The 355,732-nt window shown below is 62.9% G+C and carries 338 protein-coding genes, 1 tRNA gene and 4 pseudogenes (1 of these 343 only partly in view); 164 read left to right on the forward strand and 179 right to left on the reverse strand.

Features of this window, described 5'->3' with window-relative positions:
* On the forward strand, positions 1-417 hold the 3' portion of the coding sequence (locus GTW25_RS02490; protein ID WP_252910391.1) for a long-chain-fatty-acid--CoA ligase. The gene continues 1,767 nt to the left of window position 1, outside the view; 417 of the gene's 2,184 nt are visible here — the last part of the coding sequence; the start codon falls outside the window, past its left edge; the stop codon is at positions 415-417.
* Between the two features lie 276 nt (positions 418-693).
* Here the strand turns inward: GTW25_RS02490 and GTW25_RS02495 are convergent, their stop codons facing one another.
* Together GTW25_RS02495 and pgi are read right to left on the reverse strand one after the other, a co-directional pair.
* Positions 694-1,401 carry an HAD family hydrolase gene (locus GTW25_RS02495; protein WP_252910392.1) on the reverse strand — a complete coding sequence of 236 codons (708 nt, stop codon included), beginning with the start codon at positions 1,399-1,401 and terminating at the stop codon, positions 694-696.
* Positions 1,402-2,988, reverse strand: a complete 1,587-nt coding sequence (pgi, locus tag GTW25_RS02500; RefSeq protein ID WP_308206224.1) for a glucose-6-phosphate isomerase — start codon at positions 2,986-2,988, stop codon at positions 1,402-1,404.
* 237 nt (positions 2,989-3,225) lie between these two features.
* Between pgi and pdxR (GTW25_RS02505) the strand changes: the two genes are divergently transcribed.
* Together pdxR (GTW25_RS02505) and GTW25_RS02510 are read left to right on the forward strand one after the other, a co-directional pair.
* Complete coding sequence (pdxR, locus tag GTW25_RS02505; protein WP_252910393.1) at positions 3,226-4,719, forward strand: MocR-like pyridoxine biosynthesis transcription factor PdxR; 1,494 nt, start codon at positions 3,226-3,228, stop codon at positions 4,717-4,719.
* Positions 4,720-4,789: 70 nt separating this feature from the next.
* Positions 4,790-5,260, forward strand: coding sequence for an SRPBCC family protein (locus GTW25_RS02510; protein WP_252910394.1), 471 nt, complete (start codon positions 4,790-4,792; stop codon positions 5,258-5,260).
* Between the two features lie 11 nt (positions 5,261-5,271).
* Here GTW25_RS02510 and paaG read toward each other — a convergent pair whose 3' ends face one another.
* Together paaG and GTW25_RS02520 are read right to left on the reverse strand one after the other, a co-directional pair.
* Entirely contained in the window at positions 5,272-6,072 is an 801-nt protein-coding gene (gene paaG, locus GTW25_RS02515; RefSeq protein WP_252910395.1) for a 2-(1,2-epoxy-1,2-dihydrophenyl)acetyl-CoA isomerase PaaG, read from the reverse strand.
* A gap of 18 nt (positions 6,073-6,090) precedes the next feature.
* Positions 6,091-7,245, reverse strand: a complete 1,155-nt coding sequence (locus tag GTW25_RS02520; RefSeq protein ID WP_252910396.1) for an Mrp/NBP35 family ATP-binding protein — start codon at positions 7,243-7,245, stop codon at positions 6,091-6,093.
* A 155-nt stretch (positions 7,246-7,400) separates the two neighbouring features.
* Between GTW25_RS02520 and GTW25_RS02525 the strand changes: the two genes are divergently transcribed.
* Positions 7,401-7,886 carry a VOC family protein gene (locus GTW25_RS02525; RefSeq protein ID WP_252910397.1) on the forward strand — a complete coding sequence of 162 codons (486 nt, stop codon included), beginning with the start codon at positions 7,401-7,403 and terminating at the stop codon, positions 7,884-7,886.
* Here the strand turns inward: GTW25_RS02525 and GTW25_RS02530 are convergent.
* Positions 7,883-9,139 (reverse strand): sensor domain-containing diguanylate cyclase, encoded by a 1,257-nt coding sequence (locus GTW25_RS02530; protein ID WP_252910398.1) that lies wholly within the window; start codon positions 9,137-9,139, stop codon positions 7,883-7,885. The two genes, GTW25_RS02525 and GTW25_RS02530, sit on opposite strands and share 4 nt — an antisense overlap.
* Positions 9,140-9,255: 116 nt before the next feature.
* On the opposite strand from GTW25_RS02530, the gene GTW25_RS02535 reads away from it, so the two are divergent.
* The 7 genes from GTW25_RS02535 to GTW25_RS02565 all read left to right on the forward strand — a co-directional run bounded on the left by GTW25_RS02535 (position 9,256) and on the right by GTW25_RS02565 (position 16,777).
* Positions 9,256-10,161, forward strand: coding sequence for a LysR family transcriptional regulator (locus GTW25_RS02535; RefSeq protein WP_252910399.1), 906 nt, complete (start codon positions 9,256-9,258; stop codon positions 10,159-10,161).
* Positions 10,162-10,279: 118 nt separating this feature from the next.
* Positions 10,280-10,759: a formate dehydrogenase subunit gamma gene (locus GTW25_RS02540; RefSeq protein WP_252910400.1), complete on the forward strand. Its 480-nt coding sequence runs from the start codon at positions 10,280-10,282 to the stop codon at positions 10,757-10,759.
* A complete protein-coding gene (locus GTW25_RS02545; RefSeq protein ID WP_252910401.1) occupies positions 10,756-12,312 on the forward strand; it encodes a formate dehydrogenase beta subunit in 1,557 nt (518 codons plus the stop codon). The genes GTW25_RS02540 and GTW25_RS02545 overlap by 4 nt, the downstream gene beginning before the upstream one ends.
* Complete coding sequence (locus tag GTW25_RS02550; RefSeq protein ID WP_252910402.1) at positions 12,309-12,521, forward strand: DUF4287 domain-containing protein; 213 nt, start codon at positions 12,309-12,311, stop codon at positions 12,519-12,521. Before GTW25_RS02545 ends, GTW25_RS02550 begins: the two co-directional genes overlap by 4 nt.
* A gap of 10 nt (positions 12,522-12,531) precedes the next feature.
* Positions 12,532-15,411 carry a formate dehydrogenase subunit alpha gene (gene fdhF / locus GTW25_RS02555; RefSeq protein WP_252910403.1) on the forward strand — a complete coding sequence of 960 codons (2,880 nt, stop codon included), beginning with the start codon at positions 12,532-12,534 and terminating at the stop codon, positions 15,409-15,411.
* Positions 15,412-15,624: 213 nt separating this feature from the next.
* Complete coding sequence (gene fdhD, locus GTW25_RS02560) at positions 15,625-16,449, forward strand: formate dehydrogenase accessory sulfurtransferase FdhD (RefSeq protein ID WP_252910404.1); 825 nt, start codon at positions 15,625-15,627, stop codon at positions 16,447-16,449.
* Entirely contained in the window at positions 16,439-16,777 is a 339-nt protein-coding gene (locus tag GTW25_RS02565) for a formate dehydrogenase subunit delta (protein WP_252910405.1), read from the forward strand. The genes fdhD and GTW25_RS02565 overlap by 11 nt, the downstream gene beginning before the upstream one ends.
* On the opposite strand, the gene GTW25_RS02570 is transcribed toward GTW25_RS02565, so the two are convergent.
* The 7 genes from GTW25_RS02570 to rpmH form a co-directional block, all read right to left on the reverse strand.
* Positions 16,774-17,037 carry a hypothetical protein gene (locus GTW25_RS02570; RefSeq protein ID WP_372493035.1) on the reverse strand — a complete coding sequence of 88 codons (264 nt, stop codon included), beginning with the start codon at positions 17,035-17,037 and terminating at the stop codon, positions 16,774-16,776. The two genes, GTW25_RS02565 and GTW25_RS02570, sit on opposite strands and share 4 nt — an antisense overlap.
* Positions 17,038-17,048: 11 nt before the next feature.
* Positions 17,049-18,329 (reverse strand): amidohydrolase family protein, encoded by a 1,281-nt coding sequence (locus GTW25_RS02575; RefSeq protein WP_252910407.1) that lies wholly within the window; start codon positions 18,327-18,329, stop codon positions 17,049-17,051.
* A 10-nt stretch (positions 18,330-18,339) separates the two neighbouring features.
* Entirely contained in the window at positions 18,340-19,005 is a 666-nt protein-coding gene (gene yihA, locus GTW25_RS02580) for a ribosome biogenesis GTP-binding protein YihA/YsxC (protein ID WP_252910408.1), read from the reverse strand.
* Between the two features lie 104 nt (positions 19,006-19,109).
* Positions 19,110-19,670, reverse strand: coding sequence for a fasciclin domain-containing protein (locus tag GTW25_RS02585; RefSeq protein ID WP_252910409.1), 561 nt, complete (start codon positions 19,668-19,670; stop codon positions 19,110-19,112).
* A 125-nt stretch (positions 19,671-19,795) separates the two neighbouring features.
* The gene (yidC, locus tag GTW25_RS02590) at positions 19,796-21,625 is read right to left on the reverse strand and encodes a membrane protein insertase YidC (protein WP_252910410.1); all 1,830 of its coding nucleotides are present in this window, start codon (positions 21,623-21,625) and stop codon (positions 19,796-19,798) included.
* A 20-nt stretch (positions 21,626-21,645) separates the two neighbouring features.
* Entirely contained in the window at positions 21,646-21,984 is a 339-nt protein-coding gene (rnpA, locus tag GTW25_RS02595) for a ribonuclease P protein component (protein WP_252910411.1), read from the reverse strand.
* 20 nt (positions 21,985-22,004) lie between these two features.
* Entirely contained in the window at positions 22,005-22,139 is a 135-nt protein-coding gene (rpmH, locus tag GTW25_RS02600; protein WP_252910412.1) for a 50S ribosomal protein L34, read from the reverse strand.
* A gap of 383 nt (positions 22,140-22,522) precedes the next feature.
* On the opposite strand from rpmH, the gene GTW25_RS02605 reads away from it, so the two are divergent.
* The 6 genes from GTW25_RS02605 (at position 22,523) to GTW25_RS02630 (ending at position 27,359) form a co-directional block, all read left to right on the forward strand.
* Positions 22,523-23,266, forward strand: a complete 744-nt coding sequence (locus GTW25_RS02605; RefSeq protein ID WP_252910413.1) for a TVP38/TMEM64 family protein — start codon at positions 22,523-22,525, stop codon at positions 23,264-23,266.
* Between the two features lie 13 nt (positions 23,267-23,279).
* On the forward strand, positions 23,280-24,710 hold the full coding sequence (locus GTW25_RS02610; protein ID WP_252910414.1) for a dihydrolipoyl dehydrogenase family protein: 1,431 nt from the start codon (positions 23,280-23,282) through the stop codon (positions 24,708-24,710).
* Positions 24,711-24,737: 27 nt separating this feature from the next.
* Positions 24,738-26,225: a sensor histidine kinase gene (locus GTW25_RS02615; RefSeq protein WP_252910415.1), complete on the forward strand. Its 1,488-nt coding sequence runs from the start codon at positions 24,738-24,740 to the stop codon at positions 26,223-26,225.
* A gap of 170 nt (positions 26,226-26,395) precedes the next feature.
* Positions 26,396-26,472 (forward strand) — tRNA-Arg (locus GTW25_RS02620).
* Between the two features lie 349 nt (positions 26,473-26,821).
* Entirely contained in the window at positions 26,822-27,025 is a 204-nt protein-coding gene (locus GTW25_RS02625; protein WP_252910416.1) for a hypothetical protein, read from the forward strand.
* 4 nt (positions 27,026-27,029) lie between these two features.
* Positions 27,030-27,359, forward strand: coding sequence for a DUF2958 domain-containing protein (locus GTW25_RS02630; RefSeq protein ID WP_252910417.1), 330 nt, complete (start codon positions 27,030-27,032; stop codon positions 27,357-27,359).
* A gap of 65 nt (positions 27,360-27,424) precedes the next feature.
* On the opposite strand, the gene GTW25_RS02635 is transcribed toward GTW25_RS02630, so the two are convergent.
* On the reverse strand, positions 27,425-27,694 hold the full coding sequence (locus GTW25_RS02635; protein WP_252910418.1) for a hypothetical protein: 270 nt from the start codon (positions 27,692-27,694) through the stop codon (positions 27,425-27,427).
* Positions 27,695-27,839: 145 nt separating this feature from the next.
* On the opposite strand from GTW25_RS02635, the gene dcm reads away from it, so the two are divergent.
* The 3 genes from dcm to GTW25_RS02650 are packed head-to-tail and all read left to right on the forward strand — an operon-like array spanning position 27,840 to position 30,804.
* A complete protein-coding gene (dcm, locus tag GTW25_RS02640) occupies positions 27,840-29,093 on the forward strand; it encodes a DNA (cytosine-5-)-methyltransferase (protein ID WP_290127854.1) in 1,254 nt (417 codons plus the stop codon).
* Positions 29,044-29,547, forward strand: a complete 504-nt coding sequence (locus tag GTW25_RS02645) for a very short patch repair endonuclease (RefSeq protein ID WP_290127855.1) — start codon at positions 29,044-29,046, stop codon at positions 29,545-29,547. The genes dcm and GTW25_RS02645 overlap by 50 nt, the downstream gene beginning before the upstream one ends.
* Positions 29,548-30,804: a type II restriction endonuclease gene (locus GTW25_RS02650; RefSeq protein ID WP_252910419.1), complete on the forward strand. Its 1,257-nt coding sequence runs from the start codon at positions 29,548-29,550 to the stop codon at positions 30,802-30,804.
* Here GTW25_RS02650 and GTW25_RS02655 read toward each other — a convergent pair.
* From GTW25_RS02655 to GTW25_RS02680, 6 genes are all read right to left on the reverse strand, one after another.
* Positions 30,799-31,689: a hypothetical protein gene (locus tag GTW25_RS02655; RefSeq protein ID WP_252910420.1), complete on the reverse strand. Its 891-nt coding sequence runs from the start codon at positions 31,687-31,689 to the stop codon at positions 30,799-30,801. The two genes, GTW25_RS02650 and GTW25_RS02655, sit on opposite strands and share 6 nt — an antisense overlap.
* Before the next feature lie 99 nt (positions 31,690-31,788).
* On the reverse strand, positions 31,789-32,985 hold the full coding sequence (locus GTW25_RS02660) for a DNA cytosine methyltransferase (protein ID WP_252910421.1): 1,197 nt from the start codon (positions 32,983-32,985) through the stop codon (positions 31,789-31,791).
* 638 nt (positions 32,986-33,623) lie between these two features.
* Positions 33,624-35,015: a chromate efflux transporter gene (gene chrA / locus GTW25_RS02665; protein WP_252910422.1), complete on the reverse strand. Its 1,392-nt coding sequence runs from the start codon at positions 35,013-35,015 to the stop codon at positions 33,624-33,626.
* Between the two features lies 1 nt (position 35,016).
* Positions 35,017-35,835: a chromate resistance protein ChrB domain-containing protein gene (locus tag GTW25_RS02670; RefSeq protein WP_252910423.1), complete on the reverse strand. Its 819-nt coding sequence runs from the start codon at positions 35,833-35,835 to the stop codon at positions 35,017-35,019.
* Positions 35,836-35,945: 110 nt separating this feature from the next.
* Complete coding sequence (locus GTW25_RS02675; RefSeq protein ID WP_252910424.1) at positions 35,946-36,662, reverse strand: HoxN/HupN/NixA family nickel/cobalt transporter; 717 nt, start codon at positions 36,660-36,662, stop codon at positions 35,946-35,948.
* Positions 36,663-36,690: 28 nt separating this feature from the next.
* Entirely contained in the window at positions 36,691-38,013 is a 1,323-nt protein-coding gene (locus GTW25_RS02680) for an MFS transporter (RefSeq protein ID WP_252910425.1), read from the reverse strand.
* 133 nt (positions 38,014-38,146) lie between these two features.
* Here GTW25_RS02680 and GTW25_RS02685 point away from each other — a divergent pair, with 133 nt between their 5' ends.
* Genes GTW25_RS02685 through GTW25_RS02695 form a run of 3 tightly spaced genes read left to right on the forward strand, consistent with a single transcriptional unit; the run spans position 38,147 to position 40,074 of the window.
* A complete protein-coding gene (locus tag GTW25_RS02685) occupies positions 38,147-38,524 on the forward strand; it encodes a hypothetical protein (protein WP_252910426.1) in 378 nt (125 codons plus the stop codon).
* Between the two features lie 57 nt (positions 38,525-38,581).
* Positions 38,582-39,316: a HupE/UreJ family protein gene (locus tag GTW25_RS02690; RefSeq protein ID WP_252910427.1), complete on the forward strand. Its 735-nt coding sequence runs from the start codon at positions 38,582-38,584 to the stop codon at positions 39,314-39,316.
* A 20-nt stretch (positions 39,317-39,336) separates the two neighbouring features.
* Entirely contained in the window at positions 39,337-40,074 is a 738-nt protein-coding gene (locus GTW25_RS02695) for a hypothetical protein (protein ID WP_252910428.1), read from the forward strand.
* Positions 40,075-40,284: 210 nt separating this feature from the next.
* Here the strand turns inward: GTW25_RS02695 and GTW25_RS02700 are convergent, their stop codons facing one another.
* Positions 40,285-41,799 carry a DUF8370 family protein gene (locus GTW25_RS02700; RefSeq protein ID WP_252910429.1) on the reverse strand — a complete coding sequence of 505 codons (1,515 nt, stop codon included), beginning with the start codon at positions 41,797-41,799 and terminating at the stop codon, positions 40,285-40,287.
* Between the two features lie 94 nt (positions 41,800-41,893).
* Complete coding sequence (locus GTW25_RS20620; protein WP_372493036.1) at positions 41,894-44,542, reverse strand: replication endonuclease; 2,649 nt, start codon at positions 44,540-44,542, stop codon at positions 41,894-41,896.
* A 638-nt stretch (positions 44,543-45,180) separates the two neighbouring features.
* Here GTW25_RS20620 and GTW25_RS02715 point away from each other — a divergent pair.
* The 8 genes from GTW25_RS02715 to GTW25_RS02750 all read left to right on the forward strand — a co-directional run bounded on the left by GTW25_RS02715 (position 45,181) and on the right by GTW25_RS02750 (position 48,120).
* Positions 45,181-45,402, forward strand: a complete 222-nt coding sequence (locus GTW25_RS02715; RefSeq protein WP_252910430.1) for a hypothetical protein — start codon at positions 45,181-45,183, stop codon at positions 45,400-45,402.
* Positions 45,403-45,494: 92 nt separating this feature from the next.
* Complete coding sequence (locus GTW25_RS02720; protein WP_252910431.1) at positions 45,495-45,734, forward strand: hypothetical protein; 240 nt, start codon at positions 45,495-45,497, stop codon at positions 45,732-45,734.
* A gap of 2 nt (positions 45,735-45,736) precedes the next feature.
* Positions 45,737-46,402 carry a helix-turn-helix domain-containing protein gene (locus GTW25_RS02725; RefSeq protein ID WP_252910432.1) on the forward strand — a complete coding sequence of 222 codons (666 nt, stop codon included), beginning with the start codon at positions 45,737-45,739 and terminating at the stop codon, positions 46,400-46,402.
* 426 nt (positions 46,403-46,828) lie between these two features.
* Positions 46,829-47,065, forward strand: coding sequence for a hypothetical protein (locus GTW25_RS02730; protein WP_252910433.1), 237 nt, complete (start codon positions 46,829-46,831; stop codon positions 47,063-47,065).
* 39 nt (positions 47,066-47,104) lie between these two features.
* Positions 47,105-47,329 carry a hypothetical protein gene (locus tag GTW25_RS02735; protein ID WP_252910434.1) on the forward strand — a complete coding sequence of 75 codons (225 nt, stop codon included), beginning with the start codon at positions 47,105-47,107 and terminating at the stop codon, positions 47,327-47,329.
* A gap of 79 nt (positions 47,330-47,408) precedes the next feature.
* On the forward strand, positions 47,409-47,558 hold the full coding sequence (locus tag GTW25_RS02740) for a hypothetical protein (protein ID WP_252910435.1): 150 nt from the start codon (positions 47,409-47,411) through the stop codon (positions 47,556-47,558).
* Positions 47,558-47,851 carry a hypothetical protein gene (locus tag GTW25_RS02745; RefSeq protein WP_252910436.1) on the forward strand — a complete coding sequence of 98 codons (294 nt, stop codon included), beginning with the start codon at positions 47,558-47,560 and terminating at the stop codon, positions 47,849-47,851. The genes GTW25_RS02740 and GTW25_RS02745 overlap by 1 nt, the downstream gene beginning before the upstream one ends.
* Positions 47,848-48,120, forward strand: coding sequence for a hypothetical protein (locus GTW25_RS02750; protein ID WP_252910437.1), 273 nt, complete (start codon positions 47,848-47,850; stop codon positions 48,118-48,120). The genes GTW25_RS02745 and GTW25_RS02750 overlap by 4 nt, the downstream gene beginning before the upstream one ends.
* 280 nt (positions 48,121-48,400) lie before the next feature.
* On the opposite strand, the gene GTW25_RS02755 is transcribed toward GTW25_RS02750, so the two are convergent.
* The 3 genes from GTW25_RS02755 to GTW25_RS02765 form a co-directional block, all read right to left on the reverse strand.
* The gene (locus tag GTW25_RS02755) at positions 48,401-49,486 is read right to left on the reverse strand and encodes a hypothetical protein (protein WP_252910438.1); all 1,086 of its coding nucleotides are present in this window, start codon (positions 49,484-49,486) and stop codon (positions 48,401-48,403) included.
* Between the two features lie 65 nt (positions 49,487-49,551).
* A complete protein-coding gene (locus GTW25_RS02760; RefSeq protein ID WP_252910439.1) occupies positions 49,552-51,594 on the reverse strand; it encodes a DotA/TraY family protein in 2,043 nt (680 codons plus the stop codon).
* 5 nt (positions 51,595-51,599) lie between these two features.
* Positions 51,600-51,917: a hypothetical protein gene (locus GTW25_RS02765; protein WP_252910440.1), complete on the reverse strand. Its 318-nt coding sequence runs from the start codon at positions 51,915-51,917 to the stop codon at positions 51,600-51,602.
* Between the two features lie 287 nt (positions 51,918-52,204).
* On the opposite strand from GTW25_RS02765, the gene GTW25_RS02770 reads away from it, so the two are divergent.
* The 7 genes from GTW25_RS02770 to GTW25_RS02800 are packed head-to-tail and all read left to right on the forward strand — an operon-like array spanning position 52,205 to position 56,382.
* Positions 52,205-52,462 (forward strand): hypothetical protein, encoded by a 258-nt coding sequence (locus GTW25_RS02770; protein ID WP_252910441.1) that lies wholly within the window; start codon positions 52,205-52,207, stop codon positions 52,460-52,462.
* The gene (locus GTW25_RS02775; RefSeq protein ID WP_252910442.1) at positions 52,459-52,707 is read left to right on the forward strand and encodes a hypothetical protein; all 249 of its coding nucleotides are present in this window, start codon (positions 52,459-52,461) and stop codon (positions 52,705-52,707) included. Before GTW25_RS02770 ends, GTW25_RS02775 begins: the two co-directional genes overlap by 4 nt.
* A complete protein-coding gene (locus tag GTW25_RS02780) occupies positions 52,704-53,192 on the forward strand; it encodes a hypothetical protein (RefSeq protein ID WP_252910443.1) in 489 nt (162 codons plus the stop codon). Before GTW25_RS02775 ends, GTW25_RS02780 begins: the two co-directional genes overlap by 4 nt.
* Positions 53,192-53,443 carry a hypothetical protein gene (locus tag GTW25_RS02785; protein WP_252910444.1) on the forward strand — a complete coding sequence of 84 codons (252 nt, stop codon included), beginning with the start codon at positions 53,192-53,194 and terminating at the stop codon, positions 53,441-53,443. Before GTW25_RS02780 ends, GTW25_RS02785 begins: the two co-directional genes overlap by 1 nt.
* Complete coding sequence (locus GTW25_RS02790) at positions 53,436-53,876, forward strand: hypothetical protein (RefSeq protein ID WP_252910445.1); 441 nt, start codon at positions 53,436-53,438, stop codon at positions 53,874-53,876. The genes GTW25_RS02785 and GTW25_RS02790 overlap by 8 nt, the downstream gene beginning before the upstream one ends.
* Positions 53,873-55,894, forward strand: a complete 2,022-nt coding sequence (locus GTW25_RS02795; RefSeq protein WP_252910446.1) for a MobA/MobL family protein — start codon at positions 53,873-53,875, stop codon at positions 55,892-55,894. The genes GTW25_RS02790 and GTW25_RS02795 overlap by 4 nt, the downstream gene beginning before the upstream one ends.
* A gap of 38 nt (positions 55,895-55,932) precedes the next feature.
* Positions 55,933-56,382: a hypothetical protein gene (locus GTW25_RS02800; RefSeq protein WP_252910447.1), complete on the forward strand. Its 450-nt coding sequence runs from the start codon at positions 55,933-55,935 to the stop codon at positions 56,380-56,382.
* 94 nt (positions 56,383-56,476) lie between these two features.
* On the opposite strand, the gene GTW25_RS02805 is transcribed toward GTW25_RS02800, so the two are convergent.
* Complete coding sequence (locus GTW25_RS02805) at positions 56,477-56,743, reverse strand: hypothetical protein (protein ID WP_252910448.1); 267 nt, start codon at positions 56,741-56,743, stop codon at positions 56,477-56,479.
* Positions 56,744-57,020: 277 nt separating this feature from the next.
* The gene (locus GTW25_RS02810; protein ID WP_252910449.1) at positions 57,021-58,742 is read right to left on the reverse strand and encodes a tyrosine-type recombinase/integrase; all 1,722 of its coding nucleotides are present in this window, start codon (positions 58,740-58,742) and stop codon (positions 57,021-57,023) included.
* A gap of 590 nt (positions 58,743-59,332) precedes the next feature.
* Between GTW25_RS02810 and GTW25_RS02815 the strand changes: the two genes are divergently transcribed.
* The 11 genes from GTW25_RS02815 to GTW25_RS02865 all read left to right on the forward strand — a co-directional run bounded on the left by GTW25_RS02815 (position 59,333) and on the right by GTW25_RS02865 (position 71,933).
* Positions 59,333-60,295: an ArdC family protein gene (locus GTW25_RS02815; RefSeq protein WP_126006700.1), complete on the forward strand. Its 963-nt coding sequence runs from the start codon at positions 59,333-59,335 to the stop codon at positions 60,293-60,295.
* Positions 60,292-60,633 carry a hypothetical protein gene (locus GTW25_RS02820; RefSeq protein WP_126006702.1) on the forward strand — a complete coding sequence of 114 codons (342 nt, stop codon included), beginning with the start codon at positions 60,292-60,294 and terminating at the stop codon, positions 60,631-60,633. Before GTW25_RS02815 ends, GTW25_RS02820 begins: the two co-directional genes overlap by 4 nt.
* A 125-nt stretch (positions 60,634-60,758) precedes the next feature.
* Complete coding sequence (locus tag GTW25_RS02825; protein ID WP_126006704.1) at positions 60,759-62,912, forward strand: ParB/RepB/Spo0J family partition protein; 2,154 nt, start codon at positions 60,759-60,761, stop codon at positions 62,910-62,912.
* Positions 62,913-62,998: 86 nt separating this feature from the next.
* Positions 62,999-63,259, forward strand: a complete 261-nt coding sequence (locus tag GTW25_RS02830) for a DUF6117 family protein (protein WP_126006706.1) — start codon at positions 62,999-63,001, stop codon at positions 63,257-63,259.
* Positions 63,259-63,456 carry a hypothetical protein gene (locus GTW25_RS02835; RefSeq protein ID WP_126006708.1) on the forward strand — a complete coding sequence of 66 codons (198 nt, stop codon included), beginning with the start codon at positions 63,259-63,261 and terminating at the stop codon, positions 63,454-63,456. The genes GTW25_RS02830 and GTW25_RS02835 overlap by 1 nt, the downstream gene beginning before the upstream one ends.
* 70 nt (positions 63,457-63,526) lie before the next feature.
* A complete protein-coding gene (locus GTW25_RS02840; RefSeq protein WP_126006710.1) occupies positions 63,527-63,940 on the forward strand; it encodes a hypothetical protein in 414 nt (137 codons plus the stop codon).
* A complete protein-coding gene (locus GTW25_RS02845) occupies positions 63,933-64,577 on the forward strand; it encodes a DUF8835 domain-containing pootine (RefSeq protein WP_126006712.1) in 645 nt (214 codons plus the stop codon). The genes GTW25_RS02840 and GTW25_RS02845 overlap by 8 nt, the downstream gene beginning before the upstream one ends.
* A gap of 148 nt (positions 64,578-64,725) precedes the next feature.
* Positions 64,726-69,075 (forward strand): strawberry notch-like NTP hydrolase domain-containing protein, encoded by a 4,350-nt coding sequence (locus GTW25_RS02850; protein ID WP_425364943.1) that lies wholly within the window; start codon positions 64,726-64,728, stop codon positions 69,073-69,075.
* Positions 69,075-70,115 (forward strand): DUF7146 domain-containing protein, encoded by a 1,041-nt coding sequence (locus GTW25_RS02855; RefSeq protein ID WP_126006716.1) that lies wholly within the window; start codon positions 69,075-69,077, stop codon positions 70,113-70,115. Before GTW25_RS02850 ends, GTW25_RS02855 begins: the two co-directional genes overlap by 1 nt.
* A 320-nt stretch (positions 70,116-70,435) precedes the next feature.
* Positions 70,436-71,377 carry a DUF2493 domain-containing protein gene (locus GTW25_RS02860; protein WP_201744832.1) on the forward strand — a complete coding sequence of 314 codons (942 nt, stop codon included), beginning with the start codon at positions 70,436-70,438 and terminating at the stop codon, positions 71,375-71,377.
* A gap of 139 nt (positions 71,378-71,516) precedes the next feature.
* Positions 71,517-71,933, forward strand: coding sequence for a hypothetical protein (locus GTW25_RS02865; RefSeq protein ID WP_126006720.1), 417 nt, complete (start codon positions 71,517-71,519; stop codon positions 71,931-71,933).
* 93 nt (positions 71,934-72,026) lie between these two features.
* Here GTW25_RS02865 and GTW25_RS02870 read toward each other — a convergent pair whose 3' ends face one another.
* Positions 72,027-73,457: a hypothetical protein gene (locus tag GTW25_RS02870; RefSeq protein ID WP_148916852.1), complete on the reverse strand. Its 1,431-nt coding sequence runs from the start codon at positions 73,455-73,457 to the stop codon at positions 72,027-72,029.
* Between the two features lie 611 nt (positions 73,458-74,068).
* Here GTW25_RS02870 and GTW25_RS02875 point away from each other — a divergent pair.
* The gene (locus GTW25_RS02875) at positions 74,069-74,470 is read left to right on the forward strand and encodes a single-stranded DNA-binding protein (protein WP_126006724.1); all 402 of its coding nucleotides are present in this window, start codon (positions 74,069-74,071) and stop codon (positions 74,468-74,470) included.
* A gap of 459 nt (positions 74,471-74,929) precedes the next feature.
* On the forward strand, positions 74,930-75,097 hold the full coding sequence (locus GTW25_RS02880) for a hypothetical protein (RefSeq protein WP_201744833.1): 168 nt from the start codon (positions 74,930-74,932) through the stop codon (positions 75,095-75,097).
* A gap of 9 nt (positions 75,098-75,106) precedes the next feature.
* Here the strand turns inward: GTW25_RS02880 and GTW25_RS02885 are convergent, their stop codons facing one another.
* Positions 75,107-75,322 carry a helix-turn-helix domain-containing protein gene (locus GTW25_RS02885; protein ID WP_126006726.1) on the reverse strand — a complete coding sequence of 72 codons (216 nt, stop codon included), beginning with the start codon at positions 75,320-75,322 and terminating at the stop codon, positions 75,107-75,109.
* A gap of 228 nt (positions 75,323-75,550) precedes the next feature.
* Between GTW25_RS02885 and GTW25_RS02890 the strand changes: the two genes are divergently transcribed.
* From GTW25_RS02890 to GTW25_RS02950, 13 genes are all read left to right on the forward strand, one after another.
* On the forward strand, positions 75,551-75,814 hold the full coding sequence (locus GTW25_RS02890) for a DNA -binding domain-containing protein (protein WP_126006728.1): 264 nt from the start codon (positions 75,551-75,553) through the stop codon (positions 75,812-75,814).
* Between the two features lie 155 nt (positions 75,815-75,969).
* Positions 75,970-76,293: a transcriptional regulator domain-containing protein gene (locus GTW25_RS02895; protein ID WP_201744834.1), complete on the forward strand. Its 324-nt coding sequence runs from the start codon at positions 75,970-75,972 to the stop codon at positions 76,291-76,293.
* Complete coding sequence (locus GTW25_RS02900; protein WP_126006730.1) at positions 76,253-76,786, forward strand: DUF2285 domain-containing protein; 534 nt, start codon at positions 76,253-76,255, stop codon at positions 76,784-76,786. The genes GTW25_RS02895 and GTW25_RS02900 overlap by 41 nt, the downstream gene beginning before the upstream one ends.
* Before the next feature lie 141 nt (positions 76,787-76,927).
* Complete coding sequence (locus GTW25_RS02905; protein ID WP_126006732.1) at positions 76,928-77,194, forward strand: helix-turn-helix transcriptional regulator; 267 nt, start codon at positions 76,928-76,930, stop codon at positions 77,192-77,194.
* A gap of 7 nt (positions 77,195-77,201) precedes the next feature.
* Positions 77,202-78,065, forward strand: coding sequence for a replication initiator protein A (locus tag GTW25_RS02910; RefSeq protein WP_126006734.1), 864 nt, complete (start codon positions 77,202-77,204; stop codon positions 78,063-78,065).
* A gap of 271 nt (positions 78,066-78,336) precedes the next feature.
* A complete protein-coding gene (locus tag GTW25_RS02915; protein WP_126006736.1) occupies positions 78,337-79,080 on the forward strand; it encodes a DNA-methyltransferase in 744 nt (247 codons plus the stop codon).
* Positions 79,077-79,571, forward strand: a complete 495-nt coding sequence (locus GTW25_RS02920) for a DUF2840 domain-containing protein (RefSeq protein ID WP_126006738.1) — start codon at positions 79,077-79,079, stop codon at positions 79,569-79,571. Before GTW25_RS02915 ends, GTW25_RS02920 begins: the two co-directional genes overlap by 4 nt.
* The gene (locus GTW25_RS02925; protein WP_126006740.1) at positions 79,568-80,128 is read left to right on the forward strand and encodes a S26 family signal peptidase; all 561 of its coding nucleotides are present in this window, start codon (positions 79,568-79,570) and stop codon (positions 80,126-80,128) included. The genes GTW25_RS02920 and GTW25_RS02925 overlap by 4 nt, the downstream gene beginning before the upstream one ends.
* Before the next feature lie 35 nt (positions 80,129-80,163).
* The gene (locus GTW25_RS02930; protein WP_126006742.1) at positions 80,164-80,490 is read left to right on the forward strand and encodes a DUF736 domain-containing protein; all 327 of its coding nucleotides are present in this window, start codon (positions 80,164-80,166) and stop codon (positions 80,488-80,490) included.
* A 60-nt stretch (positions 80,491-80,550) separates the two neighbouring features.
* The gene (locus GTW25_RS02935) at positions 80,551-81,501 is read left to right on the forward strand and encodes a lytic transglycosylase domain-containing protein (protein ID WP_235897749.1); all 951 of its coding nucleotides are present in this window, start codon (positions 80,551-80,553) and stop codon (positions 81,499-81,501) included.
* A gap of 241 nt (positions 81,502-81,742) precedes the next feature.
* Positions 81,743-83,479 carry a relaxase/mobilization nuclease domain-containing protein gene (locus GTW25_RS02940; protein ID WP_252910450.1) on the forward strand — a complete coding sequence of 579 codons (1,737 nt, stop codon included), beginning with the start codon at positions 81,743-81,745 and terminating at the stop codon, positions 83,477-83,479.
* 150 nt (positions 83,480-83,629) lie between these two features.
* On the forward strand, positions 83,630-85,687 hold the full coding sequence (locus GTW25_RS02945; protein WP_126006748.1) for a conjugal transfer protein TraG: 2,058 nt from the start codon (positions 83,630-83,632) through the stop codon (positions 85,685-85,687).
* A gap of 3 nt (positions 85,688-85,690) precedes the next feature.
* The gene (locus GTW25_RS02950; protein ID WP_126006750.1) at positions 85,691-86,107 is read left to right on the forward strand and encodes a ribbon-helix-helix protein, CopG family; all 417 of its coding nucleotides are present in this window, start codon (positions 85,691-85,693) and stop codon (positions 86,105-86,107) included.
* A gap of 109 nt (positions 86,108-86,216) precedes the next feature.
* On the opposite strand, the gene lspA is transcribed toward GTW25_RS02950, so the two are convergent.
* A complete protein-coding gene (gene lspA, locus GTW25_RS02955) occupies positions 86,217-86,708 on the reverse strand; it encodes a signal peptidase II (protein ID WP_126006752.1) in 492 nt (163 codons plus the stop codon).
* A 206-nt stretch (positions 86,709-86,914) separates the two neighbouring features.
* Between lspA and GTW25_RS02960 the strand changes: the two genes are divergently transcribed.
* Positions 86,915-87,520, forward strand: a complete 606-nt coding sequence (locus tag GTW25_RS02960; RefSeq protein WP_235897751.1) for a transglutaminase-like cysteine peptidase — start codon at positions 86,915-86,917, stop codon at positions 87,518-87,520.
* Here the strand turns inward: GTW25_RS02960 and lnt are convergent.
* The 3 genes from lnt to GTW25_RS02975 form a co-directional block, all read right to left on the reverse strand.
* Entirely contained in the window at positions 87,517-89,124 is a 1,608-nt protein-coding gene (lnt, locus tag GTW25_RS02965) for an apolipoprotein N-acyltransferase (protein ID WP_126006756.1), read from the reverse strand. The genes GTW25_RS02960 and lnt overlap by 4 nt on opposite strands.
* A 5-nt stretch (positions 89,125-89,129) precedes the next feature.
* Entirely contained in the window at positions 89,130-89,858 is a 729-nt protein-coding gene (locus GTW25_RS02970) for a cytochrome c biogenesis CcdA family protein (protein WP_126006758.1), read from the reverse strand.
* Between the two features lie 254 nt (positions 89,859-90,112).
* Positions 90,113-90,661, reverse strand: a complete 549-nt coding sequence (locus GTW25_RS02975) for a hypothetical protein (protein ID WP_205665502.1) — start codon at positions 90,659-90,661, stop codon at positions 90,113-90,115.
* Between the two features lie 414 nt (positions 90,662-91,075).
* Between GTW25_RS02975 and GTW25_RS02980 the strand changes: the two genes are divergently transcribed.
* The 3 genes from GTW25_RS02980 (at position 91,076) to GTW25_RS02990 (ending at position 94,794) form a co-directional block, all read left to right on the forward strand.
* Positions 91,076-92,446, forward strand: a complete 1,371-nt coding sequence (locus GTW25_RS02980) for an Nramp family divalent metal transporter (RefSeq protein WP_126006760.1) — start codon at positions 91,076-91,078, stop codon at positions 92,444-92,446.
* Between the two features lie 455 nt (positions 92,447-92,901).
* Positions 92,902-94,035 carry a cell wall hydrolase gene (locus GTW25_RS02985; RefSeq protein WP_235897752.1) on the forward strand — a complete coding sequence of 378 codons (1,134 nt, stop codon included), beginning with the start codon at positions 92,902-92,904 and terminating at the stop codon, positions 94,033-94,035.
* Positions 94,036-94,104: 69 nt separating this feature from the next.
* Positions 94,105-94,794 carry a DsbA family protein gene (locus tag GTW25_RS02990; protein WP_235897753.1) on the forward strand — a complete coding sequence of 230 codons (690 nt, stop codon included), beginning with the start codon at positions 94,105-94,107 and terminating at the stop codon, positions 94,792-94,794.
* 18 nt (positions 94,795-94,812) lie between these two features.
* Here GTW25_RS02990 and GTW25_RS02995 read toward each other — a convergent pair whose 3' ends face one another.
* The 7 genes from GTW25_RS02995 to GTW25_RS03025 form a co-directional block, all read right to left on the reverse strand.
* A complete protein-coding gene (locus GTW25_RS02995) occupies positions 94,813-95,856 on the reverse strand; it encodes a flavin-containing monooxygenase (protein WP_245451389.1) in 1,044 nt (347 codons plus the stop codon).
* An 11-nt stretch (positions 95,857-95,867) separates the two neighbouring features.
* Positions 95,868-96,431 carry a L,D-transpeptidase gene (locus tag GTW25_RS03000; RefSeq protein ID WP_126006768.1) on the reverse strand — a complete coding sequence of 188 codons (564 nt, stop codon included), beginning with the start codon at positions 96,429-96,431 and terminating at the stop codon, positions 95,868-95,870.
* 33 nt (positions 96,432-96,464) lie between these two features.
* Complete coding sequence (locus tag GTW25_RS03005) at positions 96,465-97,337, reverse strand: peptidylprolyl isomerase (RefSeq protein ID WP_126006770.1); 873 nt, start codon at positions 97,335-97,337, stop codon at positions 96,465-96,467.
* Positions 97,338-97,348: 11 nt separating this feature from the next.
* Positions 97,349-97,981 (reverse strand): DsbA family protein, encoded by a 633-nt coding sequence (locus tag GTW25_RS03010; RefSeq protein WP_126006772.1) that lies wholly within the window; start codon positions 97,979-97,981, stop codon positions 97,349-97,351.
* 69 nt (positions 97,982-98,050) lie between these two features.
* Positions 98,051-98,767: a L,D-transpeptidase gene (locus tag GTW25_RS03015; RefSeq protein WP_372493038.1), complete on the reverse strand. Its 717-nt coding sequence runs from the start codon at positions 98,765-98,767 to the stop codon at positions 98,051-98,053.
* A gap of 150 nt (positions 98,768-98,917) precedes the next feature.
* Complete coding sequence (locus GTW25_RS03020; RefSeq protein WP_126006774.1) at positions 98,918-99,244, reverse strand: hypothetical protein; 327 nt, start codon at positions 99,242-99,244, stop codon at positions 98,918-98,920.
* Positions 99,245-99,256: 12 nt separating this feature from the next.
* Complete coding sequence (locus GTW25_RS03025; RefSeq protein WP_201744836.1) at positions 99,257-100,261, reverse strand: L,D-transpeptidase family protein; 1,005 nt, start codon at positions 100,259-100,261, stop codon at positions 99,257-99,259.
* Positions 100,262-100,428: 167 nt separating this feature from the next.
* Between GTW25_RS03025 and GTW25_RS03030 the strand changes: the two genes are divergently transcribed.
* Positions 100,429-100,653, forward strand: a complete 225-nt coding sequence (locus GTW25_RS03030) for a hypothetical protein (RefSeq protein WP_126006776.1) — start codon at positions 100,429-100,431, stop codon at positions 100,651-100,653.
* Positions 100,654-100,868: 215 nt separating this feature from the next.
* On the opposite strand, the gene GTW25_RS03035 is transcribed toward GTW25_RS03030, so the two are convergent.
* A complete protein-coding gene (locus GTW25_RS03035; protein WP_126006778.1) occupies positions 100,869-101,522 on the reverse strand; it encodes a transglutaminase-like cysteine peptidase in 654 nt (217 codons plus the stop codon).
* A 152-nt stretch (positions 101,523-101,674) separates the two neighbouring features.
* Entirely contained in the window at positions 101,675-102,091 is a 417-nt protein-coding gene (locus GTW25_RS03040) for a copper chaperone PCu(A)C (protein WP_126006780.1), read from the reverse strand.
* Between the two features lie 187 nt (positions 102,092-102,278).
* Here GTW25_RS03040 and GTW25_RS03045 point away from each other — a divergent pair, with 187 nt between their 5' ends.
* Complete coding sequence (locus tag GTW25_RS03045) at positions 102,279-102,692, forward strand: MerR family transcriptional regulator (RefSeq protein ID WP_126006782.1); 414 nt, start codon at positions 102,279-102,281, stop codon at positions 102,690-102,692.
* Between the two features lie 8 nt (positions 102,693-102,700).
* On the opposite strand, the gene GTW25_RS03050 is transcribed toward GTW25_RS03045, so the two are convergent.
* Together GTW25_RS03050 and GTW25_RS03055 are read right to left on the reverse strand one after the other, a co-directional pair.
* Positions 102,701-103,198, reverse strand: coding sequence for a hypothetical protein (locus GTW25_RS03050; protein WP_126006784.1), 498 nt, complete (start codon positions 103,196-103,198; stop codon positions 102,701-102,703).
* A 56-nt stretch (positions 103,199-103,254) separates the two neighbouring features.
* Complete coding sequence (locus tag GTW25_RS03055; RefSeq protein ID WP_161601182.1) at positions 103,255-104,238, reverse strand: endonuclease/exonuclease/phosphatase family protein; 984 nt, start codon at positions 104,236-104,238, stop codon at positions 103,255-103,257.
* Between the two features lie 408 nt (positions 104,239-104,646).
* On the opposite strand from GTW25_RS03055, the gene GTW25_RS03060 reads away from it, so the two are divergent.
* Genes GTW25_RS03060 through GTW25_RS03080 form a run of 5 tightly spaced genes read left to right on the forward strand, consistent with a single transcriptional unit; the run spans position 104,647 to position 109,248 of the window.
* The gene (locus GTW25_RS03060; RefSeq protein ID WP_126006787.1) at positions 104,647-106,944 is read left to right on the forward strand and encodes a heavy metal translocating P-type ATPase; all 2,298 of its coding nucleotides are present in this window, start codon (positions 104,647-104,649) and stop codon (positions 106,942-106,944) included.
* A 43-nt stretch (positions 106,945-106,987) separates the two neighbouring features.
* Positions 106,988-107,539, forward strand: a complete 552-nt coding sequence (locus GTW25_RS03065) for a copper chaperone PCu(A)C (RefSeq protein ID WP_235897755.1) — start codon at positions 106,988-106,990, stop codon at positions 107,537-107,539.
* Positions 107,536-108,141 (forward strand): SCO family protein, encoded by a 606-nt coding sequence (locus tag GTW25_RS03070; protein ID WP_126006790.1) that lies wholly within the window; start codon positions 107,536-107,538, stop codon positions 108,139-108,141. The genes GTW25_RS03065 and GTW25_RS03070 overlap by 4 nt, the downstream gene beginning before the upstream one ends.
* 13 nt (positions 108,142-108,154) lie before the next feature.
* On the forward strand, positions 108,155-108,604 hold the full coding sequence (locus GTW25_RS03075; protein ID WP_126006792.1) for a disulfide bond formation protein B: 450 nt from the start codon (positions 108,155-108,157) through the stop codon (positions 108,602-108,604).
* Positions 108,601-109,248, forward strand: coding sequence for a DsbA family protein (locus tag GTW25_RS03080; protein WP_126006794.1), 648 nt, complete (start codon positions 108,601-108,603; stop codon positions 109,246-109,248). Before GTW25_RS03075 ends, GTW25_RS03080 begins: the two co-directional genes overlap by 4 nt.
* Positions 109,249-109,270: 22 nt before the next feature.
* Here GTW25_RS03080 and GTW25_RS03085 read toward each other — a convergent pair whose 3' ends face one another.
* The 4 genes from GTW25_RS03085 to GTW25_RS03100 form a co-directional block, all read right to left on the reverse strand.
* The gene (locus GTW25_RS03085; protein WP_235897757.1) at positions 109,271-110,212 is read right to left on the reverse strand and encodes a cation diffusion facilitator family transporter; all 942 of its coding nucleotides are present in this window, start codon (positions 110,210-110,212) and stop codon (positions 109,271-109,273) included.
* Between the two features lies 1 nt (position 110,213).
* Complete coding sequence (locus GTW25_RS03090) at positions 110,214-110,762, reverse strand: hypothetical protein (RefSeq protein WP_126006796.1); 549 nt, start codon at positions 110,760-110,762, stop codon at positions 110,214-110,216.
* 911 nt (positions 110,763-111,673) lie between these two features.
* A complete protein-coding gene (locus GTW25_RS03095) occupies positions 111,674-113,317 on the reverse strand; it encodes a winged helix-turn-helix domain-containing protein (protein WP_126006798.1) in 1,644 nt (547 codons plus the stop codon).
* Positions 113,318-113,541: 224 nt separating this feature from the next.
* Positions 113,542-114,843, reverse strand: coding sequence for a cytochrome b (locus GTW25_RS03100; RefSeq protein ID WP_126006801.1), 1,302 nt, complete (start codon positions 114,841-114,843; stop codon positions 113,542-113,544).
* Positions 114,844-115,060: 217 nt separating this feature from the next.
* Here GTW25_RS03100 and GTW25_RS03105 point away from each other — a divergent pair, with 217 nt between their 5' ends.
* On the forward strand, positions 115,061-115,495 hold the full coding sequence (locus tag GTW25_RS03105) for a MerR family transcriptional regulator (protein WP_126006803.1): 435 nt from the start codon (positions 115,061-115,063) through the stop codon (positions 115,493-115,495).
* Between the two features lie 28 nt (positions 115,496-115,523).
* On the opposite strand, the gene GTW25_RS03110 is transcribed toward GTW25_RS03105, so the two are convergent.
* Together GTW25_RS03110 and GTW25_RS03115 are read right to left on the reverse strand one after the other, a co-directional pair.
* Complete coding sequence (locus tag GTW25_RS03110) at positions 115,524-116,252, reverse strand: heparan-alpha-glucosaminide N-acetyltransferase (protein WP_126006804.1); 729 nt, start codon at positions 116,250-116,252, stop codon at positions 115,524-115,526.
* Positions 116,253-116,398: 146 nt separating this feature from the next.
* Positions 116,399-116,965, reverse strand: a complete 567-nt coding sequence (locus GTW25_RS03115; protein WP_126006806.1) for a class I SAM-dependent methyltransferase — start codon at positions 116,963-116,965, stop codon at positions 116,399-116,401.
* A 713-nt stretch (positions 116,966-117,678) separates the two neighbouring features.
* On the opposite strand from GTW25_RS03115, the gene GTW25_RS03120 reads away from it, so the two are divergent.
* A complete protein-coding gene (locus GTW25_RS03120; protein WP_126006809.1) occupies positions 117,679-119,631 on the forward strand; it encodes a M23 family metallopeptidase in 1,953 nt (650 codons plus the stop codon).
* 141 nt (positions 119,632-119,772) lie between these two features.
* On the opposite strand, the gene GTW25_RS03125 is transcribed toward GTW25_RS03120, so the two are convergent.
* Positions 119,773-120,057 carry an HXXEE domain-containing protein gene (locus GTW25_RS03125; protein WP_126006811.1) on the reverse strand — a complete coding sequence of 95 codons (285 nt, stop codon included), beginning with the start codon at positions 120,055-120,057 and terminating at the stop codon, positions 119,773-119,775.
* Between the two features lie 545 nt (positions 120,058-120,602).
* On the opposite strand from GTW25_RS03125, the gene GTW25_RS03130 reads away from it, so the two are divergent.
* Together GTW25_RS03130 and GTW25_RS03135 are read left to right on the forward strand one after the other, a co-directional pair.
* Positions 120,603-121,931 carry an APC family permease gene (locus tag GTW25_RS03130; protein ID WP_126006814.1) on the forward strand — a complete coding sequence of 443 codons (1,329 nt, stop codon included), beginning with the start codon at positions 120,603-120,605 and terminating at the stop codon, positions 121,929-121,931.
* 252 nt (positions 121,932-122,183) lie between these two features.
* Positions 122,184-124,175: a heme lyase CcmF/NrfE family subunit gene (locus GTW25_RS03135; RefSeq protein WP_235897759.1), complete on the forward strand. Its 1,992-nt coding sequence runs from the start codon at positions 122,184-122,186 to the stop codon at positions 124,173-124,175.
* Positions 124,176-124,246: 71 nt separating this feature from the next.
* Here the strand turns inward: GTW25_RS03135 and tlpA are convergent, their stop codons facing one another.
* The 3 genes from tlpA to GTW25_RS20550 form a co-directional block, all read right to left on the reverse strand.
* Positions 124,247-124,912, reverse strand: a complete 666-nt coding sequence (gene tlpA, locus GTW25_RS03140) for a thiol:disulfide interchange protein TlpA (protein ID WP_126006816.1) — start codon at positions 124,910-124,912, stop codon at positions 124,247-124,249.
* 325 nt (positions 124,913-125,237) lie between these two features.
* Positions 125,238-125,417, reverse strand: a complete 180-nt coding sequence (locus GTW25_RS20545) for a plastocyanin/azurin family copper-binding protein (protein WP_308206225.1) — start codon at positions 125,415-125,417, stop codon at positions 125,238-125,240.
* Positions 125,418-125,423: 6 nt separating this feature from the next.
* Complete coding sequence (locus tag GTW25_RS20550; protein ID WP_308206221.1) at positions 125,424-125,696, reverse strand: cupredoxin domain-containing protein; 273 nt, start codon at positions 125,694-125,696, stop codon at positions 125,424-125,426.
* A gap of 178 nt (positions 125,697-125,874) precedes the next feature.
* On the opposite strand from GTW25_RS20550, the gene GTW25_RS03150 reads away from it, so the two are divergent.
* From GTW25_RS03150 to GTW25_RS03205, 12 genes are all read left to right on the forward strand, one after another.
* On the forward strand, positions 125,875-126,756 hold the full coding sequence (locus GTW25_RS03150; protein WP_126006818.1) for a LysR family transcriptional regulator: 882 nt from the start codon (positions 125,875-125,877) through the stop codon (positions 126,754-126,756).
* A 256-nt stretch (positions 126,757-127,012) separates the two neighbouring features.
* Positions 127,013-127,963, forward strand: a complete 951-nt coding sequence (gene trbB / locus GTW25_RS03155) for a P-type conjugative transfer ATPase TrbB (RefSeq protein ID WP_201744847.1) — start codon at positions 127,013-127,015, stop codon at positions 127,961-127,963.
* Positions 127,960-128,325, forward strand: a complete 366-nt coding sequence (locus GTW25_RS03160) for a TrbC/VirB2 family type IV secretion system protein (RefSeq protein ID WP_126006822.1) — start codon at positions 127,960-127,962, stop codon at positions 128,323-128,325. The genes trbB (GTW25_RS03155) and GTW25_RS03160 overlap by 4 nt, the downstream gene beginning before the upstream one ends.
* 14 nt (positions 128,326-128,339) lie before the next feature.
* The gene (locus GTW25_RS03165; protein ID WP_126006824.1) at positions 128,340-128,603 is read left to right on the forward strand and encodes a VirB3 family type IV secretion system protein; all 264 of its coding nucleotides are present in this window, start codon (positions 128,340-128,342) and stop codon (positions 128,601-128,603) included.
* A 7-nt stretch (positions 128,604-128,610) separates the two neighbouring features.
* Positions 128,611-131,139, forward strand: a complete 2,529-nt coding sequence (gene trbE, locus GTW25_RS03170; protein WP_126006826.1) for a conjugal transfer protein TrbE — start codon at positions 128,611-128,613, stop codon at positions 131,137-131,139.
* A 2-nt stretch (positions 131,140-131,141) separates the two neighbouring features.
* Positions 131,142-131,918 carry a P-type conjugative transfer protein TrbJ gene (trbJ, locus tag GTW25_RS03175; protein WP_126006828.1) on the forward strand — a complete coding sequence of 259 codons (777 nt, stop codon included), beginning with the start codon at positions 131,142-131,144 and terminating at the stop codon, positions 131,916-131,918.
* 13 nt (positions 131,919-131,931) lie between these two features.
* Positions 131,932-132,201 carry a putative entry exclusion protein TrbK-alt gene (gene trbK-alt, locus GTW25_RS03180; protein WP_126006830.1) on the forward strand — a complete coding sequence of 90 codons (270 nt, stop codon included), beginning with the start codon at positions 131,932-131,934 and terminating at the stop codon, positions 132,199-132,201.
* Positions 132,198-133,568 carry a P-type conjugative transfer protein TrbL gene (gene trbL, locus GTW25_RS03185; RefSeq protein ID WP_126006832.1) on the forward strand — a complete coding sequence of 457 codons (1,371 nt, stop codon included), beginning with the start codon at positions 132,198-132,200 and terminating at the stop codon, positions 133,566-133,568. Before trbK-alt (GTW25_RS03180) ends, trbL (GTW25_RS03185) begins: the two co-directional genes overlap by 4 nt.
* Positions 133,565-134,254 carry a conjugal transfer protein TrbF gene (trbF, locus tag GTW25_RS03190; RefSeq protein ID WP_126006834.1) on the forward strand — a complete coding sequence of 230 codons (690 nt, stop codon included), beginning with the start codon at positions 133,565-133,567 and terminating at the stop codon, positions 134,252-134,254. The genes trbL (GTW25_RS03185) and trbF (GTW25_RS03190) overlap by 4 nt, the downstream gene beginning before the upstream one ends.
* Entirely contained in the window at positions 134,251-135,291 is a 1,041-nt protein-coding gene (gene trbG / locus GTW25_RS03195; protein ID WP_126006836.1) for a P-type conjugative transfer protein TrbG, read from the forward strand. Before trbF (GTW25_RS03190) ends, trbG (GTW25_RS03195) begins: the two co-directional genes overlap by 4 nt.
* The gene (locus GTW25_RS03200; protein WP_126006838.1) at positions 135,288-136,511 is read left to right on the forward strand and encodes a TraB/TrbI/VirB10 family type IV secretion system protein; all 1,224 of its coding nucleotides are present in this window, start codon (positions 135,288-135,290) and stop codon (positions 136,509-136,511) included. The genes trbG (GTW25_RS03195) and GTW25_RS03200 overlap by 4 nt, the downstream gene beginning before the upstream one ends.
* Positions 136,508-136,747, forward strand: a complete 240-nt coding sequence (locus tag GTW25_RS03205) for a DUF2274 domain-containing protein (RefSeq protein ID WP_126006840.1) — start codon at positions 136,508-136,510, stop codon at positions 136,745-136,747. The genes GTW25_RS03200 and GTW25_RS03205 overlap by 4 nt, the downstream gene beginning before the upstream one ends.
* A 46-nt stretch (positions 136,748-136,793) precedes the next feature.
* Here the strand turns inward: GTW25_RS03205 and GTW25_RS03210 are convergent, their stop codons facing one another.
* Complete coding sequence (locus GTW25_RS03210) at positions 136,794-137,942, reverse strand: AlbA family DNA-binding domain-containing protein (RefSeq protein WP_126006842.1); 1,149 nt, start codon at positions 137,940-137,942, stop codon at positions 136,794-136,796.
* Between the two features lie 319 nt (positions 137,943-138,261).
* Between GTW25_RS03210 and GTW25_RS03215 the strand changes: the two genes are divergently transcribed.
* From GTW25_RS03215 to GTW25_RS03235, 5 genes are all read left to right on the forward strand, one after another.
* Positions 138,262-138,507 (forward strand): type II toxin-antitoxin system Phd/YefM family antitoxin, encoded by a 246-nt coding sequence (locus tag GTW25_RS03215; RefSeq protein ID WP_126006844.1) that lies wholly within the window; start codon positions 138,262-138,264, stop codon positions 138,505-138,507.
* A gap of 220 nt (positions 138,508-138,727) precedes the next feature.
* Positions 138,728-139,738: an AAA family ATPase gene (locus GTW25_RS03220; RefSeq protein WP_126006846.1), complete on the forward strand. Its 1,011-nt coding sequence runs from the start codon at positions 138,728-138,730 to the stop codon at positions 139,736-139,738.
* A 52-nt stretch (positions 139,739-139,790) separates the two neighbouring features.
* A complete protein-coding gene (locus tag GTW25_RS03225) occupies positions 139,791-142,334 on the forward strand; it encodes a S8 family peptidase (RefSeq protein ID WP_126006848.1) in 2,544 nt (847 codons plus the stop codon).
* Positions 142,335-142,375: 41 nt separating this feature from the next.
* A complete protein-coding gene (locus GTW25_RS03230) occupies positions 142,376-143,221 on the forward strand; it encodes an AbiJ-NTD4 domain-containing protein (protein ID WP_201744837.1) in 846 nt (281 codons plus the stop codon).
* 29 nt (positions 143,222-143,250) lie between these two features.
* Complete coding sequence (locus GTW25_RS03235) at positions 143,251-143,703, forward strand: hypothetical protein (protein WP_126006850.1); 453 nt, start codon at positions 143,251-143,253, stop codon at positions 143,701-143,703.
* Positions 143,704-143,918: 215 nt separating this feature from the next.
* On the opposite strand, the gene GTW25_RS03240 is transcribed toward GTW25_RS03235, so the two are convergent.
* From GTW25_RS03240 to GTW25_RS03265, 6 genes are all read right to left on the reverse strand, one after another.
* Positions 143,919-145,208, reverse strand: a complete 1,290-nt coding sequence (locus tag GTW25_RS03240; RefSeq protein ID WP_126006852.1) for an integrase arm-type DNA-binding domain-containing protein — start codon at positions 145,206-145,208, stop codon at positions 143,919-143,921.
* Between the two features lie 197 nt (positions 145,209-145,405).
* Positions 145,406-147,064: a recombinase family protein gene (locus GTW25_RS03245; RefSeq protein WP_252910452.1), complete on the reverse strand. Its 1,659-nt coding sequence runs from the start codon at positions 147,062-147,064 to the stop codon at positions 145,406-145,408.
* On the reverse strand, positions 147,061-147,459 hold the full coding sequence (locus GTW25_RS03250; RefSeq protein WP_045318682.1) for an HVO_A0114 family putative DNA-binding protein: 399 nt from the start codon (positions 147,457-147,459) through the stop codon (positions 147,061-147,063). The genes GTW25_RS03245 and GTW25_RS03250 overlap by 4 nt, the downstream gene beginning before the upstream one ends.
* Positions 147,456-147,809, reverse strand: coding sequence for a toxin-antitoxin system TumE family protein (locus tag GTW25_RS03255; RefSeq protein WP_021696290.1), 354 nt, complete (start codon positions 147,807-147,809; stop codon positions 147,456-147,458). The genes GTW25_RS03250 and GTW25_RS03255 overlap by 4 nt, the downstream gene beginning before the upstream one ends.
* The gene (locus GTW25_RS03260) at positions 147,806-148,123 is read right to left on the reverse strand and encodes a hypothetical protein (protein ID WP_148291405.1); all 318 of its coding nucleotides are present in this window, start codon (positions 148,121-148,123) and stop codon (positions 147,806-147,808) included. Before GTW25_RS03260 ends, GTW25_RS03255 begins: the two co-directional genes overlap by 4 nt.
* A gap of 235 nt (positions 148,124-148,358) precedes the next feature.
* A complete protein-coding gene (locus GTW25_RS03265) occupies positions 148,359-149,225 on the reverse strand; it encodes a DMT family transporter (RefSeq protein WP_021696289.1) in 867 nt (288 codons plus the stop codon).
* A gap of 86 nt (positions 149,226-149,311) precedes the next feature.
* Here GTW25_RS03265 and GTW25_RS03275 point away from each other — a divergent pair, with 86 nt between their 5' ends.
* Positions 149,312-149,899: a helix-turn-helix domain-containing protein gene (locus GTW25_RS03275; RefSeq protein ID WP_045318695.1), complete on the forward strand. Its 588-nt coding sequence runs from the start codon at positions 149,312-149,314 to the stop codon at positions 149,897-149,899.
* On the opposite strand, the gene GTW25_RS03280 is transcribed toward GTW25_RS03275, so the two are convergent.
* From GTW25_RS03280 to GTW25_RS03355, 16 genes are all read right to left on the reverse strand, one after another.
* Positions 149,877-150,164 (reverse strand): DUF2274 domain-containing protein, encoded by a 288-nt coding sequence (locus GTW25_RS03280; RefSeq protein WP_207209523.1) that lies wholly within the window; start codon positions 150,162-150,164, stop codon positions 149,877-149,879. The two genes, GTW25_RS03275 and GTW25_RS03280, sit on opposite strands and share 23 nt — an antisense overlap.
* A 2-nt stretch (positions 150,165-150,166) precedes the next feature.
* Complete coding sequence (locus GTW25_RS03285) at positions 150,167-151,294, reverse strand: TraB/TrbI/VirB10 family type IV secretion system protein (protein ID WP_021696287.1); 1,128 nt, start codon at positions 151,292-151,294, stop codon at positions 150,167-150,169.
* On the reverse strand, positions 151,291-152,292 hold the full coding sequence (gene trbG, locus GTW25_RS03290; protein WP_021696286.1) for a P-type conjugative transfer protein TrbG: 1,002 nt from the start codon (positions 152,290-152,292) through the stop codon (positions 151,291-151,293). The genes GTW25_RS03285 and trbG (GTW25_RS03290) overlap by 4 nt, the downstream gene beginning before the upstream one ends.
* A complete protein-coding gene (gene trbF, locus GTW25_RS03295) occupies positions 152,289-152,978 on the reverse strand; it encodes a conjugal transfer protein TrbF (protein ID WP_021696285.1) in 690 nt (229 codons plus the stop codon). Before trbF (GTW25_RS03295) ends, trbG (GTW25_RS03290) begins: the two co-directional genes overlap by 4 nt.
* Positions 152,975-154,336 (reverse strand): P-type conjugative transfer protein TrbL, encoded by a 1,362-nt coding sequence (gene trbL, locus GTW25_RS03300; protein WP_021696284.1) that lies wholly within the window; start codon positions 154,334-154,336, stop codon positions 152,975-152,977. Before trbL (GTW25_RS03300) ends, trbF (GTW25_RS03295) begins: the two co-directional genes overlap by 4 nt.
* Positions 154,337-154,338: 2 nt before the next feature.
* Entirely contained in the window at positions 154,339-154,605 is a 267-nt protein-coding gene (gene trbK-alt / locus GTW25_RS03305; RefSeq protein ID WP_021696283.1) for a putative entry exclusion protein TrbK-alt, read from the reverse strand.
* A gap of 14 nt (positions 154,606-154,619) precedes the next feature.
* A complete protein-coding gene (gene trbJ / locus GTW25_RS03310) occupies positions 154,620-155,396 on the reverse strand; it encodes a P-type conjugative transfer protein TrbJ (protein ID WP_021696282.1) in 777 nt (258 codons plus the stop codon).
* Positions 155,393-157,885 carry a conjugal transfer protein TrbE gene (gene trbE / locus GTW25_RS03315; RefSeq protein ID WP_021696281.1) on the reverse strand — a complete coding sequence of 831 codons (2,493 nt, stop codon included), beginning with the start codon at positions 157,883-157,885 and terminating at the stop codon, positions 155,393-155,395. Before trbE (GTW25_RS03315) ends, trbJ (GTW25_RS03310) begins: the two co-directional genes overlap by 4 nt.
* Before the next feature lie 10 nt (positions 157,886-157,895).
* Positions 157,896-158,177, reverse strand: a complete 282-nt coding sequence (locus GTW25_RS03320) for a VirB3 family type IV secretion system protein (RefSeq protein ID WP_045318681.1) — start codon at positions 158,175-158,177, stop codon at positions 157,896-157,898.
* Complete coding sequence (locus GTW25_RS03325) at positions 158,177-158,509, reverse strand: TrbC/VirB2 family type IV secretion system protein (protein WP_021696279.1); 333 nt, start codon at positions 158,507-158,509, stop codon at positions 158,177-158,179. The genes GTW25_RS03320 and GTW25_RS03325 overlap by 1 nt, the downstream gene beginning before the upstream one ends.
* Positions 158,506-159,501 (reverse strand): P-type conjugative transfer ATPase TrbB, encoded by a 996-nt coding sequence (trbB, locus tag GTW25_RS03330; RefSeq protein ID WP_021696278.1) that lies wholly within the window; start codon positions 159,499-159,501, stop codon positions 158,506-158,508. The genes GTW25_RS03325 and trbB (GTW25_RS03330) overlap by 4 nt, the downstream gene beginning before the upstream one ends.
* 146 nt (positions 159,502-159,647) lie before the next feature.
* Positions 159,648-160,109, reverse strand: coding sequence for a ribbon-helix-helix domain-containing protein (locus GTW25_RS03335; protein ID WP_021696277.1), 462 nt, complete (start codon positions 160,107-160,109; stop codon positions 159,648-159,650).
* Positions 160,110-160,119: 10 nt separating this feature from the next.
* On the reverse strand, positions 160,120-162,105 hold the full coding sequence (locus GTW25_RS03340; RefSeq protein WP_021696276.1) for a conjugal transfer protein TraG: 1,986 nt from the start codon (positions 162,103-162,105) through the stop codon (positions 160,120-160,122).
* A 180-nt stretch (positions 162,106-162,285) separates the two neighbouring features.
* A complete protein-coding gene (locus GTW25_RS03345; protein ID WP_021696275.1) occupies positions 162,286-163,251 on the reverse strand; it encodes a LysR family transcriptional regulator in 966 nt (321 codons plus the stop codon).
* A 12-nt stretch (positions 163,252-163,263) separates the two neighbouring features.
* On the reverse strand, positions 163,264-164,100 hold the full coding sequence (locus GTW25_RS03350; RefSeq protein ID WP_081703378.1) for an SDR family oxidoreductase: 837 nt from the start codon (positions 164,098-164,100) through the stop codon (positions 163,264-163,266).
* Between the two features lie 4 nt (positions 164,101-164,104).
* Entirely contained in the window at positions 164,105-165,685 is a 1,581-nt protein-coding gene (locus GTW25_RS03355) for an MFS transporter (protein ID WP_200865090.1), read from the reverse strand.
* A gap of 80 nt (positions 165,686-165,765) precedes the next feature.
* Between GTW25_RS03355 and GTW25_RS03360 the strand changes: the two genes are divergently transcribed.
* Entirely contained in the window at positions 165,766-166,350 is a 585-nt protein-coding gene (locus tag GTW25_RS03360; protein WP_081703377.1) for a TetR/AcrR family transcriptional regulator, read from the forward strand.
* 8 nt (positions 166,351-166,358) lie between these two features.
* Here the strand turns inward: GTW25_RS03360 and GTW25_RS03365 are convergent, their stop codons facing one another.
* From GTW25_RS03365 to GTW25_RS03415, 12 genes and pseudogenes are all read right to left on the reverse strand, one after another.
* On the reverse strand, positions 166,359-166,562 hold the full coding sequence (locus GTW25_RS03365; protein WP_021696271.1) for a helix-turn-helix domain-containing protein: 204 nt from the start codon (positions 166,560-166,562) through the stop codon (positions 166,359-166,361).
* A 23-nt stretch (positions 166,563-166,585) separates the two neighbouring features.
* Entirely contained in the window at positions 166,586-167,827 is a 1,242-nt protein-coding gene (locus tag GTW25_RS03370) for an MFS transporter (protein ID WP_021696270.1), read from the reverse strand.
* A gap of 47 nt (positions 167,828-167,874) precedes the next feature.
* Entirely contained in the window at positions 167,875-168,426 is a 552-nt protein-coding gene (locus tag GTW25_RS03375; RefSeq protein WP_081703376.1) for a TetR/AcrR family transcriptional regulator, read from the reverse strand.
* Between the two features lie 77 nt (positions 168,427-168,503).
* Positions 168,504-169,736, reverse strand: a complete 1,233-nt coding sequence (locus GTW25_RS20625) for a DUF3363 domain-containing protein (RefSeq protein ID WP_262422601.1) — start codon at positions 169,734-169,736, stop codon at positions 168,504-168,506.
* Between the two features lie 168 nt (positions 169,737-169,904).
* Positions 169,905-170,558 (reverse strand): annotated as a pseudogene (locus GTW25_RS20630) (relaxase/mobilization nuclease domain-containing protein); the annotation flags it as partial.
* On the reverse strand, positions 170,555-170,875 hold the full coding sequence (locus GTW25_RS03385; RefSeq protein ID WP_148291403.1) for a hypothetical protein: 321 nt from the start codon (positions 170,873-170,875) through the stop codon (positions 170,555-170,557). The pseudogene GTW25_RS20630 and the gene GTW25_RS03385, both read right to left, overlap by 4 nt.
* Positions 170,872-171,804: a lytic transglycosylase domain-containing protein gene (locus GTW25_RS03390; protein WP_252910453.1), complete on the reverse strand. Its 933-nt coding sequence runs from the start codon at positions 171,802-171,804 to the stop codon at positions 170,872-170,874. Before GTW25_RS03390 ends, GTW25_RS03385 begins: the two co-directional genes overlap by 4 nt.
* Positions 171,801-172,136 carry a DUF736 domain-containing protein gene (locus tag GTW25_RS03395; RefSeq protein WP_021696265.1) on the reverse strand — a complete coding sequence of 112 codons (336 nt, stop codon included), beginning with the start codon at positions 172,134-172,136 and terminating at the stop codon, positions 171,801-171,803. The genes GTW25_RS03390 and GTW25_RS03395 overlap by 4 nt, the downstream gene beginning before the upstream one ends.
* 35 nt (positions 172,137-172,171) lie before the next feature.
* On the reverse strand, positions 172,172-172,717 hold the full coding sequence (locus GTW25_RS03400; protein WP_021696264.1) for a S26 family signal peptidase: 546 nt from the start codon (positions 172,715-172,717) through the stop codon (positions 172,172-172,174).
* The gene (locus GTW25_RS03405; RefSeq protein WP_021696263.1) at positions 172,714-173,232 is read right to left on the reverse strand and encodes a DUF2840 domain-containing protein; all 519 of its coding nucleotides are present in this window, start codon (positions 173,230-173,232) and stop codon (positions 172,714-172,716) included. The genes GTW25_RS03400 and GTW25_RS03405 overlap by 4 nt, the downstream gene beginning before the upstream one ends.
* A 58-nt stretch (positions 173,233-173,290) precedes the next feature.
* Positions 173,291-174,367 carry a replication initiator protein A gene (locus GTW25_RS03410; RefSeq protein ID WP_021696262.1) on the reverse strand — a complete coding sequence of 359 codons (1,077 nt, stop codon included), beginning with the start codon at positions 174,365-174,367 and terminating at the stop codon, positions 173,291-173,293.
* Positions 174,368-174,637 (reverse strand): helix-turn-helix transcriptional regulator, encoded by a 270-nt coding sequence (locus GTW25_RS03415; RefSeq protein ID WP_021696261.1) that lies wholly within the window; start codon positions 174,635-174,637, stop codon positions 174,368-174,370. It abuts the gene before it with no gap.
* A 462-nt stretch (positions 174,638-175,099) separates the two neighbouring features.
* Here GTW25_RS03415 and GTW25_RS03420 point away from each other — a divergent pair, with 462 nt between their 5' ends.
* Positions 175,100-175,387 carry a DNA -binding domain-containing protein gene (locus tag GTW25_RS03420; RefSeq protein ID WP_021696260.1) on the forward strand — a complete coding sequence of 96 codons (288 nt, stop codon included), beginning with the start codon at positions 175,100-175,102 and terminating at the stop codon, positions 175,385-175,387.
* 16 nt (positions 175,388-175,403) lie between these two features.
* Here the strand turns inward: GTW25_RS03420 and GTW25_RS03425 are convergent, their stop codons facing one another.
* The 3 genes from GTW25_RS03425 to GTW25_RS03435 form a co-directional block, all read right to left on the reverse strand.
* A complete protein-coding gene (locus GTW25_RS03425) occupies positions 175,404-175,925 on the reverse strand; it encodes a DUF2285 domain-containing protein (RefSeq protein ID WP_021696259.1) in 522 nt (173 codons plus the stop codon).
* A 46-nt stretch (positions 175,926-175,971) separates the two neighbouring features.
* Positions 175,972-176,184, reverse strand: a complete 213-nt coding sequence (locus GTW25_RS03430; protein ID WP_021696258.1) for a transcriptional regulator domain-containing protein — start codon at positions 176,182-176,184, stop codon at positions 175,972-175,974.
* 193 nt (positions 176,185-176,377) lie between these two features.
* The gene (locus GTW25_RS03435) at positions 176,378-176,905 is read right to left on the reverse strand and encodes an antirestriction protein ArdA (protein WP_021696257.1); all 528 of its coding nucleotides are present in this window, start codon (positions 176,903-176,905) and stop codon (positions 176,378-176,380) included.
* Positions 176,906-177,321: 416 nt separating this feature from the next.
* Between GTW25_RS03435 and GTW25_RS03440 the strand changes: the two genes are divergently transcribed.
* Both GTW25_RS03440 and GTW25_RS03445 read left to right on the forward strand, forming a co-directional pair.
* Positions 177,322-178,359 (forward strand): SIR2 family protein, encoded by a 1,038-nt coding sequence (locus GTW25_RS03440; RefSeq protein WP_081703375.1) that lies wholly within the window; start codon positions 177,322-177,324, stop codon positions 178,357-178,359.
* Positions 178,356-180,104 (forward strand): ATP-binding protein, encoded by a 1,749-nt coding sequence (locus GTW25_RS03445; protein ID WP_021696256.1) that lies wholly within the window; start codon positions 178,356-178,358, stop codon positions 180,102-180,104. Before GTW25_RS03440 ends, GTW25_RS03445 begins: the two co-directional genes overlap by 4 nt.
* A 7-nt stretch (positions 180,105-180,111) precedes the next feature.
* Here GTW25_RS03445 and GTW25_RS03450 read toward each other — a convergent pair whose 3' ends face one another.
* The 3 genes from GTW25_RS03450 to GTW25_RS20560 are packed head-to-tail and all read right to left on the reverse strand — an operon-like array spanning position 180,112 to position 185,260.
* On the reverse strand, positions 180,112-183,180 hold the full coding sequence (locus tag GTW25_RS03450) for an Eco57I restriction-modification methylase domain-containing protein (protein ID WP_021696255.1): 3,069 nt from the start codon (positions 183,178-183,180) through the stop codon (positions 180,112-180,114).
* On the reverse strand, positions 183,177-184,931 hold the full coding sequence (locus tag GTW25_RS03455; RefSeq protein ID WP_066809405.1) for an Eco57I restriction-modification methylase domain-containing protein: 1,755 nt from the start codon (positions 184,929-184,931) through the stop codon (positions 183,177-183,179). Before GTW25_RS03455 ends, GTW25_RS03450 begins: the two co-directional genes overlap by 4 nt.
* Positions 184,928-185,260 carry a ribbon-helix-helix domain-containing protein gene (locus tag GTW25_RS20560; protein WP_308206226.1) on the reverse strand — a complete coding sequence of 111 codons (333 nt, stop codon included), beginning with the start codon at positions 185,258-185,260 and terminating at the stop codon, positions 184,928-184,930. The genes GTW25_RS03455 and GTW25_RS20560 overlap by 4 nt, the downstream gene beginning before the upstream one ends.
* Positions 185,261-185,556: 296 nt before the next feature.
* Here GTW25_RS20560 and GTW25_RS03465 point away from each other — a divergent pair, with 296 nt between their 5' ends.
* The 6 genes from GTW25_RS03465 to GTW25_RS03490 all read left to right on the forward strand — a co-directional run bounded on the left by GTW25_RS03465 (position 185,557) and on the right by GTW25_RS03490 (position 193,229).
* Entirely contained in the window at positions 185,557-186,915 is a 1,359-nt protein-coding gene (locus GTW25_RS03465; RefSeq protein WP_252910454.1) for an ABC transporter substrate-binding protein, read from the forward strand.
* A 25-nt stretch (positions 186,916-186,940) separates the two neighbouring features.
* Positions 186,941-187,867: an ABC transporter permease gene (locus GTW25_RS03470; protein WP_252910455.1), complete on the forward strand. Its 927-nt coding sequence runs from the start codon at positions 186,941-186,943 to the stop codon at positions 187,865-187,867.
* Positions 187,868-187,956: 89 nt separating this feature from the next.
* A complete protein-coding gene (locus GTW25_RS03475) occupies positions 187,957-189,840 on the forward strand; it encodes a dipeptide/oligopeptide/nickel ABC transporter permease/ATP-binding protein (RefSeq protein ID WP_252910456.1) in 1,884 nt (627 codons plus the stop codon).
* Positions 189,837-190,958: an ABC transporter ATP-binding protein gene (locus tag GTW25_RS03480; protein ID WP_252910457.1), complete on the forward strand. Its 1,122-nt coding sequence runs from the start codon at positions 189,837-189,839 to the stop codon at positions 190,956-190,958. Before GTW25_RS03475 ends, GTW25_RS03480 begins: the two co-directional genes overlap by 4 nt.
* Positions 190,955-192,163 carry an NAD(P)/FAD-dependent oxidoreductase gene (locus GTW25_RS03485; RefSeq protein WP_252910458.1) on the forward strand — a complete coding sequence of 403 codons (1,209 nt, stop codon included), beginning with the start codon at positions 190,955-190,957 and terminating at the stop codon, positions 192,161-192,163. Before GTW25_RS03480 ends, GTW25_RS03485 begins: the two co-directional genes overlap by 4 nt.
* Before the next feature lie 82 nt (positions 192,164-192,245).
* Positions 192,246-193,229 carry a M14 family metallopeptidase gene (locus tag GTW25_RS03490; protein ID WP_252910459.1) on the forward strand — a complete coding sequence of 328 codons (984 nt, stop codon included), beginning with the start codon at positions 192,246-192,248 and terminating at the stop codon, positions 193,227-193,229.
* Between the two features lie 333 nt (positions 193,230-193,562).
* Here the strand turns inward: GTW25_RS03490 and GTW25_RS20635 are convergent.
* The 3 genes and pseudogenes from GTW25_RS20635 to GTW25_RS03500 all read right to left on the reverse strand — a co-directional run.
* Positions 193,563-193,786, reverse strand: a pseudogene (locus tag GTW25_RS20635) (integrase); the annotation flags it as partial.
* 112 nt (positions 193,787-193,898) lie between these two features.
* Positions 193,899-194,288, reverse strand: a pseudogene (locus GTW25_RS03495) (type II toxin-antitoxin system VapC family toxin).
* Positions 194,275-194,715, reverse strand: coding sequence for a hypothetical protein (locus GTW25_RS03500; RefSeq protein WP_252910460.1), 441 nt, complete (start codon positions 194,713-194,715; stop codon positions 194,275-194,277). The pseudogene GTW25_RS03495 and the gene GTW25_RS03500 overlap by 14 nt, the downstream one beginning before the upstream one ends.
* A gap of 217 nt (positions 194,716-194,932) precedes the next feature.
* On the opposite strand from GTW25_RS03500, the gene GTW25_RS03505 reads away from it, so the two are divergent.
* Positions 194,933-195,532, forward strand: coding sequence for a DUF6506 family protein (locus GTW25_RS03505; RefSeq protein WP_252910461.1), 600 nt, complete (start codon positions 194,933-194,935; stop codon positions 195,530-195,532).
* 109 nt (positions 195,533-195,641) lie between these two features.
* Entirely contained in the window at positions 195,642-196,463 is an 822-nt protein-coding gene (locus GTW25_RS03510; RefSeq protein WP_252910462.1) for an alpha/beta fold hydrolase, read from the forward strand.
* A gap of 22 nt (positions 196,464-196,485) precedes the next feature.
* Here GTW25_RS03510 and GTW25_RS03515 read toward each other — a convergent pair whose 3' ends face one another.
* The 7 genes from GTW25_RS03515 to GTW25_RS03545 form a co-directional block, all read right to left on the reverse strand.
* Positions 196,486-197,739 (reverse strand): DUF5996 family protein, encoded by a 1,254-nt coding sequence (locus tag GTW25_RS03515; RefSeq protein ID WP_252910463.1) that lies wholly within the window; start codon positions 197,737-197,739, stop codon positions 196,486-196,488.
* Between the two features lie 77 nt (positions 197,740-197,816).
* Positions 197,817-198,752 carry a pirin family protein gene (locus GTW25_RS03520; RefSeq protein ID WP_252910464.1) on the reverse strand — a complete coding sequence of 312 codons (936 nt, stop codon included), beginning with the start codon at positions 198,750-198,752 and terminating at the stop codon, positions 197,817-197,819.
* Between the two features lie 139 nt (positions 198,753-198,891).
* Positions 198,892-199,785: a LysR family transcriptional regulator gene (locus GTW25_RS03525; RefSeq protein WP_252910465.1), complete on the reverse strand. Its 894-nt coding sequence runs from the start codon at positions 199,783-199,785 to the stop codon at positions 198,892-198,894.
* A 132-nt stretch (positions 199,786-199,917) separates the two neighbouring features.
* Positions 199,918-201,309 carry an MmgE/PrpD family protein gene (locus tag GTW25_RS03530; RefSeq protein ID WP_252910466.1) on the reverse strand — a complete coding sequence of 464 codons (1,392 nt, stop codon included), beginning with the start codon at positions 201,307-201,309 and terminating at the stop codon, positions 199,918-199,920.
* Positions 201,310-201,318: 9 nt separating this feature from the next.
* A complete protein-coding gene (locus tag GTW25_RS03535) occupies positions 201,319-202,632 on the reverse strand; it encodes a TRAP transporter large permease (protein WP_252910467.1) in 1,314 nt (437 codons plus the stop codon).
* A gap of 36 nt (positions 202,633-202,668) precedes the next feature.
* Positions 202,669-203,166, reverse strand: a complete 498-nt coding sequence (locus tag GTW25_RS03540; RefSeq protein ID WP_252910468.1) for a TRAP transporter small permease subunit — start codon at positions 203,164-203,166, stop codon at positions 202,669-202,671.
* A 71-nt stretch (positions 203,167-203,237) separates the two neighbouring features.
* Complete coding sequence (locus tag GTW25_RS03545; protein WP_252910469.1) at positions 203,238-204,275, reverse strand: TRAP transporter substrate-binding protein; 1,038 nt, start codon at positions 204,273-204,275, stop codon at positions 203,238-203,240.
* A 146-nt stretch (positions 204,276-204,421) separates the two neighbouring features.
* Between GTW25_RS03545 and GTW25_RS03550 the strand changes: the two genes are divergently transcribed.
* Both GTW25_RS03550 and GTW25_RS03555 read left to right on the forward strand, forming a co-directional pair.
* Entirely contained in the window at positions 204,422-205,756 is a 1,335-nt protein-coding gene (locus tag GTW25_RS03550; protein WP_308206223.1) for a nitroreductase family protein, read from the forward strand.
* Between the two features lie 49 nt (positions 205,757-205,805).
* Positions 205,806-206,708, forward strand: a complete 903-nt coding sequence (locus GTW25_RS03555; RefSeq protein ID WP_252910471.1) for a polysaccharide deacetylase family protein — start codon at positions 205,806-205,808, stop codon at positions 206,706-206,708.
* Position 206,709: 1 nt separating this feature from the next.
* Here the strand turns inward: GTW25_RS03555 and GTW25_RS03560 are convergent, their stop codons facing one another.
* The 9 genes from GTW25_RS03560 to tcuA form a co-directional block, all read right to left on the reverse strand.
* Positions 206,710-207,708, reverse strand: a complete 999-nt coding sequence (locus tag GTW25_RS03560; protein ID WP_252910472.1) for an asparaginase — start codon at positions 207,706-207,708, stop codon at positions 206,710-206,712.
* A gap of 4 nt (positions 207,709-207,712) precedes the next feature.
* Complete coding sequence (locus GTW25_RS03565; RefSeq protein WP_252910473.1) at positions 207,713-209,113, reverse strand: dihydroorotase; 1,401 nt, start codon at positions 209,111-209,113, stop codon at positions 207,713-207,715.
* Positions 209,110-210,495, reverse strand: a complete 1,386-nt coding sequence (locus tag GTW25_RS03570; protein ID WP_252910474.1) for an MmgE/PrpD family protein — start codon at positions 210,493-210,495, stop codon at positions 209,110-209,112. The genes GTW25_RS03565 and GTW25_RS03570 overlap by 4 nt, the downstream gene beginning before the upstream one ends.
* Position 210,496: 1 nt before the next feature.
* Positions 210,497-211,867: an FAD-dependent oxidoreductase gene (locus GTW25_RS03575; protein ID WP_252910475.1), complete on the reverse strand. Its 1,371-nt coding sequence runs from the start codon at positions 211,865-211,867 to the stop codon at positions 210,497-210,499.
* A gap of 31 nt (positions 211,868-211,898) precedes the next feature.
* Positions 211,899-212,585, reverse strand: a complete 687-nt coding sequence (locus tag GTW25_RS03580) for an isochorismatase family protein (RefSeq protein ID WP_252910476.1) — start codon at positions 212,583-212,585, stop codon at positions 211,899-211,901.
* A 10-nt stretch (positions 212,586-212,595) separates the two neighbouring features.
* A complete protein-coding gene (locus GTW25_RS03585; RefSeq protein ID WP_252910477.1) occupies positions 212,596-213,465 on the reverse strand; it encodes an isocitrate lyase/PEP mutase family protein in 870 nt (289 codons plus the stop codon).
* Between the two features lie 197 nt (positions 213,466-213,662).
* On the reverse strand, positions 213,663-214,352 hold the full coding sequence (locus GTW25_RS03590; protein ID WP_252910478.1) for a GntR family transcriptional regulator: 690 nt from the start codon (positions 214,350-214,352) through the stop codon (positions 213,663-213,665).
* Between the two features lie 290 nt (positions 214,353-214,642).
* Positions 214,643-215,710, reverse strand: coding sequence for a tricarballylate utilization 4Fe-4S protein TcuB (gene tcuB / locus GTW25_RS03595; RefSeq protein WP_252910479.1), 1,068 nt, complete (start codon positions 215,708-215,710; stop codon positions 214,643-214,645).
* On the reverse strand, positions 215,700-217,094 hold the full coding sequence (gene tcuA / locus GTW25_RS03600; RefSeq protein WP_252910480.1) for an FAD-dependent tricarballylate dehydrogenase TcuA: 1,395 nt from the start codon (positions 217,092-217,094) through the stop codon (positions 215,700-215,702). Before tcuA ends, tcuB begins: the two co-directional genes overlap by 11 nt.
* 84 nt (positions 217,095-217,178) lie before the next feature.
* Here tcuA and GTW25_RS03605 point away from each other — a divergent pair, with 84 nt between their 5' ends.
* On the forward strand, positions 217,179-218,078 hold the full coding sequence (locus tag GTW25_RS03605) for a LysR family transcriptional regulator (RefSeq protein ID WP_252910481.1): 900 nt from the start codon (positions 217,179-217,181) through the stop codon (positions 218,076-218,078).
* Between the two features lie 105 nt (positions 218,079-218,183).
* Here the strand turns inward: GTW25_RS03605 and xsc are convergent, their stop codons facing one another.
* The gene (gene xsc, locus GTW25_RS03610; RefSeq protein ID WP_252910482.1) at positions 218,184-219,959 is read right to left on the reverse strand and encodes a sulfoacetaldehyde acetyltransferase; all 1,776 of its coding nucleotides are present in this window, start codon (positions 219,957-219,959) and stop codon (positions 218,184-218,186) included.
* A 158-nt stretch (positions 219,960-220,117) separates the two neighbouring features.
* Here xsc and GTW25_RS03615 point away from each other — a divergent pair, with 158 nt between their 5' ends.
* Positions 220,118-221,011, forward strand: a complete 894-nt coding sequence (locus GTW25_RS03615) for an IclR family transcriptional regulator (RefSeq protein WP_252910483.1) — start codon at positions 220,118-220,120, stop codon at positions 221,009-221,011.
* 14 nt (positions 221,012-221,025) lie between these two features.
* Here the strand turns inward: GTW25_RS03615 and GTW25_RS03620 are convergent, their stop codons facing one another.
* The 6 genes from GTW25_RS03620 to GTW25_RS03645 form a co-directional block, all read right to left on the reverse strand.
* On the reverse strand, positions 221,026-222,015 hold the full coding sequence (locus GTW25_RS03620) for an ABC transporter ATP-binding protein (protein WP_252910484.1): 990 nt from the start codon (positions 222,013-222,015) through the stop codon (positions 221,026-221,028).
* Positions 222,012-223,004: an ABC transporter ATP-binding protein gene (locus GTW25_RS03625; RefSeq protein WP_252910485.1), complete on the reverse strand. Its 993-nt coding sequence runs from the start codon at positions 223,002-223,004 to the stop codon at positions 222,012-222,014. The genes GTW25_RS03620 and GTW25_RS03625 overlap by 4 nt, the downstream gene beginning before the upstream one ends.
* Positions 223,001-223,879, reverse strand: a complete 879-nt coding sequence (locus GTW25_RS03630) for an ABC transporter permease (RefSeq protein WP_252910486.1) — start codon at positions 223,877-223,879, stop codon at positions 223,001-223,003. Before GTW25_RS03630 ends, GTW25_RS03625 begins: the two co-directional genes overlap by 4 nt.
* Complete coding sequence (locus GTW25_RS03635) at positions 223,876-224,850, reverse strand: ABC transporter permease (RefSeq protein WP_252910487.1); 975 nt, start codon at positions 224,848-224,850, stop codon at positions 223,876-223,878. The genes GTW25_RS03630 and GTW25_RS03635 overlap by 4 nt, the downstream gene beginning before the upstream one ends.
* A 139-nt stretch (positions 224,851-224,989) precedes the next feature.
* Positions 224,990-226,585 carry an ABC transporter substrate-binding protein gene (locus tag GTW25_RS03640; RefSeq protein WP_252910488.1) on the reverse strand — a complete coding sequence of 532 codons (1,596 nt, stop codon included), beginning with the start codon at positions 226,583-226,585 and terminating at the stop codon, positions 224,990-224,992.
* Between the two features lie 118 nt (positions 226,586-226,703).
* The gene (locus GTW25_RS03645; RefSeq protein ID WP_252910489.1) at positions 226,704-227,657 is read right to left on the reverse strand and encodes a LysR family transcriptional regulator; all 954 of its coding nucleotides are present in this window, start codon (positions 227,655-227,657) and stop codon (positions 226,704-226,706) included.
* Positions 227,658-227,759: 102 nt separating this feature from the next.
* Here GTW25_RS03645 and GTW25_RS03650 point away from each other — a divergent pair, with 102 nt between their 5' ends.
* Both GTW25_RS03650 and GTW25_RS03655 read left to right on the forward strand, forming a co-directional pair.
* Positions 227,760-229,388: an amidohydrolase gene (locus GTW25_RS03650; RefSeq protein ID WP_252910490.1), complete on the forward strand. Its 1,629-nt coding sequence runs from the start codon at positions 227,760-227,762 to the stop codon at positions 229,386-229,388.
* On the forward strand, positions 229,385-230,317 hold the full coding sequence (locus tag GTW25_RS03655) for a CobW family GTP-binding protein (RefSeq protein WP_252910491.1): 933 nt from the start codon (positions 229,385-229,387) through the stop codon (positions 230,315-230,317). The genes GTW25_RS03650 and GTW25_RS03655 overlap by 4 nt, the downstream gene beginning before the upstream one ends.
* Positions 230,318-230,372: 55 nt before the next feature.
* Here the strand turns inward: GTW25_RS03655 and GTW25_RS03660 are convergent, their stop codons facing one another.
* Positions 230,373-231,695: an MFS transporter gene (locus GTW25_RS03660; protein ID WP_252910492.1), complete on the reverse strand. Its 1,323-nt coding sequence runs from the start codon at positions 231,693-231,695 to the stop codon at positions 230,373-230,375.
* On the reverse strand, positions 231,676-233,328 hold the full coding sequence (locus tag GTW25_RS03665) for a GMC family oxidoreductase (RefSeq protein WP_252910493.1): 1,653 nt from the start codon (positions 233,326-233,328) through the stop codon (positions 231,676-231,678). Before GTW25_RS03665 ends, GTW25_RS03660 begins: the two co-directional genes overlap by 20 nt.
* Positions 233,329-233,497: 169 nt before the next feature.
* On the opposite strand from GTW25_RS03665, the gene GTW25_RS03670 reads away from it, so the two are divergent.
* The 5 genes from GTW25_RS03670 (at position 233,498) to pta (ending at position 238,385) form a co-directional block, all read left to right on the forward strand.
* A complete protein-coding gene (locus tag GTW25_RS03670; RefSeq protein ID WP_252910494.1) occupies positions 233,498-234,244 on the forward strand; it encodes an IclR family transcriptional regulator in 747 nt (248 codons plus the stop codon).
* A gap of 205 nt (positions 234,245-234,449) precedes the next feature.
* Positions 234,450-234,827 carry a nuclear transport factor 2 family protein gene (locus GTW25_RS03675; protein ID WP_252910695.1) on the forward strand — a complete coding sequence of 126 codons (378 nt, stop codon included), beginning with the start codon at positions 234,450-234,452 and terminating at the stop codon, positions 234,825-234,827.
* Positions 234,828-234,841: 14 nt separating this feature from the next.
* On the forward strand, positions 234,842-236,227 hold the full coding sequence (locus GTW25_RS03680) for an NAD(P)/FAD-dependent oxidoreductase (protein ID WP_252910495.1): 1,386 nt from the start codon (positions 234,842-234,844) through the stop codon (positions 236,225-236,227).
* A 77-nt stretch (positions 236,228-236,304) separates the two neighbouring features.
* A complete protein-coding gene (locus GTW25_RS03685; RefSeq protein WP_252910696.1) occupies positions 236,305-237,327 on the forward strand; it encodes a YeiH family protein in 1,023 nt (340 codons plus the stop codon).
* 14 nt (positions 237,328-237,341) lie between these two features.
* Positions 237,342-238,385: a phosphate acetyltransferase gene (gene pta, locus GTW25_RS03690; RefSeq protein WP_252910496.1), complete on the forward strand. Its 1,044-nt coding sequence runs from the start codon at positions 237,342-237,344 to the stop codon at positions 238,383-238,385.
* Here pta and pdxR (GTW25_RS03695) read toward each other — a convergent pair.
* Entirely contained in the window at positions 238,340-239,842 is a 1,503-nt protein-coding gene (gene pdxR, locus GTW25_RS03695) for a MocR-like pyridoxine biosynthesis transcription factor PdxR (RefSeq protein WP_252910497.1), read from the reverse strand. The genes pta and pdxR (GTW25_RS03695) overlap by 46 nt on opposite strands.
* Before the next feature lie 307 nt (positions 239,843-240,149).
* Between pdxR (GTW25_RS03695) and GTW25_RS03700 the strand changes: the two genes are divergently transcribed.
* From GTW25_RS03700 to GTW25_RS03710, 3 genes are all read left to right on the forward strand, one after another.
* On the forward strand, positions 240,150-241,127 hold the full coding sequence (locus tag GTW25_RS03700; protein ID WP_252910498.1) for a taurine ABC transporter substrate-binding protein: 978 nt from the start codon (positions 240,150-240,152) through the stop codon (positions 241,125-241,127).
* Positions 241,128-241,225: 98 nt separating this feature from the next.
* Positions 241,226-242,014, forward strand: coding sequence for an ABC transporter ATP-binding protein (locus GTW25_RS03705; protein ID WP_290127890.1), 789 nt, complete (start codon positions 241,226-241,228; stop codon positions 242,012-242,014).
* The gene (locus tag GTW25_RS03710; RefSeq protein ID WP_252910500.1) at positions 242,007-242,873 is read left to right on the forward strand and encodes an ABC transporter permease; all 867 of its coding nucleotides are present in this window, start codon (positions 242,007-242,009) and stop codon (positions 242,871-242,873) included. The genes GTW25_RS03705 and GTW25_RS03710 overlap by 8 nt, the downstream gene beginning before the upstream one ends.
* A gap of 199 nt (positions 242,874-243,072) precedes the next feature.
* Here GTW25_RS03710 and GTW25_RS03715 read toward each other — a convergent pair whose 3' ends face one another.
* The 4 genes from GTW25_RS03715 to GTW25_RS03730 form a co-directional block, all read right to left on the reverse strand.
* The gene (locus tag GTW25_RS03715) at positions 243,073-243,216 is read right to left on the reverse strand and encodes a hypothetical protein (RefSeq protein ID WP_252910501.1); all 144 of its coding nucleotides are present in this window, start codon (positions 243,214-243,216) and stop codon (positions 243,073-243,075) included.
* Between the two features lie 9 nt (positions 243,217-243,225).
* Entirely contained in the window at positions 243,226-243,414 is a 189-nt protein-coding gene (locus GTW25_RS03720) for a hypothetical protein (RefSeq protein ID WP_252910502.1), read from the reverse strand.
* A gap of 51 nt (positions 243,415-243,465) precedes the next feature.
* On the reverse strand, positions 243,466-245,643 hold the full coding sequence (locus GTW25_RS03725; RefSeq protein WP_252910697.1) for a TonB-dependent receptor: 2,178 nt from the start codon (positions 245,641-245,643) through the stop codon (positions 243,466-243,468).
* A gap of 123 nt (positions 245,644-245,766) precedes the next feature.
* Complete coding sequence (locus GTW25_RS03730) at positions 245,767-246,075, reverse strand: DUF2218 domain-containing protein (RefSeq protein WP_252910503.1); 309 nt, start codon at positions 246,073-246,075, stop codon at positions 245,767-245,769.
* Positions 246,076-246,261: 186 nt separating this feature from the next.
* On the opposite strand from GTW25_RS03730, the gene GTW25_RS03735 reads away from it, so the two are divergent.
* From GTW25_RS03735 to GTW25_RS03750, 4 genes are read left to right on the forward strand one after another with little or no spacing between them, the layout of a single operon-like run.
* A complete protein-coding gene (locus tag GTW25_RS03735) occupies positions 246,262-247,176 on the forward strand; it encodes a siderophore ABC transporter substrate-binding protein (RefSeq protein ID WP_252910504.1) in 915 nt (304 codons plus the stop codon).
* 27 nt (positions 247,177-247,203) lie between these two features.
* Complete coding sequence (locus GTW25_RS03740; protein WP_252910698.1) at positions 247,204-248,196, forward strand: ABC transporter permease; 993 nt, start codon at positions 247,204-247,206, stop codon at positions 248,194-248,196.
* The gene (locus GTW25_RS03745) at positions 248,189-249,166 is read left to right on the forward strand and encodes an iron chelate uptake ABC transporter family permease subunit (RefSeq protein WP_504928252.1); all 978 of its coding nucleotides are present in this window, start codon (positions 248,189-248,191) and stop codon (positions 249,164-249,166) included. Before GTW25_RS03740 ends, GTW25_RS03745 begins: the two co-directional genes overlap by 8 nt.
* Positions 249,163-249,921: an iron ABC transporter ATP-binding protein gene (locus tag GTW25_RS03750; RefSeq protein WP_252910505.1), complete on the forward strand. Its 759-nt coding sequence runs from the start codon at positions 249,163-249,165 to the stop codon at positions 249,919-249,921. The genes GTW25_RS03745 and GTW25_RS03750 overlap by 4 nt, the downstream gene beginning before the upstream one ends.
* Before the next feature lie 32 nt (positions 249,922-249,953).
* Here the strand turns inward: GTW25_RS03750 and GTW25_RS03755 are convergent, their stop codons facing one another.
* The 5 genes from GTW25_RS03755 to bcoG are packed head-to-tail and all read right to left on the reverse strand — an operon-like array spanning position 249,954 to position 255,900.
* Complete coding sequence (locus GTW25_RS03755; RefSeq protein ID WP_252910506.1) at positions 249,954-250,736, reverse strand: carnitinyl-CoA dehydratase; 783 nt, start codon at positions 250,734-250,736, stop codon at positions 249,954-249,956.
* Positions 250,737-250,751: 15 nt separating this feature from the next.
* Positions 250,752-252,800: an acetate--CoA ligase family protein gene (locus GTW25_RS03760; protein ID WP_252910507.1), complete on the reverse strand. Its 2,049-nt coding sequence runs from the start codon at positions 252,798-252,800 to the stop codon at positions 250,752-250,754.
* Positions 252,797-253,960: an acyl-CoA dehydrogenase family protein gene (locus tag GTW25_RS03765; RefSeq protein WP_252910508.1), complete on the reverse strand. Its 1,164-nt coding sequence runs from the start codon at positions 253,958-253,960 to the stop codon at positions 252,797-252,799. The genes GTW25_RS03760 and GTW25_RS03765 overlap by 4 nt, the downstream gene beginning before the upstream one ends.
* A complete protein-coding gene (locus tag GTW25_RS03770) occupies positions 253,957-254,970 on the reverse strand; it encodes a carnitine 3-dehydrogenase (RefSeq protein ID WP_252910509.1) in 1,014 nt (337 codons plus the stop codon). Before GTW25_RS03770 ends, GTW25_RS03765 begins: the two co-directional genes overlap by 4 nt.
* 12 nt (positions 254,971-254,982) lie before the next feature.
* Positions 254,983-255,900, reverse strand: a complete 918-nt coding sequence (gene bcoG, locus GTW25_RS03775) for a 3-dehydrocarnitine:acetyl-CoA trimethylamine transferase BcoG (protein ID WP_252910510.1) — start codon at positions 255,898-255,900, stop codon at positions 254,983-254,985.
* Positions 255,901-255,973: 73 nt separating this feature from the next.
* Here bcoG and GTW25_RS03780 point away from each other — a divergent pair, with 73 nt between their 5' ends.
* From GTW25_RS03780 to speB, 6 genes are read left to right on the forward strand one after another with little or no spacing between them, the layout of a single operon-like run.
* Entirely contained in the window at positions 255,974-257,017 is a 1,044-nt protein-coding gene (locus tag GTW25_RS03780) for a GlxA family transcriptional regulator (protein WP_252910701.1), read from the forward strand.
* A 58-nt stretch (positions 257,018-257,075) separates the two neighbouring features.
* Positions 257,076-258,095 carry a BMP family protein gene (locus GTW25_RS03785; RefSeq protein ID WP_252910511.1) on the forward strand — a complete coding sequence of 340 codons (1,020 nt, stop codon included), beginning with the start codon at positions 257,076-257,078 and terminating at the stop codon, positions 258,093-258,095.
* A 1-nt stretch (position 258,096) separates the two neighbouring features.
* Positions 258,097-259,632 carry an ABC transporter ATP-binding protein gene (locus tag GTW25_RS03790; protein ID WP_252910512.1) on the forward strand — a complete coding sequence of 512 codons (1,536 nt, stop codon included), beginning with the start codon at positions 258,097-258,099 and terminating at the stop codon, positions 259,630-259,632.
* Complete coding sequence (locus GTW25_RS03795; protein WP_252910513.1) at positions 259,629-260,678, forward strand: ABC transporter permease; 1,050 nt, start codon at positions 259,629-259,631, stop codon at positions 260,676-260,678. Before GTW25_RS03790 ends, GTW25_RS03795 begins: the two co-directional genes overlap by 4 nt.
* Complete coding sequence (locus tag GTW25_RS03800; protein WP_252910514.1) at positions 260,678-261,619, forward strand: ABC transporter permease; 942 nt, start codon at positions 260,678-260,680, stop codon at positions 261,617-261,619. Before GTW25_RS03795 ends, GTW25_RS03800 begins: the two co-directional genes overlap by 1 nt.
* A gap of 19 nt (positions 261,620-261,638) precedes the next feature.
* On the forward strand, positions 261,639-262,592 hold the full coding sequence (gene speB / locus GTW25_RS03805) for an agmatinase (RefSeq protein ID WP_252910515.1): 954 nt from the start codon (positions 261,639-261,641) through the stop codon (positions 262,590-262,592).
* Positions 262,593-262,613: 21 nt separating this feature from the next.
* On the opposite strand, the gene GTW25_RS03810 is transcribed toward speB, so the two are convergent.
* From GTW25_RS03810 to GTW25_RS03845, 8 genes are all read right to left on the reverse strand, one after another.
* On the reverse strand, positions 262,614-263,399 hold the full coding sequence (locus GTW25_RS03810; protein WP_252910516.1) for an ABC transporter ATP-binding protein: 786 nt from the start codon (positions 263,397-263,399) through the stop codon (positions 262,614-262,616).
* Positions 263,396-264,172, reverse strand: a complete 777-nt coding sequence (locus GTW25_RS03815; RefSeq protein ID WP_252910517.1) for an ABC transporter permease — start codon at positions 264,170-264,172, stop codon at positions 263,396-263,398. The genes GTW25_RS03810 and GTW25_RS03815 overlap by 4 nt, the downstream gene beginning before the upstream one ends.
* Positions 264,173-264,238: 66 nt before the next feature.
* Positions 264,239-265,192 carry an ABC transporter substrate-binding protein gene (locus GTW25_RS03820; RefSeq protein WP_252910518.1) on the reverse strand — a complete coding sequence of 318 codons (954 nt, stop codon included), beginning with the start codon at positions 265,190-265,192 and terminating at the stop codon, positions 264,239-264,241.
* 120 nt (positions 265,193-265,312) lie between these two features.
* The gene (locus GTW25_RS03825) at positions 265,313-266,242 is read right to left on the reverse strand and encodes a hypothetical protein (RefSeq protein WP_252910519.1); all 930 of its coding nucleotides are present in this window, start codon (positions 266,240-266,242) and stop codon (positions 265,313-265,315) included.
* On the reverse strand, positions 266,242-266,784 hold the full coding sequence (locus tag GTW25_RS03830) for a winged helix DNA-binding protein (protein WP_252910520.1): 543 nt from the start codon (positions 266,782-266,784) through the stop codon (positions 266,242-266,244). Before GTW25_RS03830 ends, GTW25_RS03825 begins: the two co-directional genes overlap by 1 nt.
* On the reverse strand, positions 266,754-268,058 hold the full coding sequence (locus GTW25_RS03835; protein WP_252910521.1) for a TRAP transporter large permease: 1,305 nt from the start codon (positions 268,056-268,058) through the stop codon (positions 266,754-266,756). The genes GTW25_RS03830 and GTW25_RS03835 overlap by 31 nt, the downstream gene beginning before the upstream one ends.
* Positions 268,058-268,618, reverse strand: a complete 561-nt coding sequence (locus GTW25_RS03840) for a TRAP transporter small permease (RefSeq protein ID WP_252910523.1) — start codon at positions 268,616-268,618, stop codon at positions 268,058-268,060. Before GTW25_RS03840 ends, GTW25_RS03835 begins: the two co-directional genes overlap by 1 nt.
* 96 nt (positions 268,619-268,714) lie before the next feature.
* A complete protein-coding gene (locus GTW25_RS03845) occupies positions 268,715-269,695 on the reverse strand; it encodes a TRAP transporter substrate-binding protein (protein ID WP_252910525.1) in 981 nt (326 codons plus the stop codon).
* A gap of 167 nt (positions 269,696-269,862) precedes the next feature.
* Here GTW25_RS03845 and GTW25_RS03850 point away from each other — a divergent pair, with 167 nt between their 5' ends.
* Positions 269,863-273,510: a hydantoinase B/oxoprolinase family protein gene (locus GTW25_RS03850; protein ID WP_252910526.1), complete on the forward strand. Its 3,648-nt coding sequence runs from the start codon at positions 269,863-269,865 to the stop codon at positions 273,508-273,510.
* Positions 273,511-273,542: 32 nt separating this feature from the next.
* Here GTW25_RS03850 and mnhG read toward each other — a convergent pair whose 3' ends face one another.
* The 12 genes from mnhG to GTW25_RS03910 form a co-directional block, all read right to left on the reverse strand.
* Positions 273,543-273,911 (reverse strand): monovalent cation/H(+) antiporter subunit G, encoded by a 369-nt coding sequence (mnhG, locus tag GTW25_RS03855; RefSeq protein ID WP_252910528.1) that lies wholly within the window; start codon positions 273,909-273,911, stop codon positions 273,543-273,545.
* Positions 273,908-274,198, reverse strand: a complete 291-nt coding sequence (locus GTW25_RS03860; RefSeq protein ID WP_252910530.1) for an MrpF/PhaF family protein — start codon at positions 274,196-274,198, stop codon at positions 273,908-273,910. Before GTW25_RS03860 ends, mnhG begins: the two co-directional genes overlap by 4 nt.
* Positions 274,195-274,539 (reverse strand): Na+/H+ antiporter subunit E, encoded by a 345-nt coding sequence (locus GTW25_RS03865; RefSeq protein ID WP_252910531.1) that lies wholly within the window; start codon positions 274,537-274,539, stop codon positions 274,195-274,197. Before GTW25_RS03865 ends, GTW25_RS03860 begins: the two co-directional genes overlap by 4 nt.
* Positions 274,536-276,047, reverse strand: a complete 1,512-nt coding sequence (locus tag GTW25_RS03870) for a Na+/H+ antiporter subunit D (RefSeq protein ID WP_252910533.1) — start codon at positions 276,045-276,047, stop codon at positions 274,536-274,538. Before GTW25_RS03870 ends, GTW25_RS03865 begins: the two co-directional genes overlap by 4 nt.
* Positions 276,044-276,427, reverse strand: a complete 384-nt coding sequence (locus GTW25_RS03875; RefSeq protein WP_252910534.1) for a sodium:proton antiporter — start codon at positions 276,425-276,427, stop codon at positions 276,044-276,046. The genes GTW25_RS03870 and GTW25_RS03875 overlap by 4 nt, the downstream gene beginning before the upstream one ends.
* Positions 276,424-276,831 (reverse strand): MnhB domain-containing protein, encoded by a 408-nt coding sequence (locus GTW25_RS03880; RefSeq protein WP_252910536.1) that lies wholly within the window; start codon positions 276,829-276,831, stop codon positions 276,424-276,426. The genes GTW25_RS03875 and GTW25_RS03880 overlap by 4 nt, the downstream gene beginning before the upstream one ends.
* 4 nt (positions 276,832-276,835) lie before the next feature.
* Entirely contained in the window at positions 276,836-279,151 is a 2,316-nt protein-coding gene (mbhE, locus tag GTW25_RS03885; protein ID WP_252910538.1) for a hydrogen gas-evolving membrane-bound hydrogenase subunit E, read from the reverse strand.
* A gap of 85 nt (positions 279,152-279,236) precedes the next feature.
* Positions 279,237-280,133: a glycosyltransferase family 2 protein gene (locus tag GTW25_RS03890; protein WP_252910539.1), complete on the reverse strand. Its 897-nt coding sequence runs from the start codon at positions 280,131-280,133 to the stop codon at positions 279,237-279,239.
* On the reverse strand, positions 280,133-281,359 hold the full coding sequence (locus GTW25_RS03895; RefSeq protein WP_252910541.1) for a hybrid nucleoside-diphosphate sugar epimerase/sugar transferase: 1,227 nt from the start codon (positions 281,357-281,359) through the stop codon (positions 280,133-280,135). Before GTW25_RS03895 ends, GTW25_RS03890 begins: the two co-directional genes overlap by 1 nt.
* A gap of 328 nt (positions 281,360-281,687) precedes the next feature.
* Positions 281,688-282,830 carry a glycosyltransferase family 4 protein gene (locus GTW25_RS03900; RefSeq protein ID WP_252910542.1) on the reverse strand — a complete coding sequence of 381 codons (1,143 nt, stop codon included), beginning with the start codon at positions 282,828-282,830 and terminating at the stop codon, positions 281,688-281,690.
* 29 nt (positions 282,831-282,859) lie between these two features.
* Positions 282,860-283,744: an NAD-dependent epimerase/dehydratase family protein gene (locus tag GTW25_RS03905; protein ID WP_252910545.1), complete on the reverse strand. Its 885-nt coding sequence runs from the start codon at positions 283,742-283,744 to the stop codon at positions 282,860-282,862.
* A gap of 48 nt (positions 283,745-283,792) precedes the next feature.
* Positions 283,793-284,740, reverse strand: a complete 948-nt coding sequence (locus tag GTW25_RS03910; protein WP_252910546.1) for an NAD-dependent epimerase/dehydratase family protein — start codon at positions 284,738-284,740, stop codon at positions 283,793-283,795.
* 235 nt (positions 284,741-284,975) lie between these two features.
* Between GTW25_RS03910 and asnB the strand changes: the two genes are divergently transcribed.
* The 10 genes and pseudogenes from asnB to GTW25_RS03955 all read left to right on the forward strand — a co-directional run bounded on the left by asnB (position 284,976) and on the right by GTW25_RS03955 (position 296,031).
* Positions 284,976-286,838 carry an asparagine synthase (glutamine-hydrolyzing) gene (gene asnB / locus GTW25_RS03915; RefSeq protein ID WP_252910547.1) on the forward strand — a complete coding sequence of 621 codons (1,863 nt, stop codon included), beginning with the start codon at positions 284,976-284,978 and terminating at the stop codon, positions 286,836-286,838.
* Positions 286,825-288,027, forward strand: a complete 1,203-nt coding sequence (locus tag GTW25_RS03920) for a glycosyltransferase (protein WP_252910549.1) — start codon at positions 286,825-286,827, stop codon at positions 288,025-288,027. The genes asnB and GTW25_RS03920 overlap by 14 nt, the downstream gene beginning before the upstream one ends.
* A gap of 83 nt (positions 288,028-288,110) precedes the next feature.
* Complete coding sequence (locus GTW25_RS03925; RefSeq protein ID WP_252910550.1) at positions 288,111-289,088, forward strand: Gfo/Idh/MocA family protein; 978 nt, start codon at positions 288,111-288,113, stop codon at positions 289,086-289,088.
* Positions 289,085-289,693, forward strand: a complete 609-nt coding sequence (locus GTW25_RS03930) for an acyltransferase (RefSeq protein ID WP_290127863.1) — start codon at positions 289,085-289,087, stop codon at positions 289,691-289,693. Before GTW25_RS03925 ends, GTW25_RS03930 begins: the two co-directional genes overlap by 4 nt.
* A 171-nt stretch (positions 289,694-289,864) precedes the next feature.
* Positions 289,865-291,262, forward strand: a complete 1,398-nt coding sequence (locus tag GTW25_RS03935; protein WP_252910552.1) for a nucleotide sugar dehydrogenase — start codon at positions 289,865-289,867, stop codon at positions 291,260-291,262.
* Between the two features lie 110 nt (positions 291,263-291,372).
* A complete protein-coding gene (locus GTW25_RS03940; RefSeq protein WP_252910554.1) occupies positions 291,373-292,464 on the forward strand; it encodes a class I SAM-dependent methyltransferase in 1,092 nt (363 codons plus the stop codon).
* Between the two features lie 41 nt (positions 292,465-292,505).
* A complete protein-coding gene (locus tag GTW25_RS03945; RefSeq protein ID WP_252910555.1) occupies positions 292,506-293,291 on the forward strand; it encodes an ABC transporter permease in 786 nt (261 codons plus the stop codon).
* Between the two features lie 10 nt (positions 293,292-293,301).
* Positions 293,302-293,808 (forward strand): annotated as a pseudogene (locus tag GTW25_RS20740) (ABC transporter ATP-binding protein); the annotation flags it as partial.
* Positions 293,809-293,862: 54 nt separating this feature from the next.
* A complete protein-coding gene (locus tag GTW25_RS20645) occupies positions 293,863-294,855 on the forward strand; it encodes a Wzt carbohydrate-binding domain-containing protein (protein ID WP_372493050.1) in 993 nt (330 codons plus the stop codon).
* A 72-nt stretch (positions 294,856-294,927) separates the two neighbouring features.
* The gene (locus tag GTW25_RS03955; RefSeq protein ID WP_252910557.1) at positions 294,928-296,031 is read left to right on the forward strand and encodes a DUF2793 domain-containing protein; all 1,104 of its coding nucleotides are present in this window, start codon (positions 294,928-294,930) and stop codon (positions 296,029-296,031) included.
* A 14-nt stretch (positions 296,032-296,045) separates the two neighbouring features.
* Here GTW25_RS03955 and GTW25_RS03960 read toward each other — a convergent pair whose 3' ends face one another.
* Together GTW25_RS03960 and GTW25_RS03965 are read right to left on the reverse strand one after the other, a co-directional pair.
* Positions 296,046-297,197: a glycosyltransferase gene (locus tag GTW25_RS03960; protein WP_252910559.1), complete on the reverse strand. Its 1,152-nt coding sequence runs from the start codon at positions 297,195-297,197 to the stop codon at positions 296,046-296,048.
* Positions 297,172-298,818 carry a glycosyltransferase gene (locus GTW25_RS03965; protein ID WP_252910561.1) on the reverse strand — a complete coding sequence of 549 codons (1,647 nt, stop codon included), beginning with the start codon at positions 298,816-298,818 and terminating at the stop codon, positions 297,172-297,174. Before GTW25_RS03965 ends, GTW25_RS03960 begins: the two co-directional genes overlap by 26 nt.
* Before the next feature lie 327 nt (positions 298,819-299,145).
* Between GTW25_RS03965 and GTW25_RS03970 the strand changes: the two genes are divergently transcribed.
* Positions 299,146-300,264: a DegT/DnrJ/EryC1/StrS family aminotransferase gene (locus GTW25_RS03970; RefSeq protein WP_252910563.1), complete on the forward strand. Its 1,119-nt coding sequence runs from the start codon at positions 299,146-299,148 to the stop codon at positions 300,262-300,264.
* Between the two features lie 127 nt (positions 300,265-300,391).
* Here GTW25_RS03970 and GTW25_RS03975 read toward each other — a convergent pair whose 3' ends face one another.
* The 5 genes from GTW25_RS03975 to GTW25_RS03995 all read right to left on the reverse strand — a co-directional run bounded on the left by GTW25_RS03975 (position 300,392) and on the right by GTW25_RS03995 (position 311,178).
* Positions 300,392-302,302: a polysaccharide biosynthesis protein gene (locus tag GTW25_RS03975; RefSeq protein WP_252910564.1), complete on the reverse strand. Its 1,911-nt coding sequence runs from the start codon at positions 302,300-302,302 to the stop codon at positions 300,392-300,394.
* Positions 302,303-302,594: 292 nt separating this feature from the next.
* On the reverse strand, positions 302,595-304,418 hold the full coding sequence (glmS, locus tag GTW25_RS03980; protein WP_252910566.1) for a glutamine--fructose-6-phosphate transaminase (isomerizing): 1,824 nt from the start codon (positions 304,416-304,418) through the stop codon (positions 302,595-302,597).
* A 165-nt stretch (positions 304,419-304,583) separates the two neighbouring features.
* Complete coding sequence (locus tag GTW25_RS03985) at positions 304,584-305,480, reverse strand: transglutaminase family protein (RefSeq protein WP_252910703.1); 897 nt, start codon at positions 305,478-305,480, stop codon at positions 304,584-304,586.
* A gap of 2 nt (positions 305,481-305,482) precedes the next feature.
* Complete coding sequence (locus tag GTW25_RS03990; protein ID WP_252910568.1) at positions 305,483-307,876, reverse strand: circularly permuted type 2 ATP-grasp protein; 2,394 nt, start codon at positions 307,874-307,876, stop codon at positions 305,483-305,485.
* Positions 307,873-311,178 carry a transglutaminase family protein gene (locus tag GTW25_RS03995; RefSeq protein ID WP_252910569.1) on the reverse strand — a complete coding sequence of 1,102 codons (3,306 nt, stop codon included), beginning with the start codon at positions 311,176-311,178 and terminating at the stop codon, positions 307,873-307,875. Before GTW25_RS03995 ends, GTW25_RS03990 begins: the two co-directional genes overlap by 4 nt.
* Positions 311,179-311,316: 138 nt before the next feature.
* On the opposite strand from GTW25_RS03995, the gene GTW25_RS04000 reads away from it, so the two are divergent.
* A complete protein-coding gene (locus GTW25_RS04000; protein WP_252910571.1) occupies positions 311,317-312,054 on the forward strand; it encodes an SDR family oxidoreductase in 738 nt (245 codons plus the stop codon).
* Here GTW25_RS04000 and GTW25_RS04005 read toward each other — a convergent pair.
* The gene (locus tag GTW25_RS04005; protein ID WP_252910573.1) at positions 312,032-312,607 is read right to left on the reverse strand and encodes a TetR/AcrR family transcriptional regulator; all 576 of its coding nucleotides are present in this window, start codon (positions 312,605-312,607) and stop codon (positions 312,032-312,034) included. The genes GTW25_RS04000 and GTW25_RS04005 overlap by 23 nt on opposite strands.
* Positions 312,608-312,729: 122 nt before the next feature.
* Between GTW25_RS04005 and GTW25_RS04010 the strand changes: the two genes are divergently transcribed.
* The 5 genes from GTW25_RS04010 to GTW25_RS04030 all read left to right on the forward strand — a co-directional run bounded on the left by GTW25_RS04010 (position 312,730) and on the right by GTW25_RS04030 (position 329,135).
* On the forward strand, positions 312,730-313,887 hold the full coding sequence (locus tag GTW25_RS04010) for an efflux RND transporter periplasmic adaptor subunit (protein WP_252910575.1): 1,158 nt from the start codon (positions 312,730-312,732) through the stop codon (positions 313,885-313,887).
* Complete coding sequence (locus GTW25_RS04015; RefSeq protein ID WP_252910576.1) at positions 313,884-316,964, forward strand: efflux RND transporter permease subunit; 3,081 nt, start codon at positions 313,884-313,886, stop codon at positions 316,962-316,964. Before GTW25_RS04010 ends, GTW25_RS04015 begins: the two co-directional genes overlap by 4 nt.
* A gap of 222 nt (positions 316,965-317,186) precedes the next feature.
* Positions 317,187-325,709 carry a glycoside hydrolase family 94 protein gene (locus GTW25_RS04020; protein ID WP_252910577.1) on the forward strand — a complete coding sequence of 2,841 codons (8,523 nt, stop codon included), beginning with the start codon at positions 317,187-317,189 and terminating at the stop codon, positions 325,707-325,709.
* A gap of 214 nt (positions 325,710-325,923) precedes the next feature.
* Positions 325,924-327,699, forward strand: coding sequence for a glucan ABC transporter ATP-binding protein/ permease (locus tag GTW25_RS04025; RefSeq protein ID WP_252910580.1), 1,776 nt, complete (start codon positions 325,924-325,926; stop codon positions 327,697-327,699).
* Between the two features lie 254 nt (positions 327,700-327,953).
* Positions 327,954-329,135 (forward strand): OpgC family protein, encoded by a 1,182-nt coding sequence (locus GTW25_RS04030; RefSeq protein ID WP_252910581.1) that lies wholly within the window; start codon positions 327,954-327,956, stop codon positions 329,133-329,135.
* Positions 329,136-329,197: 62 nt separating this feature from the next.
* On the opposite strand, the gene GTW25_RS04035 is transcribed toward GTW25_RS04030, so the two are convergent.
* From GTW25_RS04035 to GTW25_RS04055, 5 genes are all read right to left on the reverse strand, one after another.
* Positions 329,198-330,193: a branched-chain amino acid ABC transporter permease gene (locus tag GTW25_RS04035; protein ID WP_372493043.1), complete on the reverse strand. Its 996-nt coding sequence runs from the start codon at positions 330,191-330,193 to the stop codon at positions 329,198-329,200.
* Positions 330,193-331,080, reverse strand: a complete 888-nt coding sequence (locus GTW25_RS04040) for a branched-chain amino acid ABC transporter permease (protein WP_252910583.1) — start codon at positions 331,078-331,080, stop codon at positions 330,193-330,195. The genes GTW25_RS04035 and GTW25_RS04040 overlap by 1 nt, the downstream gene beginning before the upstream one ends.
* A 79-nt stretch (positions 331,081-331,159) precedes the next feature.
* Positions 331,160-332,347, reverse strand: a complete 1,188-nt coding sequence (locus GTW25_RS04045) for an ABC transporter substrate-binding protein (RefSeq protein ID WP_252910707.1) — start codon at positions 332,345-332,347, stop codon at positions 331,160-331,162.
* A 52-nt stretch (positions 332,348-332,399) separates the two neighbouring features.
* Positions 332,400-333,140 carry an ABC transporter ATP-binding protein gene (locus tag GTW25_RS04050; protein ID WP_252910585.1) on the reverse strand — a complete coding sequence of 247 codons (741 nt, stop codon included), beginning with the start codon at positions 333,138-333,140 and terminating at the stop codon, positions 332,400-332,402.
* Entirely contained in the window at positions 333,133-333,888 is a 756-nt protein-coding gene (locus tag GTW25_RS04055; protein WP_252910587.1) for an ABC transporter ATP-binding protein, read from the reverse strand. Before GTW25_RS04055 ends, GTW25_RS04050 begins: the two co-directional genes overlap by 8 nt.
* Before the next feature lie 336 nt (positions 333,889-334,224).
* On the opposite strand from GTW25_RS04055, the gene GTW25_RS04060 reads away from it, so the two are divergent.
* Positions 334,225-335,349, forward strand: a complete 1,125-nt coding sequence (locus GTW25_RS04060) for an AI-2E family transporter (protein ID WP_252910588.1) — start codon at positions 334,225-334,227, stop codon at positions 335,347-335,349.
* Between the two features lie 4 nt (positions 335,350-335,353).
* On the opposite strand, the gene msrB is transcribed toward GTW25_RS04060, so the two are convergent.
* The 4 genes from msrB to GTW25_RS04080 all read right to left on the reverse strand — a co-directional run bounded on the left by msrB (position 335,354) and on the right by GTW25_RS04080 (position 338,320).
* Entirely contained in the window at positions 335,354-335,869 is a 516-nt protein-coding gene (msrB, locus tag GTW25_RS04065) for a peptide-methionine (R)-S-oxide reductase MsrB (protein WP_252910590.1), read from the reverse strand.
* A 190-nt stretch (positions 335,870-336,059) separates the two neighbouring features.
* Positions 336,060-336,620, reverse strand: a complete 561-nt coding sequence (locus GTW25_RS04070; protein WP_252910592.1) for a fasciclin domain-containing protein — start codon at positions 336,618-336,620, stop codon at positions 336,060-336,062.
* Positions 336,621-337,070: 450 nt separating this feature from the next.
* Positions 337,071-337,784: an anti-sigma factor gene (locus GTW25_RS04075; protein WP_252910593.1), complete on the reverse strand. Its 714-nt coding sequence runs from the start codon at positions 337,782-337,784 to the stop codon at positions 337,071-337,073.
* The gene (locus GTW25_RS04080; protein WP_252910594.1) at positions 337,781-338,320 is read right to left on the reverse strand and encodes a sigma-70 family RNA polymerase sigma factor; all 540 of its coding nucleotides are present in this window, start codon (positions 338,318-338,320) and stop codon (positions 337,781-337,783) included. The genes GTW25_RS04075 and GTW25_RS04080 overlap by 4 nt, the downstream gene beginning before the upstream one ends.
* A gap of 131 nt (positions 338,321-338,451) precedes the next feature.
* Between GTW25_RS04080 and argB the strand changes: the two genes are divergently transcribed.
* Genes argB through GTW25_RS04095 form a run of 3 tightly spaced genes read left to right on the forward strand, consistent with a single transcriptional unit; the run spans position 338,452 to position 339,982 of the window.
* Complete coding sequence (gene argB / locus GTW25_RS04085) at positions 338,452-339,348, forward strand: acetylglutamate kinase (RefSeq protein WP_252910595.1); 897 nt, start codon at positions 338,452-338,454, stop codon at positions 339,346-339,348.
* A gap of 39 nt (positions 339,349-339,387) precedes the next feature.
* The gene (locus tag GTW25_RS04090) at positions 339,388-339,678 is read left to right on the forward strand and encodes a type II toxin-antitoxin system RelE/ParE family toxin (RefSeq protein WP_252910596.1); all 291 of its coding nucleotides are present in this window, start codon (positions 339,388-339,390) and stop codon (positions 339,676-339,678) included.
* Between the two features lie 7 nt (positions 339,679-339,685).
* The gene (locus tag GTW25_RS04095; RefSeq protein ID WP_252910598.1) at positions 339,686-339,982 is read left to right on the forward strand and encodes an addiction module antidote protein; all 297 of its coding nucleotides are present in this window, start codon (positions 339,686-339,688) and stop codon (positions 339,980-339,982) included.
* A gap of 7 nt (positions 339,983-339,989) precedes the next feature.
* On the opposite strand, the gene GTW25_RS04100 is transcribed toward GTW25_RS04095, so the two are convergent.
* Both GTW25_RS04100 and GTW25_RS04105 read right to left on the reverse strand, forming a co-directional pair.
* Positions 339,990-340,289 carry a helix-turn-helix domain-containing protein gene (locus tag GTW25_RS04100; protein ID WP_252910600.1) on the reverse strand — a complete coding sequence of 100 codons (300 nt, stop codon included), beginning with the start codon at positions 340,287-340,289 and terminating at the stop codon, positions 339,990-339,992.
* Between the two features lie 59 nt (positions 340,290-340,348).
* Entirely contained in the window at positions 340,349-341,254 is a 906-nt protein-coding gene (locus GTW25_RS04105) for an EamA family transporter (RefSeq protein WP_252910602.1), read from the reverse strand.
* A gap of 91 nt (positions 341,255-341,345) precedes the next feature.
* On the opposite strand from GTW25_RS04105, the gene GTW25_RS04110 reads away from it, so the two are divergent.
* On the forward strand, positions 341,346-342,050 hold the full coding sequence (locus tag GTW25_RS04110) for a pyrimidine 5'-nucleotidase (protein WP_252910604.1): 705 nt from the start codon (positions 341,346-341,348) through the stop codon (positions 342,048-342,050).
* Here the strand turns inward: GTW25_RS04110 and GTW25_RS04115 are convergent.
* Genes GTW25_RS04115 through GTW25_RS04125 form a run of 3 tightly spaced genes read right to left on the reverse strand, consistent with a single transcriptional unit; the run spans position 342,047 to position 343,726 of the window.
* Positions 342,047-342,301 (reverse strand): hypothetical protein, encoded by a 255-nt coding sequence (locus GTW25_RS04115; RefSeq protein ID WP_252910605.1) that lies wholly within the window; start codon positions 342,299-342,301, stop codon positions 342,047-342,049. The genes GTW25_RS04110 and GTW25_RS04115 overlap by 4 nt on opposite strands.
* A gap of 47 nt (positions 342,302-342,348) precedes the next feature.
* Positions 342,349-342,855 carry a copper chaperone PCu(A)C gene (locus GTW25_RS04120; protein ID WP_252910606.1) on the reverse strand — a complete coding sequence of 169 codons (507 nt, stop codon included), beginning with the start codon at positions 342,853-342,855 and terminating at the stop codon, positions 342,349-342,351.
* A gap of 28 nt (positions 342,856-342,883) precedes the next feature.
* Positions 342,884-343,726, reverse strand: a complete 843-nt coding sequence (locus tag GTW25_RS04125; protein ID WP_252910608.1) for an LOG family protein — start codon at positions 343,724-343,726, stop codon at positions 342,884-342,886.
* 216 nt (positions 343,727-343,942) lie between these two features.
* On the opposite strand from GTW25_RS04125, the gene dapD reads away from it, so the two are divergent.
* The 4 genes from dapD (at position 343,943) to GTW25_RS04145 (ending at position 347,136) form a co-directional block, all read left to right on the forward strand.
* The gene (gene dapD / locus GTW25_RS04130; protein ID WP_252910610.1) at positions 343,943-344,797 is read left to right on the forward strand and encodes a 2,3,4,5-tetrahydropyridine-2,6-dicarboxylate N-succinyltransferase; all 855 of its coding nucleotides are present in this window, start codon (positions 343,943-343,945) and stop codon (positions 344,795-344,797) included.
* 125 nt (positions 344,798-344,922) lie between these two features.
* Positions 344,923-345,297: a DUF805 domain-containing protein gene (locus GTW25_RS04135; RefSeq protein WP_252910612.1), complete on the forward strand. Its 375-nt coding sequence runs from the start codon at positions 344,923-344,925 to the stop codon at positions 345,295-345,297.
* Between the two features lie 48 nt (positions 345,298-345,345).
* Complete coding sequence (gene dapE, locus GTW25_RS04140) at positions 345,346-346,533, forward strand: succinyl-diaminopimelate desuccinylase (protein ID WP_252910613.1); 1,188 nt, start codon at positions 345,346-345,348, stop codon at positions 346,531-346,533.
* A 6-nt stretch (positions 346,534-346,539) separates the two neighbouring features.
* Entirely contained in the window at positions 346,540-347,136 is a 597-nt protein-coding gene (locus GTW25_RS04145) for a transporter (protein WP_252910615.1), read from the forward strand.
* Here GTW25_RS04145 and truA read toward each other — a convergent pair.
* Genes truA through def form a run of 4 tightly spaced genes read right to left on the reverse strand, consistent with a single transcriptional unit; the run spans position 347,124 to position 349,838 of the window.
* Positions 347,124-347,873, reverse strand: coding sequence for a tRNA pseudouridine(38-40) synthase TruA (truA, locus tag GTW25_RS04150; protein WP_252910617.1), 750 nt, complete (start codon positions 347,871-347,873; stop codon positions 347,124-347,126). The genes GTW25_RS04145 and truA overlap by 13 nt on opposite strands.
* Complete coding sequence (locus GTW25_RS04155) at positions 347,873-348,379, reverse strand: GNAT family N-acetyltransferase (RefSeq protein WP_252910619.1); 507 nt, start codon at positions 348,377-348,379, stop codon at positions 347,873-347,875. The genes truA and GTW25_RS04155 overlap by 1 nt, the downstream gene beginning before the upstream one ends.
* Positions 348,376-349,305, reverse strand: a complete 930-nt coding sequence (gene fmt, locus GTW25_RS04160; RefSeq protein WP_252910621.1) for a methionyl-tRNA formyltransferase — start codon at positions 349,303-349,305, stop codon at positions 348,376-348,378. The genes GTW25_RS04155 and fmt overlap by 4 nt, the downstream gene beginning before the upstream one ends.
* A 2-nt stretch (positions 349,306-349,307) precedes the next feature.
* The gene (gene def, locus GTW25_RS04165; RefSeq protein WP_252910623.1) at positions 349,308-349,838 is read right to left on the reverse strand and encodes a peptide deformylase; all 531 of its coding nucleotides are present in this window, start codon (positions 349,836-349,838) and stop codon (positions 349,308-349,310) included.
* A gap of 102 nt (positions 349,839-349,940) precedes the next feature.
* Here def and GTW25_RS04170 point away from each other — a divergent pair, with 102 nt between their 5' ends.
* Both GTW25_RS04170 and GTW25_RS04175 read left to right on the forward strand, forming a co-directional pair.
* Complete coding sequence (locus tag GTW25_RS04170; protein WP_252910625.1) at positions 349,941-351,176, forward strand: DNA recombination protein RmuC; 1,236 nt, start codon at positions 349,941-349,943, stop codon at positions 351,174-351,176.
* 78 nt (positions 351,177-351,254) lie between these two features.
* The gene (locus GTW25_RS04175; RefSeq protein ID WP_252910626.1) at positions 351,255-352,307 is read left to right on the forward strand and encodes an Atu2307/SP_0267 family LLM class monooxygenase; all 1,053 of its coding nucleotides are present in this window, start codon (positions 351,255-351,257) and stop codon (positions 352,305-352,307) included.
* Between the two features lie 5 nt (positions 352,308-352,312).
* Here the strand turns inward: GTW25_RS04175 and GTW25_RS04180 are convergent, their stop codons facing one another.
* A complete protein-coding gene (locus tag GTW25_RS04180) occupies positions 352,313-353,116 on the reverse strand; it encodes a tetratricopeptide repeat protein (RefSeq protein ID WP_252910628.1) in 804 nt (267 codons plus the stop codon).
* Between the two features lie 118 nt (positions 353,117-353,234).
* Between GTW25_RS04180 and GTW25_RS04185 the strand changes: the two genes are divergently transcribed.
* Together GTW25_RS04185 and GTW25_RS04190 are read left to right on the forward strand one after the other, a co-directional pair.
* The gene (locus tag GTW25_RS04185) at positions 353,235-354,611 is read left to right on the forward strand and encodes a leucyl aminopeptidase family protein (protein ID WP_252910629.1); all 1,377 of its coding nucleotides are present in this window, start codon (positions 353,235-353,237) and stop codon (positions 354,609-354,611) included.
* Positions 354,608-355,492 carry a C40 family peptidase gene (locus GTW25_RS04190; protein WP_252910631.1) on the forward strand — a complete coding sequence of 295 codons (885 nt, stop codon included), beginning with the start codon at positions 354,608-354,610 and terminating at the stop codon, positions 355,490-355,492. Before GTW25_RS04185 ends, GTW25_RS04190 begins: the two co-directional genes overlap by 4 nt.
* The last annotated feature ends 240 nt before the right edge of the window (positions 355,493-355,732 follow it).

Raw genomic sequence — 355,732 nt, forward strand, 5'->3', positions numbered from 1 at the left:
GTCATGGCCGGATACTGGAACCGCCCCGACGAGACGGCCAAGGTCATGACCGCTGACGGCTTCTTCAAGTCCGGCGACATGGGCTTCATGGACGACAAGGGCTTCGTGAAGATCGTCGACCGCAAGAAGGACATGATCCTCGTCTCCGGCTTCAACGTCTATCCGAACGAGATCGAGGAAATCGTCGCGGAACATCCCGGCGTCCTCGAAGTCGCCGCCGTCGGCGTGCCGGACGAGCATTCAGGCGAAGTGCCGAAGATCTTCGTCGTCAAGAAAGACGAGAAGCTGACGGAAAAGGAAATCATCGATTTCACGCGTGACAAGCTGACCGGCTACAAGCGGCCGAAGCATGTCGAATTCCGCAAGGAACTGCCGAAGACCAATGTCGGCAAGATCCTGCGGCGCGAACTGCGCTGATTGAAGGAAAAGGCCCGCGAGAGCGGGCCTTTTTGCTATGGCATTTGCGTTTGAACGCAGACGCATCGGCGATGCAAGCTCGTCGGTCGAGGCTCCGAATTGACCGTCGAGGCCTGGATTCCTGTGACAAGCACAGGAATGAAGATGGCAGTTTTGTCGAGGCCAACCTTTAATACCTGATGATTGGCATTCAACTTTGATGCCGTCATTCCTGTGCTCGTCACAGGAATCCAGGCCTCACCCGCTCCACCCACAATAGTCCAATAAGAACACTGCTCAGGCCGAACCGTTCAAATATCCCGGCAGGTCGGCAATTGAGCCCAGCACCACATGCGCAAGAGGCTCCAGCGTATCGCGCGTGCCGGTGCCGCTGAGAACCGCGACGCGCAGGCCCGCGCCGGCCGCCCTGCCCGTTTCCATGTCGTGATTGTTGTCGCCGACCATCGCGATTTCCGACGGCTTCAGGCCGGTCATGTCCGCGAAAGCGATGATCACGTCCGGGGCCGGCTTCGGATTGGCAACGGCGTCGTAGCCATAGGCCGCTTCGAAGAGTTGCGACACGCCGAGCGTGGCGAGCGTGCGTTCGGCGCCTTGTGTCGAATCGTTGGTGGCCACGGCCAGTCGCAGGCCACGCCGATGCAGGGCGGTCAGCGCATCCAGAACGCCCGGAAGCGCAACGGCGCGAGCCGCGCCCTCGCTGGCCGTCACCACGTCGAAATGATCGATGCGGTCACGGCGCTGCACGGCGTCGGCATCCGGGTACCACAGGTCGACGATCTGCGCGTTGGTGCCCGCCGCAAAGACCGAATCCGCGCGGAACCGGCCTGCTGCGAAATCATAGCCGGCGCGTTCCAGAAGCGCGTTCGCCAAAGCGCGATCGCCGCCCGCCGCTTCCAGCGCCATTTTATCGCCGATGGCGAACCAGGTGGCATTGAAATCCACCAGCGTGCCGTCCTTGTCGAAGAGAATTGCCTTGATCGTCATTCACGAATCCCCGCGCAGGCGCTGGATCGCTGCGACGAGGCCGGCGGTGGAACTGTCGTGCCCCCCGGCACTTTCCTTGCCTTCCACGACCGGCAGCAAGCCCGTGGCGAGTTCCTTGCCGAGCTCCACGCCCCACTGGTCGAACGCGTTGATACCGAACAGTTGCGCCTCGACGAAGACCCGGTGTTCGTAAAGCGCGATCAGGCGGCCGAGAGTGAACGGATCGAGCTTGGCGTAAAGGATCGTCAGCGACGGACGGTTGCCCTCGAAGACGCGGTGCGGCGCGATCGCCTCCACTTCGCTTGCCGCCATGCCCTTGCCGAGCATCTGCGCGCGGGCTTCTTCCAGCGTCCGGCCCCGCATCAGCGCCTCGGACTGGGCCAGACAATTGGCGAGAAGCAAATCGTGCTGGTGCTTCAGACCGGGCTCATGCCCCGTGGCGGCCACCATGAATTCGACCGGAACGGTATCCGTGCCCTGATGGAGAAGCTGGAAGAAGGCGTGCTGCCCGTTCGTGCCGGGTTCGCCCCACACGACCGGGCCGGTAACCGTTGCGGCGGGCTCGCCCTCGAGGGTCACACCCTTGCCGTTCGATTCCATGTCGAGTTGCTGTAGATAGGCCGGCAACCGGGCAAGCCGCTGATCATAGGGAATGATCGCGCGGGACGGATGGCGGCAGGCGACACGGTGGAACCAGCCGACCAGCCCCAGCATGACGGGCAGGTTCTCAGCCAAGGGCGCCTCAGTGAAATGTCGATCGAGCGCGTGCGCGCCCGCGAGCAACTGGCGGAAATTCTGCAGCCCGACCGCGAGCATGATCGGCAGGCCAATCGCTGACCAGAGCGAATAGCGCCCGCCGACCCAGTCCCAAAAGCCGAAGATGCGGTCTTCGCGAATGCCGAAGGCGGCGACCTTATCGAGCGCCGTCGATACGGCGGCGAAATGATCCGCGACCGCATCCGCCCCGAGCGCTTTGGCGATCCATTCACGCGCCGTTGCGGCGTTCGTCATCGTCTCGATCGTCGTGAAGGTCTTCGACGCGACGATGATGAACGTCGTCTTCGGATCGAGGTTCTTCAGTGTATCGGCTATATGCGCGCCATCGACATTGGAGACGAAATGCAGGCGCGGCCCGTCGTGATAGGGCGCAAGCGCCAGCGTCGCCATGGCGGGACCGAGATCCGAACCGCCGATGCCGATATTGACCACGTCCGTGATCGGCCCGGCACGCAATTCATCGGCAAAGGCCGCCATCGCTTCCAGCACGCGATGCACCTGCGGCACCACATCGACGCCATCGACGGCAAGCGAGGCGTCTTTCGGCAAGCGAAGCGCGGTGTGCAGGACGGCGCGATCTTCGGTCGCGTTGATCTTTTCGCCTGACAGCATGGCATCGCGCCGCGACTCGATCTTTGCCGCGCGTGCCAGATCGACCAACAGATCGACCGCCTCGGCATCGACCGCACATTTGGAATAGTCGAGCAGCAGGTCATCGAGCGTCAGCGAGAACGCTTCGAACCGTTCCGGGTCGGCGGCGAAGGCGGCGCGCATGTCCATGGGGTCACGCTGCCCGACATAGTCAATGATGCGGCTGCGTGCTTCGGCGAAATCGGGGCTGTCCACGGGCGATGACTCCAGCTTCGTATCGGGGCATCGTTAAAGCAGTGCGTGCGGCCTGCCGCAAGCGCTGCACCCCGCCGCGACAGGATCAATCGTTTTCATTCACTGGATTGATCAAAAAATATCATTGGCGCAAAGGATTGGACCAGACTTGAACCTTCTGGCCCACATGCATAGGCTGCTTCGCATGTGAAGGATTTTGCCATGGCTGCTCGTACCGATCCCGCAATCTGGTCCGGACTGTTTCGGATTTCACCCGAATCCGGACAGACGCTGCAAGCGCAGATCCGCCAGGCGATCGTCGCCGCCATTCTCGACCGGCAGATCGCCGCCTCCATGCCGCTGCCCTCCTGTCGCGTCCTTGCCGAAAAGCTCGGCGTGGCGCGCGGAACGGTCGTGCTCGCCTTTCAGCAACTGGTCGACCAGGGCTTCCTCATTGCAAAGGAACGGCGCGGACACTTCGTCAATCCCGACATGCTAACCTTGCCAGCGCGGGCGCCCGGAACCGTTCGCCGCAACGATCCGACGCTCGACTGGAAGAGCCGCCGCAAGGTCGCGGCGTCCGACATGCCTGAACCCTCGAAGCAGGAAAACTGGATTCGCGCGACCTACCCCTTCGTCTACGGCCAGTTCGATCCGGGCCTGTTTCCGACCGCCGAATGGCGCGAATGCAACCGCATGGCGCTCGCCGTGCTCGAAATCCGCAACTGGGCGGCCGACATGGTCGACCGCGACGATCCGCTTCTGATCGAGCAGATCCAGGCGCGGCTTCTGCCGCGTCGTGGCATCTTCGCCAACCCGGATGAAATCATCGTGACGCTTGGCGCGCAACACGCGCTCTACATGCTGGCGACTTTGCTGATGGGGCGCGGCACCAAGGTCGCCATGGAAGATCCCGGTTATCCCGACGCACGCTCCATCTTCCGGCTTTCGGGCGCGGAAGTCCTGCCGGTGCCGGTCGATCGCGACGGCATCGATCCCGACGCAATCCCCGACGATTGCGGGTTCGCGTTCGTGACGCCCAGCCATCAGTGCCCGACGATGGTTTCGCTTTCCGACGAGCGTCGTCACAAGCTCATCGCCGATGCGCAAAAGCACGACCGCATCATCATCGAGGACGGCTATGACAGCCAGCTCGTCGACGACGCGCCGCAACAGGCCCTTCGCGGGCTCGACCGCTCGGGCCGCGTGATCTATGTCGGCTCGATGTCGAAGACGCTCGCGCCGGGTCTGCGGCTCGGCTACATCGTGGCGTCGGCCGAACTGATCGCGGAGCTGCGCGCGCTGCGACGGTTCATGCTGCGCCACCCGCCCGCCAACAACCAGCGCGCCGTGGCGCTCTTCCTGTCGCTCGGCCATCACGAGGCGCTGGTGCGGCGGCTTTCGGCCGCCTTCCAGGAACGCCGCGAGCGGCTGATGCAGGCGGTTACGAGCTACATGCCGGACTGGCGCATGACGGAGACGCCGGGCGGCACGTCGCTCTGGCTGAAGGGACCGCCGGGCGCCAAAAGTCAGGTGCTGGCGGAAAATGCGGCCGCGCGGGGCGTTCTGATCGAACAGGGCGCGCGCTTCTTCGACCGTCCGGAACAGAACGCTCGTTTCATGCGGCTCGGCATTTCCTCGATCGCACTCCAGCACGTCGAACCCGGCATCCGCGAACTCGCCATGGCAGCCGGCCGGCAGGCTGCGGCAGCCTGACCGACATCTCATGGACAATGCGCCGACGCTCGGCTACGCCTGACGATACGGATCAATGGGAGGAACGCGTATGGCCATGATCATCGAGGGCGAGGAAAAGATCGACGCATCCATCGATCGGGTCTGGGCGGCGCTGAACGATCCGGAAATCCTCAAGGCGTGCATTCCCGGTTGTGAGAGCCTCGAAAAGAATTCCGAAACCGAGATGTCGGCCATCGTCTCGCTGAAGATCGGGCCGATCAAGGCGCGGTTCAACGGACAGGTCGAACTTCAAAACCTCAACCCGCCCCACTCCTATACGATACAGGGTGAGGGCAAGGGCGGCATCGCCGGCTTTGCCAAAGGCGGCGCGGACGTGAAACTGGTCGAGGACGAACCGGGAAAGACCACGCTTACCTATGCGGCCAAGGCCGATGTCGGCGGCAAGATGGCGCAGCTTGGCTCGCGGCTCATCACGTCCACCTCGAAGAAGCTGGCGGGCGAGTTCTTTTCGAAGTTCAACGCAACGGTGAGCGGCGCGCAGGCGGAAACATCCGCCTGACGCCTGCTGGCCTAACCCTTGCGTGCGCCCCGGAAATCGGCGGGGCGCTTTTCGAGGAATGCGGCCACGCCTTCCTTGTAATCGTCCGAACGGCCGGCTTCGCGCTGGAAACCACGCTCCGCATCGAGTTGTTCGTCCAGCGAATTGACCGACGCGGCATGGATCGCCTGCTTGGTCAAAGCATAGGCGCGGGTCGGACCGGCGGCGAACTGGCGTACGAGCTTTTCGGCTTCTTCCATCAGCCTGTCGTCATCGACGGCCTTCCAGATCAGCCCCCAGTCGGCAGCGTCCCCGGCCGATAACGGTTCAGCCGTCATCGCGAGCGCCTTGGCCCGCGCCTCGCCCAGATGCCGGGTCAGCCAGTAGGTGCCACCCGCGTCGGGTATGAGCCCGATCTTCGAAAATGCCTGGATGAATTTCGCCGATTTCGCCGCCAGGACGATGTCGCAGGAAAAGGCGATATTCGCGCCCGCGCCGGCCGCGACGCCGTTGACCGCGCAGATGACCGGCTTTTCCATCGCGCGCAGCTTGCGCACCAGCGGGTTGTACCAGGTTTCGAGCGTTGCCCCGAGATCGGGATTGTCGCCGAGCATCTTGGGGTCGCGGTCCGACAGGTCCTGCCCCGCGCAAAAGCCGCGCCCCGCACCCGTCAACAGGATCGCCCCGCATCCGGCATCGTTTTCGCACGCGTCGAGCGCTGCCCGCAGCGCCTCATGTTGAGCGACGTTGAACGAATTCAACCGGTCGGGCCGGTTCAGCGTGATGACGGTATATCCGTCGCGCTTGTCGATCAGGACGACATCTTCCGACATTTCCCCTCCCCTTCCAATCTATTCGAAAACGATCTTCGGCGTTGCAGCTTCGGACGCCGCCGTCTCGGCCTGAAGCCGCTGCCAGACCTTGGCGGCGATGTCGCGATAGATTTTGGACTGCGGCCCTTCCGGGTTCGACACGACGACCGGCGTTCCCGCATCCGACGTCTCGCGCACATCCATCGTCAGCGGCACCGCGCCAAGGAACGGCACGCCGAGGCGCTCGGCTTCGCGCTGGGCGCCGCCGGAGCCGAAAATGTCATATCGCGCGCCCGTGTCCGGCGCGATGAAATAGCTCATGTTCTCGACGATGCCGAGCAACGGCACATCGACCTTCTTGAACATGTTCAGCCCCTTGCGCGCGTCGATCAGCGCCAGGTCCTGAGGCGTGGAAACGATGACGGCGCCGGCGAGCGGCACGCTCTGCGCCATGGTCAATTGCGCGTCGCCGGTGCCGGGCGGCATGTCGACAACGAGCACGTCGAGTTCGCCCCACTGCACCTCGCGCAGCATCTGGGTCAGCGCCGACATCACCATCGGTCCGCGCCAGATCATCGGCGTCTCTTCCTCGACGAGGAAGCCCATCGACATGACCTTGAGGCCGTAATTCTCCATCGGCTTCAAGGTCTTGCCGTCGATCGTCTCCGGTTTGCCGGAGATACCCAGAAGGCGCGGCATGGACGGGCCATAGATGTCGGCGTCGAGCACGCCGACCTTCAATCCCTGAGCGGCAAGGCCGAGCGCCAGATTGACGGCGGTGGTGGACTTGCCGACGCCGCCCTTGCCCGAAGCGACCGCGACGATGGACCTGATGCCGGGAATGCCGCGCCGGCCCGATTGCGCCGAGGGCGGGGCCATCTGCGGGGTGGGACGTGGCGCAGGCTTCAGCGCGGGGCGCGGCGGTGCGGCCTCCATGCCGCCCCCCTTCTTTTCCGCGGTCAGCGCGACGACGGCTCCGGCCACGCCGGGGATTGCCTTGACGACACGTTCGGCCGCAGCGCGCAACGGCTCCAGTTCCTGCGCGCGCGCGGCCGGCACGGTGACCGAAAAGAACACCTTCGAATCGGCGATGAAGATGTCCGAGACGAGCCCGAGCGACACGAGATCACCTTCGAAATCGGGACCTTTGACGCTTCTGAGCGCTTCGAGAACGGTTTCCTGAGTGACGGACATGGAGCACTTTCATCTGGTGAGGCTGACCTCCAGATAAGCCATTCCCCCGCCGCGACCAAGTGAAGAGGGCACGGAAAATTTTGCGCGGCGTGTCGGCGACGAACCCACTTGCGCGTTCTTCGGTCAGCCGGCTGTGTCGGCAATAGGAGATGACCATGAAGAAAATCACGACGTGGCTGTGGTTCGAAACGGAAGCGGAGGGAGCGGCGCGCTTTTATGCGTCGGTATTTCGTAACACACAACTTGGCGACATCGTCCGCGCGCCGGGCGGCGGCGAGCCTCATACACATGAAGGGCAGGTCTTGACGGCGGCAGTGACGATCGAGGGGCATACTTTCGTGTGCCTCAATGGCGGCCCGCATCCCGGTGCCCAGCGGTCGGATAGCGTTTCCTTCCAGATCCAGTGCAGGGATCAGGTGGAAGTCGACGAATACTGGAACAAGCTGACCGTCGATGGCGGGCAGGAGGTTCAGTGCGGCTGGGTGAAGGACAAATATGGATTTTCCTGGCAGATCGTGCCGGAAATCCTGCTGCGCCTCACGGCGGACCCGGATCGGGAAAAGGCCGCGCGGGTGAATGCCGCGATGATGAAGATGATCAAGCTCGACATCGCCGCACTCGAAGCGGCGGCGAAGGGCTAAGCTCTAAACTCCACTTCGATATGTCGATTGGTCCGCACGACGATCCGGCAATCACGCTCGAGTCCGTCGGCCGGAAGAACAAGGCGGCAGCTTTCCGGTAGTTCCGCAGCGTCCCACACATCGAGAGAGGCACCTGTGGCGGATATGATGCGCACAGTGCAAGCGACCGGTTCCGCTCTCTCGGAATGGATCAGCCCCGCTTTCATCACGGAGCGCGTTGACTGAGGCGTTCCGCCTTGCGAGTTGCGAAGCACGCAACGGTTTCGGCCAGCCGCTTTGGCTTCGTAAAGCGCGCTGTCTGCGTTCGCAAGAAGCGAATCCAGCGTTAAACCATCGCCTGTCATGGTCGCCACGCCGAAACTGGCGGCTGGAGAGATCGTGCCGTCGGCAACTTCGATCCTCAAATTTCCAATGGTCTCACGTAGACGTTCAGCCACGGCCATTGCGCCCAGCGCCGTCGTATGCGGCATAACGAGGGCAAATTCCTCACCGCCAATTCGCCCAAACAAATCAGACGGTCGCAACAGCCCATGGCAGGCCGCGGCCGTGCGTTTCAGAACCTCATCGCCAGCGGCGTGGCCATAGGTATCGTTAACCTTTTTGAAGTGGTCGAGGTCGAAGACGATCACGCTGAAGGCATAGCCTCCACGCTGGGCGATCGCCAGCGCCCGTTTGGAATCGTCCTTGAATGCGCGCCTCGACAGTGCCCCGGTCAGCACGTCCTCGCCTGCCATCACCCGCAATTCGAACTCGCCCATCGCGATATCGGCAAGATCGACAAGTATGTCGCGCTCGCGCGCGGTGAAGCTGCGCGGTTCATATGACAGCGCGCAAAGGGTACCTATGTTGTGTCCGTCGCGCGTACGAAGCGGCACGCCGGCATAGGCTCGCACGAAAGGCTGCCCCACAACATAGGCGTTGTCCGAAAACCACGGATCGGTCGCTGCGTCCGTAACGAAGAGTGGTTCGACACGCTTGATCGTAATGTTGCAGAATGTCTCTCTGCGCTCGAATTCCTGAGCTTGATCGAGTCCCTGGCAAGCCTTATTCCATTGCCTGTGCCCATCGATAAGCGAGACAAGCGCGACCGGCATATCCATTATCCGGCGAACAAGGCGTGTTATACGCGCAAACGCCTCTTCATGTGGCGTATCGATGACGTCGAGCCGGTGGAGTGCTGCCAGTCTTTCATCCTCCTGAAGGGCCAGTGCAAAAGAGGCGGGAGGCACGGTGATGGAATGGGGCGTCGTCATGATAGGGTCCTGCGCAGCAAGCTAGTCCGAAATAGGTAGCCCTGACTTTAACCCGCACAATCCCGATATCAAAGTTCCGGGCGATGCCCGCACATATTTTCCGGCAAGACAAGGCCATGATCGACAAGCTCGAATTCTTCATCGCACTTGCCAAGGCGCAACATTTCGGGCGGGCGGCCGACGAGCTCGGCATCACGCAGCCGACGCTTTCGGCCGCGATCAAGCAGATGGAAGATCAACTCGGCGTCATGCTTGTCAAGCGCGGCTCACGTTTTCAGGGATTGACTGCCGAGGGCGAGCAGGTGCTGATCTGGGCACGGCGCATCACCGGTGATGCACGCACGATGCGCGAAGAAATGCGCGCGGCGCGGCACGGGCTTTCGGGACGCATCCGCATCGCCGCCATCCCCACCGCACTTGCGATGATCCCGCGCCTGACGACGCCGTTTCGCGAGAGGCATCCGGGCGTCACCTTTTCGGTTCTGTCGCGTACATCGATCGAGGTCCTGTCGCTGCTCGGCAATTTCGACATCGATGTCGGCATCACCTATCTCGACAACGAGCCGCTCGGCCGCGTCGTTTCGGTGCCGCTTTATTCGGAGCGCTACCAACTCATCACCGCCGCCGGTACGGAGTTTTCCGACCGCAAATCCGTGACCTGGGCGGAGGTCTCCAACGTGCCGCTCTGCCTGTTGACGCCCGACATGCAGAACCGGCGCATCATCGACCAGCATCTCGCGGAAGCCGGCAGCACCGCTCGGCCGACGCTGGAATCGAACTCGATGATCGTTCTGTTTTCGCATATCCGAACCGGCAAATGGGCGTCGATCATGCCGCTCAACCTTGCCGAGACATTCGGTTTCGCAGAGCCGATCCGCGCCATCCCCATCGTAGAGCCGGACGCCAGCCATCTGGTCGGCCTCGTGGCCGCCGAACGCGAGCCGCATACGCCGCTCGTCGCGGCGCTTCTGGAAGAGGCGATGACGCTGGCAGGCGATTTCGACGCCGCAGCCCTCGCCTAAGCTTCATTGATCGTCATCGATAGAGATCTTCTATCGTACGACGATTTCGCTTTATTGATTCCGCCGCATTTCTGCGGCTTCATAGGAATTGTATATTTATGGTCAGGGAGGGCGCTGCATGACGATGCAGCAGGCAGGTACCCAGATCGCAGCGCGAACCGCTGCCATCATCGACGAGTTCAAGGAACTCGAAGGGCCGCTATTGCCCATTCTTCATGGCGTGCAGGACGAATTCGGCCATGTGCCGCAGGACGCGCTTCCGGTGATCGCCGAAGCGCTCAATCTCTCCCGCGCAGAAGTCCATGGCGTCGTCACCTTCTATCACGACTACCGCCGTGAACCGGCTGGACGGCACGTCGTCAAGCTGTGCCGCGCGGAGGCGTGCCAGTCGATGGGCGGCGACGCGCTGGCGGCGAAGCTCAAGCAATTGCTCGGCATCGGTTTCCACGAGACATCGGCCGACGGCGCGGTGACGCTGGAACCTGTCTACTGCCTCGGCCTTTGCGCCTGCGCGCCCGCCGCGATGGTCGATGGCGAGGTGATCGGCCGGCTCGATGCGGACCGTCTCGAGGAAATCGTCTCGCAGGTGAGCGCATGACCACCACGCTCTACATCCCGAAGGATTCCGGCGCGCTGGCGGTCGGCGCGGAGAAGGTCGTCAAAGCCCTTCAGGCGCAGATCGACGCGCGCGGGGTCGACGCGAAGATTGTGCGCACAGGATCGCGCGGGCTCTACTGGCTGGAGCCGATGGTCGAGGTGGCGACCGATGACGGTCGCATCGCCTATGGTCCGGTCAAGCCATCCGAAATCGGCGCGCTTCTCGATGCCGGGCTGCTCGATGGCGGTGCACACGAAAAGCGTCTGGGACGGCCCGAGGAGATTCCGTTTCTGGCTCGCCAGACGCGCCTGACCTTCGCGCGCTGCGGCATCACCGATCCGCTTTCGCTGGACGATTACCGCGCCCATGGCGGGCTGGCGGGGCTTGAGAAAGCCGTCGCGCTCGCACCGCTCGATATCGTCAAGGTCGTGACGGAATCCGGGCTGCGCGGACGCGGCGGTGCGGGGTTCCCGACCGGCATCAAGTGGCAGACCGTTCATGATGCCAAGGCCGCCAACAAATATATCGTGTGCAATGCCGACGAAGGCGACAGCGCGACCTTCGCCGACCGGATGATCATGGAGGGCGACCCGTTCGTCCTGATCGAGGGCATGGCGATCGCCGGCATCGCGACGGGTGCGACCAAGGGCTATATCTATATCCGCTCCGAATATCCGCACGCGATACAGGCGATGCGCGCGGCGATCGAGATCGCGCGGGAAGCGGGCGTCCTCGGCTGGAACGTGCTCGGCTCGCAGCATCTCTTCGAAATCGAGGTCCGCGTCGGTGCGGGCGCCTATGTGTGCGGCGAGGAAACCTCGCTTTTGAACTCGCTCGAAGGCAAGCGCGGTGTGGTGCGCGCCAAGCCGCCTTTGCCTGCCCTTCAAGGGCTGTTCGGCAAGCCGACCGTCGTCAACAACGTCATCTCGCTTGCCTCCGTGCCGGTCATTCTCGACAAGGGCGCGGAGCACTACAAGAATTTCGGCCTCGGTCGCTCGCGCGGCACGATCCCGATCCAGATCGCCGGGAACGTGAAGCATGGCGGCCTCTTCGAAGCCGCGTTCGGCATGTCGCTCGGCGAAATCATCGACGAGATCGGCGGCGGAACGGCGACGGGGCGGCCGGTGAAGGCCGTGCAGGTCGGCGGACCGCTCGGCGCATATTTTCCGCGCGCGCTGTTCGACACGCCATTCGACTACGAAGCGTTCGCGGCCAAGGACGGATTGATCGGCCATGCCGGCATCACCGTGTTCGACGACAGCGCCGACATGCTCAGCCAGGCGCGGTTCGCGATGGAGTTCTGCGCCATCGAGAGCTGCGGCAAGTGCACGCCCTGCCGCATCGGCTCGACGCGCGGCGTCGAAACGCTCGACAAGATCGGAGCCGGCATCGAACCGGAGAAGAATCGTGCGCTCGTCGCCGATCTTTGCAACACGATGAAGTTCGGATCGCTCTGCGCGCTCGGCGGCTTCACGCCCTATCCGGTGATGAGCGCGATGACGCATTTCCCGGAGGATTTCACGCCGCGCGAAATGAGGGAGGCCGCCGAATGAGCGAGAAAGTCAAAGGCCCGGCCTCCTACTTTCCTTCGATCGAAAAGAATTATGGCCAGCCTATCGACCATTGGAAGACGCTTGTTCGCGACAAGGCCGGCGCGAAGCACATGGACATCGTGAACTGGCTGAAGAGCGAGCATGGTCTCGGTCACGGCCATGCCAATGCACTCGTCGCGCACACGCTTGCCGAGAACAAGGACCGCTAGGAGCATTCCCATGGGTCTCATCACCGAAATCGACTACGGCACGCCGGCCTCGAAGGCCGAAAAGCAGATCACGCTCACCGTCGACGGTCGCACCGTGACCGTGCCGGAAGGCACATCGGTCATGCGCGCCTCGATGGAGGCCGGCATCGCGATCCCGAAACTGTGCGCGACCGACATGGTCGATGCCTTCGGCTCGTGCCGCCTCTGCCTCGTCGAGATCGAAGGCCGCAACGGCACGCCGTCGTCCTGCACGACGCCGGTCGTGCCCGGCATGGTCGTCCACACGCAGACCGGCCGGTTGAAGGACATCCGCCGCGGCGTGATGGAGCTTTATATCTCCGACCATCCGCTCGACTGCCTGACCTGTGCGGCGAATGGCGATTGCGAATTGCAGGACATGGCGGGCGCGGTCGGCCTGCGCGACGTGCGCTACGGCTATGAGGGCGACAACCACGTTTTCCGCAAGCATGACGATGCGGCGAACTTCCGCTTCATGCCGAAGGACGAGTCGAATCCCTATTTCACCTATGATCCCTCGAAATGCATCGTGTGCTCGCGCTGCGTGCGTGCCTGCGAGGAAGTGCAGGGCACCTTCGCGCTGACGATCGAAGGGCGCGGTTTCGACAGCCGCGTTTCACCCGGAATGCATGAGAGCTTTCTGGCATCCGAATGCGTGTCCTGCGGGGCCTGCGTGCAGGCTTGCCCGACTGCGACGCTGACGGAAAAGTCGGTCATCGAGATCGGCCAGCCCGAACATTCGGTCGTGACGACCTGCGCCTATTGCGGCGTCGGCTGTTCGTTCAAGGCGGAGATGCGCGGCGAGGAACTGGTGCGCATGGTGCCGTGGAAGGACGGCAAGGCCAATCGCGGCCATTCCTGCGTCAAAGGCCGCTTCGCCTATGGCTACTCCACCCACAAGGACCGCATCACCAGCCCGATGATCCGCGAGAAGATCACCGACCCGTGGCGCGAGGTGTCCTGGGAGGAAGCCTTCGCCCATGTCACAGCAGAGTTCCGCCGCATCCAGTATCAATACGGTCGCACCTCCATCGGCGGCATCACCTCGTCGCGCTGCACCAACGAGGAAACCTATCTCGTCCAGAAGCTGATCCGGCAGGGTTTCGGCAATAACAATGTCGACACCTGCGCGCGCGTCTGCCACTCACCGACCGGCTACGGCCTCGGCCAGACCTACGGCACCTCGGCCGGCACGCAGGATTTCGATTCCGTCGAAGACACCGACGTCATCATGGTGATCGGCGCGAACCCGTCCGCCGCGCACCCCGTTTTCGCCTCGCGCATGAAAAAACGCATTCGTCAGGGCGCGAAGCTGATCGTTCTCGATCCGCGCGAAACCGAGACGGTCCATTCCGTCCATGCAAAGGCCGACGTGCATCTGCCTTTGCTGCCCGGCACCAACGTCGCGGTCGTCACGTCCCTTGCGCATGTCATCGTCACAGAAGGTCTCTTCGACGAGGCGTTCATCCGCGAACGCTGCGACTGGTCGGAGTTCGAGGACTGGGCGTCGTTCGTCGCCGAGGAGCGGCATTCGCCCGAAGAGGTCGAGAAGTTGTCGGGCGTGCCGGCCGAACGCATCCGCGAAGCGGCGCGCCTCTACGCCACAGGCGGAAACGGGGCGATCTATTACGGGCTCGGCGTCACCGAGCATTCCCAAGGGTCGACGACCGTCATGGCGATCGCGAACCTTGCCATGGCGACCGGCAATATCGGACGGCGCGGCGTCGGCGTGAACCCGCTACGCGGCCAGAACAACGTGCAGGGCGCATGCGATATGGGCTCGTTCCCGCATGAACTGCCCGGCTACCGCCATATCTCGGGCGATGCGGTGCGTGATATCTACGAAAGCCTTTGGGGCACAAAGCTCGACAATGAACCGGGCCTGCGCATCCCCAACATGCTCGACGCCGCCGTCGACGGCACGTTCAAGGGCATCTACATCCAGGGCGAGGACATCCTTCAGTCGGACCCCGACACCAAGCACGTTTCGGCTGGCCTCGAGGCGATGGAATGCGTGGTCGTCCACGACCTCTTCCTCAACGAGACGGCGCGTTACGCGCATGTCTTCCTGCCGGGTTCGACCTTCCTCGAAAAAGACGGCACCTTCACCAATGCGGAACGCCGCATCAACCGCGTGCGCCGCGTGATGACGCCGAAGAACGGTCTGGCCGACTGGGAAGTGACGCAGAAGCTCGCACAGACGATGGGGCTGGCCTGGGCCTATGCGCATCCGTCGGAAATCATGGACGAGATCGCCAAGACGACGCCTTCCTTCGCCAAGGTTTCTTACGACTATCTGGATCAGATGGGCTCCGTGCAGTGGCCCTGCAACGAGAAGGCGCCGGAAGGCACGCCGATCATGCATGTCGACGGTTTCGTACGCGGCAAGGGCAAGTTCATCCGCACCGAATATGTCGCAACCGACGAGAAGACGGGTCCGCGCTTCCCGCTGCTTTTGACCACCGGCCGCATCCTCAGCCAATACAATGTCGGCGCGCAGACGCGGCGCACCGAAAATATCGTGTGGCATGACGAGGATATTCTGGAAATCCATCCGCACGACGCCGAACAACGCGGCGTGCGCGAAGGTGACTGGGTGCGGCTGGCCTCGCGATCGGGCGAGACGACCTTGCGCGCGACGATCACCGAAAAAGTCGCGCCGGGCGTCGTCTACACGACCTTCCACCACCCTGAGACGCAGGCGAACGTCATCACCACGGACTTCTCCGACTGGGCGACCAACTGCCCCGAATACAAGGTGACGGCGGTGCAGGTGAACCCGTCCAACGGGCCGAGCGGCTGGCAGGAGGAATACGAAGATTTGTCGCGCCGCTCGCGCCAGATCGAGCGCCCGCTGGAAGCGGCGGAGTAGGATCGAGATGCCGAGTTTCGTCGCGCCCCCTTGTGTCCTGCCGGACATCTCCCCCGCAAGGAGGGAGCTCACGCGCGTCGACCTCGGCGGTTGGCTGATCTCCCCCCGTGCGGGGGGTCCGAAGGACGGGCCGAGACCCGTGGCTCGGGCCAGGGCAGCCGGCCGGACAGAGGGGGGCGACGTCGAGCGCCGACATTCCACAGGTCGGTTGGCATGACCCGCCCCGCCCTCACCGCCCGAACCCGCGTCGCGCATCGCGCCACCGGCACGACGACCGCCGACCGCACCGTGCCGGAGGAGACGCCGGTGGCGCTCTCCTATGGCGGCACGACGCATGCAGTGATGATGGCCTCGCCGGCCGATCTCGACGATTTCGCTTTGGGTTTCTCGATCACGGAAGGGATCATCGATACGGCCGACGAAGTCGAAACGATAGACATCGTGGACGCCGGCGCGGGCATCGATATCCAGATTCGATTGAAAGATCAGGCGAACCGGAAATTCGAAGCACGTCGCCGCCGACTTGCCGGACCCGTCGGATGCGGGCTGTGCGGCATCGAATCCATCGATGAGGCGATGCGCTCTGTCGATGCAGTCGGTAAGACTGGACTTACTCTCTCAGCAGCACACATCATCCGGGCCGTCGAGCAGCTTTCCGCGCATCAGACTTTTCACCGCCAGACCGGCGCGGTCCATGCTGCGGGCTTTTTCGACCCCTTGGAGGGTGTAATCGCGGCGCGCGAGGATGTCGGCCGTCACAACGCGCTCGACAAACTTGCCGGCGCGCTTGCAAAGTCCGGGAGCGACGGGGCGAGCGGTGCAGTCGTCGTCACCAGCCGCGTTTCGGTCGAGATGGTGCAGAAGACGGCTGCGATCGGCGCATCCTTCATCATCGCCGTGTCCGCCCCGACGGCGCTCGCCATCCGCACGGCCGAGGAAGCGGGCATGACGCTCGTCGCGCTCGTTCGCGGGGCCGAGTTCGACGTCTTCACCCACCCAGAACGCGTGATTTTCGAAGGCAGCCGCCATGTCGCATAATCCGGCCGACCGTGACGCCAAGCTGATCCGCATGGCGAACCAGATCGCGACCTTCTTCGAATCGAAGCCGCACGATCTGGGCGTCGCGGGCGTCGCGGAGCACATCAACAAATTCTGGGAACCGCGCATGCGCGGTCAGTTCTTCCAGATTTTCGATGCCGGCGGCGAGGGTCTGAGGCCACTTGTCATCGAAGCCGCAGCGACGATCCGCCGACCGGGCGAACCCGTGACGGCGCAGCAGGCCGTTCAGGCCAATGCCGGCGTTCCGGGCGACAAGGGCGAAGAAGCGGGCGAAACCAAGTCGCGCATCGCGGCCTCGCAAGGCTAATTGCGACGGACCGGAACGTAGACCGGTTGGTAGATGACGGCCGGGCGCGATGCCCAGCGATCGAATTCGGCCCGGTTCGCACGGGCATCCGCACGGCGGTCGAGATCGATGCGTTGCAGACATGCGGCGAAGGCATCCGTGCCGGGGCGGAAACCGTAGGACCGGCAAGTGTCTTCATCGATCGCGCGACGCTCTTCTTGTGTCAATGTCGTGCAGGCCGAAAGACCCAGCGCAAGACACGCAAGAACCAAAACCCGCATTCGATCCTCCATCAATCCGCCCGGTGGCGTCGTCTTACGCTTGCCGGCCGGCCATCGATAACGAGCCGCGCATCGTTGCGTGCCTGCCGGGAAACAATTTTGCCTTTCGACACAACCGCCAGCCTGTCGGGACGCAGCCTGAGCGCTTCGATTGGATTGCCAGCGTCGAGCACGACGAGGCTCGCCATCTTTCCCGCTTCAAGACCATAATCCTCAAGACCGAGAATGGCTGCATTCTCCGTCGTCACCATGTCGAAACAGCGCCGCATATCGGCGGGGCTCGTCATCTGAGCGACGTGCAGCCCCATGAAGGCAACGTCCAGCATGTCGGCGGTGCCGAGCGGATACCACGGATCGAGCACGCAATCCTGGCCGAAGCCGACGCGGATGCCGGCCTTCAGCAGTTCGGGCACGCGCGTCATGCCCCGACGTTTTGGATAGGTGTCGTGGCGGCCCTGGATGACAATATTGATCAGCGGGTTCGGCACCACTGAGACGCCTGCTTCGGCAATCAGCGGCAGAAGCTTGGAGACGTAATAATTGTCCATCGAGTGCATGGAAGTCAGGTGCGAGCCGTTCACTTTGCCCTGCAATCCCAGCCGCTGCGCTTCATAAGCAAGTTGCTCGATATGGCGCGACATCGGGTCGTCCGTCTCGTCGCAATGCATGTCGACCATCAGGCCGCGCTCCGCCGCGATTTCGCACAGTTCCGTCACCGAGCGGGTGCCGTCGGCCATCGTGCGCTCGAAATGCGGGATGCCGCCGACCACATCGACGCCCATGTCGAGCGCACGGATAGTGTTCTGCCGGGCGGTCGGGTCGCGATAGAATCCGTCCTGCGGAAAGGCGACGAGTTGCAGGTCGAGATAGGGCGCGACGGTCTTCCTGACGTCGAGCAGCGCCTCGACGGCCAGAAGCCGGTCGTCGCAGGTATCGACATGGGTTCGGATGGCGAGCAGCCCCATCGAGACCGCCCAGTCGCAATAGGCAAGCGCGCGTTCCTTCACGGCCTCGTGCGTGAGCAGCGGCTTCAATTCGCCCCACAGGCCGATGCCCTCCAGCAGCGTTCCGGACGCGTTGATGCGCGGCGTACCGTAGGAGAGCGTCGCATCCATATGGAAATGCGGGTCGACGAAAGGCGGCGAAACGAGGTCTCCAGTGACGTCGATCACCTCGCGCGCATCGGCCTCGATGCGTGGTTCGATGGCAATTATGCGGTCGCCGCGAATGCCGATATCGGCGACGCGCCCGTCGGCAAACGTTCCGCCCTTGACGATCAGGTCGAAGTTCATGTCCCTGCCCTCAATCCGATATGGCGATCATGATCGCGTCGCGCAGATCGTCCATCCCCTCGCCCTTTTCCGACGAGGTGGCGAGCACGGCGGGAAAGGCGGCCGGTCGCCGCTTGATGCGTGAGATCGTGTCCTCGATGAGCGGGGCGATGCCCGCCGCCTTGATCTTGTCGGTCTTCGTCAGGACGACCTGATAGGACACCGCTGCCTTGTCGAGCAGGTCCATGACCTCCTCGTCGTTCTTCTTGATGCCGTGCCGCGAGTCGATCAGGAGATAGACGCGTTTCAGCGTCACGCGGCCTTTCAGATAATCGAAGACGAGCTTCGTCCAGGCGTCGACCTGGCTTTTGGGAGCCTTGGCGAAGCCATAGCCGGGCATATCGACGAGCGCCATCGGCGGCAGGTCGCCCGCCTCGCCCGAATAGCCGTCCGGCACGAAATAGTTGAGTTCCTGCGTGCGGCCGGGCGTGTTCGAGGTGCGCGCCAGCCCTTTGCGGCCAACGAGCGCGTTGATCAGCGACGACTTGCCCACATTCGAGCGCCCCGCGAAGGCGATCTCGGGAGGCCCCTCGGGCGGCAGGAACTTCATCGCGGGAACGCCGCGGATGAATATCCAGTCGTGGGGGAACGGCAGCGCCCGCGCCGCAGCTTCCGTCTCGTTCGTGGTGTCGCTCAAAACGCCATCTCCATGCCTGTGGTCGGCAGGCATTGAGCGTTCAGGCAGGCTTGTCAAGAAAAAGCCGGCGCTGGTGACAGCGCCGGCTGAAAATCCCTTACCGATCAGGGCAGGAGAACGCGGTTGACGACGTGGATGACGCCGTTCGACTGGTTGACGTCCGCAGTCGTCACCACACTGGTGGTGCCGTTTCCGTCCATGACCGCAACGCCGCGACCGGAGGGAACGACCGTCAATGCCTCGCCCTGCACGGTGGTGAGCTGCGCCTCGGCGCCGCCGGCATTCGCACGGCGAAGGAGGTCGGAACCGGTGAGCTTGCCGGGCACGACGTGGTAGGTCAGAACGGCGACGAGTTGATCCCTGTTCGCCGGCTGAAGCAGCGTATCGACCGTGCCGGCCGGCAGCATGGCGAATGCGTCATTGACCGGCGCGAAGACGGTGAACGGGCCGGGGCCGGAAAGCGTACCGGCGAGATCCGCCGCCTGAACGGCTGCAACGAGTGTCGTGTGAACCGGCGAGTTGACGGCGTTTTCGACGATATTGCGTTCGACCAGCATCGGCGCGCCGCCGACGGTCGGGTTTTCCTGCGCCATCTGTGCCATGGCCGGCGCTGCGCAAGCGATGGCCGCACTCATGGCGAGCGCCTTGATCGAGAATGATTTCATGATGCCTCTCCCGTTGGAATAAAGTGAATTTGACGGGAGGAGACACGGCACGTTGGCGAATAAGTTTCAGTCTTCACCGTTCCGTGACTGCAAAAGAAAGCCCCGCTCGGGGCGGGGCTCTTCGGTCATTCGGCTGGCTGATCTTTTTTCTTCTTTTTGAAGATCCCCGTCAGATTGTCCCAAAGCTCGATCTTGGCGCCCTGGCGTTTCATGATCAGGCCCTGCTGGAGAACGGACAGGGTGTTGTTCCAGGCCCAGTAGATCACGAGACCGGCCGGGAACGTCGCCAGCATGAAGGTGAACACGACCGGCATCCAGTTGAAGATCATTGCCTGCGTCGGATCGGGCGGCGTCGGGTTCATGCGCATCTGCAGGAACATCGTGACGCCCATGATGATCGGCCAGATGCCGATGAGCAGGAAGCCCGGCACGTCGTAGGGCAGAAGTCCGAACAGGTTGAAGATCGATGTCGGATCGGGCGCGGACAGATCGTTGATCCAGCCGAAGAACGGCGCGTGACGCATTTCGATCGTCACGTAGATCACCTTGTAGAGCGCGAAGAAGACAGGGATCTGCAAGAGGATCGGCCAGCAGCCGGCAATCGGATTGATCTTCTCTTCCTTGTAGAGCGCCATCATCTCCTGCTGCTGCTTCATCTTGTCGTCCGCGTATTTCTCGCGGATTTCCATCAGCTTCGGCTGCACCTTCTTCATGTTCGCCATCGACACGTAGGATTTGTTGGCGAGCGGGAAGAAGATCAGCTTGACGACGACGGTGGTCGCGAGGATGGCGACACCGAAATTGCCGAACAGGCGGAAGAACCAGTCGATGACGAAGAACATCGGCTTGGTGATGAAATAGAACCAGCCCCAGTCGATCAGGAGTTCGAACTGGCGGATGTTGTACGCGTCTTCATAGCCGTCGATGACGCCGACGACCTTGGCGCCCGCGAAAACGCGGCTTTCGACCGACGAGGACTGACCCGGCGCGATGGCGACCGCATCCGACAGGTAATCCGCCTGATAGCGCACCCGCCCATCGTCGAAGTAGGAATAGCGCGGCTGGAACGACTGGCCGGTCGGCGGCACGAGAGCGACGGCCCAGTATTTGTCGGTGATGCCGAGCCAGCCATCATCGCTGCGACCCGGCGTGATCTGGCGGTCCTCGGCGAGCGTCGAATAGTCGATTTCCTGAAGCCCCTCGGTGCCGGTGACGCCGATGAGACCTTCATGGAGAACGAAGATGCCTTCGATCCGCGGCGTACCGACACGCGTGATGCGGCCGTAATTCATCAGTTCGACCGGCTGCTCGCCTTCGTTGGCGACAGTGTCCGAGATGGTGAACATGTAATCGGCGTCGACCGCGATGGTGCGCGCGAAGGTCAGGCCCGCATCATTGGTATAGGTCAGCGTGACCGGGTTGTCCTGCGTGAGCTGCGGGTTGCCCTCGACGCTCCAGACCGTCTGCGGACCGGGCAGGTCACCGGCAGTCGGCTGGCCGACATAGCCGATCTCGGCATAGTAACCGTCGGACACGGCGGACGGGTTCAGGAGTTCGATGTTCGGCGAATTCGGCTCGACGGTGACGCGATAATCCTTCAGCAGGAGATCGTCGATCCGCGCGCCGGTCAGATTGATCGACCCGGACAGGCGCGGCGTATCGATCGCGATGCGGCTGGTCTCGGCGAGAGCACCCTGACGGTTCAATGGCGCGGTCGCGCCGCCACCACTTCCCGGCACGGTCGCCTGCGATCCCGCCCCCGTCGCGCTGGGTATCTCTCCATCGCCCGTCTGGCCCGGCATCGTCTGGGTCTGGACCTGTTGGGTGCGCTGCGCCTCAAGTTCGGCCGCTTCGCGCTGCGCCTCGACCCGGGGGTTCATATAGAACACCTGCCAGAGCGTGAGGATCACGATGGACAGCGCGATCGTGATGAAGAAATTGCGATTGTTTTCCATCAAGGAATCCCTATCCCCGCTTAACGAAACCGGCGGGAGAGTTCTGCCTTCAATTCATCGAACGGCGTCTTGAGCAGTTCGCGGCGACCGACGACGACATAGTCGGTGCCGGGTGTCATGTCACGCGTCGCATGGACGCGGATCGCTTCCCTGAGCCGGCGGCGTATCCGGTTGCGAACCACCGCATTGCCGACCTTCTTGGTGACGGTGAGGCCGAATCGTGGCTCACCCGCGTCGTCACGCCGCAGCGCCTCAACGAGAAAAAGCCGTCCGCGGCGCTTCTCGCCCCGGCGAACGGCCAGAAACTGGGCGCGCTTCTTCAAGCGCACCGGAGGCTTGCCATGCGGCCGGTCGGTCAATTGTCCGGCCCGGGACGCGTTCAGGCGGACAGGCGCTTGCGACCGCGCGCGCGACGAGCCGCGATTACCTTTTGACCACCATTGGTGGCCATGCGCGCACGAAAACCGTGGCGGCGCTTACGGACGAGCTTGGATGGCTGATAAGTGCGCTTCATTTATTTAATACCGCGGCGTGCGGCCCTTCTTGATAGCTGTCTCATAGGACGAGTAGCATCGGCCGGTCGCACGCGAGAAAAATCGCGCCGGAACCCTGGCCCGAGCGTGTGCCGGCTTATAGGGAGAACCCCCGCGCGAGTCAATCGGACCGCATGACACTTCGTCACAGCTAAGTGATCGGGGATCACGCACTGCTCAATTGGGCTTGAGACCCGCACGCGGGGCATTGCCCGCCCTTCTTCCCGGCACGATGTCAGGCACAATCGTCACGGAGTTCGTCTTGCGCGCCGGTATGGCCAATGCCAAAGACAGGACGGAATCATCGCAGCGCCGCGAACTCGTTGCCTCGCGCGTCCAACCCGCACGGGCAAGGAAATCCACCATGAAAACGGCCCGTTCGATCTGGCGCTTCCTGCCGCTCATCGTCATCGCAGCCGGGCTCGGCACGGCCTATGCGCTCGGCCTGCATGACTATCTGACATTCGCCGAACTTGCCGAACAAAAGGAAACGCTGGAGACGGAGGTCGCAAGGCTCGGCGTCATGGCTCCGCTTCTTTTCGGCCTCGTCTATATGATCGTTACGGCCTTCGCGCTGCCCGTCGCTGGCGTGCTGACCGTCTTCGGCGGCTTTCTGTTCGGCTGGACGACGGCTGGCGTTACCGTCGCGATATCGGCGACCATAGGCGCGACGCTCGTCTTTCTCGCCGCACGCTCGGCCGTGGGCGATGCGCTTCGCAGCCGGGTCAAGGGCCGCGTCGCGGCCCTTTCCGAAGGGTTCGAGGACAATGCCTTCTTCTATTTGCTCGTTCTTCGCATGACGCCGCTGTTTCCGTTCTTCGTCGTCAATGTCGCCCCCGCACTCTTCAAGGTGCGGTTGTCCACCTATATCGCGACCACCTTCCTCGGCATCTTGCCCGGTACCTTCACGCTCGCCTTTCTCGGACAGGGCATCGACAGCGTTCTGGACGCGACCAATGCCACCGGACGCGCCCCCACCCTCGCCGACATCGTCACGCCCCAGATCACGCTCGCGCTCACCGGCCTTGCGCTGCTTGCGGTTCTGGCGGCAGCGCTTAAAACCTACTGGACGCATCGGACGACCTCGAAAGCCTCCTCCGCAGACTGATCGGATCTCCCTCATGCCGCAGTTCCTCACGCCCGACATATGCGTCATCGGCGCCGGATCGGGAGGGTTGTCGGTCGCAGCCGCCGCAGCCACCTTCGGCGTGGAAGTCGTTCTGGTCGAGCGCGGCAAGATGGGCGGCGACTGCCTGAATTACGGCTGCGTGCCATCAAAAGCGTTGATCGCCGCTGCGAACCGCGCCGAAGCGGTGCGCCGTGCCGGCGTCTTCGGAGTGACACCCGTCGAACCCGATATCGACTTCCAGGCAGTGCAGGATCATGTGCGCGGCGTCATCGACGCGATCGCGCCCTACGATTCCGTCGAGCGCTTCGAAGGTCTCGGCGTCAAGGTGATCCAGGCCGAGGGCCGCTTTGCCGACGCGGATACGCTGATCGCCGGCGATCATCGCATTACCGCGCGCCGCTTCGTCATCGCGACGGGGTCGTCGCCATTCGTGCCGGATATTGCCGGGCTCGGCGAGGTCGATTTCCTGACCAACGAGACGATCTTCGACCTGCGCAAACCTCCGGACCATCTCGTCATTCTGGGCGGCGGTGCGGTCGGGCTCGAATTGGCTCAGGCGCACCGGCGGCTCGGTGCGCGGGTGACGGTGATCGAACGCGCAACCTGCCTTGCGCGGGAAGATTCCGAACTCGCCGCCATGGCGCTCGATGTCCTGCGCGGCGACGGCATAGACATTCGCGAGCGTCATTCGGTCGATCGGATCGAGGCATCGGGCGAAGGCATCCGTCTCGTCACACGCAGTGTCGACGGCGGCGGCGAAGCTGAAATCATGGGGTCGCACCTTCTTGTCGCGACCGGACGCCGCCCCAACCTCTTCGCCCTCGATCTCGACGCGGCGGGGGTCCGGCACGACAAGGACGGCGTCATCGTCGACGACCGGCTGCGCAGTTCGAACCGGCGCATCCATGCGATCGGCGATGCGGCGGGCGGGCCGCAATTCACGCATGTCGCGAACTATCACGCGGGCATCGTCATCCGCGCGATGCTGTTTCGTTTGCCCGCAAAGGTCGATTATGCCGCCCTGCCCCGCGCCGTGTTTCTCGATCCCGAGCTTTCGCAGATCGGCCTGACCGAGGCGGAAGCCCGCGGGCACTACCAGGATTTGCGAGTCCTGTCGTGGCCACTTGCCGAAAACGACCGCGCGCGCGCCGAACATGCGACAATTGGCCGGATCAAGCTGGTCGCCGACAGGCGCGGCCGGATCGTGGGCGTCTCGATCCTGGCCAAGGGAGCGGCCGAAATGGCCAATTTCTGGTCGCTGGCCCTGTCCAAGAAGATGAGGCTGCGCGATGTGGCCAGCTTCGTCTCGCCCTATCCCACCTATGGAGAAATTGGCAAACGGGCCGCAACGTCCTATTTTGCGGATATGGCCCGAAAGCCGTTCGTGCGATGGATCGTGCGGTTTCTTCGGACGTTCGGCTGATAGCCGCATCATTCGAGGGCAGTTCGCTTGGCGGGGACAGAGGACAATCACCAAGAAAAGCCGCGGGATACGCAACCCCGCGTTGCGCTCGGCCGCGGCCTGTCCACCAAGCTGCTTTTATTGACCATGCTCTTCGTGCTGATCGCCGAGGTGCTGATCTTCATTCCTTCCATCGCCAATTTCCGGCTGCGCTGGCTCGAGGAGAGACTGAGCAACGCGGCGGCGGTCGCCACCGTTCTCGTCGACGAGAGCGGCTCCGGTCTGTCGCGCGAATCGCAGGACGATCTGCTGGCGGCCCTTGGCGCAAAGGCCATCGCCGTGCGCGAGGAAGGCATGTCTCAACTGCTGATCGCTGCCGAAATGCCGCCTCAGGTGGATGAGCACGTCGCGCTGGCCGCACCATCCTCCCTTGCCGCTATCCGGGATGCCCTGTCGACCGCTTTTTTCGGAGGTGACCGCATCCTGCGCGTCTACGGGCCGGTCGGCGACAGCGACAAGGAGTTCGAGTTGCTCATTGCAGATGCGGGTCTGCGCGATGCAATGCTGGTCTATGCGCGCAATGTCGCGATCCTCTCGCTCATCATCTCGGCGATCACCGCAGGACTGGTCTTCTGGGCTATCAACCGCATGATGATCCGGCCAATCCGCCAGATGACCCGGTCCATGCTCGCCTTTTCGGAAAAGCCCGACGATCCGTCCCGCATCATCCAGCCCGACCGGCGCACCGACGAAATCGGAATCGCCCAGGGCGAGCTGGCGAGAATGCAGGGCGAGCTGCAACGCACCCTCGGCGAGCAGCGCCATCTGGCGGCGCTCGGCCTTGCCGTCTCCAAGATCAACCACGACATGCGCAACATGCTGGCCGCCGCACAGCTCCTGTCGGATCGCCTGCGGCTCATCGACAATCCGACCGTCCAGTCCTTCGTGCCGAAGCTCGTGCGTACGCTGGATCGCGCCATTTCCTATTCCGAAGGCGTGCTCACCTATGGCCGTACGCAGGAAGCGCCGCCGTCGCGGCGAAAGCTCAGACTGCGCCAGATGACCGAAGAGGTCGGCGAATTGCTCGGCCTTGCCCCGGACAGCGACATCGCGTTCGTCAACGATGTCGATGCTGCTATGGAAGTCGATGCCGATCCGGAACAGCTCTTCCGCGTCCTTTCCAATCTCGCGCGCAACGCCTTTCAGGCCATGCAGACGGACGATCAGGGCATGATCGTGAAACGCCTGACCATCGCGGCGCTGCGTGAAGGCACCGTCTCGAAAATCCGGGTGGAGGACACCGGGCCCGGCCTGCCCAAACGGGCGCGCGACAATCTTTTTGCCGCCTTTCGCGGCGCGGCGCGCAGCGGCGGAACGGGCCTGGGGCTTGCCGTCGCGCAGGAACTGGTCCGCGCGCATTCCGGCACGATCGAGCTCGTCGAAACGCGCGGGGGACGCACGGTGTTTGAGATTGCCATCCCCGATCAGCCGATCGCGCTCGAAACCGCCCGCAAAGCGATCCGAAAGCCGGCTTGAGGTGCCGCGACATGGCACTTGCGCAACCGTGCCATGCCGCACTTGCCCGAACGGAATGAGGCCAGCGTCGCATTTTTCTCCAAAGGCGCTTGCAATTGCCCGTTTCACTGGCTAGGTAACGGCCACTTCGGTGCCGGTTCGCCGGCTCCCGCGATCGTCCTGATCGCCGCGCGCCCGTAGCTCAGCTGGATAGAGCACCAGACTACGAATCTGGGGGTCAGAGGTTCGAATCCTTTCGGGCGCGCCATTCAACTCCTTGAAAAGACTGGACGAAACGACCCTTGTTAGGCACGCACGCCAAAGAGGGTTTGGCCGATTTTGCTGCCCAGACCAAGTGCAGACCAAGTCTGTCTCGTTTTCAGATCCTTCTTCCGCAAGTTTGTAGTACGAGATCGGTTCATGGCCCGCGTCTCCTCCCCTGCCACTACCCTTCAAAAGCCGCTCCCGCGCCGCTCTTCTGCCTTCCTACGTTGGTCCGATGGTCCGCTCATGGACAAGTGCAAGCATTCCCTGCGGTCATCCAGCTAGACCCTGCTGAATCCTTCCGTTCCTGGCTTCCAGAACGGCCGCATGGGGCGGCCGACAAGGAGGCCAGCATGGCAAAGAAGGAAGCAACACCCGCACCCAAGAACGTCCCGTCTCACGGTGTCTTCGTAGTCGATGGGGAAGGCGAAAAGGCCTACTGGACAAAGATCGGCTGCGCTTGGTCCCACAGCGACGGTAGCGGCTTCAACGTCTCCCTCTCCGCAATCCCGTTGACCGGCCGACTTGTCCTTCGCGTCCGGACTGAGAAGGAGTGACGCCATGCTCCTCACATCCCAACTCCGCACCAGGCTCCGCAGGAATGCAGGGCACCCATCGGAACGCGACCACTTCCCGGTCGTGAAGCTTTTCATACCGGACGCGAATGCGACTTGGCTCTTCACCGAGCTTGCCGCCGATCAAGATACGCTTTTCGGTCTTTGTGATCTCGGCCACGGCTCCCCCGAGCTCGGATACGCCAGCCTTGCAGAAATCTCAGCCGTTCGCGGGCCGCTTCGGCTTGCAGTCGAACGCGACCGACATTTCCGCGCCGAGAAGCCCCTGTCGGCATACGCAGCCGATGCCCAACGCGAATGCAGGATCGTCGCTTAGGCAGCGATCCACTTCCCGGCAACTCACCTTGATTTGAGGATGATACCTATTGGTGTCATCGCGATCTATGCCCGCCCGGTTTGAAATTCCTTGGGCGCAAGCATGTGCATGCGCTGCCCTTCGGGCCAGTAAATCAGGAAACAAGCATCGCCGAATTCCTTCGTATGGCATCGGAGTTCGACAGGTTCGTTCCGGACGATGGCAATACCGTTTTTCGCAGACTGATCTTTCAGTATTGCTTCTAGGTCAGGAGGGACTTCGATCATCGACATGTCCGAAAGCGGAAGCCGTCGATCGATGAAGGGGTAATCGCCATCTGGCAAATTGAAACTCATCGCCTGTCCTCTCCCCGCGCACCCCAGCATGTTGTGAATTGCCTATAAGGCGCATCGGAACAAATAAAGAACATCCATTGCTCCTTAGGACGATTGGTGCCAATCTGGCAAAAATCGACACAGCAAACGATTCGGATAGGTACGCATGCTTAGCAGGAAACAATCGGAATTCTCCAAGCTCAGGCAGAAGGCTGGAATGACAATTGAAGAGGCTGCCGATTTTCTGGAGGTTTCCCGCCGCAGTGCATATCGCTACGAGGAAGGTGGAAGGGTCCCCAAGCTGGCGCTCCGGACCCTGCGAGAACGCGCCGAAAGGCACAGGGAGGACCCTACGAATCCGAGTTTCCGGTTTATCGACCTGTTCGCAGGTATCGGCGGACTGAGGCTTGGCTTTGAATCGGCAGGCGGACGATGTGTTTTCACTTCCGAATGGGATGATGGTGCCCGCAAGACCTACTCTCTGAACTTTCGCGACAATCACGAGATCGGCGGCGATATCTGCGAATTCTCTGCAGAGCCGTCGAAGATACCGGAACATGACGTGCTTCTGGCGGGCTTCCCTTGCCAACCGTTTTCCATCGCTGGCGTGTCAAAGAAGAACTCCTTGAACCGCCCGCACGGCTTTCTATGCGATACCCAAGGAACTCTCTTCTTCGATACGGCGCAGATTATCGCTCATCATCGTCCGGCAGCCTTCGTGCTGGAAAACGTCAAAAACCTCGAACGCCACAATGGCGGACAGACGTTCGCAACGATCATGCACGCTCTGCAGGAAGAACTGGGCTACCACGTTCAGCATCGCGTCATCAGTTCGGAGCCGTGGGTTCCGCAAAAGCGGGAACGCATTTTCATCGTAGGCTTCCGCGATCCAACCGACTTTGATTTTGCTTCGCTGGAAATCCCGGATGCCAAATCTGGCCCAAAGCTCAAAGATATTCTCGAGCCGCACGACAAGGTTGATCCGAAATACACGCTGACTCCTCGTCTCTGGCAGTACCTCCAGGACTATAAGGCCAAGCATCAGGCAAAGGGCAATGGGTTCGGCTATAGCCTTTTCGGGCCAAACGATGTCTCGCGCACCCTGTCCGCCCGCTATTTTAAGGACGGATCGGAAGTTCTGATCGAGCAGCCCGGCGAGCGGCCTCGCCGCCTGACACCGTTGGAATGCGCGCGACTGATGGGCTTCGACAGGGGCGACCGCCGCTGGCGTATCGAGGTTTCGGATACGCAGGCGTATCGACAATTCGGGAATGCTGTCGTCGTTCCGGTCGTTGAGTTCGTCGCCAAGGCGATCGAGCCCTTCATCAGTCAGGCGATTACAGCTACGCAAAAGCGGCCACCAGTGCAGGATGTCGTCCCGGTCATCACGCGTCCAGGCCGCGTGTCTGTGGCGGCATAGGTTGCCTGACATAGTATCTCCGGAAGTCCGCAGTCGGATGATGGCGGGCATTCGGGGCACAAACACCAAGCCGGAATTGGTACTGAGGCGCGCCCTTCATGCTGCCGGGTTCCGCTTTAGACTGCATGATCGGGCCTTACCCGGTAAGCCCGACATCGTTTTTCCGCGATATCGGGCGGTCCTTTTCGCGCATGGGTGTTTCTGGCATGGACACGACTGCCATCTCTTTCGGCTGCCCACCACCCGGCCAGACTTCTGGGCCGCAAAGATTGCCAGAAACCGGGAGGTTGACCAGAGCGCATTGGAGTCATTGCGTCTACTCGGATGGAGGGTTGGGGTCGTTTGGGAGTGCAGTCTGAAAGGCCGCACCCGGCTCGAGTTCGATGATGTCATCGGACAATGCATCGACTGGCTGCGGGGCGAAGAGCCGATATTGGAAATCCGGGGGGAATGAATGGCTATTAAACGTGGATTTCTTTCGGAGCATTTCGAAGGGATAGCCGTCAAACGACTGGCAGCCGTCGATGCCAACCCTGAAGCATCCAATCAGCATGAGGTCACAGGGTCTGAGCCACTACTGAGAATTCTCGGCAGCAAGGATCGCAAGTTTCCCAAAGGCGGGGCCGACGATCGATTTCCCGCCACCTACATCTGGCTCGGCGGCGAGCAGGAAGCCATGTCGGAAGAAGGCTTTCTGTCTTGGTATGACTCGCGAAGGAACCAGCCCAAGCGAAGCGCGGAATGGCGGCTCTACTACCAGAGCAATGCCGTCACCGAGTTGATGAAACCAGGTGATGTCCTCTTTCTCGCGCGCAAGCCAGATGGTCATGTCCTGTTCATTGTGACGCCCGACGAAAGCACCATCCGGAACCAGTTCATCTGGCTCTTTGGATTGGACGAGCAGATCGGCATGAAATTCGAGTCGCAGGAGATCGGCGACGGCAACGATGCCGAACTGGATTTCGCCGCGAGATATATCCTCGATGAGTTGGGCATCGAATTGGAGGAGAAAGAGGCGGACAAGCTCGACCGCCTCATAGAGAAGTTCGGCCTGAAATTTCCGACGACCACCGTTCTTTCAGGTTTAGCGCGGTCCTCCCTCCCCGAAGTCAGCGCGCGTGACGATCCGGATGAGGCGCTGCTGCTTTGGATGGAACGGGAAGAACAGCTTTTCCGGCGACTGGAGCGGCGGATCGTTGCCGAGCGCATTGCCCAGGGCTTCATGCTCGATGACGGTGCCGATGTGGACGGGTTCATCGGGTTTTCGCTGAGCGTTCAGAACCGCAGGAAGTCCCGGGCCGGAGCCGCCTTGGAAAATCATATCGCCGCCGTGCTTGAGGCTAACGAAATCCGGTTTGCCCATGGTGTCGAGACAGAGAACAGGAACAAGCCAGACTTCCTGTTTCCAGGGCAGGTCGAATATCGGGATGCGGCTTTCCCGACCGCACTCCTTACAATGCTGGGCTCAAAGTCTACGGTGAAGGATCGCTGGCGTCAGGTACTTTCCGAAGCAATCCGGATCGAGCGGAAGCACCTATTAACTTTAGAGCCAGGCGTTTCCGAGCATCAGACTAACGAAATGCGCACCAAGCTGCTTCAGCTGGTTGTCCCCCGTAGGCTACATCAGACCTACAGGCCGCACCAACAGGCGTGGTTGATGGACCTATCCGCCTTCCTCGCAATAGTCACCGAAAGGGAGCGGGCGCTATAGCTTCATACTTGAACGGCCGATAACTCGTTTCATGTCTTCGCCAAACATATTCAATGGGCGGTAGAGTTCTGTACCGTTGATGTTGACCGCGTGCCTTTCCGTTTTGGCCCTTCGTACATGGCTAATGACCGCATTGTGCGTCTCTTCTGGCATGTAGATGACCGAAAAGCGCATCCGCTTGTATAAAGCCATGCGGCTTTCGGTCCAGAACTCTTCTGGCTCCTTGAAAAACCCAAAGCCGATGCCTTCGATCGCGTTGGAGGAGTATAGCAATCGCTCCCGTGCGGCCTCACTCTTGACCGAGATGACGAGGTTGGTCGGCGCGCACGGGATTAAGATGTCGCCGAAGGCCCGCAGCGCGTTCATCTTTCCTTCGTTAAGAAGCACATGCCCTGGCATTTGCCAGATGGGCCAGTTTTGCCCATCCAGTTTCATTGGCGGGATACCAACGGAGCGCAGCACTTCACTGCACAGGAATTCCATGATGGTACCGCCGTCACCCCCAGGTGCGAGGGGGGCTGGGTCAAACGCCGGACCCTTGCCCGGGTGCTGGATGAGAAAGGCGTCATGGACATTCGTTGCATCAATCCGGCATCCGAGCGTTAGCTCGCAGAAATGGACCATAGCCCTAGCGGTGGCACCTACATCAATCTGGTTGTGGAGGCATGGGCAGTGAGCCAACAGTCGCTTGAGAAGGCCTTGGTTTGGTGTGGGGACGCCCAAGTGTTTCGGAGGATTGGAAGGCTTCTTGCTGAAATTGCTGTTCAGCAAGGCGAGCAATGGGCCTTTGTCTGATGGCCTGACTCTCATCGTCGGAAGATCGATGACATCGAGCCAAGTCCCTGGCGACGGGCGCATCGGGCAATAGGGATGATGGCAGTCCATTCAACCTCGTCAGTTCGCTCTGTAACCTTTAGGCGATTCACTGACGGGTGTGTAGATCCTCTATCGGCAGGTAAAGACCTGCGTTGCTTAATCTCGACATTAGGCCGCAGCCCGCAACGTGGCCGCCTTTTTCCGTGCCGCCCGCCGCTCGACCTTCTCCGCCAGCCATTCGGCATGCAGCCGTAGCGCCGACCGCAAGTCAGATTGCGTCCGCGTCGTCATCGCCCGGAACGCCTCCGTCGCCTCCAGCGCCTCGATTTCCAAAGCCAAGCTGGTGAACGTCTTTCCCCCCAGCAGTCGCCGCGCCCGGTTGCATTGGCTTTTCGTATTCCACGACGACTGAGCCGATCGCCCGCAAGAACGCCGCAACCATTGCAGGAAACCCCCTTCGATAGTTGGGATCGTTTCCCCCGCCTGCCTCGCGAGGATCACACCACCGACGGCCTCCGCCAGAGGAGCCGGGACGGCGTTTGCGATCATCTGGTGGATGTTCCTGTCCGTGCCAACAGGCCACACCCAGTTTTCAGGGAAGCCCTGAATCCGAGCAAGCTGATCACGGGTGAGAACGGCAGCTTCTGTTGCGGGTATAGGATCGTCTGGATGCGGTGAATTCAGATATCGCGGTCGGGGTCGTTCAGCCGCCGTTCGCATCACCGAGGGAAAAGGCTCATCGACGCTCCGGACACCTCGACCATCACGGAACGGGCGAGAATAGACATACCTCTCTGGCAAATCGAGAGCGTCGCTGATGACCGTCTGGCGATCCGATCGTGCAGACACCAAGGCCGACGCCAGAAAATCATCACGCTCCCCGAGTCGCCCGACCACAAACAGACGTTTTCTTGTTTGTGGCACTCCGTACCAGCTTGCGTCGAGAACGGATTCCGTCAGGCCATAACCAGCAGCCTTCATCATTGCCCGGGCATCGGCCCATGCCTTCGATTTCCGCGCTTGCCTGACATTCTCCATCACGAACCACTGCGGCCGTGCGATGCTCAAATACATCGCAAACGCCCGCGTCATGCTCGCGTTCTCGCCTTCGATCTTCTTCCCGGCTACACTGTAGTCTTGGCATGGCGGACCACCGATGATGATGTCCGGTTGAAGTGCTGCCAGCATCGGCCCGACCGTGAACACATCTTTGAGATCGTGGAGCCACGCATGCTTGCCAACATTGGCTCGATAATTGGCGACGGCAGGCTCCCACGCATCATACGCTTGCACCAAATCGAATCCGGCTCGCTGGAAACCCAGCGACATCCCGCCCGCGCCGCAGAATAGCTCAATCGTTCTCATGATTCCCCCGTGCCATCGCATAAGGGAAAAATCCGTTAAGTGCTGCAAGCAGCTTCGCCCGCGAATTGTCGCAGGTAGCAGGTCACGATTTTAGGACACGAGCGGTCCCGCGTCCCTGCAAGCAGGCGCTATGCTGACGCTCCTGCGGTCGTGTGCGGGAACCTGAAAATCGAGGCGCGAATTGGCCTCCGGGCGAGCCCTCCGCTTTATGCGCTACCTATGTTTTTGGGGTGGGGTCATATCCCCATCGGCTTCAATCTCGTGCACGAATGACCCCTTTGCGGCGCTTCCAGAATCCGGGATTTTGAAAATTGGTGCCATTCTCGGGAGATAAATGGGTGCCGGCAGCAATCCTGCGGGTGTCCTGAAAAGAAGAAACCCGCCCTGTGCGGGGGCGGGTGCCTTGCTTTTTGGGCGGTCATCGCGTCCCCGCTGTACCGCTATATGATGGTGCCTGTCGGCGGAGCCAACGACAACCCCGTCCTTGCTTTTTGTCCATATCCCGGGGGAGCCAAGCCGATGGCGCGGCGGGGGCTGGCCCCCAAGAAAATAGTCCGCATTGGGGTGGATTCCGGTCAGTCAGCTTTCGGGTACTATCAGTTCAGAGCGGACATTCGGTCGATACCGGCAGGTGACGCTCAAACGTGGATCGCGGCCCCCACAAGAGCACAGGCCAGCAGCACTTTGATCATCCCGACCTTGAAGCCAAACACTGCGATCACGGCGGCTGCAGTGAGAGCGAGCGCCGTCCAGTCAAGTGTTTGGAAAAGTGGCACTTCTATCTCGGTTCCAAGACCGCGCCACGTCGTCACCTCGCCGAACAGGGCGTGCATTGAGAACCAGATGGCGAGGTTCATGATGACACCGACGACTGCGGCCGTGATCGCCGTCATCGCTCCCGTGAGTGCTAGGTTGTCGCGCAGTCTCTCGATGAACGGCGCTCCGAGAAAAATCCAAAGGAAGCACGGGATGAACGTGACCCAAGTCGTCAGGATCGCGCCGAAGGTCGCAGCCCCAAGCGGATGAAGACCGCCCGCCTCGCGATAGGCTGCGAGGAACCCAACGAACTGGACGACCATGATGAGCGGGCCAGGCGTCGTTTCGGCCATGCCGAGACCGTCCAGCATCTCCCCGGGCTCCAGCCAGCCAAGATTCTGCACCGCCTCCTGCGCGACATAGCCGAGCACGGCATAGGCCCCGCCAAAGGTCACGACCGCCATCTGGCTGAAGAAGACCGCGAGCTGGCTGAAGACGTCGTCTTGGCCAAGGACAAGCACGAAAGCGGCGACCGGGACCAGCCACAATGCCAGGAGAACGCCCGATATGCGCAGCGACCAGCCTATATTCGGCTGGGCGTGGTCAGGCAGACGGTCGCCGAGCGCCGTATCTGTATCGGGAACCGTCGAGTCCTTACCAGAACCATGCCCGCCGCCGAGGCGAAACCAGTGGGAACCCGACCGCCCGCCGACATAGCCGACAAGTCCAGCAGCAACGATGATGATCGGGAAGGGAACGTTGAAGGCGAAGATGGCGACGAAGGCGACGATGGCGATGCTAACCACTGCCGGGTTTTTCAGAACGCGGCCGCCGATCCGCAGCACGGCCTGCAGCACGACGGCAAGGACAGCCGCCTTCAGGCCGAAGAACAGGCCTTCGACCACATCGACTTCGCCATAGATGACATAGACGAAGCTCAAGGCGAGGATCGACAGGAAGCCGGGGAGAATGAAAAGGACGCCCGCGACGAGCCCGCCCATCGTCCGGTGCAGAAGCCAGCCGACATAGATCGCCAGCTGCTGCGCCTCGGGGCCGGGCAACAGCATGCAGTAGTTGAGCGCATGCAGGAACCGATGCTCGCCGATCCAACGCTTCTCCTCGACCAGGATCCGGTGCATCACGGCGATCTGTCCCGCCGGACCGCCGAAGCTGAGCGCCGCGATCCGCGCCCATACGCGCACTGCCTCACCGAACGGGATGTCGTGGCCTGGGCTTCCGGCGGCCGCCGGGTCGGTCTTGGTGATCTGATCCATCTCAGGCTCCCGCCGACTTCGTGTGCGGCCAGTTGTGGGTTTCGCCGGTCGCATCCCTGCACCAGCGATAGAAGGCGTCGTAGAGAAGCATCCCGGCATCGAGCTGTTCGAGATCGTCGGCATACATACGCGACAGTCCAAGCGATGCCGCCAGAAGCCCTGGAGCCTCGGGTGCAAGGTCCGGACGCGCGGTATCCGCACCCCGCACGATCGTGGCAAGCCGTAGCAGCGGTTCGGTCGCGAGGCCGAATTCCTCGATCATGATGTCGAAGGTGCACAGATCGCCGCGATGGCTCCAGAAGACGCCGTCGATATCGAAGGGCGCGCCGCCGAACCGCTCCGCCACCGCAGCGACTTCGGCCGGGGTGACGAACAGGATGATGGCATCGGGATCGACGAACCGTCGGATCAGCCACGGGCACGCGATCCGGTCGATCTTCGGCCGCGCTCTTGTGACCCAGACAGTCCGCCCCTCGATGTTCTGCTTCGGGCCATTATCGGTTGGAACAAGCGGCTGGCCTGCATCACGCCATGCATCGAAGCCTCCTTCGAGGATTTCGGCGGCGATGCCGTGGGCGCGAAGGAATGCCGCGACGCCTTCGCTCAGCCTGTGCCCCTGCTGGCAATAAACCACGGCGGGGCCATGCACCTTTCCGATCCAGTCGGCAAACTGATCTGCGCTTCGGCGTCGTGCGGATGGAATCAGTCGGGGGTCTGCGCCGAAATCCGCGTCCGTTCGGACGTCGATCAGCGTCGGGCATTTCGGCGTGCCAACGAGACGAGAGAGTTTTTCAGGAGAAATGGTCGTCGTCGAAGACATGATGCGTCCTCCCGTTTCAGGGTTTCATGGACGCGATGCTTGGGCTGACGCCTCGTGGGGAGACCGCATGTCCCCATGGCTGAATCCTTTCTCCCTTCATGATCCGGTTGTCAAGACGAGACCATTGTCTGGAACGCGATCAGGACCAGGATCACCCCGGCGAGTCCTTCGACCGCACGGCCTGTCCTATCGAGCAACCTCGGGCGCGAGGCGATCAGGGCGGCAATTCCCTGCCGGAAGACGATCGTTGCCACCGCAACTACGGAAAGCGTCGTAGCGACGCCGAGCATCATCATGGCCGCAAAGGCCAACCCGGCCTCCGTGACGCCGCGCTGGATAGCGAAGATCATGACGAACAGCGTCAGCGGGCAGGGAATGAGCCCCGCAAAGAAGCCGACGAGCGTTCCCTTGTTTTTGCCGATGCCATCGACATGGCCGCGAAAGGCGCGCCAGATCATCCAGAGCCCGATCAAGCCCAAGAGCCCACGGCTGACATTCTCCATGGCAGGGGCGCGGCCGACGCTGCCCAATGCGATCGAGACGAGCGGGAGCGACAAGACGGCGATGATGACGGCCATCAGAACATGGGTGAACGACAGCGTGAGCGAGACCACGAGGCCACGCGCGACCGACAGAGACGATCCGGCAAGATAGGTAGCGAGGACCGCCTTGCTGTGGCCAGGCGTCAGCGCATGGACCGCTCCGAAGATGATCGCCATTGGAAGGAAGGTCGCGAGTTCGAACCATCCCCCACCCGCTGCGAACTCCCGGATCGTGTCTGCGAAGGTCAGGTAGATGTCGCGCTGGATGTCGACCAGGCCTTGCATGAACGCCGTCATCGCAACCGATCAACGCTCATGGACGGATGTTCGGCCAGGAGGCGTGCAAATCGTCGATCACGAATGGATGGGCATGTCGGTGCCGCCCCTCCGGATGCCCTTCTCCCCAATGCGGGTGCGACATCGGAAGGGCCTCGTGGCTGTGTTCGATGATCTCGGGATCGGCAGAGGGCCAAAGATACATTGCTACCACCGTGCCGACCGTGGCGATGATCGTCAGCAACATGGCTGTTGCCGACAAACCGAAGCTCGCGCCCGCCCATCCCGCGAGTGGATAGGTGACCAGCCAGCAGGCGTGCGACAGGGCGAATTGGGCCGCGAACAGTGCCGGACGGTCTTCGGCATGGGACGAACGACGCAGCAACCGTCCCGAAGGCGTCTGCGCAAGGGAATAGCCGACGCCGACGACGAACCAAACGAAGAGCAGCACATCAAAGGATTCGATGGCCGTCGCAGCCAGGGTTGCGACGGCGAGAATGGCCGCCCCCGCGAGCATAACCGGCCGGTCGGGCAAACTGTCGAGAAGCCGGGGCAGCGCCAGTGCGACGACCATCGAACCGCCGCCGAAAGCCGCGAGCGCCATCGCCGTCTCGCTCTGGCCAAGGCCGAAGACGGCCTGCACATAGACCACCGTATTGACGATGACGACCGCGCCCGCGGCTGCAACGGCCATGTTGATCGCTAGCAGCCCGCGCAGGCGCGGTGTCGCGAGATAGATGCGGATGCCCCGCGTCGTGCGGTCGTAGATGCCTCGCGGGGCGCTCGGCTTCGGGCTCGGCAGGACGACTGTCAGCACCAGCGCGGCCGACACGAGGAAACCGACGACCGTCCCGGCGAACAGGCTGTGGAAGCTGATGACCGTCAGAAGCGCAGCGGCGATCATCGGACTGACGAGGCTTTCAAGGTCGTATGCCAGCCGCGAAAGCGACAGCGCCCGCGTGTACTCCTTCTCGTCCGGAAGCACGTCCGGGATCGTCGCCTGGAAGGTCGGTGTGAACGCGGCCGAAGCCGATTGCAGCGCGAAGATCAGGACGTAGACCTGCCAGATCTCCGTGACGAACGGCAGGAGCACCGCCACGCCTGCCCGGACGATGTCGAGCGCGACGAGCGTCGCGCGGCGCGGCAGCCGCTCGGCGAAGGCCGCGGCGACCGGGGCGACGCCGACATAGGCCACCATCTTGATCGCCAGCGCCGTCCCGAGCACCAGCCCGGCGTTCTCGCCCGCCAAATCGAAAGCAAGCAAGCCGAGGGCGACCGTGGCCAGCCCCGTTCCCAGGAGAGCGATGATCTGCGCCAGGAACAGGTGACGGTAGGTGCGGTTCGCAAGGACGTGCAGCATGTCGGACCTTCGTCGGATGTCTTCCCGAAGCATCGAAGACAATATCGTGGCCATTCTACGGGGCAACGGCCTTCATCTCGCCCCAGAATCACGGGAAAGGTTTCGTTAACTACCGAGGGGTATCGCTGGCATCATGATCGGCCGTTTGCAAAGCGTCGCGTTGCGCGTCGTCATCGCCTGCGCGATGGCGGTGTCGCTTTTGCTCGCGCCGACCGGGGGATCATCTTCCCACGACCCGCACGCACTCGCGCAGATCGAAGCCGAGCGTCATCTGGAACTGGCAGCCGAAATCGCCGAGCACGGTCACTCGCATGACGATGGCTGGGACAGCGAGAGAAAGCCCGGTCACCTGCATGGTCATAACGCTGCCGATCACCTGCACGACACGCCAACCTATCCGCCGTCCGTGGCCACGCTCTTCGTCCGGACAAGCGATGCCTGGCGCGTTAGCGCCTTTCCCGAATCCTTGCCCGTCCGAATCTTCGAATTGGACCGTCCGCCGCGTGCTTAAGTGACCGCTGACCCTGGATCAGGGGCGACGTTCCTTCTCAACACGGACACCATTTCCATGAGACGACCACCATCTGCGGTGGGCAGCCGGACGCTTGGCGCGTTCGCTCCCCATCTCACGTCCGGGCTGCTTGCGCTCGGCATGATCCTCGCCTTCGCATCCTCCGCCTTCGCCCATGCGGTGACGGCGGGCGATCAGGGCTACATCCAGGAAATCAGCGGGGTGAATATCATCCCGTTCATCTATCTGGGGGCCAAGCACATGGTCACCGGCTACGACCACATCCTGTTCCTGCTCGGCGTAATCTTCTTCCTCTACCGGATGCAGCACATCGCCATCTACGTGACGCTGTTCGCCATCGGTCACTCCACGACCATGCTGCTCGGCGTCTATTTCAACATCGGCATCAACAGCTACATCATCGATGCCATCATCGGTCTGTCGGTCGTCTACAAGGCGCTTGACAACATGGGGGCCTACCAGCGCTGGTTCGGCTTCCAGCCCAACACCAAGGCTGCGACCCTTATCTTCGGTCTGTTCCACGGCTTCGGCCTGTCGACCAAGATTCTCGAATACGACATCGCGCCAGATGGCCTCGTGCCGAACCTTCTCGCCTTCAATGTCGGCGTCGAGATCGGCCAGCTTCTGGCGCTCGGCGCGATCCTGATCGTCATGGGCTTCTGGCGGAAAAGCTCAAGCTTCTTCCGTCACGCCTACACGGCCAACGTTGCGATGATGACCGCAGGCTTCCTCCTCTTCGGCTACCAAGTAGCCGGCTACTTCGTTTCCTGAATTTCCCGAAAGGACCTCACATGTACAACACCGACATGCCCACCCGTGCCGAACTTCCCTCCACGGCCAAGCTGCTCCGCTCGACCGGGATCGCCATCGTGACCGCAGGCGCTCTGCTCGTCGCGGTCGTCCTCCCGTCCGAATATGGGATCGACCCGACCGGGATCGGCTCCGCCCTGAACCTGACGGAGATGGGCGAGATCAAGATGCAGCTCGCCGAGGAGGCGGAAGCCGACGCCGCCATGGACGCGGCCGCCAGCGCAAACCCGGCCGCGACGTCCACCAGCACGACGCCCGCGCCCGCAGCGTCCGGCATACCAGCACCGATGGTTGCTCCCGTCGCGCCGCCCGCTCCTCCGGCACCGCCGGCCCCCGAGCGTCAGTCCAGCATCTGGGGCACGATCGGCGCATTGATCATCTCGCCCGCCGCCGCGCAGGAGCAGCGCCAGGACGAAATGACGATCACTCTTGCTCCCGGCGAGGGAGCCGAGATCAAGCTGACGATGGTGGAAGGCGAGATCGCGGCCTTTGCCTGGGTCGTGTCCGAAGGCGGTGCCGTCAACTACGACACCCATGGTGACGGCGGCGGCCAGAATATCAGCTACGAAAAGGGCCGCGGCGTTTCCGCTGATGAAGGCCAGTTGCAGGCCGCCTTCACAGGCAAGCACGGCTGGTTCTGGCGGAACCGCGGCGATGCGCCGGTTTCGCTGACGATCCGGACGAGCGGGACCTACACGGCCATTGAACGGCTCGTGTAGTTGTCACAGGCGGGGTGACGTAAAGCGCGCCATCCCGCCTTCAACGTCCGCTTACAGGACAGGCAAAGCAGCCAGTCTTTGTCGGTAATGGGGTCGCTTCCGGACGGTTCGCCGCTCCTAGTGCGAGCGTTAAATGCGGACTGGCATCGTTTCGCTTATGCGGCACATATCTGTCATTGTTCGCCGTACCGCGTGTTAGCAGCCACTAACCTACTTCGCTTTCGATCCAGAGGGTTTGTTATCCGAGCGAGCATCGATGAGCACAATGTCCCTGTGCCCCAACAGCCCAAGCTTTTTCAGAATGCGATTCACCTTCACGAGTTCGCTGGCGGAGAAATAGACAATCCCTTTTATCGAAGTCTGTGCATCGGCAGCGACCTCGTAGATCGCCGCTTGCTTTTTCAGGTTCTGCTCGAGTTTCGTGTTGCTTGCAATCTTAAGCTCAACAAGGTTCTTTTCTCGACCTCGTCCAACGTTAAAATCAACAGGACCACGGCCTGAGTTGGCTTCTGGCGTTAATGTCGATGATGTTCCGAACCAGACTAGGCGATAGAGGATCTGGACGTCTTTCTCCTTCCCGATCGGCTGGCCGTCCAAATAGAAAATGCGCCATCCATCCATGTCTTCGATGACATGTTTCAGGTACCCAAGTCGTACATGAGCCTCGCCGTAGGTGCCAAAACCCGTCTTGTAAAAGTCCGTTTTATCTAGAACAGGCTTGAGAATTTCGCGCAGCCGCTTTGAGAAGAAGATCTCGGTTGCAAGAACCTTTTCTGAGCTCAGGTCTACCGCATCCTCCCCGTGAATCTCTTTCAGCTTTATATAATAGTCGATGAGCTCGGGGTATTTTCGAATGGTGGCGGCTGCAGCAGCAGATCTTTCCTTCTGCGTGGCGTGGAGGTGCTTTTTGGGTCGCCTCGATAGCTCCAACTCAAAATAGTTGGTCACTGCCGCCCTCAAGGGACCATCGGGAATTGCAGTCGGGATTTCTTCGAAACGGCTGAGTAAGTCTGCGCGATTGATCCAAGTCTCATCCCGGGTCAGCATGTCCTTGGGTGTGAGCAGGACATAGTCGCCGTTCACATATGGCAACTGATATTGGCGTCGCTCCCATGCTTCGGTCGTGTAATTGAAGGACGCTCGATTGACCCAAACCTTGCGGGTGTATTTTCCGTCTAGGTGGGCAGCCGCAAAGGCCTCTGTGTACCTGCAGAGATAGTCCTGGATTAGGTTCGTTACGAAATCACTGATGTTGTCCCTTCCGACCCCATCGCTCACCAAGCATACCTTTTCCAGGTGGCTACTCTCGGTAATCTTCTCGTTTCCGAAATTCGCAAAGATGATATTGAGGTTGGCATGCAGTTCACGGGCGAAGTTCATCCCAAGACCGCTGCCGCCATTTCCGACAAGCGAGAATCCAAACCAGTTCTGTTTAACCTCAGGAAAGCAGTACCAGTTTTGCAATTGACCGTAGCTAACATGCCCGGCGGCAGCTCGATCCCGCAGGAAAACAAGATATTCAATAATCCGCTCGTGGAGTACCTGGTACTCATCCTTGTCGCTGTGAAAAAGAAGGAAAGGGTCGATGAAAAGAGGCAGATCGTTGACTATCGAAATGTCAAACGCTCCGTACTCCTCTAATTTGGCTCGATCCACTTCGAACGTATCACTGAAAAAAGTTCCCAGGCGACCCTCCTCGCGCTCGTGGTGAACAGTGCTAATCATTCCCTGCGCTAACAGTTGGCAGAGACTGGGCGAACGGTGAGTTTAGGGCAACACCAAAAGCACTCTGAAGGTCCGAAATGGGGGTCGGTACCCGTCATATCCGGTCAAAGCCCTTCCGTTGCTGCATCCTGCGCAGCGTCTTCGCGTCAACAATCTTTGCATTCTGCTCGATTTCGGGTCTCGGAGGCTTTGGTTCGTCTTCCAAACCGTCGCTCAGAATGTGCAAGATCTCATCCCAATCCCTCAAGGGACGGGCCGCAGGCCCTAACCTTGGGTCGGTAGGACTAAATGAAACCCCTTCTCTCAACCCTGCGGATTCCCGCTCCCAATACCATTCTTCCAACCCTCGCTGCACCTCTGCAACGTCTGGCCAAACCCGCTCTTTCGGCGGCGCTATCGGCTCCATTCGCATCACGGTAGTCAGCGTGTCGGGATCTGGCCGGGCCGGTTCCCGGCATTGCTCCCACTCCTCGACCTTCGCCCTTGCCGTTTCCTCGTCAACGATTTCCCATTCCTCGTTGTGCCGCAGCAGAATCTCTCCGCTCAGGTCGAAACCCGCGAGAGAGCCGTCAGGCCGTTTCGAGAACCGGAACCCCGCCTGCTTCAGTTCCTTGACGATGAAGCCCGCCGTTTTCCCCTGCCACACATCGAGGCCGACAGCGGCAGCCGCTTCAAGTAGTTCTATGCGTTTCGGCTTGGCTGAAACCCGGAAGCGCTCGACAGCGCCGACCACGCCGACGACCTCTTGCCGTGTCTCCTCGTAGACAGATTCCCGTGCTTCCCGCAGTGGGTACGGCGGAAGGGCATCCACCTCGCCAGTCTCGTCCATCGTCTCTCCACGGAGCCAGTCAAGTTCCTCTGGGGCAAGGTCACGATCGGGCCAGATGCCCGCCGCGACGGCCGCATGCCAGGCGTGCTGCGCTGCCTGTGCCGATTCTATCTGTGCCAGTTCCTCTATTTCAGCCGCTTCCAGTTCATCTGCTGCCGCCGCCTTTTCCTGACGGATTTCGACGGCGCGCCCCACGCACTGCGAGCACTCGCGCAACTCGCGCAGCGCCACCATCATCCGCACGTCGTCAGGGTAGTGAAAATCATCCTTGCCGGATTGCTCAATCCGCCGCTCTTCGCGTTTGAGATGCGCCCACAACGTATCCCAAATCTCACCCGGTGCCCGTGACGAATCCAGCCCAAGCCACGCATGAGTCCGCGCACCGCGCAGCCATTTCCAAGCCGCAAAACGGTCTTTGTCCTCTCCACCATCATCATCGGCTTCACCACCACCCAATTCCTCACACCGCGAGCCGTAGCGGGCGGTGTATTTGGCGATCGATGCTGCCGTTTCCTCTTTCCCGTCCTTGCCCTTTCGGGTCTTGTACCGGTTATCGTCATCGCCGATCACGGACGCATCGCAGCCCCGGTCCTCGCCCTCGCCATCACGATCCTCTAGGCTCGAAAACTCGCCCCGGAAACCGTCACAAACGGCCCGTGCATCTTCGAGCGTCGGTACGGCGATAAGGTAGTGCCGATGGACCGTCCCTGACTGCTGCGGCTGCGCGAACCACCAGCCTTGCGGACGCAATTCCCGCGAGCGAAGAAGAGCCATCACGCGATGGTGACGATCCTGAATCTCTTGCATAGCCTCATCCGGGCCGAGATTCAGATCGTGTTTCGAAGCCCTTGTTGTCTCATTCGTGGAGTGGCATACGTACTTTCCGGGCAGCGTCACTGTGATCCAGCAAACCCGCCATCCCAGCATCCCCCACCGCTTCAAGTTCATGTCGATCCAAAGCCGCATTTTTGCAGCTTTCGCCGATCGTGCATTCGCATCGACCTGAAGCATGGGAATCTGAACTGACGGATCATTTTTCTGGATCAGGACCAGCGCTGTCATGATCTCCCGGGTGCGGTCGCGATGCTCACGAAACCGCGACAGCGTGTAGTCGGAGACGTTCAGCGGCCGTCCGCGGACGTTGGGGCCGCCGACTGCCTGCGTCACCGCTTCGACGTATCCCATCGCCCGTTTCTGAAGGCGGCCGAGTCGTTTCCGCCACCATTTTTCGCACCGTCTTTTACGGTGGTCGGAACCGGAAAAATCGTCAGCGGGATACGCATTGGAATGCTTCCACGCAGCCGTACCCGCCGCATCGGCCAGTTCGAAGGCATCCATGTCGAGAATGTCAAAGTAGGTGAACGGCATCTCGTCCGCCTGACGCCATTCCCCGAACTTCTTCAGGATCGCGGCTTCCCTCCGTCTCCTATCCCATTCCGGCATCTTCCGTAGGAAGTCGCCGAATGCCTTTGGCAGCCGATCGGTGACGCTACGCTTGTCCTCGCGATCCGAACTCCATTTCGCTTCCTCTTCCTCGCTGATATCGGCGAGCTCAGTCGCTTGCTTCGCCCGATCCTTTTCGAAGGCAGCCTGAACGTGGGCCATCGTGGCGGCATGTGCGGCCCGCCTTTCCTCAAGCGTCAGGTCGGCGAGATTTGTGAAAGTCTCATCACCAGCCGACAGCGGCGGAACATCCGTAACGACCATCCTGTCGGCGGATTTCGCCGACGCGCGTTCGGCCGACGCCACATTCCGCAGCACGATTTCACGCGCAGCGCCGTGCCCGAGATATCCAAACCGGGAAAGCGCAGTTGCCGAAAAGCCCTGTGTTTTCGGGCCTTCGTCAACATTTTTGACTGCGGGGTTAAAAGGGTGGTGATGTCTGGCTGGGTGGGTTCCCAGCCGGGCGGTCACCTACAAGATGTAGGGGTCTTTACAGATGCGAACGCTTGAATCATCATCATCTTGTTGTTCCAAAAACGCTCCGTAGGGTTCCAGCCCAGTGACCGGAGCGTTTTTTATTGGGCCTGTCGGCCGAGCATGGGTCAACCCCTATCTAAATTCGAAATCTTCTTTCTGATCATGGCGACGGGTTCCCCTCGCTCTCTCCAACACGATTTTTTCTGCCACTCCGACCAAGGTCCTGATCGAGCCACTTGTCTCGATCATGCCCGGTCTGCGTAGCCCGAAAAAATAGTGCTGGAGCCTCCTCGCTCGGTGACAGTTCATCAGGCCGCTCTTCCGACTGAAGGTCGCCGCCATCCCCTATGGGCATGGCGGGAGAAGAGCCTATGCGGCCTGCTGCCCTATCAACCCGTCGCCCCCGCCCGCCTGCCAGTCCGGAACCCAAAAAATCATCCTGTCGGCCAATTTTCCTGAACCGCGATCGCTCACAAAAACGTGATCATCTCACACCGTTCGCCCTGTCTGCATCGGTCAACAAACTTTGCGAACGTGATGGTTTTTGCTGTGGTGGCCGACAGAAAATACTCCCATACTCTAGTGAGTGAAGGCAGAAATATTACTGTTTTCAGTGGCTTGGAGGAAGGGTGATGAGTACGAAGTTGGAGAAGGCGGCGAGGCTTCGGGAGCTTTTTGAGCAGATTGATAGTGCAGCTCTTGAGTGTCGCGAAATCATGAGGTCCGAGCCGATGGAAGATCGTTCCGATTGGAAGTGGTCACTCGACATCCATGAGTATCTGTACGGCCACGCAACGCCGACGATGACCCGGACCATCGAGCGGCTGGAAGCCGAGGCCGCCCGGGCGGCCTGACAGGAACAGCCGGGACCATTCCCGGCCTTCCCCCGAACGGCTCCCGCAGCCGTTTCGGAGAGGGCCGAAATCCTCGCTCAGAGACCACGACCATGAGGACACACGACGACATCAGGAAGGCGGAAACCGACGCCTATGCCGAGCTCAAAACAGCAGGAGACTGGGTGGACGCCAAAGGCGCAAGCCTTTTGGCAGCCATCCGCAAGTACGGCATCAACCATCCAGTGGTTGACGAGAGCTACTGCGGTTACCGCGACAAGCTGCGCGAACTGGACGCTGCCACAAAGCGCTGGCGCATAATTTTCGATCACATGAAAAAGGAAGGAATCTAGGCATGGAGGTGACGAACACAAACGCCCGTTTCACGAAGGGCGGACGCCCGAAATCCGACCCCGCCGACATTGACGCCCGCCGACGTGCTTTCCAAAAACTCCGGAAGCGGCTGGGTATGACCCGAGCCGATCTTGCAGCCCTTACCGGGCTTACCCCGGGGACCATCGGCAATTACTGTTCTCCCCGGAGCGCGAATGTCGCGCCGACCTGGAAAGCCATCGGCGTCATGTACGCCGAGGCCATCCATCGCGCGAAGGCGGCGGCCGCGATTGCCGAGGACGCCATGTTCCGGGCTGAGATCGATTTGCAGAACCTTGAGCGTCAGGGCATGGGTCCACAAGGACTGGCCGTTCCCGTCCTCATTCACGAGGGCGTGCCCATTCACGGTACTTTCAAACACGGCATGTATCGAATGAGATACTGGTACTCAGTCGTACCTTGCCCAAATATCGAAGCGGAAGAAGCTCAGGGGATGACGTTCGATGTTCGCCAGCTACCGGGCTGGCAAGAAGGCCGACCGCATATAGAGATCATCGAAGAGGCGATCGATGCGGGGCTCCTCTCCTTTCGATCAGTCGATGAAGCTTTTCTCGACCGAATGGCAGCCATCGCGAATGCGGACCTTCGCAAGCCTCGCGTGACCAGCGATGATGGTTTTCCATTCTGAGCCATTGTCGTAAGAAATCTGAAACAGGGCTTGTGGTCTGCAAAATTCCGCGCCAGCATTTTTGTAGGGCGCTCTAACGCCCGCCCTTCTGTCAGCCGCCGTGCAGGCGGCTCTGGAATATATCAATGTCAGTTCTTCCGCTGCACAAGCGGTCTTCTGTTGGAAGCGGCTCCCCGGAAACGAGGAGCCGTTTCTTTTTATGCGCAAGGATTCATCGTCCCAAAGTAATGTTGACATTTCTGACGCGTGTAATTGTTGACATTGCTTTCCGCATTGAGCGCGTAAAGATGAAATGCCGCTACCATAATTGTTGACATAATAATTATCGAGAAATGTCAAAAAACATTTTGACATATACTCCGCCGACAAGCACCATATCTATAGACGGTTGAAAACGGCCGTTCGGATGACAGAAGGAAAATTGACATGAGGAACTACGAATTCCAAGTCGGCGGCACCACCTGGACAGTCAACGAAGGCCCGGACTTGAGGGTCAACGGTCACCAGGTCACTGAATGGGAAGTCCGCAAGCACTGTGCAGACGAATTTGGACACCCGTACATGCACAAGCACCGGAACACGTACATTCCGCGCCGTGCCACGATCGCCCAGATCAAGGCCCACATCGCCGACAACTACGCTGGACAGGAGGAGGCAGCGTAACCGCTGCCCCTGTCACTCACAGAACAAAAGGAGAATCCCATGTACTTGACACTTGCCATCATTGCCGTAGCCGCCTGCATGGTTGCCGGTATCGGCTACAAGCTCGGCCGCAGGCCAGCCCTCTTCGACACCAGCCGCTTGCCTGCTGGCATGCGCTTCTCGTCGCAGGAAACGTCGGCTATCGGGGCCGTCATCCGTTTCCACGGCCTTCTCGCAATCGCTGGGTCTCTCATCGTCGCGATGGCTTATCCGTTCTTTTTCTGATGCCTCGCCTTGTCCTTTCCAGAGGGCTGGAAAGGAGCGGGAGCGGCACCAACCGCCAGAAACCCAATAGGAGCATTCGATGACATCTACCCTTGGACCCATCGCTGGAATTTCGGCCACCCTTAATTTCCAGCAGGCCGAAATCGAGCGTCTGCGCCGCCAGGTCGAGGAGCAGCAGGCCGAGATCGCTCGGTTAAAGGCAGCACTCGCAGCAAAGGAGACCGCCTGATGTCTCAACCCTTAATTCCCGCCGCCGAAAAGGCAGCCCGTAAAGCCAAGTTCGCAAGCCTGTTCCGCAAGCTGAACATGACCGCGACCGCGGCCTCGAAACTCATCGGCATCAGCTCCGCGAGCGTAGCGACATACGTTGCTCCGGGCAACGACCGCAGCCCGTCCGCCCACGCCCTCGAACGGCTCAGGCAGGTAGTGCTGACCGATTTGGAAGGCAGGGAAGCAGCGGCCCACGCAGCCGCCGCAAAAGCCAGCCAGACGCGCATTGAGTACCAGAAGGAAATCGCATGAGCCTGCACCACATCGACAACGCCTCCACACATGTAGAAGCCTGCGACACCGCCAGAGAAGCGATCAGCGCTGCCATTCAGGCCGTGAAGGGTGCAGCGAAATCTGGAACTCGCGTGAATGCGGAACTTGGCCAGGCATGGGCCGACATGCTGACGAACTTCCATCTTGGTGATCTGCCGAAAGCCGCGCACGAGCAATCCATAGCAGCAGACGGCGCATTGACATTGATCGCGGTCCACCATGGCGAGGATGCGAGGGAAAGGGCATGAGCACGTTCGATACTTGGACAAATCACCCTTGAAACTGCCACGGCCTCAGCCGATCGCCGCCGCTTCGCGGCTCAAGGGTCCGTGTTGCCCCTCCGGGGCTGCCCGCTCATCCTCCCTTGCGACCGCCTTCCGGCAGTAGCCGTTTGCGGTTAGATTTGAACAGGATATGAAAGGAAACGATCATGAACTTCGCCCCCGTCGCCATCTTCGCTCTCGTCGGAACTCCGGTTCTCTTCGTCGCTGGCATCATCTTCAACATCGCCAACGGCATTCCGCTCTTTTAAATCGTAACGGAGAAATCCGTTACGGTTCCTTCTCCAGATTTTTGGGGCAGACTTGCGTTGGTGACATCCTCGCAGATGCTGTTATCGATCAGGAACGGAGTTCCATCGTCGGACCAATCTTCGTTCAGCGCGCCCCCGAACTCGGCAGCCCAGTGAACGAAAATATCGGTACGGTTGACGGGCCCACCGCCCCACGCGGCGGTGCAAAGAGGGGCCAGACTTTCGGCCGTTACCGTGGTCGTCAAGATGCATCGGTCACTTGACCGAGGTGCGATCCCCGGGCATGCACCCGTCGCCCGGAAAGCTCCAAACTCCCGATCCCACGTTCCCGCGCCGAGGTGGAATCGAAGGCCGTCGACGTTCGAAAGGTGGAAGTCCGAGTTGTTGGCAACGAGGATTTCGCCGACGAATTGGTCGCCCACGCTCACTCTGCCGTTGCCGTCGATATCAACATGCTCAAAGCTGTCGAGGGAGATATCGAGGCTAGCAATATCGAAAGCCGGATTGTGGCTCGAGCACTCTGACAGCCGGATCAGGTCGGCCCGATCATAGCCGACATCCGGATCAGAAGGCAGCCACCCAGCGCCTTGCATGGCGAAAAGATAGGCCTCGTATTCGAAAGGCAGCGTGTCGGAATCCGGCACCTGTACGGAAGCCCAGCAAACATCGTCGGCCGTAATCGTGTGCGAGAGAGTGCATGTGCCTGATGTCCAGGCACCGATGTGCCCGCATGATCCAGAAGCTTCGAACGGCCAGAATCCAGCATGGAACATCAGCCCCGCTGATGCCATGGGCGTGTCGCTGTCGTTGGTAATCGCGACTTCCGCGAGAACGCGATCCCCGATGCCGATAGCGTTGCCGATGTCTTTGGTGACGTCGAAGTAGGTCAACTCGAACCTGACTCCCGATCCAGAAGCTTCCTCGTCCTCATCATCGGCGGGAAGCTCTGGCGCGATCGGCAGCGCAGATGTGGAAGTGATCGTTCCCGCTTTCGCACGGAAGACAAACCGGGGTTCCTCCTGGGCGAATGCGGGTGCGGTGATTGCGATGGCTGCCATAGCAGCGGGTAGAAGTCTTTTCATTTTAGTTCCCTATATGTTCTGTTGATTGCGTAAGCTCCGCCGCCCGCATCGAGCGGCGAAGCAATCTAGCTGCGTGAGGTTATGCCGCCTCCGGAGCTGCCTTTGCCGCCGTCGTCCTTGGTGTTGTCGCCATTGTTGCGAGGTAGACCAGGAAGGCCGGGCATGCCACGGCCAAGGACGGCCGCAGCGCCGCCCGCGACGGCAGCGAAGAAGGACTTGTCTGCGAAGCCGTGAGCGCTGCCGCCGAACCAAGTGATGATTTTGTCCGGGATGTGGAAAATCTGGCCGAAGATATGGACGACCAGATACATCGACAGGAAGGTGATGACCGCCAGCCCAACGATGAGCGCCCCAAGACCCGGTGCGCTTCCGCCCGTCTGTCCGTAGAACGCGGTAGCCCAAAACAGTTCCAGCCCACCGACAATCATGGGGAGCAGTTCGAAGCAGGCCATGAACGCCAGCATCCCCAATACTGGCATGAGGAAAACGTTGAACAGCAGCATCGCGCCCATTTTGGACTGTTCGGCAAGGAACTCCTCGCCGCTCAGACGGATGAAGGAGAAGGCCCAGACCACGAGGGCTATAGCTGCTTCCAAAACCGCCAGGAGCCAGAGCGCAGCGAAAACCCACATATAGATGAATGGCAAAATCGGCAGGATGTATGCCCGCACCGCACCGATGATCCAAAGCGTTCCGAGCGGGGCATAAAGCCATGTCGAGAACCAGGCCACCGCCCCGTCCGCGCCGAACGCGCTGCCGATCCAGGATGCCGCACCCATGTTCAGTCCGGCGACGGCAACGATCCCCCCATACGCGATCCACATGAAATAGTGCCCGCTGGAAACTTGGTCCCCGATCGGGTCGGACTGCCGCATCCGCTCGACGGTCGAGAGGCCGTTGTCAGATCCTGAGGAGTACCAATTTAGAACCCATTCGCTGAGCGGCCGCGTAATCGTCGCTATGGCTCGTGTGAGAAAATTGGCGTCGTCATCGGCAGCCGCTGCAAGGTCCGACGACGTGACCCCAATTTCTGCTTCCTGACCGATGAGCGCGTTGCGTAGCGTCTCCAACGCCGCGTGCAGGTGCTCCCGGTTCGCGCTGCCTGTTTCGCCGAGCCGTACCGAGATCCTGTCGTGCTGCTGCCCGGTCATCGCCGCAACCTGCTGCGATCTTGCTGAGACATGCCCCCACCACATGCCTGCGGTAGCAACACCCTGCTGCCGTGCGGCATCGACCAGCCGTTGCCGTGCCGCTGCCGCGTCCTCATCCAGATTCATTGCTTTATCGACGGCGACGACGATTGCTGCATCGTACTCGTCGCCAAGCGTCCGAAACTTCTGTGCCAGTTCAGCAGGCAGATGGCCGTTGAGGATCAGATCCATCGTCTGCTCGACAGAGAAGATGTGATCACGGCGTGAGAAGAGCTCACCGAACGGCTCCGCCAGCTCACGCGCGCCTGTCACAATTTTGGAAACCGCTTCTTCGCGCTCGGTTGTGAAAGCTTCGTGCCCTTCGAGCTTCATCATCGTCACTGCGCCGCAATTGTTGCCGTAGCTCCATTGCTGAACGCCACCCATCGCCGTCCCCGAAGGCGAGGGCATGATGATCGGCGCAATTCCGAAACGTTGCGCCATTGCGTTGTAGACGGCAGCGCAGATTTCAGATTCCAAAATGTCATATGAGAGAGCGCGGCCGCCCGGGCTTTGCGGAGCAATGCGGACGTTCTTGCCCGCCGCATAATCGACGTAGGATACCCACGTGCTGTCCGACAGATTGATTGCAGGCCGTGCAATGCTGTCGCGAAGAATGTGGTGTGCCGTCGAGAAATTCATCGCAATTGGAACCATCATCCCGAAGCCAGCCACAATGCGGAGGGGCATCCAAACATTCAGATTGAGATCGAGGCGTTGTTCTTTGTAAGCGGCGCGAACGATCATCGCGATGACGTGCCAGCCCAAGAATAAACTCGCAGCGAACATGACCGATGACGAGAAGATCGCCATCGCAAAACCCCATGCGGACGACGAGTCGGCTGGCAGCAGCCAATTCACCCAAGCCCACAGAATGTTGTGTTCGGATGGGGTCGCAAAGAGGTCACCCGCTTTCATATCAACTACTCCTGGGGCTCAGGCACCGCCACCGCGACTCCCGAATCCTGAGTTTCGGCAACAGCAAACGGCCCGCCTTCGAAAAGCTTTCTGTCCCTCGCAGCTACGAAGTTTGTCACGAGCGATCGAGCCGCATCGGTCGAAATCGTGCCCCTGTCGATCGCAGCCAGCAGCGCCCCGCCAAGCACGATTTTACGTCTTGTATCCTCCCTTCGAGCGGCATCCTTCAATTTCTTCTGTGCCCGCGCGAGGTCGGATTCGACCTTAGCTTTCTGCTGAAGCAGCCGCTTCTCCCGCTCCCTGATTTTCTCCATATCCAGCATCCCAAAATCTCCATCAGTTGAATGCTGCCGGCGGTTTCCGCCGACCGACTTTGAAGAATCCGCAAGACAAAAATGTTGCATTCTTCAGTGATAGCGACAGGAAACCTCGTCCGAATTTCTGTCTCTTCTATAAGTGTTTGCCGAGAGCTTGAATTTCACAAGTCGTCAACTAAACATCGTCAGTACGGACGCCGAAACAGTCCCCCTGACCAAGGGCGCGCTTAAGCATCGTTCCGATGCAGCACGCCCGCAGGGCCAGAGGTCGGTGACGACAGGAGATGACGACGATGAATCAAATTCACATCGACTACATGCGGTATCCCGACGACCGGGTTTCAGGACTCAGCGCGCGAGGTCTCACCGACTCGCAGCTTCGCCACTACGCGATGGAGGCCGGTTTCGGCGTCGTCGGCGATCCAGAAATATCGACCGTCTATCTCGGCAGCCGTCGACATATCGAACGGCTTTTCCTGATCCTGGAAATGTCCGGATACGAGATCGCAGCCGACGAGTACGAGATCCTTGGCGTGGGGCAGGCTCGATGAGAAACCCAGATTCGCTCCTTGCACTCATCCTGCAATTCTTCGCCCCCGCCGCAATCTTCCTCGCGGTTCTCGGTGTCGTCGGTGTCGGCGGCTACTTCGTAGTCGCCACCATCGCAACTTTCGCCCTTCATTTCATGACTGCCGAAAACGCGGTCCTTCTCGGCCTCCTGGCCGCATCCGCTGTGACGCTCCTCATTCTCCGGGCGCTGCCGAAACCGCCATCCGAAAATGGAGATTTCAAATGAGCATTCCAAAATTCTTCGCTGGCATCGCCGCAGCCTTCGCTTTCGGCAGCGCCGTCTTTCTGGCGCTCGCATTCTTCGCTCCGCCTGTCGGAGTCGATCCTGCCGCATCCCTTTTCTCAATGGGGAGCGTGGTCGCCGTGATGGCTATGTCATTCCCTCTCATGGCACTTCTGTACGGTCTCGGCGCTTTGGTCGCCAATTTGATTGCCCGCATCTTTCCGAGCCTCGACATGGACGAGGAGGGCGTACCGTTCCCGGTAAGGGAAATCATCAAGCTAGCCGTTGTGGTCGGGATCGTCGTTGCGGCCACATTTATGACTCGGCTCAGGGGCGGGGATTCTGCTGCAACGCTTCCCTCACTCATGAGCCCGTTCGGGTCCTTTACTCCTCTCGTCCTTCTCGTGGCATTCCTGATGCTGGTCGATCAAATGAGGAGCATGAACAACTTCTCCAGGAATCTCTCTTCCAAAAGGGAGGATTCCTGATGGTCATCGGTCGCAAGCAGATGGCCCGCCGACGAATGAAAGTCGCGGAGAAAGCCCACAGCGAAAACCTCGCCGCCGTCCTTTCGATCGCCGAAGATTTCCTTCGTGACCAAGCCACTAGGCACGACCTGATTTCTGCTGTCGTCACGGCTCGCGTGTCTCACTTAGCTGCTAGCGCCGCAGCCAGCACCCATGAGCGGATTGCGGCCGAGGCCACTGATCACGAAGAGGGGGAAGAATCTTATGTCTGAATCCCCCCGTGAACGTCAGGAACGCGTCGTTATCGGCGCTCAATACATGCTTGGCAACGACGGGTTCCGTCACCTGCTGGAAGAGTATTTTGGCGGCAAGATTCCGGCCATAGACACGGGTGCATGGTCTCAGTTCGTCATGGCAATGCACCTTGCTCCGGTCACGAACCGACCCAAGCCCTTTCAGCCATATCCGAGGTTCCCCACTGCACTCGAAACGGCAGGTCACTTCTTGCCGTACGACGTGCAGTCGGCTCGTTCGCCATCGCCATTCTGGATAGGATTCTGGTCGGAGTGCCAAGCCCCAACACCTTATCGCGAGGACGGTAACCGACAGGCATGGGAAAACGGCCGCGAGCTTGCCAGGACCAAGCATGCCGAGACCTACCGCCGCTATGTCGCGAAATGCCAAGAAGCGGAGCGGGCTGCATGACAACCTCCCTCCCGCCCACGGAAGCTCTGTTCCATATGACGGCAAAAGTCTTCAAGCGGAGCGAAGGCCGCAGCGCTGTTGCAGCAGCAGCATACCGCAGCGCCAGCCGCCTGCACGATGCACGTACAGGCCAGGATTTTGACTACCGCAACAAGCCTGTCGTCATGTCCATGCTCGCGTGCCCGCCCGACGCGCCGGAGTGGGTCAGAGATAGGGAAATGCTCTGGAATCGTGCCGAAGAAGCCGAACGCAGAAAAGATGCCGTCGTTGCGAGGGAATGCGAAATCAGCATCCCACGAGACATCCCGCAGCACCAGTGGCAGGCTTTCGCCTACGCCGTGGCAGCCGCCTACACAGATGTAGGCGCGATTGCGGACATCGCAATCCATTGCCCCGCTGACGCTTACGGCGAGCCGCAGCCCCACATCCATGTGATGCTCACGACCCGTTCGCTGGACGCTTCGACCGAGTCCGGGTTCTCCAAGGGCAAGAACGACGCCCTTGCGGGAATCTTCGAAAGCGGAGGCCGTCGAGGCGGCACCAAAGGGGAGTCCCTGAAGGTTGAGCGCGCCCGTGTAGCTGCCGTTATGAATGAATTTCTCGCCGCAGCAGGTTCCGAGCGCCGGGCATCTCACGAGTCGAATGTCGATCGAGGCATCGAACGCGAATCCGAGCCCACGCTCGGAGAGCAGCGCATGCACGCTGTCAAAAACCGCAAACGTCACGACCGGAAATCGGCGCTGGTTTCTGGCATGCGCAACGCGAAGACTATCGAAAATCTCAGAGACACAATTGAGGAGGAACTGATGCAAACGAACCCTAAACACCAGATCGAGAACGGCTTGAAACCCCGCCGCAAGCAGGATTTTAAGGCAAAGCTTTTGCAGGACCGGTTCCCGGGCATCGAAGGCATCGACATCGACGCGTTGCATATGATCGATATCCGCCGTCCCGACATCACCAAAATTTCCACCCGCGATGGCGGCTGGGTAGAAGTGCAGGGACGCCGGGTCCGCCGCTATGGCACCCCTGGATATGCGATCCCGCTTGCCACAGCATTGGCTTCTCACGTCGGTGCGAACGAGATCGAACATCTGGAAGAGCAGCAGTCCATCCAGAAGAAGGGCAGCGGCATCCGCGCGCGCCGTAAGACCGACGATGCTGCACCCGAGGTAGCAATGCCGCAGGTCGAATCCTGCGCAGATCGGTGGCGTTCGCGTGGCTATTTCGACATCACCGAGAGCCCAGACGGATGCTGGATCGCTATTGGCTCTTGCCGCATCCAGGACCTTGGTGACGAGCTTCGAATCCACGGCAAATGCAACGATGCCGCTGGACGCGCTTTGTTGCAAAAAGCGATCGACGAGTGGGGTAGCGAAGTCGAAATTTACGGCAGCCGCGAGTTCAAGGACTCCATCTGGCGCGAAGCGCAGCGCAGCGGAGTCCAGGTCTTCGACCAGGCCACGGGCCAACTCTACGAGCCGTCCGCCGATGTGAAAAAGGCCTTCGAAGCCGACCGTGTGAAGGCGGTGGCCGATGTTGTCGACCTTGCCGACGTGAAAGCCGCCAAGGCCGTCGCCACGCTCGTCAAGGAAGCCGCATCGGGAGAGGTGGCAGCGCTCGCGAAGCTCGAAATGAACGACCAGGAACTTGTGGATTTCGTCACCCTCCATCTGGACGACGATCAGCGCGCGAAACTCGCAAGCAAGCCCGAAAGTGCAGTTATCGATGCTTTGCCTCAGTTCCGTGAATTCGGCAGGCTGGCTCGTGAAGCCGATGACGAGAAGGGCAAATCCCGAGCAACCGGACCGCGCCCCGTCACCGCTCCACCAGAATTCGGCGATGTCACGCAGGACAACGATTCGCTTGAGGCCCGTGCCGAAATGGCGAGGGCCTTGGCGATCGGTGCGGATGACGATGAGCTGGCTGACGATGGCGACGAGATCGACTACGTAGCCGAGGCCAACAAGCGTCTGAACCGGGAGGCCGATCGCAAGCACGACCGGAAGCCATTGTGACCAGGGCGCGCGATAACGAAACCAGACTCGGAGGTGGCGTGCATCATGCACTCCGCCGCTACATCGTCGCCCGGGCCAGTGGTCGGGAGCATGCCGAGTGGGCTCGATGGGAACCCGAAGCCAAGGGCTGGGTGGGTTGCACTGAAATCGAAACTCAGGGCTATCCGTCGTACCGCGTCCGTACGCCAGGGATGCCATGGTGCAGCTATCTCGGCCGTGACACGACAATCGCCGAAGACGCCGAACTCGCTGCCTTTTTCGAAGCTCACGTCGATCCGGGTTTCGGCTTCACCCCATTGCGAGGGCAGGTTTCCCGTCGCCGTCGAACCTGCCTCCGCGAATGGAAAGCGCGCGGTCGCGAATTGCTCGACCGCGCCCGGGCGCAGCGCGAAGCACCTGATATCAGACCGAAGGCCCTTTTAGCCGACGAGTTCGCTGCACCAGGTAAAGGTTTGCGGTCTCTGAAAAAAGCGAAACGCGCCGAATAGGAAACATTTCAAGCGCTCAAAGGGGTGTTCGTGGCCCCTCTTGAGTTTCATAGGGTGACCCCACGTCGGAAAACCGCCCAGCAATGTCAGCGCCTTACGGATATCCGCCTTCGATCACCCGCCAGCAGCGCCGACGCCCCATTCTCTCCGCCGCGACTTTGGCTGCCGCCATCGTCTCGAAAACATCGCCAAGAATCTGTTCCGGGCCATCCGTTATATCGACAGTGAAGCCCTCATTCGGCAGCGGCGTCACGCGCATTTCAACACAGCGCCCGCCGCTCTCTATCTCACCGCCGACGAATTTGGCATACACTTCCCACCCGCGCGGCTCCCGCACCGCGCTCACCAAAGCCAGTTGCATCGTCGATCCCTCTCCAAATTCAGCCCCGATCGGGCGGGGGAGAGAACACCGGGCTCATGTCACAAAGTCGAGGAATCTTGTTTCCTTGCGGCCTCGCTCACTGGCGCAGCGAGTCCTTGAAAATGGCTCTGCAAAAGGACTCCCGGCCACCTGAATTCTGCGCCGAAACAACTCAAGCCGTAGAAAAATATTTCAGCCGTTCTCGGATATTGCGGCCACCGTCGAGCCCGCTCGTTACGGTGCTGTTCGTATCTCGCGCTCGCTCGGCCGAAATTTGCTAGCTCGCCTCTTCATCCCACTCGTCCGCTTCAGTTGCGAACCCCAACCGCTTGAGTGTTTGCCCGTCCGACTGCGGCTTGCGTAAATCGGCTTTCGCTTTAGCCATCTTCTCTTGTTTTTCCCAGTTCTCCATTGTCGAGTACCATGGCACGAAGCGGTTGAATGAGAGGCCGTCCTTGCGGCTCGTAGGAGCCGGGAAGCCCATGCGAGGCCGATGTCTTTTCCATTCCTCGTCTACGGCCGCGAATAGTGCGTTCGTCCACGCCTCCATCGCGACCGCTTTCAGTTCCAGCCGCTGGCTGAAATCGTATGCCTGCCTTGTGATTGCCGCCGCAAATCGTGGTGCTTCGCCTGTGCTCACGCTCTGATGATCAAGCACAGCAGACACGGCATCGCCTCGCACCATCAAATTACCGCACTCAGTCGCAAATGTGGTGCGGAAATCGTGGGTTGAAAAATCTGGAATCCCTTCGAGCAGATCGACTGGAATCTTGAACTCCTCGCCGTCTTTCTCAGCCTTGGCCTTTGCGAGTGCAAACGCCTTGGGGTCTGCAGGCCGTCCCCGAAGCCGCTGGATCAATAAACGTGGCGTGGAACGGGACAGGTGCGCGTCGGTTTTTCCGCCTTCTAATCGGGTCGCCGGAAACACATAGACAGATTCCCTTTCGGACGACTCGATTGACCTTTTTAATAGCAGTGCCACGCGGGGAGGAATTGGCAGCGAATGCGCCTTTCTCCCCTTCATTGTGTCTTCAGGGAAATAAACGACCTGCCATCCTTCTGGACCATTCGGCCACGGCAGGATGTTTGATTTCAGCAGTTTCAGGCCAGCCGATGCCCGCTGCCCCGTAAGCGCAAGCCACCATAGCGAGCAAACAGAATTTTCCGATGTCACCCGTTCGATCTTTCGATCCGACATCACCCGATGCTTTTCGGCGAGGTATAGAACCCGTGCCGTTTCGGCCAGTGTCGGGAACCGTGTTTTGGCCTGTGGAATGGTCTCTTGCCTCTTTTTGACCTCCCTCCACCAGTAGGCCGACCCCTCAAGCCCCGCTTCGCGAGAATCGGTCCCGCGAGCATGTGTCAGTGCGGCCTTGGAGTACGCGACGAATTGGCGGGATGCCGCCAATCTGCCCTTTCTGAAAAAAGCGTTTCGGACTTCTTCAAGGTCACCTGCTCGCAGCGTGGATAGCAGCCGATCATGCAGATGGTGTGTTTCTTCAAACGTCAGGAGGTAGCGCTTAGCTTCCTTCACTGTCTCCATGGATGGCAGCCTAGTCTCACCCCGGGAATTTGTGCGCGGATTTGAAAGGTAGATGTCAGCGTATTGCCTGACCATCTCTTTCCAGTCCCAGCGCCCCTTTTGCCGTTCCGTCGCCTCCGCAGCTGTGTCGGCCGCTTTCTTCGGCGCTTCGCCTGACAGCCTCGCGGTCACGTACGCTTTGGCATCTTTCTTCGCCCGGAGCAGTGCGACGACTTCCCTTGTCATCATCCGCGCCGCGTCCGCATCCCCGACCTGATCTGGCGAGCCGAGCGTAACGGTTTTGCCGTTCCACTTCACGATCCACGCGCACGAATTGCCTTGCGTTCTGAGCTTGAGATTGATTTCCCCGGTGTCTGCGAAGATCAGCGGATCGGCGGTCGAAAACTCCGCCGACCTGGCTGCTGCCTTGGCTTCTTTGATCTGTTTGGCCCCGATTCGTATTCGATGCGTCGGCATCGCCCGCCCTTCCCTTGTTCAACTTGGCGACCTTCTAGACCAACCTACAGACCAAGTCCATCAAACAAGCCCCGCGTGCTTTGCGCGTCGTATGCGAGTCTCAAGCCGAGAAATCCGATCTTTCATGTTGTTTTTGCTATAATTTTTCTTGGCTTCAAAAACACCTCCAATTGCGCTAGGCTCCTGACTCGCTCCATGACACGACTACGAATCTGGGGGTCAGAGGTTCGAATCCTTTCGGGCGCGCCATTTAACCCACTGAAATCACTTCATTTTCTGCCTTCAGCGCGATAGCTCCCCAGCATAAAAATCCATTTTAGTCTGGGTTTTAGTCTGGGGTTTTTGTTGCAGATAGACGCGGAATGTCGGCATCGGCAGCATGTGATTCCCACTTTTTGATAGCTGGTGGGGCGAATTTGATGATGGTCTCGGGGGGAAAGCCTTCCCCCTGGCCGGCACTTCGTTGCCGGCGCACCCCCTTCTGCGGGGAGACCCCGCAACGCCCCCCTAGAGTGAGAGGCAGGCCGGGTTTGCCGTGACGGGCTGGGATCGGGAGAGAGGCTCCCGAGGCCCGTCGCGGAGTAATCCCGATGGCCAGACATGACCGCAGCGCTCGCGCCGGCTCGGACCGGACGAGCCTTTACGACGACATCACCGACAAGATCATCGCCGAACTGGAGGCGGGCCGCGTGCCCTGGGTGCAGCCTTGGGGCACCCCCGAGGCCGACGCGCTCCTCGGCCTGCCGAAGAACGCCGTCACCGGCCGGCAATATTCCGGCATCAACATCCTTCTTCTCTGGGGCGCCGTGGTCGAGCGCGGCTTCCCCGGCCAGGGCTGGCTCACCTTCCGCCAGGCGCTCTCGCTCGGCGGCAATGTTCGCAAGGGCGAGCACGGCACCACGGTCGTCTACGCCGACCGCTTCATCCCCGACGAGGAAAAGAAGCGCGCGCAGGAAACCGGCGAGGAAGCCCACGCGATTCCCTTCCTGAAGCGCTTCACCGTGTTCAACACCGTGCAATGCGAGAACCTTCCCGAAGACGTCACCGTCGCCGCACCGCCTCCGCCGCCCGGCCAGATCGAGCCCACCGTCGAGGCGCTCATCAAGGCCACCAGCATCGACTTCCGCATCGGCGGCGACAAGGCATTCTATATGCCGGCCCCCGACTATGTGGTCGTGCCGCCCCCGGCCGCCTTCTTCGAGCCGATCAACTGGCACCGCACGGCCCTGCACGAGCTGTCGCACGCCAGCGGCCATCACTCGCGCCTCGCTCGCGATCTCGGCGGCTCCTTCGGCTCGAAGAAGTATTTCGTCGAGGAATGCGTCGCCGAGCTTTCGAGCGCCTTCTGTTGCGCGGCGCTGGGCATCAGGCCCACCGTGCGCCATGCCGACTATATCGGCGCGTGGATCGACACGATGCGCGAGGACAACCGCGCCATCTTCCGCGCCGCGTCGCAGGCCAGCAAGGCGGCCGACTGGCTTCTCTCCTTCCTGCCGGCCGACGAGCAGCCCGCCGTCGATGCCGCCTCCTCGATCGACAGGAGGGCGGCATGATGACCTACGCGCAATTGCGCACCGCGCTCGCTCGGATGGAGGAGAGCCTGGCTGAGACCCGGCACAACCTCGCCCTTGTCGAGCGCCGGCTTTGCGACGGCGCGGAAGCCGAGACCATCAGGCGGCGCCCGAAGTCGCGCTGGTATCATCGCCGGATGAGCCGCTGGACCGGAGCCGACGAGGCCGAATACCGGCGCATCCTCGATCGTACGTCCAAAGCCGCGCAGGCCGAGCTTGAGCGGCTTCGCCGCAAGGTCGAGCGGCAGAACGGCGCGATTTTAGCGCTGCGCTGCAAATACCGCATCAACGACGAACGGCCCCGGCAGTACGCCTTGTGACCGTTCCGGCCGATGGCTGCGCCGGTGTGTGCCGGCGCAGCCGAGAGGAAGAGAGGTGCCGGGGTTTCCGTGACGGGTTGGAAGCGGAGAGAGAGGCTCTCCGCGCCCGTCGTGGAGAAACCACGATGGCAAGAGCTGCCAGGAAGAAGTCCGCCGCCGTCCCAATGATCGTGTTCTCGCGGGCGCGCGATATTCCGTTCAACCGGATCAGGCTGTCGGACAGCAATGTCCGCGAGGTCGACGTCGAGGCCGGCCTGGACGAACTCACCTTCGACATCGACCGCCGCGAGGACCTCGTGCAGGGTCTCAATGTCCGTGCCATCCTCGACGCGGACGGCAACGAGACCGGCGATTTCGAGACGCCGGCGGGCGGGCGCCGCTACAGGTCGATCGCCCGGCTCGTGAAGGCGGGGCGTTTCCCCGAGGACGGGCTCGTTCCCTGCATCGTCAAGAAGGCCGACGCCAAGACCTCGGCCGTGGACGACTCGCTCGCAGAGAACGTGCTGCGGCTGGCGCTGCATCCCCTCGATCAGTTCCGCGCCTTCAAGCGCATGGTCGACGGCGGCATGTCCGAGGCGGAGGTCGCCACCGCCTACTTCACCACCGAGCGCTATGTCGCGCAGCGCCTCGCGCTCGCCAAGGTCTCGCCGAAGCTGCTGGAGGTCTATGCCGAGAACGGCATGACGCTGGCGCTGCTGGAGACCTTCACCGCGAATCCCGATCATGCCCGTCAGGAGCAGGTCTGGGATGCCGTGAGGCAGTCGCACTACCGCGAACCCTGGCACGTCCGCCAGATGCTCACCGAGACCAGCGTTCCCGCGTCCGACAAGCGCGCCATGTTCATCGGCCTCGACGCCTATGTCGCGGCCGGCGGCCCGGTGCTGCCCCGCTACCTGTTCGACGAGGAGGATGGCGGCTGGCTCGACGACGTGCCTCTGCTCGACAGGCTGGTTGCGGACAAGCTCAGGACCGTCGCCGACGAGGTGGCCTCCGAGGGCTGGAAGTGGATCGCCGTCAGCCTCGACCTCCCGCTCGGCCACGAGCGGGGCCTTCGCGTGCTCGCCGGCACCTTGCCCGAACTCACGCGGAAGGAGCGCAAGCAGCGCGAGGCGCTGCGCGACGAGTACGACGCCCTGATGGCCGAGCATGACGGCTGCGACGAGCTGCCCGACGAGATCCACCAGCGGCTCAGCGAGATCGAGGCGGCGCTTGACGCCTTCGAGAACCGCCCGGCCATCTATGACCCGGCCGAGATCGCCGGCGCCGGCGCCTTCATCTCGGTCGATTCCGATGGCGATCTTGTCGTCGAACGCGGCTATGTCCGGCCCGAGGACGAGCCGGCCGCGGCCGTCGACGGCGAAGCGCCGGAGGCCGTAGGCGCCGACGGCGACGGCACGGAGGAGCCGCGAGTCATGCGGACCGTCATCACCATCGGCGGCGAGCCTGCCGAGCCGGAGGAGGACGAGGAAGACGTCATCCGTCCCCTGTCGGAAAGGCTGGTGGCCGAGCTGACGGCGCATCGCACGCTCGCCCTGCGCGACGCCGTGGGCGCCAACCCGCAGGTCGCGCTCACGGCGCTGCTGCACAAGCTGGTGCGCGACACGTTCGGGCGCTCCACCACCGGCGCCGCGGTCGGGGCTTCCGTCCGCGAGGTCTATTTCCGCGAGCAGGGTCCGGACCTCAAGGACAGCCCCTATGCGCAGTCGGTCAAGGAGCGGCACGACGGCTGGAAGGCGGACCTTCCGTCCGACGACGACGCGCTCTGGGACTGGCTCGCCGCGCTCGACGAGGCCAGCCGCCTGGCGCTGCTCGCCCATTGCGTGAGCTACGGCGTCAACGCGCTCTACGAGCGGCCGAACCCGATCAGCGCCAGCGGCATCTCGCAGCACGGTCTCGACCTTCGCATGGCCGAGGCCGACCGGCTCGCCCGCACCACCGGCCTCGACATGATCGAGGCGGGCTTCCGGCCCACGGTCGAAAACTATCTCGGCCGCGTTCCGAAGACCCGCATCCTCGAAGCCGTCCGCGAGGGCGCCGGCGATCGCGCGGCCGACCTGATCGCCCATCTGAAGAAGGGCGACATGGCCGAGGAAGCCGAACGGCTGCTCGCTGAAACCGGCTGGCTGCCCGAGCCGCTGCGGCCGCTCGACGCCGAGCCGGAGCTTGAGGCGGGCACGGAGGGCGATGGCGAGGCGCTTCCCGCCTTCCTCGCCGGTGATGAGGAGGAGGCGGTCGGCAGCGTTGAGGGCGATCCCGAGCATCTGGTCGCCGCCGAATAGTCGCGGAGCGGCTCCGGCCGCTCCCTTCCATCCCTTCACTCTCGGCCCGGCCATGCGCCGGGCCGTTATCGTTTCAGGAGATCGACATGGCGATTCCCGACCATGCACGCACCAACTTCAAGACGCTGCTGAGAGCGGCTGGCGATGGCAACCTCGCCCTGATGGAGTGCCAGGACGCCGCGACCGGCAACCTGCGCTACGTCATCTGCGCGGTCGGCCGCGACGGCGGCGATTACGTCTTCACGCCGTTCGGCCATCTGGCCGATGGCGATCCCTACGACGCCTATCTTCCGCCGGACCCGGACGATCCGTCCGGCTTCCTGGCGCCCGACGACGGAGGCCGGTGATGCTGCACACGCTCTATCCCAATCTCGGCGTCACCCCGCTCGATACGGACCGGGCCGTGCTCCGGGCGGCGGTAAGATTTCTGTCGCCGGAAGTCCGCGCCGATCCGTGCCGGCGGCTGCTCCGCAGGATCTTCTACTGCGCGATGCTTCGCCGCCACGCGGAGATCCAGCGTGGCTTCATGCGAACCCGCCACTGACGTCGTTCCCTCCCTTTCTCCCAACCTCGCCCGGCCTCTTGCCGGGCATTTTTCGTTTCAGGAGGCTTCCATGCCCACCTTCACCATCGAGACCGCGCATGACGTGCCGGTCTACCGTCTTCGCAGCTACGAGGCCGATACCGTCGACAAGGCATGCCGGCTGGCGGTGGACGACGGCGATTGGTCGATCCGCAAGATTTCTCACGACACCCCCGGCGAAACCTTCGTCAGCGGCATCTGGGAAGGAACCGGCGCTCCCCACTCGGCCCGCAGCCTTCCGGTTCCCTCGCAATATGGCGACACCATGCGCCGGAAGGCCCGGCATTTCGAGGTGCTGCTCGGCCTTCTCAAGATGTTCGCCGCCGCCGATCCGGCAGCGCCTGAACTCGCGCTCTGGCGGCAACGTGCGGTGTCCGCAATCGCCAAGGCCGAAGCGATGATGGCCGCCGCCCGCGATCCCAAGGGGAGCGACCGCCATGCCTGAGATCGTCGAAACCACCGTCTACCGCCTCGGTGAGCTGTCCGCGGACGCGAAGGACAGGGCGCGTGCATGGTATCGCGAAGGCGCGTTCGACCATGACTTGCACGAGTTCATCTTCGATGATTTCGAGCGTGTCTGCGAGATTCTCGGCGTGCGGCTCCGGACCCGCACCGTTCCGCTCTATGGCGGCGGCACCCGTCAGAAGCCGTGCATCTACTTCTCCGGCTTCTGGAGCCAGGGCGACGGTGCTTGTTTCGAGGGAAGCTACAGCCACGCCAGGGGCGCACCGCGAAAAATCCGCGACCATGCTCCCAAGGATGGCGAGCTTCACCGGATCGCCGACGCGCTCCAGGCGATCCAGCGCCGCAACTTCTACCAGCTCCATGCCGGCGTCAGCCATCGCGGCCGCTACTGCCACGAATACTGCATGGTCATATCGGTGGAACGCGACAGTCCTATCTATCAGGACATGACCGCCGACGCCGAGGACGCCGTGACGGAGGCGCTGCGCGATCTCGCACGCTGGTTCTACCGCCAGCTTGAGCGTGAATACGAGTTTCTGTTGTCGGACGAGGTGGTCGACGAGGCCATTGCCGCGAACGAATACACCTTCACCTCATCTGGCCGCCGCTTCGGCTGATCCGCTTCCGGCAGATCGCGCGGGCGCTTGCCGGTCCCGGTGGTCCGAGAGCGAGAGGAAGGCCGGGACGGGTTCGAGCCGGTGCGGTCGAGAGAGAGCGCCGGTCGGCTCGTCCCGTTCCCGCTCTCCTTGAGGCTCCCATATGAACATGATGCCCGCTACCGTGGCCGCCAACGCTGCCGCGCCGATCCCGCTCGCCTCCGAGCCCGGCACCGCCGCCGCCATCCTCGCGGCCGCGCAGCTCCTTCTCCCCCATCTCGAACGCGGCCAGCGCATCGACGCTCCGGCGCTGCGCCACGCGATGGAAACCGCCTTCGGCGGCTCCGACGCGGCGGGCGCATGGAACTGGAAGACCGCCTACGAAGCCTGCGAGGCGGCCACGGTGCTGTTCCTGCGCAAGTTCGGCAAGGCGCTGCTCCGCAAGAGCGGCTCTCCCGCTGCGAGCCTGCCGCTGCTGGAACGCATCGCGGCGCTGATGCTGACCCACACGCGCCGCTCCGAGGAGGTGCAATCCTTCCAGCAGTTCTCGACCCCGATCCCGCTCGGCCTGGTCGCGGCCACCGCCGCCGCGATCACGCCGGCCGACCGCGTGCTGGAGCCCTCGGCCGGCACCGGCCTGCTCGCCATCCTGGCCGAGATCGCCGGGGGCACGCTCGTCCTCAACGAGCTGGCCGAGACCCGCGCCTCGCTCCTCTCCTCCCTCTTTCCGGCCCTGTCCGTCACGCGCTTCGATGCGGCCCAGATCGACGACCACCTCGACCTGGCCGTGACGCCGACCGTGGTGCTGATGAACCCGCCATTCTCGGTCATGGCGCATGTCGAGACCCGCATGGCGGACGCGGCATTCCGCCATGTCGCCTCTGCGCTGGCGCGCCTCGCTCCCGGCGGCCGCCTTGTCACCATCACCGGCGCCAACTTCGCACCCGACGCACCCGAATGGGCTTCCGCCTACGCCCGTCTGCAGGAACGCGGCCGTGTCGTATTCACGGCCGCCATCGACGGCGCCGTCTATGCCAAGCACGGCACGACGTTCCCGACGCGGCTGACCGTCATCGACAAGCAGCCGGCCGACGATCCCACAGTCTTTCCCGCGTCGCTCGGCATCGCGCCCGACGCGGATGCGCTGATGGGCTGGGTTGCCGAGCATGTGCCGGCCCGCCTGCCGGTCGATCCCGCCGTCGCGGTTCCGGTCGCCGCCACGCCCGCGCCCCGCACCGTGCGCGGCTATCTCGCCCGCTCCGCAAAGGCCGCGCCGAGGAAGCCCCTAGCCGAGCCGGAAGGCGTTGACCTCAGCTACGAGATCATCGACCGCCAGGATGCCGGGAGCGCCGGCATCACCGATTCCATCTATGAGGAATACGCGCTCCAGTCGATCCGCATCCCCGGCGCGCAGCCTCATCCGACCAAGCTGGTGCAGTCGGCGGCGATGGCGTCCGTCGCGCCGCCGAAGCCGAGCTACCGGCCGCGCCTGCCGGCCAACATCCGCGACCTCCTGTCGGATGCCCAGCTCGAAACCCTGATCTATGCCGGCGAGGCCCATTCCGATTATCTCGCCGGCGCGTGGACGGTCGATGAGACCTTCGACGTCGTGACGGCCGCTGCCGACGACGCGAGTGGTTCCGTCCGCTTCCGGCGCGGCTTCATGATCGGTGACGGCACCGGCGTCGGCAAGGGCCGCGAATCCGCGAGCATCATCCTCGACAACTGGATGAGAGGCCGCCGCAAGGCGCTGTGGATCTCGAAGTCGGACAAGCTGCTCGAAGACGCGCAACGGGATTGGTCGGCGCTCGGCATGGAGCGCCTGCTGATTACGCCGCAGTCGCGCTTCCCGCAGGGCAAGCCGATCACGCTGCCGGAAGGCATCCTGTTCACCACCTACGCCACGCTCAGGACCGACGAGCGCGGCGAGAAGGCGTCGCGCGTCCAGCAGATCGTGGACTGGCTCGGCGCCGACTGGGATGGCGTCGTCATCTTCGACGAATGCCACGCGCTTCAGAACGCCGTCGGCGGCAAGGGCGAGCGGGGCGATGCCGCTCCGTCGCAGCAGGGCCGCGCCGGGCTTCGTCTCCAGCATGCGCTTCCCGACGCCCGCGTCGTCTATGTCTCGGCGACCGGCGCCACCACGGTTCACAATTTGGCCTATGCGCAGAGGTTGGGCTTGTGGGGCGGCGAGGACTTCCCGTTCTCGACGCGGGCCGAGTTCGTCGAGGCGATTGAGGCCGGCGGTGTTGCGGCGATGGAGGTGCTGGCCCGCGACCTGCGCGCGCTCGGCCTCTACACCGCGCGCTCGCTCTCCTTCGACGGCGTGGAATACGAGCTGGTCGAGCACGAGCTAACGCCCGAGCAGACCCGCATCTACGACGCCTATGCCGGGGCGTTCGCCATCATCCACAACAACCTCGACGCCGCCATGCAGGCCGCCAACATCATCGGCGGAGGCGAAGGCGGCTCCGGCACGCTGAACAAGCAGGCAAAGTCCGCCGCGCGCTCCGCATTCGAGTCGGCCAAGCAGCGCTTCTTCGGCCATCTGCTCACCAGCATGAAGACGCCCACCCTGATCCGCTCGATCGAGCGCGATCTGGAGGCGGGCCATGCCTCCGTGGTGCAGATCGTCTCGACCGGCGAGGCGCTGATGGAGCGCAGGCTGGCGGAGCTTCCCACGGAGGAATGGAACGACGTCCGCGTTGACATAACGCCTCGCGAGTATGTCCTGGACTACCTTCGCCATTCTTTCCCGGTGCAGCTCTACGAGCCCTTCACCGACTCGGAGGGCAGGCTGTCGTCGCGGCCCGTCACGCGCGACGGCCAGCCGGTCGAGAGCCGCGAGGCCGTCGCCCGCCGGGATACGCTGATCGCGAAGCTGGCGAGCCTGCCGCCCGTTCCCGGCGCGCTCGACCAGATCGTCCAGCGCTTCGGCACCGACATCGTGGCCGAAGTCACCGGCCGGTCGCGCCGCATCGTCCGCAGGACGAGCAATGGCGGCCACGATCGGCTCGTCGTCGAGACCCGCGCCGGCTCGGCCAATCTCGCGGAGACCGCCGCCTTCATGGACGACCAGAGGCGGGTTCTGGTCTTCTCGGACGCGGGCGGAACGGGCCGCAGCTACCACGCCGAACTGTCGGCGCGGAACACACGGCTGCGCGTCCACTATCTCCTCGAACCCGGCTGGAAGGCCGACGCCGCCATCCAGGGGCTCGGCCGCACGCACCGGACCAATCAGGCGCAGCCGCCCCTGTTCCGGCCGATCGCCACCAACGTCAAGGCCGAGAAGCGGTTTCTCAGCACGATCGCGCGCCGGCTCGACACGCTGGGCGCGATCACGCGCGGCCAGCGGCAGACCGGCGGTCAGGGCCTGTTCCGCCCGGAGGACAATCTGGAATCGCATTATGCCCGCGACGCGCTGCGCCAGCTCTACATGCTGATCGTGCGCGGCAAGGTCGAGGGCTGCTCGCTGGGGAAGTTCGAGGCGTCGACCGGCCTAAAGCTGATGGATTCGACCGGCATCAAGGACGAGTTGCCGCCGATCACCACCTTCCTCAACCGGCTGCTCGCGCTCACCATCGAGATGCAAGGCATCATCTTCACCGCCTTCGAGGGGTTGCTGAACGCGCGGATCGAAGGCGCCATCGCGTCGGGCAGCTACGATGCCGGCCTGGAGACGCTGAGCGCCGAGAGCTTCGTCGTCACCGGAAGGGAGACGATCTACACGCATCCCGGCACCGGCGCCGAGACCCGGCTTCTCACCATCTCCGAGCGCAAGCGCAACCGGCCGGTCACGCTCGATGCCGCGCTCGACCATCTCCTTGACCCGCGCGCGAAGCTGCTGGTCAACGAACGCTCCGGCCGCGCCGCGGTGCGGGTCCATGCGCCGTCCGTGATGACCGACGATGGCGATGTCCAGTATCGCGTCCGGCTGATCCGGCCGATGGAGGCTCACACCATCCCGTTCGGTGCGATGGTCGGAAGCCATTGGGTCGAGGCGGACCGAGACGCCTTCGCATCGGTCTGGCAGGCAGAGGTGGCGGAGGTGCCGGAGTTCTCGGATTCCACCATCCACATCGTCACCGGCCTGCTGCTGCCGATCTGGCGACGCCTGCCCAACGAGTCCTCGCGCGTCTACCGGCTTCAGACCGATGACGGCGAGCGCATCATCGGCCGCAGGGTCTCGCCGGCATGGGCGGCGAACGCGGTGACGACCGGATCGGTCTCGCTCTCTGCCGACGAGGCGTTCGCGGCGCTGATGGAGGGGAGGACCATCATCGACCTCGACGATGGGCTCCAGCTTCGCCGCGTCCGCGTCATGGGCGCCCACCGCATCGAGCTGTCGGGCTTCACCGACACGATGCGCGAGCGTCTCTCGGCCTACGGCTTGTTCCACGAGATCATCTCGTGGAAACTACGCATGTTCGTTCCCACCGACGCGAGCGGGGTCGCGGTGCTGGCGAGGCTGCTCGACCGATGGTCGGTCGAGCGCTTCAGCGAACGGGAGGCCGCATAATGCCCCGTCTCGACGCTTCCGAGCTTGCCCGCCGTCTCGGCCTCCATGCCGAGGCGGCTTGCCGCCACTATCTGTCCAACGGACGACGCCAGGGCAATTACTGGCTGGTCGGGGACGCCCGGAACCTGCCCGGCCGCTCCACCTTCGTCCGGCTGCGCAGCTCGGCCAAGGGACCGCCCGGCCACTGGACCGATGCCGCCACCGGCGAGCATGGCGACATGCTCGATATTGTCCGCGAAAGCCTCGGCCTCGTCGACTTCAAGGACATAGCCGACGAGGCGCGACGCTTCCTCAGCCTGCCTCATCCCGAACCGGACACCGGAACGGCGGCCGGGAAGGCGAGCCGGCGCGCATCCGGCTCGCCCGAAGCGGCACGGCGCCTGTTCGGCATATCGAAGCCGATCCGCGGCACGCTCGCGCAAACCTATTTGCGCCGGCGCGGCATCACGGACCTCTCCGGCATCTCCAGCCTACGGTTCCATCCGCGCTGCTATTACCGGCCTGACGAGCACAGCCCGAGAAAGACCTTGCCGGCGTTGATCGCCGCCGTCACCGACCTTGACGGCCGGCTTACCGGGGCGCATCGCACCTGGCTCGCGCCGGACGGATCGGGGAAGGCTGCCGTCGACACGCCGAGGCGGGCGATGGGCGACCTGCTCGGCCACGGCATCCGCTTCGGCGCGTCGGACGATGTGCTGGCGGCCGGCGAAGGCATCGAGACGGTGCTGTCGCCCCGCATGGTCCTGCCCATGATGCCGATGCTGGCGGCGACCTCGGCCGCCCATCTCGCCGCGATCCTGTTCCCGGCGACGCTGCGCAGGCTCTACATCCTGCGCGACCGCGATCCGGCCGGCGACGGTGCGCGGGACCGTCTGGTCGAGCGGGCGGCGAGCGCCGGGATCGAGGCGATCGTGCTGTCGCCACGGCTCGAGGACTTCAACGAGGATCTGCGGCTCCACGGCCCGGAGGCCCTTCGGGCGCAGATGCGGCCTCAGCTCGTCCATGAGGACGCCAGCCGCTTCATGGCCCTGGCGGCATAGTCGGGATCGGGGATGGAGCAGGCGGCGCGGCCGCCGTCCCCGGTTCGCTTCCGCGCGGCTCCCGCGATCGTCGGCAGAGACCGCCACCCGGCCTTCCCAGAGGGCGATCGAGCCCACAAACGGCCCGGACAAGCAATGGCGGCGCTCCGGCTATCGTCCGCCGGCGGGGCGAGCCCCGCCTTTGCATCGCGAAACAAGATTGCCGGGCTTAGCCATCAAGGCCCTCGCGAGCGAGGGCTGCCAGTCCGGGCCGCCCGTGGGCTTCCGACGCCATGAAGGCCGCGAGGGTCGCGGTCGGACCGACGAAGGAGACCACGCAGATGGGAAGCGAACACGAAGACGGCTTCGAGCCGCAGCACGCCTCATCCCCAACCGACCGCCTGCTCACCGAACTCCAGCTCTATGGCTGGCGCCCCTTCGAGGACGAGCCCGGTCCGAGGCCGCTGCCCGAGGGCAGCACGGTGGCCGGAGCCATCGCAGACATCTTCGACGCCCTCATCGCCACGCTTGGCGACACCCGCCTCGAACCCGATCTCGACGACCTGCTCTGGTCGACCGTCAATCTCTTCCACCGCGCCGTCCAGCGGATCGAGCGCACGCTGGACGACAACGAGCAGTCCCAGCGCCGCCTCCAGCGGGAACAGGACGGCACCGAGATCAAGGCGGTCGAGCTGGAGCGCCTTACGGCCGAGGGCCAGACCATGATCGAGCGGCGCGACGCCTTCGAGCTGATGCGCGACCAGGCCGCCGAACACTACGAGCGCCACACCGGCTCAAGCTGGCGGCCGCGTTCCGGCTCGATGGTCAACCACCGCAACCTGACCTCGGCGCTGGTCGACAGCCGCGACTTCATCTCCGCCCGCCGCAGGGCGGACGCCGAGGTGCTGATCCCGGCAGGCCCGAGGATCGCGGTCTCCGGCGCCAACACCTTCAACGACCACGCTCTCATCTGGGGCGTGCTCGACAAGGTTCACGCCAAGTATCCGCAGATGGTCCTCCTGCATGGCGGCGCCAGGACCGGCACCGACCTGATCGCCGACAAGTGGGCGGCGAACCGCAAGGTGCCGACCGTTCCGTTCCCGCCCGACTTCGCCAAGTATCCGGCGAAGCAGGCGCCCTTCAAGCGCAACGACACCGTGCTCGAAACGCTTCCGATCGGCGTCATCGTCTTTCCCGGCGGCGGCATCCAGGGCAACCTTGCCGACAAGGCGAGGAAGCTCGGCATCAACGTCTACGATTTCCGCGATCGGGGTGGCGCTTAGGCGCCGCCGCTTGACGATCGCCAGCAAAAGGAGTCAAATCCGTGCATCCTCGCAGCACCGGCATAGAAGCAAAGTCGCAGGCGGAGCGTATCGTCGGACAGCCTGTCGTGATCCTTGGACCGATCATCCGGAGGCTTCCATGACCCTCATCCTGCTTGCCGTCTCGCTGTCGATCGCGCTCACCATGATCGCATGGCACTTCGCGGTCTACGCCCTCCCGTTCATGGTCGGGCTTGCCGCGTTCCGCTACGTCCATGCGGTCGATGCGGGGATTGCCATGTCCATCGTCGCCGCGCTCGGCGCTGCCGGCCTTTCCGTTCTGGTCGCCGCCGCCGTCCTCGCCTTCGTGCGGGCACCCCTCCTGCGTCTTCCCGTCCTCGTGCTATTCGCCGCGCCCGCCGCCCTGGCAGGCTATGCGGTGGTGCATGGCGTCGCGCAGAACGTCATCGAGTCGACGGTTGCGCTAAATCTTCTATGCGGCACCGGCGGCCTGTTCGTCGGCATCGCCGCGCTGTTGAACATCAGCGCCCACGCCGCCGCCTTCACGCCGCGCTGAAGCCTTCTATCGCCCCTCCGGGCGGACTTGATCAGATCGCTGCCGGGAAATGGTTCACATGGTCGACGCCGATGGGTCACGCGAGCCCGACACTCACGTTTCCAAAGAACGGAGCAGTTCTTCCCGATTCAACTCAGCCTTCTCGTCAATCAGATCAAGATACCGCTCCACCGCCTTGGCAACGCTTAGCCGAATGTGCCCGAGGTCATCCCACGAGATCGTCCCATTCGGATGGCCGAGACTGTGCAGATACTCGTCTCTCAACGTGTAACCGCGCTCCAGCCAGTCCGCTTCGTTGTCGTCATCAACGAGACGTCTGTATCTGCGCTTCATCTTCTCGCGGCCGCGATGTTCCCTGAGCATCAAGGTCGCCTCGATACAGCTTATGTTCACAACGATCTCGTCGATCCCTTCTTCCGAGAGAGCTTTGACGAAGAAGTGCTTAGTCAGCGGATGTAAGATCGCTCTCTCTGTGCCTCGCTTTGCAAGCACCTTTTGAAGCAACCGCCATCGCTGTTCGAGTGTGTCGAGTTGTTGTCGGCCAAGCTCGAAAGACTCCGACCGATCGGGAACTTCGATCTCCTCGTCCGGATGACCGATGAGGGTCCAGGTCATAGCCGCCGCGTCGGGCGCGCGCGGCGCGTCAGCGAACGGATCGTCGGAGAACGAATAGACCCAGGGAACGTCAAACGGTTCCCACGAGCCGTCAATCGACTCCTTGCTAAGACACAAAAGCAGCACAAATAGCGCGTCCTCCACAGGCGACGGAAACGTCGGCTCGAACACTGGAACCTTGCCGATCTCATCCCATCGCTTGTGAAGCACGCCAAGCCAAGTGCGTTCCCATAGCGCACCAGCCGGCTCGGACTCGCTCGTGACAAGCCAATAGAACCCATCCAATCTTTCGACGGGAAATTGCTGCCAACGGCCGAAGCGTTTTAGCGCATCATGCCGCACGCGCCGACCGAGTTCCCCGCGTCTGAGAAGGGCGATCTCGTTCGTCCCGAAACGCACATTCTCGACGCTTTGGTGCGGCCGCTGACTTGAATCGTCCAGATCGAGGCGATCGAGGGGCGCGTAATGGAATCGCGTCACTTCCTCGACCAAGAAAGCGCGATGCAGCTTCCGTGCTGTGTCATCGGCAGTTTGCAGGCTGCCTGAATGCCAAGGTGCCTCATTCCAGCGGAAGAAGTTTTCGAGTGCCGTCCGCAGTTCCTTTCGCGATGAATCACCGGAAGGACGTTTCGAGAGCCGAGAACCGCTCATGTCGGGATAGATCAAAGCGCAATTGCTCTCAAGCAACCGAAATGCTGCCGAGCTATAAGCTTCTTCCTCCGTTCGGCATGCCGCACGCCAAAGGTCGGCGACAGCCAGCCGTATCGCTTCAGGTGCCTCCTCTGTTTCCTTACCCAAGGTCGTTCCCTCCAGCCACGCCATCATCGCACTTTCCGATGAAATCAAAAATGGCCAATCGGCGATGCAAGTGGCCGCTCCCATGACAAAGGGCCTCGACGGCATCTCCACCAGCTCTCCGAACCTCGCCCATGACGGGCTGGCCGCCGGTATCCGCTCCGTCTTCGCATCGCCGTCTCCGCATCTAGCCGGCGCGGGACGTCCCAATCAGCGTGATCGCGTCTTTGGTGCTCTCGACGCCTTCCCGGTCGGCCCACCGTGGCGTGGCAGCGCGGCGAGCCGGAGCCATGCTTCATCCCTTCAGGCGCGCACGAGCCGTCACCGTTGCCCCGGAGATGGTAACGGCGCCATTCGCCCGGACGCCGGTGCCGGCGCTGTTCCTCATCAGCAATCCGAGATCGGCATGCGCTTGAGACAGGCGCGGCGATCGCGCTGTTTCCCGAGATGGCGCGGGTAAGAGGCCACGACCGATGGCCGGGCCGGCAAGGAGGAAGGTTCTGCGGTTTCTCCGTGATGCGTTCGCGGAAGGACATGCCCTCCGACTGACTGATCCCCTACGGCCGAGCGGTTTCCGCCCTCAACCCCCGCGGCTCCGGACCGTGTTGGCGCGAAGCGCCTGCCCGCCCCACTCCGGGCCTTAAGGGTTGCTGTCGGCTCCCGGCGACCGTGGCCGGGTCTCGTCGGAGGGACGGTCCCTCCGATTGAAGCAACGGAGAACTACCATGCAGAACATCGTCATTCTTGCCGGCAACATCGGTCAGGACCCCGAGGGCCGCACCACCATCAACAACACCCGCATCGTCCACTTCACCCTAGCCACCTCGCGCCCCCGCTACGCGGAAGGCAAGGTTCTGCGGGACAAGGACGGCTACCGGGTCCAGGAGACCGAATGGCACCGCATCACCTGCTTCAACGGCCTCGGCAAGACGGTCGAGCAGCATTGCCAGAAGGGCATGAAGGTGCTGGTCCGGGGCCGCATCCACTACACGAAGTGGACCGACCGGGAAGGCGTCGAGCGCTACAGCACGGAGATCATCGCCGAGACGGTGGACTTCCTGAGCTGGCCGAAGCGGGAGGACGACAGCCGCGGCGCCAACGATCCCGACGACGAGATCCCGTTCTGAAAGGAGGTGTCGAGAGCCCGGCGGCGAAAGCCGCCGGGCCTTCTTCATGTTCGCGGCCAGAAACTTCGCGACCCGGCTTCGAGCCTTCCCGCAACGCTCACTCGACGTCTCGCCCTGTCTGGGCCGAGCATATCCGCCGCCGATCCTCTGCCAGGTGGCGGGCAGGCATCGACGGCGTGCCACCCGCGCGCACGCCCGAGCGTGGCATTGACGCGAGGCCGAACCTACCGGCGCATCCGGGCGAGGACGTGCAGCTCCGTGGGGAGGAATGCCACCCCGCTCTTTGAGGCTTACCTTCGTTCCAGTCGCGGCCTTCCACGATCAACCCCAAGGGGTCGGACTATGCACGGCATGCCGCCGCCGGAGGCTTCGCCCCGGCGGTGATCGCGGCCGCGGCCGAAACCCATCGGGCGCCTGTCGAGCGGGGATGGCCCCCGCTCCAGATCAGGAGCCGCAGCAATGTCCCTTCCAGACGCACAAGCCTTCGCCTTCAGCCTCGCCGCCACCCTGCTGGTCACGATCGTCATCTTTCGCGCCGGCGACGGCACGGTCGGCGCCATGCCCGCCGCCGAATATGACGGCGACGACGAAGCCATCATCCGCGAGATCGACCCGTTCGCCCCTTGAGGGCGAACGTCAGGGTCTCGACACGCGGATCAGCTCGCAGGGGTCGACGTCGAGCGCGTCCGCCACCTTTCCGAGAATGCTCACGCTCGCCGAAACCTTGCCGCGTTCGATCGAGCCGATATAGCGAGCGCTCAGCCCGGAGCGCTCGGCCACTTCTTCTTGCGTCATATCCTTGTCATGGCGCAGCCGACGCATGTTGATCGCCATGACCTCTTTGAGGTCCATGACGCATCGGAACCAGAACCGGAATTATCGTTCTAGGAATGATCGTTCCGATTCGGTATGGTCGACCACATGCGCTGAGATCAAGTGCGTCGCAGCCCGTCGACTTTCTGTCGAATCGCGGAATGGAAGCATTCCGAGAATCTTCGATGCCAGTCGCGGAACTTCTATTGCACCTCAAAGCGATGACGTATTTGTGAACTACATGCGCGAGGAAGTAAGGACACTACGATGAGCAAATCTCCCTTCAAGGACAGCCCTCCGCTGACCGACAGGGTGAATGCCTATGACGAAGCCAACCTCGCAACCTATCTGCGCCTGCTCGACGCTGCCGCCGAGGGCGAGGACTGGCGGGAAGTCGCGAAGATCGTGTTCGGCCTCGACGTCGACGCCGATCCCGAACGCGCGAAGCGGATGCACGACACCCATCTCGCCCGCGCCCGCTGGATGACCGAGAAGGGCTACAAGCACCTGCTGGAACCGCGCATGCAATGATGGGCGGCGCATCACCGCATCGCCGACGACAGCGCGACCCCGGATTGCTCGCCACGGTCGAGATTTCCATTCCGATTTTCCATCTTCACGCGAGGTCGACCCCGCCAATACTCGAATCATCCCGATGGCAAAGACCGGGCGGGGAGGATTTCGTCATGGAGCCGCTGCACGACTGGCGATCACCGCAGTTCGAGGAACATCTGGGCCGTCTCGACCGGGGCGGCGTGTCGTTCGAGTTTCTTCGTCGCAACCGTGAATACCGGCAGGACTATGCCGAGACGCTGGCAAGGGTGGCCTCCGGCGGCGCGGACAAGAAGGACGCGATAGCGCTCCTGTCCCGTCGCTGGGGGCTCGCCTTTCCCGGCGGACCCTTCTGCATCGGCGTTGACCGCTCGACCCGTCTGGCTGCCTCGAATCTTCCCTGCCGTGCTCATTGTCATGGCTGTCCCCGAAGGCTTTGCAGCTTCTTCGCTTCCTGATCCTCGCGCGCTGCCGCTACTGGGCGAACTGGCCGGCGACGGCCTGCACGCCGTTGCTGAAGACCAGGCCGGGGATCACCGGCTCTGGCTCCAGCATGGTGCTGAACCGGCCAACGCCGGTATCTTCCTTCCGCTCGACGAGCATTTCTGGTGGCGTCACCGAAATGCCGGCCGCCTGAAGCGCCGGCTGGACAGGAAGCCGGCCGGTCCCTCGCCACGCCAGCAGCGCCTATCCGCATTCCAGATTCGTCGCGCCGCTCTGATGCTGCGTGCCTGGGACGGCGTGGAATCCGGCGCCTCGCGCCGCGTCATCGCCGCCGTTCTCATCAACCGGACCGTCGAGACAATGCGCGCCCTCGACTGGCAGAACGCTCCGGAGCGGCGGCGGCTCGCACGTATCCTCGCGGCCGCGCGCCGGCAGATCGAGAGCGGCTATCTGCGCTGGCTGGTGCCCCACGCATCGCGTGGTCGGCGCGAAAGCGATCGAGACTGACTCGCCAGCAGACCCACGCGCTCGAAGGGGGGACACTTCTCCTAAGACACCCCGATTTTTGTCACTCCGCCCAACCGCTGATTTTTCGCCATCGTCGCATCTGACTCGCCGTTCTCACGGCGGCCGCGACGGAGGCCGATCATGGACAATATCACCGACAGCAATTGGCCGCGCTTCGTGCGGACGCCGGAGGCGGCCCGCCTCCTCGATCTCTCGCCCCGCACGCTGGAAAAGCATCGCTGCGACGGCACCGGGCCGATCTACCACAAGCTCGGCGGCCGCGTGGTCTACGCCGTCGCCGACCTGCAAGCCTGGATCGAGGCGAGCGCACGTCAATCCACCTCCGAGCCGGCGACGCCGAGCCTGCCCGCGCCGCGCGACACGGGCGCGGCCGACGCGACCCGCTGACCACCGCATGACCGCGCGCCGCACATATCAGGGCCAGCAGCTCGAACTCTTCAGGGCACGCTCCGGCGAGATCGCCGCGCGCGACGCACAAGACCTGATGTCCTGGCCGTTCTTCTCGCTCGGCAAATCGCGCCGCGTCACGCCGATCGACTTCCGCATGGGCGACGTGTCGATCCGCGTCGAGGCGACGTCCGAGCACGGCATGGCGACCATCTGGGATGCCGACGTGCTGATCTGGGCCGCGAGCCAGATCGTCGACGCGCGCGACCGTGGCCTCTCCACCTCGCGCTTCATGGCGTCCACCTCCTACGAGATTCTCACCTTCATCGGCCGCACCGATTCCGGCTTGAACTACGACAGGCTGAAGGCGGCGCTGGACAGGCTGCAATCGACCACCATCCTCACCTCGATCCGCCAGCCCTCCGAGCGTCGCCGGCATCGCTTCTCGTGGATCGCCGAGTGGAAGGAGCGGCTCGACGCGCAGGGGCGATCGCTCGGCATCGAGCTGATCCTGCCGGATTGGTTCTATGCCGGCGTCCTCGACGACGCGCTCGTGCTGACCATAGACCGCGACTATTTCGGGCTGACCGGCGGCCTCGAACGCTGGCTCTACCGGCTCGTGCGCAAGCATGGCGGCCGGCAGAGCGGTGGCTGGAGCTTCGACGTTCCGCATCTTCATCTGAAGTCCGGCAGCCTGTCGCCGCTCCGGCGCTTCCGCTTTGAGCTGCGCGCCATCGTCCAGCGCCAGCCGCTTCCCGGCTACCGCCTGGCGCTGGTGGACGATCCCGATGGTCGCCAGCGTCTGACCTTCCAGCCCATCGACGAGCAGCCCATGCCGCGCCGCCGCAAGCGTGCGGGAGCGACGTCATGATCGGAGCCGGGACATCGCTCCACCGCAGCCGTGGAAAGCCTGTGGACGGAACCGTACTATCGGGAACGCTGATTCCCGTCTTTTCGGGAACGCGAATCCCGTACCATCGGGAACGCCAACCGCCGGCAAGCGTCGGATTCGACAGGCGGAATCCGGCCCCTCTAACTTCCCTAACTAAAGAATCCTTCGGATTCTTGCTAACGCGCCCTCCCATTTCACGGAATCGGGGACAACGGCGCCGCAGCCTGATCGGCATGCGGAGGATCGCGCCATGACGATCCTGACCGGCGATTGCCGCGACCTGATGCCGGCGCACGGCCCGTTCGATCTGATCCTCGCCGATCCGCCCTATGGCGACACGTCGCTCGCCTGGGACCGGCAGGTCGACGGCTGGTTGCCGCTCGCCCGCGCCTCCCTGAAGCCGTCCGGCTCGCTCTGGGTGTTCGGCTCGCTGCGTTCGTTCATGACCACCGGAGGAGCGTTCTCGGATGCCGGCCTGACCTATGCGCAAGAGATCGTCTGGGAGAAGCAGAACGGCTCTTCCTTCCACGCGGATCGCTTTCGCAGGGTCCACGAGCTGGCCGTCCAGTTCCGCCGTGCCGACGTGCCGTGGAGCGCCGTCTACAACGAGGTGCAGACGACTCCGGACGCCACGGCCCGCACCGTGCGGCGCAAGAAGCGACCGCCGCATACCGGCCGGATCGACGCCGGCCACTATGTCAGCGAGGACGGCGGCCCGCGCCTGATGCGCTCCGTGATCTTCCTGCGCAACGCGCATGGTCGCGCCATCCACCCCACTGAAAAGCCCGTCTTCCTCCTCGAAATCCTGATCCGTACGAGCTGCCCGCCTGGCGGCCTGGTCGGCGATTGGTTCGCGGGCTCCGGTGCTGCGGGCGAAGCCTGCCGGCTGACCGGCCGCCGCTATCTCGGCTGCGAGATCGACGCGGCGATGGCCGAGCGCGCGCGAGCGCGCATCGCATCCGTGCTGCCCTTCACGGAAGGGACACCAACATGACGACAAGCATCCGCAACGCCGGCCTGCCGGCCGACCGCACGGTGGTCGAGCTGACCTGGCGCGAGAACCACGTCGAACACTGGATACGCTTCGGCCGCGCCGCCGAGGACCAGCGCCTCGACCGCCATCGCCGTGTCGTTGTCTTCGCGCCGGGCAGCATCTTCGCCTTCGTCCGCTGGGCCGGCAACGAGCATGGCACGATCATCTCGCGCATCGACATCGTGCGCGCCGTAGCAAGTGGCGAGCCTTTCCAGACGCTCCCGTTCGTGCGACCGGGCGGCGACATTCTCTTGCGCATCACCGGCTGGCCGAAGGTCGAGGCGGTGCTGAAGGTGGTCGATGCGATCGAGGCGCTTGGCATCGACCCCGCCGATGTGGCGCCGGATCACTGGCGTCACATCTACAACCGCATCAGCGTCAACGAGCCGTTCCGCGTCTATTCCGCCGAGCAGCACCGTGCCTGGCTCCGGCGCCGCGAGGTGACGCGATGATCGCGCGCCGCGTGACGCTCATCACCATGATCGCAGGCGCGGTGCTGGTCGCGGCTCCGGCATGGCATCGGCCCGATCTGCGCTTCATCTGGAACGCATCGGCCAGCGTGCCGGTCGGCCTCTACCGCATCGTCCCGGCCGACCGCATCGAGGTCACGGACCTCGCCGTCGTCATGCCGCCCGACGAGCTGGCGGACTTCCTCGCCGAACGCGGCTACCTGCCGCGCGGCCTGCCGCTCATCAAGCGCGTGCTGGCACTCGCCGGAACCGAGGTCTGCCGGCACGACAGCACCATCACCGCCTACGGCGCGACCTATGGTGACGCTCGCGCGCTCGACACGCACGGCCGCCCGCTACCTGTCTGGCAGGGCTGCCGCACGCTCGGCGAAGGCCAAGCCTTCTTCATGAACTGGGACAGCCCGGACAGCTTCGACAGCCGCTATTTCGGGCCGCTCCCCGTCGCAACCATAGTCGGCCGGGCGGTCCCCGTCTGGACAACCGACGACCCCGATCCGGACGCGGAATCCTTCCGTGAGCCGGTCCCCGACGAGCCATGACGGCTCGTTCTCCAACCTCGCGAAAGGAACATCGCATGGCCCAGATCGGCACCTTCACCCGCAACGATGATGGCTTCTTTGGCCGCGTCCGCACGCTCAAGCTCGATGTAGAAGTCGCCATCCTGCCGGCCGAGGAATCGGATGCCGAGAACGCGCCCGAGCATCGCGTCTTCCTCGACGGGCAGGAAGTCGGCGCGGCCTGGGACCGCACCGGCGACAAGGCCGGAAGCTATCTGTCCCTGACTATAGACGATCCGTCCTTCTTCGAGCCGATCCGCGCGCGCCTGTTCGAGTCCGACACAAAGAAGGGCGCGTGGAACCTGCTCTGGACGCGCCGGAAGAAGAACGACGGCGAGGCATGACCGATCATGCGCTGCCATCGTTCTCGTCATCCTTCAAGCTCACTCTCCTTGATCGGTCGAATGCCGGTCACTCCCCTCGACCCGATCGTCCATCGGGCGGCCGTCGCGCGCAGCGGAGGTCAAGGGCGGCGGCCTGTTTTCCGGGTTTCGGTCATATCGCCCGACGATGCCCGTCCGGAAAATGTCGGCCGCCGGCGAAGCCTCGCCCTTGGCCGCAGCGAGCACGATGGCAGGCTTGTCGCGCATCGGGACGGCGGTGCCTGCGCTGCCGTCCCGACCCTCATGACGATGCTGTTCGCATGCGCCATGATCGTCGTCATGGTGGCTCCTGCGTCGGCCGAGCCGCCGCCCGGCGAACCGCTCCCGGCCACCGTCTCGGCCGCTCCGCGATCCGATCCGTGGGCGCCCCATGTCGCCGCGGCCGCCCGCCGCTTCGCCATTCCCGAGCGATGGATACGCGCGGTCTTGGCCGTCGAGAGCGTTGGCGATCCCGCCGCGCTCTCGCCAAAGGGCGCCATCGGCCTCATGCAGGTCATGCCTGCGACATGGGAGGAGCTGCGCGCGAAGCATGGCCTCGGCGCGGACCCCTGGCAGCCGCGCGACAACATCCTCGCCGGCACCGCATATCTGCGCGCGATGCACGACCGCTATGGCTCGGTCGACGCCATGCTGGCCGCCTACAATGCCGGCCCCGGCCGCTATGACGAGCATCTCGCGAGCGGCCGCGCGCTGCCGGCCGAGACTGTCGATTACGTCGCGAAAATCGCGCCGATGATCGACGGCACCGCACCGATCACACGCACGGCTGGTTCATCGTCATCGCCGTCATGGCGTCGCGCTCCGCTCTTCTTCACGCGCTCCACTGACCGCGATCACGACGATGCGGACGACTCCCTCCCTCTTTCCGGCCGACCTTCCGACGACCCGCCGATCGTCGATCTGTCGGCGCTCGTGCCACCATCCGACGGTCTGTTCGTGGAACGGCCGGCAAGGGAAGGAGATCGGCGTTGAAGATCGCATTTCCTCGCTTCGCGTGGTGCGCAATCGCAGGGATTGCGGTGCGCTGCGGGACAGCGGCACATCAGGCCGAAGGAGGGCGGGATAAAAAGCGGCACATCGCCGCTCGGTTGGGGTGTTGTTTCGCTTGCGCTTTTCGGGTTTCCGCGCACATCGCGGATCAGGCGCGCGAGGTGCGCGCCAAGATATTCTCCTGCGATTTCCGCGGAAACCGCACATCGCACAGGAAGCGGCCATGAGCCGGGACGACGACTTCCGCGTCCGGCCGGGCCGCATCCGTTCGAGCCGGGCGCAGCGAGCGAAGCCCTTCGTCGCCCAGGCGCTCGCCGCCGCGCAGAAGGCAGGCGGCCGTATCTCCCGCTCCGGCAGGATCACCTCCGGCAACGGCTCGCGCTTTGGCCGCGGCCGTGTTGCGAGCGTGCGCGCCAACCGCCTCATATCCAGCCGCTCGCGCGGCGCCATCATCAAGACACGCGTGGTCCGGCATAGCGCGCGCTCCGCGCCGCTCACCGCCCACCTCAACTATCTGCGCCGCGACGGCGTGACCCGCGACGGCGAGAAGGCGCGCATGTTCAGCCCGGAGACCGACGACGCCGACGTGAAGGGCTTCGCCGAACGCTGCGAGGACGACCGGCATCATTTCCGCTTCATCGTCTCCCCGGACGACGCGACGGAAATGTCCGACCTGAAAACCTTCACCCGCGATCTGATGGCGAAGATGGAAAAGGACCTCGGCACGAAGCTCGACTGGGTGGCCGTCGATCACTGGAACACCGGGCATCCCCATGTCCACGTCATCCTGCGCGGCCGCGCCGATGACGGCTATGACCTCGTGATCGCTCGCGATTATATAAAGGAGGGCATGCGCAACCGCGCGCAGGATCTCATCACCCAGGAGCTCGGCCCGCGCACCGATCTCGACATCCGCCGCGCGCTGGAGCGGCAGGTCGAGGCCGAGCGCTGGACCCAGCTCGACAGCCAGCTTGCCCGCGACACCAACAAGCATGGGATCATCGACGTTGCCCCGTCGCCGGACAGGCAGCCCGGCGAGTATGTGACGCTGAAGGTGGGCCGGCTTCGGCACCTCGAACGTCTCGGCCTCGCCGAGACCATCGGTCCCGGCCAATGGATCATGGCCGACGACGCCGAAGCCACCTTGCGCGAGCTGGGCGAGCGCGGCGACATCATCAAGCGCATGCACCGTGCGCTCACCGAAAGCGGCATAGATCGCGGCCTGACTGGCTACGTATTAGCCGGCGAAGCCGGTCCGGAGCCGGTCCTCGGCCGGCTGGTCGAGCGCGGTCTGGACGACGAGCTGCGCGGCACCGCCTATGCCGTGATCGACGGTATCGACGGCCACACCCATCACATCCGCTTCGACGATCTCGACGCGGCCGGCGATTCCGCACCGGGCTCCGTCGTCGAGCTGCGCCGCTATGAGGATAGCGGTGGCTGGACCCGTACCGCACTCGCCGTCCGCGCCGACCTCTCGATCGAGGCCCAGACCACGGCGACCGGCTCCACCTGGATCGACCGCCAGCTTATCGCCCGCGATCCCCTCGACACCGGCGGCGGCTTCGGCCTGGAGGTGAAGCAGGCGATGGAGGCCCGCGCCGATCATCTCGTAGCCGAGGGCCTCGCACGGCGCGAGGGCCAGCGTATCGTCTTCGCCCGCAACCTGCTCGCCACGCTGCGCGAGCGCGAGTTGGACGCGCTCGGCCAGAAGCTCGCGGCCGAGACAGGCACGTCCTTCCAGAAGGCGGCCGCAGGCGAATACGTCGCCGGCACCTACCGGCAGCGTTTCGCGCTCGCCTCCGGCCGCTTCGCCATGATTGACGACGGACTCGGCTTCAAGCTGGTGCCCTGGACCCCATCGGTCGAGAAGCACATCGGCCAGCACATCTCCGGCGTTGCCCGCTCCAATGGCGGCGTGGATTGGTCGTTCGGACGCAAGCGCGGGCTCGGGCTATGAGCAACGGCCGCGTTTGTCAGCCGCAACCCGCAAGTATTTTCCGCACCTTCTACGACCGGCTTCGAGCTGCCCTCAACCCGCCATTGAAACCCGTGTGCAGCGTGTTCTTCTTCGCGCTCTTGGACCGAAACGCGAGGGAGTTTCGCTGCCTTGTCTGCAAGCCGCGTCATGTGGGGCCAGATCGTCGTGGTGTTCTCGATCGTGCTCGTCGCGGTCTGGTCCGCGACGCAATGGACGGCGTGGCGGCTCGGCTTTCAGGCTCAGCTCGGACAGCCCTGGTTCGAGATTGCCGGCCTGCCGGTCTATCCGCCACCGGCCTTCTTCTGGTGGTGGTATTTCTACGACGCCTATGCGCCGACCATCTTCTACGGGGGCGCCGGCATCGCAGCTTCCGGCGGGCTGATCGCCATCGCGGCCGCCATCCTCATGTCGATCTATCGCGCGCGCGAGGCGAAAGACGTCAGAACCTTCGGCTCCGCGCGATGGGCCGAGCGCAAGGAGATCGCGGCCGCCGGCCTACTCGGCGAAGATGGCGTCGTCCTCGGCAAGCTCGACCGCGATTATCTCCGGCATGACGGTGCCGAGCATGTCCTGTGTTTCGCCCCAACGAGAAGCGGCAAGGGCGTCGGCCTCGTGGTGCCGACGCTGCTCACTTGGCCGGGCTCCGCCATCGTCCACGACATCAAGGGCGAGAACTGGGATCTGACTGCCGGCCTGCGCTCCTGCTTCGGCCGGGTGCTCCTGTTCGATCCGACCAATGCGCAGTCTGCCGCCTACAATCCGCTGCTGGAGGTGCGGCGCGGCGAATGGGAAGTGCGCGACGTGCAGAACGTTGCCGACGTGCTGGTCGATCCCGAGGGAAGCCTTGAGAAAAGGAACCATTGGGAGAAAACCAGCCACTCGCTGCTCGTCGGTGCGATCCTCCACGTACTCTATGCCGAGAAGGACAAGACCCTTGCCGGCGTCGCCGCCTTCCTCTCCGATCCACTTCGGCCGATCGAGTCGACGCTGGCTGCCATGATGAACACGCCGCATCTTGGCGAGAAGGGTCCGCATCCCGTCATCGCAAGTGCCGCCCGTGAGCTGCTCAATAAGTCTGATAACGAGCGCTCCGGCGTTCTCTCCACGGCGATGAGTTTCCTAGGTCTCTATCGCGATCCCGTTGTTGCCGCCGTCACCGCGCGCTGTGATTGGCGCATCGCCGACATCGTGTCCGGAGAACGCCCGACCACGCTCTATCTCGTCGTGCCGCCTTCGGACATATCTCGAACCAAGCCGCTGGTTCGTCTCGTGCTCAACCAGATCGGGCGCCGGCTGACCGAGGAACTGCACGCCAGCGGCCGCCGCCATCGCCTGTTGCTCATGCTCGACGAGTTCCCCGCGCTAGGCAGGCTCGACTTCTTTGAATCGGCGCTTGCCTTCATGGCCGGCTACGGCATCAAGGCGTTCCTGATTGCGCAGAGCCTCAACCAGATCGAAAAGGCATACGGAGCAAACAACTCCATCCTGGACAACTGCCATGTCCGCGTCAGCTTCGCGACCAACGACGAGCGCACCGCCAAGCGCGTTTCCGACGCCCTCGGCACCGCCACCGAGATGCGCGCCATGCAGAACTATGCCGGCCACCGTCTCGCGCCGTGGCTCGGCCATCTCATGATCTCGCGCTCCGAGACCGCCCGGCCGCTGCTTACCGCCGGCGAAGTGATGCAGCTTCCGCCCGACGACGAGATCGTCATGGTTGCCGGCATCCCGCCGATCCAGGCGAAGAAGGCGCGCTACTATGAGGATACCCGTCTAACGGAGCGCCTCCTTCCCGTTCCCGCGAACCCCCGCGCAGGTCTTGTCCAGCGGCCGGACGACTGGTCGACGCTGAAGCCGATCGTCGCGCCGATCCCGGAGCAAGCAAATGTCACTTCCGCAAATGGTCTGGCTCCCCACGCTGCTGCATCGGCTGCGAATCGCGTGGCAAAGCCCCCCACCAATGGCAAACAGGACGACGACCCCGCCAATGCCGGCCTGCGCCGAGAACCGGGCCTTGAGCCGCACAAGGACATCGCGCCGGAACCGCCGAAGCCGCCCGTCAACGAGTTCGATCCCGATCCTGAAGAACCAGACGGCGAAGCAGCGGCCAACCAGACGCTCGTCCGCAACATGCGGCAGATGGCGCGGCAGGTTTCGATGGACCCCGGCGACGGCATGGAGCTTTGAGCTATGATTGAGCGACCCGACAAGAAGAAGCGCCTTTCCGTCTATCTCGATCCGGATCTCATGCGCCGGCTGGCCGACTTCGCCGATCGGCGCCAGCAATCCCGCTCGCTGATAGCCGAGGCGGCAATTGCCTCCTTCCTGTCACCTGACGCAGATGAGCGGCAGGAGGCCGCTATCGTCAAGCGTCTCGACCGGATCGACCGAAACGTCCAGCGACTTGAACGTGATCTAAACATCGTGAATGAGGCTTTTGCCATCTTCATCCGCGCTTGGTTGACCTCGATTGCACCGTTGCCTGACGCTGCACAGGTCGCCGCACGCGCGAAGGGCGGCGAGCGCTACGACAAATTCCTCGAGGCGCTCGGACGGCGCCTAGCTAGGGGGCCAAGTCTGAGGCAGGAGGTGCCAAATGATGGCTGACCGATACGGAATTCCTCTCTGCTTTTGAGGGTCGTTCATACGATTCGTCTTTCACGTCCGCCGTCTGTGGGTGCCTTACGAAGTTGCGTTCGGACCGGTCCTTACATCGCTAGATCAACGACGAAGTGGATCGATGAGAACAGAGGATCAGGATGATGGCTCCACCTACAATTGCCACGTCTGCGATGTTGAACGTCGGCCAGTGCCATGAGCCGGCATGGAGATCAATGAAATCTGTTACTTTGCCCCGCTGTGCGCGGTCGAACACATTTCCAAGCGCGCCACCGGTCATCAGGCCCAGAGCCGCGGTCGTAACGACGCGATGGGAGAAGATCATCCAGACCAGCAACACCATTACCAGCGCCACCGTCATCCAGATCACTAGGGTCAATCGGTCTCTCAAAAAATCCGAGAACAACCCGAAGCTGATGCCCTGATTGTAACTGAGCGTGATGTTCAGAAATGACGTGACGTAGATTACACGAGGCGGCTGCATTACTATTTCCACGATCACGGCCTTCGTAAGTTGATCGATCGCGAATGCCGAAAGGATGCAGATAAAGCCAACCAGAATGCGCGTTGTGTTGGTGCCTCGCATCATCGCAGTCTCCCGTGGTTTGTAGACCACATATCGCTCGCACCTCTAGTTAGCTGAGCTTCAAGGGGGCGGCTGAAGGTGTCTGTGGAAAAACAGTTCTCGGGAGGAGGCGCGCACTCACGAGAATGTTACGGTGCTGCAATGGACCTTACGGCCTATTGCCGTTAGGCCTTTGGTAACAAAGTTTAACCGATTAAGTGGGGGCTCCGATGGGGGCATTGTGTTGGTCGCTGGCGACCTTCGCTATCGTGCTGTCAACGCTTGCCTCGACTTCTACGGTCCAAGCGCACCCATCGCCGATGATCACCGGCGGTTTCACGTCACAACCGATCGGGCACTATGAGTTCTGCAAGCGCAAGCCGGCGGAGTGCTCCATCAGAACACGCGACTTCGGCACGTTGCCGATGTCGGAGGAACTGCTTGCTCGGCTGGAGCGTCTTACAGTCAAGGTCAATCAGGCGATTAAGCCGAAAAGCGACCTTGAGATATATGGGGTCGACGAGTATTGGACCTATCCTGTAGATGCTGGAGATTGCGAGGATTACGCGCTGGCGAAACGTCGCATCCTGCTCAAGGAAGGCGTCTCGACCTCGAATCTCCTTTTGACTGTACTTCGGCGGCCGAACGGCGAAGGCCATGCTGTACTGACCGTGCGAACGGACATCGGCGACGTGGTCCTGGACAATCTCACCGATGCGGTTCTGAACTGGGATGAAACCGAGTATCTCTATCTCAAACGGCAGGCGACAACGCACACAGGCCGGTGGGTCACGATCCGTGAAGGCGATGCTCCCCTTGTAGGATCCCTGCACTAGGGATTTGTTTCGCTCTTAATCACTGCGTCACGCCTCCTTCTCCGGCAAAACGCCCCAATGCCGATCACGAGACCGACGACAATCAAAGTCGGCATGTCACCAAGTTTGCTGTAGAGCGTACGCTGCGGGGTGGGTCCAGGCAGGGCGGCGTCGAAAGCCCCCTCGACCGCCAACGGCAGCATCTGCTGAATCCGGCCATAGCCATCGACGACCGCGCTGATCCCGCTGTTCGCGGCGCGGATCATGGGCAGGCCCGATTCAATCGAGCGGACTCTTGCCGAAAGAAAATGCTGGTAGGGTCCCGCCGATACGCCGAACCAGGCGTCGTTCGTGACGTTGAGTAGCCATCGCTCCTCATCGACCTTCGGCGACGGGAAAATCGCCTCATAGCAGATCAGCACTCGAAAGGGCGGTACTGCCGGAAGGGTCATTGGTGAGCTGACCGAACCCGGCACGTAGTCGATATCGCCTGCCGTGAGCTTGCTGATGCCGGGCAAGCTTTTGAAAGGCGTGAACTCGCCGAACGGCACCAGCCTGATCTTGTCGTAGTCGGCAACGACCTTGCCTGTATGATCGACGGCGAGCAGGCTGTTCAGCAGCCCCCCAACCTCAGCGGTGTCCCCGGGGACAGCTCGTACCGCGCCGAACAGCAGCAATCCTCCTTCGGGAATGCTCCCAAGTAGGGCTTCAGGCAACCTGACGACCTCGGAAAAGAGATACGGATAAGCCGTTTCCGGCCATACTACGACGCGTGGCCGCCCGGCAGCGCCCGATGTGCTGAGGTCATGCAGCTTCTGAAGGTTCCGCGTTGCCGCGTCTGGATCCCATTTTTGATCCTGCGGGATGTTCGGCTGGACGACACGGATTCGGGGACCGGCGCCATCGGCGGTTTCGGCGTTTGCGAGCCGGACCGCTCCGAAAGCCCAGAAGAACCCTGCCCCGAGCATGGGCACTACGAGCATCGTCACCGCCAGAGCCCATGGTCCGAGACGGTATCGTTCCGCGAGCGCCAAAGGAACCATGCATAGGGTCGCGGTGACGAAACCAACTCCGTGAACGCCGATCGCCGACATAGGCTGGAGCGTCGCGTCGCTGAAACCCCAGACATATCCTGTCAGGTTCCAGGGAAAGCCGGTGAAGAGGACGCCGCGCGCCATTTCGGCAAGGGTCCAGAATCCGGGAAGTATGAGAAAGACGGTCGGTCCGCGTCCGCCAAGATAGCGCGTTGCCGCGGCTGCGAATGCCGGGAACAGGGCAAGGAAGCCGGAAAGGCCCAGCACTGCCGGCCAGGCGAGTGCGCCGAACCGATCCGCGTCGACGAAAAAGCTCTCGGATATCCACCGCAGGCCGACTGCGAACTGGCCGATGCCGAAGCCCCAGCCGATCAGGAAGGCGGCACACGAGCCACGGGCGTGACGGATGAACAGGGCGAAGGCGGCAAAGCCGACCAATACGAGCGGCAGAACGAAGTACGGAGCAAAAGCAAGGGCCGTGAGCGCGCCCATCAACGCGCATACCGGGAGCGACACGGCCAATCCCGAGTCCGGATACGTTATCCGGCCAAGGCCGCCTTCTTCCGGTTCGATCGCCCCCCGGTCCGTCATATCAGTCAGCCGATATAGGCAAGTCCTGGAAAGCGCTCCAGAAGCCAGAACGCGATCAGCGTCATGCGGCCGGTCATCATCAGCACGCCCATCGTGATCATGATCGCGCCGGCGGTAATGTTGAGGACATGGCCGGCGTAGCGCGCCCGTTTCATGAAGCCGGCAACCTTCCCGAACGCGAGCGCGACGACCAGGAACGGGATACCGAGGCCGAGGCTGTAGGCGGCGAGGAGTACCGCCCCGCTTCCGGACGACACCGCGGTCATCGTCAGAATCGAGCCCAGAACCGGGCCGATGCACGGCGTCCAGCCGAAGGCGAAGGCGAGGCCGAGAGTGTAGGCGCCGGCGGGGCCGGATACGGCTTGCGGTCCTTCTACGCGGTAATCCTGCATCACGAAGGGAAGCCTGATGAGGCCGGTCATCATCAGGCCGAACAGGACCAGCAGGCCGCCGCCCACGAGGTTGGCTTCGAAGCTGTAGCGAAGCAGCAGGCCGCCGAGGAACTGCGCGCCCAGCCCGAGAATGACGAAGATCGTCGTGAACCCGGCGATGAAGAACATCGCTGACCAGACGATCCGCAACCGGTCGGCGAGCTGCGCCGAATGCGGATTCACGCCGCTGGACACGAACGAGAGATACCCCGGCACGAGAGGCAGGACGCAGGGCGAGACGAACGACACCGCGCCGGCCACGACTGCCGTTGCGAGACCGACTGCCGAGACGTCGATCGTCATTTCATGTCCTCTTCTTTCGTCGGATTCGGTGTGGACGAACTCAGTGCCCATACATGCTCTGGCAACATGAGGTTCAAGGCCGGATCGAGGCTTGTCCCGCGTGACATTGCGCCGCGCCGCTCGATCGAGGCCGGGGCGCGGGCATTGAGCCCGCGTTCGTCGTGCAAGTCTTCTATCTTGCCTCTATCGCAGCAGCGTGCGGATCGCGTTGTTGGCCAGTTCGATCACGACGACGAACAGGACGACGACGATCGTCAGCGTGGCGACCTTTTCTTACTGGAAGGTGCGGACATAGGTTTTGATGTAGAAGCCGATCCCGCCGGCACCGACGAGGCCGAGGATGGGGATTCCCGCAGGTTCATCTCGAAGCGGAAAAGCGTGTCGCGCACGATGTCGGGCGCGATCTGTGGCCAGGCGCCAAAACGCCCCCCTGGCCCGCCAGCTAGGCAGAGGTGATCTCGGCGTCGGCCATTGAACAGCTTTTTCAACGTGCAGACGAACGTCGTCAGTTCCTTCCAGGCGAAGTGGAATACCGACCCCGGTCCCTCGAACTTCCGATAGGGCTCGTCGGCATTGCCAGCGGCCTCCGGGTAGGCCGTGAGGTCTGCGCGCTCGCCTTCCGTTAGAGCGAGCCGGTATCGGCTGTCGAACCAGTCATCACGCTTGCGGGCGTCGGCAGCGAGCGTCATGGAAGTAGGGGAGCGGTGAAGCGGTTCCAGAGCCGGGGTGAGCGTGTCGTAGGCGCCGTAGCGCGCGTTTTGCCGTAACCACGCGTAGGAAAATCGGCAGCAGGCCAACCGCATGCACCCAGCGTGAAAGTTTCAGCTGAATCACTGTGTCGGATCGTCTTCAGTCGCACCCATATTGATTTAACGCAGTTGCGATTTCAGCAGAATGAAAATGCCGGATGCCGCGCGCGATATTCGGCTGAGTCGTGGCTAGTGACTACCTAGAACTGCTCACCCCTGCCATTGAGCGCATGGGCGCAAAGCTGTTGTCAATCATTCGTCCCCTCACGTTTATCGAGCCTTGGTCGCACCAAGGGTTACGGTACCCGACACGCCACAATGCTGAAGCGGGGGCAGCTCTTTTCGCTATCATCAAAGCAACCTTGCCGACGAGTGAGACCTTACTGCAACCTGCCATGACAAACGCATTGACGACTGTCAGCGATATATCTATCTTGCAATTGAAAATCATTCGCAACAGACAGCCATATGTCTTCTCCATCCTTGGATTCGGAACCCTCGTTGTCCGTGGCCGGCCACAATGGCTGGCGTCGCACCAGCCCGACGCCGTCACTCTCCGAAGTCTTTGGCTCGATCGTCGTGCCGCGTGGCAGCACGGTGTTCCGAAGGTTTCTCGCCTTCGTCGGCCCAGGCTATCTGGTCGCAGTCGGCTATATGGACCCCGGCAACTGGGCGACTTCGCTCGCCGGCGGCGCCAAGTTCGGCTACACGCTCCTGTTCGTGGCGCTACTGTCCAACGTAATGGCGATCCTGCTGCAATCGCTGTGCGCGCGCCTCGCCATCGCGTCCAGGCGCGACCTAGCGCAGGCCTGCCGGGATGCCTATCCGTCATGGGTGTCGTGGCCGCTGTGGATTTTCGCGGAGGCCGCGATCATCGCCACCGACCTTGCCGAGGTCATCGGCGTGGCAATCGGTCTCAACCTGCTGTTCGGTATCCCGCTCGAAATCGGCGTCTTCATCACCGCCGCCGACGTGTTTCTGATCCTGTGGCTGCAGAACCGCGGCTTCCGTTGGGTTGAAGCATTTGTCATCACGCTTCTGGCGGTCATAACCGCCTGCTTCTTCGTGCAGATCGCCATGGCCGATCCGGACTGGGCAGGTGTGATCGCAGGCTTCGCGCCCTCGACCGATATCGTGACCAATCCGGAGATGCTCTACATCGCACTGGGCATCATCGGCGCCACCGTGATGCCCCACAATCTCTACCTCCACTCCGGCATCGTGCAGACGCGCAACTGGGAGACGACGCCGGCACGAAGGTTCGAGGCGTTGCGTATGGCGACCTGGGATTCGACCATCGCGCTGATGTTCGCCCTGACCATCAACGCTTCTATCCTGATCCTCGCTGCGGCAACCTTTCACGCGAGCGGCAACACCGAGATTGTCGAGATCGATCAGGCCCATGCGCTGCTAGCGCCTCTGCTCGGCGGTTCGCTCGCACCGACGATGTTCGGCATCGCACTGCTGTGCTCCGGCCTAAACGCCACCGTGACCGCCACAATGGCTGGCCAGATCGTCATGGAAGGCTTCATCAATTTCCGTATCAGTCCAGTGCTGCGCCGGCTCGTCACACGCTCGATCGCGATCGTCCCGGCGGTCATCGTGATTTTGATATGGGGGAGTTCAGGCACCGGCCAGTTGCTCATCCTCAGCCAGGTCGTGCTGAGCTTCCAGTTGCCTTTCGCCATCGTGCCGCTGGTCATGTTCACCGCGAGCAAGGCCAAGATGGGCGACATGGTCGCCCCGCTCTGGCTGACCGCGCTCTGCGCGCTGATCGCCGTCACCATCATCGCGCTCAACATCAACCTGCTCTGGTCCGTGGCCGTGATAGGATGGTAGCCGCTTGCGCATTTTGACCGCAGTCAGAGGCACGGACCATCGGAGAATTCACGAGATCTGCGGCCTGGTGATACGTCTCGTCAGGCGACAACCCTGTCGGGCAACAAAAGTCGCCTGGAAAGACCCTGTTGACACCACATGCCGCCCGTAAGGCTGATCATCGGAAAATCTACGTACGCAGTGGTGCAGGATGGTCTACCCGAAACCTTCGAAAGTCGCACAATGGGAATTGTAGCGCGTAGTTGCACCCGCGAGTTCTGACCGGTGAGAATAGGGCTGAAGCCCCTACCTCATGATTATCGAACAATCGGCCGCGCTCCCAGCCGTTCATGTCGGTCTATAGCGGACAAGCCGACCGATTATCTCTCAAACAGACGCCCCGTGTGCAGCGTCTTAACCGATCATCAAGGTTAACAATTCATTTTGCTTCCGAGACCACCTCAGGAGATCGGTCGTTGTCGTCGAAGCAAAGCCAAGGCTCGGAATCCACTTCCATGGCCCGCCGAGGTCGGATTCTGGCAATCCTGTTTGCAAGCTCGCTGACCTTCGGGTTCGCGTCGCCGACCGCCATCCAGGACATGCGTTCCGAGCTTGCGACCGGCACTGTTCTCGTACAGCGCAATGGTGTTCGGGGTGAGGATGCATGCTCCCATCTTCGGACGCTCAGACTTGGGTCGGCTACTGGGGTGGAAACGTTTGCGACCGGGCCGTCCGCGAGCCGGAGCGGCGATTTCTCCGATAACGCCTCAAAGCGAGATCTTCTGCAAAGCCAGACCTCCGATTCAGGCAAAACGGCAACGCTTTCCGTAACCGCCTCGAAAGGCGTTTTCGATGGAACGAGGCTGGCTGCCATCCTCTTCTCGAGCCGCCTTGACGCTCCGGAGGGCTTGCGCGGCTTCCTGCCGGAGGCAGCTCCGGGTGTCCGGAACGCAATAACGATCCTTCACCGCGCGGAGACTCACCGGCTTGAGGGCGTGCCTCCGATCCTGGCGGATCTCGTCAGCAACGACCGTGCCGACGTTCTGGCGACCGCCTACGCTCCGAGCGATCCATACCACGCAACGTCCGCACCCTTCGATGCGCTGCTTGGCGGTCAGGACGCCGGCGGCCGCTTCGTTCCGCCCATGGCGGAGGGTGACCACCCGTGGATGAGGGTGCCACTTCCAAAGATGGTGTTCTCCGCCGCCGAGCAGAAGTGCCTCGCGACCGGAATCTATTTCGAGGCGCGCGGCGAGAAATCGAGAGGGCAGGCGGCTGTCGCCCAGGTAATCTTGAACCGGGTTAGGAACCCGGCTTATCCCGACACCGTCTGCGATGTGGTTTATCAGAATCAGCACATGCTCAACAGATGCCAGTTCTCGTTCGCTTGCGACGGAGTCCCTGACGTGATTTCGGATCGCCGGGCCTATCGGCTCGCAAAGGATGTTGCGCTTGCCGTCACCGCGGGTAAGATTTTCCTGCCGGAAGTCGCGTCGTCGACACATTACAACGCCACCTACGTCCATCCTAAATGGGCTCAGTCGATGGAACGGATGACGCAGATCGGCAAGCACATCTTCTATCGCACGTTCGGCGGGGGCTGGAGCTAGCGCGGTGAGGAACCGATGAGAATCAAATTGTTGCGTGTTGCGCTGGTCCGAACCTTCGCCATTCTCCTGATGGCGACCCCGGCGGCGATCGCAGAGACGATTGATCGCTCGGAGGTCGAGAAAATCGTCCGCGAGTACATTCTCGAGAACCCCGAGATAATCAAGGAAGCGTTGCTCGAACTTGAGAACCGCTCGCAGAAGGCGCAAGAAGAAGCCAGGGCGGAGACGATCCGGGCCGAGCAGGACGTCCTGCTGCGGAGCGCCGCCGATCTCGTCCTCGGCAATCCCGATGGCGATGTGACGCTGGTCGAGTTCTTCGACTTCAACTGCGGCTACTGCAAAAGAGCTTTTCCAGACATAAAGGCATTGCTGGCCGAGGATGCACAATTGCGTGTCGTCCTGAAGGATTTCCCCATCCTCGGTCCGGGATCCATCGAGGCTGCGAAAGTCGCCCTCGCCGTGAAACGCCTGGGCGACGACGCGAGCGCGCGCGATTTCCATGCCCGGCTGATGGCCATGCAGGGTCAGGCCAACGCAGGCCGAGCTTTGTCGCTTGTAGAGGAAATGGGTCTTGATCGCGCGCGTGTCGAGGCAGAGATGGGGTCTCCAGAGATCGAGACGGTCATCGCTTCGAACCTGGCGCTGGCTCAGCTTCTTGGACTGACAGGAACCCCATCGTTCGTCGTGGGCGAACGAATCGTCGTTGGCGCCGTGGGCAAGGAGCCGCTGGCGGAGGCCGTGCGATCGGTGCGTGAGTGATCGACCGGTCGGCCGCGCTCATCCCCCCCGATCAGCCAGAAGCCTCTGGACGACAAGCTCGGCGTCGGGTCCTGCTCCCATGATCAGCGCCGAAGCCCTGTTTCGCTGCCAGGGTCGCCCGACGAAATAAAGGCCCTTGACCGGCGAAACCCCGGCTTCGTGGCGGAAGGAACCGTCTTCATTCACGGCAAGAGGAACGTCGAGCCAGGAACTGTCGTCGCGGTAGCCGACCGTCCAGACGACGGTTCGGACCTCGGCCGAGCTTCCGTCCGAAAACCGCGCTGTCGTCTCGTCTGCATTCACGAGCCGCGGCGCGATCCGTATGTCCTTTCTTTTCAGGCTTTCGAGGCTGCGGTCACGGTCGGGGAAGGCGTCGGTTGCCCTGACCCTGCTGCCTAGCAAGGAGTCCGGCGATGCCGTCAAAGCGCCGGTAAGATGAAGCCACCACCAGATCGACTTTCCCAGAATGCGTTCGGGCAGCAGCTTTCGAGGCTTTCCGGTCGCCAGGATCACCGGTTGAGTTCTTCTGCACTCGACAGCAATGTCGCGGCCGCTCGCACCATCCCCCACGATCAGCACAGGGCCGTCCGGCAACTGGTTGGCGTTGCGGAAGATGTCGGTCGTCAAATGGAGCACATCGCTGCCGAACTTCCCGGCGACAGTTGGAATTCTGGGGACCTGGAAGGCGCCAGCCGCCACGATGATCTCGCTCGCTTGCCGCTTTCCGCCGTCCTCAAATGTCGCCTCGAAACGTCCATCGTCGAGCCTGGAAAGGCGAACAACCCGTCTTCCGGTTTCGACCGGCAGCTTCAGGCGCGACGCATAGGCTTCCAGATAGTCGGCGAATTCGTCCCGGTTGGAGTAGCCCTCGCGATTTCCGGAAAGCTCCAGTCCGGGCAGCGCACTGAACTGGCGCGGCGTGAACAGGGTCAGCGCGTCGTAGCGCGCCCGCCAGCTGTCACCGACGCGCCGGTTCGCATCCGCGATGGAATAGTCGGCGCCGGCCCGGGCCAGGTGGTACGCGGCCGCGAGACCCGCCTGCCCGGCTCCGATGACCAGCACCGATCTTTCCATCAAACCACCACGACCCGGGCGCCGAGCGGCACACGCTCGTAGAGCTCTTCCACATGCTCGTTCACCATGCGGATGCAGCCGTTGGATACGGCCTGACCGATCGTCCATGGCTCGGTCGTGCCATGGATGCGGTAGTACGTGTCGCGACCGTCGCGGTAGAGGTAGAGCGCGCGGGAACCCAGCGGATTGCCCGGCCCGCCGGGGACGCCATTCGCGTATCTCGCGTATCTCGCGGGATCGCGTCTGATCATGTTGGCGGTCGGCCGCCAGGCGGGCCACTTCGCCTTGCGTTCGATGATCGCGGAGCCGGAGAATGCGAGACCCGCCTTGCCTACGCCAATCCCGTAGCGTCGTGCCGCACCTCTGCCCTCGATCAGGTACAGGAACCGGTCCCGCGGGGCGACCACGATCGTACCGGCTGGCTGAGCGTATGGCGAGACGACGGTTTGGGGAAGAAAGCGCGGGTCGAGTTCGACCCTTCTGTGAGCCAGCGCCGCGGTCGGCAGTTGGACTGCCGACAGCGCTGCGATCAACCCTGTTGCGAACGATCTGCGATCCATCATGGTAAGCCCCTCAATAGCTGCTGAAGTGTGCGATCAGTGATCGTGCCCGTCGTCCGCCTGTGGCGGCGTGACGTCGGGAACGAGCTTTTCGACCTGGGCGGCGGCGCGTAGCCCCGCGAGAAGCCGTTGCTCTTCGGCGGACGCGAGCGCCTGCCGGATCTGCGGTTCGACCGTCTCGAATGCAGGCGGCGGCCGATTGCGTGCTTCCTCCAGCATCACGACATGGAAGCCGAAGGCGGTGGCGACCGGCGACCGGGTGAACTGTCCCGGTTCGAGCTCGGCCGCGGCCTCCTCGACTTCCGGCATGATCTCCCCTTCCGCGACGAAGCCGAGATCCCCTCCCTTTGCCTTCGACACCGCATCGATGGAGCGTTCCTGCGCTAGATCGGCAAAGGACTGCCCGGCTTCCAGCGCGTTGATGATGTCTGTTGCCTCGTCTTCGGTGCCCACGAGGATATGCCGCAACTTCCGTTCGGCCACGGTCGGAAAGCTGCCTACCTGGCCATCATAGGCGGCCCTTATCGCCTCGTCCGTCACCGCATCGGCCACGCGCTGCTCTATGAACACGGATCGAAGCGTCTGGGCCTCGAAGAACGCCAGCTGACGCTTGAACGCGTCCTGTTCCGTGACGTTTGCCTCGCGAGCGGCGTCGGCCACGATGCGCAGCTCGATGAGCGCGTTCACGAGAACGGAACGCCTGGCGTCTTCCGGCATCTGGCCGAGCTGGGGTCCATACATTTCTTCGGCGATTGCGAGATCGGCGGCCGTGATCTCCTGGCCGTTGACGCGCGCGACGACTTCGTCATCCTGAGCGTGAGCCAGTGGCGGCAGCATCGCCGCCATCATCGCAACCGCAACGAACCCTTGGACCTTCAGCCGGAAAGTGAGAGAGCGAATTCCCATCATGCGCCCTCCCCCTATTGGCCGCTCGCCGCGATCAGCGGATCGACGATCTCGCTGAAGCGGTCGATGCTGAGGACGCCCTTGTACATCTCGCCATTGACGAAGAAGGTCGGCGTCGAATCGACGCCGAACTCACGACCTGCTTCGAATACAGCCTGCACTTGCTGCTGCAGTTCCTCGTTCCGCAGGCATGCCTCGAAGGCGGCCTCGTCCATCCCGGTCATGCCCATGACGGCCTTGAGCGAGCCTGAGCCGTCGGAGGACCGCGCCCAGTTGTCCTGGGTCCGGTAGAGCAGGTCGATGGTGGCGTACCATTTGTCGTCGCCGGCGCACCTGGCCAGCATGAATCCGGCCGAAGAGCGCGGATCGAACGGGAACTCGCGCATGATGAAGCGGACCTTGCCCGTATCGACGTATTTCTCCTTGAAGGCGGGCCAGACATTCAGATGGAAGTTGCGGCAGTGGCCGCAGGTCAGCGACGCGTACTCGATCACGGTGACCGGAGCATCTTCCGGACCGAAGCTTTTTTCCGCGAGCGCTCCCGGCGCGAGCAGGTCTTCGGGAGTCGGTTGGGCAAGCGTCAGAGCTGGAAAGGCGGCCGCCGCTCCGAGAGCGGACAGGCCATATAGAACGTTTCGACGTTTCATGGTCGTTTCCTTTGGTGAGCTTCTACTTTGCAAGCTCTAGCCCCTGGAGGAGCAAGCGCTAATTTGGCGTCAGGCGATCGCTCTCGGACCGCTGCGCACGATGATTGGCGAGGGGATCGAGACACGATCGTAGAGGTCGATGATGTCCTGGTTGATCAGACGGACGCAGCCGCTCGACACCGCGCGCCCTATGGTCCAGTACTCGGGCGAGCCGTGCAGGCGGTAGAGGGTGTCCTGCCCGTTCTGGAAGATGTAGAGCGCCCGCGCACCGAGAGGATTGTCGAGCCCGGGCGGCTGGCCCCCGTTCTCGGCGCTGAATTCTTCCAGCTCGGGCTGGCGCGCAATCATCTCCGCCGGCGGGGTCCAGACCGGCCAGGGCCGCTTCCACTGGATGACCCCTTCACCGGACCAGGTGAACCCCGCCCGCCCGAGGCCGACGCCGTATCTCATCGCCTTGCCGTCGGGCAGAACCAGATAGAGGAAAAAGGACTGCGTATCGACGACGACGGTTCCGGGACGTTCGCCCGTCGGGTCGTCGACGAACTGACGGTAGAACTGCCGGTCGACCCTTCTCAGGTCGACGGCGGGGATCGGGAAATCCTCTTCCGGCATCGCCCGGTACATGGAGACGAAGGAGGGATCGATGCTCGGCGTTTCCGGCACCACCGCGACGGGCTGGATATCGGTGGTCGTGCAGCCGGCCAGCGTCAAGGATGCGGCCGAGGATGCGGCAAGGGTCAGGACTTGCCGTCGGGACAGGCCTGTGCGTGATGGTGTGGTTGTCAATGCTTTGCTCCCAATACGGTCGTGGTCCATTGCTCCCCGCGGAAAGCAATTGGTGAGGACGAATTGCGACCGTCTGGATCGGAGCCGCCTTTCCTCGGGGCTGCGCCCGAAGAAACTCGATCTCCTACCGGCCGTTTCGCCTGCTCGACGCTATTGGGGCGGTGGGACGATGATGGGAATGAAGGCGAACGTCAGGTCCTGCTCCCGGCCGTGTATCGACAGCAGGCCCGCGCTGGCAGCGTGGGGTGAAAGCCAGATCGTCAATCCGGCGCAGTGGTCATGGCATTTCGTCGTGGCGTGCGGCGACAGTGGCAACGCATCATCGTTGCTATCGTTCGGCAGTTCGGAACCGCCGCTGCCAGCCATGATCTCGGCCGTCGCGAACTCCTGAAACGACATCTTCGCAGCCACGGCCGTGGGCGCCGCCATATGGACGGCGACCATGAAAGCCAGGAGGAATGCGAGGAATCGGATCATCGTGCTGTCGTTCTATTCCCTGGGCGAATGCGGGTCTGCAAGCGCCGCGGAAGGCCGGCTGATAGGGACGGAGCTCAGCGACGTTCTTTTTGCCAGTGTTTGCTCGCCGGAACGCTCCAGAAGACTACGGAAGCTTGGGTGCATTCCGCCGTCGACATAAGCATGAGCGCTGAGCGCCGTGCCGTTCTCCACCATGCTCTGCATCGCGAGGAGGTCGGCTTCCGTCCTGCGAGCGACGACGGGGTCGTCCCCTTTCACCGCCGGCGGACAGGCGGCAAGAGGATCGCGCGGCTCTCCACCCTGGAACTCCATGTCGAAGACGTAGCGGCGGCCGCAGTGGGAGACCCTGGGCTGGCGCCGGGTGACTTCAAAGATATCGTAGCCGCGCTTCAGGTCGGTCCAGAAAGAGAAGTTCGGGTCGTCGCGATGCTTCGCCATGTTCTGGGCGGTCATTCGGAATGGAAACGCCTGCACCTGGAAAGCAGGCTGGCCGCCCCTGAGGGCCTCGCGGGCCACGGCGTAGATCTCGGCCACGCCCTCATCCGTCAGGGCGAAGCATCCCGACGACGAACAGGCGCCATGCACCATGAGCGCTTCGCCCGTGTAGCCGAGCGCCGCCTCGAGGCGGTTGGGATAGCCAAGGTTGAAGGAGAGGTAATACTGCGAGTTCGGGTTAAGCATGCCCGCGTTGACGTGGTAGAACCCTTCGGGGGCCTGGCGGTCGCCCTCTCGCGTCTTGGGTCCGAGTTTTCCGGACCAGCGGCACATGGGATAGGTCTTGAGCAGGGCGAACTGGCCGCTGCGGTCGCGCTTCCAGATTTCGAGCTCGCTTTCCTGCTTGAAGATCCTGACGAGGATCGGGGCAGAGGGCGACATGGATTTGCGCGACATTTCGGCAAGGAGGGCGGCAGGGATGGGCTGCGACGCCTTGTTGTCGACGTCGAGAACTGTCGACACGCACCCGCTCGCCAAAAGGGCAAGCAAAACGACCACGCCTATCCTTATCGCTTGCAACATGTTCGCGCTTTCATGATCCTTCGCGCCGATCCGACCTCGGGATCGAGCCGTAAGTTTGGGGCTATCATAGTTAAGAAGATGTTGCCCCTAACATGTTTGCGAGCGGCAAAGAACCGCAGCACGTTCGACTATCCGTCCTCGGGGGAGAGCCGATAAGAAGGACGGAATTGAGGCTGCGCCGCCTTGTCAGGGCTTTTTGGATTGAGGATGCGATGAATTCGCTGGAGCAGATGACCCTGGAAGAATCTCGCGATTTTGTACGCAGGAGAGCGCGCAAGAACCTGTTGGTCGTCCTTCTGCTCGTCGGCTTTGTCGGCGCTGTGTTCTTCGCCAGCTTCGGCCATATCCTGGGCGAGATGCGCCCGGCCCAGGTGGAGACCCAACCGGAATAGCGGAATAGTCACATAGGGTTGAGTGGCGTCGGGAAGCCGACAATGAAAGAGTGGACCGGCATTTGTCCAATTGCCGGTCCACCAATGTTTTTGCGCCTGGTCTCTCTGCTGGCTGCTGGTTCGACAGCCTATATCACCCTTGCCACCATCTTCTGGCTTGTGTGTATCGGGATCGGGCACAACAGGATGGAGATGCTCTATGGAACGACCGCGCTCTATCTCCTGACCCTGGCCGCCGCCGTGGAGGGCGCGTGGTTGTTGCCGGAGGATATCAGGAGATCGTCCTCGTTCATGAGGCTGACCCACTGGTTGAGATCCCGCTGGGATTGACGCTTGAGGAAGTAGATTCTCGCCTCGCTCCAAAGCAGCACCTTCTGCTCGAGATTGTCGAGGATGAAGTCGCCAAGGCTCGTCACGACGGTGAGCACGGCGTGTCCCCCGCCCTGGGCGTCGCGAGCCGTTGTCAGCAGCAACGCGCCGAGCGGATAGCCCATTTCATTGAGGCGCTTGCGCTTCAGCAGCGCGTAGTCCTCACAGTCGGCTGCCGTCGTAGGGTATTCCCAGAACTCCTCGACGCCGTAGATTTCCATGTCGGTGAGCGCCTTGATAGTGTTTACCTTCGTGTTGACCCTGACGATGTCGCTCCAGGCCGCACGCGTCAGCTCGATCATCGTGCCGGCCGGAGCGCGAGCGCATCGGTCTCGATATCGACGGCAATACTCGTAGTATCCGACCGGCATCGAGGTCGTACCGAACGTCGCCATGTTCCGTGCGTTGTATGGTTGGGTGGGGTTGAACTGTGACGCACTCGCCCATGCGGACGTGCAGAAAACCAGGAGCGCGAGTGCGCTCATCCAAAGCTTTTTCATTGTTTGACTCTCCCCGAAGTGATGGGAAGAAGCCTAGCGTAGAAACCTCAAAATCGAAGAAAATCAATGGCTTGTATTCGATTCAAACTCGCTGCAAATCGCAGCGGTTTTCGCAATCCTTCCTTTACCAGGATCGGCGGGCTTGCTGCACGTTAGTTCGCGCTACGATCGGCCTCGCCGTGCCGGTGGCTGGTCAGCCGATCGGAGCTCGGCACGAGATAGGCTGACACTTCCACTTCCTGGCCATCGTCGAAGATCAGCATCAGGCGTTGGCTTTCCGATTGGTCGATCGGAGACGCGGGATCGGCAAGCAGGAGGTGGATGCCGCCAATACGCATCTGCAGTTCGGCGTGCGCGGGAACCAGAAGCGGGCCGCCGACCGGCCCAGCCGCGTCATCGTCGGAATTGAATGGTGTACGCATCAACCTGATGTTTGCAAAGGCTTCGCTGCTCACCTTAGCGAGATAGGCGTGAGTATCCGTGCCGTTCCAGATCGTCAGGAAGCCTCTGGCCGGGGAGCCGTCACCATCAGCAATCAAGATCTCGGCATGTTCGACTGTCAGCGTCAAGAGCGATTGGCAGCCGGCGAGAAATCCCTGTGTACATCGCTTATGTCCCCTCCACGATTAGTGGCCGTGAACGTCCGTGATGAATCGGGCAAGGCTGTGAACCGCGCCCGCCTTCGGGATGCGGCAATTCGGCACTGTTGCGGGACACCGATTCATCCTTCAATATCTATAAGAGCTGGAGGTAATCATGCTGACGATCGGAGAGCTGTCGCGCGTCACCGGGGTGAAAGTTCCGACCATCCGCTACTATGAGCAGATGGGTCTGTTGATGGCGCCGGGCCGCTCGGGCGGCAATCAAAGGCGTTATGAGCCTGGCGAACGGGAACGGTTGTCCTTCATCAAGCACGCTCGCGACCTCGGTTTCACGATCGGGGCCATTCGTGAACTGCTCGAGCTGAGCGAGCATCCGGAACGGCCATGCGCGGATGCCGACAACATCGCGGTTCGTCAGCTGCAGATTGTCCGGGACAAGATTGCAAAGCTCAGGCCCCTTGAGCGCGAACTCGAACGCATCGCGACCCGATGCCACGGCGATCAGATCAGGGACTGTTACGTCATTCAGTCTCTGGCCAACCACGAACTGTGCTCGAACGAGCACTGAGAGTCGGCTTAGACCTCGGTCTCGTCATCGAACCGGCAGTAGTGCGCTACCCTGTCGGCAGGGCCGTTCGTCGAGGGCACGTCGCGAAGGATGATGGTGACGGCCGAGCTATCCTTTGGCGCCACGATCGAGCCGGATATCGTGATCGTCGGATGATCCTCCGGAACCAGCTCGAACGTCGTTTCGTCGCCGATCGTTGGGCCCAGGCGCAATGTCCCGGTATCGTAGTCCCCTTCCGCGGAGAACGTCGTTTCCATCCGGTCCTTTGTAAGGAAGAGATAGAACTCCAGCTCCGACCCGAAGGGTGCGCGGCCCCAGAGCCAAGCTTCGGCCTTTTCCAGTGAGGGCCCGACACGCGCGACGATGTCGTCGCAGTCCTGCGATGTAGGCGTGCCTTGCTCCGGATACCAGAGAAACACGCCGGTCGGAGGGCTCGCCAGGGCATGACCCGCACCGGCCAGCCACAAGGCAGCTCCGAACGCATGTACTGTCAGGCGCGGTCGCATCTCATGTTCCCACACAGCCGGCGCGGCTGTCCTTCGTTTTCGCTTTTAGGTGGTCGTCAATCCGGGATAACCACGCGCGCCACGACTGGCAGATGATTGGAGCCAAATTTCGACCCCAGGGTCAGATCCTCCAGCCCCAATGTTGGCGACAAGACGATGCGGTCGATTGGCGTGCCGATCTGCGTGAGCGACCAGAGACGTATGCTGAAGCGTGTCGGCAGCGGCCACCACCGGGATTCGGTCGTCCGGTATCCCGTCGAGGACAGGAAGTCGAGAAAGAACGGAGACCAGGGTGGCGTGTTCCAATCGCCGGCGACGACGACCAGAGCGTCCGACGGCTCCGACTTCACGGCTGCTTCCAGATCCCGAAGGTACGCGGCGCGCGCTTCCCAAGCGCGGGGGCTGCGCGGAGTCTGTGGATGGACTGCATAGAGAACAACCGTCCTCCCTTCGACCGACAGCTCGAAGCGCACGGCGAACCTGCCGTATGTGTCGCCGCTCTCGGGAAAGACCGTCCGTTCGTCGAGGATCGGGAACCGGCTGAGAACCTTCATGTCGGTGTTGCCGGCAAGGTCGCGGCTGCTTTCGAAGGGCCAGCGCCCTCTGGCGATCAACGTGTTCTGCCAGAACGGCCTCACCTCCTGCAGCACCAGGATATCCGCCTCGCCGACCTCGGGAAGCGCAAGAAAGGGACGCGGATCCAGATTGTCGACCAGGACATTGGCGGAGACCACGGTGAACGTCGTTCCCGCCGCCGCGGGCGCCGGCGGCGGGAGGAAAAGATAGGGAACGCCGGCAGCCAGAAGCGCGATTGCTCCCGCGATCTTCGTGGAGCGCCGAGGAAGCGCGAAGCCTATGACGAAAAGAATGACGCCCGCCACGAGAAGGTGGGGACGGATGAAGTTTGCCAGGTCTGCAGCCCATAGATTTCGGGATAGCGCTACGGATACGAACTGTGCCGCGGCAAAGGCGAGCTGCGCCAGCAGCAAGACGGCGAGGAAAAGCTTCGGCGTGCGGCCGCTGGCTGAAGAGAAGGGCACCGGTGTCGATCCTGCTGAAAGCGCCGCGAGGAGCAGATTATTTCTGCGGTGCAGGTTTCGGCCAATGGGGCAATCTGGCGCATGGGGCTAGCGACAGGTTGGAAGTCCCGCATGAATTCGGCGCTTGTTGCGCGGCGGCCCAAAAAGGGCAGGGAAAAAGCGTACAAGGCAGAGGTCCGTGCATACTCAAGGTCTCCACTCCTGCGAGGTGAACGAGCACCTCATGACCGAGCTGGCGCTGGCCTTGCTAGACACGGTAACGAAACATCGCGCCGGCTCCAGCCGAAGCGCGATGTACTGACGGGAAGCACACGGCAGAGCGGGAACTGAAAAATCTGAAATTTCCTCTTGATCCTCTAGCTGCTCTAGGTCGTATGGAATTGCTCCTGACATACAGGAGTGTAGATTATGACGGTCCCGCAACGCCAGACGCGCTTTCGAGTGGAGGGGATGGATTGCGCGAGCTGCGCGGCCAAGATCGAGACAGCCGTTCGCCGCATTCCGGCCGTGACAGATGTAGGAGTTTCGGTCGTCGCCGGCACGATGACGGTGACACACGGGCCGGAAACCGACCTCGACGGTGTCGCGCGCAAGCTCGGCAGCCTTGGCTACAAGGCGTCCCCCCTGACGCGAACCGGAGAGAAGGCGCCCGCCTCCGGTCATGTCCACGGTCCGGAATGCCGTCACGAGGGGCATGAGCATTCGCACGACAACGATCACCATGCGCATGGCGGCGGTAACGCGCATGACGGTGTCCCTCCATCCAGGGCCTCGAATGTGCCGACCGGCGACTCGCTTCACGGCATGCACGGGCATGACCATGGGCCGATCGACGGTCCGTGGTGGAGCACATCGAAGGCGAAGCTGACCATCGTCTGCGGCGCGGCGCTCGCCATCGCCTTCGGGCTGTCGCAACTCTTTCCGCAAACGCAACCCTGGGGCTTCATCATCGCCATGGCCGTCGGGCTCGTGCCGATCGCGCGCCGGGCGCTGTTCGGGGCGATGAACGGCAGCCCGTTCTCGATCGAGACGCTTATGACCGTGGCGGCGGTGGGCGCCGTCATCATCGATGCTGCGGAGGAAGCCGCAGTCGTCGTCTTCCTGTTCCTTGTCGGCGAACTGCTGGAAGGCATCGCAACGGGACGGGCGCGAGCGTCGATCCGTGCGCTCTCGAACCTGATGCCTAAGACCGCGCTGCTTGAAAGCGAGGGAGGCACACGGACCGTTCCGGCGGACAGCCTCACGGTCGGTTCGATCGTGATGATCCGTCCGGGCGACCGGGTGCCGGCCGACGGCGTCGTGCTTTCCGGCGAAAGCGCGGTAGACGAAGCGCCGGTGACCGGTGAGTCGGTCCCCAAGCGAAAGGAGGAAGGCGACAAGGTGTTCGCCGGCACGGTGAACCAGGAAGGGGTGCTGCGCGTGCGCGTCACGGCGGCCGCGGCAGACAACACGATCGCTCGCATCATTGCGCTGGTCGAGGAGGCGCAGGAATCGAAGGCTCCGACCGAACGCTTCATCGACCGCTTTTCCAAATACTATACGCCAGGCGTGATGGTCGTGGCAGCGCTCGTGGCTATCCTGCCGCCGTTGCTGGGCGGAGCCGAGTGGAACACATGGATCTATCGCGGTCTCGCGGTTCTGCTGATCGGCTGCCCGTGCGCGCTCGTCATCTCGACGCCGGCCGCAATCGCGGCTGGGCTTTCCGCCGGCGCCCGGCGCGGCCTGCTGATGAAAGGTGGAGCCGTGCTGGAGAACCTCGGTAAGGTCGACAGCGTGGCTTTCGACAAGACCGGGACGCTGACCGAGGGCAAGCCGAAGGTGACGGACATCGTCGGCATAGGGCGCGACGAGCGCGAGACACTTCGCCTCGCCGCGTCGCTGGAGGTGGGCTCAAGCCATCCGCTTGCGGTCGCGATCCTCGCAAAAGCCGAAGCGGAGAATGTGCCAGTGGTCGCGGCATCGGAGGCGGGCGCTGTTGGCGGCAAGGGCGTTGTGGGGACGCTCGATGGTGTGAAGCTGTTCTTCGCCTCGCCACGTGCGGCGGGCCAGCAGGTCATGCTCGACGAGGCCCTTACCACACGCATTGCGTCGCTCAACGACGAGGGCAAGACCGTGTCGGTGCTGTTGGCAGGCGGACAGGTCGCCGGTTTGATAGCCATGCGCGACGAGCCACGCGATGACGCGAAGGCCGGCATCGCCGCGCTGCGCGAGTTGGGCGCCGACTCTGTGATGCTGACGGGCGACAACCAGCGCACGGCCAAGGCGATTGCCGCCTCGCTCGGGATGGAAGCGCGCGCCGAGCTCTTGCCTCAGGACAAGCAGAAGATCGTCGGCGAGATGCGGGCGACAGGCTCGTTCGTCGCCAAGGTCGGCGACGGAATCAACGATGCGCCCGCACTTGCCGCCGCCGACATCGGCATCGCCATGGGAAGCGGAACCGACGTCGCGCTGGAGACCGCGGACGCAGCGGTCTTGCACGGTCGTGTCAAGGATGTGGCGAACATGGTCTCGCTCTCGCGCGCAACCATGAGCAACATCTGGCAGAACATCGTCATGTCGCTTGGCCTCAAGGCGGTGTTCCTCGTCACGACCGTCCTTGGCGTGACCGGGTTGTGGCCCGCGATCCTGGCCGACACCGGCGCTACCGTTCTGGTCACCGCCAACGCCATGCGCTTGTTGGCCTGGCGCGGCATTCGCGATGCCTGACACATACATGCGGCGATGTGCATCCTGTTCCTGCAAGGCGGAGATGGCGCAGAACGCCTCATGTCGAGTGCGATATGGAGTGGAAAAATTGTTCAATGCTAACAAAGCCGTCGCCATGGCGACGCTGTTCATGTCCAGCTTGCTGATTGCCTCGCCCGCAGCGGCGCACGACTTTTCGGTCGGCGACATTGCGGTCGGCCATCCGTGGTCGCGTCTCGCACCGGCCAACGCTCCGGTCATAGGCGGCTATCTGACGCTGACCAACACAGGGTCGCAGCCCGATACGCTGGTCGGCGGAAGTGCCACGATCGCCGAACGCGTCGAGATCCACGAGATGCGTATCGAGGACGGGGTGGCCCGTATGCGGCCTCTTCCCGCTGGGCAGGAGATAGCTCCCGGAGCGACGGTCGAGCTCCAGCCGGGCGGTACCCATCTCATGTTCATCAATCCTGAACGTGCGTTCTCGGAAGGCGAGCGCTTCGAGGTGACGCTCGAGTTCGCGAATGCCGGTGAAGTGGCCGTCGAGTTCGTGGTGCAAAGGAACCCGGGTGGAAATGCGGGACAAGAGGATGAACATGGAGGCCATGCGCCATGAGCTTTGTCAGGCTGTTCCGCATCGGCGTTTGGGTCGCAATCGCGGTGCTGGGCACGTACCTGGTGGTGTCGACGCAGATGACCGCGCAGCGCCAGCCTGTGGAAGCTTCGACCGGGGCAGCGCGTGTGGGCGGCCCGTTCTCGCTCGTGTCGCATGAGGGAGAGCGGGTGGACAATCAGTCGCTGGCGGGGCGTCCCTACGTCGTGTTCTTCGGCTTCACCCATTGCCCCGAGATTTGTCCGACGACGCTGTTCGAGCTGACCGACCTGATGGGCGAACTGGGCCCGGATGCAGACAAGCTTGAAGTCCTGTTCGTCACCGTCGATCCGGAGCGGGACACGCAAGACATGCTCGCCGGCTACATGACCTCCTTTGACAGCCGCATCACCGCGCTGCGGGGGACGGCCGAAGAGACCGAGGCCGCACTGAACGCATTCTCGGCCTACGCGGCAAAGGTGCCTCTCGAAGCCGGCCAGTACACGATGGATCACACGGCCGGCGTCTTCCTCATGCGCGGCGACGGCAGCTTCGGTGGCGTTCTCGACATGCACGAACCCCGCGAGACGAGGCTGGAAAAACTGCGCCGTCTCGCGAGCGCCTGACCGGGACTAGACGATGCTCGACAAGGTGTCCAACAAATCGGCTGAAGACTGGAATTCCTGGTGGCTGTTAGTGGCCTGGCTGATCGCGGCCGGGTCGACGCTGGCAGCCTTGTTCATCGGTGAGATCGTGGGGCAGACCCCGTGCAACCTCTGCTGGTTCCAGCGGGTGTTCATGTTCCCGCTTGCCATTGTGCTCGGCATCGCGGCGTTCAGGCTGGATGTCGGTATCAGGATCTACGCCTTGCCGCTGGTGGCAATCGGCGCTGCAATCGCGGCATTTCACTCGCTGGTGTACTTCGGCCTCATTGATGAGGGCATAACGCCGTGCGCCCGCGACGGCCCGTCCTGCTCGGGAGCCGACATGACCATTTTCGGCGGCGTGCCGCTGCCGCTCGTGTCGCTGCTCGCGTTCATCGCGATCGGCGGCAGTCTTGCCTTGTGCCGACCTGGAGTTTTCAAATGAACCGTCGACAGGTGACCATCCTATCCGTTGGATTGGCCGCAGGAGCAATCTTCGGGGCGTCAGCGCTCTACTACAACCGCGCGCGCAGCCTCGATCCGTCCGGCGCCGAAGCTCTCGTGCGGGAGCATTCTCCCGTTATGGGGCCACCGGATGCTCCTGTGACGATCGTGGAGTTCTTCGATCCCTCCTGTGAAGCCTGCCGGGCCTTCCATCCCCTCGTGAAGAACATCCTTGCGCAGTATCCCGATGACGTCAGGGTCGTGTTCCGGTACGCGGCCTTCCACGACGGGTCGGATCAGGCGGTCGGGATCATCGAGGCGGCACGACGGCAGGACCTCTTCGTCCCGGTGCTCGAAGCACTTCTTGACGCGCAGCCGGAGTGGGCAATTCATGGCAACCCGAACCTCGACCGCGCCTGGCAGGCCGCCGCCGCAGCAGGCCTCGACCTCGAGCGCGCGCGCGAAGACGCAACCACGGCCGAGGTCGCGGCTGTGCTGCGGCAGGATACCAGCGATGTCGACGCTTTGGGGGTCAGACAGACGCCGACATTCTTCGTAAACGGCAAGAGCCTTCAGTCCTTCGGGCCGCAGCAGCTGATTGATCTTGTCTCCGCCGAAGTGCGATCCGCTCGCGAGAGCGGATGAGCCATCCGGCTGTGGGGCCGGATCACTCATGATTGGATTTGAGTTCGCCCCGTGGGTCGACCTGCACGGTGACGTGGTCGATCGCATAGCGCTCCTTGAGCCAGGCCGAGACGAGCGGCGGGAGGCTGAGCGGATCCGTTCCGGTCGCCGGGCTGACATGGACTGTGGCGACGCTCGTCTCGTCCGTCAGCGTCCAGGCATGAAAGTGCCCGGCCTCGGCGATGCCCGGTACGCCGGCGAGCCCGCGCTCCGCTTCGATCGCGTCCACACCACGCGGAACAGCTTGCAGCAGGACGCGGATCGAATCCGAGACCAGGCTCCATGCGGATCTGACGACGAGCCCCGCCACCAGCACGGACAGGATGGGGTCGAGTATCGTCCATCCGGTCAGCATGATCCCGATCGCCGCAGCGATCGCGCCGACGGAGCCGAGCAGGTCGCCGATGACGTGCAGGAAGGCGCCCCTGAGATTGCTGTCGCCCTTGTTGCCCGACCAGAGGATCCAGGCGCCGGCGACGTTCACGCCCAGGCCGATCACCGCGACGATCAGCATCGGGCCCGCCAGAATCTCCACCGGCGCGTTGATGCGCTGCACGGCCTCCCACGCGATCCAGGCCACGAGCAGGAGCAACGTCGCGCCGTTGGCGAGCGCCGCCAGTACCCTTACCCGGTGGAAACCGTAGGTGCGTTGGGAGTCCGCCGCGCGCCGAGCGATGCGATAGGCGATCAGGGCGAGCAGCAGCGCGGCCGCGTCGGAGACCATGTGGCCCGCATCCGCGATTAGCGCGAGCGAGCCTGAGTACCAGCCGCCGATCGCCTGCACGATGGCGTAGCTTGCCGTGAAGATTAGTACGAATCGGATGCGCCGCTCGTTCGAAGCGGTCACGACCTGTGCGTGATCGTGGCCCTCCTCGTGCGCGTGCCCTTCATGGCCCGTCTTCGAGATCTCTGGATTGCCGGTCACATCAAGCTCCTTTGGAAAGACGCCACATGCCCCACCACGCTACAGGCGCGAGCAGCACGACGGTCGCCATGCCGGGAAAATAGGCAAAAGGCTCTGGGGTAAACCATGGGAAGACGATAAAGTGCGCGAGCTCCGTGATGCCCATGGCAGCGAATAAGGTCCAGGCGAGATAGGTGCCGAAACTGTACCCGCGGCTGACCAGGACGGGCATCAGCAGCCACGCTCCAACGGACAGCAGGACCAGCAGGATCACCTGCCAGGAAGCGGCTTCGGGCGTCACTATGCCGGTAATCTCCGCCAGCCTCTCGAAGAAGCCCATCGAGTATTCTTCGATGCGGTGAAGGGCGAAGAGCGCTAGTGCAAGAAAGTACGGGGTCCTGATCGCGGTGAAGGACGGGGTTGTCGGAAAGATCAGCCACAGCACGAACCCGCCGAGGAATCCGGAGGTGAAGATCAGCATCGTCCAGAAGCCGAAGGCGGAATAGCCAAGAACGAGAACCGCAACGGTGAAAAGGAATGCCGCTGTGACGGTCGTGGGATTGCTGGTCATGGCCGACCCCGCAACGCGGATGTTGAGGCTCGGAGGACTAAAGCCTGATCGGGCTTGTTCGCCCCGCGGGCCTTGAAAGTGTGTGACAACGCGGCATCGGTCGGAAGCGCGCAAGGGCCTCCGGTCTGCTGCTTTCTGAATGTGGTTTCGCGGAACATCGGCGGCTCACCTGATCCTGACTTGATTAAGACTGCATCCTCTAGCCGCTAGAGGAGCAAGCGAATTTTGCAGGTCGGAAAACTTCTGGGCCATTTCCGCTAGACGTCTTTTCGAGGGGCTCCTCATGGTTTGCGACATGGTGTTGGATTTTTGCCTCGCGCCGCCTGCCTCTCGCTCTCTCGGCGCAGAAGCAGTATTCGGCCTCGGCTAGCGGAACCTAGGAATTGTGCGGCTAACGAGAGAGCGAACTTCAAATAGTCGTGCAACAATTGGCCTCTAACAGTCTCCGCTTGAAACTTGGGGTAACGATGGGTGGGGTCATGTTGGAGGAGCAGAAGTTTGAATTTGTTGCCCAGGATGCGGGCACGCGTGTCGCGGCGGTCAGTCACGGGAGGGACATCTGGCTCTACAGGCTGCTTGTAAGATTGTGGAAAGCTCCGCTGCGTGCATGGCACAGGCGCTATTTGGCTTCCTTGAGCGACCGTCAGTTGTTGGATGCTGGCATCGATCTGACGCGTGCGGGCAGGGGCAGGGGCTCGGCCGCACGCCTCGATCCGAATCTCGAAGGTCTTCGGTAGTCTGCGTCACCGAAGTCACATCCTGCAGTCGTCGGACGGCGGGATAAAACATGCCCACTTAAAGGCGTGCCGCGAAGCTCGGTGCGCCTTCTTTTTGTGTTCTGTTTTCCCGCTCTCACTCGGAGCGTGATGTGGATCCACATAAGGATGGGCGCGGACGCCGGCTCTGCCGCCTCAAGCAAAGCGGTCGGGCAGGCGCGGATGCGTCACGACAAGCTCATCGGGAACAGCCGCCTTTCCGAAGCGCCGAACGACAAGCGTCAACAGGGTGCGAATGTCATTTTCCCTGTGCGCCGGATCGCTGAACAGCCGGGCCGATACGTAGCTCTGCCACTTCAGCAGCGCCGCCGCCTTTCCGCGCGAAAGCGTCATCGTCACCGCTTTGGCCCGAAGTGAAAGCTTCTCGGGATGCGAAAACAGCGGCTCGTACAGAAACATAAGGGCGGCGGACATGCGGTAGAGCTGCCGCTTGGCTTCGTGGAGGCGCTCGTAGTCCGACACCGCGCGCAACGCCTGAAGCTTGAGGGTGAGGGTGTAGAAATGCGTCTTCGAGCCCGGAGGCACGAGATTCAGCGCCTGATCGATGCAGCGCAGCGCAGCCTCGGTTTCGCCCGCGAACGCCCGGAACTGGCCGACGATCGCCAGCGATCCGGCCGCCGATACGCTGGAAGCGTAGGCTTCCTCGGATAACTCGCGTGCGAGGTCGAAATAGCCGCGCTGAAGGAAATGAAGCAGCTTGGCCGCCATAATGGCGTATTCCGGCTGGGACTGGATATGAGGCAGCGCCTCGAGAACCAGCGCCTCGATGTCGTTCTCGTCCTGGGGCCGGTCGTCGATGCCGTTCTGAAACAGATTGTAGCCGAACTGGATGTACTTCGAATGTATGTGCGTGGCATACATCACCTTGAGGGACGCATCGTCTGGGCTGTCCTTCCGCAGATGCCTGAGCCGAACCTCGTTCTCCTTCCATGCAGCCACGACCCGGCTCTCGTGCAGCGACACCAGTTTCTGAAGATGCCCGTCGCTGTCGGTCGGCACGCCGGGGCCGAGTTCCAGATGGGTTGAGGCCGATTGCATCAGCACCGGCAGCGGGAGATCATCCCCGACATACGTGGCCAATGACCGCCAGGTCTCCGCTAGAAGGAGCCTTGTCACCTCGGCGGCGGATCGTATGGAATGCGCTGGATCGTCATCTGGCACCATGACGCGGCGAACCGCCAATATCCGGCCTGAGCGAAATTGCCGCGTCGTGGCGACGCAATTCACCGCACCGCGTTCCTCGAAGAATGTCAACTCAACCGAAAGGGTAGGCATAGTATCGGTGAAGTCGGGTGCAGGCGGGCAATCCGGCGCAAGCATAACTCGCCGTTCGGGTGGTAATTCGGATCGGAACGCTCCGTGCAGATGTGACGCGAACCTCTCGGCAAGGGCGCGGCGGTCGTCGAGATTGTCGATTCCCTTGAGCGGGCCTACTATGAGATAGGCGGCCGCGTAGTTGGCATCGACGCTCGGAGCGCCACCGATCCAGACATAGCCTTCCCCATAGCGCGTCGCGATGAATCGCGGCTCGCGGGCGTTGTCCGAAAGCTTGCGGCGCAACCGATTGACCAGGAAATCGATGTTCCGGTCGCCATTGTCGGAGCCTGACCCTGTGACCGCATCCAGAATCTGATCGCGGGTCAGGATTCTGTTCGGATGCCGCACCAACACCGCGAGCGCCCGCTTCTCGGAGCGCGTGAATGAAATCCGTTTGCCGCCCGGCATTTCCACGAAGGAAAAATCTGGAGCAAGCCTTATGCTTACAGGTTTCTCGCCCACCTACCCCACCCAAGCGCGCCCAAAAACCGCGACGATCGCAGGAACACTATTTAACAATAGCAACTCCTCCCGCCAACAAACATTTCAAACAAGCCAACCGCGATAGCACAAAACTGCACACAACTCATCTTGGGTGTTGTTACGTCGAGCCGGCCCCTCAGCAGACTATGTGAGGAACCGTCGGAACAGTTCTTTGGAAGCGCCAACAGCAAATGTCTGAAAACTCAACTGGCCCTCTGCACCTGCTTGATCTTTTCCGGCTCGCTGATCGCATTGCCGGGTTCCTTACCAAGCACCGCCTCGGTGATCGAGTTGGGAACGCGACGAGGCGTCTCGAGAAGTCCCAGCAGCGGCATAACGATCAGAAAGAAGCCGAAATAGAACAGCGAAGAGACCTGCATCAACGGTATGTAGATGCCTTCCGCAGGCTTCGCTCCCAGCCACCCGAGGAAAAGGGCGTTGGCTGCGAAAAGCCAGAAGAACAACTTGTACCAGGGGCGATAGACCGCCGAGCGAACCTTTGACGTGTCGAGCCAAGGCACGAAGAACAGCACCGCAATAGCGCCGAACATCGCAAGCACGCCGCCGAGCTTTGCGTCGATAGGCCCGATGTTGAAAGTGACCGCTCTCAGGATCGCGTAGAACGGCAGGAAATACCATTCGGGAACGATCTTCGCGGGCGTCCTGAGCGGATCGGCCTGCACGTAATTGTCCGCATGGCCCAGATAGTTCGGAATATAGAAGACGAAGTATGCGAACACGATCAGGAAGATCACCATGCCGACCGCGTCTTTCGTGGTCGCATAAGGCGTGAAGGGCAACGTGTCCGTCTTGTGCTTGACCTCTATGCCTGTGGGGTTGGTCTGTCCGGTGACGTGCAGCGCCCAGACATGCAGGACGACCACGCCCGCAATCATGAAGGGCAGCAGGTAGTGAAGTGCAAAGAACCTGTTCAGCGTCGGACTGTCGACCGCAAAACCGCCAAGCAGAAGCTGCTGGAGCCACTCCCCGACCAAGGGGATGGCCGTAAAAAATCCGGTGATCACCGTCGCGCCCCAGAAGCTCATCTGCCCCCATGGGAGGACGTAGCCCATGAAGCCAGTAGCCATCATCAGGAGGTAGATGATGCACCCAAGGATCCAAAGCAGCTCGCGAGGAGCCTTGTAAGAGCCGTAGTACAGTCCGCGAAAGATGTGGAGATAGACGGCGATGAAGAAGAATGAAGCTCCGTTGGAATGCAGATATCGCAGGAGCCAACCTGAATTGACGTCACGCATGATCTTCTCGACCGAATCGAACGCCGTTGCGGTGCTCGCCGAGTAGTGCATCGCCAGCACGATTCCGGTCGCTATCTGGAGGACCAGCATCAGTGTCAGAATGCCGCCGAACGTATAGGCGTAGTTCAGATTGCGTGGAACAGGATAGGATACGAAGGAATCATGGATCAGTCGCGGAAGCGGCATGCGCGCATCGACCCAGCGGCCAATACCTGACTTTGGGACGTATCTGGATGGCGACCCCGACATTCTGTTCCCCTCCTTTGATCCGGTCGATCTCCGATCGTACAATCCGGAGTCCGTAACACCTCACGCTGCTTGAGCTTCAAGACCCTTCGAGACTTCTAGATGCGACAAATTTGTCCCCATGACATCGAGGCCCCAGCACAGGAGGCGAGATGGCGGGCACCTTGAGCATCATCTCAACCGTGCTACATCGGCGAAAAACAAGAGGACCGCAAAGACCATGGGCGCAAGGACTTACTCGATCGGCGAGGCAGCAAGAGAGAGCGGCGTCAAGGTGCCGACAATCCGCTACTACGAGGATATCGGCTTGCTAGGGAGAATCGCGCGCAGCGACGGCAATCGGCGCTTCTACGACCGGTCCGACGTCAGCCGCCTCTCCTTCATCCGCCATGCGCGTGAACTTGGCTTCGAGGTGGATGCGATCCGCACGCTGCTGAAATTGCAGGACGATCCCGACCAATCATGCGAGGCCGCTGACGCGATTGCAAAGGCGCGCCTCGACGATGTCGAGCGGCGCATCTCAAGCCTGAAACTGCTGCGCGTCGAGCTCAAGAAGATGATGCACGAATGCGCTTCGGGCCGGATCAGCGAATGTCGCGTCATCGAGATCCTCGCGGACAGCAGTCACCTTCACGGCAAACTCGTCGATCCTTGAACCAGGCTCGCGCAAGGGGGGGCAGCTTTCATCGTTGTGCAAGCCAGGACAGCGGCACGATGATCCCGAGGAGGATGGGCTGGTGCAGGAGGTAGATCGCGAGGCTGTGCCGCCCCATCCAGACGAGCAGACGTGCTGGCTTCCCGGCAGCGAGCAAGTTCGCGAAGCTGGTATTCAAGTCAGCTGACAGAAGCCACTTTGCCACGGCAACGCCCATCAGCGTCAGGCCGACCCACGGAAAGATCGGCACGAAATCGTTGCTTGGCGGCACCTGCTCCGCGAACCCGATCCAGGCCAGCCAGCGCGTGTCGAAGATCGTTGACCGCCAAAGCATCGGCATGGAGAAGACGGCGATGCCACCCAGGAGGCATGTCCATGCGCGTGCCCGCAGAAACAGCGTACCGATCAATGTGGCGGCGGCAATCGCGTGCAGGATGCCAAAGTAGATGAAGGTCCCCGGAAGGACATACCACGTCACAACCGTGATCGCAGCGGCCGACGCGGCGATCTTTGCCAGGCGTATGAAGTAGCTGGAAGGCTGAAAGCCGGCCCTGTCTGCCAATACGAGACCGACACCGACAAGGATCATGAAAGTGCCGGCAAGGCTACGTCCGAAGGCCAACCACAACGGATGGTTGGCGACGCCGGCGATAAAGCCCGTGAACTCCAGATCCCAGACGAAGTGGAAAAATACCACACCGGCGATAGCAGCGCCGCGGACGGCGTCGATAGCCCAGAGTCGCATGGAGTTCGTCATGCAATGCCTTCATCTAAGGTTCCACGGGACAGACTATAGGACCTCGACCTGCTTGAGGTTCAATTCCGATCTTGCTCACCGCAGCGAACTAAGATGCGGAGCTCGACCCACCATTGTCGCATGGCTCGCGCCCGGTTGGCCAACCCTCAACGACTGATCCGATAGACAGACGCGGGTGGAAAGTTGCGGAATTCCGTTCCGATCATCTCAACCTTCAAGTCAAGACGTCGAAGGACGCTTTCGGGAATTGGGCTTCGCCATCCATATGTGAATTGGTAAAAGCCCGCTTTCGGTTCCAGCAGCCTGAATGAGCCGGCAAGAATCCGCAGAACTTTGGAAGCCGGCATTGCCAGCAGCGGCAGTCCGCTGATGGCCGCTCCATGAAGCCTTGGTTGGGGGAGATTGCTCATGGATAGACGCGCAGCGTCGGCGCGCACGATCATCGCCCCGGGGTAGCGCTGCGCGAGAATGTCAGCAAACTCCTCGCCCAGCTCGACCAGGGTGAGTTCATTTTGCATTACGCCCCGGCGGATCAGCGCCTCCGTGAAAACCCCGGTGCCAGGGCCAAATTCGATTACCGGCCCGATCCCCGGGTGAACATGCCTGGTGATCAGTGCAGCGAGGTGCGCGCTCGAGGGGATGGCGGCACCGACGCGCAGCGGGTTGGCGACCCATGCGCGCAGGAAAGTTAGCCTGTCGGCCGATTGGGGCATTGTTTCGATCTCTCGCTGCCGGGTGAAGCCGCTCGCAGCCGGTACGGCCTCGAGGTTTCCCTGCGAATCAGCCAGTCAGTTGGATAGCCGCCAGATGTTCCCACCTCTAGCAGCATGAGGTTCAAGCCCTCGCTCGTGTCCGCAGGACGAAATCACGATCGACGGCCGTCAACCGAACTGCGCTGACGGGTACAGGGCACTGCGCGATGCAGGAAAGCTGTCGATGCGCATCATAGACTGGTTTTCGCTCTCGACCACAAAGTCGCGTCCCGCAATTCGAGGGCTCGTGGCGCACAAAAGTTGCCCAAGAGCTTCCGCCTCCCCACCGCCTAAAAGCGTGGGGGTTTCCTGATCCCCTATCGGGGACTCTAAAACAGGCACCAATTTGGCGGACTCTATGAGGAGCCCTACCACAATCATGGCATTGGCCAGGCCAGACGGTGATCGTCGATGGCGAATGGATCCGCAAAGTGCGCGGGCTGGAACCTCTGAACCGGTCGGGTCATATTCGAGCCTAATTCTCTTCATAGTCGGACTACAGAAAGCCGCGAACGAGGCCGTCGGTGCAGCCCCATAGGGGGCGTTCCAAGACAAGCAACATTTTTGCGGCGGGGAGGAGTTCCTCCTAGCGGGAGCGATACGCGTGTTGACCACGATGGTCTTCGCGCTATGAGAGACACTTGTGAAGGCCTGAGGGATAGCAGCCACAAAAAATGCCGTCTGTCGATGACCCCCTTGCTTCGTTAGGGAACGAACCTCCGTTGGTTGTCGGCGGCCGCACTAAGCCACCGGACCGGCGTGAAGTCTCGATCCGATGGCTATCGGGAACATTTCTGACCGGCGTCACCTCAAGTATCTTGATGGGCGTGGCGCTGTTTGCGGCCCTCGACGGTCGCGAAGTTCTTGCCACGCCGCCCGAGGTTCTAAGCCTGCTTTCAGCCGATTGGTCCAATGACAGCCAGTTGGCCACCAAGGCGGGTCGACTCGTTCCGCCGCGCAATCTGGCGAGTCTGACCGACCGCAGACGGATGGAACTGGCAACGATGACCCGGTCGGGCGACCGCGATGTGTTGCGCACGATGCCGTTTGTCCAGGCCCGGATGTCGCTGGCGGCCGGCCATGCGACGAGCCGCGCATATCCCGCCTTCGACGGCTTGGAGATTTTTGCCGAGGAAGGAGTCGCTCAACCCACTTCGAGCGCGGGCATCATCTACGGCGCCAGCGTCGAGAACGTAGTCCGTCTGCGAACGATCGATTTTCCTCTCGAGACCGACGTCTCCGACGCAAGTAGCGATTTGTCAGCCGAAGAGGTTGAGGTCGTGGTGCGCAATCTCAGTGCCCTCCTCACCGATGGCGACGTGCGGGTCGCGGCTCTCCATTTCGTTGACCCTGAGCGTTTCGGCAGTTCGCCGACCATAAGTGATCTGCAAGGGCCTACCGGCATTCGGATCGTGGCGGAGAATGCTTCGGTTGCTATCCGGGCAAGGAGCGGCGATCCCATCCTCGACTATGCTGAGGACGTCATCCCCTTTCATGCCGAAGGCGAAATTGAGGAAGCGCTGGAGCGGGCAGGCTACACAAGCGCTAATGCAGATGGGATGGCGTCGGCCCTTTCCACCATGCTAGGAACGCCGGTGCTGAAGGCTGGCAGCGTTCTGCGACTCGGTATCGAGGCGCGTCTTGGGGAAAGCCGCATCGTGCGCGCGAGCGTCTACGATGTAGATCGGCATGTGTCCACAGTCGCTCTCAACGATAGGCGGCAGTATGTGCCAGGAAGCGAGCCGGAGCCTAGCCCCGCGTTGCAGGCGGCTTTCGACACCACTCACCCGCCCGCTATGTACAGCCGCGAAGATCCACCAACCCTCTATGACGGAATTTACCGAGCCGCTTTTTCTCATGGGCTGACGCGTTCCATGACCCGAAAGCTGGTTCGGCTGCTCGCCGCCGATGCTGATCTTCAATCGCGTCTCAATCAAGCGGACAGCATCGAGGTCTTCTTTTCACAGCCTGATGGCGAGGACAACGCTACGCAAGAGTCGGAACTCCTGTTCGTGCGGGCCACCATGGGTGGTGCCGAGCGCGCATTCTATCGCTTTCAGATGCAGGACGGCACTATCGGCTACTTCGACGAGAGCGGGCGTAGTGCCCGGCAGTTTCTCCTCCGCAATCCGATTCCTAACGGGAGATTCACGTCTGGCTTCGGCAATCGACGCCACCCGATACTCGGCTACGCCCGCGCTCATACTGGAGTCGATTGGGCGGCCCCACGAGGCACGCCGATAATCGCTTCCGGGGACGGCGTCGTCGAACAGGCCGGCTGGAGTGGCGGCTATGGCCGTCAGACCATCATCAGTCACGCGAACGGCTATCAGACGACCTTCAATCACCAGGACAGGATCGCAGATGGAGTGGTACCAGGCGCACGCGTCCGGCAAGGCCAGATAATCGGCTATGTAGGCTCGACGGGCCTTTCGACCGGAAACCACCTTCACTACGAACTCATCGTCAACGACACCAAGGTGGACCCGATGCGAGTCCGTCTGCCGGCGGAGCGAATGCTCGCAGGAGATGAGCTGCAGGCCTTCCTGGCCGAGCGAGCGAGGATCGATGGAGCTCTGATTCTGGAACAAGCTCGCACAACGACTTCCATACGTGCTCCCGTCTAGCGGCAAAAAGTGTCGGAAGGAGCGGGAGTGCATACCGCGCTCCTACCGAAAAATCATACGAACAAAGAGCCGATCGCCAAGGCGGCAATCATCGTTCCGACTACGAGGGCCAGCGCGACCTCTCCCTTGCTTGCTCGCTCTTCACGGATGATCCATGTAAAAAAAGAGCGTCGCCGGAATCGCAACGACAGCGCCGGTGACGGCTCCGGGGGAGTATTCCGCGAACATTACCCAGGTGGCGAGGTGAAAGAAGGCGTTGACGAAAAACTGCCACTGAAAGGCCATCGTCAGCACGACCCACTGGGCAGCCCCCGCCCTCCACGCGCAGACCAGCACCAGGAGAAAAAGCGGTATGTGGTTCGCTGCGAAAGCCTCGGTGGTCTCCGGCCCGAAGTTCCTTGTGACCCAGGCCGCAAATCCGGGCAGCTCTTATAGCGTGTGAAGGACAAACACAATGTAAGGCAGGAGGAAAGGCAGTTCCCTGTAGCCGAAGCCGCTACCGCTTTTGTCGGACTGCGAAAGGTTGATGGTCGCCATTTTTCGACTCCTTTTGGCAAGGCGACGAAAGCTTCACTGAAACCGCCGAAGCCCTTGCGCGATGAATGCACTGCCGAGACTGCCTGGTAACCCCATCGCGATGGCATTCTGGTTGATCTACCTGTGACCAGCACACTACCGGGTACAGACATTGTGGCTCGGCTGCGATATCGAGAAGGCTAGCAGCTCTAGTCGCTAGAGGAGCAAGGGGGAATGTTCTATCGGGCACTCGGGCCCGGTAGGGTCGGGAACCAGCATAGAGATCTTGCCTTGACGCCGTGTCTCTCGCCGCGTGGTGAGACCCGATCCCTCGGCAGTTGTCGTTTTCGGTTGAACCTCTAGCAGGTCGAGGTCCTAGAAATCCACTGACCGTTTTGTCGGAAGCGCACGAACGGCGTTCGAGATATCCGATCGAGGCAAGGATGCGAGGAAAGATGTCGAGCAGCGGAAACGAGCATCCAGCGCTGGCCAAGTCGCTCGGCGTTGTACGGCTGTCGCTCTATGGAGTCGGCACGATCATCGGTGCCGGGATCTATTCCGTCATCGCGCCGGCGGCCGGGGCAGCGGGCGATGCCATCTGGCTGAGCTTCGTGCTTGCCGCCGTGATATCGGCATTTTCCGGCCTGTCCTATGCTGAAATCGCCTCGGCGCTTCCAGGTGCTGGTGCGGAACATAACTTCCTGCGTAAGACGTTTCCTTCGTTTCCGGCTCTGGCGTTCATGATCGGGCTGTTCATCGCCGTTCATGGCGCGGCTACCCTGGCAACGGTGGCGCTCACCTTCGGCAACTACGCGCAGACACTCCTTCCGTTTGCGCCCGTCATCGTTGCCATTGCGCTCATGGGCGTCGCCACGATGATCAATATTGCCGGGATCGGCAAGGCGGCTTTCGTCAGCGCGGCCCTGACCGTTCTCCAGGTTTCATGTCTCGTGGGCTTTGCACTGTTCGCCATACCATCTGGCAGCAGGAGCTTGCAGGACGTCTCGGTCTGGCCCGACAATCCCGCCGGCATCCTTCAGGGTGCGGCTATCCTGTTCTTTATCTACTCCGGCTACGAGCACATGGCTTCCCTCTCGGAAGAGGCCAAGCGTCCCGACCGCGATTTGTGGCGCGCTTTCATGATCGCGCTGGGCATCACCACCGTCGTCTACATGGCCGTGATCTTCGGAGTTCTGAGCCTGATGAGCGCCGACAGTCTTGCAGGTTCCCAATCTCCGCTCGCCGATGCGGCCGCGCAACTGGGCGGCTCTTTCGGCATGATCATCATCGCTGCCGCCCTCATCGCTACCGCGAACGCCGTCGTGAGTTCCTCGCTGTCGGGGAGCAGGCTCCTCTTCGGCATGGCCCGCGACGGCGATCTTCCCAGTCCCCTATCCAGAACCCTGGGCTTCAGTCGCAGCCCGTGGATCGCCGCACTGATCTATCTCGTGATCGCATGCGCCTTCGTAGCCGTCGGGGAAATCGCGTTTGTCGCAAGCCTGTCCTCGCTGGGAGTGACCCTTGTCTTCGCCGCGATCAATACGGCCGTGATCGTCCTGAGGTTTACACAGCCCGACCTCGAGCGGCCTTTCCGGCTGCCATCGATCGCGAACGTGCCGCCGACGGCGGTCCTGGGAGTGGTGACCTCACTCCTGCTGGCCACTCAATATGATTGGGCCGTCTATCTGACGTTCGCCGGCGTGTTCGTACTTGGCGCGGTGCCGTACGTGTTTATCCGACGGCGGGGAAGCGCGACAACGCGGGCGAGCGGTGGTGAACCCTAGAGCCGAGGCCGGTTGCCGGGACCTCAGCGACGTGGTCGGGCTCTTGCACCTCATCCTGCTAGAGGTTGCATAAAGGGCTTGGTCGGGTCGGCGACATCGGTTTGCTCCGCCATTCCTGGCTGTTGATCGGAGAAGGGAGTTGGCGTTGGCGAACCCGGTGCTCATGCGTACGGACCGCCCCGTCGCGGCGAAACGGTTTGCGCGCGCGATCTCCAACTGTATTGCCCCTCGGAGGCTGCTCGGGACATCGCCATGATTGTTGAGTTGGGACATTTCGCGCTCGTGCTGGCATGTGTTCTGGCCACGGTGCAATTCTTCATACCGTGGATCGGCACGCAACTGGGCGACGATCGCCTCATGGCCGTTGCCAGGCCGGCTTCGGTTGCGGTTTTCGGTTTCGTCGCGCTGTCGTTCGCCGCGCTCACGGCAGCCTATGTCACCTCGGACTTCTCCGTTCAGAATGTCTGGGAGAATTCGCATTCGCTGAAGCCGATGCTTTTCAAGGTCACCGGGGTTTGGGGAAACCACGAGGGCTCGATGCTGCTCTGGGTCCTGATCCTGGCATTCTTCGGCGCACTTGTGGCGTGGTTCAGCGACAATCTACCGGCCAGCCTGCGCACGAATGTACTGGCTGTGCAGGGTCTGGTCGGAGCCGCCTTCCTTCTGTTCATTCTCGCCACATCGAACCCGTTCGCTCGAATCAACCCCGCACCGATCGAGGGCCGCGACCTCAACCCGATCCTGCAGGACATCGGGCTCGCGATCCATCCACCACTGCTCTATCTCGGCTATGTCGGCTTCTCGGTCTGCTTCTCCTTTGCGGTCGCGGCGCTGATCGAGGGCCGTATCGATGCCGCCTGGGCGCGCTGGGTGCGGCCGTGGACCCTTGCGGCCTGGTTGTTCCTGACGGGCGGTATCGCGATGGGCTCCTACTGGGCCTACTACGAGCTTGGCTGGGGCGGCTGGTGGTTCTGGGACCCGGTCGAAAACGCCTCGTTCCTGCCGTGGCTGTCCGGCACTGCGCTTCTTCACTCGGCGATCGTGATGGAGCGGCGCTCGGCGCTGAAGATCTGGACGCTGCTGCTCGCCATCCTCACCTTCTCGCTGTCTCTGCTCGGCACCTTCCTCGTGCGCTCCGGCGTGCTGACCTCCGTCCATGCTTTCGCCACAGATCCGGCGCGCGGCGTCTTCATCCTGATGATCCTGATCGCCTTGATTGGCGGCTCGCTGGCGCTGTTCGCCGCGCGCGCTTCGACACTGACGCAGGGCGGGCTGTTCCACCCCGTTTCGCGCGAGGGCGCACTGGTGCTCAACAACCTGTTCCTGACCACGGCGGCGGCCACGGTGCTGATCGGCACGCTCTATCCGCTACTGATCGAGGCGGTCACCGGCGACAAGATCTCGGTCGGCGCGCCGTTCTTCAACCTCACCTTCATCCCCCTCATGATCCCACTGCTTCTGGCCGTGCCGTTCGGGCCGCTGCTGGCCTGGAAGCGCGGCGACCTCTACGCCGTGGCCCAGCGCCTCTACTTCGCCCTCGGCGCGGCGCTGCTGACGGCGCTCGTGGTCTTCTTCTTCGTGGAAGGCAAAGGGGCGCTCGCCGCATTCGGCGTCGGCCTTGCCGTCTGGCTGATGCTGGGCGCGCTGACCGATCTGACGCTGAAGGCAGGCATCGGCAGCGTGGGTGCGGCAGTGGCGTGGAAGCGATTCAAGGGCCTACCGCGCTCGGTTTACGGCACTGCTGCGGCACATTTCGGGTTGGGCGTGACGGTGCTGGGCATCGCCGCCGTCACCTCGCTTGAGATTGAGCGAATCGTCGTGATGCAACCCGGCGACACGATGCCGATCGCCGGATATACGTTGCGTTTCGATGGTATCGCGCCGCATCGCGGCCCGAACTTCACCGAGGAGCAGGGCCGCTTCGTCTATCTCGACAGCGATGGCCGGCAACGCGGCGAGATAGTCTCGTCCAAGCGTCTCTACACCGCGCGCCAGATGCCGACCACGGAAGCAGGCATCGCCACCCGCGGATTCAGCCAGCTCTACGTCTCGCTCGGCGACCCCACCCCCGATGGCGGCGTCGTGGTGCGCGTATGGTGGAAGCCGCTGGTGCTGCTGCTCTGGCTCGGCGGCGTGGCGATGATGGCTGGTGGCGCGATATCGCTGTTCGATCGTCGGTTTCGGGTCGGCGCGCCGAGTCGAAATCGGATCGCACTCGCCCGATCGGATGTCCCAGCGGAGTGACGGCGCCTGTGTCGCAGCAACTCTAGCTCGATATTCGCGCAACCGGCCAGGTTGGACAGCCTGACAGCAGTTCACATCGCAGCTTCGATAAGCCGCTTGGCATCGTCGCTGGCCCATTCGGCAGGGCCATTCATGTGGGCGAGAAGGCATCCCTCCTCGTCTACCAACAACGTAACCGGCAGGCCGATGGCGAGCCCTCGGCGCTTCAAGTTGTTGAAGAGCGCGAGCGTGGAGTCTCGATAATAGGTGAGCTCGTCGATGCCGATCTCTTGCAGAAAGGCCTTCGGCCTCTCATCGCCGCCGGTATCGAGGTTGACGGCCACCACTTCGAAGTCCGGGCCGCCGATCGTGGCCTGCAGTTCGTTTAAGGCGGGCATTTCTTCCCGGCAGGGCGCGCACCACGTCGCCCAGAGATTGATGAGCAGTGTCTTGCCGGCCAGCTCCGCGACAGTCATGGCAGCGCCATCAGGCCCGTTGAACGCGAGGCTGCTCATCGAAAGCGGAGGATCGGCCGGAAGCATCGCCGCCACCTCTCCTTGGGCAGCCTTGTCGACAGCCGCGATCTTGTCGTCACGCGCAGGGCAGCTTTGGGTCCGATCGGAGGCGGTGGCTGATTGCCGCCCGCTACCAAAAGGGCCACCGAACACGTAGACGCCGACTGCGCCGGCACTCATCCCGGCAAGAATTGCAGATGCCATCAACACTCCGGTCGGCAGGCGGAATTTTCCCTGTGCCATCTCTCGATCCGATAAGAAAGAGCGGGTCTCATCTCCATCATGAGTGTAAACGATCCTGGCTACCTGGATGTCAATGCGCTTGTTGCCGCCAGCAAGCGGGTCGGACGGGGCTGGCGGCGTCAACCGACGCTGAAAATCTGAGTGTACGCAAGACCTGGACTCTGGGAGCACCTTCACACACTCTGGCCGCCGGATTCGTGCTCCTGATTCTCCCGGTCGGCCTCCCAGATTCGAACGCAACAGATCGGGTATTCTATAGGAGCAGCAGAAGTCGCCTAGTTGGCGAGCGCAAATGGGGTTCGCCCCATCCACATATTCTTCTGCGCTAGGTGGTCGGAACGGCGGCTAGGAGCTCGTCAAAAAGTTGCTTGGCCCTGGGCGGATGCCTCACCGCTCCGGCCTCCTCTAGGTTGGTTGGGGCGCCCACTGAGATCAGCATCACCATCCCCATGCCATAGTGCGGCGTACATTTGACCCCATAGAGGCCTTCCCCTTCGAGGTTGATAGTGACCTACTCGTTGAGCTTGCTCTTGAAGGGCTTTGCGTCGGCAGGCAACATCCCCGCGATACTCTCGGCATTGTGGGATTTGTCGGTCGGAACGAAGGTGACGGTGTCACCGGGAGCGGCGGCGACGAAGTCGGGCTCATAGCGTCTCTCGAAGCTCTCCAGACCGACCATTTCAAGGTATCGGGAGACGACATTCATCCCCTTGTGACGCGCGCCGAACAGGATGTTAGGCGATGTCAACAGGGCCGCAGAACTGCCGAGTGATGCCGGGAGCATTCTCCTGCGTTTCCCGTCTGTCTAAGGGGGCTAATTCCTCGGGGCTCTTTCTAGTTCAACACAGCTTTGAAACTTGATGCTCAAGGGGCTTGAGGTTTTATCACTGCAAATCGACTTTCGGACCTGAGCACGCTTTTCGAAAGAAAAGCGCAGCGCATCAAACGTTGGAGGATAATCGGTGGAAGTGCGCCACCTCCGCTATATTGTCGCCACCGCCCGCAACGGTAGCTTCAGTGCCGCCGCGCACGAGCTCAACGTCAAGCAGCCGATCGTTAGTAAGCGCATCAAGGAACTGGAGAGCGAGTTGGGCGTCGTGCTGTTCGACCGTTCCACAGCCGGGGCGCGACTGACGCCGACAGGGGAGGAATTTGTTGTCGCGGCCCGACGCATCCTTGAAGAAGCCGAGCGGCTGGGCGAACATATGCGGGCGAGTGCTGCTGGCAAGCTCGGTCGAGTCGTCGTCGGGTTCTATAAGTCCCTTTCTACGGGAGGCTTCCGTACAGCTCTGCGTGGCTTCCGCCGATGTTATCCCAAGATCGAGGTCGAGTTGGTCGAGTCGCCGTTTGTCGAGTTATCGGCCGGCGTGCTTTCAGGCACACTCGATACCGCGATCATCCTCGGCGATGCCGGCAAGTGCGACACTCTGGAAACTGTGGCGCTCTGGTCGGATCAACTTGTGGTTGCCCTGCCGGAAAACCATCCGCTCGCGGAGAAGCCGGTCATCTATTGGCCGGAGCTGAAGCGCGAGCGCTTCATCATCACCCACCACGATCCCGGCCCAGACATCCGTGCCGTGCTGCTTCGCCACCTCGCCGCACCGTCCGACCACCCCGAGATCATCACTCGCCGCCTCAGCCGCGAAAGCCTGCTGAGCGAGGTCGCGGACGGCCAGGGCATCGCGCTGCAATGCGAATCCGCTGTCGGGCTTTCGGGCCTCGGCGTAGTGTTCCGCCCGCTGCACGACGGCAACGGGGCAACACGTCTCGGATACATCGCCTGCTGGAAGCCGGACAACATCAATCCCGTGCTGAAGACCTTCCTCGACGCCTTGAAGCCCTGAGCGTGATTCGGCCGGGCGGGCTTTTCCACGTGATCGACGCCAGATCGGCCGCCGCATGCTTCAAGTATTTTTTCGCTCGCCTACGACCGGCTACGAAATCGCAAATAATCTGGTTGCCCACCCATAGTTTGTGCCTTTCTTGATTGTCCCCGTCGCCATCCGACCGTGAGTGCGGATGGCCGGAAACGGGGGCGGAATGCCGGCGCATCGTCATCAGAATGAAGGCCAGAGCGCGGGATTGTCGCGAGGCGCGCGGATGCTGCGCACCGCGCTCGGCCCGGCCATCGCCCGCTATCTCGAAGACCCATCTATCGTCGAGGTGATGCTGAACCCGGACGGCCGCATCTGGGTCGATCGGCTGCGCGAGGGCCTCGTCGCCACCGGCGACATGCTGCTGCCGGCCGATGGCGAACGGATCGTGCGCCTGGTCGCGCACCATGTCGGCGCCGAGGTCCATCCCGGCAACCCACGCGTCTCGGCCGAATTACCCGAGACCGGCGAGCGCTTTGAGGGTCTTTTGCCTCCAGTCGCCACCGCGCCGGCCTTCGCCATCCGCAAGCCGGCCGTCGCCGTGTTCACCCTTTCTGACTACGTGGCCGCCGGCATCATGACCGCCACCCAGGCCGAGGTGCTGCGGCTCGCGGTCGAGAGGCGCAAGAACGTGCTGGTCGCCGGCGGCACCTCGACCGGGAAGACCACGCTCACGAACGCGCTGCTCGCCGAAGTCGCCAAGACCGACGACCGCGTAGTGCTGATCGAGGACACGCGCGAGCTGCAATGCGCCGCGCCCAACCTCGTGGCGCTGCGCACCAGGGAAGGCATCGCCTCGCTCTCCGATCTCGTGAAGTCGTCGCTGCGGCTGCGGCCAGACCGCATCCCGATCGGAGAGGTTCGTGGCAGCGAGGCCCTCGACCTGCTCAAAGCGTGGGGCACCGGCCATCCGGGCGGCATCGGCACCATCCACGCAAATACCGCGATCGGGGCGCTGCGCCGACTGGAGCAGCTCGTACAGGAGGCTGTGGTCACGGTCCCGCGTGCGCTAATCGCCGACACGATCGACCTGATCGCCGTGCTCTCCGGTCGCGGCTCGGCCCGCCGCCTCGCGGAGATCGCCCTTGTCGAAGGGCTCGATCCCGCCACCGGCGACTACCGCACCCTCCACGCAACGCTCGAAACCCCCAGCCCCACACAAGGAGACTCCGCATGACGACGAAGCCCGATCCGATCCGCAGCCTGCGCAGCCGGCTGCTTTCCGGCACGTTCCTGGACAGCCTCGGCACGGCCGGCATCACCGCCGCCGGGCTGCTCTACACCGCGCCCGCCTGGGCGGCCGGCTCCTCGATGCCGTGGGAGGAGCCGCTTCAGCAGATCCTCGAATCCATCGAGGGGCCGGTCGCCAAGATTGTCGCCGTCATCATCATCATCGTCACCGGCCTGACGCTCGCCTTCGGCGATACGGGCGGCGGCTTCCGCAAGCTGATCCAGATCGTGTTCGGCCTGTCGATCGCCTTCGCGGCCAGCTCCTTCTTCCTGTCCTTCTTCTCCTTCGGCGGCGGGGCGCTGGCGTGATGCCGGGATCGCTGATGGACGAGGACGTTCGCGGCTTCTTCGCGCCGGTCCACCGGGCGCTGACCGAGCCGATATTGCTCGGCGGCGCGCCGCGCGCCGTCGCAATTCTCAACGGCACGCTGGCCGGCGCGGTCGGTCTCGGCCTGCGGCTCTGGATCGCCGGCCTCGCCATCTGGGCGATCGGCCACTTCGCAGCCGTCTGGGCGGCGAAGCGCGATGCGCTGTTCGTCGACGTGGTGCGCCGGCACCTGCGCTACCCGACCCATCTCGGCGTGTGAGGCGGCCATGCTCAATCTCTCCGAATACCGCAAGCGTTCCGCCAGCCTCGCCGACTTCCTGCCCTGGGCGGCCCTAGTGGCGCCCGGCGTCGTCTTGAACAAGGACGGCAGCTTTCAACGCACCGCGCGCTTCCGCGGCCCCGACCTCGACAGCGCCACGCCGGCCGAGCTGGTCGGCACGACCGCGCGCTTGAACAACGCCCTGCGCCGGCTCGGCTCCGGCTGGGCGATCTTCGTCGAGGCGCAGCGCAATCCGGCGACCGACTATCCCGACAGCCGGTTTCCCGACAGCGCATCCGCCTTGGTCGACATCGAGCGCCGCGAGCAGTTCGAGGACAGCGGCGTGCTGTTCGAGTCGAGCTATTTCCTCACCTTCGTCTGGCTGCCGCCGGCCGAGGAAGCCTCCCGCATGGAATCCTGGCTCTACGAGGGCCGCGAGCGCAGCGGTGTCGATCCGTGGGAACTGCTCAAGGGCTTCGTCGACCGCACCGACCGCGTGCTCAATCTGGTCGAGGGCTTTGTCCCCGAGGCCGAATGGCTCGATGACGCCGAGACGCTCACCTACCTGCATTCCTGCATTTCCACGAAGCGCCATCGCGTCCGTGTGCCCGAGACGCCGATGCACCTCGACGCGCTGCTCGCCGACCAGCCGCTCGCCGGCGGGCTGGAGCCGCGCCTGGGCGGCTTCCATCTGCGCACGCTGACCGTGATCGGCTTCCCGACGACGACATTCCCCGGAATCCTCGACGACCTTAACAGGCTCGCCTTCCTCTATCGCTGGTCGACGCGCGCCATCATGCTCGACAAGACCGACGCGACCCGGCTGGTCACGCGCATCCGTCGCCAATGGTTCGCCAAGCGCAAGTCGATCGCGGCCATCGTCAAGGAGGTGATGACCAACGAGGCGTCGGTGCTGATGGACACCGACGCGGCCAACAAGGCGGCCGACGCGGACGCCGCACTTCAGGATCTGGGTTCCGATCAGGTCGGAGAGGCTTACGTCACCGCCACGGTGACGGTGTGGGATGCCGACCCGTCGATCGCCGACGAGAAGTTGCGCCTGATCGAGAAGGTCATCCAGTCGCGCGACTTCACCTGCATCGTCGAGGGCGTCAACGCCATCGAAGCATGGCTCGGCTCCATCCCCGGACAGGTCTATGCCAATGTCCGCCAGCCGCCGATCTCGACGCTGAACCTTGCCCACATGATCCCGCTGTCGGCGGTGTGGGCAGGACCGGCGAAGGACGAGCATCTCGACGCGTCGCCGCTGTTCTATGCGAAGACCGAAGGCGCGACGCCGTTCCGCTTCGCGCTCCATGTCGGTGACGTCGGCCACCTGATGCTGGTCGGGCCGACCGGCGCCGGCAAGTCGGTGCTGCTGGCACTGATGGCGCTCCAGTTCCGTCGCTATCCCGGCAGCCAGGTCTTCGTGTTCGACTTCGGCGGCTCTATCCGCGCCGCAACGCTGGCGATGGACGGCGACTGGCAGGATCTCGGCGGCTCTTTCTCCGACGACGCCGAGTCCTCCTCGGTCTCGCTCCAGCCGCTCGCCCACATCCAGCATACGCCGGAGCGGGCATGGGCCGCCGACTGGCTGGTCGACATCCTCGCGCGCGAAGGCGTCGCCATCACGCCGGAGGTGAAGGAGCACATCTGGACCGCGCTGACCTCGCTCGCCTCCGCGCCGCTTGAGGAACGCACCATCACCGGCCTGACCGTGCTCTTGCAATCCACTGCACTCAAGCAGGCGTTGCGGCCATACTGCATCGGCGGGGCGCATGGCCGGCTGCTCGACGCCGAGCACGAATATCTCGGCGCGGCAGAGGTGCAGGCGTTCGAGACCGAGGGGCTGGTCGGCACCAGGGCTGCGCCCGCCGTGCTCTCCTATCTGTTCCACCGGATCGAGGCCCGCTTCGACGGACGGCCGAGCCTGCTCATCATCGACGAGGGCTGGCGCGCTCTCGACGATGGCGGCTTTGCCGACAAGATCAAGGAATGGCTGAAGACGCTGCGCAAGAAGAATGTCAGCGTCGTCTTCTCCTCGCAGTCGCTCGCGGACATCGAAGCCTCGCCGATCGCGCCGGTGCTGGTCGAAAGCTGCCCGACCCGCATCTTCCTTGCCAACGAGCGCGCCATCGAGCCGCAGATCGCGACCGTCTATCGCCAGTTCGGCCTCAATGACCGCCAGATCGAGATCCTCGCCCGCGCCACGCCGAAGCGCGACTACTACTGCCAGTCCCGGCGCGGCAACCGCCTGTTCGAGCTTGGGCTGGGCCACATCGCGCTGGCGCTCTGCGCCTCCTCCGATAAGGCCGCCCACGCGCTGATCGACGAGCTGCTGCGCGACGGCTCGCGGCCTTACTTCCTCGAAGCCTGGCTCCACGCCAACGGCCTCGCCTGGGCGGCCGAACTCGTGCCCGAGCTTTCCAACGTCATCGACCGATCCGCAGTCACCGACGCGCCGATCGCCTCGCATGATACCGGCACGGCCGGCGAGACCGATCCCGTCCACCCGTCACCCGAACAGGAGGTTTGACCATGCCACACACCACTCGACACGCCCACCTTCGCCGCGCGCTCGCCGGCGCGATGGCGCTGTCGCTCGCCGCGCCCGCCATCGTCGCCGTCACCGTGCCCGCGCACGCGCAGTTCTTCGGCGGCCGCATCGTCTACGACCCGACCAACTACAGCCAGAATCTTCTCTCGGCCGCCCGCGCGCTGGAGCAGATCAACAATCAGGTGACGTCCCTCGCCAACGAGGCGCAGATGTTGCTCTACCAGGCGAGGAATCTCACCAGCCTGCCCACCTCCATGATCTCCGAGATCGAAGGCAATTTCTCGGAGATGAAGAGCCTGCTCGGCGAGGCGGAGCGGCTGGCCTACAGCGTGCAGGACATCGAGAGCCAGTTCTCCTCGACCTATCGCGACTTCGCCGGCGACAAGACCGGCGAGCAGCTTGTCGCCGCCGCCCGCGAGCGCTGGCAGCAGTCGCTTTCGGCCTACGAGCATTCGCTGAAGGCCGGCGCGACCGCCGTGGGCAATATCGACGGCACGCAGGCGCAGACCCGATCGCTGGTCGGCGCCAGCCAGTCGGCGGTCGGCATCCTTCAGGCGACCCAGGCAGGCAACGAGCTGCTCGCCGTGCAGGCGAGTCAGATCGCCGACCTGACCGCCATGCTGGCCGCGCAGGGTCGCGCCGAGGCGCTGGAGCAGTCCCGCCGCGCGGCTGCGCAGGAGCAGGCCCGCGAGCAGTTCGGCCGCTTCATGTCCGGCCGCGACTACAGCCCGTCCAGCGTGCGCATGTTCAACGACTGAGGACACGCACACGATGGACCTGAAGATCGCCGCCCGGATGATCGCCGTCCTCGCCATCGGCGCAGCCATGATTGCTGCCGTCGCTGCGCTGCGCGAGGCAGGCTCGGAGGATGACGCCCCCGCCACCCGCCTCCGTGATCCGGGCGGCGAGCCCGCCAATGCCGAGCTGGTCCGCTGCCGCGACCTCGGCATGGCGGCCGCCGACGATGCCGCCTGCAAAAGAGCATGGGTCGAGAGCCGCCGCCGCTTTCTGGAATCGTCCGGGGAGCGCGTCCGGCCATGAACGATGTCGGCGTCATCGACCGCTTCCTCAGCGTCTTCACCAGCTACATCGACTCCGGATTTGGCCTGCTCGGCGGCGAGGTGGCGTTCCTGACCACCACGCTGATCGTCATCGACATCACCCTTGCCGGCCTGTTCTGGGCCTGGGGCGCCGACGAGGACGTGCTTCAGCGCCTCGTGAAGAAGACCCTCTATATCGGCTTCTTCGCCTTCATCATTGGCAACTTCAACTGGCTCGCCAACATCGTCTTCGAGAGCTTCTCCGGTCTCGGCCTTCAGGCCGGCGGCGGCTCGCTCTCCGGCGCCGAGCTTCTCCAGCCCGGCCGCGTGGCACAGGTCGGCATCGACGCCGGCAATCCGATACTCGAGGCCGCCGGCGATCTCATGGGCTACCTGTCCTTCTTCGAGAACCTCGTCCAGATCGTCGTGCTGATGACAGCCTGGGCGATCGTGCTGATCGCCTTCTTCGTGCTGGCGATCCAGATCTTCGTGACCTTGATCGAGTTCAAGCTCACCACCTTGGCGGGGTTCGTCCTGCTTCCCTTCGCGTTGTTCGGCAAGACCGCCTTCCTCGCGGAAAAGGTGCTGGGCAACATCGTCGCCTCCGGCGTGAAAATCCTCGTGCTCGCCGTGATCGTCGGCATAGGCTCCGGCCTGTTCGGCGAGTTTACCTCCGGTTTCCCGCCCGAGCCGACCATCACCGACGCCATGTCGCTGGCGCTCGGCGCTCTCGCCCTGATGGGCCTGTCGATCTTCGGTCCCGGCATCGCGACCGGCCTCGTCTCCGGTGCGCCGCAGCTCGGCGCAGGCGCGGCCGTCGGCACCGGCCTGGCGGTGGCCGGTATGGGGGCGGCGGGCTATATGGGCGCGCGTGCGGCGGCCGGCGGTGGTGCTGCGGCGATCGGGGCTGGTGGGCGCATGTCGGCCGCTGCCGCACGCGGCGGCGCGCATCTCGCCGGCAGCACGTCGGCCGCCTACGGGCTGGCCGCCTCCACCTCCGGCCAGTCCGGCATGGGCGCCGTCGCCGCCGGTATCGGGGGTGTCGCCAAGGCCGGCGCGTCCGCCGCTGCTCAACCCGCCCGTCAGGCCATGTCGCGCGCGGCCGATGCCATGCGGTCCAGCTTCCGCTCCGGGCAAGCCGGCGCATGGACCGCCACCGGCGGCCAGTCACAAGTCGCCGGCATGGCGTCGGGCGCAGGCAGCGCCGCCGAAGCCGCCGCGCCTTCCGGACAGCCTGCATGGGCCGCGCGCATGAAGCGCGGCCAGACCATCAGCCACGGAACCACCGCGGCCGCCCATGCGGTCCGCTCCGGCGATTCCGGCGGCGGTTCCATGAACGTCTCTCTCAATCAGGACGACCGCGGATGAACCTCTTCAAACGACCAACCGTGCGCTATGCGCGCACGCCCGAACCCGAAACCCCATACAGACGAGCCGCTCAGGTCTGGGACGAGCGCATCGGCTCGGCCCGCGCGCAGGCCCGAAACTGGCGGCTCATGGCCTTCGGATCGCTGCTGCTCGCCGGGGGCTTTGCCGCAGCGCTCGTCTGGCAGTCGACGCGCGGGACCGTCGTGCCCTGGGTGGTGCAGATCGACCGCTTCGGCGAGGCCCAGGCGGTCGCCTCGGCCGTGGCCGACTATCGGCCGACCGATCCGCAGATCGCATGGCATCTCGGCCGCTTCATCGAGCAGGTCCGCGCGATTCCGGTCGATCCGATCATCGTGCGGCAGAACTGGCTGCGCGCCTATGAATACACCACCGATCGCGGCGCAATCGCGCTCAACGACTATGCCAGGTCCAACGATCCGTTCGCGCGCGTCGGCCGGCAGCAGGTTGCGGTCGAGATTTCGTCCGTCATCCGCGCCTCGCCGGATTCCTTCCGCATCGCCTGGACGGAGCGCCGATACGAGAACGGCCAGCTCGCCGCCACCGAGCGCTGGACCGCGATCCTGACCGTGGTGATCCAGCCGCCGCGCACCGCCGAACGCCTGCGGGCCAATCCGCTCGGCGTCTATGTCAACGCAATCAATTGGTCGAGGGAGATGGGATCATGATGGGGGCCTTGAGGAGAAGGACTTCGCTGCCGCTGGTCGTGCTGGTGACGGCGACGGCGCTCGCCGGCTGCGCCAGGAAGTATATTCCGCCGGAGATCGACTACGACGATGCCGCGCCGGCCGTGCTCACGGCCGATCCGCCCGGTCCGGTCCGCATCGTCGAGACGCCTAAGCCGCTTCCGCTTCCCGGCCAGTTGAAGCCGGTCGACGGAGCCGCGGCGAAGCCCGAGCCGGCCGATCCGCGCCAGCGTATCACCCAGGCCAACGAAGCCGCACGCATGCAGCCCGTCCGGGACGGCTTCATCAATGCCGTGCAGGTCTATCCGTATTCGGCCGGGGCGCTCTATCAGGTCTATGCCGCGCCCGGCCAGGTCACGGACATCGCGCTCCAGCACGGCGAGCAGCTCGTCGGCTCCGGCCCCGTCGCCGCAGGCGATACGGTGCGCTGGATCATCGGCGACACCGAGAGCGGCAGCGGCGATCGCCGCCAAGTCCATATCCTCGTCAAGCCGACGCGGCCCGATCTTCAGACCAACCTCGTCATCAACACCGATCGCCGCACCTATCACCTTGAGCTGCGCTCGACACCCTCAACCTATATGGCGTCGGTGTCATGGCAATATCCGCAGGACCAGCTCATCGCGCTGCGCCGCCAGAACGCGAGGGCCGCCCAGGTCCAGCCCGTCGCGAGCGGCGTCGACATCTCCAGGCTCAACTTCCGCTATGCGATCGAGGGCGACAGCGCCCCGTGGAAGCCGCTTCGCGCCTTCGACGACGGCTCCAAGGTCTATATCGAGTTCCCGTCCGGCATCGCTCAGGGCGAGATGCCGCCGCTCTTCGTCATCGGCCCGTCCGGCAACTCCGAGCTGGTCAACTACCGAGCCAACCAGAACTACTACGTCGTCGACCGGCTGTTCGCGGCGGCCGAGCTGCGCATGGGCGACAAGGAAGCGCAGCGCCGTGTCCGCATCGTCCGCACGGACGGCAGGCCGGCGGCGCGCCGTCCGGCGATCTTCGCCAGGGGAGAAGGGCGATGACCGACGCCCATACCTCTCCCGGCGGCGACATCCGCGCCGAGCTGCGCCTGCGGCCCGAGCCGCCGCGCGTCACCCGGCTTTCGCGCAAGGTGCTGATCGGCCTCGGCGGCGTCGCTTCCGTCGCGGTCCTCGGCGCGCTGGTCTGGGCGCTCGACACGAGCCGGCGCGGCGGACAGCAGCCTTCCGAGCTTTACAGCACCGAGAACCGCTCGACGGCGGACGGCTTGCAGAGCCTTCCCCGCGACTACACCGGCCTGCCGCGTCCTGACGTGCCGGAGCTAGGGCCGGCGCTGCCTGGCGATCTCGGCCGACCGATCCGCCGCGCGCAGGAGCAAGGAAGGCCGGTCGCGCCGCCGGCGATCCAGACCCCGCAGGCCGATCCGGAGGAGCAGCGCCGCCTCGCCGAGATCGAGGCCGCCCGCACCGCGAGGCTGTTCACCGACAGCCGCGGCGAGCGCGTGACGGACGGCCTGTCCCTCGGCACGAGGCCCGCCGTCGATCCGATGACCGGCCTGACCCTTCCGGCCGAGCCGCCTTCGCTCGATCCCGGCTCCGCGCAGAACATGCAGGACCGCAAGCTCGCCTTCGTGAACGCGGAGACGGACCGCCGCACCGTCAGCACCGACCGCGTGCAGGACAAGGCGTCGCCCTGGGTCGTTCAGGCCGGCGCCGTCATTCCCGCCGCTCTCATCACCGGCATCCGCTCCGATCTGCCGGGCCAGGTCACGGCACAGGTGACGGAGCATGTCTACGACAGCCCGACCGGATCGTACCTCCTGATCCCGCAGGGTGCGCGGCTGATCGGCCAATACGACAGCCAGGTCGCCTTCGGCCAGCGCCGTGTCCTGCTGGTCTGGAACCGCATCGTCATGCCGGACGGAACCTCGATCGTGCTGGAGCGGCTGCAAGGCACGGACCCGCAGGGCTTCTCCGGCCTTGAGGATCAGGTCGACTATCATTGGGGCCAGCTCTTCCGCGCGGCCGCGCTCTCGACGCTGCTCGGCGTCGGCACGCAGCTCGCCATCGGCGACGAGAGCGAGATCGCCCGCGCCATCCGCGAGAGCGCGCAGGACACCGCTTCCGACATCGGCCAGCAGATCGTCCGCCGCCAGCTCAACATCCAGCCGACGCTCACCGTGAGGCCCGGCTTCCCGGTCCGTGTGATCGTCCAGCGCGATCTTGTGATGCAGCCCTACGGCGCGGCGAGGGAGCCGTCATGACCAAGCTCAAGCTCTCCGCCATCCCCGACGACCGGCCGGTCAAGATCACCGTCGAGCTGCCGGCCGCCGTCCACCGCGATCTCGTCGCCTATGCGGAGATCCTCGCCCGCACCGCCGGCGAGACTGCCGCGCTCGATCCGGCGAAGCTGGTGGCGCCGATGCTCCAGCGCTTCATGGCCACCGACAAAGGATTCAGCAAGGCGAAGCGCACCGATCTGTCGCAGCGTTCCGCCTAGTGGTCTGGCTTCGGACGATACGCCATCAGTCGTCATCATGGAGCGCTCAGTCCTCGTTCGCGTCCGAGGAAGGTTGCATCAACGCAACGAAGTCCGACAGGCTAACCTCCGTCACCGGGCCGGCAACCTCAAACGGGTGTTCGATCAGTCGCGGGGTCGGTATTTCATTGGCCATGACACGAACCTGAACAAGATAACTGCCCGGACCTGATGGCAACAACGCCAGATCCTCCTCAGCGCGAATCGTCTGGCCCGGCCGTATCGTTCCCAATGCGACGTGTGCCACCGGCTCGCTGCCTCGCTCGTCAATGCTCACCCGCTGATTGGCATGCTCAAAGTTGGAGGTGATGTGGGCCAAATAGGAGGAGTCTGGCTCGTCGGGCATGTGGTCGGCGCGAAGCAGCGACACGGATTCACCCTCCGGGCAACGGCATGTCACTTCCAGGTGCGTGTCTCCGAGCGAGTATTCAGACTGATTTTCCAACGATAATCGAGCTTGTATTACTCTTCTCCAGCTCGAATGGTAGTATGCTCCGTCTCGCCAGTAGTTTTCATTGACGCTCAGGCCAGGAACGCGAAACATGCTGCTTCGATCTGGTTCGAGATCAGGCAAATCCTTTGGGAAAATCAGGAACTCTCTCTCAAAGGCATCCGGCAGCGGCTGGTTCTCCGGAGTCTGAAACGACAGCAAAATCTGGGCTTCAGCCCTCGCCGTATTGGCTGCTCCCATCATCGCGATCTCTCGGGGTGCAGCGATCGCAGTAGCGCTCCCCCGGCGCACATAGACCTCCTCCTTGGACAACTTGCCGTAGTTCTTCTTGAGGTAGAAAGGCCGTTGCTGTCTCGGAATAGAAATCACGGCGATATGCTTGCCATCGAACAACCGTTCCTCGTAACGGAAGTCGAGCTTGGTCTCCAGCTTCCCGTTCACGAACTCTTGGAGACGGGCATCATCAATCGCGCCCTCTGGAGCCAGTCCGACCACTTCCGCGGGATGCGGTGGCTTCTCCTTGAACCCCATCAGGATGTAGGCGGTTCCGATCCGATGCGCATTGGCCAGCGCGAGGATGTCCTTCAGAAGCTCCGACTTTTCGTCATCGGTGGCCTTGGCGAACGGATAACGCTCGGCCTTGTAGTCCAGATCGGAACCTTCGCCCTTGTAGCGCAATTCCTCAAGCAACACGTCGGTGAGCATCTGTCGTGTCCCCTAGTTCCCAAGTGCTACCCGTCAGCGTCAGGTGCGTTGTCGCCGGCGTCGTTCCAGTTCTGCCTTGCGAGCTTGAAGAACGTCTCGCCCAAGTCAGGTTGTTAGCACGAGCAAAAGGAGCGTAGAAAGTTCGGTGGCTGCTTAGGGCTCTATCGGGAGCGCCTCCACAATAATTCCGGCCTGCGGCAGGAAAACGCCGTCCCTGCCTTCCGACCCTCTGGCATGGAGAGCGGCGATGCGCTCTATAGATCGAAATTCCGCACTGAAATCTGAACTGATTTCAGTGCAGTCATTCGAGGGCCTGGCCATGCAGCGTATCGAAGCCGAGATCGCCGTGAGTGTCTCCGACCTTAAGAAGAATCCGAGTGCCATTGTCGATGGTGCGCGCGGCAGCGCGGTCGCGATCTTCAATCGCAACCGCGTCATGGCGTATATGGTGCCAGCCGGCACCTATGAGGCGATGATGGATGCGCTCGACGACCAGGCGCTTATCGAGATCGCGAAGGCGCGGGCCGGCGAGACGGGCGTGCCGGTCAACCTCGATGACCTATAGACTGGAGTTCCTGCCGTCGGCGCGGAGGGCAGATCAGCCGGATATGAACACCGCAACGGCGCCGGCGGTTTCCCGCCCGTAATAGCCGAATCCCCCAGCCTTCTATCCCGGTGACTCTGGCGTTTCCCGCCCTGTTCCGTTAGTGTTTTGTTCGCCTTTACCCCATCTTAGGCGGCGGTAGTCATTCTGAGTCCAGCCCAATCGAAGAAAGGAGGCGAGTATGTCGACCAAGCACCTTCTCGCGCTCCTGAACTCCCATATCGAAGGGGACGAGGAACAATTTCTCTCGATCGCGCTTCAGGTTGCAGCCCAGGAGGCCCGGCAGGGGCACACGGAACAGGCCGATAAGCTGAAGCGCCTCGTTCAGAAGGCGCGGGACCGGCAACGGAATGGAACGCCGGCCGGCGGACAAACGCCAATCCCGCTGGCCCGGCCGCGCGGCGAACTTCAGGGCCTCGTCGAGAGCAGCTATCCCAAGATCACGCTGGCGAGCATGGTGCTGGCTGACGATGTTCGTGCGCGCCTGATGCGGGTCGTTCGCCAGCAGCAGGAGCGGGCAACGCTTCGCGAGCATGGGCAAACGCCGACGACGCATATGCTGCTTGTGGGGCCGCCAGGAACGGGAAAGACCATGACGGCTTCGGCACTTGCCGGGGAACTGCGACTTCCCCTGTTCACGGTGAGGCTGGAATCCCTGTTCAGCCGCTATTTCGGCGAGACTGCCGGCAAGCTGCGGCTGCTGTTCGACCAGATCGCGCAGACGCGCGGTGTCTATCTCCTCGACGAGTTCGACGCCATCGGTGCCCGTCGCGGCGAACCGAACGACGTTGGAGAAATCCGGCGCGTGCTTAACTCAGTGCTCGCCTTCATGGAGGAACCCAACTCGACAGACAGTCTCGTCCTAGCCGCGACCAACCATGTTGAAATCCTCGACGAAGCGCTGGCACGTCGCTTCGACGAAGTGATCGAATATGCGCGGCCCGATGCTGCCGCCGCGCGGGCAATCATCGAACGTCGGCTCGGCAAGTTCAAGATTGCAGCCAAGTCCTGGTCCGAGCTTGCGCCCGCGCTCGACGGGCTGAGCCAAGGCGAGTTGGTGCGCGCCGCCGACGCCGTGGTCAAGGACGCCATTCTCGAAGACGCTGCAAAGGTGTCGGTCGAGGCTTTGCGCGACGCCCTGCAAAACCGTCAGACCCTCAAGGAGAAGTTCCGTCGACAGTCCCGCCTTTAGTGAATCTCTTCGGACCGGACGAAATGGAACGACTCATTTATGGTAGGGTCTTATGGTGGAGTCTGAAGACTATGGGGGGCGGAATCGCCCGCACATTTCGATCAATGCTTTCGCGGAAACGGCGGCTTACACCTACCCGTCCCGCAAGCAGGAGCGGAAGCCGCTCCGGGCCAACTATGCAGCCCATGCAGCAGCGTTGCTCGATCAACTCGACGCAGCCTTGGGTGAGCTGCCGGTAACCGATGCCGATGCGCGGCTGCCCGTCCAGGGTCTGAAGCCAGGCACGATCGTCGAAGTGACGACCCTTCCGCCGGCCGAAGGTTCGCGCGTCAAGGCGGTCAAAGTGCCGGCGACGCTGGAGTTCCCGACTCAGGATGTCGTCGTGCTCCGCTCGGAGCGAAACGACGATCGCACAGAAAGCGCGCTGCTCTTCGTGCCCGACGATACGCGCGCCTTTCTGCGCGGGAGGATCGAAGACTATGGGCGTGATCCCGGCAACCAGCGGCGCCCGGACCTGGAGAAATTCGAGTCCGTCGAAACCGTGCGCGCCACCGAGAGCCTTTCACTCTTCACCGGCGACGTCGATCTTGCTGCGCCCGACATCGTATGGTGGGAGCTTTGGGTTCGCCAGCCTGCGGCGATCTCCGATCGCCTCGCCGAACTGGCGCGCGGCGCGAATTTCGATGTCCATTCCGACCGGCTCATCTTCCCCGATACGACGGTCCTGTTCGTCCATGCAGCAGCCGGCGCGCTGTCTGCCTTCGCAGCGAAGGTGCCGGGCGCGCTCACCGAAATCAGGAAGGCGACAGGTTCGATCGAGCCGTTCCTTGATCGCGGCGATAACGGAATGGGCCAGCACGACTGGGTGGCCGAGCTTGCCGATCGCGTGATCCCGCCCGCAGGCGACGCACCGGCCGTATGCGCGCTCGATACCGGCGTTAGCGCCGCCCATCCGCTGATCGAGCCCGGACTGGCCGGCGCATGGGCCTACGACGTGGCCTGGGGAACGGACGACCATCATCCTGACGGCGGGCACGGCACGCCGCTCGCTGGTCTCGTCCTCTATGGCGATCTGGAGCCGCTCATGAACGGCAGCCAGCCGGTCACGCTCACCCATGCCGCGGAGTCGATGAAGCTGCTCCCTCCGCACGGTTTTCCGCCTACGAAACCGCCGAGCTACGGTGTCGTGACGCAAGGCGCCGTCGCGCTTGTCGAGATCGAGCGCCCCGGCATTCCCCGCAGCTTTTGCCTCGCCGCCACCGCAACCGATTTTCCGCCGGGCCGCCCCTCCACATGGAGCGGCGCGCTCGATCAGGTCGCCGCCGGATCAATGCCTGGTGATGCTGCCGACGACGTGCCGGCATCGGAGCGCCCGAAGCGTCTTGTCCTTGCAGCAACCGGCAATGTGTCGGGAGGAATGATGGTCAACGTCGTGCCCTCCCTGCCGCTCGAAGATCCAGCGCAAAGCTGGAATGCCCTGACGATTGGCGGCTTCACGCGCAAGGAGCAGGCTCCCGCGCCGCCGCCGGTCCTTGATCCCGTCGTTCCGGCCAACCATCGCAGCCCCTTCAGCCGCGGCTCGCAGTCGCTTCCCGACGACCTCACGCCGATCAAGCCGGAGGTGCTGTTCGAGGCCGGCAACATGCTTTCCGACGCCACCGGCTTCTGCGCCTGGGGACCGTCCGTCTCGCTGCTTGCGCCCGGATCGGACGTAGCCGCGGAGCCGCTGGTGCCGTTCTGGGCGACCAGCGCGGCGGTGGGGGTAGCCGGATACTTCATGGGTAGCCTGCACGCGGCGCTGCCTGGCCACTGGCCGGAAACGTACCGCGCGCTGGCAGTCGACTCCGCGCAATGGCCGCAACCGATCCGAAGGCGGTTCATCGGTCGCGGGGCGCACTGGAAGAGTGGGGCAAAGGCCGAGAAGCAGCAGCTCTTGCGCGAGTTCGGCTACGGCGTTCCCGACCTCGGGCGTGCGATCCTCTCCGCACGCAATGACGTTACCCTCGTCGCTGAAGCAGAAATCCAGCCTTTTGCGATCGGCACCGATGGCCGCAGCGGCGTCTTCAATGAAATGCACTTCTACGATCTACCCTGGCCGAAAGCGGCCCTGGAGAAGATCGAGAACGAGATCGTCGTCATGAAGGTGACGCTCTCCTACTTCATCGAGCCCAACATCACCGGCAAGGCCGCGACGCGGCCGGACACCTACCGATCGTTCGGGCTCCGCTTCGACATGAAAAAGCGCACCGAGACGAATGCCCGCTTCAGAAGCCGCATCTCCGCCAGCCAGGAAAAGGATGGCTCGGAAACTGAAGCAGAAGCGAGCTACTGGCTGCTCGGACCCAAGGCCATCCAGGCCGGCTCGCTCCATTGCGATCTCTGGCGCGGCCGTGCGATCGAGCTTGCCGGCCATGACGCCATCGCGGTCTATCCGGTCGGCGGCTGGTGGAAGTCGCACACAGGCCAGAAGCGGATAACGGACAAGGCGCGCTATTCGCTGGTCATCTCGATCTCTGCCGCGGGGCAGGCCGTCGACCTCTATTCGGAGATTGCGGCTCTCGTGGAGGTGAAGGAAATCGAAATCTCCATTGGCTGAGCCTCAAATAGTATCGAGACGGCGACCGAATTTTCAGCTACGTGGACAAGAGTCAGGTTCCGGTGCCGGGACACTTTCAGCTTTGCCCCGATCATATAACCTCAGTCATGTCACAGAGTTTTTCAGACCGCTACGGCTACAAGCCATCCGAACCCGACATCACCATCCGGGAAGACGCGCCGGATGACCTGCGATATGCCGTCGCGCAGATCGCCGTCAACGCAGGCTTGGCACCGAGTCAGATCAGGGATGTAGTTTGCAGCGTCCTCTTTGTCGCCCCTGACCGCAACAACTGGTCCGAATACCCGAACATCTGGGATGAGGTTCGATGGCAACTTGAGGACTGCGAATGGTTCAAGGTCTATGACATCGCCGAGCGGCTGCACCGCACCCTCCACTACCAGCAGGCCGACCAGTTTCGCGACGAGCTGAACGGGCTTTTCCGCGAGAAGGGCATCGGCTGGGAACTGAAAGATCACGAAGGCATCGTCTATCGTGGGAGTGCTCCATTTGCGGCCGCAACCGCCGACGCGGTTGAGGCCCTAACGGCAACCGGACGCCTGAGTGCGGCCTCCGAAATTCGTGAGGCATTGCGGGATATTTCCCGGCGGCCGACGCCGGACAGAACCGGCGCTATCCAGCATTCCATCGCAGCACTGGAATGCGTTGCACGCGACGTTGCGAAGCAACCCGGACTGACCCTTGGACGACTTCTACCGCGCCTCGGCCTTCCTCGACCGCTCGACGAGGCCGTCGAAAAGCTTTGGGGCTTCGCCTCAGAAAGGGCCAGGCATATCCAGGAGGGACAGCAGCTCGGGGACGATGAGGCGGAACTGGTCGTCAGCGTCGCCTGCGCGGTGTCGATCTTCCTTATCCATAGGAAATGACAACATCAGGCCGAGAGTCGGAGAGCAACATGCACGCGAAACTCAACGAACTCGCCTCTGAACTCTTCCGCACCTTCGCCCGCTTCGAATACGCACTTAAAGCCGCAGGCTTTCATAGGGGCGAGGGAGCGGCAGAGCCGAACTGGCGTTCGTTCGCGGAGTCCATCCCCGATCTGTTTGACAACATCAGCGAAGCGACGCTGAACGAGGCCGTCAGCTACATCCTCCAGCACCCACCGAAAAAGCAAGTCATCTCGGGAGGTGTTCTTGACTGGGCAGATGGAGTTCCTCAAACGGACCTCCAGTCTGACCGCATTCTGATCTATGTGCGGCGCGTCAGGAACAACCTCTTTCATGGGGGGAAGTTCAACGGCCACTGGTTCGCGCCTGAACGCAGCGAGGCACTCTTGAAACATTCCCTCGTCATTCTTCGTGCCTGTCTAGGGGCATCGCCAGACGTTCGACAGGCTTACGACAACTGAATGCTCGGGGCGCTTGCCCGGCGTGATCGACTGTCGCTATCCCCTTCAGGTTTCACTTTTTGGCCGATCCGCACCCGCAGCAATGCGTTGATCGTTCGAGTTTATTTTGCGAATTGCGTGAGAAATGGCCGATCTTGAACGCTAAGTTTCATCGCGGATCGCGGTGGTGGAGGACAGTGGCGCAACGCGCCACTCTGCTCCCCGGTCGGTGGCTCTCAGGCAGCCGCCTTCAACTCCTCGTCCGGCAAGACCGGCAAGGTGGCTACCTTCGCTTGGTGGAGCCAGCCCAGGTCCGGTCCCTCGTCCTTACCCTTCGCGCTGTCGATGATTACCTTCGAGATCCGCTCCTGCTGCTTGCGCAGATGGTCGCGCAGCAGGCTGTCGCGCGTGATGTAACCCGCGTTCACACCGGGCAGCGAATGGTTCATCAGAAGATGGATGTCCAGTTCCGACACCCCGGCCGCCTGCGCCAGCGTGCGGTAGCTCTGGCGAAGGTCGTTGCCCCACTTCGACAGCACGTCCCGCTCTTCCTTGTGCTCAATCAAATGCCCGCTGTCGCTGTCGGCCGGGAACAGCCAGAACTCGGCCTGGTCGGGATAAAGGATGCGGCCGGTGCGCATCGCCCGCAGGATGCAGCGGATCATCGGCCGCGATAGCGGAATGTCGAACGCCTTCTTCACCCCGCCCTTCGGCTTCGGGATGTGCAGCAGCCGGCTGCGGAAGTCGATGTGCTCGATCCGCACGTTCTTCAGCGCAGTCGGCCGCGAGCCGGTCAGAAGCGTCATCAGGTGGAACTCGCGGCGGATCGGATTCGTCAGCGCCGTCAGCTCCGCGAACCAGGACGCCATGTCGCCGGTGCCCATGCCGGTGTCGCGCCGCTGCTCGGTATTCCAGTCGATCGCCGTCACCGGATTGACCGGCGGCAGGTCGGGATTGGTCTTCCGTGCGTGGTTGTAGACCGCCCGTAGGCTTCGCATCGCGCCATTGGCGATGTAGGGACCGTTCTCCTCGCTGATCTTGTCGTGCCGCTCGGCAACCAGCTTCGGCTGCCGGCCGAGCTTAGCGAGCGGCTTGTCCAGCCAATCCTCGAACAGCCGCTCCATGTGGTCGCGATAGTTCTCGATCGTGCGCGCATCCCGTCCCTTGCGGACCATGTGGCCGTCCCGATACCGCTCCCACGCCTTGCGCAGCGTGACGGCGCCGGGCTTGATCTTCTGCTCTTCACCTGGCCGCTCGCCCCGCGCGATGGAGCCGATCTCGACCTTCGCTTTGCTGCGAGCCTCGCGCGTCGTCACGTCCCCGCACTCGCCGAGCTTCACCTGCGCGGCGAACTCCCGGACGCCATCGCGCCAGAACTCCCCCTGCGCCATAAAGGTCTTCTTCTTCTTTCCGACGAGCACGAAGAAGCCGGGAAGCTCGGTGTCGCGGACCTTGTATTGCTTGTCGGTAGCATAGGGCAGGCGCGCGATCGCCTTGTCGGTGAGAAGCTGCCGGTTATCGGCCATTTCGGGCATCCCAATTTTTAGTCTGGGTTTAGTCTGGGGAAGTGTCCGGCGAGAGTCATCGCGGTCAAACTACGCTAAAGCACGACCATCTACTAAAAATAGTAGCAAAATCAGTATCTTGTGTCAAGACGAAAAGTATGGTGACGTAGGCGCTCGGGCATTCCAATATGGCTGATTACATACTACGAATCTGGGGGTCAGAGGTTCGAATCCTTTCGGGCGCGCCATTTCAGAACAGAACTATGAACGCCGAACGCCGCCGTTTCTACGCTCGAAGCGGCGACCAGCGTTCGCAGTAATTCCGACTTTGATCCCATGATGCGAACCTCGTCGTCGGCAACCTCGACGCGCTGCGCCAGGGCGCGCAGGTGGTCGCGGCGATAGCCGCCAGCATCAAGCCGCATCCGTTCACGTGCCTTGCGGGCAAACCCCTTTAGCATGTCGGGGCTGACACCTTGATTGCCTGAACTGTCGAGCGCGAGCTGCGTGCGCTCCGCATCGGCGGCGGCCTGATCCCGCAACGCCTTGAGACCCGCCATCCGCTCCTTCGCCATCGCGTCGTCCTTGTCGATCATGCCCGCTTCGATGGCGTCAAAGAGACGGCCGAGCCGCTGGTCGGTTTCGGTGATTCGCCTGTGAAGCTCGGCAAGATGCTCGCGACGGCGCTCGGTGCGCTCCTGCCGGTGGTCGATGACGCTGGCGAGGATGGCTTCCAGCCGCTTGGGCTGGAGCAAACGATCCCCGATATGATCGGCGACAAGATGGTCCAGCTTGTCCATCGGGATCGTGCGGCCTTTGCAGCCGGTCTTACCCTGCCGCGCCTTGGTCGAGCAGGTGTAATAGCGATATGTCGCGCCCGTGCTGCCTCGGCCGGTGCGAAGCGTCATTGCGCCTCCGCACTTGGCGCAGAAGCAGATGCCGGTCAGCAGCGTCGGGCCGCTGGAGACGCGCGACGGCGTTACCATAGGATTGCGGGATTTCAGGCGGGCTTGCACCGCGTCGAACACCTCGCGCTCGATCAAGGGCGGCACCGCCATGATGGCGACCTCACTCTCCGGCTTCTTCTCCCGGTCCTTGTGCGAGCGCGTGTTGAACCTGTGTTCGCCGATATAGGTCGTGCGGGTCAGGATGGCATGGATTTGCGCTAGCCCCCAGCGCCCGCCGTCGCGGGTGAAGAAGCGGCGCCCGTTGAGGTAGGTAGCGATGGCCTTGACGCCCATCGCGCCGGACGTGCCGTCGCCTTCAAGAAACAGGCGGTAGATCAGCCGCACGGTGTCGGCGTGGAGCGGGTCGATCTCCAGTTTCTTCTTGATCTTCGATCCGCGTTGCTCGGCCGCGACGATGCGATAGCCGATTGGCGGCCGTGCACCGTTCCAGAAGCCTTGCCGCGCATTTTCGTTCATGGCGCGCAGGACGTGCTTGGCGTTCTCCTTCGACTGGTATTCGTCGAACAGCGCCATGATCTGCCGCATCATCTGGTGCATGGGATCGTCGCCCATCTCCTGCGTTATGGAGACCAGCTTGACCCCGTTCCTCGCCAGCTTGCGAACGTAGAACTCCATCTCGAAGTGATCGCGGAAGAAGCGCGAGAAGCTATGAACCACGACAATATCGAACGGCGCGGGCTTGGACGTGCCCGCCTCAATCATGCGCTGAAACTCGGGGCGTTTGTCGTTGGTGGCGGTTGCACCCGGTTCAACATAAGTCTCAACGAGCTGGTAGCCGCGTTGTTCGCAATAGGCTTCGCCCTGCCGCTTCTGATCGGGAATGGAAATATCATGCTCGGCCTGTCGAGCAGTAGAGACGCGCAGGTAGAGCGCGGCGCGAGCGGTTATGGTTCGGCTGTGCATGTTCATGGTCGGCCTCCCGAAGCCTTCCTCGGTTTGGCGCGGTCGATCAGCGGCAACGCCAATTCCACGCCGTCATGCACCACCTTGGGCGCGAGCTTGCGGCCGTGGCCCGGCTCAAACCGCACAAGGCCGTAGCTCTCCATCGTCTTGAGGGTGCGTGAGAGATTGGAGCCGGCCCGGCCGGTGATTCCCGCCAGTTCCTCCAGCGACGCCGGGGCTTTCTCGGCGATGACGCGCAGCAACTCGCGGTTCCCGGCCGACAGCACCTTGGCAAAGGATTCGGTCGAGGTGAACCACACCTTCGGATCGCTGGGCGCGGGCTTTTCCTGGCCGCGCGCAATCCGCATGGTGCGGGCCTTCATTTCTTCGTAGTCGGCAATCCCGACTTTCAATGTAGTCATAGGGCACCTCGCTCCTTCAACACCGCGTCCACCGCCTGCCAGAAGTCGGCCAGCAACGTGGCCGCATCCTCGTAGGCGTAGGGCTTCACGGTCTGGAGGCGATGGCGATGGTCCATCGGCTCGCCGCGTCTGCCCCGGCCGATCGGATGGGCGTTGTCGAAGCCGACCAGCCGTTCGCCCGAAGGCCCGTGAAGCGTGAGCGAGTAATCGAGACCGTGCGGCTTGTCCGGTGAGGCCGGAACGCGGGTGACGACGAACTTCACCCAATGACCGCCCTCGGGATCGACAAAGAGCATCTGTCCATCGAGGTCCAGAAGCGTGTCGAGGCCCGGATCACGATGCCCGCTCAAGTCTCTTTCCTATCAGTTTGTGATAGGAAATGCAAGCCATCATCCGGCTTTCTCGGGTTCAAGAGTTCATCGAAAACATCGCCGAACCAACGCTCGAACACGTCAATCTCGGCCTCGCTGACGGGAATATCCACGGGCCAATCGTCGGTGACACGCATTCTCTGCCCATTCGGTGCAAGAAGTGGCGCATCGCGTGCTCGCGCTCGGCCGTCCAGCGCTGGATCGTCCGCGTAGTCGAACAGATCGTCGGGAAGTGGTTCGGGGATCGACTGCCGTGGTCGCCCTTTGCGGGCGCGGCGACGCTCTGCGCACATGGAATCCTCCTTGGTCCGGTGTGGATTCCGGCGCGCTCAAGGCCCCGGAATTAAGCGAACGATGGAGGGCAGTCGGCGGCCTGTAGCGTGCCGCATTTGCGTCTATGCGCTGGCGGCACTCCCGAGGTGCTGCTGACGCCAGTTGCGGCCTTTCGTGGAACGTCAGGTCGGGCGTAGGGTGTCGCAGAAATCAGACGCGAACTTGTCCGCCTAATCGTGAGTTGTGCGATGACATCTACTGTTTGGGATGTGACCAACCAAGATTCATTGCAGCAGCCGACAGCAGGATTGCACCCGCTCCAGCAAACTGCATGAGGTTCATCTTCTGGTCGAATGCCAACCAGTCCACGATGATCGCGACAACCGGATAAATAAACGAGAGAATCCCGACGAGGCTAGTCGGCAGTTTTTGGAGCGCTCCATACAGCAATGTGGACATCACCGCCGTATGCACGACGCCGATGGTCAGTAGCATCGCCCATGAGGTCGCACCCGCCGGTCTGCCGGCGAAAGGCAGGAGCATGATTGCTCCTACACTGAGTTGAATAAGGACGATCAAATGGGGCGGAACGCCCTTCAACTTTTTCGCAATCAGCGCTGCCGCCGCATAAAAGAAAGCGGCCCCGAGGGCCATCAGAACACCGATGGAAAAGTCAGGCGAGTCCGCCCCCGACACGGATCGGCCAAGCACGATGCCAAGCATGCCCGCGAAGCTGAGCACTAGCCAACCCAGCTTGTTCAGCGTGAGCCGTTCGCCAAGCAACAAGACACCGAGCCCCACGAGCATGAAGGGCTGGGTATGGTAGATAACCGTCGCCACGGAGATCGAAGCATAGGCATAGGCCCCGAACAGAAAGCTCCAGTTCAGCGCGAGTGCGACGCCACCTAGGACGATCCATGCGAATTGACGTCGATTGAAAACATCGCGTCGGAGAAATCCAAGCATCGCGCAAACGATCAGCATGGCAGCCGAGCCGAACAGGCATCGCCAGAATACGGCTGCGGATGGCGCGAGACCGGACTGGATCGCGAACCATCCGACCGTGCCTGAAATCGTCATGGCGAGCGTCATTTCCGCCACGCCGCGTTTGTGCGTGTTCATACTAGCTCCGTATGATATAGTGAACGCTAGAGCGGTATAATGAACGAGCGAAGACCGTCCGTCAAAAAGAACAAGTGGATTCTATGATGAACGATGACCCGAGTAGCGGAAGTCCCCTAAGTCCGTCCCCGTCGCCCATCCACTATCTTGCCAACTCCCTTCGTCGTGAGCGCGAGAGAGCTACGCTGTCTGTCAGCGAACTTGCGAAACGATCAGGGCTGGCGAAGTCCACTCTGTCCCAGCTTGAAGCCGGAAACGGGAACCCAAGCCTTGAAACCTTGTGGGCATTGGCGATGACGCTGGGCATAGCGGTCAGTCGCCTGATCGGCGAAGCACGCCCGTCGGTTCAGATCATCCGGGCTGGCGAGGGCAATGCGACAGTTTCCAATAGCGGCCGCTACGCTGCCACCCTCCTGTCGGCATGTCCTGCCAACGCGATGCGGGACATATACCGGATCGTGGTTCAACCCGGCGAACCCTATGTGTCGAGGGCCCATGGCATTGGCACGATAGAGCATGTCATCCTCGCCACCGGCAGCGCTAGGATTGGCCCCGAGGGGAACGCCGTCATCCTGCGGCCAGGGGATTACGTGAGCTACCCGGCTGACACCTCGCATGTTTTCGAGGCGACGGAAGCCGACACGCTCGCGATCATGATGATCGAGAATACCTGAGCGGCCATGTCGCCGTCATGACTGCATTTCTATGAGTTGGCGTTCGGCTCGCTGCCCGCCGAGCCTTGGCGAACCCGCGATCCGTGGCGATGAACCGCTCCAGCATGGGCACGATTAGCTTGGTGGGATCGGTGACGGGCCTGCCGGTTTCACGGGTCAGCACCTCGGCATAATCTATCAGATCGCGGTTGAGCGTTGCGGGCAGCTCCAGCGTGACCTTCACGGGCTTGTCGTCCGGCAGCGGGCCGAGTTTCAGCTTGGTCATGGTCAACCTCCTGCCGGCTCGAACACAAGGTCGCGGGTAACGATGATCCTGACCGGGAAGCCGGGCCGGATGGTCAGCGTCGGCGCGACCTGCAACTGGCGCTGGACGATCTGCTGGCCCGCCTGATTGACGGTATCCTGTGCGCCGTCGCGGATGGCGCGGGTCAGGCGGTCCTCGTCGCTGGTCGCCAGTTCCGCGCCGACCGCGAGCAGCGTGGACAGCCCTGCGGCCTTCATCAGATCCCACCAATGGTAATCGACGCCATCCTCAAGGCCGGCGTAACCGCTGGCGTCCGCGCCCGGCAGGCGCTCCAGCACTATGGAACGGCCGCCCGGCAGGATCAGGCGATTCCAGACCAGCAACACGCGGCGCTGGCCGAAGGTCACACCATCATCGTATTGGCCGATAATGCGTGTTCCCTGCGGGATCAGAAGCAGCGAGCCGGTCGGGCTGTCATAGACGTTCTCGGTGACTTGCGCTGTGATCTGGCCCGGTAGGTCCGAACGGATGCCGGTGATAAGCGCGGCTGGGATCACGGCCCCGGCCTGTAGTATCCAGGGCGACGCCGGCGGCGTGACACGATCCGGGGCGACGGTCTGTCGGTCCACGGGTCCATTGAGGAACGCCGCGTGGCGATCCTGTGTCGCGGGCTGTCCGCCGAGGCCAAGGCCAGCGAGGCCGGGCATGGCCGTCCCTGCCGGCGCTCCTGTGCGCGGGCCGGACTGGAAGAACACATTGCTCAAGCGCGCGGCTTCTTCCTCGGCGAGACGGCGCTGTTCGTCGGGATCGACGGCGGGCGTCGTCATGACGGGCGGCGCGACCGGCTGACCCCGGTTCTGCGCGTCGAGGATCGGACGGCCGAGGTCGCCCGGCAAGGCCGGTCCCAGGACCGGGCCGCTGTAGTCGCTCGGCAGGCCCGCCAGCCCATCGGCGGTTTGCCGGTTGTTGGTCGAGTAGAGTTCGCCGCCGTCTGGTCCTGCGTCGCGGGTCTGGAGCGCGTAGATCAGTGCGCCGCCGATGCCGAGCAAGGCGACGGCACCGACGCCGGCCAGCATCTTGCGCGACAGGCGGGTGACGCGGGGCGATTCAGCGCGCAGGCGCATGGGGGCTGCGGTATCGGTATCGCTCATGAGGACGATCCTCCGGCGGTCGTGCTGGCCGGCTGGGCTGCGGCCTGCGTCGGGTTGGTGCGGACGATCCTGACGACCTGCTGGTGGCTACCGCTGCCAAGGCGCAGCTCGGCCGCGCCGAACAGGCGGTCCACGATCAGGACGTTCTGGTGGATGCGCGAATTGACGATCTGCGGCTCGCCGTTCGTGCCGAGAACGAAGATGGGCGGCATTTCTCCCTGCACGATCCCGGCCGGGAAGACTACATAGACGCGCAGGCCATCATCGAAGACGGAAACCGGCCGCCATGGCGGGCTATCGCCCTGCACCTGCAAACCGTAGCGATAGTTCCGCGCAGCCTCGGCCGGGATGATCGGCGCGGCCGGAACGGTCTGGCGCTGCCCTGCCGGCGGGGCGGGATAAGCCCAAGCCACGGCTGGCATGTAGAGCGATTCCCGCGCGCGCAGCTCGATCATGTAGGTGCGCCGGTCGGTGGTGACGACAAGGTTGGTGGTAATGTCCGGCCGCGTCGGCTTCACGAGGATATGGGCGCGACGGTTCGCGCCGCTGCCGCTCTCAGTGTCGCCGATGATCCAGCGGGCGGTGTCGCCCGCCGCAATCGGCCCCGCGCCTGTCAGGCTTTCGCCCGGCTCCAGCGCGATCGTCGTGATCTGCCCGACTGCGGCATAGACCTGATAGAGCGCGCCTTCCGACCACGGATATATCTGGATCGCGTTGTAGTAGCCTTCCCGGCGCGGCTCGACGCGGGCGGCTGCATTGGCGTTCTCGACGCGGCCGGCCGGCGTGCCTGCGGCGGTTCCGCCACGCGCGACGGTCCATGCCGGGGGCACATGCAAAGGCCGGGGCGTGTTGTCGGCTGCTGCCGCCTGCACGGTCGGCAGCGGCGGCACGCTGGCGTCATAGCTGAATTGCGGTGTCCGGTTGGTGGCGCAGCCTGCGAGCATGGTCGCCGAAAGCAGCATGGCCGCGATTGTAGGGGTGCGGGTGATCGTCCTCATTGGCTCATCTCCCGCGACCACGAAATTGCATTGACATAGATTCCCAACGGGTTGGCGCGCAGGCGCTCGGCGTCGCGCGGTGGCTGGATGACGATGGTGAGGATGGCTGTCCATCGCTCGGTCGTGGCGAGCTGGCCGTTCTCGAAATGCCTTTCCGTCCACGCCACGCGAAAACTGTTCGGGGATGCGCGGATGACGCTCGACACCTCCACGGCGACCTGCTGACGGCCGACCTTGGCGAAAGGATCATTGGCGCGGGCGTAGTCGTTGAGCGCCGCCGCGCCCCGATCCGTGGTCCATTCGTAGGCGCGAAGCCAGTTCTGGCGGACGATGATCGCATCGGCCGGGATCGCGCGGACCTGCTCAATGAAACGGCCGAGGTGGAAAGCAATCTGCGGATCGGTCGGCCGATAGTCGGCGTTGGCAGGCGCGACGGTTTGCGCCTGACCGAGATTATCGACCTGCACTACCCACGGCACGACGGTCCCGCGTGCGGACTGCCAGACCAGCGCCGAGGCGAAGCCGGCCGAAAGGATCAGCGAACCGAAGGCCATGAGCCGCCAATTCCGAGCCTGCACACGGGCCGAGCCGATGCGCTCGTCCCATGCCTGCGCGGCCTTCTGATAAGGCGTCTCGGGTTCCGGCGATTTGCCGTAATGGGTTGCTGGTCGTTTGAAGATGCTCATGAGCGGTCACTTTCGGAAAGGTTGATGGAGGAACCGGAGCCGTGGCTGTCGCCGGAGCGCACCGCATGGGCGGCCATGGTCGTGCCGTGGTTCATGGCCTGCGAGCGCCGCATCCGTTGCGCCCACGCGGGCGGGCTGCCGGCCGGGCCGGATGCTGCTGCGGCGGGATCGGCGCTCGCGCCGCCGACCGTGCCCATGGTCGAGCTGCCGCCCGACGCGCCGAATCCGGCTTTCGCGCCAGCGGAGAAGCTGGATTTGACGGATTCGCTGGCGCGCGCGGCGGCGCGTTTGAGCGGCGAGATAGCCGCCGATCCTGCGGCACGCGCGACGCCGCCGAGGCCGGAAGCGACACCGGCCGTGCCGGACTGGCCGAGCGATCCGACGCTATAGGCGGCGGTCGCCGCGCCCGCGGTGGCCGCGCCGCCGCGGACGGCCGCTGCCCCGCCGGACAGGGCAGCGGCACCACCTTTGGCGGCGAGCATGGCCCCGCCGCCAGCGGCGACGGCTGCACCTGCGACCGCAAGCCCGGTTCCCACGGCAGCGCCCGCGCCGAGCTGCGGGCCGCCCGAGACGATGCCGTTGGCGATGCCGGGGCCGAAGATACCGAGGCCGAGCAGCGACAGCGCGGCGAGCACAATCGCCATGGCGTCGTCGATGGTCGGGGTTGCCCCGCCGAAGCCGGCCGTGAATTGCGAGAACAAGGTGCTGCCGATGCCGATGATGACGGCGAGCACCAAGACCTTGATGCCGGACGACACTACGTTGCCGAGCACCTTTTCGGCCATGAAGGCGGTCTTGCCGAAAAGGCCGAAGGGGATGAGGACGAAGCCGGCAAGCGTGGTCAGCTTGAACTCGATCAGGGTCACGAAAAGCTGGATGGCGAGGATGAAGAAGGCCAGCACCACCAGCGCCCATGCGAACAACAGGCACGCGATCTGGATGAAGTTTTCAAAGAAGGCGATCCAGCCCATCAGATCGGAAATGGAATCGAGCAACGGGCGGCCGGCGTCGAGGCCGGTCTGCGCCACGCGACCCGGCCGCATCAGATCGGCAACGGAAAAGCTCGTCCCCGATGCCATGAGGCCGAGGCCGGCGAAGCTCTCGAAGACGATCCGGGCGAGGTTGTTCCAATTGCCGATGATGTAGGCGAAGACGCCGATGAACAGGGTCTTTTTGACCAGCCGGGCGATGATGTCGTCATCCGCGCCCCATGCCCAAAAGAGCGCGGCGAGCGTCACGTCGATGACGATCAGCGTCGTGGCGATGAAGGCGACCTCGCCGCCAAGCAGGCCGAACCCGCTGTCGATGTAGGAAGTGAATACGCCTAGAAACGAGTCGATGACGCCCGTGTTGCCCATGGTCAGCGCGCCTCGCTGCGATCACGGCCGAGGAAGCGGTCGCGGGATTCAGCCCATGCGGCGAGGCAGTCGGTGTCACTCGCCGCCGCCTCGCCGAGCTGCTGGCAGCGGCGCAGGGTTTCGCGCAACGGGTCGGCCGGGGGCTGGAAGGCCGGCGCAGGGGGTGGCGCGGAAGGTTCATCCTTCCGCGCCATGTCGATTGCGGTCGCCGTGACGGCGATGGCGATGAACACCACGGCCCCGAGCCGGGCCAGCATCTTGCCGTCCATGGCGAGCCTCCCGGTCAGTTGTTGCCGTTGTTGAACATCTGCGCGTTGCCCGGCTGGTAGCCGGTGCCGGGCGTGAGGAAGCGACGGCGCTGCTCGCGGCCCTGTTCGGCGGCGGTCGCACGCTCGGCCTCGGTCAGCGCGTCGGCGCGGCCATTTGCCGAGATGACCGCGATCAGGTCGGAAAGCTGCTGCGACTGGAGGGCGAGAAGCTGGTTGCCGGCCTGTGTGGCTTGCAGCGCGCCGGTCGCGCCCTGACTCTGGCCGACAAGGGCCGCCATCTCGGCGCGGTTGCTGTCGATATTGCCGACCGCACCTGCCTGAACGCGCATCGCATCCTGCAAGCCGCCGACCGTGTTTTCCCACCGGCTGCGCGCATCGGCGACCAGTTGGGCGTCGGTCGCCGAAAGCGAAACATTGCCATATTGCTTCTGGAACGCTTGGTCGATCTGGCCGACCTCGAACGCGATGTTCTGTGCTTGGCCCAAAAGCTGCTGCGTGCGCTGGACGCTTTGCTGGAGCTGCTGGAGCGACGAATGCGGCAGGCTCGCCAGATTGCGGGCCTGATTGATGAGCATCTGCGCCTCGTTCTGGAGGCTCTGAATCTGGTTGTTGATCTGCTCCAGCGTGCGCGCGGCGGTAAGCAGGTTTTGCGCATAGTTGGTCGGGTCATAGACGATCCGGCCGAAACCGAATTGCGCATGGGCCGGGCTTGCCAGCATGGGCGACAGCGCGACAGGCACGGCGAGCGCCAGCGCGAAGGCCGAGGCTCCGACGATCTTGGAATAGGTCATGGAAGAATCTCCTGTGTGGGGTGGGTATCGAGCCGGGGCGGCGTGGCGGATTCCGGTCGGTCGGCTAGATTGGTGAGGTTCGGGATCAGGTCGGCCGCCCAATCGACGCCGCGCTCGCGCAGCCATGCGGCGAGGAAGCCGTCGCGGCCGTGTTCGGCGACGATCTGCGCAATGAGCGTCTGGTCGGATTTGGCGGATGCGGCGCAGAGGGCGAGGCCGACTTCGGACAGGCCAAGCTCGAACAGGCGATTGCCGCTGCGGCTTTGGCAGTAATAATCCCGCTTAGGCGTAGCCCGTGCGAGGATTTCGATCTGCCTGTCATTGAGGCCGAAGCGGCGATAGATGGCCGTGATCTGCGGTTCGATGGCCCGCTCGTTCGGCAGCAGGAGCCGCGTCGGGCAGCTTTCGATAATCGCGGGTGCGATGTTGCTGCCGTCGATGTCGCTGAGCGACTGCGTGGCGAAGATGACGCTGGCGTTCTTCTTGCGCAGCGTTTTCAGCCATTCGCGGAGCTGGCCGGCGAAACCCTCGTCGTCCAGCGCAAGCCAGCCTTCATCTATGATGAGCAGCGTGGGGCGTCCGTCGAGCCGGTCGCCGATGCGATGGAACAGATAGGCGAGCACGGCCGGAGCCGCGCCGGTCCCGACCAGCCCCTCGATCTCGAACGCCTGCACGTCCGCCGAGCCGAGATGTTCCGCCTCGGCGTCGAGCAGCCGGCCATAGGCACCTCCGACGCAATAGGGCCGGAGCGCCTGTTTCAAGTCGTTCGACTGGAGCAGCACGCTCAAGCCGGTGATCGTGCGTTCTTCGACCGGCGCGGAGGCAAGCGAGGTCAGCGCCGTCCAAAGATACTCTTTGACCTCCGGCGTGATGGCGACGCCCTCGCGCATGAGGATGGCCGCAATCCAGTCCGCCGCCCATGCGCGTTCATAGGTATCGTGGATGCGGGCAAGCGGCTGGAGCGAGACGGACGTCTCGGCCCCTTCTGTCAGCCCGCCGCCAAGGTCGTGCCAGTCACCGCCCATGGTGAGCGACGCAGCGCGGATCGAGCCGCCGAAGTCGAAGGCGAAAACCTGTGATCCCGCATAGCGCCGGAACTGCAAGGCCATGAGGGCGAGCAGCACGCTCTTGCCCGCGCCCGTGGGGCCGACGACAAGGGTATGGCCTACGTCGCCGACATGGAGACTTAGCCGGAACGGGGTTGAGCCTTCGGTCTTTCCAAAGAGCAAAGGGGGCGCACCGAAATGCTCGTCCCGTTCCGGCCCCGCCCACACCGCCGAAAGCGGGATCATGTGGGCGAGATTCAAAGTGCTGATGGGCGGCTGGCGGACATTCGCGTAGGCGTGTCCGGGCAGGCTACCGAGCCATGCGTCAACCGCGTTGACCGTCTCGGGCATAGCGGTGAAGTCGCGGCCCTGAACGATCTTCTCGACCAGGCGCAGCTTCTCTTGCGCCACGCGCGGGTCGGCATCCCATACCGTCACCGTTGCGGTGACGTAGGCCATGCCCGCCACGTCCGCCCCAAGCTCCTGCAACGCCATGTCGGCGTCGAGCGCCTTGTTCGCCGCGTCGGTGTCCACAAGGGCGGACGCCTCGTTGGTCATCACCTCTTTCAAGATCGCCGCGATGCTCTTGCGCTTGGCGAACCATTGGCGACGGATGCGGTTCAGCAACCGGGTCGCATCAGTCTTGTCGAGCAGGATCGCCCGCGTGCTCCAGCGATATGGAAACGGCAGCCGGTTCATCTCGTCGAGCAGGCCCGGCGTCGTCGCGGTCGGGAATCCCACGATGGTCAGGACGCGCAGATGTGCGTCGCCAAGGCGCGGCTCCAGCCCGCCGGTCAACGGCTGGTCGGCGAGCAGCGCGTCGAGGTGCATCGGCACCTCCGGCACGCGCACGCGATGCCGGTTGGTCGAGATGGTGGAATGGAGATAGGTCAGCGTCGCGCCGTCATCCATCCAACGGCACTCGGGCGTGAAACCGTCGAGCAGCGCCAGCACGCGGTCGGTGCGGTCGATGAAGCCGCGCAGCAGTTCCCACGGGTCCACGCCGGTTTTCTCGCGACCCTCATAGAGCCATGCTTCAGCGCGGGCGGCCTCCTCGGCCGGAGGGAGCCAGAGGAAGGTGAGGAAGTAGCCCGACACGAAATGCGCGTCCGCTTCCTCGAAACCGGCTTTCCGCTCGGCATCGACCAGCGCCGACGCGGGATCGGGAAAGGTGCTGTCGGGATAGGTCGCGGCTTCGCTGCGCTGTGCCTCGACGAAGATGCTCCAGCCGGAGCCGAGACGGCGCACGGCGTTGTTGATGCGGCCGGCGACGGCGACCAGCTCGGCCGCTACGGCGGAATCCAGATCGGGACCGCGAAACTTCGCCGTCCTCTGAAAACTCCCGTCCTTGTTCAGGACGACGCCCGAGCCGACCAGCGCGGCCCATGGCAGATAGTCGGCGAGCCGGGATGCGGTGCGGCGGTATTCTGCAAGGTTCATCATAGCCGCGCCCTCACACCGACAGAAAAACCGGGATGCGGATATGCCGGCGTCCGACCTCGACGAATTGGGGATCGCGCTTGGCCGCCCATACGGCCGCAAAATGGCCGATGGCCCAGATGGCGATGCCGACCAGCCAAAGGCGCAGGCCGAGGCCCACGGCCCCGGCCAGCGTCCCGTTCATGATGGCGATGGCGCGCGGTGCGCCGCCGAGCAAAATGTGCTCGGTCAGCGCCCGGTGGACCGGGATAGAGAATCCCGGCACCGCGTCGAGTTGTTCGAGGCCGCCCGCCATCAAACGAGCGCCCCGCCGCCGAACGAGAAGAACGACAGGAAGAACGAGCTGGCCGCAAAGGCGATGGAGAGACCGAATACGATCTGGATCAGGCGACGGAAGCCGCCGCTGGTGTCGCCGAACGCGAGGGTCAGGCCGGTCACGATGATGATGATGACGGCGATGATCTTGGCGACCGGCCCCTCGATGGACTGGAGGATTTGCTGCAAGGGCTGTTCCCATGGCATCGACGAACCGGACGCATGGGCGGCCGGGGCGAGCATGAGGCTAATGGCAAGGGTGGATGCGGCGGTCGCGGCGAAGCGATAGCCGCGCGTGAGCGTGCGGATCATGAAGATTCTCCTGTGCTGGTGGGGATTGCCGAAGGGATGGGATGCGTGATGCGGTAGTCGCCGTCCGGCCCCAGCCCCTCGACGCGGGCAAGCTCGGCCAGCCGGCGCGCGGAACCGCGCCCGGAAAGGACGGCAACAAGGTCGATAGTCTCGGCGATCAGCGCGCGCGGGACCGTGACCACAGCCTCTTGGATGAGCTGTTCAAGGCGACGAAGCGCGCCGATGCCGGTGCCGGCGTGAATGGTGCCGATCCCGCCCGGATGCCCTGTTCCCCATGCTTTGAGCAGGTCGAGGGCTTCCGATCCGCGCACCTCGCCGATGGGGATGCGGTCGGGTCGCAGGCGCAGCGAGGACCGCACAAGGTCCGACAGGCTGGCGACGCCATCCTTGGTGCGCAGCGCCACCAGATTGGGCGCGGCACATTGAAGCTCGCGGGTGTCCTCGATGATGACGACGCGATCCCCGCTCTTGGCAACTTCTGCCAAGAGCGCGTTGGTCAGCGTGGTCTTGCCGGTCGAGGTGCCGCCGGCGACAAGGATGTTGGCGCGGGAGGAAACGGCCGCGCGTAGGCTCAAAGCCTGATCGGCAGACATGATGCCCGCCGCCACATAGTCGTCGAGGCTGAACACGATGCTGGCCGGCTTGCGTATGGCAAAGGTCGGGGCGGCGACCACGGGCGGCAGCAGGCCCTCGAACCTCTCCCCGCTCTCGGGCAGCTCGGCCGAGACGCGCGGGCTGCGGGCATGAACCTCTGCGCCGACATGATGCGCGACCAACCGCACGATGCGTTCGCCATCGGCGGCGGACAGGCGCTCGCCCGTGTCGGAAAGCCCTTCGGATAGCCGGTCCACCCAAAGGCGGCCGTCCGGGTTCAACATCACCTCGACCACGGCCGGGTCTTCGAGCAGCTGGGCAATGGCGGGGCCGAGCGCCGTGCGCAACATGCGCGCGCCACGCTGGATCGCTTCCTGTCTGTGGTGGTTGGTTGTCATGTCGGCCCCGGCTTTTGGCGGGGACGCAACAGGCGGACCCCGGATCGGGGTCGATTAAGAAAGCCCGGAATTGGGCCGGTTCAACAAGTATCTAAGCGGCGGCGGCAATCGGCGGCGAACGGCGGTAAATAGGATGGGTCCGAATCTTACTCTTGATCGCCGTTGCTCTCGGATTTATCCGGCAACGGATCGTCGGGAAGTGAGTCGAGGTCGCGCGACAGCTCTTTGAGGAACCGGTCGCCCGTCGCCAGACGCCGACCGAGGGTTTGCATGAAGCCCTCGAACCGTTCTGCGCCCTTTGCGCGGGCGGCGGATTGCGCGGCCCCCGAAAGCGGCGGCGTGATGGTCAGCCAGAAATGGATGAACTGCGCGACCGTTTCGCCGAGAACGGCGAGGTCCAGGTCGAGCGTGTCTATTTGGCGGCCGAGCTTGTCCAGGCGGCGCGACATGGCTGCTTCAAGCTGATCGGCGGAATCGCCGGACAGGTAGGACATGACCGCCGCCTCCACGATGGCGGATTTCGAGACCTTGCGGCGCAGCGCCAGCGACTCGATCTGCGGCATAAGCGCGGGGTCGAAATAGAGATTCAGGCGGGTTCTGGTGGTCATGGGCGTGTCCTTACAGTTCGATTCCGTCATCGGGGTTCATGGAAACCTGCCGCGCGACCGTCCTCATGCGCTGGCGCATGGCGCGGGCCTTGGCTGCGTCAACATCCGGTTCGTCGTCCAGAAACTCGAACTCCTGCGCGGGCGACGGAGGCGGCACGACGATTTCCTCATGCTCGGGCAATTCCGGCTCGCGGCGGATACCGGCATTGGCCGGATCGCCTTCTTCGCTATTTCCAGCTACGGCCGTTGTGCTGTCCTTCGTAACAACGACGCGGCTCGACCAGTCGTCGGATGCTGTCTCGGTCGCTGGAGCGGATGGCAACTCGGGCGGCGGCAGGATGCGTTCATGCAACCGCCCATCCTCGAAATACCGCGCCTTCTTCGCCCGGATCGGCGGGGTGCCAGCGACCATGACGATCTCGTCGGCAGGCGGTAACTGCATGATCTCGCCAGGCGTCATCAATGGCCGCGCCGTCTCCTGCCGCGAGACCATCAGGTGGCCGAGCCATGGCGCGAGACGATGCCCGGCATAGTTGGTGGAATCGCGTAACTCCGTCGCCGTGCCGAGGGAGTCCGACACGCGCTTGGCCGTGCGCTCGTCGTTGGTGGCGAAGGCGATGCGGACATGGCAGTTGTCGAGGATCGAATTGTTCGGCCCATAGGCGCGCTCGATCTGATTGAGGCTTTGCGCGATCAGGAAGGACTTGAGGCCGTAGCCGGCCATGAAGGCGAGCGCCGATTCAAAGAAATCCAGCCTGCCGAGCGCCGGAAACTCGTCCAGCATCAACAGCAGGCGATGGCGCTTGCCGGACGTGTTCAAATCCTCTGTCAACCGCCTGCCGATCTGGTTGAGGATCAGGCGGATAAGCGGCTTCGTCCGATTGATGTCGGATGGCGGCACCACAAGGTAGAGGCTGACGGGCTGGCCGCTACCCACAAGATCGGCAATGCGCCAGTCGCAGCGCGCCGTCACCCGCGCCACCACGGGATCGCGGTACAGGCCGAGAAACGACATGGCGGTGCTGAGCACACCCGACCGTTCGTTCTCGGACTTGTTCAACAGTTCGCGCGCCGATGAGGCGATGACGGGATGAACGCCGGCCTCACCGAGATGCGGCGTGTCCATCATGGCGCGCAAGGTCGCCTCTACCGGGCGGCGGGGGTCGGACAGGAAGTTGGCAACACCGGCCAGCGTCTTGTCGGATTCGGCATAGAGGACGTGCAGGATCGCGCCGACAAGCAGGCTGTGGCTGGTCTTTTCCCAATGGTTGCGCTTGTCGAGGCTACCTTCGGGGTCGACCAGAATATCCGCGATGTTCTGCACGTCGCGGACTTCCCATTCGCCCTGCCGCACCTCCAGTAGCGGGTTGTAGGCCGATGATCTGGCGTTGGTGGGATCGAACAGCAGGACGCGGCCGTGCTTCGCCCGGAAGCCGGCCGTAAGCGTCCAGTTCTCGCCCTTAATGTCATGGACGATGCAGCTTCCCGGCCAGGTCAGCAGCGTCGGCACGACAAGGCCGACGCCCTTGCCGCTCCGGGTCGGGGCGAAGCACAGCACATGCTCGGGGCCGTCATGGCGCAGATAGTCGCGTTCGTAGCGGCCAAGGACAGCGCCATCGGGACCGAGCAAACCAGCGGCACGAATTTCGTGATCTTCGGCCCATCGCGCCGAGCCATAGGTCGCGACATTACGTGCTTCCCGCGCTCGGATGATCGACATGAATATTGCGGCCACGATAGCGATAAAGCCGCCGGATACAGCGATGACGCCGCCCTCGACGAAGATCGCGGGTGCATAGGCGTCAAAGGAGAACCACCACCAGAAGAAGGCCGGAGGGTAATAGACCGGCCAGCCTGCCAGCTCGAACCATGGTGCTCCAAGCTGGGGCTGGAAGCCAAGCCGCCATGCGGTCCATTGCGTTGCGGCCCAGGTCATCACCAGAACGATGGTGAAGACAACGGCAATCTGGCCCCAAAGGATTCGGCCTCCACGCATCCAGGCTCCAGTAGGCAAAAGAGACGGAGCCGATCAGAAAGTAGGCAAAATCGGGACGGGCAACAGGAAAGAGGATGCCGGAGGGCTGCCGGATACTATCGGCGGCAAATAGGACGGGTTGCCTGGGGGGCGTCGTTGCTGGTGCCTGTGCTGGCTGGTGGAAACGAATCGCGGCGAAAGTCAGTCGGTGCGGACGATCCGGCCCATGTCGCTGGCGAGGTTGAGCAGGTTGCGAAGCGCCGCGCTGCGGTTGGAGGGCGACCAAATTGCCGAGAACGTGATCGGCTCCGGCTCGTCGGCGAACGGCAGGAAGACGACACCTGACGTTGGCAGCAGCGACGTGGCCGCCCCAACGATGGTGATGCCGAACCCCTGTCCGACCATGGATAACAGGGTGCCACGCCCCACGTCGAAACGCAGGATCGACGGCGCAGGCCAGCATCCGGCAAGGCGTAGCACGATATGGTCATGGACCTGCGGACCCGTGCCGCCATGGCGGACAAGGAAAGCCTCGCCGACCAGATCGGCCCAAGTGATTGCCGACTGTCCGGCGAGGCGATGCCTATCAGGCAGCACGGCCACCAGCGGTTCGGTCCAGATCGGGCGGGAATTGCAGTCGGGCAGCTCGGGTGTGCCGGCCACGAATACTATGTCGAGCATGTCGGCGCGAAGCTGCATCACGGTATCGCGGGCCGTGCCCTCGGTGATTTCGACCTCGATGCCGGGGTGGTCTTCCCGAAACCGCCCGATCAGCTCGGCGAGGAAGCTGCGCGGGATCAGGGCATGGATGCCGATACGAAGCCGGCCGCACTCGCCCACCGCCGCCATGCTTGCGGTCTTCACCGCATGGTCGAGTTGATCGACGCCGGCCGCGATCCGCTCGACGAAGTGGCGTCCGGCTTCGGTCAACCGGACGCCGCGCGCATGGCGCTCGAACAGGAGGATGCCAAGGTCTTCTTCCAGCGTCTTCACGCGGGCGCTGACGCTGGATTGCGCCACGCCGAGCGCATTGGCGGCGTGGCGGAAGTTGAGATATTCAGCGACGGCGAGCGTCTGGATCAGTGACGCGAGGGGAATGCGCGAGCCGAGTGAGGTCGGCGCTCCCCATGGACGATCATTGAGCGGGTTGGATCGCCGCCTGCGCATACCGCCCTCTTATCAACGGAACTCATGCGCATGATCCAGAACCCAGCTTTCAAACGACCTTGGATCGCGGCCCGTCAGCATTCGGACCGAGGAAGTAACCGGCTCGGGCTTGTCTATAAACTCCTGCCAGCTCTCCATGATGTATTCGGCGAGTTCCAGATCACCAAACTCTTGAGCGAGGCGATCACGGGCTTCTTCAAACGGTTCTTCGTCCCAATGAAGATTTCGACCAATGGCTTTTCCTATGATCTTTACTTGATCCGCCTGCCGCAATGCGCTTGGTCCCGTTAGGGTATAGCGTTGCCCGGTGTGAGCTTTGTCGACCAGCGTTGCGGCAGCGGCATCCGCAATGTCCGCCTCATGTATCAGTGAACGTGTAGCGTTTGCGAAGGGCCAGCGAACCGTATCGCCCGACTGGATTTGTGGAATCCACATGCGAACGTTCTTCGCAAACCCCGTGCAACGCAGGATCGTCCATTCTGGAATGGCCTGTTCAATAGCATTTTCCATAATCGCCCACGACGAAGTAGGCTCGGCCGCTGCCGCCTCTGCCGAAAGATATGTAACACGAGCGCCTGATGCGCCGAGTATCCGACCTATATCGCCGGCCACCTCGGCCGTCTCTGAACCGGACAGGGAAGGCCAGAGCCAGAAAACGGCGTCCGCGCCTGCGACCGCTTTTTCTACCGACGATAGATTCTCTACATCCATCGCCACGCTTTGCACTCCCTCCGGCAAGGAGGCCGTTGTTTGATCGCGCACCGCTGCGACGACTTCGACCTGTTGTGAATGAAGGTTCCGAACCAGATGTTGCCCGACCGAACCTGTAGCGCCTGTGACGACGATCATATTCCTACTCCTTTGCGCTGATTTTTGTTGTGGCTTCGATGGCCACCGTGGAATGAAGCTCGCGTTTGCTGGGTGAAGGCCGCATGAGCCAAGGCACCAGAAGGGCAAGCACAACCATCATGATTGCTCCGACCGCCGCTGCCGTGGTGAAGCCGGCAGTGAAGGCTTGCCGGGCGCTCAAACGAAGCGCATCGGCGGCTGGTCCAGTGAGGGTATCGGACACCGAGATAGCTGCGCCGAGCGTTTGTGCTGCCGCCTCCTGCAACGCTTCTGGAAGTTCAGTGGGAAGTGACAACGAAGTGCGGTAGATCACCGTTCCCAGCGTTCCTGTTAGAGCAATACCTAACGCTGCACCAAGTTCGGAGCCGGTTTCTGAAAGTGCAGATGCTGCTCCTGCGCGCTCTATCGGCGCGGCTGCTACCACCACATCTGTTGAAAGCGACATGATCGTCGTCACACCAGCCCCCAGCAGAGAGCCGCCGATCAACACGACGGCTAGACCGTCCTGCGGCGGTGTCGTCGCCGTAACCGTCAAGCCGCCAGCAGCCAGAGAAAACCCGACGAACAAGGTTCGCGGAAGGCCCCACCGTGCCACAACAATCGTTGCAACCATCGCACCGGCCATTGACGCAAGCGTAAGCGGAACCATCCAGAGCGCAGCAGCCAGTGGCGACATGGACAGCACGAGCTGGAGATACTGCGCCAGATACATGGTCGGGCCGGTCAGCGCCAACATTCCCAATGTAACCGCGAGGATACCGGCAACGAACTTTCTGCGCCGAAACAGGGTGAAGTCGATGAGCGGTTGGCGTGCCGAGCGTTGTTGCACGAGGAAGCCCAGCGACAGAATCAAGCTGAGCAAGAGGAACGATCCGCTGGTAGCGGACCAGATACCCGCTTCGGCCCCCTTTTTCAGCGCGTAAACGAACGCGAGAACCGCCGCCAATGACAGGGCTGCCCCCAAGAGATCGAAGCCGCCTTGTTCGTCGTTGCGATGCTCCGGCACGAGCTTCGGCGCGATGGCGAGCAGGATGACGATGACCGGGACATTGATGAGGAAGACAGAGCCCCAATCGAAGTAGCTTAGCAGCACGCCACCCACCACCGGGCCGAGCACCCCGCCACCGGCAAAGGCGGCGGTCCATAGCCCGATTGCGCGTGTCCTTTCCTCCGGGTCATGGAAAACATTGCGGATCAGTGCCAGCGTCGATGGCATCAGCGTAGCCCCGCCAACGCCCATCAGCGCGCGGGCCGCGATCAGAAACTCGGGGCTTGGCGCAAATGCTGCCAGCAAGGATGCCACCCCAAACAACGATGCTCCAGCGAGCAACAACCTGCGGCGTCCAATTCTGTCGCCAAGGCTTCCCATCACGATAAGAAGCCCAGCCAGCACGAAGCCGTAGATGTCCAGTATCCAAAGCATCTGACTGCTGCTTGGCGTCAAATCGGCGCTTATGTGGGGAACTGCCAAGTAGAGGACCGATAGGTCCATGGAGACTAGAAGGACCGGCAGCACCAGAGCCGCAAGGGCGAACCAACGTCGCCGAGTTGCTTGAACATCCTGTGCATCTTCGGGATCGGGCACGGTATACCTCACATAAGCGGACACTTCGTCCGATTAAATGGACATTGTGTCCGGTTGAGTCAAGTGCTAGTCATGAAGCCATGACAACCCAGCCCCCTCGTCCTCTGCGCGCGGACGCGCGCCGCAACCGTGATCTGATCGTCGAGGCTGCTCGGACGGCTTTCGCCTCCAAGGGTGTCGATGCTCCGCTGGAAGAAATCGCCAAAACGGTAGGTGTCGGCCAAGGCACGCTCTACCGTCACTTTCCGACGCGGGAAGACTTGATAGCGGCAGCAATACAGGATGACGTGGATCAGCTAGTCCGAAACTCGGACAAGTATGCGCATGGTCGCGATCCATTCATGGCGCTGGGTGAATGGCTTCGGGAACTAGCCATGTTTTCCAGAACTTACAGTGGACTTCCGAATCGCGTCCTCGATGCCTCTGCGGGAAAATCAGGAAGTTTCTCTGTGGTGTGCGGCTCGTTGGAAAGCCTGACGGATCGTATTCTGGTTCGCGCCAAGGAGGCCGACCAGATTCGAGCGAACGTCACGGCCGAAGATGTGTTCCTACTGGCAAATGCTATTGCATGGAGCTTGACGAAAACACCGGGCACCGAATTGCTCGACAAGCATATTGACATTCTATTGCGGGGAATTGCGTCTGGAACAGGCGCGGCGTCATGATAGCCCGCTCAACACGCTTTGCGTGATGCCCGGCCGCCAAGGTCTTCCTCCAGCGCCTTCACGCGGGCGCTGACGCTGGATTGGGCCACGCCGAGCGCATTGGCAGCGTGGCGGAAGTTCAAATACTCGGCGACGGCAAGCGTCTGGATCAGTGATGCGAGGGGGATGCGCGACCCGAGCATGGTCGGCACTTTCCATTGACGATCAATCATAGGTGCTGATCGCCGCCGCATTGCTACCCGCGCGCTGGATTTGGCTTTAGCGGGACCGGCCCTCCAGAATTACGGACAAGTATCGTCGATACCGCGCCAATCAGAAGCAGGATCGCGGCCGACCAGAAAGCCGCCGAGTAGCTTCCCGTCTCAACCCGCAAATAGCCGCCGAGATACACGGCGATAGCCGCAAGTATTTGATGCAGAAACCATGCGGTGCCGAGGATGCTGCCCATGGCGTTCGCGCCGAACAGGTCGCCGATCAAGCCGGTCTTCAATGGGATGATCGGCATGGACGATACGCCATAGATGAGGGCGAACGCATAGAGGTGCCACACCTCTGTAGAGACTGCGAGGAAGGCAAGGGAGAGTGCGCGGACTAGATAAAGGCCAATCAGCAGGTTCTTCTTGCCAACCCGTCCAGCCAACTGCCCGCACGCCCACATAGAAATCGCGCTTGCACCAGCGGCAAGGCCGAGAACCTGCCCGCCTGTGGAAAGGTCTGCCCCAAGATCGACGGCGAAACGCGGCAGGTGGATCACAACAAGATAGAGGGAATATCCGCAAGTGACGAAGGCGAATGTCGCAGCCCAAAAATCAGAGTTGCGAATTGCCTGCGAAAGCGATGCGGACTTGGGCGGGGTGAAGGTGGAAAGCTGGTCGCCATCCGGTGCTTGATTGATCTTGTCTGGAGAACTTTGAGTGACGAACAGGACCAGAGGGACGATCACCACGATCATTAACATGCCGAGCACAAGGAACGCGCCGCGAAAGCCAGAAGTGACGATAAGCCATCCGGCGAGCGGAAGAAAAACAAGCTGGCCGATATTCATGCCCATGGCGCTTTGGGCCAGCATCCGCGCTCGCCCCCGGACATACCATCGAGCGACTAGGACCGAATTGGCCATTGACCCGCAGCCAGCAAAACCAATCGCGGCAAGGATTCCGTAGTAGAAATAAAACTCCCAGACTGTTGAAATGGTCGATGACAGCAGAAAGGCGATTCCCATCAGCGCGGCACTTGCCACGATGACGGGCTTTGGGCCGAAGCGGTCGATCATTCTCCCCATGAGAGGCTGAAAGATGCCCCATACGATCATGTTGAGGGCTGCCGCTGAACTCAACGTCGCGAGTCCCCATCCGAACTCTTGGGCCAAGGGCGCGAAAAACTGGCCGCCGCTAAGATTGAGGCCAAACGCTCCCATCAGAGTGATGAAGGCGATGGCGACTATCCATGGTCCGTGGAAATGTTGCGCGTTCTGCATGTTCGCTCCATATACTACCGGCCACCCGGTAGGTTTTGAGAGTAAATTTACGGAAGCATCTTGATGCTCGTATCAAGCGCCCGGCGAAGATGTTGGGGGTCGTTGTAAAGGCGCATCATCATGATCGCGCCTTGGACGTGGGCGACTGAATCGAAGGCCAGATCGCGCGCCTTGCCTGCTCCATGTTCGGGGGTTAGCAGATGCGCGATTGCTTTCGCCCAATCGTCAAAATACGAACGCAACGGCTCTTGAAAACGTGGCGCACGCTCCGTCAGCGCCAGCGTGAAATTGCCTAGCAAGCATCCGCCTTCCCGACCGTTGAAATAGCCGAACGTCGCCTCGCAAAGCGCATAGAGCCTCTGCTTGGCGTCGGTGTCGTTGCTGTAGGCGATGGCGAAGATGTGTTCGCGGAAATGGTCGTGGATGCGCTCGATGGCGGCGAGGACCAGCCCATCCTTTTCGGGGAAGTGGTGATAGAGACTGGCCTTGCGGATTCCGCAGGCATCCGCGATCTGGGCCATCGACGTATCGTCGTAGCCACCGATGCGGAAAAGTCCGGTGGCACGTTTTACAATCTCATCACGCTCAATCTTTGCCATAACCAAATCCTACCGTGCGGCAGGTAGCCTAGCAGTTTGCTGGGATACTTCAACATGAGATTCACGGATGGATATGGCTAAAAGCTCAACCCCCTCTGCCGGCCCAACTGCCACGACACCGATCCGCCCTGCACGACGCCCATGACTTCGCGGCCAAGCTGGCGGTCGATGACCGGCCGCCACGGGACAAGCGTGAACTCATGGGATTTCTCGACCACGGCGAACTTGCCGCTGGATAGCTGCACGGTCCCGGTGAACTTGCCGCTGACGTTCTCGCCGTCCGTGGCGGCGCGGAACGGCAGGCCCTTGTTCTCGGCCATCTCCACGCCGACGCGGGCAACCTCGCGCTCGCGCAAGGTGGCTAGAAGGCTGCGCCGGTAGAAGACGCGGCCATTCCGCGCTCGGCTGGCGTCGCCCTGTTCGATATGATGCTCGCGCCGCTGGTCCATCGCCTCACGCACCTGCTGGCCGAAGCCGGCCGGCGCAAGGTCGGCCGTTTCACCATGAACCAATCGCCGGTCCAGCCAGGTCGCACCATCCGAACCGATCTGCCTTTGCAGCCCGACGGGGGAAAGGACGCGAACGCTGGCCTGCCGGTCCCGGCCGGCGTCATAGGCGGCTGCACGGCCGACCAGATCATCGGGGATGCGCCATTGGTCGGCGTCGATCCGCTCGACGATCCCGGCCCGACGCAACGCCTCCAGCCTGCGAATATGAGCATCGACATAGCCCTCATAGTCGCCGCCCGGAGCGCGGCCCTCGAACTTCGCCTGCTCCAGATGACGGCTCGGCCGGTAGATGCCGTCATCGGCGATGGCCGTGATGGTGCGGTCGGACGGCCGGGCTGCCGCTTCGGCCGGGCCGATCTGGACCACGCTGCCGATACGGGCGTCCTCCAGCCGCTCGGGCGCGATACCGGCGATGTGGTGCGTCCTGCCGTCGATCCCGTCCACCATGACTGTCAGGTTCTCCCCCAGCTCGTCAGACAGGTGCTTGTCCACGACGCGGCCGACGATGGGCGTCTCGGGCGCTCCGTCATGGATTTGGAAGCTCATGGGATCGCGTTCGCCGCCCTGCGGGCCGAGCGCCTTCTGCATGGTGCGGATGAGGTCGCCGCGCTCGCCCAGCTCGCGCAGAGCCGGCTCCATGTCCTTGCTCAACTCCCAAACGCCGGGCGCGTGCTCGGTCGCCAATCCCATCTTCTCTAGCTTTGTAAGACGGCGCAGGCGCAGCGTCCGCTCGAACTGCCGCCTCGGCTCTGCCGGCTCATGGCGCAGGTCGAGGAAACGGGCATCGGCTTCCTCGGTCATGGCGCGGTCGATCCGGGTCAAGCGGTCTTGGTCGATTTCGGCAGACAGCTTGCGCGTTTGCTCGATCTCGGTCACGGGGCCGAGTTCAAGACTGGCAAGCTCGCTGGCGCGCTCGCGCAGGCCGGCGGAAAGATAATCGCCGTTGATGACCAGATCCCCGCCCGTGTCGTTGCGGCCGTTGACGATGATATGCACATGGGGATGGCCGGTGTTGTAGTGATTGACGGCAACCCAATCGAGTTTGGCGCCGAGGTCTGCTTCCACCTGTTTCATGAAATCGCGGGTGTAGGCGGTGAGGTCCGATAGCTCCGCGCCATCCTCGGGCGAGACGATGAATCTGAACTGATGGCGGTCGTCCTGACCACGATCAAGGAAGGCGTCGCCATCGGCTCGGTCTTCATGCGCCGAATAGAGCTGGCCGCGCTCGCCGTCACGCGAGGTTCCGTCACGCTGAACATAGCGTAGATGCGCGCGGGCGCGTCCGCCCTTCCACGCGGCTCGGACGCTCCGCTGCTTGACGATCACGCGGCGGCTGCCCGGCTGGCGATGATGCCATTGGCCGGAGATGTTGCGGGCGCGCACGAAGCTCGCGCCCCGGCCGCGCTTCACGCCCTTGCCGCTGGCGACCACGGCACGGGACCGGCCCGGCGATGACGGGCGGGCGGATGACGGCATGGAAGGATCGCGGGAGGCTGCCGCCTGATGCTGCTGGGTGATCTTCCTGACCTGCGTGAAAAAGCTCTTGGTCTTGCCGGCCCTCGGCGTGTCGGATCGGATGCGGCCGGGCTTCGGACGGAAGCGGTTTTCGTCGTCTGCGCTCATAGGCGCGGCTCCGGCCGAAAATGCCGGAAAACGGCCGATCTGCGCCTATGGTGCTGCTCAAAACCCTGCAAAGCCAAGGCTTTGCGCGAAATCGCGGCACGCGGCCCCTCAAAACCATGGTGCCGGAACTGGCCACCTAACCAGTGTGCAGACAACAATAATTTCCAGAAGCGGCCCGATATGGTGCCGTCTTCTTTAATCTTGCCCTCCGCCCTTTCTGTCTTTTCTGCCCTTCCTGCCGGGAATCCAGCCGGGCGCAAACCTGCCGGACTGGATGCCGAAATCAGCGCCGCCGAGCGCGGGAACGCCGCCCTCATGGCGTTTCTCCATCGCTGGCGCTCGCCACGAAAATGCTGCCGTCCTGCGACTCCGCACGGGCGTGGTCGCGCGCCGGAACGGCAGCGCGGCCGTCGCCTGTTTGCACCACGGACGGGGGCGCGGCGGCAGCTCGCGTGTCGTCCGGCCGCATGACGAACAGCGGTGCCTCGCGCCAGTCGGGCTGCGGTGCCGGTGGTTGCAACGGCGCATCCGATGGAGCCGCGCCGCCAAGGATCGGGGCAAGCGCGGCGACATAGGCGCGTGTCTCGGCGGGAAGCGGGCGGCCCGTCGCGCGGTGCTCGTCATAGCGGCCGGGGCCGGCGTTATAGGCCGCAAGCATCGCCGCGACATTGCCGTAGCGGTCGAACATCTCGCGCAGGTAGGCCGTGCCTACGAGGATATTGTCGCGCGGGTCGTAGGGATCGCGGCCGAGGCCATGGCGGACGCGCAGGCCCGCCCATGTGTCGGGCATGACCTGCATCAATCCCATCGCCCCGGCCGACGAAATCGCACGCACGTCGCCCGCGCTCTCGGCGCGCAGCACGGCGCGAATCCAGTGCTCGGGGATGCCGAAACGCTGCGACGCCTCGGAGATGTGCGCCGCAAAGGGATGGGCTGCGGCCGGGCGCTCGACCGGCACGGACTGCGCGACAGCGACGCCCGATCCGATGCAGACTGAAAGCGCCCCCGCCAGCAGCAGGATGGCACAATGCCATGCCGGCCTGTCTCCGCTTCGCCGCCAGCCTGCCAGCGTGCTCGCTGCGGTCAAGGGCAAGGCGCAAGCGCCGGCCGATGGCCGCCCCTGACCTTCGCTGTGCGCGCCGGCCGTCTGGTCGCCGAGCGGGACGAAGGGATGCGACGGCTTTTCCGCGAACAAAGGGATGCCGATCTTTGACCGGGTGGCGGGCCGGACGCGCGCGGCCGTCATTCCTCATCCTCGATCTTCCGGGCGTGCTTCCAACGCAGGGTCCAGACCGATGGATCATCGTTGGACTGGAACAGCTTGGCGCGGATCGGGAACGGGAAGATTGGCCCCTCCAATCGCATCGACACGAACTCGCCAGCGTTCTCGCTGGAGTCTTTCCATGCGGGGCCGGCGTCCGGGCCGTCCTCGCTATCGAGACGCACGCGATAGTCGGGCGCGTTTTTCACGTCGCTCGCTTTGGCCGGGACGATGAACAGCTTTTCGTGGAGGCCGAACGAATGAAGCTCCCCGGCATAGCCGGTTTCGGTGCGGGTGAAGGTGCCTATTTCTGCCATGGGAAATCTCCTGCGATTGGTTTCGGGGGGCGGTTTCAGTGCGTCGGCGCGCGCCACTCGTAGCGGCCGACGCCTTCCTCATCGGTCCAGAGCGGGACCGCTCGGCCGATGACGGAAGCTGCGGGGATGGGTCCGAAATACCGGCCGTCGAGGCTGTCGCGGACCTCCCAATTCATGAGGAAAAGCTGGCCGTCGCCGATGACGCGGCAACCCTGCCAGCCGGGCAGATCGCGGCCGAGGCTGTCGCGCTCCAGCGCATCGCCCATCTCGATCCCGTCAACCGTGATCGTGCGGCCGGTGCGGCAAACCCGCTGCCCCGGCAGGCCGAGGACGCGCTTCAACAGCGGAACGCCTCGCGCGATATAGCCGCGCTCGACCATGAAAGCGGCGAGCGGTTCGGGCGGCATGACGGCGACCAGCTCCGGCACGTCGATCCGCTCGGCCGGCTCGACGGTGTAGAATCCGACCGGTGCGCTGGCGGTGGCGTTCCATATGAGTTTCGTCGGTGTCTTGACCGCGCTTGCGGCGGCGATGCCGATCACCGCCAGCGCCGTCACCGTGAGGGTGCGGCGGCGCGTCATGGCTCGATCCTTCGACGGTGAAGCCAAGCGGCATGTCGCTCGGGCGTGTAGGCGTGCGGTTCCAGATTGGCGGTCAAACGGTTGTGGACGTGCCGCCAGTGATCCGGCGAGGCGTCGGCCGGATCGAGGCCGAGCGCATCCACGGCGTCGATAGCTACAAGCGCACGCTGCACCTTGGGCCAGCCGTCGAGGCGCAACAGGATTTCGCCACCGGGGCGCACGAAGGGCAATGTCTGGAACGGCTCACCGCGCCCGATGGCGCGCACAATGTCGATGCGCGAAACAACCGTGCCATGCTCACCAGATGCCCAACGGACGAAGGCAAAGACGCTGCCCGGCGCGAAGCCGACGACGCTGCGGCGGCGGTCGATGATCTGCTCGTAGCTCTTGCGGCCGAAGCGTATCCAGTGTTCGACCTTGCGTTTCTCGAAGGTCAACTCGACCAATGTGGTGAAGGGCGCAGGCCCGTCCGGCAGCGGACGGCCGTGCGCGCTGCGGTGGGCGCGACGGGTCATTGTTCGTCTCCGGGGATGTGCTGGGGGCTGCGCGGGCGCATCGTGTCGAGCGCGGCCGTCATGGCTCGCCACTTCGGGCAGAACCGGCACCACGCTTCGCCTGCGCGCGCGTCAAAGAAAAAGAGTTAGATTCTCTGTTAGATAAGTTAGCGGTCGGATTCCGCGTTTCAGGCCAAAGAGTTAGCTGCGGTTCGTGCGCCTGATCTGCCGATAGTGCTGCGCCTGATGTGCCGATACCCCGTGCGCCTGATCTGCCGATGGCATTAACAGGGTTATCAACAGTGCCTGTTGATGAGCTTTCGGGGCGGATGCGCAGCAGTTCGCGGCCGTCTTGCCGCTCGATCTGGAGCAGGTAGCCGGGAAGTTGCTGGCGGGCCGCGATCCGGCGCAGGTCGAGCGCAAAGTCGGACGGCCGTGCGAGGCTGCCGGATTTCTGGTGAAGGTGTACGACCTCGAAAATCCAGCCGTGGCGCTGGTGGCCGGCGTGCTTTCTGGCGACGCGGTAAAGCCATCGCTCTATGCCGCCAGTCAGCCGGAAATAGGCCGGGTCGATGGTCAGGACCAGCGAGCGGTCAATGACGCTGTTGTAGAACCATTCGGGCAGGACGAACTCCATGCCCTCGACGCGGCCGGCGCGCGTCGTCATTTCCTCCCACTCGTTGATCCATGAGAATTGCCGGCGACGCCAATGCGGGCCGTTGCGGATGGTGGTTGCAATGACGGTCGATTGCAGCCGCGCCAGCGCGGCTTTCAGAAGCCGATATTGGTGATTGCCGGTCGGCCGCCCGATGGCGCGCAAAAGATGGTAGGGCGTAAACCGGACAAAGCGCGACGTGGTGTGGCCGTTGTTCTCGGCCGCGACGATCTGCGAGGCCGCCCATATTAGCACATCGGCGTCCCAAATGGTCGCCATGCCGTGCTCGGGCATGCCGAACACCTGCACCTCTATGTCGGCGGCCTTGTAGAGAATTGGCTTGCTGCGCGGGGTCTTCGCCAGCGAGAAGAACGGCCGTTCCATCAAGTCGCGCTGGTCGCGCGGCGGCGCGTCGCCCGTTGCGACCACAAAGGGGTCTAGTCGGCTGCGCTCGCTGCCCTCGCCCGGCAACGCGGGGTCGTGATCGTCCTCGCGCAGCATCTAGCAGTCGCCCCGTTCTTCGGGCGTGAGGGGACGCGCGGGAAAGACGGTGCCGGCGGTCTTTTCGCGGGTGGATTTGCGCTCGCCCGCCGCGCTCCAGTCTTCCAGATCGCGGACGGTGTAGAGGACGCGACCGCCGACCTTGCGATAGGTCGGGCCGGTGCCATAGGTGCGATGCTTCTCAAGGGTGCGGATGGATATGCCAAGGAAGCGCGCGGCTTCCTTGGTGCGCAGCAGGCGCGGCGGCAGGCCCGCAAGCGGGTTGGGCATGGATCACCTCCAGTCGGGATTGGGCTGCCGGGGGCGGCAGCGGACCGTGGCGAAACATGGCGAGGGATCGGCGGCGCGTAGCGTGCCGCATTTGCGCCTATGCGCTAGCGGCACCCCCCTTCGGGGCGGCGCGGCTAATAGTTGAGGGATTTCAGCGGCTCATCGCCTGCCGCATTGAATAGGCGAAGACATTCGCACGCGGTTCGGCTAAGAATGTGGGTGGAGCAGACGCGCTGCTCTGGGGCGTCGAAACCCCTCTGTTACCGGTTGGTGCCGGCCGTGACGGCACCAAACTCCTTGACCTTATGGTCGGGGAGCCTGTGGCGTATACAACAGGCTTTCCGAGCTAAAGGCCATGGGGCCGTGTAACAGCGGTTTCGAACTCCCCGATCACCAAGAGTCAGAGAGAATCGTTTGCGGGGGCGCACCGCAGACAAAGCCTCTCGGATGCGGGGAATGACTATGCGGGTTCCCGTCGAACTCGATCCCGATGTGGACGATGAAGCGCCGACCGGCGACACCATAACCGTCTATGATGAACGGCATTACGTCACCTATCTGCGTTTGCTGGATGCAAAGGCCGAGGGCGCGGACTGGAAAGAAGTCGCGCGAATCGTGCTTCACCGTGATCCGGTCGCTGAGGAACTGCGGACCCGCCGTTGCTGGCAAAGTCATCTCGAACGCGCGCAATGGCTATCGCGTGAGGGCTATCGGAAGATTCTGGAGCAGGCGGCAGCCAATAAGGCGTGAGGGCCACGCCTCCCGATCAACGCTTGCCGGGCTTGATCGGGTAGTGAAGCAGCAGGCGATAGCCGCCGCGCATCATTTTGATACCGTGCGCGACCAGGCGGCGGGCCTTGTTCTTGCGCGGATCGTTCTCAAAATCTTCCTTGGTGCCGCGAAAGCCGAGCAGGACTTCGGCGATGGTGCGATAGCTCTCGCCGCGCAGCCGGGCGTCGAGAGCGCGCAGGGACAGGATATGCCATTGCCGGAGCTGGGCGGGAACAACCCGGAAGTCGGCACCGGGCGCGCGGCCGTTGAGGGACCGCCAAAGGCGGCGGGCGGCGTGGGCGCGCAACTCCAGAAAGGAATCCATCGGAAGGGCGACGGCATAAAATGCGGCGGCGTCTGGCACCGCCTCGGGTAGCCAGAATTGATGTGCGACGCCATCCAGCTGCCAGATGCCGTGCCAGCCATCGGAAGCACGGCGCAGGTCGAGGCCGTCGAGATGGGCCAGCGTCAATATCGGTTCGGTGTCGTCGTCCCCATGCGCGACCGGCGACAGCATCACGGCTTGCGGTTGAAGGCTCGGACTCCAGATCGGTGCCGGCTGGTCATGCGGCGCGTCGGGGTCGCACGGAAAATCGTAAACCCCAGCGATCCGCGAACGCATCAAGGTCGGGGCCGGACGATCCCCCGGTCACGATGGTCTGGAAGTCCTGACGATAATCGCCATTGCGGCGCAGATATTCCCAAGCGAAACCAGCGGCAGGGATGTATTTTGTGTGCCCGTATGCCGCCGGAGACCGCCAATCGATGCTGAGCATGGCGTCACCTCCCCAAGCCGGGATGCTGGGCAGCGCCCGGCAAAAAGAGGTTCAAGGATCACTGGAAATATAGAAGCCGCTCAAAGCAGATACCTTGAGCGGCTAAGCCGATCATTTTTGGTGTTTTTGGCTTGGCGACAGCCGGTGATTCCGCGATGCCTGTCCCTATGAGCACGGACAGGCAGTCATGTTCTCATCTGCTGGAAAACACATGCACCTCGCCGTGCCCGGTTTCGATGGTGAAAAGGTCGCCGCTCAACTCGGCGTCGTGCGCCATCGCCTGCCAATCGACATAGTAGCGCAGCGCCTCGGGAATAGTGATGCTCTCGTTGGTCAGTTCCTCCATATAATCGGCGAGACTGGCAAACTGACCATGATAGCAGTCCTGCAAGGCGGTTTCGGCTTGGTCTATGTCGCCGCTGAACTGCTCCAATAGGCCCGCGCCGAGTGCGCCATGCTCTGCGATTACAGCGGCCATCCGCGCCACGCTGTCGATGCCGGCATACTCGGAGATGCTGACGCCCTCGAAGCCCTCATAGTCGTGAATGGCGTATTCCTCCGCCTCCGTGACAGGTGAACGGGCAAGCATCGCGGCAATCTGGTCCCTGATCTGGTCGACGTCCTGATCCGCGTCGATCCAAGCCCCATGCAGATAGCCATTGTTGTAGGCGGCAAGGCAGGCGACATAGATGCGGAGATTGCTGTCGGATATGTTGGTCATGTCTCTGATCCTCGGGTCTGAAGGTCAGCGAAGCGGAACGCCGCGCCTGATCTTCTGGCCGTCGCCGAGACTGGGGGGTGCAAGGCGCAGGGGCGGCCGGGACGGAGGGGGATCACCCGGCCTGCACGAAACGGAGGAACGATGTGGAGGAAGGCTGGGGAGACCGTCCCGGCCGAGCGTTAGCGATCCCTTGCGCCGCGCGGGGGGCAGCACCCCAAGCAACTCGCCCGGTGTGAGCTGTAGCGGGAGGCGGGCAGAAAGCTGGACCAGGATGTGCAAAGCCGCTGAACCTAGAATCCGAGCATCCTGATCGCCGTTTTTGTTATTATGTCGCGATATCGTTGGTATCGCTTAGGAATTGATCATCAGCCATACTAACCGAATCGGTCCCCAAAGAGACTGGCGAGAGGGCGCGCTTGGACATTCATGAGCTTAAACTGCTGTTGCAACAGCATCTTACAGACGGCCTAGTAACGGTTGTCGGCTCGGGTCTGTCATGTGCGGAAGGGCTGCCGGGTATGGGCGAATTAGCTACCCATCTCGATGCGACTGTGACAGCAGGCTTGGCGGCAGCGGAGGTAGATCGGTGGAACGACATTTCACCGCTTCTGCCGACCAAGGGCCTCGAAGCGGCTCTACTGGAAGTGCCACCGACGACAGGACTGGAAGTCGCAATCGTTGCGCGCACGGCTGAACTGATCGCTATGCGTGAGCGCCAAATCGTTGCTGGAGTTTTCTCGCGGACCCGCACGCTTCGTTTTACCGGGCTTGTCAAGCACTTGTTAAAACCTCATACGGGGCTTCCGGTCGTTACCACCAACTATGATCGTTTGGTTGAGGTCGCCGTGGAAGAAGCAGGCCTCGGCGTCGATACGTTGTTCGTCGGCCATTTTGCAGGTGAGTTGAACGAGCAGGAAAGCCGCTTGAGCTTCTGCCGGGAGGTGACGCTGAAAGGCGGACGAGCACAATATCGTTATCGTCCGCGCGCCAATATCTTCAAACCTCATGGCAGTCTCGATTGGTATCACCGCGACGGGAAGCCCGTACGCTACTCTGGCGATCTCGATCTACCGCGGCTCATCATCACGCCGGGGTTGAACAAGTTTCGCAACGGCTACGAAAGTCCGTTCGACCGCCATCGGGAACGGGCAAATTCGGCGATCGACCGTGCCAGCCGCTTTCTCGTGATCGGCTATGGCTTTAACGACGATCACCTGGAAACTCACCTTACGCCCCGTATCCGCAGTGGCGTGCCCACGCTCCTTTTGACCTACGGACTCTCGGATAACGCCGTGAAGCTCGTAAACGAGTGCGGCAATGTCATCGCGATTCAGCGCGCCGAACAAGCAGGCGTTTCCGGCTCTGGCGTCTTTGTCGCCGGCGTCGAGACATTCTTTCCCGGTCTAGACCTGTGGGATCTGGGCTCATTCGTTGCAGAGGTGCTTGAACCATGACTGAAGCCGCTCTCCAATTTGCTGACGAGGATAAAATCGGACGCGTCGCGTCGGTCGATACCAGCCGTGTTGCGATCGATGTGACGAACTCCGTTCTGCTCACGCGGATCGGCATCGGACAGCTCATCGCCATTCGCGGCGCGACGGAGCGCGAATATCTCATCGCCATGACCGAGCGCGTCACCCGCAGCGTCAGGGAGGAATTGCCCGGCCCGGACGATGAAGATGCCGATGGCGGGCTTTTGGCGGCGGTGCCGACCGACCTGATCCAAGGCGTGTTGATTGGGACATTCAGAACGGTGGAGGGTGATCGTAGGAATACCTTCAAGCGCGGTGCCGATAGCTTTCCGCAAATCGATAGAGACTGCTTCGTCATCGAAGGCGGGAACCTTCAACGCTTCATGGGCATCCTCGGAGCCGGTTTCTCCGCCGATGAAAGGCTCAAGCTCGGCACGTTCGTCGCGGATCGCACGGCCGACGCGATTGCCAGTGGCGACAAGTTCTTCCAGCGCCACGCAGCAATTCTCGGTAGTACTGGATCAGGTAAAAGCTGGGCGGTTGCGCTGATCCTTGAACGGGCCGCGAAGCTAAAATTTCCGAACATCATCGTGTTCGACATGCATGGCGAATATGCCCCCTTGGCGGACAAAGCGAATGGAGGATTTGCCACGCGCTTCCGCATTGCTGGTCCCGGCGATCTGGAAAATCCGGGCGACGACACGCTATTCCTGCCGTACTGGCTGCTTAATCGCGATGAAATGCTGTCGATGATCCTCGATCGCAGCGACCAGAACGCCCCCAATCAGGCGTCACGGTTCACTCTGCATGTCCGCTCTCTAAAAGGACAGACCCTCGACGCCGAGGGTAAGGCAAACATCAAGAAAACATACACCGTCGATTCACCGATACCCTACGATGTGAAACAATTAGTCGGGCTTCTGAACACAGACAACACCACAAAAGGCGTTGGTAAGACTGGACCGGTGAAGGGGGAATGGGAGGACAAGCTGACGCGGTTCCTGTCGCGCCTCGAAGCAAAGCTGGACGATCGTCGCTACGGTTTCATGTTCGCACCGCCACCTGCTGCGATGAAATACGACTGGCTTTCAGCGCAGATGCTCAAACTGCTGCAATCTGGCGATGACACAGGCATCAAGGTTATCGACTTCTCCGAAGTGCCCGCCGACGTACTCCCCGTGGTGACGGGGACGCTGGCGAGGCTACTTTATGATGTTCAGTTCTGGATGAGCGGGAAGACCCGGACGCCGGTTACGCTGCTCTGCGACGAGGCGCATCTTTATCTTCCGGTTCGCGATGACGCTGACGCGGTCCAGCGTCAAGCCCTCGGATCATTCGAGCGAATCGCCAAGGAAGGCCGTAAATATGGCTTCTCGTTGTTGGTGGTGAGTCAGCGCCCGTCGGATGTCAGCCGGACGATCCTGAGCCAGTGCAATAATTTCTTGGCTCTGCGCCTGACGAATGAAACCGATCAGGGCGTCATCAAGCGCCTGATGCCGGATTCGCTGGCGGGGCTGACGAGCATTTTGCCGTTACTTGATACGGGTGAGGCGCTGTTGTTGGGTGATGCGGTTCTTCTACCAACGCGGATCAAGCTCGATATGCCCAAAGTGGCACCCGATAGCGCTACGCGGGATTTCTGGAAGGAATGGGGATCTGCCAAACCGGATGATGCGGCCATCGCGTCGGCTATCGAATGCCTGCGGGGGCAATCTCGAAACGGCTGATTTGTAATCATGAAGGTACAGGCACTGCCTTGGCCAGAGCCATATCTGTCGCCGACAGTAAAAACAACGCGCTGACACGGGCTTCAATACGTTCGCGCAGCGCGACCGCGTTGCGCTCATGGAGCGTTTTCTGGCGCGGTGTGCGTGCCGCCAGTATGGCATCGTTGGCGTCGATCAGCTGACGAACCAGCGTTTCAATCTCGGTGCGCTGCACCAGCGTCGCCGGCGGAATCGGCAGATGCTCGATGAACTGCTTGCCGTGAGAATAGTAACCGCCCCGGAAGGGGCTTGTGTGCGTCCTGACCATCGCTTCGCTCAGGGGATGATGCAGCACCGCCAGCAGGAAGAAATTGCTTTCCGGTGCGCCGTCCTGCGGGCGGATCATGTAATACGGGCCGTTCCCGCCGCCAGTCATCATGATGTTGCTTTCGTCGTAAGCATAGCGGGCTTCGAGCGAGAGAATGGGAAGGATGATCTTCGGGCTGTCGAACTTCGTCAGGCTTTGGGAGCGGCCAAATTGGTAGAATTGCCGATCGGCGGCGGTGCCGCCGACGACATTGCGGCGCTCCAGTTCGGCCTTCCGCGCCGTCAGATACGCGAAGCACACGGGGAAGCGCCGCGCCATGTCTGCCGGTTGGATCAGCCGGGCCGTGGTGCGGGCAGCATGGACGATCTCATAAGGGAAGATCATCCATGCGTTCGCTTCGGCCCGTGTAAAGGGATAGAGCTTGGCATCATGCAGGCAGGGCCGGAGAATGCCGCGCTCGATCGGCCAGTCCCTGCCGTCCCATCGTAGCGTTACCGTGTCGGCCGTCTCGGCCGCCGCGCGGAAAATATAGATCGGATCGGCGCTGGTCTGGACGCCGACGAAGATTTCCGCCGCGTTCCCCAGCTCGCGGCCGCAGGCCGCCCGCACACGCGCGAACAGCGCGCGCGTGTCGTCGTCCGCGAACTGCCAAGGATCATCCGTCAGTTCGGCCGCCGGCAGCACATTCCGGGGGCCCGGCGTCCCGTAGCGCCACGGCTCCAGAGCCTCGACGCGCTCCACCATCACATCGGCCTTGCCCTGCCGGTCGAGGATCAGCAGGCAGGTGTAATTCGCCGCCTGCCGCCCGAAGACCTGCTGCACGCCGAAATGCACGATCTCTTCAAGGATATGGTTGGCCGTCACTAGATGGCGGAGCGCACGCCCTGCCTGAATCGTCATGAATTTGTGCGGGATGATGACGCCAAGCCGCCCGTCCGGTCGGACAAGAGACAAGGACCGCTCGATAAACAGCGCATACTTGTCGAAATTGTCCTGCCGCGCTGTCGTGTAGGGCGAGGCGGCGTTTTGATAGAAAGCGGCTTCTTCCGGGGAATACGCCTGCATGTTCTGGATGCGGATATAGGGCGGGTTCCCCACGATCACGTCAAACCCGCCCCGCGCCGTTTCGGCGGGGAACTCGTCGGCCCACGAGAATGGGTTGACCTTCTCCAGCAACTGGGCCGGCAGCGCACCCCGCGCGGCCGTCCATTCCGCTTGACTGACGAGGCTGTTGCCCGCCCGCAGCGTTCCGTCCAGCTCCGGAAGGGCCGGCGTGCCAGTGCGCCCAACGTAATCGCGGAGACCGGCCGCGCCTTCGTCCTCGATCAGCTTCAGGAGAAGGCTGAAGCGGGCCACCTCTACGGCATTGGCATCAATGTCCACGCCTCGGACATGGGCAAGCAGAATGCGGCGCTTTTCCTCGAAGGTGAGCCGCCACAGTCCTGCCCCGGCTTCGTAGATCGTCCGACCGACATGCGCCGCGCGGTCGTTGGCCTGATACCAAGCCAGATAATGGTCGGTCAGGAACTCGAACACCGAGAGCAGGAAGATGCCGGAGCCGCAGCAAATGTCGGCAACCGTGAACACCGCCAGATCGGTCGGGGCCTTGCCGGCGAGGCGCGGGCCAAGCGTGCGCTGAACGATGGCGTCAACGATGTAGCGGGGCGTCGGCACCACGCCACCGCTTTCCCGGACTTCCGGCTTGCTGGAGATCTCGACCGCGCCGGCAGCGTCGATCGTGATGATCTCGCCCAGGAACTGCTCGTAAATTTCACCAAGCACTTCGGTTTCGACCACGGCGAAGGTATATGGACTCTGCGGATAATATAGCTCGTTGATGATCCCGCTCAGCACATCATCGCTTACGCGGACGCCCAGCCGGGCGTCATCGAGAAGCCGGAACAGGCCGGAATCGTAGAAGGCATCCGCTCGCCGCAGCTCCGCCAGTAAGGCATTGAAACTGCCGTCGCCGGCAGCGAGGTCGCGCAGGGTTTCATAGCGTTCAATGTCGCGGTCTTCACAGATGCGCAGGAATACGATCCGCAAAAGAAAAAGCTGCACCGCATAGGTAAGTTCTTCCGGCGAGAGGCCGGGCGTGTTGCAGTGAATGTCCTGCGCCAGCCGCTCGCGCCACGAACGCACCTGGCGGAGGAAGAAATCGTCGAACTGTTCCGCCCCATGGCGCGTCACATCGACGGAGAAACGCCGGTCGAAATCACCCGAATAGACCGCCGCGCGGGAGAGCAGCGGCCACAGCTCGTCAAAGCGAGCCTCGAGCTCGTCGTAGCGCACCAGCAGAATGCGCGCGACATTCGCTTCGTCGGTCAGGTCGGGCTTGGGCTTACAGTCATAGACCGCAAGTTGATGGAAGTTGGTCAGCACCGCGATCGGCAGGCTGGCGGAATATCCGTAACGCCGCGTCTGAAACGCCGCGTCCCGGTTGCGGTCGATATGGATGCTCGGCTTTTTGGCTTCGACGAACAGCTTGCGTTGGCGGGCAAGGCGCAGTTCATAGTCCGGCTTCTTGGAGAGCCGCTCTTCGCCAACCTCAACCGTGGCCTCTTCAATGACTTCCCGCAGGCCAAGAGGCTGGCCAGCCGCATTGTGCACGTCCCATCCGAACGCCGCGAGTAATGGCGTGATGAAGTCGGTGCGGGCCTGCGTCTCGTTATAGACGGCGCGCAGATAGTCTGCTTCGTTGCGCCTGAAGCTCTGAACCAGCTCGCCGACCCGAGCGCGCGCGGCTGCCTTCAGGTCTGGACCGGTCATATCGCCTGTTTCCGCGTACCGCGCCGGCGCGAATTGCGACGGTCCCTCATCTGTGTCCAAACGCTTTTCAGAAGGTCGCAGTCTGCGGCGCTCAGGCCCATATGCTCGCGTAAGATAATTTTCGCGTTTTCCTCAAGCACCGCGTCCAAACGTCCGGCGCGGACAAGTTGATCGACGTCTTTAAGTGGCATGGCGCCGTTGAGCTTCGCCGGCATCAATAGCCGCTCGGCTTCGGTCGGCTCCAGCTCTAATACGCCGCCGCCATAGCTACGCCCCTCGATCTCGGCCGAAGCGGCTGTAAGCCATGTATAGGTATTGGCGATCACCCGCTCCGGCTTCGCACCATGGCTGCGCATCCGGTGGATTGTGTCGGTGGAGGTCGCCCCTGAAGCATTCAACACCATGCGCGGAAAGTCATAAATTTGCCGGAAGGCAAAGCCATCCGGCACCCAAACAGAAGGTACCAGATACCACGGTTTGCGGATTGAGCATTTGTATCCCTTGTGGAACTCCTTCCGTTCGCCATCCTCAATGTATTGCCGTAACTTAGCACTCAATTCGCTGGCCTGTGCCGCGCTGATATTGAGCAGATGCACGCGGTTTCCATCGGCGGCAAGGGATATCCAATCGGCCTTGCCGAGCTGGCTTCCTTTGAGCTGCACGGAACGCGACACTAAAGGTGTCGTGTAGCCTTCAAGGCCGAAGTCTTTGACCTGATCAGTTGAAAGTACGAAAAACTCATTCTTACCCGTGACCACGCCCACGTCGATACTTGCGTGTGTGGACATGGAGGAGGTGATTTCTGCATCGCGTAGCTCACGCATGAAAGAAATCTGCCGGTTGTCTAGGAAGTATTTCAGCCACTTCTCACTGTCATGGCAAATGATCTTCGGTTCGGCCCGATCGAGCAGCAGGGCGGGCCGGATGTCGGTGATGTCGGCCACCGTCTCCGCCGCCGTCAGCGCGACCCGGCAGGTGTTGTCTTCGGTTGCGGCGGCCAGTGCGCCATCTGCCAGCAGCAGCACAACCTCCTGTTCAGCGTTCTCAAAGAACAGCTCGTTGCAGGCGATAACGTCGATACGCTCGAAATGATCTGTCAGGTACGACCGGAGTTGAGCAGCATAGGTGACTTGTAGAATTTCCGCCGGCAGGACGAGCGCCAAGCGGCCACCCGGTTTTAGGCTGGCCGTCGCCGCAACGACGAACGGCACCCAGATGTTGGTCAGACGGTTCGGTTTCAGCCCCTGATCGCCCATGATCGCCATGGCGCGGGCGCGGTGCGGTTCGGGGAAAGACTGATAACGAATAAAGGGAGGATTGCCCACGATCACGTCGAAAGCGGGTTGATCGGTTCCCTGCCACCAACCGAAGAAATCCGAGTTGCAAACGATTTTGTCCGCGGCTTTTCCGAGATCGGGGCGCAGGCGTTCCGTCGCCGCGCGCGCTTCTGCGGTGACGATCTCAACACCGGTGAGGTGATGTGGAATCTTCGCAGGTGTCACGCCCAACGACAAAAGTCTCTGGGCGGCTGCTTCCAAGAAAGCGCCATCACCACAGCTCGGCTCCAGTACGGTGTCATCAGCAGACTGGATCGCCCATTCACAAAGCCACGCTGCGACCTGTGCAGACGTGTAGTAGCCACCTCGCAACTTGTCTTTGTCTAGGTCAGCAAAGCGACCGCGCGGTGACACTGTAGAGGCGGCAACCTTTGACTTAGGAGCGCGGGGTTTGGTGGTGCGAGCGGAAGTCATTCTTTCCCCATATGAAGCAGAGGCATGTCTTCCTTGAGGAGACGGTCAACCGCTTCGCGGACGACCCATGCTACTGATACTCGATTCTTGCGGGCTATCTCGTTTAGCTCCCTATGCTGCTCCGCTGTCAGGCTGACTGACAGGCGATGGGCCGACTTGTCATCGTGGACATGTGGTGCGTTTTGCATAGCGGCTCTAAAGTGATTTGCCTTTGCACCACCTTGCACCACATCGGTGCAAGGCGCAACGCGGCCCTCGACTACCTCGACCGATTTTCTGCCGAAGCAGATGTAGCCCGACGCATCGTCCCTGGATGTTTGTAAGCACATATCCAGGTCACCTAAATTTATGCCAGACGCCACCCTCCAGTCGTAAGACCGCCGCCGATCAGCTTTCCTCGAAAGAGGGGCTTTAGAGGGCTATAGCGTAGACGTAGTTATCATCATCGCCCGGCGTGGCGCGCCACTCAATGCTCGCAGCATCAACGAGCGTCGCCTTGGCCTTTTCCGCCGGCGCCTTGTTCGCAGAGCCTTCGGGCATTCTTCGCGTCGCCGTCGGGGCGGATCCGGAAACCTTCGATCCGCATTTCAACGATCTGCCGACCGGCAACACCGTCGATCTTCTGGTGCTCGAAGGACTTTTCCGCCTCGACGCAGAAAACAACGTGCTTCCTGGCCTGGCCACAGACCATGAATTTTCCGACGATGGGCTGACGCTGACGGTCACTATTCGCGAAGGCAGAACTTTCAGCAATGGCGACCCGCTGGACGCCGCCGCCGTCGCGGCCTCCTTCACGCGGATGCTCGATCCGGAGGTCGGTTCGATTTACCGTGGCCTCTATTCGTCGATTGACGAGGTGGTCGCAATTGACGATCTGACCGTGGAGATTCGTCTCAACGAACGGAACGGTCATCTTCTTCTGCTGCTCGCGCCGACTGCTGCCAGCATCATCAACGTCAAGGCGCTCGAGGAGATGGGAGCTGCCTATAGCCGGCAGCCGGTCGGCAGCGGCCCCTATATGGTCGAAAGCTTCGTCGGCGGCGAGCGCTACCGGCTCGTGCCGAATCCCGATTACGAAGGCGACTATCCTGCAACGCTGGAAGCCATCGAGTTTCTTGTCGTCCCGGAAGATGGATCGCGTATGGCGCTCATGGAAACCGGCGATGTCCATATCGTCGAGCGGGTGCCGCCGGAGGCTATCTCAACCATCGACGCGCTGGAATCGGCGGCAGTCATCACGCCGGCCAGCATGTTCTCCATTAATATGGAAATGGTGCTTCGCGGCCCGCTAGAGGATATTCGGGTTCGCGAGGCATTGAATCTTGCGATCGACCGCGAGGGGATGGTGCAGGGCATCCTTGGCGGGCTCGGCACACCTTCCGTCGGCATGCCGGGGCCCGGCACGCAGAACGATCTGCGTGTGACCTTCGACCCAATTCCATTCGACCCGCAGCGAGCCCGCGAATTGCTCGCCGAAGCAGGGTACGGAAACGGCGAGCTTGAATTGACCATGACCTGTCCGACGGGCCGCTATATCAAGGACGTACAGGTTTGTCAGGCCATCCAGGGGTCGCTCCAGGCAATCGGGGTCAATACCCAGGCCAATATCGTCGATCGCGGCACATGGAGCCAGGTCGCCGCCACTCCACCAGGCGACCGCACGGACAACATGGCCATGCTCGGGCGCGCGACGGCAGGCATGGACTATACGCTCTACCGGCTTTTCCGCAGCGGCGTCAGCGCCAACACCACTGGCTACAACAATCCGCGAGTAGACGAACTCCTCGTCGATGGCCGTGCGACGAACGATCTGGACGAACAGCGCGCGATCTATGGTGAGGTTCAAGAGATCGTCTGGGAGGAGATGCCCTTCATCTATCTCTGGTATCAGACACAGGCGCTGGGTGTTGCCGACACCGTGTCGGGATTTGCGGTGCAACCCAACGAAACCATGGTTTTCGACAACGTCACCCTGAACAATTAACCGAGCGTCTAAGGAGCGATTGGAGATGATAGTCTTCAACCGTCTGGCAGCATCTTTGCCGACCTTGCTGATTGTCTCGCTTCTGGTCTTCTGGTTCGTGGATTTCATTCCGGGCGATCCGGCAAGGATACTTGCTGGACCCATGGCGACGCAGGAAGAAGTCGACGTCATCCGCGACGCCATGGGACTGAATGAGCCGGCCGTGACCCGCTACGTCCGGTTCATCGAGGGGATCGTGAACCCGGACGTAGCCGTTTCCCTGCGCACGGGGCGGCCCGTTGCGACGGAGATTGCCGAGCGGCTTCCGAATACCCTCATCATCGCCATTGGGGGACTGGTCGTCGGGTTGCTTGCGGGGACCATTACGGGAGTTATATGCGCGCTTCGGCAGGGAACCTGGATCGATACCGTCATAACGGTCTTGACCCTGGCCGGTATCTCCATGCCGATCTTTTGGCTCGGTCTTCTGTGCATCTGGCTCTTCGCGGTCTATCTGGGCTGGCTTCCGCCAGCGGGGGCCGCGACGCCCGCGCATTTCGTCCTTCCCATCCTCACCGTCGCATCGCGGCCGGCAGCCATGTTCAGCCGCCTCGTGACGGCGAGCCTGCTTGAGGTCATGGGGCGCGACTATCTCGACACGGCACGGTCCAAGGGGTTGAGCGAAAGTAGCGTGATGGTCCGGCACGCGCTGCGCAACTCGCTGGTCGCGGCGATCAGTGTCGCCGGCGTGCAGTTTGGCGCCATGCTTGGCGGATCAGTGATCACTGAGACGGTATTCGGCATTCCGGGTATTGGTCGCCTTCTCGTCGACGCGGTGTCGAGAGCGGATTACCCTATCATCCAGTATTCGATCCTGCTCTTCTCCTTCTTTTTTGTTCTCATCAATCTCGTCACCGACCTTTTGACGCTGTGGCTTGATCCCCGCACGCGCAAAAGTGAAGGGGCGAATTGATGGCCGGCGTAGATTTGAACCAGAACAAGCCATCCATCCCCCGAACGGATTCAGGACACCGCATGCCCCGGGTTCCAGGCAGTACGCTGTTGCTGACCATCATCAGCCAACCAAAGGGTTTGATCGGTCTTTCAATCGTTGTCTTCTACGCCTGTCTGGCCATTTTCGGTCCCTGGCTCGCTCCGCACGATCCCTACACGCAGAATTTCGCGTCGATATTGCAATCGCCATCGACCGCGCACTGGTTCGGCACGGACGCGCTTGGCCGGGACGTCTTCAGCCGGATATTGACGGGTGCCCAGACCTCACTCGGCATCGGCGTCGGAGGGGTGCTCGTCGCCCTTCTGATCGGTATGCCCATTGGGGTTCTGGCGGCCTATTTCGGCGGACGGCTCGATTTTCTCGTCATGCGCGCGGTCGACGTGATGCTGAGCTTCCCGGACATCGTGTTCGCGCTGGCCATCGTCGCGATTCTGGGTGCCAGCACGCAGAACGTCATTCTGGCCGTCGGTCTGGTATCGGTGCCGGTCTTTGCGCGCACCGCGCGGGCGGTCACCTTATCCACCATGGCGGAGCCATACATTGAAGGAACCGTCTCGCTGGGAGCGTCGCCTGCCCGCGTGGTGGTCCGGCACATCCTTCCGAATATCGCGGGTGTCCTTCTAACCTTGAGCAGCCTTCTGTTCGCTTCAACCCTGCTGACCGCTTCGGGTCTCGGCTTTTTGGGTCTGGGCGCGCAGCCGCCGCATCCCGAATGGGGCACGATGCTGGGCGAAAGCCGCTCTTACATCCGCTCCCATCCTTATCTTGCAACCTTTCCCGGATTGTTCCTGGCGTTTTCCGCCCTCGGCTTCAATCTGCTCGGCGAAGCGCTGCGCACGATCTACGACCCGACCTCGCCTAAAGACTTCAGTTACCGTAAGGCAGATCGGTCGGCACAGGGGGCGGACGTTGCAGTGCAACCTGCGGGTGGGGCGAAGGGTCAGCACTCGTCGGTCGAAACGAGTGACGTGAGCATTTCTTACCTCGTGCCGACCGGCGTGCTCGAAGTGGTGAGGGGCGTCAGCCTCAGCGTCGAGGCTGGACGGACCATGGCCGTCGTTGGCGAGAGCGGCTCGGGCAAAAGCACGCTCCTGCGCGCCATAGCAACGCTGCTCCCGGTCGGAAGAGCCGTCGTCAGCGGCGGCAGTATCGCGGTCGCTGGCCAGCGTCTCGACACGCTCACGCCGGACGGAATTCGAGAGCTGCGGCGGCGTAGGATCGGCGTGGTTTTCCAGGACGTGGCGAGCGCGCTCAACCCGGTACTAACCGTCGGCTACCAGTTAGAGGAGGCCATCCGCAGCGGCGAAAGCCGGCTATCGTCAAAGGACATCCGCTGCAAAGCGATTGCTCTTTTACGTGATGTGAATATTTCCGATCCCGAATGGCGATTGCAAATGTATCCGCATCAGTTCTCCGGCGGCATGAAACAGCGAATCGTGATCGCGATGGCGCTGGCGCAAAATCCTGAGGTTCTCCTTGCCGACGAACCGACCAGCGCGCTGGACGTGACTATCCAGCAGCAAATACTGTCTCTCTTGCGTGAGATGCAAAAGGCACGCGGCATGGCAATGCTGCTTGTCACCCACGATCTCGGTCTCGTGGCGCGTTATGCCGACGACGTCGCGGTAATGTATGCGGGGCGGATTGTCGAAGCAGGCACGGTGACGGGCGTGTTCCGGAACCCGTGCCACCCCTATACCCGCGCGTTGCGGGATTCTTCGCCCGAGATCGCGACCAGGGCGGGTGGGCGCAAACTTCCGGCGATCCAAGGTGAGCCGCCAAACATCGGAAAGCTGCCTGACGGATGCGCGTTCCGACCTCGCTGTCAGCGATACGCGAGAAGGTCCATCTGTGCCACCGACAACCCCGACTTGCGTCCGATTGGCACCCAGCGCGCCGCTTGTCATTTCGCCGAGGAGGCGTTGTCGTGACGCATCGCGATGATACGGATGACGTGATTGTCGCGGCAAATCTGGAAAAGCATTTTCCGATCCGTAGCGGTTTTTTAGGGCGCAAGGTCGTGGCCAGTGTTCGCGCGGTGGACGGCGTGTCGTTCCGCATAAGACGAGGAAGCTGCTTCGCAATTGTAGGAGAAAGCGGGTCAGGGAAAAGTACGCTCGCACGGGCCGTCGTGGGGCTGATCCGGCCCACCGGCGGCGAAGTGCTGATTGATGGTGAAAGCGTCAGTGACAAGACGGATGCGCAGCTACGCAGCATGCGCCGCAAGGTGCAACTCGTTTTGCAGGATCCGCTGGCCTCTCTTGATCCGCGCATGACGGTTCGCCAGACCCTGCGCGAAGCATTGGTCGTTCATCGCCTTCGGCCCGATCGTGCAGCCCGCGAGGCGCGCATCGAGGAAGTCGTTCGTCAGGTCGGTCTCAGTACGGTCCATCTCGACAGATACCCAAACGCTTTATCAGGTGGACAGCGCCAACGCGTGGCGATTGCCCGTGCGGTCGTATGCGAACCGGAGGTTCTCGTTCTCGACGAGCCGGTCAGCGCGCTCGACGTTTCCGTCCAGGCCCAGATCATCAACCTTTTGATGGAACTGCAGGACAGGTTGCACCTGACATACGTCATCATAACCCACGATCTCTCTCTCGTCGGATACATGGCGGACGATGTGGGGGTGATGTATCTCGGTCGCTTCGTCGAGCGCGGGCCGGCGTATTCCGTTTGCCGCATGCCGATCCATCCCTATGCGGAGAGTCTCCTATCCGCAGTCGCCGGTGTCGATCCTCAGATCGAGAAAAGTAAACCTCTTCGCATCCTTCGTGGCACGGCTCCCAGCCCGACGGCGCTCCCCAGCGGCTGCACATTCCACACGCGCTGTCCGCGCGCTCGAGCCATCGCACGAACGCTTGCAGTGGATGCAATCCATGATGTCGAGGGGGAAGGATTGCCCAAGATTTGCGTGACCACAGTGCCGGAACGGCGACGCTGCGATCCGTCAGACGTCGAAGTGACCTGTCATTTCGCCTGCGGGGACGACGGCATGGTTTCCGTCGATTCTCAAAACCCTGAAATAAGAGGAAGATCACCACAATGAATTCTCATAATACCAGCGATGTCGTTATCGTGGGCGGCGGCATATATGGCAGCAGCTTGGCCTACGAACTGACGAAGGCCGGCAAGAGTGTCACGCTTCTGGAAGCCGGCGAAATCGCCTGCGGAGCTTCGGGCGGTCCAGGCGAGCGCGGCGTGCGAGCGAACGGCCGCGATGTTCGCGAACTACCGATCGTCGCGTTAGCTCAGGAGCGCTGGCTTCAATACCAACAGTCGATTGAAGGCGGTGTCGGCTATCGCCGGAAGGGTGGTATGTGGATTGTCTCGAAAGGTTTCGGCGTGCGCGAACACGAGATCATGGGCGCGATCGAGGCGCGGGCCATGATTCAGACCGCCATGGGAAGTCCCACCGAGTTTTTGAGCCGAAGCGACGCGCTTGCGCGTGAGCCCGAACTCTCCTCGTCCATTTTCGGCGCGGTCTACAGTCCCAATGATGGCGTGGGCGACCATTCCTTTGCAACGAGGCAGTTCGCGAAAGAGGCGCAGAAGCTCGGCGCCAAGATCCGCACCGGAGCTAAGGTCGTGGAGATCGTGCACAAGAACGGGGACGCCACCGGCGTAAAACTGGAAGACGGCGAGGTGGTGCCGGTGACCGGCCAACTCGCGCTTATGGCGAATGCCGGCATGCTCGGTTTCCTCAAACCGCTCCTTGGTCAGGAAGAGCGGATGCCGATCTATAATCTCATGCCACAGATGATGTATGTCACCAATCCTGACGGCAGGAAGCTCAACCATCTGCTCGGTCACATGCAGCGCCCACTGGCGATCAAGCAGTTGCCGGACGGTACGATCATGCTCTCGGGCGGCGTCAGCGTGGCTTATGATCAGGATGGCGGAACGTCCGGAACGTTGTCTGCCATGTCCATCAATCTGAGTGATGCCATCCAGACCATGCCTTTTTTGGAACGCTCGGCCTTCATCAAGACGGACGCCACCCGCACGGATACCGTCTCGATCGACGGCATCCCGATCATCGGCAAGCCAGGCGCGCTCAACAACACGATCTACGGCTATGCTTGGACGGGGCATGGTTACGCGATCTCGCTCGGCTTCACCAAGTATCTGACCGACTGGCTCCTGAGTGGGGAAAAGCCCGCCGAACTCGAGCCCTTTTCCCCGCGTCGTTTCATCGATCCGGCGCGGCAGGCGATCGCTGCAGTGACGGAACAACGTTCGCTGGCGGCATAACCGGTTCTTCCGATCGGACGCTACAGAGCTTCGCTCAAGCCTTATCCCCGGCCTGTGACCGGCCGGGAAAACGATTCTGCATTTGAAAGGAAAACTCATGCTGGACGGATTCGACCCCACCGTGGAGGGCAAGCACCTCTATGATTTGCGCCCCCTCGTACCCGCTGACGACACGCTGAAGGAAGACGTGATTTGCATTATCCGAAATGGAGAAGGCCCGACGGCGCTTCTTTGCGGCGGCATCCATGGCGATGAGTACGAACCGCAGGTGATCCTGCGGCAATTGATAGACGAAATCGCGGTGGAGGATGTACGCGGCCGCCTCATCATCATCCCGACGATCAATCCGCCAGCCTCGCAACGAGGCTCCAGGGTTTCAACGATCGACGGGCAGAACATGAACCGGTCGTTTCCTGGCAATGCCGAAGGTACGGGAACCGAGCGCCTTTCTGCATTCCTGCACGACGTCGTCTTCCCGTTGACCGATCTTCTCGTCGACGTTCATTCCGGCGGCGGCGATTACTTTGTCGTGCCGATGATTTTCGGATTTACCGGACCGGAATGCGGTGTTGATGAAGCCGGACTTGATCGAATCATGGACGGTTGGGGCTACCCTATCGTCCAGTATGTCGAAGGCATAGCTTCTACTTCGGCAGGAGCTTCGCCGCTTGTCGGCGTGGCGTCGGTCGAAATTGAGGGTGGTGGCGGAAGGGCCGTGAAATCGTCCGAACTCGCCATCATGCGGGAGGGTATCCTGCGAGGCCTGCATGCATATGGTGTACTTGCGACTGGTCCGGGGGGCATGAGCAGGCCGCCAATCCGTGTGGCCGTATCCGCCGAGAATAATCATGCTGCCCCCTCTGAAGGCTTGATCGAGCATCGTGTTGATCTGCATGACAGGGTCGAGGCCGGCGATCTACTGGCGGTGTTACATCCGGCCGCCGGGCGAACCGGCGCAGCTTTAGAGATTCGCGCCAACGGCCCTGGCATCGTCCTTCGGCAACGGGCGAGGTTCTTCGTCGGAAAGGGCGAGTTGATTTGCGGAACTGGCAATTTACGCATGTAATAACCAGAAGCGGTGACGTAGCGTTCACACGTCGTCGGCTCGCCCGCTGGAAAGCGGATTGCCATGATGTCGGCCCTACAAAACGGGCTTTTCTAAGCAGTCCGGCAGAAAGCTAATTCCCACACAAGACTGGATCTAACAGATAATGAGTGGCTGGCAATGCTCATCACCCATCAACGACCAGTAAAGAGGCCTCATACGAGAGTGTCTGCTGCGCGCGGCGGCGTGTCAAAATTCAGACACTCGGCTTGCCACCCCAACACGGACTAACGCGGGAAAGGCATCGCGTTCGACTAAGCGGTCATTCGTGCTTCATCGGATGACCGCTAAACGTCAGATTTGGGTTCTGTCGGCCAGGAGCAGCGCGTCCTCCACGTCGCACCAAGATACCGAACGGTGTTCCCAATCATGGAGCAAGATTTGGATAGCACGGATATTGCCCGTCGCTTTGTAGATCATTGAGGCCTTCGTGCGACGCAGCGAATGCGCCATACTCCTCTGACCGTGGTCATCGCGGCCACCCACTCGTTAACGAGGCGAGCATACTGCCATGTGGCTCTTCAGTTTCGGTAAGGCACCCCAGTGATGCGCCTTTGGCATGTCCGCTTTTGGGAACTTATCAGCGCCGCCTAAACGTCTGAAATGGGAGCGCAAACCTGCCGGTCTGGCTCACGCTTCCTGCACGCCCACATAGCCGGCGGTCTTTGCCGCTTTAACGAACTTCCGGTCGAAGCTGACGAAACCATCGCAATGCAAGGACCCGACGAGATGCAGGGCGTCGGCGAAATCCATTCCCTTGTCGGCAAGGTCGAAGGCGGCGGCCAGCACCGTCCTGTCCTCGACTGTGACGGTCGGCAAGCCGGCACAGGTCCTCATTGCGCGCGCGAATTTCGGTGGCCGGTAACCATAGGCGCTGCGCAGCACCCACTCGATCTCCAGCATCACCGTGACAGAGACAAAAACCGGCCTGCCGTCGATTAGCGCGCGGGCGCGAGGCGACTGCTAGAGATGGTCGCCAGTGAGGTAGCGAATAACGAGGTTCGTATCAATCGCGAGCATCGCGGCGCTTCGCTTCGGCGAGTACGCCTGCATTCGGATCGCGCCCGATCGCTGCCATGACGGTGGACCGGGGCATGGCGAGATAGCAGATATCGTGGTCGCTAGACGATTGCGTGGTGATCGGCCTGTCGCAATCGAAAAGCACGAGGCCCGTGGAATTGTCGATCACGTCGCGCCTGTCGTCGCCGTGCTCGACATACACATGACCGGCCCTCACGAAGCCGAAAAGCACCAGCCCGCAATCCAGTTTGCCGAAATGACTGACCAGATCGTCGGCTTGCAGATTATGATAGATGACGCCATCGGCGGTTCCGCCACCGAGATATTGTCCCTGAAAGCTGCCGGTGCCGTTCGACTCCGGCCTGTCGAGAACCGCCGAGGAAAAAGCTGCGCCAATAGTCGAACTGGCTGGATTCCTCCATAGCACTCGTCGAAAACCTTTGGAACGAAGTCTCCATTTCGCAAGCCTCAGTCGGTCATTCCGGGCGTCTCGAATTCCACGGTTCGATGATACGTGCTATCGACCACTCGATGCAAACATGTGTGCTTCGGTGTGAGCATTCTCGGGTGAACCAGCGACGATCCGCGTTCGCTGTCCCGGCGGTGTCGCAGGGGAACCGGACAGACAATCAGGGAGAAACCGAATGCGCAGAGCCGTATTCTACGAATTCCACGAAGGCGATCCATCAACCGACCGGATAACGTATCGGAATTCGTCGGACGAGGTGACGATCCTGCCGACTGGGGATCCGACTGTGATTGCGCCGATGGCGGCAAAGCTCGCCGGTGAAGGCGTCGGTCTCATCGAACTTTGCGGAGGACTGCCGTTGGCGGTTCGAGCCATGGTGAAAGACGCCGTCGGCGACAGAGCGCAGGTCGCCTCGATTGCTTTCGGCATCGAGTCGATCGTGAAGGCAGCGGAATTCAATCATGCCTTCATGGCCGGAAAACCTCCGGCGGAAGCGTGTATTTTGCGGATGCGGGACGCCGACCCCGTCGCCGACCGCTTCGTTCGTCATTCAGGCCCGCAGCACACAACCTTCATCATGTCGGGCGAAAACTCCGCGGCCGGAGTTGCGCGCGAACTCGCAGAGACGGGCATCGGGCTGATCGAGCTTTATGGCGGCTTCTCCGACACTGTCGCCTCGAACATCATCGAGGTCGTCGCCGGTCGCGCCGCCGTGGGCGTGAGCGGTTTTGGCCACTCGCCGGCCGAGACAGCCAGCCCGCGCGCGAGATCGTGAGCAAGCCGCATGAGGACGGATGTCGACACCTACGCCGCAAACTCAGGCGATCGCCTTCGGAACGCTCGAACCTGCGATGACCGATCGTCCTTCAAATACTGGATTTGAGATGCTGGACCTGCCGAACACATCCATGATCGAAGGAAATGCCGTCAGGTGGGGCAAGTGCGGAGATGGCCCGCCTCTCGTCGCGATTCATGGCACGCCGTTCTCATCGCAGGTCTGGCGCAGGATCGTGCCGCATCTCGCCGATCGCAGAACGGTCTACTATTTCGATCTCGTGGGCTACGGACGGTCGCAGATGCGGGAGGGTCAGGATGTGTCGCTCGCCGTGCAGAACAGGGTTCTGGCGGCATTGTTCGAAGAATGGGGGCTGGCGCGCCCCGATGTGCTCGCGCATGATTTCGGTGGGGCGACCGCACTGCGGGCCTACTATCTCGATGGTCTGCGGTATGCGTCCCTGACGATCTTCGACGCCGTCGCTCTTGCGCCCTGGGGATCGCCCTTCGTGCAGCATGTGCGCCTGCATGAGACCGCGTTCGCGAAGATGCCCGACTACATGCATCGCGCCCTGCTGGAGGCGTATCTACAGACTGCGGCGCACAATCCGTTATCGGCCGAGGCGATGGACATCTACTGCGCGCCCTGGCTGGGGCCGGTCGGTCAGCCCGCTTTCTACCGGCAGATCGCGCAGATGGACCAGAAGTACACCGACGAAGTGCAGAAGCTCTACAGAACGATGGATTGCCCCGTCACGGTGCTGTGGGGAGAAAAGGACGACTGGCTACCCTATGAACAGGGCAAGGCTCTGACCGCCCTTATCTCGGGCCATGCATGCGTGGCGGTCAGCGATGCCGGGCATCTCGTGCAGGAGGATCGGCCGGAGGCGATCGTCGCGGCAGTCCTGAAACAGATGGCCGCCTCGCAATGACAGGCTGTCCGGGAGACCCAGCCTAAGACCCGCGCAGCACGTCCTGCCACTCAGGGTGGCGGCCGATCTGCGCTTTTGCGAACGGGCAAAGCGGCATGATGGCGACGCCTTCGCGTCTTGCATCCTCGACCGCCTGTCGCACCAGCCGCTCACCGACCTTGCGGCCACGCAGGGCCGCCGGAACTTCGGTATGGTCGATGATGATCAACCCTTCCCCGGCCCGGCTATAGGTCATCTCGGCTTCGACGCCATCGACGACGAGGCGATAGCGCCCTTTCGATGCGCCATCTTCCCGTTCGACCGTTCCATCGCTCGCCGCAGGCGCATCCGCCACCAGTCCGGCATCCGCCGAACGCACCTGACGCGGCCGTCCCTGCGCGCATTCCAGAAGGTCGCGATCCCATTCGCCCAGATCAGCAGCCGCCTCATAGGTCGAGACCAGAAATGCCATGAGGGCCGCGTCGGGATCGGCGGCCGACTGGACGGCATCGTAGGGCAGAACGAATTCCGACAGGCCCTCGCTCCAGAACGCGGCGTCGGGCTGAACCGATGCGCTTCGAAAGCCGTTCGGCGCGGGATAGGCGTAGGCGTAGAAGGCCGGATAATCGATGCCGCCGCCGCCCGGCCAGAAGCCTGCCGACGAGACCTCACGGTCATAGGCTTCCCGCGCCACGTCGTCCGGCAACGCCGGAATGCCTGCAGGGTGAAGCGGAGCACGCCGTCCCGAAAAGCGGGTGACGGCGAGGTCGAGAGCGCCCCAGAACAGGTGGACGGGACTGGATTTGCCGAGGAAGGATGTCCGGAACGTCTTGAACACCTTGTCGACCGCCACCAGAGCATGATGGAAACGTTGAACGGCGTCGCGGTCGTAGGGCCGTTCGCGATGATCCTCAACAAAGGGGACGGGATATGGCACCTCATTCGGCGAACCGTCGAAGGTTGGCGTGCCGCCGAGTTCGGTTATCAGGGCCACGAAATTGGCATGGAACGCCGCCACCGTGGACGGCCCGAGCACAAACGATGCCCTCCGACCCTCGCCGCACGTCCCCACGACCATATGCTCTCGAAAGTCGAACAGGATCTCGATGCCGGGGCCATCGGGGATCGGCGAAGAGGCCAGGCCGTTCGGCGTGACATAAAAGGTCGCGTTCCACGAATGGTTGAGCCACGGCGTATGGGCCAGCCGATACTTGCCGGCGATCTGCAAATAGAGATGGAGGGCGGAACACGTCTCGCGCCAGCTAAGGTAATCGAGGTTGGGCCATTTGTTGCTCATAGCGCTTCCTTCATCCAAAATTCTCGCTGCGAGATGGCCTTCCGGCCGATCGATCGCCTGCACTTCATTCTACCGGTTCAGTCCGGAAGCGGGATGTGTTCGTCCCGATCGTCCACCGGGAGATCGAAGCGTCCCTTGCCCCAGTTCTCGGCGCGCCATTCGGCCTTCGCAAGTTCGATGCGCTCCTGCGACGAGGCGACGAAATTCCACCAGATGTAACGCGGTCCGTTAAGCGTCGCGCCGCCGAGGATCATCAGCCGCGCACCCCGGCCTCCGGCCGCGACCGTGATCCGATCGCCGGGACGGAAGACCATCATCCGACCGGCCTCGAAATCCTGGCCGGCGACCGAAATGGAGCCTTCGACGATGTAGATGCCCCTGTCCTCGTGATCGTCGGGCATCGGCAGCCGGCTTCCCGCTTCGAGCTTCACATCGGCATAGAACGTTTCGGAGAGCATCTTCGCGGGCGCGACCTTGCCGTAGGCGTTGCCGAGGATAAGCCGAACCGAGACGCCCTTGTCCTCGATCATCGGCAGTGATGCCTTGCCGTGGTGCTCGAAGGTGGGCGCCACATCCTCGTGACTTTCGGGCAGAGCCAGCCATGTCTGGATCCCGAACAAGCTGTTCGGCCCGCTCCGCGCGGTTGCGGAGGTGCGCTCCGAATGGGTGACGCCGCGCCCGGCAACCATCCAGTTCAGCGCGCCGGGGCTGATGATCTGATCGGCGCCGGTGCTGTCACGGTGATGGAAGTCGCCGCGATAAAGATAGGTGACGGTGCCCAGACCGATATGCGGGTGCGGGCGGACATCGACGCCCTGTCCGGTCAAAAACTCGGCCGGCCCGGCCTGGTCGAAGAAGATGAACGGCCCGACCATCTGCCGCTTCGGCGCCGGCAAGGCGCGACGGACCTCGAAGCTGCCGAGATCGCGCGATCGCGGAACGATGAGGGTTTCGATCGCGTCGACGCCGACCTCATCGGGGCAGCCCGGTTCGATTGCTGGGTTCCAACTCATACGCGTCATCCTCTCGTATCGGATTGCCCGATGTTACCAGGCAATTGTCCTAACGAGCGGCCGTCATTGCAACTAGACTCGCGATCCGCTCATCTGTGTCGCGGAAAACGCAACGCGCGGAAACTCGTCGCAGGTCGAGTTATCGCTCGACACCTGCAAGGCGCGGATCTTCTTCGAGGCACTCGATCAGCAATTCGGTGAGAACCCTTACCTTCCGCGACGGATGCTGACCCGGCGGGCGGATGACATATGCACCTGCCGAAGGTGGCGGATAGCGTGTCATGATCGGAACGAGCGCGCCGGAAGCGACATATTCATCGGTAACGCAATCGGGCAGCCAGGCAATGCCCAGCCCCGCAGCAGCAGCGGTTGCAAGAGCGGCCGCGTTGTCGGCTTTGAAGCGCCCTTGAGGATTCACCGTGACGATCTTGTCGCCATCCATGAATTTCCATGTCTCGGTGCCCTGCAGAACTGCCTGATGGGAAACGATTTCCTCCGGCACCTCGGGCGAGCCGTGCGCTTTGATATAGTCGGGACTTGCGACCAGTTTTCCGTAAGTTACCCCGACCCGCCTCGCGACCAGGCTGGAGTCCTGAAGATGGCCGACCCGGATCGCACAATCGAAACCCTCCGCAATGAGATCGACGAAACGCTCGGTGTAGGAGGAATGGATGTGCAGCTTTGGATGGCGTTGCGCCATTTGCGCCAGCACCGGCGCGAAATGAGTTGGACCGAACGTGATCGGCAAGGAAACACGCAGGCGGCCGCTCAGGTCGCCGGTCGGCTGGATCGCTTCCCTCGCCGCGTCGATCTCGACGCTCACTCTGGCCGCATGATCGCGAAACGCGACACCCGCTTCCGTGAGCGCGGCCCCGCGGGTCGTTCGTGAAAGAAGCTGGACGCCCAGTTCGGCTTCGAGCCGGAAAAGCCGCCGGCTGACGATCGACTTTGAGACGCCGAGCCTGCGCGCCGCCGCCGAAACACCGCCGGCATCGGCAACTTCCACGAATGTCCGCAGGTCTTCGATGTCCATCTCGGCGTTCCCGTTTTGGCGACACAGCTTGGCAGGAAGCCCTACCGCATCACGAACGCGAATGCACTGCCGCCATCATTCCGGGAACAGCCTCGAACGCATCTGAGCGAGTCCGTCGCAATCGGGGAACTTTCACGCGACCATGGTCCGCACGGCATCGGCCCAGCTTCTTTCGAGCATTGTCGGTTCCAGACGTAGGATCGGTATCAGCACGGATCGGCTCGCGGGATAGAAAGCGCCCGCATTGCCGAGCATCTTCGCCTCCAGTTGCTCTGGAGAAAACGGCTGGTCCTCGCCGCCCGGCGCGCTCAGGCAGGTGCCGTGCAGCATTTGGCCGCCCGCAACCGTGATCGAAACCGAAGAAGGCCGATCGTTCGGCCACTCCATCTCCTGCGGGTAGGCTTCGATCCGAACCAGATCGCGAAGCGTCGCCATTGTCGGGTCGGACAGCGTTTCGGCAGCGAAAGCCGATGCTCCGGCATGACCGTGCAGAAGGGTCGCCGCGGCGATATGCTGGATCGAGAACTTCGCGGCCAGGCTGGTCTGCGGCTGCGCATTGTCGAGCTTGCGCCCTTTCCAATGCGTGGCAACCACAATCGATTCGATCCGGTCGGCCGAGACCTCCTCGCCGCGAAGCGCGTCCAGAACGGCCTCCACCGTCGAATGGGCGTATTGGCAGCAGGCGTGCATTTTGTGGTAACCACCGAGAATCAGCCAGCGCGAGCCGAGATCGCGGTCGATTTCCGCAGGCGCGGTCGTGCCGCCCATGATGTCAGCGAAGACCTGGGTCAGCGATCGCGGGCTGCCGACGATGCCCAAAGGCGCCCAGTCGACGGCACGAATGCCGTTTTGTGCGCAAAGGCCGGGCCAGACATTACGGATCAGCGCGCCGGTGACGGCATGATTGAAAGGCCCGGGAAGACATAAGGTGGCCGCCGTCGCAATCGCGCGGCTTGCCGTCTCGGCATCGACACCGCGCAGTTTGGCCACGGCGGCGGCGGCGCCTACCGTCGCCAGCCCGCCATGAGGATGAAGCGTCAGGCCCGGAAAGCTGAATGCATGGGCGATGCGCGCAACGGTCTCGTAGCCGGCAACGAGGGCGAGCAGCAAGTCTCGTACGGTCTTGCCGGTCGCTTCCGCCTCTGCCAGCAGGGCCGGAATGCAATAGAGCGCCGCGTGGCACACGACCGCCCGGTAGCCGCCGTCCAGTTCCGCCCAGTCGGCCGCAGTGCCGTTGGCCAGAGCCGCTGAATAGCGGTCGAACCGGCGCTGCGGCTTCGTCCCGTCGAACACTGTCGCCTCGCCAGCACCCGACGATTTCGACAAAAGCTCGCGCATCGCTTTCAGTTCGGGCTCGTCCGCTGCCACGATCAGAGCGGCGAGATCGTCGCAAAAGACCTGCGCTGCACGGCCTCGAACCTCGTCCGGGAGATCGTCCCATTCGAGTTTCGAGGTGAACCGGGTGAGCGTGGCAAGCGCAGTCACTACCGTTTCATGCACATTGTCGGCTGTCGGTTCGGACATAACAACCTCTTAATAGGTCAGGGACGGCAGCCAGGTAACGATGGCCGGGAACATGATCAGCAGCGTCAGGGCCACGATTTCCATCAGGATGAACGGCGTGACGCCGGCAAAGACCTCTTCAAGGCGAAGCGGAACCGGCGACGACGAGCGCACAACGAAGACATTGAGTCCGATCGGCGGTGTGATCAGCGAGATTTCGCACATCTTGATGACGACGACGCCGAGCCAGATCGGGTCGTAGCCGACGGCCATCATCACCGGAAACATCACCGGCAGGATCATGATCATCATCGCGATCGGCTCGATGAACATTCCCATGATGAGGAATATGAGACCGAAGGCGAGGAGATAGGTGAAGGGAGACAGGTCCTTTGCGATCAGCCAGTCGGAAACGGTGCCGATCAGGCCGGTATATGTGAGGAACCGCGCGAAGAGCATTCCGCCGATGATCACCATGAAGATGGTGGAACTGGCCAGGATCGCTTCGAGGAAGGTTTCCTTCATCGCCGACTTCGACGCGCGGCGCTTGAACAGCACGATCAAAAAGGCACCGAACGCGCCGACGGCTCCGGCATAGGTCGGAATGAAGTAACCGCCGTAGATGCCGCCGATGACCAGCGTGAACAGAAGGATGATGCCCCAGGTGTTCTTGAGCGAGCCGATCTTTTCGCGCATCGGGATTTCGCGGGTCGGCGCGGGCGCGTGATGCGGCTTCATCTTGGCCCAGACATAGATGCCGGCAAGGAAGATGAATGCCGTCATGATGCCGGGGATCAGGCCCGCGATCAGCATCCGGCCGACCGACTGTTCGGTCGTGATCGCATAGACGACCATCAGCACCGAAGGCGGAATCATAGCGGAGAGAACACCCGCCGAGGCGATCGAGCCTGAACTCAGGCGCTTGTCGTAACCGGCGGCGTGCATTTCCGGCATCGCCATCTTGGTGAAGACGGCGGCGTTGACCATGGTCGATCCGGACGCAGCCCCAAACGCCGCTGACGCGATCGTTGTCGTCATAGCCAGGCCGCCGGGCAACCTGGAAAACCAGTTATACGCTGCCTTGTAGAGGTCCGTGGTCAGCTTCGCCTGAGTGGCGAGCGACCCCATGAGAATGAACAGAGGGATCACCGCGAGCGTGAAATTGTTGACGCTTGCGAAAGGTACGGTCGAAACCTGAGCCATCGCGGCGAAATGCCCGACAGAAAGATACATTCCAAGAATGCCGCCCAGACCCATCGCCACACCGATGTGAACGCCTGCGACAAGAAGGAAGAACACGAGCGAGATCGCTATGATCGCAGCGCTGCCGGGATCCATGAGCATGGTGGGAACCTCAAAGAAAAAGCTGGGCGAAGGCCGTCAGCCAAAGGCTGTCGGGCGCGGATTGCCGAAATGCGTAAGGTCGCGCCAGGTATCGAGCAGAAGCTGCACGATCATCAGTCCCGATCCGATCACCAGAAGCCAGCGTGCGGGCCACAGCGGGAACCGGATCGAACCCGAGGTAGCTTCGCGAATCTCGAAGCTGTAGAGCGCTTCGACACCGCCCTGCCAGACGATCAGCGAAAAGAAGACGATGCCTGCCAGCGACGTGATCAGGTCCATCACCGATTTCATTTTCGGCCCGACGCGAAAGTAGAACAGCTCGACGCGGATATGCGCGTGGCGGATCTGCGCGAAAGTGATGCCGCCGAACACGACCAGAACCATCGTGCTTTCAGTGAATTCGAGCGCGCCCGGAACCGGCCGGCCGAGCATCGTGCCGACCACGTCGGCAACGCTGACGAACATCGACATCAATATCGCGATGCTGCCGCAAGCGACGAACAGAACGGCTAGTTTCGTGACCAGGCGGTTCAATGCTGATCTCCCGACAATAATGTTGAAAGCTCCGGCCGGGGTTTCCCGGCCGGAGCTTTTGAGCATGTTGCTTAGTCGGCGCTCTGGGCGGCGTCGTTGCCGGCGGTCATGTCGCGCCATTCGCTCGCAACCATTTCCGCCTGCTCGCCCTGCCCGCGACCGGCCATGTCGTCGACCCAAAGCTGAAGCAGATCGGGGGTCTTTTCCTGCCATTCCTGCAACGTCTCGGGCGAAAGGGTGATGATTTCGCCGCCGTTTTCCGTGATGCGATCGGTGGAAGCGGCCGTCGCGGCATCGATCCACTCGACATAGGCCTGCTGGGTGGCAGCCGCTTCTTCCGTAATGATCGCCTGGATGTCCTCGGGCAGACGCTGCCAGCTACGGTCGCTGATGACGACCATGTGCCCGGCGATGTTGAGGCCCGGGCCGCAGGAATATTTGCCGGCCTCGTAGAGGCGATAGGCGTCCACATTGCCCAGATTGACGAACGAATAGTCGAGCGTGCCGCGTTCGATGGCTTCATAGAGATCGCCGGCCGGAACCGTCAGCGGCGTCGCGCCCACGGCCGTCATCATCTGCGGAATTTCGTTGCCGAAGGTGCGGATCTTCTTGCCGGCGAGGCCGTCGAGGCTCTTGCAGGCGTCGGTCTGGCCCGTCAGGTAATAGGGATCGAGCGGCTGGTGGAACAATCGATGGATGCGCAGGCGCTCCATCTCTTCCTTGAACGGATCGAGATTGGCGAAGGAATAGTTCGCGACCTCGATCGCCTGTGCCGGGCTGTTGAAGACGAAAGGCGTCTGGAGAATCTTCGAATAGAGAAGCTGGTCGCCGTAATAGCCCGGAACGATCGCCGCCATGTCGACCGCGCCGCGCGAGACCAGCGCCAGAAGCTCGGAATCCTTGCCCAGGCCGCCCGAGTAGACGATGTTGAACTGCACACGCCCTTCGGTCCGCTCCTCGACGCGGGCGGCAAATTCCTGCTCGATCTTAACGAAGGCGCTGTTGGACAGGTAATGCCCGTAATTGATGCGGAATTCCTGAGCGAAGGCGCTCGTGGCACCGGTTGCCGCGAAGAGCACGGCGGCGGAAGCGAGAACTTTGCTGATCATGAAACTGGTATCTCCCATTGAGTGACGACCGACCCGCTCTTGCAGCTTCTTGACATCGGTCATTCGACAACTGTTTACAGTTTGCATTATTGGATTTGGGTGTCAATAGTGCCCCGAACGCCGTACGCCGCACCAGCAAGGGGGACGTGGAATTGCAATTTTCAAGCGCCGAAGAAATCCTGCAAAGATTGGCCGATCGTAGGTCCTGCCGCGATTTTGCGCCCCGCTCCGTCGAGAAATCCGTGTTGCTGTCCATCCTGCGCGATGGTCTGGAAGCGCCCTCGTCCTGCAATCAGCAACATTGGCATTTCGTTCTCGTCACCGATGACAGGCAAAAGGCAAGAGCGGCGGAACTGGCGGGCGGCAATCCGCACTTCCAGGACTGCGCCGCTCTTATCTATCTGTGCTTTCAAAAGGGATGGACCCACGATAATTTTTCGGTGGTCCAAGGCGTCGCCGCGGCTGCCTACCACATGATGCTGAGCGCGCATCTGCGCGGTCTCGGCGCGATCTGGAATGCGGGCATCGGCGACAGAAGCGGTGTGCGCGACATGCTGCAACTGCCCGAAATCTTCGAGCTTCAGGGCGCGCTCGCCATCGGCCACGCGCGCAGCGAGGATATCGGGCGCAAGCCGCCGCGCCGTCCCCTGGAAAGCGTCGTCTCATTCGACACGTTCGAACGTCCCGAAGAAACCATTTATCCCGCCGTGCCATCGAAAACCTACCGGTTCGACGCCATGTCGAAGGCCGACAATCCCTATGCCGTATGGGATCCGCAGCGCTGGAGCTGGGCTCAGCTTGCCGACTACCGTGCGTGGTCGGTCTGGGCGAAATCGCCCCTGCCGGGCGTCTACACGTCGCGGCGTCAAGGTCAGGGCACGCAAAAGGAACTCGATCTCATACCCGATCTTCGGCCCGGCGCAAAGGTTGCCGAACTGATGCCGTGGGGCGGAACGAGCACCGTGGCCCTGGCAAACCGGCTGCCTGCCGACGTCTCGCTCAGCGTCGTCGAGCTTCACCGAAACCATTTCGATTTCATTGCCGACCGCTGCCGGCGCGAAGGCGTGGGCCGACCGATCGATTACGCGCTGATGGTCGAGGGGCGATTGCCTTTCGACGACCACTCCATCGACCTGCTCGTCGTTCCGCAGACGCTGGAGCACATGGCCGACCCGCAAGCCGTATTGGCGGACGCCGCGCGCGTCCTGAAACCATCCGGGCGCCTGGTGGTCAGCGCCCGCAACCTTACCTCCCGCTACGGAGCGGAATGGGCGCGCGTGGAAGCCAAAGGACAGGTGCCGTTGCAAGGCCCGTTCACGCCGCTGCGCCCGCGCCGGCTTCTCGATCTCGTCAACGCGCGTTTCGAAATCGAGGCGCTGCACGGCATCGGCAGGACCGGTTCCGGCGATGCGGACGTGCTGACGGAGGGATCGATGCGATTTCGCCGCCGTGTCATCGCGTTGCGCGCCCGCCCGCGCTGAGCATTTGAAATGCCGGACAAGCCCAAACACAAAGCAAAAGAGAGGACCCATGGAACTTCGCAAACATGGACGCTACGCATTTTCGGCGTTGCCCGACCGTCCCCTGTATGAGTGGCCGGAAGGCAAGCGCCTTGCTATGTGCGTTTGCAACAATATCGAGATCTTCAGTTTTCGCGAGGGCCTGGGCAGCGACAGCGCGACCTTGAACGCGCCGCAAACCCACCGAAACTTCGCCTGGCGCGACTACGGAAACCGCGTCGGCATGTGGTATCTGTTCGATCTTCTGGAAGAGCTTGGCCTGCCAGCCTCGCATAATGCGAATTCGTTCGTCCTGCGCGAACACCCCGAGATTCTCGCGCGCATCCTTCAGCGCAACGACGAGATCATCGGCCACGGGCGCTCCAACGGCGAGCGGCAGGACGTTCTGTCGCCCGAAGATGAACGCAAGCTTATCCAGGATGCCACTAACGAGATCGAACGATTGTCTGGCCGAAAGCCGAAAGGCTGGATGGGTCCCTATTTCGCCCAGAGCGAGGTCACGCTCGATCTTCTCGAGGAAGCGGGCTACGAATTCATGCTCGACTGGCCAGTCGACGACCAGCCGATCTGGATGAAGACGCGCAAGGGCCGCATCCTTTCCGTTCCCTATTCGGTCGAGTTGAACGATTCCCCATCGATGGCCTTCCGGCAGGAAAGCATGATGTCGTTCGAGCGGATGATCGTCGACCAGTTCGACGAGATGCTGGAACAGTCGCGCAAATACCCCCTGGTATTCACGGTCATCCTGCATCCGTTCATCATCGGACACCCCTACCGGCTTCGTGCCCTGCGCCGCGCGCTCGACCATGTGCTGAACCATCGCGAGGAGCTTTGGGTCACGACCGTCGGCGGCGTGAACGACCATATCCGCCAGTTGCCCGAAGGCACGCTGCCGAACGTGCCTTCGGCATAAGTCAGTAACGGTCGAAGAAATCCTGTATCCGGCCGATATCCGTCGTCTGCCGAAGTGCGAGCGACAGGAGGATGCGGGCCTTCACCGGGGACAGATCGCCTGCCGCGACCCAGCCCTGCGCGTCGAGCCAGCCCCGTCTGGCGACGCGCCCCTGCCCGACGCGGCTCGACTGCACGATGACGGTTCCCGCCCGCGCGGCCTCGCACAGCGCCTCACGTTCGAGCGGCGCGGGAATGCCCGGTGCGAAGGCCGCCGACACGATGCCTGCGGCACCGGCGGCGCGAAAGGCCTCGACGGCCGCGCCGTCGCAACCGGCATAGGAATAGGCGATGTCCACGCGTGGCAGCTCCGTCATCCCGTCGACGTCGAAAGCGGGTTCTTCGGATGTCGGCGGATGAGCGGGAAAACGAAAGACGACGCGGTCGGGATCGGCGAAACCTATAGGCCCGTTTGCCGCGGAATGAAAGGCGTGCAGACGGTATGTCGAGCCCTTGGTCGCATCGCGGGCCGCATGAATTTCATCGTTCATGACAACCATCACGCCTCGCCCGTAAGAGGCCGGATCGGCCGCGACGCGTACGGCATTGATGGCGTTCGCGGCAGCGTCCGAACTCACAGTGTTGAGCGGGCGCTGCGCGCCCACGACGACGACCGGCAAGGTCGCCGGCAGTGTAAGGCTGAGGAAATAGGCGGTTTCTTCCAGCGTCGCCGTTCCATGCAGGATGACGAAACCGGCAATCGCAGGATTGTGCCTGACGGCGGTCGTGATGGCCTGGTGCAGGCGCAGCCAGTCGGACGGCCCGATGGCGCTCGATCCGACCGAACGGAAACCGATCGGCACGAGGTCGGCGAACGCGTCAAGCTCCGGAAGGCGTTCCAGAACCTCCTCGACTGACAACTTCCTCCCCGTCTCGGGGTAGTCGAGATAGTCGCGCGGATCGGAAGCCAGCGACGAGATCGTGCCGCCTGCCCCGATGATGCCGATCGATGGCGATGCCATGGCGCTACGCCGCAAGGTTCAGCTTGCGGTGCTGGTAGCGGCCGATGCCAATGCTTTCGTCGGTAAGTCGACCATCGTCGACGATCAGATGTCCGCGCACCATCGTGTGCGTGACGGCGCCCTTGAAGGTCTTGCCCTCATAGATGGAGTAGCCGGCCGACGACACGACGTCCTCGCGGCGCAGCGTCCATTCGCGGTCGAGATCGACCAGAACCAGATCGGCGTCCTTGCCTTCTTCGATCGATCCCTTGACCGCGTCGAGCCCCATCAGCCGGGCGGGATTGGCGCACAACACCTCGACCAACCTTTCCAGCGGAATGCCGCGTGCATGATGCCCGTCGGTCAACATCACCGGCAGCAGGGTTTCCATGCCGGGACAGCCAGGCGAAGCGGACCAGATGCCGTTCTCCTTGCTGGAAATGTCCCGGTGAACATGGTCCGTCGCCACCGTGTCGATCTCGCCTTCGACCACGGCGCGCCACAGGCGTTCGCGGTCTGCCTTTGCGCGCAAAGGCGGGTTGATCTTGGCAACCGCGCCGATCGGATTGTCGATATCGTGGGTCAGGTAATGCGGACAGGTCTCGAAATAGACGCGATCGCCGGCGGCACGGCGCGCAAGGCCCGTTTCCAGCGCAGCGGCCGAGGAAGTGTGCACGACATAAAGCGGAGCACCGGCGACGTTGGCGAGATAAGACGAGCGCTGCACGGCCTCCGCCTCGACGAAATCAGGCCGGCTCGCATCCCAGCTTGCCAGTCCGCCGGTCCCGTCAGGATCGGCCTTCATTGCGCGATCGCGCAGCACCCAGGCCACTTCGATGTTTTCGGGATGCGGGGCGACCATTCCGCCATGCTTTGCAGCATGCTCGGCCAGCCGGAACAGGAACCCGTCATCGATGTCGGGAAGGCCGAGGCGCTTGCCCTCCCCGCCACGGTTGTTCATGAAGATCTTCAACGTCGGCGCGCCGTATTTGACGATGTAGTCGGGCACGGAGGCGAGCTGTTCCTCGGTCGAAATGATGAAGTGGTAGCCGAAATCGATCCGCGAACCCGCTTCGGTGACGCGCTTCACCTCATCGAAAATCGTCTCGTGCGGTTCCGACGCCATCAGATAGGGAACCATGCAGGTAACACCGCCCACCGCCGCCGATGCCGATTCCACCGTTGCGTCTTCGGGTTGGCGAGGGCGGGAAATATCCTTGCCGTGGCCAAGATGAAGATGCGCATCGATGACGCCCGGCAGGATCACGCGCCCGGTCGCATCGATGACGCGCACCGCTTCTGCCGCCTCGCCCGGCGCGAGAATGCGCGCGATGCGGCCGTCGCTGACGGCGATGTCGCAGCGCACGCGGCCACGGTTCGGGAGGATGGCCTCGCCGCCACGCACCAGAAGGTCAAAATTCGTCATTTCGCTTCCCCTTTCTGCTTGCCGAACATACGAAGCGCCGTTGAAATCTCGTCCAGCGCATTCGCCCCGGCCAGATCGGCCAGCGCCTTACGCAGGCGTTCGACATCGTCGCTGCCGCCAAGCCGCGCCGTATTGTCCGCGAATTTGCGGTCGAGATCGGCGCTCGATGGCGGGCGGCTTCCATTGCCATATACGTCATCGATGCGCCGTTCGACGACGCGGCCGCCGTTGAGCGTCAGACGCAGGAAGGCATCGAACCTGCGTGGAAACGCGCTGTCGCCCAGCACATGCCACGTCGTGCGTGCCGCAAGCTCTGCGACGCCGGGCGAAAGCGGGCGCTCGAAACTTGCCAGATCGACCTTCTGGTCGACGAGTTGCATGGCTACCGTCACCGGCAGCGACCAGCGGGCCAAATGTCCTTCGGCAAGGGTTTTCGCTTCCCACGGTTCGGCGATGATGCCGGCCGCGCCCTGCGGCACGCCGCAGTCGACCGATGCGATATCGTCTGCGTGAATGCCCTCGGCCTGCAGCAATTGCGCCGCCTCGATGAAAGGGTGAAGATAGTGGCAACACGGGTAGAGCTTGTAGGCGGCATCCTTGAGATGCCAGACCGTGCCGATATCGCCGATCATTCCGGCGAAACGATCTGCCGCGGCATCGTCGCCCGCAAACTGCCTGAACAGGCCAAAGCGGCCTTCGATAGCGGTCAATGGGCCGGTCATGCCGGCTTCCGCGAGATCGGCCGCCATGATGCCGGCATGGGCTGCCCAACCCGGATGCATCGACTTGACCGTCGAACCGTTGGTCAGGAATTCGAAGACGCCGGACGCCTGGCTGAGCGCGATGCCGAGCGCTGCCTGCCGCTGGTTGCGGTTCAGACCCTTGAGGTCGGCTGCAATGCCTGCTGCGCATAGCGCGCCGCCGATCGAGGTGAGTTGGAAGCCCCGGTTCTGGAAACCGCCGGCGGCCGCCAGCCCCATGCGGATGAACACCTCGTACCAGAGCGCGTAAACGCGCGTCAGGCGCGCGCCGCTCACGCCATTGGCTTCGCCCGCCGCCAATGCGGCAGCCGCAAGCACGGCGCTGCCATGCACGATCGAACCCGTATGGGTGTCGTCATATTCGAGGCTGTGGATCAGCCCGCCATTGATCAGCGCGGCCTCGGCTGCGGGAAGCCCATATGCCAGGCCCAGCGCGCTTGCCGGTCCGCGCTCCTTGCGGCTCGCGGCATAATTGCGCCAATGCGCGCCCGCCTGCGTCGTCGATGCGCCGAGCCCGACGCCGATGGCATCGGCGAAATGGCGCAGCGCGGTCGCCTCGACCTCGCCCGGCAATTCTGCAATCTGATCCAGACGATCCAGTATCTCCCCGGTCAACGCCATACTATCCTCCGGCAGCGATGTCGGCGGCAGCGGCCAGCGCCGCCAGTCGTCCAAGCGCCGTCGCCGTCAGAAGGCCATTGCCCGAGGCGTAGCCGAGCGCGCCCGCGCGGCCCGAAATACCCGCCGCCGCGCCGCCGCCAGCATAAAGCCCTGCGATGACCGAGCCGTCCTGACGCAGCACGCGCGCGTCGTCGTCGATACTCAATCCGCCCTGCGTGTGGAACAGCGCCGGCACGACCCGGCAGGAATAGAAAGGCGCCTGCAAGGGAGCCAAACCGAAATTGGTTCGCGAATGGGCGTCAGTCCCACCCTGCGACGCAGCCGTGTTGTAAGCCTCGACGGCTTTGGCCGCAGCCTTTCCATCGATGCCCTGCGCGTTGGCGACGTCCTCGACCGTATCGGCCTTCTTCAGGCCCTTGTGTTCCCAAAGCTCCGCGAATTCTTCCTCCGCCATCGAGATTTCGAAAATGCGCTGGTCGAAGATCGCGAAGGCGTGCTGTCCCTGCGCCAGCACGTTCTTGGCGAAGCCCGAATAGCCGAGGCTCTCGTCGCCGAAGCGCTCGCCCTTTTCGTCCACGATGACGCCACCCTTCTCGACCGTGGTCCAGCTCAGAATGGAGCCGTGCGGATCGGCGACGGCTGCGTAGCCCTGATAGGCTTCCATGTTCTGCATGGCAGCGCCCAGTTCCTCGCCCCAGACGATCGCCTCGCCGTCGGAGCCCGGCGCGCCGAAATACTGCGCTCCCGCGATTTCGGGAATAAACCGCTCGACCAGCGGACGATTGTTGCCGAATCCGTTCGATGCCAGAACGACCGCGCGCGCGCGGATTTCCATCTCCTCGCCGTCTCCCGCATCGACCACCACGCCGCAGACGCGATCGTCTCCCACGATCAGCCGCACCGCCGAATTGCCCACGGCCAGCGGAATGTCGCGCTTTTCGACCGCCGCCACCAGATCGTCAACCAGATCGATGCCGCGGCGCGATTTCGGCGCATGAAGGCGCGAGACCGAGTGACCGATATGCTTGTAGGCGGTGATCAGTTCCATGCGGCAGCCGACCTCGTCGATCAGCCACTCGACCGTCTCGGCGGACACCGCCGTCATGCGGCGGACGAGTTGCTCGTTGTCGGTGTCGCCAGCAATTCCCATCAGGTCGCGGAAATAGCGTTCGGCATCGTCGTCGATGCCGGCTTCGCGCTGGAAGCGGCTGTTGGCGGCCGGCACCGAGCCGGTCGACAGCGCGGAATTGCCGCCCGGCCGCTCCGTCTTTTCGACGATGGCCACGGACAGGCCCTTGTCGTGGGCGGCGATGGCGGCGCACAGGCCGCACGCGCCGGCACCGATCACCAGAACGTCGAGTTCGTCACTCATGGAAGAAGTCCCCGGATTTCAAAAATCACCATCAGTCGGCGATGGCTTCCAGCGCGGCGAGCGTCTCGTCGGTGGAAAGCACGTCGGCATATTTATAGGCCATGTCGAACAAATTGACCGCGTGCGAGGTGAACGAGCGGTCGTAGCAGGCGTCCTGCGGCACGGTCACGCGGAAGTTGTAGGCGAAGCCGTCGACAACGGAGCCGCGCACGCAGCCCGATGTGGAACAGCCGACGACGACCATCGTGTCGCAGCCCTGATCGATCAGATAGCTGGCCAGCGGCGTACCGAAGAATGCGGAAGGATGCTTCTTCGGCAGCATGATGTCGCCCGGCTGCGGCGCGACCTGCGGCGGGAACTCGTATCCCTTGGCGGCAATGCCCAGAAGGGCCGGAACCTTGTCGCCCAGACGTCCGGTGTCGAAGGCTTCCTTCGGCGCGACGTAAGGATACATGACCGGCCATCCTTTGGCCCGGAACAGCGCGATCAGCCGCTCGATCTGCGCCATCGCATCCCAGGCGACCTGCCCGCACGACGTCTTGAACTCGTCGATGGCTTCCCAATAGGGCATGGGTCTCGTGCCCGTGGTTCGGTACTGCACATCGATGACAACCAGAGCCGGGCGCTTGCCCAGCCCTGTGCGCCGCCCGAAACCTGCCGCATCATAGGCGCGCAGGTCTTCTTCGCTGATAATTCCATCCCACGGACGAGCAGTCATGGTCTCCCCCTCAATTGGCCTGCTGGTATTTGGTTTCGAAGCCGTCCCAGATGTCCTTGTTGACCGAGCGCTGGCGCTCGTCGAACCCGGCGAGCTTGTCGGCGACGCTGGCAAGGCTGCCGTCGTCGCGCAGCGCGGTCAGAACTTCCGTCGAGGCGCGCAATGCTGCCTGCAACACCGCATTGGCATAAAGCACGAAGGCGAAGCCGCTTTGCGCCAGAACCGCATTGCCCGGATCGGGCGTCTTGCCGCCGAAAACGATATTGGCCACCTGCGGCTGATTCAATTCGCCGGCAATGCGCTTGAGTTCGTCGACGCTCTGCGGCGCTTCCACGAAGGTCATGTCGGCCCCGGCCTCGATATAGGCGTGCGCCCGGTCGAGTGCTGCATCCAGACCCTCGATCGCACGCGCGTCGGTGCGCGCGATGATCATCAGGTCCTGATCGTTGCGTGCATCGACGGCCGCCTTGATCTTCTGGACCATTTCGCCGCTGGCGATGACGTCCTTGCCGTTGAAGTGGCCGCATTTCTTCGGAAAGACCTGATCTTCGAGCTGGATCGCCGAAGCACCTGCCCGTTCGAGCAGCTTGACGGTGCGGATCGTGTTCACCGCGTTTCCGAAGCCCGTATCCGCATCGACCACGAGCGGCAGGTCGACCGCGTCGGAAATCGCCGCAACGGTGTTCGCCACTTCGCTCACGGTCGTCAGCCCGACATCGGGCGCACCCAGATGCATGTTGGCGATCCCGGCGCCGGTTACGTAAACCGCCTTGAAGCCCAAATCCTCGATCACGCGCGCGAACATGGCGTTCGCAGCACCCGGCAACATGATCGCGTTTCGCTGCGCCGCCAGATTCTTGAGTAGTCTCGTCTTCTGCATTTTCACTCCAAATGACGGGGCTGTCGCAACGCGCCGCATCCCGCCCGCAATTGAAGCAACAGTTAGAATCGCAAACTGCCATCTGTCAACAGTTTGCGAAAACCTTCAATTATATGAGGTCGCACTATTGGGGAACGCGAGATGCGGCCCACATGTGCGGACGGACCAATGCCGGTCATTCGATAAACTGGATGATATTAGCCGGCTTCCGCCTTCGACGGTGCTTCGCCTGTCGTCAGCGACGCCATGCTTCCCACGCGCGCGCTGCTGATGTGGTTGCGCATCGCAGCTTCCGCCCGATCCGGATCGCCGCCCGCAATCGCCTCGAATATCTCGTAGTGCTGCTTCAACGCTTCCTCGGCCCGGCCCGGTCGCATCGATGATTTCAGCCGCGCGATACGCAGTTGATAGTTCACCTCGTTCAAAAGCAGACGTTCGATGTTCGCGCAGCCGGACGCCTTGGCGATCGAAAAATGGAAATCGTTGTCCACGGCGCGTTGCCTGTAGGACCGCCCGCCACTGTCGCGCAATTCGGCCGCATGCTGTTCGAGCATCCGCTCGGCCGCGACAGCCCATGCCTTGTCGGCCTTTTCGGCGGCAAGGCGTGCCGCCATCCCCTCCAGCGCTTCGCGGAGGTAGAAGAGCTGCATAAGCTCGTCCGCACCGAATTCGATTACCTGAACGCCGATATGCGGCACGCGCTGAACGAGCTTGCCTTCCAGCCGTTGCAGCGCCTCCCGAATGGGGCCACGGCTGACGCCCAACTCGCGAGCGAGGCGCGATTCCGACAGTTTTTCGCCTGGTTCGAACTCACCCGATGTGATCGCTGCCACGACGCGATCGAATGCCTCATTGGCCAGTGAGGTCAGTCTGATCGGTTCAAGCATGGTCACACCCGTTCAAGATCCATCCGCCGCCCGGCAACCGTGCCTATAGCTTGAACAGCTTGCTTACAGTCGGCTCCGTGACATGCGCATCCTATCGGCAGCAAACAAATAACTGTCAACGCCTGACATCTGAAAGCAAGGCGTTTTTCATGATGATGTTCGAGTATTGCTGCGAATTCTAGCAGCAGCCGCATGACGGAAGCCCGGAAGTCGGGTTCAGCCAATTGCTTTACGGGCGAGCGGCGGGCGTGAAGAACAGACCAAACGCAAGTTCAGCCAAGGGCTCATTGTCAGCGTGACGATCTTCGCCGCTGAGCATCCCGAACGAGCGCGGCCAATCGATAGAACCCATGGGCCATCTTCGAATAGGGCGTGAGCAAAAAGAAGGCGAGCACCGAACCCAGATGCAGGGCCAGCAGCAACTCCAGCGCAGCGCTGTCGCGCAGCGCGTAGAGCAGCAGTCCGGTAAGGCTGACGACGAAGAGAAGAAGAATGAATCCGAACTCCCCTCCTCGAACACGGGGATCTTGCAGATTCGGCCGCCCCTCAGCCTTGATCCACATCAGCCCGAGCGTGCCGACGCACAACATCAGGCCGCCAGGAATCCCCAATGCCTTGGGGATGGAAAAGAGACCGTAGGGCGCCGGCAAATCGAAGACGTAATGCAGGATCGTGCCGCTCGCGGTCGCCGCAAAGCATAGCAGAAAGCCATACATCACAAGCTGATGCAGGTAGCGCCGCTTGTGCGAAAAGCGGTCGCCATCCTCGTAATTGCAGCCATCGCCATGGCCTCCGGCCAGATTGCGCATGGTCGCTGCGGATCCGAAGGCGGCCGTGATGTCGCTCAGTCTGATCGCCTGAGCTCCAACCAATTCCCAATACCGGCTGATCCCGATGAACAAAGCCAGAAGCGGAAAGAGGAAAGCGGGAAGGAAAATGGCGATCATCGCATTGTGCCCGATGACGGCGTAAAAGCCCTCGCCATCTCCAGGCAGGCTGCGGGCCGCCCAGAACAGGAGCGCCATCGCCAGCACCGAAACCAGCCCGATCAGCGTTCCGTGACGATGAAAGGCGGTTCCCATGGCCGCCGGGAATGACGTCTGCTCCCAACTGTCCTGGCGAACTTCGGCAAGCACACCCGGCAGGTTCAGCGCGAATTCGTGCGGCGCCGTATACTGGCAGGCGTCATAGCAATTTTGACAGTTGTGGCAGAGGTTTGCGAGTTGGGCCAGATCGCCGTCCGCGAGGAACCGGTTGATATGCATCGACGGGAATACCGCGCAGTATCCTTCGCAATAGCGGCAGGAATTGCAGATCTGCGCTTGACGGCGGGCTTCCTCGACGGGGTCAGCGTACATAATTTGCGGCCTCCTGGCCTGCGATGCGCCCGAAGACGGTTCCGATGGTCATCCCGTAGCCTGCGAGATAGCCCTGACCTAAAATGGAGCCGGCCATCGTCTCGCCGGCCGCCCACAAATTCTCGATCAGGCCATCTTCGGTGCGACACTGGGCGTTCTCGTCCACCTTCAGGCCGAGATAGGTGAAGGTGACGCCCGTCCGCAGGGTGTAGCCGTAGAAGGGCGGCTCGCTGATGGGCCGCGCCCAATTGGTCTTGGCCGGCTCGATGCCTTGCGTGCGCACACCGTCGAGTTCGGTCGGATGAAACGCAGATGTGTCGCCGCAAGCGGCATTGAACCGCGAAATGGTCTTCATGACACCGTCTACCGGCAATTCCATCTTCTGCGCCAGTTCTTCCAGCGTGTTCGCCCGGACAGGCGGAAAGACAGATGGCATGAAGAGCGGGATCGCACGGGAATCGACGATGGCATAGCCAATCTGGTCGGGCTGCGCGGCAACCAACCGTCCCCAGATGGCATATCGCTTCGGCCAGACATCCTCGCCTTCGTCATAGAACCGGTCGCCGTTCTTGTTGACGACCACCGAAAAGGGAACGCAATCCAGACGCGTTACGATGCCTCCGTCGAATTTCGGCGCACGACCGTCGATGGCCACCGCGTGGCATTGGGTGGGGTCACCGACCGATTGGGCACCTTGATCCAGAAGGTTTCGAAGAACGGTTCCGCGGTTATAGGGCGTGCCGCGGATCAGGAAGTTGCGGGCAGCAGGCCCCCAGGCATCGGCAAGCCAGTCGATATCGGCCTGGAAACCGCCCGATGCCACGATGACGGCGCGCGGCTGCACGGTGTGCGAGACGCCATCATGATCGTATCTGACCGAGGCGACCTTGCGGCGATCAAGCTGGATATGCCGCACGGGTGCGTCATAGAGAACATCCACGCCGAGCGCCGCCGCGGTCCGGTAGTAGGCGTTGACCAGCGCTTTGCCACCACCCATGAAAAACGCATTCGTGCGCGCGAGCGAGAGCGTACCGGAAAGCGACGGCTGGAAGCGCACGCCATGGGCTTCCATCCACGGAAGGCATTCCTCCGACCTTCGGATAACCATACGCGCGAGGTCTTCGTCCGTCCGCCCGTCGGTCACCTTGATCAGGTCGGCAAAATATTCGTCTTCGTCGTAGCTCTCGACCAGAACGGAAAGCGGCCCATCGTGCATGCATCGAAAATTGCGTGTGTGACGCGAATTGCCACCCCGGTAAGATTGCGGCGCCGACTCCAGTATCAAGACCTTCATGCCCGACTCGGCAGCCGTCATCGCGGCGCACAACGCCGCGTTGCCGCCTCCCACGACGACGACATCATGGTCTGTTTTCCGAGAAGCCATGCGCGATGTTCCTGAATTCGATGCGCGAAATTAGCGCGTTCGATCAGGGTTGATAAATGCATAGATTTTTCGGATTATGCCGAAATGCGCATCAATTTCGATTTCGCCGATCTGGAAGCCTTCCTCGTATTGATCGAGACACGGTCGTTCATTGCCGCAGCCAGACATCTGGGCACATCGCAATCGGCTTTAACGCGGCGTATTCGCAAACTGGAAAAGTCGATCGACACCGAGCTTTTCGAACGCACGACCCGGTCGGTCCGTCCAACGCTCGCGGCCAAGCGCCTGCGTGCGCGCGCGCAGGCCATGGTCGGCGATGCGCGCGAAACCATGCGCGAAATGCGCGACGACACGGCGCTCTTCGCCTTTCAAAATCGAACGATCGTCACCATAGCCGCCGTGCCCAGCGCGATCGCGCGCATCGTGATGCCGGCTCTTGGACTATTCAGCACCAGTTCCGGCGGAAGCCGCGTGCGCATTCTCGACCTCCTGGCAAACGATGTCGTCGAGGCGGTCGGCAATGGCACGGCCGACTTCGGCATATCGTCGTTGCCTATCCTCGAGGAACAGGTCGTCTTCGAGCCGCTCGTCGAGGATAGGGTGGTCCTTGCGATGCCGCGCGGTCACCCGCTCGCACGCGAGGAATCCGTCAAATGGGACGCGCTGTCGTCCCATCGATTGATCCTGCCGGTGCAAGGCAGCGGCAACCGTGCATTGATCGATCAGGCTTTGGCGCGATCGCAATCCACTCCGTTCTGGACATATGAGGTGCCACGCACGTCGACTGCGCTCGAACTCGTCCGGGCGGGACTGGGAATTGCGCCGGTGCCGCTCTGCGCCATTCCCATGAACGAGGATCTCGACTTGGTAAAATGCGAGCTTACCAATCCTGACATTTCGCGCACGATCGGATTGGTGACCATCAAGGGCGCCACGCTGACCGCCGCCGCAAAGCTGCTGCGGGACATTATAGTCGACCGGTAATTTCCGACCTCCGTCGGAGTTGCGCAAGGTGGCTCCCTCGAAAGCCGCCTTGCGCCTGACCGAATTCATATCGGCCGAGTTGTGAACGATCTCCCCTGCCGCCCCTCAGCGCGCGATCTGCTCTTTCATGTCGCCTGTCGCGATGCCGGCGACCTCGACCGGCTTTTTCATCGCGTCGCGGCGGAAGGGTTCGCCGAGTTCCTGGTTGAGCAGCACCTCGACGAAGGTCGTCACGCCGTTCATCTGGTCCTCGACGGCCTTTGACAACGCCTCCGTCAGTTCCTGCTGGCTCGATACGGTCACGCCCTTCAGGCCGCACCCGTCCGCCACCTTTGCGTAGGACAGTTTTGGATTGAGTTCGGTGCCGACGAAATTATTCGCGTACCAGAGCGTCGTGTTCCGCTTTTCCGCACCCCACTGATAGTTGCGGAAAATGACCATGGTGATGGCCGGCCACCCGTCACGGCCGATCGACGTCATCTCGTTCATGGAGATGCCGAAGGCGCCGTCGCCCGCGAAGCCGACGACCGGCACGTCGGGACACCCGATCTTGGCGCCGACGATCGACGGGAAACCGTAGCCGCACGGCCCGAACATTCCCGGCGCCAGATATTTGCGGCCGTCCTCGAAGGAGGGGTAAGCATTGCCGATCGCGCAATTGTTGCCGATATCGGTCGAGATGATCGCATCCTTCGGCAACGCCGCCTGAATCGCCCGCCATGCCTGACGCGGCGACATGCGCTCCGGCTCGCGCTTGCGGGCCTCGTCGTTCCAGACGGTGCCGGGATCGTCGTCCTCGTGGTCGAGCGAGGACAGCATCTGAAGCCATGCGGATTTGCGGCGATGCACCTCGGCCTTGCGGTCCTCACGGCCCGCATCGCCGGCGGTGGGCGACAATTGTGACAGGATCTGCTCGGCGACCTGACGCGCGTCGCCGCAAATGCCGACCGTCACTTTCTTGGTAAGGCCGATGCGGTCGGAATTGAGGTCAACCTGGATGATCGACGCATCTTTCGGCCAGTAGTCGATGCCGTAGCCGGGCAGCGTGGAAAAGGGATTGAGGCGCGTGCCGAGCGCAAGGACGACATCGGCCTTCGCGATCACCTCCATCGCGGCCTTGGAACCATTGTAACCCAGCGGCCCCATGGACAGCGGGTGGCTGCCCGGAAAGGCGTCGTTGTGCTGATAGCCGCAGCAGACCGGCGCGTCGAGCCGTTCGGCCAAAGCGCGTGACGCACCGATCGCGCCGCCGATGACGACGCCCGCACCGTTGAGGATCACCGGGAACTTGGCCTCGGAAAGAAGCTTGGCGGCCTCCGCGATCGCCTTGGCGCCGCCCGCGGGGCGTTCGAGGCGAACGACCTGCGGCAGTTCCACGTCGATCACATGGGTCCAGTAGTCGCGCGGAATGTTGATCTGTGCCGGCGCACAGCCGCGCCATGCCTTCTCGATGACCCGGTTCAAGACTTCCGGAATCCGGTTCGGATCGCGGACCTCCTCCTGATAGCAGACCATCTCCTTGAACATGGCCATCTGTTCGACTTCCTGAAAGCCGCCCTGCCCGATCGTGCGATTGGCGGCTTGCGGCGTGACCAGAAGCATGGGCGTGTGGTTCCAGTAGGCCGTCTTGATCGACGTGACGAAACCGGTCACCCCTGGGCCGTTCTGCGCGATCGCCATCGCCATCTGCCCCGTCGTGCGTGTGTAGCCATCGCAGATCAGGGCCGCGTTCGTCTCGTGGGCGCAATCCCAGAACTGGACCCCTGCCTTCGGGAACAGATCCGATACCGGCATCATCGCCGAACCGATAATCCCGAATGCATGGCGAATGCCATGCATTTGCAGGACTTTGACGAACGCTTCCTCCGTGGTCATCCGCATAGAAGTTCTCCTTTTTGCCCTGCGGTTCGCGGTAACTGCGGCCAGAATGGTCTGGAAGACTGTGCTAGTATTGCCTTCAAGGTCGGCCGATTGCCCTCTTGCGTACATAAATGAGACGAAATAGTCTAGCTGAATGAGACAGAAAATTGGCTTTTAAAATGGCGAACACACCGAGCCGCAGTGGCCCGACCCCGGTTTCCGGCAAGGAACAGGAAACGCGAACCGGCACGGACAGGGTTCTGGCGCTCTTTCGCTATGTCGCGCAGGCGCACGAGCCGGTGGCGATGAAGGCGATCATCGACAATCTCGAGCTTCCCAAGCCGACGGCGCATCGGCTCGTCAGCTCGCTCGAGGAAAAGGGCTACCTCGTGCGCAGCATCGACCGGCGCGGCGTCATCGTGGGACCGGAACTGCGGATGCTCGCTCTCGACGTGATGCGCTCCAGCCTGTCGGACATCGCGACGCACTCTATCCTCGAGCGTATCAGCGCCGAACTCGGCGAGACGTGCAACATCGGCATTTTGTCGGGAAGCGAGGTCGTCTATGTCGATCGCGTGGAGAGCGTCGCCTCGCCGCTGCGGCTGCAATTCGGGGTCGGGTCGCGCGTGCCGCTCCATTGCACGGCGATCGGAAAGCTTTTGACGAGCGAGCTTTCGGACAAGGCACGCCGCCAGTTGCTCGGCAACGCGACGCTGCCGATGCCCACGCCGCGCACGATCACCGATCCTGAGGCGATGGATGAGGAACTGAGGTCGATCCGCGAGCGCGGCTACGCCATCGACGACGAGGAATACATTCTGGGCGTTTTTTGCGCCGCCGTTCCGATCGTCCAGCAGGGCCAGACGGTCGCCGCCCTGGCCGTGCAGGCGCCGAAGGTGCGCCTCAACCAGGAAACCTTGGAACACAGCCTGCCCAAACTGAGACGCGCCGCCGAGGAAATCGGCCAGGCAATAGAAGCCGGTCGGACCGGCAAGGATGTTTCGAACGGCGCCGGCTCGTCCGACGAGGACGAACGGCGCAACGACGGCAAGGCTCCGTTCGACGGAGCATGACGGCATCCATGCCTTCAATCCAGCGGGAAGTGGCAGGCGACGCGTCCCTCGCCGAACTGGCGCAAGACCGGCTCTTCCTCGCGGCAGCGCGTCTGCGCGTTCGGGCAGCGTGACGCGAACGCACAGCCGGGTGGAATGTTGAACGGGCTCGGCGGATCGCCCCTCACCGCGCTGACACGTCGATAGCCTGCACTTTTGCGCCGCGAAAGCGACGGGGCGGCCGCAAGGAGGCTCGCCGTATAGGGGTGTCGCGGCGTGCGGAAGAGATCGGCGCGCGGGGCGTATTCGACGATCCGGCCGAGATACATGACGGCGATCTCGTCGCATATGAACTGAACCACCCCAAGATCGTGTGAGATGAAGAGATAGGAAAGACCCAGCTCATCCTGAAGCCGCCGCAGAAGGTTCAGGATTTGCGCCTGAATGGCGACGTCCAGCGCCGACACGGGCTCGTCGCACACGACCAGCCGGGGATTGGTCGCCAGCGCGCGAGCGATCGAGACCCGTTGCCGCTGACCGCCCGAGAACTGATGCGGGAAAAGCGCGATCTGGTCGTCGCGCAGACCGACCAGGCTGAAAAGTTCGCGCACGCGTTCGTTGCGCTCCTCGCCCGGTTCGCCGACCTTCATCAGATCGAGCGGCTCGCGCACGATGCTCCCGACGCGCTCGCGCGGATTGAGCGACGAATACGGGTCCTGAAATACGATCTGAAAGTCGCGCCGTGCGCGGCGCAACTCGTCCTGGGTGAGTTTCAGAATGTCTCTGCCGTCCAGCAACACCTGCCCGCCATCCGCAGGTCTCAGCCGGATCGCGGCCATCGCCGTCGTCGTCTTGCCGGACCCGGATTCACCGACGATGCCAAGCGTACGCCCCTGAGGAACAGCAAAGGAAACCCCTCTCACCGCATGAAAATGCCGTTTCGGCGCGAACAGTCCTGCTTTGGGAAGTTCGAAACGAACGGCGAGGTCACGAACTTCGAGCAACGGTTTCGTCGAAGCGCTCATGCGGCCTCCATTTGCGTTGCATGGCACGCCACGCAATGCGTGCTGCCGGTCAAAAGCGGCTTTTCGCGATGGCAACGATCATGAACCAGCGGACAGCGGTCGGCGAAGGAGCAGCCTTGTCCGAGCAGATGCAGGGGTGGCACGACGCCCGGTATTTCAGCCAGCTTCGGCGGCCGGCCATCGTCCCGCGCTTCCTTGCCGAGCAAAGGAATGCAACCGATCAGCCCGCGCGTATAGGGGTGCAGCGGATTGTCGAGAATTTCGTCGGCATCGCCCTCTTCGATGATGCGGCCCGCATACATGACCGCCACGCGATCCGCCATTTCGGCGATCGCACCCATGTCATGGGTAATGAGCATGATGGCGACGCCGAACTCTTCCTGAATGCCGCGCATCAGTTCGAAAATCTGCGCCTGCACGGTCACGTCGAGGGCGGTCGTCGGCTCGTCCGCGATCAATATCCTCGGACGGCAGGAAATCGCCATGGCGATCATCACGCGCTGGCGCATGCCGCCGGACAATTCATGCGGAAAGGCCCTCGCCCGACGCTCGGCTTCCGGCATGCCGACCGTTTTCAAAAGCTCGATCGATCGATTGCGGGCCTCGCCGCGCGAGACGTCCTGATGCAGCAGGATCGCCTCGGCGATCTGGTCGCCGATCGTGAAGACCGGATTGAGCGAGGTCATCGGCTCCTGGAAGATCATCGCGATGTCGTGCCCGCGCATCTGCCGCTGACGCCTCTTCGTCATGGCCGCGATGTCGTTTCCCTCGAACTCGATACGTCCGCCGGTGACATGTCCCGGCGGGCTCGGGATCAATCCCATGAGCGAGAGGGCCGTGATCGATTTGCCGCAGCCGGATTCGCCCACGATCCCGAGCGTTTCGGCCGGCATGAGGTCGAAGCTCACGCCGTCGAGCGCGGTGACCCGACCATGCCGGGTGTCGAATTCGACCCTGAGATCGTCGACCTTAAGCAGCGGTTCGCTCATCTTTGCCTCAGTTTCGGGTTGAAGGCATCGTTCAGCCCGTCGCCGATCAGGCTCACGGCCAGCACGGTCAGGAAGATCGCGAGGCCGGGAAACGTGACCGGCCACCAGGCATCGAGCAGATACGACCTGTTCGCCCCGATCATCAGGCCCCATGACATCGTGTTGGGATCGCCCAGTCCCAGAAACGACAACCCGGCTTCGAACAGGATGGCGACGCCGATCGTCAGTGTCGCGGAAACGATCAGAGGCGGCAGGGCGTTCGGCAGGATCACGCGCCAGATGATGCGGTTGTTGCCCGCGCCGACGGCGCGCGCGGCGGTGACATATTCCAGATTTCGGATGCGCAGGAACTCCGCGCGGGTAAGGCGCGCGGTCTGCGGCCAGGACACGATTCCGATGGCGATCGCGATCGTCGTCAGTGTCGGCGAGAACAGCGTGACCAGCACCATGGCGAACAAAAGCGCCGGCAGCACCTGGAAAAACTCGGTGAAGCGCATGAGCGCATTGTCCGCCCAGCCCCCGAAATAGCCGGCCATCGCGCCCACGCTGATGCCGATGACGACTGTGATGAGGGCGGCAGAAAGTCCAACCGCGATGGTCGGTCCCCCGCCCTTAAGGAGACCCGTCAGTATGTCGCGTCCCATATAGTCGGTGCCCAGCGGGATGTTTTCCGCCTCGCCTGGGAAAGCCTGCGGCGCCCAGACGATCTCGTAGGGATCGGCACCGGAAATGAAGGTTCCGTAGAACACCGCCGCCACGATCAGCGAGAGCAGCACTGTCCCGAAAATCGCCGGACGATTGCGGCAGAACATCTGCGCCGCCTCACGCAGCGGACTGACGGGTTTGATTGCCCGCCTCGTCTCCTGCACGCTCATGAGCGTCCCTCCGTATTGATGCGCGGATCGGCCAGCCGATAGGAAAGGTCCGTCAGGATGTTCGCCAGAACGACCATCATGGCCGAGAAGAAAAGGACGCCGAGCAGAACGGGATAGTCCCGGCGCAGGATGGAATCGAACGCCAGCCTGCCCATGCCCGGCCAGTTGAAGACCGTTTCCACCAGAAGCGCGCCGGAGATGAGGTTGCCGAACTGGAGGCCGGCAACGGTCAGGATCGGCAGGACGGCGTTGCGCAAGGCGTGCTTGAATACCACGCGGCTTTCCGGAACGCCCTTTGCGCGCGCGGTGCGCACATAGTCGGCGCCCAGAACGTCGATCATCGCCGCCCGCGCGAGCCGGGCATATTGGGCGAGGAAGATGATGCCGAGCGTCGTCGCCGGAAGGATGAGGTGGCGGGCGACGTTGAGGATATAGTCGAACGTGCCGCCCCGAAACCGCGCGCTGCTCATGCCTTCCACGGGAAGGATCGGAAAGATCGAGGCGAAGAGGATGGTCAGCATCATTCCGGTCCAAAAGACCGGCGCGGCATATCCGACGGTGGATATCACCGCGACGAAACCCGACAGGAAGCCCTGCGGCTTGAGGGAGGCAAGAACGCCCATGAAGACGCCGAGCACGATCGCAAGCAATTGCGCCGCCATGACCAACAGTATCGTCGGCCCCAGACGCGACAGGATAAGGTCGATGACGGGACGGTTGAAAAAATAGGATTCGCCGAGGTCGCCCCGGACCACATTCGACAGATAGATGCCGAGTTGCACCAGAAGCGGTTTGTCGAGCCCGTAGCGCTCGCGGATGCTTGCCAGCACCTCCTGCGAGGCACCGCCCATCTCGCCCGCGATCACAGCCGCCGGGTCTCCCGGCGCGAGGCGGATCAGCAGGAAGTTCAAGATCACGACGCCTGCGAGAAGCAGTACGCCGAACGCCAGTCGTCTCAGCAGGTAGACCATATCGATTTCGCCACGCCTGGAGGATGCGCCGCGCCCGTCAGGACGGCGGCCTTGCTTCGGTGCGGACCATGCAGGACGGGGAAATCCCCACCTGCGGATGGGTGCCCCGGCCCGGCAAGGCCGAAGCACCTCATGAGCGTCAGGGTTGCTCGATCCAGTACACCTCGTCCATGGACTGCATGAGGCCCCATATGCCTTCCGGCATATTGCCCAGACGCTCATCATAGGCCGTGTGGTACGGGATCAGGTTGATATTGTAGACGGGCAGTTCATCCGTGACGATGGTCTGGAACTCGTCGTAAAGAGCCTTGCGACGCTCCGGATCGTTTTCGACTGCCGCCTCTTCGAGCAATTCATCGACCCGATCGTTCGAATATTGCTGTGTGTTCGACCAGATCACACCCTCGCGGATGTTCGACGACAGGTAGGTGCGGTGAACGCCGATGACGGGATCGCCCCAGTTGAAGACCATGTCCATCGTCAGATCGAAATCGAAACTTGAGATGCGCTGCGACCACGTCGGAAAGTCCGGCGATGCCCGCACCTCCACGGCGATACCGATCTTGGGCAATTGCGAGCGAAGATACTCGGCGATGTTCTGCTGCTGTTCGCCAGTTCCGGGCAGGTAATCGACTGTCAGGGTGAACCGCGTTCCATTCGCATCCGGCGCATGCCCAGCTTCATCGAGAAGCGCGGTCGCCTTTTCGAGATCGAGGTCATAAGCCTCGACGTTTTCGTTGAACAACGGGTTCGATTCGACGATCGGACCGCGCTGCGGCGCGGAGACGCCGCGATGAAGCGCATTGACGATGAAGTCGCGGTCGATCGCATAGGCGATGGCCTGCCTCACGCGAATATCGTCGAGCGGCGCCTTGTTGGTGTTGAAGGCAAGCCAGTTGATGGCGCCGATACCTTCGTAGCCGCGATTGGTAACGGCAAGCCCCTCGCCCGATTCCAGCCTGCGGATATCCTGCGAGGCGGTCAGGAACGGCAGGATATCGGCTTCGCCCGCCTCCAGCGCCAAAACCATCGAGCTTGGATCGCTGACGATGCGGATGACGATGCGATCGAGATAGGGACGCCCCTCGATGAAGAAATCCTCGTATCGTTCGAGAGTGATCTGCCTGCCCGGATCGAACTCGACGAGGCGGAACGGACCCGAACCGACCGGTGCGGAATTGGCCGGGTGGACTTGCACGTCCTGTCCATCGCCATAGACATGCTCGGGAATAATCGGAAGCAGTGCGCCGGACATCGCCAGCAGGAGCGCGGGATGCGGCTTGGACAGCTTTATGACCGCCGTCCGCTCGTCGGGCGTTTCGACATCGGAAACCGGCTCGAACATGGTCTGGAACGGGTGATTGTCGCGCACCGTCATGATCGAGAAGCGAACATCCTCGGAGGTGATCGGTTCGCCGTCGTGGAAGGTCGCGCCTTCCACCAGCGTGATGGTGACGCTGAGGCCGTCCTCGGCAACGTCCCAGCTTTCGGCGAGGTAAGGCTGCGGTTGCCAATTCTCATCGTATTTCAAAAGCGACGCGAAAATCTGCGTACCGGGAACCGCCGTTGCAATACCCGATTGAACGGCCGGATTGAGATGGCGGGGGGCCTGCGTCGACACGACGACCACGGAGCCTCCGGGCTCGATGTCCTGCGCGTGCGACAGGGCCGGCGCGGCTGCGAGAATCGTGGCGGCCAGCGCAGAGTTGAGAAGCAGCCTTCTCGAAAACTTCATGGCAATGTTCCCCATTTCGATGACGGTTCCCGGCGTCTGTTTTTGTTTCGCCTGACTTACCGTAACGAAAGGGCATCCCTCGGAAAAATTCGTTTTATAAGCCATAAAGACCTACTGGTTAGCTTTTTGCCGGCTTGCCGACCACGAGGCGGGCGAACGCGTTGTCGGCTCGCAATTTTTCGCAATGCCCCAGAAAGGCATCGACGATCCGAGGTCGGCGAATACCGCTCAGCGTCGCGACACCATATTCGGGATCGCCGACGTCGTCGCGGATCGGCCGGGTGACGAAACCGGCGTCCACCTCCTGGCTGAGCGAGCGCAAATTGAGGATCGAAAAGCCGAAACCGCCGCTGACGAGCGCCCGGACGATCTCCGACGACCGCGTTGAATGGGCCACCTTGGGCTCCAGGCCGTGGCTGCGGAAGAGCCCCATGAAATAATCGGTCGCATAAGGCAGGTCGAGAAGGACCATCGGCAGTTCGGCAAGTTCGGCGAGCGTCACGGCTTCCTGCCGTGCCAGCGGATCATCACTGCTGATGACCGCGTGCGGCCTTGCCGGAAACAGGGGCGAAAAACCCGCATCGCGCGGCAGGATCCCTTGACGGCCGGGAACCAGCATCTGATAGGTCAGCGCGACATCGACGCGCCCCGCCGAAAGCGCTTCGCTGACGGTCGCCATGTCTCCTTCGAAAATATCGATGCCCACATTGGGATAGTCGCGGGCGAACCCACGCAAAATGAGCGGCAGGACATGCGGCGCGGTGGTGACGTAGCACCCGATGCACAAGGTGCCCGCCAGGTCTCCGCGCATCGAACGCAAATCGCTTTCCAGATGGCGTGCCTGTTCGAGGAAGCCGCGTACGCGGTCGATCGTTTCGCGCCCGATCGGGGTTGCCACGATACCCTTGGCCGGCATGCGCACGAACAGGTCGAAGCCGAGATCGTGTTCCAGCGCGTCGATCGCGGCGGTGATCGAGGATTGGGAGATCGACAGTTCGGTCGCCGCATTGACGATCGAGCCCGTCCGGCCGGCCGCCTCGACATAGCGAAGTTGCTTCAGCGTGAAGTGCATCGACCATTCCTCCAAAAAATAGCGGTTTCAGACTACAAAAATTCTATTTTTCTGCAAATGACGCAAGACGGTACCGTCGCTGGCAAACAGAAGGGGAAACGAATGGCCGCGACGACCGTCTTCAAGGCACGCCGTATACTCACCATGGACCCGAACCGTCCCGTCGCGACGCATGTCGCCGTACGCGATGGAAGGGTGCTCGCCGTCGGCGATGCCGAAGTCGCGACGGCGTGGGGCGGCGGTACGCTCGATACACGCTTTGCGGATGCCGTTCTGATGCCGGGTTTCGTCGAGGGGCACGCGCACATGATGGCGGGGGCCATGTGGCAGTATGTCTATGCCGGCTATCAGGACCGGCAAGATCCGTCGGGCAAGCTATGGAAGGGGCTGACCGACATCGAACAGGTGATCGCCGGCCTGCGCGAGGCCGAAAGCCGCCTCGAACCGGATGCGCCGCTCATCGGCTGGGGTTTCGACCCGATCTTCCTGCCGACCGAACGCCTCAACCGGACACATCTCGACGCTGTTTCCTCCAGCCGTCCGATCGTCATCATGCATTCGAATTTCCATCTGATGACGGTAAATTCGGCGGCTTTGGCCCTTGCCGGCTATACGCGCGAGACGCTTGCGGAGGGCGTTTTGCGCGGCACCGACGGCGAGCCGAACGGCGAGTTGCAGGAGATGGCCGCGATGTTTCCGGTCATGCGTCGTCTGAAGATCGACTTTCGCGCGCTGTCGCGCGAGCCCCGCAGCATCCGCGCCTTCGGCCAGACCGCGATGCGGGTCGGCGTCACCACTTCGGCCGACCTCATTTCCGAATTGCCCGACGAGGATGTCGACACGCTTTTGTCCGTAACGGGCGGCGACGACTTTCCGCTGCGCATCGTACCCGCCCTCAACGGCATGAGCGACACGCCGGAGCGTATCGTCGAACGGGCTTTAGCGCTGCGCGCGCGCACCAGCGACATGCTGCGGCTGGGCGCGGTCAAGCTGATGACGGACGGCTCCATCCAGGGCTATACCGCGCGCCTCAAATGGCCGGGCTACATCAACGGAGCGCCGAACGGCATCTGGAATACGCCGCCGGAACGGCTGGAGGCGCTCGTCGACGCGCTGCACGCGGCCGGCGTCCAGATGCATATCCATGTCAATGGCGACGAGGCCTCCGAAGTCGCGATCGGTGCGATCGAGCGGGCGGTGCGAAAGCATGGCGGGCTCGAACATCGCCACACGCTCCAGCATTGCCAGATGGCCGACGACGCGCAATTCCGCCGGATGGCGACTGCCGGCCTTTGCGTCAATCTGTTTTCGAACCATATCTGGTTCTTCGGCGACCAGCATCTTGAACTGACGATGGGGGTCGACCGCGCGCTTCGGCTCGACGCCGCACGCTCGGCGCTTGACCACGGCGTGCCGCTTGCCATCCACTCCGATGCGCCGGTAACGCCCATGGGACCGCTCCAGACGGCCTGGTGCGCGGTCAACCGCCTGACCCCAAAGGGACGCGTGCTCGGCGAAGCCCAGCGCATCAGCGTCGCGGAAGCCCTCAGCGCCATCACGCTCGGGGCCGCCTATACGCTCGGTCTGGACGGGGAGATCGGCTCGATCGAAACGGGCAAGCGCGCGGATTTCGCCGTTCTGGGCGACGATCCGACCGCTGTTTCGCCCGAAACCCTGCGCGACGTGCCCGTTCTCGGCACCGTCTGCGGCGGCCGGGTTTTCATGGCATGAGCAAACTGCCGGTCACGATCGTCACCGGCTATCTGGGTGCCGGAAAGACGACACTCGTCAACGCCCTCCTCTCGCAGGAGCATGGCCGGCGCATCACCGTTCTCGTCAACGATTTCGGCGAAGTGGCGATCGACGAGGATTTGATCGTCGCGCGGGACGGCGACACGATCGCGCTTGCCAATGGCTGCATGTGCTGTTCGCTCGGCGACGATCTGTTCGCCTCGCTCGACCGCATCCTGTCTTCCGCAACGTTGCCGGATCATCTGGTCATAGAGACGAGCGGGGTCGCCGATCCCGGCCGGCTGAGCCAGATCGCGCTCGCCGAACCGATGCTCGATCATCGCGGGACCGTGACCGTCGTCGACCCCGTCAACATCGCGGCGTCGCTGGCCGATCCGGTTCTGGCCGACACGATCTGCCGGCAACTCGCCGCTGCATCGTTGATCGTCGTTTCCAAGGCCGATCTTTGCGATGCGGCCGGTCTTTCGGCGGCTGAAACGCTGTGGCGACCTTATACACCGCCCAATACCGGATGCGTGGTCGTGGCGGAAGGCGGCATCGCGGCCGAAGTGCTTCTCGGCGAGTTCGATGTGCCCGCCGACACGGTGCGGGCACCCGTGCCCCATGGACATCACCATCACAGCTACAGAAGCTGGACCCGCACGATGCCCGCGCCCGTGTCCCGCAGCGCCCTGGAAAAATTACTGGCCCGGCAGGATCTGGGCATCTTTCGGCTCAAGGGCTTCGTGCGCATCGAAGACGGAAGCATCGCCGTCGTCCAGAAGGCCGGTTCGCACTGGACGATCGCACCGCACGATCAGGCCGGCCGGCCTCCCGCGCTGCGCATCGTCGCCATCGGCCGTTCGGATGCGCTCGACATCGCCGGCGCGGAGGCGGCGTGCGCCGCCATGTGTTCGGCGACGGCCTGACAGGCAAAGACGACGCGCCCTGAGGCGCGTCATCGAGTTCATCGATACCATCCGGCTATTTGGACAGCACGGCGGCAGGATTAGTCGTAGCGAGCTTTCCGACGGGTTCCGATTTGATCGCCATGGCGCAGAACATCGACACCAGGGCGGCGAAGACGACGTAGGCGCACAGCCACCAAGGCGAACCGCCGCCCCGGTCGATCAGAAGCGTAGCGATGATCGGCGTCAGCCCGCTCGCGAAGATTCCCGAGAACTGATAGACGAAGGAAATGCCCGTATAGCGCACTCTTGCGTCGAAAAGGTCGGAGAAGAGAGCCGCCTCCGGGCCGTAGCACATCGCATAGACGATACCGAAGGGAATGATGATGCCGATGGCGATCAGCGGCAACGACCCGCTGCTCATCAACCAGAACGCCGGATAGGTGCAGATGGCCAGCGCCAGAGCCCCGATCGCATAAGTCTTCGGACGTCCCCATTTGTCTGAGAGCCTGCCGAAATAGGGGATCGAGAAACACATCACGACGGCCGCGATCGATACGATCCACAACGCATCCGTGCGCTCGACGCCGACATAGCGCGACAGATAGACGATCGAGAACACCGCGAAGACGTTGAAGAACACGCCGTCGATATAGCGTGCGCCCATGCCCAGAAGGATGTTCTTCGGATATTTGCGGATCATCTCGACGAAGGGAATCTTGACCTCGTTGCCGGTTTCCTTGACCTCGCGGAATTCAGGCGTGTCGAGAATTTTCAGCCGGATATAGAGCCCGACCGCGACCAGAAGGATCGAGGCGATGAAGCCGACGCGCCAACCCCAGGCCATGAACTGATCGTCGGGCAGGAGCGACATGATCGCCGTGACGCCCGATGCGAGGCAAAGACCAATCGCAAGTCCAAGCTGCGGAAGGCTGGCGAAGTAGCCGCGCTTTTCCTTCGGCGCATATTCATACGCCATCAGAACCGCTCCACCCCACTCGCCGCCGATGCCGAGACCCTGCGCGATGCGCAGAAGCAGCAGCAGGATCGGTGCCGCGATGCCGATCTGTTCATAGGTCGGCAGCAGCCCGATGAGGACCGTCGCCACGCCCATGATGAGCAGCGTCAGGACGAGCATGCTCTTCCGGCCGATCCTGTCACCGAAATGGCCGAAAATCACGCCGCCGACGGGGCGGGCAACGAAGCCGACCGCAAAGGTGGCGTAGGCGAGAAGGATCGATACGATCGGATCGTCCGAGGGAAAGTAAAGCGTGTTGAACACGATGCCGGCGACGATCCCGTACAGGAAGAAATCGTACCATTCGATGGTCGAACCGATGACGCTCGCATAGACGACGCGCCTTAGTTGCTTCTGGTCTTCAGGCTTGGACTTCGACATGCGTTTTCCTCCCGATTGTCGATGACTTCACATCCTCCCGGATCATGTCGGCCGCCTTCTCGCCGATCATGATCGCGGGCACGTTGGTGTTTCCGGAAACCAGCGTCGGCATGACGGAACAGTCGGCGACCCAAAGCCCGTCGAAATCTCTGACCCGAAGACGTGAATCGACGACGGCTTGCGCATCGTCCTGCGGACCCATCTTGCAGGTGCCGACCGGATGGAAGATCGTCGCGCCATGCGCGCGCGCGGATGCGAGCAGTTCCTCGTCGCTTTCGCCCGCCCGAGGAACGACCTCTTCGGCGACATAGTCCGAAAGCGGCTTCGTGCGCGCCAGTTTGCGCGCCAGCCGCATTCCTTCCACGGCGCAGCGCCTGTCGGTCTCGGCATCGAGATAGTTCGCGAAGATCTTCGGTGCGGTCGACGGATCGGGCGAGGCGAGCTTGATGTCGCCCCGGCTTTCCGGCCGGAGCTGGCATACCGACATGGTGAACCCGGAAAAATCGTGAACCTTGCCGCCAGCCATGTCCGCCGACAACGTGCCGATGTGGAACTGGACATCCGGCGTTTGCGACTCGGGCAGAACCCTGGTGAAGATACCGCCCTGGTTGATCCCGACGGCCAGCGGCCCGCTGCGCGAAAACGCCCACTGCAGCCCCATCCGCATGCGCCCGAACAAGGAATTGAGCTGGTCGTTCGTGGTGATCGGACGGGTGCAGCGATAGATCAGCCGGACCTGCAGATGATCCTGAAGGTTTGCGCCGACGCCGGGCGTATCGCGACGCACGGCGATGCCGTTGCCGCGCAACTGGTCGGCGGGTCCGATGCCCGACAGCATCAGAAGATGCGGCGAATGGATCGCGCCCGCCGAAAGCACAACCCCGCGCCTTGCCTCGATCAAGCGCTCCCGGCCTCGCGTGACGACATGGACACCGGCGGCGCGCCTTCCCTCGAAATGGATACGCGTTGCCGTCGTGTCCGTCAGGATCGCAAGGTTGTCGCGGTTTCCCGCCGGTTTCAGATAGGAGACGGCCGAACTCGTCCGCCAGCCATTATGGGTCGTCAACTGGTAATAGCCGGCGCCTTCCTGCTCGCGGCCGTTGAAATCCTCGGTGCGCGGTATGCCGATGTTCTCAGACGCCGCGATGATCGCTTCCACCAGTTCGTTGCGCGACCTGATGCTCGATACCTTGAGCGGACCGTTTTTCCCGTGAAGCTGGTCGTCGCCAAGATCGGCATTGCTTTCCAGCTTGATGAAGTACGGCAGCACATCCTGAAATCCCCAGCCGGGATTTCCCAGTTCCTGCCAGTGGTCGTAGTCCTGCGCCTGTCCGCGGATGACGATCAATCCGTTGATCGAACTCGAACCGCCGAGCACCTTGCCGCGCGGCCAGTAGATCCGCCGCCCGTCCATGTTCGGTTCTGGCTCGGTCTGAAGCTTCCAGTTGATGCGGGGGTCCCACATCGTCTTGCCGTAGCCGATCGGAAGATGAATCCAGAAACTGCGATCCTTCGGCCCAGCTTCGAGCAAAGCAACCTTATACCGACCGTCTTCCGACAGACGGTTTGCAAGGACGCAACCGGCCGATCCTCCTCCGACCACGACGAAATCGAATTCCGTTTCGTGATCCATTTCCCATTTCCTCCCTGGGAACGGTGCGGAAGGTGGCTCAAACAAGAGTGCTTGTCAAATTAATGAGACGTAACGTCTCGTTAAATGAGACAACACTTGATTTGGGTCGATTTTGACGGCATTCTCGGCTCTGCCGGGAGCGGATGGCAGGAGAGCGGGAGGTGTTCGCATGGCAGACACGGCGGTAAATCGCAGCATGGATATTCTGGTCGCGGTCGCGGCCAGCAGCCGTCCGCTCGTCGTTCCGGATTTGTGCCGGGCGCTCGACCTTCCCAAGCCGACCGTCCACAGGCTTTGCCAGAAGCTCGAAGCCGAGCTTTATCTGATCCGCGAGCCGGGCGGCAGGCACTACACGCCGGGGCCGAAGCTCATGCGGCTCGGCTTCGATCTCATGAGTTGGGGCGTCACGACAGAGCGGCGGGCGATCATGGAAGCGGCGGTCGAACGACTGGGCGAAACCTGCAACTTCACCACGATCTCCGGCAACAAGGTCGTTTATCTCCACCGCGTCGAGGCGGGCTGGCCGCTGCGCGTCCACCTCGAACCGGGCTCACGGGTTCCGCTGCATTGCACCGCTAGCGGCAAGCTGATGCTCGCCATGATGGAGCCGGCGCGGCGCAAACGCATGCTGGAATTGACCGAACTCACGCCCGACACGCCGAACAGCATTACCGATCCGCACCGGCTCGAACTGGAACTCGAGGCTATCGCCAAACGGGGCTATAGTCTCGACCGCGAGGAGTTCATGCTCGGACTGAGCGCCATCGCCGTGCCCGTGCGCGACCGGCGCGGCATCGTTCAGGCCGCCCTTGCCTGCCATGGGCCGACGGCCCGCTTCAGTCTCGACAAGGCGCAGCAGCAACTCGGCGTGCTCACCGAGACGGCAAGGAAACTCGCGCGCACCCTGCCGGACTGACCAGGCCCACCCCATACCTTCCACGCCTGACTGGCTATAAACTGTGCCCACACTGGATATATGCCTTTGGCAGGCGCTCCAGCATGGAAAGAGGGTTGATTGCAGCCTTCGCGTCTCTTTCGAGAAAGGGAAAAACGGGGCCGGCGATCCGCAGAAACGGTCGAAAGAGAGAGCGACGATGTCTTGGACCCCTGCTGAAGAAACGATCACGACCGACGATCTGGCGGCCTTGTTCGATGCGTTCAACCGGCACGACATCGACGCCGTCATGTCCTATTTCGCGGATGATTGCGTCTTCGACGCGGTCGCCGGGCCGGACGTTCACGGCGCGCGGCACGAAGGCGCCGGCGCGATCGCCAAGGCGTTCTCGGCAACGTTTTCTGCCATGCCCGATGCGCGATGGGATCATCACGGCCATCTGGTGCAGGGCGACCGGGCGCTCTCGCAATGGACCTTCAGCGGCACCAATGCGGATGGAACGCGGATCGAGGCCGAGGGCGCCGACATCTTCCGTGTGCGAGACGGCAAGCTCGTCCACAAGCAGGCGTTCCGCAAGCAACGCCCGGTTCTCCCCGCAAAGTAAGGTTGGCCGCCGCCATGCAAAAGCCGGTTGGATCGCTTTTCGCTCCCTATGACCCGCAATACGATCCCGTGACCGACGAAGGACCGGGTATCAATCGCGATTACGCCCCGACCTACTGGATCGGCACGGCGGGCACGCCGCCCGCCGACGACGGCCCGATCCAGGGGGACGTCGATTGCGACGTGGCGATCATCGGCTCCGGCTATACGGGACTTTCGGCCGCGATCCATCTGGCACGCGAACATGGCATTAAGGCCACCGTCCTGGAGGCCAATCGCGTCGCATGGGGCTGCTCGACCCGGAACGGCGGACAGGCCCAGATTTCCTCGGGCCGCCTGAAGCGTTCGCAGTGGATCGAGCGCTGGGGCATCGATGTCGCCAGACGGATGCACGCCGAAATCGCCGAGGCCTTCGATCTGTTCCGCGATCTCGTCAAGGACATCGACTGCGAAGCGCAGGATGGCGGACATCTCTACATCGCGCACAAGCCCTCGGTGATGCCGGCGCTCGAAAAGGAGTCGGCGCTTCTCAACGACACGTTCGGATATGCAAGCCGGATTTTATCGCGCGACGAGGTTCATGCCGATTTCGTTGCGGACCGCGAGGCGGCGGGCGCGATGTACGAACCCGACGGCATGGGCATCCACGCCGCCAAGCTCGCCTTCGGTTATCACAAGCTGGCGCGTTCGCTCGGCGCGAAGATCCACACGGCGAGCCCGGTCCAGTCCTGGGAAACGCGCGGCGGCGTGCATCACCTGCACACCCCAGGCGGCACGGTACGCGCGCGCGCCGTCGGCCTTGCGACCGCAGGCTACACGAGCCCCGATCTCAACAAACTGACGCGTCATCGGCTCATGCCGATCCTGTCGAACTCGGTCGTCACCCGCCCCCTTTCGGATGCGGAAATCGAGGCTTGCGGGTTCAAGGCGCGGTTCCCGCTGACCGATACGCGCACGCTACGCCACTACTACCGTTTCATGCCGGACGGGCGCTTTCAGATCGGCAGCCGCAGCGCGATCACCGGGCGTGATGCCCCCAACGCGAAACATCTCGATGTGCTGATCGATGGCATGAAGCGCAAATTCCCCGCGCTGGACGGCGTGCAGCTCGACTATTCCTGGTGGGGCTGGGTCGATGTCAGTCACGACATGATGCCGCGCATCTTCCAGCCGGACCGCGAGCAATCGATCTTCTATGCGATGGGTTATGGCGGCAACGGCGTCATGTATTCGGCACAGGCCGGCCGCCGCATGGCGCAGATGATCGCCGGCAGCGGCAAGGAACCGGACCTTCCGATCTTCACGTCCCCACTGCCGCATCATGGCCTGCTCACGCCGTTCCGCAGGCTGGGCCAGCGGATGATGTACCGATGGTACCAATTCAACGATGAAAAACGGTGAGCGCCTCCGCTGCGCCGTCGCCGCCCGGAACGCCGGGCCGGCATCCCGTCGCGCAATAGCACATGCCCATGAGCACGATGTCCGCCACCATGTCACGTTTCCTCGCCGTGAAGGGCGCTCCGGCGATACGCCTTGCACCCGGCGTCCTGATCTGCGCCACCGTTGCGCTCGCCTCGCAGTTCCTGTCCGACCATTATGGCGCACCGGCCATGCTGATGGCACTGCTTCTGGGCATCGCCTTTCATTTTCTGTCCGAAGAGGGCCGCGCCGTTCCCGGCATCGCCTTCACCTCGCGGACGGTCCTGCGGGTGGGCGTCGCGCTTCTGGGCATCCGCATGAGCGCCGATCTGCTCGTCGGCGTCGGCGCCTCCACGATCGCGCTGATCGTGGCCGCCGTCGTTGCGACGATCCTGATCGCGCTCGCCGGCGCCAGGCTTCTGGGACGCGGCTTCCGGCTGGCGCTACTGACCGGCGGTTCCGTGGCGATCTGCGGCGCCTCGGCAGCCATGGCGATTGCAGCCGTCCTGCCGCGAAACGAACATTCGGAACGCAACCTCATCTTCACGGTCATCAGCGTGACGGTTCTTTCGACCATCGCCATGATGATCTATCCCGTCGCGGTCGGCATGTGGGGGCTGGACGATCGCGCCGCCGGCATCTTCATCGGCGCGACCATTCACGACGTGGCACAGGTCGTCGGAGCCGGGTTTTCCATTTCCGAAGAGGCCGGTGAGACCGCCACGCTGGTCAAGCTCGTGCGCGTTACGCTTCTGGCTCCTGTCGTCCTGATATTCTCGCTGGTTCTAAGAAACATCGCTCCAGTGGCACCTGACGCACCGCGCCCGCCGCTCGTGCCGGGTTTCGTCATCGGCTTCATCGTGCTCGCGATCATCTCCTCAACGGGGCTGGTTCCCGTACTCGTCAGCGATCTCCTCGTGGAAGCCTCGCGCTGGGCGCTGCTGACGGGCATCGCGGCGGTCGGCATGAAGACGTCGTTCAAGAGCATCCGCGACGTCGGAGGAGCGGCCGTCCTGCTGATCGTGGCCGAGACCGCATTCATCGCTCTCTTCGTTCTAGGGGGCCTGCAAATCATCAGGTGAGGAGGACACCGTGCATGAACACGCTAGACCGTTTCCTTGAAACGGCCAGGAAAGCGCCGCAACGCATCGTCCTGGCCGAAGGGGAAGACCCGCGCGTACAGGAAGCGGCCATGCTGGCACACCGCGACGGAATCGCGATGCCGATCCTCGTCGGCAACCGGGCGCGCATAGAGGCGGCAATCGGGAAATCACAAGCCGGGAATCTGCGCATCGAAGACCCCGCCTCTTCGCCTCATTCCGCGCGCTTCATCGAACGTTACCATGAGTTGCGACACGCCAAGGGTGCGACACGGAAAGATGCCGAAACGGCGATCTGCGATCCGATGGGATTTGCCGCGATGATGGTGCGCGAGGGTGAGGCCGACGGCATGGTCGGCGGGGCGGTCGCAACCACGGCGCATACGGTTCGCTGCGCCTTGCAGATCATCGGCCGTGCCCGCGACGCAAAGCTCGTTTCCAGTTTCTTCCTGATGATGCTGAACGACCCCGAACAGGCGAAGAAAGGCGCGCTGCTTTTCGCCGATTGCGGCCTCGTTGTGGAACCGGGCTGCGATGAACTGGCCGACATCGCCATCGCATCGGCAGACTCCTACGCCCGGCTTTGCGCGCACAAGCCCAGCATCGCCATGCTGTCCTTTTCCACCATGGGCAGCGCCTTGCATGCGCGCGTCGACAAGGTCAGGCAGGCCACCGAACGGGTGAAGCAATTGCGACCCGATCTCGCCATCGACGGCGAGCTTCAGTTCGACGCCGCCTTCGTCCCTGCGATCAACAAGGCCAAGGCGCCCGGCTCGACGACCGGCGGCGACGCCAACGTCTTCGTGTTTCCCAATCTGGAAGCGGGCAATATCGGCTACAAGATCGCGCAACGCATCGGCGGTGCGACGGCGATCGGGCCGATCCTTCAGGGTCTTGCGCGTCCCGCCAACGATTTGTCGCGCGGATGCAGCACAGAGGATGTCTTCGCGATGATCGCCATCACCGGCGTACAGGCCGCCGCCGAAGTCGCTGATTATGCCGGTTCCGGCTCCAGTCCGGCCTGTGTCTCGGGCACGTAGTCTGCGATCGCCTCGGCGACAAGTTCGATCCCACGGCCGATGAGCGACGGCTCGATGGACGAATAAGCGAGGCGATAGAAGTTGCACGCCGATGCTTCGTTCTGGAAGAACGTATAGCCCGGCTCGATCAGGACGCCCTTCGAACCGAGATCGGCGGCAAGCTTGCGCGTATCGACGTGAGCGGGCGCTTCCATCCAGAAGCTGGAGCCGCCCGACACGATATTGTCCACCTTTTTCAACCCGGTGCGTGCGATCGCCGCTTCCATCGCGGCGCGCCGCTCGCGATAGGCGTTGGTCATCCGGGCGATGAGGGCGTCGTAATATCCGAGCGCCAGAAACGTCGCCACCGTGCGCTGCAACTGGCCCGGCGGATGTCGCAGCACGGCGGCGCGCAACGCGCGAACCTCCTTGATGAAGGGCTGCGGCCCGACCAGATAACCGAGCCGCAAGCCGGGGAAGATGGACTTCGAAAACGAGCCGACATAGATCACGCGGCCATCTCGGTCGAGCGACTTGATGGCCGGCGCGGGGGGCTGAAGGAACGACATCTCGAACTCGTAATCGTCCTCGACGATCAGGTAATCGTTCAGCCGCGCGTGTTGCAGAAGCTCCGATCGTCGCTCGACCGGCATCGTCGCATTGGTGGGGCAATGGTGGCTCGGCGTGACGAACAGCACGTTCGTCCGTTCGGGGAGATTCTCGAACACCGTTCCGCGGCCGTCGACCGCATTGGTCACCAGTTCGCAGCGCGTGTGTTTGAGGATCGCGCGCAGGCCGTGATAGCCCGGATCGTCCATCGCGGCGGTGCGCCGCTGGTTGAGGAGCACCTGAGCGGCCAGCCACAGGGCATTTTGCGCGCCGAGCGTGATGAGGATTTCCTCCGGCCGCGCCTGAATGCCACGATTGGGCAGCGTATGCAGCGCGATGTATTTGATGAGTTCGGCGTCGTCGCGCTCGAAATAATCCGCCGAAGTCGACGCGAAATCCCTCTTTCCGAGCGCCTGGATCGCGCATCTGCGCCAGTTCCGGTGGTCGAACAGCCCGTCGTCCGACTGGCCGTAGATGAACCGGTATCGATAGTCGCGCCAGTGCTGCGGCTTGGCCGGCAGCACCTGCTCGGAATAGCGCTGGCCGATCGCCCTCGACCAGTCGACGCCGCCGGGGTGCGATTCGGCGCGAGGCTGAAACGAGACCTGACGCGGCGCCTTTTGCGAGACGTAGTAGCCCGACCGCCCGCGCGGTGCGACGAAATCGTTGGCGACCAGTTCGCTGTAGGCAAGCGTGACCGTGATCCGGCTGACGCCCAGATGATCGGCCAGCTTCCGGCTCGACGGCAGGCGCTCGCCCGGCAGAAAGCGACCGGCGAGAATGGCTTCGCACATGAAACGCTGAATCTGCTGCTGAAGCGTTTCCTGCGACAGGGGATCGAGAAAGAAATATTCCGGCGTCTTTGGCATCGCCCCACCCCTGTTAAAACCTGCACATCAAACGGGCAGCGCATTTCGCGAAATATCCGGCCCTGGAAACCTGTTTCTGGCTTTTGGACGATTTCGGCCCATGATGATCGCTTTTACGGCACCGGAACGCCTTCTGGCGCATCAATGAAAGCCTGACTGCTCAAGCCGTCCGCACATCGACGGACAGACACTGGCAGATGAAACTGGCAATATCAATCCGATACAACTGGAACTACGTCGGAACGGCTGCTGATGGCCCACTCGGACTTGGGAACATAAGAAAATCAAGGGCAATGGAGGTTAATCGATGGTTCGGAATCTGAAACTCGTTTTGATGGCGGGAGCGATGTGGTTCGCCGCCTATCCCGCCGGCGCGGTCGACAAGGTCACTGTCGCCTATTTTCTGGAATGGCCAACGGCCAATCAGGTCGCCCAGGTCGACAAGACCTATGACGAAGCCATGGGCGTTCCGGTGGAATGGCGCGCATTCGGCAATGGCAACGAGATGACACAGGCGATGGTCTCCGGCGATGTGCAGATCGCATACAGCCAGGGTTTCGTCCCCTTCGTCGTGGGCGTGACGAGCGGCGCGCCGCTGGAGATGGTCGGGGTCGCGGTCAGCTACGCCGAGAACGATCTTTGCATCGTGCGCGACGACGCAGGCATCACCAAGGACAATGCCAGCGAGCTCGAGGGAAAGCGCGTCGCAACGCCCATCGGCAACGTGACCCACTACAAGCTTCTTCGCACCCTCGAAGTTCTCGGCGTCGACGCCTCGAAGGTCAGCCTCGTCCAGATGAACCCTGCCGACGCCGCCGTGGCGCTGGTGCGCGGCGACGTGCCGATGGCGTGTGCCTTCGGCGGCGCGCTGGACCGGATGCGCGAAGTCGGCTCGCCCCTGATGACCGGCGCGGAACAGGAAGAAGCAGGCATCAATACCTTCGACATCATCTCGGTCCAGAAGGATTTCGCCGATCAAAACCCCGAACTGGTGAAAACCTTCCTCGAGGTCACGGCGAATGCGAATTCTGCGCATGATGCCGCACCGGACGCGGATGTGGAAAAGATCGCCGGCGCGGCGGGCATGGATCTGGAGCCCGCCAAGCAGATGCTGTCGATGTTCAGCTTCCCCACGGTCGAGGAGCAGCTCGGCGACAACTGGATGGGCGGCGGCGTGCAACAGGCCGCGAAAGGCGTGGCGGACCTGATGGTCGAGAGCGGCAATCTCGATCAGGCGCTGGACGACTACGAGCCCTTCTTCAACACGACCTATCTTTCCGAATAATGCCGAAGCTCCGACCGCCTCGCGCGGTCGGAGCGATCGCATCCCGATTTTCCCAGGAGGTGGACAGGTTGTCTTCGATAGAAATCGACACCGTGTCCATGCACTACACGCTGCCCAATGGCGGGTCTGTGCATGCGCTCGACAATGTCGCGCTCGATATCAGGCAAGGCGAACTCGTCTCGATCCTCGGTCCGTCGGGCTGCGGAAAGACCACGCTTTTGAACATCGTCGCCGGCTTCCTCGCGCCTTCGGGCGGCGCGGTGCGGGTGGACGGGCAGCGCGTGACCGGGCCGGGGCCGGACCGGGGCATGGTGTTTCAGCAGGGCGCGCTCTTCGAATGGCTGAGCGTCGAGCGCAACGTCTCGTTCGGTCCTGACATGGCGGGCAAGAAGAAATCACAGACCGCCGCGCGCGTCGCGGAATTGCTGAAGGTGGTCGGGCTGACCGGCTTCGAATCGAAGCCGGTCTATCAGCTTTCCGGCGGCATGCAGCAGCGCGTGGCGCTCGCGCGCTGCCTGGCGAACGACCCGGGCGTCATTCTCATGGACGAACCGCTCGGCGCGCTCGACGCCCTGACGCGCGAGAAGATGCAGGGTCTCGTCCTTCGTCTGTGGAAGGAAACGGGCAAGACGATCATGCTGATCACCCATTCGGTCGAAGAGGCGCTGCTTCTGGGCGAACGGCTGATCATCATGGCTCCCCGGCCGGGCCGGATCGTGAAGGAATACCGACTGGATTTCGCCGAGCAGGCGCTCAAGCAGGATCCCCGCAAGGTCAAGGCGACACAGGAATTCGTGCGCACGCGCGAGGAGGTGCTGTCGATGATCTGGAGCATGGAGGAGGCCATCATGGGCCATGATGCAGTGACGGAGACGGCGAGTGCCTGAGCCCGAAAAGCCATCCCGCCTGGCCGTCTGGCTCGGCATCGCGGACAATTCCTTCACACGGCAGAAGACGGTCAAGTTCGGAGACGCCAGCGCCGTCAATTCCGGTCGTCTCTACTCCATTCTCATCGTCGTCATTCTGTTTGCCGCCTGGATCATCGCCAGCGCCGCCGGCGTGGTGAAGCCCTTCTACTGGCCGCCCATCGGCGCCGCCATCGACCGGCTTCAAATTCTCATGACCGACGGTTTTCGCAACGTCTCCCTCTGGAACCATATCGGCATCAGCGTCTATCGCGTTCTGTCCGGCGTGTTCTACGGCGCGGTGATCGGCATACCGCTGGGCTTCGCCATGGGACTGTCGTCACTCGCGCGCGGGCTCTTCGATCCCATCGTCGAATTCATGCGGCCAATTCCGCCGCTGGCGCTGATTCCGCTCATCATCCTGTGGTTCGGGATCGGCGAGTTCGCCAAGATATTCCTTCTTTTCCTCGCGTCGCTCTTCATCATGACGCTGGCCGCCCGTTCGGGCGTTTCCAACGTGCGCGTCTCGAAGGTCCATGCCGCCTATTCGCTCGGTGCCTCGCGTTTGCAGATCCTGCGCCACGTCATCTTGCCGAACGCGCTACCGGAAATCTTCACCGGCCTGCGCACGGCCATGGGTGTGTGCTGGGGAACGGTGGTCGCCGCCGAACTCGTCGCCGCCGATCAGGGCGTCGGCTCGATGATCATGATCGCGAAGAACTTCCTGCAGACCGACACGGTCGTCATCGGCATCGTGATCATCGGCATCATCGGCTACTCGATCGAACTCGTCATGCGCTGGCTCGAACGTGTGCTGGTGCCGTGGCGCGGCAAGGTCTGAGCTTTCAGAAAGCCTGCGGTTACCAGGATCGCACGAAGCTTGCGTCGCTCTTCGATGTGAAGGCGGTGGCGCGGCGTTCGGCGAATGCCGCCGCGCCTTCGCGCGAATCCGCCGCCGCCGAAGCTGGAACCCGTCGCTGATATCCGTCCCCGCGCAAAAGGCGCGGCCCTTTCCGGTGATCACGATCGCCCTGACGGCGTCATCGGTGTCGGCCGGCCATGTCCAGAGCGGCGACGATCTCGTCCAGCGTCGATATGCGCACGGCGTTCAGTTTTTCTGGACAGTTGAGTGTGATCACCGCCGTTTGGCCGTGGTTTTCGTATTCGATGTCACGCCAGTTCATCGCCGTTTCCTATTGTTCCGCCGCACCTGCCCGGCTTGTGAGCCGGCGAAAATCCTCGACGAACAGGCGCGCCATCTCCAGGATCATCAAAGCGAAGGCCAGCGGCATCATGATGATGACCGGCCAGACGAAGCGGATGACGAACCACAGGACCACGAGATAGATGACGATCTCGACCAGAAGAACGAAGATCGACACGGCCGCACCCTTGCGGATGCGACTATTGATTTTCTCGAAACGGCCCGCCGTCTAGAAGTCAAACGACGCGGACAGCGTGAACGTGCGTGGCGCCCCTGCCGCGAGGAACCCGCGTGCGGACGAGGCCCAATAATTCTCGTTGAAGACGTTCTCGACATTGGCCCTGAATTCGACCGGTTTGCCATGCGGCCCTTCGAGCGCATAGCGCAGCCCGACATCGAAGCGCGTCCAGTCCGAAACCTTTTGGGTGTTGGCTGCATCATAATAGGTGCTGCCATTGTAGAGCGCCCGGCCGGTCAGGGTCAGCCCTTCGGCCAGCCAAGGCATGTCATACTCGCCGTAAAGGCTGATTGCGGTTTTCGGAACGCCGCGCGCCCTGTTGCCCTCGAACGTTCCGCCGGCGGTTCTGGCCAATTGCGCGTCCATGAAGGTGATGCCGCCGAGCAGTCGAAGCCCCTCGATCGGTTCGCCGAAAATGGATAGCTCGATGCCGCGATTGGCCTGCAGGCCGTCGGCCGAGAAAATTCCGGTCGCCGGGTCGGTGAAGGCGCTTTCCTGCCTGATCTCGAACAGCGCCGCTGTCAGCGCGAACGAGCCGAGATCGTATTTGACGCCGATTTCTTTCTGGTCGCTGACGAAAGGTGGCAGGATGTCGCCGGAGTTGACGGCGGTGACGGGCGCGATTTCGCCTTCCGTCAGCGCCTCGACATAGTTGGCGTAGACGGACAGGCTGTTATTGATATTGAAGACTGCCGCGACCGCCGGGCTGAACCGGGCGTCCTCGTAGAAGTAGGTCTGCTCGCCGACCGTGCCGCGCGCCGGATTGGTGTTGAAAGCGCGCGAGCGGATATCCTGATAGCGCCCGCCAAGCGTCAACTGGAAACGCTCATCGAAGAAGGAGATAGTATCGGAAATCGCGATGCTGGTGGACACCAGATCGGCGAAGGGTATCAACTCGTTCGAGCGCGGGAGTCCGCTCGTGTCGACGGAACCGCCGGGCAGATAGACCGGATCATAGATATTGGTAGGATAGCTTGGGAAGCCGAGCGCCCGTGGATTGAATTCGCCCCGGTTGTTCTCGTTCAAAGATCTGGCCGCGGAGATGCTCAATTGATGGCCGATGGCACCCGTGTCGAATTCCGAACGTAGCCCGACTTCGCCTGAAAAACCTTGGATTTCCTGCGGGTTGAACCCAAAGTCGGCCTGCGCGTCGCCTACTCCGGGACTGACAAGGCGAGGGTCGCCGATAGTGTAGGACGTTGTCAGGAAGTCCTCGCGGTAGCGGCTGGCACCGCCGGCCGCATAGACGGTCGTGTTCGGCAGAACGTCGAACTCGATACGGCCGGCCGCCATGTTGTACGTGCTGTCATGGTATTCGAAGGGGTTCGCCGCGTTGATCCGGCCGTCCGGGGCACGGGGAATTGCGACGCCCGGCGCAACCGCGTTGAACAGCGAGGTCGGTGCGTCGATGTTCTGGGTGGAGTGGTTGAGATCGAGCGAGGCGCGAACGCGCTCGCCCCGATAGTCCAGACCGAGCGATGCGACGCCGACCTGCACATCGTTATTGTCGTAAGCCGTGTCGCCGGCGCGATAGGAGCCGTTGAAGCGAACGCCCCATTCTCCTTCGGGGCCGAGGTGACGACCGAAATCGACATGCGACCAGATCTGCGCATCGGAAAGATAGGTCGTCGTCAGCCGCGTCAGCGGTTCATCGGTGGCGCGCTTCGGGACGAGGTTGATCGTGCCGCCGACGCGGCCCGTTCCGCCGTTCACGAGCGCGGTCGGCCCCTTGAGAATCTCGACCCGTTCGATGCCCTCCAGAAAGTGACGCCGCGGATTGGCGATGTAGGGAAGACCATCGTAAAGCGTGTCGAGATTGGTGACCGAGAAGCCGCGGATGAAGAAGGAATCGCGTTCGCTGTAGGCAGGCGCATCGGCGCGCACGGACGGATCGTTGAGCGTGACGTCCGCAACGGATCGGGCCTGCTGATCGCGGATCAGCTTTTCAGTGTAGCTGACCGCGCTGAAGGGGGTGTCGAGAAGGGAACGGTTGCCGAGCGCACCCAGCCGCACGCCGGAGGCGACCTGTCCGCCCGGCAAGGGAGCAGGCGGCTGTCCGACCGTTCCGGTTGCCGGCGGCTCGCCCTCCGAGCGTCCGATGACCACGAGCGGATCGAGCACGGTCGGTCCGCCCGTCGTTTGCTGGGCCAGCGCCGAAACCGACGACATCGCAAAAAGCGACACTCCTGCGAGAGCCGCGCTGCCCCATGCGCGGCGGATTTGCACTCGTCCCCTCGACATTCTCTAAGTCCTTGTTTGCCTGTTGAATTGAAGAATTTGAACTGACGCCGATCAGCTCCGCTCGTCGCCCTCGACACCGTCCGACTGCCAATCGAATTGAAGGGTTTCGCGGAACGCGAAGCGTTCGATATGGCGCTGCACGACATCGCGGAACTGTTCGAGATCACCCGACTCTCGCGCGATCAGTTCGACCGAAAGACCCGCCTCGTCAGCCGTCAGAACCGTCGTCCCGAGCGGAAGCGCGATGCGCCCGTGCGTTGGTGTGAACTCGGTCTCGAATTTGTGCGCCCAATGCTTGCAAAGCTGCTGAAGATAGCGACTGGCATGATCCGTCGGAACGATGACGCGGCTGGCCGGCATGAACATATCCATTCGAATGCCGGCCGATGGGTAAGCCGGAAATTGCTCGTGAACTGTAGTGTGTCGCCGGGTATCGCACCGTCATGCGGCGCGCCGTTGCCTTAGCGTGTCGCTTCCTCTCAAACTTGACAATACGAGTCAAGTCTAGTTGATGACGGCACCACTTTTCGAAGCCGGAAACAGACCATGCCCCAGACACTCGCTGGCATCGCCTCGCTCGTCGCTGCCCTCGCCTTCGCGCCCGCCGCGCTGGGACAGACCTTCGATATCGAGCACCGGCAAGGCACCACGGCTATCGAGGCCGTGCCGGAAACGGTGATGGTCACGGACTGGGCCGCTTTCGACAACCTCGATGCGATGGGCATAGACGTATCCGGCGTGCCGTCGACGGCCATGCCTCCCTATCTGTCGGACAAGCTGCCTGTGGATGTGCAGACGATCGGCTCCCTCCAGGAACCCGACATTGAGGGCATCGTGGCAAGCGAACCGGACCTCGTGATCCTGGCGGCACGCTCACGCACGGCCTATCCGACGCTCTCCGGTTTCGTGCCGACCATCGACCTGTCCGTCGACAATGAGAACCTGATCGACGGCGTGAAGGCGAACCTGACGACGCTGGGTGAAATCTTCGACCGGCAGGACCGGGCCGACGACCTGATTGCGGCGCTCGATGCCAAGGTTGGGCAAGCGCGCGCGGCGGCTGACGGCAAGGGAACCGGCCTCGTCATCGTCACCAATGCCGGCAATCTGGGCGTCTACGGGCCGGGCTCGCGCATCGCCTGGATTTACGACGCGCTGAACGTGCCCTCCGTCTTCGACGACGTGGACGACCGCGACCATGGCGGCGACGCGATCTCCTTTGAATACCTTCTCGAGACGAACCCCGACTGGCTTTTCGTGGTCGACCGCGATGCAGGCATCGGCAGCGAAGGCGCTGCCCGTGCGCTGCTCGACAACGAACTCATCCACGAGACGAATTTCTGGCAGAACGACCGGATCGTCTATCTCGACCCGGCCGCCGCCTATGTCACCATGCACGGCTATAGCGGCCTGATGCTGCTGCTCGATCAGGTGATCGAAGGCTACGGCCGCGATTCCTGATCGGACGCGTCGGTGACCGCGCTACGGATGGATGTATTCAGGGGTTCGCATGCGAACCCCTTGCTCTTTTGCGCCGTGCTTTTCCTCATCGTCGTCCTTGCGGCGCTCAGTCTTTTCATCGGCATCAGCAATGTCTCGCCGTCGACCCTTTTCGGGTCCGGGGCAGAGGATCGCGCGATGCGGGTGCTGCTCATCAGCCGCATTCCCCGCACCGCTGCGATCCTGCTCGCCGGCTCGGCACTCGCCATCGCCGGTCTCGTCATGCAGATCATCGTGCGCAACCGGTTCGTCGAGCCTTCGACAGCCGGCACGACCGAATCCGCCTCGCTCGGCTTCCTGGCGGTGACGATCCTCGCGCCCGCCTGGCCGCTGATGGCGAAGATGGGCGTCTCGGCGCTCTTCGCGCTCGCCGGCACGGCACTTTTCCTGCGCATCCTGCGCTTCGTGCCCTTGCGCGACGTGATGCTCGTGCCGCTCGTCGGCATCATGCTCGGCGGCGTCATCGGCGCGATCACGACTTTCTTCGCCTACCGCTTCGACCTTCTGCCCTCCGTGCTCGCCTGGACCATGGGCGATTTTTCAGGGGTCCTGCGGGGGCGGTACGAATTGCTGTGGATCGGCTTCGCCGCGACGATCATGGCCTATATAGCGGCCGACCGCTTCACCGTGGCGGGCATGGGACGCGACTTCACCACCAATCTCGGCCTCAACTACAAGGCCGTGATGACGCTCGGCCTCGTCCTCGTCTCGATCATCGCCTCGGTCACGCTCGTCTCGGTCGGCTCGATCCCGTTTCTCGGGCTGATCGTACCGAACATCGTTTCGCTGATGGTCGGCGACAATATGCGCATCACCGTGCCGTGGGTGGCCGCGCTGGGTGCGCTGTTCGTCCTCATCTGCGACATCGTCGGACGGCTCATGCGCTACCCGTACGAGATCCCCATCGGAGTGGTCGTTGGCGTCGTCGGCTCGGCGATGTTCCTTTATCTCCTGCTGCGCAAGCGAGGCCCAGGTGCCTGAGGCGTCATCCGGCTCCCGGTTCAGCCGCCCGGCGATCGTTCTGGCGGGGCTCGGGCTTCTCGCGGCAGCTTCGGTCGTCGCCTTCATGACGCTCGGCGCACGCGGCTCCTGGAGCTTCGTTCTCAGCTTCCGCGGGCAGCGCCTTCTCGCACTCATCCTCGTCGCCTATGCGATCGCGGTTTCGACGGTGCTGTTCCAGACCGTCACCAACAACCGCATCCTGACGCCGTCGATCATGGGCTTCGACGCGCTTTACGTGCTGGTGCAGACATCGGTCGTCTTCTTCCTCGGCGCGCATATGCTTGTTCTGGCCGATCCCTACACGCGCTTCCTGACGGAGGTCGCGTTGATGGCGGGCTTTGCCTGGGTTCTCTTCCGTTGGCTGTTTCTGGGCGAGGAACGAAGCCTTTATCTCCTCATCCTGATCGGCATCGTCTTCGGCATCTTCTTCCGGTCCCTTTCCGCCTTCATGCAGCGTGTGCTCGACCCGAATGCATTTCAGGTCTTGCAGGATGCGTTGTTCGCCAGTTTCCAGAATGTCGATACGACCTTGCTGTGGATGTCCTTCGCGCTCGTCGCCGCCGTCACGCTCGTCCTGTGGCGTATCGCCCACAGCTTCGACGTGCTGGCGCTCGGCCGGCCGCAGGCCATCAGCCTCGGCGTCGACTATCCGAAAACCGTCATGACGATCCTGACGATGGTGGCCGTCCTCGTCGCCGTTTCCACGGCGCTCGTCGGCCCGATCACCTTCTTCGGACTTCTCGTCGCCAGTCTCGCACGCGCACTCCTCGGCACCGGCCTGCACCGTCATGTCCTGCCCGCCGCCGTCCTTCTCGGCATCGTCGCGCTTGTCGGCGGGCAGACGGTGCTGGAGCGCGTCTTCTCTTTCAACACGGCGCTTTCCATCATTGTCGAGTTCCTTGGCGGCCTCGTCTTCATCTTCCTCATCGTTCGCGGAGCGGCCCGTTGATCACGGCAAAAAGTGTCAGCAAAAGCTATGGCGACGCGCTTGTCGTGGATGACGTCACGATCACGCTTCCGGCGCGCGGGATCACATCGATTATCGGCCCGAACGGCGCGGGAAAATCGACGCTGCTTTCCATGATGGCGCGGCTTGTCGGGATGGATGCCGGTCACGTCACGATCGACGGGCTCGACGTCGTCACCACGCCGAGCGAGGCACTCGCGCGACGCCTCGCCATCCTGCGGCAGGACAACCACATGACGGCGCGCCTGACCGTGCACGACCTCGTCACCTTCGGGCGCTATCCTTATTCGCGTGGACGGCCGACCGAAGAGGATGCCGTCCATGTCGCCCGTGCGCTCGACTATCTCGGCCTCACCGACCTGTCCGGCCGCTTCCTCGACGAACTGTCCGGCGGGCAGCGCCAGCGCGCCTTCGTCGCCATGGTGCTGTGTCAGGACACCGATTACGTGCTTCTGGACGAGCCGCTGAACAATCTCGACATGAAGCATGCCGCGTCGATGATGCGGCTGTGGCGCGACGCCTGCAGGGATTTCGGCAAGACCGTCGTCATCGTCCTCCACGACATCAATTTCGCCTCATGGTACTCCGACCACATCGTCGCGATGCGTCAGGGACGCATCTGCCGCCAGGGCACGCCGGACGAAATCATCCGCACGGACGCGCTTCGCGATATCTACGACATGCAGATCGATGTGCGAGAGATCGGCGGGCGACGGGTATGCCTGTTCTACGAATAGGCTGCCTTGGAATCGATCCGCCGCTCGTGCACTCAGCGGCCTTTCCAGACCGGATCGCGCTTTTCAGCGAAGGCTTTGAACCCCTCGATACCGTCCTCGGAATCGTAGAGGTCGTCCACGGTGCGGAACTGGCGTTTGGTGATGCGGTTCATGGCCGACTGGAACGTCTGGCCTTCCGCCTCGCGCGCAACTTCCTTGATCGCCGCGAAGACGAGCGGCGGTCCGGACGCCAGCAGACGGGCGACGTCCCAGACGCGCTCTTCGAGCTGGTCGGCGGGGTGGATTTCGTTGACGAGACCCCAGCGATGCGCCTCGTCGGCGTTCATCCAGCGGCCGGTCATGAGCATGTCCATCGCCACATGGTAGGGAATGCGACGCGGCAGCTTGATGGTGGCGGCATCGGCGAGCGTGCCGGCCCTGATTTCAGGCAGGGCGAATGACGAGCCTTCCGAGGCGTAGATCAGGTCGCAGGACAGGGCCAGTTCGAAGCCGCCGCCAACGGCCATGCCATGGACGCAGGCGATGACCGGCTTGTTCATGTCGCGCAGTTCCTGCAGGCCGGCAAAGCCGCCGACGCCGTAATCGCCATCGACCGCGTCTCCGTTCGCGGCAGCTTTCAGGTCCCATCCGGCGGAAAAGAACTTTTCACCGGCGGTGCGGACGATCGCGACGCGCAGGTCCGGGTCGTCACGGAACGATTTGAACGTCTCGCCTAGAAGCCGCGACGTCACCAGATCGATCGCGTTCGCCTTCGGCCGGTCGAGCGTGATTTCCAGTATCGTGCCTTCGCGGCGCGTCGTCACGACTTCGCTCATCTGATTCTCCATGCTTCAGTTTCGAACGACCATGAGCGCGTCGGCGATGAACGCGCCATCCGCGCACACGATCAAGGGGTTGATATCCAGTTCGTCCAGCTTCCCGGCGTGCGCAAGGGCAAAACCGCCAATCCCGGCGATTGCATCAAGCGCGGCGTCGAGATCAGCGCGTTGGCGTCCACGATAGCCGTCGAGTAGCGGAAACAGCTTGAGACTGCGAAGCGCCGCTTCGATTTCCGCGCGACCCGACGGCAGGAAAAGCGTCGCCGAATCCGCCAGAAGTTCGACGAGAACGCCGCCCGTGCCGATCGTCATGACGGGGCCGAAGACGGGATCGCGCGTGACGCCGACGATCAGTTCACCGACGCCGCCCTCGACCATGCGCTCGACATAGAGGTCTTTGCCGAGCGCAGCGATCTCGCGCGCTGCTTTTTCGACCGCGGCCGCATCGCCCAGATGAAGCCGGACGGCATCGTGCTCGGTTTTGTGCGCCAGACCGAGTGCCTTGAGGGCGACGGGAAAACCCAGTTCGCGCGCCCACGTTACCGCATCCTCGACCGTTGCCACGCGACGTCCCAACGGGACGGGCAAGCTATGCGCGGCCAGCAACTGCTTGACCTCCGCTTCATCAAGCACGTCAGCGGCGGAAGGTCCGGGCGCAGGAGCGAGAAGAGGCGGCAAGGCTGGCCTTCGCCATGCCGCACCGATGAAGCAGGCTGCGGCGATGGCATCCATCGCCTCGGTGAGCCCGCACAAAGGCGCGATCCCGCGCGCCAGCAACGCCTCGCAATGAGCTTCCGTCAGGTTCTCGCCCATCGATGCGACCACCGCACCTTTGGCATCGCCTGAAAGCGCTGCCTCGAAGGCGCTGACCGTCGGCCACCAGTCGCGGTCCGAACATCGATCCAAGCGAGGGAAATCGAGGACAAGAAGATTGAGGTCGAAGCCGCCGGACACCATGGCCGAGAAGGTCGACGTCATCGCCGGCTCGTCGTTCCAGATGAAGGTATGGTAGTCGAGCGGATTGGCGATCGCTACCAGCGGGCCGAGCGTGTCGGCAACCCGCTGCGCATGGTCCGCAGCCAGTACAGGGAAGGCGAACGGGCGTCCGACCGCCGCGTCGGCGATGACGGAAGCCTCGCCGCCCGAACAACTCATCGAGGACAGTCGTGCGCCGTCGAGCGGCCCGACGGCATGCAGAAGTTTCAGCGCTTCCAGAAGGGACGGGATCGTATCGACCCGCGCGATTCCGAGTCGCTCGAGGAAGGCGGTTGCGGCCGCGTCGGAGCCGGCAAGGGACGCGGTGTGCGAGATCGTCGCCCTCCGCGCCTGTTCGGAGCGGCCGACCTTCATCGCCACGATCGGCTTGCGAAGTTTGCGCGCCCGCGCAGCCAGCGCCTCGAAACCGGCGACGCTGTCGAAGCCTTCGATGTGAAGGCCAAGCACGCTGACGCGCTCGTCCTCGATCAGGCCGATCGCCATTTCGGACAGGCCGGTCTGCGCCTGATTCCCGGCCGTCATCACATAGGACAAGGGCAGGCCGCGCTGCTGCATCGTCATGTTGATGGCGATATTGGAGGATTGGGTGATGATCGCCGCGCCGCGTTCGCCATCCGCCAGCCGCCGCCCGCCATGCTGATCGGGCCACAGGAGCGCACCATCGGCATAGTTGATGAGCCCGTAGCAGTTCGGCCCGATGACGGGCATGTCGCCCGCCGCCTCGATAAGGGCTGCGTGGAGGCGTTCGCCTTCGCCATCGTCGGCTTCGAGAAATCCTGCTGCGAAACAGACCGCGCCGCCGCTGCCCCGCGCGTTCAGGTCGCGCACCATCTCGACCGTCAGTTCGCGATTGACGCCGATGAACGTCGCATCGGGTGCGTCTGGCAGATCGGCGACCGTGCGGAACGTCCCGACGCCCTCGATCTCACTTTTGACCGGGTGAACCGGCCAGATCTCGCCGGCAAAACCGGCTTTCAGGCACTGGCGCACCACATTCGTGCCGAAGAAGCCGCCGCCGATGACGGCGATGGTGCGTGGGCGCAGAAGGCGCTCCAGCCTGCTCATCCGCCGACCGCTCGCAACATGGCGCGCGATATGATGTGGCGCTGGATTTCTGACGTGCCTTCCCAGATGCGCTCGACGCGGGCGTCGCGCCAGATGCGCTCCAATGGCAACTCGTCCATCAACCCCATGCCGCCATGGATCTGGATCGCCTCGTCGGCGACGAAGGCGAGCATCTCGGTGGCCTTGAGCTTGGCCATCGCCATATCGGCATCGGTGATGGTGTTCTGGTCGTATTTCCAGCCCGCCTCGAATGTCAGGAGTTCGGCGGCCTTCAACTCGGTCGCCATGTCGGCGAGCTTGAAGGATACGCCCTGGAACTTGCCGATCTGCTGGCCGAACTGCTCGCGCTGCGCGGCATAGTCGATGGCATGGCCAAGCGCGCGTTCGGCTCGTCCCAGACACGTCGCGGCGACCTGAAGCCGTGTCGCGCCGAGCCACGAATTGGCGACGTCGAAGCCCTTGTGCACCTCGCCCAGAACCTGTTCGGCTGGGATGCGGCAATCGTCGAATTCGAGGACGGAATTGGTGTAGCCGCGATGCGAGACGTTGCGATAGCCATCGCGCACCGCAAAGCCCGGCGTGCCCTTGTCGACAAAGAAGGCCGTGATCTTCTTGCGCTTGCCCCGGGGCGTTTCTTCCTCACCCGTCGCAATGAAGACGATCGCGAATCCGGCGATGTCGGCGTGGGAGATGAAGTGCTTGGTGCCGTTCAGAACCCAGTCCGAACCGTCCTGCCGCGCCGTCGCCTTCATGCCCCGCAAATCAGAGCCCGCGCCCGGCTCGGTCATCGCCAGGCAGTCCCAGGTTTCGCCGCGCATGCACGGGTAAAGGTAGCGCTCTTTCTGCTCGTCGGTGCCCGCGAGCATGATGTTCGACGGACGGGCAACACAGGTCCAGTGAAGCGCATAATTGGCGCGGCCAAGCTCCCGTTCGTACAAAAGCCATGACACTGTATCGAGACCGGCACCGCCGACTTCCTCGGGCATGTTGGCCGCGTAGAGACCGGCCGCCATCGCCTTTGCCTGCACCTCCTTGATGAGTTCCATCGGCAGATGGCCGGTGCGCTCGATTTCGAGTTCGTGCGGGTAGAGTTCCTTTTCGACGAAGGCGCGCGTCGTCTCGACGATGAGGCGTTGTTCCTCGTCCAGCCCGAAATTCACGGCGTCTTCTCCTTCGCGCGCGCGGCGAGTTTTGCGACGTAATCTTTCTGGAGCGCCCCTGCCCCCCAGCCCGCACCGCCGTTCTGGCGCGACAGCGCGTCCATCATGGCAACGAGATTGTCGTCGCGGATGCGCTCCAGATCGCGGATGGACAGATCGCCGGTCTGCTCGTCGGACTGCGTCACGATCAGGTCGACGAGTTCATCGTTGAATTCAGGCACGTCCATCAGCTTCGTCCACGGCCAGGACAGGCAGGGGCCGAACTGCTCCATGAAATGACGCATGCCCGCCTCGCCGCCTGCCACCCGATACGTCTGGAACAGCCCCATCTGCGCCCAGCGCAGGCCGAAGGAGTAGCGCATGATGTCGTCGAGTTCCTCGACCGTCGTCACGCCGTCCTTGATCAGCCAGAGCGCCTCGCGCCAGACGGCTTCGAGGAGCCGGTCGCCGACGAACGCCTCGATCTCCTTGCGGATGACGACAGGCTTCATGCCGATCGATGCGTAAAGCTCTTTTGCGTTGGCGATGGCCTCGGCGCCGGTGTTCTCGCCGCCGACGATCTCGACAAGCGGCAGCAGATAGACCGGGTTGAACGGATGGGCCACGACGAGGCGTTCCGGGCGCTTCAGCGCGGTCGCCATGTCGGTCGGCTTGATGCCCGACGTGGACGAGCCGATCAGCGCGTCGGGCCGCGCATGCGCGTCTATCTCGGCCAGTACCTTGTGTTTCAGGTCCAGCCGTTCGGGCACGCTTTCCTGAATCAGATCGGCATCGGCTACCGCCTCGGCGATTGTCGCCGGATAGGTGATCCGGCCTTCCGCCGGCAGGCCGTCCGGTGCCATCTTCTCATAGGCGCGGCGCGCGCCGTCCATCACCTCGCCGACCTTGCGGCAGGCCTGCGGGTCTGGGTCATAGAGCGCGACATCGATACCGTTGAGCAAAAGGCGTGCGGCCCATCCTGCGCCGATGACGCCGCCACCGATGCAGGCGGCTTTCGAGATTTTTGCCATGCTGTTTTCTCCTCAGGCCGCCAACGGCGCACGTTTGGTCAGGTTCAGGCGCTTGCGCACTTCGTCGGGGCCGATGATGCGTGCGCCCATGTTTTCCACGATGGTCGCGGCGCGCTCGACCAGTTGCGCGTTGGTTGCCAGTTCCCCCTTGCCGAGCCACAGATTGTCTTCCAGCCCGACGCGCACATTGCCGCCGGCAAGCACGGTCGCGGCGACATAGGCCATCTGGTTGCGGCCAAGCGCAAAGGCCGACCAGTTCCAGTCCTTCGGCACATTGTTGACCATCGCCATGAAGGTGTTGAGGTCGTCGGGTGCGCCCCACGGCACGCCCATGCACAGTTGCACCAGCGCGTCGGGCGCGAGCACGCCTTCCTTCACCAGTTCCTTCGCGAACCAGAGGTGGCCGGTGTCGAACGCCTCGATTTCCGGTTTGACGCCCATCTTGGTCATCATCCCGCCCATCGCGCGCAACATTCCGGGCGTGTTGGTCATGACGTAGTCGGCTTCGGCAAAATTCATCGTGCCGCAATCGAGCGTGCAAAGCTCCGGCAGGCACTGGCGCACATGCTCGACGCGCTCGGCAGCACCAGCCATGTCGGTGCCCGCTTCCTTCAGCGGAAGCGGCTGTTCGGTGGAGCCGAACACCATGTCGCCGCCCATACCGGCGGTCAGGTTGAGGACCACGTCGACATCGGCGTCGCGGATGCGCTCGGTCACTTCGCGGTAGAGCGCAATGTCGCGGCGCGGCTTGCCGGTTTCCGGGTCGCGGACATGGCAGTGAACGATCGCCGCGCCGGCCTTGGCAGCTTCAATCGCGGAATCGGCAATCTGCTTGGGCGATCTCGGAACGTGCGGGCTGCGATCCTGCGTCGCGCCCGAGCCCGTCACGGCACAGGTGATAAAAACCTCGCGGTTCATTTCCAAAGGCATGTCGTTCTCCCGAATTGGCTCCGGGCAGTATGCGCGTCTTGCATGATACTGCTTTGCGTTTTACGCATTGAAATTGATGAAAACCGAAAAGCCTTCGATCTTCCGCGCCGATCCAGCGAGCCTGAAGGTCACGTTCCTCGTCCTGTCCGGCTGCTCGCTCATGTGCGTGGCTTCCGCGATCGATCCGCTGCGGGCGGCGAACCGGATATGCGGGCGAACCGTTTTCGACTGGAAAATCGTCTCCCTTGACGGAAAATCGCCCGCGACCACCAGCGGTCTGCCGATAGCCGCAACCGAGCGTTTCGATCCCGCGACCGCAGGCGATTTTCTCATCATTATCGGCGGGTTCGGCTCTCGCTCGGCGCTGTCGCCTACCGACCTTGCCGCGTTCAAGCGCGGCGCGGGCGGCGCTCGCGCGGTCGCCGGCATCGAAGCTGGAACCTGGGTGCTCGCTCAGGCCGGTCTTCTCGACGGGCGTTCGGCGACAACCCACTGGGAGGACCTCGAAGATTTCGCCACCGCCTTTCCCGACATAGACGTCCGGCCGGATCGATACGTCATCGACGGCAAAACCGTCACTGCAGGCGGTGCCTCGCCCGGCTTCGACCTGATGCTTCATCTCATCGCGACCCGGCTCGGCATGGCTGTTGCGCTCGATGTGGCCAGCGTGTTCGTCTACGATCAGGCGCATGCGCCGAGCGACGCGCAGCCACTCGTCTCGCTCGGGCGTCTGGATATCTACGACCGCCGGCTGGTCGGCGCGATCCGGCTGATGGAATCGCATATCGACCGGCCGCTGACGGTGCGTTCCATCGCCAGGCGGGTTAACGTCGCGCCGCGCACGCTGGAACTGCTGTTCGGCCAGGCGATCGGCGAAAGCCCCGGCGCGTATTATCTCAGACTACGGCTCAATGCGGCCCGGCGCCTCGTGCTCGATACGAGCGAGAAGATGGCCGACATCGCCGCCCGGACGGGCTTTTCCAGTCCCGCCTCGTTCTCGCGCGCCTTCGCCAGAGCCTTCTCGATGCCACCCCTCGCGATCCGCCGCAAAGCGCGCAAGGCACCCGAACCGACACCCACGGAAGAGCTAGTTGTGGAGCAGATCGATCTGGCATAGCGTGGCTGAAAAAGACGGGATACAGCCGATCAATCCTGCCGCCAGAGGGTCTTTCAAAATGATCAAACAAGGTTTCCGTCCTAATCGTCGCCAAATCGTTCAAGGTATCGCGGCAAGTGCCGCGGCCGCCACGCTCGGGCTGCCGTTCCGCGCGTTCGCGCAAGAGGCGATCAAGGTCGCCGCCGTCTACACCGTGCCGACCGAGCAGCAATGGGTGAGCCGCATCCACCTCGCCGCGATGGCGGCGATGGAGCGCGGCGAAATCGAATACGTCTTTTCCGAAAACGTCTCCAATTCGGATTACGAGCGCGTCATGCGCGAATATTGCGAGACCGGGAACCAGCTCATTCTCGGCGAGGTATTCGGCGTCGAGCAGGCCGCCCGTCAGGTGGCCGCGGACTATCCCGACGTTTCGTTCCTGATGGGATCGAGCCTCAAGGAAGACCCTGCGGTGCCGAACTTCGCACCCTTCGACAACTACATTCAGGACGCGTCCTACCTCACCGGCCTGATCGCTGGCGCGATGAGCGAGACCGGCAATATTGGCATGGTCGGGGGCTATCCCATCCCGGAGGTCAACCGGCTGATGCATGCTTTCATGGCAGGCGCGCGCGAGACGCGGCCGGACGTGACGTTCCAGGTCGCGTTCATCGGCTCGTGGTTCGATCCGCCAAAGGCCAAGGAAACCGCCTTCGCACAGATCGACGCGGGCGCGGACGTTCTCTACGCCGAGCGCTTCGGCGTTTCCGACGCGGCGCAGGAGCGCAACATCCTCGCCATCGGCAACGTCATTGACACGCAGGAAGACTATCCCGAAACGGTCGTGGCCTCGGCGCTCTGGCATTTCGAGCCGACGCTCGCCAAGGCCATCGAAGAAGTACGGGCCGGCACCTTCACCGCCGCCGATTACGGCGTCTATTCCTTCATGAAGGAAGGGGGCTGCACGCTTGCACCTCTCGGCACGTTCGAGGACAAGGTGCCCGACGAGATCAAGGCGCTCGTCGCCGAGCGGGAAGCGGCGATCAAGGACGGCTCCTACACCGTCGAGATCAACGACGAAGAGCCGATCTCGGGCTGACATGAGCACCGCACCTTCGGACAGCGCGCAGCCGGTTCTGCGCCTGTCCGGCATCACCAAACGCTTCGGCGCGCTCGTCGCCAACGACGCCATCGATCTCACCTTGGAACGCGGCGAAGTCGTCGCGCTTCTGGGCGAGAACGGCGCCGGCAAGACGACGCTGATGAACATCCTCTTCGGACATTACGTGGCCGATGAAGGAAGCGTCACGGCGTTCGGCCAGCCGATCGCGCCGGGCGATCCCCGCGCGGCGCTCGATGCCGGCATCGGCATGGTCCACCAGCATTTCACGCTGGCCGACAACATGACCGTTCTGGAAAACATAGCGCTCGGTACGCAAAGCGCGTGGTCGTGGCGGTTCGACCGGCGCGGCGCGCGGGCGCGCATCGCCGAACTGGCGCGCGACTTCGGGCTTGCGGTCGACCCCGACAAGCCGGTTTCGGCACTGGCGGTGGGCGAGCGGCAGCGCGTCGAAATCCTGAAGGCGCTTTATCGCGAGGCCCGCATCCTCATTCTCGACGAACCGACGGCGGTGCTGACGCCCGGCGAGACGGAGGCTCTGTTTCGGACGCTGAAGCTGCTGGTCGCCAAGGGCCTGTCAATCATCTTCATCTCCCACAAGCTGAACGAGGTGATGGCCGTTTCCGACCGCGTCGTCGTTTTGCGTGGCGGCAAGGTGGCGGGCGAGCGCGTGACGGACGAGACGACGCGTCAGGAACTGGCCGCGCTGATGGTCGGCCGCGAAATCGTTCTGCCGCAGGCCGAACCGCGTGCACCCGGACCGGTTCTTCTCGAACTGACTGGCGTTTCCACCAATGGCGAAGGGACACAGCTTGACGATGTCTCCCTTGAACTGCGCGCGGGTGTCATTACGGGACTGGCCGGCGTGTCGGGCAATGGGCAGGGCGCGATTGCCGATCTTCTTTCGGGCATGATCGCGCCGTCCGGCGGGACGATGGTTGTCGCCGGGGAGCGGATTACCGAATGGTCGCCGCGCGACGCGCTCGCGCGTGGCATCGCGCGCATCCCCGAAGATCGACACGCGGTCGGCTCGATCGCCGATATGAGCGTCATGGAAAACGTGATTTCCGAGCGCTATCGCGACCCGCAATTCAGCCGGCGCGGCCTTGTCGACTGGCACGCCGCGCGTGCCTTCGCCGAAAAGCTGGTGCGGGATTATGAGGTCAAGTGCCCCTCCCCCGATGCGCGCATCCGGCTTCTTTCGGGCGGCAACATGCAAAAGCTGATCCTTGGCCGTGCGCTCGACCCGCAGCCTGTTGTCATCCTCGCGAACCAGCCGACGCGCGGCCTCGACATCGGTGCGGTGTCCTATGTGCACGAACGGCTGATCGAGGCGCGCGATCGCGGCGCGGCAGTGTTGCTGATTTCCGAAGATCTGGACGAGGTGCTGCGGCTGTCGGACCGCGTTCACGTCATCTCGAAGGGGCGTCTGACGCCCGCCTTCGCGCGGGGCGAGCGCAGTTTGGCGCAGCTTGGCGAATTGATGGCCGGACACGGCATGGAGAACGCCGCGTGAGGCTGGAAGCAAAACCCCGGCCCTCCATGGCCATGCTCGTTCTTTATCCTGTCGGCGCTGTTGCGGTGACGCTCGTCGTCACGTCGCTGCTGGTGCTTGCAGCCGGCGCTTCCCCGCTGCCGGTTTTTGTGCTGGTCGCGAAAGGCGCTGCCGGCTCGCAATTCGCACTGCTGGAAACGCTGACGCGCGCGACGCCGCTGATCTTCACTGGGCTTGCCGTCGCCGTCGCGTTCCGGGCAAAACTCTGGAACATCGGCGCGGAGGCGCAGCTTTATATCGGCGGCGTGGTGACGGTGGTGCTGGGCACCGGCGCGCTACCGCTGCCCGCGCCGATCCTCATCCCCGTCATCATGATCGCGGTGATGGTCGCCGGCGGTCTCATGCTTCTCGGCCCCGCGATCCTCAAGACGCGCTTCGGCGTCGACGAGGTGGTGACGACGCTGCTCTTGAACTTCATCGTGCTGCTGTTCGTCTCCATGCTTCTGGAGGGTGTCCTCAAGGACCCGATGGGGCTCGGCTGGCCGCAATCGCAGATGGTGGCGGCAGATGCACGCCTGCCGCGCATCATTCAGGGACGGCGGTTTCATTATGGCTTCGTCATCGCGCTCGTCGCGGCGTTCGCGATCTGGTTCATCATGAAGAAAACGACGCTCGGCTATGAGATGCGCGCGGTTGGGCACAATCCTCAAGCCGCGCGCTTCGCCGGCATTCCGGTCAACGGCGTTCTCATGAAGACCGCGCTGATTTCCGGCGGGCTTGCCGCGCTGGCAGGCTTTTCCGAGGTCGCCGGGCTCAAGGGCAATCTGACGCTCGATCTGTCGCCGGGCTTCGGCTACACCGGCATCGTCGTCGCCATGCTTGCCATGCTGAACCCGCTCGGCGTCGTCGCCGCCGCAATCTTCGTCGCCGGCATATTCGTCGGAGCCGATGCGATGAGCCGCGCCGCCGGAGTGCCGAGTTACATCGCCGACGTGATGGTCGCGACCTCGCTCCTGACCATGGTGACAGCGATCATGCTGTCGCGCTATCGCATAAGGTGGCGCTGATGGACGCTTTCGAAATCCTCTTCACCGCGTCGTTCTGGGTGGCGGCGATCCGCATCGCCTCGCCGCTGATCTTCGCCACGATGGGCGAATTGATCTGCGAGCGCGCGGGCGTGCTCAATCTGGGCATCGAAGGCATCATGGTGGCGGGTGCGTTCGCCGGTTGGGTGACGGTCTATGCGGGCGGTGACCTCTGGATGGGCGTCGCGATCGCGGCGCTGGCGGGTGCGATGTTCGGCCTCCTGCACGGAACGCTGACGGTGCCGCTCGGCCTGTCGCAGCATGTCGTCGGCATCGGCATCACGCTTCTGGCGACGAGCCTCACCTACTTCACCTACCGGGTCGTGCTGCCGCAGGTCTCGTCGCCGCCGCGCATCGAGCCGTTCCGCAACTGGGCCGTGCCCTATCTGTCCGACATACCCATCCTCGGCCCCGCGCTCTTCAACCAGACGCCGCTGACCTATCTGGCGTTCGTGACCGTGGCCGTCGTCGCGTGGGTGCTCTACCGCACGCCTTTGGGGCTTGCCGTGCGCGCGGCGGGCGAGAACCCCGCGGCGGTCGAGGCGCAGGGCATGTCCGTCACGGCGATCCGCATGGGCGCGGTCATGGTCGGCTCGGCGCTGATGGCGGTCGGCGGTGCGTTCCTGACCATGTCCGCCTTCAATTCCTTCTTCTTCGAGATGGTGAACGGACGCGGCTGGATCTGCATCGCGCTCGTCGTCTTCGGCTCGTGGCGGCCGGGCAAGGCGCTGCTCGGCGCCATTCTGTTCGCCGCCTTCGACGCCTATCAGGTCAGGCTCCAGCAGATCACGGGCGGCGTCGTGCCGTACCAGATCTTCCTGATGATGCCCTATGTCCTGTCGATCCTCGCCCTCGTCGTGATGGCGCGGCGGGCGACCTATCCGAAAGCCCTGATGATCCCCTATCAGAAGGGCGAACGCTGAACCCGAAGGAGAACGGCCGATGACGAAGAACTTCCACCAACCCGTCGACGGAGCGGTCGTTCCCCGCTTTGCGGGGCCTGCCACCTTCATGCGGCTGCCCGCCGTGACCTCGGCGGAAGGGCTGGATATCGCGCTCGTCGGCATTCCGTGGGATGGCGGGACGACCAACCGGCCCGGTGCGCGCCACGGCCCGCGCGAGGTGCGCAACCAGTCGAGCCTGATGCGCAGGGTGCATCACGTCTCGAAGATCGCGCCGTTCGAATTGTGCAACGTGGCCGATGTCGGCGACGTGTCGGTCAATCCGATCGATCTCATGGACGCGCTGGCGCGCATCGAGAACGGCATCGCGGATATCGTGAAGCATGGAGCACGGCCGCTGGCGGCGGGCGGCGATCATCTGACGACGCTTCCCGTCCTGCGGGCGGTCGCGGCAAAGCGGCCGGTCGGGCTCATCCATTTCGACGCGCATTCGGATACGAACGACACCTATTTCGGCGACAACCCGTTCACGCACGGAACGCCGTTCCGCCGGGGGATCGAGGAAGGGCTGATCGATCCCAAGCGTTTCGTTCAGATCGGCATCCGTGGCTCGATCTATGACGCAGGCGAGCACGACTGGGCGCTCGCGCAAGGGGTGCGCATCATCTATATGGAGGAATTCGTTCGCCGGGGCGCGACCGATGTGATGGACGAGGCGCGGGCGATCGCCGGCAGCGAACCCACCTACGTCACCTTCGACATCGACAGCATCGATCCGTCGCAGGCGCCGGGAACCGGCACGCCCGAGATCGGCGGCTTCACCACGCGCGAAGCGCAGGAAATGGTGCGCCTGCTCGAAGGCGTCGACATCGTCGGCGCGGATGTCGTCGAAGTCGCACCGCCCTTCGATCTCGCGGGCATGACGGCGATTGCCGGCGCGACGATGATGTTCGAGCTTCTTTGCGTCATGGCCGCAGGCAAGACGCGCGGGTGACACCTTTACCGACAGGGCGCGTCAGTGCGCCTTGTCGGCCAGGATCGCTTCGGAGCGGATCTCCTCGGTCAGGTGCGCCCGCAGGCGGCTGAATTCCGGGCTCGACTTGATCGTGTATTCGCGCGGGTGCGGCAGGTCGACCGGCACGATGGACTTGATCCGCCCCGGCCGCGCCGACATTGTGACGACGCGCGAGCCGACGAAGATCGCCTCCTCGATGTCGTGCGTGACGAACAGCACCATCTTGCTTTCGCGTTCCCAGATGCCGAGCAGCAGTTCCTGCATCAGTCCGCGTGTCTGGTTGTCGAGCGCGCCGAAGGGCTCGTCAAGAAGCAGGATCTTCGGGTCGTTGGCGAGCGCGCGGGCAATCGCCGTGCGTTGCTGCATGCCGCCCGACAATTGCTTCGGCCAGTGCTTCTCGAAACCTTTGAGGCCGACCTTGTCGATATAGGACGCGACGATGTCGCGGCGCTGTGCGGCCGGCATGCCCTTTTCGCGCAGGCCGAAGGCGATGTTGTCCTCGACCGTCAGCCAGGGAAACAGCGTGTAGGACTGGAAGACCATACCGCGATCCGGGCCGGGCCTTTTGATCTCCACGCCGTCGAGCATCACCCGGCCGGTCGTCGGCTGGTCGAGCCCCGCGATGATGCGCAGAAGGGTCGATTTTCCGCAGCCCGACGGCCCAAGAATGGTGACGAAGTCGTTGGCGGGGACGGTCAGGTTCGTGGGTTGCAGCGCGACGGTCGGCTTTCCGCCCTTCACGCCGGGAAAGGTGCGGCCGAGGCCCTCGATGACGAGTTCGCTCACGCAAACCTCCATGCGAACAGCCAGCGATTGACCGACTTGAAAAGGAAATCCGAGATCAGGCCGATCAGCCCGATGACGATGATGCCGAAAATGATCTGGCCGGTCGCCATCAGCGCCTGGCTGTTGATGATCATGTAGCCGATGCCCGACGACGCGCCGATCAGTTCGGCGACGATGACGTAGGTCCACGCCCAGCCGAGCACGAGCCGCAGGATTTCGGCGATGTCGGGCGCGCTGGACGGCAGGAGAACGCGCCGCACGACGCCGCTATCCGACGCGCCGAGCGTATAGGCCGCCTCCACGAGATCGCGCCGGGTCGCGGCCACCGATCCGGCGACCATGAGCACGATCTGGAAGAAGACGCCGAGGAAGATCACCGACAGCTTTTGCGCTTCGCCGATGCCGGCCCAAAGGATCAGCAGCGGCACGAAGGCCGATGCCGGCAGATAGCGCGCGAAGGAAACGAACGGCTCCAGCAGCGCCTCGATCGGCTTGTAGGTGCCCATGGCAATACCGATCGGCACGCCGATGGCGGCCGCGATGGTGAAGCCGCCGACCACGCGCCAGACGGTCATGCCGATGTCGTAGAGAAAGTTTCGCTGGGTCAGAAGATACCATCCGTCACCCAGCATGGTGACCGGATCGACGAGGAAATGGCGCGGCACGTAGCCGCCGAAGGTGAAGATCGACCAGACGCCGACGAAGAGGACGAAAAAGCCGATCCCGAGCATTGCGCGCGCCTGGGGCTGCACCGGCTGGAAAGGTCGGATCATGAGAACACTCTTGGACAATGGAGCGACAGGCCGGCAACGCGAGATGCGCTGCCGGCCTCACGGATTTCAATCCTGGATGAAACTCGGATCGGCGAGGCCCGCGATCTCAGGCTTTTCGCGGATGACGCCGACTTCCAGGAGAAGATCGGCGGCGGCTTCGGAGAACTCCTGCCATTCGCCTTCGAAGAAAGTCTGGTTCGCCGCGCGGTCCTGCCATTCGAGGAACTGCGCCGAATTGCCGAACTGCTCCGCTGTCTGGTTCACGTCGGCGCCCATGATCTCATAGGCGTTTTCCTGATCCGCCTCGATCATCTCGACGGCTTCGAAATAGCTGTCGGCAAGCGCCTTGGCGGCTTCTGGGTGCTCTTCGAGGAAGGCCGGCGTGCAGCCGAAGGAATCCATGATCGCCGGATAATCCAGCGTCGTGGCGAGGATCTTGCCGGAATCGGGCGCGTCGCGGACGGTCGACAGATAGGGCTCGTAGGTCATTGCGGCATCGTTCTGGCCGGCGACGAAAGCCTGCGCGGCCGGTCCCGGCTCCAGATTGACGACGCGCACGTCATTCATCGTCATGCCGTTCTCGTGCAATATCCAGGCCAGGAAGAAGTAAGGTGCAGTGCCAGGTGCTGATGCCGCGATTGTCTTGCCCTTCAGATCCTCGACGGTTTCCACGTCCGCGCGCACGGCCATGCCGTCGGCTCCATGGGACTTGTCGAGCTGGAAAATCTGGGTGGTGGCGACGCCGTTTGCGTTCCACACGATCCATGTCTCGACCGTCGTCGCCGCGCACTGGATATCGCCGGAGGCGATGGCGAGATGGCGGCTTGCCTGCGGAATCTTGTTCAAGGTGACGTTGAGACCGTTCTTCTCGAAGATGCCGGCCTCCTTCGCGAGCGTCAGCGGCGCGAAGCCCGTCCACCCGGACAGGCCGACATTGACATCGACGGTCTGCGCATTCGCGGTCATCGTCCCGGACAGGGCTATAGCGGCCGCGACGCTCAGAGTTGAAACGAGACGCATGAGGGTTCCCCTTTTATTTGTTTGCACAAATAGATTGTAGCCGTGCGTGGGGCGGGTCAAGTGAAATTCGATGCCGGATTAAGCAATTTGGATAAGTGCCCAGCTCTTCAGCAAATCGGCTCACACTCTGCCGGCAAGCTTCCCGTACCAGCGATTCAGCACGATCGGCGTGAGGTACATCGGAATCTGGAAACAGCCGATGAAGAGCAAAAGCATGTCGGCCGTCTGGGCCGGCAGGACGCTCAGGAAAAGCGCGACGTTGCGGTTTCCAGCCGCAATGCCGATCGCGGGTGCGGCCGCCGGGCTGCTTCTGGCCGCGATCGTGCTTGCGGCAAGCTGAAGCCCCATGTTGAGCGAAAAGACAACGAGAAGCGTTGCGGCAAGGCCGAGGGGATTTCCGGTCATTGCGGGGCCGATGGCCGACATCATGCCTATGACGACGAGGCCGAGCAACAGTGCGGCAGTGCCATCCATCGCAAGGATTGCGCGCGGCGTGCCCCTGACAATTCCCGACAGACGCAGCGCGATGGCGACGCCGCCGGCAATCGCGATGAGCAGCAGGAGCCATGCCGCCGCGCTCGCGACGTCGCCCGCATCGCCGAAAGCCGGCATGACGAGGAAGACCGGAACGACCGTCAGCGGCAGGATCGCCGTTCCAAGAACGAGCTGGCGCAGCGAGGGCGCGGGGTCGCCGCCGGTCATCGCTGTGATGTTGGGGCTTCCGGTTATGGGCGCTGCCGCCAGCACCAGCACGACACCCATTGCAAGCGGATGCGTCAGCACGCCCGCGACGGCGAAAATGCCGGCAGCAATGAGCGGCAGGGCAAGCTGGAAGAAAAGCGCAAGGCCGATGGCGCGATGAATGCCCTTGAAACCGGCGACGAGACCTTCCGGACCCAGCCGCAGCACCGCGAGGAACAAGAGCGCCACGATCATCGGTGCGATCCACGGACGCAGGATGACCGCGAGGCCCGGCAGCGCGATGCCGGCGACGAGGCCCGCAATCAGCATCATGCGCCCGTTGCGCGCCATGAATTCCAGAATCGCCATCACAGCGACGCCGCGCCCCGCGCCGCCTGATCGTAAGCGCCCGACAGTGCGCGCAAAAGCCCGGCAAGCCGCGAAATCTCTTGCGGATCATGTCCGAGCTGGCGCGCGGCGTTGACGACCAGCGCCTCGCGAATTTCGCGATAGCGCATGCACAATTTCGTTCCCGCCTCGGTGATTGCAACCGTCTTTTCCTTGCCGTGGCGGCCGGACTTCACCAGCCCGTGCCCGGCCAGTTTCTTGATCGCGTAATTGGCAAGATGCGTGTCCTCGATGTTGAGGACGAGACAGATGTCGGCCAAAGTCTTGGGTCGTTCACGGTGATTGACCAGATGGACGATCAGCACTTCGAGCGGCGAAAGCGCCGGGCCGTCTGCTGCGGTGGTGCAGCGGACGATCCAGCGCTGAAACGCATGGCTCGCCATGGTCATCGCGAATTCCAGCTCCGACAGGGCCGGAAGGCTGGAATTGGCGAGGTGGGCCGATGATACCACCGGCCCCACCAAGGCGCGCGTCAGTTGCTCATCATCGTGCCTGGTAGCCATAGGACGATCTCCGGAAAGACGGTGATGACGGCCGTCGCCAGCATCAGGATCAGGAAGAAGGGCAGTGCATAAAGCGCGACCTGGAAGATTCCCCGGCCCGTTATCGACTGGATGACGAACAGGTTGAACCCGACAGGAGGCGTGATCTGGCTCATCTCAACGACCATGACGAGGAAGACGCCGAACCAGATCGGATCGATGCCGGCCGCAAGTACCATCGGCAGGATTACCGACGTCGTCAGCACCACGATCGAGATGCCGTCGAGGAAACAGCCTATGACGATGAAGAACACGAGCAGTGCGGCGATCAGGGCATAGTGGGAAAGTCCCATGTCGCCGATCAGTTGCGCCAGCGTGCGCGGGATGCCCGTGAAGCCCATCGCGACTGTCAGGAACGACGCACCGGCGAGGATGAAGGCGATCATGCAGGATGTGATCGCCGATCCGCGCAGCGAGGTGACGAAGCCCTCCCAGTCGAGACCGCCGGAGAACCAGGCGATGGCGAGCGAACCGACGACCCCGATCACTGCCGCCTCGGTCGGCGACGCTAGACCCGCATAGATCGAACCGATCACGGCGACGATCAACAATACGGTTGGCATGAGCAGCGTCAGCGCCCTGCCTTTTTCGGCCCATGTCGTCGACGGCTCCTTCGGCGGCATGCGATCCTTGTGCATCAATGCCCAGATCATGATGAAAGCGGAGAACATGGCCGCCAGCATCAGGCCCGGAACGACACCCGCAAGGAACAGGCGTGCGATCGACTGCTCCGTCGCCGCGCCGTAGACGATCATGATGATCGATGGCGGGATCAGGAAGCCGAACGTGCCCGAGCCTGCCAGTGTGCCGATGGACAGGCTCGTGTCATAGCCGCGCCGCTTCAGTTCGGGCAGCGACATGCGCCCGACCGTGGCGGTGGTAGCGGCCGATGACCCTGACACGGCAGCGAAAAGCGCGCAGCCGAAAACGTTGACGTGCAGGAGACGGCCCGGAAGCCGACGCGTGAAGGGCGCAAGGCCCTCGAACATATTGGCCGACAGCTTCGACCTGAACAGGATTTCGCCCATCCAGATGAACATCGGCAGGGCCGTCAGGTCCCATACGTTCATCGAACCCCAGACACGGCGAGCGAAGACCGACATGGCGGGCACGTTCGTCGCGACCTCGATGGCGACGAGACCGACCGCCATCAGCGAAAAACCTACCCACAGGCCCGACAGGAGGAAGCCGAAAAGGACGACGACGAGCAGGAGAGAGAGAAGACCGATATCCATCAGTGCGCTCCCTCGTCGATCTCGCGATTGCGTTCGATAGTGCGGAATGCCGCATCGCCGCCGCGCAGAACCGCCAGAAGCTCATCGACCAATGCGATGACGAGAATGCCGAGACCCGTCGTCATGACGGCTTGCGGAATCCACAGCGCGATGGCGACAAGCCCGTAGGACAGCGAACCGCGGGTGTAGGACGACATCGTCAAAGCTCCGATCGACCATGTCGCGAAAACTGCGAGCGCGAGTGCCACAAGAAGCACGAAGCCGGTCATGATGCGGTCGCCGCGCGCGCCGAGATAGCGCAAGGCCAGCGTGACGCGCACATGACCGGCAGAACGAAGTGCGGCCGGCAATGCCAGAAACGCTGACGCGACGAACAGAAAGCCGCCGATTTCGGCTAGCGACGGGACGATGAAGCCAAAGCGCGGCATGCCGAAGAGCATGACGACACGGTCGAGAAGGCGCGCCAGAACCTGGAGAAACACCAGAGACGCGATCAGGATCATGGAAAGGCAGGCGCCGACGAGAGCGGCGCCGTAGAGGGCATCGAGTGCCTTGCGCATTGTGGATTATCCCTGAAAAGCGACAGGGCGGACCGTCATGGCGTCGACCGAGACAGTTTTCGGTTCGATGCGAAACGTTCCGCCCGGCTTCGGCTCTTACTGGTTACGGTAGGCGTCGATGATCGCCTGACCTTCCTCGCCCGCCTGCTCGGTCCACTCGGCGGTCATCGTCTCACCGACTTCCGCGAGCTTGGCCGCGAGGGCTTCCGATGGCTGCGAGACCTGCATGCCGCCGGCCTCGAGCTCGGCGATCTTGGCGTCCGTCTCTTCGCGCGACATTGCCCAGCCGCGCGTCTCGGCGGCGGCTGCGGCTTCGAGAACCGCTGCCTGTTCTTCCTCGGTCAAGGCTTCGAATGCGTCGGTGTTGACGACGATGATGTTCTTGGGGAGCCAAGCCTGTGTGTCGATGTAGTGGCTGACGAAGTCCCATGCCTTGGCATTCGCACCGGTCGAAGGCGATGTGATCATGGCTTCGACACGGCCGGTCGAGAAAGCGGTCGCAATGTCGGTTTCCTCGACCTGCGTCGGCGTCGCGCCCAAAAGCGCCGCAAGGCGCTCGGTCGCCACGTTGTAGGCGCGGAAGTTGAGGCCCTGCATCTGGGCCGGGTCGGTCACTTCCTGACGCAAATAAAGGCTCTGGCCCGGCCAGGCGACGGCATAAAGCACGGTCAGGCCGTCCTCGGCGAGCTTGGCAGAAACGGCCTCGCGGGAAACGGCCCACAGCTTTTCGGCTTCGTCATAGGAAGCGGCGAGGAACGGGATCGAATCGAGCGCGAAGATCGGATCTTCATTGGCCAGGCGCGACAGAAGGAATTCGCCGATCGGCACGATGCCGTCCTGAACCGAATCCTTGATTTCGGCATGGCCGAAGAGCGAATTGGCCGAATGCACGGTGATGTCGAGGCTGCCGCCGGTCGCCTCGCGCACGTCATCGGCGAACTGGATGATGTTCTGTGTGTGGAAAATGCCGTCGGCGTAGGGCGTCGGCATGTCCCAGGCGGTCTGGGCGAAAGCGGATGCGGTGGTCAGCGCGGCGAGTGTGGCGCCGAGAAAGCCGGCGCGTGCGAAATGCTTCATCTTCGATTTTCCCTCTGTCGGTTGCGGACCTGATTTGATCGGTCCGTTTTCTCGGCGCCTAACGTGGCGTCAAAAGTGAGGTTGACGGCTCATTGGCAATTTGTCAACATTTTGTCAGCGAGCGGCGCAAGACCGTATCGTCCAGAGGTGGAACGGAGAAACAATAGATGTCGCAGCACTTGGATGCCCGTGCGGGTCAATGGGATTTCTGGATCGATCGCGGCGGCACGTTTACGGACGTCATCGGCTGCGACCCGCAAGGCGAGTTGCACCCGATGAAGCTGCTTTCGGAAAATCCGGGCGTCTACGAGGATGCGGCCATCGAGGGCATCCGCCGTCTGGTGGGTGCCGCGAGCATGGACGATTTGCCATCCGCCCCGATCGGCACCGTGCGCATGGGCACGACGGTCGCCACGAATGCGCTTCTGGAGCGCAAGGGCGAGCGCACGCTGTTGCTGATCACCAAGGGTTTTCGCGACCAGTTGCGCATCGCCTATCAGGCGCGGCCCGACATCTTTGCCAAGGAAATCGTCCTTCCCGAGCAGCTTTACGAGCGCGTCGAGGAAGTCGAGGAACGCCTTCTGGCAGATGGTGAAGTGGAGACACCGCTCGACTCGAGCGCGCTGCGCGGCAAGCTCGAATCCGCCCGCGCGGACGGTATCGACGCCGTCGCGATCGTGCTGATGCATTCCTGGCGCAACCCGGCGCATGAGGCGAAGCTTGCCGAACTGGTGAAGTCGATCGGCTTTTCACAGATTTCGGTCAGCCACGAGGTTTCGCCGCTCGTCAAGCTTGTCGGGCGCGGCGACACCACCGTCGTCGACGCGTATCTGTCGCCGATCCTGTCGCGCTATGTCAGCCGCGTCGCGCGTATTCTCGGCGCAACACCTGCCGGTGAGGCGGGACCGACGCTGCAATTCATGATGTCGTCGGGCGGCCTGACGGCAGCCGACCGCTTCCGCGGCAAGGACGCGATCCTGTCCGGCCCAGCCGGCGGCGTCGTCGGCATGGTGCGCACCGCCGATCAGGCAGGTTTTGCCCGCGTCATCGGCTTCGACATGGGCGGCACGTCCACCGATGTCGCCCACTCGGCGGGCGACTATGAGCGCGCCTTCGACACGGAAGTCGCCGGCGTGCGCATCCGCGCGCCGATGATGCGCATCCACACGGTCGCCGCCGGCGGCGGCTCGATCCTTCATGCCGATCCCGGCCGCTTCCGCGTCGGCCCTGATTCGGCCGGCGCCGATCCGGGGCCGGCCTGCTACCGTCGCGGCGGACCGCTGACCGTGACCGACGCCAACGTCATGCTCGGCAAGCTCAACCCCGACCTCTTCCCGGCCATCTTCGGCCCCGATCAGGACCAGAAGCTCGACCGCGAGACGGTCGCGGCAAAGTTCGCCGAGATCGCATCCAGCGTCGGCGAAGGCCGTTCGGCGGAAGAAGTCGCGGAAGGTTTCCTGAAGATCGCTGTGGAAAACATGGCGAACGCGATCAAGAAAATCTCCGTGCAGCGCGGCTATGACGTGACGCGCTACGTCTTGAATTCCTTCGGCGGCGCGGGCGGCCAGCACGCCTGTCTCGTCGCCGACGCGCTCGGCATGGAAGACATTCTCATCCATCCGCTGTCGGGCCTTCTGTCAGCCTATGGCATGGGGCTTGCCACCGTCACGGCCAGCCGCCAGCAGGGGCTCGTCAAGCCTCTCTCGGAAGACAGCCGCGCGGCGATGGACGCGCTGGCGGGCGAGTTGTCGGAAGCCGTTCTCTCCGAACTCGTCGAACAGGGCCTCGCCCGCGACGACGTGACGACCCGCACCAAGCTGCATTTGCGCTATGACGGCACCGACACCGCGCTCGACGTCGTCTTCGACGGCGATCTCGTTGCCGTTCGCGCCGCCTTCGAGGCCATGCACAAGGCGCAGTTCGGCTTCATCACGCCGGGCAAGCCGGTCACCATCGAGGCGGTCGAAATCGAGGGCTGGCAGGCCGGCGAGGAAGACACCGCTGCGACACGTTCCGACGAAGCCGGACGCGATGCGTCCAGCGACCAGTCGATCAAGGTCTTTTCGGGCGGTACATGGCACGATGCCGGCGTCTTCCGCCGCGAGGGCATGGAGGCGGGCGACCGCGTGCGCGGCCCTGCCCTCGTCATCGAGGCGAACCAGACCATCGTGGTGGAGCCGGGCTGGACGGCATGCCTGACGAGCGCCGACCACATCGTGCTTTCGCGACACGAGAAGATGGCGCGCAGCCAGGCGATCGGCACGAAGCAGGCCGATCCGATCCTGCTCGAAGTGTTCAACAATCTTTTCATGAACATCGCCGAGCAGATGGGCCTCGCACTCCAGAACACGGCGCATTCGGTCAACATCAAGGAGCGGCTGGACTTTTCCTGCGCGGTCTTCGACCAGACCGGCGCACTCGTCGCCAACGCGCCGCACATGCCCGTGCATCTTGGGTCGATGGACCGCTCGGTCGAGACGATCATCCGCCTCAACGAAGGCCGGATCCGTCCCGGCGACGTCTTCGCACTCAACGCACCCTATAATGGCGGCACGCACCTGCCGGACATCACCGTCGTCAGCCCCGTCTTCGACGATGCGGGCAAGGGCATCCTGTTCTGGGTCGCCAGCCGAGGCCACCATGCCGATGTCGGCGGAACGGCACCGGGCTCGATGACGCCGCTCGCCACCACCGTCGATGAGGAAGGCGTGCTGATCGACAATTTCTGTCTCGTCGCGCAAGGTGAGTTTCGCGAAGCCGAGCTTCACACTCTCCTGACCGACCACCCCTACCCCGCCCGCAACCCGGCGCAGAACATCGCCGACCTGAAAGCCCAGATCGCTGCCAACGAACGCGGCGCGGCGGAGCTTCGCCGCATGGTCGATGAGTTCGGGCTGGACGTGGTGCAGGCCTATATGGGCCACGTTCAGGACAACGCCGCCGAAGAGGTCGCGCGGCTGATCGGCCGCCTCGAAGACTGCGAATACGAATACCCGACCGACACCGGCCAGACGATCAAGGTGAAGATCACTGTCGACCGCGAGGCACGCACGGCGACGGTCGATTTCACCGGCACGTCGGACGCCATCGAAAACAACTTCAACGCGCCCGAACCGGTCGCGCGGGCGGCGGTCCTCTACTGTTTCCGCGTGATGGTGGAAGCGCCGATCCCGATGAATGCCGGGTGCCTGCGTCCGATCCGCATCATCATCCCGGATGGCTGCATGCTCAAGCCCGCCTATCCCCGAGCGGTCGTCGCCGGCAATGTCGAAACCTCCCAGCACGTCACCAATGCCATCTTCGGCGCGCTGGATGCGATCGCCAACAGCCAGGGAACGATGAACAATCTGACCTTCGGCAACAACGAGTACCAGTATTACGAGACGATCTGCTCCGGCTCGCCAGCGGGCCGGATGAATGACGGGCGGCTTTTCGCCGGCACGTCGGGCGTCCACGTCCATATGACGAATTCGCGCCTGACCGACCCGGAAATTCTCGAAATGCGTTTTCCCATCGTGCTCGAAAACTTCGCACTGCGCGACGCATCGGGCGGGAAGGGCAAGGTCGATGCGGGCAACGGGACGACGCGGACCCTGCGCTTCCGGCAGAAGATGGATTGCGCGATCCTGTCGTCGCACCGTTCCGTGAAGCCGCAGGGCGTCGCGGGCGGCGACGAAGGCCAGCTCGGCAGCACGGAAGTGCGCCGACTTGACGGCACGATCGAGGTGCTCAAGGGTTGCGATCAGACGACGCTCGAAGCGGGCGAGGCCGTGACGGTCATCACGCCGACAGCAGGCGGCTACGGCAAGGCCTAACGGAAAAAGGCCGGGCATGAAGCCCGGCCTTTTCAGTCTTGTTTGACGGGTTCGTCCGTGTCGCCGCTGCGGCGCGGCAGGACGCCTTCCAGCGCATCGCGCCCGCTGGCTACGTTGAGGCTTGCTCCCGACACATAGGCCGCGCGGCCCAGAAGGTGCCCCGCTACCGGTACGGTCAGAAGCAGGAACACGACCGTCAGAAAACCGATGACGATGGCCATCGTCGTGCCGATCGCGACCGTCGCGCCGGCGACGACCAGCCCCGCACCCAGCGTGCCGGCTTTGGTCGACGCATGCATGCGCTGGAACGGGTCGGTCAGGCGCAATATGCCGAGCGCGGCGACGAACAGGAAGCCGACGCCGACGAGCTTGAGCAGGATCGCGATGATGGCGACGATCATTGGTCGTCTCCCTTGCGTTCCAGCAGCGCGGCGAAAGCGCAGGTGGCGATGAAGCCGATCAACGCCACGCCGAACGCTATGTCGAGGAATTCGCGCCGCGCGGTCGCAACCGCCGTCAGTGCGGCGACGGCGACGGCGACGCCGGTCAGCATGTCGAGTGCGATGAAGCGATTGGCGTAGCCGGGTCCGACGATCATCCGCCATGCCGAGATTGCCAGCGGCACCATGGTCAGAAGGAGAAGCACCATCGCGGCGCCGGTCAAAAGATTGTCGACGGTTTCGATCATCCCTCGATCTCCGCAATACGGTTCTGGAACGCGACCGCGATGGATTCGACGACTTCCTCCGCCGATTCCGAATCGAGCGCATGGACATAGATGGTGGACCGGTCATCGCTGACATGCAGCGATGTCGTCCCCGGCGTCAGCGTGATGCAGTTCGCCAGCGTCGTGATGCCCAGATCGGTGCGCAATTTGAGCGGCACGGCGACGATTGCCGAAGATTGCGAGCCTTTTTCAGCAAAGACCGCGCGCGCGACGGCGATGGACGAAAGCCACAATTCGCGCAGGAGGACGAAGATCAGAAGGGTGATGCGCCAGATGCGCACCGGCCAGGAAACGCGGTTCATTGTGCACCTCCGCTCTGCCCCAGCACCGCCTGAATGTAACCGGATGCGTCCAGCAACTCGGCCGCGGCCGCTTGCGAGTACGCGACCAGCGGCTCGGGGTTGAGGCCGATGAAGACGGTGACCGTGCCGAGCAGTCCGATCGGCAGGAGCATGAGTCCGGGCAGCGTCGTGCGCACCTTGCGCGAGCGAGGCATCGGCTTCCAGAACGCTTCCATCCAGATCTTGCTCATGGAAAAGGTCGTCATAAGGCCGACGAACAGGGCAACGGCGGCAAGCAGCGCCTCTCCACCTTGCAGCGACGCGTCGATTACCATGAATTTGGCCCAGAAGCCCGAGAAAGGCGGCAGGCCGGCCAGCGACAGGGCGGGAATGACGAACAGCGCTGCAAGAAGCGGCCGGCTCGCCATCAGCCCGCCTGCCTTGCGAAGGTCGTAGGTGCCCGTCGCTCGGTAGATCGCGCCGGCGAGAAGAAACAGGTTCGCCTTCACGATGATATGGTGGATCGTATAGAAAATCGCGCCGGCGAAGGCGAGCGGCGTGGCGATGGCGAGGCCGAGCAGAATGTAGCCGATCTGGCTGATGATGTGGAAGGCGAGGATGCGCCGCACATCCCACTGTACCGCCGCGCCGAAGACGCCGAACAGCATCGTGCCTGCCGCCACCCAGCCCATCAGGGGGCGGATTCCCGTTGCATCGACATCGAAGAACAGCGTGAAGACCCGGAAGCAGGCATAGACCCCGACCTTCGTCAAAAGGCCCGCGAACAGCGCGGACACGACGATCGAGGCGGCGTGGTAGGAAGCGGGCAGCCAGAAGAAGACGGGAAAGAATGCCGCCTTCGTGCCAAAGCCGATGAGGAACAGCATTGCCGAAATGGTCAGCGCGGTCGACATCTCCGTCTCCGGCAGCACCCGCGCCAGATCGGCCATGTTGAGCGTTCCGGTGACGCCGTAAAGCAGCGCGATCGCCATCAGGAAGAGAAGCGTGGCGAAGAGGTTCAGCACCAGATATTTCATCGCGCCGTCGACCTGCGCGCGCGTGCGGTCGAGCAGGATCAGGCCGAGCGCGGTGATCAGCATCACCTCGAACCAGACATAGAGGTTGAAAATGTCACCGGTCAGGAATGCACCGTTGACGCTGGTCAGCAATCCCATGAACAGCGGATAGAAGCCGGCCTTTTCCTGACGTCGACGGATGTCGGATATGCCGAAGATCGCGACACCGACCGCAAGGATTGCCGTGACCAGCACCATGGAAGCGCTGAACCGGTCCGCGACGAAGGTGATGCCGAAGGGCGGCGCCCATGAACCGAACTGCATCGCCAGAATGCCGTCACGAAAGACGGCCCAGACGAGCAACACCGACATGACGAACATGGCGGCAAGACCGATGGCGGCGGCGATGCGCTGAATACGCGGCGCGCTGACAGCGAAAGCGCAGATGGCGGCGGTCGCGAACGGAATGGCGAGCGGCCACAAAAGAAGCATGTCGATAGCCGATTCCGTCATTTGGTCACGCTTTCGTCGTCGAAGGGCGTGCCGAGTTCCTCTGCGGCATTGACGTTGCGCCCGTCAAGCGTGCCAAAGGAGCGCCAGGTCTGCAAAGCAAGCGCCGCGACGAACGCGGTCAGCGCGAAGCCGATCACGATCGCTGTGAGGATCAGCGCCTGCGGCAACGGGTTCGCCGCCTCGGCGCCGAGCGTCTCGATGCCGCTTTCGATGACTGGCGGAACCGTGCGGCCCGTCCGGCCGGACACGAACAGAAGCAGGTTCGTCGCCGCCGAAAGAAGCGAGATACCAAGGATCATGCGCATGATGTTGCGCGACAAAAGAAGGTAGACGCCGCAGCCCATGAGGCAGGCGAGCGCAAAGGCAAAGATCAGGTTCATTCGTCGTCATCCTCGTAAAGGCGCAGGATGAGGCAAAGCACACCGCCGAGAACGACGAGATAAACGCCGATGTCGAACAGGATCGTCGTGCCAAGCTTGATGCCGGCGACCTCGGGCCAAAGATGGGTCAGGAACGAACCAGTCGTGAAGAGGCCCGGGATGCCGCTGACGATCGCAGCCAGAACGCCAGCGCCGACCAGAACTACGGGGTGGAAATATAGCGCGCGGCGCGCCGCGTCGACGCCGTTGGCGAAGGCGAGCATGGCGAAGGCCGCAGCGGCCATCAGCCCCCCCACGAAACCGCCACCCGGCTCGTTATGGCCGCGCAGGAGGATATAGACGGACGCGGCGAGCATGATGACCCAAAACGGCCGGGCCATCGTGGCCAGAATGACAGAAGGCATGGCGTCAGCTCCCCTTCTTGCGGGCGGGCAGCCGCCGCAACAGCGCCCACACGCCGATGGCCGCGAAGCCGACGACCGCAATCTCGCCGAGCGTGTCGATGGCGCGGTAGTCCACCAGAATCACGTTGACGACATTGCGTCCGAAAGCGTCCACATAGCTCGACTGCGCGAAGAATTCCGACAGACGCATGTCGAGCGGCGATGAGGTCATCGAGGCCACGCCGACGAAGATGACGATGCCGAAGGCGACCGACAGCATGAGGTCGAACCGGCGCTCGCCGATGGTGCGGCTTTGCTCGCGCGAGGTTGGTATGCGCATCAGGACGGCGGTGAGGATCAGGACCAGCAGCACCTCGGCGGAGAACTGCGTCAGCGCCAGATCCGGCGCGCCGTTGAGCATGAAGATGATCGCGGCTGCGAAACCGACAATGCCGACCGCGACCACGGCGGCGATCAGCGAGCGGGACCCGACCGCCGCAAAGCCGCCGACGACAGCCACCGCCAGAACGATCAGGACGGGGACGTTCATCTCGCCGACAGCCGAAAAGCCCGACATGCCGCTGCCGACGATCACGCCGAAGGCGACGATGAAAACGGCGCTCGCCAGCACCACCGCCGTATAGCGATGCTGGTCTCCGTTCTGGAGGAAACGTGTCGAGGCTTGCGCCATATCGAGCACGAAATCCAGCACCTTTTGATAACCGCGGTCCCCGAACAGATCATGGATGAGGCGCTGACGGCGCAGCGTGACGTGAATGGTGCGCCAGTTGAAGAAGACCAGCGCGCCGATGGTCACGACCGCGGCGCTCAAAGCCAGCATCGGCGTCAGCCCATGCCACAGCGAGATCGAGACGTCGACCCGTTCGCCGCCAAGCGCGCTTGCCGCCGGTTCGACGAGCGAACGCATCATGGTATTCGGCGCAATGCCCATCGCGATGCCTCCCAGCGCAAGGACAAACGGCCCGGCCAGCATGCCGGCCGTCTCGCCATGTTTCAGCTTCACGTCGCGCTCGGGCTTCACGAAGAAAGGCTTGAGCGCGACGACGCCGGCGACGGCGACCATGACGGCATTGACGATGACCGCGATGGCGATGGGAACGACGCTCCAGCCGCTTTCAAGCTGCGCCTCGAAAAGAAATTCCTTGGCGATGAACCCGGCGAAGGGCGGAAGGCCCGCCATCGAAAGGCTGGCAAGGACCGCCGCTGCCGCCGTGAACGGGAGAAAACGCGCCAGACCGCCCAGCCGGCGCAGGCCCGCTATGCCGGTGGCATGGATCACGGTTCCGGCGCAGAAGAACAGGGCAGCCTTGTAGAAGGCGTGTGCGATGATGAATCCGATGGTCGCGACGCGCGCGACTTCGCCGTCGAGACCGATCAGCATGACCAGAATGCCGAGCGAGGCGACGGTCGACTGAGCCAGCACCGCCTTGTAGCCGGTGGCGCGCAGCGCCTCGAAGGCGGCGACCAGCATCGTCAGCGAACCGGCGATGACGAGAGTCGTGCCGAAGGCCGGGACCGACGCGAAGATTTCATCGAACCGGGCGAGGAGATAGACGCCGAGCTTCACCATGGTGGCCGAATGCAGATAGGCGGACGCAGGCGTCGGCGCGGCCATCGCGTTGGGAAGCCAGAATTGAAACGGCACCTGCGCCGACTTCGTGAATGCGCCGACCAGGACGAGAACAAGGATCGCCGGCATGAGCGGACTCGCCACCAACTCGTCGGCGCGCAGCGCAACTTCGCTGAACGAGAAGGTTCCAAGTTCGGCGCCTATCAGCAGGATGCCTGCGAACAGCGCGAGCCCCCCGCCCCCAGTCACCAGAAGCGACTGGAGCGCGGCCCTGCGCGCCTCGTAGGTTCGCGCGTCGAAGCCGATCAGCGCGAATGAGATGAGGCTGGTCGCCTCCCAGAACACGAACATGACGATGAGATCGTCGGCGAGAACCGTGCCGAGCATAGCCGTCATGAACATGAGAATGAACGCGATGAAGCGTCCGCCTTCCGATGCTGGCTTTTCAGCGTAGTAAGCGCCAGCATAGATGACGACGAGGGTACCGATGCCGGTGATCAGCAACGCGAAGAGCAGGGAGAAGCCATCGAGACGGAAGCCGATATCGACCCCGAGCGAAGGCGCCCAGGAAAGCGTTTCGATCAGCGCATTACCGCCGGCAACCGCGCCGAGCTGCGACAGGAAATATACGAAAAGAGCGAACGGGACGAGCGCCAGCACCACACCCGTCATTCGTCCGAGGACCGGTGCCAGCGGGCGCGCGCAAGCTGCTGCGCCGAGTGCGACGATCAAAACTGTCAGCAACTGCACGTTTGCCCTTCCAAACCCGAACCCCGATATTGGCGGGGGTTCTAGCATCCGGTCGATCGGTCTGTCACGGCCAAGCTCGACGATTTCAATCCCGCTCGATGACCCAGCCGGGCGTTGTGCTTAGAGATAGGCGGGGATAGGTCCACAAGGATCGGGCGATCAGGAACGCCGCCTTCGCGCGGTGACCCTTGTAGTAGTTGGCACTCGCGGCCTCGAGGTCGAAATAGCTGTTCATCCTGTTCAGCAATCGCGCCTGCGCCAGCCGGTGCGACCATTTGCAGCGCAGCGCGCGTAGCGCGTTTTCCAGCCGCTCGGGATCGACCTGCCGCCTGATCTCGATCTTCGCGCACACGTCCGGATGAACCGAAAGACGAAATCCCTGCAGGCCAAGCGCAAGAAACCAGTCGTAATCTTCGAGACGCTGAAGCGTTTCATCCTGATACCCTGCCCGGCCCACCGCCTCGGCGCCGTTCAGCATGATGCAGGACCCCGGCGAAAACCAACAGCCAGCGGCGAAGTCGCCCGGATCATCCGAGCCGCAGGGGTGCCGCTTAGTAAGGTATCGACCGGTTTCGTCGCGATCGATCCATGACCAGCCATAGATGACCTTCGGATCGCGCTTCCTGGCCTGGTCCACGCTGACCGTTCGCCAACGATCCTCCAGCGTGCCGGACACCCACACATCGTCGGAATCGAGGAATGCCACCCAGTCCGTCGCCGCCGTCTTCAACCCGGTGTTGCGCGCAGCCGCCGCCCCCTTGTTGGCCTGCCTGATCAATGTGATGTCCAGCCGTTCACCGGGTTCCTTCGGGATCGTGACCGGAGTCGCGGAACCGTCGTCGACGACCACGACGCGCCGAGGGCGCACAGGCTGTGCCGCGACGCTTTGCAATGCCTTTTCGAACTGCTGCTGTCGATCGTGAACGGGAATGATGACGGTCAGCGGGATCGATCCGGATGCACTTTCTTCCCGAAGACCCATTATCGGCCCTTTCGCTCGGGCCGTCCCGGCGTCGTGACGGCGTCTCCCCCTCCCCCGCCAAGGGCAGTGGCGATACAGATCTTCACGTCGAGCACGATCGAGCGCAGCGCCAGATAGCGCGCGTCCCATTTCGCAAGATATTCCGGTTCCCGCATATCGACACCGTTGACCTGCGCCAAGCCGGTTATTCCCGGTTTCAAGGCGAGGACCCCGCGACGTTTGCGAGCCTCTACAAGAGCCGACTGGGACGGCAGGCAGGGCCGAGGCCCGACGAGACTGACCTCGTTGCGCACCACGTTCCATAGCTGCGGCAATTCGTCGAGCTTGGTCCGGCGCAGGAAATGGCCAAGACGGGTGATCGCGCCGGCAGACGCTTCGTGGGACGCCGTGTGCGGCGTGCCGAGCTTCATCGTCCTGAACTTGTAGAGCGTGAATTCGCGCCCATGAAGGCCCACCCGGGTCTGCGCGAATATGGCGGGGCCGGACGATTGCATCCGCACCAGTGCCCAGATGATCGCCAACAGCCACCAGAACGTCGCCAGAAAAAGCACGGAAGCCACGACATCGATCGTTCGCTTCGTCGAAAGATAGACGTTGTTGCCGTGCTGGCCGTCCGACAGCACGACTTCCCGCAGGTCGGCATCCGGCATTCCCGCGACGATGAAATCGGCCAGTACGGCGACATCCAGAACGGGGCGGAATGCGGAAAGAATATGAAGCAACCGCCGGGCGATCCCGCTTGGAAACCGGTTGAGGAAATACAGCTTTCCACCGTATCGGGTGCCATGGACGGGAGGCATGTAAACCGTCGTCACGACGGGAGACGCGACATCGCGCACCCGCGCTGCAGCTTCTCTCTTGGTGCGCGCATAGGCGGTGTGGTTGCCGGGCTCGAGGGCGTGGACGGAAGAGACGTTCACAAAACGCGGTATACCCGCTTTGTCCGCCGCTTCGAGCGTTTCCATCAACAGGTCGACATTCACGCGCCGAAACTCGTCATCCGATGCCGAAGCGTCGTTGTTGAGTACGGAGAGATGGACGAGCGTGTCGAAACCTCGTCCACGCTCGTCCAGTTCATCGAGGCCGCACGCCGCCACACCCGGAAAGAGCCGCCGGGCATACGCCGGATTGCGAGCGACCAGCAGCAATGTCGCCCCCGCGCGAATGAGCACGGGAACGAGCTGCCTGCCCACGAAGCCGGTCGGACCCGTAATGACGATCTTCAAACGCGTTTCCTCTTGTCCGTGCCAGTTTCCACCTTGCTGCTATCCAACTCTGTGGGCAAAATTCAAGCTCGATGCTGCACACCCTCGATTTCGCGGCGCTCGAGCCGTCGTCCCGGCCGATGCGGATTCGTCATTCGTGTCGGCGACGCGTCAAACCAGTTGGCGCTTGAATCGCATCGGCAGGCGGCCATCGAGCTTTTGAGAACCGTCTGGCATCGTCTGCGGCCTTCCCGGCGGAAATTGCTTGCCCGTCCGGCGTTGTGGTTCGTGACGCAAGCCTATCGCCTGTCGAAGCGACGCTTCAAAACATATTAAAGCTCCCCCGCCGTCAGCGGGTCCCGGAATCGAAGGTCGCGTAAAGTTCGAGCGTCTGTCGGTCGACAACCTCGGCGGCGTATTCACGCTCCGCCCTCGCCCTGCCGTTCGCCCCCATACGCGCCCTCAGCGGCCTGTCCGCTGCAAGGCGCACAATGGCATCCGTAAGCGCCTTCGCATCGCGCGGCGGCACCAGCAGCCCGTTCTCGCCGTCGCGCGTCGCCTCGCGGCAGCCCGGAACATCCGTCGCCACGATCGGGCGGCCCGCCGCCATGGCCTCCAGCAAGACCTTCGGTAATCCTTCGCGATAGGACGGCAACGCCACGATATGGCTGGCGCGCAAAAGGTCGGGTACGTCTTCGCGCATCCCCAGCCATTCCACCACACCTTCATCCTGCCAGCGGCGAAGCTCGCCCTGCGAAATGGACGTCGGGTTCGACGGATCGGGCGCGCCTGCGAACAAAAACCGGATGGGCAGGTTACCGCCGGCAAGCATCCGTGCTGCGGCGGTGAACTCGCGGACACCCTTGTCCGCCAGCATGCGCGCGATCATCAGCACCACGATCGGGCCTTCGGGTTCCGGCGAGGGCGCGAACTGGCGCACGTCGACGCCCGAGCCCGGTATCCGGACCGCGTCACTCTTTCGCAGAGCACCCCGTTCGGCCAGCCAGTGCAGGTCGTCGCCGTTTTCCAGCACAACCTTGCTGCCGCGCGGATTGAGAAGCAGGTGTAGCGCGGTGCCGACGATCGGCGAAAGAAAACGCGCTCTGGGGCTGGTCGAGGTGAAGACGAATCCAAGCCCCACCGGCGCATTGACGATGTTGCGCACGCCCGACAGACGCGCGGCCGCACTGCCATAAAGGATGGGCTTCAGCGCGACGTGATGGACGAGCGTCGGCCTCTCGCGCCGATAGAGCGCTGCGATCCGGCCGATCATCGCGGTTTCCCCGAAAGGGTTGAGACCAGCGCGGTCGAAGTCGATTGTCGCCGTGCGAAAACCTTCCTTCTCGGCCCAGGCCGTCCCGTTTCGATAACGCGCCGCGACCACGACTTCGTAGCCGGCGTCGCGCGCCGCGCGGGCGCGCGACAGAAAATGCGACCGGAAGAACCAGTCCTCGGTCACGAGATATAGAAGTTTGCGGGCGCCGGTCGTCAATATGTGATGTCCTGATCTGCGCCGCGTCGTCAGCCCGCCAGAAGCCTGTCGAGACCGTCTTCGAACCCGGTGAACGCGTGGTCGGGCATTCTTGCCCGCAGCCTGCCGACGTCCGGCACGAGATAAGGCGCCGGCCCTGTCCCGGAACGCTCGACGAGAAGTTCGCGGCCCAGCCTGCCTGCGATCAGACGTCCGGCCTCCTCCAGCGATACGGCCTCGCCGGTGGCGACGTTCACCGTCTCGTTCCAGCGCTCGTCGAGCGCGCGCACAATCACGGCAACGGCGTCGTCGATGTAGATCGGCGAAAAGGTCAGCGCCGGGTGGCCCGTGGGCACGGAGATCGGACGTCCCTCGCCGATGCTCGCGATCATGCCGTTGAGCATGCGGCCCCTCAGGCCCGGCCCGTAGGGCACGAAGAAGCGCAGGACCGTGACCGGGAAAAGCGGCCGGTATTGAGCAGCGAGCGAATCGGCTGCCTGCTTGGTCGCGGCGAAATACGATTTCGGTGGCAGATAGTCGCTTTCGCGAGCGGCATGTCCAAAGGGCACGTCGTAGACCGTGCCTGTCGATCCCACCAAGACATGCCCGACGCCCGTTCGGCGGGCGAAATCCATCAGCAACGCCGTCGAATGCACATTGACGTGGAAGAGATCGAGCGCGGTCTCGGGAAAGTGGCGATGCAGGCGCGACACCGCCAGATGCAGGATAACGTCGAACGCGGGACCGTCCTCCAGCCGCGCGATCGCATCGGCGGTGGACGACGGATCGCCAAGATCCGCCGTTGCGAGCGACAGCGGGCATGCAACGCCGGACGGCGCCGTGCGGCCGAGGATCGTGACGTCGTGGGCGCTCCCGTGTCGTTCGAGAAACGCCCTCGCCACAAAACCGCTGGCTCCGGTCAGAAGGATGCGCATCGCTGCCCGCCTCCGGGGTTCACCGCCTCTGTTTCACGCGCAGGCCGATCAGGCCGCCTGCAACGCGCGGTAATATTCGGCGGTACGCTGGATGCCGTCTTCCAGATCGACCTGCGCCTCGAAGCCGATCTGCGTCTTCGGCCAGGCCGCGTCCGGCACGCGCAGTTCGATATCCGCATATGTCTTCTCAATGAACTCGATCTTCGAGGATGAGCCGAGTACGCGCACGACGTCCTTGGCCAAACCGTAAATTGTGGTGACGGCGCGCGGATTGCCGACATTGAAGGCCTTGCCGACGGCACCGGGATGTTCGAGCCCGGTCAACACGGCCTGAACCATGTCGTCGACATAGGTCCATGCGCGGATCTGCGAGCCGTCGCCATGGATCTGGATCGTCTCACCGCGCAATGCACGCTGGATGAAGATCGACAGAGCGCCCTCGCCGACCTGACCTGGTCCATACACGTTGAAGGGCCGCAGAACGACGGAGGGAAGGCCGAACTGCTTGTGATAGGCAAGCGTCAGGTGCTCGCCCACGAGCTTGGAAACCGCATAGGTCCAGCGCGGCTCGCCGACAGCACCGATCACCGCCGATGTGTTCTCGTCGGCGTTGTAGGCATTGGGTCCGAACACTTCGCTCGTCGAGAAGGTGACGACTCGCTCGACACCCTCAACCTCGGCGGCCGCCTTGAGAACGTAAGTCGTACCCAGCATGTTGATCTCGACGGTCGAGACCGGCCGCTTCACGACGGTTTCGATACCGGCGACCGCTGCGCAGTGAACGATATGGGTCGGACGAAATTCGGCGATCGCAGTCGACAGCGCCTTTTCATCCGTCACGCTGCCCTGCACGAAGCGGAACTTGGAATCGTCCCCCTTCAGCGTGTGCTGCATCGCATTCCGGCTGAGATTATCGTAGAGGCAAACCTCGTTGGCATCGAACAATCTCTTCGTGGTCTGGCTTCCGATGAAGCCTGCGCCACCTGTGATGAACACTCGTTTGTTCTCAAGCACTTGATCAATCGCCTCTTGGCTGGTTGGTAAATCCAAAACGATAATGAACCGGACGAATACGCGGATTTTCGCGAGGTTACTATGCTACGGAAAAGTGCAAGGCAAGGCGCGAAGGACAGCGCCGCAGATACGACCCGCTCGGCTTGCGCCATGCGGCCGAGTTACTCTAAGCATCGCCGCCAGCCCCTCCACCCCCGTCAACAGGATGATGATCAGCGTGTGTGGCCTGTTCGCGTCGATAGGTTTTGTTCCCGAAGAGCGCCGCATCGACGTCGTCGCGCATCGCGGGCCTGACGGTCGCGGCTGGGGCGTTGTGGAAAGCGCCGCCGGACCCGTTGCTCTTGGGCATCGCAGGCTCGCGATCTTCGATCTGAGCGAAGCCGGCCTGCAGCCCATGGCGGACGCAAGCGGGCGCTACACGATCGTCTTCAACGGCGAAATCTACAATTTCATCGAACTGCGCGCGGAACTCACGGCAGCGGGCGACAGGTTCGCCACGCAAACGGATACGGAGGTGCTGCTGGCCATGTATCGCCGGTTCGGCGCGTCGATGCTGCCGCGCCTTCGCGGCATGTTCGCGTTCGTCATCTGGGACAGGAAGCGACAAGAACTTTTCGCCGCGCGCGATCCTTTCGGGATCAAGCCTCTCTACATGGTCGAAACGTCGAAGGGGGTCGCGCTCGCTTCCGAGATCAAGCAATTGCTGGGGCTGGAAAGCACGACTCCACGCCTCAACACAGCAAGGGCGATGGATTTTCTCGGCTCCGGCATTCTCGATCATACGGAAGAGACGCTTTTTGAAGGCATAACCCAGCTTCGCGGCGGAGAATGGCTGGCCGTGTCCACCGAAGCGGGGCGGCCGCAATGCACGCGCGGGCGCTTTCACGATCTCAATCAAGTCGCAGCGTCGCCCGGCCTTTCGTTCGACGAGGCAGCCGATGAATTCGCAGCACGCCTGAGCGAATCGGTCCGTCTCCACCTGCGCTCCGATATCCGCGTCGGCTCCTGCCTGTCCGGCGGGCTCGACTCCTCGTCCATCGTCGGCCTCGCATCCGAACCGGGAAGCATCGAGACCATCTCCGCCGTTTACGACGGCGAAGCCGTGGACGAAAGCCGTTACATCGACGCCGTCGTGGCGCGCACCGGCGCGATTTCGCACAAGGTTTCGCCAAGCTCGGATGACGTCGCCGAAAAGTTCGATCGGATCACATGGCATCAGGACGAGCCGTTCGGATCGACTTCGATCGTCGCGCAATATGCCGTCTTCGCCGAAGCCCGGCGCGCCGGGCTGACGGTCATGCTCGACGGACAGGGTGCCGACGAGCCGCTTGGCGGTTACGCCGATGCATGGCCCCACCACCATGCGCGCCTCATGCGCAACGGCAGGATCGGCGAGTTGCACGCTTCGCTTCGCGCGCGAAGCGGCCAGGGTGCTTCGCCGCTTCGCGCGGCGGCCGGGGCCATGTCGCTCCTGTTGCCCGACTGGCTGCCGTTGCCACGCCGGGGCGCGAAAACCTTTTCCTGGCTCAATCCGGGCGCTGCCGGCCATGGCGGACGGCGGGCGCTCGACCAGATGGCCGCGGACCGGCTGGGACTGATGAAGCCGAACGACCTGTCGGCACATTGCAGGCTGCTGACCTACGCCACGAACCTGCCGATGCTGCTCCATTGGGAGGACCGCAACTCGATGGCGCACTCCATCGAGGCGCGCGTGCCCTTCCTCGACATGCCTCTCGCCCAGTTCGCGCTCGGTCTTCCCCACGAGCATCGAATAGGCGCAGGCGAGCAGAAGCGGGTGCTGCGGCGCGCCATGCGCGATCTCGTTCCGCAAAGCGTGCTCGACCGCCGCGACAAGATCGGTTTTGCGACGCCCGAAGCCGGCTGGCTTCGCGGCCCGCTCCGGGAACTGGTCCATCAAGGCGTCGAAGATTGCATCGAACGCTTTCCCGGCCTCTTCATACCGGCGCGATTGCGGCTGGCGCGGGATGCGGCACTTGCCGGACAGCGGCCATTCGGCTTTGAGTTCTGGCGCGTGGCGAGCCTGGGGCGCTGGGGAAGGGTCTTCAATGTCGCCGGCTGACCAGATCGATCCCGAGCCGGACCGGCGGCTGGCCGCGGCGCGACGGGTCGCCCATGTGACCCTGCAACCGCTTGCAAGCGACGCGCGCGTCAACCGCGCCGTTTCGGCCATGCGCGAGGCCGGCCTCGAGTGCCTCATCGTCGGCCCCGGCTCGGGGATTACGGAAAGGGCGATGGATCGGCGCTCGAAGCTGAGCATAGGCGCCACGTTCGGGGCCGCTCGCCTCATCGACGGCCTGTCGTTCGGCAGGGCGGCGTCAAAGGCGGCGTTCTTCGCACGCCCCGCACATCGCGAAGCCTTGCAGTCTCTCATCGCCTGCCGTCCCGACGCGATCCACGCGCATGACTGGGACGGGGTCATCGTCGCGGCAAGCGCGGCGAAGACGCTCGGCGTGCCCTTCGTCTACGACGCGCACGAATTTGCCGCCGAAATGCACGCCGAGCGCCGGTTCTGGCGGGCCACCGTGGCCCCTCTGATCCGCAGGCTGGAAGGGCCCGCCGCGCGGAAGGCGACCCGCGTCGTCACGGTCGGCGACGCGCTAAGCCAGCTCTTGACGAAAGAATTGAAGCTTGCAAGACGCCCGATCACCGTGCGCAACATCCCGGACGTTGCGAACTGTCCCGTCGAGCCGAGGTCGGGCGAGGAAATTCACTTCCTTTATCATGGCGTCCTTGCGGAGGGTCGCGGGATCGAAGCGCTGGTCGATGGCGTCCTTGCCGCGTCCCGCCCCTGCCGACTGACGCTGCGCGGTCCATGGCGCCAGCAAAGGCTGCACGACGAAATCCGGGCAAGGCTGGCCTCTCATCCGGCCGCAGCCCGTGTCGGGATCGAGCCGCCGGTGCCGTTCGATGAACTCGTGAGCGCGGCCGCACGGAGCGATGTCGGCGTCTGCCTGCTCGACGGACGCATCGCACACAACCGCATAGCCTTGCCGAACAAGCTTTTCGAGTATCTTCATGCCGGACTTGCGGTCGTTGCGAGCGGCAGTGACGAAATGCGCGAGATCGTCGAAACACATGGCTGCGGCATCGACATCGGGCAGGCACAGGCCACGGCGGTGACGGCGATGATCGAACGGACGGACCGCGCCACCATAGGGCGCTGGCGCGCAGCCGCAGGGGTTGCGGCGCAACAATTCTGCTGGCATAGCGAGAAAATGCGATTGCTGGCGATCTACGGTCGCGGTTGACGCTTTCCGTGCCTGAACCGGGCGGCCTTATATATGCAAAAATCCGGCAATCGCCGCGATCAGGATATGACAAGCAAGACATTATGAGTGATATCTCGGATATCGGGATTGCAGTCGTCGGCTGCGGCTATTGGGGCAAGAATCTCGTCCGCAATTTTGCGGAACTGGGCGCGCTGCGGGCGGTGGTCGATGCCGATCCGGCAACCGCGAACGAGATGGGCACGCGCTTTCAGGTGCCGGTCATGAGTCTCGATGAGGCGATCGCGAGCGATGCAATCGACGCCATCGCGACCGCCTCGCCAGCGGCAGTGCATCACGATATCGCGGTGCGCGCGATGGAATCGGGGAAAAGCGTGTTCGTCGAAAAGCCGATCGCGCTGTCGCTCAGTGACGGCGAGGCCATGCAGGCAGCGGCGGCCAGAACCGGCAAGATCCTCATGGTCGGCCACCTTCTCCAGTACCACCCGGCCTATCGCAAGCTGCGAGACCTCGTCGAAGAGGGTGCGATCGGCCGGTTGAAATACGTCTATTCGAACCGCCTCAGCATGGGAAAGCTGCGGACGGAGGAAGACGTGGTCTGGAGCTTTGCTCCGCACGATATTTCCATGATTCTCGGTCTGGTGGAGGGCGAAGCCCCGAGCGACGTGGCCGCCCATTCGGCCGGCATCGTTTCCGACGGCCTCGCGGACAGTGCCCATCTTCACCTGACCTTCGCCTCCGGCCTGAAGGCACATGTGTTCACCTCCTGGCTGCATCCGATGAAGGAGCACCGCTTCGTCGCGATCGGCGAGACCGGCTGCCTCGTCTTCGACGATACGAAGCCGTGGGCCGAAAAACTGGTCAGCACGGGTTATCGCGTGGCGGACGGCCCCGCCCTCGAAAAGGGCGCGGTAACCGCCATTCCCGTCGAGGAGGCGGAACCGCTGAAGGAGGAATGCGCGCATTTTCTTCACGCAGTTGCCGCCGGCATCGCGCCGCGCACCGATGCGCACGAGGCCCTTGCGGTCCTGCGCGTGCTGAAACAGGCCGACAAAGCCCTTGGCAAGGAAGTGGAGGCATGAGCGCTCCCCTGACCGTTGCCGAACACCGGCTCGACGACAGCGCCGTGGTTCATGAAACGGCGGTGGTCGACAAGCCTGTCGTCCTCGGCCGCAATGTCCGCATCTGGCATTTCTCCCACATCCTTGGCAATTGCCAGATCGGCGACGGCGTCGTCATCGGCCAGAACGTGGTCGTCGGCCCCAATGTCCGCGTCGGCGACGGCTGCAAGATCCAGAACAATGTAAGCCTCTACAAGGGCGTGACGCTGGAGGCGCGCGTCTTTTGCGGACCGTCCTGCGTCTTCACCAACGTCATCAATCCCCGCGCCTTCGTCGAACGCAAGGACGAGTTCCGTGAGACGCTCGTCAAGGAAGGCGCGACCATAGGCGCCAACGCGACGATCGTGTGCGGCAATACGCTCGGCCGCTATTGCATGATCGGAGCAGGCGCTGTCGTGACCCACGACGTACCGGATTTCGCGCTCATGGTGGGGCTTCCCGCGCGCCGCCGCGGGTGGGTATCGCGTGAAGGAGAAATTCTTGGCGATGATCTGATCTGTCCCCGGACCGGCGAGCGCTATCAGCTCGTGGACGATAACAGGCTGGTGGAAGTCAGCGCGGGATAGTGTTCCGAAGCCGGATCGGGGGCGTATTTTTTGCTGATCGAGCAGACGATATAACGCAGGGCGGCGCGGGAAGTGTTCCTGGACCATGATATGCGCGCGAAACTTTGACGATACGGAAAGCGCTCGTGCGATCAGGCAAGATCCAGCGCTGAACTACAGGACCGAAACGGAATGGGTGAAGCTAAAGTGCGCGCAGAAAACGTGGAACGACTTTCGGGAGACGACGAACTCGGCAAGCACGCATCGCGCTTCGTCGCCAAGGTCGCCGACCGGACTGCCGTCGTCGGCATCCTCGGGCTGGGATATGTCGGTCTACCGCTTGCGCTCGCCTTCTTCAAGGAAGGTTTCGATGTTATCGGTTTCGACGTCGACGCGCGGAAAATCGAGAAACTCGAAGCGTCCAAGACCTATATCAAGCACATTCCGGACGAGCGGATCGCGGAAATGCGCGATGCCGGAAAGTTCCAGGCGACAACCGACTTCTCCCGTCTGGCCGCTGTCGACGCGATCGTCATCTGCGTGCCCACGCCGCTCACGGTCCACCGCGAGCCGGACATGTCCTATGTTGTCTCGACCGCCGAAACCATCGCACCGAACCTGCGGCGGGGCCAACTCGTCACGCTGGAATCGACCACCTACCCGTTCACCAGCGAGGACCTTCTGCGCAACATCCTCGAAAAGGGTTCCGGCTTGAAGGCGGACGAGGACTTCGCCATCGCCTACTCCCCCGAGCGCGAAGACCCCGCCAACCCGCAATTCGACACGCAGACGATCCCGAAAGTGGTCGGCGCAGGCGCCCCGCAGGCAGCCGACATGGCCGAAGCGCTCTATGCCGCGATCGTCGGACAGATCGTCCGCGTCAAATCGATGCGCGTTGCCGAGGCGGTCAAGTTGACGGAGAACATTTTCCGTTCGGTCAATATCGCGCTGGTCAACGAGCTCAAGATCATATTCGACAAGATGGGCATCGACGTCTGGGAAGTCATCGATGCGGCGGCAACCAAGCCGTTCGGTTTCATGCCGTTCTATCCAGGCCCCGGCATCGGCGGGCATTGCATCCCCATCGACCCCTTCTACCTGACTTGGAAGGCGCGCGAGTTCGGCGTGTCGACCCGCTTCATCGAGCTTGCCGGCGAGATCAACAGCCACATGCCGGCCTATGCGGTGCAGCGCACGTCCGATGCGATGAACGATCGCCTGGCCAAGGCACTCAAGAATTCGCGTATTCTTATCGTGGGCCTTGCCTACAAGAAGAATGTGGACGACATGCGCGAAAGCCCATCGATCCACCTGATCGAGCGATTCCGCGAAAAAGGCGCATTCGTGGAGTACTACGATCCCTTCGTCCCTGAAGTTCCAGATACGCGCGGGCATGAGCATATTGCGGGCATGAAGTCGGTGGCATGGGATCGGGACGCTTTGAAAAGTTTTGACGCCGCCATCATCGCGACCGATCATAGCGATGTCGATTATCTGCCACTGCTCGAGGAGCTTGAACTGATCGTCGATACGCGCAACGCGCTCAAGGCGTTTCACGACGAATTCTCCCATAAAATCGTCAAGGGATAATCGAGGCGGTCTTGTGGGAAGTCCGTTGAATTTGTGGGTTACAATTTGTGAGTTACAAAGCGTGCGTGCGTTGATGTGTCTAATGGATAGCAGCCTTACCAATAAGTCGAATGAAAGACGTGGCATATTCCATGGCGCAGACTGACGATCAAAAGACCTCGGAACTCGCACAGGCATCGAGCGCTGCAAGCGAGGCTCCTGAGGCTCTTGCCGAGGAAGCGATTGCCGCACGGGCGCTTCCTGAAATCCATGAGCTGACATTCGAGCGCGCGCGCGCGCTCGAGGCGGATCTCGCCCAGACCAACGAGCGTCTCGTCAAGGCGGAATTGGCGGCGATCGGTTATGGGCAATCACTCGTTACCGCATTGAACGAAATTAACCGGTCGGCGCTCGAGCAGCATTCGGAGAATGTCGAACTCGAAGCACGGATGCTCGAGATCATGGTGCGATCCCGCTATGCCATGCCTCATGCGGGCAACGCCGCCGCCGGCCAGCCGCCCGTGTCAGGCCCCGTCCTGTCGCTCGATGCCTATGATGACAAGCTGCGCGAACTGGCGCCGCTCAACTGGGAGGCGTTCGTCGCCTGCCGCGACACCGGCACCGACAGCTATGACGACCTGCCTGAAGTGTCGTGCAGCACGGAACGTCACCCGCAGGCGCATCTCTTCCGCGCCTTCGTGCGTCCCTATCTCAAGGGGACGGTCCTCGACGTCGGATGCGGCCCGCAACCGGTGCCTTTCTATCTGGCGGGCTACCCCACGCAGGCAATCAGCGGCATCGATCCGATTTCGAGCGTCGACGATCATCCGTTTCAGTTCGTGTCGGGCTATGGCGAGTTCCTGCCGTGGGAAGACGAAGCTTTCGACATCGTGATCTCGGGAACCGTGCTCGATCACTACTACCTTCTCGACAAGGGGCTGGCGGAAGTCTTCCGCGTTCTCAAGCCCGGCGGACGTTTCCTCGCATGGATCACCCATTTTGCCGACGCACCGCCCTATGATCCTTATGCGGGCGTCGTGAAGCCCTACGATCACGAGCACATGTACCACATCAACCTCGAATGGTTCCGGCCGCTGATGCGCGAGATCGGCTTCGTCGAAAACGAGATCATCGAGTTTCCGCTTCCCTTCCGCTTTCTGTTCATGGCGTTCGAAAAGCCGACCGCCGAGCACAGCACCTTTTCCACCAATCATCCGGCATGATGACCACGACGACAATGTCACGCCCTTCAGGGGCGCTCGCGATGCTGGCAAGAAACCGCTCGCTGATCATCGTTCTTGCCATGCGCGAGTTGCGGGACCGGTATGCGGGCTCCATGCTGGGTGCCTTGTGGGCGATCCTCCAGCCGCTGATGCTGCTTGCCGTCTTTGCGGCAGTCTTCGGATTCGTCTTTCGCGCCAGAAGCGGCATGGCGTCGACGTTCGACCTTCCCACCGACTATACCAGTTACATGATCTCCGGCTTCGTGCCGTGGTACGCTCTTTCCGCGGCGCTTCAGGCGAGCGCCAGTTCGCTCAGATCGAATGCCGGCCTCGTCAAGCAGATCGACTTCCCCGTCGGCGTTCTCCCGGTCAAGACCGTGCTGACCTTCTCACCGATCATCGTCGTCGGCAGCGTCGGGCTTGTGCTCTATCAGGCGATACAGTTCGGCTACGTGCCGGCGACACTGCTATTGCTTCCGGTCGCCATATGCCTGTTGTTCATGCTCGCCACCGGCCTTGGCTGGATACTGGCGGCATTCGGGACGTATTTCCGCGATCTCGATCCCATACTTGCGAACCTGTTCCTCGTGGCCTTCTATCTCTTGCCGATCTTTTTCGTGCCTGGCGTAACCCCGGAAATTCTGGAACCGCTCATCGCATGGAACCCGTTCACGCCCGCCATCATGGTCTTTCAGGACGTATTCGTGTACGCAACGGTGCGATCGCCGGGAGCATGGCTGTTCTTCTGCGCCTTTGCGGTTGTGGCTTTTTTCGGCGGCTACCGCGTGTTCGATCGACTTCGCCCCGGTTTCGGCGCCGTCCTTTGAGATTTGACACATGACAAGACCCGCCATCAGCGTCCGTGATCTCGTCAAGGACTATCCGATCTACGCCAAGCCTTCCGATCTTCTGGTCGAGCTGGTTACGCGGCGCCCGCAACACGTCGTACACCGGGCGCTCAACGGCGTGACGTTCGACGTGGCGCGCGGCGAGGTCGTCGGCATTATCGGCCGCAATGGCGCGGGCAAAAGCACCCTGCTCAAGGTGCTTACCGGGATACTCGAGCCTGACGGCGGCTCCGTCGAGGTCAACGGTCGCACGGCGGCTATCCTCGAACTCGGCACCGGCCTCAATCCGGAATATTCGGGTAGGGACAACGTCTTTTTCGGGCAGGTGTGCCGTGGTCTTTCCCCCAGGGAGGCACGGGCGCGAATGGACGAGATCATCGCCTTCGCCGAGCTGGACTCCGTCATCGACCGGCCGTTCAAGACCTATTCGTCAGGCATGCAGGCGCGGCTTCTGTTCGCGACCAGCATCCATGTCGATTCCGAGATACTGATCATCGACGAGGCACTTGCGGCGGGCGACATCCTTTTCCAGGAGAAATGCTTCCGCAAGATGCGCGAGATCGCGCGGTCGGGCCGCGCCGTGCTCTTCGTCTCGCACGGGCTGGACCTCGTCCAGCAGCTTTGCCACCGCGCCATCCTTATGCACGCAGGCGAAATCCTTCTGGCAGGCGATACCGGCGAGGTGACGAAGGCCTATTACGACCTTGCGGCCCAGCTTCGCAACGACGCCGCGCGCGGACTGCCCGTCGAGAAATCGGCCGACGAAGCGCGCGCGATCGTGGCGGCAAGCGGCGAGAGGCAGCACCGCGCGCGCATAAGCGACAAAAGCGTCGACGAGGTCGAGACACCACAACCAAGTTCACGGGTCGCCGTGACGACGACGACGGCAGCCGCCTCGACCGACGCAGCCCCTTTTCCGCGGCACGACATAGGTTCCGTCGAGGAGCATCTTGGACTATCGCCAATGCCCCCTCAAACCCACACGGCTGCCGAGACATCGAGCCGGATCGCTCCGCTCTCCGTGCTTCAGGAAGACCCCGTAGCAGACGCACGGGAAAGCAAATCCAAGATCGAACTGTTGTCGGTGAGCATCCTCAATGACAGGCTCGAGGAGACGGACGCGCTCGAATACGGAAGCGATTTCCATATCAGCGCGCACTTCCTGTCCGACACCGATATCCCGCATCTGATTGCGGGCATGGAAATCCGCCTGCCCACCGGCTTCCTGATTTTCACCGTTCAGAACACTCTTCGGAATATCGATTTCGGCTGTCGCGCGAATGAGCCCTTCGAGTTGCGCTGGCGTATACGCAACACGTTCCAGAACGGCACGTATTTCGTCGGTGTCGGCATCGGCGAGGTGTTCTATTCGACGCGGCAGGGACTGCGGCATTCGCCATTCACCATCTTGGCGCAGGAGTTGAACGCTCAGATATTCAACGTCGTATCAGCACCTGAATTTGCCGGGATCATCGACCTGAAGCCGGAGTTCAAAATTCTGACCAAAGCCGAAGATCGCTTCAACGCCGCTATCGCCGACTGACTGCCGGACTTATCCCCACCGTCACGGACGCATCTAGAATTCGGCTCCCTCAGTCCGCTGGAGACGATGCCGATGCCCGATACAACCGCCCGTTACAAACTTCCCTACATCATGCCCTCGCAGGCGCAAAAGCATATCACCGTCAATGAAAGCCTGCGCCGGCTCGACGCCTTCACGCATCTGGCGCTTGCCGAGATCGGCCGGGACGCGCCGCCGGAAAGCCCGATGGAAGGCGCTGCTTATTCGATCGGCATGGACCCGGTCGGCCTTTGGAGCGGACACGCGGGCCAGATCACGGCCTTCATCGACGGGGCCTGGGAGTTCGTCCCTCCCTTCCGGGGCTTGACCGCGATCGTCGGGGATCCGCCGCTGGCCCATGTCTTCGACGGCGAAGCCTGGACGCCGCTTGCCGGCGGCGCGGGCGGCAGCGTCGACAAGCTTGGCGTCAACACCGGCACCGACGAGATCAACAGGTTCGCGGTCAAGTCGGACGGCATCCTGTTTTCGACCGATGACGGCGCTTCCGATCCGAGCGGTGACGTTCGGGTCGTTCTCAACAAGACGGCGGCCGACGATGTCGCTTCGCTCCTATTCCAGACCGGCTATTCCGGCCGCGCGGAACTGTCGCTTGCGCAGGGCGACGACTTCCATCTCAGGGTCAGCGCCGACGGCGAGACCTTCCACAGCGCTCTTCAGGTGGACAGCGCGACCGGCAATTTGGGCCTTGGTGGACGCTCTTACGTCCCGCTTGCGGTCATGCGAGCGCTTCCGGGCGCGATCACGCAAATGCAGGTCACCAATCTGGAAGCGGATGCAGGCTCCGGGGCGGCGATCAATGTCATCGCCGGGAGCCATTTCACGCAATTTCTCCAATACGCCGCCGGGTCGTCCTATCTCGTCTCGACGAGTTCTTCGTTTTACCTCCAGGCCACAGGTCCAGGTGCATCGGTCAATGTGTATGCCGGCTCACAGGCCGTCTTCGGAGCATCGGAAACCGGCATGGAACTGTCGGTCCCGCTCCGGCTCAAGACCGCCACGGTTTCCACCCTGCCGTCCCCCTCAACTGCCGGAAACGGCGCGCTGATCTTCATCACCGACGCAAGCGGGGGGGCCGTTCCCGCGTTCTGCGACGGAACCCACTGGCGTCGCATGACGGACAGGGCCGTCGTTGCCTGAGCCCGGCGGGGCCTTCAGCCCCGATTGCCGCGCACGTGCAGGTAGTCTTCCACGACCTGCGCGGCCACGGCCTCGCCATGCCATCGCCTCGTCCAGGCGATGCCGGCGCGCGACAGGGCCGCCCGTTCATCGGCGGGCATGTCGCGCAGGCGGCGCACGGCGGACACGATCTCCGTGACGTTGCGGACGGGCACGATCGGCAAGGCAGCATTCATTTCGGGCGGGATATGCGAGCGGTCGGTTTCGTCGAGATAGGCCAGCACCACGCAACCTTTGGCCAACGCCTCGACCGCTGCGACGCCATACCATCCGACCTTCAACTGATCGATAAAGATGTCCGCCTGCCCGATCCGCTCCAGGGTCTGCGCGTGCGAAGCGTTGGTTATCAGTTCGAACCGCACCGGTTCGGCATCCCCGGCAAGCTGCCGCATCGCTTCCTCGACCTCAGCCGTGCCCTTGACCATCATGTTGCTTGGCGCATGCGCCACCGTGAAGGGGTTCATGGCGCGCCTTGCAGGCCCTTCCTGTTGCGGCAGAACATAGGGAAGGAAGCGGGTCCGCGCCGGAAGCACCCCGAGCAGGTCCGGATTGGTCGCGTAGATCAGGTCGGCATGAATCCCGGCAAGCGCGGCGAGACGTTTTTTTCGCGAGTCTAATCCGGCAAGAGCGTCTCCATACGCTCCGCCGAGATGAGAACGGGCCCGGCTTTCGCGCATATGTCCGACCTGCCTGACATCGTCGCCCAGAAAGGTCATCGCGACCGTTTTGCCGAGCCGTTTCAGCATCGGTACGTCGCGCATCCAGAAGAGACGCGACACGGCGCGGCGCGCCCAGGCGACGGGTCCCGTCACGGGATGGTCCGGCAGGCGGTTGATCGTGGCCAGGCTGGTGCCGAAGTAAAGGTGGACCACGTCGGTACGCACCAGAATTCGCCGCATGGCGATCGCTCGCCGTGCAAGCTGGCCGCGTCCTTGAAGCGCGTCGTCGTAACCGAACCGGTGTGGCCGGAAAAGAATCGCCTCGGCCTCTACACCGAGGCCGCGCTGCGCGTCGGTCATGGCGTGAAGCTGACCCGACACCTCCTCGAAACCGTGAAGGACGCGCAGGGGACGATTGGCAGCCGATCCGGAATGCGCCGGATCAACGCTGCTGTGCGGAAATCCCATTGCGCGCCACCAGGCTGTCATACACGCGGTACTGGTCGCTGAGCTGGCGCTCGACGGAATGTTCGTTCTGCATCCAGCGCTGGCCACCAAGGCCGATCTCCTGCGCACCGGCAGGATCGTCGAGCACCTTCGCCATAGCATCGGCGACATCCTCGACGGTCGAGACGTTGAACATGCTCGGGGCGCTGCCGAAGAACTGCCGGCTCGCCTCACGATCGAAGGCCGAGATCAGCGGACGACCGAGCGCCAGCGTCTCCAGAGCCACGCCGCCGAAGGCGGGGGCCTTGAACTGGTCGACGACAGCCGCCGCGCCGAGATAGTAAGGCCACAGTCGCGTGCGGCACAGGGGCCTGAGCCAGTCGACGCGATCCGTGATGCCTTCTTGCTCGATCAGGGCACGGCTGAGGCCCAGTTCCTCGCCCCATTCGATCATCACGAAGCGGAACTCGTAGCCGCGCCGTGCAAGCTGCCCGGCCGCGCGGATATAGACGTCGTTGCCCTTCAACCAACTGGCATTGCCCATCTTCCAGTGATGGCGCGCAGGAGCGAAGAAGAACGGAACTTCGGCCGAATGGCGGGGGGCGGCCGGGTTACGGGCATGTGCGACAGCGCCGTCAAGGTCGAAGGCGTGCAGCATCGCATTGATCTTTTCCGGTGCGATGCCCAGCTTGTGCGCCGACGAAACACAGTCGACATTCGTCACGAAGGTCGCCGCGGCATTGCGATAGGTCCAGGCGCAAAGCTTGCCCATCGGACTGTCTTCGAACGGCAATCCCCGCAAGGTTCCCAGTTCGTATGCGACGGTGTTCTTGACACCCGCGGCCAAAGGATAGGCCGCCGATATCGTGTAGCCCTGAACGATATCGTATCTGGCGAACGCGCGCTGGAAGCTCTCTCGCAGCATGTTGACGCCGATAATGCTCGGTCCTGCATCTTCCTCCGTGTGAGGATCGGGCAGTTCGGGAAGATCGAAGCGTTCGCCCTTCAACTTGGACCAGAACGACATGCTTTCGCGCACGGCGCGCTTCATTCCGCGCATGAAGACGTTTTGGCTGACGCCGGCTGCATGCACGCCTCCGACGAAGCCATCGCCGACGCCGACGGTGCGGCGGTGAGCGTCGATGACCTTGCGCAGCGAGCGGGCGTCCCAGCTCGAGCGGTTCATTGCCAGATAGCTCAGCCCCATGGTCATCGGGGTCTGAAGGAACCATTGAGGAGCCTTGTAGCCATTGAGGTTGACGGCAGTCCAATCCGGCCTGAAATCGTCGCCGTGGTCGCCTTCCACATGCGCTTCGATCCACTCGGGCGTTGCCATGATGTGGAAGAAGTCGGGGTCGAAGACCTCGGCCTCGATCCCGTGGGCACGCATCAGCTTCGCGTTCACATACGCGTAGTTCGCGACATTCCCCAGATGCAGGATGCGGGGCGGACGCCGATATTTTTGCTGGAAGCGGCGCGGCCATTCGAGCCACTCTGCGCGGTCGGCATCGGGGCCGACCAGTCCGGCTGCGGTGGATGCACGGTCGGTGTCGCGTTTCTGTACCGCCCCAGCCTCTCGAGTGTAATCCGGATATCCTTCCTGTAAGGATAGAGGTTTTACATTCGTCGGCAAATCGGCCATCCCGCAATTTCTTGTCAGATTAAGCAATCCCGATAGAATTGCTTTGGTACTTCTAGGGCGTCGCGCATGCACGATGCGTAGTTCCATAGGATGAAAACCGCCGAGCCGCAATGTCCCGATACGGAACAATCATCCGCGCGCTTCATGAAGCCATTGGTCCCGATGGCCGCTCCCGAATTCGAGAGATTCGTCGCCGTCGAGGGTGTGCGGCGTCGGGCGACATTATTGCTCTTGCGTGCATCCCTGATGTATTGAGGCCCGGCTTTGTGCCGCGGCGCGTGTCGCACCGCCTCCTGTTCCTCCTCCTGTATTCCGAAAGCAGAATTCATGTCGCTCGCCTTCATCGACCTTGCCGCGCAACAATCTCGCATTCGCCCTGCCCTGGACCGTGCCATCGCGCAAATCCTGGATGAGGGAAAATACATCATGGGACCGCAAGTCGGCGAACTGGAAAAGAAGCTGGCGGAATTCTGCGGCGCGACGCATTGCCTGTCCTGCGCGAACGGAACCGACGCGCTGCAACTGGCGCTGATGGCTTTGGGGATCAAGGCCGGTGATGCCGTGTTCGTGCCGTCGTTCACGTTCGCGGCCACGGCGGAAGTCGTCCCTCTCGTTGGCGCGACGCCGGTATTCGTGGACGTATTGCCCGACACGTTCAACATGGACCCCGAGAGCCTGAAGCGCGCGATCGTCCATGCCCGCGACATCGGTCTCAATCCGGCAGTGGTCATTCCGGTCGACCTTTTCGGTCTTCCGGCCGACTACGACGTGCTGATCGCCATTGCGCGCGAGAACGGCATGAAGGTGATCGGCGACAGCGCGCAAGGCTGGGGCGGCGTTTATCACGGCCGCGTCACCGGTTCGCTGTGCGACATCTCCACCACCTCGTTCTTCCCCGCCAAGCCGCTCGGTTGCTATGGAGATGGCGGCGCCCTGTTCACCGACGACGCCGAACTCGCCGCGCTGGTCGATTCGTTCCGGGTGCATGGGAAGGGCAAGCACAAATACTACAATGAGCGGATCGGCCTCAACAGCCGGCTCGACACCTTGCAGGCAGCGATTCTCATCGAAAAACTGGCAATATATGCCGACGAGATCGAGGCCCGTCAGATCGTTGCCGGCCGGTATACCGACGGGTTTTCGGGACAGTATGAGACCCCTCATGTGCCCGAAGGTCTGACCAGCATCTGGGCGCAGTACACGCTCAAGATGAAGGACACGGCCGAGCGCGAGGCGCTTCAGGCGAGAGCCTCGGCGGCCAAGGTGCCGACCGTCGTCTACTATCCCGTTCCGCTGCACCGCCAGACGGCCTACAGCGCGTTCCCGGCCGACCCGGCCGGCCTCACCGTCAGCGACGATCTTGCCGGGCGCGTGGTCAGCCTGCCCATGCATCCCTATCTGGGCACGCAGGACCAGGACCGGATCATCGCGGCGGTGATCGGCTGAGCGTCGAACGATCCTTACGGTGCGAAACGACATGACGCGTGTCGTTTCGCACTATGAGACGCAATCTGTATGCTTCGGTGCCGCGGAGCATCCGCGCGCGGCACATATCGTTCCACGGGGTTGACGATCAGTTGGCGCTTGCGGCCTTGAGCTGCTTGCCGGCCTCGTCGATCGCCTCCGGAACCGGGTTCTGGCGGGACCATTGCTTCCATCGATACTCGGGCACGATCTGCCTGACGATGGAGATCGCACTCGCAGCGTCCTCGGCTTCGACGACAGCTCGCAAGTCCACCACCGCCGACAGAAAACGGTCCCCGTCCATAACACGCGGCTTGGCGATCACGTAGCCGTCGATCGGTCCGTTCGACTGGATCTCCGAAGGATCGAACAATTCCTCGAAAAGCTTCTCGCCGGCGCGCAGTCCGGTGAAGGCGATCTCGATATCGACGCCCGGCTTCAACCCGGCAAGCTGGATCATGCGCTCGGCCAGGTCCACGATGCGCACGGGACTTCCCATGTCGAGCACCATGATCTCGCCCCTCGCCTCGATCCGATCGACGGCCTGCGCCGATGCGTTGAGAACCAGACGAACCGCTTCGGGGATCGTCATGAAATAACGCACGACATTGGGATGCGTCACGGTTACCGGCCCGCCCGCCTGGATCTGTTCGGTGAAACGGGGAACGACGGACCCGTTCGAGCCCAGGACATTGCCGAAGCGCACGATCTTGAACCGGGTCGTTCCGGAGTTGATGTCCATCGTCTGGCAATAGGCTTCCGCCGCCCGCTTGGTCGCGCCCATGACGTTGGTCGGGTTCACCGCCTTGTCGGTCGAGATCATGATGAAGGCGGCGACATCCACGGCAAGCGCGGCGTCCACGACGTTGCATGTGCCCAAAATGTTGGTCTTGATCGCCTCGAGCGGATTTTGCTCCATCATCGGGACGTGTTTGAGGGCGGCGGCATGAAAGACGACGTCCGGGCGGAACTCCTGGAAAAGCGCGTTCAAACGCCGCACGTCCCGCACACTGACAAGCCGCGTCACAATATCCAGATCGGGATAGCGCTCCGTCATTTCGGTATCGAGCAGGTAGGCGTTGTGCTCGGAGTGATCCGTGAGAATGATCCTCGCCGGCGAAAACTGTGCGATCTGCCGGATAAGTTCCGAGCCGATCGAGCCGCCCGCTCCCGTGGCCAGCACCACGCGCCCTTCGATGAAGCGACCGACGCGCCCGACATCCGAGACGATCTCGGCACGACCGAGCAGGTCGCGCAGTTCGATCGGCCGGGGTTCGATTGCCGAGTTCTCGTCCAGCGAAGTGGGCTCGGCGATGTCGGGAATGCGGGTCGTGCGCAATCCGCAGGCCGTGGCGATCTGAACGATGTCGCTCAACCGCTTACGCCCGGGGGAGACTTCGGCAACGATCAGTTCCGTTACCTTGATGTCGTCGCGGGCAAGCTTTTCGAGAATGGATTCCAGATCTTCTAGACGCCCCAGGACACTGACACCCTGAATCCGCTCGAAGCGCGATGCCTTTGCGGAATCGAGGATTCCCGCGACCTGGAATTCTGCCTGGTTCGAGCGACGCCATGCGCGCAGGAAACTTTCCGCGCCCGATGTCAGCCCAAGGACGAGTACCGTGCGTTCGGGCCGAACATCGCGCCCCCAGCGCAAGGCGAACGGACCCTGTCTTTCGACCGCCATGCGATAGAGCAGGCGCGGCGTGATGAGGCCGGCCACCAGCATGAGAGTGCTCAGGACGACGACGCTGCGAGGTACGTTGTCGCCACGCGACATCAGGAACGCCCCGACGGTGTAGACGATCACCGTGCCAACACCGACCTTTACCAGACTGTAGATTTCCGGAAGCGAGACGTATCGCCACGACCCCTTATGAACCGAGAACACGAACAGCATGACCAGCGCAACGAGGCCGAACGCGGCGGTCTTCTCGTAGATTCCGGGAATATATCGGAAAAAGTATATGTCATAGACGACCGCGTAGGCGGTCAAAAAGACGATGCAGGCAATCGCCACATCGAGTGCGATACTCGCAGGTCTGAGTGCCCTGATTATTCCGATGCGCTTCAATGGCATATTAAAAGCCTGTTAACTTTCGCTGGGGCCTGAAGCCTCGTGATCAACTGCCCCGCGCGATGCAACATCGGCCTTCGCACAGTCTACAGTTTGATGGCCGTTGCGTCGAGCAGGTTGCGTCCGCCAGTAAATCCGGCCCGGCACGACATGCCTTCGGTCCATTGCGACATCGCCGCAGCATAGCTAGCGCGAACGGCCATGCGTCCGCGCAAAATCTTCCTTCTGCAGCGTATTACTCGACAGTGACCGACTTCGCCAGATTGCGCGGCTGGTCCACATCCGTGCCTTTCAGAACGGCCGTGTGATAGGCGAGAAGCTGCAGCGGCACCGTCAGCACGATCGGCGCGATCAACTCGGGCGCGTTCGGCATGACGATCGTCTCCAGCGTCTCGATGCCTGCTTTTTCTGCGCCCTTCTCGTCGGTGATCAGGATGATCTTGCCGCCGCGGGCGGCGACTTCCTGCATGTTCGAGACCGTCTTGTCGAACACCCGGTCGTGTGGAGCCACGACGATGACGGGCATGTCCTCGTCGATCAGCGCGATGGGACCGTGCTTCAGTTCGCCCGCCGCATATCCTTCGGCGTGGATATAGGAAATCTCCTTCAGCTTGAGAGCGCCTTCCACCGCCAGCGGGTAGCTCGTGTCGCGGCCGAGATAGAGGACGTGGCGCACATGGGAGAGTTCGCGAGCGACGCGCTCGATCTGATCGATCGTCTTCAGGGCCGCGTTGACGTAGCGGGGGGCCTCGACGAGCTGGCGTACCAGACGCTGCTCTTCCTGCGCATCGATCACACCGCGCACAACGCCGGCGCGTACGGCGAGCGAGGCGAGGACCGACAACTGGCAGGCGAACGCCTTGGTCGACGCGACGCCGATCTCCGGTCCGGCAAGCGTCGGGAACGTCCCGTCGGATTCGCGGGCGATGGTCGATTCACGCACATTGACGATCGCGCCGATCTTCATTCCCGCCTGGCGGCAATATCGCAACGAAGCGAGTGTATCGGCCGTTTCGCCCGATTGGGAAATGAAGATCGCCGCATCCTTCGCCGAAAGCGGCATCTCCCGATAACGGAATTCCGACGCGATATCGATGTCGACGGGCAGGCGCGCATAGCGCTCGAACCAATATTTGCCGACGACGCCGGCAAGGTAAGCCGTACCGCAGGCCGAGATCGCGAGCCGGTCGATCGTGGCAAAGTCGAAGGGCGCGTCCATCTTGCGCACGCGGCCGGCGGAAAAGTCGAGATAATGCGCAAGCGTGTGGGAGACGACTTCCGGCTGCTCGAATATCTCCTTTTCCATGAAATGGCGGTAGTTGCCCTTGTCGACCACGTAGGCCGTCGTCGTCGCCTGCCGGCGTTCGCGCTGGACGGGATTGCCGTCCGCATCGAAGATAGAAAAAGCGTTGCGACGGATGACCGCCCAATCGCCGTCTTCCAGATAGGTCACGGCACTGGTGAACGGGGCGAGCGCGATGGCGTCGGACCCGAGGAACATTTCCCCTTCGCCATGGCCGATCGCCAGCGGCGGCCCGTTGCGAGCGGCCACGATAAGATCCGCCTCGCCCGCGAACACGATGGCGATGGCGAACGCGCCCTCAAGACGCCTGACCGCCGCATGGGCCGCCTCGACGGGTGACAATCCCTGCGCCATCCCGCGCGAAACCAGATGCGCGACGACCTCCGTATCGGTCTGGGAGGCGAAGTCGTAGCCATCCGTCCGCAACTCGTCACGAAGCTCGGCGAAATTCTCGATAATGCCGTTGTGGACGACCGCGACGTCGCCGGAAAAATGCGGATGGGCGTTGGTTTCGTTCGGCACGCCATGCGTCGCCCAGCGCGTATGTCCGATGCCGATCGTGCCGTCGAGCGGACTGTCAGCCAGCCTTTTCTCCAGATTGACGAGCTTGCCTTCGGCGCGCCGGCGATCAAGGCCGGCATCCGATACGGTCGCGACGCCCGCGGAATCGTAACCGCGATATTCGAGACGCTTCAAGGCATCGACGATCAACGGCGCAACCGGGCGCGTCCCGACGATACCGACAATTCCACACATGAAGTACCTCTTGAGAAAATCGACGGTCGAAATTCGAGCGCATCAGGTCGGCGAAATGCCGTTTCCCGATCCACGCTGCCAAAAAGCTCTGGCTGGCCTTGGATGGCAATAGCATCCGCAAAAATGCGGAGCAAGTTGAGTGGTCCTGCGGCTCAAACGTAGCCGCTACGGCCGCTCCTGATCCTGCGCGACCGGGACGACGTCGACGGCCTGTCTGGTCGTCTGGCTCCCGGCGGTACGGATGACGCCGCGCACCGGCGCCACGTCGCCGTAATCCCGCCCGTAGCCGACCACGATGTGATCGCTTGCCACGACGAGGTCGTTCGTCGGATCGAATTCGACCCAGCCGAGTTCGGTCCCGCACCACGCGGCGACCCATGCATGCATGGCATCCGCACCTTCGAGCCGTACCGCGCCTTTCGGCGGGATCGTGCGCAGATAGCCGCTGACATAGGCGGCCGGGATGCCGAGATGGCGCAGGCCGGCGATCATGATGTGGCTGAAATCCTGGCACACGCCATGCCGCTCGGCAAACGCTTCGCCAAGCGGAGTGTTCACGTCCGTCGCCTCGGCGTCGTAGCGCATGTCCCGATAGATGGACGCGTTGAGTGCCGATGCCGCTTCGTAGACGCTTGCCCTGCCGCCGGCGACCTCGCGCGCATAACGGGCAACGGCGGCATCCGGCGCGATCCATGGCGAGGCCGCGAGGAAATGGATGGGCGCGAGCGCGTCGAGCGCTGCGCACTTCGCCAGTTCCCCCGGCAGACCGGCAAGCGACGCCGACGATGCGAGATCGATCCGCCGCGCCGCGCGCTCGACCCGCGCGCGGGCATGGTAGACGAGATCGCCGTCGACCGCGTCATAGGCGAAGTCGACGACGTCGGTGCCGAAGAAATCCAGACGCTCGTGCCGCTCAGCGGGTTTTGCCGCGACATCGACATGGCCCGCAACCAATCGCTGCACGCCATCGATGCTGCGCGGCAGGACACGGATCGCGTGACGGCCACCGCCCGACTGGCCCTCATAGGCGAATTCCATCGTAAGGCGGATGTCGTAGCGCATGGTCATGCCAGGTAGACGCGGCCGAGATGATCGGAAATCGCTTCCAGTTCGAGACGCACGCGGTCCAGAAAGGCAGTGTCGACCTCGTCGGGAACGGCGGTCGCCAGCGCGGTGCGCAGCCGCATCGTCGCGCGCGCCAGATCGGCCGCGCGGCCCATCAATCCGCCCTCGGGCAGGAGGTTCACCTGCTCGTCGATCTCGGCGACCTGAAAGACGATCGAACGCGGGTTCATCGGATCGAACACGAGAAGCGCGGCAACGCTCGCCGCACTCGCTTCCAACGAATAGCGCCGGCGATGGGTCATCACGCTGTCGCCGACTTCCAGCGCGATGTCGAGAGCGCCCTCGGGCGCTTTTTCGTCGAAGAGCGCACACAGCATCGCCGAGGTCGCCGCCGCGCGTTCGAGCGAACGGCCGACGCGCATGAAGCGCCAACCGGCGAAACGATACATGTTCTCGTGCGCGAGACCGGAAAAGCCGGTGATCTTGCGCAGCAGGATGCCCATGATGCGCCCGCCCGCATCGGACAGGTCGGCGTTGCGGCCCATGCTGTCGGCGGTCGCGGACAAATCCTTCAACGCCGCCCAGCCGTCGACCGAGAACCGATCGCGCACCTTAGACGCGCTGAAAACGGCCGAGCCGATCGTCTGCGCGAGCGCCTCGGGCAGGCGCTGGTCCGTATCGACGCCGAGTTCGGTCAGATAATCGGTGAAGAAGGCCAGGATCGGCGTGTCCTCGTCGCCGGCCTCGTCGGCCCGCACCCGGTAAGCACGCACGAGCCGCATCGTGTCTTCCGCGCGCTCGATATAGCGCCCAAGCCAGAAGAGGTTGTCGGCCGCGCGCGACGGCAAAGCGCCCTGACGCGGCCCCTGCGCCGCGGCCTGCCCGGTCCCGAGCAGGCTGACCCGCTCGACCGGGGCCCTGGCCACGACCCAGACATCCGCGACGCGTCCGCCTTTTCCCAGCGAAGCCGCTCCGCCCTCGCCCGAAGCGATGCGGGCATAGCCGCCCGGCAGGGCCTGCCATCCGTCTGGCCCGCGCGCGAGGAAGACCCGCAGACTGCATTGGCCGGTCGCAAGGCACCCATGTTCGAGAACCGGCGTCGCGGACAGGGACACGATCTCCTGTCCGACGAAAAGCTCCGGGTGGGTCCGGCGAAGGTGCTCCGCTTCCGCACCCGTCTCGGCGAAACCATGCGAGGGGAGCGGCTGGTCGCCTTCATAGGGCAACCGCGTCGACAGGGCCGCCGACCACTGGATGTCGTCACGCCCCGCGATCGCCTCGCGCGCGACAGGATCGCCGCACCACCATGTCGCCACGTTGGGCAGGCGCAATTGACGTTCAAGCAGAATTTCGCCCAGACGCGGCATGAAAGCGAGCAGCGCGCGGGTTTCCAAAATGCCGACGCCAAGCGCATTGACCATGGAGAGCGTGCGGGCGCGCAACGCCGAGATGAGCCCCGGCGTACCGAGTCTCGACCGATCGTCGAGTTCGAGCGGATCGGCATAGCTCGCGTCGAGACGACGCCACAGAGCGCCGACCGGCTCCAGACCGGACACGGTCCGCACCATCAGGCGACCGTTCTCGACGACCAGATCCTCGCCTTCCAGAAGCGTCATGCCGAGATAGCGCGCGATATAGGCATGTTCGAAATAGGTGTCGCTCAAAGGCCCCGGCGTCAAAATCGCGGAACGTCCCTCCCCGCCGGGTACGAGCGCTTGCAGATTTTCACGAAAATCGCGGAAGAAGCCGGCGAGGCGGTGGACATTGGTGCGCCCGTAAAGCTCGGAAAAGACGCGCGCGGTCGCCACGCGGTTTTCCAGAGCGAAGCCCGCCCCCGACGGTGCCTGCGTGCGGTCCCCCAGCACCCACCAGTGCCCGTCCGGCCCGCGCGCGACGTCGAACGCAACGAGGTGCAGCCGATGGCCGGACGCCGGCTCCACGCCGACCATCGGGCGCAGCCATTCGGGACTTTGCGCGATCAGGCCGGCGGGCAGATGCCCTTCGGCGACGAGGCGGTTGGCGCCGTAAAGATCGGCGGCAACCAGTTCCAGAAGATCGGCGCGCTCGGCAAGGCCCTCGACGAGCGTCGCCCAATCATCGTCCTCGATCAGTACCGGCAAATGGCTCAATGGCCAGACGCGCTCGGCGTCGTCGCTGCCGAACTGACGCAGATAGACGCCCGCGTCGCGCAGATATTCGTCGCCGCGCGCGATGCGCCCTTCGACCTTTGCGGCGGACAGCCGCGACAATTCCTCGATCATCGGCCGCCAGCGCGCCCGCACCGTCCCATCGGCATCCAGAAGCTCGTCATATGCGCCGGCCGGCGGACGATACCCCGCCATCAGGGCAGCGCGACGCCCCGCAGGACCGGTCTCTTCCATCCGCCCGCTCATCGCCGTGCCTGTCGCCTCAGGTCGAGCGTGGAGGCAAATTCGGGATGCGCGATTTCAGCGGTTGCGTCGTAGCGCCCGGCCGTATGGCCCCAGCCTTCGAACCGCGCGAGCCGCCGCGCCTCCGCTTCGTTGCCATTGACCGGGAACGTCTCGTAGTTGCGCCCGCCCGGATGCGCGACGTGATAGACGCAGCCCCCAAGCGCGCGGCCGCTCCATGTGTCGTAGATGTCGAAAGCAAGCGGCGCATCGACCGGCAGCACCGGATGCAGCGCCATCGTCGGTTGCCATGCCTTGTAGCGGACGCCTGCGACGGCAACCCCGTTGCCGGCCTTTTCGAGCGGCACGCGCCGCCCGTTGCACGTCACCGCGTAACGGCCGGGATCGGCGGTTTCGAGCCTGACCTGAAGGCGCTCGGTGGAACTGTCGGTATAGCGCACCGTGCCGCCGATCGCGCCGGTCTCGCCGAGCACATGCCAGGGCTCCAGCGCCTGACGCAGTTCGAGTTTCACGCCCTCGTATTCGACCTCGCCGCAGAAGGGGAATCGGAACTCGGCCTGCGCCTCGAACCATTCCGACCGGAAAGCGAAACCATGCGTCTCAAGATCGGCGAGCACGCCCAGAAAATCGCTCCAGACGTGATGCTGAAGCATGAAGCGATCGTGAAGCGCGGTTCCCCAGCGTGTGAAGTCGCCCTTGATCGGGCGACTCCAGAGCCGGGCGATGATGGCGCGAACCAGCAATTGCTGGGCGAGCGACATGCGCGGATTTGGCGGCATCTCGAAGCCGCGAAACTCCACCAGCCCGAGCCGCCCGGTCGGCCCATCCGGCGAATAGAGCTTGTCGATGCAGATCTCGGCGCGGTGCGTATTGCCCGTCACGTCGGTCAAAAGATTGCGCAACAGCCGATCCGTCAACCATGGCAGAGGCTGCCCGCCCTCGCCCGGATCGGAGATTTGCGACATCGCGATCTCGAGTTCGTAAAGCCCGTCGTGACGGGCTTCGTCGATGCGCGGCGCCTGACTGGTCGGACCGATGAAGAGACCCGAAAAGAGGTAGGAGAGCGAGGGGTGGCGCTGCCAATAAAGGATCAGGCTTCGCAAAAGGTCCGGACGGCGCAGGAACGGGCTGTCCATCGGCGTTCGGCCGCCGACGACGACGTGATTGCCGCCGCCCGTGCCCGTATGCCGGCCATCTAGCATGAACTTGTCGGCGCCGAGCCGGCACTGGCGCGCTTCCTCGTAGATCGCCTCGGTGGTCGCCACGCAGTCACGCCAACTGGATGCGGGATGGATATTGACCTCGATGACGCCCGGATCGGGCGCGACGCGGATGACGTTCATGCGCGGGTCGGCCGGCGGCGCGTAGCCCTCGATATGAACCTTCACGTCGAGCCGTTCGGCCGCGCGTTCGGCGGCGGTGACGAGTTCCAGATAATCCTCGATCCGCTCCACCGGCGGCATGAAGACGCACAGCCGCCCGTCGCGCGGTTCGACGGAGAGCGCGGTGCGCACGGCACCATCGAGTTCGCCGATCTCCTGCGGGACGATTTCCTGCTGCGGCGTGGCGGCGGTGAAACTCGCCACCTGCTGGCGCGGCTCGGGTGCATCGGGCAGCGGCCCGCGCTCCTCGGTCGGATCGGCCGGGTTCACATAAGGATAGTGCGATGGCGGCACATAGGGCAGGGAGCCGAGCGGCAGGCGATAGCCGACGGGGCTGTCGCCCGGCACGAGGAAAAGATGCCCGCGGCGCACATTCCAGACTTCCGACATCCAGCGCGGCGCGTCAGCCGCGGCCTGCCAGCGCTGGACGGGCAGGACATAGCCGGACGGTTCGGTCAGACCCCGTTCGAACACGCGCGCCATGCGATAGCGCGCCTCCGGGTCCGCAAGTTCGGAATTTTCGGGAGTGACATTTTCGGGAAGCTGGCCTTCCTTCAAAAGCCATTCGGCGGGGTCTTCATAGGCAGGCAGGACATTTTCGGCAGGCAGGCCCAGTTCGCCGGCGATCGCCTGAAGCAGTTCCTGCGCTTCACCCACATTCGCCGCGCCCGCAGAGGTTTCCGATGCTATGCGATCCGCATCCTTCCAGATCGGCTTGTCGTCCTCGCGCCAGTAGAGCGAAAAGGTCCAGCGCGGCAGCGTCTCGCCGGGATACCACTTGCCCTGCCCGTAATGGAGGAAGCCGCCGGGCGCGAAGCGGTCGCGCAGGCGGCGGATGAGCTGATCGGCCAGCGCGCGTTTCGTCGGGCCGACGGCGTCGGTGTTCCACTCGTCGGATTCGAAATCGTCGATCGACACGAATGTTGGTTCGCCGCCCATCGTCAGGCGCACATCGCCGTCCGCCAGCGCCTTGTCGACGCTTTCGCCCAGCTCGTTGAGCGCCGCCCACGCCTCGCTTGAGAACGGATTCGTGATGCGCGGATGTTCGGCGACCCGCTCGACCGTCATGTCGAACGCGAAATCGACCTCGGCAAAGCTCGCCATGCCCGAGATCGGCGCGGCGTTGGAAAAATGCGGCGTTGCGGCAAGCGGAATATGGCTTTCGCCGGTCAGAAGGCCGGATGTCGGGTCGAGGCCGATCCAGCCCGCACCCGGAAGATAGACCTCCACCCAGGCATGCAGGTCCGTGAAGTCCCGGTCGGTGCCGGCCGGTCCGTCGAGCGCGACGAGATCGGGCTTCAACTGGATCAGATAGCCGGACACGAAGCGCGCCGCAAAGCCCAGATGACGCAGCACCTGAACGAAAAGCCAGCTCGTGTCCCGGCACGATCCGGTGCCGCGCTCGAACGTTTCCTCGGGCATCTGCACGCCCGGCTCCATGCGGATGATGTAGCCGATTTCGCGTGCCAGGCGCGCATTCAGATCGACGACGAAGCCGACCGTCTGCTGGCGCTCGCGCGAAATCGTATCGAGAAACGCCTGAAGGCGCGGGCCGGCGGGTTCGGGCCGGCGGTAGATGACGAGATCGGGCTCGATCGCCTGCGGGTAGTCGAACGGCCATTGCTCGGCCTCCTCCTCGACGAAGAAGTCAAACGGGTTGTAGACCGTCATGTCGGCGACGAGATCGACCTCGATCTTCAATTCGCGCACCGGCTCAGGGAAGACGTAGCGTGCCAGCCAGTTGCCATAGGGGTCCTGCTGGTAGTTCACGAAATGGTTTTCGGGCGACACCTTCAGCGCGTGCGAAACCACACGGGTGCGCGAATGCGGCGCGGGCCGCAGCCTGATGATCTGCGGACCCAGCGTGACGGGCCGGTCGTATTTGTAATGGGTCAGGTGGCTGATGGCGGCGAGGATGGACATCGGGCGTATGCTGTTTCCGTCTGGAAGCGATCGGGCAAACGTTTTCACAAATAGGTGCGCTGCACCACAGCTTTGTTCGAATTCGGTTGCGCGGGACGGCGTGAACCATCATTTTGCGCCCGTAAACGAAGCGAGAACATGATGAAAACGAAAGCCATCGTCACAGGTCATAGCCGCGGGCTGGGAGAAGCGATCGCGGCGTCTCTTCTGGAAGAGGGCGTCGACGTGCTCGGCCTGTCGCGAAAAAAGACGACCGCGCTCCCGGCCGGCAACGGAACGTCTTTCGAACAGATCGCGATCGACCTTAGCGACCCGGCGGTCTTTTCGGATAAGTCCCTCGCCGACCGCCTGCAAACATTTCTGGCGGGAGCAGACCGCGTGCTTCTCGTCAACAATGCCGGCATGGTCAAACCGATCGGCCCGCTCGGCACGGGCGGCGCGGATGCCATCATGTCGGCCGTCACGCTCAACGTTGCCGCACCGCTCGCGCTCGCCGATCTTTTCCAGGCGGTTTGCGCATCCGTCGCCGACCGCCGCATCCTGCACATATCGTCGGGCGCGGGCCGACGCGGCATGGCCGGCTGGAGCGTCTATTGCGCGACCAAGGCAGCGCTCGACAACCACGCACGCGCGGTTCAGGAAGACGCGATTTCAGGATTGAAGATCACGAGCCTCGCGCCCGGCGTGATCGACACCGACATGCAGGCCGACATACGCGGCGCAAGCGTGGAGCAGTTTCCGGCGCTTGACGAGTTCAAGGCCATGAAGACGGAAGGCGCGCTCGCGTCACCGCAGAACGCAGGGGCGAAAATCGCGGCCTATCTCGTGTCGGACCGCTTCGGCACCGATGCGGTTACCGACCTTCGCCAGCTTTAGCGTTCGCCCGGGACAGTTCACGCGCCAGACGGTCGAGCACCGAATTCGTTTCTGCTTCCGTCAAACAGTTCGTTTCGAACATACGCATCGACCAGATGCCTTCGATGACGAGAAGAGCGGCCAAAGACAAGGGAAGATCGGTCGATCTTTCGCGCATCGTTGCCACGAGCGAGCGCTGGTGACGGCGCACCGGATCGATCAGTTGCGGATTTTCCGCGATCGCCACGAGAAGGCCCGAAGCCGGTTTGGAATGAACGCACAATTCATCACGACAATAATCCAGATAGGCAAGCGCCAAGGCATTGGGGCCTGCCCTATGCGTTTCTTCGCTTCGCGCCAATGCATCCTCGGCTCGGCCGATATGTTGCTCTACCAGCGCTTCGAGAAGCTTTGCCTTGGTCGGAAAATTGTAGAGCAAGCCGCCCTTGGACAAACCGGCTCGCGCGGCAACGGCATCCAGTGATATATTCGCGGGACCCTGCTCGCGCGCGAGCGCTTCGGCGGCATCCAGTATCTTCTGCCGCGAGCTTGGCCGGCCTATGGAACTCGTCACATTTACCTCGGAGACTGCAGTCAATCATGTGTGTTGACAATACCGTCCAGACGGTACAGTAATGCGCCGCACAATTGCAAGAGCTATTGCGTCCAACTACGACCCCATTCACGGAACACACCATGATCAAGCGGTTCATCATCGCCATCGTCTTCGTCGCCGTCGTGGCCGGCGGCATCGTCGGCTTCAACATGTTCCGTGACCGGATGATCGCCGATTTCTTCGCCAACATGCCGGCCACCGCCTATCCCGTCTCGACAGTCAGCGTCACCAGCGGAGACTGGCAGCCCGGCATCGAGGCCATCGGCACGGTCTATGCGGCGCGCGGTATCGATCTCGCTGTCGAGGCCGGCGGTGTCATACGCTCCGTCGCGTTTTCGGCGAATGAGGAGGTCGAAGAAGGTCAGTTGCTCGTCCAGATCGACGATGCCATCGAACAGGCCGACCTGGTGGCCGCACGCTCGCAGGTGGAAGTCAGCAACGCCGCACTCGAGCGCGCGCGCACGCTTTCGGATCGCGGCGTGAGTTCGGCCGTGAACGTGCAGGAAGCCGACGCGGCGGCGGCTTCGGCGCTTGCCCAGATCGAGCGACTGAATGCGGTTCTCGGCCAGAAGTCGCTCGAAGCGCCGTTCTCGGGAACGATCGGCATCCCGCGTGTCGAAGCGGGCCAGTTCGTGTCCGCCGGAACCACGGTCGCCACGCTTCAGGACCTCGACACGCTGCGCGTCGACTTCACCGTGCCCGAACAGCAGCTCGCGCGGATTTCGGCCGGGCAGACGGTCGCCATCGCAGCCGAGGCAGGCGGTTCCGTCGCTTCGGGCACAATCACCGGCATCGAGCCGCGCATCGACCCGCAGACCCGCCTCGTCAGCCTTCGCGCCGAAGTGGACAATCAGGACGGCAGGCTCAATCCGGGCCAGTTCGTGCGCGTGCGGATTCAGCTTCCCGTCGAAGACAACATCGTCGCCCTGCCCCAGACGGCGGTGACGACAAGCCTTTATGGTGACTTCATCTACGTGGTTACGGAGCCCGAAGAGCCGATTGCAACCGCGGAAGGCGAGCCGGAGCGCTTCGTCGTACGCCAGGTTTTCGTGCAGACCGGCCGTCGCTATGGCGACCAGGTCGAGGTCACCGAAGGCGTTTCGGCCGGAGACCGGGTCGTCACGGCTGGACAAAACCGTCTGTCGAACGGATCGCAGGTCACCTTGACGCCGAGCGGCGACGAAAACCAGCCGGAGCAATCGACGGAAGCCGCCTCAGCCGAAGGTGACGCACAATGAGCATACCTGAACTCTTTACCCGCCGGCCGGTTCTTTCCACCGTCTTCGGCGCGCTCATCCTGCTCCTGGGCTTTCAGGGCCTCTTCAACCTCTCGGTGCGCGAGTACCCGGAGGTCGAGGAGACGGTCATCACCATCACGACCACCTATCCGGGCGCCAGCGCGGATCTGATCCAGGGCTTCATCACCGCCCCGATCTCGTCTGCCGTCGCGACGACTGAAAATGTCGACTACGTCACGTCTGCGAGCCGGCCATCTGTCAGCGTCGTAACGGTGAACATGCAGCTCGGCTCAGATCCCGACGTCGCGCTTACCGAGGTGATGTCCAACGTCCAGCAGGTGCGCAGCGAACTGCCGAGCGAGTCGGAAGACCCGGTGATCGTCAAGGGCACCGGCCAGCAATTCGCCATCATGTATCTGGCTTTCCAGAACCAGAACATGACGTCGGAGCAGCTCACCGAATATCTGGAACGCGTCATCCGACCCCGCATGTCGACGATCGAGGGCGTCGCCGAAGTGCAGATCATGGGTGCGGCGAACTACGCCATGCGCGTGTGGATCGACCCGATTCTGCTCGCCAGCCGCGGCGTTACCGCATCCGAGGTCGTGCAGGCGATCAATGCATCGAACTTCCTGGCGGCGCCGGGCACGACGCGCAACGAATATGTCGCCTATTCCATCACGCTGGAATCGACGCTCCAGTCACCCGAAGCGTTCGGGGCCCTGCCGCTTCGATCCGAGGGGGACGAGGTCGTGCGCCTGCGCGACGTCGCCTCGATCGAGCTTGCGGCCGAAAGCACGGATTCCGTCGTCAACTTCAACGGAAACGCCGGTACCTTCATCGGCATCTTCCCGACGCCATCGGCAAACCCCCTCAACACGGCGGACGCCGTCATCGCCGAACTGCCGTCGATCCAGGAAAGCCTGCCCGAAGGCATGAGCGTCGAACTGGTCTATAACGCCACCGACACCATCCGGGCCTCGGTGCAGGAAGTGTTCGTGACGATCGCGGAGGCGGTCGCCATCGTGGTTGTCGTCATCCTGCTCTTCCTCGGCTCGTTCCGTTCGGTCGTCATGCCAGTCGTCACGATTCCGCTTTCGCTCATCGGCGTCTGCTTCTTCCTGATGATGATGGGTTATTCGATCAACCTTCTGTCATTGCTCGCGATGGTGCTGGCGATCGGCCTCGTCGTTGACGACGCCATCATCGTGGTGGAGAACATCCACCGGCACATAGAAGAGGGCCTCAGCCCGATGGAGGCGACCATCAAGGGCATGAAGGAGATATCGCTTGCCATCGTCGCTATGACGCTGACGCTGGTGGCCGTGTTCATGCCGCTCGGCTTCACGGCCGGCCTCACCGGCGCGCTGTTCCGCGAATTCGCCTTCACGCTCGCCGGGGCGGTCGTCATCTCGGGCATGGTGGCGCTGACCATCACGCCGATGATGGCGGCGCGCCTTCTCAAGTCGGGCGGGCACAGCCGGTTCCAGCAGTTCGTCGACCGTACCTTCGACCGGCTGGCGAATTTCTACGAAAGACTCGTCGAGGGGTCGCTCAATTATCGTCCCGTGACCATGTTCATCACGGTCGCCTTCATCGCCGTGACGGGTTTCATGTTCATGAACACGTCGAGCGAACTGGCGCCGGAGGAAGATGTCGGCGCGCTCTTCGCCATCGTCAACGGTCCACGCTACGCGACGGTCGATTACACCCAGCACTATGCCGAGCAGATGAATGACAAGACGAGCGATATCGAGGACGTGAAGACGCGATTCTCGATCATCGGCCTTGGACCTGGCCAGACGAATACGGGCTTCGTCGTATGGGGGCTTCATGACTGGGCCGACCGCGACCGTGGCCAGGCCGAGATCCAGCAGGACATCCAGGCCCGCATCAACACGGTCGATGGCGTCCAATCCTTCGTCTTCGCGCCACCGACATTGCCCGGCGCGGGCGGCGGGTTGCCGGTTTCGGTCATCGTCCAATCGACCGGACAGCCTTCGGAGGTGTTCGAGGTCGCCGACCAGATCCGCCGTGAAGCGGAAGCGACCGGACAGTTCATCGTCGTGCAGAACACGCTCGCCTTCGACGCGCCGCAGGTCACCGTGACGATCGATCGCGACCGGGCGGCGGCTCTCAACGTGCCTGTCAGCGATATCGGAACCACGCTCGGCGCGCTGGTCGGCGGCGGCGCGATTTCGCAGTTCGACCGGGAGTCCAACAGCTACGATATCATCACGCAGGTTCCGGCGGAGTATCGCAACAATCCCGAGGCGCTGGGCGAGTTCTTCATCCGCTCCGCAACCGGCGACATGATCCCGCTATCGGCCGTCGTCAATATCAGCACGAATGCGTCACCGGCGGCGATCGAGCAGTTCAACCAGTTGAACTCGGCGACCATCGAGGCCATGCCGATGCCGGGCGTCACGACGGGCACCGCCATCCAGACGATCACGGATATCGCCCGGAACACGATGCCGGACTCGTTCTTCATCGACTATTCGGGACAGTCGCGCCTGGAGGCCACGCAAGGCAACACGATCCTGATCGCCTTCGCGCTCGCCGTCATCGTGATCTACTTGATGCTGGCGGCGCAGTTCGAGAGCTTCCGCGATCCGTTCATCATCATGATGTCGGTCCCGCTCTCGATCTTCGGCGCGATCCTGCCGCTGAATCTGGGTATCGCCACGCTGAACATCTATACGCAGGTGGGCCTGATCACGCTGATCGGCATCATCACCAAGCACGGCATCCTGATGGTCGAGTTCGCCAACCAGCAGCGTGACGAAGGCATGTCGATCCGCGAAGCGATCGTCTATTCGTCCAAGGTTCGTCTTCGTCCGATCCTGATGACGACGGCGGCGCTGGCCCTTGCGGTCGTGCCGCTGATGATCGCCAGCGGCGCCGGCGCGGCGGCGCGTCAGGCGATGGGCACGGTCATCTTCTGGGGCCTTCTTATCGGAACGTTCTTCACGCTCTTCGTCGTGCCGATGTTCTATACGTTCATCACGTCGCGTGAGCGGTCCGAAGCGACGCGCCATGTGCCCGCCGGCGCATCGACGCAACCGGCAGAATAAGAAGTCTCCAAGTCCTGGTCGGAAGGGGCGATGCGGCAGACCGCATCGCCCCTTTTCTTTTCGGGCAAATGCACACGCGATCGGCCACGCAACTGTGTCGCGTCGAAACCAATCGTGTAGCGATTGCTTAAATACGTCGCAACCTTTCGGCTTTGAATCGGTTTAGCGTTGGCTTGACCTGTATCAGGCGCTTGGCAGACACCTCACGGAACGTTTTGACGTATGAATATCCAGACCGACCCGGCCCGCATCAGCGACGCCGCTCCCCTCCTGCCTGCCGCCGTCGACACACCCATCCGCTTTGCCCCCGGCAATGATTTCACGCTTCAGGCGCTCGGTTACGATCTGGCCTCCGGTCGCTATGAGCCGGAATTCGATCTCTATGAACTCGACCTGAGAAAGCGGGCCACGGAGAACGCGGATATCATTTTGTCCGTCGTTACCTATCTGGGTCAGGCGCAACAAAATGCAGACCCGATAACGCCCGCCGCCGAATGGCTGCTCGACAATCACTATCTGGTCGAGGACACGATCGTTCAGGTGCGGCGCGATCTGCCTGCAAGCTTCTTCCGCAAATTGCCCGTCACCACCTTGCCCGACGGGCGGCGCGTCCCGCGTGCCCTCGTTCTCGCCTGGACCTATGTCGCCCATTCGGACAGCGCGATCTCGGTGACCGGTTTCGAAACCATGGTCGCCGCCTTTCAGGAAGTGGAGCCGCTGGCGATCGGCGAGCTATGGGCGTTGCCCTCGCTGCTCCGCTTCGTTCTGGTCGAGAATCTGCGCCGTCTGGCCGTGCGCGTGAAGCGCGCGCACGAGATGCGCGACGTCGCCAACAAGGTTGCCGATCAGGCGCTGGCGCAGGGCTCGGTCGAAGAGGAATTGCGCGTATTGGCCACCTACGAGGCCCATGCCCGCGACACCACTTTCGCGACGCAACTGCTTTTTCGTCTGCGCGACGGCACGCAATACGCATCGAGCGCGCTTGCCTGGCTCGAAACGGAACTCGAGAAATTCGATCTCGACGCCGAGGAAATCGCGCGGCGCGAACATGCCACGCTGTCGGCCGGAAACGTCACGACCGGCAATATCATCAAGGGCCTGCGGCTTGTCGACGACACGGACTGGACAGTCTGGTTCGAGGAACTCTCCCATGTCGACCGGATGTTGCGCGCGCATACCGATTTCGCCGATCTCGACTTTCATTCGCGTGATCAGTACCGCCGCTCCATCGAAGAGCTCGCCGGCGGAACCGACCTCACCGAAGGCGATGTCACCGAACGCGCGATCGCGATGGCCGAGGACCGCTCGACCGCGTTCGGCCGCAGCGCGCCGCCCGATATCGGCCTGTTCGTCGTCGGCCCGAAACGGCCGGAGCTGGAACACGCCATCGGGTACACGCCGCAATGGCCCACGCGCATCCGTCGCTTCTACAAGCTGACGAGCTGGGCCGGGATCGTCGTTCCCGCCGCGCTGCTCACGGCGGTTCTGCTGGCGGCGGTCGGCTTCACGCTGGGCGGCATCGGACTTCCGACGGCAGCCGTGATCCTGCTTCTGGCGCTTTTCTTCCTGCCGGCGAGCGAAGCCGCCTTCGGCCTCTACAACACGATCGCCTCGCTCATCGTCGAGCCGACGCGTCTCATCGGCTACGAATACAAGGAGGGCGTGCCGGACGACGCCCGCACGCTGGTGGCGCTGCCCATTCTCATCGGGTCGCGCGACGATGTGGAGGACGCGCTTCACAATCTGGAAGTCCACTATCTCGCCAACATGCAGGGCGAACTCGACTTCGCGCTCCTTTCCGACTGGAAGGACAGCGAATCCGAACAGACGACCGAGGACGCCGAACTCCTCGACTACGCGCAAAAGCGCGTCTTCGCGCTGAACGAGCGCTATCCGCGCGACGCGCGGCCGCGCTTTCACGTTCTTCACCGCCGCCGGCTCTACAACGATGCCGAGGGCGTGTGGATGGGCTGGGAGCGCAAGCGCGGCAAGCTGCACGAATTGAACGCGCTCCTGCGCGGCGATCTCGACACGACCTTCATCGCGCCGACAACGCCGCTGCCCGAAAACGTCCAGTTCGTGCTGACGCTCGACGCCGACACGCGCATGACGCGCGACGCGGTGGCGAAACTCGTCGGCAAGCTTTCACACCCGCTCAACCGGCCTGTCATCGACGGGAAAACGGGCCGCATCGTCAGCGGCTACGGCATCCTCCAGCCGCGCGTGACGCCGTCTCTGACGACGGGCAACGAAGCGTCCTTCTTCCAGCGTATCTTCTCGGCCAATCGCGGTGTTGACCCTTATGTGTTCGCCGTTTCGGACGTCTATCAGGACCTGTTCGATTCCGGCACGTTCACCGGCAAGGGCCTCTATCATGTCGACGCCATGGAAGCGGCGCTGAAGGACCGCATCGGCGAAAACGCGGTGCTCAGCCACGATCTTCTGGAAGGCGCCTATGCGCGCTGCGCGCTCGTCACGGACGTGGAGTTGATCGAGGATTATCCGACGCAATACTCGGTCGACGCATCCCGCAATCATCGCTGGATTCGCGGCGACTGGCAGCTTCTGCCCTTCATCTTCGAACCGGGCTCCGGCGTCCCCGGCCTGTCGCGCTTCAAGATGATCGACAATCTGCGCCGCTCGCTTACGCCGATCTCCTGGGTGCTGGCCTCGATCGCGGGGTGGATGCTCCTGCCGTTCGCCTATGCGGTTCAGTGGCAGGCGCTCTTGATTCTCAGCCTGGTGCTCGCGCTGACATATTCCATAGTCGACGCGCTGATGCCGCGTGACAGCGAGGCGACGTTACGCAGCCATTTCTCCGCGCTCGGCCGCGAGATCGCCTTTGCGACGGGTCAGGTCGTGCTGAAAGTGGTGCTGATCGCGCATCAGGCGTGGTCGTCCGCCGACGCCATCCTGCGCACCCTCTACCGCATGTTCGTCAGCCGTCGCCATCTTCTCGAATGGCGCACGGCATCCGACGCCGCACGTAGCGGTAGCGAAGATCTGGCAAGCTATTATGCGATGATGATCGGCTCGGTGGTGATCGCGCTCGTCGGCTTTTCTCTGGCCGTCATCGCCGATCATTCGGGCGCGGTCGTCGCGGGACTGTTTCTTCTGTTCTGGAGCGGCGCACCCGCCTTCGCGTGGCTGATCAGCCGCTCGGCCGAGACCGAAGACAAGCTCGTTGTCGACCCCGTCGACGCCGCAAAGCTTCGCACCGCCGCACGGCGCACCTGGCTTTACTACGAGACCTTCGTGACGTCCGAGCACAATTTCCTGCCGCCCGACAACTACCAGGAAATCCCGATGCCGGTGGTTGCGTCGCGCACGTCACCCACCAATGTCGGCATCTATCTCCTGTCGATCGTCTCGGCCCGCGACTTCGGCTGGATCAGCCTTGCCGAAGCCGTGCACAGGATCGAGCAGACGATCACTACCATCGAGAAGATGGAGCGCCATCGCGGCCATCTCTACAACTGGTACGACACCAAGACCCTCAAGCCGCTCTTGCCGCTTTACGTTTCATCGGTCGACAGCGGCAATCTTGCCGGTCATCTCGTGACGGTGGCGGCCACCTGCAACATCTGGGCGCAGGCGCCCGCCGCCCATCTTCAGGGCGACTATACAGGCATTCTCGACAACGTAACGATCCTCGCCGAAAGCCTCGACGAACTGCCCGACGACCGACGTCCGCTGCGTCCCCTTCGCCAGCGCCTGCGCGAGCGGATCGACGGTATGCGCCGCGCGGTGGAAACGATCCGCCGCGAGCCCGAGACGGCGGCGATCCGCACCATCAACCTTGCGGTCCTGACTGCCGAAATCCGCAAGCTGGCGCGCGCCATTCACGAGGAAATCGGTTCGCAGGCGAGCGAGACGCTGGCGCTTTGGGCCGACAAGCTCGACGCGTCCTGCCAGTCCCATATCTCCGATTCCTACATCGAGGACGATCGCCTCGCAAGCCTGCGCTCCAAGCTGGTCGAACTGCGCGACCGGTCGCGCAAATACGCATTCGAGATGGATTTCTCCTTTCTCATGCGCGGCGACCGCAAGCTGCTCTCGATCGGCTACCGTGTCGACCAGCGCCAGCTCGACGAAGCCTGCTACGATCTTCTGGCGTCCGAAGCGCGGCTGACCAGCCTTTTCGCCATTGCGAAGGGCGACGTGCCGACCGACCACTGGATGCGGCTCGGGCGACCGATCACGCTCGTCGGCTTTTACGGCGCGCTCGTCTCGTGGTCCGGCTCGATGTTCGAATATCTGATGCCGCCGCTGGTCATGAAGGAACCGCTCGGCGGCATCCTCAATCAGACGAACAATCTGATCATCACACGCCAGATCCGCTATGCGCGCGCCAAGGGCATTCCGTGGGGTATCTCCGAAAGCGCCTATAATGCGCGCGACCGGGAAATGACCTATCAGTACACCAATTTCGGCGTCCCCGGCCTTGGCCTGAAGCGGGGCCTTTCACAGAACACGGTCATCGCGCCTTACGCTACGCTGCTCGCCGCGCAGTTCAAACCGCGCGAGGCCGTCGCCAATCTGGCCGAACTCGAACTGATCGGCGGACGCGGGCGCTACGGCTATTACGACGCGATCGACTTCACCCCGACGCGCGTTCCGACCGGTTCCGATCATGCCGTCGTGCGCAACTACATGGCCCATCACACCGGCATGTCGATCGTCGCCGTCGCCAATGTGATCTTCGAAGGCCGCATGCGCGACCGGTTCCATTCGGATGCCGTCATCGAAGCGGCCGAACTTTTGCTTCAGGAAAAGGCGCCGCGCGACGTGCCGGCGACGAAGATACGCGCGGAGGCCGGCGATCGGATATCGGAGGAGGAGATCGAGACGAGCTCGGACATCCGCGTCATCGCCGATCCCGTCAACGCGCTGCCGGCTACGACCTTGATGTCGAACGGCTATTACAGCGTGATGCTGACCGCGCGGGGCACCGGCTACAGCCGCAGCGGCGAAATCTCGGTCACGCGCTGGTCGGGCGATCCGATCGAGGACCGGTCCGGCACATTCCTGTTCGTTACCGACACCGCGACGGGCGCGTGGTGGTCCGCCACCGGCGATCCGAAATCGGCCGATGGCGAAAGCTGCGAGGCCGTCTTCAGCGACGACAAGGCGACGTTCGTGAAACGCGTCGGCACGCTTACCGCGAAGGTCGAGGCGATCGTGGTCGCCGAAGCGAATGGCGAAGCGCGACGCATCACCATCACCAACCATGGGGACACGGACCGGCATCTGGAAATCACGTCCTTCGGTGAGATCGCACTGGCGCCCGAAGCCAGCGATCAGGCCCATCCGGCCTTTTCGAAGATGTTCGTGGAAACGACCATCGCCAATGACGGCAGCCTGATCCTGGCGCGCCGCAACAAGCGCGCTGAGGGCGAGGCGCCCGTCGCGCTCGCGCATTTCGTCACAGCAGGTGCCGGTATCGCGCGCGAGGCGCGCGCCGAAACGGACCGACGGGTGTTTCTGGGACGCGGGCGTTCCATCGTCGACCCGGCGGCCTTCGACCATCACGGCGCGTTCGGAGGAACGGAGGGGTTCACACTCGATCCGATCATGTCGATCCGCTGCAAGGTCCGCGTGCCGGCCGGCAAGGAAGTGTCGCTGACCTACTGGACGCTCGTGGCCGCGACGGAAGAGGACGCGCGCGCCTCGGCGATCCGCTTCGACAATCCCGGTTCCTTCGAGCGCCAGGCGATGCTCGCCTGGACGCGCTCGCAGGTCCAGACGCGCCATGTCGGACTTTCGCTCGCCGACGCCGCCGGCGTGCAGCGGCTGGCGCGATACCTGCTCTACCCGGACCCGGCGCTGCGCGCGCCTGCCGAACTCATCGCGGACGGGCTCGGACGGCAATCGGCCTTGTGGCCGACTAGCATCTCGGGTGACTTTCCGATCTTCGCGTTGCGCATCGCCGATGTCGCGGATCTCGAAATCGTCTCTTCGGCGCTTCGAATGCAGGAATATCTGCGCACGCACGGCATGGTCACCGACCTCGTGATCGTCAACGAGCAGGCCGCGTCCTACGTGCAGGATCTCCAGCAGGCGATCGAGCAGCTTTGCGACAACAGCCGCTTGCGCGGGCGCGAGCTTGGCCCGCGCCAGCACATCTTCGCGGTTCGCCGCGACCTGATGGACGACGAGACCTACAAGACGCTGCTTTCCGTCGCACGGGTCGTTCTTCATACGCGCAACGGAACGATCTTCGACCAGATCGACCGCGCTGAAGCGACCGCCCAGCAGGCATGGGGACAGCGGCTGTCAGGCACCGCGAAGCCGGCCGTCAGGCTCCTTGCACGCCTCTCCCCGGTCGCCACCGCCAATGGCGACGGTCTGGAATATTGGAACGGCTATGGCGGTTTCGCGGACAAGGGCAGCACCTATGTCGTGCGGCTCGACGGGAAGCGACATACGCCGCAACCCTGGATCAACGTGATCGCCAATGAGAATTTCGGGTTCCACGTCTCCGCGGAAGGCGCAGCCTTCACATGGAGCCGCAACAGCCGCGATTTTCAGGTCACGCCATGGTCGAACGACCCTGTGACGAACCGGCCCGGCGAAGGCGTCTACATCGTCGATCGCGACACGGGAGACGCGTTCTCTCCGCTTGCCGCAATGCTGCGCGACCCCTCGCTCGTCTACGAGGCGCGGCACGGTGCCGGACTGTCGGCGTTCCAGGTGGAGCGCAATGGCCTCGACGCGACGCTCGAACATCTGGTCGACCCGTCCGATCCCGTCCGCATCTCGCGGTTGAAGATCACCAATCGCGGCACGACGCCGTCGCGTCTGCGCGTCTACGCCTATGTCGAATGGGTCATGGGCGTAAACCGCACCCGCACGAGTGCGACGACCATTCCGGGGCATGATGCAAGTTCCGACATGGTGACCGCGCGCAATCCCTATCATCTCGATTACGGTGACCGCGTCGCGTTTCTGGCCGGCGACCGGCCGTCCCAGTCCTTCACCTGCGACCGGGGCGAATTTCTCGGCACGAGCGGGTGTTCGGAGCGGCCGGCCGCCGTAATCTCGGGCGCTTCGCTCGGCCGAACCGTGGAAGCGGGACGCGACATCTGCGGCGCGATCGCCTTCGACATCGACATTCCGGCCGGCGGCGAGGAAGCGTTGCAGATTTATATGGGCGACGCCGGATCGGCGGCGGAAGCGCGAGAACTGGTGCAGCATCATCGAAGCCTCGCCTTCGATGATAGGCTCGCCGGCAACGCCCGGCAATGGACCGAATTCGCCGACGCGCTCCAGATCGAAACGCCGGACCCCGCGTTCGACGCGCTGGTCAATCACTGGCTGCCCTATCAGGCATTCGCCTGCCGCATCCGGGCGCGCGCAGCCTTCTATCAGGCAAGCGGCGCTTACGGCTTCCGCGACCAGTTGCAGGACACGCTGGCGCTGCTCCTGCAGGATTCATCGCTGGCGCGCGCGCAGATTCTCAATGCCGCCGGCCGGCAGTTCCGCGAAGGCGACGTTCAGCATTGGTGGTTGCCGCTTTCGGGCGCGGGCGTTCGCACCATGATTTCCGACGACGTGGTGTGGCTTGCCCATGGCACGCATCGCTATGTCAGCGTGACCGGCGATGAAGCGATCCTCGACGAGTCCCTGCCCTTCCTCGAAGGGGCGGCTCTCGAAGAAGGACAGCACGACGCCTTCTATACGCCGCAAGTGTCCAGCGAATCCGCATCGCTCTTCGAGCATTGCGCGCGCGCGCTCGACCTGGCGATCCGGCGAACCGGACCGAACGGCCTGCCGCTGATTCTCGGCGGCGACTGGAACGACGGTATGAACCGCGTCGGCGAACAGGGGCGCGGTGAAAGCGTCTGGCTCGGCTGGTTCCTCGCCGCCACCTTGCGCGATTTCGCGCCGATCGCGGCCAAGCGCGGCGATACGGCGCGCGCAGATTCATGGACGCGCCACCTCGACAGGCTGACAATCGCCATCGAGGAGGCCGGCTGGGACGGCGAGTGGTATCGGCGCGGCTATTTCGACGACGGCTCGCCGCTCGGCTCGAGGCTTTCGGACGAATGCCGGATCGATTCACTTGCGCAATCGTGGGCGGTGCTTTCCGGTCTTGGCCCCACCGATCGCGCCAACCGGGCCATGACGAGCGCCCAGACGCATCTCATTGACGAGACGAACAGCCTCATCCGGCTTTTCACGCCGCCGTTTCAAAAGACGCTCAAGGAGCCCGGCTACATCAAGGGCTATCCGCCCGGCGTTCGCGAGAACGGCGGGCAGTACACCCACGCCGCGACATGGTTCGTACTTGCCCTTGCGGCACTCGGTCGCAGCGACGATGCCTATCACGCGTTTTCGCTGATCAATCCGGTCAATCATGCCGGCGATCAAGCGCGAGCCGACCTCTATCGGGTCGAGCCTTATGTCGTCGCTGCCGATGTCTATTCGGAATCCGACCGCGCGGGACGCGGCGGATGGACCTGGTACACGGGCTCGGCCGGATGGCTATATCGTGCGGCCGTCGAGGGCATCATCGGCCTCGATGTGAAAGGCGACGCATTCTCTGTGTCGCCGCGGATTCCTGCTAACTGGAAGGGATTCAAGGCTAAATTGAAAATCCGCAACGCTCGCTACGACATCGTCGTGGAGCGAGGGGAAGCTGATTCCATCCTATTCGACGGAACGCAGGTGCAACAAATCCCGATTTGGGCAGATGGAAATCACGAGGTTGTCGTGACGGTTGCAAAGGGTGACGACGGCTGAAAACGCTATGCCGCAATCGCACCGCAATTTGCGATCAAACTTTCAATTGATCAAAGATTTCCGATTGTTACAGCATCACGGAAAGTAACGAACGACCGCGCATTCGTGAAGCGTACGACGAAACCATTCCTCCCATATCAGATTGTCCGAGTCCGTAATCGGGCGTAGCGTGAATTTTGTTGCGCTGCACAATACCGAGTGAAAGGCCTGCACCGTGTCCCTTGTGGAAGTGTACTGGAGAACGTTGACCTACCTTGCAGCGGCACGCGGCAAGGTTGCGGTCATCTGTGGCTCCAACGTCCTCCTCGCCATCGTGGCCATCGCCGAGCCGATCCTTTTCGGCCGCATCATCGATGCGATCTCCGAAAAGAGCGATGTGACGCCTACGCTTGCCGCCTGGGCCGGGCTCGGCGTCTTCAACATCATCGCGTTCGTTCTCGTTTCGCGTGGTGCCGACAGGCTTGCGCACAAGGTGCGCGGCGACGTCCTTTCGCGGTCCTACGAGAACATGATCACCATGCCGCTCTCCTGGCACAGCAAGCGCGGCACGTCCTATTCGCTGCACACATTGCTGCGCGGCGTCGAGGCGATGTTCTCGCTGTGGCTGGAGTTCATGCGCCAGCACCTGTCGACGGCCGTGGCGCTCGTGCTCCTGGTACCGACGGCGATCGCGCTCGACCTTCGCATGTCGATGGTTCTTCTGGCGCTTGGCGTTTCCTATGTGACGATCAACCGGATCGTCATGAAGCGCACCAAGGACGGGCAGGCCGCCGTCGAGCAGCACTACCATAAGGTGTTCGCGCATGTCAGCGACTCGGTATCGAACGTGTCGGTCCTGCAAAGCTACGGCCGCGTCCAGCAGGAGACGCAGGCCCTCAAGGAGCATGTGCAGCGCCTGATCAACGCGCAGTATCCCGTTCTGGATTGGTGGGCGATCGCCAGCGCGCTCCAGCGCCTGTCCTCCACGATTTCGATGATGGTCGTCCTGATCATCGGCGCCATCCTCGTCTCGCGCGGCGAGCTGCGCATCGGCGACGTCGTTGCCTTCACCGGCTTTGCGACGCTCCTGATCAGCCGTCTCGACCAGATCACAGGCTTCGTCAATCAGGTGTTCGAGGCACGGGCCAAGCTCGAGGCCTTCTACGAGGTCGAGGATGCCGTCCAGGAACGCTCCGAAACCTATGGTGCGAAGGAACTCGGAAACGTCGAAGGGCGCATCGTCTTCGACAACGTCAACTTCCGCTTCCCCGGCACCAGCGAGGGCGTGAGCGACATCTCGTTCTCGGTCGAGGCTGGCCAAACCGTCGCCATCGTCGGCCCGACCGGTGCGGGCAAGACGACGCTGATCAACCTTCTCCAGCGCGTCTTCGATCCCTATTCGGGCACGATCACCATCGACGGCATCGATACGCGCAGCGTGTTGCGCGGCTCGCTGCGCCGCCAGATGGCGACCGTCTTTCAGGATGCGGGCCTGCTCAACCGTTCGATCGAGCACAATATTCGCCTCGGCCGCGAGGATGCGCTTAATGACGACGTGCATCATGCCGCCCGTGCGGCGGCGGCCGAAGGGTTCATCCTGGGCAAGTCCGAAGGATACGACACCGTCGTCGGCGAGCGCGGCGGCCAGCTTTCGGGCGGCGAGCGCCAGCGGATCGCGATCGCGCGTGCGATCCTGAAGGATGCGCCGATTCTGGTTCTGGACGAAGCGACGAGCGCGCTCGACGTGGAGACAGAAGAGCAGGTCAAGGAAGCGATCGATCGCTTGCGCGAAAATCGTACGACCTTCGTCATCGCCCACCGCCTGTCGACCGTTCGCGACGCCGATCTCGTGATCTTCATGGATAGCGGCCGCATCGTCGAGATGGGCGGCTTCGACGAACTCGCCCGGCGCAACGGCCGCTTCGCAAGCCTTCTTCGGGCGGGCGGCCTGCTCAATGATGAAGAGGTGCGGCGTTCGATCCGGCTCGCACCGGCCATCGAGGCGGCGTAAAACCCGTTGCGCCAACTATGTGAAAGGCCGCCATTGGCGGCCTTTCCTATTTCAGTGGATACTGAAACGAAGTTTTTCCAAATGTGATGGCGCGTGTGGATCGGATTGGCTACTTGACACGTTAATCAAGCGCTTCGGACCACTGCTCCAAGTCTAACGGCATTGGTCGGTACAGCGCGGACTTAAGCCTCAGGAAGGGACGCCTGGCTCGCGAAGCGGCTTGAACCCGTTTCGCACCGTTGGAATCTGTACGCATGAGCAATGGCAATCAATCCCTTCGCGATACGAGGATCGATGTGATCCGCGCCATCGCCCTCCTGACGATTTTCGTGAATCACGTTCCGGGAAATCCGATCGAGGTCATCACGCACAAGAATTTCGGCTTTTCGGACTCGGCCGAAGCTTTCGTCCTCGTGTCCGGCATTTCGGCCGCACTCGCCTATGGCCTGAAATTCGAAACCGGCAATCGCCTTATCGTGACGTTGAAGACGTGGCGTCGCGCGGGCGTTCTCTATATCGCGCAGCTTGGCACGACGATGGCGACGATCGGCATCTTCTCGTTCTTCGCGCTTTATTTCGGTGCGCCGCATCTGCTCGCCAAGATCAACATCGAGCCGGTAATGACCGATACGGCCGCAGCGCTGCTCGGCGTCGTGACGCTCGGGCACCAGCTCGGCTACAACAATATCCTGTCGATGTATGCCGTCGTGTTGTTGATGCTGCCGCTGTTCCTGCTCATCGGAACGTTCAGCATCGGCTGGATGGTGGCGGCATCCGGTATCATGTGGCTCGTCGCGGGGTTGCTTCCGATCGCGCCGCCGCACTTTCCGAACAACGGCTACTGGTTCCTGAACCCGTTCTCCTGGCAGTTGCTGTTCGTGCTCGGACTGGCGGCCATGATGCACATCAAGCGGGGCGGCAGCCTGCCGGTCAATCGCTGGCTGGTCGGCGCCGCGGCGCTCTATTTGACGATCGCGCTTTTGTGGGTCCGCCTCCCGCTTTGGGGCCTCGACGTGTCGATGGGTCTGCCGAGCATCTTCACCGGCTTCAGCAAGACGTTCCTGTCACTGCCGCGAATGATGCACGTCGTTGCGATCGCCTATCTCCTTTATGCGCTGCCGGCCGTGTCGAATATCTTCCGCACGAGCGTCGACAATCCGCTTGCGGTGCTGGGGCGTTATGCCTTGCCCGTTTTCGTCGTCGGCACGATCCTGTCGATGGCCGCCCAGGCCTGGCGCGGCGTTTTCCCGCCGACAATCATCTCGGACGTGACGATCGTCGCCGTGGGCATCGCTCTCCAGTTCGCGCTCGCCTATTACATCGACTGGTATCGCAGGCTCATTCGCACGCCCGCCAAGGAGCCGCGTCGCGTCGTCCTGCATGGACGTGAACTGTCCCCGGTTCCGGCACGGCCGAACAAGAACCAGCCGCGATAGGCCGAACAAAAAGAAGCGCCCCGCATGACGGGGCGCTTCTTTGATGCCCGACTGGAAACCGGTCAGAGCGTTTTCTTCAGCCATTTCTGAAGGACCCCGACGATGCCCTCGCGGAACAGCATCACGCAGATGACGAACACGATGCCCTGTACGATCGTCACCCATGCGCCCCACGTCGCCAGATAGTTCTGCATGGAGACGATGACGACGGCGCCGACGATCGGGCCGAAGACCGTGCCCATTCCGCCAAGCAGCGTCATCAGGACCACCTCGCCCGACATCGTCCAGTGCACGTCGGTCAGCGAGGCGAGCTGGAACACGAACGCCTTGGTCGCGCCGGCAAGGCCGGCCAGCGTCGCCGAGAGGACGAACACCGTCAGCTTGTAGCGGTTGACGTGATAGCCGAGCGAGATCGCGCGCGGCTCGTTCTCGCGGATCGCCTTCAGCACCTGACCGAACGGCGAGTGGATGACCCGGTAGATGATCAACAGGCCGATGAATGTGATGGCGAGCACCATCCAGTAAGTCGCGAAATGGCTCTGGATCGATATCAGGCCGAAGAGGTTTCCGCGCGGCACGCCCTGAATGCCGTCCTCGCCGCCGGTAAACGGCGCCTGAAGCGCGAAGAAATAGATCATCTGCGCGAACGCGAGCGTCACCATCGCGAAATAAATGCCTTGGCGGCGGATGGCGAGCGAACCGAAGATGAGGCCGAGCAAAGCCGCCGCGCCGGTTCCAGCGAGGATCGAGAGTTCGGGCGACAGCCCCCAGACCTTTGCCGCATGCGCCGCCACGTAGCTCGCCGAGCCGAAATAGGCGGCATGTCCGAAGGACAAAAGACCGCCGAAGCCGAGCAGCAGATTCAGCGCGCAGGCGAACAGCGCAAAGCACAGAATCTTCATGACGAAGACCGGATAGAGCATGAATGGCGCGATGATGCCGGCTGCAAGCAGCAGCGCAAGGATCACCATGTGACGGGCCGGCATGCCCATCCCCTTCTTGCGGATGCGCGGTTCGGCGACCGCGGAAGCGGCGTCTGTTTCAGTCACGGCGGTCATCACGCGGTCCTCCCGAACAGGCCGGCGGGCTTGATCATCAGCACGATGGCCATGATGACGAAGATGACGACGGCGGACCCCTCGGGATAGAAGACGCGTGTCAGTCCCTCGACGAGACCGAGGCCGAAACCGGTGAGGATCGCACCCAGGATCGACCCCATGCCGCCGATGACGACCACGGCGAAGACGACGATGATCAGTTCGGCGCCCATGTTGGGATTGACCGAGTAGATCGGCGCGGCAAGCACGCCGGCAAACCCCGCCAGCGCCACGCCGAACCCGTAGGTGAGCGTGATCATCAAAGGCACGTTGATGCCGAAGGCGCCGACCAGCGTCGGATTCTCGGTCGCGGCGCGCAGATAAGCGCCCAGCCGCGTCTTCTCGATCACGAACCAGGTGCCCAGACATACGAACAGCGAAGCGACGACGACCCAGCCGCGATAGTTCGGCAGGAACATGAAGCCGAGATTCTGTCCGCCGGCAAGCTGCGGCGGAATGCTGTAGGGCAGGCCCGATATGCCGTAATTGTTGCGCAGCACGCCCTGCATGATCAGCGCGATGCCGAAGGTCAGAAGCAGGCCGTACAGATGGTCGAGATGATAGAGCCTCGATATCAAAAGCCGCTCGATGACGATGCCGGTCGCGCCGACGATCACCGGCACCAGAAACAGCGCCCACCAGTAGCTGATGCCGAGATAGTTCAAGAGCATCCAGGCCACGAATGCGCCGAGCATGTATTGCGCGCCATGCGTGAAGTTGATGATGTTGAGCAGGCCGAAGATGATCGCCAGCCCCAATGACAGCATCGCATAGAACGAGCCGTTGATCAGGCCGAGCAGAAGCTGGCCGAAAAGAGCCTGCGGCGGAATGCCTATGAGCTCGAACATGTGCGCTTCCCGTAGTCGAGGACGTAATCGGTGCAAAGGGCGCGCGGTTTCTCCCGCGCGCCTTTCGTCAGGTCGGGAACTACTCGACCAGCGAGCAACCGCCTTCTTCGAGCGGACGGAACGCCTGCGCGGCCGGCGTGGTCGAGACTGTCTCGTAATAATCCCATGGACCTTCCGATTCCTCTGGCGTCTTCACGCGGAAGAGGTAGGAATCGTGGGTCTTGCGGCCATCGGCGCGAACTTCGCCCTGGCCGAACAGCGGATCGTCGGTCGGCAGTTCCTTCATCTTGGCGATGACCTCCTGCGAGCCCTTGTCACCCAGCGCCTCGACGGCTTTCAGGTAGTGAAGAACGCTCGAATAGACGCCTGCCTGGACCATCGACGGCTTGTTGCCGGTCTGCTCCTCGAAGCGGGCCGACCACTCGCGGGTGCCGTCGTTCAAATCCCAGTAGAAGCTCTCGGTGAGAAGCAGCCCCTGCGCAGTCTGGAGACCGAGCGCATGGATGTCGTTGACGAAGACGAGCAGGCCGGCAAGCGACTGCCCCGCCTGCGTGATGCCGAATTCGGACGCCTGCTTGATCGAGTTGACCGTATCGCCGCCCGCATTGGCAAGACCGATGACCTTGGCGCCGGACGACTGTGCCTGCAGAAGGAAGGACGAGAAATCCGTGCCGGGGAACGGGGTGCGCACCGTGCCGACCACGGTGCCGCCGCTTGCCTCGACGACAGCCGAGGTGTCGCGTTCGAGCGCGTGCCCGAAGGCATAGTCGGCGGTCAGGAAAAACCATGTGTCGCCGCCGTTCTCGACCACGGCGCGGCCGGTGCCGTCGGCAAGCTGCCAGGTATCGTAGGTCCAGTGGATCGTATTGGGCGAACAGGCCGATCCCGTCAGATCGGATGTGGCGGCGCCGGAGTTCAGGAACACCTTGTCCAGTTCGCGCGTGATGTCATGCACCGCGAGTGCGACCGAGGAGGTGGGCACGTCGACGATCACGTCGACATTTTCCTGATCATACCATTGGCGGGCAATGGTGGAGCCCACATCGGGCCTGTTCTGATGATCTGCCGAAACGATCTCGACATTGATGCCCTTACCGGCGGCATCGAAATCCTCGACCGCCATGCGGGTGGCGATGACCGAACCCTCGCCGGCCAGATCCGCGTAGATGCCCGAACGGTCGTTCAGGACGCCGATCTTGACGTCCACGGCATAGGCCGGGGCGGCAAAGACCGCAGCGGCGATCGATCCCAGAAGAATCGTCTTCATGTTCATGCGTTCACTCCTCCTCATGCAGCGCTCAGGGCGCATGCTTCCTCACTCAGACGCCCAGATAGGCGTGCAGTTTCTCGATGTTGGCATCGAGTTCGTCGTTCAGGATGTGGTCGACCACCTTGCCCTGCTCGACGACGAAATGACGGTCCGCGACGGTCGCGGCGAACCGGAAATTCTGTTCCACCAGAACGATGGTGAACCCCTCCTGCTTCAGCCGCGCGATGGTCTTGCCGATCTGCTGGATGATGACCGGCGCAAGACCTTCGGTCGGCTCGTCCAGGAGCAGCGTCTTGGCCCCGGTACGCAGGATGCGGCCAATCGCCAGCATCTGCTGTTCGCCGCCTGAAAGCTTTGTCCCTTGCGAATTGAGCCGTTCCTTCAGGTTTGGAAACAGCTCGAAGATGCGCTCGACCGGCATGCCGCCCGGCTTGACCTGCGGCGGCAGCATCAAATTCTCCTCGACGGAGAGCGAGGAGAAGATGCCGCGTTCTTCCGGGCAATAGGCGATGCCCTGCCGCGCGATGCTGCGTGCAGGCAGCTTGATCGTTTCCTTGCCCTCGAAAGTCACGGAACCGGTGCGCTTGCCCAAAATGCCCATGATGGCTTTCAGCGTCGTCGTCTTGCCGGCGCCGTTGCGGCCCAGAAGCGTGACGACTTCGCCCGGTTTCACCTCGAAATCGATGCCGTGAAGCGCATGGCTTTCGCCGTACCAGGCGTTGAGGTCGCGCACGCTCAGGAGCGGGGCGGTGGCGGCTACCGGTTTCGTTGCGAGGGCTGCGTCATGCATGGCCGGCTCCGATATAGGCTTCGACCACACGCGGGTCCTTGGAAACGGTCTCGTAATCGCCCTCGGCGAGCACCTTGCCGCGCGCCAGAACGGTGATCGTGTCGGACAGCGAGGCGACGACCGACAGATTGTGCTCAACCATCAGGACGGTGCGGTTCGCCGCGATCCGCTTGATCAGCGCCGCGATGCGATCGATGTCTTCCTGGCCCATTCCGGCCATCGGCTCGTCGAGAAGCAGCATTTCGGGATCGAGCGCGAGCGTCGTCGCGATCTCCAGCGCGCGCTTGCGGCCATAGGACAATTCGCCCGCGAATGTGTCGGCGAAACTGGTCAGCCCGACATCGGCCAGCAATTCATGGGCGCGCTCGTCATAATCCGCCAGCACCTTTTCCGAGCGCCAGAAATCATACGAATCGCCGCGTTTGCGCTGCAGGGCGATGCGCACATTCTCCATCGCCGTCAGGTTCGGGAACACCGCCGAAATCTGGAAGGAACGGACGAGACCGAGACGGGCGATGTCGGCAGGCGACATCGCGGTGATGTCCTCGCCCTTGTAGGTGATCACGCCGCGCGTGGGCGGAAGGAACTTGGTCAGAAGATTGAAGCACGTCGTTTTGCCGGCCCCGTTGGGACCGATCAGCGCGTGAATCGTTCCACGCTTCACGCTCAGATCGACGCCTTCCACCGCGAAGAAGCCCTTGAACTCCTTCGTCAGATCGCGCGCCGACAGAATCACACTGTCAGTCATGCAGAATTGTTCCTCCTCGGCCCCCGGAGTGCGAGGTCACCTTGCGCGCAAGCCTTCCCCCGAGGCTGACAGCCGTGACACCGTTTCAATCCGGGTGCTTGTTGTTGAGTTATGAATGCACGGTGGCGCTGCATATGCAAGATCGCAGGCTCGCGTTACCGAATATCGGCTGAAAGGCAATGTTTTCCGTAGCTTACTGAAACCAGCCTTCGCTAATCATACTTAAGTCTAAGGAAGCTTGTACTCGCGAAAGTCCGGATCGCCGGCCTTCGGCGCTCAGGCATCTTCCGCCCGTGCCATCTGGACAAGCGTTGCGTTACAGGCGATGGAAATCAGGTGAACGATGCAACCACCCACTCCGCGCCTGCAAAACGCACGACGCGCGCCTCGCTCGGCTGGCGCACGGCCACAATCGCCGGCGTCGTGCTGGCGATCGCGCTCTGCCTGTTCCTGATCATCTACGCGTCGAGCGGCTTTTTGCTTCTGTTCGCAGGCATTCTCTTTGCCGTATTCCTGGATGCGCTGACGCGTGCACTCGGTTACGTCCTGCCGATCGGGCGCGGGCTTCGCCTGACGATCGTCTGCATCGTGACGTCGCTGGCCGCCATAGGGTTCGTCACCAGCGTCGGCGTGACCGCCGTCGCGCAGACACCGGATCTGATCCGCACGCTCGAGCGCGAAATCCGCGGCATCGAGCAGATGCTGCAGGAATACAACGTCGTCACCCTCGTCACCGAGGAGATCACGGACGGAAACGAAGAGGGTGGCGGCGAGGAAGCCAACGATTCCGGCTCCCGGCCCAGCGGCATTTCGGACTGGCTGCCCGATCCATCCGGCCTGTTCGGGCAGGTGCGCGCGGCTTTCGCCACCACGTTCGGCGTCATCGGCAATATCGGCGTGATCCTGATCATCGGCGTCTTTCTCGCCGCCCAGCCGCAGCTTTACCGCGACGGCGCGGTCAAGCTCGTCTCGGTCGAAAGCCGGCCGCGCTTCGGCGAGGTCATGGACGAGGTCGGCGTCACACTGCGGTTCTGGCTGATGGGACAGTTCGTGACGATGGGCATTATCGGCCTCGTCGTCTATGCGGCGCTCGCAGTCGTCGGCATGCCGGGCGCGATCCTGCTCGGGCTGACGGCCGGGGTCCTGAACTTCATTCCGGTGCTCGGACCGATCCTTGCCGGCATCCCGATCGTTCTGGTGGCCATGTCGCAGGACTGGTGGGTCGTCGGCTATGCGCTGGCCGTCTACTGCGTGGTCCAGTTCCTGGAAGGCAACGTGCTGACGCCGCTCATCCAGGGCAAAGCCGTCAGCCTGCCGCCGGCCGTGATCATGGCCTCGCTGGTCATCATGGGGCTTTTGTTCGGCTTCGTCGGCATCATTCTGGCGACGCCCTTCGCCGCCGTCATGATGGTTCTCGTCAAGCGCCTCTACATCGAGGACGTGCTCGGCGACACGGCCTGAAAGATCAGCCGGCGACGGCGTCGCGCGGCTTGAAATTCATCGCCACGCCATTGATGCAGTGACGCTTTCCGGTCGGCTGCGGGCCGTCGTCGAAGATATGGCCGAGATGCCCGCCGCAGCGCGCGCAATGACATTCGGTGCGTGTCATGAACAGCGTGTTGTCGACCTTCGTTCCAATCGCGTTCGCCTCGGCTTCCCAGAAGCTCGGCCACCCCGTCCCCGAATCGTATTTCTTTTCCGACGAATAGACGGCATTGTCGCAGCCGGCGCAGTGGAACATGCCGGTCCGCTTCTCGGTGTCGAGCGGGCTCGTGAACGCACGCTCCGTCCCTTCCTGGCGTAGCACATTGTACTGGGCATCGCTCAGGGCGGCGCGCCATTCCGCATCGGTTTTCGTCACCGGAAAACTGCCCTCCGCCGCGATGGCTGAGCCAGCGGTGCGGCGCTGGAACATGCTGCCGACAAAAGCGCTCGCTCCGATCAGGGCGGCGCCGCCATAGAGAAACTGTCTGCGCGTCATGTGACCTGCTCCTTCTTCTTCGCCCGATCCTATACGTTTCGCGTGGGCGGCGGCATCAATTCGGCTTGAGCGAAAAAACCGCCATCGCGCGCGTAGGCGGACGCGACTTTTGCGATGGCGGGTGGAAAAAACGACCGGCGGCCTTCAGCTTCGAACGGGAGAGCCATCGGCCGGTTGCCGTGACGGTTCGTTACATCTTGGGCAGGAGAACTGCGTCGATTACATGAATCACGCCGTTCGACTGCCGCACATCCGCGATCGTCGCTGTCGCGGTTCCGCCATTCTCGTCGGTGAGAACGATATTGTCGCCGTCCATCGAGGCCTTCACGACGCAGCCGCCGACCGTGGTGATATCGTGCTCGCCGCCATCGTCGGAGATCATCGTGCCGATCGCGTCGGACATGGCATCAGCGGCGACGACATGACAGGTGAGAACCTTGGTCAGTTGCTCCTTGTTCTCGGGCAGCAGCAGATTGTCGACCGTGCCTTCCGGCAAAGCAGCGAACGCTTCGTTGGTCGGCGCGAAAACGGTGAACGGCCCTGCACCTTCCAGCGTCTCGACGAGGCCGGCGGCCTGAACCGCAGCAACAAGCGTCGTATGATCGGCCGAGTTCATCGCGTTTTCGACGATGTTCTTGTCGGCGAACATCTCGGCACCGCCGACCATCGGATTGTCCTGTGCAAACGCCACACCGGCAAGGGCGGACAAGGCAACGGTTCCGGCGAGAATGGTACGTGTGAAGCTACGCATGTTCGAAACTCCTGTTTGGAGGTCCCGGAAAGGGACGCACGCGAAGAGCCACGAGACGGACGCAAGTTAAGTTTCAACCCCTCGCCGATGGGCTAAAAAGAAATCGGCCGGCAAAGCCGACCGATTTCAAGTCCTGAAGAATGCCTAAGGAGGCTGTTCAGTTTATTCGACGGGCGCCGGCGCCGTATCCACCGGAGGCGAGTCCATACCCGTGGGCTGATCCGTTCCGGCGTCGTCCGTGCATGCGGCCATCGCCAGAAGGCCAAGAGCAATAAGCGGGAAAGCGAGAATACGCTTCATGTTCTTTACCTCAAAATCCATTGAATTTCCCAACCCGACCTCAAGATAGGGGCTCAGATTTTCATGTCTAGTTATTGACAATAAACTCGCGTCACCTCTCAAAAGATGACGTGAAGCAATATTATAGTTTTGTTAATTGGAAAGGGCTGGCTAGATGCTTCGCAGGTCGCCGACTGCGACCACAGGCCCCGTCGGCTGGCCGGTGGGCGAACCGCCGCCCGGCTCCAGTGAGACGGCAAGCACCGCGCCTGCCGACAGCTTCGTCCGCAGCGTCTCCTCCGGATGGACGTCGACACGCTCGCCGGTGGCGATCACGCCAAGCGATGCCGGAGGCTCGTCGCCCTCGATCACCCATAGCTCAAAATCCTGATCGGGCGCCCTGGCGCCCGCGACGTGCGACAGGTGGATCGTTTGCGCGGTCTCGTCGTAGAACGCCAGATAACGGACATCGGTCTCGTCGCTCTCGAGCGAAGCGACGAGACGCGGCGCGGCCGGCTCTTCGGCGGGCGGCTGCATGTTCCACGCGGTCACCAGCGCCAGTGCGACGACGGCTGCGGCCGCAAGCCCGCGCCACAAGGCAAGACTGTTCCACAAGGATGCTCGCGGAGCCGTTTTCGACGAAGCAAAGAGGCGACGATCGATCGCCTGCTTGACCGCGGCGGGGGCCTCCACCGGCACATAAGCCGCTGCAAGCGGCGAGAAACTGTCTTCCCATCGATCGACGAGCCGCGCGAAATCCACGTCGGTCTCGATGCGTCGGGCCGCTTCCTGCCGTTCCGACGCCGGCAGCACGCCCAGGACGTACTCGGCGGCGAGCGCTTCGTCGCCTCCAAGTTCCGGTTCGTGATGGTCGGTCGGCGTCATCGTTCGAGGCAATCCTTCAGCTTCATGAGGCTGCGGCGCAGCCAGGTTCTCATCGTGTTGAGCGGCACGCCGTGGCGCTCCGCAAGCTCTGCGTAGCTCTCACCCACCAGATAGGCACCGCGAACGGCCGCCGCCCGGTCGGCTTCCAGTTCCTCGAGGCAGTGGTGAACCCGCGCGCCTTCGTCTCCCGCGACCGCGAGTGCTTCCGGCCCCGGCGTGGGATCGGCGATCTCCGCAGCCTCGTCGAGCCCCGTCTGCTTCACACGGCGCGTCCTGATCCGGTCGATCGCATGATTGCGCGCGACGGCCACAAGCCATGAAATCGGGCTCAGGTCCGAGACGGCATAGCGATCGGCCTTCGTCCATATCTTGACGTAGACTTCCTGCAGCGCTTCCTCGGCTTCCGCCCGATCAGTCAAGACACGCAGGCACACGCCGAAAAGTTTCGCGTTCGTCTGCCGATACAGCAGATCGAACGCCGCCCGATCGCGCATCGAGGTCCGTACGATCAGTTTGGAGATATCCGTCGCCGTCATCGCGAACAAACTAGCGTGCCCGAGCGGTTTTGCAACGGCTTCGCCAAGTTGCCGCGCGAAGCCGTTCGCATTTGCCCGCTTGGACGATTGCCGCTAAAGAGCGACCGCTTTCATTTCGCGCGAGGACGCCCATGACCACCGACAAGCTCGCAACTGCCGAAGAGCAGGCCCGCCTTCTCTCCGCCGCCCTGCCCTACATGCAGCGCTACGAGAACAAGACGGTCGTGGTGAAATATGGCGGCCACGCGATGGGCAATATCGAGCTCGGCCGCGCCTTCGCGCGCGACATCGCGCTTTTGAAGCAATCCGGGGTCAACCCGATCGTCGTTCATGGCGGCGGGCCGCAGATCGGCGCGATGCTGACCAAGATGGGCATCGAATCGAAATTCGAGGGCGGACTTCGCGTTACCGACGAGAAGACCGTCGAGATCGTCGAGATGGTTCTGGCCGGGTCGATCAACAAGGAAATCGTCGCGCTGATCAACGCGGAGGGCGAGTGGGCGATCGGCCTTTGCGGCAAGGACGGCAACATGGTCTTCGCCGAAAAGGCGCAGAAAAAAGTGATCGATCCCGATTCCAACATCGAGAAGGTTCTCGATCTGGGCTTCGTCGGCGAGCCGGTCGAGGTCGATCGCACGCTGCTCGATCTCCTCGCACGCTCGGAAATGATCCCCGTCCTCGCCCCGGTCGCGCCGGGCCGCGACGGCCACACCTACAACATCAACGCCGACACCTTCGCCGGCGCCATTGCCGGCGCACTCAGCGCCTCGCGCCTGCTTTTCCTCACGGACGTTCCTGGCGTGCTCGACAAGGACAAGAAGCTCATCGACGAGCTGACCGTGTCGCAGGCCCGTCAACTGATCGCCGACGGTACGATTTCCGGCGGCATGATCCCCAAGGTCGAAACCTGCATCGAGGCGATCGAACGCGGCGTCGAAGGCGTCGTCATCCTGAACGGCAAGACGCCGCATTCCGTGCTGCTCGAATTGTTCACCGAACATGGCGCGGGAACGCTGATCGTGCCGTGACCTACTCTTGCCAAATCGTAACCTACAGGATACAAATCATTGATCGAGGTCGTCGAAACGGATGTATTTTCCGATTGGCTTCAACGACTGCGTGATCCGCAGGCCAAAGCGCGAATTCTCGTGCGGATCAGACGCGTGGCACTTGGCAATTTTGGTGATGTCGCCCCGGTCGGCGAGGGCATTTCGGAGTTGCGGATTCATTACGGCCCCGGCTACCGGATTTATCTGGCAAGCCGTGGCGAAGCGTTGGTGATCTTGCTGTGCGGCGGAGATAAGAGGACGCAAGCGAAGGATATCGTTGCCGCAAAGGCGTTGGCGAAAAGTCTGTAGGTGATCGATGACCGTAAAGATAAGACCATGGGATGCTGCTTCGCATCTCGACAGCAAGGAGATGATCCTAGCTTATCTGGAAGCCGCATTGGAAGACGGCGATCCAGCTTTGATCGCTGCCGCGATCGGCGACGTTGCACGAGCGCGCGGAATGTCCGAGGTCGCCGCCACCGCCGGAATGTCGCGGGAGAGCCTCTACAAATCGCTTTCAACGGATGGAAATCCCGCCTTCTCCACGATCCTTAAAGTTCTTCGGGCGCTCGATCTGGAGTTGACAGTCAAGCCCCACGAACACGCCGCCTGAACAACCCTCATGGCACGTCATCGTGCCGAGCGATGCCGCCCTCGCCTTCCAGCGTCGCGATGCGCCGGCGCTCCGATTCGGTGAACTTGATCCGCACGCCCGCGCCGCGTGCGTCCTCGGGAATGAAAACGGCGCCCAGTTCTTCGAGCGCGGTTTTCAGGCGCTCGATCGCGGCATCGTCAGGCCGTGAGATCTTGCGCTCGAAAGCCTCGATGACGCTTTCCTCGATCCCTGAAATGCGCGCGAGCTTTTCACGCGAGATTTCGACGAGCGCGCGGGCTGCGCGGCAAAGCGGTCCTGTCAGCATCGGTGATCACCCCCTTTCGTGAGCCGATATCTGGTTCGCCCGGCAGCAAATTCAACCGTCTAGCCGACCAGAACGAGCACGACGATGCCCGCCACGATCAGCAGGCAGCCGGCGATCTCCATCTGGTTGATGCGCTCTTTGAAGAACAGGACCGATGCGGCGAAGGTGAAGATCATCTCGATCTGCGCCAGAGCCTTGACGATGGCCGCCTGCTGAAGCGTCATCGCCATGAACCACCCGAAGGAAGCCGTCGCGCCGACGAAGCCGGTGAAGAGCGCCGGCTTCCAGGCGCGCGCGATGCGACCGATTTCGGCCCGATCCCGCCACACCATCCACGCCGACATGATCACCGTCTGGAATACGATGACCAAGGCGAGCGTGACTGCCGCCTGCATCATGAAATTCGGCCCGCCGAGCGACAGGGACGCGGCGCGGTAGGCCACGGCCGAAATGCCGAATGCCGTTCCCGATGCCAGACCGATCAGCGCATTGCGTGCGAAGACCGAAGCGACGAGGTTGCGCCAGGTCAATTGCATATGCGCGACCGAAATCAGCATGACGCCGAAGACGCTGATCGCGATCGCCGCCACCGCGCCCGCCGATACGCGCTCGCCGAAGAAAACCAGCGCGAATATCGCGGCCTGCGCGGGTTCGGTTCGTGAATAGGCCGTTCCGACCGCGAAATTGCGGAACGAAAACAGATGGATCAGAAGGAACGTCGCGGCGATCTGGCCGAGCGCGCCCACCACGGCCCATGCGATGAAGACGGCGTTGAGGACGGGAAAATCATAGCCGGCGACGAAATGCAGCATGCCGACGAAGGCGAGCGCGAACGGCACGCCGAAGCCGAAGCGCACGAAGGTCGCGCCGGTCGTCCCCATCACGCCTTTTAGGTGCTTTTGCGCTGCCGACCGCAGGTTTTGCAGGAAAGCGGCGGCGATGGTGATGGGAATCCACAGTTCCATGCGTCGCCGCTAAACCAGACCGGCCGCAAGCGCAACGGTCCGTGCCCTGAAATCGCTTGGACCATCGGCAGGCACGGTCCATAAGGACGCCATGACAAATCGACCCGATCCCGCCCGTTTCGCTCATATCACAGACTGGGTGTTCGACCTCGACAACACGCTCTATCCGCATCACACGAACCTGTTCGCGCAGATCGACGTTCGGATGACCGGCTACATAGCAGACCTGTTGCACCTGCCGCCAAAAGAGGCGCGCGTGATGCAAAAGGAGCTCTACAAGGAATACGGAACGACGATGAAAGGTCTGATGGAGCGGCACGCCATCGACCCGGACGATTTTCTGCAAAAGGTCCACGACATCGATTATTCGCCTGTCCAGGCGGCACCTGAACTGGAAGCTGCGATCAAGGCACTGCCCGGCCGCAAGTTCATCTTCACCAATGGCGACCGCCGGCATGCCGAGAACACGGCCCGTCGGCTCGGGATCCTCGACCATTTCGACGATATTTTCGATATCGTCGCGGCAGGCCTAAACCCAAAGCCCGCGCGCGACACCTATGACAAATTCGTCGCGCTTCACAAGGTCGCCGGCCCGAAGGCGGCGATGTTCGAGGATCTGGCGCGCAATCTCGCCGCACCCAAGGCGCTTGGCATGACGACGGTGCTCGTCGTTCCGCGTAATTTCGAGCCGACCTTCACGGAAATCTGGGAGCAGGACCCTGATCACGAGGACGACGTCGATTATGTCACCGACGATCTGACGGCGTTTCTCGGCTCGATCCTCGCCAAAGGCTAGACCCGCGGATCGGATGGTCGATCCGGCACCCGGTCCACCGCATCCTCCGGCGACGAGCCGGCATTGCGAGATGGCGGCAGGTCGCCGAGCTGCTCGGCGCTCGACACGCCCGGCCGTTTGTCCTTCTCGAATTCGCCGTCGCGCTTTTCGGCTTCGTCGGGAAGCGAATCCTGCGGCCGCTCGGGATGGCCGAGGTCCTTTTCCTGTTGGTCCCGAATGATCTCGTCGTCGGTGCTGGTGCGTCCGTCCATGACGATTCTCCTTTTGAAAGAAACGCCCACCGATATCGACCGTTCCGTCAGTGACCCGCAGCCGCCGAGAATGGCGGCTCGCGCACGGCAAATGGGATGACCACATTGCCGGCTTTCTCGAAGTCGAGCGTGACCTCCACTTCATTGCCCGCGATGAGCCGACCATCCACGACCGTCAGCATCAGATGCAGGCCGCCGGGCCTCAAATCCAACCGATCGCCCGGTTCGATGGCGACGCCGCCGTCAAGCGGCCCGTCGCCCTTAAGTTCGATCCGTCCGGCCGCAGGCGAAGTCGCGCCAAGGAGCCGGTCGGAGGTTTCGCCGCGATTGAGGATGGTCAGATGAGCACTCGTCGCCTGTTCGCCCGGACGCATCGCGCCTATCCAGGCACCTGAAAGCTGCAAATCGGCCGCCATGACGGTGTCGAGATCGACGCAGCCCGACAGATGCAGCATCTGCGTCTCCGGGCAATCGTCCCTTTCGGCCACGGCCGGCGCGGCAAGCCATGCCAGCCCGACCATCGCGGCGAAGATGCGAAACGCGACCTTGCTCATTTCGACAACGGCCCTTTCCGGCCTCCCGTCACGCGATCTCGTAGAACCTGGCAATGATATCCCAAGCGTCCTGCGCGGTATCCACGAAATCGATGATATCCTGATCGCCGGGCGAAATCGTGCCCTGCTCGGCGAGAAAATCGAGATCGACGGCGCGCTCCCAGAACGCCTTGCCGAAGCAGATGACCGGCACGCGTTCCATGCGTCCCGTCTGGATCAGCGTCAACGTCTCGAAGAACTCGTCCATCGTGCCGAAGCCGCCGGGAAACACGCAGACCGCCTTGGCGCGCATCACGAAATGCATCTTGCGGATGGCGAAATAGTGGAAGTTGAAGCACAAATCCGGCGTCACATAGAGGTTCGGCGCCTGCTCGTGCGGCAGGACGATGTTGAGGCCGATGGACGGCGCGTCGACATCGGCCGCGCCGCGATTGCCCGCCTCCATCACGCCCGGCCCGCCGCCGGTCACGACGACGAATTCGCGATGGTCAAACCGTGCCGAATGCTGCGAGCACAGCCGCGCGAATTCCCGCGCTTCCTCGTAATATTTCGCGTTGGCGAGCAGGTTCTTTTTCTGAACCTCGTTCTTGGCGGCCCAGGCCTCGCCGCCCGGCTCGGGAATGCGCGCGCCGCCGAACAGGATGACGGTCGACTGGATGCCGCGCTCCTGCAAGGCCATGTCGGGCTTGAGAAGTTCCAGTTGCAGGCGCACCGGCCGCAATTCGCGCCGCGTCATGAATTCCGCATCGTCCCAGGCGAGCCGGTATGTCGGCGCGCTGGTCTGCGGCGTATCGGGCACGCTTTTCGCCCGCTCGCGGTCCTCGTCGGAATGCGACAGCGGCGACCAGCCGCCTTCGTTTTTTACGTCCATGAAACCGGCAGTTCCCTAACTCGTTGCCCATGACCCGATTCGCACGGGTCGATTGCAGTCAAACCACGAAATCACGGGCTTTGCACGCCGCCGTTTCGCTGCTCGGCTCTGATTGACCAGCCCCGGCGCTTGCCCTAGTTTCCGCGCCGACCTTTCAGCCTGCGCCAGACTTGCGGCAGCACGGCCCTTCAACAGACATGCAATGGAGCAAATTTGATGACCAGGCCCGATCTCGGCGTTCTCGAGCAAACCATCGAAGCGGCGTTCGAGGCGCGTGACGGGATCGGCACGGACACGAAAGGCGACGTGCGCGAAGCGGTCGAAGCAGCGCTCAACCTTCTCGATCGCGGAGAGGCCCGCGTCGCCGAACGTCAGGCGGACGGCTCCTGGACCGTCAATCAATGGCTGAAGAAGGCCGTGCTCCTCTCGTTCCGGCTCAACCCGATGGAGATCATCAAGGGAGGGCCGGGCGAATCGGTCTGGTGGGACAAGGTCCCGTCCAAGTTCGACGGCTGGGGTGCGATGGATTTCGAGCGGTTCGGTTTCCGCGCCGTTCCCAACGCGGTCGTCCGCCGCTCCGCCTTCATCGCGCCGGGCGCGGTGCTGATGCCATCCTTCGTCAATCTGGGCGCCTATGTCGGCGAAGGCACGATGGTCGACACCTGGGCGACGGTCGGCTCCTGCGCGCAGATCGGCAAGAACGTGCATCTTTCGGGCGGCGTCGGCATCGGCGGCGTTCTGGAGCCGTTGCAGGCCGGGCCGACGATCATCGAGGACAATTGCTTCATCGGCGCACGCTCGGAAGTAGTCGAGGGCTGCATCGTGCGCGAGGGCGCGGTGCTCGGCATGGGCGTCTATATCGGCAAGTCCACCAAGATCGTCGATCGCGATACCGGCGAAATCCACATGGGCGAGGTGCCAGCCTATTCGGTGGTCGTGTCGGGCACGCTGCCCGGCAAGAACTTTCCGAACGGCGACCCGGGTCCGAGCCTTTACTGCGCGGTCATCGTCAAGAAGGTGGACGAGAAGACGCGCTCCAAGACGTCCATCAACGAACTCCTGCGTGCCTAGACCATGATGCCGAAAAGTGGGAACCGGTTTTCGAGCGACATCATGGTCCAACTCATTAGTTTGACGCATGTCTGCGACGCCAAGTGAATCCACTTGGCTTCATCATGCTTTAGCGGAGACGCATCTTGAATCAGGCTCCCATTCTCTGGCTTTTCTTCGGTCTCAAGGGTCGCATCAGCCGCGTCGCGTTCCTGCTCGGCGGCCTGTTGATGACGGTCGTGACCTTGTTCGTGCTGTACCGCATGTCGGCGGCCGACGCCATCGAGGCCGGGGACGCCCTCGAGTTCTGGAACACGGTGCTGTCGGTCGTCGTCTTCGTCTCCTTGTGGTGTCAGGCGGCGCTTGCGGCCAAGCGCCTGCACGACATCGGGCGGCCGGGCATTTTCGCCATCGCCATGTTCGTGCCGCTGGTCAACTTCATCGCCTTCGTCGCGCTTTGCCTCATCCCCGGCGAACCGGGACCGAACAAATACGGCGCGGTCACCAACGCACCGAATTGATGCGATTGCCCGCGTGACAGCCGCGCCGCTCTGGATTATCGAAGCGGCATGACCCTAGCCACAGATCCCGCCGCCAATCTTTCGACCCTGATCCGCTGCCCTTCCGTGACGCCCGCCGAGGGCGGCGCACTTGCGGCGCTTGAAGCGATGGTGAGGCCCATGGGTTTTTCCGTCGAGCGCCCGACCTTTTCCGAAACCGGCACGCCGGACGTCGAGAACCTCTACGCGCGCCTTTCAGGCAACGGGCCGCATCTGATGTTCGCCGGTCATACCGACGTCGTGCCGGTCGGCGACGAGGCATCGTGGACGCATCCGCCCTTCGCAGCCGAAATCGCGAACGGCATGATGTACGGGCGCGGCGCGGTCGACATGAAGGGCGGCATCGCCTGCTTCGTCGCAGCCGTTGCACGCTACGTCGAAAAACACGGCAAGCTCAAGGGCTCGGTCTCGCTGCTGATCACCGGCGACGAGGAAGGGCCGTCGATCAACGGCACGTCCAAGCTTCTCGACTGGGCGACCGCCAAGGGCGAGGAATGGGACGCGTCCATCGTCGGCGAACCGACCAACCCCGAGGCGCTCGGCGATATGATCAAGTTCGGCCGGCGCGGCTCCATTTCGGGCCAGTTGACCGTCAACGGACGGCAGGGCCACGCGGCCTACCCGCACCTTGCCGACAATCCCGTCCGCGGGATCGTGCCGCTGCTCGATGCGCTCATGCATCCGCCGCTCGATGCAGGCACGGACGAGTTCCAGCCGACCAATCTCGAAATCACCACCGTCGATGTCGGCAATCCGGCCGTCAACGTCATCGCGGCGAAGGCGAGCGCCAAGTTCAACATCCGCTTCAACGATACATGGACGGCTGAAACCCTACAGGCCGAAATCCACAATCGGCTCGATCAGGCGGCGACGGACACGCGTCTGCGCACCGGACGCGACGAGCCGGTCGATTTCGACCTCGTCTGGCTCGGCCGGCCCAGCCCCGTCTTCCTGACGCGCGACGAAAAGCTGACCGCAACGCTGTCCGCATCGGTCGAGGCGGTGACCGGTCGCACGCCGAAGCTGTCGACTTCGGGCGGCACCTCCGATGCACGCTTCATCAAGGATTTCTGCCCGGTCGTCGAATTCGGACTCGTGGGCCAAACCATGCACATGGTGGACGAGCGCGTGGCTCTTGCCGATCTTGAGACACTGACGCAAATCTATCTGCGTTTCCTCGAGGACTGGTTCGGGTAGATCTCAATGCCGTCGGCCGATTACATCCAGCAATCGCTTTCCGGGGCCGCGCGCCTGATGGCCGGCAAGAAGGACGGCCTGCGGCTTCTCGACATCTCGGCCGATGGATTCTGGACGTCCTTCTTCGCCATCGTGATCGCACTGCCCGCCATGACGGTCGGCTGGGTCACACTCGCCAACGAAATCGCCTTTCAGGGCGACGGCATCGGCAGCCGGCTGTCGATCGTGCTCCGGCTGGCGGCGATCGACATGCTGGCATGGATCGTGCCGCTTGGCCTGCTCGCGCTCGTCGCGCGCATGGCCGGCATTGCGAACCGTTTCGTCCATTTCGTCGTCGCCTCGAACTGGGGTGGCGCGATCTATGTCTGGGTGATGCTGCCGCCGTCGCTGGTGCGGCTGTTCTGGCCAGATGCAGGTGAAAGCGTCACGGCCGTGTCGCTCGGCCTGTTCTTCTTCACCATGGTTCTGTCATGGCGGCTCACCAATGCCGTTCTCGACAAGGGGCCGGCCTTTGCGACCGGCGTCTTTTCGGCGATGTTCCTCGCCTCGCTGGTCGTTCTCTTCACCCTGCAAGGCGTGTTCGGCCTCGTTCAGGCCGGATAGTCGACCCGGATCAGGAAAAGCCCGTCCGGCGGGGCGACCTGCCCGCACCGCGACCTGTCGGCGGCATCGAGCGCGGCGCGCACATCCGCCGCGCTCCAGGCCCCCTCGCCCGTGCGTTTCAGCGTGCCCACCATCGAGCGAACCTGATTGTGCAGGAACGAACGGGCGGAAGCGCGGATTTCGATGATGTGGCCATTTCGCGTCACGTCGAGTTTGTCGAGCGTGCGGATAGGGCTGTTGGCCTGGCACTGGACGGAGCGAAACGTCGTGAAATCATGCTTGCCGAGCAGCGTCTGCGCGGCCTCGTGCATGGCGGCGGCGTCAAGCGCCTTCGGGACATGCCATGCCCGGTTCCGATCGAGCGCGGCGGGCGCACGCCGGTTGAGGATGCGAAAGAGATAGTGCCGCGCGGTTGCCGAGAAGCGTGCGTCGAACTCCTCGCCCACCGCCCGCACGGCCAGCACGGCAATTGCGTCGGCGGCGAGTTTCAGATGCGCGTTGAGCGCACCCATCAATTTGTCTTCCGCCCATTCGCGATCCAGATCGACATGGGCAACCTGCCCCGTGGCGTGAACCCCGGCATCCGTGCGCCCCGCCCCGCGGATCGTCACGCGCTGCGCCGTGAACCGGAAGATCGCGTCCTCGATCGCCTGCTGTACGCTCGGCAAATCCGCCTGCCGCTGCCAGCCGGCATAGAGCGTGCCGTCATATTCGATGTCGAGCCGATAGCGCGGCATCAGAGCGCCGAGAAGGCGGGCGCGTAGATCAGTTCGCCCATGGAGGGTGCCTCGGGCGAGAAAGCCAGCGCCTGTAAGGCCTCGCCCTGATAGTCGCTCTCGAATTTCGCCGCGCGCGTGTGGCTGTAGCCGAAACGGCCGTAATAGGCAGGGTCGCCGAGCACGACGGACAGTTCCTCGCCAGCCTCTCTGAGCATATGATGCGCGTTCTCGATCAGCGTCGAGCCGACGCCGGTCCTACGGCTTTCAGCCCGCACGGCCACCGGCGCGAGCGCCACCGCATCGGCGCTGCGGTTCCTCGTTTCCACCCGCAGGCGGGAAAAGAGGATATGCCCGTAAAGCTGCCGTTCGTGGATCGCGACGAGTTCGAGCACGTCGTCGCCATTTTCCCGCAAGGCATCGGCCAGGCGCGCCTCGCCCGGTCCGCCGAACGCTTCTTCGATGAGCCAGCGCACATCTTCGGCGTCGCCCGCTTCGAAAGGCCGGATCACCAGACCGCGCTTCATAGAACGTCGCCTTTCTCCAACCCAGCGCCGCGCAGGAAATCCGTCGCAGCCATCGGGTTGCCGCCCGCTCGCTGCACCTCGACGAGGTGCACGGCGCCGTCGCCGCAAGCGATCGTCAGCGCATCGTCGAGCAGCGTTCCCGGCGCCCCATCGCCTTCTCCGACAGTCGATCGCAACACTTTCAATCGCTCGACCTTGCCACCGATCGTCGCCTCGCACCATGCGCCGGGAAACGGCGAAAGGCCACGGATGCGATCATGCACCTCGCGCGCCGGTATCGACCAGTCTATTCGCGTCTCGTCCTTCGAAATCTTGGCGGCATAGGTCGGCTCGCCCGACTGCGGCGTCGTCGCCAGCGTTCCCGCTTCCAGCAATGCCATCGCCTCGACCATCAGTTCCGCACCGACATCGCGCAAGGCGTCGTGAAGCTCGCCGGCCGTCATGGCGTCGCCGATCGCGATCTTCCGAGTCAACGCGACGGAGCCGGTGTCCAGCCCCTCGTCCATCTTCATGATCATCATGCCGGTCTCGCCGTCGCCCGCCATGATCGCGCGCTGGATGGGCGCTGCGCCGCGCCAGCGCGGCAGAAGCGAGGCATGACCGTTGAACGCGCCGAGCCGCGTGCCATCGAGAATCGCCCTGGGCAACAAGAGTCCGTAGGCGACGACGACCGCGACATCGGCGCCGAGCGCGCGAAACGCGTCCTGCTCTGCCTCGCCATTTAGCGATGTGGGGGTACGCACCTCGATACCGAGTTTTTCGGCGGCTTCCTGCACCGGCGATTTCTTGAGTTCCAACCCGCGCCGGCCTGCGGGACGCGGCGGCTGCGAATAGGCGGCGACGATGTCATGCCCGGCATCGGCCAGCGCCTTCAGCGTCGCTGCCGAGAATTCCGGCGTGCCCATGAAGACGACGCGCAAACCCATGCTTAAACTGCCAGGCGCGAGGGCGCCTTGTCGCGCGCGAGCTTCTTGAACTTGCGCACCACCATGTCTCGTTTCAGCTTGGAGATATGGTCGATGAACAGCACGCCGTTCAGATGATCGATCTCGTGCTGAAGGCATGTCGCCATCAGGCCGTCGGCGGTCATCTCCCGAGCCTTTCCGTCGCGGTCGAGATAGGTCACCGTCACGGTCTCGGGCCGTTCGACTTCGGCATAATAATCCGGGATCGACAGGCACCCTTCCTCATAGACCGAGACATTCTCGCCCGATGCGACGATCTGCGGATTGATGAACACATGCGGGGTCTTCTCGTCGCCTTCCTTGGCGAGGTCGATGACCAGCATGCGCAGCGGTTCGCCGATCTGGATCGCGGCCAGGCCGATGCCGGGCGCGTCGTACATGGTTTCGAGCATGTCGTCGGCAAGCTTGCGGGTCGCGTCGTCGACGCGTTCCAGCGGCTTCGAAACATCCCGCAGAACGGGATCGGGCAGAATGATGAGAGGCTTGATCGTCATCGCCGTGAGGTAATCCGCCGCGCGGCGAACGTCAACGCTTTGCCGTGCAAACGTTCACGTTTTGATCTTATATTGCCTCGCCGAATCGTCTAGCATCGGCCAATGAACGCATCCGAACCGCTTCTTGCCGCTCCGCTCCTGCAACTGGGCGCGACCACCGTCACGCTCGGTCACGCGCTGATTGCGGCCATTCTGGCCGTCGTCGCACTGGTGATCCTCCTCGTTCTCTCGCTGGCGCGCACCGCCCGCGCGCAGGCGGAGGCGGCCGAGGAAAACGCGGCCCGCGCCCGCGAGGCGGATGCAAGGCTCGCCGAGATCACGCGCGCGCAATCCGAGATGCAGGGGCGCATGGGCACCATCGCGGAGGTCTTCGGCGCGCGGCAGGCCGAACTCAATAAGGCAATCGGCGAGCGGCTCGACGGCATGACCTCGCGGCTTGGCCATTCGATCACCGAACAGACCAAATCGACCCACGAGAATCTGGCGAAACTTCAGGAGCGGCTTGCGGTCATCGATACGGCGCAGTCGAACATCCAGTCGCTTGCCGGACAGGTCGTGCAACTCCAGCACATCCTGTCCAACAAGCAGACGCGCGGCGCGTTCGGGCAGGCGCGCATGGAAGCGATCGTCGCGGACGGCCTGCCGAACGGCGCCTACGAATTCCAGACGACGCTGTCGAACGGCAGCCGGCCCGACTGCACGATCAGGATGCCGAACGGTGCGCCCGATCTCGTCATCGACGCGAAGTTTCCGCTGGAATCATGGAACGCGATCCGCGCGGCGGCCGAGGCGGAAAACCCGGACGCGCAGAAATACGCGTCGCAGAATTTTCGCCGCGACGTCGAGGTGCATCTGAAAGCCATCTCGGAAAAATATCTCATTCAGGGCGAAACGCAGGCCACGGCCTTCATGTTCGTGCCGTCCGAATCGATTTTCGCGGAGATCCACGAGAATTTCGAGGCGCTGGTCCAGAAGGCGCATCGCGCGCGCATCGTCATCGTCTCGCCCTCCCTGTTGATGCTGTCGATCCAGGTCATCCAGGCGGTACTGAAAGATGCGCGCATGCGTGAGCAGGCGCATCTGATCCAGGGCGAGGTCGTGCGCCTGATGGAGGACCTCGGCCGGCTCGACGAGCGCGTGCGCAAGCTCCAGACCCATTTCGGGCAGGCGAACCGCGACATCGACCTGATCCTGACCTCGACGGAAAAGCTGACCAAGCGCGGCGAGAAGATCGAAGCGCTGGAACTCGACGGGCCGCAGGTCGAGGACAAGACGGAGAGGCGGTCGGCACAGACGCAGTCGGGTTCGCTCAAGCTGCGCGTCGTCGACGACGAATAGACTGTTCACACCCCCGCGACTGGCATTTTACCGCCGCTGTCCATACGTCTGCCTTCAATTGATGAAGGAATAGCGCCCATGGAAATCGGCCTTTACACATTCGGCGATGTCGGCACCGACCCGGTGACCGGCAATGTCACGACGCCGGCGCAGCGGCTCACCAATCTCGTCGAGGAAATCGAACTTGCCGATCAGGTCGGGCTCGACCTTTTCGGCCTCGGCGAGCATCACCGGCCGGACTATGCGGTGTCTTCGCCAGCCGTCGCGCTGGCTGCCGCCGCGCCGCGCACGAAGAACATCCGCCTTTCGAGTGCGGTGTCGGTGCTGTCGTCGGACGACCCGATCCGCGTTTTCCAGCAATTCTCAACGCTCGACAATCTGTCGAACGGCCGCGCCGAGATCATGGCCGGGCGTGGTTCCTTCATCGAATCCTTTCCGCTCTTCGGCTACGATCTCGGGGACTACGACACGCTCTTCGCCGAAAAGCTCGAAATGCTGATCGCGCTCAACGAGAACGAAATCTTCTCCTGGGACGGCGGCAAGCATACGCCGCGCGTTTCCGAACGCGGGGTCTATCCGCGTCCCGTCCACGGCAGGCTTCCGATCTGGCTCGCCGTCGGCGGCACGCCGCAATCGGTGGGCCGCGCCGCTATGCTCGGCCTGCCGCTGGCGCTCGCCATCATCGGCGGCGAGCCGGCGCGCTTCGCGCCCTTCTTCAAGCTCTATCGGGAAGCTGCGGAAAAGTTCGGCCGCGATCCATCGAGCCTCAAGACCTCGATCAACGTCCATGGCTTCGTCGGCGAGACGCGCAGCGAAGCGGTCGGGACCTTCTATCCCGCGCAGGCCGAAGTGATGAACCGGATCGGGCGCGAGCGCGGCTGGCCGCCCACGAGCCGGGCGCAGTTCGACGCGGCCGCCGGTCCGCGCGGTGCACAATTCGTCGGCGACGCGAGCGAACTCACCGACAAGATTCTGGCGCATTACGAGATTTTCGGCTTCGACCGCTTCGTCATCCAGATGGCGATCGGCGTGATGGAGCACGCGAAACTGCTGAAAGCGATCGAAATCCTCGGCACGCGCGTCGCACCGGCCGTAAAGAAGGCCGTCGGCGCGCGGCAGACGGCCGCCTGACGGGTTCAGCCTTCCTCGCGCGCCAGATCGTTCCAGGCGTTCTGCTGAACGAGCATGGAACGCAGATAGGCGACGTTCGCCTGTGCCTGTTCGGGCGACAGTTCGCGCGTGGCGATGGCCTCCGCATCGGCGAATCGCCCTTGCAGGCCGACGACGAGCGCGAGATTCTGGCGCACGCGGCTGTCGGCACCCGGCTGCGCGACAGCGTTCTGAAGATGCGTTTCGGCCCCTTTCAGATCGCCTTCGAGCAGATGCGACATGCCCAGATTGGACAAGACGCTCGGATCGTTCGGCGCAAGGTCGAGCGCTCGCGTATACAGCCGGCGCGCATCGGCCGGCTGGCCGAGCTGGTCGAGGATGGCACCCTCGGCCGACATCAGCTTCCAGTCGGGATATTCGGGTGTCTGGGCGCGGCGCACGGCGTCCAGCGCCGGCTGGAGATCGCCGGCCGCCGCCAGCGCCTTGCCGTAGGCCGCGAGCACGCGGCGTTCCTCCGGATGATCGATCGCAGCCTTGCGCATCACGGCAAGCGATTGGTCGGCGCGGCCGTCCATCTGGAGGACTTCCGCATATTGCATGGCGACGTTCATGTCGCCGGGATTGCGCTTGTATGCGTTGCCAAGCTGGTTGGCCGTCGCGCGCAGTTCGGGCGCTGTCATCTGCGTGACCGAGCCCGTCACGGTGCGGTCGACCGACCCCGTCGTCATCTGCCGCACATTCGCGCACCCGCCAAGGGCAAGCGTGGCTGCGAGCGCAACGAGCAGGCTCGCCCTCTTGCGCCCTGATGCAATTTCGCGATTGATCGACATGAGCCCGACCTCCACAAAGGACCGGTGCAAACGCACCCGTTAACAGGTCGAGCAATATTCCGTTAACCCTAACGGAGCGTTAAAAGAACGCAGACCGCCTCGCGCATCAGGAGAGTTCATGCCGATCGAGATCACCGACAAGCCGCTTTCGGGCGCCAGAACGATCCACGTCGTTTCGAAAGACGGCGTCGAAGCGGCCGCGGTGGACGCGCCGGGGCATAGCTGGGCCAAGGCAAACGGGTTTTCCGGCCAGGCGGGACGGGTCCTCGTCCTGCCCGACACCACGGGCGGCATCGCCGGCGCGATGGCGGGTACGGGCGAGGAAACCGGACCGCTGCGCTCCCTGTCCCTCGGCCGCCTTGGCCGCGAGCTGCCCTCCGGCGACTGGACATTCGCACCGGGCGGTTACGATCCGCATCTTGCCGCGTTTGCCGTGCTGATCGGCTCGTATCGCTTCGGGCGCTACCGCAAGGAGAATTCGCGCGAGATCCGCGTGCAGCTTCCGGCAGGAGCCGACCTTGCGCGCGTCACGCGGGAGGCCGAGGGCGTCTGCCTTGCACGAGACCTGATCAACACGCCGACGAGTGACATGGGACCGGCCGAACTCGAAGCGGCAGCGCGTGAACTTGCAGCGCGCCACAAGGCGAAAATCGCCACCGTGGAGGGCGACGCACTCCTTAAGCAGAACTTCCCGATGATCCACGCGGTCGGCCGCGCCTCGGCGAGCGCGCCCCGCCTCATCGACCTGACCTGGGGAGCGAAGGACGCGCCGAAGGTCACGCTCGTCGGCAAGGGCGTGTGCTTCGACACGGGCGGGCTCGACATCAAGCCGGCCAGCGGCATGCTCCTGATGAAGAAGGACATGGGCGGCGCGGCCAATGTGCTCGGCCTCGCCTCGATGATCATGGCGGCGAAGCTGAACGTTCGCCTGCGCGTGCTCATCCCGGCTGTCGAAAACGCCATCTCCGGCAATGCTTTCCGGCCCGGCGACGTTTTGACCAGCCGCAAGGGGCTGACCGTCGAGATCGGCAACACCGACGCCGAAGGCCGGCTGGTGCTCGCCGACGCGCTTGCGCTGGCCGACGAGGAAAAGCCGGGACTTTTGATCGACATGGCGACGCTGACGGGCGCGGCGCGCGTGGCGCTTGGGCCGGACCTGCCGCCCTTCTTCACCGACGACGAAGCCCTCGCCGCCGCACTCGGGCAAGCCGGCGACACGGTTGCCGATCCGGTCTGGCGCATGCCGCTCTGGAAGCCCTACGGCAAGAAGCTGTCCTCGCGCATCGCCGATCTCAACAACGTCACGACGGACGGTTTCGCCGGCGCGGTCACCGCCGCGCTCTTCCTGCAGCGCTTCGTCGAGAATGCGCAAAGCTGGGTTCATCTCGACGTCTTCGGATGGAACCCGGTCGAAAAGCCGCATGCGCCGGTCGGCGGCGAGGCGCAGGCGATCCGCGCACTGATGCACGTCCTCGAAAGCCGTTTTGCCAAATGATCGCGCTAGACCGCCGTCTTCATGCTTTCCGCCCGGACCTGGCCAGCGAGACGCTTCGCGGAAAGGTTGATGCCGCGCGTTTCGTCGAGGGCCGGCTCGCGCAGGTGAGCGCGCCCGTTCTGGATTTACAACCCGAACCGCGCGCCGACAGCGGAATCGACACGCAGCTCCTGCATGGCGCGCATGTGCGCGTCTTTGACGAAACCGAGGGCTGGGCGTGGCTTCAGGCCGAGACCGATGGCTATGTCGGTTACGCGCCTGTCGCGGCGATCGGGCCGGTCGAAGTACACACCCATATCGTCACCGCGCAGCGCAGTTTCGTCTATCGCGGGCCGGACCTGCGATTTGCGCGCAGCGACGTTCATTCGATGGGCGCGACGGTGCGCGTCGTGGGAGAGAGCGAGGCGCGCGGCACACGCTACGGCCTTCTGGAAACCGGCGAGGCGATGATCCTCGATCATCTGCGTCCTGTCGGCCACCGCGAGACCGACTACGTCACCGTCGCCGAGCGGTTCGAGCACACACCCTATCTGTGGGGCGGCACGTCCGGCTTCGGGATCGACTGTTCCGGCCTCGTGCAATTGTCGATGCGCATGGCAGGTCTCGACGCTCCGCGCGACACCGACATGCAGGCGTCGCGCATCGGCTCGACGCTGGATGTCGGCGACGATTTTGCCGGATTGCAGCGCGGCGATCTCGTCTTCTGGAAAGGCCACGTCGCGATCATGACCGACGCAACGTCGATGATCCACGCCAACGGGCATACGATGACGGTCGCCCGCGAGACGCTCGCGGGCGCGGTCGAGCGGATCGGCTATCTCTATGGCGGACCGACCGGGTTTCATCGGCCCCTCGGTTTTGAAGCACCGGGTGGAGGTTAGGTCGAGGCATGGATTCCTGTGACGAGCACAGGAATGACGGCCTTGAGGAGAAATGCCAATCTTCAACCTCAAAGACTGGCGTAAACATTCCTGCAATCGTCATTCCTGTGCTGGTCACAGGAATCCTGTGTGTTCGGGGTGGTGTAGAGTGAATGCGGGAAGGATACCGTCGGAATCCTGATCCGCCTGCTGGCGAGACCGAGGCTTGGCCGGGTCCCTTCCCGCATTGCCACCGTCAAC

The sequence above is a fragment of the Aliihoeflea aestuarii genome, assembly GCF_024105665.1.
GTDB lineage: Bacteria > Pseudomonadota > Alphaproteobacteria > Rhizobiales > Rhizobiaceae > Aliihoeflea > Aliihoeflea aestuarii.

Excerpts from the sequence above, each read along its gene's own strand:
- GTW25_RS02495 (WP_252910392.1), bottom strand. The coding sequence starts at position 1,401 with ATGACGATCAAGGCAATTCTCTTCGACAAGGACGGCACGCTGGTGGAT.
- pdxR (WP_252910393.1), top strand. The coding sequence starts at position 3,226 with ATGGCTGCTCGTACCGATCCCGCAATCTGGTCCGGACTGTTTCGGATT.
- GTW25_RS02510 (WP_252910394.1), top strand. The coding sequence starts at position 4,790 with ATGGCCATGATCATCGAGGGCGAGGAAAAGATCGACGCATCCATCGAT.
- paaG (WP_252910395.1), bottom strand. The coding sequence starts at position 6,072 with ATGTCGGAAGATGTCGTCCTGATCGACAAGCGCGACGGATATACCGTC.
- GTW25_RS02520 (WP_252910396.1), bottom strand. The coding sequence starts at position 7,245 with ATGTCCGTCACTCAGGAAACCGTTCTCGAAGCGCTCAGAAGCGTCAAA.
- GTW25_RS02525 (WP_252910397.1), top strand. The coding sequence starts at position 7,401 with ATGAAGAAAATCACGACGTGGCTGTGGTTCGAAACGGAAGCGGAGGGA.
- GTW25_RS02530 (WP_252910398.1), bottom strand. The coding sequence starts at position 9,139 with ATGACGACGCCCCATTCCATCACCGTGCCTCCCGCCTCTTTTGCACTG.
- GTW25_RS02535 (WP_252910399.1), top strand. The coding sequence starts at position 9,256 with ATGATCGACAAGCTCGAATTCTTCATCGCACTTGCCAAGGCGCAACAT.
- GTW25_RS02540 (WP_252910400.1), top strand. The coding sequence starts at position 10,280 with ATGACGATGCAGCAGGCAGGTACCCAGATCGCAGCGCGAACCGCTGCC.
- GTW25_RS02545 (WP_252910401.1), top strand. The coding sequence starts at position 10,756 with ATGACCACCACGCTCTACATCCCGAAGGATTCCGGCGCGCTGGCGGTC.
- GTW25_RS02550 (WP_252910402.1), top strand. The coding sequence starts at position 12,309 with ATGAGCGAGAAAGTCAAAGGCCCGGCCTCCTACTTTCCTTCGATCGAA.
- fdhF (WP_252910403.1), top strand. The coding sequence starts at position 12,532 with ATGGGTCTCATCACCGAAATCGACTACGGCACGCCGGCCTCGAAGGCC.
- fdhD (WP_252910404.1), top strand. The coding sequence starts at position 15,625 with ATGACCCGCCCCGCCCTCACCGCCCGAACCCGCGTCGCGCATCGCGCC.
- GTW25_RS02565 (WP_252910405.1), top strand. The coding sequence starts at position 16,439 with ATGTCGCATAATCCGGCCGACCGTGACGCCAAGCTGATCCGCATGGCG.
- GTW25_RS02570 (WP_372493035.1), bottom strand. The coding sequence starts at position 17,037 with ATGCGGGTTTTGGTTCTTGCGTGTCTTGCGCTGGGTCTTTCGGCCTGC.
- GTW25_RS02575 (WP_252910407.1), bottom strand. The coding sequence starts at position 18,329 with ATGAACTTCGACCTGATCGTCAAGGGCGGAACGTTTGCCGACGGGCGC.
- GTW25_RS02585 (WP_252910409.1), bottom strand. The coding sequence starts at position 19,670 with ATGAAATCATTCTCGATCAAGGCGCTCGCCATGAGTGCGGCCATCGCT.
- yidC (WP_252910410.1), bottom strand. The coding sequence starts at position 21,625 with ATGGAAAACAATCGCAATTTCTTCATCACGATCGCGCTGTCCATCGTG.
- rpmH (WP_252910412.1), bottom strand. The coding sequence starts at position 22,139 with ATGAAGCGCACTTATCAGCCATCCAAGCTCGTCCGTAAGCGCCGCCAC.
- GTW25_RS02605 (WP_252910413.1), top strand. The coding sequence starts at position 22,523 with ATGAAAACGGCCCGTTCGATCTGGCGCTTCCTGCCGCTCATCGTCATC.
- GTW25_RS02610 (WP_252910414.1), top strand. The coding sequence starts at position 23,280 with ATGCCGCAGTTCCTCACGCCCGACATATGCGTCATCGGCGCCGGATCG.
- GTW25_RS02625 (WP_252910416.1), top strand. The coding sequence starts at position 26,822 with ATGGCAAAGAAGGAAGCAACACCCGCACCCAAGAACGTCCCGTCTCAC.
- GTW25_RS02630 (WP_252910417.1), top strand. The coding sequence starts at position 27,030 with ATGCTCCTCACATCCCAACTCCGCACCAGGCTCCGCAGGAATGCAGGG.
- GTW25_RS02635 (WP_252910418.1), bottom strand. The coding sequence starts at position 27,694 with ATGAGTTTCAATTTGCCAGATGGCGATTACCCCTTCATCGATCGACGG.
- dcm (WP_290127854.1), top strand. The coding sequence starts at position 27,840 with ATGCTTAGCAGGAAACAATCGGAATTCTCCAAGCTCAGGCAGAAGGCT.
- GTW25_RS02645 (WP_290127855.1), top strand. The coding sequence starts at position 29,044 with ATGTCGTCCCGGTCATCACGCGTCCAGGCCGCGTGTCTGTGGCGGCAT.
- GTW25_RS02650 (WP_252910419.1), top strand. The coding sequence starts at position 29,548 with ATGGCTATTAAACGTGGATTTCTTTCGGAGCATTTCGAAGGGATAGCC.
- GTW25_RS02655 (WP_252910420.1), bottom strand. The coding sequence starts at position 31,689 with ATGGACTGCCATCATCCCTATTGCCCGATGCGCCCGTCGCCAGGGACT.
- GTW25_RS02660 (WP_252910421.1), bottom strand. The coding sequence starts at position 32,985 with ATGAGAACGATTGAGCTATTCTGCGGCGCGGGCGGGATGTCGCTGGGT.
- chrA (WP_252910422.1), bottom strand. The coding sequence starts at position 35,015 with ATGGATCAGATCACCAAGACCGACCCGGCGGCCGCCGGAAGCCCAGGC.
- GTW25_RS02670 (WP_252910423.1), bottom strand. The coding sequence starts at position 35,835 with ATGTCTTCGACGACGACCATTTCTCCTGAAAAACTCTCTCGTCTCGTT.
- GTW25_RS02675 (WP_252910424.1), bottom strand. The coding sequence starts at position 36,662 with ATGCAAGGCCTGGTCGACATCCAGCGCGACATCTACCTGACCTTCGCA.
- GTW25_RS02680 (WP_252910425.1), bottom strand. The coding sequence starts at position 38,013 with ATGCTGCACGTCCTTGCGAACCGCACCTACCGTCACCTGTTCCTGGCG.
- GTW25_RS02685 (WP_252910426.1), top strand. The coding sequence starts at position 38,147 with ATGATCGGCCGTTTGCAAAGCGTCGCGTTGCGCGTCGTCATCGCCTGC.
- GTW25_RS02690 (WP_252910427.1), top strand. The coding sequence starts at position 38,582 with ATGAGACGACCACCATCTGCGGTGGGCAGCCGGACGCTTGGCGCGTTC.
- GTW25_RS02695 (WP_252910428.1), top strand. The coding sequence starts at position 39,337 with ATGTACAACACCGACATGCCCACCCGTGCCGAACTTCCCTCCACGGCC.
- GTW25_RS02700 (WP_252910429.1), bottom strand. The coding sequence starts at position 41,799 with ATGATTAGCACTGTTCACCACGAGCGCGAGGAGGGTCGCCTGGGAACT.
- GTW25_RS02715 (WP_252910430.1), top strand. The coding sequence starts at position 45,181 with ATGAGTACGAAGTTGGAGAAGGCGGCGAGGCTTCGGGAGCTTTTTGAG.
- GTW25_RS02720 (WP_252910431.1), top strand. The coding sequence starts at position 45,495 with ATGAGGACACACGACGACATCAGGAAGGCGGAAACCGACGCCTATGCC.
- GTW25_RS02725 (WP_252910432.1), top strand. The coding sequence starts at position 45,737 with ATGGAGGTGACGAACACAAACGCCCGTTTCACGAAGGGCGGACGCCCG.
- GTW25_RS02730 (WP_252910433.1), top strand. The coding sequence starts at position 46,829 with ATGAGGAACTACGAATTCCAAGTCGGCGGCACCACCTGGACAGTCAAC.
- GTW25_RS02735 (WP_252910434.1), top strand. The coding sequence starts at position 47,105 with ATGTACTTGACACTTGCCATCATTGCCGTAGCCGCCTGCATGGTTGCC.
- GTW25_RS02740 (WP_252910435.1), top strand. The coding sequence starts at position 47,409 with ATGACATCTACCCTTGGACCCATCGCTGGAATTTCGGCCACCCTTAAT.
- GTW25_RS02745 (WP_252910436.1), top strand. The coding sequence starts at position 47,558 with ATGTCTCAACCCTTAATTCCCGCCGCCGAAAAGGCAGCCCGTAAAGCC.
- GTW25_RS02750 (WP_252910437.1), top strand. The coding sequence starts at position 47,848 with ATGAGCCTGCACCACATCGACAACGCCTCCACACATGTAGAAGCCTGC.
- GTW25_RS02755 (WP_252910438.1), bottom strand. The coding sequence starts at position 49,486 with ATGAAAAGACTTCTACCCGCTGCTATGGCAGCCATCGCAATCACCGCA.
- GTW25_RS02760 (WP_252910439.1), bottom strand. The coding sequence starts at position 51,594 with ATGAAAGCGGGTGACCTCTTTGCGACCCCATCCGAACACAACATTCTG.
- GTW25_RS02765 (WP_252910440.1), bottom strand. The coding sequence starts at position 51,917 with ATGCTGGATATGGAGAAAATCAGGGAGCGGGAGAAGCGGCTGCTTCAG.
- GTW25_RS02770 (WP_252910441.1), top strand. The coding sequence starts at position 52,205 with ATGAATCAAATTCACATCGACTACATGCGGTATCCCGACGACCGGGTT.
- GTW25_RS02775 (WP_252910442.1), top strand. The coding sequence starts at position 52,459 with ATGAGAAACCCAGATTCGCTCCTTGCACTCATCCTGCAATTCTTCGCC.
- GTW25_RS02780 (WP_252910443.1), top strand. The coding sequence starts at position 52,704 with ATGAGCATTCCAAAATTCTTCGCTGGCATCGCCGCAGCCTTCGCTTTC.
- GTW25_RS02785 (WP_252910444.1), top strand. The coding sequence starts at position 53,192 with ATGGTCATCGGTCGCAAGCAGATGGCCCGCCGACGAATGAAAGTCGCG.
- GTW25_RS02790 (WP_252910445.1), top strand. The coding sequence starts at position 53,436 with ATGTCTGAATCCCCCCGTGAACGTCAGGAACGCGTCGTTATCGGCGCT.
- GTW25_RS02795 (WP_252910446.1), top strand. The coding sequence starts at position 53,873 with ATGACAACCTCCCTCCCGCCCACGGAAGCTCTGTTCCATATGACGGCA.
- GTW25_RS02805 (WP_252910448.1), bottom strand. The coding sequence starts at position 56,743 with ATGCAACTGGCTTTGGTGAGCGCGGTGCGGGAGCCGCGCGGGTGGGAA.
- GTW25_RS02810 (WP_252910449.1), bottom strand. The coding sequence starts at position 58,742 with ATGCCGACGCATCGAATACGAATCGGGGCCAAACAGATCAAAGAAGCC.
- GTW25_RS02815 (WP_126006700.1), top strand. The coding sequence starts at position 59,333 with ATGGCCAGACATGACCGCAGCGCTCGCGCCGGCTCGGACCGGACGAGC.
- GTW25_RS02820 (WP_126006702.1), top strand. The coding sequence starts at position 60,292 with ATGATGACCTACGCGCAATTGCGCACCGCGCTCGCTCGGATGGAGGAG.
- GTW25_RS02825 (WP_126006704.1), top strand. The coding sequence starts at position 60,759 with ATGGCAAGAGCTGCCAGGAAGAAGTCCGCCGCCGTCCCAATGATCGTG.
- GTW25_RS02830 (WP_126006706.1), top strand. The coding sequence starts at position 62,999 with ATGGCGATTCCCGACCATGCACGCACCAACTTCAAGACGCTGCTGAGA.
- GTW25_RS02835 (WP_126006708.1), top strand. The coding sequence starts at position 63,259 with ATGCTGCACACGCTCTATCCCAATCTCGGCGTCACCCCGCTCGATACG.
- GTW25_RS02840 (WP_126006710.1), top strand. The coding sequence starts at position 63,527 with ATGCCCACCTTCACCATCGAGACCGCGCATGACGTGCCGGTCTACCGT.
- GTW25_RS02845 (WP_126006712.1), top strand. The coding sequence starts at position 63,933 with ATGCCTGAGATCGTCGAAACCACCGTCTACCGCCTCGGTGAGCTGTCC.
- GTW25_RS02850 (WP_425364943.1), top strand. The coding sequence starts at position 64,726 with ATGATGCCCGCTACCGTGGCCGCCAACGCTGCCGCGCCGATCCCGCTC.
- GTW25_RS02855 (WP_126006716.1), top strand. The coding sequence starts at position 69,075 with ATGCCCCGTCTCGACGCTTCCGAGCTTGCCCGCCGTCTCGGCCTCCAT.
- GTW25_RS02860 (WP_201744832.1), top strand. The coding sequence starts at position 70,436 with ATGGGAAGCGAACACGAAGACGGCTTCGAGCCGCAGCACGCCTCATCC.
- GTW25_RS02865 (WP_126006720.1), top strand. The coding sequence starts at position 71,517 with ATGACCCTCATCCTGCTTGCCGTCTCGCTGTCGATCGCGCTCACCATG.
- GTW25_RS02875 (WP_126006724.1), top strand. The coding sequence starts at position 74,069 with ATGCAGAACATCGTCATTCTTGCCGGCAACATCGGTCAGGACCCCGAG.
- GTW25_RS02880 (WP_201744833.1), top strand. The coding sequence starts at position 74,930 with ATGTCCCTTCCAGACGCACAAGCCTTCGCCTTCAGCCTCGCCGCCACC.
- GTW25_RS02885 (WP_126006726.1), bottom strand. The coding sequence starts at position 75,322 with ATGGACCTCAAAGAGGTCATGGCGATCAACATGCGTCGGCTGCGCCAT.
- GTW25_RS02890 (WP_126006728.1), top strand. The coding sequence starts at position 75,551 with ATGAGCAAATCTCCCTTCAAGGACAGCCCTCCGCTGACCGACAGGGTG.
- GTW25_RS02895 (WP_201744834.1), top strand. The coding sequence starts at position 75,970 with ATGGAGCCGCTGCACGACTGGCGATCACCGCAGTTCGAGGAACATCTG.
- GTW25_RS02900 (WP_126006730.1), top strand. The coding sequence starts at position 76,253 with ATGGCTGTCCCCGAAGGCTTTGCAGCTTCTTCGCTTCCTGATCCTCGC.
- GTW25_RS02905 (WP_126006732.1), top strand. The coding sequence starts at position 76,928 with ATGGACAATATCACCGACAGCAATTGGCCGCGCTTCGTGCGGACGCCG.
- GTW25_RS02910 (WP_126006734.1), top strand. The coding sequence starts at position 77,202 with ATGACCGCGCGCCGCACATATCAGGGCCAGCAGCTCGAACTCTTCAGG.
- GTW25_RS02915 (WP_126006736.1), top strand. The coding sequence starts at position 78,337 with ATGACGATCCTGACCGGCGATTGCCGCGACCTGATGCCGGCGCACGGC.
- GTW25_RS02920 (WP_126006738.1), top strand. The coding sequence starts at position 79,077 with ATGACGACAAGCATCCGCAACGCCGGCCTGCCGGCCGACCGCACGGTG.
- GTW25_RS02925 (WP_126006740.1), top strand. The coding sequence starts at position 79,568 with ATGATCGCGCGCCGCGTGACGCTCATCACCATGATCGCAGGCGCGGTG.
- GTW25_RS02930 (WP_126006742.1), top strand. The coding sequence starts at position 80,164 with ATGGCCCAGATCGGCACCTTCACCCGCAACGATGATGGCTTCTTTGGC.
- GTW25_RS02935 (WP_235897749.1), top strand. The coding sequence starts at position 80,551 with ATGCCGGTCACTCCCCTCGACCCGATCGTCCATCGGGCGGCCGTCGCG.
- GTW25_RS02940 (WP_252910450.1), top strand. The coding sequence starts at position 81,743 with ATGAGCCGGGACGACGACTTCCGCGTCCGGCCGGGCCGCATCCGTTCG.
- GTW25_RS02950 (WP_126006750.1), top strand. The coding sequence starts at position 85,691 with ATGATTGAGCGACCCGACAAGAAGAAGCGCCTTTCCGTCTATCTCGAT.
- lspA (WP_126006752.1), bottom strand. The coding sequence starts at position 86,708 with ATGATGCGAGGCACCAACACAACGCGCATTCTGGTTGGCTTTATCTGC.
- GTW25_RS02960 (WP_235897751.1), top strand. The coding sequence starts at position 86,915 with ATGGGGGCATTGTGTTGGTCGCTGGCGACCTTCGCTATCGTGCTGTCA.
- lnt (WP_126006756.1), bottom strand. The coding sequence starts at position 89,124 with ATGACGGACCGGGGGGCGATCGAACCGGAAGAAGGCGGCCTTGGCCGG.
- GTW25_RS02970 (WP_126006758.1), bottom strand. The coding sequence starts at position 89,858 with ATGACGATCGACGTCTCGGCAGTCGGTCTCGCAACGGCAGTCGTGGCC.
- GTW25_RS02975 (WP_205665502.1), bottom strand. The coding sequence starts at position 90,661 with ATGCGGTTGGCCTGCTGCCGATTTTCCTACGCGTGGTTACGGCAAAAC.
- GTW25_RS02980 (WP_126006760.1), top strand. The coding sequence starts at position 91,076 with ATGTCTTCTCCATCCTTGGATTCGGAACCCTCGTTGTCCGTGGCCGGC.
- GTW25_RS02990 (WP_235897753.1), top strand. The coding sequence starts at position 94,105 with ATGGCGACCCCGGCGGCGATCGCAGAGACGATTGATCGCTCGGAGGTC.
- GTW25_RS03000 (WP_126006768.1), bottom strand. The coding sequence starts at position 96,431 with ATGATGGATCGCAGATCGTTCGCAACAGGGTTGATCGCAGCGCTGTCG.
- GTW25_RS03005 (WP_126006770.1), bottom strand. The coding sequence starts at position 97,337 with ATGATGGGAATTCGCTCTCTCACTTTCCGGCTGAAGGTCCAAGGGTTC.
- GTW25_RS03010 (WP_126006772.1), bottom strand. The coding sequence starts at position 97,981 with ATGAAACGTCGAAACGTTCTATATGGCCTGTCCGCTCTCGGAGCGGCG.
- GTW25_RS03020 (WP_126006774.1), bottom strand. The coding sequence starts at position 99,244 with ATGATCCGATTCCTCGCATTCCTCCTGGCTTTCATGGTCGCCGTCCAT.
- GTW25_RS03025 (WP_201744836.1), bottom strand. The coding sequence starts at position 100,261 with ATGTTGCAAGCGATAAGGATAGGCGTGGTCGTTTTGCTTGCCCTTTTG.
- GTW25_RS03035 (WP_126006778.1), bottom strand. The coding sequence starts at position 101,522 with ATGAAAAAGCTTTGGATGAGCGCACTCGCGCTCCTGGTTTTCTGCACG.
- GTW25_RS03045 (WP_126006782.1), top strand. The coding sequence starts at position 102,279 with ATGCTGACGATCGGAGAGCTGTCGCGCGTCACCGGGGTGAAAGTTCCG.
- GTW25_RS03050 (WP_126006784.1), bottom strand. The coding sequence starts at position 103,198 with ATGCGACCGCGCCTGACAGTACATGCGTTCGGAGCTGCCTTGTGGCTG.
- GTW25_RS03060 (WP_126006787.1), top strand. The coding sequence starts at position 104,647 with ATGACGGTCCCGCAACGCCAGACGCGCTTTCGAGTGGAGGGGATGGAT.
- GTW25_RS03065 (WP_235897755.1), top strand. The coding sequence starts at position 106,988 with ATGGCGCAGAACGCCTCATGTCGAGTGCGATATGGAGTGGAAAAATTG.
- GTW25_RS03070 (WP_126006790.1), top strand. The coding sequence starts at position 107,536 with ATGAGCTTTGTCAGGCTGTTCCGCATCGGCGTTTGGGTCGCAATCGCG.
- GTW25_RS03075 (WP_126006792.1), top strand. The coding sequence starts at position 108,155 with ATGCTCGACAAGGTGTCCAACAAATCGGCTGAAGACTGGAATTCCTGG.
- GTW25_RS03080 (WP_126006794.1), top strand. The coding sequence starts at position 108,601 with ATGAACCGTCGACAGGTGACCATCCTATCCGTTGGATTGGCCGCAGGA.
- GTW25_RS03090 (WP_126006796.1), bottom strand. The coding sequence starts at position 110,762 with ATGACCAGCAATCCCACGACCGTCACAGCGGCATTCCTTTTCACCGTT.
- GTW25_RS03100 (WP_126006801.1), bottom strand. The coding sequence starts at position 114,843 with ATGTCGGGGTCGCCATCCAGATACGTCCCAAAGTCAGGTATTGGCCGC.
- GTW25_RS03105 (WP_126006803.1), top strand. The coding sequence starts at position 115,061 with ATGGGCGCAAGGACTTACTCGATCGGCGAGGCAGCAAGAGAGAGCGGC.
- GTW25_RS03110 (WP_126006804.1), bottom strand. The coding sequence starts at position 116,252 with ATGACGAACTCCATGCGACTCTGGGCTATCGACGCCGTCCGCGGCGCT.
- GTW25_RS03115 (WP_126006806.1), bottom strand. The coding sequence starts at position 116,965 with ATGCCCCAATCGGCCGACAGGCTAACTTTCCTGCGCGCATGGGTCGCC.
- GTW25_RS03120 (WP_126006809.1), top strand. The coding sequence starts at position 117,679 with ATGCCGTCTGTCGATGACCCCCTTGCTTCGTTAGGGAACGAACCTCCG.
- GTW25_RS03130 (WP_126006814.1), top strand. The coding sequence starts at position 120,603 with ATGTCGAGCAGCGGAAACGAGCATCCAGCGCTGGCCAAGTCGCTCGGC.
- GTW25_RS03135 (WP_235897759.1), top strand. The coding sequence starts at position 122,184 with ATGATTGTTGAGTTGGGACATTTCGCGCTCGTGCTGGCATGTGTTCTG.
- tlpA (WP_126006816.1), bottom strand. The coding sequence starts at position 124,912 with ATGGCACAGGGAAAATTCCGCCTGCCGACCGGAGTGTTGATGGCATCT.
- GTW25_RS20550 (WP_308206221.1), bottom strand. The coding sequence starts at position 125,696 with ATGCTCCCGGCATCACTCGGCAGTTCTGCGGCCCTGTTGACATCGCCT.
- trbB (WP_201744847.1), top strand. The coding sequence starts at position 127,013 with ATGCTGCGCACCGCGCTCGGCCCGGCCATCGCCCGCTATCTCGAAGAC.
- GTW25_RS03160 (WP_126006822.1), top strand. The coding sequence starts at position 127,960 with ATGACGACGAAGCCCGATCCGATCCGCAGCCTGCGCAGCCGGCTGCTT.
- GTW25_RS03165 (WP_126006824.1), top strand. The coding sequence starts at position 128,340 with ATGGACGAGGACGTTCGCGGCTTCTTCGCGCCGGTCCACCGGGCGCTG.
- trbE (WP_126006826.1), top strand. The coding sequence starts at position 128,611 with ATGCTCAATCTCTCCGAATACCGCAAGCGTTCCGCCAGCCTCGCCGAC.
- trbJ (WP_126006828.1), top strand. The coding sequence starts at position 131,142 with ATGCCACACACCACTCGACACGCCCACCTTCGCCGCGCGCTCGCCGGC.
- trbK-alt (WP_126006830.1), top strand. The coding sequence starts at position 131,932 with ATGGACCTGAAGATCGCCGCCCGGATGATCGCCGTCCTCGCCATCGGC.
- trbL (WP_126006832.1), top strand. The coding sequence starts at position 132,198 with ATGAACGATGTCGGCGTCATCGACCGCTTCCTCAGCGTCTTCACCAGC.
- trbF (WP_126006834.1), top strand. The coding sequence starts at position 133,565 with ATGAACCTCTTCAAACGACCAACCGTGCGCTATGCGCGCACGCCCGAA.
- trbG (WP_126006836.1), top strand. The coding sequence starts at position 134,251 with ATGATGGGGGCCTTGAGGAGAAGGACTTCGCTGCCGCTGGTCGTGCTG.
- GTW25_RS03200 (WP_126006838.1), top strand. The coding sequence starts at position 135,288 with ATGACCGACGCCCATACCTCTCCCGGCGGCGACATCCGCGCCGAGCTG.
- GTW25_RS03205 (WP_126006840.1), top strand. The coding sequence starts at position 136,508 with ATGACCAAGCTCAAGCTCTCCGCCATCCCCGACGACCGGCCGGTCAAG.
- GTW25_RS03210 (WP_126006842.1), bottom strand. The coding sequence starts at position 137,942 with ATGCTCACCGACGTGTTGCTTGAGGAATTGCGCTACAAGGGCGAAGGT.
- GTW25_RS03215 (WP_126006844.1), top strand. The coding sequence starts at position 138,262 with ATGCAGCGTATCGAAGCCGAGATCGCCGTGAGTGTCTCCGACCTTAAG.
- GTW25_RS03220 (WP_126006846.1), top strand. The coding sequence starts at position 138,728 with ATGTCGACCAAGCACCTTCTCGCGCTCCTGAACTCCCATATCGAAGGG.
- GTW25_RS03225 (WP_126006848.1), top strand. The coding sequence starts at position 139,791 with ATGGTGGAGTCTGAAGACTATGGGGGGCGGAATCGCCCGCACATTTCG.
- GTW25_RS03235 (WP_126006850.1), top strand. The coding sequence starts at position 143,251 with ATGCACGCGAAACTCAACGAACTCGCCTCTGAACTCTTCCGCACCTTC.
- GTW25_RS03240 (WP_126006852.1), bottom strand. The coding sequence starts at position 145,208 with ATGGCCGATAACCGGCAGCTTCTCACCGACAAGGCGATCGCGCGCCTG.
- GTW25_RS03245 (WP_252910452.1), bottom strand. The coding sequence starts at position 147,064 with ATGAACATGCACAGCCGAACCATAACCGCTCGCGCCGCGCTCTACCTG.
- GTW25_RS03250 (WP_045318682.1), bottom strand. The coding sequence starts at position 147,459 with ATGACTACATTGAAAGTCGGGATTGCCGACTACGAAGAAATGAAGGCC.
- GTW25_RS03260 (WP_148291405.1), bottom strand. The coding sequence starts at position 148,123 with ATGTGCGCAGAGCGTCGCCGCGCCCGCAAAGGGCGACCACGGCAGTCG.
- GTW25_RS03265 (WP_021696289.1), bottom strand. The coding sequence starts at position 149,225 with ATGAACACGCACAAACGCGGCGTGGCGGAAATGACGCTCGCCATGACG.
- GTW25_RS03275 (WP_045318695.1), top strand. The coding sequence starts at position 149,312 with ATGAACGATGACCCGAGTAGCGGAAGTCCCCTAAGTCCGTCCCCGTCG.
- GTW25_RS03280 (WP_207209523.1), bottom strand. The coding sequence starts at position 150,164 with ATGACCAAGCTGAAACTCGGCCCGCTGCCGGACGACAAGCCCGTGAAG.
- GTW25_RS03285 (WP_021696287.1), bottom strand. The coding sequence starts at position 151,294 with ATGAGCGATACCGATACCGCAGCCCCCATGCGCCTGCGCGCTGAATCG.
- trbG (WP_021696286.1), bottom strand. The coding sequence starts at position 152,292 with ATGAGGACGATCACCCGCACCCCTACAATCGCGGCCATGCTGCTTTCG.
- trbF (WP_021696285.1), bottom strand. The coding sequence starts at position 152,978 with ATGAGCATCTTCAAACGACCAGCAACCCATTACGGCAAATCGCCGGAA.
- trbL (WP_021696284.1), bottom strand. The coding sequence starts at position 154,336 with ATGGGCAACACGGGCGTCATCGACTCGTTTCTAGGCGTATTCACTTCC.
- trbK-alt (WP_021696283.1), bottom strand. The coding sequence starts at position 154,605 with ATGGACGGCAAGATGCTGGCCCGGCTCGGGGCCGTGGTGTTCATCGCC.
- trbJ (WP_021696282.1), bottom strand. The coding sequence starts at position 155,396 with ATGACCTATTCCAAGATCGTCGGAGCCTCGGCCTTCGCGCTGGCGCTC.
- trbE (WP_021696281.1), bottom strand. The coding sequence starts at position 157,885 with ATGATGAACCTTGCAGAATACCGCCGCACCGCATCCCGGCTCGCCGAC.
- GTW25_RS03320 (WP_045318681.1), bottom strand. The coding sequence starts at position 158,177 with ATGGCGGGCGGCCTCGAACAACTCGACGCGGTGCCGGGATTCTCTATC.
- GTW25_RS03325 (WP_021696279.1), bottom strand. The coding sequence starts at position 158,509 with ATGATCCGCACGCTCACGCGCGGCTATCGCTTCGCCGCGACCGCCGCA.
- trbB (WP_021696278.1), bottom strand. The coding sequence starts at position 159,501 with ATGACAACCAACCACCACAGACAGGAAGCGATCCAGCGTGGCGCGCGC.
- GTW25_RS03335 (WP_021696277.1), bottom strand. The coding sequence starts at position 160,109 with ATGACCACCAGAACCCGCCTGAATCTCTATTTCGACCCCGCGCTTATG.
- GTW25_RS03340 (WP_021696276.1), bottom strand. The coding sequence starts at position 162,105 with ATGCGTGGAGGCCGAATCCTTTGGGGCCAGATTGCCGTTGTCTTCACC.
- GTW25_RS03345 (WP_021696275.1), bottom strand. The coding sequence starts at position 163,251 with ATGCGCAGGCGGCGATCCAACCCGCTCAATGATCGTCCATGGGGAGCG.
- GTW25_RS03350 (WP_081703378.1), bottom strand. The coding sequence starts at position 164,100 with ATGATCGTCGTCACAGGCGCTACAGGTTCGGTCGGGCAACATCTGGTT.
- GTW25_RS03360 (WP_081703377.1), top strand. The coding sequence starts at position 165,766 with ATGACAACCCAGCCCCCTCGTCCTCTGCGCGCGGACGCGCGCCGCAAC.
- GTW25_RS03365 (WP_021696271.1), bottom strand. The coding sequence starts at position 166,562 with ATGATTGATCGTCAATGGAAAGTGCCGACCATGCTCGGGTCGCGCATC.
- GTW25_RS03370 (WP_021696270.1), bottom strand. The coding sequence starts at position 167,827 with ATGCAGAACGCGCAACATTTCCACGGACCATGGATAGTCGCCATCGCC.
- GTW25_RS03375 (WP_081703376.1), bottom strand. The coding sequence starts at position 168,426 with ATGGCAAAGATTGAGCGTGATGAGATTGTAAAACGTGCCACCGGACTT.
- GTW25_RS20625 (WP_262422601.1), bottom strand. The coding sequence starts at position 169,736 with ATGACCGAGGAAGCCGATGCCCGTTTCCTCGACCTGCGCCATGAGCCG.
- GTW25_RS03385 (WP_148291403.1), bottom strand. The coding sequence starts at position 170,875 with ATGAGGGCGGCGTTCCCGCGCTCGGCGGCGCTGATTTCGGCATCCAGT.
- GTW25_RS03390 (WP_252910453.1), bottom strand. The coding sequence starts at position 171,804 with ATGACGGCCGCGCGCGTCCGGCCCGCCACCCGGTCAAAGATCGGCATC.
- GTW25_RS03395 (WP_021696265.1), bottom strand. The coding sequence starts at position 172,136 with ATGGCAGAAATAGGCACCTTCACCCGCACCGAAACCGGCTATGCCGGG.
- GTW25_RS03400 (WP_021696264.1), bottom strand. The coding sequence starts at position 172,717 with ATGACGCGCCGCCGCACCCTCACGGTGACGGCGCTGGCGGTGATCGGC.
- GTW25_RS03405 (WP_021696263.1), bottom strand. The coding sequence starts at position 173,232 with ATGACCCGTCGCGCCCACCGCAGCGCGCACGGCCGTCCGCTGCCGGAC.
- GTW25_RS03410 (WP_021696262.1), bottom strand. The coding sequence starts at position 174,367 with ATGCTGCGCGAGGACGATCACGACCCCGCGTTGCCGGGCGAGGGCAGC.
- GTW25_RS03415 (WP_021696261.1), bottom strand. The coding sequence starts at position 174,637 with ATGCCCAACCCGCTTGCGGGCCTGCCGCCGCGCCTGCTGCGCACCAAG.
- GTW25_RS03420 (WP_021696260.1), top strand. The coding sequence starts at position 175,100 with ATGCGGGTTCCCGTCGAACTCGATCCCGATGTGGACGATGAAGCGCCG.
- GTW25_RS03425 (WP_021696259.1), bottom strand. The coding sequence starts at position 175,925 with ATGCTGTCGCCGGTCGCGCATGGGGACGACGACACCGAACCGATATTG.
- GTW25_RS03430 (WP_021696258.1), bottom strand. The coding sequence starts at position 176,184 with ATGCTCAGCATCGATTGGCGGTCTCCGGCGGCATACGGGCACACAAAA.
- GTW25_RS03435 (WP_021696257.1), bottom strand. The coding sequence starts at position 176,905 with ATGACCAACATATCCGACAGCAATCTCCGCATCTATGTCGCCTGCCTT.
- GTW25_RS03445 (WP_021696256.1), top strand. The coding sequence starts at position 178,356 with ATGACTGAAGCCGCTCTCCAATTTGCTGACGAGGATAAAATCGGACGC.
- GTW25_RS03450 (WP_021696255.1), bottom strand. The coding sequence starts at position 183,180 with ATGACCGGTCCAGACCTGAAGGCAGCCGCGCGCGCTCGGGTCGGCGAG.
- GTW25_RS03455 (WP_066809405.1), bottom strand. The coding sequence starts at position 184,931 with ATGACTTCCGCTCGCACCACCAAACCCCGCGCTCCTAAGTCAAAGGTT.
- GTW25_RS20560 (WP_308206226.1), bottom strand. The coding sequence starts at position 185,260 with ATGTGCTTACAAACATCCAGGGACGATGCGTCGGGCTACATCTGCTTC.
- GTW25_RS03470 (WP_252910455.1), top strand. The coding sequence starts at position 186,941 with ATGATAGTCTTCAACCGTCTGGCAGCATCTTTGCCGACCTTGCTGATT.
- GTW25_RS03485 (WP_252910458.1), top strand. The coding sequence starts at position 190,955 with ATGAATTCTCATAATACCAGCGATGTCGTTATCGTGGGCGGCGGCATA.
- GTW25_RS03505 (WP_252910461.1), top strand. The coding sequence starts at position 194,933 with ATGCGCAGAGCCGTATTCTACGAATTCCACGAAGGCGATCCATCAACC.
- GTW25_RS03510 (WP_252910462.1), top strand. The coding sequence starts at position 195,642 with ATGCTGGACCTGCCGAACACATCCATGATCGAAGGAAATGCCGTCAGG.
- GTW25_RS03515 (WP_252910463.1), bottom strand. The coding sequence starts at position 197,739 with ATGAGCAACAAATGGCCCAACCTCGATTACCTTAGCTGGCGCGAGACG.
- GTW25_RS03520 (WP_252910464.1), bottom strand. The coding sequence starts at position 198,752 with ATGAGTTGGAACCCAGCAATCGAACCGGGCTGCCCCGATGAGGTCGGC.
- GTW25_RS03525 (WP_252910465.1), bottom strand. The coding sequence starts at position 199,785 with ATGGACATCGAAGACCTGCGGACATTCGTGGAAGTTGCCGATGCCGGC.
- GTW25_RS03530 (WP_252910466.1), bottom strand. The coding sequence starts at position 201,309 with ATGTCCGAACCGACAGCCGACAATGTGCATGAAACGGTAGTGACTGCG.
- GTW25_RS03535 (WP_252910467.1), bottom strand. The coding sequence starts at position 202,632 with ATGCTCATGGATCCCGGCAGCGCTGCGATCATAGCGATCTCGCTCGTG.
- GTW25_RS03545 (WP_252910469.1), bottom strand. The coding sequence starts at position 204,275 with ATGATCAGCAAAGTTCTCGCTTCCGCCGCCGTGCTCTTCGCGGCAACC.
- GTW25_RS03555 (WP_252910471.1), top strand. The coding sequence starts at position 205,806 with ATGGAACTTCGCAAACATGGACGCTACGCATTTTCGGCGTTGCCCGAC.
- GTW25_RS03560 (WP_252910472.1), bottom strand. The coding sequence starts at position 207,708 with ATGGCATCGCCATCGATCGGCATCATCGGGGCAGGCGGCACGATCTCG.
- GTW25_RS03565 (WP_252910473.1), bottom strand. The coding sequence starts at position 209,113 with ATGACGAATTTTGACCTTCTGGTGCGTGGCGGCGAGGCCATCCTCCCG.
- GTW25_RS03570 (WP_252910474.1), bottom strand. The coding sequence starts at position 210,495 with ATGGCGTTGACCGGGGAGATACTGGATCGTCTGGATCAGATTGCAGAA.
- GTW25_RS03575 (WP_252910475.1), bottom strand. The coding sequence starts at position 211,867 with ATGAGTGACGAACTCGACGTTCTGGTGATCGGTGCCGGCGCGTGCGGC.
- GTW25_RS03580 (WP_252910476.1), bottom strand. The coding sequence starts at position 212,585 with ATGACTGCTCGTCCGTGGGATGGAATTATCAGCGAAGAAGACCTGCGC.
- GTW25_RS03585 (WP_252910477.1), bottom strand. The coding sequence starts at position 213,465 with ATGCAGAAGACGAGACTACTCAAGAATCTGGCGGCGCAGCGAAACGCG.
- GTW25_RS03590 (WP_252910478.1), bottom strand. The coding sequence starts at position 214,352 with ATGCTTGAACCGATCAGACTGACCTCACTGGCCAATGAGGCATTCGAT.
- tcuB (WP_252910479.1), bottom strand. The coding sequence starts at position 215,710 with ATGTACGCTGACCCCGTCGAGGAAGCCCGCCGTCAAGCGCAGATCTGC.
- tcuA (WP_252910480.1), bottom strand. The coding sequence starts at position 217,094 with ATGGCTTCTCGGAAAACAGACCATGATGTCGTCGTCGTGGGAGGCGGC.
- GTW25_RS03605 (WP_252910481.1), top strand. The coding sequence starts at position 217,179 with ATGCGCATCAATTTCGATTTCGCCGATCTGGAAGCCTTCCTCGTATTG.
- xsc (WP_252910482.1), bottom strand. The coding sequence starts at position 219,959 with ATGCGGATGACCACGGAGGAAGCGTTCGTCAAAGTCCTGCAAATGCAT.
- GTW25_RS03615 (WP_252910483.1), top strand. The coding sequence starts at position 220,118 with ATGGCGAACACACCGAGCCGCAGTGGCCCGACCCCGGTTTCCGGCAAG.
- GTW25_RS03620 (WP_252910484.1), bottom strand. The coding sequence starts at position 222,015 with ATGAGCGCTTCGACGAAACCGTTGCTCGAAGTTCGTGACCTCGCCGTT.
- GTW25_RS03625 (WP_252910485.1), bottom strand. The coding sequence starts at position 223,004 with ATGAGCGAACCGCTGCTTAAGGTCGACGATCTCAGGGTCGAATTCGAC.
- GTW25_RS03630 (WP_252910486.1), bottom strand. The coding sequence starts at position 223,879 with ATGAGCGTGCAGGAGACGAGGCGGGCAATCAAACCCGTCAGTCCGCTG.
- GTW25_RS03635 (WP_252910487.1), bottom strand. The coding sequence starts at position 224,850 with ATGGTCTACCTGCTGAGACGACTGGCGTTCGGCGTACTGCTTCTCGCA.
- GTW25_RS03640 (WP_252910488.1), bottom strand. The coding sequence starts at position 226,585 with ATGAAGTTTTCGAGAAGGCTGCTTCTCAACTCTGCGCTGGCCGCCACG.
- GTW25_RS03645 (WP_252910489.1), bottom strand. The coding sequence starts at position 227,657 with ATGCACTTCACGCTGAAGCAACTTCGCTATGTCGAGGCGGCCGGCCGG.
- GTW25_RS03650 (WP_252910490.1), top strand. The coding sequence starts at position 227,760 with ATGGCCGCGACGACCGTCTTCAAGGCACGCCGTATACTCACCATGGAC.
- GTW25_RS03655 (WP_252910491.1), top strand. The coding sequence starts at position 229,385 with ATGAGCAAACTGCCGGTCACGATCGTCACCGGCTATCTGGGTGCCGGA.
- GTW25_RS03660 (WP_252910492.1), bottom strand. The coding sequence starts at position 231,695 with ATGTCGAAGTCCAAGCCTGAAGACCAGAAGCAACTAAGGCGCGTCGTC.
- GTW25_RS03665 (WP_252910493.1), bottom strand. The coding sequence starts at position 233,328 with ATGGATCACGAAACGGAATTCGATTTCGTCGTGGTCGGAGGAGGATCG.
- GTW25_RS03670 (WP_252910494.1), top strand. The coding sequence starts at position 233,498 with ATGGCAGACACGGCGGTAAATCGCAGCATGGATATTCTGGTCGCGGTC.
- GTW25_RS03680 (WP_252910495.1), top strand. The coding sequence starts at position 234,842 with ATGCAAAAGCCGGTTGGATCGCTTTTCGCTCCCTATGACCCGCAATAC.
- GTW25_RS03685 (WP_252910696.1), top strand. The coding sequence starts at position 236,305 with ATGTCCGCCACCATGTCACGTTTCCTCGCCGTGAAGGGCGCTCCGGCG.
- pta (WP_252910496.1), top strand. The coding sequence starts at position 237,342 with ATGAACACGCTAGACCGTTTCCTTGAAACGGCCAGGAAAGCGCCGCAA.
- pdxR (WP_252910497.1), bottom strand. The coding sequence starts at position 239,842 with ATGCCAAAGACGCCGGAATATTTCTTTCTCGATCCCCTGTCGCAGGAA.
- GTW25_RS03700 (WP_252910498.1), top strand. The coding sequence starts at position 240,150 with ATGGTTCGGAATCTGAAACTCGTTTTGATGGCGGGAGCGATGTGGTTC.
- GTW25_RS03705 (WP_290127890.1), top strand. The coding sequence starts at position 241,226 with ATGCACTACACGCTGCCCAATGGCGGGTCTGTGCATGCGCTCGACAAT.
- GTW25_RS03715 (WP_252910501.1), bottom strand. The coding sequence starts at position 243,216 with ATGAACTGGCGTGACATCGAATACGAAAACCACGGCCAAACGGCGGTG.
- GTW25_RS03725 (WP_252910697.1), bottom strand. The coding sequence starts at position 245,643 with ATGTCGTCGGTTTCGGCGCTGGCCCAGCAAACGACGGGCGGACCGACC.
- GTW25_RS03730 (WP_252910503.1), bottom strand. The coding sequence starts at position 246,075 with ATGCCGGCCAGCCGCGTCATCGTTCCGACGGATCATGCCAGTCGCTAT.
- GTW25_RS03735 (WP_252910504.1), top strand. The coding sequence starts at position 246,262 with ATGCCCCAGACACTCGCTGGCATCGCCTCGCTCGTCGCTGCCCTCGCC.
- GTW25_RS03740 (WP_252910698.1), top strand. The coding sequence starts at position 247,204 with ATGGATGTATTCAGGGGTTCGCATGCGAACCCCTTGCTCTTTTGCGCC.
- GTW25_RS03755 (WP_252910506.1), bottom strand. The coding sequence starts at position 250,736 with ATGAGCGAAGTCGTGACGACGCGCCGCGAAGGCACGATACTGGAAATC.
- GTW25_RS03760 (WP_252910507.1), bottom strand. The coding sequence starts at position 252,800 with ATGAGCAGGCTGGAGCGCCTTCTGCGCCCACGCACCATCGCCGTCATC.
- GTW25_RS03770 (WP_252910509.1), bottom strand. The coding sequence starts at position 254,970 with ATGGCAAAAATCTCGAAAGCCGCCTGCATCGGTGGCGGCGTCATCGGC.
- bcoG (WP_252910510.1), bottom strand. The coding sequence starts at position 255,900 with ATGCCTTTGGAAATGAACCGCGAGGTTTTTATCACCTGTGCCGTGACG.
- GTW25_RS03785 (WP_252910511.1), top strand. The coding sequence starts at position 257,076 with ATGATCAAACAAGGTTTCCGTCCTAATCGTCGCCAAATCGTTCAAGGT.
- GTW25_RS03790 (WP_252910512.1), top strand. The coding sequence starts at position 258,097 with ATGAGCACCGCACCTTCGGACAGCGCGCAGCCGGTTCTGCGCCTGTCC.
- GTW25_RS03800 (WP_252910514.1), top strand. The coding sequence starts at position 260,678 with ATGGACGCTTTCGAAATCCTCTTCACCGCGTCGTTCTGGGTGGCGGCG.
- speB (WP_252910515.1), top strand. The coding sequence starts at position 261,639 with ATGACGAAGAACTTCCACCAACCCGTCGACGGAGCGGTCGTTCCCCGC.
- GTW25_RS03815 (WP_252910517.1), bottom strand. The coding sequence starts at position 264,172 with ATGATCCGACCTTTCCAGCCGGTGCAGCCCCAGGCGCGCGCAATGCTC.
- GTW25_RS03820 (WP_252910518.1), bottom strand. The coding sequence starts at position 265,192 with ATGCGTCTCGTTTCAACTCTGAGCGTCGCGGCCGCTATAGCCCTGTCC.
- GTW25_RS03825 (WP_252910519.1), bottom strand. The coding sequence starts at position 266,242 with ATGGCGATTCTGGAATTCATGGCGCGCAACGGGCGCATGATGCTGATT.
- GTW25_RS03830 (WP_252910520.1), bottom strand. The coding sequence starts at position 266,784 with ATGGCTACCAGGCACGATGATGAGCAACTGACGCGCGCCTTGGTGGGG.
- GTW25_RS03835 (WP_252910521.1), bottom strand. The coding sequence starts at position 268,058 with ATGGATATCGGTCTTCTCTCTCTCCTGCTCGTCGTCGTCCTTTTCGGC.
- GTW25_RS03840 (WP_252910523.1), bottom strand. The coding sequence starts at position 268,618 with ATGCGCAAGGCACTCGATGCCCTCTACGGCGCCGCTCTCGTCGGCGCC.
- GTW25_RS03845 (WP_252910525.1), bottom strand. The coding sequence starts at position 269,695 with ATGAAGCATTTCGCACGCGCCGGCTTTCTCGGCGCCACACTCGCCGCG.
- GTW25_RS03850 (WP_252910526.1), top strand. The coding sequence starts at position 269,863 with ATGTCGCAGCACTTGGATGCCCGTGCGGGTCAATGGGATTTCTGGATC.
- mnhG (WP_252910528.1), bottom strand. The coding sequence starts at position 273,911 with ATGATCGTCGCCATCATCGCGATCCTGCTCAAGCTCGTCGGCGTCGGC.
- GTW25_RS03860 (WP_252910530.1), bottom strand. The coding sequence starts at position 274,198 with ATGATCGAAACCGTCGACAATCTTTTGACCGGCGCCGCGATGGTGCTT.
- GTW25_RS03865 (WP_252910531.1), bottom strand. The coding sequence starts at position 274,539 with ATGAACCGCGTTTCCTGGCCGGTGCGCATCTGGCGCATCACCCTTCTG.
- GTW25_RS03870 (WP_252910533.1), bottom strand. The coding sequence starts at position 276,047 with ATGACGGAATCGGCTATCGACATGCTTCTTTTGTGGCCGCTCGCCATT.
- GTW25_RS03875 (WP_252910534.1), bottom strand. The coding sequence starts at position 276,427 with ATGAACCTGATCTTTGCCTTTGCGCTCGCCTGCCTCATGGGCTGCGGC.
- GTW25_RS03880 (WP_252910536.1), bottom strand. The coding sequence starts at position 276,831 with ATGCCTTCTGTCATTCTGGCCACGATGGCCCGGCCGTTTTGGGTCATC.
- GTW25_RS03890 (WP_252910539.1), bottom strand. The coding sequence starts at position 280,133 with ATGGGTCTTCGGGAAGAAAGTGCATCCGGATCGATCCCGCTGACCGTC.
- GTW25_RS03905 (WP_252910545.1), bottom strand. The coding sequence starts at position 283,744 with ATGCGCATCCTTCTGACCGGAGCCAGCGGTTTTGTGGCGAGGGCGTTT.
- GTW25_RS03920 (WP_252910549.1), top strand. The coding sequence starts at position 286,825 with ATGTCGCCGGCTGACCAGATCGATCCCGAGCCGGACCGGCGGCTGGCC.
- GTW25_RS03925 (WP_252910550.1), top strand. The coding sequence starts at position 288,111 with ATGAGTGATATCTCGGATATCGGGATTGCAGTCGTCGGCTGCGGCTAT.
- GTW25_RS03930 (WP_290127863.1), top strand. The coding sequence starts at position 289,085 with ATGAGCGCTCCCCTGACCGTTGCCGAACACCGGCTCGACGACAGCGCC.
- GTW25_RS03935 (WP_252910552.1), top strand. The coding sequence starts at position 289,865 with ATGGGTGAAGCTAAAGTGCGCGCAGAAAACGTGGAACGACTTTCGGGA.
- GTW25_RS03940 (WP_252910554.1), top strand. The coding sequence starts at position 291,373 with ATGAAAGACGTGGCATATTCCATGGCGCAGACTGACGATCAAAAGACC.
- GTW25_RS03945 (WP_252910555.1), top strand. The coding sequence starts at position 292,506 with ATGCTGGCAAGAAACCGCTCGCTGATCATCGTTCTTGCCATGCGCGAG.
- GTW25_RS20645 (WP_372493050.1), top strand. The coding sequence starts at position 293,863 with ATGCGCGAGATCGCGCGGTCGGGCCGCGCCGTGCTCTTCGTCTCGCAC.
- GTW25_RS03955 (WP_252910557.1), top strand. The coding sequence starts at position 294,928 with ATGCCCGATACAACCGCCCGTTACAAACTTCCCTACATCATGCCCTCG.
- GTW25_RS03960 (WP_252910559.1), bottom strand. The coding sequence starts at position 297,197 with ATGGGATTTCCGCACAGCAGCGTTGATCCGGCGCATTCCGGATCGGCT.
- GTW25_RS03965 (WP_252910561.1), bottom strand. The coding sequence starts at position 298,818 with ATGGCCGATTTGCCGACGAATGTAAAACCTCTATCCTTACAGGAAGGA.
- GTW25_RS03970 (WP_252910563.1), top strand. The coding sequence starts at position 299,146 with ATGTCGCTCGCCTTCATCGACCTTGCCGCGCAACAATCTCGCATTCGC.
- glmS (WP_252910566.1), bottom strand. The coding sequence starts at position 304,418 with ATGTGTGGAATTGTCGGTATCGTCGGGACGCGCCCGGTTGCGCCGTTG.
- GTW25_RS03985 (WP_252910703.1), bottom strand. The coding sequence starts at position 305,480 with ATGCGCTACGACATCCGCCTTACGATGGAATTCGCCTATGAGGGCCAG.
- GTW25_RS03990 (WP_252910568.1), bottom strand. The coding sequence starts at position 307,876 with ATGAGCGGGCGGATGGAAGAGACCGGTCCTGCGGGGCGTCGCGCTGCC.
- GTW25_RS03995 (WP_252910569.1), bottom strand. The coding sequence starts at position 311,178 with ATGTCCATCCTCGCCGCCATCAGCCACCTGACCCATTACAAATACGAC.
- GTW25_RS04000 (WP_252910571.1), top strand. The coding sequence starts at position 311,317 with ATGATGAAAACGAAAGCCATCGTCACAGGTCATAGCCGCGGGCTGGGA.
- GTW25_RS04010 (WP_252910575.1), top strand. The coding sequence starts at position 312,730 with ATGATCAAGCGGTTCATCATCGCCATCGTCTTCGTCGCCGTCGTGGCC.
- GTW25_RS04015 (WP_252910576.1), top strand. The coding sequence starts at position 313,884 with ATGAGCATACCTGAACTCTTTACCCGCCGGCCGGTTCTTTCCACCGTC.
- GTW25_RS04020 (WP_252910577.1), top strand. The coding sequence starts at position 317,187 with ATGAATATCCAGACCGACCCGGCCCGCATCAGCGACGCCGCTCCCCTC.
- GTW25_RS04030 (WP_252910581.1), top strand. The coding sequence starts at position 327,954 with ATGAGCAATGGCAATCAATCCCTTCGCGATACGAGGATCGATGTGATC.
- GTW25_RS04035 (WP_372493043.1), bottom strand. The coding sequence starts at position 330,193 with ATGACCGCCGTGACTGAAACAGACGCCGCTTCCGCGGTCGCCGAACCG.
- GTW25_RS04040 (WP_252910583.1), bottom strand. The coding sequence starts at position 331,080 with ATGTTCGAGCTCATAGGCATTCCGCCGCAGGCTCTTTTCGGCCAGCTT.
- GTW25_RS04045 (WP_252910707.1), bottom strand. The coding sequence starts at position 332,347 with ATGAAGACGATTCTTCTGGGATCGATCGCCGCTGCGGTCTTTGCCGCC.
- GTW25_RS04050 (WP_252910585.1), bottom strand. The coding sequence starts at position 333,140 with ATGCATGACGCAGCCCTCGCAACGAAACCGGTAGCCGCCACCGCCCCG.
- GTW25_RS04055 (WP_252910587.1), bottom strand. The coding sequence starts at position 333,888 with ATGACTGACAGTGTGATTCTGTCGGCGCGCGATCTGACGAAGGAGTTC.
- msrB (WP_252910590.1), bottom strand. The coding sequence starts at position 335,869 with ATGACGCGCAGACAGTTTCTCTATGGCGGCGCCGCCCTGATCGGAGCG.
- GTW25_RS04070 (WP_252910592.1), bottom strand. The coding sequence starts at position 336,620 with ATGCGTAGCTTCACACGTACCATTCTCGCCGGAACCGTTGCCTTGTCC.
- GTW25_RS04075 (WP_252910593.1), bottom strand. The coding sequence starts at position 337,784 with ATGACGCCGACCGACCATCACGAACCGGAACTTGGAGGCGACGAAGCG.
- GTW25_RS04080 (WP_252910594.1), bottom strand. The coding sequence starts at position 338,320 with ATGACGGCGACGGATATCTCCAAACTGATCGTACGGACCTCGATGCGC.
- argB (WP_252910595.1), top strand. The coding sequence starts at position 338,452 with ATGACCACCGACAAGCTCGCAACTGCCGAAGAGCAGGCCCGCCTTCTC.
- GTW25_RS04095 (WP_252910598.1), top strand. The coding sequence starts at position 339,686 with ATGACCGTAAAGATAAGACCATGGGATGCTGCTTCGCATCTCGACAGC.
- GTW25_RS04100 (WP_252910600.1), bottom strand. The coding sequence starts at position 340,289 with ATGCTGACAGGACCGCTTTGCCGCGCAGCCCGCGCGCTCGTCGAAATC.
- GTW25_RS04105 (WP_252910602.1), bottom strand. The coding sequence starts at position 341,254 with ATGGAACTGTGGATTCCCATCACCATCGCCGCCGCTTTCCTGCAAAAC.
- GTW25_RS04110 (WP_252910604.1), top strand. The coding sequence starts at position 341,346 with ATGACAAATCGACCCGATCCCGCCCGTTTCGCTCATATCACAGACTGG.
- GTW25_RS04115 (WP_252910605.1), bottom strand. The coding sequence starts at position 342,301 with ATGGACGGACGCACCAGCACCGACGACGAGATCATTCGGGACCAACAG.
- GTW25_RS04120 (WP_252910606.1), bottom strand. The coding sequence starts at position 342,855 with ATGAGCAAGGTCGCGTTTCGCATCTTCGCCGCGATGGTCGGGCTGGCA.
- GTW25_RS04125 (WP_252910608.1), bottom strand. The coding sequence starts at position 343,726 with ATGGACGTAAAAAACGAAGGCGGCTGGTCGCCGCTGTCGCATTCCGAC.
- dapD (WP_252910610.1), top strand. The coding sequence starts at position 343,943 with ATGACCAGGCCCGATCTCGGCGTTCTCGAGCAAACCATCGAAGCGGCG.
- dapE (WP_252910613.1), top strand. The coding sequence starts at position 345,346 with ATGACCCTAGCCACAGATCCCGCCGCCAATCTTTCGACCCTGATCCGC.
- GTW25_RS04145 (WP_252910615.1), top strand. The coding sequence starts at position 346,540 with ATGCCGTCGGCCGATTACATCCAGCAATCGCTTTCCGGGGCCGCGCGC.
- truA (WP_252910617.1), bottom strand. The coding sequence starts at position 347,873 with ATGCCGCGCTATCGGCTCGACATCGAATATGACGGCACGCTCTATGCC.
- GTW25_RS04155 (WP_252910619.1), bottom strand. The coding sequence starts at position 348,379 with ATGAAGCGCGGTCTGGTGATCCGGCCTTTCGAAGCGGGCGACGCCGAA.
- fmt (WP_252910621.1), bottom strand. The coding sequence starts at position 349,305 with ATGGGTTTGCGCGTCGTCTTCATGGGCACGCCGGAATTCTCGGCAGCG.
- def (WP_252910623.1), bottom strand. The coding sequence starts at position 349,838 with ATGACGATCAAGCCTCTCATCATTCTGCCCGATCCCGTTCTGCGGGAT.
- GTW25_RS04170 (WP_252910625.1), top strand. The coding sequence starts at position 349,941 with ATGAACGCATCCGAACCGCTTCTTGCCGCTCCGCTCCTGCAACTGGGC.
- GTW25_RS04175 (WP_252910626.1), top strand. The coding sequence starts at position 351,255 with ATGGAAATCGGCCTTTACACATTCGGCGATGTCGGCACCGACCCGGTG.
- GTW25_RS04180 (WP_252910628.1), bottom strand. The coding sequence starts at position 353,116 with ATGTCGATCAATCGCGAAATTGCATCAGGGCGCAAGAGGGCGAGCCTG.
- GTW25_RS04185 (WP_252910629.1), top strand. The coding sequence starts at position 353,235 with ATGCCGATCGAGATCACCGACAAGCCGCTTTCGGGCGCCAGAACGATC.
- GTW25_RS04190 (WP_252910631.1), top strand. The coding sequence starts at position 354,608 with ATGATCGCGCTAGACCGCCGTCTTCATGCTTTCCGCCCGGACCTGGCC.